Consider the following 449,538-nt stretch of genomic DNA (forward strand, 5'->3'; position numbering starts at 1 on the left):
GGCCTGTCACCCCGGCTGTCAGCGTCGCGATGAGCGTCTATAATGGTGAGCGGTTCCTCGATGCAGCCATCGCCAGCGTGCGCCGGCAGACCTTCGCCGACTTCGAATTCCTGATACTGGATGACGGATCGAATGATCGCAGCGTCGAGATCGCCAGGCACCACGCCGCGCAGGATTCGCGCATCCGGGTGATTGCGAGAGAGAATCGGGGCCTCATTGCCAGCCTGAACGAACTGCTGGCGGCAGCGCGTGCTCCCTTGTTCGCCCGGATGGACGCAGATGACGTCTGCCGGCAGGATCGCTTCGCGCGCCAAGTTGCCTTTCTCGAGGCCAATCCGGATCACGGCGTCATTGGTACGTGGACCGAGGACATTGACGAGTATGACCGACCGTTCGTGACGCATGCGCCCGAGCACCCTGTCACCTTCGACGATGTTCTCGCCATCATAGAGCAGCGCAGCCCGCTGAGCCATCCCACCATCATGGCGCGACGAGACATCGTTCGCGCCGTTGGGGGCTATCACGTCGCCTATCGGCATTGCGAAGATTACGATCTCTGGCTGCGACTGGCATCGGTCACGAAACTGGCGAACATTCCCGAACGCCTGCTCAGCTATCGGCATTATGCTGGGCAGATTTCGAACCGCCATGCGTTCGCGCAGCAATACGGGGCCGCCGTTGCCCAACTCGCCTACCGCGAGCGTCAGCTCGGCCGACCGGATCCCACAGAGCATATGCAGCAGCTTCCCGCCGTCGAGGCGCTGGACCGGGTGTTCGACACTCCGGGCCTGTCTCGCCAGATCCGGGACAAGGTTGCGCGGGGCGCCATTTATTCGCGCGATGCCATGCGCGGCGCAGGTTTCCCCCTCCTGATCGGCCATGTTCGCGACGGGGGCAACGGACCAGAGCTTTGGCGCACGGTAATGCGTCTTGTCCTGTTCGGCGTGCCATTACGCGCCATGCGACTGGCAATAGCCCTGCTCCTGCGTATTTGACGATGGCCGCTCCGCAATCACCCGCCGACCAGACAACCGACCGGACTGGCGCACCGATGATGTCTGTCCGCGCGGCAGCCGTCTGGGCGCTGATCTCGCAATATGCCTCCTTTGCGCTGCAGTTCGTGGCCAGCATCGTGCTCGCGCGCTGGTACATCACGCCCGATCAGCTGGGCCGGTTCTCGATCGCCTTTGCCGCGGTCACGCTGGTCGCATTCCTGCAGGATTTCGGCGTCACGCGTTATATCAACGGAGAGCGCGATCTCACGGCAGAGAAACTGCGGTCCGCTTTCACGATTTCGGTGGTCTTCGCCTGGGGGATAGCGCTTCTCGCTCTCGCCAGTGCCTGGCCGATCGCTGTCTTCTATGGCGATCCGCAATTGCTGCCGATCACTCTGGTCATCGCGGCATCCTACCTGCTCGTGCCGCTGGCGATCGTCCCCCAGGCGACCTGCCAGCGCCGCATGGACTATCGTTCGAACACGATGATCGAGGTCGGAGCGGCGGTGGCCAACGCCTTGACCGCATTGATCCTGGCGATCCTTGGTCATGGCGCGCTTGCCCTCGCCTGGGGGGCCTTCGCACAACAGGCGGCGCGGTTGCTCATCAGTCAGTGGCGTTCGGGCGGCATGCTGCCGTGGCCGCCAAAGATAGCGCGCGCGGCAGACGTCATGGCACTGGGCGGCACCAACACCGTACAAGTGGTCTGCAGTTCACTCTCTGCCCGCGCGCCGGAGCTGGTCATCGGGCGCATGATCGACAGCGCCGCTGTCGGCCTCTTTGCGCGCGCATCGGGATTGGCCCTGCAGTTGCGCCTGCTGATCGCGGGTGCGGTTACCGGCGTCTTCTATCCCGCGTTTCGCCGGATCCGCGATAGCGGTGAACCCTTGGGGCCACCCTATCTGCGCGTGCTGGCGGCCTATACCGGGGTAACCTGGCCGGCCATGGCGGGCATCGCGGTGCTCGGCGAGCCCCTGATCAGGTTGCTTTACGGCGAGCGCTGGATGGCAGCGGCGCCCCTGCTCACCTGGGTTGCGCTCTCGCAGATCGGCTACGTCGCGCTGCCGCTCTATGCAGACCTGCCGGTGCTTATGGGACGGCTGAAGCCGCTCATGCGCTGCATGGTCATCGAGACGGTGCTGTCCGTGGTGCTGATCGCACTTACTGCGCCGCTGGGGCTGGAATGGGTGGCCGCCTCGCGCGTGATACATGCCGGGCTATGGGTCGTGATCTACCTGCCCTTGCTGGCTTCGACACTCGAGCTGCGTTACCGCGACATCCTGCTGGGCTGGTTGCGTAGTGCCGCCGTCTCGCTGGCCGCAGTCCTGCCGTTATTGCTGGGGTTCTTCATCGGGCAAGGTCCCGCCGAACTCGGGCTGGTGCAGGCCGCATCGACTGTTGCGCTCGGGATCGTGCTGTGGCTCGCCTCCTTGCGAGTGCTCGGCCATCCGCTTTACGCCGAGATCCACGAGATCGCTCGCGGACTGCTGGCGCTCATTCGTCGCTCGTCCCCCGCCACGCGCTAAGGACTCGCCAAGGCGCCCATGCAGGCGTAAATCAGGCATGGGAGAAGTCGCCATGCCACAGGGCCACCCTTTGCCGGTGTTTTCGCGAAGGCTTTTCATGCTTGCGCTGGCCAGCATCGTGCCGCCGGCGTTCGCCAGCGAACCGGCGACCCAGCCCTTCCCATCACCTGCTGACGAGCTTGTGCAGCTCCAACGGGACAGACATGATCGCATGACTGTCCCGGTCCTGATCGGGAAAAGCGGCCCCTACGATTTCCTGATCGACACCGGCTCCGAGCGCACGGTCCTTTCACGGCAGGTGGCGCAAGGGTTGGGCCTGCCTGTGACCGGCAATGGCGTGGTCGTCGGCGTGGCAGGCTCGCACCAAGTGGAACTGGTCGATGTCGAGGAGATAAGCCTCGGCAAGCGGACATATTATACCCTGACCGCGCCGCTGCTGGAAGCCGAGCATATCGGCGCGCAAGGCATCGTCGGGCTCGACAGCCTGCAGGACCAGCGCGTGCTGATAGACTTCGGCGCCAATCGCATCGCCATTGGCGATGCCGCATCGCTGGGCGGCACGAAAGGCTTCGAGATCGTGGTCAAGGCCAAGCGGCGTTCGGGCCAGCTGATCATGACCAACGCGATCATCGATGGCGTCCACACCGACGTCGTGCTCGATACCGGGTCTGACAGCTCGATCGGCAACCTTGCGCTGCGCAAGGCCATGGCCCGCCGCAACCGCACCGAGCAGACGACACTGTTCTCGGTGACGGGCCAGGCGCTCAATGCGGATATTGTCATGGCCTCGACGATCGAGATCGAAGGGTTGCAGATCCACAATACTCCCCTCGCCTTTGCCGACTCCCCGGCGTTCCACCGGCTCGATCTGGTCAAGCGCCCGGCAATCCTGCTGGGTATGGCGCAGATGCGCATGTTCAGGCGGGTGGCGATCGACTTCGCGACAAGGCGCGTGCTGTTCGACCTGCCGCCCGGGACCGCAATGCCGGACTCGCACAGGAGCATCCGGTTCTGATTGCCAGTCTGCCTGCAAGGCCGCCTTTGCCGCTGTAAACTTTCAAAGCTCTGGCATAGCCGTCCACGTTCCCTATGTGGGAACCCATGCCACCTGATACACCGACGAGTCCCAAAGACGCCCGCCACGATGGCTGGGCCACGCTCAAGCGCTTCCTCCCGTACCTCTGGCCTGCCGACAATGCGGTCCTGCGCCGCCGGGTCATGGGCGCGGTGGTCATGGTACTGCTCGGCAAGGCGACGACACTTGCGCTGCCATTCGCATACAAGAAAGCCGTCGACGCAATGACGCTTCCGGCAGGCGCTCAGCCTGCCCTGACTGTCGCACTGGCGTTCGTCCTGGCCTATGCCCTCGGTCGCTTTGCCGGGGTGTTGTTCGACAACCTGCGCAACATCGTGTTCGAGCGCGTTGGCCAGGACGCCACGCGGCATCTGGCGGAAAACGTCTTCGCCCGCCTCCACAAGCTGTCGCTGCGCTTCCACCTCGCCCGCCGCACCGGCGAGGTAACCAAGGTGATCGAGCGCGGAACCAAGAGCATCGACACGATGCTCTATTTCCTGCTGTTCAACATTGCCCCGACGGTGATCGAGCTGACGGCGGTCATCGTGATCTTCTGGCTGAACTTCGGGCTGGGACTGGTCACGGCGACGATCCTTGCCGTGATCGCCTATGTCTACGCCACGCGCACCATCACCGAATGGCGTACGGCGCTGCGCGAGAAGATGAACCGGCTCGATGGCCAGGCGCTGGCCCGCGCGGTCGATTCGCTGCTGAACTACGAGACGGTGAAATACTTCGGCGCCGAATCGCGCGAGGAAGCGCGATACGCCTCCGCCGCGCGCGCCTACGCCGATGCCGCGGTGAAGAGCGAAAACAGCCTTGGCCTGCTCAACATCGCGCAGGCCCTGATCGTCAACCTGCTGATGGCGGGGGCAATGGCGTGGACGGTCTATGGTTGGTCGCAAGGGCGGCTGACGGTCGGCGACCTTGTCTTCGTCAACACGTACCTCACCCAGCTCTTCCGCCCGCTCGACATGCTCGGCATGGTCTATCGCACCATCCGGCAGGGCCTCATCGACATGGCCGAAATGTTCCGCCTGATCGACACGCATATCGAAGTGGCAGACGCCCCCGATGCGCCTGCGCTGGTGGTGAACCGGCCCTCGGTGACGTTCGACAATGTCGTGTTCGGTTATGACCGCGATCGCGAGATCCTGCACGGTCTGTCGTTCGAAGTGCCTGCGGGCAGCCGCGTGGCCATCGTCGGCCCATCAGGCGCGGGCAAGTCGACCATCGCGCGCCTGCTGTTCCGCTTCTATGACCCGTGGTCCGGGCGTATCCTGATCGACGGGCAGGACATTGCAGGCGTGACGCAGGCTTCCTTGCGCGCCGCACTGGGCATCGTTCCGCAGGACTCGGTGCTGTTCAACGACACTATAGGCTATAACATCGCCTATGGTCGTGACGGTGCAGGAATGGCCGAGGTCGAGGCCGCCGCCAAGGGCGCGGCGATCGCAGACTTCATCGCGCGATTGCCGCAAGGCTATGACACCGAAGTCGGCGAACGCGGCCTGAAGCTGTCGGGCGGCGAAAAGCAGCGCGTCGCCATCGCGCGCACCCTTGTGAAGAACCCGCCAATCCTGCTGTTCGATGAGGCGACCAGTGCGCTCGATACCCGCACGGAGCAGGACATCCTCTCCACCATGCGCGCCGTCGCCAGCCACCGCACCACGATCTCGATCGCGCACCGCTTGTCGACGATTGCCGATTCCGACACGATTCTCGTGCTGGATCAGGGGCGCCTGTCAGAACAAGGCAACCACGCCGACCTGCTGCGCCGCGATGGCCTCTACGCCGAAATGTGGGCGCGTCAGGCGGCGGAAAGCGCGGAAGTGAGCGAAGCGGCCGAGTAGGAGGCCGCTTCGCAGCGCCAGGATCAGCTTTCGGCGGCTTCGCTGTTGAGCTGGATGTAGTTGGCCAGGCCCATGCGCTCGATCATGTCGAACTGCTTCTCGATCACGTCGACATGCTCTTCCTCGCTCTCGAGGATCTTGGCGAAAAGATCGCGGCTGACGAAATCGCGCACGGATTCACAGTGGGCGATGGCGTCCCTGAGCAGCGGCAGGGCATCCATCTCCAAGGCAAGGTCAGCCTTGAGAATCTCCTCCACCGATTCGCCAACGCGCAGGCGGCCGAGCGCCTGGAAGTTGGGCAGGCCATCGAGGAACAGGATGCGGTCCGCCAGCATGTCGGCGTGCTTCATCTCGTCGATCGATTCGTGGCGCTCGTACTCGGCCAGCTTCTTGACGCCCCAGTTGGCGAGCAGGCGGTAGTGCAGCCAGTACTGGTTGATCGCGGTCAGCTCGTTGAGCAGGGCCTTGTTGAGATATTCGATGACCTTGGCATCGCCCTTCATCGCGCTGGCTCCTTTGCAATGGATGGAGCGACGTTACGCTGCAGGATGGACGGCATAAAGCGCGAACGACTCGCACCGGGTGCCTGCAACACTTTGCAACGTGGGACTTATGCCAGCGCGCAGGCGCGCTCGTCGGCGATCACGTCCTCGGCATCATCAAGGCACTGCCGGCACTGCGGCTTGAAGCCCATGCGGCCGTAGATCTCCTCTGCATTGCCGGCGTGGCAGCGGGCAGTGGCGCGGATGTCCTTCTCGCGGATGGCATTGCAGATGCAGATGAACATTGCACTGAAACTCCAGGGCAGCACGCTTCCTGCCAATGACTCGCATTAATAATGAGACTGGATCGCAATAGCAAGTGACATCCTGCACCTTCGCCCCGTTGCAAAGCTTTCAAGGCGGTTCTATCTGTCGTCCTACATCGAGAGTTGGAGTGACGCTCCAACGCCAACCTGCCGATCCGGGCAAGGTGGTACCCGATCTGCCGCAAGCAGAAAGGGGATGCGGCCGATCCGGCAACCAAACGGACACGGACACCGTGAAGAGCGTCTTCTCCCTCAGGTTTGAGGAAGACGTTGCACGTGCCGATCAGGATTGCCGACAATCTCCCTGCCCGCCGCACACTCGAGGCCGAGGGCGTGATCGTGATGAGCGAGACCGAGGCCGCGCGCCAGGACATCCGCCCGATGCGGATCGCCCTGCTCAACCTGATGCCCGACAAGATCACCACCGAGACCCAGATCGCCCGCCTTCTGGGCGCAACTCCGCTGCAGGTCGAGCTTGAGCTGGTGCGCATTTCCGACCACGTCAGCAAGAACACTTCGGCAGGTCACATCTCGGCCTTCTACCGTCCGTGGGAGGACCTGCGTGCCGAGAAGTACGATGGCCTGATCGTCACCGGCGCACCGGTCGAGACGATTCCTTATGAAGAGGTCAGTTACTGGGACGAGCTCGCCCGCATCTTCGACTGGTCGCAGACCAACGTGCACCGCACGCTGTCGGTGTGCTGGGGCGCGATGGCCGCGCTGCATCATTTCCATGGCATCGAGAAGCACCCCTTGCCGACCAAGGCCTCGGGCGTGTTCCGCCACATCAACCACGCGCCCGCCAGTCCCTTCATGCGCGGCCTGCCCGATGTGTTCGACGTGCCTGTGTCGCGCTGGAGCGAAGTGCGCCGCGAGGACCTGCCCGAAGGTCGCGGCCTTTCGGTCCTTGCCGACAGCGCCGAAACCGGCCTGTGCCTGATCGATGACCCGGCCCACAACACGTTGCACATGTTCAACCATCTCGAGTACGATACGCTGACGCTGGCGGGCGAATATGCGCGGGACGCCAACGAGAATGGGGAGGGCAAGTACTTGCCCCGCCACTATTTCCCCGGTGACGATCCCCAGGCCATGCCCGCCAACACCTGGCGCGGCCACGGCCACCTGCTCTACGGCAACTGGGTAAACGAGACGTACCAGACGACGCCATACGATCTGGCGGATATCGGGAAATGAAAAGCGACGCCGGTTCGCGGGGGCGCGGGCCGGTGCCGCCAGCCCTTTGCTGATGCCAGGGCGCACCGTGCCAAGACTCCACAACACTTGCCTTTCCGCGCCGCATCCCCTAACGGCCCCACCTTCAACCGACACGGATTCGATGATCGGCCTGGCCACAAGGGCTGCCAAGGCAGATCGGACGCGTCGAAATCAGGAGACGAAAATGCCCAAGATGAAGACGAAGAGCGGCGTGAAAAAGCGCTTCAAGCTCACCGCCACCGGCAAGGTGAAGCACGGCGTTGCCGGCAAGCGCCACCGCCTGATCAGCCACAACGCCAAGTATATCCGCCAGAACCGCGGCACTGACGTGATCTCCGACGCCGATGCGAAGGTGATCAAGAAGTGGGCGCCCTACGGGCTGAACTGAGGAGCGCTGAACTATGAGCCGTATCAAGCGTGGTGTAACCACCAAAGCCAAGCACAAGCGGATTCTGGATCAGGCGAAGGGCTATCGCGGCCGTCGCAAGAACACCATCCGCGTCGCCCGTCAGGCCGTCGAAAAGGCCGGCCAGTACGCATACCGCGACCGCAAGGTCAAGAAGCGCAGCTTCCGCGCCCTGTGGATCCAGCGCATCAACGCTGCTGTCCGCGCCGAAGGCCTGACCTACTCGCAGTTCATCCATGGCACCAAGCTTGCCGGGATCGAGCTCGACCGCAAGACCATGGCCGACCTGGCGATGAACGAAGGTGCGATCTTCACCGCCGTCATCGCTCAGGCGAAGGCTGCCCTGCCCGCCGCCTGATCGGCGTTGCAAGCAGGCTGAACAAAAGGGCGGTTCCTTCGGGAGCCGCCCTTTTTCGTTGCGATTCGCGCAAGCGCAGTGCAGGGTGCGGATGAACAACACATAACTAAAGTAAACAGGGGCGCGCACAGCTTGACCGGGGACTGCACAGTCCGGGTTCGATTCCATCGGCCGCCAGAGCCGCTGCAGCGCTATTTCACGACATTTTACCTGACCGAGATCGACGTGCCCCAAGGCCGGGTGACCGATCACCTCCACCCTGAATGGGCAAACATCCGCATCTACCAGGGCGACTTTCCGGATTCGCAATTGCCGGATCGGCCTCCATTCGCGGGCGTCCAGGCCAACGCCACCGGGCCGACGAGCACCACTCTGGAATTCACCACCGGCACCACGCGCATCTGGGGCATCGGCCTCTTGCCGCTGGGCTGGGCGCGCTTCGTGCGCCAGCCCGCCAATGCGCACGCCGATCATATCTATGACGTCGCCAGCGAGCCTTTCCTTGCCCCCTTCCGTCCTCTCGCAGCCTCGGTCTTCGGCAAGGAGAAGGACGAGCAGGCTGAACTTTCGCGCATCACCCGCTTCTTCGAACAGAACCTGGCGGCCGACGTCGAAGACGATCCACGCATTGTCGCCTGCCACGCCGCCTTGGTCGATCCGGACATCGCTTCCGTCAGCGAGATGGCCGAGGCGACCCAGTTGCCCACCCACACCGTGGAGCGCCTGTGCCGCAAGCATTTCGGCTTCCCGCCCCGGCTCCTCCTGCGTCGCCAGCGCTTCATGCGCAGCCTCGTGCAATACATGATGGACCCGTCGCTGAAGTGGATCGGCGCGATCGATGGTCACTACCATGATCAGGCCCAGTTCGTTCGGGACTTCCACCGTTTCATGGGCATGAGCCCGAGCGAATATGCCCATTGCCCCAAGCCCGTGCTGCAGGAAGTCATGCGCGCACGGAAGGAGTTCGTCGGCGCGGCGGTTCAAGCCCTGCACACCCCCACTCGATCTTAACTCCAGACTTTGATTCCGGCGCATTTGCGGCTAGCGGCTTGCCGATGGAAAACCTCGATCAACAGCAGGCCGCAACGCTCGCGGCCATTGCGGAAGCAGGCACGCCCGAAGCGGTGGAGGCGATCCGCGTCTCCGCGCTCGGCAAGCAGGGCTGGGTCAGCGCCCTGCTCAAGTCGCTTGGCGGGATGACCCCGGACCAGCGGCAGAGCGAAGGCCCGAAGATTCACGCCGCACGCGAAGCGGTGACCGCCGCCCTCGCAGACCGCAAGAACGCACTGGAAAGCGCCGCGCTCGAAGCGCGCCTCGCGGCCGAAACGGTCGACCTTTCCCTTCCCGCGCCGCAAGCGCCCAGGGGTTCGGTCCACCCGGTTTCGCAGGTCATGGACGAACTGGCCGAGATCTTCGCCGACATGGGCTTCGCCGTCGCGAGCGGTCCCGAGATCGAGGACGACTGGCACAACTTCACCGCGCTCAACATGCCCGAGACGCATCCGGCGCGCGCGATGCACGATACCTTCTATTTCCCTGACAAGGATGCCGAAGGCCGTTCGATGCTGCTGCGCACGCATACCTCGCCGGTGCAGATCCGCTCGATGATTGCGCAAGGCGCGCCGATCCGCATCATCGCCCCGGGCCGCGTCTATCGTTCGGATTCGGACGCCACGCACACGCCGATGTTCCACCAGATCGAAGGCCTCGTCATCGACAAGGGCATCCACCTCGGCCATCTCAAGTGGACGCTGGAAACCTTCCTCAAGGCCTTCTTCGAACGGGACGACATCGTCCTGCGCCTGCGCCCGAGCTACTTCCCCTTCACCGAGCCTTCGGTCGAGGTCGACGTCGGTTACACGCTCATCAACGGCAAGCGCGTCGTTGGCGGCAGCGGCGATGCGGAGAACGGTGGCTGGATGGAAGTGCTGGGCAGCGGCATGGTCAACCGCAAGGTCATCGAATTCGGCGGGCTCGATCCCGATGAATGGCAGGGCTTCGCCTTCGGCACCGGCGTCGATCGCCTCGCCATGCTCAAGTACGGCATGGATGACCTGCGCGCCTTCTTCGATGGCGATGTGCGGTGGCTTGGCCACTACGGCTTCGGCGCGCTCGATGTGCCGACCCTTTCCGGCGGTGTTGGAGTACGTTCGTGAAGTTCTCGCTTTCGTGGTTGAAGTCGGTCCTCGATACCAAGGCCGACTCCCGCACCATCGCCGAAAAGCTGACCTCGCTGGGCCTGGAGATCGAAGGCGTCGAAGATGCCTCGGCGGCGCTCAAGAGCTTCCGCGTCGCCCGCGTGCTGACGGCGGAGAAGCACCCGCAGGCTGACAAGCTGCAGGTGCTCTCCGTCGATCTTGGTGATGGTTCGCCCCTGCAGGTTGTCTGTGGCGCGCCCAATGCGCGTGCAGGCCTTGTCGGCGTGCTCGGCCTGCCCGGCGCAGTGGTCCCGGCCAATGGCATGGAACTTCGTAAGTCCGCCATCCGCGGCGTCGAATCCAACGGCATGATGTGCTCGACGCGCGAGCTTGGCCTTGGCGAAGAGCATGACGGCATCATCGAACTGCCCGAAGACGCGCCGCTCGGCACGACCTTTGCCGATTACCTCGGATCGGACCCGGTGTTCGACGTGGCGATCACGCCCAACCGTCCGGACTGCATGGGCGTTCACGGCATCGCCCGCGATCTCGCTGCGGCGGGCTTGGGCGTGCTCAAGCCGATCGAAGCCAAGCCGGTTGCTGGCAGCTTCCCCTGCCCGGTCGAAGTGCGCACCGACGATCCTGAAGGTTGCCCCGCCTTCTACGGCCGCGTGATTCGTGGCGTAAAGAATGGGCCAAGCCCGAAGTGGCTGCAGGACTACCTGAAGAGCGCGGGCCAGCGTCCGATCTCGGCGCTGGTGGACATCACCAATTACGTCATGCTCGGCTATGGCCGCCCGGCTCACGCCTATGACTTGGCGAAGCTTTCGGGCGCGGTCGTGGCCCGCAAGGCGCGCGAAGGCGAGACCTGCCTCGCGCTCAATGGCAAGGAATATGCGCTGCAGCCGTGGATGACGGTGATTGCCGACGATGCCGGCGTGCATGACATCGCCGGGATCATGGGTGGCGAAGATTCGGGCTGCTCGGACGGGACGACCGACGTCCTGCTCGAAGTCGCGTACTTCGATCCCGCTTCCATCGCCCGCACCGGGCAGGCGCTGGCGCTAGCTTCCGACGCGCGCGGGCGGTTCGAACGTGGCGTCGATCCGGCGTTCCTCGATACCGGGCTCGACCTGCTGACCAGTCTGATCCTCGAGATCTGCGGTGGCGAAGCGAGCGAAGTCGTGCGCGCAGGGCAGCCGCCACTGGCGCGCAAGACCGTGGCCTATGATCCGAAGCTGGCCGGGAGCCTTGGCGGCATCGACGTCGGCAATGGCGAACAGAAGCGCATCCTTGCCGCGCTCGGCTTCGACGTGGCCGAAGACTGGACCGTCACCGTGCCGACCTGGCGCCCGGACGTGGACGGCGCACCCGACATCGTCGAGGAAGTGATCCGCGTCCACGGGCTGGATGCCGTGCCTTCCACGCCGCTGCCGCGCGCAGATGGTGTGGCCAAGCCGACCGCAACTGCGGTGCAGACGCTTGAGCGCCGGGTCCGCAGAGCGGCTGCCTCGCGTGGCCTGCATGAAGCGGTGACGTGGTCGTTCCTGCCCGAGAAGGAAGCCGCGCACTTTGCCGATGGCGAGGAAACTTGGGCGCTGGCCAACCCGATCTCCGAAGACCTCAAGGTCATGCGCCCCTCGCTGCTGCCCGGCCTGCTCTCGGCCGCCCAGCGCAATCTCCACCGTGGCGCCACCTCGGTGCGCCTGTTCGAGATCGGCCGCCGCTACTTGCGCGGCGCCAATGGCGCGAGCGACGAAAAGCTGAGCCTAGCCGTTGTTCTGGCAGGCGAATCCGTCTCGCGCGGCTGGGCGACTGGCAAGGCCAGGCCGTTCGACGCATTCGACGCCAAGGCCGAAGCGCTGGCGCTGCTTGCAGAAGCGGGCGCTCCGGTCGACAACCTGCAGGTCATGGGCGAGGCTGGCGATCAGTTCCACCCCGGCCAGTCGGCCACCCTGCGCCTCGGGCCAAAGCAGGTGCTGGCGCGCTTCGGCATGCTGCATCCGGCAACCGCCAGGGCCTTCGATCTCGATGGTCCCGTGGCGGTGGTCGAGCTGTTCCTCGACCGCATCCCGCCGCGCAAGGGCCCCGGCCAGTTCGCCCGCCCGCACTTTGCGCCACCTGCACTTCAGGCGGTGACGCGCGACTTTGCCTTCCTTGTCGATGCTGCGGTTCCAGCAGGTGATCTGCTCCGTGCTGTCAAGGGTGCGGACAAGCAGGCCATTGTTTCGGCACGGATTTTCGATGACTTCCGCGGGGCTGGCGTGCCAGAGGGCCAGAAGAGCCTTGCCATCGAAGTGACGCTCCAGCCGGTCGAGAAGTCGTTCGATGAGGCGACGCTCAAGGCGGTTTCGGACAAGGTGGTGGCTGCTGCTGCCAAGCTCGGCGGTGTCCTGCGCGGATGAGTGACGATCTCGTCACCATCGCCAGCGCGGAGCTGACTGCGCAAATAAATCCTTTGGGCGCAGAGCTTTGGTCGCTGACCGACGCTGCGGGCGCGGAATACATGACCGATGCGGACCCGGCCTTCTGGTCGGGTCACGCGCCCTTCCTGTTTCCGATCGTCGGGGCGCTGTCGGGTGACACGCTGCGCCTTGATGGTCGCGAATTTTCCATGCCGAAACATGGCTTTGCACGACGCAGTGCCTTCGCCCCGGTTCATGCCGAAGGGGCCGAGGCACGCTTCCGCCTGACCGATTCACCAAGCACCCGGGCGGTCTATCCATTCGGCTTCGTGCTCGAAGTGGCCTACCGCATCGAGGGCATGACGCTGCACACCGAGGTCAGCGTGTTCAATCCCAACGCGGAAGCGCTGCCCTTCAGCTTCGGCTTCCATCCGGCCTTCGCATGGCCGCTTCCCGGGGATTTTCCCAAGGAAGATCATAAGCTTGTCTTTGAAAAGGGCGAAAGTCCAACTCTACGGCAACTCACCCCCAACTCTGGCGAACTCTCCCCCAACTCCGTGCCAAGCCCTGCGAACTCTCGCGAGCTGCGGCTGCACGAAGACCTGTTCCGCAACGATGCGCTGATCTGGGACGTGTTCGAGAGCAAGTCGCTCACCTATGGCACCGATGGCGGGACCACTCTCGACCTCCATTTCCCCGACACGACGTCGATGGGCGTCTGGCAGGTTCCGGGCGCGCGCTACATCTGCATCGAGCCGTGGCAGGGTTACGCCGACCCCGCAGGCTTCACCGGCGATTTCCGCGAGAAGCCCGGCGTCGTCCTGCTCGATCCCGGCGCGACGCGCAGCTTCCGCATGGACGTGACCGTAAACCCGCGCTAACCGCGCTCCCCATGTCCAATCGCCGCACCTTCGCCATCATTTCGCACCCTGACGCGGGCAAGACCACGCTGACCGAGAAGCTGCTGCTTCAGGGCGGCGCGATCCACCTTGCCGGCGAGGTCAAGGCACGCGGGGCCGCCCGCCGCGCGCGGTCGGACTGGATGAAGATCGAGCAGCAGCGCGGTATCTCGGTGACGTCGTCGGTGATGACGTTCCAGAAGGACGGCGTTGTCTTCAACCTGCTCGATACGCCGGGCCACGAGGACTTTTCCGAAGACACCTACCGCACGCTGACCGCGGTCGATTCGGCGATCATGGTGATTGACGCGGCCAAGGGTATCGAGCCGCAGACGCGCAAGCTGTTCGAAGTCTGCCGCATGCGCTCGGTGCCGATCATCACCTTCGTCAACAAGGTCGACCGCGAAGGCCGTTCGGTGTTCGAGACGCTGGACGAAGTCGCCGATGCGCTGGCGCTCGACGTCGTGCCGATGTCCTGGCCGATCGGCATGGGCGGGATCTTTCAGGGCGTGATGAACTTCGCCGACGAAACCATCGCCCGTCCCGAAGGTGACAGCCGCGAATTCCTGGGCAAGCGCGAACCCGCGGTCGACATACCCGAGGACATTGCCGAGGAAATCGAACTGGCCCGCGCCGGCTACCCCGAGTTCGATCTCGAAGCCTATCGCCATGGCGACCTGACGCCGGTCTATTTCGGATCGGCGCTGAAGAACTTCGGCGTTGCCGAGCTGATCGATGCGATTGCCCGCTATGCTCCGCCGCCGCGCCCGCAGAAGTCGAGCGAAGGCACGGTGGAACCGGAGCGGCCCGACGTGACCGGGTTCATCTTCAAGGTGCAGGCCAACATGGACCCGCAGCACCGCGACCGTATCGCATTCATGCGCATGGTCTCGGGCACGTTCAGGCGGGGCATGAAGCTGACGCCTTCGGGCCTGGGCAAGCCGATCGCCGTGCATTCGCCGATCCTGTTCTTCGCGCAGGACCGCGAGATTGCCGACACCGCCCAGGCGGGCGACATCATCGGCATCCCGAACCACGGAACCCTGCGCGTGGGCGATACGCTTTCGGAAAGGAACGACCTGCGCTTTACGGGGCTGCCGAACTTCGCGCCGGAAATCCTGCGCCGCGTGGTGCTGAAGGACCCGACCAAGACCAAGCAGCTGCGCAAGGCGCTGGACGACCTTTCCGAAGAAGGCGTGATCCAGGTATTCTATCCGGAGATCGGCAGCCAGTGGATCGTCGGCGTGGTCGGCCAGCTTCAGCTCGACGTGCTGGTTTCGCGCCTCGAGGCGGAATACAAGGTCGAGGCGGTGCTCGAACCTTCGCCGTTCGATACCGCACGCTGGCTCAAGGGCAGCGACGCGGCGCTCAAGTCCTTTGCCGATTTCAATGCATCGAACCTTGCCAAGGATCGCGATGGCGACCCCGTTTTCATGGCGCGATCGTCATGGGATGTGGGCTACCAGCAGGAGCGCAACCCTGAGCTGACCTTCTCGGCAACGAAGGAAAGGTAGCGGGCCCAGCGGCATCCGGGGGTTGAAACCGCGGCCTATCCGGCGCAGTTACTCGGCCCATGCAGTTACTCGGTCCCAGTTCGAACACCTTCATCTCTCAGCGCCTGCGCCTCCATTATGTGGACTGGGGCAACACGGACAAGCCGCCGCTGCTGCTGGTCCATGGCGGGCGCGACCATTGCCGGTCGTGGGACTGGACCGCCGAGGCCCTGCGCGAGGACTGGCACATCATCGCCATGGACCACCGCGGCCACGGTGACAGCCAGTGGACCGAGGACGGCAACTATCGCACGATGGACCTCGTCTATGACGTGGCCCAGCTGATCCACCAGCTCGACCTCGCCCCGGTGACGATTGTCTCGCATTCGTGGGGCGCGAACACCAGCCTGCGCTATGCCGGGCTGTTTCCGGAAAACGTGCGCAAGATCGTGGCCATCGAAGGGCTGTTCCCGACGCCCGAGCGCGAGGCGATGATGAAGAACGTGCCCTTCGCACGGCGCGTCCGGGATTTCATCGGCGAGAAGCGCAAGGCCGCCGGGCGCCTGCCGCGCCGCTATCCGACGCTCGAGGACGCCTATGCGCGCATGAAGGGCGAGAACCCCTACCTGACCGACGAGCAGGCGCGACACCTGACCCGCCACGGCATCAACCGCAACGAAGACGGCACGTTCAGCTGGAAGTTCGATCCGCATCTCAACGTCGATGGCGCGCCCTATGATATCACCATCGAGCAGCGCAACGAGCTGTGGAAGGCCATCACCTGTCCGACCCTGCTGCTGAACGGCGCGGATTCCTGGGCCGGCAATCCGGTCGAGAACGGGATGATCGAGCACTTCCGCAATGCCGAGGTGATCGAGTTCGAGAACGCCGGGCACTGGCTGCACCACGACCAGTTCGACAAGTTCATCGCGACGCTGAAAGACTTCCTCTGATGGCAAAGTTCACCGACTGCATCCTGCCCGAGCACGAGGCGATGATCGGGGAGCAGTCGGTGTTCTTCGTGGCCACGGCCGCAGCGGAAGGGCGGATCAACCTTTCGCCCAAGGGTTATGACTGCTTCCGGGTGCTTGGACCAAATCGCGTGGCCTATCTTGACCTTGCCGGATCGGGCAACGAGACGCACGCGCATCTGATGGCCGATGGCCGCATCACGATCATGATGACCAATTTCCAGCAGCCTGCGCTGATCCTTCGGTTGTATGGGTACGGCAAGCCGGTGCTTCCTGCCGATCCCGCATGGCAGGAACTGGCAGCGCATTTCACGGTTCTGGCAGGCACACGCCAGATCTTCGACATCGCGGTGGACAGCGTGCAGACAAGCTGTGGCTGGGGCGTGCCGCTGATGACACTCGAGCAGGAGCGGCAAACGCTGGTGAAGTACCACGCGCAATCCGATCCTGCGGCCTGGGAAGCAAAGATGGCGGCGCGCACCAGCAGCATCGACGGACTGCCCGTGACGCCGACCGACCGCTATATTTCAGGGGCCTGACGTCGGTTTGAAACTCAAGGTCGCCAGCTACAACATCCACAAGGCCGTCGGGCTTGACCGGCAGCGTGATCCCGACCGGATCATGACGATCCTGCGCGAGATCGATGCCGACGTGATTGCCCTGCAGGAAGCGGACCGCCGCTTCGGCTTGCGCGAGGCGGTGATTCCCCGCGCCACGCTTGACGACCACAGCCCGTGGCGTGCCGTGGAGCCGGGGCATTACGATCGGGCGCGGACCGGAGCGAGCATGGGCTGGCACGGCAATGCGCTGCTGGTGCGGCGCGAGATCGAAGTTGTGGAAGCCTGCGCCGTGCCATTGCCGACAATCGAGCCGCGCGGGGCGGTCTGTGCCACCTTGCGCATGGGCGGCGCGCTGGTGCGCGTGGTGGGCATGCATCTCGATCTTTCCGGCCTGCGCCGCCGCCAGCAGGTGAAGACGGTGTGCGGGCATGTCGCCGGGCACGCCGAACCCGGCCATGTCGTGATGATGGGCGATCTCAACGAATGGTCGCCGTCGGGCGGCGCACTGGGAGCGTTCGCCGCGCCGCTGAAGGTCCTTGCGCCGGGACGGAGCTTTCCATCGCGGCGGCCCGTGGCGCAGCTTGACCGGATCGTGGTGAGTGATGGGCTCCGGGTGGGGGGCCTGGGTGTGCACCACAGTCCGCTTGCCGCGGTGGGATCGGACCACCTGCCGGTCTGGGCCGAACTGGTCCTGCCCTGAATCGGTGCTCCGAATCCGTGCACCGGACCCTGCCTAAAAATTGGGCACGCCGGTTTGGCTGCACAAGAATCGAGCGCGCATAACCACCACGTGGCCATTTTTGTTCCCGTGAAAGGCTGAATCCGTACAAATTCGGATTTGGCACGCCCCTTGCTTAATACTCCTCGCCGGCAGGTCGCCCGGCGTTGAGGGCAACAGAAGGGGGCATGAATGAAATTCATCATCGCCATCATCAAGCCGTTCAAGCTCGACGAAGTGCGTGAAGCACTGTCCGGGCTGGGCGTTGCTGGGATGACGGTGTCGGAGGTGAAGGGCTTTGGTCGGCAGAAGGGCCAGACCGAAATCTACCGTGGCGCCGAATACTCGACCAACATGCTGCCGAAGGTGAAGATCGAGGTTGCTGCGAGCGACGATCTTGCGCCGCAGATCGTGGAAACGATCCAGCAGGCTGCCAGCACCGAAGCAATCGGCGACGGCAAGATCTTCGTCCTCGACCTCGCATCGGCCACGCGCATTCGCACCGGTGAAACCGGGGATACCGCGCTTTGAGCGCGCCTTCCATTTCCGACCTTAGGGGAACCAACATGATCCGCAAGATGATCGGTGGCTTGGCGGGAACGGGCGCTTCGCTCTTCGCTGCCACTGCCGCTTTCGCACAGGAGGCGGCCCCTGCCGCCACCGTCGACAAGGGGGATACCGCTTGGATGATGGTCTCGACCATTCTCGTCCTGATGATGATCCTTCCCGGCCTCGCGCTGTTCTACGGCGGCCTGACCCGCACCAAGAACATGATCGCGACGATGACCCAGATCGGCGCCGTCGCGTGTCTCGCGATGCTGATGTGGGTGATGTTCGGCTACGGCCTCGCTTTCGGCCCCGAAGGCAATGCCTTCATCAGCTGGGGCAAGTTCTTCCTCTCGGGCGTCGACGCCTCGAGCCAGGCTGCGACCTTCACTGCCGGCGTGGAAATTCCGGAATACGTGTTCATCTGCTTCCAGATGACCTTTGCCGCGATCACCGTGGCGCTGGTGCTGGGTTCGGTGGTCGAACGCATGAAGTTCTCGGCGATCATGGTGTTCGCCGCCGTCTGGCTGACGATCTCCTATTTCCCGATTGCGCACATGGTGTGGGCAGCGGGCGGCCTGTTCTTCGACATGGGCGCACTGGACTTCGCCGGTGGTACGGTCGTGCACATCAACGCCGGTGTCTCGGCTCTGGTGGCCTGCCTCATCCTCGGCAAGCGTATCGGTTTCCAGAAGGAAATCATGGCGCCGCACTCGCTGACCATGACCAGCATCGGCACCGGTCTGCTGTGGGTGGGCTGGTTCGGCTTCAACGCCGGTTCGGCTCTCGAAGCCAACGGTTCGGCCGCTCTTGCCATGATCAACACCTTCGTCGCCACCGCTTCTGCCGGTCTGTTCTGGATGCTCGCCGAGCGTGCAGCCGGCCACAAGGGTTCGGCGCTGGGCTTCTGCTCAGGCATCATCGCCGGCCTCGTCGCGGTGACCCCGGCTGCCGGTAACTCGGGCCCGTTCGGCGCGATCGTCCTGGGTGCCATCGCCTCGATCGTCTGCTTCTACATGGTCACCGTGGTCAAGCCGAAGCTCGGCTATGACGACGCCCTGGACGCCTTCGGCATCCACGGCGTGGGCGGGATCGTCGGCGCCATCGGCACCGCGATCGTCTACGCTCCGTCGCTCGGCGGACCTGGCGCGGAAGACTACGACATGGGTGCCAAGCTGGTCGTGCAGATCATGGCAGTCGTCACCACCATCGGCTGGGCTGCAGTTGCCACCGTCATCGCCATGTATGTCTCGAAGGCTGTCACCGGTCTGCGGGTCACCGAAGAAGTCGAACGCGAAGGCCTCGACCTCGGTGAGCACGGCGAGCGCGCTTACAACTACTGATTACCTGAATTCCCGAATTGGCGGGGTTGGAGAGCCAGATCCTCTCCCTCTCATCTCCCTCCCCGCCAAACCTTGTTCCTCCTGCGAACAGACTAAGGCCGGAAGCGCTAGCCCGCTTCCGGCCCTTTTTTTGTTCGCGATCGGCGGTTCGCTTGCCCGGAACCCCGGCAGACCGTAAGGCGCGGGGCGTTATGGCAAACGCAACGACTCCTCCCGCTCCTCGGCCGAAAGACTGGATTCTCGGCATTCACGCCTACGTCCCCGGCAAGTCGACCGGCAAGGACGGGCAGAAGCTGACCAAGCTTTCCGCCAACGAGAATCCGCTGGGCACCAGCGCGGCTGCGCTCGAGGCGCGGGGGATGGCTGCCCATCCGGCGACCTATCCGGATCCGGACAGCACGGAACTGCGCAAGGCCATCGGCGAAGTTCACGGCATCGATCCCGCGCGGATCGTGATGGGCACCGGCTCCGACGAGCTGCTCAACCTTGCCGCGCAGGCCTATGCCGGGCCGGGCGATGAGGTGCTCTACGTGCGCTACGGCTTCTCGGTCTACGACATTGCCGCGCGGCGCTGTGGCGCAGTGCCGGTGGTGGCGCCGGATGCCGATTACGGCACGGACGTCGATGCACTGCTCGCCTGCGTGACGGACAAGACGCGGGTGGTGTTCCTTGCCAACCCCAACAATCCCACCGGCAGCTGGCTGCCGCGCGCCGAAATCGAGCGGCTCCATGCAGGGCTGCGCAGCGATGTGCTCCTGGTGCTGGACGGAGCCTATGCCGAGTATCTTGATCCGGCGGATGACGATGGCGCGCTGGAACTCGCCGCGCGGGCATCGAACGTGCTGGTGACGCACACCTTCTCGAAGATCTATGGCCTTGCCGGAGAGCGCATCGGCTGGGGCACCGGGCATGCCGACATCGTCGACATGCTCAACCGCATTCGCGGACCGTTCAACCTGTCGAACACGGCGCAGGCGGCGGGCCTCGCGGCGGTGCAGGACCAGGCCTTTGTCATCGCCTCGCGCAAGCACAACAACGCCGAACGCGCGCGCTTTGTCGAGAAGCTGGAAGCGCTCGGCAACCATGGCGTGCGACCGCTGCCGAGCAAGGCGAACTTCGTGCTGATCCTGTTCGAGGGCAAGGTCAGCGCCGAGGACGTCTACCTTGGCCTGATGGAGCACGGCTACATAACGCGCTGGCTGCCGGGCCAAGGCCTGCCGCAGGCCTTGCGCATCACCATCGGCACGCGTGTGCAGATGGACGAGATTGCCGATGCCATCCGCGCCATGTGCGAGAGCGCGAAGTGAGCGACACGCCCTTCCGACAGGTCACGATCGTCGGGCTGGGTCTGCTCGGCGGGTCGATCGGCCATGCGGTGCAGGCATTCCTGCCCGGCATGACGGTGATCGGATGGGATGCCGATGCCGGCGTGCGCGCGCAGGCGGCGGAACTTGGGCTGGCACACCACATTGCCGAAAGCGCCGAGACAGCGGCGCAAGGTTCTGATCTGGTGATCTTCTGCGTACCCGTGGGCGCGATGGGCGCCGCCGCGCGGGCGATTGCGCTGGGCTTGGCCAAGGATGCGCTGGTCAGTGATGTGGGCTCGTCAAAGGAGACGGTGGCCGCGGCTCTTGCCGAGGCTCTGCCGGGCCATCACGTGATCCCGGCGCACCCGGTGGCAGGGACCGAGCGCAGCGGGCCGGACGCAGGGTTCGCCACGCTGTTCCGCAACCGCTGGTGCATCGTCACCCCACCTGCGGACGCAGACCCGGCGCTGTCAGCGCGGCTGTTGGCGTTCTGGGAGGCGCTGGGCGCGCGGGTCGAGACGATGGACGCCGCACATCATGACAAGGTGCTGGCCGTGACCAGCCACCTGCCCCACCTGATCGCCTATACCATCGTCGGCACCGCATCTGACCTCGAGCAGGTCACGCAGAGCGAGGTGATCAAGTACTCCGCCGGCGGCTTCCGCGACTTCACCCGCATCGCCGCTTCGGACCCGACGATGTGGCGCGACGTGTTCCTTTCGAACAAGGACGCAGTTCTGGAAATGCTGCAGCGCTTCACCGAGGACCTGACCGAGTTGCAGAAGGCGATCCGCAAGGGCGATGGTGATGTGCTGTTCGACCACTTCACCCGAACCCGCGCGATCCGCCGCGGCATCATCGAGATGGGCCAAGACGACGCGCGGCCCGACTTCGGGCGCAGCGATCATAATGGGCAGAAGGCTTCAGCCGAACAGGAATAGCAGGGCCACGGCCCACATCGCGGCGGTGGAGAGCCAGCCGCCCACGGCAAGACGGCGCGAGATGGCGAGGCGACCCATGATGCGAGGGTTCCGTGCGATCATCATGGTGACGACCATCAGCGGCGGGGCTAGCAGACCGTTGACGACCGCTGCCCAGTAGAGCGCGCGCATCGGGTCCAGGTCGATGAGATTCAGGGCAACGCCGCCCAGCGTTGCGAGCGCGATGGCGGCGTAGAAGGCCTTGGCCTCGCGCGGGCGACGATCAAGCCCTTCGGTCCAGCGGAAGGTTTCGCTCACCGCATAGGCGGCGGATCCGGCCAGGACCGGCACGGCGAGCAGTCCGGTGCCGATGACGCCGAGCGCGAACAGCGCGAAGGCGAAATCACCGGCAATGGGGCGCAGGGCCGTGGCAGCCTGTTGCGCAGACTGGATCTCGGTCAAGCCGCTCGCATGAAGCGTCGCGGCGGTGGCCATGACGATGGACAGCGCAGTCACGTTGGAGAACCCCATGCCGGTCAGCGTATCGTTGCGGATGCGGCGCAGTTCGGGGCCAGCCTCACGCGGGGTGATGCACAGCGGCTTGGCGTGGCGACGGTGGCGTTCCTCCACTTCCTGACCCGCCTGCCAGAAGAACAGGTACGGGCTGATCGTGGTGCCGAAGATGGCAACGAGCGCCATGGTGTGATCGCGATCAAGCGCGAAGCTGGGCACTGTCAGGCCGCGCAGGGCCGCGCTCCAATCGACATCGGCGACCAGCACCACGGCGATGTAGGAGAACAGCGAGAGCGTCGTCCATTTGAGGATGCGGGCGTAGCGTTCATAGGAGACGAAAACTTCAGCCAGCACGCTCGCGACGCCGAACAGCAGCACGAACAGGTGTTCCGGCCCCGGTGTCAGCAGAGCCAGCACCGCACCCATCGCGCCAAGGTCTGCGCCGAGGTTGATGACGTTGGCGACAAGCAGCAGCGCAACCATCGTGCGCAGCAGCGCGGGATGGTAGTGGCGGCGCAGGTTGTGGGCGATGCCGCGCCCCGTCGTCGCGCCGATCCGCGCGCAGATCGCCTGGATCGAGACGAGCAGGGGCAAGGCCAGGATCATCGACCAGGCCAGCGAATAACCGAACTGCGCGCCGACCTGGCTGTAGGTGCCGATACCCGATGGATCGTCGTCAGCGGCGCCGGTGATCAGGCCGGGGCCAAGCACTTCGACAAGCGAGCGCTTCTCCTCCTCGCTCGGTGCAGATTGGCTCATGCGTTGAGCGCGTTGATCGCGGCCTCGACGCGCGCCTCGATTTCCTCGCGCTTGAGACCGGGCGGGATTTCCTCGGCAAAGCGATAGCGGATGATACCCGGCTGCTTCCACGTGCGATGATACAGCGGACCGCTGTCGACCGCGACCGGGATGACCGGCAGGCCAAGCAGCTTGTAGATCCCCGCGAAGCCTGCCTGAAGGGGGCGGCGCTGCCCATGCGGGACACGGGTGCCTTCAGGGAAGATGATCAGAGGGCGGCCCTCGGCGATCAGGCGGCGAGCCTCGGTCAGCATCGTACGCAGGGCGCGCGCGCCTGCCTCGCGCTCGACCGAGATCAGGCCGTAGTTCCGGCCGGCGAGCCCCCAACCGGGTATGCTCATCAGTTCCGCCTTGGCGAAGACCACCGGCAGGCAGAACAGCCACGGCAGGTCGATCGCCTCGAAAAAGGCTTCGTGGCGGATGGCATAGAGCACGCCGGGCTTGAACACCGGGTTTTCCAGTTCGACGCGAATGCCGAGCAGGACGCGCGCGCAGAGCCGGTGCCAGCCGCCCCAGCCGCGCACCACCGCGCGAAAGCCATCACGCCAGAGCGCCATCAGCGCCAGGGAGCCCAGCACGAAGAACACCGAGCCGCCATAGAACGCGGCGTAAAATAGCAGGCTGCGGGGAATGGATAGCAGATTGCGCAAGATCACCAACCGATCGCTTTCGCTCCGAGCCAGACGACGAGGCGCGCAACGTACTTGTTGTATTCGATGAAGAGGATGCGGAAGCTGGGCTTCGACACAACGGCATCTTCGACGATGATGAGATTGGTCGGCGCTTCGGCCGAAAGGTCGAACGCGGCGCGGCGCATGTGCCAGTCCGTCGTGACGAGACGGACGGAGCGCAGCTTGTTCTCCTTGACCCAGCGCGTGACCTCGACCGCGTTTGAACGCGTGTCGACCGCATCGTAGCCCAACACGATGCAGCACAGCATCAGGCGATCGGGCACCTTGTATTCGGCGGCGAACTCGCGCGGGCGCACTTCACGGTCCACGCCCGAGACAAGCAGCTTGCTGGCGCGACCGCGTTCCAGCACCTTGAGCGCATGCGGGATGCGCCCTCCCCCGCCGGTGAGCGCGACAACGCCGTCGGTGCGGACCGGTTCAACCACCGGACGCGGCAGGAAGACCGCAAACCAGATGAAGCCCAACGCCCACGCGATCAGCAGGAGCGCAAACAGACGGCGAAAGATGCCCCGCTTGGTCACAGCATGCGTCTCAAGGCGCTGAGCACGGTCAGCCGCGCGGTGAGGACGGCGAGCAGGACGCCGCCCAGGGGAATGCAGCAGATTGCAACCCAGTCGCTCCAGGCAAGGCCACCGGCGGCCATCATCCCCGAACCAAGCGCGGCAAACTGGCGGCCGAGAAGCCCTGTCACGACCACGCCAAGCAGCAGGCCGCCGATGCCGCCCGCGGCTGCGTCCACTGCCATCGAGCGCTGGAAGATGCGAGCGATCTGGCTGTCGGTGCCGCCGAGCATGTGGACGATCTCGATGGTGCTGCGGTGGTTGCCCAGCGCATTGCGCGAAGCCAGCAGCACCGTGGCGACGGTAGCAAAGGCGAGCAGCGCGATCAGGCCGCCAGCGAGCCATTGCAGCGCATGGACCGCCTCGAACACCGGAGCGAGCCAGCTGGCCTGCGCGTCGATCCGAGCCGCCGGTGCCTTGCGCCGGACGGCCTGCCCCAAGGCCTTGACCCGCGCGGGATCGGCACTTCCAGCGAGGCGGACATCGATCAGTGCGGGCACCGGCAGGGCGTTGACATCGTCGCCCGCGCTGGTGCCGAGCCAAGGCTCCACCAGCGCGTCCAGCTCCTGCTGGGGGACGAGGCGCGCTTCGGCAATGCCCGGCGTCGCCTTCAGGACAGCGAGTGCAGCCCGGGCCTGACGGTCTCGCTCACGCGGGGCGCCGTGGACGATCTGGACGGTGACGCCACCGGCGACATCGGCCCTCGCCGCCCGGGCCGTGTTGCGCAAGGCGAGGCCGCTGGCGGTGGCAACGACAGTCAGGCCGATCATGATCGCGATGACCCAGGGCATCGGGCCGGAGAGCTTGCCCTGAGGCAGCAGTCGGCTTTCCGCGCTGGTGCGTTCGCGCCAGTCGCCACCCAGGGCGCTGGTGATGGCGGGAAGTACGCTCATGCGCCGAGCACGTCCGGGCGCGGCGGAACGGCGGCGCGGCGCGGCGGATAGCGCAGGGCGCCGGTGGGATCGGACAGGCGGCCCTTGTCCAGCCGCATGATCAGCGATTCCGGAACCTTCTGGATAAGGTGCACGTCGTGGGTGGCGACGACCACGGTCGTGCCGAGGCGGTTCAATGCCTCGAACAGGCGCAGCAGCTTGACTGCCATCTCGGGATCGACGTTACCGGTCGGCTCGTCAGCCACAAGCATGTCGGGGCGTCCGATCACCGCGCGGGCAATGGCGACGCGCTGTTGTTCACCACCAGAAAGCGTAGCGGGGCGGGCATTGCTGCGATCGCCGAGGCCTACCCATTCGAGCATGTCGGAAACGGGCTTGACGATGTCCCGCTCGGGCACGCCGGCCACGCGCAGGGGCAGTGCCACGTTGTCGAACGCAGACAGGTGCGGGACGAGGCGGAAGTCCTGGAACACGACGCCGAGGCGGCGACGGAAACCGGGCAGGCGTTCTCGCGGCAGGGTGATGGCATCGGTGCCGAACATGCGGATCAACCCGCGCGAAGGGCGCTGGGCAAGGTAAAGCAGCTTGAGCATGCTCGTCTTGCCCGCGCCCGATGCACCGGTGAGGAAGTAGAAGCGCCCGGAATACAACGTGAAGCTGACGTCGGTCAGCACCTCCTTGCCCGTGCCGTAGCGCAGGCCGACGTTGTCGAAATGGACAATCTCCGCGTCGTCTGGCTGGCTCATGAGGTGGAGACTGTACCCGTTTGTTCTGCGCCGATCGTTACGCCCCAAGGGCTATACGCGGCAATCCATGTGGAAAAAAGGCCGGGGATGCGTTTCTTGGGTGGTGTGGCTATTGTTTCCCACGGCACGGCCATGCTTAACCCGATGAATGATCATTGCGTGCCCAGCCTGCTCGACGCGCTATGTCGTTCCCGACACCGCGATCGGCGTGGACGGCAGGACCGTGCGTTGCGCACGGTGCCGCCATTCGTGGTTCCAGAACGGGCCTGAGCTGCCCCCGCGTGGGGAAGCGTCGCTCGAACCCGCGCCGGTGGAGGCCGCACCTGTTGCAGCCGCCCCTGAGGCGGCCCCCCAAGCAAGCGCACCGCCCACACCCGATGCGCCCCCGGCGAACGCGGCTGCGGCCCAGCCTGAACCCGATTTGCCATTCGCGCGCGCTTCGCAGTCCGGTGCTGCCCCGGACGAGGCCGAGCCGCCGACGCCTCCGCCACTGCCCCACCCGGCGCGGCGCAAGTTCGCCCCGGTGGAGGAAGCGGTCGATCAATCACCCTTCGAGCACCAGCCCCCGTTCCGTCCGCGGCGCAATCCCACCAAGCTGTGGACGATGGCTGCCGTGGCGTTCGCGGTCACGATCGCGGCACTGGGCGGGGCGGCATGGTATTTTGGCGTGCCGCAGTGGATCCCCGGCGTGAACCAGACATTCGGCGCTGGCCCTGCCGATCTCGTGCGCTCTTTCCCGCCGGAAAAGCAGGATCGCCGCCAGCTGCCCAACGGCACCGAATACTTCGGCCTGAGCGGAACTGTCACCAATACCGGCAAGGAAGTGCGCGCCCTGCCGGAAATCCTGATCGTGCTGCGCGATTCGAACGACAAGGTGGTGAAGACCTGGCCGGTGCCGCCGCCGCAGGCCGAACTTGCGCCAGGCGAAAGCGTGACCATCAACGCTGCGGTCACCGACGTGCCGAAGTCGGCAAAGGTCGCGGAAATCGGCTGGAAGCCTGACTGACCCGCAGCTGTTTCGAGGCGCGCGCGAAAAATTGCGCGAAGCTTGTTGCGCAGGCCAAACTCCTTTGCTAGGGGCGCGCTCCTACCCCACCACGGGGCGCCGATCACGGATCGGACACCCCGTATGATTTTGCGGTCGTGGCGGAATTGGTAGACGCGCAACGTTGAGGTCGTTGTGGGCGAAAGCCCGTGGAAGTTCGAGTCTTCTCGACCGCACCATCACTCTCCGAACAGTGTGATCCTTGCCTTCGGGCAACCTATTTTCGCTTCAGGCGGAAACCTCTTCCTGCGAACTGCGTTCGGCAGGCAGGATGAGACGCATGACCCTTGGCGGGGCACAGGCCACAGCGGCCCGTGCCCCGCTTTTCTGTGATCAGGTAAGGTCTGCAAGGCCGATGGCCTGCCCTTCGGCCGCAGCCTTGTTGGCGGCCCGGCGCAGGCGCTCGATATGGAGGCGGCCTTCGGGGACAGGCTCCTTGGGCAGGGCTTCGAGCGAGGTGCGGTAGATCTCCTCGAAGTCCTCGGCGAATTCGCCGTGGGTGAGGATCAGGCCGCGGTTCTCGATCATGCCCTGCAGGGTCTTCTGCCCGACCTCAAGCGGGTCCATGCCGAGTTCGAAGGCAGTGCCGAACTGTTCAAGCTCGGCCGGGTCGGCCGGTGCAAAGCCGGAGTCGGCAAAGCCTTCGGGCCGCTTCAGCGCACTGGTCCAGGCGTTGGTGCGGGTCAGGCCGGGGCACATCAGCGAAACGCCGATGCCATGCGGGGCGAGGTTGTAGCGCAAGGATTCGGTAAGCCCGCGCACCGCAAACTTGCTGGCAGTGTAGATGCCTGCCTGAGGTCCGGAGAGATAGGCCGCCATCGAGGCCACATTGACCACGTGCCCACCCTCGCCATGGGCCTTCATGCCCGGCAGGAAGGACACGAGACCGTTGACCACCCCGCCGAAGTTGACGCCCATGATCCAGTCGTAATCGGCATAGGTCGCCTCGTCGGTCGGGCCGAACACGCTGACGCCCGCATTGTTGACGAGGACGTGGACCTTGCCCACCTCGGCAGCGATCGCGGCAAAACGGTCACGGTCGGTGACGTCGAGCCGGACGTAGCGCGCCGCCGGGAGGTTGTTGTCGGCGAGCCAGCGGGCCGCATCCTCGCGGTCCTGCTCCTTGCGGTAGGTGAGGACGAGGTCCATCCCGGCCATGGCGAAGGCGCGGGCTATGCCGAAGCCGATGCCGTTGACGCCGCCGGTGATGAAGGCGGTCTTTCCCTGAAATTCGCGTGTCGTGCCAGTCATGTGTCGTTCCTCTTCCGTTTGCAAGGCTAACAATCGTGAGGATTGTCGGCAACTGTGCGAAGTGAAACGGCCGCAGTGAACGGGCGGCAGTTCAGGCGGGCTTGCGCAGGCCATGGAGGAAGATGCGGACACAGGTGCTCGCGTGGTCGGCGAGCGATGCGTCATCGAAGCTGGCCTCGACACGGTAGAGCTTGCGGCTGACCATGCCGGCAAGGGTAAGGTCGAAGAAGGCGAGCGCGGCGCGTTCCGGATCGTCACAGGCCAGCAGGCCACGCTCGGTCCAGGCGGCGAGTTGCGCGGCGAGCAGATCGTTGAGCGGCGTGACCGCGTGCTGGCGGTAGGTTGCGCCCACTTCGGGAAACAGATGGCCCTCGGCAATGGCCATGCGACCAACGAAGATGCTTTCGTCGGTGAGAATCCACGTCAGCGCACGCAGGGCGAAGCACTCCAGCCACCCCTGCGGTTCGGCATCACTGACGTCCGCCATGTCCACCACATCGCGCCAGCGTTCGGCAATCCGCGCGACGACCCCTTCGAACAGCGCGCGCTTGGTTTCGAAATGACGGAACATGGTGGGCTTGGAACCGCCGAAGCGCTCGAGGATGCGGTTCGTGCTGGCGCCGGCAAAGCCCTCAGCCATGAACTCGGCCTGCGCGGCATCGAGGATGCGGGCGCGCACCACTTCCGGATTGCGACTGACCGGGCTTCTCATCGCGACTGCCCGTGATATAAAGAAACCAACTGGTGTATTTGATTCGACATCTGGGGAGAATGACCGTGAGCGCCTTCATTCGCAATGGCTGGTATATGGCCTGTTGGTCGCACGAAGTGCCCGAGGGCGGCTTTCTCGCCCGCCGCCTGCTCGACAGGCCATGGGTGATCTGGCGCAAGTCGGATGGCGAGATGGTGATGATGGCGGATCGCTGCCCCCACCGCTTCGTGCCCCTGAGCCGCGGCGGGCGCGATGGCGACATGATGCGCTGCGGCTATCATGGCCTCGCCTTCGACGGTGCAGGCAACTGTGCGCACAACCCGTTCAGCGGCCAACCGCTCGACATTGCCAAGGTCGAGGTGCTGCCGGTGGTGGAGAAATACACCGGGGTGTGGTTCTGGCCGGGCGATGCCGACAAGGCAGACCCCGCGCTGATCCCCGACTACAGCTTCATCGACCACGACAGGCCACTGCATCGCGGCACGATCAAGATGGACGCGAGCTACGAACTGGTCACCGACAACCTGATGGATCTGAGCCACGCCGAATTCATCCACCGCGAAAGCTTCGGCACGAACGGTGCCCTTCTGGCCTGCGGCGAGCACGAGGTGATTCAGGAAGACGATGGGGCCATCTGGAACAACTGGACGATGCCCGACTCCGATCCGCCGGCCTGGGCTGTGCCCATGCTTCCGGAAGGCGCGAAGACCGACCAGTGGCTGCACATGCGCTGGAATGCGCCGTCGAACCTGGCCCTGTACATTGGCCTTGCCCGGGCAGGCACGGACCGCAAGGACATGGTCGTGCCGCTGATGGGCGATCCGCATATCCTGACGCCCGAGACGGCAACGTCGACGCACTATTTCTATACGCACGAGCCGACCCCCGAAGCGCATGCTCTGCTCGAGAAGGCCTTTCTTGAGGAAGACCATCCGACGCTGCACGCGCAGCAGGAAGCGATGGGCGATGCGGACTTCTGGGATCTGCGCCCGGTGATCCTGCCATCGGATGCAGGCGCGATCAGGGTACGACGGCGGATGATGCAACTGCGCCGCGCCGAAGCAGGGGAGCCTGTGGCCGCGCAATAGCCGGCCACGGCCAGCGCGCACTCAGAACATTGCCCTCAGAACATCGGGTGCGCGTTGGCCGACTTTTCCGGGATCGGCTGGATCACGTCCCAGTGCTCGACGATCTTGCCGTCCTTGAGGCGGTAGAAATCCGCCACGGCGGCACCGCGCGCCGCAGGATCGGGCCTTGCGAAGATGTGGATCGCGGCAAGGTCCCCGTCGACGAGGATCTTGCGGACCTCGAAGCTGCGGTTGCGGTCGGAAAACATCGGCTGCAGCAGCGCGATCGCAGCCTCTCGCCCATCCGGCACGCCCGGGTTATGCTGGATGTAGTCGGGCGCGACGTAGGTCTCGAAGGCCTGGCGCACGTCGCGCTCGACGTAGAACAGCCGCGCGAAGTCCTCGATGATGCGGCGGTTGTCAGCCGCTGCCGGGCCATTGCCCAGCAGGGCGACGGTCGCGATGGCCAGGAGGACGCGGCGCATCAGGCCAGCGCCGGTTCGGCCTGGCGCGGGGTAACGATGAACCACGTCACCACCGCAATCACGATGCCAAGGCCACCCGCGATCAGGAACGCGCCCTGCATCGAGCCGCTGGACGTGCGGGCAACGCTGACCAGCAAGGGCGAAATAAACTGGCCGAGGAAGAACGCAGAGGTCCACACACCCATGCCGCGCCCGCGGTGTTCGAAGGGCAGGTAGCCTTGCGCCCAGGCGATCAGCGTCGGCACCGCCATGCCAGCGCCGGTCTGCTGCAGGGCCATGCCGGCAACCATGCCCTTCCAGTCGCTCGCAGAACCGATCACGGCAAGTCCTGAGCCGAGCAGCAGGAGGAAAATGGTCAACTGGGTGCGCGCACCGAGGCGCCCGGTGGTCCAGAAGATCAGCGCGCCGACGATCACGAACATGCTCGGGATCGTGGTCAGGCGGCCGATTTCCTTGGGATCGGATACGCCAAGCTCCTGCCAGACGATGCCGCCATTGATGATGAAGACATAATAGAGTGCGCCGCCGAACAGGGTGACGAGACCGAACAGGAGCACACCCTTCCACGGGAACGGAGTGCTTGCTTCGGCACCGATGCCCAGCATCTTGCGGGCGGTGTCGTCGTTTTCAGGCTCATAAATGAAAGCGAGCATCGCGAAGAAGCAAAGGAAGCCGACTCCATAGATCGCAAAGACCGCGTTCCAGCTCATCGAAGCGAGATAGCCCGACGTGAAGATGACGGCGCTGCCGAAGAACGGGCCGACGATACCCTGCATCGAAAGCCAGCGATAGCGCCCCTTTTCGTCCCAGTAATCTCCGATCAGAGTGTTTACCGTGGTGAGGATCGCCGCTTCTGCGACACCCAGCAGCAAGCGCGATGCGTAGATGTGGTCGAGATTGTCGAGCAGCATCGGTGCCATGCCGACGAAACCATAGAGTCCCGTGGACCACAGCAGCAGGCGGCGGCGACCGAACTTGTCGACGAGCAGGCCCGCGAACAGGGCAAGGATCGCGACGGTCAGACCGGGTGCCGAGACCATGGCCGGCACCTTGGTCGGCGCTGTGGGATCGCTCGCGAAATGCGCGATCATCGCGGGCACCGCCGGGAACATCGACACGATCGCGACGATGGGCAGGAAGCCGGTCAGGACTATGGTGAGGCCTTGCGGAATGCCCGGTTGGCGCCTGGCGGAACTGGTCATCTGATCTCCCTGTGGCCGATTGCCGCCACATTCTAGAACCGTTATTCTCAAACGGTATCCACGCGCCTTTTGCGCAAGTCAAGCTAATGGACTTGATGCCAAACCATCAATTTCAGAGATGCCATGGCATAAAAATTACTTGCTTGGTGTATTGGTCCGCGCATTCTAAATCCTGCGCAATCCCAATCAAGCAGACGAGAGGGGCCGGCATTCCGAACTGACGGATCCGGTCAGAGGCCATGGAAAATCTGGATATTCTAATCATCGGCGCTGGCATCGGCGGACTTTCGGCGGCCATCGCGCTGGCTCGCAAAGGGCACACCGTAACAGCCGTGGAAAAGGACCCGAACTGGTCGGTCTATGGCGTAGGCATCATCCAGCAGTCGAACGTCCTCAGGGCGATGGACCAGCTCGGCGTGCTCGACAGGTTCATGGATGCGGCCTGCGGTTTCGACGCCGTCGAGATCTTCCTGCCCGATGGCACCAAGGTCGCCCGCGTGCCGAGCCCCCGCCTGGTCGAAGGTCGCCCCGCCAACGTCGGCATCGGCCGCCGCGCCTTGCAGAAGGTGCTTGGCGACAGCGCAAAGGAACTGGGCACCGAGATTCGCCTCGGCATCACGGCCGATGAGATTGTCGATGATGGCGAGAAGGTGGCCGTGACCTTCTCGGACGGCTCGTCTGGCATCTACGACGCCGTGATCGGCGCCGATGGTGTCTATTCACAGACACGCGCCGCCATCCTGCCCGAGGCAGAGAAGCCGGTATTCACCGGCCAGGCGGTGTGGCGTTACAACTTCCCGCGCCCCGAGGGACTCGATGCCCTGCAGGTCTACAATGGCCCGACCGGCGTGGGCCTCGTGCCGATGAGCGCGGACGTGATGTACATGTATGTCACCACGCCCGAGCCGGGCAATCCGTGGTATCCGAAGGAAGGCATTGCCGCCGCGATGCGCGCCAAGCTGGCCAATTGCTCGCCTGCAATCCGTGAACTGGGCGAGCAGATCACCGACGATGAGGGCGTGGTCTACCGCCCGCTCGAAGGCATGCTGGTGCGTGGCGACTGGAGCAAGGGCCGCGTCGGCCTGCTGGGGGATGCCGTCCACGCCACCACGCCGCATCTCGGCCAGGGCGCAGGCATGGCCATCGAGGACGCCATCGTCGTCGCCGAGGAACTGGAGCGTCACGACACCGTCGAAGCCGCGCTCAAGGCCTATCGCGACCGCCGCTTCGAGCGCTGCCGCTACATCGTCGAGAGCAGCCTTGCGATCTGCCACGGCCAGCTGGGCGTGGGGCCCGCGGTCGACAACCACAAGGCGACCGCAGAGATGTTCGAAGTCGTCTCGCAGCCGATCTGATTCACCCGCATTTCAAGGAAGATCCCAATGAGCCGCGTTACCGAAATCCGCTATGTCGGGTATGGCGTGAAGGAATTCGACGCCGAGAAGACCTATTACACCGAGGTCTGGGGCCTCGAGCCGGTGGGCGAGGACCCGAACCATGCCTGGTTCAAGGCGCAGGGGCATGACGAGCACCACGTGGTGCAGCTGCGCCGCGCGGACGAGAACCGCGTCGACGTGATTGCCCTTGCGGCTGACAGCCGTGCCGACGTCGACGCGCTGCGCACGAAGGTTGCCGATGCCGGATGCCAGATCGTCAGCGAGCCTGCCGACCTGACCTCGCCCGGCGGCGGCTACGGCTTCCGCTTCTTCTCGCCCGATGGCCTGATGTTCGAAGTATCGAGCGACGTTGCCCGTGGCGCCAAGCGCGAGCTGGCGCGCTGGGAAGGCGTGCCGGTCAAGATCAGCCACATCGTGCTGCATTCGCCGAACCATCAGGAAGCGGTGAAGTTCTTCTGCGACGTGCTCGGCTTCAAGGTCTCGGATTGGCTCGGCGATTTCATGTGCTTCCTGCGCTGCAATTCGGCGCACCACCGCATCGCCATCCTGCCGGGGCCGGCCTGCCTCAACCACGTCGCCTACGACATGCTCTCGGTCGACGATATGATGCGCGGCGCGCATCGCCTGAAGATCAAGGGCATCGACATCAGCTGGGGTCCGGGCCGCCACACTGCCGGCAACAACACCTTCAGCTATTTCGTGACCCCGGGTGGCTTCGTCACGGAGTACACCTCGGATCTTGAAGAGGTGGACTTCGAAGCGCACCAGCACAAGGTCCACGTGCCCGCACCGATGGTCATGGACCAGTGGGGCATCGGCGTCGGCGGTCCGCAGACGATGCCGCATCCGCACGTCAACCCGGGCCTGTTCAAGACCCCCGAACTCGTCGGCGAGGCTTGATCGATGGCACTTTACGAACCCTTCCCGAACTACATCTGGAACCTCTCCGTCTCGATCGCGATGGAGAGCGGCGGCCAGATCGGCGAAATCGTCGACATGTGCCAGCCGATCATCGATGCCGCGGCCAATGGCGGCGATGCCGGCACGCCGCAGTTCATGAAGCAGTGGGCCGCCTATGGCGACAAGCTGATCGAACTTGCTACAGAGGACGAAGCCAAGGGCCGCGCGTTTTCGGCATCCAACAAGCTGGAGCGCGCGTCGCTCTACCTGCTGGTGGCCGAACGCATGCAGGGCCACGGCGCGGCGGGCCGCAAGGAAACTTACGCCAAGGCGCTGGACGCCTTTGCGAAATCGACAGCGCTGGGCAAGATCAATCGCGAGCGCGTCGAAATTCCGCTGGCAAAAGGCACGATGCCCGCACTCTACACCCGCGCCGAAGGGCCGGGGCCGCATCCGGTGGTGGTATATTGCAACGGCCTCGATAGCTGCAAGGAGCTGCTTTACTGGAGCCGCCTCCCCGAAGCCCTGGCCCGCCGGGGCGTCTCCACGCTGTGCGTCGACCAGCCGGGAACGGGCGAGGCACTGCGCCTGCAGGGCCTCCCGGTCGATCCGCATTCGGAGAACTGGGCGAGCAAGGCGGTGGACTGGCTGGAGAGCCAGGCAGACGTCGATCCCAAGCGGATCGGCATGACCGGGATCTCGCTCGGTGGCCACTTTGCGCCGCGCGCGGTTGCCTACGAGCCGCGCTTTGCTTCGGGCGCGGTATGGGGTGCCAACCACAATTGGCGCGAAGTGCAGGACAAGCGCATGAAGCGCGAGGGTGAAAACCCGGTCCCGCACTACTGGGCGCACGTGATGTGGGCGTTCGGCGCAGAGACGATGGAAGAGTTCCTCGAGAAGTCGACCGACATGAACCTGAACGGGCACATGGGATCCATCAAGGTGCCTTTCCTGGTGACCCACGGCGCGCAGGATCGCCAGATCAGCGTGTCGTACGCGGACGACCTTTATGATCAGCTCGTCAATTCGCCCCGCCGCGAGAAGGTGATCTTCACTGCCCGCGAAGGCGGTGTCGAACACGTCGGCGCGGACAACATGTCCTACGGGCGCGACCTGATCGCCGACTGGTTCGCCGAGACGCTGGGTGGTACGACTGCCTGAATGGAGCCTGCCGCCTACATCCGCCGCGAGACTGCGGTCAGCATCGCCGTAAATGTCGCCTTGAGCGCGGCATTCTTCATTGCGGTGTTCGGCACAGGTAGGGACGTACCGGTGTGGAGCGTGGGCGGCTATGTCTTCGACTTTGCCCCTCAGGGGTTCATGATCGGCCTGATGGCCACGCTGGTGCCAGGCTTGCTGGCACGCAAGGCCCGGGCGGCGGGCAAGGTGCGGACTCTGGACAGTGAATCGCGCCTGCCCGCAGCGGTCCTGCCACGCGCAATCCTGTGCGGCTTGGCTGGTGCCGCATCGGGCGTGGCAGGCGCAGCCGCCGTGCTGATCTTGGCGGGGACAACGCAGCTCGGATGGCTGCCTGCCCTGCTTGCAAAACTCGCGTTCGGCGCGGCACTGGCCCTTGTGGTCACCCCTGCGGGCCTCCGGACCGAACTGACAAGGCGCTGAGCAAGCGCAAGGGAGAAATTGCCATGAGCCGCCGTTTCGTCGATCTCTCGATCTATCTCGAGAATGATGTCATCACCGATCCGCCGTTCCTGCGCCCCAAGATCGAGTATCAGAAGCATGGCGAGACGATGCCCGAACTGGGCTTCTTCTTTCCCGGCGTGACGCCGGAGCAGACGCCGGACGGCGCGGGCTTCGCAGCGGTCGAGAACGTGACGCTGACCACGCACAACGGCACGCACCTCGATGCGCCGTGGCACTTCCACCCGACGATGGACGGCAAGGACGGCAACCCCGTGCCCTCGATGACCATCGACGAAGTTCCACTGGAATGGTGCTTCCAGCCGGGTGTGAAGCTCGACTTCCGTCACTTTCCCGATGGCTACGTCGTAACCGCACAGGACGTGGAAGACGAGCTGAAGCGCATCGGGCACGAGCTCAAGCCGCTTGAGATCGTGATGGTCAACACCGCAGCCGGCAAGGCCGTGGGCGATCCGAACTACGTCAGCATCGGCTGCGGCATGGGCTACGAAGCGACGATGTACCTGACCTCGCGCGGCGTGCGCGTGACCGGCACCGACGCCTGGAGCTGGGACGCGCCCTTTGTCCACACGGCAGAGAAGGTCAAGGAAACCGGCGATACCTCGCTGATCTGGGAAGGCCACAAGGCCGGGCGAGACATCGGCTACTGCCACCTCGAGAAGCTGCACAATCTTGAGGTGCTGCCGCCCGACGGCTTCATGGTCAGCTGCTTCCCCCACAAGATCAGAGGCGCTTCGGCAGGCTGGGTCCGGGCCGTGGCGATCTTTGAGGAATAAACTCCACTTATTCAGTTGACATTAATCTCAAGCGCATTAGTAGAGTTCTTGTCGCGCAATTCTGCCGCGATTCGAAAAGGCCCAAGGCGACCTCGCTCGGGTTGGTGTTCCCACGAGCAAGGACTCTACCAATGACGATTCAACTGAGCCCCACCCGTATCCGGCCAACGCGCGGCATCCCGGCCGAAGCCTTCGCGATCGGCGTCCTGGTCCTCACCGCAGCGGCAAACGCGCTGCATCTGGTGATCTAGAGCACTTTCCGACCAATCGGGCTTACCGTGATTGTCGCAGGGCGCTTCTCGGCAAGGAGCCTTGTGCAGGGCGCGCTGATGGCCCGTCCAAACAAAGCGACGCTGTCCGAGGGGCTCCCTGCGGCAACCCCTCCGGGGCGGGCCCCTTTTGGCCGATCGCTGCGTCTCTCGTCGGTCACTATGCGATGGCATGGCTCCCTCCTCGATCCTCGCGCTCGGCCAAAATCGGCTCCGTCACGGTGAGCCAGATTGGTCGGAAAGTGCTCTAGACGAAGTCGCCCACCCGGAAATTTTCGGCGAACGCGGCGGCGAGGCTCTCGCGATCGAGCCTGGCGAGCATCGGCAGGCGGCCAAGGCGCTTCACGTTGCCCATTGCGCAGATCGTCGCCTCGCTGTCCTCGTTACCCTCGCCGACGAACGCAACGCCGTGGATCGGGACACCGCGTGAACGCAGCGCCTCGAAGGTCAGGAGCGAGTGGTTGATTGTGCCCAGCGCCGTCCGCGCCACGACGACGACCGGAAGGTTCCACCAGGCAAAAACATCGGCATAGGTGGTGTTGCGCGTGACAGGCACCAGCGCGCCCCCTGCCCCTTCGACGACCAGCGGCCGCACGCTGGGCAGCGCCAGTTGCGCCAGATCGATGACGACCCCGTCCAGCTCTGCGGCCCGATGGGGTGAACATGGCGTGTTCAAACGGTAGGCTTCCGGGAGAACCTGATCTGCAGGCACGCCCGAAAGACTGGCAACGTGGTCACGGTCCGCGCCGTCATCGAGCCCGGCCTGCACCGGCTTCCAGTAGTGCGCGTGCAACGCTCCGGTAAGCGCTGCGGAGAAGATCGTCTTGCCGATGCCGGTATCGGTGCCGGTCACGACAAAGGCGCTCATCGCAGTGCCTCTGAAAGAGCCATCCCCAGAGCGTCGACATCTTCGGAAGTGGCATTCAGGGTCAGCGAGATGCGCAAGCGGCTGGTGCCTTGCGGAACAGTGGGCGGACGGATGCCGCGCACGTCAAACCCCTTGGCCTGAAGCGAAGCGGCGACCGCCATGGTCCGTGCATCCTCGTGCAGGATCAGCGGCAGGATCTGCGATCCCGAAGGCAGCGCACCGTGCGGAGCAAGCACGCGCTCGGCATGGGCGACAAGGGCGCGCAGGGCTTCGCGGCGTTGCGGTTCGTCCGCCATGATCCGGACCGCCTCGCGCACGGCAGCGCAAACCAGCGGTGAAGGCGCGGTCGAGAAGATGAAGGGACGCCCGCGGTTGACAAGGAAATCACGCACGACCTTGGGGCCCAGCACAAGCGCGCCTTCGCAGCCCATCGCCTTGCCGCAGGTTCGCAGCACCACGGTGTCCGGCCGGCCATCGAGCGTTGCGGCGATGCCGCGCCCATCCAGACCGAACACGCCGGTGGCATGGGCCTCGTCGATCAGCATGATCGCATCGTGCCGTTCTGCCACCTGCGCCATCGCGGCCACGTCGGCCATGTCCCCGTCCATCGAATAGAGCGTCTCGAAGGCGAGCCAGATGCGGCCAGAATTGCCCTTGGCACGCCATTCGCGGGCGGCGTCATCGAAGCTCTGCGGATCGTTGTGTGCAGCACTGACCGCCGTGGCACGGGTCAGGCGCAGACCTTCGTGCATCGAAGCGTGGACCAGTTCGTCATGGACGATCAGGTCTCCGCGCTGTGGGAGGGTGGACAGCAACGCGACATTGGCGGCGTAGCCAGCCGAGAAAAACAACGCGGATTCGCTGCCGAAAAAGCGGGCTGCTTCTTCCTCCAGCAGTTCATGCTCGGGGTCATTACCACGCAACAGACGCGATCCCCCGGAACCCAACGGAACCCCGCGCGCGATGGCTTCCTGCACCGCCGCCGCGAGCCGAGGCGACGAAGACATCGCAAGGTAGTCGTTCGAGGCAAAGTCGATCCCGCGCCGGGGAGCAAGGCTGCGCAGGCGGGCCTTTTCGCCCAGCCCTGCAAGATCGGCGACATGTGCCGACCACAGTGAACCGGTGCGAGTGGTGCTGTCTGCCATCAGGCCGCGCAGCCTCCCGCGCAGCCTCCGACCGCCTTCATCGCCCGCATCGGTTCCTCGCCTTCCATCGGCTTGAGGCCAAGGCGGGCGAACATGGCAGCATCGGCATCATCACCGGCGTTGGCGGCGGTGAGCAGCTTGTCACCGGTGAAGATCGAATTGGCACCGGCCATGAAGCACAGCGCCTGCGTGGCTTCGGACATGGATTCGCGGCCGGCCGACAGGCGCACCATCGACAGCGGCATGGTGATGCGCGCGACGGCAACGGTGCGGACGAACTCGATGTCATCAATCTTGGCGAGCGGCGTATCGGCCAGCATGTCGCCCAGCACGGTGCCCTTGATCGGCACCAGCGCGTTTACCGGCACGCTTTCCGGGTGCTGTTCGAGCGTGGCGAGAGCGTGGACGAAGCCGACGCGGTCGGCCCGCGTCTCACCCATGCCGACGATGCCGCCCGAGCAGACGTTGATCCCGGCATTGCGCACGTTGTCCAGCGTCTGCAGGCGATCGGCGAAAGTGCGGGTGGTGATGACTTCCTCGTAGCGTTCGGGCGAGGTGTCGATGTTGTGGTTGTAGTAGTCGAGACCTGCCTCGGCGAGTTGCGCGGCCTGGCCGGGCGTCAGCATGCCGAGCGTCATGCAGGTTTCCATGCCCATCTCGCGCACGCCCTTGATCATGGCGATGATGGCAGGCATGTCGCGGTCCTTGGGGTTGCGCCATGCCGCACCCATGCAGAAGCGCTTGGAGCCATTGTCCTTGGCCTGCGCGGCGGACTGCAGCACCTTCTGCACTTCCATCAGCTTGGTCGCCTCGACGCCGCTGTCGGCCTTCACCGATTGCGAGCAGTAGCCGCAATCCTCGGGGCAGCCGCCGGTCTTGATCGAGAGCAGCGTGCACAGCTGCACTTCGCCCGCCCGGTGGTGCTGGCGATGAACCTCTGCGGCGCGGAACACCAGCTCGGGGAAAGGTAGATCGAACAGCGCGGCGATCTCCTCGCGCGTCCAGTCGGTGCGAACGGAAGCCACCGAGGCAGTTGTTTCGCGCTGGCGGAGCAGGGTGTCTTGCACGGCGGGAGTCCTTCGCAGTCTTCGATTTCGCAGGCCCATAGCGCAAATCGATGCCGCATGCTCAAGTGAATTAGCGAAGCTGCAAACCGGCAATTTGCATTTCACGGAGCGAAACCGGTTTTGTCGGCTTTCTTCAGGCCACCGCGCGGCTTGCAGCGTCGAAACTGGTGACCTTTTCCCGCATGGTGCGATTGCGGCCGAGCCGCTTCGCTTCGTACAGCAGCTGATCGCAGCGAGCATAGAGCGCGGCGAAGTCTATCTGCAGATTTCCGCCGGTGTCGTGCTCTACCAAGCCCATGCTGGCCGTCACCAGGCAGTCGAGGCCGGGCACCTCGGCGGAAACGCGAACAGCTATGGCGCGGCGACAACGCTCGGCGCGGGCCGCAGCATCCTGACCGCGCAGAAGCAGCAGGAACTCCTCGCCGCCCATCCGGATCGCCTTGGTGTCACGGTCGTCGAGCAAGGCACCGGCTGCCGAACGCAGCACCACGTCGCCCATCGCATGACCGTGCGTATCGTTGACGTTCTTGAAATGATCGAGATCGATGACGGCCATCGTGCGGAACCCCCCGGCAAACAGCTGGGTGAAACGCTCCTCGATCGTGCGGCGATTCCTCAGCCCGGTCAGGGGATCACGGTCGGCAACGCCTTCGAGTTCGAGGGCGCGGGCGGTCGCACGGTCCCGTTCCTGCCGGACCTCGACGAAACGATTTACGATTCCGAGGCCCGTGACCAGCACCTCGAAGGCCAGGGCAAGCTGGTATAGCTCGATGGCCTCGGTGGGATGGAGTCCTGGCAGAAGATAGGCCGAGATGCGCCAGGACCCGATCAGGAGAATGGGCGTCCAGGCAATGATCTGCAGACGGACCGATTGGCTGCCGCGGCGGTGTCCATCCCATAGCATGGCCGCCAGCACGACAATCGCCAAGCCGATCGAAAGGTGCATCGCAGGCGATGAATATGGCCTCATCCAATCGACGGGCATGCAGGCGACGAGACCGACGATGCCGATCGCAGGCGCCAATCGCCGCCCCAGCAACCGCAGGCGCGGCGCGAGCTTGTCGGCTTCGATGAAGCTGGCGGCGAACAGCAGCGCGGCTCCCGCCATGGCAGAAAAGGCGATGTTCGAAACCTGCCATTCCCACAGCGCGCCGACATCAAGGAAGATATGCAGGAAACCCGTGGCGAAGGCGGCCTGCACCAGCATGGCTGCGACCATGACCAGATGCCAGATCACGTAGCGTTCCGGCAGAACGGAATAGAACGCGGTGTTGATCAGCAGGGGCACAAGCAGCATCCCGCAGATCGCCGCCATCACGACGATCCGGGGCAAGGGCCAGCCGGTCCCTTCGGGAAAGGGATCAAGCCGCATTTCGCTCATGATGGTCTTGCCCCAGGGCTTCACGACCCTGACCGCCACGGCTTGCGCATCCGCGGTCACGCCGGTCACGGGAATCACCATGTAAGGCCCCGCAGCGAGGTGATGGACGTCTTCAGGCCAGAACGAGGACCAGCGGATATCTCCGCGCTGCCCGACAACGCCCACATCCACCCGCTCGAAGTTGCCAGTATGCGTGACGAGGCTCTGCGGAAGAACCCGGTTTTCTTCCTTGCCGAGATCGAAGCGGATCAGAACCTCTTCGGCCAGGGACCAGCCACTGTCGTCGCAGCGCCAGCGGGACGGCGCCGATGCGACTGCCTGCCAGGTTTCACCAATGCCGGCATCGGCGTGGCAGACCGAGCGAGGGCGAACGGGATCGGCATGCCCTTCAGCGGACCTCAGACCGACGAAGAGCACCAGCACCAAACACAGCCAGCGTCCGAACCCACCCAACATGAACTCAGTGCTAGCTCGTCAAACTTAGAAGCTCGTTAATCCCCTGAAAGAATTGCCCCGACATCCGTATTAAGTTCCGATGTCGGGATGTTCATGAGTTCGCGCGCAAGTGCGTTCAAAGGACGTTGCCGTCCTTGTCGCGGTAGATCTCGCGCCGACCGACGTGATTGGCAGGCCCAACGAGGCCATCGGCTTCCATACGCTCGATCCACTTCGACGCCGTGTTGTACCCCACGCCCATCTGGCGCTGGATCCAGCTGGCAGAGGCCTTCTGGCTTTCGAACACGAGCTGGCAGACCTGACGGTACTTGCGGTCTTCCGGATTGTCCGAAGCGCTGTCGATATCGTCGAAGCCGAAGCCGCCGTCTTCCGGCTCTTCCGTAACGGAATCAACGTATTCGGGGCTACCCTGTCCACGCCAGTGATCGGCCACCTTCTCGACTTCCTCGTCCGAAACGAACGGGCCGTGGACGCGCTTTATCGGGTCGGTGTTGGGCTTGTAGAGCATGTCGCCCTTGCCCAGCAGCTGCTCGGCGCCCTGCTCTCCAAGGATGGTGCGGCTGTCGATGCGGCTGGTAACGGCAAAGCTGATGCGGGTAGGCAGGTTGGCCTTGATCACGCCGGTGATGACGTCGACCGAGGGGCGCTGCGTGGCCATGATCAGGTGGATACCGGCTGCACGGCTCTTTTGCGAGAGACGCTGGATCAGGACTTCGATTTCCTTGCCGACCGTCACCATGAGGTCGGCGAGTTCGTCGACGATGACCACGATCTGCGGCAGCACCTCGTAATCGAGCTGCTGTTCCTCGAACAGTTCTTCGCCCGTGTCGGGATCGAAGCCGACCTGGATGCGTCGTCCGAGCGGCTTGCCCTTGGCCAGCGAGGCGCGAACCTTGTCATTGAAGCCCGAAATGTTGCGGACGCCGATCGAGGACATCTGGCGGTAGCGCCGCTCCATCTCCTCGACCGCCCACTTGAGCGCGCGGACAGCCTTGGCCGGCTCGGTCACCACCGGCGAGAGCAGGTGCGGAATGTCGTCGTAGGACTTGAGCTCCAGCACCTTGGGATCGACGAGGATCAGGCGGCACTGCGCCGGCGTCAGCCGGTAGAGCAGCGACAGCAGGATGCAGTTGAGACCGACCGACTTGCCCGAACCGGTCGTACCGGCCACGAGCAGGTGGGGCATCGTCGCAAGGTCGGCCACGATCGGCTCGCCGGCAATGTCCTTGCCCAGGATGATCGGCAGCAAGGCCTTGGAACTGGCGAACTTCTCGCAGGCGATCAATTCGCGGAAGGATACCATGTCGCGGATCGCGTTGGGCAGTTCGATGCCCATGACCGTGCGGCCCGGGATGGCCGAAACGCGCGCAGAGATCGCGCTCATGTTGCGGGCAATGTCGTCGGCAAGGCCGATCACGCGGCTGGCCTTGATCCCCGGCGCCGGCTCCAGCTCGTACATCGTCACGACCGGGCCGGTTCGCACCGCGGTGATCTCGCCCTTCACGTTGAAATCGTCGAGCACGTTCTCGAGCAGGCGGGCATTGCGTTCGAGCGCCAGCTTGTCGATCTTCTGGGTCGAACCTGCGGGCGCTTCGACCAGCAGCTCGATCGAGGGCAGCTCGTACTTGTCGAACAGATCCCCTTGCCGTGCCTTGGGCTGCACAGCCGCAGGCGCAGGCGTGCGAGTGGGATCGGTGATCTCGGTCGGCTTGCGCTGCGAGAGCGCCTCCTCGACGTCGATCGCGTCGGCAGCCGCGCGTGCCTCTTTCTCGCGGCGCTCCTTCTTTGGCGGACGGACAGTGGCCTCGTCCTCTTCGTCTCCCAACGCAACTTCGCGCGGCTGGCGGCGCAGGAACGACGGCAAGCTGAGCATTCCGGCCCAGTCGAATGCAAAGATCCGGCTGGCGATGGCAAGGCCTCCTGCAAGCGAGACAAGCCCAAGCGGAACCGTGAACCACAGCGCGGAGACCTGCGGCACCAATCCGGCGAGGCCGCTCACCGCGGCGGCTCCCAGCAGGCCCGAGAGCCCGCCTGGCCCGGCAGGCAGGCGGCTCGACGTGCTCGCCCCCCAGAGCGAGAGCGCAGTGCCGATCAGCGCCATGGCAACAAGCAACAGCAGCGTAGGCCGCCACCAGCTAGGGGGCGGCGCTGCGTCCTCGTCCTCGTCAAGATCGATGAGATCGCTTTCCGAATCCCACAGGCGCCGCGAAAACACCCACAGGAGCGGGAGCAGCAAACCGCCCGGCAACCCGAAGAACAGCAGCACACGCTCCGATGCCCATGCGCCGGCCAGGCCCATCCAGTTCTCGACCGGGCTTCCCGAAGCCGTGCTGCCGGAGGGATCGGTCTGCGTGTAACTCAACAGCGCGAGCGCGAGAAACACCATCGCCGCCGCGAGAATGCCGCCGCCCAGCAGTTCCAGACTGCGGCGCAGCGAGCGGCGCAGAACGGCGCGCCAGTCGGCTCCACGCAAGCCTCCTCGCGCGTTCGATCCGCGTGCCTGCGCGGTGGTTGCTGCCCGGCTTGCCATGAACTTGTGCCTATCCCTGCCCTTGAGCGCGCATCATGCGCCCGAAGGGGACTCACCGTCAAGAATCCCGACAGGAATTGCGACGAGTGAAGGGTTTAGGCGAGCCCGTCGATCGCCGCCCAGCCATGGACCGGCAGGTGCGCGGCACGGGCGCGGGTCATCCCGCCCAGTGCGATCACCGGCAGCGGCGAGAGCCGCGCCAGCATCAGGAAGCGGACCGGGCCGAGCACTTTCCCGCCCGGATGCGATCGCGTCGGGTAGACCGGCGAAAGCAGGATGGCATCGGCCCTGGCGCGTGCTGCTGCGGCTATTTCCTGCAGCGAATGGGCTGTCGCCAGACGCAGGCCGCTACCAGCCATGATCTCTCTCGCCCCGCCGTAGACACCATCGACATGCCACATCCGCGGCACGCGGGCGCCGATGACCATGACGCCACGGCGCCTCGCCAGTCTGGCCAGCGTCACGAAGCGGGCGCGGCGTGGCGCACGGTCGAGGTGGTAGTGGCGGAACACCAGCGCATCTCCGTGCCCGAGCCGCGCAATCGCGCGCTCCAGCCCGGCATCGTTGCGCGCATCGCTGAGCAGCACGCGCCGCGGCACCCTTTTCGCGATGGTCTGGCGCTTTCGCATCGTGGCGCTATAGCACCGCGCCATGGAACAGGCAGTCCCTTCATCGCCGCTCGAACAGGTCCATTCGCGCATCGCCACGGCCGCCCGCATCGCCGGGCGCAAGGCCGATGACGTCACTCTGATCGCGATCTCCAAGACCAAGCCCGCCGAGGCGATCCTCGATCTGATCGCGCAAGGCCAGCGCGTGTTCGGCGAAAACCGGGTGCAGGAATCGCAGGACAAGTGGCCCGCAATCCGTGCGGCCCATCCCGATGTCCAGCTTCACCTTGTCGGCCAGCTGCAGTCCAACAAGGCCGAAGATGCCATCGCCCTGTTCGACTGCATTCACTCGGTCGATCGCCCCAGCCTCGTGACGGCTCTGGCCAAGGCGCAGGACAAGCTTGGCCGCAAGGTGCCGTGCTTCATTCAGGTCAACATCGGCAACGAAGAGCAGAAGGGTGGCTGCGCCGTGGCGGAACTGCCCGCCCTGCTGACGCAAGCCCGCGAAGCCGGTCTGGAAGTTGTCGGCCTGATGTGCGTGCCCCCCGCCGGGATCGAAGCCGCGCCGTTCTTTGCCTTGCTCGACAAGCTGGCCGACGACAACGGCCTCAGCCGCCTGTCGATGGGCATGAGCGACGATTTCGAAACGGCGGTGCAACTGGGCGCGACACATGTTCGCATCGGGTCCGCTTTGTTCGGCAAGCGTTAAAGCGCTGAATGGTGTGGTTAATCCGGCGTTCCGTAAGAGTCTGGTCGTCCTACGCCCGGTGAATTAACCCCATCTTACAACGCCCCGCGGCATACCTTCATGATTGGAGGATCCCTTGGCCGCCGCAGATCGTGAATCGTCAGAGAAACGCCAGCTTCTTGATGACGAGGTAAGCCTTGAGAAAGTGCATATCTCGACTCTAGTCGCGCATGCGCTGGTGCTTTGTGCCGTGATCCTGCCGATGGTCGTGGCCGACAAGTACCACGACTTTCTCGCCATAGTTGCAGCCTGCTGCATGGTGGCTCTATTTGCACTTCAGCTGGTCCTGAAGCGGGCAGCCCAGTCTGTGCGCAACCGCAACATCACGAACTACGTTATCACCCGCGACTCTCGCGAGCAGATCCAGGAACTGTTCGCGATGACCGATATGCTCCAGGCCGCCGAGACCTATGAGGACGCTGGCGCCGTATTGATGGCCACAGCGCGCCGCTTGCTGCCCGGCTACGGCGCGGCACTGTTCGTGTTCAACAACTCGCGCGACCGGCTCGATCTCGCGCGGGCGTGGGACATGCCCGAGGGCTACAGCGTTCCCGAGATGCTCTCGCCCTCGAACTGCTGGGCGCTGAAGCGCGGCAAGCCGCACGTCAATTCGCCGGCAGTCGGTACCCTGTGCTGCGCGCACCATCCCTCGGATATCGCCACCGTCGAAATGCCGATGATGGCCTGCGGACAACTGCACGGCCTGCTGATCATCGCCCATCCTGACTCGGATGGCGCCTACGATCACATCATGGAAATCCGCCGCCTCGGCCGCGCCTTGGCGGACTCCATGTCGCTCGCCCTTTCCAACATTGCCCTGCGCGAGAAGCTGCGCACCCAGTCGCTGCGCGATCCGCTGACCGGGCTGTACAACCGCCGCTACATGGAAGACGCGCTGGAACGATTCGTGTCGCTCGGTTCGCGCACCGGGGCAAGCACTGCCGTGGTCATGCTCGATCTCGACAACTTCAAGAAACTGAACGACGAACATGGCCATGCCAAGGGCGATGCCGTCTTGCGCGATGTCGCGGCACAGATCGTCGGGTGCCTCAGGCCGACCGACGTGGTCTGCCGCTATGGCGGGGAGGAACTGGTCGCCATCCTGCCTGACTGCTCGCTTGAAGACGCGATGGACAAGGCCGAAATCCTGCGCCAGCGCATCGAATCGCTGAGCGCCAGCCACGAGTGCGCAATATCTGCCTCGCTCGGCATCGCGACCGTCCCCGAAACGGCAACATCGGCAACCGACATTGTGCCGATTGCCGACGCTGCGCTCTATGCTGCCAAGAAGGCTGGCAAGAACTGCGTGAGCCCTGCAGAAAAGCGCGCGGCACGCGAAGCGCCAAGGCTGGCAACAATCAAGTCACGCCAGAACTGAGCGCTGCGGAGCGGTACACCCCGCAGCGCCCTCTGCCTCAGAAGTCGGCGTTCAACTCCACGCCCAGCACGCGTCCGCGCACCAGCGGCGAGAACGTGCCGGCCTTGGGATTGTCGGCAAACGGCCGGTCGACGCCGGTCGAAAGCGGGCCACCAAACACCGGGATCTGCGCCGCCGTACCCAGCTGCGTGTCCCCACCATGCTGGACCTGATCGAGCAGGTTGCGGCCATAGACCGTGAAGGTCAGCCCACCGGTCTTATAGCTGATCGAGGCGTCGAGGTTGTCGGACGAGGTGATCCAGCCAAAGTTGTTGTCGGTATAGGCAAACCGGTCGCGGTGCTGGAAGTTGGCGCGGGCGACGATGGCATTGCCTTCGCCCACCGGGAAATCACCCAGCACGCCAAAGCCATAGGTCCACTTCGGAGTGCGTGGCAGGTCGAGCGCCTTGTCCGCGTCGTTGACCACGCCGTCGCTCGAAATGTCGAACAGCACCTTGGTGTACTCGGCATCGATGTAGCCGAAGTTCGCGGTGAGCAGGAAGTTCTTGCCCACGGCAAAACGGCCTTCGCCTTCGATGCCGGTGATGCGGGCGTCGGCAGTGTTGAAGATGGACTGGGCAACACCCGCCGCAGACCCTTCGTTGACCTCACGCTGCATGTTGCCAACCTCTGTGCGGAAAGCCGCCAGGTTTAGCGTCAGCTTGCGATCCGGTGTCTGGAACTTGGTGCCCAGTTCGAAGCTGTCGACCTGCTCCTCGTCGAACGAAAGGCCGCGCGTTGCTGCCACTGCCTCGAAGGCGCGGGCATTGGTGATGCGGAAGTTGTACCCGCCCGAACGGAAGCCGCGCGTCCAGTTGCCGTAGACCTGCGCATCGCCGTTGAAGCGATACTGGAAGCCGAGCTTGGGGCTCCAGTTCTCCCACGTACGCTTGTCCTTGAAGCCGTTGTTCTCGTTCGGGATAAGCGGGTTGACCCCGGATGTCGGGCAAGTGCCGGCCACGACCGAACAATTGGAACGAGGCCGAATGTAGGTGACGGCGACGTCCTTGGTTTCCTTGGACCAGCGGATGCCTGCGGTCAGCGTCAGCTGGTCGGTCACATCGAAGTCGCCCGACGCAAACAGGCCGAGCACGTCGTGATCCTGGCGACCCCCGCCGATCTGGGTCAACGGGCTGATGAACGTGGGGAAGAAGCGCAGCTCGTCGTAGCGCAGGTCCTGCGTGAACCAGAAACCGCCTGCCGTGAAGTCCAGCGCACCGAAGCGGTTGTTGTAGCGGATTTCATCCGAATACTGGCGCTGCTTGAACAAGGAATTAGAGTGGAAGATGAATACCGGCTTGGAATCGATGTCGCCCCCGGTCGAGGCGTCATAATCGCGGAAGCCGAAGATGTTGGTGATCTTGCCATCACCCACGTCGATTTCGGTCTTGTGCGTCGCAAACCAGGTGCGGTTCTTGTAAAAGCCGCCGTTATCGATCGCAAAGTCGAAGGTGTCGCGCTTGTAGAGGCCGTGGTTCTGGCCGGCGGGGCCATCGCCCTCGCTGTTGAAGTATTCGACCTTGGCAACCATGCGGATCGCCTCGGACGGCAGGAATTCCAGCGCACCGCGCAGGATCTGGGTCTGCGCCTTGCCGAAGTCCTTGCCATTGAACAGGTTCTTGAAATAGCCCTCGTCGTTGTTGACGTAACCGCCGACCTTGAAGTTCAGCACGTCCTTGATCAACGGACCGGACACCACGGCCTGCGCCGCGAAGTTACCCGATCCGCGCCCGGAATCGATCGGCCCTTCATAGAACACGCGGAAGTTGGCGCGCAGATCCGGCGTCGGATCGCCGGTGTTGATCAGGACCGCGCCCCCGGTGGTGTTGCGGCCATAGAGGATGCCCTGCGGCCCGCGCGCCACTTCGACCGAGCCCAGGTCGAACACGTCGAACACAAGCCCGTTGTTGACGCCGATGTATACCCCATCCACGAACACGCCGACGGTCGGGTCGATCGAAGGGATCGAGCTGTTCACGCCGAGCCCGCGGATCGAGAAGTTGGCGGTCCCGCGCGAGGTGCCGACCTGATCGAGCGAGACGTTCGGCGCGCTGTAGGTCAGCGTCTGGATATCGCGCACCTGCAGCGCCTGCAGGCTCTGGGCATTGAATGCGGTGATCGCAACCGGCACGTCCTGGACGTTCTCGACGTCCTTCTTCTTCGTGGCGGTGACGATGATGTCGGCGTTAAGCACGTCAATCGCCGACTGCTAGTGATCCTGCGCCGCGTCCTGACCATAGGCCACGCCCGCACCCGTGACGACGAGCGCAAGGGCGCTGAGCCCACGGCAAATTCCTTGCGAAACCCTGCTCTTTGTAACTGGCATTCACAGCTCCCGTTTATCTTGTGGAGCAAGAATGCCCGCTGCGCAGCGGCGTTCAACCTGTTTTCAAGTGCGCAATTAATTCTTACAAAGCGCGTGGCATATTTACATCAATGTCAGCCATGTTGATCCAGTTCGTTGCCGGTAAGCGTGACGACGTGCAGCAGGTTGGTGGCCCCGGGCGTGCCGAAGGGAACGCCGGCCAGCGCGACAAGCCTTGAGCCGGCGGTGCCGAAGCCATGACGCAAGGCCATGCGCTTGCCCTTGGCGATCATCTCCTCGAAGCTGCCGATGTCCTTGGTGCTGACGGCGTGGGCACCCCACAGCAGGCCCACCTTGCGCGCGGTCTTCTGCGATGGCGTCAATACCAGCATCGGCACGCCAGGCCGTTCGCGGGCCACGCGCCGCGCGGTCGACCCCGACCCCGTGAAGACGATCACGCCTGCGATCGGCAGGGTGTTGGCGATGCTCGCCGCAGCCTGTGCCAGCGCGTCGGCCGTGGTCGGATCGGGCAGGGTCTCGATGAAGTGGACGCGCGCGCCATAGCCCGGATCGGCTTCGACCTGCGCAGCGATACGGTGCATGATCGTCACCGCCTCTTCCGGCCAGGCCCCTGCGGCGGTTTCGGCCGAGAGCATGACCGCGTCAGCCCCGTCATAGACCGCGTTGGCGACGTCGGACACTTCGGCGCGGGTCGGCGTCGGCGCTTCGATCATCGATTCGAGCATCTGCGTGGCGACGACCACCGGCTTGCCCTGGCGGCGCGCGCTTTCGACGATGCGCTTCTGCAGCGGCGGCACTTCTTCAGGATTCAACTCCACGCCAAGGTCGCCACGGGCAACCATGATGCCGTCGGAAAGCTCGATGATCTCTTCCAGACGCGAGATCGCGGCAGGCTTCTCGATCTTGGCCATCAGCGAACCGTAGCCGCCCATCAGGCGGCGCGCTTCGGCAACGTCCTCTGGACGCTGCACGAACGACAGGGCGATCCAGTCCGCACCATGCTCGACGGCAAACGAAAGGTCGCGGCGGTCCTTGTCGGTCAACGCCGGGACCGGCACCACGGCATCGGGCACATTGACCCCCTTGCGATCGGAGATGACCCCACCAACCTCGGCGGAACAGAGAATCTCGTTCTGGTCGGCCCGGATCACGCGCAAGCGCAGCTTGCCATCGTCGATCAGCAGGCGCTGGCCCTTCTGCAGGATGCCGAACAGTTCGGGATGCGGCAGTTGGACGCGGGTCTCGTCACCCGGCTCGGGATTGCGATCAAGCGTGAAATGGCCCGAGTGGCGGATCACCGCACGGCCTTCCTTGAACTTGCCCACCCGCAGCTTCGGTCCCTGCAGATCGCACAGGATCGTGATGGGGCGGTTCACCTTCTTCTCGAGCGCCCGGATATTGGCGATCGTTTCGGCATGGGTGGCGTGCTCGCCATGGCTCATGTTGACACGGAAGGCGTCAGCGCCTGCGCGAAAGAGCTTCTCGAGCATTTCCGGCTCGCGGCTGGCGGGTCCTACCGTGGCGAGGATCTTCACTTTACGTCCGCGAGGATCGAGCTTGGCCACAGCTTGGGTACTCCTTATGAATCTGCGGGATGCGCTATGGCCCATGCCATTTCAAAACCCAAGGAAGATTACCGTGGATACGAATGCAATCGATACGCTTCCCGATTCCGTAGCGGCCGCCGCCTTCCGCCGCCTGGTAAAGCACCTCCAGCACCGCCACGATGCCCAGAACATCGACCTGATGGGCCTTTCGGGCTTCTGCCGCAATTGCCTGGCGGACTGGATCATCGAAGGCGGCTTTGCGGGCGATAAGGCCGCCGCACGCGAAGTGATCCACGGACTCCCCGCAGCCGAATGGAAGGCCCGCTACCAGACCGAGGCAACGCCCGAGCAGCTCGCGCGGATGGAAGAAAGCCTCAAGAAGAACGCTGGACATCCTTGATGTGAAGGAAAGGCATCCGGCCTTTCCTTGCGGCACCGGCCCGCTCCCCCGCCCGACCACCCAGAGGGTACCTTTGTCGGGTGGCGGGCGGGGGAGCGGGCCGGTGCCGTCAACAAAAACGCCACTAATCCCCGGACTATCCACAGGCCCGGTTTTGCCCGAATCCTGTGGCGCGTCTATCAGCCGCGCCAATTGATTCACCCGCATACCCGGAGACTTTCCCGATGGTCGAATTCGACGATGCCAAGACAGCAGACGATCGCCTGCGCCTCCTGATCGAGCGCATCGAACGCCTCGAAGAGGAAAAGAAGGGCATCGGCGACGACATCAAGGACGTCTACAACGAAGCCAAGGCCACCGGCTATGACGCCAAGATCATGCGCCAGATCGTCCGCCTGCGGAAGATGAAGCCCGACGACCGCCGTGAGATGGAAGCCGTGCTCGAAACCTATAAGAACGCTCTCGGCATCGACTGATCGCGTTTCCCGGGCAGGAGCGGAACCACCAACCTGCCCGGCCATTGGCATCCTGTAGTTTCAGCAGGATAGCCCCATGACCCAGACCGCCACCGTCCGCCCGCCGATCCACGAAGACGGGCTCCCCGGCAGCGAGGCGAGCCTCGATCCCAAGCCCGAATGGCAGCCGCGCTATCCCGGTTCGGGGCGACTGAAGGGCAAGGTGGCGATCGTGACCGGGGCGGATAGCGGCATCGGCCGCGCCGTCGCCGTCCTCTTCGCACGCGAGAGCGCGAAAGTCGCCATCGCCTATCTCAATGAGAACGAGGACGCCGCCCGCACCCGCGAACTGTGCGAAGCCGAAGGCAGCGAAGCCCTGACCTTCTCAGGCGACCTCGGCGATCCGGAAGTGGCCCATGCCCTCGTCGATCTGGTCATCGGCGACTGGGGCCGCCTCGACGTCCTCGTCAACAACGCAGGCGAACAGCACCCCGACAAGGACATCCGCGACGTCACCGCGGACCAGCTGCAACGCACTTTCCAGACCAACATCTTCTCGATGTTCTACCTCGTCCAGGCCGCGCGCGAGCACCTCAGGCCGGGCGCGGCCATCGTCAACTGCACTTCGATCACCAGCTACAAGGGTGAACCCGAACTGCTCGACTATTCAAGCACCAAGGGCGCCATCACCGCCTTCACCCGCGCCCTGTCGGAACAGCTCGTAAGCGAAGGCATCCGCGTCAATGCGGTCGCCCCCGGCCCGATCTGGACCCCGCTCAACCCTTGCGGCGGCGCGTCGGAGGAGAAGCTCGAACACTTCGGCGAGAACACACCGATGGGCCGCCCGGGCCAGCCCAACGAGGTGGCTCCCAGCTTTTTGTTCCTCGCCTGCGAGGACTCGTCCTACATGTCGGGCCAGGTGCTGCATCCCAATGGCGGCACGGTGGTCAACGGCTAACCCCAGCTCAGCGCCACCGCCAGCACGATGGCGTTCGATGCGATGTGGTTGAGCATCGAGGCCAGCAGGCCAAGCCTCACCCGCATGTGCGCGAACATCAAGCCTGACCAGAACTGCGGCAGCACCATCGGCACGGCAGCGAGCGTGATCGTCGGGTAATTGAAAAGGTGCATTACCGCGAAAAGCGCAGTGGTGCCGTAAAGCAGCAGGGCGAAGTGTCGGGCGAACCACGGTGGAACCCTCGTGTCTCGCCGTTTCCGCCACCAGGTCACCGCCGCAACAAGGACCGTGGCCAGCAATATTCCCCCACCCGCGAGCGGCTTGCCCCGGCCCAGCGCCACGAAAACGATCAGCCCGGCCAGGACCACGCCGATCAGGGCCAGCACGCGCCGCGTCCCGCTCATCCAGCCGCGAAAGAACAGTTCCTCCAGCACCGGCGCCAGAAGCACCGCTCCGCCCCACAGCGCCAGCGGCCCCATTCCTTCGAAGGCATTCGGTGGCGATAGCGCAAAGGCCTTCTGCCACAGCGCGATCAGCGGCATCACCACCAGCCCCAGCACCCCAATCTGGAATGCTGTCAGCACAAACCAGCGGGAAAGCGCTCCATCAGCGTTCAACCCGGAAGCCGCCATCGGCACGGGGCGGCGCAGGAAGGCGATCAGTTCGGCAAGGGTCGTGCGGATCATCGCTGCCTCATGCCTGCAATTGCGCCGATGCGCCACACCGATTGCCGGAACGCGCGGCGTCGGCTAGGGGCGATGCAGATTCCAAAACCTCGCAAGAAGCACGGACCATGGCAGGCCATTCCAAATTCAAGAACATCATGCACCGCAAGGGCGCGCAGGACAAAAAGCGCTCGGCGATGTTTTCCAAGCTCAGCCGCGAAATCACCGTGGCCGCCAAGATGGGCATGCCCGATCCGGACATGAACCCGCGCCTGCGCGCCGCGGTCAACGCGGCCAAGGCCCAGTCCATGCCCAAGGACAACATCGCCCGCGCGATCGACAAGGCGTCGAAGGGCGAAGGTGATAACTACGAGGAAGTGCGCTACGAAGGCTACGGCCCGGGCGGCGTCGCGATCATCGTCGAGGCGCTGACCGACAACCGCAACCGCACCGCCACCAACATCCGCACCGCTTTCTCGAAGAACGGCGGCAACCTTGGCGCATCGGGCGCGGTGAGCCACGGCTTCGAACGCCTCGGCCTGATCGAATACCCCGGCAAGGTCGGTGACGAGGAGAAGGTCCTCGAAGCCGCGATCGAAGCCGGTGCCGAAGACGTCGAATCCGACATGGGCGATGGTGACGAGAACCCCGGCAGCCACCAGATCTGGGTCGCGGTCGAATCGCTGCACGAAGTTGCGCGCGAACTCGAAAAGACCCTGGGCGAGGCCGAAGGCGTCAAGCTGGCATGGAAGCCGAGCATGAAGACCTCGGTCGATGCCGACAACGCCGCCACCCTGCTCAAGCTGATCGACGTCCTTGAGGACGACGACGACGTCCAGACCGTCTGGGGCAACTACGACATCCCCGACGACGTCATGGAAACGCTGGGCTGATGCCACGGGCAACGGCAGCGCTTCCAGTTGCCGTTGCACTCGCGGCGCTGCTCTCCACCGGCGGGTCGGTGGCGAAACCTGCCCGCCTCGGCGCGGCTCGTCCTGCAAGCCTGTGCGCAAACGACGAACGCGTGGTCTACACCTGCCGCTTCGGCGTGAAGCTTGGCAGCGTTTGCCTGGCACGCAACTCGCTGCACTATCGCTTCGGACCACACGGCCGTCCCGAATTGCACATTGCCAGCACGCCGGACTGGAGCAACATCCACACCGGCGGCAATCGCAGCCAGGGCGGCCTCAACCAGGACTACATCCGCTTCACCAACGGGATGACGCATTACGTCGTCCACGTCGATGAAACCGGCAGCCTCAACGAGAACCCCGGCAGGCAGTCCTCGGGAATAGAAGTGCTGCAAGGCTCCTCGGGCGAAAATGCGCTCGCCAGCCTCACCTGCAGGTCGCCAGCCTCGTTCGACGGGAGCGCCTATGACGACCTTGCCAAGGCAGCACCCAAGGACTGGGATGGCGCCGAAACGCCTGGCGGACCATTCGAGGTTATCTACTGAACCATGATGCCGCTCGCCATAAAGGCCGTGCTCTCCGGCCTGCTCATCGCGCTGATCTCGGAGATTGGCCGCAAGCTGCCCACTGTCGGCGCACTGGTCGCTTCCTTGCCGCTCGTCTCGGTGCTCGGCATGGTGTTCCTGTGGAACGCCCGGCCCGATGCGGAGAACATGGCGGTCCATGCGCAAGCAACCTTCTGGTACGTCCTGCCCTCGCTGCCGATGTTCCTCGTGATCCCCGCGCTGCTGCGCCACGGCGTACCGTTCTGGGTTGCTCTGGTCGCGGGCTGCGTGCTGACGGTGCTGCTCTATCTGGCCATGATGCAGATCGGCCCCCGCTTCGGACTCAAGCTGTAAGATGATAATCCTCGGTATCGACCCCGGCCTCACCGTCACCGGCTGGGGCGTCGTCGCTAAGTCGGGCAGCCGCCTCAGCCACGTCGCCAACGGCCAGATCCGCACCGACAACAAGGCCACCATGGCTTCACGTCTGGTCGAACTCGATTCCGCGCTTGCCGCCGTGATCGACATCTACAAGCCTGATAGCGGCGCGGTCGAGGAAGTCTTCGTCAACGTCAACCCGCAGTCCACCCTCAAGCTCGGGCAAGCGCGCGGCGTTGCCATGGTCGCGGTCGCACGGGCGGGAATCCCCGTGGCCGAGTATCCCACCAAGGTCATCAAGAAGGCGCTGGTCGGCACCGGCGGTGCGGAAAAGCAGCAGATCCAGCACATGCTCAAGATCCTGCTCCCCGGCGTCCAGCTTGCGGGCGAGGACGCCTCCGACGCCTTGGCCGTGGCGATAACCCACGCCAACATGCTCGGCAGCCATCGATAGGCCGGAACGACTGCCACGATCCGGCGTATGCACCGGATGGACGCACTGAACGACAGATTGAGCGACGAAGACTGGATGGCGCGCGCGCGCGATCTCGCCATCTCCCGCAAGGGCACCGATCCCGCCAACACCCCCATCGCCGCAATCATCGTGCGCGATGGGCAACTCCTCTCGCACGGCGTCAACCGCACGGCCGAACATTGCGACGCCACCGCCCATGCCGAAGTCATGGCGATCCGCGCTGCAGGCAAGTCCTCCGGCGAAATGCGATTTCCCGGTGCCACGCTCTATTCCACGCTCCAGCCCTGCGGCATGTGCACCATGGCCTCGATCTGGGCGGGGATCTCGCGCATCGTCTATGGCGCGGGGCGTGATGACGTCCACGAGATGTACTTCGAGGACCGCCATCTTTCTACCCTCGATTACGTGGCCGATGCCTGGAAGGACGACCTGACGCTGACCGGCGGCATCCTCGCCCACGACTGCGCCACGCTCTACTACCGCCCATGGGACGACGTGCCAGAGGACCAGCAAGCCAACGACTAGCGCCCCCTTCGCTAGGGGCTTAGGGCACCCCTTTCTTCTCCCCTCCCGCAGGCGGGAGGGGTTGGAGGTGGACATTTAGCGCCAACACCCGCCGCCACTCCACGCATTTGGCGCGGGTATCCTCTGGCCACGGCAAAAAGTTCCTGCCATAGGAACAAACCATGATCGCCAAGCTGACCGGCATTCTTGATGATACCGGGCCCGATTGGGCCGTGATCGACGTGAACGGCGTCGGCTATCTCGTGCAATGCTCGGCCAAGACGCTGACCCATCTCGGCATCCGGGGGGACAAGGTCGTCGTCCACACCGAAATGCAGGTGAGCGAAACCGACCAGCGCCTGATTGGCTTCACCAGCGCCGGCGAACGCGCCTGGTTCCGCCTGCTCACCGCGGTGCAGGGCGTCGGCAGCAAGGTGGCACTGGCCATCCTCTCGGCCCTGTCGATCGAAGAACTCCAGCGTGCCTGTGCCCATGGCGACAGCGCCATGGTCGCCCGCGCCAACGGCGTCGGCCCAAAGCTCGCCAGTCGCATCGTCAACGAGCTGAAGGACAAGGCCGGCGGCCTCGCAGGCTACGCTTCGCCAGTTGGCATGGCCAGCGGCGAGGTCTTCGCCCCACCCCCCGGCAACGCCAGCGCCGACGCCGTCTCCGCCCTGCAGAACCTCGGCTTCAAGCCCGCCGTGGCAAGCAGCGCCGTCGCCGCTGCGGTCAAGGAACTGGGCGAGGACGCGGGGCTGAACGAACTGGTGCGCGTGGCGCTGAAGAGGGCGGCAGGTTGAAGCGCATTCTGATCATCGGCGCAATCGTGAGCGCGTTGGCGCTGGTATGGCACTTTGGCAGTTCCGAGTTCGCCATCGACTCTTGTCTGGATAGCGGCGGAGCCTGGGATTATGCTTCGCAGAACTGCCGGCACTCATGACACGCCTCCTGGCTTTGCCATTAAACCCCCAACCCGGTATGATCCAGCCATGACCGACCTCAGCTTTTCCATCCCCTCGTCTCTCGAAAGCCGCGTCCAGCAGCGGATAGCCGATGGCGGTTATGCCGATGCCGGAGCCTATCTGCGCGATCTGATCCAGCGCGATCTCGATGAGGCGGCGGACACGGCTTGGGTCCGCCGGATGATCGAAGAGGGAGAAGCTTCGGGGTACATCGAGCGTGATGCGCGCGAAGTGCTGCGGGAAATCGCCGAAGAGCGCCGCGCCCGGCGTGCCTAGGATTGTTCTGAGCAGGGCCGCCCGCCGTGACCTGGTCGAAATCTTCGAGTATGGCGAAGCAGAGTTCGGTGCGGCTGCGGCAGATGCTTATAGCGATGCAATCGAGGAACGCTTCGACCGCCTTGTCGATCATCCGCTGATTGGCGAGGCAAAGGACAGCTGGGGCGAAGGCGTTCGCCAATTGCCATGCAACCGGCATCGCATCATCTACCGTGTCCTTGGCGATACCGTGCGGATCATTCGCATCCTGCATCACTCCCGCGATGTTCAGAAGCACCTCCAGGCATGACTGATAACCCCCTCCTTTCCGCCGCCTCGCAGATCGAGGATCAGGACGCCGCGCTGCGGCCCAAGACTCTGGCCGAGTTCGTCGGGCAGGCGGCTGCCAAGGACAACCTGCAGGTCTTCATCGAAAGCGCGAAGATGCGGCGCGAGGCGATGGATCACGTGCTGTTCTTCGGGCCGCCGGGCCTTGGCAAGACGACGCTCGCCCAGATCATCGCGCGCGAACTCGGCGTCAATTTCCGCGCCACCTCCGGCCCGGTCATCGCCAAGGCAGGCGATCTGGCGGCGCTGCTGACCAATCTCGAACATGGCGACGTCCTGTTCATCGACGAGATCCACCGCCTCAATCCCGTGGTCGAGGAAGTGCTCTATCCGGCAATGGAGGACCGCGCGCTTGATCTGATGATCGGCGAAGGCCCTTCGGCCCGCTCGGTGCGGATCGACCTGCCGCCCTTCACCCTGATCGGCGCGACGACGCGGCAGGGCCTGCTGCAGACCCCCTTGCGCGACCGCTTCGGCATCCCGGTGCGCCTGCAGTTCTACTCGGTCGAGGAACTGGAGCGCGTCGTCGCACGCGGGGCCAGCCTCATGGGCATCGGCATCGACAAGGGCGGCGCCACCGAAATCGCCCGCCGCTCGCGAGGCACCCCCCGCGTCGCCGGCCGCCTGCTGCGCCGTGTCCGCGACTTCGCGCAGGTGGCAGGCGCGGACAAGATCACGCAATCCATTGCCGACAACGCGCTGACCCGGCTCGAGGTCGACAAGATCGGCCTCGACCTGCAGGACCGCCGCTACCTGACGATGATCGCCGACATCTACAAGGGCGGGCCGGTCGGCGTCGAGACGCTCGCCGCCGGCCTGTCCGAGCCGCGCGACACGATCGAGGAAGTGATCGAACCCTATCTGATCCAGCTCGGCATGATCGCGCGCACGGCGCGGGGGCGCTGCCTCAACGACCGGGGATGGCAGCACCTTGGCCTCACTCCGCCGACCGGCTCGACACCCTCGCTTTTCGACCAGGCAGACTAGCGCCCGAGTCTGCCCTCCACGCGCGAAAGTTGCAGGAGAGTTAGGGGTGAGTTGTGGGGGAGTTGCCGTAGAGTTGGATTCAAAGCTTCATCCTCGCAGGGCATTCGGTCCCATTCTGGCACAGAGTTAACCGTCCCCCCGCTCCGGTCCCGTTTTCGGGCAGATTCAAGGCTGACAACACGGTTAACGCCATTGCCCCCGCGCGCCCCATCTGCGTTCTTCGATCGGTAAGGAAGGGTCAGCAGAGCATTAACCCGCGTCTGGTAGCCCCTTCCGCAAAGATACGAAACGGAAGCAACGATCATGTCGGTTCGGATGGCATTGGCAAAACTGGCGGCGGCTGCAGCGGGCGGGGCGATGCTCGGCGGCGGCGCCGTGCACGTTTCGGAAGCGCCCTCGAAGGGCGAGATCCACCACGTCAAGCCCGTGAAGGTCAAGACGACCAAGCCCGCCAAGCGGATCGCGAAGCGCCCGGCCAAGCGCGAAATCCACCGCGCCCGCCGGATCGTGACGACGACCACCACCAAGACTTGCGAGCCCGCGCCGCAGATGGCGATGGTGCCGGTTCCCTACATGCCACCGATGCCGCCGCAGCCGACCGGATCGAGCGGCGGCGGGGTGCCCGTGGTGATCGGCGGCGGCGGCATCGGCGGCTTCGGCGGCGGCTTCTTTGGCGGGTTCTTCGGCGGCAGCAGCGGCGGCGGTGGCAGCGTAGTCGTCTCGTCGACCAGCACCGGTTCCACCTCCACCTCGGGCGGCTCCACTTCGTCGTCAACGTCGGGGGGATCGACCTCGACCAGTTCGGGCGGCATCACCAGTTCGACCACCACCGGCGGCGTCTCGACTTCGACCGGCGGCGTTTCCACCTCGACCTCGACGTCGTCCGGCAATGTCAGCACGTCGAGCGGATCGGTCAGCACCAGCTCCGGCAACGTCAGCACCAGCAGCGGCAACGTCTCAACCTCGAGCGGGAACGTCAGCACCTCGTCGGGCAACGTGAGCACCAGTTCGTCAACCTCGACGTCCTCGGGCAACGTCACCTCGAGCTCGTCGACCTCGTCGTCCACGTCCAGTTCGACCTCAAGCTCCACGTCCTCGTCGACGTCTTCCTCGACCTCGTCGTCAACCTCGTCCTCGACGTCTTCGTCCAGTTCGAACGGCGGCACGACGACGACGACCTCGTCGACCAGCAGCGGCACCGAAGTGCCCGAGCCTTCGATGGTGATCCTGTTCGGCGCGGCTGCCGCGGGCCTGGTCGCCCGCCGTCGCTACGGCAAGCCGAAGAAGGCCTGAGGCACACTATTCGGCCCGCGTCAGCGGGTTACGGGAAGGGCGGCGTCCGGGGGAAGCCGCCCTTTTTGCTTGTCCGCTATTCTCTTGCTCTAATCGCAGCCGCCATCACCGCAATCGCCGCTTCCGGCGTCGGTCGCCCACCACATGCCGCCCGAGCTGTCGCCGGATTTCCGGCGCCGTTCCGGCGTATCTGCCTGCGGCTTGAGCGCAATAAGCGCCAGCCCCAGCACGAGCACCACGATTGCGACAAACCCCCAGAACAGTGCCGGCATAGCTCGATCCTCTCTCCCGATCGGAGAGTGCGCGCTTCGACCGGCGCCGTCAAACGGCGATTGCCTCAAACCTGAAGGATGCCGGCAGCATACCAGCCCATCGCGCCGCCGATCGCCATGATCTGCAGGAAGGCAATCGTCTTGAGCCGGCTGACGAAAGGCTGCTTGCGCGTCTTGTGCCGGAACACCCGCCGGGCCAAGAAGGCACCGGGCGTACCTCCGAGGAACGCGCCCATCAGCAGGTTTGCTTCGGACGTACGCCAGAACCCGCGCAGCGCCGCGCGCTTGTCGAACCAGAAGGCTGTGAACGTCTGCAGGTTGACGAGCAGGAGCCAGCCAGCGGCGATCTTGAGCAGCGGCAGATCAGCCAGCGCTTCCAGCATCGATTCCATCGTGAGCCTTGGCCATCATGTCCATGAAGTTGCGCGCCGCATCATGGTCCTCAGCGTGCTTGAACGCCACGTCGAGATCGGGCGCGCTGCCAAGCATGTGCAGCAGCGACCACAGCCCGAAGCGGCGCGCGCGGTCCTTCTCCAGCCCGAAATCGACGAGCATCTTCTCGATACCCGCTTCCATCGCGGCAGGGGTGATGGCGGCAAAGTCATCGCTGCCGAAATAGCGGCGGAGCTGGTCGTCGAGTTCCATGGGGGTGCCGTTAGGGGAGTGGCGTTGGGGGTGCAAGCGTGGTGCTGCGGTCCGGCTGACGCCGGATGCCCACCCCCAGTCCCTCCCGCTTGCGGGAGGGGGGGGAGAAAGTGACCCAAATCCTGCTCCCATCCCGCAACGTGGCACGAGGCCTGCATCCCCCTCCCGCAAGCGGGAGGGGTCAGGGGTGGGCATTCGCCGCCAGGCGAACAAACCCCACCATTCCCGCACCATCTCCAATTGATCCGCCACCCACTCAAGCCACCGTGAACCAATGCGCGAATTCAAACCTCGCAACACAACCCGCGCCCGCGAACTGCGCCGTGAGGCAACACCGATGGAGCGCAAGCTCTGGCGCTATCTGTCGGGCGGAGCGCTGGGCGCCAAGTTCAGCCGCCAAATGCCGGTCGGACCATACTTCGCGGATTTCCTGTGCCGGGAACTGATGATCGTGGTCGAACTGGACGGTCACAGCCACGACCTGCGCCTTGCCCACGACGCGGCGCGGGACCGCTTCATGGCCGAGACCGGCTACAAGGTGCTGCGCTTCACCAATGCCGATGTGCAGAGCAACGTCGAAGGCGTGGCCACTGCGATCCAGCTTGCCATCGAAGCGCGGCGTCAGGACCGGTCCGGCTGACGCCGGATGCCCACCCCCAACCCCTCCCGCCTGCGGGAGGGGGGCGAGAGGTTGCGCGATGGGATGAGGTTGCTGCGGTAACGACGGTCAGCCACCTGACCAAAAGAGCGCCCCGCCACCCACACAAACAAGCCCCTTTCTTCCCCCCTCCCGCAAGCGGGAGGGGCCGGGGGTGGGCATTCAGCGAAAGTTGTTTCTAATTCGAAGTCCATATCATTCCGCGAAACTCAATTATCCATTCATGGAGTTCAACGCCTTGACCCTGAGGACGCTCCGCATAAGCCATACAAGCTTGCTCATGCAAATTGCTCCATACACTGCCGTAAATGTTCCGGCGTAAAGAAACAGCCTATCAATAATTCCCCAGTTCGACTTAAGCGATCCAACCAAGCAATAAGTAGCGGCAACGAACAATGCTGCCAAATTTTGGCCAAGTATCTCCCAAAGCTGATAGGAAGATTTAGATTTTGCCAGAGGCAGAAACTCCGCCTTTTCGATCATATTCGTAAGGAAGCCTGTCGTGGCCACGATCAACCCAATGAGCGTCAAGCAAGCTGCCAGCCAGCGGCTGAGAAGATCGGGCAGCATTTCCAGATCAATATGAAATAGAACAATACCATAAAATTGGGGAAAAATCCAAAAAGCGGCGGCTGTCACCATCGCGGCGAGAAAGTCGGTCAACCGGTGATTGCGCCAATAAAAGGTCATCGCACCAAATCTATAGAGGTAGCAAACTTCAAAGCATCACCCTGCTTGCGATAGGCGGCATCTAAGACGGAGAAGGCGTGAGCCGATTCAATGGCTCTAGATCGATTATCAATTTTGACAAAATGTTCCGTCGAAATAAGGTATTCTTGCAACAAATCCAGAGGTTTGCTTACAAGATTCCTCCTGCCACTGACTCGTAGCCTAGTAAGCTCCTCCCGACTTTGATTGTTTGAAAAAAGATTGTAAGCGATCTTCTTTAGATCTAACTTTGGATTTGCTACCGTCTTTAAAGTAAATTATACAGTCTTAACTTGGTTTATCTTGGCGCATGCTGCAATTGCAGCTCCGATATGCCTATCACCCTTTGCGATAGCTTCAGCTTCAGTAGCTGGCGCTTCAACTTCGAGCTTGGAGATGAACTCAAAATCTTTGAGTTGATCCAAGACTGATCGCTGGAAAAGTGGCAAAAATTTTATGGCAGATTTCACAAATCCTGCCGACTTGAACAGAAGGTATTCCCCCAAGGCAGATATCCTCGGCGCATCTCGATTAAACTCGGCGACCGCATAACCATCTGCGTAGATGATCACGTGTGACCAGTCCATTATTCCTGCACTTCGGGAAATATTTAACGCCGATATACGACCTCCCTCTTCGATCAATGGGAGGTCAGATCTGCGAATTTTTGCAAGCTGAATTCGGATCGGAAATGCAGCAGAATCAACAAATACTGAATGCACCACTTCCCCACTCGTGGTGGGTAGGTATCTTCCCTGATCGTTAAACGGCAGAGAGTCTATGTGACGTACTGCCTGTTCAAGCTGTGACGACACTTCTGCAAAGTGCGCGATGCGAAAGAAATAGACTTTGCGGGAAACTTGAGAGTGATTTTGTGACAAATGCATTTCCCCTATGTTTTCCGCAAAGTCTCCTAACTCCTCACTCCGCCGCAATCCCCGCAGCGCCGAACATGTCGACATCCACCTCGACCGGCGCTTCGACATTCGCCGCCGACTTCGCCGTGCGGCGCTTGTCGAAGCTCGACCATACCGTGTTCCAGTCGCCCTTGGTCGCCGCCTTCGAGTATTCCGTGGCGCGGGTTTCGAAGAAGTTGGCGTGTTCGACGCCGTTGAGGAGCGGGGCGAGCCAGGGGAGCGGGTGGTCTTCGATCATGTAGATCGCCGGCAGGCCGAGCTGCGACAGGCGCCAGTCGGCGATGTAGCGGATGTAGCGCTTGATTTCCTTGGCGCTCATGCCCGGTACCGGGCCCTGTTCGAAGGCGAGGTCGATGAAGGCGTCTTCGAGGCGCACCGTCTTCTGGCAGCAGTCGATGATGTCTTCCTTCACCGCCTTGGTCAGGCAGCCGCGCTCTTTCACGAAGGCGTGGAACAGGCGGGTGATGCCTTCGCAGTGGAGCGATTCATCGCGGACCGACCACGAAACGATCTGGCCCATGCCCTTCATCTTGTTGAAGCGCGGGAAGTTCATCAGCATGGCGAAGCTGGCGAAGAGCTGCAGGCCCTCGGTGAAGCCGCCGAACATGGCCAGCGTGCGGGCGATGTCCTCGTCGTTGTCGACGCCGAAGGTCTGCAGGTAATCGTGCTTGGCCTTCAGCTCCTCGTATTCGAGGAACATGCCGTATTCGCTTTCAGGCATGCCGATGGTGTCGAGCAGGTGCGAATAGGCGGCGATGTGCACCGTCTCCATGTTGGAGAAGGCGGCGAGCATCATCTTGATCTCGGTCGGCTTGAACACGCGGCCGTATTGTTCGTGGTAGCAGTTCTGCACTTCCACGTCGGCCTGGGTGAAGAAGCGGAAGATCTGCGTGAGCAGGTTGCGCTCGTGATCCGAGATCTTCTGCGCCCAGTCGCGGCAATCCTCGCCCAGCGGCACCTCTTCGGGCATCCAGTGGATCTGCTGCTGGCGCTTCCAGAATTCGTAGGCCCAGGGATATTCGAAGGGCTTGTAGGTCGGGCGGGCTTCAAGAAGGGGCATGGCGGTGTCCTGTGCTGATTCTTTGAATGTAAGGTCTGATGCGGTCAGGCAAAAGCGCGGGCGCGGCCTTTGCGGGGGATAGTGGCGGGGTTTTCCACGCGATTGAATCGTGCCCTTTGGGGCAGGAACCCTCGACCCGGCGACAGGGGCCATCGGACTGGCGCTGCGCCCGGTTTCGAAGCGGAACGGCGGACCCGGCGCACGGTTGTGAAGGCAAGGGCGCGCGATCGGCAGCGCCCGTGAAACTTCATAGAATTCGCAGGAGAATTGCCATGGGCGAGTACGAGCCGAACGATTCCCGCAACGTCACCGGCGCCAATGCCGGCGAGCGGCAGCAGCAACAGCAGGGCGGAACCGGCCAGGCCGACCGTCAGGAAGGCATCCGCAGCCCCGGAGGTGCCGACCAGCAGACCGGCGGCGACCGCTGGAGCGGCGACTACACCGGTGGCCAGATGGGCCAGCAGTCCGAACGGCAGAACCAGGGCCCCAACAGCTCGCGTTCCGACAATTCCGGCACCGAGGGCCAACAGGTCCAGTTCGACGCGGGCCAGCGCCAGATGGGCGGGGGGCAGTCGGGCGAACAGATGGGCTACGGCAACAGCACCGAACGCACTTCGGGCATCCGAGAGCATATGGAAGTGATCGGCGCCGATGGCGTGCACATCGGCACGGTCGATGGCGTCGAGGGCGACCGGATCAAGCTGACCAAGAAGGACTCCGGCGCGGGTTTCGAAGGTGGAACCCATTCCGGCCACCATCATTACCTCTCCACCGGGCTCGTCGCCGAAATCGAAGGCGACAAGGTTCGCCTTTCGGCGAACGGCGATGTGGCCTGGGGCATGCTCGAGGAAGAATAAGTCCGGAAAGGCAGCGAGGCCTTCCCGCTGTCCTGTCCCGGCGGCTCGCCGGGTGCCGGATCGCAAGAACGTCCCGCCCCCTTCGGGACCAGGTCGTGCCACGCGACCGGAGAGCGCTCCGCCGAAAGGCGGGGCGTTTTTCTTTATTTGCGGGGTGCGAAAAGCCCATCCGGGCTTTCCTAGCGGCACCGGCCCGCTCCCCCGCCCGGCTACCCACGAGAGTACCCTGAATGGGTGGCCGGGCGGGGGAGCGGGCCGGTGCCGCAAGCCCCTGACGGACGTCAGGGGCGCAACCAGCGAAGACTCGCTTACTTCCAGAACCAGCCGGGCTTGAGGCTGCGGTCCTTGCGGTTCTTCCACATCGAGAAGTACATCCACAGGCCCGAGATGCTGAAGAACAGCAGCGCCACACCGGTCATCAGCGATATCGCCGTGCCCACGGGTCCGAATTCCTCGCCCGAATGCAGGTGGTGGAACCAGCCGACCAGCGACTTCATCCCGCCCGGAGGCGCCTTGGGCCGGCACATCATGGTTTCGGGGCAGACGAAGCCCTGCGGAACCGGCGGAGGCCCGGCCTGCTCGCCCGCTGGCCAGAGCGCGGTCACGTGGCTGGCGACGCCGGTGAACGCCATCCAGATCATGAAGACCCCGAAGAACACCGTGATCCAGCGGTGCCACTTGCGCATGAAACGAACCCCTTTGATAATGCGAATTGATCGCAAGATTAGACAAATCCGCCTTAGCGGGCCTGACCGGGATCGTGCAAGCACAAGTCTTGTCGCGGATTGTCGCATGGAAGCGCCAGCCGCAAAGTGTCGCGGGGTGTAACGGGGATGTGCTGCCCGGCAGTCGGTCAGACGTCTTGTGACGCATAGAGACTGCCGGACGGAGCATGGGTTCGCCTAGGCGAAGGGCATGGCTGGCACCACCATCACTGACAGTATGAGACCACAGTGTGCGTAAACTGTGTGTTGGATACAAGGTTTTGCGCCACAATATCGTACTCCGATCGTCATGTCCCGACGCTTTCGTAAACATCTGCAGCAAAATGACCGGTTTGAGCCCCAAAAAGTTTACGGTAATCTCGAATTCTGATTCTAGGCCCAAAGGATGGCCGGAGACAATCGGTATCTGTCTTTTCATACCCCGAAATTTTGCTCCCGCTCCACAACCTGTGGTGTAGCTCTCCAGATCTCTTACCACATATGGGGCGCGCCACCGGGGCGGGTGTCGAGATCAAACACTGTCTATTATGCGCTCACTCGGCTTTGAAGTTCACTTCAAAGCCGAGTGAGCGCAACCGCCGAAGGCGGAAGAACCCATAAGCTAAGCGCCCAATCACGAACGTCAGCTCTGCTGCTTCTGGACGCGATATCTGATCAGGGGGGCGTTAAGCCCAGCTCTAGCTGGTCTTCAAATTCGTTCTGGCTGTCGGCCGCCATCATGCGCTCCCATGCACTCAGGTCGGCCAAGTTCACGCGCCCGATAGACACCAAGTTGCGCGTGGTCTCAACTTTCTCACGCAATCGCTGCAACACCGCTAGGAAGATGCCCCGCAGCTCGCGGTAGTCATCGACCGTGGCGCCTTCGCGTTCAGCCTGATTGGACAGGTGCTGAGCAAGGGCGATCAGCGCGTCATCTGAGAAAGGCGCGGTCATAGCGCCGCCCAGTCCAGCTCGGCTTCGTCCACAGCATCGAACATTTCTGGGTCCGCACCCGTATCGCCTAGACGCTTTCGCACAGCTTCAGGACCGCCGTTCTTCGGAAAGCCGCGATCGGTCTTCGCGATTCCAGCAAGCTGGCCTAGGAAGCCGCCACGCTCACCTTGTTCAAGTACCCACTGCCCGAACGGTAGAGTGAGGATCAGCGTGCAATAGGCACCCCCTTCGTGGGGTGATCGGCGTGCAAAAAGGACCCCTTCATCCCGGGGATTTAGTCGGCCGACTGGTTTTGATCAGTTGGCGAGAACGGGATGTTGATCGTGGAGACAGTGGTTCGGATTCGGCGTGAGCATGCAGCGGGTAAGGCGATCAAGGCGATCGCTCGTGACCTTCGTTTGTCGCGGAAGGTCGTCCGCAAAGCGATCCGGTCGCCGGAGGCGGCGTTCAACTATCAGCGCAAAGTCCAGCCGCTGCCGCGGATCGGTCCTTATCAGGATCGTCTCGATGCGCTGCTTGAGGAGAACGAAGGTCGCGGCCGCCGCGATCGGCTACGGATGACGCGTATCCATGACCTGCTGGTGCGCGAGGGGTTCGATGGATCCTATGATGCGGTGCGCCGCTATGCGGCGCGCTGGCGTGCTGCGCGGCGGAAGGATGCTGGCGAAGGCGCACCGGCGTTCATCCCGATGACCTTCCAGCCGGGTGAGGCCTACCAGTTCGACTGGAGCCACGAGGATGTGGAGATCGCCGGCAAGCCGATGCGGGTGAAGGTGGCGCATATGCGTCTCTGCGACTCGCGCGCACCCTATGTCCGGGCCTATCCGCGCGAGGGCCAGGAGATGCTGTTCGATGCCCATGCCCGGGCGTTCGCGTTCTTCGGCGGTGTGCCGCGACGCGGTATCTACGATAATCTATGGACGCCTCCCGCCGCAAGGTAGTTCTGATCGTTGCATCCGGCTTGGGTTGCGTGAATCTATCCGGCCTGTGGTCGGAGCGGTCACGCTCCTGGCCTTGATGGGAGTCCGCTACTTCTTGCCTCATAACATGATCGGCCTCGATGGCCTTGTCGTAGATCAGGCTTCGAAGCGGCGGCCCTTGCCGTTGCACCATCAACATCCACCTCGCAATTCTTCGGGGACCTAGCCCCGTTCAGCCAATGCGTTACGCTGGCAGGTAATCTTCCTTCCGGGCCAGCAGCACCCAGGCCAGGCGAGCGGTCTTGTTGGCAAGCGCCACGAGCGCCTTGTTGAAGCCTGCTCGAGCGACAATGCCCTTCAGCCAGACTGATCGCCCATCGTCTTTTGCAGCAAGTCGGCTGATCACCGCCCGGGCCCCATGAATAAGCTGGCGCCGCAGATAATGGTTGGCGCGTCGCCCGATGCCGCCGAGCCTGGGCTTGCCGCCGGTCGTGTACTGTCTTGGCACTAACCCGATCCACGCGGCGAGCTCCCGGCCTGAGCGGAAATGCCGACCGTCATCTACCGCGGCAACAAGTGCGGTCGCAATAACCGGCCCGACGCCCGGCAACGCTGCAAGCCGGCGACAGGCTTGATGCTCGCGGCAGATGCTAACGAGCTTGGCGTCGAGCTTCGCAAGTCGGGCTTCTACGTCGGTGAGCTGATCCATCAGCTCAGTAAACAACTCGCGGGCAAGGTTGGACAAATCAGCCTCGGCCACGGCTGCCGGGACTTGCTGACGAAAGCGCCACGGGCCTTTAGGTAAAACTACGCCGTACTCGGCGAGAAGCCCCCGGGCGTGGTTGATGAGCGAGGTGCGTTGGACGACCAGCCGCTCTCGCACGCGGTGCAGGCTTTGAAGATCCTGCTGCTCGGTCGTCTTCACCGGGACGAAGCGCATCGTCGGCCTCGAGGCCGCATCGAAGATCGCCTCTGCGTCGATGGCATCGTTCTTGGACCCGCGCACGAACGCCTTGACGAACCTTGGGTTGACCAGGCGCACTTGGCGACCGGCCGATGAGAACCGTCGACCCCAGTGGTGGGCGCTCGCACAAGCCTCCATAGCAACAATCGCGGGATCAAGTTCGGTGACTGCGTTCTCGAGCTTGGCACGACTTACCTTGCGCGAGATAACTACCCCATCGGCGTCGATCCCGTGCAGGTGGAACGACTGCTTGCCCAGATCGATCGCGAGCATCTCCATTGTCATTGCCTTCCTCCTTCTTGTTGACCGACATGTTGGTCGGAAGACGGGAGGCGTCCATCCCATAATATGAAGACGGCGGTGACGGCCGTGTTCACCGGCAAGGAGCGTGTGTTCAACCGCCGCTTCCTGATCATGACCGATCATTACATGGTCGAGCCGACCGCCTGCTCGCCGGCGGCGGGATGGGAGAAGGGCCAGGTCGAGCAGCAGGTCCAGACAATCCGAGGCCGCTTCTTCCAGCCGCGGCTCCGGTTCGCCAGCCTGGCCGAGCTCAACGGGTGGCTGGAGGCCGAGTGCCGGCGCTGGGCCGAGCATCATGCCCATCCCGAACGCGGGGATATTACCGTCGCCGAGGCGCTGGATATGGAGCGACCGGCCCTGCAGCCGATCCTGGCACCGTTCGACGGCTTCCATGAGAGCGAGCATGCCGTCACCGGCACCTGCCTCATCAGCTTCGATCGCAACCGCTACTCGGTCATGTCGACGGCCGCACGCCGGACCGTTCAGGTGCGCTCCTATGCCGATCGCATCGTCATACGCTGCGGCGATGCGATCGTCGGGGAGCATGAGCGCCACTTCGGTCGGAACCGCACGATATACGATCCCTGGCATTATCTGCCGGTCCTCGCGCACAAGCCCGGCGCGCTGCGTAACGGCGCACCGTTCCAGGACTGGGATCTGCCGCCCGCCCTGCACCGATTACGGCGAAGGCTCGGCACCGGGGACGAGGCCGATCGCAGGTTCGTGCGGGTCCTCTCGGCGGTGCTCACCGATGGCCTGGAGCCGGTAGAGGCTGCCGTGCGCGAAGCGTTGGCGAACGGAACGGCCAGCGACGAGCTGATCCTCAACATCCTCTCCCGGCGCCGCGAGCCGGCGACACCCCACAGCATCGTCACTTCGGAAGACCGGATGCTGCAGCATCCTCCGCTCGCCGACTGTGCCCGCTATGATCTGCTGCGAGGCTATGATGCAGCGGCATGATATGATCGACACGATGCGCGGCCTCGGACTCAAGGGCATGGCGGCGGCGTTCGACGAGGCGGTCACCACCGGCCTCCAGCGCAAGCGCACCACCATGGAGATACTGACCGACCTGCTCCGTGCTGAGGCGACCCACCGGGATGCAGCCTCCATCCGCTATCGGATGACGGCTGCGAGGCTGCCCGTGGTGAAGGACCTGGAGCGGTTCAGCTTCGAGGGCACACCGATCAATGAGGAGATGATCCGCTCCCTTCACGATGGCTCCTTCCTCCCGCCTCGCCGCAATATCGTGCTGGTCGGCGGCACGGGGACAGGCAAGACCCACCTCGCCATCGCGATCACCGCCAATGTCGTGCGAAGGGGCGCTCGCGCCCGCTACTTCAACACCGTCGATCTGGTGACACGCCTCGAAGAGGAGACCCGGATCGGCAAAGGCGGGACCCTGGCGGCGCAGCTGTCGCGGCTCGACCTGATCGTTCTCGACGAGCTCGGTTATCTGCCGTTCGCCCGCTCGGGAGGGCAGTTGCTGTTCCACCTCATCAGCAAGCTTTATGAGCGGACCAGCGTCATCATCACCACGAACCTCGCCTTCGGCGAATGGCCGACCGTGTTCGGCGATCCCAAGATGACCACGGCGCTGCTCGACCGCGTCACCCACCACTGCGATATCGTCGAGACGGGCAACGACAGCTGGCGCTTCAAAAACCGCAGCTGACAGCCACCTTCGGCGCCTTCAAAAATCTATCTTGCGCTGCGCGCGCCTCCGGTCGGGCTACGCCCGCCCTCCGCCGCACGCAGCGCAAGGCCATCTTCAACAAACCAGCATCATATTATCTGAAAAGGGGGTCCCTCTTCGACGCCGATCGGGGGTCCCTTTTGAACGCCGTTTGACAGTCCCCGCCTCACCGGTCACAAGCAACCGATGTTCGTTCGCCAGCCGGCTGACTGGCCGCTTGATGATCCCGGAGACCTTCTCGATTGCTTCATAGAGGTGTTCGACGAAAAATTGGACACGCCGCACCTCGTCGCGATCACCGCCTTGCTGAGTACGCAAGTCCCAGATCGCTGCCGAACAAACACCTAACGTTTCACTCGCCTCATCGAGAGCCCTTACCCACGGATCAAATGGAACTGGATCGGCTGGGCTGATCGACGCCGTCCGGATCAAACTGCTGATCGCCCGAAATCGAACATCCAGGTCCGCAGCTTGCGTCGCGGCGGGGCCACTTGCCAGAATCCTCGCAACGCTATCGGTCGTGCGATGCCGCGCCTCGTCGAGTTCATCAGCGAGGCGCGTCAAACTCTCAATGAAGGCAGGATCACGAGCGATCGCGAGCAGCCCGCGGCGGATCGGGAGTTCAATGTTGAGTTCGGGTGTGTAGCGCGTACCCAGCGCCTTGCGAGTGATCGCGAAGCGCGTTTGAAACCAGTCGGGCGTGAAATGCAGCAGATCGAACCAATAGTGCCGTCGACCCGCGTACTGCGGCTCATTTCGAGAGAAGCGCTCGATGAGCTGGGTCTCATCCCAAAGCTCAATCGTAACGACACGCGGAAGGATTGCGTCGGCGCGAGCTTGCACCCAGCGGTTCCAGCGATCCCTTTCGGAAATCCGATTGCCCACTCGCCCGTCCGATAGGTTGAAGGGTAAGCCGACAATGAAGCGCCCAAGCTGGGGGTGGCGTGCGATCGCTTGGCTTAGCGATTCGGTGAGCTGCGACGCTTCGCTGCTGCCGAACTCGAAGAAATACTTCGCCTGCCAGCCAGTCTCCGATCCATCTGCCTCGACGCGGTAGCATTCGAGGCCAGCGTCAGCCCCAGCGCCCTTACGGTGGAATGGCGCGTCAGGAGCGGTTTCTAACGCGGCGAGTTGACAAATCGCCTCCTCAAAACCGCTATGCTGGCTTCCGTGATGTGGTCGGATGGTGCGAAAATCGATCGTAGGAGACGGCATGGTCGCTCTGATTTTGGAGGTCGCGCCATGCGCGTGTAGATGCATTTTCCGATAGCTTATGCGCAGAGTCGATCCTACCGCGCACTATGGTGCGCGAGCGCGATGTGAATGGTGATTGCCCGGTGATTACCATGCCCGAAACTGAAGGGAAAAATTCCATATTTTCCTATTATAATTCAAGTCGATATATACCGGTTCTCGCTCTGAGGTCTGGTACTTCCGGTACCGACGGAAAAGCGTCGGGTAAAAGGAAGGAGGGGGCTGCCCTCCCTCATTCCTGATGGCGCCACGTCCGGTCGCAGACAGCGAACGGAAATCCGCCGCTAAACCACGACCGGCGAGGGGGCATGGCCAGCGGATCCGAAGACCCGCAGATAGCGCTCGATCTCGGCGGGATCGCCGGTCGCCTTGGCGGGATTGTCGGACAGCTTCACCGCCGGACGTCCGTTCGCGCTTGTGACCTTGCAGACGAGGGAAATCGGCTCCAGCCCTTCGTCACCGTCGGGATCGCAGCCGCGAAAATCATTGGTGAGGTTGGTGCCCCAGCCGAAGCTTGTCCGCACACGCCCGTTGAAGTGCCTGTATGTCGCCTCGATCGTATCGACATCCATGCCGTCGGAGAAGATCAGCAGCCTGGTGCGCGGATCGACGCCCTGATCCTGCCACCAGCGGATGATCTGCTCGCCGCCTTCGATGGGCGGGGCGCTGTCGGGGCGGAAGCCGGTCCAGTCCGCAAGCCAGCCGGGCGCATCGCGCAGAAAGGCGGTGGTGCCGAAGGCGTCGGGCAGGGCTATAAGCAGATTGCCGTTATAATGCCGTCGCCACGCCTCCAGCACCTGATAGGGCGCGCGGGCGAGCGATGCATCGTCCCCGGCCAGCGCGGCGGCGACCATGGGCAATTCATGCGCGTTGGTGCCGATGGCCTCCAGATCGCTGTCCATGGCAAGGAGGACGTTAGACGTGCCGATGAAGCGGTCGCTCAACCCTTCCTTCAGCGCCTCGACACACCAGCGCTGCCACAGGAAGCCGTGCCGCCGCCGGGTGCCGAAGTCCGAGAGGACGAGATCGGGCAGCAGCTTCAGCCGCTCCACCTTCTCCCACAGCCTGGTCTTGGCGCGCGCATAGAGGATGTCGAGCGCGAACCTGCCCTTGTTGCGCATGGCCGCGCGCGATTTCAGTTCGTTGAGGATGGCGAGCGCGGGAATCTCCCACATGGTCGTGTGCGTCCATGGACCCTCGAAGCAGAGTTCATACTGACCGTCCACCTTGCGCAGCCGATAGTCGGGCAGGCGGAAATCGGCGAGCCAGGCAATGAATTCCGGGCTGAACATCTGCTGCCGCCCATAGAAGCTGTTGCCGGTCAGCCATATCAGCTCCTTTTTGGCGAAGCGGACCTCCCGCGCATGGTCGAGCTGGGCGCGCAGCTCCTCCTCGTCGATGATGTCGGCGAGACGGACCGAGCGGGTGCGGTTGATGACGGAGAATGTCGCCTCCACATCCGGATGAATGTGCCGGATCATCTGGAGCATGAGGAGCTTGTAGAAATCCGTGTCGAGCAGGCTGCGGACGATAGGGTCGAGCCGGAAATTATGGTTGTAGGTGCGTGTCGCGATGTCAGTGACGGTCATGCTGCGATCCTCCGTGCCATGCGGGTTCGGCCACGTCGCGCCGGCGGGCAGCTTCCCTCCGTCATGCAATCCTGTCGAGCAGATCGTCCAGCGAAGGATCAGGCGGGGGCACCGCATAGCCCGCCTCCAGCACCCATCCCGTGACTTGCCGCCTGGTGCTGAGGCTGAGGCTGCTCCGCAGCCGCTCCTGCAGGCCCTGGATGATCGCCATCTTGCGCTCGCGCAGCTTGATGAGTTCACCGGCGGGGAAGCTCATCGCTTCGCGAAGTCCCGTCACTGAGGAGATGTTGCCGAGGTTGCGGCGGGCAGAGTAGACGATGTGGGACACCACCTCCCTGCGGCCGGTGAAGCCGCTTTCCTGAACGAGGCTCAGGCGATGGAGGGCATAGAGGCCAATCACGGCCGATACGAGGAAGAAGAATTCCCAGTGCGTGAACATGACGCCGAGTTCGGCCGCGCCCTCAGGGCTGGTCCATCGCACGGCAAGGGTGAGCTTGCGCGCGGCGAAGAAGTCGCTGGCCCAGCCGCCGATGATGGGCGCCATGCCGGCGGCGATTGCGCCGATAATGGCGTTGGAGGCGAGATAGCCGGTCGCCGCGCCGCCGGGGCTGAGCTTCAGCACGATATTGCCGGAAGCCAGCCCCACGCCCGCCGCCGCCGCGCCCATGATGATGTGCAGCATGACGAGATAGGCGGACCGGGCTGTCATGCCGTCCACATCGCTGGCAAAGGCCATGGCGACGATGGAGAAGATGAACAGTGGCGTGGCCACGCTCAGCACCGACTTGTTGGAGAAATGATCGCTCAGGCGGCCCCATCCCCGGATGACGGCGAGGTTCGCGATCTGGCTGATGAAGCTGAAGATCAGCACGAACCCCATGCCGAAGCCGAGTTCGCGCACGAAATAGACGGTGAAGAACGGCGTTGCGAGGTTCACGGCGAATTGCCAGCTTGCAAGATAGCGCAGCATCTGCCGGAAGTTCCTGTCGCGCAGCGGCCCGGTCAGCAACCGCCGGATCGGCACATCGTCACTGCCGGGGGGCATACGTGGCTCCGGCACGCGGGCGAGCGCGACCGTGCTGACGAGACCGCAAGCGAAGCCGAAAAGGTAGAGGCCGCAGAAGATGCTGTTGCCGAAAGCCCGGTCCGTCCCAGCCTGCTGGAGCGCGTAGGCTCCGACAATAGTAGCGACCGCGCTAACCGCCGTGCCGAACAGGGTCCGCCGGGCAAAGAAACGCCCAAGCTCCTCCTCCGGCACGAGGTCGCGCATCCAGCTGTTCCAGCTACACGCACCCACCGCGTTGAGGCCGTAGTGCAACAGGGCCGCCGCCATCAGGGATGCGGCGGCGACATTACGGTCGGGGATGAACGGCACGACGGCGTAGATGGGCAGGGCGAGCCGCGCGAGAAAAACACTGATGACGGAGATGCGGCGGCGCGTGCGCAACCGCTCCACCAGCGAAACTGCGGGTGCCTGCAAGATCTGGGTGAACAGGGGGATGGCGGCCAATATGCCGATCTGGACCGTACTCACGCCGACATGCAGCGCGAGCGCAAGGAGCACCACGCCGCTGTTAAGGGCGCCTATGGCGGTGGCGAAGGAGGCGTCGACCAGCAAGGCCCTCAGGCCCTGCTGTACCTCCCGTTCGGACACCTCATCCTGCGGTTCCAGCACGCGTGACGTCCATCTGGCTCGTGAAAGGTCCGGCTCACAACGCGCGAGACGGAAAAGGGAGCCGGATCAATATCATGCGTCGGCAACGACGGTCGTTCCGGCGCGCGCGCCGGTGGCTGCGGGCTGGCGGTCGGCATCCCAGCGCTGCTTCAGGCGGCGATAGGTAGCAAGCGCCTGACCGGCCACCTGATCCATGTTATAATAGCGATAGGTCGCCAGCCGGCCGACAAAGCTCACATCGGGCTGGGCGAGCGCCAGCGCTTCGTAGCGCTTGAACAGCGCCTGGTTCTCGGCGCGTGGAATGGGATAGTAGGGATCGCCCTCACCGCTCGGATATTCATAGGTGATGCTGGTGCGCGGCGCGGTCTGGCCGGTCAAATGCTTATATTCGGTAATGCGGGTGTGCGGAACGTCCTCTGACGGATAGTTCACCACGGCCACGGGCTGAAATTGTTCCTGATCCACCGTTTCGTGCCGGAAGTGCAGGGAGCGGTAGGGAAGCTTGCCGTAGCAATAGCCGAAATATTCGTCGATGGGTCCCGTGAAGACGAGGTGCTGATGCGGATAGGCCTGCCGCACTTCGGTAAAATCGACGCCGAGCAGCAGGTCGATGTTCGGATGGTCGAGCATCCGTTCGAACATATGGGTGAAGCCGTCTCTCGGCATGGCCTGGTAGGTGTCGGTGAAATAACGGTCGTCGGTGTTGGTTCGCGTCGGCACGCGTGAGGTCACCGACTTGTCCAGTTCCGACGGGTCCATTCCCCATTGCTTGCGGGTGTAACCCTGGAAGAAAGTCTCGTAGAGTTCGCGTCCCACCGCCGAGATGACGACATCCTCCGACGTGCGGACGATATCCACGGGCTCTGCGCGGGAGGCCAGGAAGGCGGCGGCCTCCTCCTCCGTCCGCAGATCAAGATGGTAGAGGCTGTTCACCGTCGTGCGGTTGATTGGCATCGGTACCAGGCGGTCGCCGACAGCCGCGAGCACGCGGTGCTCATAGCCACGCCATTCGGTGAACTGCGAGAGATACTCGAAGATGTCGGCCGAATTGGTGTGGAAGATATGGGGGCCATATTGGTGGATGAGGATGCCGGCATCGTCCAGTCGGTCATAGGCGTTGCCGGCGACGTGCGGCCGCTTGTCCACGACCAGCACCCGCTTGCCCGCGTCGCGTGCGAGCCGTTCCGCCATGATCGCGCCGGCAAAGCCTGCCCCGACGACCATGACGTCATAGGATTGCGGGCGGTCTCCGTCTGCGCCAATAGGCGACACCACGGGATAGACGTGGCTGCTGCGTTGCACCGCTTCGTCAATGAGGTTGCTCATCGCGCATTGCGTGAGATCCCAGCTCTCCCCTGCGAGCCGCGCGTCGACGGCGGCCAGCCAGCCGTTTGTGCGGGAGAGGGTAAGCGCCGCGTCGCAGGCGGCGACGAAAGCGTCCCGCCCGTCCGCGATGCGCACCGCCTCGACATCGCCATAGCCGCGCACGACGTCACGCACCGGGGTAGAGACGACGGGGCAGCCCGCGGCGAGATATTCGGGTGTCTTCGTGGGACTGATGAAGCGTGTCGCCTCGTTGATGGCGAAGGGCATCAGGGCGACGTCCCAGCCGCGTAGATAGTCGGGCAGTTCGGCATAGCCCTTGCCGCCCAGATAATGGAGGTTGGGGCGGCGGGGCAGGTCGGCGTCGCTGATCTTCACCACTGGCCCCACGATGACGATGGACCATTCGGGCCGCGCGTCCGCCAAACCTTCCAGCAGCGCGAGGTCCATCCGTTCGTCCACGACGCCATAAAAACCGAGGCGCGGGGAGGGGAGCTCCGCCTGATCCTCCGGCTCCGGACCAGCGGCGCGGGCGGTCGAGAAGTGGGTGGCGTCGACGCTGGATGGAAAGGCATGGACCGAAGGATGGCGCGCGGCCTTTGCCTCGTAGAGACTGTGCCCGCCGGTGAAGACGAGGTCGCAGCTGTCGAGCAGCCGCTGCTCAAGCGGGAGAAGCTCTGACGGCGCGCCCTTGAAGTTCGCCAGCTCGTCCATGCAGTCATAGACGATGCAGTCCGCCGCCAGATGGTCGGAGAAGGGCAGCATCATCGGCGTATAGTACCAGCAGATGAGCGGTCGCGCCGGATCGCGGGTGATCGCGCCGTCGAGCAGGGCGCGCAATGTTTCCGTCTCCTCATGCCGGCTGAGGCCGGCGGGGAGGTGCGGGGTGAGGATGGTGACGCCGGAACAGTCGCAGACATGGGTGTCCAACGTCGCACTTGGCGCATCGTGGATCGGCTCTTCCCAAACGATGACCTTCCGGTCCCGGGCGAAGCGGCTCATCAGATGTTGCGGCCGCTGATAGACGAAGTTCCAGCGCAGGTGACTGAAGCAGATGAGCGTGCCGCCGCCCTCCGTCGGGCTGTCGGGGTTGATGGCGTCGACGTCGCTTGGAATGCCGCTCATGTCTGGAACCTTGCTGAATGATGAACATCGGCAACACGCCGTTCATCGCTCCGGTTCCTGTACAAACCGGCCCAAGTTCAAAGAGATAACACAAGATATCAAGTCGAGAGCGGAAACCTGATCCATGTCAGTCGTTCTGGCGAAGGTCTGGGAGATATGTACGATGAAGAGGCATCTGGAATTATGGGGTGGGCCGGAGTGCACCATCAACAGGGTTCGGGATACATATCAGGATCAGTTCGAGCGATGCGGCCACTATGATCGGATCGACGATCTGAATCTATTTGCCGACATCGGCATAACGACGATCCGTTATCCTATATTATGGGAATGCATTGCGCCTGATCGGCCCGGACAGCATCTCTGGCAGGGCGTGGATGCGCGGATCGACCGGCTGCGCGCACATGGCATCGACGTCATTGCCGGGCTTGTCCATCACGGCAGCGGTCCCTCCTACACGCATCTCCTCGACGATGACGGTTTCGCGCGGGGTCTCGCTGATTTCGCGGCCCGCGTTGCGGAGCGCTATTCCTGGATCAACCAGTGGACGCCGGTCAATGAGCCGCTCACCACGGCGCGCTTTTCGGCGCTTTATGGCCATTGGTATCCGCATGTCCGCGACGAGGGCGCGTTCTGGCGCGCGCTCCTCAACCAGATCGACGGAACCCGGCTCGCGATGCAGGCCATTCGCAGGGTCAATCCCGCCGCGCGGCTCGTTCAGACGGAGGATCTCGGCCGCACCTTCGCCACTGCCGAGTTGCGCGAGCAGGCTGCGTTCGAGAATATCCGGCGCTGGGCGACATGGGACCTGCTGTTCGGGCGCGTACGGCGCGGTCATCCGCTGTGGCGGCGCATGGCCGCGCACGGGCTGGAGCACAGGCTGGAGGCCATTGCGGCCGATCCCTGTCCGCCAGACATCATCGGCATCAACCATTATCTGACCAGCGAGCGGTTCCTCGACCATCGCATGCAGCGCTATCCCGCCCATGCGCATGGCGGCAATGACGGGCAGCGCTATGCCGATGTCGAGGCGATCCGGGTGCTGGAGCCGCCCCCGCCCGGTCTGAGGGGCGTGATAGAGGAGGCGTGGGACCGCTATGCGACCCCGATCGCGGTCACCGAAGTCCATAATGGCTGCACGCGCGAGGAGCAGCTGCGCTGGCTGGCGGAGGCGTGGGATTGCGCCGAGGATCTGCGCAATGAGGGCGTGGACGTGCGAGCGATCACGCTCTGGTCGCTGCTCGGCAGTAGCGGATGGAACACGCTGCTGACCGCCCCCGGCATCTATGAGCCGGGCATATTCGACGTCAGTAGCGGAACGCCGCGCGCGACCGCTCTCGCAGCGCTCGGCACGGCTCTGGCCACTGGCGCTGCACGGCATCCGCTTGCAGCGCAGCCGGGCTGGTGGCGTCGGCCGATCCGGCTTGAATATCCCGCCGTCCGCCGTCCTGCCCCGGCCGTGCAGCACCGGGCGGACAGTTGCAGGGAGCGTGCGCCCATGGGTCGGCCCCTCCTGATCATGGGCGCGACAGGAACCCTGGGGCAAGCGTTCGCGCGGGCCTGTACGCTCCGCAACATACCGCATGTGCTGACGGCGCGGCACGCGCTCGACATCACCAGCGAGGCCAGCATCGGGGCTGCGCTGGACCGGCACGATCCCTGGGCAGTGGTGAACGCCGCCGGCTGGGTACGGGTCGACGAGGCGGAAAGCCATGCCGCCCGTTGTTTTGCGGCGAACAGCGACGGCCCGGTCCGCCTTGCGCGGATGGCGGAGGAGCGGGGGCTTGCCACCCTCAATGTCTCAAGCGACCTCGTCTTCGGGGGCAAGGCGGAAGGGGCCTATGTCGAAACCGACGCGCCCGACCCGCGCAACGTCTATGGCGAGAGCAAGGCGCGCATGGAGGAGGGACTTCTCGCCCTGGCGGGGACGCATCTCATCGTTCGCACCGCAGCCTTCTTCTCTCCCCATGACGAGTTCAACTTTGCCGTCGCGGTCGCTCGCGCCCTGACGGCGGGGCAGCCGTTCGAGGCCGCGGCGGACCAGCGGATCACGCCGACCTATGTGCCGCATCTCGTCAGGGTCGCGCTCGACCTCCTGATCGACGGTGAGCAGGGCCTCTGGCACCTCACCAATGAGACGGAGCTATCATGGGCAGAGTTCGCGGAAGCCGTCGCGGACAGCCTGAACCTGCCCCGGCATCTGATCCGCGCCGTGCCGGGCGCCCGCCTGAACCAAATGGCGCCACGCCCCTCCCGCGTACCGCTCGCGACGGGGCGCGGGGCGCACCTGCCGTCTCTTGCGGATGCCCTCGGCGAGTTTGCGCGGCATGAGAAGAGGCAGCAAGCGGTGCGCGAGCTTGCATGACATGCAAACGGCCATGGATCCGAAGACCCATGGCCGCCGAACATTCAGCCGTCTTACATCCAGCCGTCGAGATCGTCGGGGATGTTGCTCAGCGTACCCTTGCCGGTGATGGCGTTCAGATCGAACGGCTGCGCCTCCAGGAAAAATTCCAGCTGGTCACGCGATGTCACAAGCGAATTGATCACGCGGACTTTCAGGCCTTTGAAGTTCGGGCCGTCGATGCGCAGCGCCTTCAGCGTGACTTTCGATCCATGCGGTATCTTCACGAAGCGCGGATAGTTCAGCAGGCGAAAGTCCGGCTGAACGATCTCAAGCTCGACGTCGATCGGGCCAGCATTCGCGATCTCCATCTCGCCTGAGTTTCCGATCAGAAACTCTGACGGCGAATATTTGGTGAACGACATCTTCAGGACCGCGTTCATCACCGTTTGAACATTCTCGCGCGTGCCGAAGAAAGTGTCGCGGAAGAGGCCGACCGTACGACGCTTTTCCAGCGCATCCTTGAAGGCCGCTTCATCCTCTCCCTGCGTCAGGAACAGGGTGGCGACGCGGTGATCCATCCCCGCCGCCTCCTGCTCCAACGCGGTCCCGAGATGAGCGTCCGTAGTCGCCGCGATATAGAGGTTATATTTCAGGGCCACGTCCATCGCGCTGGGGTGGATGAAATCGCTTTGCGCAACCTCAATCCCCGACAGCAGACCCTCTGAAAACATCCGTTCGAGGAACGGCGTCACCACTGCCTCACCAGGGGAGGAGGAGGGGATGGTCGGATGATTCCACTGGCAGATGGCGCCCTGCCGCTTCGCTTCGCGGAACCGTGCTTCCAGATCTTTCTCGTCCGCGCTGGTCCGGTTCCAGTCGACCCGGAGCTGCCCGCCCGTCTGCTTGAAGGTGCTGTAATGGACTTTCCCCGGGTTCAGCGCATTTGCATCCTTGAGGAAGTGACAATTGAAATGCCCGATCGCGCGCGTGATCTCCGACCCGAGCGAGAGTTTCATGCCGCCGAGGCCAAGCATGCCCGAAGAGATGAACGCGCGGCCGATTTCATAGCTGCGGTTCTTGTTGGTGCCGGTGTCGCGGATCTTTGGCGTGATGATGTCATGTTCCGTGAAGGACACGAACTTAAGCCCGTCATGCGCCGCTTCTGCGAGGCGAAGCGTCGGCCAGGCCGAGCCGTCCGAGAATACGGTGTGCAGGTGCAGGTCGCCGGCGAAAATATGATGTCCGTCCTTCGTATCGGGGAAGATCAGACGCGCGGGCGACGGCGGCCGCTGATCGGATTGCGTCACGAACTCGGCGGAAGCTTCTCCGGCGGTGAACAGCCCTGCGAGCATAGCGAGAGCGGAAACCATTGCGCGGAAGTTTCTATGCTTAACCATAAGATCTCCTGATGAAGGTGGTGTTTGATGAATGGGCTTTGATATCGGTCGTGAAATCAGATTCACCGCACCCACATTGCGCTGGGTTCAGAACTTGTATCCAAGCGTGATGCCATAGGTGCGCGGGGCCGCCGGGAGGTCGGTGCTGGTCGTGGCGGAGTTGAATCGGGAGAGCGGATAGTATGTGTCGGTCAGGTTGCGGACCCAGGCCGTGGCGGAGATATTGTTCTGATACCGTAGTTCTACGCGCGCATTGCCTATGAAGCGCGACTTGGTCACGGCGAAGTTGTCGATGTCGAAATAATATTTGGACAGATACTGACCGTCGGACGCGAGGATGACATCCATCGTATCCGAGGCATGGATGGTATATTCGAAAGCACCGTTCAGGCTAACGCCCGGTGTGAACGGAAGCCGCGCATCCGCACGACGCAGGCGTTCGACGGGATTGGTCGAGATGACCTTCTTGATCTCATTGCCGAGATAGGCGCCGGAGATTTCCAGCTTCAGATCGTCGGTCGGCCTGATGGTCGCGGACAGTTCCGCGCCCCAGCTCTGGGCGTCGCCCGCATTGACACGCGTGCCGCCGGACAGGACGCCCGCGGCAGTGGTGATCTGCGTGACCGCCGTCGTCTGAATATCCTTGTAGTCGTTGAAGAAGATCGCACCTTCAAGCTGAAGGAAGGCACGGGGGGGAAGGATCTTGAAGCCCAGCTCATAGGACCAGACCGTCTCGGCACCGAACGGCGCGGATTCGAGGTCGTTGGTGGGCGTGGTGGCATCGAAGCCACCGCCCTTATACCCGCGCCTGATGGACGCATAGATCGACGAGGAAGGGCCGAAATTCTTGCTGCCGTAGATACGGCCGGACACCTGGGACTTTCGGATGTTACGATCGAACTTATAGGGCAAAAGCGGGAAGATGGCCGGGAGAAGCGATACGCCATAGGGATCGAGGCCCTGCGTCAGGCCATTGAAGTCGACCTTGTCATGCGTGTAGCGGAGGCCGCCGCCGATCTTGAATCCGGAGTCGAACGCCCAGGTTCCATCCCCGAAGACGCCGAAGCTTGTCCGCTTTTGCGTGTAATCGCCCTGGATGATGCCGCGCGTCGTGTCGAGCATCGTAAAGGTCTGGTCGATGCGAACGTCGTCGTGAAATGCCGTCGCGCCCACGATCCAGCTGAACCGCGACGTGTCGTTCTTCTGGAACCGAATCTCGGCATATTCCTGATCGTCTTTGTCGCCGTAGAGGATATTGATCAAACGGATAGGCACCCCGTCCCCATTGTAGATCGCGAGGTGCGAGACATGGCTGTATCCGCCTGTCAGGACGAAGGTGTAATCGTCACCGACGCTCTGCTGCAGACTGCCGGTGATACCATAGCCGGAAACGTTCAGCTTTGTCGGCACGTCCGAATCGACTTCATATCGCGCGTTCGGGGCGAAGCCGTTCTGGGTGACGTTGCGGCTGGGCTGCAATGCCCCGCCGGTCTGCTTCGTACCGTTGACCTTCAGGAATATTTCGGTCCGGTCGGACGGGTTGATCTCTATGATGGCGCGGCCGGCGATGCTTTCGGATCGTGCGACGTCACGGTTCATGCCGGTAACGGGCAGCGGCGGGATGCCGGCAGGCGGCCTGAAGGTCGCGACGGCATTGGCATTGCCGATGTCCGTCATGTAGCCGTCCGTCCTGGTGTATAGCGCGGCGATACGGGCGCTGACGATCGGCGAGATCGGGCCGCCGACCGCGCCCTCCATGCGGGCCGTGCCGAAGGTCGCCAGTTCGGTGCTGACATAGCCGTTCAGCTTGTCGCCCGGACGGCGGGACAGGATGTTGATCGCACCTGCGGTCGAATTCTGTCCATAGAGGGTTCCCTGCGGCCCCTTCAGGATCTCCACCCGCTCGATATCGAAAAATTGGCCGGTCGCGAGGATGGCCGACCCCTGGTAGATGCCGTCGATGTTGAGCGAAGTTGCAGGATTGCCGTTGGGGCGCAAATCGTCAAAGCCAACGCCGCGGATGGTGAAGGTCGGCATGTCACCACCCGACACCTGCACCGTGGCGAGGACGCCGGGCGTCTGGCTCGCCAGGTCGACAAGGCGGTCGGCGCCGCGATTGCGGAGCTGCTCGCCGCCGAAGGCCGACAGGGCGACGGGGACGTCGACCAGGCGCTGCTCGCGACGCTCCGCCGTGACGATGATGTCCCGATCGCCTTCCGCCGCTTCGCTCTCGTCAGCGTCGGGGCGGGACGTGCCGGCGCCGCCGGCGCTCTGCAGGGCGATCGGCATCGCGCGCGGCGACGCCGTGGCCTGCTGCAGAACGACCATGTCGCCGACCAGGCTGGCGGTGTAGCCCGACTTGGCGAGGAGGCGGGCGATGGCATCGGACGCCTTGTACTTGCCCGATATGCCGGCGCTCATATGGGAGCCGACGTCCCCGGACGAGGCGACGACCTGAAGCCCGGTCGTTGCGGAAAACGCCGACAGGGCGGCGGACAGATTTCCGGGCGGAATGGCGAACTGGAAGCTTTTGGCAAAGCTCCCCGCTTCCGCATGCGCTGAACAGGGCGCCGCCGTGGCGGCAATGGCGATGGCGACGTGCAATGCACGGTGAGAAATGTGAGACCCCATGTCGTATCCCCTTGCGAGCACCATCATGTGCTCTCCTTCGAAAGACGCGGGGATCGCCAAAGCCGGACACTGTTTTTTCAGCCCATAGTCTGGCAGGCAGAATTTTCTTATAATGCCTTGTGGAAGCGCAAGATTCCCTGATCGGCCCGTACATCGAAGCCGTTCGCCTTGCCGATGACGGAGAGGAGTGCGGCCGGCCGATCCGTTCGAAAGCGCCCCATGATCGGGATCGCCGCCAGCGCCGCTGGCGGAGCACTGATGACGATCCCGCCCTGCCGGTTCAGAATTTCGACCAGCGTGCCGAGCGTCATGCCGTCAGTATCGATCCATCCTTCCCGCCAGTCGGGACGGGAGGCGTCGAACGGCTTGGGGCGGTCGACGGTGGTGTCGTGGACGAGGCTCTGCCAACCGGCACGCACAGTGACCGCCTGGGGCGACCCGACCGGCTTCAACAGAACCGCTCCGCGCGCCACGGCGAGACTGGTGCTGGCGGATGTTACGTTAAGGTCGAACACCGTCCCAGCACCTGCGCCTCGGCTCGGCCGGCATGGGCGATGAAGGGGCGGCTGGCATCGTGCGCGATGTCGAACCGCGCTTCCCCTGCGATCAGACGGGCGTAGCGGCCCCGGCTCGTTATGGTGACAGTCAGATGGCTTGCGCCGCTGAGTTGCACGAACGACCCGTCTTCCAGCCGGACGTCACGCCGCTCTCCGGGCTTCGTGCTGAACTCCGCGGCCGTATTGACCGGCGACCGAAAGATGGTGAGGCCGGTGATGGCCAGAACGACCGCGCCGAGGCCGCCCGCTATGGCTGCCTTCCGGCTGGCGCGCATCTTGCGGATATCATCATTGGACAGGCGCCCGCCGTCATGGACGCGCGTTAGCGCTTCCTTGAGCGCCAATTCATCGATGGGGGCGTCGCTTCGCGATAGGCTGTCGTCACGCATGGCTAGATCCTGCTCCAACCGGTCAGTTTCCGCTTGGCGAGACCCTGTCTTATGTCGCTGTGCGCACGGAAGACATGCTTTTCCACCGCCGATTGCCGCATGTCTAGGTCGGTGGCGATAACCGCGGGTGGATGATCGTCCAGTCGACGGCGGAGGAAGATTTCCCGTCTGAGCGGCGGCATGTTCTTCAGGATGGCGACGATCGCCTCCACCCGCTCGCGATGAAGCAAGGCCTCATCAATGCGCGGCATGGGGCAGATAAAATCTTCCTCTATGGGGCAAGTGGCAGGCATGCGCGAAAGACGGCGGAAATGATCGTTGATCAGGTTCTGCGCGACAGAAAAACAAAAAGCCTTGAGATTGGCGATCGTGCCGGTCTGCCGGTACCGGTAGATGCGCAGATATGTCTCCTGCACGATATCTTCTTCGTCATTGCCATTGCGCAGTCGCCGGGCGACAAAGCGGGTCAACTCATCGCGGATGTCATCTTCCTGGGCCAGCTCATAGCGAGCTCTGACGGTGGTACGCACGATGCACTCCTCAGAATGCGAAATCTGAAGGGAAATGGCGCGCGCATTTACGCTGCACCGCGGTGCGCCGTTAGACCGGGACCATGACGTCTGAGTGACTACGGTCGCAGACCTGCGATGGATGAAGCCTGATGCGTAGACGGCGGTGCCGACTTGCACATCGCGATCTCGCCCTTTGCCAAGCCCCTTTTTATCAGTGTGCGGACTGGCTGATGAACAGCCCCGCTGAACGCACGGTCGGAGGCACCTTCACGCGCGGAAGGCGGTTCTAAGAGTCATATCATCACGGTATCGAAATAAATTGACCATCACCGATCCACGGATCCTGCCTGATGCCTTGGAGATAGAGAAGGCGGACATCGTGCGCTGGACTTCCGGTTGAAAGCCATTTGGAGCGCTAAGCCATGGCGCGCAAGCTGGGTGCATTACCCGCAGCGCGCAGGCCGTATAGCGCCGCTGCCCTTATCGCTGTTCGACATTTTCGTATGAACCGTGGATCCGGGACCATGCGGCTTCCAGCGTTGAGACCGTCCCATGGTCGGCTGACAAGATGCAAGGACCAATGATGACATCCACATCGCATCTCATTGTCAGAGCGGACGGTCAGGACGCATCCACTTGTTCGGCCTCGTTGCGGGTGGGGTTTCTATCGGAGGGAAGCGGAGACTTTGGCTCCACAGCGATGCCGAGAGCGGAAAGGATCATGGCCCGCACAGCAGTACTCTGGATGACTTCCCTCGAAGCGTCGCTCGCCTCTCCCGGCCGGTGCCAAAGGAGGATGCCGCGGGGCTGGTGATATCCCGTGCCGACGTCGCGCTTGAATCGCTTGATCCCGGCCTCCGCAAAGGAAATCCTCTCCTTCACGCCGCCGCCGGAGGGGCGTTCCACATAATTGTCCATGCCTTCCGGCGGCTGCGCCAATCCGAAATTCAGGGTCCTGTTTACAAGGTTGACCTTGTAACAGAGGCGTCTTCCTCCGGCGAATGTCGCAGCTTCCACCAGCGACGCGAAACGCCCCGCATCCTCCGGCGTGTCGAACTCGAAATTGAAATCCGGGTGCATTGCGAGGTTCGAACGATAATCTCCGCTAAACCCGATTGCCCGGACGAAGGCTGGAACGTCGATGATGCGGGCCTGATCGCCGCCGGAGCGGAAAACGGCTTCCTGTCCCATGCTGCTCGCGACGATCAAGGTTCCATCAGTCCGGGTGATATAGTCAAGCAGATAACCTAGGCTCAGGACCCATTAAATTCTTGCATTGGCGGCGATGCCTTGATTCACTCGCGGCACTGAGGAGGTGCTGCGGTTGTCTGAGCTTTGGTTGTTGAGCGAGGCGCAGATGCGCCGGATTGAGCCTTATTTCCCACTGTCGCACGGCATCCCGCGGGTCGATGATCGGCGGATCGTGAGCGGCATCATCTTCGTGATCAGGAACGGGCTGCGCTGGCGTGATGCGCCCGCCGGCTACGGCCCGCACAAAACGATCTACAACCGGTTCATCCGCTGGAGCCGCTTGGGCGTGTTCAACCGCATTTTCGCCGAGCTTGCCGCCAAGGGCGGCAAGCCCGATCAGCTGATGATCGATGCTACCCATCTCAAGGCGCACCGGACGGCGGCGAGCCTGCTAAAAAAGGGGCTCTACCCCGACGTATCGGACGCACCAAAGGCGGCCTGAACTCCAAGCTTCACGCTGTCTGCGATGGCAAGGGCCGCCCGCTGATCATGCTGCTCAGCGAAGGGCAGATGAGCGATTACAAGGGCGCTGCGCTGATGATCGATGCGCTCCCCAAGGCCAAGGCGTTGCTGGCCGACCGGGGCTATGATGCCGACTGGTTCCGCCATGCCTTGGCCGAGCGCGGCATCGCCGCCTGCATCCCATCAAAGACCAACCGAAAGGTGCGCATCCCGCACGACACAGCACTCTACCGCCAGCGTCACAAGGTCGAGAACATGTTCGGCAAGCTCAAGGACTGGCGACGGATCCACACCCGCTATGACCGATGCGCCCACACCTTCATGTCCGCCATCTGCATCGCCGCAACCGTCATCTTCTGGCTGCCGCAATGAGTCCTGAGCCTAGCTGATAATCCGCGACATCCATCGCCCGCTGTATATTCTTCGCCTTCAACCTGTCTTCATCGGAGGTCAAAGTGTATTGGAATTCCTCCGGGAAAGCATGCTTCCAATATCGATGCATCATGCCCGCGACATGATTGGTGAAGAACGTCGTGAACTCCGGTTTGGTCCGATGCAGAAGATGCTTAAAGACATCAAAGGCGATCGGCGCCTGCATGATCGAGCGACGCGACTTGTAAAGTGGATTGATCTTTTCAAGAATGACCTGCCGCGCGAGAGCGAGAACGGTCGACAAAGACAAGCCGATCCGAACCAGGCCGAGCATCAGTGTTGCGAGCTCTCTGCTCGGTTTCACGTCGGAGACGATCCCCCCATCCAGTGCTGTCTGGCGAAGGTTGAGCATCTGGAACGGCCTGCATTCGGGCGGGATCGTGCCCGGCTGCGGCGCGAAAGTGTCGGGGATGTAGAAGGCGTACGCGTCGTCGGGCGGGGGAGGATAGGATTGCAGGCTTGCAAAAACACCGACCCGCTTCCCGGCTTTGGCGGCGGTCTCCCACACAGGCGGGAATTCGCTCGCTCTCGTCAGATCCTGATTAAGGAACTCAATTCCATGGCTGCGATTGTCCACCCCCCGATGCAATGTCGGCCACGTTACCCAGGGATGAAGTTCCCCCACATCTGTCGTAACAGTGGTGTAGGATCTCGACATGCCTAAAATATTCGCGAAGTTCCCATGAGGATTTCTTCCAATGTACCAATCAACAACTTGCCAGGATACCTCATTTAGCTCGTATAGAATGACGGGCGTTCCTGTAACAGGTACATCAAAATTCCCGTCTGTCATGAGACGCGTACCTTCTGCCAAGGTGCATTCATGTTCTTTGTATCAAAAGAAAAACATCTCAGCAATCATTTGTTAAATTTGGTCGCATTTCACTTAATTCCTGCCCTAGCTTGCCGGGAGAGTATGGCTTCGGACGGAAGGAATAACTTTCGATTTCAGGGAGGTTGATGCCAATGCGAACTCCCTCGCCGTTCGGACTGCCGCCTCCCACCCAATCCACAGAACGACGCTTGCCGACATTCCGAATAGCCACATGCCGAACCCACCTTGGGCGGTGACATGCATGATGTCCTCGTAAATCTCGAAGAAGAAGCGGTGCCAGAGAAAGATATGGAGGTTTGCCATGGCGACGATCGTGATGAGCTTGTGCAGGATGGCGGGGACTGCGATGTCCCTTACAAAGAGGAAAATAAGGGTCCCCGCAATGAGGCAGTAGGCAGGTAGTTTGGCGGCCCCGTAAACGAGGAAGCTGCTGGCAATCGCCAGGGCAGCCATCGCGACCCTGTTTCCTTTCGGAGTCCTTGAGGGATCGGCAAAGAAGTAGAAGCACCAGCCGAGGCAAAAATTCCAGAACCGGGAGTAGGGCAGTGTAGGATGGTCCAGACCATCTGAATAGTTGTCCAGATAAAATCGTAGCAACACGGATGCGACAAACAGCAAAACGACGGAATAAGGGAGTAGCTTCCGACCGAAATTCCGGATGAGACCGATGTAGGACAGGATGTAGACGACGATCAGGATCTGCATCATGACCTGCGGATACCAGGTCGGAAACTTGGATATTCGACCGTCCGTGAAGAGGTTTCGGATAAACAATAATTCTAAAACATCGAATTTACGTAAGATGATGAAGAAGAATAAGACCATGAAGAAGCTGGGTAGCAGGATGGATCGCCCGAAGCCGATCAATCGATGCCGCATCTGTGGGAGCGAGGGAGCGTCAAGCACGAACTTCGCAAAAAATGTATGACCCGCCCTGTCCATGCAAGGGTCGATCGGTGGTGACGGTGCCAGTCTGCACAAATGTATCCGGCCTCTCGCGAGTGGACCGCTGTTGCGGCCAGGCCTTGATGAGATCCGCGCGTATCGTTCTCGGATAAATGCTTCGGGCTGGTAGCCCGTTTTTTTGACGGAGCTTACGATACGCAGGTCAACTGTTTCGTCATCACGCTCACGAACCTCGCAGTCTGTAGCGGTCCAGATCAGCCGAAGGCTGGATCCCTCCGCTCGTAACTGGCACCGGGCTTCGTCAGCACGACCCACAAGATGCGGGCGATCTTGGCTGCCAAGGCGACGGTGACCTTGTTCTTATGCATTCGGCGTTCCAGCCCATCAAGCCATGGCCCCAGGCGGTCCCGGCTTCGGTCGAGATGCGTCACGCAGGATCTAGCTCCGTGGATGATCATGCGCCGGAGGTACTTGTTGCCACGTTTGCTGATGCCGAGCAGCCTCGTTTTGCCCCCAGTAGAGTACTCCCGTGGCACGAGCCCAAGCCATGCCGCCAGATCGCGAGCTTTGCGGAACTGACGCCCCGTGCCGGCCGATGCAAGCAAGGCGGTGGCCCCCAGTGGGCCGACACCGGGTACAGTCATTAAGCGACGGGCCGTATCGCTGCGCGCTGCGATAGCTTCGATCTCGCGGTTCATGGCGGCGATGCGCTGTTCGAGATCGCCGAGTTCCCCGAATACCTCAGTCAGCATTCGGCGCATGGCGGGCGTGAGCTCATTGTCCATATCCCCGAGCACCCGTGGCATGTCGGCTTTGAACTTGCCGGCACCTTGGTGGATTGCGATGCCGTATTCCAGGCAAAAGGCGCGCATCTGACTGATCAGTCGCGTGCGATGAGCGATCATCCTGTCCCGGACGCGGTGCAGAGCCTGCAGGTCAATCTGTTCCGGCGACCGGATCTCCACGAAGCGCATCGTCGGCCTGGTTACCGCTTCTGCGATGGCTTCGGCGTCGATGATATCGTTCTTGTTCGACTTCACGAACGGCTTCACGAACTGTGCCGGCACGATCCGCACAATGTGACCCATCGCTTGAAGTTTGCGCGCAAGCCACTGCGAACCGGGACACGCTTCCATCCCCACCAACACCGGCGACGCACGCTCAAAGAACTGCAGCAACGTCTCCCGTCTGAAGGTGGCTTTCTGGATCGGTGCGTGAGAAGCATCGAGGCCGACGACGTGAAAGACCGTCTTGCCGATGTCGATGCCGAACACGGCTGCATCTCTTGGCTTGTTCCGTATGCTCATTGCATCCTCCTTCTTGATCGCTCGACTGTGGATGGAAGGACAGGGCGGGTCATCCCATTAATAGCCGGAGAGCGCCATCAGGACGCTCATGCCACCCGAGAAGTTAAATCCCAAAACCTGGTCGATATCGGGGTTGGCATGGTTCAGCGCCACGAGGGATATCGCCGCCGCACGCAGGACGACTCCTGCCTCCATGCGCCGCGTCTTAAACATGGGCGACATGTTTGAGTTCCTCCAGTTCGGCAAGCGAGAGTTGATCCCAGCGCGGGGGGATGAAGCCGAGATATCCTTCCAGTGCGATGCTGGCATTAACGAACGAGAGCGAGTCCGTTGAGATGTCGATAAACCTTGTCTCTCGCCCGATCCTATCTGGGCTCTCCGTGCCAAACTCCTCGAAGATTTCGAAGATGCTGGTGGCCGCGACGTCGAGAAGGAGAATGTCCGCGCAATGGTGCGCAATCCGTCGCGAGGCGAGGCCCAGGAAGGCGGTTAGCTTACGGAGGCTGAACGGTTCGTTGTTGAACCCTTCGAACATCGCCTCGAATGACGGCGCTTTTTCGCGGGATGGCGCGAGACCGTCCATCGCCTTAAAATCATATTTGCCGTTCGACAGGCGCGGCAGGGCTTGGACCTGAACAACGGTGCATGCATGGGGGGGCAGGTGGATCTCGCCCTGCAGAACCTGATCAATGATGGCGAGTTCATCAGTCCGTGCCGTGGTCAGCGTGGTCTGGTGACACGCCTCGAAGAGGAGACCCGGATCGGCAAAGGCGGGACCCTGGCGGCGCAGCTGTCGCGGCTCGACCTGATCGTTCTCGACGAGCTCGGTTATCTGCCGTTCGCCCGCTCGGGAGGGCAGTTGCTGTTCCACCTCATCAGCAAGCTTTATGAGCGGACCAGCGTCATCATCACCACGAACCTCGCCTTCGGCGAATGGCCGACCGTGTTCGGCGATCCCAAGATGACCACGGCGCTGCTCGACCGCGTCACCCACCACTGCGATATCGTCGAGACGGGCAACGACAGCTGGCGCTTCAAAAACCGCAGCTGACAGCCACCTTCGGCGCCTTCAAAAATCTATCTTGCGCTGCGCGCGCCTCCGGTCGGGCTACGCCCGCCCTCCGCCGCACGCAGCGCAAGGCCATCTTCAACAAACCAGCATCATATTATCTGAAAAGGGGGTCCCTCTTCGACGCCGATCGGGGGTCCCTTTTGAACGCCGTTTGACAACGGTAGAGCGTTGACTGCGGGGTCAGTGCCGACAAAGTCAACAAATGCTCCCATTTTCAGCATATCGGTCATCGAGAATCACTTTCCAGTTGGATTGGGCCCAAACTACGTGTTCTCTTTTTGTTCGGCAAGTCGATACGGCTTCACTAGGGGCAACCGGCTTCTCTCCGCTCGCAAGTCGGTCGTTGGGGTCGCTCCGAGTCGGGCCAATCACACATAGCGCAGTGGAGCGAGGCACCGGACGTGTCCTGAAGACTGAATCCTCTCGTCAATAGAAGCGGCTGCTTGTCGCCCAAAAGACCCGACGATAAATGACCGGGCTCGGTCTGATGATACCACTGGGTGGGTCGCATCCGAAGGCTCCAATCTCACACACGCAAGGCTAATCTTTCAACATTATCGACCAGACCCGATCGTTCACATCTTCACCGGTAAACGTTATATTCGGCCGAAGCTGGTCGACCGCCGTGGACATAGCAGAAGGTCAGCAAAGCGCCTTTTAATCAGTCATTCGCGGTGAATTTCAGAAGTCCCGAAACCGGCCGTTCGATCACCCGGCGCAAATGTGATCATTAACGACCGACTTTGGGACCTTGCTGCCATTCCATTTGGCGTCCGCCAACCTCAGCTTTTTGAAACTGGAAACGCACCTTATACTCGCCGCTGAGAGGTGACCGGGGGAGGCATATGTTTCACGGCAAATTGACCCATGTTGACCTCGCCCCTGGCTTTGACGAGCGAGGGCATGGAGTGTCGGACATGGCGCTATTGAGCTTTATCCGGCGCTGGCATTTTTCGTTCATCTATTTGGGCGCCATGCGTGGAGCGTAGAAGGATAGTCAAATCAACTGTGGATGATCCCTCCCTGAAGGTGCGTTCAGATGTCCGTCGCCGACGGGAGACCGTCAAGCACGAATCCCTGCTCGGCGACGCTGCAGCGGACGCCACCGCCCTCCGGCCAGCAGAACAGGCCGAGACTCCAGAAGAGGCGCTCCACGTGCCTGCTGAGCGTCGTCACGACGTTCAGGTCGAGCGCGCCCTCCTCTGTGTAGCAGGCCGCCAAGTCGCGACCGAACAGCGTGATCCAGCTGCTCAGACCGTAGATAGCGAGCCGCTCAGGCAGATCGTCGCCGTCGAACAGCTGCCCCTCGGCCAAGCCGTCCCGATGGCCGACCCAGTCAGCCGCGTGGCCTAGCACCGCGGCCACCGTCTCGAGCCCCACTAGAAAGGTGTCGTTGACGTCGCTCGGGCGCGCGCTTTCAAATAGCGCTGTAGCGACCGTCCATGGATGCGAGCCCACACCCGCAAGTTCTCAAGGAATCTTCTTACCTACCAATGGTTTCCGTCATGCACCGAAATGGCGTTCTCTGGCCTTGGCGCTCCATTAACCCTTGGTCTATGCTTGGTGATATGAACCCCGTAGAGATCGAAGAAGCCGTATCCGCCCTCGCGCTCGAACCGTTTGACCGGGCGGAGTTTCCCTTTCAGTTCCTGCGCGCCTTCGGGAACAAGGATACCGCGATCCAGCGCCTGCGGGCGGGCAACACAAACCAGTCCGATGTTCCGGGCGCCGTGCTGCAGCGGGGGCACATCCACATTGCCACCTGCGATCAGGGTGCGGTGGACGAGACGCTTGTCGCCCTGCGGCAAAGCCCGAAGACCGTATCGCAAAAGGCCAAGTTCATCCTCGCCACCGATGGGGTGGCCTTCCAGGCTGAGGACATGGCCAGTGGCGAGACGGTTGCCTGCGATTACGCCTCCTTCCCTGACAAGTTCGCCTTCTTCCTGCCACTGGCGGGCATCACCACGGTTCAGCAGATCCGTGAGAGCAGCTTTGACATCAAGGCCACCGGCCGCCTCAACAAGCTCTATGTCGAGCTGCTGAAGGACAACCCTGACTGGGCCAGCAGGCGCGAGGACATGAACCATTTCATGGCTCGCCTGATCTTCTGCTTCTTTGCCGAGGATACCGACATTTTCGTCGGCGAAGGCCTGTTCAGCCGCACGGTCGAGCAAATGAGCGCACGCGATGCGTCTGACACGCACATGGTCATCGCCGAGATCTTCCGCGCGATGGACACCAGGCTGGCCGATCGCGCTGCCGCCGGGATCAAGAGCTGGGCCGATGTCTTTCCCTATGTGAACGGGCAGCTCTTTTCGGGATCGACCGAATGCCCGCGCTTCAGCAAGATCGCACGGTCCTACCTGCTGCACATCGGCAGCCTTGATTGGCAGAAGATCAACCCGGACATCTTCGGCTCGATGATCCAGGCCGTGGCCGACGACGAGGAGCGCGGTGCGCTCGGCATGCATTACACCAGCGTACCGAACATCCTGAAGGTGCTGAACCCGCTGTTTCTGGATGATCTGCGGGCCAAGTTGGAGGAAGCGGGCGACAACAGCCGCAAGCTGCTCAACCTGCGCAACCGCATGGCCAGGATCCGGGTGTTCGATCCGGCCTGCGGATCGGGCAATTTCCTCGTCATCGCCTACAAGCAGATGCGCGAGCTTGAGGCCGAGATTAACCGGCGGCGCGACGAGCCCGACCGCCGCAGCGACATTCCGCTCACCAACTTTCGGGGCATCGAATTGCGCAGCTTTCCGGCCGAAATCGCCCGGTTGGCCCTGATCATCGCCGAGTACCAGTGCGACGTGCTCTATCGCGGGCAGAAGGAGGCGCTGGCGGAGTTTCTGCCGCTGGATAGTCAGAACTGGATTACCTGCGGCAATGCGCTGCGGTTGGATTGGCTGAGCATATGTCCGCAGACAGGGGCGGGTGTGCGGGTTCAAGCGGATGACCTGTTCGGCACGCCTTTGGATCAGGCCGAGATTGATTTCGAGAACGAGGGCGGGGAGACGTACATCTGTGGCAATCCGCCCTACTTAGGGTCAACGTGGCAGGATTCTGAGCAGAAGGCCGATTTGGAGCGTATATTCGGCCATCGCACCAAAAGCTGGAAGTCGCTCGATTACGTTGCGGGTTGGTTCATGAAGGCGGCGGATTATGGCACCCAAGCCAGAGCTGCGGCAGCTTTTGTGTCAACCAACAGCATTTGCCAAGGGCAGCAAGTGCCGATCCTGTGGCCGCTGATCTTTCAGACAGAACATGAGATCGCCTTTGCGCATACGTCCTTCAAGTGGGCGAACCTTGCTAGCCAGAAGGCCGGCGTCACTGTAGTGATTGTTGGCCTCGCGAGACAATCTTGCAGAATGAGGACCATATACTCAAATACTGATGCCGCTGAAACCGTTGCCAAACAAGTAGAAAACATCAACGCCTATCTAGTGGCCGGGCCAAACATCATTGTTGCACCTGTGTCAAAACCTCGCGACGAGCGTGGCCTTATGGAGTGGGGCAATAAGCCGACTGATGGCGGGAATTTTTTCTTCACTCCTGATGAACGCTACAGCCTGCTGAATGCCGCTCCGGAAGCCACTCCTTACCTTAAGCGCTTTTTGGGTGCGCAGGAGTTTATCCGTGGCGAGGGTCGCTATTGCCTTTGGCTGGAGGACGCAGAACGGGAGGAGGCTGAAAGGATCCCCGAGCTTCGAAGACGCATAGAGGGCGTCGCGAAGTCACGTGCAGAGAGTAAGGCGGCGGAGACCCGCCCGGCGGCAGCGTTCCCACACCGGTTTCGTCAAATTCAGTCCGTAGCCAAATCCAGCAGTCTTGTCGTGGCACGGGTAAGTTCAGAAAACCGTGATTATTTGCCAATCGGTCTCGAAGATCATGGTACTATCATTGGCGACCGGAATTTCGCTCTCTACGATGCCCAGCTGTGGAACATGGCGCTGATCGCGTCGCGCCTGCATTGGGTCTGGATCGGAACCGTTTGCGTCCGCATGCGCACCGACTTCTCCTACTCCAACACCCTCGGCTGGAACACATTCCCGGTCCCCACTCTGACCGACCAGCACAAGGCCGACCTCACCCGCTGCGCCGAAGACATCCTCCTCGCCCGCGAAGCGCATTTCCCGGCGACGATTGCGGACCTCTATGATCCCGAGACCATGCCCGAAAATCTGCGTGCCGCGCACGATCGCAACGACGAAGTCCTCGAACGCATCTACATCGGCCGCCGCTTCCGCAACGACACCGAACGTCTGGAAAAGCTCTTCGAACTCTACACCAGGATGACCTCGAAGGGGAAAGCCGCGTGATCATGCCACCTGCGTACTAGGCATTCGAAAGGAGGCTGATTTGGCACGTTGCCGCGATTGCGGAATGCCGGTCGAGTTCGTCACGATCGATGGACGGGCAATACCGTTGCATCCGTTTGGTGGCTGTAGTGGCAGGAATGGTGCAACGGACGGTCGTGTCGTTCGCAGCCCTGACAGCCAGTGCATCAAGACGAATTGTGCGCAGTGCGGCGCTGCCGTGTTCTTCATCCGCCACAACGGTGGAAGCGTGTTCATTGATCCGCCGCTCGGGCCGCCTTGGGATCGCCACCCTTGCATGCCAAGGAAGCAGGCGGGCGCAGTCGCCGCTCAGGCTCAGGACGCGTTATACGTCAGCCCCGAAGCCCGCGAACTGCTGATAAGGGTCCGGGGCCTTATAACCGGCGTGGTCACGCAAGCCGAGGTTCTACCTGGTCAACATGGCGCGATGCTAACCATTGCCGTGGCACAGGCCGACCCCCTTGTCCTGCTCATGCGCAGCCCCTCCACGTACTTTCTCGGCAAGATGGTGATCCTGCGACCGGCGAAGCGATTGCTCTATTCCGCCGAGAACCCGACCGAAGTCTTCGCAGTAGAGCGAGCTCTCCACGTGCCGATGCCGCTGAGGAACCGCGAATTTCCGCTGCTTCTGGAAGGGAGTGAACTGTCTACAGCTGCCGATGATGCCAAGACAGCGGCCCTGCTCGATGGCCAGCCCAAGAATGTCTGCAAGGCATATCGCAAGTACCTTCGACTTGGGCTGGCGGCTGACTGGAAAGCGCACGAGCTGGCTGCAATCGTCCACCTGCTGGAAGGAAGGAAGCAGGAAGAAGTCGTTCATCAGGCGGCGGTCCTAACCCTGGCGAAGTTTGCAGAGCATGGTGATGCGTCGGTCGCCTTGATCTTGGCGAAAGCACTGCAGCCTCAAAAACGTGAACTGCTGGCGCACTGGTATAGGCGATACTCACCCATCATGATTGACCTCAGCCGGAAAGACAGGAAACTCCGCACAATGCGGGGACCTGACGGCACTATGCCAGACATTGACCACGCAGGTGCAAAGGCGAATCCCTTCTTCAAGCGCTTGCCAAACAAGGACCAACAGTGAAGTGGTCAGCCTCAGAGCATTGCGCCGAACAAGAGCTGCAAGTTGCCCCTGTGTCTGAGAGCGAGATAAGATGACCCCCGCCCAACCCATTCCGGCTGTCAGCTTCAAGACCGCCCGTACAGGCGCCTCGGCCAAGGCCAATGCGCTTGGCATGCGCGTGATGCAGGAGCGTGCCTACAACAAGCGGGGCGAGCAGTACCTGCTGATCAAGTCGCCGCCGGCCTCGGGCAAGAGCCGCGCGCTGATGTTTATCGCGCTCGACAAGCTGCACAATCAAGGGCTGAGACAGGCGATCATCGCGGTGCCGGAAAAGTCGATCGGCAGCAGCTTTGCTGATGAGCCGTTGAGCGCCCACGGCTTCTGGGCGGACTGGACGGTCAAGCCGCAATGGAACCTGTGCAACTCCCCCGGCGCTGACGAGGATCGAGTGGATTCCTCCAAGGTCAAGGCGGTCGGCCAGTTCCTTGAAAGCGGCGATCCGGTGCTGGTCTGCACGCACGCCACCTTCCGCTTCGCGGTCGAGGCCTATGGCATCGACGCATTCGACGACCGGCTGATCGCGGTGGACGAGTTTCACCATGTCTCGGCCAGCCCGGACAACCGGCTCGGCAGCCAGCTTGCCGCATTCATCGCGCGCGACAAGGTGCACATCGTCGCCATGACCGGCAGCTATTTCCGGGGCGACGCCGCCCCGGTCCTGACGCCCGAGGACGAGGCGAAGTTCGAGACGGTGAGCTTCACCTACTTCGAACAGCTCAACGGGTACGAGCACCTCAAGGCGCTCGACATAGGGTATTACTTCTACACCGGGCGCTATCTCGAGGCGATCGAGCATTGCCTTGATCCGTCGCGCAAGACGATCGTGCACATTCCCTCGGTCAACGCCCGCGAGAGCACGAAGGACAAGATTGCCGAGGTCAACGAGATCCTGCACTACCTCGGCAAGTGGCAAGGGGCCGATCCCGTAACCGGCTTCGAACTGGTCGCTTTGCCCGATGGCCGGGTGTTGAAGATCGCCGACCTTGTCGATGACAGCGATTCTGCGCGCCGGGCGAAGGTTTTGGCGGCGCTGAAGGACCCTGCGCACAAGAACGATCGCGACCATGTCGACATCATCATCGCGCTGGGCATGGCCAAGGAAGGCTTCGACTGGATCTGGTGCGAACACGCGCTGACCGTCGGCTACCGGTCGAGCCTGACCGAGATCATCCAGATCATTGGTCGCGCCACGCGCGATGCCCCGGGCAAGTCCGTTGCCACCTTTACCAACCTTATCGCTGAACCAGATGCTTCCGAAGCAGCCGTGGCCGATGCGATCAACGATACGCTGAAGGCCATTGCTGCCAGCCTGCTGATGGAACAGGTGCTCGCGCCCCGCTTTACCTTCAGTCCGAAGAACAACGGGCCGCTGCCGAATTTCGACTATGGCGAAGGTGGCTACAAGGAAGGGCAAACCAACGTCGGCTTCAACGAGGAGCGCGGGCAGTATCACTTCGAGATAGCGGGCCTCGTCACGCCCAAGAGCCCTGAGGCGACCCGCATCGTGCAGGAGGACCTCAACGAGGTCATCGCCGCATTTGTGCAGACCAAGACCGTGGCCGAACGCGGCATGTTCGACGAGGAAACCCCGGCGCAGGAACTAACCCAAGTCGCCATGGGCAAGATCGTGCGCGATCGTTACCCCGACCTCTCCGCCGAGGATCAGGAGTCTGTCCGGCAGCACGCTATCGCGGCGCTGAACCTGACCCAGAAGGCGAAGTCGCTTGCCATGGGGGTGACAGACGCTACCGATGGTGAGCAGCGCGCCAATACCGCCTTGTTGGATGGCGTGCGGCAGTTTGCCATGGATGTCCGCGAACTCGACATCGACCTGATCGACAGCATCAACCCCTGGCAGGCAGCCTATGCCGTGCTGGCCAAGTCGATGAGCGAGAGCACGCTCAAGCAGGTTCAGGCAGCGATCACCGCCAAGCGCACCAAGATCAGCCCCGAGGATGCCAGGGATCTCGCTGCCCGCGCAGTCCGCTTCAAGAAGGAACGGGGACGGCTGCCGTCGATCACATCCGCCGATGCCTGGGAACAGCGCCTCGCCGAAGGGGCCGCCGCATTCATGCGCTTCCGCGAGGAGGGCCGCTATGAGTGACTTCAACCTCGACGATCTGGCCGACGAACTTGCGGACTTTGCGCCCGCCAGGAAGAAGCAGGCCACCTATACGGCGCGCGAGGAACGGATCATCGCCGGGTTCGAGGACATCGAGCGCTTCTTCGAAGAACATGGTCGCCTGCCCCAGCACGGCGAGGACCGAGACATCTTCGAACGCCTCTATGCCGTACGGCTGGATCGCCTGCGTGCGCAGGAAGACTCCCGGACTCTACTGGCCGACTTCGACAAGCACGGACTGCTCGACCGCGTAGAAGCTGATCTCGTGGACGCAGACGAGCTTGATCTGGACGATCTGGCCGCTGAGCTAGGCGGGCTTGGCGAGGGTGACGACATCACTCAACTCCGCCACGTTCGTTCAACCGAGGAAAAGCGCGCTGCCGAGGAAATTGCCCGCCGCGAGAAGTGCCCTGACTTCGAGAAATTCGCCCACCTGTTCAAGCAAGTAAAAGATGACCTCTCCAGCGGCACACGCGTAACCCGGCCTTTCGAGCTCAAGGCCGAAATCCGGCCCGGCGCATTCTTCATCGTCGGTGGTCTGATCAGCTATGTGGCAGAGATGGACGAGGTCTTCGTCAACGCGCAGGGCCGCACCGATGCGCGCCTCCGCGTGATCTTCGACAACGGCACGCAAAGCGGGATGCTGATGCGGTCGCTACAGCGCCAGCTCAACGAAGATGATGCAGGGCGGCGCATTACTGACCCGGCACCCGGTCCTCTATTCGCTGACAAGGCTGAAGCTGGCGAAGTCGAAACCGGCACCATCTATGTGCTTAGAAGCAAGTCAAACCATCCATTCGTTGCGGAGCATCGAGAGGTAATCCACAAGATCGGTGTAACCAGTGGCTCGGTCGAAGCACGTATCTCCGCCGCGGAGAAGAGCTCGACTTATTTGCTTGCTGGAGTCGACGTTGTTGCGACGTACAAGGTGTTTGGCGTAAACTGCCAGAAACTGGAGAACCTCATTCACAAGGTCTTCGCGGCTGCCCAACTGGATCTAACAATTCAGGATCGCTTCGGCCACTCGGTTAGGCCTCGTGAGTGGTTCGTGTTGCCAATTTCAGTCGTGGACGAGGCAGTCGAACGCATCAGGGATCGAACCATCACGGAATTCAGTTATGATCCTAAGGCCGGTATGCTATCCCCAATCAATTAGTCACAAAGCGCGCAACAGCTTAATTTTGGGGGCTCTTGTTTTTTGATCTACTGAGCGCGGAAGGATAGGATCTGATCAACGCCGTACCGTAAGACATCGTAAGATTCCAACGACTCTGCGAAGCCACGGCCTTTCTCCATCGCACTCAAACAAAACGAAAGAGCATCTCTATCAGCTATGACTTTATCGTCTGCCAAAAGCACTCGTACCGAGCTTATCGCAAGTGATTGCGGTATTTGATGCTCCCCGCAGACCGATCCAAGGAATCTCAGAATCGTAATATTAGATATGACAAGAAATTCAGAGTCAGTCATAATTCTGGCGGCATCTCGACCAGCATCCTCATCATGTTGAAGGGCGGCGTAGACCAAAGCTTCAGCAGTTACAGCGATTTTTTTCACAGGAAATCTTCGCTGCAATCTCGTTTAGTCATTGCGTCCACTTTTGCATTCCCTAGCATGCCGAAGAAATTTTGTAATGTGGCCGACTTTTTTGCTGGCGGGGGCATGATAAGGGGGCCGCTGAAGACTGGCCTGCTTTTAGTTTCCGGTAACAATCGAGGCGATACAACCTTGAACTTGCGCGTCTTCCTTCCTTGGTTGCGAAGAATTCGAAATGGCGCCCCGCATTCTTGGTCTTCGAAATCGACCAGCGTGCAGTGATCATAAGGCTGAAATTCTAGGCTAACCGATCGTATCTCGTCGATCTGATTCATCTCGAGAGTCTGAATGATCAAATCGATCGCCTCTTCAAAATCCCAAAGATAAAAAGATCCCGACATCTCGATACGCATGGCCACACCTCAGTTCTATAGGAGCGGGCCGGCCGAGCCGGGTGTTCGTAACCAAGACCACTGATCCAGGCGCCGCCGCCTTTAGGCGGTGCCTTGGACATGCGCGACGGCCACCCGGCCACAGAAACTGTGACCAGACAGTGGTTTCAGAGGTTACGACGCCCCACCGCCGGAATTTGCCAACGGTATGACATCCGTCGCAGATCAAAAACTGGATATCAAGAGCCACGCTTCGTTGATTGCGCGAATCCGACTTGCGAGGCGAGATAAGGGCGCCTTGCTGCGAATTGCGCGGAAACCGGTCGATCGCCGAGACGAAAGTAGAAGGTCAGCAAACCGCCCTAGTTCTAGCCGTTCAAGCGTGGTCGGAGCGATCCCGAAAGCGGTCGTAGGGTCATTGACGCTGAAGCGCAGATCGCACTTAACTTTGCCGCCTTTCAGCCGCGTCAGGCGCTGCTTACGGTCGGGGGCTGCGCGTCCCGCCTCAAAATCCGTGCCGCGGCTTGGTTATACTCTGGCGCGTTCCAAACCACGCCCTTATCCGACGGTGCCGTCAACAAGACTGTGGCGCAGGCAAGGCCGGCCGCATCGAATTTGCGAGCGATGAACTCGCTCTCGCCGCGGTCATGGCTCGACATGATCAGCTGATAGCCGTTCAGCTCTACCATATTGCGCATCACATCGACAAAAGCGGCCGTGTGGATGATATCGTTATGCTGCAGCGGGTCATCGAGAAGCAGCGCACGCCAGCGTGACCATTGATAGGCCGTGCTCGCCGCGCACAGGATGCTGAAACCGTTTGCGGCTAGCTGGCCCTCGCTCAGCACGACCTGCGGAGGCAAATCCTTCTTCGTCTCGATAGCATTGTCGACCTTCTCGCGGTAGCGCAGCGCCATCCCGAAGCTGGTCGCATCGACCCTCGTATCGGCCTTGAACTGAATGCTCTCACCCGGCGTGCTCAGCATCGCCTCGTTGAAGTCGTCGATCACCGTATTGAGCGGATCGAGCACTCGCGCCGAGAAATCGTCGGCCTGCTTCTGAAGATCCTCCGAATAGCGCTTCACTGCATTGCGCGCCGCAGTCGTGAGTTTGACCGCCGCCCGCGCTGCCTCGACTTTCGTTTTGAGCGCTGCCAGATACGCCGTCGGATCCTTGACGACATCGTCGCCTCCGGTCGCCCGCATCGACGCGAGGATCTCGTCGATTTCGCCCTGCAGCAGCGCATCCTCATTGTCGCGGGCAAGCACGAGCTGGCGTTCGGCGAGGGACCGTAACCCCGTCAGCACCACGTCGATGCCGGACAGGCCGCGATCATAGGCCGCCTGGCTAGGAATGTCGTTGAGGCCAGCGCGCGTCCAGCGCTGCTGCATCTGCCGCGCCGCCTGTTCAGAGGTCCCGCGCGTCACCTCGGCCGCAGCAAGCTCGCGCTGCGCAAGGTCGAGTGCCGCCTGTTCGCGCTGCACATCTGCGGTGGCGGTGCTCGCCGCCTCAGTCAGTTGTCCCAGACGACCCCGCGCGTCTTCGCCGCGCTCGCGCTCCGCCGTCAATCTGGCCTCGATCTCACCGATCGTGGCGTTCGACAGATTGCGGGCGGCGATGCGATCGGTGCACGCCTTGTCCTCCGCCTGATACTGCGCCAGTCGTATTCCGGACTGGCTGTCGCGCGCGATCAGATCTTCGAGATCGGCTGCAACGCTCGACCGCTGTTCGGTCGCTGCCGCCGCGTTCGCCGACAAGGGTTCAAGCGCAACCTCTGCGGCTGCAAGCGCAGTATCCGCATCGTGCGATCGGGCCGCGGCCAGCGCGGCGAGGTCGCTTTCGGGGGTCGTCGCGAGCGTCTGGGCGATGCTGGCGCGCGCATTCGTCACGGCATCAGCCGCTGCTCTCGCGGTCCGATCGAGTCCGTCGATCGCCGCCACGATCCCGCGAAGGCGACGGATCTCATCGCTGAGCGCGGGGCGGGTGGCGCGCAAGGATTCCAGCGCGTCATCGGCTTGCGCGAGGCGATGGTCGCTCCCCGACGCCGCGGCATCGGCAAGCGCCTTCAGGGCGCCCGGTTCGAACTGCGTGCGGCACACCGGACAGTCCGTGTCGTCCTCATGGATGTGACTGGCAAGCTGTGACAAGGCTGCGCTGATCGCCGACGCGTGACGGTCCGCCTCGGCGCGTTCGCGCTGCGCGTCGGCAATCTTGCCGTCGAGATCGGCCAACTGCGTTTCAAGTGGCGTCAGTTCCACCGAAGCACGAGCGGCGGCCTCGCGTCCCTGCGCCAATGCGGCCTCGGCGGCGCCGGACTGAGCTTCCAGGTGGAGACAATCCGCCATTGCCTCATTGAGCGCTCGGGCCGATGCGGCAAGGCTCCGCAGCCGCACAACACCGGCACTGGCCTCGCCATGCTGACTGATAGCCGCGTCGGCTTCCGCAATCGTCGTGCGATGCGCCGCGATCGCCTTGGCAAGCGCCGTTCGATCCTGCTGCTCGGTCGCCACCAGCGCGGCCAACTGGCCACGGCGGGCGAGATCGATTCGTGCCGCATCGAGCACTGCAATATTCTGGTCGATCGTGGCGATCGCGGCATTCTGCGCGGTCACTGCGTCATTGGCGGAACCCACGAGCGGCGATGCCCGATCGAGCCGCGCCTGCGCATCGCTGACGACGCTGCGCAGCCGGACGAGAGTTGGATGGTCAAGCCGTCCCTCCGCTTGGCTGACCGCGAACTGCGCGGGCATGTCGGAGAGCCCCTCCATAGCCGCCCTGCGCTCACCGGCGGTTCGCAATGCCTCACCGATCCGGTCCCCGAGCGCTGCGAGGCGTGCCGCGACGCCTTCGCCAGTGACGGCAATCGGCTGACCTGCCGCAAGCTGTTGAAGGTCGCGCTCGAGCTGGTCGATCCGCGCAGCGACTTCGTCGGCCGTCAACACGCCCGTGGCGCGCGCGGTCGCGCGGAGCCGCTCGAGCCGTGTCATCCATCCCTGCCAATCGGCGATCTCCCGATCGAGCGTAGCAACGACGGCCTGTTCGGCGTCGAGCCTCCGCGTGAAAGCCGCGATGGTCGGTCGCCCGCGCAACCCTGCGCGGATTCGTTCGAGCCGGTCGATTCCGCTTGGTCCCTTGAGCGCCTGCCATTGGTCCTGCGGGTCGCGACTGGTGAACCGCTGCTGCGCCGCCTGGCCAAGGAAATGTGTAAGGGCGAGATAGGTCCCAAGATCGTTGATCGTGCGGCGATCGGGCCGCGCAAGCTGCGCGACAATGTCCGCCATGGAAGTCCCGCCGGCGGTGCTGCGTTCGATGGCGTCGCCGTCCGAGAAGGTCAAAGCGACGCTATGCGATCCGGGCTCGGCGCCCCGGCGCGTGAGATAGTCCTTCTCGACAAGCTTCTTGCGACCCTTGTTGATATAGGGTTCGAACCGCCGGATCTTGTTAGTCAGTCCCCATTCGATTGCATCGAAGAAACTGCTTTTGCCGAGGCCGTTGGTCCCGGTGAGTAGAACAAGGCCGGGTGCTGCCGGAATGTCGATCGCGAAGTCGCCAAAGGTCCGGAAGTCTCTGATCGCAATGCGGGAGAGGAAAATCTCGCTCATGCCCGTCCCCTCCGCTCCCAGGATTTAACCAACGCCGCCACAATATCATCCGGCGTCTTCTTCTCGTCGAGCGCGATCCGCTCCCATTCGTCCGCCGTCGTCCGCGGCAGCCCCGGCGCGGTCGCACCGGTCCCGCTCAGCGCGTCGAGCGCCACGTCCTCGAACTGACCTTCGGCATGGACCCACGGCCGGGCGAGGAAAGTGCGCTTGAGGAATTCGGCGAAGCTCTCGTCGTCATTCAGCGGATCTTCGGGTCGCAGCCATGCCAGCTTGCGCGCGACCCGGTCGTCGCGCTCGACCATCAACGCCATTGCGCGCCAGGCTTCCTGCCGCTCGCTCGCGCGGGGACCAAGCAGCATCAGCTGAAGATCCAGCGTCTCGTTGGTCCCAAGGAACGAGCGTGCGACGACGCACTGGTTGCGGCAGCGCCGCAGCGTCTCAAGAACCGCTTCCATCGCAGCAACCTCGGGGAGGATGCCCAGCACGATGTTGAAGCGATCGATCCGGATCGCATGGCTCTCTGCCGGCAGATCGGTTGGACTAAGCGTCGTCGACTTGCTCGACCCGCCATTGAACGTCGCGCTCGCAAGCTCGGGGCGATCCTCGACCTTGAGGTCAAGCGCCAGCGCCGCCCTGCGCAGCCGCTCGGCGAAGTCCGCCAGTGCGGGTGATAGCGTCGCACTATCCGTCATGCCGCGCCTTTCATGATCGTCTTCTCAAGCGCTTCGAAATGCCGCGCCTCGACTGCTGCCAGCAAAGTGCGCAGATCGGCCAGGCCCGCCGCCGCCGCTTCGATGAAATCGCGACTGATCGACATGATCACCGGACCAGATCCATCCGTATCGCTGAGCCCAGGCTGGTCGGTGTCGATCTGCGCAAATGGCCGCTCGGCGATCCGGCTGACCTCGATGGCCGTTTTAACGACGAGGATGACAAACTGGGTCTGCCACATGAAGGATGCGGCGCACAGTGACATCTCGTCACCATTGATCATATCGGCCGCGCAGCCATGGCCAGCCCATTCGCTGTCGCCGTCACGCAGGCGCACTAGATTACCCGGCCTCTCGCTTTTCGGCGACGTTTCATCCCAGGCTGCGGCGATGGCGAGCGCGACCGCGGTACCGCGCAGGATCACCGGCCATTTGCTGGGACCGACCAGGATCTGTGCCGCGTCGCGATGGTCATCCTCGTCGACCGCGCAAATCATCAGGCGCAGGAAGTGATTGAGCAGTGCCGGGTCATCGGTGAACGACGCATGCCAGACCGCCCACGTCGCGGCCATTGCGTCGCGAAGATCCTGCGCGATCTTCACGTTGATCGGGCGGCCGGGATCGGCGTTGCTCGCGAAGAACGGTTGGAGGTGCGTGTCCAGGCGCTCCAGCAGCCAGTCATCGAGCGAGCGGTGGATCCGGCGCGCCAGAATGTCGGGCGGCAGCGGGACCGGATCTTGGGCAGCACCGCCGGGATTGCCCGCGACGATCGCCGGCATCGCCATCCCTTCGGCGTGCGGCGATTCCAGGCTGAGCTCGCGGACGAGCTGGCTCCACAGTCCGGGCGCGGCATGGAGCCGGCAATTGCCGCTATGGCAGGCGACCCGCAGCACCGCGCCCGCGACGGCGCCTAGCTGCTCGGGAGCATCGGGTAAGATGATCTCGAAAGGCTGTTGCTCGCTCCACGATCGGATGAGCTGGTCCGCCGAAACCGCGCCGGACCAGCGGATGTTCGCGCCTTCGCGCAGCAGTTGCACCGATATGGGAAGCTGATTGGCTGCCAGCCGTTGCAGCCGCGGCGCGAGGATATCCGCACTGCGAGCCGCATCCCTGAACAAGGACCGTGCTGGTGCCGACAATTTCGGGACGAGCGTCGCCTCACCGTGGCGAGCAAGCCATTCCTTATGGGTCACGTCGAAACTCGCCAGGTGCGCGGCAAAGGGCGCTCGCACCACGTCGCGCTGGGGGCCGCGCCGAACGATCACCGCATCCGCCGCGACCGTCTCCCCGCCGCAATCAAGCCAGAACGGGGCGACGACCGGAGCTGGATCGGGGGGGTCGATCCTCGCAACGACACCGCAATGCAGATGCCGGAACGACCGCTGGGCGTCACCTGCGCACGCCTTGATGGTGAGGTAGGCGGCGAGCCGATTGAGCGTTGCCGTGGAAACGTCGAACAGCTCGGCATGCTGGGTCTGGAACGTCAGCTGCACGCCGGGCCGCAGTTGCTGGGCGACCGCGGCAACGAGGCCGATATCAGTGAGCGGCTGCAGCAGCTCGGCGTCATAGGCCACCATGAAATCGAAGCGGGCGCCATTGGCATCGTCGGCGCGGGCGCGCGCATCGATTGCGGCAAGGGCCGGTTTCAGCGCCGCGATGCCAGGATGTTCAGAGATAAGCCGGATCATCCCGGCATGATCAAAATCGCGCGCTCCCGCGGCCACAAAATCGATCAGGCCGCCATCCCCCGCACCGCTGACGAAGAACCGCGGGCTCGGCCGGCCTGCGAACTCGGCAACCGGAACGCCGGCATCGGTCCAGTAGCTGGCACTCTGAATCGCCGGTAGCGGCTCGCCGGGCTCAAGTCCGAAGCCGACAGCAAGAAACACCATGTGAAATTGTTCGTGCAGCTCCGCGCCTGGCACCGGGGCATTGAGCTCGGTGATATCGAGCTGATAGCCGTCCGCCGTCCGCGTCAGCCCGGTGACCCTATGGCGCAGCCGTCGCTCGAGGCGCGGCGCCAGCCTGACAACAATGTCTTCGAACCCGAGCAGGACATCGTCGCGCACGGCGCGGCACGTCCCGGACTCCCAGTCCAGGATCGGCAAGTCAGCGATGGGGTCGGTGGTGTAGTGCGCTGGCCAATCGTAGATATGCGGATCGAGTCGCCGGCGATCGGTCGTCGACTGCAGGGGCAGCAGTGCATCAGCGGACTCGAAAAGGACGACCTGCGACCCGGTGACGAGCGCGGCGGCAGCTGCAGCGGTGACACCCGCCGCACCGCCGCCAATGACGGCGATCCGCGGATTGGCGTGGAGATAGCCGAGTTCCTTAAGCGCGTGGACCAGCGACAGCGCCCGCACTTGCTGGGAGTAGAAGGTGATACGCCGGTCGAAACTGCCGATCACGAACAGGTTCGGCCGTTCGCGCACTGTCGCGCCGTCTACAATGTCTTGGGCAAGCAGAGCGTCAGCCAACGCAGCGCGCTCCCGCCGACATGCGCGCTTGCCATACCGGCACCAAGACAGTGGCCTGAGTTCCCGCACACATGGTCGACAATCCGCTCCCCCTGCCGGCCGCGTCGCTGCGACAGCCGGCGCACTCGCTTATGGGAAGGAATCCGGGAGGTCGCAAGATCCTGACGAGTCGCGAGATTACTGTAGGCCCGGCGTGGTGCCTGCCGCTCAACTTTACTCGCAATTCCGGCATTTGAAGCCCGACATTCCGCCAACAGCCAAGCAAACCGCAGACTATTTGGCATTGGCCCACAGCACTCCCTGAGCCATCATGCTTTCTACACGAGACGGATGGAGTCAGCATGAGGAACAAGCCAGATGGGGAACTCGCGAAGCGGTTCGAGGTGCTGATCGATGATCCGAACAAGTCCGAAAACGATGTGCAGAAATTTCTAGAGGAACACACCGAGTTCCTCATCCCTTCATGGTTTCAGAACCATCCGATCACGATGAACTCGATCATCTCCAAGTTCCCGATCGGTGGGCGCACCGCCGACTTCGCTTGGTTGATGAGCGATTCAGCCACTTGGTTTTTGGTGCTTGTCGAGATCGAATCCCCGCACAAGAAGCTCTTCAGCAGCAGCAGCAAGCACGTGAAGCCGTCGTCTGTGTTCGAAGATGCGCTGAACCAGACGCACGTTTGGAAGGAATACTTCGATGAGCATCCGGCCGAAGTGCGCGAAAGCATCCGGCCCATGCTCGTTCCGCTGGGCCGGGAACGCAATCCCCTCAAGCTCCGCCGCGTCCTGATCATCGGCAGGTCCGCCGACCATGCAGCCAACGAGGCGCGACGAAAGCGGATGGCGACGATCGAGGAAGATCACAAGATCAAGATCCTGACCTACGACAGCCTGCTGGGCCACTACCGTCGGGGCCAGGGCGAGAAGCGCTGCGTGCTGTCGCCTCGAGGTGCCGGCTTTGCGATCAAGCGGATGGACGCCTACCCAGAAAGGACATTCGCCTATCTCAGACCCGAGCAACTTCATGTCCCGCCACGCTTCATAGCCGAATTGGAGGCGGCGGGCTTCCAAATGCAGGAGTGGCTCAAGAACAAGCCGCTCATATTCGACGATAGGTGGGCGACCAAGCCGGAGGACTGGGACGACGACGGGATGCTTAACAGGGTTTATGGTGCCGCCATGGACGCGGTCGAGAAGGGCCGGTCAAAGCGAGCCGCGAAACGCGAGAAGTCCAGATAACCTCTGTTACGGTCAGCGGACTGAATCGCCTGAATCGCCGGTTGTGAAAGTGTCAGCTTCCGCAAGTTTTTGCGCCAAAAACCGCCAGTCCGCTGTCACCCAATTTGGGACGATTAAGCTTTGCGCGACTAGAGCAACGGCTTTGGAACTGACTTAGTACGACCCATCCCTGATAGTGGCTTCAGCGGGTGATCTCAAAAGCCGCATTTCGGCGCGTTGCTAAGCGATAGGTGCTGGTGAACCACGATCGAAATCCAGTGCTTGTAGCCGCGCGTCGATCCGCGGCTGACGGGCAATCGCAGCCGTGATCTCGCCTGGCTCGCCTACGAGGACAACAAGCCGGCGGGAGCGCGTGACCGCCGTGTAGAGCATTGATCGATCCAGCAGGCGTGATTTTGTCACCGGCACGATCACGGCATCGAACTCAGACCCTTGAGCCTTGTGCACGGTGATGGCCCACCCGCGAGCGATGGTTTCCAGGTCGAGACGGCCGATGTCCGCATCGCTGCCGTCGTCCCAACGGACGAGTGCACGATCATCACCAAACCGAAGGATGCGGCCAAGCGCACCGTTCATGATATCGATGCGGTCGCCTGACCCATCAAAGAGCCTCGGGCGATCATAGGAATTCTGGGTCCAGAGAACCTTCGAACCGATTCGGTACCCCCAGTTATTCACAGGCTGTTGGTCCCGCAGCCAATCCCTTTCAATGAGCTCACTAAGGGATTCGGCGCCCCATGGTCCCTTCTTCGTCATTGTCAGGATCTGGACATCGGCCTTGTTAAACTTGGTCACATCAACGGTTTCGGGCGAACCGACGAGACGCGCGAAGGCGTTGTGGACCATCTGGGGCGTTTCCCCGGTCGCGCATGAGAGCAGGAAAACGCCCGTGCTGGTTGGGGTCAGATCGTCCCCGGCGCCGAATTCCGGCACCACCCCCGCCCGGATCGACGCAGCCGCCGTGCTAACGTCGCTTCCGCCCTGTTGGCGGTGCGGTCGATCGAGGACTGTCCGTCTGATCGATCGGCTTGCCATCAGCGCACGGATAGGATGACCAGCCTGTAATGGTGGGAGCTGACCATCATCGCCGACGAAAAGCAGCCGGGTTTCTTCCGGCAGCGTCGTAGCGAGCAGCCAGAGGTCCGGGGTGCTGACCATCGACACTTCGTCTATGATGAGCAGCTCTGGAAGGGGCGAATGTCGCCCCGCCTCCAGCGTCTTTCGGAATCGGTAGATTGTCCCCGCATCGTGGCCGGTAGTTGCAACCATACGCCGCGCGGCACGGCCGGATAAGGCCATTTGATGGATTGGTCCGCGGCGCAGACGCTTCGATGCTACGATGATGGCGCGCAGGATGGTGCTTTTTCCCGTGCCCGCGCCGCCGGCGATGAACGCCACATTTGACGATACGGCCATATGAACCGCGTCACATTGGCCAGGGTCAAGCCGGAAACCAGACTTGCGCTCGACTTCAGCGATAGCCGCATCGACAATACCGGCTTCAACCTCGGGGGCAGGTCGGTCGTTTCGCGCAGCTATCGCAGCTTCAAGCGCCCGTTCCATGTGCCAAGCGGCTCGGGATTGCAGATGACCGCCGACCTTAATCGCCGCGCCTGAAGCGATCGCGACCTCTACTGCCTCTGATGCCGCTGCTTCGCCCCGCCTTCCCAGCAGGCGCCTCACTGAATTAACCAGAGCAGGCCGAGTAACGGCGGTGTGGCCTCCGAGGTTGTGACCAGTAGTTCTGAATGCCGCAGCCATTGCTGTTTCGACAGCCGCACATAAGCGTCGAGGATCGGTACGGTCTAAACCTGATCGAAGCGCAATAGCGTCGATCTTATCCCATGGTTCGAGGATGGTGAGGTCGTAGGGGTTGTCCTTGAAACGTTGAGCCGCAAACGGTCCGAAGACTTCGACAGCGGCGCGCGCCGTTGCTCCATCGACGCCGATCTGCTCAAGCGCCTTTAGTGCCGCAACCTCATCCGCCAGCTCCTCAAATGCCGTAAGGATGGCGAAGGCTCGCTTCAGACCGACGACTGGCTCCAGCCGCCGGAAGTCGGACTTTTCCAGAGTTTCATACAGCGCTGGGCCGAATGCGTGCCATAGGCGTTCGGCATAGGCCTCTCCGACACCGACAATCCCGGGATGCGTGGCTATCCACCCGACAAGCCCGCGGCCAATGGGCAATTCGGGGGCTATGGCATCCACGATGATGTGCTCTGCCGGCCCGGCACGACCAGTTCGCCGATCGACGACTTGATGTATCTCGACCGGACCGGATACTCTCCAGGTCTCGCCTTGTGCTGGATATCGGCCGAGTGCTGCGTCGGGGACACGAGCACGGATCAAGGTCGTGGCTTCACTGTGAGCATCGTGCCCGAGCAATATGCCGCCGCCGAACGGCCCGGGGTAGAATGACGTTACACGCAAGAGGACCGTTCGGACGGTCACGGCATTCTGCCTTTTTCCGCCATAAGTCGTCGGATCGGTTCGTATCGCGCCAGTTCTGATTTCAACTGCCGCACTTCTGCCCGCAGCGCGAGGATCTCAGAGTCCGAAGCGCCAGAACTGAAGGCCGCAGTTCCGGCCACCGGCGACGGTGCTCGCGACGATCGAGATGCCGACGACTGCGCAGTCCGCTGTTGAAGGCCCACCGAATCGACAGCTTCGTCGAGCAGCGCCTTCAACGCACGGTTGGTGTAGAACACGCCGCGGTCGAAACCGCATGCAGTGGCCATTGCCGATAAGTTCGCGCGACCGTCCCGCATCGGGAGTTTCTGCCCAGCCTTTACCAGCGCATCGAGATAATCGATAAACTTGCGGACGTTTTTCTCGCCGCCCTGCTCGCCCCGCATCAGCGGGGCTTCGGACGGTGACGATCAGGAAGATCGGGATTCTTGTCGGGAGGTGTAGGTAGCGGCCGATCGAGTTCTTCCTCAGTCATGCCCTTTTTGTAGGCGTTGAAGGACCATCGTTGAAACCGTTCAAGAAGAACTTCGTTCTCCCGCTGCAAACGGTCGGCGCGCTCCTTATACTGATTGCGCTGGCCGATGGCTGCTGCCACAGCTGCCGATCCATTGCTCTTTGCACCGACTTCGCGAATCGATTGCTCGATGCGCGTCTTGGCATGTTCCCACGCATCGATGATTCTCGGCTGCTTATGCATCGCTACTTTAGAATACAGGTGCCCAATCTCAGTCGCCAAAACCGCTAGGTAGCGATCCCAAGTGAGCTTATCCGTCCAGCCCTCAAGAAGGCGTACTGCGGTTTCGATGTCGTCTTGTGAAAGACGCGGCGAAGTGGTCATAGTCAGATTCCGTTTTCAAACAGGTCGTCCATCAGCGCGAAAAGATCGCCCTCTTTTTCTTCATCGTCAGGAGCACCTGGTCTCATAGTAGGGAATGCGGTCTTTGCATCATGACCTGCCTCGGCGCGCAGCCCGTGCGCGAGGCCCGCTTTGGTCTGGCTCGACGACGGCGGTGCCAGCGTAATCACAGCACCTCTCGATATCTCGGGATCGGTCAGCACCGTGACAACCTCAGCCCATCGCGCTCGGCGATCAGCGTGCTTCGCCAGCCACTTCTCGGCGCCTGGTTCGCCCAAAGCTACCATCTTGGCCGCCGCTGCCTCTGCCTTCTCGTGAATGGCAAACTGTGCGCGTGCTTCTGCCAGATGGCGTTCATCACCCTTCAGAAAGGTGTTTTCACCACAGCTGATACAGTCCTTGTCTTTGGGGCACGGCGTCAGGGCGTAGTTGTGTCTGCAAAGACCGAACCGCGTCGAGATTGTATGCCCCAGCTCCAGGCGAAGCGCATCCTCGTACGACATTGACTCCAGTCGAGACCGCTCACGCGCCTTGTCTGCTAAGGGACCGACCGTGCTGGGGGCATCACCTTCTCCTGCCTTAACCCACAACTCCAAGAAGAACTCTTGCGGAAGGTGGTTGTAGAAGTCGTTTTGCTTAACCGATTTTCGCCCTGACCAAAATGCGATCAGCTGCTCGGACACAAACTTGGATTGGGCTAGAGTGTTCAGGAGATGACGAGGCTGATGCGTAGTCATTTTCCAGAATTCGCCGGTATCCGGGTCGACTAATCCGTGTCTTTCAAACACTGTCTTGCCCATCGGTTTCGTCCCTAGATCATGCAGGATCTGACTATAAGTAATATAGCTCGGCACGTGGTTAAGGGTGTCGGTGTAACCTCGCATGATATTTAGAGGTAGGCAGAACAGCGAACCGCTTGCTCGCTGCCCGTTTTGAGAGCCAATCTTTGGAAACTCTCTCGGCATCGCCGACAACACCCAGTTTTCGACCGCTTCAAAGCTGTAGAGATTGAGTATCTTCGCGACGTTTCCAGGTTCTCCGCGAGAACGATCCTTTGTTGTGCCGACACTTTCGCCCATAGCCACCCTTAGGGAATGTCCCTGGCTAAGAGGGTTTTTTCGGCCAACGATTACAGCAGCCTCCCAAAATGTCAGAGGCATGCCACGCAAGTGCGCGTAGCCCGGCGGAAGATATAATTGGCCAGGGTTTTCTTCGTACCATCGGGCCACTCTGCGTGTCTCTTTTCCGAGCTCGGTCAACCTGGCGATTGCAGTCCGCGCAACAGCTACCCATTCATCATCTACGGCGAACTTTGTGAGAGGCGGTCCATCCTTCTTTGGCTTCCACGAGAGTCCGAAGACGCCGTCGGCTTCGGTCGTACAATCGACAGGCAACTCCAAGATCTCGGCGACGCGTGAAGGGGAGAACATCGCGAGCGCAAACCAGGCCGTCGTGATTTGGTCAGGTGGATAAGTGCAGTCTTCAAAGACCCCGGCAAGGTCAAGAACGGACTTCATATGCGGGAGCTTGTTGAAGTTTTTCACCACTCCTGAGTCCGGGCTAACAGTTCTGGTCCTTGCCTGGTTGTTAAAGGAGTGAGGATTCTTCCACGAGACCGGATAGGTGGTCAGCCTACCCCCTTCAAGAAATTCTTCTACGAAACGCTCTAGCAAGCGGCCGGCCGTGAACTTGTCGGTGGCATTAGTTGCGATGCGTTCTCCAGCGATGCGCAATGTTTCGTTGTCTATTTCGCAAATGTTCGGCACACGGCATTGCTGCCGCAGCGCATATTCGATCAATCGGAGCGTTGCTGTGAATTTACTTGGAGCCTTGTCGCCTGTAGTGCGGATGTACTCCACGATCAAAGCCATTGCCCCTTCGAAAAAGGGCTGAGCAAATGGTATAGCGTCGGGGCTGCGGTTTCCGCGACGGGTGGTCTCGAGATTTGTGAGATGGACGATCTGGCCCGTACGAGAAGATCTGCCAATCGAACGGTAGTAGTCGGCGAAGTCCAAAGGATCACTACCCCATGACAGGTTGAAATCCTGAAAAACATGCCACTCCTTCGACCGCTCAATCAACGCAGCTAGATTCTCGCGCGCAGTAAGCTCTGGCTTGCCTTGGAAGCGGATGACGATGCCGCTCATCGGGCGCTGACCTGCAACAGACGAGCATCGCGTTCGCGCACGATCTCATTGACTGCGTCAATCATGCCTTCGGTAATAAGGCGTATGCGGGGCTCTTCTTCTGTTGCCAGGTCTTTCTCGAGCGAAATGAGCAGGTCCTCCCAAGGTGCACCGGCAAAAGGTTCGAACTTGTGGCACTGCAAGCACGCTCGCGGCGCATCCTGATGGCAAGCAACGGTGGTTCCGCAGGCACCAACGGGAAGGCCGACTTCCATACGGAATATCTGGGCGAAATCGCGGATGAGGGCTGCACCTTCGCCAGCACGAGTCGCTTGCGAGATGTCGTCGATTAGGCGGCCTCGGAAAGCGCGTGCAAAGGCATACATCTCCTTGCCGATAGCTTCAGCGATGGGACGCTGAAGTTGCGGCATGGCCGCGCGATATGCGCTGACGGTGGTTGTGCTGCGATGGGTCAGCAACCTCGCCACCTCGTCGTCGCTGGCGCCATGAGCAATTGCTCTTGTGCCCATCGTATAACGGAAGCGGTAAGGAAAAAGCTTGATTAAGGCGCCGTAAAGGCGGTCCGATCTCACTCGAACATGACGTGCGGCTGCAAAGAACGCTGACTGCACTGCTGGCGAACTGTCATAAAATAGACAGTCACTTGGTTGGCCACCCGCGCTATCGTACTCCGCGAGATAGACCTGCAAAACTTCAGCTAGGACCGATGGGGCCTTCCGCTTCCATCTTTTACTCTTATCCGCTTCGCGTCCTTTGGCCAGCGGGATAAACAGAATTGCCTCGAGGCCTTCTGGTCCAGGAAGGAAAGTGACATCTCCTCGTTGCATTCGTGCGATTTGGATCGGTCTGACACCGGTTGCGATTACAAACCAGAAGAGAGCCCAAGCCGGCAGGTCTAACGCCCCGGTCTCGTACGCTGCGTTGAGAGCAGCTTGTACACCGGACAGTTCCTGCTCGGTCAAAGCGCCACGTTCAGGGTCATTCGTGACAAGCGCAAGGAAACTGCTGCCGGCCTCCTCCCACTTTGTGGGCTGATCGAGGAACGACCTTACGTCAGGGTTGACCTGCTCAGGGAATGAAGAGGCCCACCGACGCAGCACACTCGAGACAAAGGGCCAGCCGGAAATCGGCAGTTTGCTTGGCCAGGTTTCGATATGCCCGATCGTTATGTCGGTAATGTCAGCGGCGTCTTGAAGCACCACTTCGCTAATGAACCTAGTTGTATAATAATGACACTGATAAGCAAATGATAACGAGTGCGTTTTCAAAAGTCCTATAAGAATTTCGAGCAGACCTATTTGCCATGGCGAGGAGCCAAGCATTGGCCTATAATCAAAATTCCTTACAGCCACGTCGTCATAAATCGTAAATTCGCCATAAATATCTATCGATATTGAGTTATTGGCTCCATAGAGAAGAATCTCGCGAATGTTTTTCTTTTTTTCCAAAACGATATTATTATTCATTTTTTTGCTCTTCATTACTAGAATTAAAATTCGCCGGCTTAGCTTTTTTAGAGAACATCTCTTCTACAATCATATCGGCCTTTTTTCGGGTGTGTCGCTTATTATAGCGGCTTGCCATTTTCGAGTTCTTACCCCACCCCATGGTGCGGCGACGGACTTCACTTTCTTCTGCTGGAGTTATCCGTTTCGCTTCTGGCTGATCGTCAATCATTCGGCTAAGCCGATCGTTCCAGTCCCGCCTCAAGCCGTGGGGCGTGAGAAATTCTGGGGCTCCCGGCACCTTTTGCCGGATCGTTTCGAAAAGGCGGTTAATACCGCGGGTTAACAGCAATTCACCTTTGCGATTTACAAACAGGTAGCCCCTCTGCCGGGCTCGACGTGGGATAACGTCGCTATAAACCGCAATGTAGTCTTGAAAGGCTGAGACGGTCCTGGCGGAGATTTTTACCGTTCTTGATACTGTCTTGGAAATCCAAATGGTGAGCTTGCGACCAGACCAATCAATATCTTCCACCTGAGTTTTGAGAATTTCGCTCCGCCGCGCCCCTGTATCGAGGTATAGACGCCAGATCAGGTAGTTCCGCGCGCGAAGGAAGCGATCATCTAAGAAGGGGTTGAGTGGCGAGTCGGGAAGCACTGCCTCTTCGATGAGCTCGGCAATGCCCTCACCATAGCCTTCAAGCCTCTCATTATCCTCCACCGCGCTGTCTACGGTCGGGGCCAGCTGTATCAGCCTCGCGATTCCCTTTGTAGCGATAGCTACAAAATCGAGCGAGCGCTTTTCACGGTAGGCGATTCCTTCACGCACTTGCAGACGCCAACGTAGATAGCTTGCAACCCAGCGGATGCGGCTCGCTGCTTCCTCTGAGCTAGCGGGCTTACGCTCCGCTTCGCTTGCCGCCGCCGCCTTTCGTTCGGCACGGGTGCGCGCGAAGATGCGCCGCTCCAGTTTCGCTGCCCTGATCGGGACAATCTCTACTGAGAGCGCCGAATCAGATTGGCGCTTCCTCTCGACGGCGGCCAAGAGGCCGCTGAGGCTAAGACCTAGTAGGGGCGCTAGTGATTCGGCATCGGCGTGGGTGAGGATTGGACCAGTGGTCAAATCGGCATCAAGGTTACGGCCCATCGCCTCTGCCGCTAGTCTAGCCATGGCGATGGCTCGCAGGACCTTCTCAATGGTTTCTGGTGACTTGCCAGTCTGCTGGTATTCGATGGTGGAGTAGACGTTCGGCCAAAATTCGGGTCGGTTGGCTTCGTCTAGCAGCATGACTCGGACGCTGCCGTCTGGACCCTGGAATCGCCGAATGCGAAATGGCGTCATGTTTACGAACCTTGGACCGTCTTGATACTACGATCCAAGGCTCTTTAAGCAACTTACGGCCCGCGCAACCTAGCGGTTAAAGTTTTCCCCGTTTTTCCGTATCTTAAGGCCACATAAGTTTACGATTTCGCTTTAGGGCTCGCTACTGGCAGGCCAGGCATTCCTCGTAGTCGGTCTGGCCGGCCGAGAGTTCGATCTTGGGGGCCTGCGCGGTGTTGTCCGCCTCGACGCCGCCGGCGAAGCCTGCGCGCTGGACCGACTTGGAGCGGAGGTAATAGAGGCTCTTGATGCCCTTCTCCCACGCCTGGAAGTGGAGCATCATCAGGTCCCACTTGTCGACATCGGCCGGGATGTAGAGGTTCAGCGACTGGGCCTGGTCGATGTAGGGCGTGCGGTCTGCCGCGAATTCGAGCAGCCAGCGCTGGTCGATCTCGAAGCTGGTCTTGTAGATCGCCTTTTCCTCAGGGCTGAGGAAATCGAGATGCTGGACCGAGCCCCCCTGCTCGAGGATCGAGTTCCACACGTTGGTGGAATCCTTGCTCTTTTCGGCCAGAAGCTTCTGCAGATAGGGGTTCTTGACCACGAACGAGCCCGACAGGGTCTTGTGCGTGTAGATGTTGGCCGGGATCGGCTCGATGCAGGCAGAGGTGCCGCCGCAGATGATCGAGATCGACGCGGTCGGCGCAATCGCCATCTTGCAGGAGAAGCGCTGCATCACGCCCATTTCGGCAGCATCCGGACATGCACCGCGTTCCTGCGCGAGCAGGATCGAAGCCTCGTCCGCCTTGGCGGCGACGTGCTTGAACATCTTGAGGTTCCACGCCTTGGCCATCGCCGATTCAAAGGCGATGCCCTTGAGCTGGAGGAAGGAGTGGAAGCCCATCACGCCCATGCCGACCGAGCGTTCGCGCATGGCCGAGTACTTGGCACGGGCCATCTCGCTGGGCGCGCGGTCGATGTAGTCCTGCAGCACGTTGTCGAGGAAGCGCAGCACGTCCTCGATGAAGCGCTTGTCGCCGTTCCACTCGTCCCAGGTTTCAAGGTTGAGCGAGGACAGGCAGCACACCGCGGTACGATCGTAGCCGAGGTGATCGCGGCCCGTCGGCAGGGTGATTTCCGAGCAGAGGTTCGAGGTCGAGACCTTCAGCCCCAGGTCGCGGTGATGCTTGGGCATCATGCGGTTCACCGTGTCGTTGAACACAATGTAGGGCTCGCCCGTGGCAAGGCGGGTTTCAACGAGCTTCTGGAACAGCGAACGCGCATCGACCGTGCTGCGAATCGAGCCGTCCTTGGGGCTGCGCAGGTGGAATTCCGTGCCATCGCGCACGGCTTCCATGAATTCGTCGGTCAGCAGCACGCCATGATGGAGGTTCAGCGCCTTGCGGTTGAAGTCACCCGAAGGTTTGCGGATCTCGAGGAACTCCTCGATTTCCGGGTGCGAAACGTCGAGATAGCAGGCCGCCGAACCGCGCCGCAGCGAACCCTGGCTGATCGCCAGCGTCAGCGAATCCATCACGCGCACGAAGGGGATGATGCCGCTGGTCTTGCCGTTGAGGCCGACGCTCTCGCCGATGCCGCGGACCTTGCCCCAATAGGTGCCGATGCCGCCGCCGCGCGAGGCGAGCCAGACGTTCTCGTTCCACGTCGCGACAATGCCTTCGAGGCTGTCATCGACCGAGTTGAGGTAGCACGAGATCGGAAGGCCGCGCCCGGTGCCGCCGTTCGACAGAACCGGCGTGGCTGGCATGAACCACAGCTTCGAGATGTAGTCGTAGAGACGCTGGGCGTGCTCCTGATCGTCGGCATAGGCATCGGCCACGCGCGCGAACAGGTCCTGATACTTCTCGCCGGGGAGCAGGTAGCGGTCGTCCAGCGTGTCCTTGCCGAAATCGGTCAGGCGCGCATCGCGGCTGTCATCCGTCACGATGGTAAAGCGGCGCGGATTGACCTTCTTGGAATCGCTGACCGGCGCGGCCGCAACGGCAGCCGCTGCGACGGTGGCGGCCATGCCTGCGACAAGTGCTTCGCTGCCTGCGTCCTTGGCGTCCATATCCATCGCCTTTGCTTCACCGGCCGCAGCCGGAGCGCCTGCAAGCGCCAGTTCGTCCTGCGCAACCACGGAGCCGTCTCCAGTTCTGAAATCCACGTTCAACCCCCGTTCGCACCCCGCAGCCAAGGCCCGGGCGATCAATCGACACTCGAATCGGGCGAGTGGCCCAATCCTACAAGAGACGGAACGAAAGTGGAACATGTTGTTCCGCAGGCGCTCGGCTCCAGAATTCCCGATCACGGCCCCGTGTGCCCTGCGCGCAGGCAATGCGTTGCCATTGCGCGCAAAACACGCCCAAGCGCTCTAAACTAGGTTTAGAGGTCCCCCTGAAGCCCGACCACAACCCATAGTGCCTCAACCGGATTCAGACACAAGAGGGTAAACATCCGCAGGGAGACTCGATTCGTCGCACGTGCGATTCGCTTCGTCGCCAGAAGAGCTATTGTGCAGTGCAGCGACGCGTGGACTTTCCTGCACTTCAAGGGCGAAACGACGCCGGTCGAAATATTTTTCGGGTTGGCCACCAACTTGTGGACAAGAGAGCGTCAACCGGCACCATATGTGGTGTCCACAGGAACGGAGTGCAGGTGTGCTGAATCTGATCTCGATTGTCTTCACCGGTCTGGTGGTCGGCGTGCTGGCGCGGTTCTTCTATCCCGGCGACGTCGACATCGGCATGCTCAAGACCGTGCTGCTGGGGGTAGGCGGCGCGCTTGTCGCAGGCCTGTTCGCCAGTTGGCGCAGCGGCCGGACGTTCGGCGAAGGCGTCAACCGCGCAGGCTGCCTCGCCTCGGTCATCGGAGCGATGCTGCTCATCTTCCTTGGGCGCAATCTTTAAGCCTAAGCCCGAGGCGCAATGCGGCGATAGCTGAGCGCTTCGGCCACATGGATGCGACCCACTGTGTCCGCCCCGGCCAGATCGGCGATAGTCCGCGCCACGCGCAGCATGCGGGTATAGCCGCGCGCGGAGAGGCGCATCGCTTCGGCAGCCTGTGCGAGCAGCTTGCGCCCGGGTTCGTCCGGAGTTGCGTGGATGTCCAGCAGATCGCCGTTAAGCTCGGCGTTGCTGCGGGCGTTGGTGCCCTCGAGCCGGGCAACTTGCAGCGCCCTCGCCCGCGCCACCCGCGCGGCCACCTGGTCGGAACCTTCTGCAGGCGGCGGAAGCGCCAGATCCGCCGCGGAGACCGGATCGACCTCGACATGGAGGTCTATGCGATCAAGCAGCGGGCCTGACACCTTGGACTGATAGTCGCCGGCACAGCGGGGGGCACGGCTGCACCCAAGCGCCGGATCGCCCAGATGGCCGCAGCGGCACGGGTTCATCGCCGCGATCAGTTGCACGCGCGCCGGGAAGGTCACGTGCGCGTTGGCGCGGGCCACGGTCACCTCGCCCGTCTCCAGCGGCTGGCGCAGGGAATCGAGCACGGCGCGCTGAAACTCGGGCAGTTCGTCGAGGAACAGGACGCCGAGGTGCGCAAGGCTCACTTCGCCGGGACGCACTTTCAGCCCGCCCCCGGTCAAGGCGGCCATGGAAGCGGAATGGTGGGGAGCCCGGAACGGCCGGGCGCGGCTGATGCGACCGTCCTCGAGCGTGCCGGCCACCGACGCCACCATTGACACCTCGAGCGCCTCGGACGGGGTCAGCTCCGGCAGGATGCCGGGCAGGCACGAGGCCATCAGCGACTTGCCCGCGCCCGGCGGCCCGATCATCAGCAGGTTATGCCCGCCAGCCGCCGCAATCTCCAGCGCCCGCTTGGCGGTTTCCTGGCCCTTGACCTGCTTGAGATCGGCCAGGCGACGCGGTGGCTCTGCCACGCCCTGAGAAGGCTGCGGGAGGCGGTGCTGCCCCTTCAGGTGATTGAGCAGGCCGATGAGGTCCGGTGCGGCGATCACGTCGATCCCGCTGGCCCAGCGTGCCTCGGGCCCTTGCGCGGCAGGGCAGATCAGGCCCTTCTCCTCACCACTGGCATGAAGCGCGGCGAGCAGCACGCCAGGTGACGGCAATACGCGGCCATCCAATGCCAGCTCTCCCACCGCCACATAGTCAGCGATCTGTTCGAGATCGACCACGCCCATTGCGGCCAGCAAAGCAAGCGCAATCGGAAGATCGTAGTGCGAGCCTTCCTTGGGCAGATCAGCCGGCGACAGGTTCACGGTGATCCGTTTGGGCGGCAGGGCGAGACCGAGTGCGGAAAGCGCCGAGGAAACCCGCTCCCGGCTTTCGCCCACCGCCTTGTCGGGCAGGCCGACGAGCCGGAACGCGGGCAAACCGGGCGCCACCTGGCACTGCACTTCGACGGCGCGCGCCTCGAGCCCGAGATAGGCGACCGTCGACACCAGCGCGACCATCGATACTGCACTCCATCCGCAATGCTACTTAGCCTAGCAGCGGTGCGGCCAGTACGGTGGCGGGATGCGGCCATTTTCGAGGCATTCGTAGCCAGTCGCGGGTCATGGTGAAGCGATCTTAACCGCGTCCCTTGGCAATTCGGCAATCCGCGCGCGCGGAAAAGGCTGACCATGCTCCGCCGCGCGCTTCTTCCCGCGATCTTCGCCATTCTCGCCTGCCAGCCGGTGCTGGCGCGCGAGGTGACGACGCGCGAGGTAACGACACGGACCTGGGTGGAGAACGGCGTCACATGGACCGAGACGACGGTCGTCGAAGTCGAGGAGCCGGGCTCCGAACGCATCGCCGGGCTGCCCCGCGCCGATGTGAAGGGCGTCGCCAGCTTCGGGTCGTTCGAGGTGCTGGACGGCAGCCGGGCCGCACTCGTCGCCGAAACCGACAGCTATTCGCCAGCGGACTTCCAGAAGATGCTGCGCGCCTTCCCCGGCATTCGGATGCTCGAAATGCCGGACTGCCCCGGCACGGTCGACGATCACGCGAATCTGCGCCTCGGCCGCATGATCCGCGCCCGCGGCATTGCCACGCGCGTGCCGGAACACGGCTCGGTCCGCTCGGGCGCGGTCGAGCTGTTCCTTGCCGGAGCTAGCCGCAGCGCTGCGCCCGATGCCGAGTTCGTGGTCCATTCTTGGATCGACGATGAGGGTCTCGAGCCGGACGATTTCAGTGCGTCCGACCCGGTCAACCGCGCGTACCTCGACTACTACCGCGAAATGGGCCTTGGGCCGGACAAGGCCTCGGCGTTCTACGCGCTGACCAACTCGGTGCCGAACGATCAGATCCTGACGCTCGGCACCGCCGATCTGGCGCAATACGCAGCGCTCAACTGACGATCAGTGCGCTGCGCCCCATGACAGGCCGGTTCCGATCTCCACGCCAAGCGGCACACTGAGCTTCACCGCAGGCTCGGCCGCCGTCGCCATGACCCGCTCGATCACCGGCCTGGCTTCCTCCACATCGCCTTCCGGCAGCTCGAAGACGAGTTCGTCGTGGACCTGCAGCAGCATCTTCACGCGGGGCAAGCCTGCTTGGGCAAGGGCCGGCATCATCCGGGCCATGGCGCGCTTGATGATGTCGGCGCTGGTGCCCTGGATCGGAGCGTTGATTGCGGCACGCTCGCTGCCCTGGCGTTCGGCCTGGTTCTTTGAGCCGATGCGCGGGAACCACGTCTTGCGGCCGAACAGCGTCTGCGAATAGCCACACTCGCGCACGCTCTCCAATGTTTCGTGGATGTAGCGCTGGATGCCGGGGAAGCGTTCGAAGTAGCGGTCGATCATGGCCTGCGCCTCGTCCGCGCTAACGCCCAGACGCCCCCCCAGGCCCCAGCGGCTGATGCCGTAGAGGATGGCGAAGTTGATCGTCTTGGCCCTTCCCCGGGTGTCACGATCGACGGTGCCGAACATCTCCATTGCGGTGCGCGCGTGGATGTCCTCTCCGGCAGCGAAGGCTTCCTTCAGCGCCGGCACATCGGCCATGTGCGCGGCAAGGCGCAGTTCGATCTGGCTGTAGTCCGCGGCCAGCAGCACATTGCCGGGCTCGGCAACGAAGGCATCGCGGATCTGGCGGCCGATCTCGGTTCGGATCGGGATGTTCTGCAGGTTGGGTTCGTTCGACGAGAGACGCCCGGTCTGCGCACCGACGAGACTGTAGCTGGTGTGCACGCGCCCGGTCTCGGGATTGATCGCGGCCTGCAGCGCATCGGTATAGGTCGACTTGAGCTTGGACAGTTGGCGCCATTCCAGCACCAGCGTCGCCACTTCCGCCCCTTGCCCGGCCAGACCTTCGAGCACCGACTGGTCGGTGGAGTACTGCCCGGTCTTGCCCTTCTTGCCACCCTTGTAGCCGAGCTTGTCGAACAGGATCTCGCCCAGTTGCTTGGGGCTCCCGATGGTGAAGCTCTGTCCGCATTTCTCGAAGATCACGCTTTCGAGGCGCGCGATCTGGGCGGCAAACTCTGTGGAGAGGCCGGACAACCGCTCGCGGTCCACCTTGATGCCGTTACGTTCCATCATCGCGACGACCGGCACGAGCGGACGATCGACCTTCTGGTAGATTCGCATGCCCGCCTCGTCGACCAGCCGCGGCTGGAACAGGCGATGCAGGCGCCACGTGACGTCGGCGTCCTCTGCGGCATAGCGCGTGGCGTCGGCCAGCGGCACTTCGGCGAACGAGATCGCCTTCTTGCCGGTGCCGCACAGGTCCTTGAACTTCATCGTGGTGTGCAGCAGGTGCCGCTCTGCCAGTTCGTCCATGCCGTGGCCGGCAAGGCCGGTCTCGCTGCGTCCGGCATCAAGGCAGAAGCTCATCACCATGGTATCGTCGATCGGCGCGACATGGACGCCGTGGCGCGCAAGGATGTTGATGTCGTATTTGATGTTCTGGCCGACCTTCAACACCGCGTCACTTTCCAGGAGCGGCTTCAGTGCGGCCAGTGCCTCGGCGCGATCGATCTGCACCGGCCTTTCCGCAAACATGTCCGCGCCGCCATGGCCGAGCGGAATGTAGCAGGCATCGTTCGGCCCAAGCGCAAGGCTCACGCCGACCAGGCTGGCGCGCATTGCGTCAAGCGCGCTCGTTTCCGTATCGATCGCCACCACCCGCGCTTCGAACGCCCGCGCGATCCACTGCTGCAGCTCGCCCATCGACTGGATGCAGGCATAGGCGCCAAGATCGACCGCCGGCCATGACGGCAGCAACTGCCGGTTGCCCGCAGGTGCGGCCGGAGCCGCCATGTTTTCGGGCTTGGCGGGATTGAGCTGGGTCTTTGGCCCCGGGCTGCCCTTGCCGTCGTCAAGACGACGCAGCAGGCTGGTGAAACCGTGCTCCTCCAGAAACGCTGCAAGCGGATCGCGGGGGATCTGGCCGAGGGCAAAGTCCTCGATCGGAATCGGCAGCGGGCAATCTTCCTTGAGCTGCACCAGCACGCGGGAAAGGCGGGCCATCTCGGCCTGCTCGATCAGGCTCTCGCGCAGCTTGCTCGCCTTCATCGCAGGGGCCGCAGCCAGCGCGGATTCGAGATCGCCGTATTCCTGGATCAGCTTGGTGGCGGTCTTCGGGCCGATGCCGCGAATGCCGGGCACGTTGTCGACCGAATCGCCCATCAGCGCCAGGACGTCACCGACCTTTTCCGGCGGCACGCCGAACTTCTCGACTACTTCGGGAATGTCGATGCGCTGGTTCTTCATCGTGTCCAGCATGTCGATGCAGCCACCACCGGTGGCGCACTTGCCGACCAGTTGCATCAGATCCTTGTCGGAGGAAACGATCGTCACGTCCCAACCGCGCAATGTCGCTGCCCGCGCGTAGGAAGCAATCAGGTCATCGGCCTCAAGCGCGTCCTCCTCGATGCAGGCGAGGCTGAACGCACGTGTTGCATCGCGGATCAGCGGGAACTGCGGGACGAGATCTTCGGGCGGGGGCGGGCGGTTGGCCTTGTACTGGTCGTAGAGGTCGTTCCGGAACGACGTGCCGGCCTTGTCGAGAATGACAGCAAGGTGCGTCGGCCCATCCGCCTTGTGCAGGTCCTCGGCCAGTTTCCACAGCATCGTCGTATAGCCGTAGACCGCGCCAACCGGCGTTCCTTGCGGATTCGTCAGCGGCGGGAGGCGATGATAGGCGCGGAAAATATAGGCCGACCCGTCGACCAGATAGAGATGCTGCTTTTCGCTCATCGGGGGGTGTTAGCAGGGCGCGATGCCCGCGTCATCGCCTTGCTGCAGGGTGGTCGGAACTCAACCCGGCGCATGCAAGCCTCGGCTCAACGCACGGAAATCGGGCAAAAAAAAGGCGGTTCGGCCCAAACACGGGCTAAACTGTGACACAATGCATACGTCTTGTGCTTGCAACGCGATGAATTGCCGATTAATTGGGTCGCGAAGTCTACCGCTTGAGTAGGCTTTGCGGCGGGCTGCTTGCCCGGCGCTGGTCACTTCAATCCAGGGATTGTAACGCATGCGCAAGCTCATCCTCGCCGCTGTCGCCGGCACCGCCTTCGCTCTCGCTGGCTGCTCGGAAAAGCCGGCTGCTGAAGCCACCGAAACCGCTGCTGCTTCGGAAGCTGCTTCGGAAGTCGCTGCTGACGCTTCGGCTCCTGCTGCCGACGCTTCGGCTGAAGCGAGCGAAGCTGCTTCGATGTAATCCCCGCCCGCAAGGGCAGGTTACATGAGATAGAAGGGGCGTGGTCTTCGGATCGCGCCCCTTTCTCTTTGCGGTATGCCGGGCTGATGGCGCGCAAAAAACGGGGGCGGCAAGATCGCCTTGCCGCCCCTCGTTTTTGCGTTTGGTAGGTGTTTCAGGCTTAGAGCCTAGCGGCGGCGAACAAGGTCCTGCGTGCTCTTGGCCACCGGTGTGCTGTAGCCATCATATATCGTGCGCATCATGCGGGCGATCAGACCGGCGTGAGCAGTGTGACCTTCGGGCCCGGTCACAAAGAATACCACGGCAAGGTGCCTGCCATCAGGCAAACGCACGATACCAACATCGTCCGTCACTCCGAACAGCGTGCCCGTCTTGTGGGCGACGAGCGTACCCGCAGGCAGTCCGGCACGAATCCGGTTCTTGCCCGTGCTGGTCCGGGTCATGGTATCGAGCAGCACGGCTCGGCTTTCCGGACTCAAGGCATTGCCCCGATCGATGGCGGCCAGCAACGCAAGCATGGCGCGCGGCGTGCTCGAGGTGCGCACATCAATCACCCGCGCGGCGTCGACCTTGCCATCGTCGCGAACCAGCGTTGCCATTGTATGGTCGAGCCGCTGGCCGGTAATGCCCTTGGACGTGAGCCAACGATTGACCTTGTCGTAACCGCCAACCGCCTGGATCAATCCGTCGGTAGCCTCGTTGTGGCTGCGCGTGATGGAAAGCTCCATCAGGCTCTGCGCGGTCATGATCTGGCCTGAGCGAAGCGGCGCTTCGGCACTGCGCGCGCCGGTTTCGCGCACCGGCATCATCATGGGAAATTGCTGGTCGAGCCGCGCATTGCCCTTCTCGACAAGATCGAGGAACGTGGCCGCGACCGCAATCTTGGCCGTGCTGGCCATCGGGAACGGCATGTCGGCATTCACGAAAATCTGACCGCCCCCATCGAGGTCCATGGCGGCCACGCCGATGCGCCCCCGCCCCTCTGCGGCAATCGCGGCCACCTGCTGCTGGATCGCCTGATCGCGCTGATCCTGAAGCGAAACCGTAGCGCGGCTCTGCACTGCGGGGACCGTGGCGACCAGCGCAGGGGCCGCCACCATCAATGCGGCGATGATTCGTGCGGTGCGGAACTTCATGCCTTCTTGTACCCCGACCCCGGTTTATCCGTCTTTAACACAAGTATCGCGTTGTGATTCTAAGGCAAAGTGCCTTTCGGACCATCTCGGCGCATCCATCGCGCGGATGGGCGCAAGCTGCGGGAACCATTCGCGAGTGGCGATTCGCGCTGGACTTTAATCGATCGGTTAAGGATAGTGCCCCCGGATCGGCGGCAAAGCCGGACGTGGAGAGGCAATGGAAACGCTGCTCGAGGCAGTCATGGCAAGGGCGGGGCACGGCGGCAGGATTACCGGCCTGCAGCGGCTATCCGGCGGCGCAAACATGGAATCATGGGCGTTTGCCTGTGGAGATGGGCGGTTCGTGTTGCGCCGGGCGCCCTCGGCTGAATGGATCGCGGCGCGTCCGCTCGGGATGGATGGTGAAGCCGAACTGATCCGGCAGGCACACGCGTCCGGCGTGAAAGCGCCGGAAGTCGTCGCCGAACTTGCGAGCGCGGATGGCCTTGGCATCGGCTTCATCATGCGTTGCCTGCCGGGCACGGCCGATCCGGAAGTTGCACTCTCATCCTCTCCGGAGCTTGCATCCGATCTCGCAGCGGCAATGGCAGGCATTCACGCCCTTTCGCCTGAAGGCCTGCCTTTCCTTCCGATGCTGGACCCTGCGGAAGGCGTGGAGGGGCTCGCCCGCCAGTTCGAGGAAGCCGGTGGCGACCGACCGGTAATTGCGCTGGGCCTCGCCTGGCTTCGCACCAACCTGCCCTCGCCGACATCGCCCGTCGTCGTCCATGGCGATTTCCGCATCGGCAACCTCATGGTTGACGCAGGGCGCCTGTCCGGCGTGCTCGATTGGGAACTGGCCCATCTTGGCGACGGGCATGAGGACCTGGCCTATGGCTGCATGACGGTGTGGCGATTCGGAAGGCTCGACAAGCAAGGGTTCGGCCTGACCGATGTGGCTACCCTGGCCCGGGCCTATGAAGACGCCGGCGGTGAACGGTTTGATGCAGTCCGCTTCCGCTTCTGGCTGGTCTATCGAACGGTATGGTGGGCGCTTGGCTGCCTATCGATGGGCCAATCATGGCGATCCGGCACCGATCGGTCACTTGAGCGAGTCGTCGTCGCCCGCCGCTGCGCGGAACAGGAACTCGACCTGCTGCTGCTGCTCGAAAGCGAAGCACCACAGGCGGAGCGCGAGCGCTTCCTGCCTCCCGCGTCCGAGCCCGCACCCGGAAGTCGGGGCGAGCCAACGGCAACAGAAGTCCTGACCGCTGTCTCGGAATGGCTCGCCGCCACGGTCAAGGGCAAGCTCGACGGCCGTGAGCGCTGGGAGCTAGCCGTCGCCCAGAACGCGCTGGGTATCGTGCGCCGCGAACTGGCCGGGCGTGCAGATCCCGCGGACAAGGTCCTTGCCGAGAACATTCTTGCCGGGCGCCACTCACTTCAGACGGAAGGGCTCCTTGCCACGCTCCGCTCCCGGACGCTGTCCACGCTTTCCGCCGACATGCCCAAGTATCCCGCGCTGGCGTCCGCCCGCATCCTCTGGAGCCAAGCCTGATGGACTTCGACCTTCCCCCAGACCTCGTCGCCTACATCGCCGAACTCGATGCCTTCATCGAGGCAGAGATCAAACCGCTTGAACAGGCGGACGACAATATCCGCTTCTTCGACCACCGCCGCGAATGGGCGCGCACCGATTTCGACAACGGCGGCCTGCCGCGCCATGAATGGGAAGCGCTATTGGTCGAAGCCACCCGCCGTGCCGATGCGGCGGGGCACTGGCGCTTTTCCGCGCCGAAGAAGTACGGCGGCAAGGACGGCAAGAACCTGTGGATGGCAGTGATCCGCGAACACTTCGCGGCGAAGGGCCTGGGGCTCCACAATGACCTGCAGAACGAGCACTCGATCGTCGGCAACTTCCCGTTCGTGAACATGTTCGAGCATTTCGGCACACCGGAACAGCAAGCGGAGTTTATCGAAGGGGGCTTTGCCCGCACGCGCCGCACCGCCTTCGGCCTTACCGAACCCGATCACGGCTCCGACGCCACCCACATGGAAACCCGCGCAGTGCCGGAAACGCGCGACGGGGTATCTGGCTGGCGCATCGATGGCGAGAAGATGTGGACCACCGGCATGCACGTTGCCACCCACTGCGCCACTTTCGCACGGACGAGTGGCGATGCGGGCGATGCGCGCGGCATCACCTGCTTCCTCGTGCCCAACCCGACCGAGGGGCTGGTCATCGAAGAGTACCTGTGGACCTTCAATATGCCGACCGACCACCCGCGCGTTTCGTTCACCAACGTCTGGGTGCCGGACAGCGCGATTCTCGGCCCCGTTGGCGGAGGCCTGGCCATTGCGCAGAGCTTCGTTCACCAGAACCGCATCCGCCAGGCAGCATCATCGCTGGGCGCGGCTACCTTCTGCGTCGAGGAGTCGGTGCGCTATGCGCGGGAACGCAAGCCTTTCGGCGAGGAGCTTGCCCGCAACCAGGCGATCCAGTTCCCGCTCGTGGAGCTTGCCACGCAGTGCGAGATGCTGCGCCTTCTGATCCGCAAGACGGCCTGGGAGATGGACCGTCTCGAGGCCGAAGAGGGTGGCCACAAGCGCATCGAGCGTGAACTTTCGGACAAGGTCTCGATGTGCAATTACTGGGCGAACCGGCTGGTCTGCGAAGCCGCCGACCGTGCCATGCAGGTCCACGGGGGCATCGGCTATTCGCGCCACAAGCCGTTCGAGCACATATTCCGGCATCACCGCCGCTACCGCATCACCGAAGGCGCGGAAGAGATCCAGATGCGGAAGGTCGGCGCCTTCCTGTTCGGCTATCTCGGGCCGAGGAAGGGCCAGTTCTGACAGGCGGGGGAGCCGTCAGCAGCTCCCCCGGCCGACACTTCAGGCAAGCGCCGCCTTGAGATCGTCGACGAGGTCGGTGCGCTCCCAGGGGAAGAAGTCGCCTTCGGCCTTGCGACCGAAATGGCCATAGGCTGCGGTCGGCTGGTAAATCGGCTTGTTGAGCCCCAGGTGCGTGCGGATCGCGCGCGGGGTCAGGCCCCCGAGCTTGGCAATACCCAGGATCGCCTGCTCGATCTTGTCGTCGCCGACGGTGCCCGTCTCGTGCGTGTCGACATAGAGCGACAGCGGCTTCGACACGCCGATGGCATAGGCGATCTGGATGGTGCAGCGCGTGGCAAGGCCGGCGGCAACCACGTTCTTGGCGAGGTAGCGGGTGATGTAAGCAGCCGAACGGTCAACCTTGGTCGGGTCCTTGCCCGAGAATGCGCCGCCGCCGTGGGGAGCCGCACCGCCATAGGTGTCGACGATGATCTTGCGGCCCGTCAGACCAGCATCGCCGTCAGGACCGCCGATCTCGAAGCTGCCGGTCGGGTTGATGAAGTATTCGGTTTCGCGCAGCAGCACCGGCGGGATCACGTCGGCAATCACGCTCTTCACGTAAACTTCGAGTTCGGCCTGCTTGGCCGGGTCGTTCTCGTCGTAGCCTGCCTTGTGTTGCGTCGAGACGACGATGGCGGTGGCCGCAACCGGCAGCGAGCCTTCATAGCGCAGCGTGACCTGGCTCTTGGCGTCGGGTTCGAGGAACGGCGCGGCGCCGGAATGGCGATCGGCGGCCATGCGTTCGAGAATCTTGTGGCTGTAGTAGAGCGTCGCCGGCATCAGGCCCGGCGTTTCATCCGTGGCATAGCCGAACATGATGCCCTGGTCGCCCGCGCCCTCGTCCTTGTTCTCGCCAGCATCGACGCCCTGCGCGATGTGGGCCGACTGGCCATGCAGGCGGTTGATGAACTCGAACTTCTCCCAGTGGAAGCCGTCCTGCGCATAGCCGATGCGCTTGACCGTCTCGCGCACGGTCCGCTCGATCTCTTCCTGCGCGCCCGGAGCCCATTCACCGTTCTCATACACGCCCTTGCAGCGGATTTCGCCGGCAAGAACGACAAGCTGCGTGGTGGTCAGGGTTTCGCAGGCGATGCGCGCTTCGGGATCCTTGGACAGGAACAGGTCGACGATCGCGTCGCTAATCTGGTCGGAAACCTTGTCCGGATGGCCTTCGGATACGGATTCGGAAGTGAACAGGTAATCGGTGCGCATCGAGAGTCCTATGCCAAGAGGGCCTGTGCTTGAGACAAGCGATATAAAGAAAGCTTTATGTCCCTGCCCGCTTAGCGTTTCCGCGTGGCACTTGCAACCAGTGCAACGAAAAGAAGCGCTACTGCCCACAAAAGGGCGAGCATGTTCCCGGTGCGCGCAAACAGTGTCGCCGCATGGGCCGGAGGGATCACGCCGTCCAACCGGCCGGCGCGATGTTGCGGCACGAACTGACGGACGACGCCATCGGCATCCACGACCGCGCTTATGCCGGTCGTGGTTGCCCGCAAGACCGGCAACCCCTCCTCTATTGCGCGCATCCGCGCCTGCGCCAGATGCTGCGGCGGCCCCCAGGCGCCGAACCAGCCATCATTGGACGGATTGAACAGGTAATCCGGCCGATGCGCGCGATCCACCACCTGTCCCGAGAAGATGATCTCGTAGCAGATCTGCACCCCGGCCTTGCCATATCGGCCCAGATCGAGTGTGCGAGGCCCAGGCCCGGCGAAGAAATCAAGGCTGCCCGCAACCAGTCGCGACAGACCCAGCGGTTCGAGGAGTGAGCGCATCGGCAGGTACTCGCCATAAGGAACGAGATGCGCCTTGGCGTACGAACCCTTGATGGCCCCGTCAGAATCAAGCGCCGTCACCACATTCCAGGCGCCCGCCACCTTGCGCCCCTCCATGGCAAGATCGGTCGTTCCGGTCAGCAGCAGGCCACCTTTGCCGGCGACCTTGCCGAGCCGCTCTCGCGCCAGCACCGGGTCGCCGGCATAAGTCGTCTCGTCGTACCAGAACTGGGAATAGCCCTCGCGCAGAAAGTCCGGCACGCCGCTTTCAGGCCAGAGCAAAAGGCGGTTCTCGCCGGGCTTGCGAGTCAGAGAGAGCCTCGCCGTCTTCTGGAACTGATTCTCGAAATTGGCGGGATCGTTGAGCAGGTCCTGGCGCACATCCGGCTGGACCAGCGTAAACGGCAAGGTCCCTTCAAGCCGCTCGCCATGAAGTGGCAGAACCATGAGCACAGCAGGGCCGAGCAAGTAGGCACCCGCAGCCCACCTTTGCCCCTTTCGGAAGGACCGGAGCGCAAAGAGCCACCATCCGGCCAGCAGGACGACAAGCCCGGACAGGGCGTAAGTTCCCAACCATTGTGCAGCGAGGGCGAGCCCGGGGCGCTCGAAACCGCCCAGTGTCACCATCGCCAGCGGGTTCCACGCAAACCCGGTGAAAACCGACGAGCGCAGCCATTCAGACACGATCCACGCCGCGGCAAAGGCCGGCAAGAGCATGGCCCTGCGGGTGTTTGCCAGCCACCAGCCACCCCACGTTGCCAAGGCCGGGAATACCGCGAGGTAGAGCGCGAGCAGGAATACCGCGATCCAGCCAAGCCAGGTTGGCATTTCCGCCTGATAGGTGAAAGCCGTGGCGATCCAGCCATTGCCAACGGTGAAATGCCCGACGCCGAACAGCCATCCGATGAGCAATGCCTGCCGCCAGGTCTTTACCACATGGAGGCGGTGGATCAGGAACGCGAGGGCAGCCAGCGTCAGCGGCCACAGGCCCAACGGCTGAAAACCGCAGGCAGCAAGGCCACCAGCGGCAATTGTCAGCAGGCTGTCACACGATGGAAGGCGAGGCCGAAAGCGGGAGGAAAAGCGGGAAGCTGTCATGCCTTCCTGCTATGGGGTGCGCCGGGAGAGACCGCAAGCGGCCCATCCCGGCGTCACCAATCAACCCTCTGCAGGCTCGGTCGCTTCGGCGACCGGAGTCTTGCGCGGACGGCCGCGCTTCTTGGGTGCAGGAGCAGTGGCCTCTTCGGCAACGGACTCGGGGGCAATGGGTTCTGGGGCCGGTGCTGCTACCGGAGCGGGCTCGGCCTCGGCCTTGGCGCTGATCGACGGCGGCAGGAACGAGGCATCCAGCGTCGCCGGTGCTTCGTCAGCCTCAGCCTTGGCGCCGCGCGGACGCCGCTCGGTGCGCGGGCGAAGCCCACGTGTAGCCCGGGTCACGAACGGATTGTCGTTGGCATCGGCAATCGGCTCACCCTCGATGGCCGGAACACCTTCGCCAGGCAGAGCCTCGGCAGGTACCGCTTCCGCATCGGCATCGCGGCTGCGATTGCGCTCGAACCGGCGGGCGCCCTCACGACGCGTGCCGCGCTCTTCGGAACCGCGATCGTCGCGCTGCCGGTCTTCACGGGGGCGCTCTTCACGCTGGCGATCCTCACGGGGCCGATCGTCACGTTGGCGGTCGTCACGGGGGCGGTCGTCACGGGGGCGGTCCTCGCGATCGCGGCGACCTTCATAGCGGTCACCACGGTCCTGGCGTTCGCCCCGATCCTGACGTTCACCACGATCTTCGCGGTCTTCACGCTCGCGCCGCGTGGAAACCGGACGGTCGAACGCGGGAAAATCACCTTCGACGCTGAATTCGTCCGCGCCTTCCTCGGTGTCCTGATCCTGCCAGCGCTCGCCGCCGTTCTGGCGGGCGCGCTGCTCTTCCTGACGGAGGCGGGTGTCGGCGATCACGCGGAAATAGTGGTCGGCAAATTGCAGATAGTATTCGGCCTGCACGCGGTCGCCATTCAGGTGGGCGTCCTGCGCGAGCTTGCGATACTTCTCCAGCATCTGGGGCGCATTGCCCCGCGCACGGCTGTCGATCCGGTTGAGCTGCTGACCACCGTTCTGGGGGCGATTGTTGTTGCCCCGACCGCGACGGCGGTTGTTACCACGATTGTTATTCAACTCAGGCACTTCCTTAAATGGGGCGGCCTCTCGTAAAGCTTGAGCAACCCGTAATGCCGCGCAACCCTCCGCCACCGGTTCGCGTCATGCGAATCGGGGTTCCCAGCATCTGCGCTCGTCTCGGCCCCTTTGGTCGATATTCCCTGCAAATGGTGGATTTGGCCGGGACGGGAAGCCTTCGTCCGTCCCCTGCCTAGGAACACAATTAGTGATCCGCAGGTCCCTTGCCAAGAGGAATATTGGCAGAAACCGCCATTTCGACCGCCCTTTTTCGCCCTGCCAGATCGCAATGGACCCGCGCAGACATCCCGGCCCCGCGCGCGATGTCTGTAACGGCGTCGGCTTGTGTCCAGCCTATCTCGACCAAGGCAATACCCCGCGCGGTGAGGAGGGCAGGAAGCTGCGGCACCAGAATGCGGTAATCGTCCAGCCCGTCGAGGCCGGAAAACAGCGCGGATGCTGGCTCGTACTGGCGGACCGATGCATCGAGATTCGCGTGTTCCTCGACATAAGGCGGGTTCGAGAGGACCAGGTCAAACCTGCCCAGTCCCTGCGCCCAATCCGTCTGTGTCCAGTCGCCTTCGAGGATTCGCGCAGACGGCGCATGGCGTCTGGCGTTCGCTTTCGCCACCGCCGATGCTTCGGGAGAGCGCTCGATCGCGATGCCTTCGGCGTCCGGCCATAGCGACAGCGCCGCCAGCAGCAGAGCGCCCGAGCCTGTTCCGAGATCGAGAATTCGCTCGGGTGGCGCCTCGCCGGCAAACGCCTCACGTGCCGCCTCGATCAGCGTTTCGGTATCGCCGCGCGGGATCAGGACGGCGGGGCTTACGGCAAGCTCGATGCCATAGAACTCGGCAGTGCCGGTAATATAAGCAACCGGCTCATGGCCCGTCCGCCGCTCGACCAGCGCATCGAAGCCATCGGGCACCGCCGCCGCCATGTGCCGCAGCAGCAGATCGGTCCGCGAACAGCCCAGCGCATGCGCCATCAGCACTTCGGCATCGAGGCGGGCCGTGTCCGATGTAGCGGAAAGCCGGTCGGCGGCGGCGCGCAGGGCCTCGGCAACCTTCACTTGGCGCTGTTACCCATCCATCGCCGCCAGCCGCTTGGCCTGGTCCTCGGCGATCAGCGCATCGATCAGTTCGGCAAGGCCAGGGCCCTCGAGGATTTCGGGCAGGCGGTGCAGCGTCAGGTTGATGCGATGGTCCGTCACGCGACCTTGCGGGAAATTGTAGGTGCGGATGCGCTCGGAGCGGTCCCCCGATCCGACCATCGCCTTGCGCGCCTCGGCCTCTTCGCCCTGGGCAGCATCGCGCTGCGCCTCGAACAGGCGGGCGCGCAGGACCTGCATTGCCTTGTCCTTGTTCTTGTGCTGGCTGCGCCCGTCCTGACAGGTGACGATCGTGCCGGTGGGCACGTGGGTGATGCGCACGGCGGAATCGGTGGTGTTGACGTGCTGGCCGCCTGCGCCGCTCGCCCGGTAGACGTCGATCTTGAGATCCTTGTCCTCGATGCGAATGTCCACTTCGTCCGGTTCGGGCAACACGGCGACCGTCGCGGCAGACGTGTGGATGCGGCCACCACTCTCCGTCACCGGCACGCGTTGCACCCGGTGCACGCCGCTTTCGAACTTGAGCTTGGCGAAGACCCCGCTGCCCGTGACGTTGGCGACCACTTCCTTGTAGCCGCCGAGATCATTGGCGTTGACCGAGACGACCTCGACCCGCCAGCCCTGCTCGGCGGCATATCGTTCGTACATGCGGTAGAGGTCCGCAGCGAAGAGCGCGGCCTCGTCGCCGCCGGTGCCAGCGCGTATTTCCAGCATGGCCGGGCGGCTGTCCGCCGCATCGCGCGGCAGCATGGCGAGGGCGAGGCGGTGTTCGGCCTCAGGCAATTCGGCGTTGATCCGGCGGAGCTCCTCGTCCGCCAGCTCGCGCATGTCGGGATCGTCAAGCGCGGCAAGGCTCAACAGTTCGGCGCGCATGTCCGCGATCTCGCGGGCGACACGGGCAACCGGCTCCAGTTCGGCATAGTCGCGGCTGGCGGCGATGAACTCCGGGCCTTCCAGCGTGCCCGAAGCCAGCCGCGCCTCGAGCTCGGCAAAGCGGTTGGCGATCTGGGCAAGACGGGCTTCGCTTACCGACATCCACTCCCCCCACACTTCGTCATCCCGGCCCTGGCCCGGGATCCCGCTTCTTGGTGAAGCGCCGCAAGAAGAACAGCGGGACCCCGGGTCAGGCCCGGGGCGGCGGAGTAATGCATGGTCACTTGCCGCTGAAGTCGGCGACCAAGGCCGCCAGTCGCTCGTTCAAGGCAGTAAGCGCCTCATTTTCCGCGCGGAACCTCATGCTTGGTGTCCCATCGCGCATCGCGAGCGCGAGTATAGCGTTAGCTCCCATCTTGACCGCCTTGTCGAACCGCTTGCGCGCAGAGCCAGACGCCACGAGTTCTGCGGAGACACCTTCCCGGCGCAATCGCGAAGCCTGCGCAATTCCGCTGGTCAGCAGCGCGTCGTCCTCGACCACGACGATTACGTCGGCCTTGGCCTCGCCCTTCTCGCCCACCAGCATCGCCAGTCGCTCGATCCCCGCAGCCCAGCCGACAGCAGGCGTCGCTGAACCGCCCAGCGCCTCCATCAGGCCATCATAGCGGCCGCCTCCAAGGACGGTGCCCTGCGCGCCCAGGCGGTCGGTCACGAACTCGAACGCGGTGTGGCGGTAGTAGTCAAGGCCGCGCACCAGCGCCGGAGCGCGGGTCCATGCGACGCCCGCGGCATCGAGACCTGAGGTGACCTTCGCGAAGAAGTCCTGCGCCTCGGCACTAAGGAAATCGTCGATCCTCGGCGCGTCGGCGGTGAACGGCTTGTCGCGCGGGTCCTTGCTATCGAGGATGCGCAAGGGGTTGCGTTCGAGGCGGTCCTGCGAGTCCTCGGACAGCTCGCCCTTCACGGCGCGGAAGTAGTCGATCAGCGCCGTGCGCCAAGCCTCGCGGCTGGCGCCATCGCCCAGCGTGTTCAGCTGCAGCGTCACACCGTCCGCAATGCCCAGTTCCTTGAGGAGCTGGTCGGCCATGACGAGAAGTTCGACGTCCGCCTGCGGCTCACCCGCGCCGATCACCTCGGCGTCGATCTGGTGAAACTGGCGGTAGCGGCCCTTCTGAGGGCGTTCATAGCGGAACAGCGGGCCGTGCGTGGCGACCTTGAGCGGCGCGTATTGCTGCCAGCCATCGGTGAGGTAGGCGCGGGCGATGCCGGCGGTGAATTCGGGACGCAGCGTCAGGGATTCCCCACCGCGATCCTCGAACGAATACATTTCTTTCGAGACGACGTCGGTCGTCTCGCCCAGCGAGCGGCTGAAAACGGCCGTCTTTTCAAACACCGGCATTTCCACGCGGCGGAAGCGGTAGAGCTTGCGCACGCGCTCGAACGTCTCGACGACGAAGGCAAAGGCCTCGGCGTCGGGGCCGAAGATGTCCTGGGTGCCACGGATGGCCTGCGGTGTCTGTGTGCTCATGGAGCGCGCGATTAGCCCGAAAGCGCGAAAACGGAAAGCGGTCAGAAAAAGGTGGGCGACAATGGTTGCGAATGTGACGGCTTCGCGCCATTAACCGGTCCATGAAGACGACGCTCGCGGCAGCCCCGCTCCTCCTCGCCCTTTCCGTATCAACTCAGGCTCTTGCGGCAAATTCTGCGCCCATGGCCGTGCCGATCCAGCAGACCGTGCCGGACGCACAGGACGTGGCCTATCCCGGCGTGATGACGCTCGATATCGACGCGAGCGACGTGGCGCGCGGTGCCTACAAGGTCACGCAGACCATCCCCGTTGCCTCGGGCGCGAAGGAAGTGATCCTGCTCTACCCGCAGTGGCTGCCTGGCAACCATGGCCCGCGCGGTCCCTTGGCCGAACTGGTCGGCGTGCAGTTCTTCGTCGATGGCAAGCCGGTAGAATGGAAGCGTGACCGGGTCGAGGTCTATGCCTTCCACGTCATGCTGCCGGCCGGCGCCAAGGAAGTCGTCGCCAAGCTGATCCACACCTCGCCGCTGCAAAGCGCCGAAGGGCGCATCACGATGACGCCCGAAATGCTCAACCTGCAGTGGGAGAAGATGAGCCTTTATCCGGCAGGCCACTACGTGCGCCGCATCCGTGTGAAGCCCACCGTAACCCTGCCGCAAGGCTGGACGCCCGCCACCGCTCTCGACGGAATGAGCATGAGCGGCAACCGCGTGACCTGGGCCGAAACCGACTACGAGACGCTGGTCGATTCGCCGATCTTCGCCGGCAAGTACTTCAAGAAGTGGGACCTCGGGCAGAACGTCACGCTCAACGTCGTGGCCGACAAGCCTGAGCAGCTCGAAGCCAAGCCGGAACACATTGCTGCCCACAGCGCCCTGGTACAGGAAGCGAAGCTGGCATTCGGCGCCAACCACTTTGACCATTACGAGTTCCTCCTCGCCCTGTCCGACAAGATCGGCGGCATCGGCCTCGAGCATCACCGGTCAAGCGAGAACCAGCTGGAGCCGGAAGCCTTTACGGAGTGGGCCAAGCAGGAATGGGACCGCAACCTGCTGCCGCACGAATATGCACACTCGTGGTCAGGCAAATTCCGCCGCCCGGCGCGCCTGTGGACGCCCGATTATCGTCAGCCGATGCAGGGTGACCTGCTGTGGACCTACGAAGGCCAGGACCAGTTCTGGGGGGCAGTTCTTGCCGCGCGTTCGGGCATGCAGGGCAAGGATACGGTGCTCGGCATGCTGGCAGCGTGGGCCGGCGGCTATACTCAGCAGCCGGGTCGTGACTGGCGCTCGGTCGAGGATACAGGCTTCGATCCTGTCTTCGCCTCGCGCAAGCCCAAGCCTTACTCCTCGCTCGCCCGCAATGAAGACTACTACACCGAAGGCGCGCTGGTCTGGCTTGAGATCGACCAGATCCTGCGCGAAGGCACCGGCGGCAAGAAGTCGATCGACGATTTCGCCAAGGCGTTCTTCGGCATGAATCCGGGCGACTATGGCCAGATCCCGTTCGAGGTGGACGAGATCGTGACCAAGCTGAACGCGCTCTACCCCTATGACTGGGCCAAGCTGATCGACACCCGCATCAATCAGCCGGGCCAGCCCGCGCCGCTGAACGGAATCGAGAAGGGGGGCTACAAGCTTGTCTGGAAGGAGGAGCCGAACCCCTACATGAAGGCCGCAATGGACTTCGGGAAGGGCCTGAGCCTTGCCAACTCGGTCGGCATCTCGCTTGACAAGGACGGCAAGGTTACCGGCACCCGCTGGGACAGTCCGGCGTTCAACGCCGGCATCGTGACCGGCACGCAGATCATGGCAATCAATGGCACGGCCTACAGTGCTGATGACATGAAAAAGGCGGTCACTGCGGCAAAGGGCGAAAAGGGTCAGCCCCTCGAACTGCTGGTCAAGCGCGGCAACCGGTTCGAAACGGTGAAGATCGATTACAAGGATGGCCTGCGCTACCCTTGGCTCGAACGTGTTGCACCGGGCAAGGCGCCCACCGGCCTCGACCTGCTGCTGACGCCGAAGCGTCCGGGCGCGGCTGCGGCGAAGAAAAAGTAAGCCTGTGAGCCGTGGCGGCGTCACGCTGGGCAACCGGCTGGCGCCGCCGCGCTTCGTCCTGTTTCTTGTCCTGCTCCTGGCCGCTTTCTGCGGCTACTTGCAGATCCCCGGCGCAAAGCAGATTGCCGACGCGGCAGCATTGAGTTTCGATCTTGCAGCAGGCGTCTTCCTGCTTTCCTTGCTGCCGCTGCTGCGGGACAGCGACGTAACGCAGATGCGCGCCCACGCCACGGCGAACGATGCCAATCGTGTGCTCGTGCTAGCGATCACCACGATCGTGACCATGGTGGTCCTTGCCGCCATTTCCGGCGAGCTGCCACGCGCCTCGGGCGGAGACCGGTTGGCCAGGTCAAGCTCGTCGGCACGCTGCTGCTGACCTGGCTGTTCGCCAACTCGGTCTATGCCCTGCACTATGCGCACCTGTTCTACACCAGCCGCGATGGCAAGGACGCCGGTGGGATCGACTTTCCGGGCACGAAGACGCCCGACTACCTGGACTTTGCCTATTTCAGCTTCACGCTCGGCATGACTTTCCAGACATCGGACACCGAGATCACCAGCAAGACGGTGCGCCGCATTGCCACGCTGCACTCGTTCGCGGCGTCCGTGTTCAACATCGGCGTAATTGCCTTCACCATAAACGCCCTAGGATAGGGGTTTCGCCATAAGTCTTGTTGCGGTGCAAAAGCGGCTTCGCTAGTGGCGGCGCATTCTCTCCACCCAATGAACAGGGCCAAAGATGCGCATCGACATGATTCCCACCGGTGACAATCCGCCGGAAAGCCTCAACGTCATCATCGAGGTTCCCGTCGGCGGCGAGCCGGTCAAGTACGAATTCGACAAGGCATCGGGCGCGTTGTTCGTCGACCGCATCCTGCACACGCCGATGCGCTATCCTGCCAACTACGGCTTCGTGCCGCACACCCTTTCACCCGATGGCGATCCGCTCGACGCACTGGTGATCGCGCGCTCGCCGTTCCTCGCCGGCTCCGTCGTCCGCGCCCGTCCAATCGCCGTACTCAACCTCGAGGACGAACATGGCGGCGACGAAAAGCTGGTTTGCGTTCCGGTCGATTCAACCTTCCCGTATTATTCGGACGTGAAGGAACGCGAAGACCTGCCCGAGATCGTCATGCAGCAGATCGAGCACTTCTTCACCCACTACAAGGACCTGGAAAAGGACAAGTGGGTACGCGTTGGCACCTGGGGTGGTGCCGATGATGCAAGGCGCATCACGATCGAAGCGATCGAACGCGCAAAGTCGGCCAAGGGCTGAGCTTTACAAGCTTGCGCAAGATGGAGGGCGCGGGGTCTGCCGACCTTGCGCCCTCTCTCGTTTCAATCGCCCGCCACGCTCATGCCGTCGACACGCAGGGTTGGCGTATCGATGCCGCGATAAACGTCGAGGTCGTCAGCTGCGGTCAATGCAGCGAACATATCGATGAGATTCCCCGCCACCGTAAATTCTGCAATTGGCCCCGCCAGTTCGCCATTCACGATGTGGAAGCCCGAAGCCCCACGGCTGTAGTCGCCAGTTACGCCGTTGACGCCCTGCCCGATCAGTTCGGTAACATAAACGCCATCGGCAATGTCGGCCATCAGCTGGGCTGGCGTGACGGTGCCGGCTTCTAGCACGACATTGCTGGACGTCACGTGCGGCGCGCCCGAAGACCCGCGCGAGGCATGGCCGGTCGGCATTGCACCCAGCTGGCGTGCTGCGGCCGAATCCATGAGCCAGCCGGTCAGTCGCCCTGCATCGATCAGCTTGCGCGGTGCGGTGGGCAGTCCTTCGCCATCGAACGGGCGCGAGCGCATACCGCGTAGCGCCAGCGGATTGTCCGAGATGGTGATCGCACTGTCGAACAACTTCTGGCCATCGCGATCGAGCAGGAAGCTGGCGCGACGGGCAATCGAGGCTCCGCTCATTGCTCCCAGCAGATGGCCGACCAACGAATTGGCGACGCGCGGGTCGAACACGACCGGCATCGGGCCGGACTTGACCCGTCCTGGATTCAGGCGGCGTACGGCCCTCTCACCCGCTTCGCGACCGATGTCGGCAGGGCCTTTGAGGTCCGCGGCATAGCGGGTGCTGCGCCAGGAGTAGTCGCGCTGCATGTTGCCGCCTTCGCCAGCGACGACACTTGCCGAGATGCTGTGGCTGGAGGCGGCATAGGCACCGGAGAAGCCGTGGCTGGTGGCCAGTGCGAACAGCCCGCGGCCAGCGCTGGCCCCGCCGCCCTCGCTGTTGGTCACCCCGGGGATGGCGCGGGCGGCTTCTTCGGCTTCTTCGGCGAGGCGGCGAAGGTCTGCGGGGCTGGGTTCGGTCCCGTCATCAAGATCTAGGTCGGGGGCGAGACCCTGCAGCAAGAGTTCTTCGGGGGCGAGACCTGCAAACGGGTCTGCCGGAGCGAGCCTTGCCATGGCAACGGCCCGGCTGGCCAGTTCATCGAGCGCAGCGTCGCCTAGATCGGTTGAGCCGATCGAGGCCGATGCTCCGCCGACAAAGACGCGCAGGCCGATGTTTTCGGACTCGGACCGTTCCACATCCTCGAGCGCGCCAAGACGGACCGAGACCGATTCCGAAGAGTTGCCAAGGTAGACGGCATCGCCCGCATCGGCCCCGGCACGGCGCGCACGCGCGATCAGCGCTTCGCAGCGCTCCTGGGCTTCGGCGGGTGACAGCATGAACAGACCTTTTCGCAAGCGGGAAGGCTGCGGGGTCTAGCGCCCTCAACGGGCGGGGGCAATCTATAGGTCAGGAAGCCGACTTCGGTTCAGAAGAATGCGGCAAGCGCCTTGAAGATGCCAGTAATCAGGAATGGCAACAGCGCCGCAAGCGCCCAGACCCTGATCTGGTCTCGCTTGAATGCCGCGGCGAACGCCATGTCATGCGCCTGGTCGTCGCTCAGATGCTCCCAGCGGCGCTCGAAATGGCGGAACAGCGGGATGATGGCCGCAACCAGCACCACCAGCACGAAGACTGGAAGGATCGAGGCGCTCTGGTCCTGCAGCTCGTGCATGGTGACGAAGATCTGCAACGCGGTGTAGACCAGCAGCCCGTAGGCAACGTTGTTGCTCATCTTCTTGCGCCAGTCGATCGCCGCGGACTTTGCCGCCTGCGAATGGAGGGCCTTGTTCATGGCTCCGTTCCTTGTGCTACCCTGCTCCGAAAGCAGTAGATCATGCGGCAGGCGAACCTGCAAGATCAATTCCAATCTGGAGTGTTCCGCCGAGGCACGCCTTGCGCGTTCACGTCTCGACAAGGCAGACCATGCATAAATCCTGCCAAATGCGCGGCGCGGGGTTTGCCGCATCGCGATGAGGCGTTAATGGAAGAGCCAAGCGCCTGAAACTGCAGAGCCGAAGCGATGACCGTGATCGAAAAGACTGCCGCACCCGCGAATGCCGCCCCGCCGATCCCGCAGGGCGGGCTCGAAGTCGTGTCGATCGCCAAATCCTATGACAAGCGCGCGGTTCTCACCGACATCTCCCTTTCCGTTGGCAAGGGCGAAGTGCTGGGCCTGCTGGGCCCCAACGGCGCGGGAAAGACCACCTGCTTCTATTCGATCATGGGTCTCGTGCGCCCTGATTCGGGCCGCATCCTGCTCGATGGTGTCGATATCACCAAGCTGCCGATGTACCGGCGCTCGATCCTCGGCCTCGGGTACCTGCCGCAGGAAACCTCGATTTTCCGCGGCATGACTGTCGAGCAGAACATTTCAACCGTGCTCGAACTGATCGAGCCGGACAAGGCGACCCGCGACTCCGAGCTTGAACGTCTGCTCGACGAATTCGGGCTGACCCGGCTGCGCTCCAGCCCGGCCATGGCGCTTTCAGGCGGGGAGCGCAGGCGCTGCGAGATCGCCCGCGCCTTGGCGGCGCGCCCGTCGATCATCCTGCTGGACGAGCCCTTCGCCGGGATCGACCCGCTTTCGATCAGCGACATCCGCCATCTGGTAAAGGACCTCAAGGGGCGCGGTATCGGCGTCCTGATCACCGACCACAACGTGCGCGAAACACTCGATATCGTGGATCGCGCCTGCATCATCTACGGCGGGCAGGTACTTTTTGCAGGCAGCCCCGAAGCGCTTGTTGCCGACGCCAACGTCCGCAGGCTTTATCTGGGCGAGGGTTTCACCCTGTGAGGCAGAGCGGCAACTGATGCGGGACTCGGGGGGAGTCTGAGAGATGGCGCTCGGGCCTCGGCTGGACATCAGGCAGACCCAGTCGCTGGTGATGACGCCGCAACTCCAGCAGGCGATCAAGCTGCTGGCGTTATCGAACCTCGAGGTGGAAACCTTCATCGGCGAGGCGCTCGAAGCCAATCCGCTGTTGGAGATTGGCGAGCCTTCTCCAACAGAACCGGTGGAGACCCTGCCCGAGGAGCTGCGGCGGACGCATCTGGAATCCTCGCCGGTTGACCAGCTGGTCTTTGAAGGTCGGGTCGAGGAAGATCGACCTCTCGACATCGACGTCTCCGCGCTCGACCGCGACCGCGACACTGGCGATGCTGGCGAATTCGAGCTTTCCTCCTCGCGCGACTTATCGGCAGGCGGCGAAGGCCCGGATATCGACGAGCATGGCCGCTTTGAGCAGACGCTGGCCGAGCATCTGCATGCACAGATTGGCGCGATCACTTCGGACCCGCAAATGCTGTTCGTCGCACGCTGGCTGATCGATCAGCTGGACGAGGCAGGCTACATCGGCATTCCACTTGGCGAAATTGCCGAAGCGCTCGGGCTTTCACTCGTCGTCGTCGAACGCGCATTGACGCTGGTGCAGACGCTCGACCCCACTGGCGTCGGCGCGCGCAACCTTGCCGAGTGCATCGCGCTGCAAGCCAAGGAGGCCGATCGCTACGATCCCTGCATGGCCCGGCTGATAGACAACCTGGACCTCGTCGCGCGCGGCGAGATCGCGCGGCTCAAGCGGTTGTGCCAGGTCGATGACGAAGATTTCGCCGACATGCTGGCCGAGTTGCGCAGCTACGATCCCCGTCCCGGCCTGCGCTTCGGTGGTGGCGCTGCAGAAGCCGTCGTGCCGGACATCCTGGTACGCGCGACAAGGGACGGGTGGAACATCGCGCTCAACCAGGCGACCCTGCCGCGCCTGGTCGTCAACCGCAGCTACTATGTCGAGATGCGAGGGGCCTGCATCAGCAAGGACGCCAAGGCTTGGTTGGGCGACAAGCTGGCGGACGCCAACTGGCTGCTGAAAGCGCTCGACCAGCGCCAGAAGACGATCCTCAAGGTGGCATCGGAACTGGTAAAGCAACAGGACGGCTTCTTCCGGCATGGCGTGGCGCACTTGCGCCCGCTCACGCTCAAGACCGTGGCCGAAGCGATCTCGATGCACGAATCGACTGTCAGCCGCGTCACCTCGAACAAGTACCTGCATTGCGAGCGTGGCACATTCGAGCTGAAGTATTTCTTCACATCCGGCGTAGGCTCTTCGGACGGCGAAGGCGCTTCGGCCGAAGCGGTCAAGGCCGCGATCCGGCAATTGATCGATGCCGAAGATCCCAAGGCGATCCTTTCGGACGATGCCCTTGTCGATCTCTTGAAAGCCAAGGGTTTCGACCTCGCCAGGCGCACCGTGGCGAAGTATCGCGAGGCAATTGGGCTCGGCAGTTCGGTGCAACGGCGGCGCCAGAAAGCGCTGGCGGCGGTCCGCTAGGCGCTCAAGCGCCGGGACGCTCGGCCAGCATGTGCTGGATCATGCCCTGCAGGTTGGCATCATAGCGCGCGAGAACCTGATGGTCCTCTGCCGTGTCCCAGTGCGTCACCAGTTCACGGCCGTTGAACCAGTGCAGCGCATAACCCGGTGGATCGGCAATGATCAGGTTGCGCTCATCCGGGCAATCTGGATCGATCGGGCGCAGGTCCAGCGCGACTTGCGGCGCCGTCGACGGGCATGTGGCGACAATCGTGCCCTCCCACGCCGTGCTGATGGCGCGATGGATATGGCCACAGACGATACCGATGATGTTGCTTCTGCCGCGCAGGCATGCCGCCAGTCGTTCGACCCATGGTTCGGCAGGATCGGTGTTCATCCAGGGAATGCCGACCTCTACCGGGGGGTGGTGCTGGACGATCAGCGTGCGCGCCTCTGGCGCCTCGTCGAGCCGCGCTCTGAGCCAATCGGCCCGAGCCTCGCAGAAGGCTCCACCGTGGCGACCTTCCTCGAGCGTATCGAGCACGATCAGGCGTAGCGGTCCAGCTTCCACGACATATTGGAGAAAGCCACCGTCAAAGGCGATCTCGGGGAAAACCTCGCGGAAAGTGGCACGCTCATCATGGTTGCCAAGCGCATAGTGGACCGGGAATGGCAGGCCCGAGAAGGCTTCGCGCAAGCGTTCGTAACTGGCCTTGTCGCCGCGATCGATCAGGTCACCGGTCGCCAGCAGCAAATCCGGGCGCGGCTGCATCGCGGCCAGCTCACCCAGCACGCGGTCAAGCCGCTGCCGGTTGAATTCACCGGGCGAGTCAGGCTCGAACCCCAGGTGAATATCGGTGACCTGTGCGATCAGCATCTTCCCCCCGTTCCGGCGCGCTAGCGCAGCTTCACCGGGAAACGGGGCCTTTCAGCCACGGCCACGGTTTGCGCCACGTCCTTCTTGCGGTCTTTCTTGGGCGCCCAGGGAGCGCCCGCATCCATGTGATAGGAGTGGCACATGGCGCAGGAGGAATCGACCGGGTCTTTCACGGATACGGATGCAAGCTTCGCTCCCTCGCCGCCGACATGGCAGGAACGGCAGCCGCCCTTCCCGTCAATCCCCGGGACGAGCAGATCGCTCGCCTTTTTCGAAGTGACGGCGTTGACGTGGCAATCGGCGCAATCGCTCTTGTTGTGCGGCTTATGGTCGAACCAGCCCTTGTGGTAATAGCGATCGTTCTGTGCGACCGGCTGGACGGCAAAGCCCCCGCTTGCCGCAGAACCGCCGCGCGTGACGGTATGGCAATCGTAGCACATGCCGCCATTTGAGAAGACTTGCGCCACCGCCTGTTCGGCGCGCGTCGGATAGAACCTCACCGCGCGGGCATAGTCGGCCGCAGTGGAACGCAGCGCAGCGTCGCCCGGCACGCGGCGAGCGAGGCCCGACAGGTTGGCCGGACGCGCCGGAGCGCCGCCACGATAGAATGCGCGCAGATCGGCGACCACCAGTTCAGGCTCGCCATGCCGCAAGGTTCGGAAGGTGCCGCCGACCTGGTCGAAGCTCAACGAATGGCAGGACTGGCAGGAATCTTCCATCACTACCGGCTTGAAGCGGGTGCCGGTGGCATCGGCCTTGTGGCAATCCTTGCACTGCAGCGCATCGCCGGCGGCGAAGCGTCCAGGCATGCGGCGCACCATCTGCGCAATGCCGTTGGTCTTGGACAGATGCTGGCCATGGGTGAACTTCAGGCCGTTGTTCTCGGTCAGCCCCGGCGTCCAGCTGGCACGCTGGAAAAGGGGCTTCCTGCCGTTCATGCCGCTGATGATCATCGGCTTGAACTGGGGATGGGCCGTTCCGAAATCGGCGGCATCGGCGATCTTCGTGTCCGGCAAGCGACCCTTCATTCCGTTGTGGCAGTCCGCGCAGAACTTCTGCTGGGTGGCCGGCATAGCATCCGCCCCCTCATGCTCGGTGTGACAATCCACACACCTGCCAGCCGGGCGATTGAAGGCACTGGCCACCGCACGCTGGATCGCGGCCATGCCGGTTGGTTCGCCGCGCGCCTTCAGCAGCCTCCTCTTGTCCGCGATGTGATCGTGCGCGTCCTTGGTGTGGCAGGTCAGGCATGCGTTGTCAGTCACCGCGACAAAGGCCTGCGTGTGGCAGGCCTGGCAATCTCCACCCAGGTTCTTGTGGGCAAGGCTCAACGGCCCCGAGGACCACGTCTGGTCGGCATGGAAGCCATCGGGCCGGCGCGCCTTCTCCTGCATCGCCAGCGGCTTGTAGGTCATGTAGCTGTAGATCGGGAAGGCGAGGAACGAAACCAGGACCAGTATGGCAAAGGTCCACGCCGACATGCGCTTGCCGGGCAGCAGGCCCTTGAGCGTGTAGACGGTGGCGATGTCCTTGTCCTCGGCCGAGTCCGAAACTGCCTCGACGCGGCGAACGGTGAAGGTTGCCGCCCCCGACTCAGGATCAACTGAAACGGCAATGCGGTGACCACCAAAGGTCAGTTCCGCGCCCGCCAGCGGATCCAGCGGACATTGCGTCGTGCTGCGGCCGTTGACCTCGAACGGCTGCGCTCCGATCGAGGCGATAATCAGGCTGCCGTCCGCGGCGCGCGTGACCTGTGCATGGCGCGGATCGACGGCAAGGTCGGGCAGGTGGATGTCGCATGCGGCATCACGGCCGATGGTGAGAACATCGCCTTCGACCGTGGACGGCCGGACGATCTCCTCGCCACTGGACTTGAGCGCGATCTGACGGACTAGAAAGCTCATCTTGCGCTCACCAGTAGAAGAAGACGCTGACGATATGGGCGGAAAGCGCCGCGATCAGCGCAAATGTCACGGGCACGTGAATGTAGAGCCATGCCTGCAGCCAGGATTTCAGCTTCAGGTGCCGTCGCATTCGACCGAGCATCGCCTCCTTGCGCGTCAGCAGGGCATCGATCTTGTCGAGCGGATCGTTGGCAATGCGCGGGCGATAGGCCCGCAGCCGCCGCAGTTCCGCTGCCGTGCTACGCGTGGCGCATCGGGGGTATTTGCCGGTGATGCGGTTCCAGAAACTGCCAGCGAACGGATCTTCATCAAGGCTCTTGCCGACGAGCGTCGCCGTTTCAGGGTCGAGCGGCTGGGCAGCATCGTGGATCTGGCGATCAAGCGAGCGCAGCGCTTCGATCATCTGCTTTTCGGTGATCGCGCCTTCTTCGTCATAGCGGTTGGCTGACAGCGCCTGCGGCAGCGTGGCATAGACCCAGATCCCGAAGATGCCCGATCCGATCACGATCAGCATCAGCGCCCAGGTCAGAGTATGGACGTTCCAGCCAAGGTGAAAGCCCGAATGGAGCGTACCGATCACTGTCAGGCACAGGCCGAGGTAGACATGGGCTGAAGTCCATCCCTTCAGGCTCCAGCGCCCCGGGGTAATTGCGCGCTTGCGCATGCCGAGCATCGTCAGCCACAAGATCAGCAGCACACCGATCGTGCCGAGCGTATAGCCCAGCCAGCTTGAACCGAAGTGCGTGCCCGGAAGCGGCACGAAGATGTAAAGGGCGATCAGAGCGACCGCCAGCAGGGCCGAAAGCTTGCCCCAGAACAGGTTCCGGTGCGTAAGAAAGCCCTCGTGCGTGGATGTGCGCTGGCGGGTGGCGCCGGTACGCTTGCGTGGTGCAACGGATGCCATCGGCTCAGACCCCCTCGTTCTCGAGCCGCGCGACGGTCAGGAATTCGTCGGGCGATACGCGGATGGCAGCGCCGGTCGGGCAGGCGCGGACGCAGCTCGGGCCGCCTTCGATCCCGGCGCACATGTCGCACTTGATCGCTTTCTTGCGGTCGAGCAGTTCGTCGACTGCGGGATCGCCAGTGTACTTGGTGTTCTTCTTCGACCACTTGTAAGGTGGCTCGCCCGGCCCCGGGCCCGAGCCGAAGAACAGCCATGACAGCAGCGAGGGCTTCTTTGGCGGCACCTTGTCCATGCGGATCACGCCGTAGGGGCAGTTACGCTGGCAATTGCCGCAGCCGATGCAGGTATCGTTGATGAACACCTCGCCATCAGGTCCGCGATGGATCGCGTTGGGCGGGCAATCCGCCATGCAATGCGGATGTTCGCAGTGGCGGCACGATGTCGGCACGTGGAGATGAGCAAAGCTCTTGCCTGCCTCGCGATCGAGGCGCGAGAGCCCGTCATGACTGTCGGCGCAGGCCTTTTCGCAGTTGTCACAGCCGACGCAGAGCCGTTCATCGATCAGCAGGACGTCGGTCGCTTCGCCCAACCCCTGGCTGACGAGGAACTTGGCCTGTTCGGAATAGAGGTCGACCACGCCCGAGAAGCTGTCCTTCTTGGATTCGATGAAGGCATTCGTGGCGCGGCGCACTTCCATGTCCTTGCGCGCGCGTTCGAGCAGGGCGGGCTTGGCGGCAAGGACGCGGCTGAAGGCCTCGCCATCGATTCTGATGACCTCGCTCTTGATTGCAGCGCGCACCGTTGCCGTGCGCCGCCCGCCATCGATCAGCGCCATTTCGCCTACGTAGGAACCGGCCGGCAGGTAGGACAGGAACACCGGCTTGCCGCCAACTTCCTTTTCCACGACCATTGAGCCGACACGGATGACAAAGATGTCCTTGTCTTCCTCGCCTTCCCGGATGATCGCGTCACCGGCGCGCACCTGCAGGATCTTCGAGGTCTCGACCACTTCCGCAATGTCGGCGCTCGTCAGCCCGGAACCGAACATCTGGAGGATCTGACGTTCGGTCGAGATGCGCTCTATCGCGCGCTTGGCTGTCGGCACCTGGCTTTGCAGCTTGAGCGCGGCGTTGCGGCTGATCTCAACGCAGATGGTGTCTTCCGCCGCCACAATCGTGGCGCCACGCTTGCGCCCGGAAATCAGGCCGACTTCGCCGAAGATCGTGCCGGCGGGAATCGGCACGACCTTTGTAGGATCGTTGGGGTCAAGCCGCACGTGAACCGAGCCCGAGGCAATCGCGAAGAGGGAGGACCCGGGATCGTTCTTCTCGAAGATCGTCTCGCCCTTAGCGTAGGCGCGCGCGGCCGAATCGAGCATGAATTCGCGCAGCTGCAACGTGGTCATGCCATCGAGGATCGTGACATTCGTCCGCAGGAACTCGAGCCAGTCATTGACCGAACGGTTACCCGGCAAGCCTGCAAACTTGGCTTCGAGCAGTGGCTCGTCCGCCGGTTTCAGTTCGGTATTGCCGTTGATGAACTCGACGACATCGTAGCCCTGGTTCATGCAGTGCTTGATCAGCGGATAGCCCGCCAGCGCGCCGATCACGAAAATGCCGGGCGCCGTCGATTCGAACTGTGGTGACAGCGTCGGGAAGGCGAGGCGGTCGGCACTGGCGAACTCGATGCCGCAGCCTTCCACGAAAGCGCGCGGTGGCGCCGAACCGATACGCGCGATGATGCGGTCGCAGCGGATGCGCTCCTCGCCGTCGCGGGTCGACAGGGTGATCCAGCCGGGCTCGATCGACTTGGTCTCGGTCTCGTAGCGGATCGTCAGCTTGCCTGCCGCGTCATCCTCGACCAGAGCCTTGGCATTGGGCTCCTTGGCGGTGGCGAAGCTCTCGCGGACGTTGGTCGATTTCGGACTGCGGTTGAGCACCGTGACGACGTTGCCCTGTGCCGGATCCTCGACGAGGCCACGCGCGTTCTCGATCCCGGCGTCACCGGTACCGACCACAACGATATGCTGGTCGAGCACGGCGTAGGGATCGTCCAGCTGGTAGGTCACATGCGGCAGATCGCCGCCGGGGCAGCGCATGAGGTTCGGGTTGCCCTGCGTGCCGATGGCAAGGACCACGGTTTCTGCCATGACCGTCTCGCCGTTGGTCAGCTCGATGGCATAGGGGGGTGCGAAGCGCTGGAGCTCGGTCGTGGTGGTCGACCCGTCGCGCGCTCTCGTGACAATCTTCTGTACCGAGCCGGGAATCGGGGCGCCGGTTCCCTTGATGGATTTCACCTCGGCATTGTACTTCACGTTCACGCCGAGCTCGGCGGTGCGGCGGTTCCACTTGTCGAGGATGTCTTCCTTCTTGCCCGCGTCGAACTCCTGATCCGATCGCAGGATAAGCTGCGATGGCGTGGCCATCACGTGCTTGCCCTTCTGGTACTTGTAGATCGTGTCCGAAAGGTGATCGGTCTTTTCAAGCAGCACGTGGCTCATGCCGAGCTGCGCCGCACGGCCGGCAGCACTCATGCCCGCCGGGCCCGAGCCGATGATCGCAACCTTGAAAACCTCGCCCACCGGTATGCGTCCCCCGCATCGCGAACCGACGGCGCTGTTCCCGCACCTGCCTGTTCAAAAAACCGATTTGCGACCCCTGTGGCATGACATTAGCCGATGCGCCGCGCATTGCCACCCGCAATTTGCGCATCCGGACGTGGGAGGCGGGTTGTGCGCCGGTGACGCTTGCAAGCGACCCTACCGGCACGATATGCGCCACATAACACGGACGCCGAGGATGGTGCCCGACAGGAGTGAGCGATGACCGATCCCCAGCCCGCCAGCGACCCGCGGGAGCCTGCACCGCGTGATCCGGCGCAAGGGACGTCGCGCGTCGGCCGCTATGCCCTGATTGCCGCAGGACTGATCGCGCTGGGCGCTGGCGGTGTTGCCATGCTTCGCGGCCCGGACACGCCCCCTCCTCCGGCCGTGCCACCGCCCGCCGCCCCCAGCCAGCAGCCTTCGGTGGATGACGTGATCGCCAAGCTCGAGGCAAAGCTGGCGGAGAAACCGGACGATGCCGAGGGCTGGCGGATGCTGGGCTGGTCCTATTTCCAGACCGAACGCTACGCCGAAGCTGCCACCGCGCTGAAGAAGGCGACGAAGCTCGACCCAGATCATGCCGAAACATGGTCGTTCCTGGGCGAGGCACTCGTGCTTGCCAGCAAGGAAGAGGGGCGGATGCCCCGTGACGCAAAGGCAGCGTTCGACAAGGCGATCAAGCTTGACCCGAAGGATGCCCGTGCGCGCTATTTCCAGGCGGTGGCAATGGACCTGGCCGGTCGGCATAGGCAGGCCATCAACGCCTGGTTTGCCCTGCTCGAGGATACGCCCGCTGACGCCCCGTACGCCGAAGACATTCGCGAGGTAATTCGCAATGTCGGCGAGAAGTACAAGATCGATGTCGAGAAGCGCCTTGCCGAAGCAAAGTTTGCGCCCCCTGCCAATGGCGTGATTACCGATGGTCCGCACAAGGCTGCGGCAGGAATTCCCGGCCCCACCAGCGAGCAGATGAAAGCTGCCCAGAGGATGCCCAAGGGTCAGCAGGAAGCCATGATTCGCGGCATGGTGGATGGACTGGAGGCGAAACTTCAGGCCAATCCCGGCGATGTCGACCGCTGGATCATGCTGCTGCGCAGCCGCATGCAGCTGGGCGAACCGCGGAAGGCGGCAGAGGCTTTGCAGAGGGGGCTTGCCGCCTTCCGCAACGACAGTGCGAGCTCACGCAAACTGCGTGAAGCTGCTTCGAGCCTTGGTGTAGCCGGGGCCTGATTCGGCCCTGCGAACCCGGCCATTGGGCAAAGGCGCGCGTTCGGCATTAACCTTGCGGCATGCGTTTCGGCCAGGGTGATTCGTTTCGGCACACCCGGAAATCAAGGCTTTTCGTGCCAAATCGAATCAGTGCTGCGCCGAATTGAATCACTTTTCCGAGACTTGGGCGTTAACCCGCGCGAAACCGCTTCGTCGCTTTACAACAAATTAACCTTTCATGTTCATTCCTCCTATGGTTAATGGCGGGCAACCCGAATTGAAGGCGGGTTAATTGCCTCAGGGACATGGCAATAGAGGGGCGGTTCAATGCGCGTACTGCTGATCGAGGACGAACCTACAACGGCCAAGGCGATCGAGCTCATGCTCACGACCGAGGGCTTCAATGTCTACTCTACCGACCTTGGCGAAGAAGGCCTCGATCTCGGCAAGCTGTATGATTACGACATCATCCTGCTCGACCTCAACCTGCCTGACATGCACGGCTACGACGTGCTCAAGAAGCTCCGCGTCGCCAAGGTGCAGACGCCGGTCCTGATCCTTTCGGGCATTTCGGAAATGGACAGCAAGGTCCGCTCGTTCGGCTTCGGCGCCGACGATTACGTGACCAAGCCCTTCCACCGCGAAGAGCTGATCGCCCGCATCCATGCGGTGGTGCGTCGCTCCAAGGGCCATTCGCAGTCGGTCATCCGCACCGGCAAGCTTTCGGTCAACCTCGATGCCAAGACGGTCGAGGTCGATGGTGCCCGCGTGCATCTGACCGGCAAGGAATACGCAATGCTCGAGCTGCTTTCGCTGCGCAAGGGCACCACGCTGACCAAGGAAATGTTCCTCAACCACCTTTATGGCGGCATGGACGAACCGGAACTCAAGATCATCGACGTGTTCATCTGCAAGCTCCGCAAGAAGCTGGCACATGCCTGCGGTGGCGAGAATTACATCGAAACCGTCTGGGGCCGTGGCTACGTGCTGCGCGATCCTGATGACATGAGCGCGATCGAAGCGGCCTGACCGCGTGTTTGCCATAGCCATCCCTGAGACGGCCCGCCGGAAACGGCGGGCCGTTTGGCATTCGGGCCATGCACTTGCGGGCATGGAGGGGAACCGCCGCGCGCCTCGCCCGCTGCCTTATGCGACATGCAACGAGGATGAGCAGGACATGGCCGAGGGATTGAAAGCAGGCGACAAGGTTTCGTGGAAAAGCCATGGCGGCGAAGCCCATGGCAAGGTGGTGCGCAAACTGGAGAAGCCAACCACGATCAAGGGCCACAAGGTCGCCGCGTCAAAGGACAACCCCGAGTTTCTCGTCGAGACCGAAGAGGGCAAGCGCGCGGCGCACAAGCCGGGGGCGCTAAGACGCGACTGACGGCCAAGCGAATGCCGGTCACCCGACCCGGGTGAAGTGCGTCGTTTCCATCTCCGGCATGCTCTTGTCGGCCCAGACAATCGTCTCGGTCATCGACTTGCCGTCCTTGGCAACGGTGTAGACTCGCGTTGCGACCTGCCTGCCCTCCTTGCCGAGTGTCATCACCAGCGTGTTAGGCGCCGGCTGACGCAGCGATGCGGCATCGTAGATCGGAATGTTGCCGGAGATCGGTACGGCCACGCCATCGAGTTTCGCTGTTGAGCCTGCGGTCATCCGGCTGCCGTCGGGCGTGACGATTTCGACCTGCGTCGTCCACTGCCGATCGGGCGAAACCCTGAACGCGATCATGACGCTGCGAGGCCGCTCGTCGGCCGGAAGACGCGCTGTGTCGAGCGACCACTTGCCGATGAGCGGCGAGGCAATTGCACCGGCCGAATGTGCAGCCGGTGCCTGCGCAACCTGTTGCGAGCCGGTGGCAACCAGCATGAGACCGGCAGCGAGGGGTATCAGAGTAATCATGGCGATCTTTCCTTTCGGCCAGAGACGCACCGCGAGTGCGGGCTGTTCATCGGCGTCTTCCCGGAAGCCGGGCGGAGATAGATCAGTTTTTCTGGGACAGTTTTCCTGTCCCGCCACCAGCCGCGCCAGTTCGCGACTGCTGCCGATCCCGGTCTTGCGCCTGGCATCGCGCAAGCGCTCATTGATCGAGGCCTCGCTACGGTCGAGTACGGTGGCGATCGACTTTATCGTGTGCCCAGCGGTGAGCAAGCGAAGGACTTCCAACTCCTTGTCGGTAAGTTCGGCGATCGCGGGGCAGCCATGATCGGTTGCAGACATGGCTCTCTGATCACCACAGCAGGCGCGCACCGTCCATCCAATTTTCTTGTACTCGGACGCGGGGGGCTGATGATATTGACCCCTGCGGGCCGCCCTGCCAAACGCCGCCGCCATGACAGCCTACAAACCCGGCGATCCGACGACGATCAACCGCCTCTATGGCCGTGCCAAGGGCAAGCCCTTGCGGCAGGGCCAGCAGGCGCTGGTCGATGAACTGCTGCCGCAGATCTCGATGCCTGCAGAAGGTCCGATCACTGCCGAGGCGCTGTTTGGCGAGCCTCGCCCACTCCACTTCGAGATCGGCTTCGGTGGGGGCGAACACATGGCGTTCCGCGCCGACATGCTGCCCGATCACGGCTTCATCGGTGCGGAGCCGTTCCTGAATGGCGTAGCCCAGGCGCTTACGCACGTTTCAGGGGACAACGGCGAGCATCCGCCCATCCCCAACGTGCGTATTCATCATGGCGATGCGTTGGAAGTGCTCCGGCGCATTCCGGACGGCTCGCTTTCATTTCTCTATCTTCTGCACCCCGACCCTTGGCCAAAGGCACGCCATGCCAAGCGGCGCATGATGAACGACGGACCCGTCGATATGTTCGCGGCAAAGCTCAAGCCCGGCGGGGAATTCCGATTCGGCACGGACCACGCAATCTATCTGCGCCACGCCTTGATGGTCATGCGCCGCCACAAGCACCAGTTCGAATGGCTGGCGAGCGAGGCGAAGGATTTCCAGATCCGCCCCGGCGGCTGGCCCGAAACGCGTTATGAGCACAAGGCGCGGACGGTATATGGCCACGAGGTGTGGTATTTCCGCTACCGCAGACGCGGTTAACGCTTCGTCGCAAAAAACTCTCCCTTTACGGTAGAGTATAATTTCTTGCGTTTTGGTAGAGATTAATCCGGAGTAGCGGTTCGTCCCGGCCGACAACGGCAGATGGGGGACCGAATCACATGGACTTTATCGCAGGCATCGACTTTGCCGCGTTGCTGCCGTTCATCGCCGTTGGCTTCGCCGCGCAGATGGTCGATGGCGCGCTGGGCATGGCATTCGGTGTGATCTCGAATACCCTGATGGTCGGCGTGCTGGGCATTCCCCCCGCCCTGGCGTCGCAGCGGGTGCACATCGTCGAATGCTTCACCACTGCCACTTCGGGCATAAGCCATCTCCTGCACGGCAATGTCGACAAGAAGCTGTTCTTCCGCCTGCTGCTGCCCGGGATGGCCGGCGGCATACTCGGGGCCTACGTCCTGTCGTCGATCGACGCATCGCTGGTGAAGCCGTGGGTGCTGCTCTATCTTTCTGCGATCGGCATCTACCTGCTGGTGCGGGGGATTCTCTATCCGCCCAAGATCAAGGAGGCCGGGTGGGTCGCGCCGCTCGGGCTCGTCGGTGGCTTCCTTGATGCCGCAGGCGGTGGCGGGTGGGGGCCTGTCGTCACGTCCAACCTGCTGATTCAGGGTGCCGATCCGCGCAAGGTGATCGGCACGGTGAATACCGTCGAGTTCTTCCTGACGCTGACGGTATCTGCGGCGTTCATCTGGCATCTCGGTGTGGCCGATGTTGCCGGTGCAACACTCGGGTTCCTGATCGGGGGGCTTGCAGCGGCGCCGTTCGGCGCTTGGGCGGCCAAGCACATTCCGGCCAAGACGATGCTGATCATGGTCGGCACCGTCCTCACCCTGACCAGCCTCTACGGCGCGTACAAGGCATTTTCCTGAGGCGTTGCGGGCTTGCGCATCTTGATGTGCGGGCCCGCCCTTGCCTGAAGATTACTCCGCATTAACCATGACATGCAATAAGGGGGGGCGGGTCGAGCGCGACTCCGCCACGGCTGGAGGGCAGGTCTTCATGGCGAACTTGGGCGCAAGCGGCATTACCATTGCCGAAATAAGAGAGTTCGCCAGTTTCACTGCTGCCGAGCAGCGCTATATCCGCCGCAGTCTCGACGTCGCCCGCGGCCGTAACGAAACCGTTCGCCGCTGGGGCCGCAGTACTGATGAAACCGCGTCGATCCAGGAACAGGCGGATCTCTATCGCGAATTGCCGCTGCTGCGCCAGTTGCTCCCTCATGTTGACGGGATCGACGCGCTCGAGCCGTTCATGGGCCCGCTGGTACGGTTGACGGCTTTTGACCTGGCGCAGAACAGGATCACCGGCTTCTCAGCCTATCGCTTCCTGTACGAGCGACTGCTTGGCGCCGCGGCCCGCCCCTGGCTTCCCGGGGCCTTCTGCGGAGCGGCAGCCTTGCCGGTCATCCCTCCCGACCGCCGTCGCGCGCTGCTGCAATCGATCAGCGAGGCTGCCGCAACGGCGCACGGCTGGTCGCTGCGCGAACCGGTGTTTTATCCTGAGTTCGTCGAAGCCGAAGCCGCCTAGAGCGGTTTCTAGGGCACCAGCACGGTATCGCGCGCAACGGCGTCTGTCTGGGGATAATCCAGCGTGTAATGCAGGCCCCGGCTTTCGTGCCTCGCCCTAGCCGAGCGGACGATAAGTTCGGCGCTCTGCAACAGGTTGCGCAACTCGATAAGGTCTGTGGTCACGCGGAAGTGCCCGTAATAGTCGTTGACCTCACCGCTGAGCATCTGGATGCGATGGGCCGCGCGTTCAAGCCGCTTGTTGGTGCGCACGATGCCGACATAGTTCCACATGAACCGGCGGATTTCGGTCCAGTTCTGCTTGATCACGACTTCCTCGTCAGAATCGGTCACGCGGCTTTCGTCCCACGCGCGCACTTCGGGAGGTGCGTCGAAGCTGTCGCGCCGACGCAGGATATCGCGCGCGGCGGCATCGCCGAACACGAAGCATTCCAGCAGCGAGTTCGACGCCAGGCGATTGGCCCCATGCAAGCCGCTTTCGGTGCACTCGCCCGCAGCGTAGAGGCCGGGCAGATCCGTCCGCCCGTCAAGATCGATGAGAATGCCGCCGCAGGTGTAATGCTGGGCCGGCACGACCGGAATGGGGCTTGTTGTCATGTCGATGCCCAGCCCCATTAGCTTTTCGTAGATGTTGGGGAAGTGTTCGCGGACGAAATCAGCTGGCATGTGGCTGATATCGAGATGGACGTAATCCAGGCCGAACTTCTTGATCTCGGCGTCGATCGCGCGGGCCACGACATCGCGGGGTGCAAGTTCGAGCCGTTCGGCGTCATAGAACTCCATGAAGCGCTTGCCCGTCCGCGGGTTCACAAGGCGACCACCCTCGCCACGCACCGCTTCGGTGATGAGGAAGTTCTTGACCTCGAGGTTGTAGAGACAGGTGGGATGGAACTGCATCATTTCCATGTTGGAAACACGCGCCCCGGCCCGCCACGCCATGGCGATGCCATCGCCGGTCGCACCGCGTGGGGCTGTGCTGAACTGGTAGACGCGCCCTGCGCCACCGGTTGCCAGGATCGTTGCACTGGCCGTATGCGCCTCGACCTTCCCGCTGGCCTCATCGAGCGCATAGACGCCCCAGACCCTGCCGGAGCCCGAGTAACGGGCCGCTTCGTGCCGCCCGGTTATCAGGTCGATGCAGGTCCGCCCAGGCAGGAGCGTGATATTCGCATGCGCCCGCGCAGCATCGAGCAAGGCCTTCTGCACGGCGGCACCAGTCGCGTCGTCAACATGGACGATACGACGGTGGGAATGGCCGCCCTCGCGCGTCAGGTGCAAGGCGCCTTGTGCCGCGTTGAAGGGCACCCCGAGTTCGACAAGGCGCAGGATCGCGGCCGGTGCATTCTCCACGACGAACTCGACCGTCTCGCGACGATTGAGACCGGCTCCTGCGATCATCGTGTCGCGAATATGGTCCTCGAACGTGTCGCCTTCATCGAGAACCGCTGCGATGCCGCCCTGCGCCCAGTTCGTCGACCCGCCGTCCAGCGATCCCTTCGCCAGCACCAGCACGCGGCAAGTCTCGGCGAGGACCAGGGCGGCCGTCAATCCCGCGGCACCTGAACCGACTACCAGCACGTCGTGAATGGTCTGGTCTGGCACGCCGTCGTCTGCTGCTGCATTGCCGCTCAAGCGGTTAACTCCCAATCTTGCCTCGGCCTTGCCGTAACGGTTCATGTCACGATGCGAAAGTGTGCCTGAGGCTGGTTCCGGACAAGTGTAACCAGCTTTTAATGCCGTTAACTACCTTGGTCACTTGCTTCGCAAGTGCAGCATGATAGGTGTTCCTACGTAAAGCCCTCGCGCAGATTGACCGCTCATGCTTGAAACCAAGCTCCTTTGCATGCTCAATCGCCATCGTCCCAAACGCTCTGCCGTGGAATGGGACGGCCGGACGTTCGTTGGCACTTGCCGGAACTGCAATGCGCCGATCCGCCGGTTGGAGCGCGGAGGCTGGCGCGCCGTGAAGGATGTCGGATCGACCTAGCTGGCCGGACAGCGCGTCAGGCTGTTTCTTTCGGCATGCTGGTCAAGCTGACGAACACGTCCTCCAGATCCGCTTCCCTAGTCGAAACGTCGACGATCGCATAACCCTGCCCCTGCACAAGGGACATGACTTCGCCGGCGGTCGTGCGATCCTTGTCGTAATTGATCTCTAACTGACGCTCGCCACACAGGTGACTCTTGAGAAACGCTGGATGCTGCGGCGCAGCATCAAGATCACGATCCAGTGTGAGCACGACAATCTTTTCCCTCGCCATGTCGACAAGTTCGCGCGTCGGCTTGTTGGCGATCAGCTTGCCATGATTGATGATCGCGATGCGATCGCAAAGCTCTTCGGCCTCCTCGAGATAGTGAGTCGTCAGCACTACGGTCACACCGTCGCGATTGAGTTCGCCGACCAGTTCCCACAGCTGGCGACGCAGTTCGACGTCGACGCCAGCCGTTGGCTCATCGAGCACCAGCACGGGCGGCGCGTGGACCATCGCCTTGGCGATCAGCAGGCGCCGCTTCATACCGCCGGACAGCGATCGCGCATAAGCGTCCGCCTTGTCGGCCAGGTGGACCGCGCGGAGAAGTTCCATGGTGCGCCGCATCGTCTTGGGCACGCCGTAGAGTCCGGCCTGGTTGTCGAGCACTTCGGCCGGCGTGAAGAAGGGATCGAATACGATTTCCTGAGGCACGATCCCGATCGAGGCCTTGGCATTGCGCACATCGTGATCGATGTCATGCCCCCAGATCTCGACGCTGCCCGACGTCTTCATTACCAACCCGGCCAATGTATTGATCAAGGTTGACTTGCCGGCGCCGTTCGGCCCGAGGAGTCCGAAAATCTGGCCTTGCGGCACGTCGAAGCTGACCCCGTCCAGCGCCAGCTTGCCGGGCGCCTTGCCCGTCGGCGCATAGCGTTTCACCAGATCGCGAATGCGGATTGCGGGGGGAGTTTCATTGGTGCTTGCCATGGCCGCTGCCTGCACCAGCGCCAGCGAAAACGCAATTGTCTGAAGCCCGCCGATTTGCTAGCCGCAGCCCATGATTCAGGCACCCGAAACCGTTTACACCGACCATCATCGCGTAAAGTGCGACGGCGCGTCCGACATTCGCGGCGGCGTTGCCCTTGGCCATCCGCGCGTCTGGCTCGAGATCGACGAGAAGGGCTATGTCGAGTGCGGCTATTGCGACAAGCGCTTCGTCCTCAAGGGCGGCCCAGCGGATAACGCCCAAGCCGCTTAAGCAGCTTCGCTCTATGGCCTTTGTGTCTTGAGCGCCTATATCGGTCAGCATGACCGATCTCGACACCCGCTCGCTGCTCTACCGCTCTGGCCTTCTGTCGCCTGAAGAGGCGCAAAACCTCACCGCGAATGCGCTGAAATCCTGCGACGACGGCGAACTCTATCTCCAGTTCATCGCCAGTGAGAGCTTCGGTTTCGATGACGGTCGCCTGAAGACGGCAGACTATTCGCGCGATGCCGGCTTCGGCTTGCGCGGCGTCTCCGGCGAGATGACCGGTTTCGCCCACGCCAACGAAATTTCGGCGGCTGCCATTGCCCGTGCCGGCGAGACGCTGAAGCTGCTCGATCCGGCGAAGGGCCAACCTGCCCCGCCGCCCCGCAAAAACAACCGCCACCTCTACACCGAAGCCTCGCCGCTCGATGCCGTTCCGTTCGAGGCCAAGGTCAAGCTGCTGGAAACCATCGATGCGGCGGCCCGAGCTCGCGATCCTCGCGTGGCGCAGGTTTCGGCGTCGCTTTCGGGTTCGTGGTCGGTGGTGGAGATCGTCCGCGCCGATGGATTCGTCGCCCATGACGTCCGCCCGCTGGTCCGCCTGAACGTCTCGATCGTCGCGGAACAGAACGGCCGCCGTGAAACGGGTTCGTTCGGCATCGGCGGCCGTCGCCTTTACGACGATCTGTTCTCGGCCGAAACGTGGAATCGCGCGATCGACGAAGCGCTGAACCAGGCGCTGGTCAATCTCGAATCGGTGGCCGCGCCGGCGGGTGAAATGACCGTGCTGCTTGGCCCCGGCTGGCCCGGCGTGCTGCTGCACGAAGCGGTCGGCCATGGTCTCGAAGGTGATTTCAACCGCAAGGGCACCAGCGCCTTCTCTGGTCGGATCGGCGAACGCGTCGCTGCGCGAGGCGTTACCGTGATCGACGATGGCACCCTGCTCGGCGTCAATGGCCAGGGCCGTCGCGGCTCACTTTCGATTGACGACGAAGGCACGCCGACTCAGGAGAACATCCTGATCGAGGACGGCATCCTCAAGGGCTACATCCAGGACCGGCTCAACGCCCGCCTGATGGGCGTGGCCCCTACCGGCAACGGTCGCCGCGAAAGCTTCGCCCATGCCCCGATGCCGCGCATGACCAATACCTTCATGCGCGGCGGCAATGATGATCCGGCCGAACTGCTTTCCCGCGTGAAAAATGGCATCTTCGCCAAGTCCTTTGGCGGCGGACAGGTCGACATCACGAGCGGCAAGTTCGTGTTCTCGTGCACCGAGGCCTACCGTATCGAGAACGGCAAGCTCGGCGCACCGATCAAGGGTGCGACGTTGATCGGCGACGGGCCGACCTGCCTCACCAAGGTCATCGGCATCGGCAACGATCTTGCGCTCGATGAAGGTGTCGGCGTTTGCGGCAAGGGCGGACAGAGCGTTCCGGCAGGCGTTGGGCAGCCAACCTTGCTGGTCGAAGGCCTCACCGTCGGCGGCACGGCCTAATCGAAGGATTGCTGGCACTGCGGCGTTATGTGGTCAGCGCGGGTTAAGCCGTTTCGCGCTAACGGTCGGGGACCGAATCGAAAGGGAAGTGCCAGATGATCAATACCGCCAGCAAATTCGCTGCGGCACTGGCCGCCGGATCGCTGCTTCTTGCCGGAGCCGCTGCCGATGCCAAGCCGCGTCTAACCCCGGAACAGGAACTCGCCAAGGCGCTCGAAGGGCGCGTGGCGGGCAAGCCGCAAGACTGCCTGTATCTGCCGCGCGTCGTCAATACGCGGATCTATGACAAGACGGCCATCGTCTACGATACTGGCAGCACCATCTGGGTGAACCGTCCCGATTCTGGCGCAAGCTCGCTGTCCGACAACGACATCATGGTTACGACACCGTTCGGAGCACAGTTGTGCAGTGTCGATATCGTGCGGATGGTCGATCGCAACGTCGGCTTCTGGCGCGGATCGGTCGGTCTCGGCAAGTTCGTGCCCTACACGAAGGTGAAGGCTGAAAAGACCGGCTGACCGGGTTGGAATTGGCAGCGCCATGGCGCTAAAGGCGGAGCATGACGCTCCGCCTTGCCAACACTGCAGATGCGCCCGCCCTTGCCGATCTCGGCCGCCGCGCCTTCATTGCCAAGTTCGGCGACCTTTACAGCCCCGAAAACCTCTCACGCTTCCTTGAGGAATCACATTCGGAAGCGACGGTTTTGTCGCAGCTGGCAGATCTAGAGATGAAGATTGCGGTGATCGAGGAAAAGGGCGTTCTGACCAGCTTCTGCAAGATCGTCCGCAAGAGTTCGCTTCCGCAGAAGACACCAGCAAGCTCACCGATGGAACTCAAGCAGCTCTACACCGACCCTGACCTGATCGGGCGTGGCCACGGTGCGCGGCTGATGGACTGGGCCCTGGCCGAAGCGCGGGCCTGGGGCGCGGACGAGATGCAGCTTTCGGTCTATGCTCACAATCCCGATGCCCAGCGCTTCTACCGGCGCTTTGGCCTCGACAAGGTGGCCGACATCGAATTCTGGGTGGGTGACCACTGCGATCCCGAATTCATGTTTGCCGGGCCGGTTTAGACGCCTTCCGGACCGGCTCCTTAGTCCCTATAGAGGGCCCATGTCCTCGATCCGTCCCTGGCGCGATATCGCGCGTCGCAAGAGCCGCCAGATCATGGTCGGCAGTGTTCCCGTTGGCGGGGACGCTCCGATCACCGTGCAAACAATGACCAACACCCTGACGTCCGATGCCGTGGCCACGATCAACCAGATCCGCCGCTGCGAGGATGCCGGTGCCGACATCATCCGCGTCTCGTGCCCGGACGTCGAAAGCACCACGGCGCTGCGCCAGATCACCAAAGCCGCCCGCGTCCCGATCGTTGCGGATATCCACTTTCACTACAAGCGCGCGCTTGAAGCTGCCGATGCTGGCGCTGCCTGCCTGCGCATCAATCCCGGAAACATCGGCAGCAACGACCGCGTGGCGGAAGTGGTCCGGGCCGCCAAGGCCAATGGCTGCGCGATCCGTATCGGCGTCAACGCCGGCAGCCTCGAGAAGGACCTGCTGGAAAAGTACGGCGAGCCCTGCCCCGAGGCCCTCGTCGAAAGCGCGCTCGATCATATCAAGCTGCTGCAGGACCACGATTTTCACGAATACAAAGTGGCGGTGAAGGCCTCTGACGTATTCCTCGCGGTCGCTGCCTACATGGGACTTGCCGAAGCGGTCGATTGCCCGCTGCACCTTGGCATAACCGAGGCTGGCGGGTTGATCGGCGGCACTGTCAAGTCCTCGATCGGCATCGGCAACTTGCTCTGGGCCGGCATCGGCGATACCTTGCGCGTCTCGCTCTCGGCCGAACCGGAAGAGGAAGTCCGCGTCGGCTTCGAGATCCTCAAGAGCCTCGGCCTGCGCACGCGCGGTGTCCGCGTGGTCTCGTGCCCATCCTGTGCGCGTCAGGGCTTTGACGTGATCCGCACGGTAGAGGCGCTGGAGAGCCGCCTTTCCCACATCAAGACGCCGATCTCGCTGTCAGTGCTCGGCTGCGTCGTGAACGGCCCCGGCGAAGCGCGCGAGACCGATATCGGCCTCACCGGCGGCGGCAACGGCAAGCACATGGTCTACCTCTCGGGCGTGACCGACCACACTATCCAGTCCGAAGAGATGCTGGACCACATTGTATCGCTGGTAGAGAAGAAAGCCGCCGAGATCGAAGCGGCGACGACCGACGCGGGGAACGTCACCGAAGCGGCTGAATGACCCGTCAGTGCCCTGCGGCGGGTTTGTAGATGTCTATGTAGTCGGTGAGTTCATCGCACCATTCGAAGGTGCGCAAGCGCCAATATGGGCGATTCTGCGTCACGGCAAAGCGCCAGTCTTCGCGGGTCGCCTCGCATCTGCGGCCCGCGTCGGGCGTGTCTGTAATGCGGATCGTGCCTGAAAAGACGAAGTAATCTGCGCCGATCTCCGTCACACGGCCATCGAGCCACAGGCGGCCGGGGCCATTCGACGAAGCCTGACTTGCCGTGAGCCTTATCACCCCGGCATCGTCCCGCGCATTGGCAGTGCCGCGCGTATTCCAGTTGATCCATTGCAAGGTCACGCCGGAATTACGCAGCAACTGATCCGCCGCAACCCGATCAAGGATCCGCGTAACGGCTGCCGAAGGCGTCGGAACTGGCGGCGTTGAAGCTTGCGATGCGGGAGCGGGTAGCGAAGCCGTCGGCCTCCCACCGTCGGGCGAACAGCCGGCAAGCGCCAGAAGCACTGGTACCGAGGCAAGCGCGGCGCGGATCATGGTGTTCATGCCTTTCGCAATTCTGCGGGGCTGGCAAGGTTCCTGGCGAATCGCTAGTCGTCGTTCATGACCATCTCCATCCGCGCGGCGACCCATGCCGATACACCCCTGATCGCCGAACTCATCCGCGCTCTCGCCGGGTATGAAAAGCTGGCGGACGAGGTCCGCTTCGACGAGGCGGTGCTGGCAGCCAAGCTCTTCGGCCCGCGCCCTTATGCCGAAGTCGTCATCGGAGAGCTGGATGGCGAGCCGCAAGGGTTTGCCTTGTTCTTCCACAATTTCTCGACGTTCGAAGGCAAGCCGGGGATCTACCTCGAAGACCTGTTCGTGCAACCTGAGGCCCGCGGCTCCGGCCTCGGCAAGGCGCTGCTCTCGCATCTGGCCGCCTTGGCGGTCGAGCGGGACTGCGCGCGTCTGGAATGGTCGGTGCTCGACTGGAACGAGCCGGCGATCGGTTTCTACAAGTCGCTCGGCGCCAGGTTCATGGACGAATGGACGGTCATGCGCGTGGACGGAGAAGCCCTGAGCCAGCTGGGAAGCCAGTTCGCGGCACAGCCTGGCTCAGATGCTGGAAATCCGGTCGCAAATGCATAGAATGCTCGCCGTTCACGCTTGATAAGGCGAAAGCGTGTTACGGGACCGGACATGACAGACAAAGTCGACAGGCGAACGGTACTGGCAGGCGCTGCGGCAAGCGCCGTCGCTGCCGTGTTCCCGCCGCGCGTGGCGGCAGCAACCTACTATCCCAACCAGCAGCACCGCGAAGTCCTGCGCATTGCCGCCGAGCAGGTGGAGAAGCACCGCGCGTCGCTATGGCGGACCGATATCGTCGGCATTGCGGACTTTGCTATGCCCTCGTCCTTGCCCCGCTTCCACTTTGCCAATCTGGAACGCGGCGAAGTCAGGTCTTTCCTCGTCGCGCACGGCCGCGGTTCCGACCCTGAGCACGATGGCTTCCTGAAGACCTTTTCCAACGAAGTCGGCAGCCTTGCCACCTCGCGTGGCGCCTACGTCACCTGGGAGTGGTACAAGGGCAAGTACGGAACCTCGATTCGCCTGGGCGGCCTGGAACCGGACAACTCCAACGTGCTTGACCGCGCAATCGTGCTGCATTCCGCGTGGTACGCCAATCCCGCAATGCTCGAGAAGTGGGGCAAGCTGGGCCGCTCTGACGGCTGCTTCGCCATGAGCGAGGCGGACTTCAACGAAGCCTTGTGGCACCTTTCCGGCGGGCGCCTGCTCTACGCCGACAGGTTGGGCCTGGGCTGAATACCGGATCGGGGACGAGGGACGCGCCGCCCCTTCGTCCTGCTCGTCAAGTGCCAGCCAAAACACCGGTCGCAATGGTAGGGATGCAGGACAAGCTCGCTTGCCTGCGCAGCAACAGCCGCTTCATCCGCGCCACCGAACCGCCGCTTGCGCTGGCAGATGCTGAGCCTTGTCCTCGGCACCGTCGAATTACAGCGGATTGTCGAGCTTGATCACTTCCTCGTTGCTCTTGCGCTGCGTGGTATGCTGCTGGCGCGGCTGGGCAAAACTCGCCAGCACCGGCGCGTCTCGGTTATAGATGTCGGGGAATGACCGCAGCATGCCGTTCACGTCGCGCGCGACGGTGAAATAGGTGAGATAGACCGGGAAGGTCTTGGTCATCGGCACCTTGGTGTAGACCTTCGAAGTATGGGCGGCGACCGCATCGTCCGGCGTCATGCTCGCGCCGAGGATCGCCATCGTCATGGCCAGCTCCGTCGCCCGTTCGACGCGCACGCAGCCGTGGCTCAGCGCGCGCGCTGTCAGATTGAACAGGTTCCGGTTCGGCGTATCATGCAGGAAGATCGCATGCTCGTTGGGCATATCCAGCTTCATGCGGCCCAGCGAATTGTTGTCTCCGGGCTGCTGGACGACATAGATCGTGCCATCAGCCGCCTTGGTCACCTTGTAGCCTTCGCGCTCGGCCTGCCTGGGATTGTTCACCAGACGTGCTCCCAGCCCTTCGCCGACGACGATCGACTGCGGCACGGTCCAAGTCGGGTTGAAGATGACGCCTTCGACCGTCTCGGCAAGCTGGGGCGTCGCAGTCTTGCCGGGCTTGCCGACGATGACCTTATAGGTGCTGATGATCTTGTTCTTGACCGTCAGGCGCAGCATCTGCTCGGGCACATTGGTCAGCAGGTACTGCGAACCGAGATCGCGAGCGAGCCAGCGCCAGCGGTCCATGTTCGCCCGAATCAGCGCCGCCTGCTTCTGGGTCTGCGCCTTGGGCAAAGCCGCCTTCAGCGCAGCGTAATCCGGCACCGTCGGCAGGAGGGCCATCAGCGCGCCCTTGACATCATGTTTGTCAAGCGCTTCGGCGAGGATCAACGAGGTTGGATTGACGTCCTGGTCGGGATCAACCGCGAACCACTGCACGCGCGCCGTCATCGGCGTGCGGCCATCGCGCAGGTCCTCGGCCAGCCATGTGAAGAGCTTCGTCGCCGTTTCATCGAGCTCCGGACCTTCGCCCTTCACGATTGCCGCAGACAACGCTTCCGGCTGGTAGTCTTTGGGGAACAGCCCTTCTGCTCCGATCCCCTTTATTGCTGCCAGTAGGGCCTGAGCATCCGCTTGTGTCCAATGCGGCGCAGCGACGGGCGCCGACGGGGCCGCGGTTACGACCGGAGCTGCGACGGTTGGCGCGACCACTGGCGGCTTGGCTTGCTTGGTCAGGTCGATCGGACCGGATGCTGGCGCCGTCTGGGCAACAAGCGGCTGTGCCGCGAACGTCAGCGCCACAAGGGCCACGCCAAACTTGCCCGAGGTCCCGATACCGAATTTCGCAAGCTTCACGTTCCGCACTTCCCTGTTCAATTGCGCCGTCGCGGGCGACCGCACCACCGCCAATGTCCTGCCCCAAGGCCACTGGACTATCAAGCGGGGGACTATCAAGTATCGCGCCTGTCTGGAGCCTGAATCGCGCCCGGCGGCCAGATGATCGTTTCAAATCGCAACCAGTTTGCCTATGGCCTGAGCGATGAACGCTCATCGCCCGCTACTGCTCCCTGTCCTTGCCACGATGCTCGGGCTTGCGTTGTTCTCGGTGATGGACGGGGTGATGAAGGCCGCTTCACTGGCAATCGGCGCCTATGCTGCGATGTGCTGGCGAGGCCTTGCCGGATCGTTGCTGACGTTTCCGCTGTGGCTCTGGCGCGGGCAGGGCTGGCCTGCCTGGACCGTGCTCAAGGTACACCTCCTGCGCGGGTCGGTTGCCTCTGTCATGGCAACGCTGTTCTTCTATGGAATCGTGCGGCTTCCACTGGCAGAGGGCATTGCGCTGTCCTTCATCGCGCCGCTGATCGCGCTCTATCTCGCTGCAATCATGCTGGGAGAGAAGGTAAGGCCCGCAGCCATAGGCGGCTCGCTTCTGGCGCTTGCAGGGGTGGTCGTCATTGCTGGCGGCAAGTTCGATGGCCCCTCGGACGCCGAAGCCATGAAGGGGCTTGTCGCCACACTGGTGTCCGCGGTGCTCTACGCATGGAATCTGGTCCTGCAGCGTCAACAGGCGCTTCTCGCCAAGCCCGAGGAAGTGGCCTTCTTCCAGGCTCTCGTCCAGTTCGGCTTTCTGGGTATGGGAGCATGGTGGTTCGCGCCATTTCCCACTGGTGAGGTCTGGTGGCTGATCGTCGGGTCGGCGATCCTGTCTGCCGCATCGATCATGCTTTTGAGCTGGGCTTATGGCCGAGCAGAAGCGCAGTTTCTGGTGCCCCTGGAATATACGGCGTTCATCTGGGCTGCGATTGTCGGATGGATCGCGTTCTCGGAACAGGTGACAGTGCCTATGCTCGCCGGGGTCACTCTGATTGTCGCAGGGTGCCTCTATGCCACCAGAAAGCCCCCGGCCGAGGCGATCGCGCACACCTGAAGCGGGCGCAATGCTGGCCGTTCTTGCAATTGCAAATCAATAAGTGTTCCTCCAGGATAAATCGCGCTGCACATGCGAGATTTGCGCCCCTCTCGCCCTTGACGTGCCCGCGCTTTGCGCGCATCGCCCTCTCGCTTTCAGGCCGTAACTCGCCGCGCCGCCACGGGCCTTTGGTCCAAGAGCGATTCCCCGCGTGGCACCGTACAGCAACGGCCGCGACAGGAGGGAAGACGCACAGCCATGACCCAGGTCGGACAGGATACGCTCGGCACCCGCAGCACGATGAACGTGGGCGGCAAGGACTATGCCTATTATTCGCTCAAGAAGGCTTCGGAGAAGTTCGGCGACGTTTCGCGCCTGCCCTTCTCGATGAAGGTCCTTCTCGAAAACCTTCTCCGCTTCGAGGATGGCGGCTTTACCGTCTCCACCGATGACGTGAAGGCAATCGTCGACTGGCAGAAGAGCCCCACCGAATCGAACAGCGAGATCCAGTACCGCCCGGCGCGCGTGCTGCTGCAGGATTTCACCGGCGTGCCCTGCGTGGTCGACCTTGCCGCGATGCGCGATGCCATCGCCACGCTCGGCGGTGACACCAGCAAGATCAACCCGCTGGTGCCGGTCAACCTCGTCATCGACCACTCGGTCATGGTGGACGAATTCGGCCACCCCAAGGCCTTCGAAGAGAACATGGAAATCGAATACCAGCGCAACATGGAGCGCTACGATTTCCTCAAGTGGGGTTCGAAGAGCCTCAACAACTTCTACGCCGTGCCTCCCGGCACCGGGATCTGCCACCAGGTCAACCTCGAGAACATCGCCCAGACCGTGTGGACCTCGACCGACCAGAACGGCGTCACGGTTGCCTACCCTGATACCTGCGTCGGCACCGACAGCCACACCACCATGGTCAACGGCCTCGGCGTGCTCGGCTGGGGCGTGGGCGGTATCGAGGCAGAAGCCGCGATGCTCGGCCAGCCGGTCTCGATGCTCATCCCCGAAGTCGTGGGCTTCAAGTTCACCGGCGAGCTCAAGGAAGGCGTCACCGCGACCGACCTCGTACTGACCTGCACCAACATGCTGCGCAAGCATGGCGTGGTCGGCCGCTTCGTCGAATACTACGGCCCCGGCCTTGCCGCCCTGTCGCTGGCTGATCGCGCGACGCTCGCGAACATGGCTCCGGAATACGGCGCCACCTGCGGCTTCTTCGGCATTGACGACAAGACGCTCGACTACATGCGCCTGACCGGCCGCGAGGAAGCGCAGATCGCGCTCGTCGAAGCCTATGCCAAGGAGCAGGGCTTCTGGATCGATCCTGCCGTCGAGCCAATCTTCTCCTCGACCCTCGAACTCGACCTCGGCACCGTCGTGCCCTCGCTCGCCGGCCCCAAGCGTCCGCAGGACCGCGTGTCGCTTCCCGAAGTCGACGACGTGTTCAATGCCGACATGGCCAACACCTACAAGAAGACCCCGGCCCGCGTCCCCGTCGAAGGCAAGGACTTCGACATCGGCGACGGTGACGTGACCATCGCCGCGATCACTTCGTGCACCAACACCTCGAATCCAGGCGTGCTGGTGGCTGCCGGTCTCGTCGCCAAGAAGGCCAACGAACTCGGCCTCAAGCCCAAGCCCTGGGTCAAGACCTCGCTGGCACCCGGCTCGCAGGTGGTCACTGACTACCTCAACAAGGCTGGCCTGCAGGAACACCTCGACGCGGTTGGCTTCAACCTCGTCGGCTATGGCTGCACCACCTGCATAGGCAACTCGGGCCCGCTCGCCGAGCCGATCAGCAAGGCGATCAACGACAACGGCCTGGTTGCCGCTGCCGTGATCTCTGGCAACCGCAACTTCGAAGGCCGCGTGAGCCCCGACGTGCGCGCCAACTTCCTCGCCTCGCCGCCGCTGGTTGTTGCCTATGCGCTCAAGGGCACCGTGGTCGAAGACTTCACCACCACCCCGATCGGCAAGAGCAAGGACGGCGTTGATGTCTATCTCAAGGACATCTGGCCCTCGAACAGCGAAGTCGCCACCACCATGGCCGGCTGCATGGACCGCGCCATGTTCCAGGCCCGCTATGCCGACGTCTACAAGGGCGATGCGCACTGGCAGGCGATCAACGTCACCGGCTCGGAAACCTACTCGTGGCGCGCCGGGTCGACCTATGTCGCCAATCCGCCGTACTTCGAAGGCATGTCGATGACGCCGGCTCCGGTCAGCGACATCATCGAGGCCAAGCCGCTGCTGATCCTTGGCGATTCGATCACCACCGACCACATCTCGCCGGCCGGTTCGATCAAGGCTGACAGCCCCGCCGGCCAGTGGCTGATGGAGCATCAGGTCTCGAAGGCGGACTTCAACTCCTACGGCGCGCGCCGTGGCCACCACGAAGTCATGATGCGCGGCACTTTCGCCAACATCCGCATCAAGAACGAAATGGTCCCCGGCGTCGAAGGCGGCTTCTCGCGCTATGGCGACGAGGTCGGCTCGGTCTACGACGTGGCCATGAAGCACAAGGCCGCCGGAACGCCTACCGTGGTCATCGCGGGCAAGGAATACGGCACTGGCTCCAGCCGTGACTGGGCGGCCAAGGGCACCAACCTGCTCGGCGTTCGCGCCGTGATCGTCGAAAGCTTCGAGCGCATCCACCGCTCGAACCTCGTCGGCATGGGCGTGCTGCCGCTGCAGTTCAAGGAAGGCCAGAACCGCCACTCGCTGGCGCTCTCGGGCGACGACACCTTCACCATCAAGGGCGTTGCCAACCTGCAGCCGCGCCAGGACGTGGAAGTCGAAGTGACGCGCAAGGACGGCACCAAGCTGACCTTCACGGCGCTGTGCCGCATCGATACCGCCAACGAAGTCGAGTACTTCATGAACGGTGGCATCCTGCACTACGTGCTGCGCAAGCTCGCCTCGTAAGCAGCGGCTTCAGGCCAGACAGAAAGGGCGCGGGGACTTCGGTCCTCGCGCCCTTTTCTTTGCCTTCAGGAGGCGTTCAGGCAGGCACGCCGCAGCCTTTGCACTCGGGGTCCCGCGCAATGCGCATCGTGCGCAGCGAGGGCTTCAGGCCGTCCATGACGTGCAATTGCCCCCACTGGGGATCGCCGAGCGCCGATACGCCCTCGAGCAGCACCCGCATCGCCGCCATCGCGCCAAACGCACCGACCATGCCGACCATCGCGCCCAGCACGCCAAGATCGGCGCAGCTATCGCAATCCTCGGCATCGAAGGCATCGCCAACGAAACAGCGGTAGCAGGCATGGTCCTCTCGATGACCGGCAAAGTTCGCCACCTGCCCCTGGAACCGCCCGAGCGCAGCACTGGTCAGCGGCACACCCGCCTTGACGCAGGCGTCCGAAACGGCAAGCCGCGTGGCGAAGTTGTCGCAGCCGTCGAGCACCACATCCGCCCCGGTGATCAGGCTTTCAGCGTTGTCGCGATTGATGCGCAGGACATGCACCGAAACCTCCAGCGCTGGATCGAAGGCCTTGACCCACGCTGCTGCCGCCTCGGCCTTGGCCTTGCCGATGTCGGCTTCGGTATAGATGGTCTGCCGCTGCAGGTTGCTCGCCTCGACCACGTCGTCATCCACCAGCGTCAAGCGGCCAACTCCTGCTCCCGCGAGGTACTGCAGCGCAGGCGAGCCAATGCCGCCCATGCCGATCAGCACGGCATGGCTCTGCGCCAGTTTCGCCTGCCCCATCGCACCCACTTCGGGCAGGACGATATGGCGGGCGAAGCGGTCTAAGCGGTCTGGCGTCATGCGACGCAATTAGGGAAGAAGAAGGGGAAATGCGAGGGTCATCACCCTCGCATTTCCCTTTCTCTTAGTCCTCCAGCTGCCGCAGCAGCGTGCGCACGTCACCGTCCATGTCGGCGTCGCGGGTGCGCAGTTCCTCGATCAGGCGCACGGCGTGGATCACGGTCGAGTGATCGCGTCCGCCGAACTTGCGGCCGATTTCCGGGTAGGAGCGGGGCGTCAGCACCTTGGCGAGGTACATCGCAACCTGGCGCGGACGCACCACGGCACGGGCACGACGCTTCGAGGCCATTTCCGTGCGGTCGACGCGGTAGAACTGGCAGACCGTGCGCTGGATCTCGTCGATGGTAATGCGACGGCGGTTGGCCGAGAGGATGTCGGTCAGCTGCTCTTCAGCAAGCTGCAGCGAAACCGGCTGCCCGGTCAGCTGGGCATAGGCGATCAGCTTGTTGAGACCGCCGACAAGCTCGCGCACGTTGCGGTTGATGGTGCGAGCGAGGAACTCTATCACGTCCGCCGGCACTTGCGTGTTGCCGAAGCGGCCCAGGCGATGCTCGAGAATCTTGCGGCGCAGTTCGATGTCGGCCGGCTGGATGTCCGCCACCAGACCCATGGACAGGCGCGAGAGCAGGCGCTGCTCGACGCCGTCCAGCGCTTGGGGCGCACGGTCAGCGGCGACGACGAGGCGCTTGCCTGCGCTCATCAGCGCATCGATCGTGTGGAGGAATTCCTCCTGCGTGCTGGCTTTCCCGATGATGAACTGGATGTCGTCCACCAGCAGCATGTCGAAGCCGCGCAGACGGGCCTTGAACTCGATCATCTCGTTCGAGCGCATGGCCTGGACGAATTCGATCATGAACCGCTCTGCCGAGCAGTAGAAGATGCGCGCGCCCGGCTTGTTGGCGGCAAAGGCGTGGCCGATGGCGTGGAGCAGGTGGGTCTTGCCCTGTCCGGTCGAGCCCTTGAGGTAGAGCGGCGAGAACTGCGGGGTCTCGACCGCGGCCATGCGCTGCGCCGCGTTGACCGCCAGCACGTTGGCGGAGCCGGAGACGAACTCGGCGAAAGTCAGCGAAGGGTCGAGACCGGACAGCGCCGAATCGAGCATCGCCGGAGCAGCGTGAACCGGAGCGCGCGGCGCGATCGGCGCTTCGCCACCGACACGCAGCTCCGGCATCGAGCGGCGGCGCGGGTGGACGGTGATGCGCACCTGGCGCACTTCAGAGCGTGCGATCTTCCAGGCAAGGCTGAGGCGATCGGCGAACCGATCGGCCACCCAGTTCGCCGAGAATTCGGTCGGCAGGAACAGGTCGAGCGTCCCGGTTTCCTTGCAGAACGAACCGAGCTGGATCGGCTTGATCCACTGCGCGTGGAGTTGCGGCCCAAGGTCCTTCTTCAGACCCTGGCTGATGTCGGCCCAGTCTGCTGCCAGATCCAGCGCTTCCTGGTCCTCGATCATTGTGCTGTCACGTCCCTTCTTGCCCGTCATGCTACGCTCGCCTTCGCCCTTGGCAGTGGTCGCCATGGCGCTGACCGCGCTTCCCCCTGCGAAATCGTCTACTTTCACGCTTCGCTGCCTCGACTGAATTGGCCCGCGCGCTTCCCCGGCACGCAGACACAAAATGCCCCTGCTCTGCCGCACAAGGCGCAGCAGACCCTGTTCGATGAAATTTCAAGTGACACCAAGTGGCAGTGATTCCCGCCCCCGGTCCGCATTGTCTATTGGGGTTCGCCCCCTTCGCGCAAGCGGGCAGGGAGCAAAAAAACTGAAATAAATGCCCTTGACTCGCCCTAACCCGCCGAGATGCATCAAATAGCTGAAAACTAAGGCTTTTTACTTATGCAGTCATGCACGGTCATGCGAATCGCGTAGATTCCGTGACTTGTTGCGACTGCACAATGTAACAATGCGGAAGACTGCGGATCAGTAGGCACACAAATGAAAATGGCCGGCGAAATCATCGCCGACCATGTTCTTTATTTGTGCCGCTCTGGAAGAATGTCCGCCGCTTCGAGCAGCGAATCATCCTGCCAAAGTCAGAGCGCGGCGACGCGCTTCGACAGGCGCGACATCTTGCGCGCGACGGTGTTCTTGTGGAGCACGCCACGGGCAACGCCACGCGCCAGCTCGGGCTGGGCTTCCTTCAGCGCCGCAGCAGCAGCCGTCTTGTCGCCGCCAGCCAGTGCAGTCTCGACCTTCTTCACGAAGGTGCGGATGCGCGAAAGGCGGTTGCCGTTGATTTCGGCGCGACGTTCATTGCGACGGATACGCTTGCGGGCTTGCGGCGTGTTGGCCATGGTCTTCCTGTTTCTCGTGCCTTGGCGGGCGCCAGGAGCGACCGCGTGAATCTCATCCAGTGGCGGGATGTCCCGCCGGAAAGCGCGCCCCATAACTGTGGACACCCGAATCGTCAACAGATTCGGCGCATCTCCACCCTCAGGCCGTCACGCGGCTTCGGGATCGGCCAGGCCTGCCACAGCGGCTCGGCACCGGCGGCCATCCGCACCTCGAATCGCGTGAGGATGTGATTGGCCAGAAGCTTGACCTGCATATAGGCAAAATGCAGCCCCAGGCACATGTGCGCGCCGCCGCCGAACGGCACCCAGGCATACTTGTGCCGCGCCGCCACCTTGTCCGCGGTAAAGCGCATGGGATCGAAGATCTCGGGCGATTCCCAGTGAGCCGGATCGGCATGAACCGCTGCCGGACTGATCCCGATCGGGGTCCCGGCCGGAATGTCATAGCCGCCGAAGCGGAAGTCCCGCAGCGCCCGGCGCGGCATGTTCGGCACCGGCGGCATGAAGCGCAGCGCTTCCTTGAAGGCCATCTCGGTCAGTTCCATCCGCCCAAGGTCCTCGTAGGCCAAGGGCAGGCCATCCCCTCCCGTCACCGCGCGCGCCTCGGCCCGCAGGCGGTCCTGCCACCCGGGGTTCCTGGCCAGCTGCCAGAACAGCACCGTTGCTGAAGAGGTGATCGTGTCGTGCGCCGCCATCATCAGGAAGATCATGTGATCGACCACCACGTCCTCCGGCAGCAACGAGCCGTCGTCTCGGGTCGCGAGCGCGAACTGGCTGAACATGTCCTGCCCCGGATTGGCCCGACGCTCGCGCACCAGCCGCCCGAAGTAGTCGACCATCAGCCGTCGCCCGGCCACGCCCTTGCCCATCTTGGTGAAGGGCAGCGGCTTGCGCACCACGCCGACCGAGGCCTGCACCATGTCGACGAAGGCCTTGTTCAGCCGGTCTGCCTCAGGCCCCAGCGGCAGGCCGAGGAAGCTCGATGCCGCCGTGTCCAGCGTGAGCGCCTTGATCGCGTCGTAAAAGCGCATCGAGCCATTCCCAGTGCTCTTGGCCCACTGCTCCATCGCCGAGGCAATCCCGGTATTCAGTACCCCGCAATAGGCCCGCATCGGCTCGGGCTTGAACGCGATCGACAAGGCCCGCCGGTCAACCCGGTGTGCCTCGAAATCCATCAGCATCAGCCCGCGCGGGAACAGCAGGTTCAGCACCGGCCCCCAGCCCTGCTCGTTCGAGAACAGCTTGTCGCGATCGAACAGCACCAGTTCGTTGGCATCGGCTCCGATCAGGTTGACCCCGCGCCGACCGAAGCTGCGCGTGCGGAAAACCGGGCCGTAAGCTTCGACCATGCGCTTCTGGAAGCCCAGCGGATCGGCCAGTTGCTTCAGCGTGGTGCCGAGCACGGGCCAGCCGTCGTCGCCAGGAATATGGTCAAGCTTGTGATCGCCGCCCAGCCGTACCCAGTGCGGATTGGCGCGTTCTGTATGCAGGTTAGCAGCAGCCTCGGGTGCGATGCTGGCCATGGTGTCTCCCGGCGTTCTGGTTTAACCGGTCAATTAACACGCCTGTCAGCAGCGGCCAAGAGCCTTATTCGATCCAGCCCGCCAGCTCGCGCCGTGCCATCGTCTCCAGCAGGTCCATGCCGGCCTGCCCGGCGTTGAGGCACTCGAGCGCGGCGAAGTGCGTACCGCCCGCCGCCTCGAAGTCTTCCTTGCCGCGAATCGCCAGCTCTTCCAGCGTCTCCAGACAGTCCGCCGAAAAGCCCGGCGCGGCGATGACCACGCGCTTCGTTCCCTTCTCGGCCTCAACCGCCAGCACGGCATCGGTTGCAGGCTCGAGCCACTTGGCCCGCCCGAAGCGTGATTGGAACGTCGTGACCAGCCGCAAACCAGGATGGCTCTGCGCGAACCGCTCCGACAGCAGGCGCGAAGTCTTCTGGCAGTGGCAGTGGTATGGATCGCCAAGGTAGAGCGTGCGCTCGGGCATGCCGTGATAGCTCAGCAGCAACAGTTCCGGCGCAAAGTCCAGCGCGGCCATCTGCCGCGTCATGTCGGCATGAAGCGCACCGATAAAGGCTGGATCATCGTGATAGGGCGGTAGCGTGCGCAGCGCGGGCAGACGACGACGCAGCTTGATCCAGTCGGCCAGGGCGTCCAGCGCCGATGCGGTCGTCGCGCCCGAATAGTGCGGATAGAGCGGGGCCACCAGAATGCGCTCGCACCCCGCTGCCACCAGCGCGTCGAGCTCCTTGGCCATCGACGGCGACTGATAGCGCATCGCATGGCGCACGATCGCCGCATCGCCCAGACGTTCCTGCAACGCACCGGCCTGCGCCTTGGTGATCGCAGCCAGCGGCGAGCCGTCCTCGCTCCACACCTGCGAATAGGCATGTGCCGACTTCTTCGGCCGCGTGTTGAGGATGATGCCGCGCAGGATCGGCTGCCAGATCAGCCTGGGGATCTCCACCACGCGCGGATCGGACAGGAACTCCTTGAGGTAGCGCTTGACCGAATCGACATCGGGCGCGTCGGGCGTGCCGAGGTTGACGACAAGCACGCCGACCTTGCCGGTAAGCACATTGGGGTGATCGGCAGGACGTTCCATTGCAATCCTTGGGAAGAGGCTCAAAGGCCTTCGGAAATCAGGGGCAGGCGGCGGAAGCGCACGCCCGTGGCGGAGAACAGGGCATTGGCAATGGCAGGAGCCACCGCGACCATGCCCAGCTCGCCGGGGTCGAACGGGTCTTCGTTGCTGTCGGCAAAGGCAATATCAACCTTGGGGCAATCGGCAAGCAGGGGTAGCCCCAATTGCGAGAGTCTGCCCGCCAAGGGCCGCCCCCTGGCATAGCCGCTCGCCCCGCCGACCGCGTGGTCAAGGCCGAACATCAACCCGCCTTCAATCTGTTGCCGGGCAAGGCTCACGTTGACGATGCGCCCGATGTCGACATACGCACTCAAGCGGTCCACCCGCACGACGCCGGCTTCGCTGCGCGCGGTGGCGACGACCGCGATCAGTCCCTTGCGCACGGCCCCACCGCCCGTGGCCAGTTCCATCTGGTGGCAGGCAATCCCCTGCCCCGAGGCCTCGATGCCTCCGCCCCATTGCGCCAGGCGTCCGGCACCTTGCAGGCAGGCCACCAGCCGCGGCTCACCCTCGAGCATGCCGACGCGGAACGACAGCGGTTCCTTGCCCGCCGCATGCGCCAGCTCGTCAACGAAGCTTTCGGTGAAGAACGCGGTATAGCCGTGCGCCTGCCCGCGGAAGCGCGCCGTTGGCTGGCGCAGCGCCAGCGGCACCTGCTCCACCGCCTTTTCCGGAATGCGATAGAGTGGCATCGCGCCTTCGCACGCCATCGGATCAACCCGATCCTGCAGCTCGAGCGCTTGGCTCACCCCCCAGCCATCAAGCAGACGCGCGCCGGATTCAACTGCTGTTGCCGGCACCGCAAGCCGCGCCCGCCAGCCGAGCACCTGCGTCTTGTCCGGACTCAACGCCCCGTCGAGCTGCGCCGAAACCGGCGTGCGCGGGATGCCCGCCAACGATTCCTGCCAGCGCGAGTACGTCAGTTGCACCGGCTTGCCGATGACCGTGCAGATCGCCGCCACTTCTGCGGCAATGCGCACGTCGAGCCGTGCATCGAAACTGCCGCCGGCGTGCATCGGATAGACGATCACGTCCCGGCGCGAGAGACCTGCCGCCCGGGCCGCCGCACGTCTTGCCCGTTCCGGGGCCTGCGTCGCGATCCACAGCTCAAGCAACCCATACCGTATCCGCGCCGTGGCGCTGGCGGTCTCCAGCGGCGCATGGAACGCCGGTTCGACATCATAGCGCGCCGTAAGCGATGGTCTGGCGAGCAGCGCGTCGGGATCGCCCTCGGCCAGAAGCCGCTGCGGCTCCCCCTTGGTCAGCGCCTTGTCGAGCGCAACCAGCACTTTCTCGGCATCGGCAATCGGGCCGTCGGCCTTGAAACGCGGCTCCATCGCCCGCACCGCCTTGTCGGCACTGAACCAGTCGGTTGCGACCGCTGCCAGCCAGCGCTTGGCATGGACCACGCCGACAAGGCCCCGAACCGACGCTGCAGCCTGCTTGTCATAGCTCGACAGCACGCTTGCCCCTTGCGGCCCATGCGCGATCGCCGCGTAGACCATCCCGGGCAGGCGAACGTCCCCGGCGAAGGTGAAGCTGCCATCGACCTTGGCAGGCAGGTCGAGCCGCGGATGGCTGGGCGGCGATCCTTCAGGAAACTGCCCGGGCTTCTCGCGCGGCGGCTCGGCGCGCAGCACGGGCACGTCCGGGGGATCGTAGTCCACTGCTGCATCAAGCAGTTCGGCAAACGACAGGCGCTTGTTCTGATGCGAAACGAAGCTGCCTTTCGTCTCGCACTCCTCCCAGCCGACGCCCCACTTGTCTGCCGCCGCCTGTGCCATCATCGCCCGCAGCGCCGCACCCGCCTCTCGCAAGGGCGTTTCGAAAGCCGCCAGCGCCGTGCCGTCGGCCGTGATCACCAATGGCCCGCGCTCGGCATGGAGCCGCGCCAGCATCCCGTCTGCGTCCTGTCCCAGCGAGGCAAAGGCAGGCATCCACAACGGTGCCCACTTTGCCGAAAGGACCGGATCGGCATAGGCGGGGCCGATCGGCGCGGCTTCCACCGCCACCTTGCGCCAGTCGGCTCCGGCCTCGTCCGCCACGATCTGCGCGACCAGCGTGGTGATGCCTTGCCCCATCTCGCAGAACGGAACGGCGACGGTGAGCACGCAGTCCTTTCCACCCTTGACCCTGCCGACCTTCAGGAAAGCATCGACGACATGCTCGCCCTTGCCCGCCTGCAGCGGCACGGGATGGCGGCGCGGGATCAGCGGGAAGGCGATGAGCAGGGCGCCGCCCACTCCCGCTCCCACCAGCATCCCTCGCCGCGTCAGGCGCATGAAGTTCAGCGCTTCCCGTCGAGCCAGGCGAGGACCGAGCGCGCGATCGACAGGAATGCCTCGGCCTGCGGGCTGTCACCTGCGGCAGGGGGATTGCCTGCATCGCTCTCGCGCCGGATCGCCATATCGAGCGGGACGCGACCGAGAAACGGCAGGCCCATCGTCTTTGCTGCCGCTTCTGCTCCGCCCACGCCGAACGGATCGCTCTCTTCGCCGCAATGGGGGCAAATGTAGCCGGCCATGTTCTCGACCATGCCGATGATCGGCACCTTGCCCTGCTCGAACAGGCCGATCGCGCGGGTCGCATCCATCAGCGCCAGGTCCTGCGGGGTAGAGACGATCACCGCACCGGCCGGCTTATGCTTCGAAAGCATGGTCAGTTGCACGTCACCAGTGCCCGGCGGCAGGTCGACGACGATGATCTCCACCTCGCCCCAGTGCGCGTCGATCAGTTGGCCCAGCGCATTGCCCGCCATCGGCCCACGCCACGCGATTGCTTGCCCCGGCTGCACCAGATGTCCCATCGACAGCATCGGCACGCCATAGGGCGAGGGGATCGGATGGATCTTGTTGTCCTCGGCCTCCGGCTTGCGGCCTTCGGTAAGGAGCAGGCGCGGCTGCGATGGGCCATAGATGTCGGCATCGACCAGACCGACCTTGCGCCCGAGCCGGTGCAAGGCGACCGCCAGATTGGCCGACAGCGTCGACTTGCCGACGCCACCCTTGCCCGATCCCACCGCGATGATCACGCGCGACTTGCGCTCTGCCGTCATGCCAAGGCGCAAATCGCCAACGCCCGCTTTGCGCGCAGCGTCGCGCACCGCCATTTCCAGCTTGTCGCGATCGAGCCGCTCCAGCCCGCCGACTTCAAGCATGACAGTCGCAGTATCGTCCGCCACTTTCACCGTCTGCAGGCGGTCCCCTGCCACTTCCCCGAGCGCATTGCGCAGTGCCTGTTCGTCGATGCTCACGCCATTTCCCGTGTTCCGCTCCATCCCAGAGCTGTTCGTTCGGCCCTAGCAGATGAATTTTCGGGAATGGACACTGTTTTTCACGAGCAGGGTTCCTATAACCTAAGTCATGACAGACTTGGGCGGAATGATCGCGCGCTTTGGCCGGGAGACGGGCCTTTTCATGACAGGCAAGAAAAGCCCCTGGGGTTCGGGCGGCGGCAACGACGCGCCCACATCGAGCGCCGGGTCCTCCGGTGACGCTCCTGACACCACACCACCGCCGGCGGCGCCGGGTGCCGAAGGCCCGCGCAATCCCTGGCTCCCGCCGCAATCCGGCGATGGTCCGAAGGACAGCGGACGGCGTGGCCCGAACATCGAAGACATCTTCCGCAACCGCAAGGGTGGCGGCAACGGTGGCGGCGGCCGTGGCCCCAACATCCCGCGCCTGCCGCAGCGCCCCGATGGCAAGTCGTGGGCTCCGGTCGTGGTCGGCCTCATCGTGCTGGCATTCCTCGGCACCTCGATGGTCCACCTGATCGCCCCGCAGGAAAAGGGCGTGGTCACCACTTTCGGTTCCTATTCGCGCACGCTGGATTCCGGCACTGCGGTCACGCTTCCCTGGCCGATCCAGTCGGTCAAGGTCGAGGACGTGACCTCGATCCGCCGCGAATCGATCCCCGAGGGCGATGGCGAGAAGCTGATGCTCACCGCCGACCAGAACCTGGTTGACCTCACCTATCTCGTCCGCTGGAACATCAAGGACCTGAAGCTCTACATGTTCCAGCTGGCCGACCCTGACCAGACCGTGCGCGAAGTGGCCGAGGCCGCGATGCGCCAGTCCATCGCCGAGGTTAACCTCAACGACGTGATGGGCTCGGGCCGCGCGCAGATCGAACTCAACGTGCGCGAGCGCATGCAGCGCGTGCTCGATGCCTATCGCTCGGGGGTCGTCATCCAGGGCGTTGACATCAAGAAGACCGATCCGCCGGCCAAGGTCGTCGATGCCTTCAAGGAAGTGCTCGCCGCCCAGCAGGACGCGCAGAGCGAGATCAACCGGGCGCAAGCCTGGGCGCAACAGCTCACCGCCCGCGCTGGCGGTGAAGCGACCGCGTTCGACAAGGTCTACGAGCAGTACAAGCTCGCCCCCGAAGTTACCCGTCGCCGCATGTACTACGAAACAATGGAGCGTGTGCTGAGCCAGACCGACAAGGTGATCGTCGAGACGCCCAATACCCAGGCCTACCTGCCTCTGCCCGAAATGAAGCGCAGCCAGAAGCCGCAGGAAGGGGGTCAGTAAGATGAGCGCGATCCAGACCTTTTGGGCCGAACGCAAGGCCGTCGTCATCGCCGCAGGCGTTGCCCTGCTGGCGGCCGCCAGCTGCCTCACCGTGGTCGATGAGAAAACGCAGGCGGTGATCATCCGCCTCGGCCAGCCCAACCGCGTGGTCAACAGGTTCGAACCCAAGACCGATTTCGGCCAGACCGGCGCGGGTATCGTCCTGCGGATTCCGTTCATGGAAAAGGTGGTCAATGTCGACAAGCGGATCCTTGATCTCGACATGGAGCGCCAGCAGGTGCTCTCGGCCGACCAGCGCCGCCTCGAAGTGGACGCGTTTGCCCGCTTCCGCATCATCGATCCGGTGCGCATGGTACAGACCGCCGGGACGACCGAACGCGTCGCCGAACAGCTCCAGCCGATCCTCAACTCCGCCTTGCGTCAGGAACTGGGCAAGCGCACGTTCGGCTCGCTGCTCACTGCCGACCGTGGCCGCGCGATGGAGCAGATCCGCGAGGGGCTCGACCGCGAGGCGCGCGAGTATGGCGCACAGGTGATCGACGTGCGCATCAAGCGGGCCGACCTTCCCGAAGGCACCCCGCTCGAATCCGCGTTCACCCGGATGGCCACCGCGCGCCAGCAGGAAGCCGCCACGATACGCGCGCAAGGCCAGAAGCAGGCGCAGATCATCCGCGCCACGGCCGAAGCGACCGCGGCCAAGACCTATGCCGATGCCTTCAACAAGGACCCGGCGTTCTACGATTTCTACCGCGCGATGCAGAGCTACGACGCAACCTTTGCGCAGAAGGGATCAAGCACCTCGATCGTGCTTTCGCCCGACAACGAGTACCTCAAGCAGTTCAAGGGCAAGTAATCCCCAAGCTGAACGGTACGGAACATCGTCATTCAAAGTCCGTTCATCGCAAGGGGGGTGAATCGACTTTGGCACAAGTCAGCCGCGCCGCCCCCGGCGCATGATAGACAAAGAGGACCAGGCCACGTGCGATACGCTTATGGTGTGACTTCGGCGCTGCTGCTCGCAGGCAGCGCACTGACCCTGGTGACAGGCTTCCCGGCAGGCGCGCAAGTCGCGCAGAACGACCAGTCGGAAATGCGCAGCGTCGTTCCCCGCGCTGGCGCGCCGTCGAGCTTTGCCGACCTCACGCAGCAACTCCAGCCGGCGGTGGTGAACATCTCCACTCGCCAGCGCGTGAAGGTGCAGAACAACAACCCGTTTGCCGGAACGCCCTTTGGCGACCTGTTCGGTGGCGGTCAGGGTGGCCCGCAGACGCGAGAAGCCCAGTCGCTGGGCTCGGGCTTCATCATTTCGGCCGATGGCTACGTGGTGACCAACAACCACGTCATCACCGCAGATGGGCAGGGCGAGGTCGAATCGATCACCGTGACCACTCCCGACGGTACTGAATACCCCGCCAAGCTGATCGGCAAGGATGCCGCATCGGACCTCGCCGTGCTCAAGATCAGCCGACCGACGCCCTTCCCCTTCGTCAAGTTCGGCGATTCGCGAAAGGCGCGCGTGGGTGACTGGGTGATCGCCATCGGCAACCCCTTCGGCCTCGGCGGCACTGTCACGCAGGGCATTATCTCGGCGGTCTATCGCAACACCGGTTCGGGCTCGGCCTATGACCGCTATCTGCAGACCGATGCCTCGATCAACCGGGGCAACTCGGGTGGCCCGATGTTCGACATGGCCGGCAACGTCATCGGCATCAACAACGCCATCTTCTCGCCCACCGGCGGATCGGTCGGCATCGGCTTTGCCATTCCGGCAGAGATCGCCGCGCCCATCGTCGACAAGCTGCGCGCAGGCCAGACAATCGATCGAGGCTATCTCGGCGTGCGTATCCAGCCACTGTCGGAAGACCTTGCCGCCTCGCTCGGTCTGCCGAAGAACCGTGGCGAGTTCATTCAGGCGGTAGAGCCAGGCCAAGCTGCTGCCAAGGCTGGCATGCAGGCCGGTGACGTGGTGGTGAAGGTCGATGGGAAGGACGTTACGCCTGACCAGACCCTGTCGTTCATTGTCGCCAACACCACCCCCGGCAAGCGTATCCCGATCGAACTGCTCCGCAATGGGCAGCGCCTGACCATCCAGACCGTGGTCGGCAAGCGCCCGACCGAGGAAGAACTCGCCCAGCAGAGCTTCGACCCCGACGCGCAGGAAGATGGCGGCTTCGGCGGCAAGCAGCAGCAGCAGAGCGGAAGCGTCCTGCAGTCCTCGCTTGGCGTAGCGGCAATTCCGCTCACGCCGCAGATCGCCCGCCAGTTGGGCGCGGGAGAGGACGCAAAGGGCGTGGTCATCACAGCCGTCGATGCGTCATCCGATGCCGGAGCCAAGGGCCTGCAGCGCGGCGACATCGTGCTTTCGGCAAACTACGTCAACGTCGCCTCGATTGCGGATCTCGAACGTATCGTCCGCCAGGCCAAGACCGAAGGCCGCGAAGCCGTGCTCCTTCGCATCCAGCGCCGTGGCGCGCCAGCGCAATACGTGCCCGTGCGCGTGCGCTGATCGCAGTCAGAAGCAAGAATCGGAAGAGCCGCTCCAGCGATGGGGCGGCTCTTTTGTTAGGCCGGAGTTCAGGCGCTGCCGGTCTGCGCCACGAGGTGCGAAGGATCGATGCCCTCGCGCTTCCACGCCTGCTGCCAGCGCCGCCCGGTCGGCGTCTCGAACAGGATCTCCGGGCGCCCTTGCGCCGCGTACCAGCCATGGCGCCGCATCTCGCCTTCCAGCTGCCCTGCACCCCATCCGGCGTAGCCCAAGGCCACAAGATAGCGGCTCGGCCCGCGCCCTTCGGCAATCGCACGCAGCACATCCATCGAAGCCGAGAGGTCGCACAGCGAATTGACCGTGACGCTGCCCTCGCCGCCCCAGTCGTTCGAATGCAGCACGAAGCCGCGCGCCGTCTCTACCGGGCCGCCGTTGAGAATGGGCACATCGGGCGCGACGCCGGGATCGATGCCAACGTCTTCCAGCAGCCCGTGCAAGGTGATCCCGTCGCGCACATGGCCGATGCCGATCCCCAGCGCCCCGTGCTCGTCATGCACGCACATCGCCACCACGGCATGATCGAATCGCGCATCGCCCATGCCCGGCATGGCCAGCAGCAGACGTCCGGAAAGATATTCGGCTTCACTCATCCCTGATGACATAGGGACGCGGCTTGGCGATTGCGAGTGCGGTCATCGCCTCAGGCAATCACGCCGCCGCCTTGACCTTGCGATCCTCGGCCGCTTCGAGCAGTCGCTTCTCGACGGTCTTCATCCGGCTCTCGCTGTCGATCTTCTCGCCCAGCACGTCGGTAACGTAGAACGTGTCGACCGCGCGTTCGCCATAGGTGGCGATGTGTGCCGAATGGACCACCAGCCGCGCCTCGAAAAGCGCGCGGGCAAGCTGGTTGAGCAGCGCCGGGCGATCCCGCGCGCCCACCTCGATCACGGTGAAGCGGTTCGAGGCCTTGTTATCGAAGATCACGATCGGGCGCACGTCAAACGCATCCGCACGTGGCCGCGCCAGCGGACGTGCGGCCAGTTGTGGCACCAGCTTCACCCGGTTGGCCAGCGCATCGGCAATCGCATTCTTCAGCCGCGCGATCTGGCTGGCTTCGTTGAGCGGGCGGCCCAAGGGGTCCTGCACGAGGAAATTGTCGACCGCAGTGCCGTTCCGGGCGGTGTGGATGCGCGCATCGATGATGTTGCCACCGGCAAGGTGGATGCCCCCGGCGATGCGGTAGAACAGGCCGGGGTGGTCCGCCGCCAGCACCGTGACTAGCGTGGCCCCGCGTGCCGGATACCAGTGCGCCTCCACCGAAAGCGGCTCACCCAGCGCGGTGTCCATCTGCTGGAGGTTGAGCGCGATGATGTCTTCCGGCTCGGCAATCCAGTATGCATCGCCAAGCTGCTTGCCGACCGTCCCGATCAGCGCATCGCGCTCGCGCAGGATCGTGGCGACGGCCTTCTTCTTGGCGGCGATGCGTTCGGCACGGCCATGGGTCTTGTGGCCCAGCCGCAGCATTTCCTCTGCCGAAACGAACAGGTCGCCCAGCAGCTGCCGCTTCCACGAATTCCACACGCCCGGCCCCACCGCACGAATGTCGACCACGGTCAGGATCAGCAGCAGGCGCAGGCGCTCCTGGCTCTGCACCGTGTTCACGAAATCGGCGATGGTCTTGTAATCGGCCAGATCGCGCTTGAACGCCGTTGCGCTCATCAAGAGGTGCCAGCGCACCAGCCAGGCCACCGCTTCGGTCTCGGCAGCCGACAGGCCGAGGCGTGGGCACAGCTTCATCGCCACTTCCGCGCCAAGCACCGAATGGTCACCCTGACGGCCCTTGGCGATGTCGTGCAGCAGCGTTGCGACATAGAGCACGCGGCGCGAGGCGACCTTGCTGACCACTTCGCTGGCCAGCGGGTGATCGTCCTTGACCTCACCCTTCTCGATGCGCGCCAGCAGGCCGATCGCGCGGATGGTATGCTCGTCGACCGTGTAGTGATGATACATGTCGAACTGCATCTGCGCGACGACCCGGCCGAAGTCGGGCACAAAACGGCCGAACACGCCCGCCTCGTTCATCCAGCGCAGCACTGTTTCGGGATCGTTGCGGCTGGTCAGCGTCTCCATGAACAGCGCATTGGCGCGCGGATCCTTGCGCAGCGCGGCGTCGATCAGGCCCGAATCCCGCCGGGCGATGCGCATGGTTTCCGGATGGATCTCGACCTGTTCCGATGCAGCACAGGAAAACAGCTCCAGCAGCCTGACCGGATCTTCCTGGAAGGTCGTGTCGGATGGCGCGGCCAGCTTGCCCGCCTCGATCACGAACGGCCCCACCTTCTTGCGACGGCGGCTGCGCAAGGCGGCGAGGAAGCCGCGCTTTTCCTTGGCGAACTGCCCGTCAAGCTGTGCCAGGAACACCCCGGTCAACGAGCCGACCTGTTTCGCCTGCAGGAAGAAGTACTGCATGAACCGCTCGACCGCGCTCTTGCCGGGGCGATCGGCGAAATTCATGCGGGTGGCGACTTCGCGCTGCAGGTCGAAGGTCAGCCGGTCTTCCGCACGCCTGGTGATGGTGTGCAGATGGCATCGCACCGCCCAGAAGAAGTTCTCGGCACGGCGGAAGGCGCGATATTCCTCTGCCGTGAGCAGGCCGACGTCGACCAGCTCCGAGGCGTCGCGCACCTTGTGGATGTACTTGCCGATCCAGTAGAGCGTGTGCAGGTCGCGCAGACCGCCCTTGCCCTCCTTCACGTTGGGTTCGACGACATAGCGGCTGTCGCCCAGCCGCTTGTGCCGGTCGTTCCGCTCCTGCAGTTTCTCGGCGACGAACTGCTTTTCGGTGCCATTGACGACTTCCGCCCAGAAACGGGCCGACGCGCTGTCGAAAAGGTCACGATCACCCCAGACATAGCGCCCTTCGAGCAGCGCGGTGCGGATGGTCAGGTCACTCTTGGCCATGCGCACGACCTCGTCGAGCGAGCGGCTGGAATGGCCGACCTTGAGGCCTAGGTCCCACAGGAAATAGAGCAGCGCCTCTATCACCTGCTCGCACCACGATGTCGGCTTGATCGGCGTGACGAACGCGATGTCGACGTCCGAATGCGGCGCCATTTCTCCGCGCCCGTAGCCGCCAACCGCGATCACCGCGATACGCTCGCCCATCGAGCGATTGCTCGCGCGATAGATGCGCCCGACGACATGGTCGTAGATGATGCGGACCAGCTGATCGACAAGGAAGGCCTGCGCCTGCGCGCTTTCCGTGCCCGAGGAAGGCTTGGCTTCCAGCCTGCGGGCGATCTCGGCGCGGCCGTCTTCCAGCGCGGTACGCAGCAGCTCCACCACGGCCTGCCGCGATTTCTCGCCCTTCTCGGCGAACGCCGCCGCGATGGCATCGGCAAGCTGCCGACGGTCAATGATGGCGCGCTGGTTGGCAATCCGGGGAAGCATCATAAGCAAAGCTCTATCGCGCAATTCCCCGATGCGTAAGCCGATAAACGGGGCATTCCCGGCTCAAGCTATCAAAGAAGTATGGCCAACTGGCCCAGCCAGCGTGCTGAAGGTCGGGCGTATTGTTCCAAGGCAGGGATTGTCCACTTCGGAAAAAGGTCCACACTCCTGGCCAAGGCAAGAGGGGATTGGAGCAATGGGCGAGACCAAGCGATCACTTCTGGCGAGAAGCGCAACCTTTCTCGCCTTCTTGAGGCAGCAGCGCCGCAATTCCGCCGCCCGCAGATCGACCCTGGGCGGTCCCGACCCTTCGGCCACCATCCTGCTCGATGGCTCTGAACAACGATGGACGCCAAGTGGCTACAGCTTTGTCATGGGCGAACATTTCCAGGTGATCGCCACCGGCCATCAATGGCTCTCCAAGCCGCTGGGGCTTGTGGTCGAACCGCGCTCGACGGTTTACATGCGCATCGGCGACGGCCCCGTGCGCAAGCTGATATCCCACGACGCGGTCTACGCCGCATGGAGCACCGGCGAACTGTCGTTCCTGACAAAGGGACTGTCCGAGTTCGCTGACACGAGTGGCGGGCTTTTGCCCGGGAAGCGGCCGCGCCAGGCCCCCGGCGTCGGACTGCGGGTCATCCCATCGAACGAGAAGGCGACGGCTACGGGCCAGCCCGCAGGGTGGGAGTACCTATGGCGCATCGGCGATGGGCGCATCTACATGGGCGATCCGGATGACATCACGGTCTCGACCGAGGGTGACGTGGGTATTCTTCAGAGAGAAGTCGGCATCGCCCTGACGGGCCAAACGGAACTGAGCTGGGAATGGCTTGTGGAGCAACTTCCTTCGTCCCTGCCGGAAGACCTCGCATTCACCCACGATTACCTGAGCATAGCCGTGGAGTTCGATAATGGGCGGGATCTCACGTATATGTGGAGCGCGGGCCTGCCTGAAGGGCACGTCTTCCGATGCCCGCTCGGCTGGTGGTGTGAACGAGAAACGCACTGGACCTTGCGCAGCGGGTCGCAAGGCTTGGGTCATTGGCATCGGGAACGACGGCGCGTCGCTGAAGACTATGCGGCGGCGTTGGGCGGGGCAATGCCGAAGCGGATCGTGCGTGTCTGGCTGATAGCCAACAGTGTGTTCCAGCGGAGCGCAGGGAGGGCGCGCTTCCGGCAGATAAGGCTCCGCTAGATGCGCCTGCCGATAACTACGACGTCCTGCAGCTCGTAACCCAAGGTGTCATAGAAGCCGCGCGCGGCGCTGTTATCGCCGCGCACCATGAGTTGGATCTTCGGGCTATCAAGCGCCTTTAGCCAGTCCTCTGCGGCGCCTATCAGCGCGCGGCCGATGCCTTGCCCGCGGCGGTCTGGCGCGGTGGCGAGGTAATAGACCCAGCCGCGATGACCGTCGAAGCCGACCATCACGCTGCCGCCTAATTCTGCCCCGGTTTCGGCCAGCAGTATCGTCGATGTCGGCGTCGCCATGGCAAGGTCAAAGTCGGCGCCGGGGTCGTTCCACGGCCGTGTAAGCCCCGCAACCTCCCACAGCGCGACCGTGGCTTCACGGTCCGCCGCAGTGGCTGCGCGGACGCTCACTCCCACTCGATCGTGCCCGGCGGCTTGCTGGTGTAGTCATAGACGACGCGGTTGATGCCCTTGACCTCGTTGACGATGCGGGTCGCCACGCGCGACAGGAAGCCGGCGTCGAACGGGTAAATGTCGGCGGTCATGCCATCGGTGCTGGTCACGGCGCGCAGGGCGCAGACGCTGTCGTAGGTGCGGAAATCGCCCATGACACCCACGGTCTTGACCGGGAGCAGCACGGCGAAGGCCTGCCAGATCGCATCGTAGAGCCCGGCGTTGCGGATTTCCTCGAGATAGATCGCGTCGGCCTTGCGCAGGATGTCGCAGCGTTCGCGCGTGACCTCGCCGGGAATGCGGATGGCGAGGCCCGGACCCGGGAAGGGGTGCCGGCCGACGAAGATCTCGGGCAGGCCCAGTTCGCGTCCCAGCGCGCGCACTTCGTCCTTGAACAGTTCGCGAAGCGGCTCGACCAGCTTCATGTTCATGCGTTCTGGCAGGCCGCCGACATTGTGGTGGCTCTTGATCGTCACCGAAGGGCCGCCGGTGAAAGAGACCGATTCGATCACGTCGGGGTAAAGCGTGCCTTGCGCCAGGAAGTCGGCGCCCCCGACCTGCTTGGCCTCGGCCTCGAACACGTCGATGAAGGTCTTGCCGATGAACTTGCGCTTGGCTTCCGGATCGGTCACGCCGGCAAGGCCGCCAAGGAACAGCGCCGATACGTCCTTGTGGACCAGCGGGATGTTGTAGTGGTTGCGGAAGAGCGACACGACCTGCTCGGCCTCGCCCATGCGCATCAGGCCATGGTCAACAAAGACGCAGGTCAGCTGGTCGCCGATGGCTTCGTGGATCAGGACTGCGGCTACCGCCGAATCGACACCGCCGGAAAGGCCGCAGATCACGCGGCTGCTTCCCACCTGCTCGCGGATTTCGGCGATCTTGGTCTTGCGGAACTCCGCCATGGTCCAATCGCCGGTGCAGCCGCAGACGTGGCGCACGAAGTTGGCGATCAGCTTGCCCCCGTCGGGCGTGTGGACCACTTCGGGGTGGAACTGGGTACCGTAGTACTTCTTCTCGTCGTTGGCGATGACCGCGAAGGGCGCGCCATCGGATACCGCGACGATGCGGAAGCCCGGAGCGAACTGGGTCACCTTGTCGCCGTGGCTCATCCACACCTGGTGACGTTCGCCTTCCTTCCACAGCCCGTCGAACAGGACGCAGGGTTCGGTCACCGTCAGGAACGCACGGCCGAACTCGCCCGAATCGCCCGGCTCGACCTTGCCGCCAAGCTGATGGCTCATCACCTGCTGGCCGTAGCAGATGCCGAGGATCGGCAGGCCGCTGTCGAACAGCACTTGCGGAGCGCGAGGGGATCCATCGGCGGGCACGCTGGCCGGCGATCCCGAGAGGATGATGCCCTTGGGCTTCATCCGGTGGAACGCGGCCTCGGCCTGCGTGAACGGTGCGATTTCGGAATAGACCCCCGCTTCGCGCACGCGGCGGGCGATAAGCTGCGTTACCTGGCTGCCGAAGTCGACGATCAGGATCGATTCTGAAGGCTGGATGCTCATGGCTGGCCGATAGTGGCAGCGGGCTTTTCTGTCCAGATGGCGGGCGAAATGTGGCAGTTGCGTTACATGCAACTGCAAGTGCCCCGTTCGCACTTGCAGCATACGTCATTCGGCGTATTTGGGCCGCAGTTCCGATGCTTCCAGCCCACCCTGCCGGATGAACACGAACTGGGAGGATGTCCTGCAAGGTGATCTCAACAGGAGGAACACCATGCGCGCCATCACGGCTTTTGCATTCCCGATCATCCTCGCTGCTGGCCTCAGCAGCCTGATGTGGACTGCCACGCTCGCCTGAGCAGGCAGGGAAATGCGATAAACGACAAAAGCGGCTGCCCCGGCGGGGCAGCCGTTTTGTTTATCCAGCGCACCTTCTGCCAGCGCCCTTTCTGACAGACTTCCGGCCTCCGTCGCACCGCGCTAGGCTCGCGCCATGACAGTCACCCGCTTTGCCCCCAGTCCCAACGGACCGCTCCATCTCGGGCATGCGTTTTCCGCAATCGTCGCTCATGACCGAGCCATTCGCGATCAAGGCGAGTTCCTTTTGCGCATCGAGGACATCGACGGCGCCCGCTCGCGCCCCGAACTTGCCGCAGAGTTCCGCGAAGACCTCGACTGGTTGCAGCTGAGTTACCGGGAAGTTGCCCCCCAGTCCTCGAGAGTTGGAGATTATCGCACCGCCGCCAACGAGCTGCGCGCGATGGGCATTCTGTACCCGTGCACCTGCACTCGCGCCGAGGTTGCCGCCGCCGCCGTGGCGCATGGGCCTGACGGTCCGCTCTACCCCGGCACCTGCCTGCGCCGCGGGCCTACGCCCGGCCCGCAAGTCGCATGGCGGCTGGACATGGAGCAGGCGACGCTGCTCGCGGGCGAACTCGAGTGGACTGACGAGCGCCACGGCGTTCAGATCGCCACGCCTGAAATCTTCGGCGATGTGATCCTGTGGCGCAAGGATGCGCCGGCCAGCTACCACCTTGCCGCAACGCTTGACGATGCGACCGACGGCGTGACGCACGTGACGCGAGGCATGGACCTTTTCCGTGCGACCCACATCCACCGCCTGCTCCAGCATCTGCTCGGCCTGCCGGTGCCGGTGTGGCATCATCATCCCTTGCTGGTGGAGGCCGATGGGCGCAAGCTGGCGAAGCGCCGCGACGCCCCGGCCCTGGCGGACCGGCGGCGGGCGGGCGAGGACGGGCGCGCGGTCGCAGCCGAGGTCCGCGCTACCCTATTTGACACTGGTATTTCGCTGTCCGACGCCATAGATCAGTGTCCATGAACTACGTCCTGATCCCGCTGATCATCATCTTCGTCGCGCTGACGGTCGTCTCGCTCGTGCGCGGGATCATCGCCTTCCTGAACAGCACCAAGGAAGATCTCAACCGCGATCCCGCCTCGGGCGCGACGGCAAACCAGTTGCTGCAGAACAAGATGATGTTCAATCGCATCAAGTTTCAGGGACTCGCCGTGGTTACGGTCGCCATCCTGCTCGCCTTCTCGCGCTGAGGCGCGCACACCACAGCAATGGTCAAGCTCAACAAGATCTACACGCGCACCGGTGATGACGGCACCACCGGCCTTGTCGACGGTTCCCGCCGCGCCAAGCACGATGTCCGCATGCAGGCCATCGGCGAGGTGGACGAGGCCAACAGCCTGATCGGCCTTGCCGCAGTCGTCGCGTCGGAAACCACGGCGCGGAACCTGCAACGCATCCAGAACGACCTGTTCGATCTGGGCGCGGATCTCGCCACGCCCGGTGATGACTTCACCCCTTCCGAAATGGTCCTGCGCGTGGTCGAGAGCCAGGTCGCGTGGCTGGAGACGGCGATCGATACGCTGAACGAAGGCTTGCCGCCGCTGACCAGCTTCATCCTGCCAGGCGGATCGGAAGCCGCGGCGCGGATTCACGTCGCCCGCGCTACCGTGCGCCGGGCAGAGCGTAGCGCGGTCGCACTGGCCGATGCAGAGCCGGTGAACCCGCAGGCGCTCGCCTATCTCAACCGGCTTTCGGACTATCTGTTCGTGCTGGCCCGGGCGACGAATGCGGGCAGCGACCCGCTGTGGGTTCCTGGCGCCTCGCGCTAGCATCAGGTGGACTAACGTCCCGCCGCTCGCTAACCGCCATTCCCGCATTTCATTCAGAGCGGGACATCCTCATGATCAAGACGGTTGCAGTGATCGGTGCGGGCCAGATGGGTTCGGGCATCGCCCAGGTATCGGCGCAGGCGGGGCTCAAGGTCCTGCTCGGCGACGTGTCGATCGAACTGGCTGACAAGGCCAGGGACAAGATCGCCAAGGGCCTCTCCAAGCTGGTCGAGAAGGGCAAGGTCGATGCCGCCCTCGCTGCAACGACCGTCGCCAACCTGCACACCTTCTCTGATCACGCCGCCCTCGCTGAAGCCGACCTGGTGATCGAAGCGGCGACCGAGCGCGAGGACATCAAGCACAAGATCTTCGAATCCGCCGGAAAGCACCTTGCTGCCCATGCAATCATGGCGTCGAACACCTCGTCGATCCCGATCACGCGCATGGCAGTATCCTCGCCGGATCCGGAGCGCTTCATCGGCATCCACTTCTTCAATCCCGTACCGCTGATGAAGCTGGTGGAGGTCATCCCTGGCCTTGCTACTTCGGTTTCCACAATCGAGGCGGTGCGTGATTACGTGGCGAACATCGGCAAGGAAATCGTGCTCTCGCAGGACGAGCCGGGCTTCATCGTCAACCGCATATTCGTGCCGTTCATCAACGAGGCGGCCTTCGTGCTGGGCAGCGGCACGGGTTCGATCGTCGACATCGACAAGGGCGTCAAGCTTGGCCTCAACCATCCGATGGGCCCGCTGGAGCTGGCGGACTTCATTGGCCTCGACACGCTGCTCGAGATCATGAAAATCTACCTCGCCTCGACCGGCGACCCGAAGTACCGCCCGGCGCCATTGCTGCAGAAGTACGTCGAGGCAGGCTGGCTCGGCCGCAAAAGCGGGCGCGGCTTCTACGACTATTCCGGCGAAGTGCCGGTCCCCACGCGCTAGAGCGTTTTCGAACCAGATGGAATCATCAGGTGACTCGGAAAACGCGGCAAAACAAGAATCCAGAGCGATCCGTACGATGCAATCGGAACGGATCGCTCTGAGGAACAGGCAGGCGATCAGGGCGTAGTCTTCGGCAAAGGAGATACGCCCATGATCGACGACAAGACGCCAGCGCCCGAAGCGGTGAATACCGAGCAGGAAGACGGCGATGCCCAGGCGCAGACCGTTGCCGACGAGGCTCTTTCCCGGGCGACCAGCGTGCTGGGCGAGCAGGATCTGGGCGAGAAGGTAACCGGCCAGGGGCTTGGTGGTGACGACGCCGACGTACCCGACCTCGTTGACCACATGAAGCAGATGGTCAGCTCCGGCCGGATCGACATGAGCGCCTATCGCGGCGAGCGCAACGACGACGATGAGGCAGGGATCTACGGCGAGGGCGTGCCCGAAGACGATGAGACTCCGCGCGGAGCCTGAAGCCGAAATCAGGGCGCGGGTTCACCCCGCCCTGCCGCGACCTCGTCGGCGGGCAAGTCGTGATCTGGATCTCCAGGCTCGACACCGTCAGGAAGCTGGCGAAGTTCGACCATCTTTCCGTCCAGTTCGACCTCGCCGATCAGTCGCCCTTTCCCCTCTGCCATCTCGCCTTCATCAGCCCACTTTTCAAAAGCGGACTGTCTTTGAAGCGCTGCGGCATTCTCGGCAGTGGCGATGTCTGCCTGTGCGGGAGCGCTTGCCTTGCTGCTGAGACCGCTGGCGATCAGCGCACCCACGACCAGCACGCTTCCGCCCAGCAGAAGTACGGCATAGCGATAAGTCGATCTGGCATCGGACATCGGCTACCTCTGGCATGTGGCTACGCATTATTGCGGGCTCAACCGTTAAGATTCGCACAACTTTCGCATTCCCTTCCCATCGGCCCCCTGCCCATCGGAATTTGCCGACCAATGACCACGATCGTCCTGCTTGTCCTGTCCAACCTGTTCATGACGATTGCCTGGTACTGGCACATCCAGGGCGGCCCCGCAGCTGTCGCCCAGCGACCGGTGCTTCTGGTCATCCTGATCAGCTGGGGCATTGCCTTGCTGGAATATTGCCTGGCCGTGCCGGCCAATCGCATCGGCGCATTGAGCGGATGGAGCGCCGGTCAGCTCAAGATCACGCAGGAGGCGATCGCGCTGATCGTGTTCGGGGTGTTCATGGTCGTGTTTCTGAAGGAGCCGCTGCACTGGCGGCACTTCGCCGCGTTCGCCTGCATCATGGCCGCCGTGGCGTTCCTGTTTGGCGGCAAATAGCGGGCGCTATTTCGCGTCCTTCGCCCAGGGATCGACGTGTGCGGGCCTTGCGCTCCCGGAAGAGTCGCGGTCCTCGGCAGCAGGCACCAGCGACCAGGTGAGAAGCAGGATCGAGCCTGCCCACCACAGCGCTTTCCAGCGGCTTGCAAATATCGTGGTGAGCCGTGGTCCGAACATGGAACGACTATGGCACGAGCCGGTTATCCAGTGGTTACCACTGAGAGAAATACCTGAGCTGGAAGCCCTGAGTCCCTCCCCTTAGCCTCATCACTGAGCGAAGGCATACGGAGGCGCGGGACGGAGCCGGACCTTCCAGAACCCGTCCATGCACAAGATCACAGTCCTCCTCGCCACGGCTCTCGGCCTCACGTCGCTTGCCGCACTGTCGCCCGCCGATAACGCCCTTGCCAGCGCGGCCCCGCCGGACACGGCGCAAGCCCGGTTCGAATTGTGCGCCCCGGGCCCGCGCGTGACCTGCGTCGTGGATGGCGACACCTTCTGGCTCAACGGCCTCAAGATCCGCATCGCGGACATCAACACTCCCGAAACTTCCCAGCCTGCATGCGTGGCGGAAGCCAAGCTCGGCATGCGGGCGACACACCGGCTGGTCGAATTACTCAATGCCGGACCGTTCGAACTGGAAGTGCAGGGGCGCGGCACTGACCGCTATGGCCGCGCGCTGCGGGTCGTCACGCGAAACGGGCGCAGCCTCGGCGCAATTCTCGAGGCCGAAGGCCTCGCCGAACTTTGGAAGGGCCGGCGCAGCAGTTGGTGCGAGGCCTGATCCAAGCTACGGCTCCGGCAAACGGCCCGATAATCGGTCACGCCTGGCCCGGAGTTTCAGGCCGCACGCAGGCCTGTGAGCGCCTTTGCACCGCGATCCTGGGCGGAAAGTCCGTCGAACACCGCGTCGACGATGCGCGCCAGCTTGTCCTCATTCAGGCGTTCCATGAACGTGGTCATGGTATTCAGCGCGCAGTAGGGGGCACACATCTGGTTGACGAGGCTGATCGTCTCATCGACTTCGAGCCCGGCAAAATGCCCGTCGCTCATCCCCTCGCCGATGATTTCGCCGAGGTAGTGATCGGCAAGGTCGATGTAGCTGCGGATCTGTTCGAAGTTCTCGTTCCCGACCTCGATGTAGGTCTGGAGCTTGGCCGGGTCGGCTTCCCACTTCTTCTTCATCACCAGAAAGCGCCGGGCGAAGAATTCGTACATCTTGCGGCGCGGCGGCAGGTCGCTCGCCAGAACGTCTTCCATGATGTCGACCATCGGCTTGAACCAGTGATCGGCAATCGCCTCCATCAGCTCTTCACGGCTTTCGAAATAGCGCGAGAGGTTGGCCTGGCTGATCCCGGCGCGTGCGGCAAGTTCCGAGAGGTTGAGCCCGGCCCCGCCACGTTCCTCGACCATGGATTGCGCCAGTTCGACAAGCCGGGCGCGCATGGCGTCTTGCTCTGCTGCGGATGGAGCCATGATTCCCTGTGCGTCCTCAGTCTTGGGCCTCTTGCGCATTGTAGGGAGGCATGGCGCCCGAGACAATGGTTGCGCATACGAAGGCTGATCGGCCTGCCCCGCATAAACGGCCTTCAAAGCGCAACACCAATGGGCTAGGTCGCCCTCAACCGGTTGCACCCGTTACGATAAGGTCGCTTTCCCGATGCATCAGCGCGTTCGTCTTGTCCTGCCCTTTGCCCTGTCCGGACTTCTCGGCGCCTGTGTCGCGCCGATGGCGGGCGGCGGAGCCTCGGGGCCGGTCGAGGTCGGCATCGTCGGGATCAACGACTTTCACGGCAGCCTCGAACCACCGCGCCAGGCGGTGAATGTCGGCGATGGGAAGGGTGGCATCACGCCAGTCCCCGCAGGCGGCGCGGCGTGGCTGGCATCGGCAATCGATTCGATCCGGGCGAAGCATCCGCAGTCAATGACGGTTTCGGCCGGAGACATGATCTCGGCTTCGCAGCTCGCCTCCTCGCTCTATCTGGACGAGCCCACGATCGGCGTGATGAACCGCATCGGCGTGGACTTCAACGCGGTTGGCAATCACGAATTCGACCGCGGCCAGCAGGAACTGCAGCGCATGCAGAATGGAGGTTGCGAGAAGTTCACCGCAAAGGTGCCCTGCGCACTCGAGAAATTCACCGGCGCAACCTTCAAGTACCTCGCCGCCAGCACGAAGCGCGCCGATGGCTCGACGCTGTTTCCGGCAACCGGGCTCAAGACCTTCGGCTCGGGCAACCAGGCGGTGACCGTGGGCGTGATCGGGTTGACGCTGAAGGGCACGCCCAATCTGGTGAACCCGACCGGCATCCAGGGCCTGACCTTCGAGGATGAGGCTGACACGATCAACGCCGCCGTGCCGCAACTGAAGGCGCAAGGGGCGGACGCCATCGTCGTGCTGATCCACGAAGGCGGGCGGACCAAGGGCGATCCGAACCCGCAAGGCTGCAATGATTTCGCCGGAGACATCCGCCCGATCCTCGACCGGCTGGATAGCCGCGTGGACGTGGTCGTCTCGGGCCATACGCACTGGGCCTACGTCTGTGATTACGCGCAGCTCAATCCGGCCAAGCCGTTCCTGCTGACCAGCGCGGGCGTCTATGGCGAACTCGTCACCGACATCACGCTGCAGATCGATCCGGTGGCAGGGCGCGTGGTTTCGAAGCGGGCCGAAAACGTGATCGTGCAGTCGGTGCCCTACACCTCGACGCGCGGGCCGCTCGGCAACACGCCGCTGTTCCCGCAATTCCAGCCGAGGGCCGACATCGCGCAATACGTGGCGAAATACGTCGAGGCATCGAAGGAATACACCCAGCGCCCGATCGGCAGGATTGATCGCGCAGCGCCCAAGAACGAGGGCGCAGAAGGCGGCGCGGGCGGCCCACTGGGCAACCTCATCGCCGACGCGCAACTCGGTGCGACGCGGGACAAGGGCGCTGAGATCGCCTTCATGAACCCCTTCGGCATCCGCGCCCCGCTGGTGCCCGCCGAGGACGGCACGCTGACCTTCGGCGACATCTACCTGTGCCAGCCCTTCGGCAACAACGTGGTGACCGAAAGCATGACCGGCGCGCAGATCAAGGCCGTGCTGGAAGAGGGGCTGGACGATACCGGGCCGAAACAAGCGCTGGCGCCGTCCGTGGGTTTCGAGTTCCGCTATGACCCGGCGCGGCCTTCAGGGAACCGCATCGTGACGATCACGCTCGACGGCAAGCCGCTGGACATGGCGAAGACCTACCGCGTGACGGTGAATGGCTTCCTCGGGCTGGGCGGCGATGGCTTTTCGGGCTTCGTCGGTAAGCCCGATACGGTCACCGGCCCGACCGACATCGATGCGCTGGAAAGCTGGATCAAGGCCGTGCCCGTGCGCACGGTGCCGCAGGAGGTGCGGGCTGGGGTGGTGAGGTAACCGCCGTACCCGCTCCAACCTCCGTCACCCCGGCGCAGGCCGGGGCCCATGACCTGTCAACGTTGCGAAACCTCGCTGTCAGCAAGGCCGGACCTAACCGGAATGGACCCCGGCCTGCGCCGGCGCAACGGTTGGGGAGTGGCGAAAGAGCGAGGCAGTCGAATAGCCTGTTCCTCATTGATGCCCGACGTCTGTCTTCCGTCATCCTGAACTTGTTTCAGGATCCATTTCGCCGATCAAGCCGCCGCTCGTGCTGAAAGATGGACCCTGAAACAAGTTCAGGGTGACGGGAGCGGCCTCTCAATGGTCCAGCCCGATCCTTCCCAGACGGTACCCGGAACGACTTGATAGTACTCTTCAGCCTTAACGAATTCCCCGATCCCGGTGCCCTTTCTCAGGAGACACTCATAGTCCTTTTTCCCGAGGCGGTTTGTTGGAATATGCACGCTGTAGTCATGCGGGCCAGTATCGAGATCAAAACGCCCCAAACACGTTCCAACTGTCTCAATCAGTTCAGTTTTTCAGTTCATCACTCAGGTTTGCTCCTCGTATCACCAACTCTTCCGGTTGGTTGAAATAGAACCTGTCGATCACCTGCGCAGAAAGCATTGTGAGGGCTGAAGCAAACGCGCCGGTCGCCACCCAGAACAGTCTGCGCTCGAAAAGCTTGCTCACCCAGCGTGGTTTGCTCATTTCACCCCCGCTTCGGCCACCAAGGCACAAACCCCGAAGTCCGCTCCACGTACTCCCGATACCCCGGCCGCCGCTCTTCCATGCCCTTTTCCAGCAGCGGCTTGCCCGACCACTTCGTCAGGGTGAACGTCAGAAACACCGGCCCGATCACGCTTGCCAGCGCGACCCACGGGCCGGCATCGGCCGCGGCGAGCCAGATGCCCCACCAGACGCAGGCGTCGCCGAAGTAGTTGGGGTGGCGGGTATAGCGCCACAGGCCGGTCTGGAGCACGCGGCCCTTGTTGGCGGGATCGGCCCGGAAGGCGCGCAGTTGTGCATCGCCCACCGTCTCGAACACGATGCCGACCAGCCACAGTACGGCCCCGGCCAAGGCCAGCGCGCCCAGCGGTGCAGGCCTTGCGCTGGCGAGCACGCCGAGTTGTGCGGGCAGGCAGGTAACGAACAGCAGCAGCGCCTGCGGGGCGAAGACGAACTTCAGCGCAGCCGACGCGAAATTGCCTTGCGCCTTGGCCTTGCCCAGCATCCTGGCATAGCGCGGGTCTTCCCCATGGCCGCGCCAGCGGGTGTAGAGGTGCCACGCCAATCGCGCCGCCCAGATCACCGCCATCGCCGCAATCAGGCTCGCCCGCACGCCGGGGCCACCGCTAACGTGCAGCCACGAGGCCATCGCCAGAACGCCCATGCCCCCGCCCCACACCGCGTCGATAAAGCTGACGTCGCCGATGCGCACCGCCACGCGCCACAGCAAGCCCATGCCGACCACGAGGATCACCACGTTCATCAACAGGGCGTGGAGCAGCGCATCAGGCATCGGTAACCTCCGGCGGTTCGGTCAGCCCACGGCCGGGATGCTTCGGTGTGACCTTGCGGTAGACGTCGAAGATCTTGCGCATGTCGGCCTCGTAATCGCCAGATGGCCAGATGGCCGGGCCAAGTCCGCCGGTCTTGGTGCCATAGTCCATCATGCCCACGACCATCGGCACCTTCGCCTTCAGGGCGATGTGATAGAAGCCACTGCGCCACTGGCCGACTGCGCTGCGCGTGCCTTCGGGCGCGATGGTCAGCATGAAGCGGTCGCGGCGCGCAAACTCGGCGACCATGGCGTCGACGACGTTCTTGCGGGCCGAACGATCAATCGAAACCCCGCCGATGTCGCGCATGAAGCCGCCCAAGGGCCAGCGGAACAGGCTGTCCTTGGCCATGAAATGGGGCTTGAGGCCCAAGTCCTCGGTCAGCCCAATGAAGTAGAGGAAGTCCCAGTTGGAGGTATGCGGTGCGGCAATGATTACGCAGCGCCCATCCTCGGGCGGCGCGCCTACGGCCTTCCACCCCTGGCTACGGTAAAACCACACCAACAGCTTTCGCACCACGCGCGACAGCAGGCTGGGCCTGCGGTCCTCGATTGCCCCGTCCATCGTCTTCTCCCCGCTGGGAGACTAGCGCGGGAGCGGTGCCCTGTCTAACGCTCCCCTGCATCAGGCCAGGCAGCCATCCGGGGCGTCGACCGGCGCAGGAACAGGCTCGGCAGTTTCACCAGCATCAGCGATTTGTGGATCCAGTAGTCGGCCCAGCGCTCCTGCCATTTCGCCTTCTCACGCCCCTGCGAGTCGAGCCATGCCGCATAAGGCATCCAGTGGTCGGGCTCGTCCTTCTCGACGACCTCGAATATGCGCTTCAACGCCTTGTCCGAACGCACATGGCGATTTTCCAGCAGAATTTCGACCTGCCGCATGCCCCGCTGTTCGGTCAGCATGATGACCCGGCACAGCTTCTCGAATGCCTCGGGGCTGGCAATCACGCCCTGCGTGTCGAGCTCGTCGATCGTGCAGCCGAACACTTTCTGAATGAAGCGATCGATGTGCCCGCAAGTGGAATCGACGGCGAGCGGCATCCGCCCCTGCAATTCGAACCAGCGCCTGAACATCACGTAATGCTTGCGCTCGTCGGCGCGGTGTTTCTCGATGGCGGCGATGAAGGCCGGGTTATCCGGACAACGGACCCTTACCGCTTCAAGTACCCGGTCGAGCGAAGTGTAGCCCCGATGCTCGTTGTAGATGTAGATCGACGCGAGGACGTCGAGGAAACGAGCGCGGAAGCGTTGCGCCGGTTTGGGGCGCAAGAAACCGGGAGATTCAATCACGCGAGATTCGATGACCTTGGACATCGCGACATGCTGGCGCTCTGCAAAGTGACTGTAATATGAATGAATTTGATCTTGAATGATATTTCGAACTAGTCAATCACTGTCGCGCTGAACAGGAGTGGCCATATTGCATCGATTTACTGTGTTGTTTGTCGCTATTGTGGCTTTTGCGACGAGCAGTTCCCCTGCGTTGGCGGAGCGACCTGTCGCGGATTTCGCCCATCTGCCAATGATCGAAGCGCCGAGCATCTCGCCAAACGGCAAGCTTGTCGTCGCGATGGCCTCGATCGCCGGCAAGCAGGAGCTGGTTATCATCAAGGCCGATGGCGGCGGGCTGCAGGCGCGACTGCCCGTGAAGGACGTGGATGTGCGCTACGTGCGCTGGGTCAATGACGAATGGCTGATCGCTACGGTCGGGGTGGAGATCCCGGCGACGGGCGGCATGGGCCTCGGCACCCGGCTGATCGCCTTTCGCACTGACGGATCGGACGCGCACTTCCTGATCGACCGCCGCGATGGTGGCGCGGGCTTCAGCATGGCCGACGTGCTCTGGGTTGCGCGCGACGGTTCGCCGCGCATCCTGCTCGCCTCGCAGACCTCGTTCTACCTTTCCGACGAGGGTTTCTGGCCCAACGTATCGATGGTCGACGTCGCCACCAACACGTTCAGCAAGCTGGTCTGGCCGCGCGAGGGCGTGCAGGACTGGTATGCGGACCGTGACGGCAACGTGCGTCTCGGTATCGGGATCGAGAAGGACGGCCTGCGCTATCGCGCGCTCTATCGTGCGAGCAACAAGGATAACTTCGACGAATTCGCCAATGTCCGGCGGACCGAGGAGCTGATCGTCCCTGACGTCATCCTCGCCGACGGTTCCGCGATCGCCTTCAGCACGCGCAGCGGGACCAACGCCGCCTACAAGCTCGATCTCAAGACGATGCAGGTCGGCGAAAAGCTGTTCGATGCCGGTGCCTATGACATGTCGAACCTCTACCTCGACAAGGAGCAGACCCGCGTGCTCGGCTATGGCTTCACCGACACGCGCTATCGGACCGTGTGGATCGACGAGGGACGAAAGAAGATCCAGGCGCAGCTGGAGGCAAACTTCCCCGGCAAGCTGGTGCGGATCGTCAGTCTCAGTCGGGACGAGAAGGTGCTGCTTTTCAAGGTGGAAAGTCCCTCTGCACCGGGCGCCTACTATGTCTTCGAAGCCGGCCAGCCACTCACCCGGCTTGCGCTCGAAAACCCTACGCTCGGGACGCGAGCGCTCGCACCGGTCAAGACGGTGGCTTACAAGGCCCGCGACGGAATGGACCTGACGGCGGTACTAACTCTGCCCGCAGGCGTTGACGCGAAGAACCTGCCGGTCATCGTCATGCCCCACGGTGGTCCCGCTGCGCGCGATGACGAGAGCTGGGATTGGTGGGCGCAGTTCCTCGCCGACCGGGGCTATGCCGTCATCCAGCCCAACTTCCGCGGCTCCTCCGGCTTTGGCACCGCCTTTCAGCAGGCGGGGGCTGGCCAGTGGGGCTACAGGATGCAGGACGATGTCGACGATGCCCTTGCCTATCTCGGCAAGGAAGGGATCGGCGACGTCAAGCGCGCCTGCGTTGTTGGCGGTTCCTACGGCGGCTACGTTGCCATGCGCGCGGCCGAGCGCAATCCGGACCTCTACCGCTGCGCGATCAGCTATGCCGGGGTGGCGGATCTGCCCGAGATGATCAAGTACGACCGCAACTTCGTCGGCGGCCTTGGCACCACCGAATACTGGCGCAGCCGTGCCGAGGACCTGTCCGATGTCTCGCCGATCAACCACGCCTCGCGCACTAGCATTCCCATCCTGGTGATTCACGGCAAGAAGGATCGCCGCGTCCCGTTCGCCCAGTCGAAGACCTACGTGGACCGACTGAAGAAGGCGGGCAAGGCACATGAGTTCTTCATCCAGCCCGAGGGCGACCATTTTTTCAGCCGCGAGGAAGACCGGCTGACCTTCCTGACGCAGATGGAGGCGTTCCTCGACAAGCATAATCCGGCGAACTGATTGTCGGGAAGATCGCAGGCGTTCTTGCTTTGCGGTTGCGTCGGGGGGGCCTAAGGGGGCTGCAACCGCGCAATTGCAGGGCATTCGTTTCATGGCCATCTTCACCAAGAACCCGAAGTTCGACTGGATCCTTCACTGTGGGTGGAAGGGGCTGTGCCCGAAGTGCGGCAAGGGGCCGATGTTCGCAGGCTGGCTGAAGCTGCAGAAGACCTGCCCGGAATGCGGGCTCGATTACCAGTTCGCCAACGCGGACGACGGTCCGGCCTTCTTCGCGCTGTGCATCACCGCTTTCCCGCTCACCTTCTTTGCGGTCTGGCTTGAAGTTGCCCATGCGCCGCCATGGTGGGTGCACGTGCTTACCTCCGTGCCGATCCTGGCAATCGGATGTCTTGCCACGCTCCGCCCGTTCAAGGGCTGGCTGGTGGCCTCGCAGTACGTGAACAAGGCGATCGAGGCAGGCACGGAGAACCTGTGGAACAAGCTCAACGCACGAGAGCGTGAGTCCGAATAGCACGGTACCGTGCCGGGCCGGCCGTGGGCTCTGCAATCTGGCGAGTTTGCCAAGCCTTTGTCACACTCCCGTAGCATTGCACTGCTTGGCATCTGACGGACCAAGTAACCGGAAGCATTTGTGAATCGCAGCCTTGCGGTTATTCCTGCTGCTTCGGAAGGGGAACGCTGGCGTGGGATTCGGGCAAAGGAGGCTGGTGATCGCCGGGTTGCGGCCCGCCTTGCCGTCCCTGCATGACATACTGTGGTGGACCCTTGCCAGCCTCATCGCCGGGCTTGCCGCAGCGCTTTTCTGGGCGATTGTCACGCCCGTCTCGCCACTCGGCGATTGGACCCCGCACAGCGTTCGCATGATGTCGCCCACTGCGCGGGCAGCGCTTTTCGCTTCGGTCGATCCTTTCAACCGCACGCCCGCCGCTGCGGCGCAGGCAGAACAGTCGGGCGCGGTAACCTCGCTCGCGCTGACCCTGTTCGCCACGCGCGCTACGCCCGGTGGCGGCGGCACGGCGATCATTGCCGGGGGCGACGGCCTGCAGCAGGTCTATCGCGTCGGCGCCGAAGTGCAGCCTGGCGTGACGCTGGCGGCGGTCGCTTTCGATCACGTCGAATTGTCGCGAAATGGCGCCAGAGAACTGCTTTATCTCGACCAGTCCGGCCCTGCACCCAGCGCACAGGGCGTGGTCGCGGCGAACCCCGTAGCGGCCCCTCCCCCTGCCGCGCCCGGAGGCGGGGTCAGCGTTGCCGCCTTGCGCAGCGGGGTCAACTTCGGTCCGCGCGCCGAGGGCGGCAAGGTCGTGGGCGTGGAAGTCCTCTCGTCGGGTGACGGAGCGGCCTTCCGTGCCGCGGGCTTCCAGCCCGGCGATGTCATCACGGCGGTCGATGGCAAGCCAATCACCAGCGCGGCGGATGCTGCCGCGCTGTCCGGCGCCATTCGCGCCGGCTCTTCAGTCGCGGTCACCGTGCGTCGCGGCGATCGCCAGCTTCCTCTTGCTATCACATTGGCCCCATGACCTTGCGCAAGCTCCTTAGCCCCAGAATGCTCCTCGGAGCCGCCGCGCTCGCCCTTGCCGTGCCGCAGGCCGCGCTGGCGCAATACACGCTCAACGTGCGCGAAGCCGATATCCGCGCCTTCGTGGCCGATGCCGCCGAAGTGACGGGCCGCACCTTCATCGTCGACAGCCGCGTGCAGGCCAAGATCAGCGTCGTTTCCGACCGGCCTCTCAGCCGCTCGGAATACTTCGAGGTCTTCCTCTCCACCTTGCGCGCCAACGGGCTGGTCGCTGTGCCGACCGGCAACGGCGCGTTCCGCATTCAGCCTGCCGAAGGGGCAGCCGCCAATCCCTCGCGCATCGGCAGCCGGGGGGCCGCGCTCAGCCAGATGGTGACCGAGGTCATCCGGCTGCGCGCCATCGACGCTGCGCAAGCGGTCGAGACCCTGCGCCCGCTGATCAGCAAGGAAGGCGCGATCACCGCGAACAAGGCTGGCAATTCGCTGGTCGTCGTCGATTACGCCGACAACATGCGCCGCATCCGCGCGCTGCTCGCCGATATCGACCGCGACAACGCCGCCACGCAGACCGTGATTCTCGATCATGCCGGCGCTCGTGAGATCGCCACGGCGTTGAGCCAGCTGGTCCCGGCAGGGGGCGAAGGCGCGCGTGCGCTGGCCACGGTCGTCGCGGTGGACAGCTCCAATGCCGTGCTGATGCGCGGTGAACCGGCAACGCTGGCAAAGCTTGCGGCCATGGCCCGCCAGCTCGACGCCAGGGCCGCGACCGGGGGCGAGATCAAGGTCGTCTGGCTCGACTACGCCGATTCCGCCGCGCTCGTGCCGGTTCTCGAACGCCTGCTCGGCGGCCAGGGCGGGGGCGAAGTGGCTTCGGCCAGCGCCGCGCCCGTATCCTTGGGCGGCGTCGGCGGCAGCCAGAACTCGAGCGCGGGCACGCAAGGTTCGACCGGACAGGCCGCTGCAACCGGCGGCAGCCAGACCAGTCCGATCGGCGCAACCTCGGGCGGGCTCGGCAATGGTCCGATCAAGCTTGCCAACGGGCGCGGCACGGCCACGATCACCCGCTATCCCGGTGCCAACGCGATTATCATCGCCGCGCCTGCCGATGATCAGCGCCGCATCGGCGAGGTGATCCGGCAGCTTGACGTGCCGCAGGAGCAGGTGCTGGTCGAAGCGATCATCGTCGAGATTTCGAACAACGTGGCGAAGGAACTCGGCGTCCAGCTGCTGTTCGGCGGCAAGGACAAGCCCTTCGCCGTGACCAATTTCTCCAACTCCTCGCCCAACATCATCGATATCGCGGGCGGGCTTCTGGCCGACAATCTCAACCAGACGACCACGGTGATCAATGGCGACACCGTCACGACGACAACCAACAGCACGGCCGGCGACCTGCTGCGCGAGAACGCAGCTACCAAGGCGCTTTCCGCAAGCGGTGCCTACACCGGCTTCCTTACAGAGCTGTCCAAAGACACCTATCTCGGTGCGCTGATAAACGCTGTGCAGACCGACAAGAACTCGAACATCCTGTCCACCCCGCACATCACCACCAACAACAACGTACCCGCATCGATCCTCTTCGGGCAGGACGTGCCGATCACCACCGGCGAAGCGCTTTCGAACGGCAATTTCAACGATACCTTCCGCACCGTGCAGCGGCAGAACGTCGGCATCGAGCTGGACGTGACCCCGCAGATCAATGCCGGAAACATGGTAAGGCTCGATCTGCGCCAGGAAGTCAGCTCGATCGCAGGCACGGTCTCGAGCAAGTCGGACGAGCTCATCATCAACAAGCGCGAGATCAAGACCACCGTGACCGTGGGCGACCGCGAGATCGTCGCACTGGGCGGTTTGCTTGACGACAACGAGCAGCGCACCTTGCAAAAGGTGCCTCTGCTCGGCGACATTCCAGTGGTGGGCGAACTGTTCAAGTCCCGCGGACGCAGCCGGGTCAAGACCAACCTCATGGTCTTCATTCGCCCGACCATCCTGCGCAATGCGGCCGACCGGGCGGCGCTTGCCGCGCGGCGCTATGGCGTGGTCCGCCAGGCGCAGATCGATTTCAACGCCAAGCAGGAGCCGACAATCGACGAATTGATCGTCGACTACATGGGCGCAACGCTGCCGGCTGCGCCGTCCGCGCAAGTCGCGGCTGTCGCTCCGGGCGACACGCTGATCCGCCCGCGCGCCACGCCGGTTCCGCTTGAACAGACCGAACTTCCGCCGAGCAGCGCGCAGAACTGAACGATGGACAGCGTCAGGCCCATCGACGACACCGAGGAACCGCTGGTCGAGGCGGTGACCGTCGTTGCGCCAGCCGAGGCTTCGCCTCCGACGCTGCCTTATGCCTTTGCCCGCGATCGGGGGGCTCTTGTTGAAGCGGTTGAAGCAGGGCGCGTCATCGTGGCGCTGCGCGAAGGCGGCGATCCGCTCAGCCTGCTGGAAATCCGCAGCACCTTCGGCTTGCCGCTCGAACTGCATCGGGTCTCCCCTGCCGAATTCGAGAAGCTGCTCGCCGATGCCTATGCGATGGATGGCGCCGCCGCCGCCGTGGCCGGTGACATGGGCATTGCGGGTGACGGGCTCGATCCGCTCGCGCTGGGCCTGCCCACCGCCGAGGACCTGCTCGACAGCGCCGACGATGCCCCGGCCATTCGCCTCATCAACGGCCTGATCGCCGAGAGCCTGCGCCAGGGCGTGTCCGACATCCACATCGAGCCTTACGAGACCGCGCTGGTCGTGCGCATGCGCGTCGACGGCGTGTTGACCGAGAAACTGCGCATGCCGCCGCATGTCGCGCCGGTTCTGGTCAGTCGCATCAAGGTCATGGCGCGGCTCGACATTGCCGAGCGCCGCGTGCCGCAGGACGGCCGCATCTCGCTCAGCCTTGGCGGCAAGCTGGTCGACGTGCGCGTCTCCACCCTGCCCAACCGCGCGGGCGAGCGCGTCGTCATGCGCCTGCTCGACAAGGAGAACGCGGGGATCGACCTCGCGGGGCTGGGTCTCGACGCCAAGGCCGGGGACACACTGCGCCGGGCCATTGCCGAACCCAACGGCATCGTCCTTGTCACCGGACCGACCGGCTCGGGCAAGACGACCACGCTCTATGCCGCACTGCGCGGGCTGAACGATGGCCAGCGCAACATCCTGACTGTGGAAGACCCTGTGGAATACGCTGTGGATGGCGTGGGGCAAACGCAGGTCAACGCAAAGGTTGGCCTCACCTTCGCTGCGGGCTTGCGCGCCATTCTGCGTCAGGACCCGGATGTGGTCATGGTCGGCGAAATCCGCGACCGCGAAACCGCCGACATCGCCGTGCAGGCCTCGCTCACCGGCCACCTCGTGCTGTCGACTGTCCACACCAACGATGCCGCAGGCGCGATCACGCGCATGCGAGACATGGGCGTGGAGCCGTTCCTCCTCGCCTCCACCCTGCGCGCAGTCATCGCCCAGCGCCTTGTCCGCCGCCTCTGCCCGCATTGCCGCGAGGAGCGCGTGCTCGATCAGGGCATGGCCGAAGTGCTGGGCATGAAGGCGGGGCGGACGGTGTTCTCCGCCAAGGGGTGCGGCGAATGCAGCCAGACCGGCTATCAGGGCCGCGTCGGCGTGTTCGAAGCGCTGCGGGTGGACGACACCATCCGCCAGATGATCCACGACAATGCGGATGAAGCAGCCATCGCCCGCCATGCCTTCGCGGATTCTCCCACTCTGGCCAAGGCCGTCCGGCGCATGGTCAAGGACGGCACCACCTCGCCCGAAGAGGCAGCCCGCATCATGCGGCGGGACGGCTGATGGCGCGCTTTGCCTATCACGCGATCGACCCCCAGGGGACGGAACGCCGCGGCGCGATCGAAGCGGCCAGCGAAGCGGCAGCGCGTGACAAGCTGGTCGCGCGGGAATGGTTCGTGGTCAGCGTGCAGGCCGATGCCGCCACGTCGGCCCGTCACGCCGCAACCACCACCTCCGGCCTTGCGCTGTTCGCCATCAAGCTTTCAGCCAAGCAGCTTGCCCTGTTCACCCGCCAGCTCTCCTCGCTGATGGTCGTCAGCCCGCTCGAGGAGACGCTGCGGACAATCGCGCGGCAGACCGAAAAGCCCAAGGCACAGGCCATCCTGTCGAACGTTCACGCCGGGATCGTCGAAGGCCTGCCGCTGGCCGAAGCCATGCGCCGCGAGGAGCCGAGCTTCCCGCCGATCTATCGCGCGATGATTGCCGCCGGCGAAAACTCCGGCAGTCTTCCCGCCATCGCCGACCGGCTGGCCGACATGCTGGAACGGCAGGCACAGGTGCGCGGCAAGATCATCGCCGCGCTTGCCTATCCCATCGTGCTTTCGTTCGTCGCCATAGCGGTAGTGACCGGCCTGATGATCTCGGTCGTGCCGCGGGTGGTCGAACAGTTCGACAATGCCAGCCGCCAGCTGCCAGTGCTGACCCGCGTGGTCATCGGCATCTCGCAGTTCCTCAGCACGTGGTGGTGGGCGCTGCTTGCGCTGATCGCGCTGGCGGTGGTCGGCTTCGTCCGCGCCTTGCGCAATCCCGCCTTCAAACTGCGCTTCGATGCCGCGCTCTTGCGCCTGCCCTTCGTCGGCAAGTTGATCCGCGATGTCCACGCCGCCAGCCTCGCGCGCACGCTGGCCACGATGATCGAGGCTCGCCTGCCGCTGGTCGATGGCCTGCGTCTGTCCACCCGCACGGTGTCGAACGCGGTCCAGGCGCAATCGCTCGCCCAGATCAGCGAGAAGGTCCGCGCCGGCGGCTCGCTCTCCACCGCCCTGCGCGAAGCGGGCACCTTTCCGCCGCTGCTTGTCTACCTTGCTGCCAGCGGCGAAGCGGCGGGCCAGCTCGGCACCATGCTCGAACGCGCCGCAGACTATCTCGAACGCGAGTTCGAAGCTTTCACCGCCGCCGCCATGGCCTTGCTCGAACCCGCGATCATCGTGGTGATGGGCACAGCCGTCGCGCTGATCATCCTCGCCATCCTGCTGCCGATCCTGCAGCTCCAGAACCTCACCGGACTGTGATGACCATGACCGAAGCTACGCCTGCCCAGACGCCTGAGACCGAGGAAGAGCGCCGTCGCAACGGCTTCAGCCTTGTCGAACTGATGGTTGTCATCTTCATCATCGGCCTGCTTGCCACCGTGGTGCTGATCAACGTCCTGCCCAGCCAGGACAAGGCGATGGTGGTCAAGGCGCGCAGCGATATCGCCACGCTCGAGCAGGGTATGGAGATGTACCGCCTCGACATGGCCAGCTATCCCGGCCTCGCCGAAGGACTGGGCGCCCTGAAGTCCCCCCCCGCAAATCTGGCCCAGCCGCAGAACTATCGCTCCGGCGGCTACGTGAAGGACATCCCGAACGATCCCTGGGGCCGCCCCTACCAGTACCAGACGCCGGGTCGTGACGGCAGGCCGTTCGAGATCTTCTCCCTGGGCGCCGATGGTCAGCCCGGCGGCAGCGATCTGAACGCCGACATCTACGCCGGGCAGAACTGACGCTCGCCCATGGCCTCCACCGGCTCTCCTCCTGCTGACGGGTTGATCCTGCTCCTGCCGCCCACGCAGGGTGATCCCTGGCGCTGGCGCCGCGTGGACGAGACTGGCGTCGGGCCGGAGGAATATTCGGCCGACCTGCCGATCCACGGTGCCGTCACCGTGCTTGTTCCCAGTTCCCTTGCCCCCGTCGTGGACAAGCCCCTGCCCGCAATGCCGGTGGCGCAGGCGCTTGCGGCTGAACGTCTCGCGCTCGCGCAAGGCGGCCTTGCCACGGAGCGCCACGTCGCAGTCGCCGCAGCGGAAGGCCGCCTGCTCTCCAGCCGCCTTTCCGCTTCCGACATGGATCATTGGCTGGCCACGCTGGCGCAGGCCGGAATCGATCCGCGAACCATCGTCCCCGCAGCCCTCGTTCTTCCCCGGCAGGACGGGGCCCTGGTGCTTGGTGCCTTGGGCGATCAGCTGCTCGCCCGCACCCCGGCAGCCGCCTTTGCCGCAGAAGAGGCACTGGTCGAAGCGCTGGGAGAAGGTCTAGACCAGACCGCGCTCGATGACGACGCGCTGACAGAACGGCTTGCGCAAATTCATGCCGCACCGCCGCTGAACCTGCGGCAAGGCGCCTATGCCCCGCGCCGCGTCTCGGTGTTCCGCACCGCCAATTGGCTTGGCCTAGTCCGCATGGCTGCAGTGGCGGCCTTGCTCGCCCTGTTGCTGATGCTGGTATGGATCGTGAAATGGAACCTCGACAGCAGCGCCGAGGAAGCCCGGGCCCTGAGCCTCGCGCAGAAGCGCTTTCCCGCTGCAACCGATCTCGACACGGCGGAGCGCATGCTCGCCGCAGAACTCGCCAAGCGCGGCGAAGGGGCTGCGAGCTTTGCCGCCCCGGCTGCCGCCGTTCTCGACGCGATGCGTCCGGTGCCCGGCGTGAAGCTGCGCGATCTGGGCTACGCCGCTGACGGAACCTTGCGCTTCACCGCCGCCGCGCCCCGCGCAGAGGACGTCAACGCCGTGCTGATCGCGCTGCAGAACAATGGCTGGAAAGTCACCGTTCCGCCTGCCCTTGCCCCCGATCCCACTGGCGCAACCGTCGCCGCCATCACCGTAAGGGCACCATGATGCAGCGCGTGTCCCTCTGCTACATCGGCCTGACCCAGCGCGAGCGCGTTCTGGTGGGCGTGGCCGGCGCGCTCGCCGCGGTGATCCTGCTGATCTACGGGATCGTGCTTCCTGTCGGCAACGCGCTGGACGAGGCCGCCACCCGCCATCGCGAGGCGACCGAGCGGGCGGGCCGCATCACCGCTGGCATCGAGGCGCTCAAGCGTGCCCCCGCCGCCCGCGCCCCGGTGCTGGCAGGGCCGGTCGAACAGATCGCCGGGGCAAGTGCGCAGGAAGCCGGTTTCGTGGTGCAGTCGAACGAACGGCGCGGGTCCGACATGGCCGTTCTGGTCATCCCGACCGCGCGTCCTTCGGCCGTGCTTGCCTGGCTCGATGCACTGGGTGGTCAGGGGCTGGCGGTGGAACAGGTCACCCTGACGCCCGCCCCCGACGGCACGGTCTCGGTCAACGTCACGGTGCGAAAGGCGGCATCGTGATCGGGCGGTGGATCTTCATCCGCGGCGCTGCGATGGGCCGCCGCGGCTGGCTGGCGCTGGACGCGTTGTTCGTGGCTGCCCTGCTCGTTCTGCTCCCGCTGCGGCTTGTGCTGGGCATGGCGCTGCCTGATTCGATCTCCGCTCGTAGCGTCGAGGGCAGCGTCTGGAGCGGGCGGATTGCCGATCTGAATGCAGGTCCACTGCCCCTCGGCACCGTCGATGCCGGGCTGGAGCCGCTGCCATTGCTGATTGGCCGCGCTCAGTTCGCCCTCTCGAGAGAAGGCTTTTCCGCGCGGATTGCACCGTCGCGCCTTACCGGCGCAAACGGCTCGGTACTCCTGCCCGATGGCCTCGGCGGCCTGCCCGTAACCTCGCTTGGCTTCGGCGATTTCTCGGTCGTCATGGCCAATGGCCAGTGCCGCGAGGCGCAAGGCACCCTCAGCCTGACTCTGGCTTCGCTTGGCCCGCTTCTGCCCGATGCGATGGTTGTCTCGGGCCAGGCACGTTGTGAAAAGGGTGCGCTGGTCGTACCGATGCGCGGTCTGCAGGGCATGGAACGCCTGACGCTCAAGCTCGGCGGCGACGGACGCTGGCAGGCAGACCTTGCGCTGGCAGGTCTGCCCCAGGAAACTGCCGATGCGCTGAAGTCCTCGGGGTTCGACACCCGTCCCGATGGTGTCGGCATCGTGACGGGCGGAACCTTCTGAGGCTCAGGCCGCAAGGCTCTCAGGCAAGCGTCTGCGTCAGGAACCAGGCCCGCTGTTCGGCCTGATCGGTCCAGTCGTCGGCCATGCCCTCGGTGGCATTGTCGCCCGCCTCGCTGGCCGCTTCCTTGACCGCGCGGATCGCCTTGACCAGCGCCACGTTATCGTCGCGCAAGGCCTTGACCATTTCCATCGCGTCAACCTTGCTGCGGTCGTCGTCCTTGATCGAAGCCTTGCCGGCAATGGCACCGATGCCGGTCAGCGTGTCGCCACCGTTCTTGCGCACCCGTTCTGCAATTACGTCAGTCAGGGCGAACAATTCGGCGGCCTGTTCGTCAAACAGCAGGTGCAGTTCGCGGAACTGCGGGCCAGCCACGTGCCAGTGGTAGTTCTTCGTCTTGAGATAGAGCGTGAAGTAATCGGCCAACAGACCGTTCATGCTGTCGATCAGGGCCTTTTTCGCGTTGTCGCCGGGCATGACATTCCCCTTTCGTGTCCGGGTGGATTGAGCCCCTTATACGCCATACCCACTGAAAGGTTTCATGCAATGATACGGCAAGATTGATCGAATTCGTCAATCATGCTTGGCCCTTCACGCTCCCTTTCAGCAGAAACAGTCCGGCCAGCGCGGAGATTATCGATCCGCCCAGAATTCCCAGCTTCGCCTCTTCGACCAGCAGCGGGCTTTGCGGGAAAGCGAGGCTGGCGATGAACAGGCTCATCGTGAAGCCGATCCCGCACAGTAGGGAGAGGCCCCAAAGCTGGCGAATCGTGGCGCCGGCCGGCCGCTTGGCGATACCCAGCTTTTCCGCTGCCACGATGCTGCCAAGGATGCCCACCTGCTTGCCGATCAGCAGGCCCGCGGCAATTGCAATCGGCAGCGCCAGCGGCCCTCCATCGATCGAGCCAAGCGCAACTCCGGCATTGGCCAGGCCGAACAGAGGCACGATCAGGAAGCCGTTGGGCGCAACCAGCGCATGTTCAAGCCGCAGCAGCGGGCTGTCATGCTCCTTGTTGAGCGCCAGTGGCACGGTCAACGCGGCGAGAACGCCGGCAATGGTTGCATGGACGCCCGAATGGAGCACAGCAAACCACAGCGCGACGGCCCCGAGGATATAGGGGATCAGCGAGCTGACCCCGGCGCGGTTCACGACCACCAGCGCCAGGAAGATGGCGGCGGCAATGCCCAGCCACATCAGGTCCAGCCCGGTCGTGTAGAAGAAAGCGATGACCAGAACCGCGCCAAGATCATCGACGATCGCCACGGTCAGCAGGAACAGCCGCAGCGACGATGGCAGTTCTTTTCCAGCCAGTGCCAGTACGCCGATGGCAAAGGCGATGTCGGTGGCGGAAGAAATCGCCCAGCCGCGATGCAGCGCCGGATCGCCACCGGCTATGCCCAGGTAGATCAGCGCCGGCACCACCATCCCGGCGACAGCTGCAATCACCGGCAGACGGCGGCGGCTCGGGCTTGACAGTTCGCCGTCAAGGATCTCGCGCTTGATCTCCAGCCCGACGACAAAGAAGAACACCGCCATCAGCGCATCGTTGATCCACAGGTGCAACGTGTCGAGCTTGGGCACGGGCGTCCATGGCAACGTGTGGTGGAACAGCTCGTGCCAAGGATCAGCCAAGGGCGAATTGGCCAGGACAAGGGCAATCGCAGCACAGGTCATCAGAACTATGCCCGGCGCTGCCTCGCTGTGCGTCAGCTTGTGCAAAGCCCGCTTGCGCCCTGAATTTCCTGCCATTCTCGAATCATCCCGTGTTCACGAAACTCGGGCCTTGGCCCTAGCATTCCCCTTGTGCCGACGGTGGTCTGGCACGTCAAACAGGGGCAAGCTCTTGTCACCATGGCCGACCTATCCCGCGCTGCAATGGCTCGCGGTTGTCGAGCACGAATTGCTGCTGTTTGCCGCAATCTGGTTTGCGCTCTTCGCGATCGACGAACTGGCCGTGGACCTCGCGTGGCTGCGCCTGCGCCTGACCGGCAAGCTGCGCACCCCGCGCCTCTCGCACCCCTGCAATGCCGAACTCAATGGCCTTGCCGTGGTTCTGGTTCCCGCATGGCTGGAATCGCGCGTGATCGGGCCGATGGTGCGCCATACCCTGCAAAGCTGGCCGCAGCGCAACTTTCGCCTCTACGTCGGCTGCTATCGCAATGACCTGGCCACCATTTCCGTGCTTGTCGCGCTGGCGCCCGATCCTCGCCTGCGGGTCATCATCCATGATCGTGATGGCCCGACGACGAAGGCCGACTGCCTCAATCGCATCTATCGTGCGATCTGCGAGGATGAACGGCGCAGCGCCCAGCGCGTGCGCGCGCTGATACTCCACGATGCCGAGGACATGGTCCACCCCGCCGCGCTCACGCTGATGGACCGCGCGCTCGATCAGGCGGATTTCGTGCAACTCCCTGTCCGCCCGGAACCACAACGCGCAAGTCCTTGGATCGCGGGCCACTACTGCGACGAATTTGCCGAGGCTCACGCGCGCGACATGGTGGTCCGACACCACATCGGCGCTGCCCTGCCATCGGCAGGGGTGGGATGCGCCTTTTCGCGCCGCGCGATTGACCGCATCCTCATCGCCCGCTCCAGCACCGAGCCTTTTGCCGCCGAATGCCTGACCGAGGATTACGAATGCGGTCTCCTCGTCCATCAGACCGGCGGGCGGTCTGCATTCCTGCGCGTGCGCGACAGCTCTGGCGCGCTCGTCGCCACGCGGGAGTTCTTCCCGGCAGACCTCGTCGCATCGGTCCGGCAGAAGACGCGCTGGGTCCACGGTATCGCCTTTCAGGGCTGGGACCGACTGGGCTGGAAGTGCGCGCCCGGCGATATCTGGATGCGTCTGCGCGATCGCCGCGGGCCGCTGGTAGCGCTCGTCCTGGCCGCAGCATATCTCCTGATCATGCTGTGGCCAGTGGTCGTGCTCGCAAAAGCTGCGGGCCTGGCTGTCCCGGTCGACGATGGCCCGCTGCTCAGCGGCCTGCTTGCCTTCAACCTCGCCAGCCTGATCTGGCGGCTGATGATGCGCGCGCTCTTCACAGGGCGCGAGTACGGCCCCGCCGAAGCCGTGCGCGCAGTGTTCCGGTTTCCCGTGGGCAACATCATCGCCGTCCTCGCCGCGCGTCGCGCCATAACTGCCTACGTGCGGGTGCTGGCAGGCGGCGTTCTGCGCTGGGAACACACGGTCCATCACGTCCACGTCAGCCAGGCTGCCAAGCTTGACGCGGATCCGCAGCAGCGGCCTTTGCCGGTTGCGGCATGATGGCAGGTCCCGCGGCGACGCGGCGGGGCCAGCCCCTGCTCGCGCTCGCCCTCGTGCTTGTCGGCTGGATCGCCGGTCGCGCCCTGACCTTGCGACATGACGCCCTGACTGAACCGCCCACTATCACCGCCAGCGCACCGCCATTGCCGCGCCAGCCCTTGCATGCCCGTCAGGTGCTCCCCACCCCGCGCGCCCGCCCTCAGCCACCCATGACAAGCATCACCCCGCAGCCAGCTTCCGTCCGGCCGGCTGCTGCGTCGCCACAAGGACCATCGCTCCCGTCCCCCGCGCCTGTCCCGTTGTTCCTGCCTCAACACCCCCTGCTCGTACCATTGCCGCCCCGCACCGCCGTCGTCGCCCCAGCCCGAAGCCAACCCGCCGATCCGCAGGAATTCTACGAGCCTCTCGTGCCCAAGGACGATCCGCGGTGGAGCGGCGAGAACTGGCTGCTGATGCGCGCCGGCAGCGGTTCGGCGGCGCAGGCCCCCGGTGCGGCGTCGTATGGTGCCAGCCAGGCAGGTGCCATCGTCCGCTACCGCTTCGGCAAGGGCGAGCCGCAGGATTCCTATGGCTATCTGCGCACCTCGCTCGCCATCAACGCCCCCGGCAAGGACAAGGAGGTCGCGCTGGGCCTCGGCATCCGCCCGGTCCGCCGCCTGCCTGTCCGCGCCCTCGTCGAAGCGCGCCTTCAGGATACCACCCGCTCGTCGATGCAGGTGCGCCCCGTCGCCACACTGATCACCGAACTGCCCTGGCAGCGCCTGCCGCACGGCTTCCGGCTCGAGGCTTATGGGCAGGCCGGTTACGCCGGTGGCAAGGGCGCCACCGCCTTCTTCGATGCGCAGGCGCTGCTCGATCATCCGGTCCGGCGCGTCGTTTCGCGCAATGGCGATCTGCGCGCCGGGGTCGGCATGTGGTCAGGCGGGCAGGAAGGAGCCGTGCGGCTTGATGTGGGCCCGCGCGTGGCCTTCCGGCTCGAAGGCGGGCAGCTTGTCGGACCGACCCGCGTCGCGCTCGACTGGCGCTTCCGCATCGCCGGAAACGCCCGGCCCGGCAGCGGCCCGACCATGACGGTCACCTCCGCCTTCTGAGCCACAGTTTTTTGGCCGCAAACCGGCTCGGCGGGGTTGCTGGCACGCACCGCCCGGCCTAGCGTTGACACGGCAATGGACGTCTATCTTCCCATCGCGAACCTGTCGGTCAACGGGCTGGTCATCGTCGGCCTCGGCGCGCTGACCGGGCTGCTTTCGGGCATGTTCGGCGTCGGCGGCGGGTTTCTGACCACGCCGTTGCTGATCTTCTATGGCGTGCCCCCCACCGTCGCCGCCGCATCGGCTGCCAGCCAGGTGACCGGCGCCAGCGTTTCCGGCGCGTTCGCCCAGGCCCGGCGGGGCGGGATCGATTATCACATCGGCGCAGTGCTGGTGGCGGGCGGGGTGATCGGCACCGGGCTTGGCTCGCTGCTGTTCCGCCTGCTGCAGTCGCTCGGCCAGATCGATACGGTGATCAACATCCTCTACGTGCTGATGCTTGGCGGCATCGGCGGGTTGATGGCGCACGAAAGCATCACCGCCCTGCGCGCGCAGAAGACTGGCCAGCCGCTGCCTGCCCGCAAGCGCCGCCACCATCCGCTTGTCGCCAGCCTGCCGCTGCGGTGGCGCTTCTACCGCTCGGGCCTTTATATCTCGCCGCTGGCGCCGCTGTTGCTCGGCATTGCCACCGGCATTCTCACCATGCTCATGGGCATTGGCGGCGGCTTCATCCTCGTGCCGGCGATGCTTTACATCCTCGGCATGGGCGTGAACGTGGTGGTCGGCACGTCGCTGTTCCAGATCCTGTTCGTCACCATGGTCACCACGATGATGCATGCGCTCACCACGCGTGCGGTCGACATCGTGCTGGCCGGGCTGCTGCTGGTCGGTTCGGTCACCGGCGCGCAGATCGGCACCCACTTTGCCCAGAAGGTGAAGCCCGAACAGCTCCGCCTGATCCTTGCGGTGATCGTCCTTGCGGTAGCACTGCGCATGGCGCTCGGGCTCGGCTATCGCCCGGACGAGATCTACACGGTGGTTCCGCTGTGAGAGGCCGCGTGCAGATGCGCCGCGCCGCTCTTGCCGCCTGCCTGCTCCTCCTGGGTGCGCGCGATCCGATTCTCGTGCCCGAAATCTCGCAGCACGAAATCCAGGTCCGCCAGGGCTTTACCGGGGCCGACCTGCTCCTGTTCGGCGCGATCCTCAGCCCCGAAGGCAGCCGCGCCGCGCAGGATTACGATATCGTCGTCGTCCTCGAAGGCCCGGTGCAGTCGATCGTCCTGCGCGAAAAGCAGAAGATCGCGGGCATGTGGATCAATGCCGATTCGCTCGAATTCCGCTCGGCGCCCAGCTACTTCGCCATTGCCTCCTCCCGCCCGATCGCGCAGATCGTGGACGACAAGACAGCGGCGATCTACGAACTCGGCCTCAAGTGGCTCCAGCTTTCGCCGATTGGCGTTATCGAACCGCGTGAACAGCAGCGCTTTTCCGAGGGACTGGTCGATCTGATGCGGCGGCAGGGCCTCTACCGCGAGGATCAGGGCAGCGTGAAGATCAGCGGTCAGGTGCTCTATCAGGCCCGGATCAGTCTGCCATCAAGCGTGCAGACCGGAACCTACACCGCCGAAACCTTCGCCATCCGCGGGGGCAAGGTCGTGGCTTCGGCGATCACCCGGATCGAGGTGAAGAAGGAAGGGTTCGAGCGCTTCGTCGCTGTCGCCGCCGATCGCAATGGATGGCTCTACGGCCTGTTTGCGGTCATTGTCTCGGTCGCCATGGGCTGGATCGCAGGCCGGCTCTTTGCCCGAAGTTAGGGTCCTGACCCTAAGGCCGCAACTGCCTTTCGTTGGTTTAGCCGATCTTAACCCGAAACGGATAGTCCCAGACCCACAGCCGACAATGGCCAAAGGGTTTTGCGCAATGTCCGAAATGGGGATGCAGGGATTCATGGCGCCTGCCGCCAACCTGGAAGAGGCCGGATCGGCATCGGCCATTCTGGCGGCACCCCAGAATGCCGTTGGGTCGGAGAACGCGCGCCACCCTATCGGCTTCGTGCGCGATGTTGCCGGCTCAAGCTCGGCCATCGCGCTTGATCTCGCCCGCCTCGAGCAGTGCTCGGCCGACCTCGATCCCTCGGTGTCGATGTCGGGCAAGGTCGGCAGCCAGATCAAGATCCGCGTCGGCAATTCCTGGCTCCTCGCCAGCGTGCGCACGCAGCGGCAGGATACCACCGTCGATGGCGGCGTGGTCGCCCAGATCGATTTCCTTGGCGAGGGCGAGGAAGAGCGCCTGACCGGCAAGATCTATGGCTTCCGCCGCGGTGTTACCCGTTATCCTGTCCCCGGCGCACTGGTCTATCCTGCCACCAGCAACGACCTGCGCCAGATCTATGCCAGCGATGGCCGGACCAACATCTCGATCGGCACCGTCTTCCCCACGCGCGATATCCGCGCCGGGCTCTATGTCGATGCCCTGCTTGGCAAGCACTTCGCGCTGCTCGGTTCGACCGGCACCGGCAAGTCGACCGCTGCCGCGCTGATCCTCCACCGCATCTGCGAGATGGCGCCTTCGGGCCACATCGTGATGATCGATCCGCACGGGGAATATTCCAGCGCATTTCGCGTCACCGGGCAACTGCTCGACGTGTCGAACCTGCAGATGCCCTACTGGCTGATGAACTTCGAGGAACACTGCGAAATCCTCATCACCTCGTCGGGCACGGATCGCCAGATTGACGAGGACATCCTTGCCAAGTGCCTGCTGGCGGCGCGCATGAAGAACCGCCTTGCCGAACAGATCGGCAAGATCACGGTCGATTCGCCGATCCCCTATCTGCTGTCGGACCTGATGATCATCCTGCAGAACGAGATGGGCCGCCTCGACAAGGGCACCAACTCGATTCCCTACATGCGTCTCAAGACCAAGATCGAGGAAATCCGCAGCGACCCGCGCTACCAGTTCATGTTCTCAGGGATGCTGGTGGGCGACACGATGGCCGAGTTCATCTCGAAGATCTTCCGCATGCCGGCCAATGGCAAGCCGATCTCGATCATCGATGTTTCGGGCGTTCCATCGGAAATCACTTCCACCGTCGTCGCCGTGCTCAGCCGCCTCGTGTTCGACTATGCCATCTGGGCACGCGACGAAGAGACGCGGCCCGTTCTGCTGGTCTGCGAAGAAGCCCACCGCTACGTGCCGAGCGAGAAGAACTCGGACGGCTCTTCGGTCGGCCGCATCCTCTCGCGCATTGCCAAGGAAGGCCGCAAGTACGGCGTCTCGCTGGGCCTGATTACCCAGCGTCCGTCAGACCTTGCCGAAGGCGTGCTTTCGCAGTGCGGCACGATCATCGCCATGCGCCTCAACAACGAGCGCGACCAGGCCTTCGTCAAGGCGGCCATGCCCGAAGGCGCGCGCGGCTTCGTCGATACGATTCCTGCGCTGCGCAACCGCGAATGCATCATTTCGGGCGAAGGCGTCTCGATCCCGATGCGTGTCTCGTTCGACGAGCTCGAGGCGATCAAACGCCCCGCCTCGAATGACCCCTCGTTCTACGAGCTGTGGAGCAAGAGCGGCGGCGAAGACCGCGCGGTCGAACGCACGGTCCAGCGCTGGCGCGCCCAGAGCCGCTGACGCGACCCTGGGGTCAGGACCCTAAAGACTCGGCGCCATGCGTCCGGCGGGGTCCGCGTCGGCATGGGTTTCCTCCTCGCACTCCTCGTCCGGCACAGCGCGTGCGCGATCCCGCCATTGTGGCTGGCGATAGGCATGGACCGAGAGCGCCACGGCAACTGCGGAACTGACCGGGAATGCCAGCCACAGGGCATCCGCGCCAAGGCTCGGGTAGAAGGCGTAATAGAAGCCCAGACGTACGGGATACATGGCGATCGACAGGATGATCAGCGGCGTCCAGACCACCCCGCCTGCGCGCATCGTGCCAAACAGCACCATGGTGATTCCGAACAGGACATAGCTCCAGCTGGCCAGGAACTGGATATGACGCGCCTTATCCACCGCAGGGCTTGCCGCGCCCAGGAACAGCTCCAGCGCCGGCCGGTCGAACAGCAGGATCAATGCACATAGTGCTCCGGTCACCGTAAGGTTCAGCATGACCCCCGCACGCGAGATGCGGTGGAGCCGCTCATCCAGGCCCGCGCCGATCGCCTGCGCGGCCATGGCGCTGACCGCAGCGGAAATCGCCATCGCCGGCATCTGAAGATAGGTCCACAACTGCAGCGCCGCGCCATAGGCGGCGCTGACCAGCAGGCCCTCGCGATTGACCAGACCGATCACGATGATGCCCGCCGCCGAGATAACCAGCATCTGCGCGCCCATCGGCAGGCCCTTGGTCAGGATGTAGCCGAGTTCGTCCCGGCGCGGCCACAGCCATTTGAGCTCCGGCCCCCGCAGCCGCAACGGCAGGTCCTTGACGTAGACATAGGCGACGATGCCCGCCATCGACACGAACGAGGCAATCGCCGTCGCCAGAGCCGCTCCGGCGATGCCCATGGCCTGGATCGGCCCGAAACCGCCGATCAGCAAAGGATTGAGCGCGACGTCGAGCACCGAAGACAGGACCATGAACTTCAACGGCGTCGCCGCATCGCCCCCGCCCCGCAGGCCCATGCCCAGCATGACCGTGATCATCGAGGCCGGCATGGCGATGAAGATCACCCGCAGGTAGGTCAGCGCATAGGCATAAGTCTCGCCCGGCGCGGCCATTGCCGTCAGCAGTTCGGGCGCGAAAAGCCAGCCCAGCGTGCCGACAACCAGCGACAGCAGCACGCAAAAGCCCACCGCCGAGCCGAACGTCCGCCGCGCCGCCAGCACGTCGCGCGCGCCGAAGGCCTGCCCGATCTTGACGGTGGCCGCCATGCCGAAGCCGAACGCTGCGGCAAAGACGAGGAACATCACCACGTTGGCATTGGCAGTCGCCGCCAGCGCGCCCTCGCCCAGCATCCGCCCCACCCAGATCGAATTGATCGAACCGTTGAGCGATTGCAGGATGTTGGATGCCAGCGTCGGCGCCGAGAACAGCACCAGCGTCTTGAGGATCGGCCCGCTCGTCAGGTCCCGACCGCGCCCCGGGGGTCCAGCCAAACGCTCAGTCCTTCTTCAGTGCGGCCAGCGCGGCGAAGGGGCCGGTGGCAACGTCGCCGCCGAGATTGTGCTCGGCGCGCGCCTTGTCGGCATCGGGTCCCTCGGCAAAGGGATCGATCGCCAGTGCCAGGCTCTGCGCCACGGCCTCGCCCAGATCGAAGCTGGTGCCTTCGTATTCGATCTCGTCGCAATCGTCGGCGGTAATCTCGATCTCCTCGTCGGGATCATGGGCCGCGCCGGGTGGGACGAAGCGCAGCGAGATGGGTTCGCTGATCGTCACCGGGAAGTCCTCGCCCGAGATCGCGCAGGCCTGCACGATGGAGGCGGCGAGATGGCCTCTTGCCTCCACGGAGTCCCCCTCCTGCCTCAGAGAGATGGTCGCCTGCATGGCTTTCACCTCGGAGAGTTGGAAACGCGCCGCAAGACGCTTGCGCTCTGCCTCGGTCGGCTCCAGCACCACCGGCTCGTCGCCAATCTGACGCAGATCGACGATGCGCGAGAACTCTGAATTCATGGTCATTTTCCAATCTCCGCATCGAGAACGCGGAATGCGGGGACGAGGTCCAGCCCGGCGGCGAAAGCGCGCACGCGCCGCGTCAGCAGCAGCGGATCGGTGCCATCGTGCAAGGTCACGTTGCGGCTGATCGCTTCGGCCATCAGCGCCTCGTCCCGCGCCGCCAGCGCCTCGCGATAGGCACCAAGGCGCCCGCCCAGCACGCTCATCAGCTGGCCTACGCGCTTGCCCACGATCACGTCGCCCACGCCGCTCTCGCGCAGCTGTCCGTCCATGTCCTCGACGAACAGTTCGGTAAGCCGCACCGAAGGCTCGACGAGTTCCGCGTCACGCTCCATGCGGATCAACACGACCGACAGGATCAGCGTGATCATGTCGAATCGCCCGCCCACCGTGTCGGCGACGCCACAATCGCGGTACCATTCCTTCTCGCGCGCGATCTCGACAGTGCGGTGCCACAAGGGCCGCGCGACCGCGCGATCATCCTGCTTGCGTCCGAACAGCTTGGTAAGAAGCGACATCACGGCATTCCTTGGCATTCCGCCCGTTCAGGGGCGATTAAATCTCGGCCGTCCAGCAGGCTGCTTGCGGGCGGCATTGCGGTAATCCAGATTGGACCCTAAGGGTCGCCCAATTGATCTCGGCGATATAGGCTGTGCATTCCCGATGCAAACGGGCATGACGGCGATAAGTGAAGAGCGGAGTTTGCGAATGCGGAACATGCGGCTGATGGTGCAGGGTGCGGCGGTGCTCGCCCTCGGCGTGGCCGCGTCCGGCTGTGCCAGCATCAAGGACCATCGCGGCTACATCATCGACGAGGCACTGGTCGCCTCGGTCCAGCCTGGCGTCGACAACAAGCTCTCGGTCGAACGCACACTGGGCCGCCCGACCTTCACCAGCCAGTTCGGTCGGCAGACGTGGTATTACGTTGCGCAGAACACCAGGCAGCGCCCGTTCACCCGTCCGCAGACGTCGGACCAGAGCGTCATCGTCGTCGATTTCGACGCCCGCGGCAATGTCAGCTCGATGGGCCGGCAGGGGATGGAGAAGGTCGTCCGCCTTTCGCCCGAAAGCGACAAGACGCCGACCCTCGGGCGCGACCGCAGCTTCTTCCAGGATCTGTTCGGCAACATCGGCGCGGTCGGCGCGATTCCGGGCGGCGCCGGTGGTGGCGCACCGACCGGCACCGGTCCCAACGGCAGCTGAGGCTCGGGCGCTTGAATTCGCCGCCGCGCTCCTCATATCGCGGCGATGGACGACAGCAGGGCGAGCCACGGCCTTATCCAGTGGCACGGCACCACCATCATCGGGGTGAAGAAGAACGGCCGCACCGTCATCGCAGGGGACGGCCAGGTTTCCATGGGCAACACGGTGATGAAGCCGAATGCCCGCAAGGTGCGCCGCATCGGAGATGGCAAGGTGGTTGCCGGATTTGCAGGCGCGACGGCCGATGCCTTCACCCTGTTCGAACGGCTGGAGCGCAAGCTCGAACAGCATCGCGGCCAGCTGATGCGCGCCGCGGTCGAACTCGCCAAGGACTGGCGCACCGACAAGTACCTGCGCAATCTCGAAGCACTGATGATCGTGGCCGATGCCGAGACGATGCTGATCCTTACCGGGAATGGCGATGTGCTTGAACCGGAAGGCGGAATTGCCGCAATCGGTTCGGGCGGCAACTATGCGCTCGCCGCTGCCCGCGCCCTGACCGACTACGAAGACGACGCCGAAAAGATCGCGCGCCGCGCCATGCAGGTCGCCGCCGAAGTCTGCGTCTTCACCAACGACCGCGTGACGGTCGAGGAAATCTGATGAACGACTCCCTTACCCCCAAGGCCATTGTCCGCGCGCTGGACGAACACATCGTCGGCCAGACCGATGCCAAGAAGGCCGTTGCAGTCGCGCTGCGCAACCGCTGGCGTCGCCAGCGCCTGTCCGCCGACCTGCGCGACGAGGTCAGCCCGAAGAACATCCTGATGATCGGGCCGACGGGCTGCGGCAAGACCGAGATCAGCCGCCGGCTGGCCAAGCTGGCCGATGCGCCCTTCGTGAAGGTGGAAGCCACCAAGTTCACCGAGGTCGGCTATGTCGGCCGCGACGTGGAACAGATTGCCCGCGATCTCGTGGAAGAGGCGATCCGCCTCGAGAAGGAGCGCCGCCGCGATGCGGTGCGAGACGCTGCCAGCAAGGCCGCGATGGACCGCCTGCTCAAGGCGCTGGTCGGCGATGGTGCCAGCGAAGCAACGCGCGAAAGCTTCAAGGCAAGGCTGGCCGATGGCTCGATGAACGACGTCGAGGTCGAGATCGAGGTCGAGGATACACCGTCCGCTCCCATGGAGATTCCCGGCATGCCCGGCGGCATCGGCATGATCAACCTGTCGGACATGATGGGCAAGGCGTTCGGCAAGCAGGCGCTCAAGCGCCGCAAGATGCGCGTCGCCGACGCCTGGGACAAGCTGGTCGACGAAGAGGCCGAAAAGCGCATGGACCAGGACGACGTGGCGCGCGAGGCGATCCGCAATGCCGAGACCAACGGCATCGTCTTCCTTGACGAAATCGACAAGATTGCCGTGTCCGATGTGCGTGGCGGATCGGTCAGCCGCGAAGGCGTGCAGCGCGATCTGCTGCCGCTGATCGAGGGCACGACGGTTGCCACCAAGTACGGCCCGATGAAGACGGACCACGTCCTGTTCATCGCCTCGGGCGCGTTCCACGTGGCCAAGCCCTCAGACATGTTGCCGGAACTTCAGGGCCGCTTGCCGATCCGCGTCGAACTCAAGGCGCTCAGCGAAGACGACTTCGTGCGCATTCTTTCGGAAACGCGCGCAAACCTCGTCGAACAGTACCGTGCGCTGATCGCAACCGAAAACGTCACGCTCGACTTCACGCCGGAATCCATCCGCGCCATTGCCCGCACGGCGGCACAGGTGAACGAAAGCGTCGAGAACATCGGCGCCCGCCGCCTGCAGACGGTGATGGAAAAGCTGCTCGAGGAAGTGAGCTTCGATGCTGAGGACCGCACCGGCGAGACGGTGACGGTGGACGAGGCCTATGTCGCCGAGAAGCTGGCGAACCTTGCCGGCAATGCAGACCTGTCGAAGTACATTCTGTGACCGTCCGGCTCGTCCCGGCAACGCCGACGCACTTCGCGCGTCTGCTTGAGGGGCAGCCGCCAGAGCAGGCGATAGTCCTGCCGCATACGCCGGTGGCGGAAGCCGAAGTACTGGCAATGCTGGCAGGGTTGGCCGAGGCTGTTGGCGAGATTTTCTCGCCCCCGGCGTGGCTTGTCGTGTCAGATGACGAACTCGTTGGCCTGATGTCGGTCACGTCGGTGCTCGAGGAGCGCCGGCTGCAGATCGGTTATGGCGTGGCACCAGGATCGCAGGGGCGGGGTCACGCATCGGCAGCGCTGAAGGCGCTGGTCGACTGGGCCAGTTCGGACCCGCGCGTTGATGCGCTTTATGCCGAAACGCGCACCGACAATATCGCCTCGCAGCGGGTGCTTGAGCGCAACGGCTTCGTTCAGATGGCCGAACGGCTTGACGCGGAGGACGGCGCGCTGTTCTGCTGGCATATCGACTGCCGAGGAACATGATGTACCAGACCCCCGATGACCGCCCCGTCTACCGCCTGCTGACAGGCAAGGACGACCGCGCCTTCTGCGAGCGGGTATCCGAGGCGCTGGCGCAGGGCTGGCGGCTCTATGGCTCACCCGCGATGACCTATGACGGCGGGATGGATTGCATCAAGGTGGCACAGGCGGTCGTGTGGCACGAGGCAGACGTCGTCAAATAGCCGTCCCCCCATACAGCAACGGCCGGAGTACCCTCCGGCCGTCACCAAAGCGCTTGGGCACGCCGATCAATAGGTTGCCGGCGGATCGCTCGCCGGAAAGCTCTCGTCCGAGGCCTGGTCGACCTTGTCCCAGCGCTTGGGGTCCGATCGCATGCCCTCGGTGCCGGCACTGCGCACCTTGGCAAAGTTGCCGCCCGACTCCTCGCCTTGCGCGAAAGCGGCCGGTGCCTGTTCCTCGCGATTCTTCTGCGCCACGCGCCAGATCGCATATCCCGCCGCTCCTGCGACGGCCCATTGCAGCAGGCTCATTACACGTCTCCTGATTGGCGGAAGGCCCGCAGCCTTCCCTCTCGATCAGGCAAACGCCCGAACCGCAGAAAGGTTCAGGCTCGAGAATTCCTGCTGGGCATGCTCATGGCTGAGGAACAGGGCGCGGAGTATTGGTCGGACGGGGCCTCGCGCCTGCCGCTGCAGGGTCGTTGCCGTCGCGCCGACCAGTGGCGCGGTTGAGGAAATCGTCGTTCGCGGCCTGCGGAACCTCCGGCGGTATGCCCTCGGGTGGTGCATTGGGATCAATTGCACCGTCATCACCACGCCGGCGCGACGGATCGACCAGGTTGCCCTGCTCGTCGACATAGAAGTAGTCGTCAGGGTTGCCCTGCATCGCCTCATCATCGGGTTCGAGCTGCCATTCCGGCAGCTTGAGTTCAGTGTCGAACTGTTCGACCGGGCGCTTGCGCGTGGCGACCTTCATGTAGGCCGCGAAGGCGCGCGCCGGTGCGGCGCCGCCCTGCAGGCCGGGCACGGCCTTGGCATCGTCGCGCCCCATCCACACGCCGGTGGTGATACCGCTCGAAAAGCCCAGGAACCAGCCGTCCTTGTTCGACGATGTCGTGCCGGTCTTGCCGGCAACCGGCCTGCCGATCTGCGCAGCGCGGCCTGTGCCGATATTGACCGCGGTCTGCATCAGGTCGGTCATCGCGGCAGCGACATAGGGCGGGACGAGCTGCTGCGCGGTCTCCGTGCGGTGCGTGTAGAGCACTTCGCCGTCGGTCGTCGTCACCTTGCGGATGCCGTAGGGCGTAATCGACATGCCCTTTGCCTGAACCGAGGCGAAAGCGCGCACCATGTCGATCACGCGCGCTTCGGACGAACCCAGGACCATCGAGGGCAGCGTGTTGATCGGCGTGGTGATGCCAAAGCGGCGCGCCATGTTGGCAACGGTGCCGAAGCCCACTTCATTGCCCAGCTGTGCCGCCACGGTGTTCTTGGAATAGGCAAAGGCCGTGCGCAGGTCGATCTCGCCCGCATAGCGATTGCCGTCGTTGCGCGGGGTCCAGCCATCGATCGTCACCGGCTCGTCGACCACGCGGTCATCCGGCGTGTATCCCGCCTCGAGCGCCGAGAGATAGACAAACAGCTTCCACGCCGAACCGGGCTGGCGGACGGCGTTGACTGCGCGGTTGTAATTCGAGGTTACATAGTCCGTGCCGCCGACCATGGCGAGAACCGCACCGTCGCGATCAAGGGAAACAAGTGCGCCCTGCGCGCCCTTCGGCGCAAATCCGGCCACTGCGCTGGTCGCGGCCTTCTGCGCGATCGGATCGAGCGTGGTCCACACTTCGATCGGCTTGTCGTTCTCCGGCAGGATCAGGTCGAGCTGCGGCAGCGCCCAGTCGGTGAAATAGCGTGCAGAGTTCTGGCCTGCGCTGTCCGAGACCATCTTCACGGCCTTCAGGTCCACGCTCTGCGCTTCCTGCGCGGTCAGCACGCCCGCGCTCTGCATCGTCTGCAGAACCACGCCAGCGCGGCCCACGGCCGCCTCGGCATCGGCCGTTGGCGAATATCGTGACGGCGCCTTGACCAACCCGGCGATGATCGCCGCCTCAGGCAGCGTGATTTCCTCGCCCGAATGGCCGAAGAACTTGCGTGCGGCGCTGTCGATGCCATAGGCACCGCCGCCGAAGTAGACCTTGTTGAGGTACAGCTCGAGGATCTGGTCTTTCGAGAACTTCTGTTCGAGCGCCAGCGCCAGCACCCATTCGCGCGCCTTGCGGCCGAAGGTCTTGGTGTTGTTGAGGAAGATGTTGCGGGCAAGCTGCTGCGTGATCGTCGAGCCGCCCTGCTTCCATGTGCCGCTTTCCACGCGCACCATCAGCGAACGGACGATGCCGATGGGGTCCACGCCCCAGTGGCTACGATAACGCCGGTCCTCGACCGAGATCATCGCATCCTTCATGTCCTGCGGGATGCGCTCGTAAGGGATCCACTTGCCGTAGCTTGGCCCCAGGGTCACGATCTCGGAGCCGTCGGCGGCACGCACCACGATCATCTGGCCGGTCTGGCTCGATTTCAATTCGCCATAGCCGGGCAGCGAGCGCACCGTGACGGCAACGGCCACCACCAGCCCGATCGTGCCCAGCAGCGCAAAGCCGGCACCCCAGGCAAGCAACCGCCGAACCCATCGGCCCAGCATCGATCTGCTCTTGGGTTGCGGCTCCGACCTGCCGCCCTCGGGGCGGCGGGGAATGTCCCGTCTGGCCATCAGTCTTGTACCGCTTCCCTCATTCTCGGCCTCGTTCCGACATCGGCGCAGGCCGTCCACGCAAATCTGCGGCCCTTTGCATAGGGCAGTTGTAACGCAGGGTTAACCGCAAAATCGGCGAACGGCCAATGCTGCCGGTTCAGAGCGCTTTCCGACTCAGTCTTTCGGCGTGAAATCCAGCGAAGCGCTGTTCATGCAATAGCGCAGGCCGGTGGGATTCGGACCATCGGGGAAGACATGGCCAAGGTGCCCGTCGCAGCGCGCGCAGCGCACTTCGGTGCGGACCATCCCGTGCGAGCGATCGACGATTTCCTCGACCGCCTCGGCCTCGACCGGGGCGTAGAAGCTCGGCCAGCCGGAACCGCTGTCGTACTTGGTGTCAGAAGTGAACAGCGGCGCTCCGCAACCGGCGCAGTGGTACTCGCCGGGTGCCTTGTTCTTCTCGTAAGCCCCGGTGAACGCACGCTCGGTGCCCCCCTGACGCAGGATCTGGTACTGCTCGGGCGACAGACGCTCGCGCCACTCGGCGTCGGTCAGGTTCATCTTGTCGGACATTGCGGGGATCTCCTTTGCCGCCAATATGGGAAGCCCGCCCCGCCCGCTCAATAGTGCGATTTTTCCTGCGGTTTGGCGAACTCGTAGCAGCGCGCGATGTCGTACTTGTCGACCCCGCCCTTTCCGTCCGCCGCCTCAGCCGCCATCGCCTCGCGCGCCTGCGCCAGCGTGCGGTCAGCGTCGTCGCCGCTGCCACCGGCAGCGATGATCGCCTCGCGTTCGCGCGATGAAAGCACCGATTCCAGTGTCTTGAGATCCTGCGCCGAAGTGCTCATCCCTTCGCGGGCATGGACCTCGTTGTAGGCAAGCCCGAGGATCGCGGCGCATTGCTTGAGGGTCGGCGCGATCAGCGGCGGGACGGTGGCGTCAAGCCTTGCGAGGCAAGGCCCGGCAAGCGCCGACAGGGCCTTGTCGGGATCGGGCGCGGTCTGGAGCGCCTGAACCTGCTCGGCGATCAGGTCGCGCACCTGCTCGCGGGTCAGCGCACCCTCCTTCATCGCGCGCTCGCCCGAATCGGCAAAGAAGGTCTTGCCGCGCACCGCCAGCGGCGGCCAGCCTTCCAGCGCATCGCCCCCCGATTGTTCAAGCGCGACAATGGCAAAGGCCGCCGAACAGCGCAGATCCTCGCGGCTTTGAGCTGTAAGTTGCGGCGCTGCCTGGGTTTGGGCTTGGGCCTGCACCGACACAAATCCAACTGTCAGGGGCAGAAGGGCAACTCTGGCGAGCAGAGCGCTAACTCTCGAAGGCATTCGCATGGCACGAGCATAGCGAAAAAAGGGGCCGCGAACAGACTTGCTGTTCACGGCCCATGTGACCTTCACGGTCAGGGATTGCGCACTCTGCAGGGTAACGAGAGGGAGTGCGCGCTGGAGACTGGTGCTGGACTTATCCGGCCGCTGCCTCGTTGCAGCGGGCGAGGTCCTCGGCGGCGAGATCGCCCTGCGGGGTGGCGAAGCGCGCGACGGGGCCGACCTTCTGGGCAAGGCGGGCGCAGACGATGACCGGGCGCGATGTATCGCGCGGGGCCGAGCATTCGGCGCCTTCGCACTTCCACAGGACACCCTTCTGAATGACCTTCTGCGCACCGTCCATCGGACGGGTCAGCGTGGCCGAATAGAACGAGCCGCCGGTGTTGGCGCGGGCTGTGTTGGCGGTTACCGCGAAGCTGAGCGTGGTGCCGACCAGCGCGAGGACGGCCGGAAGGAGCTGGCGCAGAGCGCTGCTGGAATTTGCTGAGATCATCGTTCTTCCCCTGAAACAACCTTGTTAGGGCCACGGAAATTGCAGGGTTCTGGAGAGGATGCTATTTCCGTTGCGAATCGCTACCTATCAGGATAGGTTTCAGGTTGCAACTAGAAACTTAAATAGGCGACGATCATGGGCTATGCAGAGGACGACATGGAAAAGCTTCGCGAACCTCTTGGCGAAATCGCCCAATGCGGCCTGCCCCTTGCGCTCGAAGCCATGGGCGAGCGATGGTCCTTCATGATCCTTCGCGCCGCTTTCAACGGCGTGCGCCATTTCGAGGATTTCCTCGAAGCGCTGGGCATCGCCCGCAACATCCTTTCCAACCGGCTGTCAAGATTGGTCGAGGCCGGCATTCTCAAGCGCGAGCACTGCGCCGATGACCGGCGCCGCATCGAATATCGCCTGACGCCGAAGGGTCTCGACCTGCTCCCCGCCATGCTGGCGCTGCGCCAGTGGGGCGAGAAGTGGGAATTGGGCACGCCTGCCAATCCAGTGCTTTGCGATTGCCGCGACGGACGGCCGATCGCTCCGATCGGCATTCTTTCGCACGACGGCCGCGAACTGACGCCGAATGACCTGACCTGGCGTGATCGGGGCGAGATCGAAGCCGAACCAAAGCCTGCCGCGCTTCGCGAAATTGGCTGACTGACCTTTGGGCCGACCGGCCATCAAACTGACGGGCCATCAGGAAAAAGGGACCGCCGGACTAGCGACGGTCCCTTGAGTTTGACCCGGTGGGGGACTGGATCCGCCGGGTTTGCAAGCTGCCGGGATCAGCGGACAGCAAGATCAGTCTTGGATTTCTGAGCAGCGGCCAGCGCGGTCGCCTTCACTTCGGCCTTGGCGCGGCGGGCATCGGCCATCGAGCGGGCAAAACAATCGCGCGCCGATTCCCATTCGCTGGTCGGCAGGTCCGCCTTGTTCAGGCCACAGATGTCCTTGGCGGCCTGGCGAAGGCGGGCGTTGAGCTGGGCCTCGCCCTGCTTGGTGGTGAGATCGAGATCGGAATAGACGACCGAGCGCGTGCCGGCAGAGGCAGGCTGGCTGGCGGCAAGAGCGAGGCCGAGGAGGCCGGCGGAGAACAGGGTCTTGGCAAACATGGCAACTTCCTTCGACACGGGAGCCGGCGGGGGACCGGCCTTGGGGGGCGTTTCAGCGGCTGATCCGGTTGATCGGGTGCACCGCATGCATTCTCGCTACGCCCGGTGGTCGATGAAATCTTGCGCGTCTCGACCAGCTTTCCGTTACGAACGACAAGTGTTTAGCCCATCCGACGAAACGCAATGTCCACTCCACGAACTGCAGGTGTGACAATCCCTGCGCGATTCCCTAAAGGTCGCATCCAGTCCATGGCGATTCTGATCACCTTCCTTCTGGGCATCGGCAACTTCGCGCTGCACCGCGCCGTGATGGACAGCGGGCACCCGCTGCTTGCCCGCCTGCCATGGATGGTCCACGCCTTTGGCGGGCGCTTCACCCTGCTGCTGGAGTTCCTGCTGTTGCTTGGCGCGCTGCTGTTTGCCTCGGAAGGCGTGGTCAGCGGCCCGATCGCCTACGTCATCTATTCGATGCTCAACAGCTTCTCGGCCTGGCTGATCCTGACAGATCGCGTTTAGAGCAGCCGCTGCGGAACCGCCGCGCGTGCTGCCGGTTCTGCCGGTGATGACGCTCTCTCCTCTCTGGCTCGTGACGAACGCCGCAAGCGGCAGCAACAGCGACGCGGCGGTCGATGATCTCGTCGCCTCGCTCTCGGCCGCCGGGTGCGCGCCGGCGCGGGTCATCCGCTTTCCCGATGAGGAGCTGCCCACGCGCGCGCAGCTTGAAGCAGACAGCATCGCGACGCTTGCCGTCTTCACCGGCGACGGCACGATCAATACCGCGGCCTCAGCACTCGAAGGCTGGGGCGGTGCGCTGCTCGTCCTTCCCGGCGGCACGCAGAACCTCCTGTCGAAGTCTCTCCATGGCGACGTTCCGGCAGAGGAAGTGACCGGCAAGCTCGGCTCGGCGCGACGCGTGCGGCGGCAGGCGCTGCGCACCTCCCAAGGCGTCGCCCTCATCGAACTGCTGGCCGGCCCCGGCGCGATGTGGGCCGACGTGCGCGAAAGCGTGCGCGATCTTGATCTGCCCACCATCGCCGAGACTTTCACCACGGCCCTGCGCGAAACCCGCGAAGGGCCGGGCGTCCGCCTATCCGCACCCGTGACAGGAGCGCAGCCCGAAGGATATCGCGCCGTGCGCATGGCACCGCTGGACGGTGACAGCATGGAAGTGGACGGATACGACTTTTCCGACTGGGGCGAGTTTGCCGCGCAAGGCTTTGCCATGCTGGTGAAGCGCGATTTCCGGCAGGGCCCCCACGACGAACTAGGCCAGTGTTCGTCGGCAACACTCGAAAGCGACGGCCCGATCGCCATGATGATCGACGGTGAGCGGCGCGAAGGCGGCATGCGCGAGGAAGTCACCTGCGAGGAATTCGCGCTCGACTTCCTTTGCACTATCGCACCCGGTGCTTGACCGCAGCGGGCCCAGCGACGATCAAGCCTGCCCGATGACCCGCCTCTTCCACATCAGCGATATCCATTTCGGCCTTGAAGACCGGCGCGCCCTCGATTGGGTCGCGCAATGCATCGCGCGCGAAAAGCCCGATGCCGTCGCCATCACCGGCGATCTGACGATGCGCGCACGGCACCGCGAATTCACCGCCGCCTGCCACTGGATCCAGGCGCTGGACGTGCCGGTGACGGTCGAGGTGGGCAACCACGACCTGCCCTATTTCAACCTGATCGAACGCTTTATCGATCCCTACCGCCGATTCCGTTCGATCGAAGGCGTGCTGGAGCGGGAACTGCCGATTCCCGGCGCGAAGATCGTGCCCCTCAAGACAACCGCGCGCGCGCAGTTCCGCCTGAACTGGTCGAAAGGCACTGTGGGCAAGGCGGCGCTGGCGCAGACGTTGGCGGCGATCGACGCGCTCCCGCCCGGCACCCGCGCCATCGTTGCCTGCCATCACCCCCTGGTCGAAGCCGGCACCCGCGGCAAGGCGCTGACTCGCGGCGGCAACCATGCGCTGGCCGAGCTGGCGAGGCGCAATGTCCTCGCCGTGCTGTCAGGCCACGTCCACGATGCGTTCGACCTGATCCACCCCACACCCAACGGGCCGGTGCGCATGATCGGTGCGGGCACGCTCAGCCAGCGCGTCCGCTCCACTCCGCCCAGCTTCAACGAACTGACGCTCGATGGCGACATGATCACCGTCCGCGTCCGCAACCTCGAACACGTGCCGACGCGAGACATGCTGATCGACGACGTGCCGGAGAACGCGCTGCCGCCCCGGACCGAGGGCGAACCGGTGGCGCCGGTGGCGGCCGTGCCCGCGGTCGATCCGCCGGTGCATTGAACGCACTGCGAGAGGACCCTTATCGGCATTGCCCTCAGTAAGCGCTCGTATGCACTTTCGAGCATTGTTTCGCTGTTGGCCGCTAGATGCGGTCACGTCAGGGTTTATCGCGTCAACACTTGCCACGCTGCTGATCCCCGCAGGAGGGAAAGGCGTCGCAATGCTGGACTGGTTTGAACGAAGGCGCCGATCGTCGGCCTGATCGAGGGCATCGCCTTCCAGACCAACCTGCTGGCGCTTAACGCCGGTGTCGAAGCAGCGCGCGCAGGCGATGCCGGCAAGGGCTTTGCCGTCGTCGCCACCGAAGTTCGCGGATTGGCACAGCGGTCAGCCGATGCGGCCCACGACATCCGCACGTTGATCTCGAAATCGGGCGAACAGGTGACGTCGGGCGTCAGCCTCGTCAGCCAGACGGGATCGGTTCTGGTTGCCATCGTCAATCGCGTGAGCGAGATCAGCGACCTTGTCTCGCAGATCGCGGCCACGGCCCGCGAACAGGCGAACAGCCTCGACACGGTGAACCGGACTGTCGCCGACGTTGACCGCGTGACGCAGCAGAATGCGGCGATGGTCGAAGAATCGACGGCAGCGGCACGCTCGCTTTCGCGTGAGGCGAGCGACCTGACAGACGTGGTGCAGCGGTTCGCCGGAGGGCAGAATAAGGTCGCCGCGATCCGCCCTGCGGCGGCGCCCCCCTCGCCCGCCGCCCCCGTTGCCGCATCACCTTACCGAAGCACCGGCAATGCGGCTTTGAAACTGGAGCCGGAGACCGACTGGTCGGAGTTCTGACGACGTTCAGGCAGTTCGGGGGACAGCCCTGATCGTCAGTGAAGTTCCCTTTACGATCACGTCGATCAGGCGGTCGATATTGGGGTGAGCGCCCGGACGCGCCCGTGCATCGGGCGTGTGCTCGGCGAAGATCGCAAGGCCGTGCTCGGCAGCCGCGGCATCGAGCCTGCCGAAGCAGAGCTGAAGATAGTTGTAGACCTTGAGCGAGCCTTGCTTGCCTGCTTCATTCGGGATCGTCGCCACGACCGTGCCCGAAGCGTCGAGCAGATCGATACGCGCAATGCCGTCGATGGAGGGCAGCAGGGCGAGGTTGTCCTTGAACGATGCGGTCGGTGCAACCGGCGTCATTGCGATACTCATTTAGGGCCCACTCCCATGTTGTCGATCAGACGCGCCGCGCCGATGCGGGCGGCGACAAGAAGGCGGGCGCTTTGCCCGGTGAAGGTTTCGATAGCCTCAAGCGTGGCGGCATCGCGCAAGTCGGCATAGTCGACCGAAGCGAATCCGGCGGCGATGATGTCGGCGTTGAGCGAGCCAAGCGCCTGCGGCACCGACGCGCCGCTCTCGATTGCCGAAATCGCGCGGCGCATCGCCGCCGAGAGGCCGGCCGCCTGTTCGCGCTCCCGCTCCGTCAGGTACTGGTTGCGGCTGCTGAGGGCGAGGCCGCTTGCCTCGCGCACGGTCTCGACCCCGATGATGTTCGAAACGTGCGGCTGGGTGAGATCAAGGTCACGCGCCATGCGGCGGATGATCGCCAGTTGCTGCCAGTCCTTCTCCCCGAACAGGGCAAAGTCCGGGCGAACCTGGTTGAACAGCTTGCACACCACTGTGGCGACACCATCGAAATGGCCGGGGCGTGCGGCGCCGCAGGCGACCTCGCTGACGCCCGAGACCGAGATGTTGGTGGCATAGCCATGCGGATACATCTGATCGACCGTGGGCGCCCACAGCACGGCGACGCCTTCGGCTTCGAGCAGCGCGGCATCGGCGGCGAGCCGGCGCGGGTAGGCATCGAGGTCCTCGTTCGGGCCGAACTGGCGCGGATTGACGAATATCGAGGCGACCACGTGGCTGGCCCGTGCGCGCGCTTCGCGCACAAGCGTCAGGTGACCTTCGTGCAGCGCGCCCATGGTGGGGACGAAGGCCACGGTTTTTCCCCCGATTTTGAGCGCGTCGACCGCATTGCGCAGGTCTTCCAGCCGGTTGATCGTTTGCACCTTGGCAGCCACTCCACTAAGTCAGATGCCACGGGCGATACGGGCGGCGGACGCCTCTCGCAAGCCCGTGCAGCGTATCAACCACGTGAGTTACCAGCCTTGTCCAGCGCCTCGTCCCTTGGCCCGCATCGCATCGTCTTCGCCAATGAAAAGGGCGGTACCGGCAAGTCGACGACGGCGGTCCACGTCGCTGTTGCCCTCGCCTACCAGGGCGCTCGCGTGGCGACGATCGACCTCGATGCCCGCCAGCGCACGATGCACCGCTACTTCGAGAACCGCGCCGAGACGATGCGCCGGCGCGAGATCACGCTGCCGACCGCGACGTTCGAGGTCTATGGCGGGGACAGCATCGAGGAGCTCGACGCGCTGACCGAGCGGCTTTCGCAAAACCACGACTTCATCATCTTCGACACGCCCGGACGTGACGACGTGCTGGCCCGCCACGTTGCGACGCGGGCGGATTCGCTGGTCACCCCGCTCAACGACAGCTTCGTCGACTTCGACCTGATCGGCCAGGTCGATGCCGAAACCTTCAAAGTGCGCCGCCTGTCGTTCTATGCCGAGCTGATCTGGGAAGCGCGCAAGAAGCGGGCGATGGCAACGATCAAGGACGCGCGCCGCGAGATGGACTGGGTCGTGGTGCGCAACCGCACCGGCTATACCGAAGCGCGCAACCAGCGCCGTATCGACCAGGCGCTGACCGAACTGTCCAAGCGCGTCGGCTTCCGCGTGGCGAGCGGCCTTTCGGAGCGCGTGATCTATCGCGAACTGTTCCCGAGCGGGCTGACCCTGCTCGACAAGGGGCACCTGGGCGAACTGGGCACGAGCCACCTCGTCGCACGGCAGGAATTGCGCACGCTGGTCTCGGGCCTCAACCTGCCGATGCCGGGCAAGACCGCACCCGAACCGAAGCTGGAAAGCGCCGCCTGATGATCAAGCTGCTCACGTTTGCGATCCTGGCCAGTCTTGCGTGCAAGCTGCTGGCAGGGCGCTGGCCGTGGGAGCTTTTGCAAGGAGACCCACGCGCCGCCAACGAGGCGCGGGCGCGCAACCTCCTCGGCATCGGGCCGCAGGCGGGATATGACGAAGTGATCGAGGCGCATCGCCGCCTGCTCCAGAAGGTCCATCCCGATCGCGGCGGCAGCAACGAAGCCGTGCATGAGGCAAATGCCGCGCGCGACCTGCTGCTGGCGCGGCTGGCCGACCGGCGCGGGGCCTGATCGGGTCGCCGAGGCAGCAACCGGATGACCGCGCACCGCTTCCACCCTTCGATCCTGCGCGAATACGATATTCGCGGCGTCTTCGGCGAAACGCTGAGTGCGGACGATGCCCGCGCGGTGGGGCGCAGTTTTGGCTCGGTGGTACGATCACGTGGCGGCGCCCGCGTAGCGGTCGGCTGCGACGGGCGCATCAGCACGCCGGTGCTGGAACATGCGCTGGTCGAAGGACTGACCGCCAGCGGGGTTGACGTGGTGCGGATCGGGCTGGGACCAAGCCCGATGCTCTACTTTGCGGCAACGCCCGGTTCGGGCGGGTTAGCCCCAGAGGTGCAGGGCGGCATTCAGGTAACCGGCAGCCACAATCCCGCCAATCACAATGGCTTCAAGATGGTACTTGAAGGTGCGGCGTTCTTCGGGAGCGACATAGTCGATCTCGGGCGGATCGCCGAGGAAGGCGCGTGGACTTCCGGCAACGGGCGCGTCGAGCACGCCGACGTTTCCGCCGCCTACGTCGATTGCCTGATCGGCGTGCTGGATGGCATCGGCCTGGATGTGCTGCAAGGACTCGCCATCGGCTGGGACGCGGGCAACGGCGCTGCCGGCCCCCTGATCAAGGCGTTGACCGCCCGGCTGCCCGGTCGGCATGTCCTTCTTCACACGAGCGTGGACGGCCATTTTCCCAACCATCATCCTGATCCGACTGTGGAAGCCAATCTCACCGATCTTCGCCGCGCTGTCGCGGCGGGAAGCCTCGACTTCGGACTGGCATTCGACGGGGATGGAGACAGGATCGGGGCTGTCGATGGCCGGGGTCGCGTGCTCTGGGCCGACCAGCTCCTGGCGATCTATGCCGAGGAAGTCCTGCGCGAGCGCCCGAAATCCACGATTATCGCCGATGTGAAAGCCAGCTCAACGCTGTTTGCACGCATTGCAGAGCTGGGCGGAACGCCCCTGATGTGGAAAACCGGGCATTCGCCGATCAAGTCCAAAATGAAGGAGACACTTGCCCCGCTGGCCGGGGAAATGAGCGGCCACATGTTCTTTGCCGACCGTTATTTCGGATATGACGATGCGCTCTATGCCGCCGTCAGGCTGATCGCGGCAACCGTCAGGCTGGGCAAGTCGGTCACGCAGATGCGCGATGCCATGCCCGAAATGGTCACGACGCCCGAGTTGCGCTTCGCCGTACCCCGCGAACGGAAAGCCACAGCGGTGGCCGAGGTATTGCAGAATCTCCGCACGGATGGCGCCGAGGTGAACGACACCGACGGCGTACGCGTCGACACGGCCGACGGCTGGTGGTTGCTGCGATCATCCAACACCGAGGATGTGCTGGTGGTTCGCGCGGAGTCCGCCGACCAAGGCGGGCTCGACCGGCTCATGGCCGAAGTCGACACCCGCCTTGCTGCCGTGGGGATCAGGCGTCCGGCGTGACCGAACGGTCGCCGTTGCCCCAGCCCAGCGTGCCGCCCTGGCCTTCGAGACCACTGCCGGCCTTCACGCGCAGGTTGTTTTGCACGTGCTTCACCCCGCCGATGTCCTCGACGACGTCTTCCGCGCGGCGCTTTTCGGCGCGGCTGCCAACCGTGCCGGCCAGCGTCACTTCACCTTCGGTGACCATCACCGTGATCTGGCGCGCATCAATGTGATGGTCGTCGGTCAGGCGATCGTTGGCGTCCTCGCGGATGCGTTCGTCCGAGCGCGTGTAGTCGTCCGGGCCCTTTCCGCGATGGCTCTCGCGCTGGCCCCCTCGTCGGCTATTGTCCCGGTCGTCATCAGCGCCGAACCAGCCGCGCACCTCGTCGACAGCACGGTCGAAAAAGCCGCGGGGATCATGGTCGCCGTAACCGCCGCGACCGCTGTAGCCGTAGGATGACGGGTAACCTCCGGCCGAGCCGGTGCCATAGGCCCCGTATCCGGCTGGCCCGCCCCAGGCACGACGGCCTTCGCCATAGTCTTCTGCCGTGAAATAATCGGCGGTGTTTGCGGCGTTGCCGCTGGCCGTATCGCGCCAGCGCGAGCGGCCCTGCGGGGCGCGGGCCTGCCCCGTGTAGTGCCGGTCGCCCACTTCCCAATCGTGGGTACGCCGATCGCCGCGCATGTCCTGGTCCATCCATCCGGTTGGCGGATCGCCCAGCGGCGTTGACGCCCCGGTCGAGCCGGAGCGACCCCACTGGTCACGGTCGCGGTCGCTGCGGTCATTGCGATCCCGGTTGAATTCCGGGGCGAACTCGCCGGAATAATCGCGGCTCTGGCGTCGCTCTTCGTCCTGCCAGCGGTCGCGCGAGTTCCAATCCATGCGTTGGCCCATGGCTTTTTCTCCTTTCAAGGCGTTGTCATGGAAAGAAAACGGACAGGGGCGTGCCCTGCCCCCTCGCCCCGGCGCATCCACGGTCCATCCCGTCGTGCCTGCTGCCCGGCGCGCTTTGCGCTTGCCAACCGCGCGGGCCCTGTCGCATCACGCCGGTTGATATCTGCAGGAAGACGAATGCTCATCGGGATCGATCTGGGGACCACCAACAGTGCGGTGGCCGTGTGGCAGGCAAACGAGAACGGCGGAGAGGCAAAGCTCGTGCCGAATGCCCTCGGGGCGCTGCTCACCCCTTCTGCCGTTTCGGTCCTGCCCGATGGCACGACGCTGGTCGGAGCCGCCGCGCTGGAGCGGATGGGCCTCAAGGATGGGGCCACCGCAACCAGTTTCAAGCGATTCATGGGCACCGACCGCAAGGTGAAGCTGGGCAAGAAGGAGTTCTCTGCCGAGGACCTGTCCGCGCTCATGCTCATGGCCCTGCGCGACGATGTGGCCGCCTGCACCGGCACCCGCCCCACCGAAGCCGTCATCACCGTGCCCGCCTATTTCAACGACCGCCAGCGCAAGGCGACCCGCCGCGCCGGTGAACTGGCGGGCCTAACCGTACGCCGCCTGATCAACGAACCAACCGCCGCCGCGCTCGCCTTCGGCCTGCAGGACAAGGCCGAGCGCGAGCCGTTTCTGGTGTTCGACCTGGGCGGAGGCACTTTCGACGTCTCGATCGTCGAGATGTTCGAGGGCATCGTCGAGGTCCGCGCCTCGGCAGGGGACAACCGGCTGGGCGGTGATGATTTCAATGCCGCTCTGGCGATGGCCGTGCGTGGGCGGCTCGATCCCGACGGCCTGCTCGCCAAGCTGGAAGAACCGCGCGCACAGGCCCTGCTGCTGCAGGCCGCCGAACGTGCCAAGCGCGCGCTGAGCGAGGGGCAGGAAGCCGAATTTGCAGTGACGGTCGAGGACCAGCGGCTTTCCACCACGATCACCACGAGCGAATTCGAGGCCCAGGCCGAAGGGCTGATCCGCCGGTTGCGCGATCCGGTGGTGCGCGCCCTGCGCGACAGCCAGATCGACGCCGCGTCCTTGAGCGAAGTCGTGCTTGTCGGCGGGGCCACGCGCATGCCGGTGGTGCGCAAGGCGATCACGCGCCTGTTCGGACGCTTCCCAAATTCCTCGGTCCATCCCGACCATGCGGTGGCGCTCGGCGCGGCCATCCAGGGCGGGCTGATCGCGCGCGACGGCGGGCTCGAGGAAATCCGCATCACCGACGTCTGCCCGTTTACGCTGGGCATCGAGACAGCTGAGCATTCGGCGCGCGGCACGATCCAGCAGGGCCTGTTCTCGCCGATCATCGAACGCAACACCCCGGTCCCGGTCAGCCGTTCTGGTATCTACAGCACGATGGGCGACAACCAGAAGCAGATCGAGGTGAAGATCTACCAGGGCGAGGCGCGCGAGGTTTCGGGCAACGTCCACCTCGGGCAGATCAAGGTGCCGGTCCCGGCGAAGCCTGCGGGCGAAGTCTCGATCGATGTGCGCTTCTCCTACGACAGTTCGGGCCTGCTCGAGGTGGACGTGGAAGTGCCGCTGACCGGCGCCAGGCACAACCTCCTCATCATCGACGAGGAAGACCGCAAGGCCGCGAAGGATCTCGATGCCCGGCGCCAGGCGCTGGCCGCACTGAAGCACCACCCGCGCGAGGAGGCGGGCAACCAGGCGCTGCTGGCCCGCGCCGAGCGGTGCTACGAGGAATTCCTGGGCGATGTCCGCGCCGTCATCGGTGACCGCACCCGCATGTTCGTGGCAGCGCTCGACAGCCAGGAACCGCGGCGCATTGCCGATGCCTCGGCGATGCTGACAGAGCTTCTCGACATGCTCGAAGCCAACCCGCCGCTGTGACGCCAGAGGGATGACACCCACTCAAGCCTGGAAGGTCCTCGGGATCGCGAAGACGCCGGACGTGGCGGCGATCCGGCGCGCCTATGCCGAGCGCCTGAAAGCCATGGACGTCGACAAGGACGTCGATGGCTATGCCCGGCTGCGCGAGGCGCGTGACAGCGCCCTGCGCTGGGCGAAGATGCAGGCAGCACCGCCTGCCGATGAGGAGTTCGATCCTTTCGCGGGCGTGACGCCGCTCGGGGATGCCGGAGAGGCCGCTCCCGAGGCCGAACAATCAAGCTGGCTCTATGCCGCCCCTGCAGTGAAGGGCGAGGTTGATCCCAGCCTGACGCGCAAGCTCGGCGAGGCGGTTCCGAAGCTTGACGTGACGCCGGGTTTCGTCGCCGCGCAGGCCCCGGCTGAGCAGGCCATCGCGGTCAAGCGCGATCCGTTCGAACGCCCCGTCCTGCTGGGTCTGGAGCCGACCTCGGACGCGGTCATGCCGGCATGGGCGCACGAGCAGGCGCTCTATCGGCTGCTTCTGCCAGACATGGTGGACGACGAGGAGACCCTGCCGCCGCTCGAAGGCTGGGAGGAGGCCATGGCGCTCGGCCACCTCAAGGCCGTGCTGCGCAATGCCGAAACCGTCAGCGTCACCGCCTTTGACGAGATCGACAACTGGCTGGCCGGTATCCTTGCCCGCAGCTGGCCACGCTCGGCCCCGCTGCTGGAGCCTGCCGCCAAGGTCTTCGGCTGGGAAAGCGAGCGCGGGCAAGTTTCGGAAAGGCCGGCCATAGCCTTCCTCAACGCCCGCCTGCGCGGCCTGCGCTTCCGCGAAAAGGTGCAGGACCCGAAGCACCCGCTGCACAAGGCGTGGAACGAACTGACCACGCCCGCGCAACAGGGCAGCCGCAAGGGCTGGTTCGTCAAGCGCGCCGACGTGGAGCAACTGCTCGAAGGCGTGCGCAAGAACTTTCCGGAAGTGGAGCACTACTTCGATCCGTGGCGCGTGGCGCTGTGGGAAAAGAACACCAGCGCAAACGTCGGGCAGGGCTGGTTCAGCAGCGGTCGACTGATCCTGTTGGCGGTCATCTTCGGCGTACAGATCCTGCGGGTCGTGTTCAGCAGCAACGACAGCTCGACCGAACCCCCGCCGGTGCCGGAGATTTCGATCAGCCAGAGTGCGCAAGAGAAGGAAATCGTCGGCCGCGCGGTTACCGCCGTGTTCGGGCCGGAGATCACCTTCGATGGTCTGCAGTCGCTCCAGCCCGATCTCGCCGCACTGTTCAGCGCCAACCGCACCATCGCGCGCGCAGATGGCAGCAGTGATGAGGCCTACACCGCGAAAGTGCAGGATCTGGTGCGCGAACGCATGTATGCGACTGCGCTTGCCGAAAAAGGGGGTCTGCTGGCCGATGTGCAGCGCATTCGTGCCGACCTGCTGCGCGCCGCGCGAAAGACCGGGCCTGATGCCTGCATGGCTTTCCTCCGCACGCGCCGCATGGCATCCGGGGTCAAGGTTCCTCCTGCCGTGCTGGAACGCGAACGCACCCTTGCGGTGAAGATGCTCGACGCCCGCCAGCTCGGCCCGCCGCAGCGGATCAAGCCGGGGACGGCAAGCGTGCCGGGTGAACTGATCGGCAAGGTCATCACCGAAACCGGCATACCCGACAAGCGCGTGCGGCAGGCGATGGGTGGCAAGGGTTCGGACGCCGACCAGTGCGCGGTGACCATCGGCCTGATCGACGCCGCGCTTGGCTGGAAGGTGGCGACAGAACGAGAGGCGATCCTTTCGGTTCTGTAAGGCCGTGCCTATCTTGGGGGCGATGACGCTCGCTCCCTCGATCACTGACTGGTTCGAAAGCCGCAGCTGGCGCGTGCGGCGTCACCAGAGCGAGATGCTGGAAGCAGCCCGTGCGGGCGATCATGCCCTGCTGGTGGCCGATACCGGCGCGGGCAAGACGCTGGCGGGGTTCCTGCCGACGCTGCAGGATTTCGCAGGCGATGATCTGCCGGGCGACGGACTGCACACGCTCTACGTCTCGCCGCTGAAGGCGCTGGCGCATGACGTGCAGCGCAACCTTCTCACGCCCATCGAGGAAATCGGCCTGCCTATCCGGGTGGAGACGCGCAGCGGCGATACGCCTTCGGACCGCAAGGCCCGCCAGCGCGCCAAGCCGCCGCATGTGCTGCTGACGACGCCTGAATCGCTGTCCTTGCTGCTGAGCTATCCGGAAGCGGCAACGATCTTCGCGGGTCTGAAGCGGGTGATAATCGACGAGGTCCACGCCTTTGCCACCGGCAAGCGCGGCGATCTTCTCGCGCTCTCGCTGGCGCGGCTGCAGGCGATTGCCCCCGACATGCGGCGCGCCGCGCTTTCCGCAACCTTGGCCGATCCGCAGGACTTCTGCGCGTGGCTCGCGCCCGATGGCAATGCTGCTTCGGTGCGGCTGGTGGAGGGCGAAGCGGGCGCAAGGCCGGAACTTTCGATCATGAACCCCGAGGACGAGCGGGTGCCCTGGGGCGGGCATGCCGCCGCCTGGGCCGTGCCGCAGCTCTATGACGAGATAAAGCGCAACCAGACCACCCTGATCTTTACCAACACGCGATTCCTCGCCGAATACATCTTCCAGCTGCTGTGGGACATCAACGACGACAAGCTGCCGATCGGCATCCACCACGGCTCCTTGTCGAAGGAAGCGCGGCGCAAGGTCGAAGGGGCGATGGCCCGCGGCGAGTTGCGCGCACTGGTCTGCACCGCCAGCCTCGACCTCGGTGTCGATTGGGGCGATGTCGACCTGGTCGTGCAGATGGGCGCACCCAAGGGCTCGTCGCGCCTGCTGCAGCGCATCGGCCGCGCCAACCACCGCCTCGATTGCCCCAGCCGGGCACTGCTTGCGCCCGGCAACCGCTTCGAATTTCTCGAAGCTTTCGCGGCGCAGGAAGCGGTCCACGAGGGGCGGCGCGATGGCGAGGACTTCCGCCCCGGCGGGCTCGACGTGCTGGCGCAGCACGTCATGGCCTGCGCCTGCGCCGGACCGTTTGACGAGAAGGCGCTCCATGCCGAGGTCCGCTCCGCCCATCCCTACCGCTGGGTCGATGAAGCGCAGTGGCAGCGCGTGCTCGAATTCGTGGCAACCGGCGGCTATGCCCTGCGCGCCTATGATCGCTTCAAGCGCATCGTGCGCGACAAGCATGGTACCTGGCGACTGACCCACCCCGAACATGCGCCGCGCCATCGCCTCAATGCCGGAATCATCGTCGATTCCGAAATGCTCGACGTGCGCTTTCGCAACGGCCGTTCGCTCGGCAAGGTCGAAGAGAGCTTTGGCGCGACGCTTTCCCCCGGCGATACGATCCGCTTTGCCGGGATGGACCTTGAGGTCGAAGGCGTGCGTGATCTTGAACTGATCGTGCGGGCGGCAAAGAAGCCGGGCCAGATCCCCAGCTACATGGGCGCGCGCCTGCCGCTGACCACGCACCTGTCCGATCGCGTGCGGGGGCTGATGGTCGATCGTGCTGGCTGGTTGCGCTTTCCCGATGACGTGCGCGAATGGCTGGAAATGCAGGACTGGCGCAGCCGCTTGCCGGGGCCAGGCATGCTGCTGGCCGAAAGCTTTCCTCACCATAACAAGCACTACACCGTCTACTACACGTTCGAGGGCTGGAACGCGAACCAGTCGCTCGGCATGCTGATCACGCGCCGCATGAACGAACTGGGCCTCGCCCCGCTGGGCTTTGTCGCCAATGACTATTCGCTGGCCGTTTGGGGTGCGAGGCCGGTCCTCGATCCCGCGCCGCTGCTCTCACCCGACATCCTCGCGCATGAGTTCGTCGAATGGGTGCAGGAATCGCACCTGCTGCGCCGCGCCTTCCGCGAGGTGGCGGTGATCTCGGGACTGGTCGAACGGCAGCATCCGGGCAAGCGCAAGTCGGGCAAGCAGGTCACCTTCTCGACCGACCTGATCTACGACGTGCTGCGCAAGTACGAGCCTGACCACCTGCTGATCCAGGCCGCATGGGCCGATGCCCGCGCGCGGATGACCGACGTCGGCCGGCTGGGCGACCTGCTCGATCGCGCGGCTGGCCAGCTGGTCCACGTCGAGCTGGACCGCGTCAGCCCGCTTGCCGTGCCGGTGCTGGTGATGATCGGCCGCGAGACCACGCCAGCGGGCGCTGCGGATGATGAGCTTCTGGTCGAGGCGGAGAGCCTTGCCGCTGCGGCGATGCGGGCTGATTGAGGCGTAAAAAAGCGGGACCCCGGATCAAGTCCGGGGTGGCGGTTGTTTCAGCGCATCATTTCCTTCGTCACCCCGGGCTTGACCCGGGGTCCCGCTTCTTCGTCAATTCGTCTCGCGCGCCAGCCGGTCGGCCAGCTCGGCGATTTCCGAAGGATCGAGCAGCCACGTCCGCGTCGCCCGGCCCTCGCGGTGGATCGGCTTGGTCAGCAGCACGCGGGCATTGTCACGCGCGTGGGGCTTGTAGAGTCCGTAGTGCAGCGCACAGTCACGGATCGTGCCGATGATCGGGGCGCGGCCCTCAAGGTCGATCATCGTGGCGGGCTGGTCCCACGGGATTTCGTCGGTGAAGGCCACGATCAAACGTCCAGGTTCGCCACGTTGAGCGCGTTTTCCTGGATGAAGTCGCGGCGCGGCTCCACCACGTCGCCCATCAGACGGGTGAAGATCTCGTCGGTCACGTCGGCGTCCTCGACCTTGACCTGCAACAGCGAGCGGTTGTCTGGATCGAGCGTGGTTTCCCAGAGCTGCTCGGCGTTCATCTCGCCAAGGCCCTTGTAGCGCTGGATCGACAGACCCTTGCGGCCACCGGCAAAGACTGCATCGAGCAGTTCGGAAGGCCGCGTGATTGCATCCTTGACCTTGGCTGCCGGCGCAGCGGGTGCTTCATCATCCCCTTCGGCCAGGACCGGCGCAGGCTCTGCCTCGGCAGCCGTCGCGCGCACCAGACGGGCCATCCCGGCATAGACCTCGGCGTTCTCGGCGGCGAGCTTGGCCAGCTTGCGCGCCTCGGCGCTGACGAGAAAGCCCGCTTCGATCATGTGATGATCGGTCACCCCGCGCCACAGGCGCTGCACGTGATAACCACCCTCTTCCGATACCACGACGCTCCAGCGCGCTTCGGTATCGCCGCGGTTGAGCCAGTCTGCCGCCTTGGCGAGAGCAGCATCGCGCTGCTCGGCGCCCATCTCCGGCTCGAGCGCGCCCGAAAGCGCCAGCGCCTCGATAATCGAGGGGTTATAGCGGCGCGGCACGAAGCCCATCAGGTTGCGCATGCGCAGGGCATGGTCGACCAGCGCCTCGAGATCGGGGCCGCTGCGCGCACCACCGGCGGTTTCAAGAATACGGCCCGAAAGCCCCGCCTCGACCAGATAGCGGTCCATCGCGGCGTTATCCTTGAGGTAAACCTCGCTGCGGCCCTTGGCGACTTTGTAGAGCGGCGGCTGGGCGATGAAGAGGTGCCCGGCCTTGATGATCTCGGGCATCTGGCGATGGAAGAACGTCAGCAGCAGCGTGCGGATATGCGCGCCGTCGACGTCGGCGTCGGTCATGATCACGATCTTGTGATAGCGCAGCTTGTCGATGTTGAATTCGTCGCGCAGGCCGGTGCCCATCGCCTGGATCAGCGTGCCGACTTCCTTCGAGCCGATGATGCGATCGAAGCGGGCTCGCTCCACGTTGAGGATCTTGCCCTTCAAGGGCAGAATCGCCTGCGTCTTGCGATCGCGCCCCTGCTTGGCCGAACCACCTGCCGAGTCACCCTCGACCAGGAACAGTTCGCACTTGGCCGGATCGCGCTCCTGGCAGTCCGCCAACTTGCCCGGCAGCGAGGCGATGTCCATCGCGCCCTTGCGTCGGGTCAACTCACGGGCGCGCTTGGCCGCTTCGCGTGCGGCGGCGGCGTCGATCACCTTCTGCACGATGGCCTTGGCGTGGCCGGGATTTTCCTCCAGCCATTCGACCATCTTGTCGGCCATCAGGCTTTCGAGCGGCTGACGCACTTCCGACGAAACCAGCTTGTCCTTGGTCTGCGAGGAGAACTTCGGATCGGGCAGCTTGACCGAGACGATGGCGGTGAGGCCTTCGCGCATGTCGTCGCCGGTAAGGCTGACCTTCTCCTTCTTGAGCAGGCCCGACCGCTCGGCATAGCCGTTCAGCGTGCGGGTCAGCGCCGCGCGGAAAGCCGCCAGGTGCGTGCCGCCATCGCGCTGCGGGATGTTGTTGGTAAAGCACAGAACGTTTTCGTAGTAGCTGTCGTTCCATTCGAGCGCGACGTCGATGCCGATGCCATCGCGGTTGGCGGAGATCGCCACAGGCTCGGGCATCAGGGGCTGCTTGTTGCGGTCGAGATACTTCACGAAGGCCGCGATGCCGCCTTCGTAATAGAGATCGTGCTCCTTCACTTCCTCGTGCCGCTTGTCGCGCAGCATGATGCGCACGCCCGAATTGAGGAAGGCGAGCTCACGGTAGCGGTGTTCGAGCTTGTCGAAATCGAACTCAAGCACGTTCTTGAACGTCTCGTGGCTCGCCTGGAAGGTCACGCGCGTGCCCTTCTTGCCTTCCGGCGCCGGCCCGCGCACTTCCAGCGGCGCAACGGCATCGCCGTGCGCGAACTTCATCCAGTGCTCCTTGCCGTCACGCCAGATCGTCAGCTCCAGCCATTCCGACAGCGCATTGACCACCGACACGCCGACGCCATGGAGGCCGCCCGAAACCTTGTAGGCGTTGTCGTCCGAGGTATTCTCGAACTTGCCGCCCGCGTGGAGCTGGGTCATGATGACCTCGGCCGCAGAGACGCCCTCTTCGGCGTGAATGTCGGTCGGGATGCCGCGCCCGTTGTCTTCCACCGAGACCGAGCCATCGGGGTTCAATTCGATCAGCACCAGATCGCAGTGACCGGCCAAAGCCTCGTCGATCGCGTTGTCGGAAACCTCGAAAACCATGTGGTGCAGGCCCGAACCATCGTCGGTATCGCCGATGTACATGCCGGGGCGTTTGCGCACCGCATCGAGGCCTTTCAGGACCTTGATGGAATCGGCGCCATAGGCGTTGGTGTTGGGTGTGTTTTCGTTGGTGCTCGACATAGTCTGCACATAGGCACGAAAGGGCAAAAACCCAAGCGAATCCGGCCTGTTTTACACAAGGGAAAGCCCCGATCGGCGTGCGGCGAAGGCAGGCTGTGGAAATGCACCCATTCAGCCCCTTGACGCCAGACTCGCAGGCGTGTTCCATGAGCGCATGCGTAACACTGCGGTCACCAGGCAAAGCCATGACTGCCCCTGCGGAGGCGCTCCCGCCTCTGTGTGCAGGGAAGAAGTCGGGACGTGCTCCATAAGGCGCTGATCGATCGGGCGGCTTCGGCCAGGCCCAACAGCGGTGACAGCACCGCCTTAAACGATGTTCTGCACAATGACCGGCATCTGGCGAACTGCCCCGCGCTGGTCCTCAATGCCGACTACACGCCGCTCAGCTATTACCCCTTGAGCCTGTGGCCGTGGCAGACCGCGATCAAGGCGGTGTTCCTCGAACGCGTCGACATTATCGAGACCTACGACCGCGAGGTCCACAGCGCCAGCTTCGGCATGAGGCTGCCCTCGGTCATCGCGCTGCGGCAATACGTGCGGCCGAGCGAGTATCCCGCCTTCACCCGCTTCAACCTGTTCCTGCGCGATCGCTTCCAGTGCCAATATTGCGGCAGCCCCGACCTCTTGACCTTCGACCATATCGTGCCGCGTCGCCTCGGCGGGCGCACCTCGTGGGAGAACGTGGCAGCCGCCTGCTCACCCTGCAATCTCAGGAAGGGCGGACGCACCCCAGAACAGGCGCACATGCGGCTGATGAACCGCGCGATCCGCCCGACCACCTGGCAACTGCAGGAGCGCGGCCGCGCCTTCCCGCCCAATTACCTGCACGAAACCTGGCGCGACTGGCTCTACTGGGACGTCGAACTGGAAAGCTGAGGCGGTAGCCGATGCGGGCAGATGCTTCGACAAGCTCAGCATGAGCGGGTTTTATGGAGATCCCAGCTCGTCCTGAGCCTGTCGAAGGACGCTGGAACTAAGCCCGCCGCTCCAGCAGGGCGGCCCCCTTCAGGAACAGCGCCAGCGTGATCAGAGAGATCGCCGCCGCCAGCAGGATCGGCATGCCGGGCAAGTGGTAGATCGCATCGGGACCGCTGAACTTCTCCAACGTCTGCGTGTACATCGGCGGTCCGATGATCGCTGCGATCGATCCGATCGACTGCACCGCCCCCTGCAACTCGCCCTGGCTGCGCGCATCCACCGCGCGGCTGTTGAACGCCGAGATCGGTGACTGCACGAAGCCCTGCAAGGCGCCCACTCCAATCGCCACGTAGACCTGCCAAGGCTCCTGCGCCAAAGTGTAAAGCACCGCCGAAACGCACAGGCCTGCCACACCAAGCACAACCGCGCGTTTCTCACCCAGCACCGGCAGGAACAGGCGCAGGCCCACCCCCTGCACCAGCGCGCTGCTGAACCCCACCAGCGCCAGCGCCACGCCGACCTGGCCGACCGTGAAACCGTAGGCGGCAATCGCGAAGTAGGACCACGCCGCCGGATAGACGATATGCGCCAGTTGCCACGTGCCGAGCGCCGCCACGAACCACAGCACTGTCGGGCTCTGCCCCTTCAGCGCGCGCAGCGAGGCCATGGCGTTTGCCTGCCGCCAGTCGAACGGGCGGCGGTTTTCAGGGGCCAGCGATTCCTTGAGGAAGAAGAACCCGAACACAGCATTGGCCAGCGCCAGCCCGGCGGCGGTGTAGAACGGCAGGCGCGGGTCGATCGACCCGAGCAACCCGCCCATCGCCGGGCCGACGACGAAGCCGATGCCGAACGCAAGCCCCATCAGCCCGAAGTTCGCCGCGCGCTTTTCGGGTGGGGTAACGTCGGCAATATAGGCATAGGCCGGGGAGAAACTGGCGCCCGTGACGCCCGCAATCAGCCGCCCGGCAATCAGCCACCCGAAATTGGGCGCCATCGCCTGCAGCAGGTAATCCAGCCCGAGCATGAGCACCGCCGCGAGCAGGATCGGGCGGCGGCCATAGCGGTCCGAAAGGTTGCCCAGCACCGGCGCGAACACGAACTGCATCGCCGCATAGCCCGCCCCCAGCCAGCCGGCGTAACCTGCCGCCGTGCCGATATCGACATGGGTCAGGTCCATGATCAGGCCCGGCAGCACCGGCGTCACCACGCCGAAGCCGAGCATGTCGATAAGGACAATCGCAAAGACGACGCCGAAAGAGGCGCGATGCCCTGATGCTGCCCCTGCCGCCATGCGATCAGCGCCGCGAGAGCGCTTCCTCGCTTTCGGCCATGAGCTGGGCGATGATCTCGGCCACCGGCTCTTCCTTCGTCACCATGCCGACCGACTGGCCAGCCATGACCGAACCGCGCTCGACGTCGCCGTCGATCACCGCACGGCGCAGCGCGCCTGCCCAGAAGTGCTCGATCTCGAGCTGGGCGGCGGCCATGTCGAGCTTGCCCTCGTCGAGCAGCTTGGCCACTTCCACCTGCTTCGCGGTAAACTCCTCGGTGCCCTTGTTCTTGAGCGCGCGGACCGGAATCACCGGCAGGCGCGGATCGACCTGCACCGAAGCGACCGCATCGCGCGCATTGCCACGGAAGAACGCCGCCTTGAATGCCGGGTGCGCAATCGATTCCGTGGCGCAGGCAAAGCGGGTGCCAAGCTGCACGCCCGAAGCACCCATCTCGAGGTAGCTGGCGATCATCTCGCCCCGCCCGATGCCCCCTGCCACGAACACCACGTGGTCTTCAGCCAATGCGGGCAGGAATTCCTGCGCAAGCACCGAGGTCGAGACCGGCCCGATATGGCCGCCCGCTTCCGAACCTTCGATCACCAGCGCGTCCGCACCGGAACGCAGCAGCTTCTTCGCCAGCGCCAGCGTCGGCGCAAAGACGATGACCTTGGCGCCAAAGGCCTTGATCGCCTCGACGCTGCCCTTGGGCGGAATGCCGCCTGCCAGCACGACATGGCCGACCTTGTGCTTCGCACAGACCGCGATCAGGTCGAACAGCGCCGGGTGCATCGTGATCAGGTTCACGCCAAAGGGCTTGTCCGTCAGCGCCCTGGTTGCGGCAATTTCGGTATCGAGGAGTTCGGGCGTCATCGCCCCGCAGGCAATCACGCCGAAGCCCCCGGCGTTGCTGATTGCCGAAACAAGGTTGCGCTCCGACACCCAGCTCATCGCCCCGCACAGGATGGCGTGCTCCGTGCCGAGGAACTCGGCGCCGCGGCGCATGAGGGCTGATGTCTTGGGTGTTGCAGGCATGCTTCGAGAATCCCGTCCGAAAGTCCGGCGCGCGCTTTAGGGCGGGTTTGGGGCGGCAACAAGGCCGGACTTGGCCGCATCATCGCCAGAAGCGATAACTCTGCGCAAGTTAACCTGTTTTACCGATCATGCCATGTCCGGTAGAAGGCTTGCATCAAGTGGGTTCCCCCTCACCCACCGAGCCCCGAGAGCCGGTCGTCTCAATCTCCTAGACTGGCCCGGGTCGCACCCCGCCCTTTGGCTCCGGATCGGGCCGGAGGGCGGGGTTTCATTTTGCCTGGCCGCAGATTTCGCCTAAGCGCGAGGCATGACGGAAATCCTCTCGGGCCAGACGCTTGTTCGTGCCGACATCGCTGCGCTTGCCGGCAAGGCCCCGCAACACCTCGAATCCTGCGACCTCGACGAGGCGGACCTTTCCAAGCTCGACCTCTCGGGCTGGACGTTCGAACGCTGCTCGATGCGCCACGCCGATCTTTCCGGCGCGAGGCTCGCCCGCACGGTCTGGCGGTCGACCAAGGCACCGTTTGCCAACCTGACCGGCGCGGATCTTGAAGAAGCGCAGATCCGAGGCTGCGATCTCAACAACGCATCGCTGCGCCGCGCCAACATCGGCTCGGCCAAGGTCGTCTCCACGCGCATGACCGGCGCGGACCTGCACATGGCCAAGGGCATGGGCTTCACCTTCGAGGAAGTGCTGCTGGTTGGCGCGCTCCTGCCCGGCCTCTCGTTCCGCAAGGAGAAGCTGGTGCGGCTCGACATGGCGCAGGCGGACCTTGCCAAGTGCGACTTCCGCGGCGCCGTGCTTGAAGGGTGCAGCTTGCGCGAAGCCAATCTCGATGGCGCGCAGTTTGCCGGCGCAGACCTTCGCGGCGCGGACCTCGGCGGGCTGCAACTCGAAGACGCCCGGGTCTTCCGTGGTGCCGTGATTTCGCGCGAGCAGGCCGAACAGCTGCTGTCAGGCTGGGGCCTGCTGATCAGGTAACTGTTGCCTGCCGGGCGCCTGGCTGCCAGTCGAGAGCCAGGCGACAGCGTCTCCGGGCCGAGTGGGGAAACGGGAAATGCGTCAGGCTTTCGGAAGGTTTGCAGCGGGCAGGATCGCTGCCGTCATGGCAGGCGGCCTTGTCCTGTGGGCAATCTGGCGCCTTTTCGCGGGCCTTTCCGTCAGCAGCTTCTGGCAGGACGAGATCTTCTCGATGCGTCTGGCAGAGCAGCCGACGTTTACGGCCATGCTCGCGCGCGCGGTGCAGGACACGCACCCGCCGACCTTCTACTCCCTGCTGTGGGGATGGGTCCGCATGGCGGGCTTTGACGAGCCGTCTGCGCGGCTCCTGTCGGTGGCATTCTCGCTCGGCTTGATCGCCGCCGTGCTGGTCTTGCCCCGGCCCGGCACAAGGCTGCTCCCTCGCCTGTTGGTTGCCGCCCTGGTGGCATCTTCGCCCTTCTGGGGTGAACACGCCGCGGAGGTCCGATCCTATGCGATGGTAAGCTTCGTGCTCGCCGTTGCCGCGCTGGCATCGTCGCGCGTGGCTGCGGCAACTTCGGCTGCAGGTCCGGCAAGTGTCTGGGGTGGCATGTTCGTCGCTGCGGCAACGCTTGCCAGCGCGACCCACCTCTTCGCGCTCTACGCATCGTGCTGGATGTGCGTGGCGCTGGTGCTGGCGCGTCCGGAGGCGTGGCGGCTCGCGCTCGCCGGCCTGGCCGGGACGGCGCTGGCGGGGATGGCCTATGCCGCCCAGATCCTCCTGTTCCACGACTTCGGCGTCTCGGCCAAGATCTTCGCGCCGAGCGTGAGGTTCCTGGCCGCAAGCGTGCAAAACGGCCTGCGCACCGGCGGAACCTCGGCCATGCTTGTTCTGGCCGCGACATGCCTGCTTGGCGGCGCAATTGTCCTGATCGGCAAGCGCAAGACGCCGCGCCAGGAAAAGGCGCCGCTGCTGCACGACCTCGCCCTGCTCTGCGGCCCGATCATCGTTACGCTGGCCGGGCTGATTGTCACTCTCGTGGTGCCCAGCATGAATTATCGCGGTCCTCAGGTGGGACTGGTTCTCGGCTGGTGCGGGCTGATCGGCCTGCTGGACAGCCTTTCGCGCAGATGGCCAACGCTGACAACGATCGCCGGCCTCGCCGCGCTCCTTGTCACCGCGCTCGAGCTGGCAACCTGGCAACGCCCCACACCCTTGCCGTCAAAGCAGGATTTCAGGTCCCTCGCCCGCCATCTCGCCAGCTTCCCTGGCTGCAGGAACGCAGCCATCCCCGTCTTGCGCAATGTCGAGGAAGTCCCGGACTTCTCGCCTGCCAAGGAAATCGGCCTGCGCCAGCATATGCAGGACCGGTTCGGCTACTATGAGCGCGCAACCTGGCACGATTACCGCCCCTTCGTCATCATGCACGGAGCCTACGTGCACGCATGGGCGCCGCGTGATCTGCTCGCTGCCCGGATCGCCGGGACCGATCCTTGCCCCGTCCTTGCCGTGGTCGCCGATATCCGCAGCTATCGGCCCGAGGCCATCGAAAAGACCATGCGCGTGGCAATCAGCGCGAACGGGGGCGACCCCAGCCGCCTGACAGTGCGCTGGTTTCCCCACCATGGCGGAGGAAGACCGGGCCGGATCGTGCGCCAGCTCGCGGTCTTCTCGCTGTCGTCCCCCTAAGGGTCAGAAGGATTATTCGCCGTCCATCTCGTAGGCGGTGTGCAGCACGCGCACGGCGAGTTCGGTCTCGTCCTCGTCGATCAGCACCGAGACCTTGATCTCGCTGGTGGTGATCGCCTGGATGTTGATGCCACGATCGGCCAGCGCGCGGAACATCGTTGCGGCAACGCCTGCGTGGCTGCGCATGCCGACACCGACGACGCTGATCTTGGCGACCTTGCTATTGGCCAGCATGCGGTAATAGCCGATCGTGTCCTTGCGCTCTTCCAGCAGCGCCTGGGCACGGGCGAGGTCAGCCAGCGGGACCGTGAAGGTCACGTCGGTCTCGCCCTTGTCCTTGGCGATGTTCTGGATGATCATGTCGACGTTGATGTTGGCGGCGGCCAGCGGGCCGAAGATCGCGGCAACCGCGCCCGGACGGTCGGAAATGCGCGTCAGGGTGATCTTGGCTTCGTTCTTGTCGGCAGCGATGCCGGTGATCAGCTGGCGTTCCATATCCAATCCTTCAAGCTCTTCGTCAGAGACAATCATCGTTCCCGGAATCGTATCGGCAGCGGGCGCATCGTCATCGATGAACGAGGACAGCACCTGCACGCGCACGCCTTCCTTCATGGCAAGGCTGACCGAACGGGTCTGCAGCACCTTCGAGCCGACCGAGGCCAGTTCGAGCATTTCCTCGTAAGTGACGTTCTTCAGCTTGCGCGCCTTGGCGACGATGCGCGGGTCGGTGGTATAGACCCCGTCGACGTCGGTGTAGATGTCGCAGCGATCGGCCTTGACTGCCGCCGCCACGGCCACCGCAGAAGTATCCGAACCGCCACGGCCCAGCGTGGTCACGCGGCCCTTGTCAGACACGCCCTGGAAGCCGGGGATCACGGCAATCTCGCCCGAGGCCATCGAGGCCAGCACCGCTTCCGAATCGATGCCTTCGATGCGCGCCTTGGAATGGGCATCGTCGGTGTGGATCGGCAACTGCCAGCCGAGCCATGAACGCGCCTTGCAGCCCAGCGCCTGCAGGTGCATCGCCAGAAGACCAGACGTCACCTGCTCGCCGCTGGCAACGACCACGTCGTATTCGGCCGGATCGTAAAGCGGGTTTGCCTCGCGGCAGAAGTTGACGAGGCGGTCGGTTTCTCCCGCCATGGCCGAGACGACCACCGCAACCTCGTGCCCCGCAGCCTGCTGGCGCTGCACGATGCGCGCCACGCGGCGGATGCGCTCGGTTCCGGCCATCGACGTGCCGCCGAATTTCATCACGATGCGGGCCAAGGGCTTGCTCCTGAAGTCTTGCGCGTAAGAATCTTGCCCGCAAGGTCGGTGGACCTTGCAGCGCGGGCGCTTTAGGGACGGCTTATGAGCAATGCAACCTCTGCGAATACCATTCGCCCAGCGACCATCAGAGAATCTGAAGCCGCCCACTTCGGCAAGCTGGCGGCGGACTGGTGGAACCCCAAGGGCTCCTCGGCCATGCTGCACAAGCTCAACCCGGTGCGCCTCTCCTTCATTCGCGACGCCATCGACGCGCATTTCGGCAACGATTCGCGCGCAGCAAGGCCACTGGCGGGCAGAAAGGCGCTCGACGTCGGTTGCGGCGCCGGCCTGCTGTGCGAACCGCTGGCCCGGCTCGGCGCGGAAGTGACCGGGGTGGACGCAGCCGAAGAGAACATCGCCGCTGCCCGGCTCCATGCCGAAGGTTCAGGGCTTGGCATCGACTACCGCTGCGGCGATGTCGGCCAGCTCGGCCTTGCAGGCTACGACCTCGTCACCTCGATGGAAGTGATCGAACACGTGGCCGACAAGGCCGCCTTCATTGCTGCACTGGAGGCTGCGCTCGCCCCCGGCGGGCTGATGATCCTCTCCACCCCCAACCGCACCACGCGCTCGCGCCTGCTGCTGGTCGAAGGCGCAGAGGCCATCGGCATGGTGCCCCGGGGCACGCACCACTGGGACGATTTCATCACGCCGGTCGAACTGCACGACCTGCTCGAGGACGCGGGCCTCAAGATGGGCAATCCCATGGGTATCGCGTGGAGCGTGTCGAAGGGCCTGCACCTGTCCGACGACCTCGCGCTCAACTACATCGCCACCGTGACCCGGAAGGATTGAGGCATGGCCGAACGCTTCGAACGCCACAAGCAGGCCTGGACCGCCGACGAAATCAGCAAGCTGCACACGCTCGCCAAGAAAGGCATTGCCCTCAAGGCCATCGCCAAGGCCCTCACCCGCAGCGAGGAATCGGTCAAGCAGCGCGCCAAGAACGACGGCCTTTCCATCGCCAAGCTGCGCTGAAGCCTCCTTCCCGCACCGCTCATCCTGAGCCTGTCGAAGGATGGTCTGTCGCAAACATGCTTCGACAAGCTCAGCATGAGCGGGGGAGATGACCTTGCAGATGATCCGCTCGTCCTGAGCTTGTCGAAGGACGTTGGCTCAGCACACAGACCTGCAGTGGTCACTCCGCTGCGGTTGGCAGGAACTTTTCCACCAGTTCGCGCGCCAGCCGCGCCGGGCGGAGCGTCTCGGCATCGAGGCAGCACCAGCTGGACTTGACCTCGGCCAGCACTTCCTCGCCGCGCTTGATGATCGTTTCGTAGAACGCGCGCGCACCCTGCACTTTCTCAAGGATCACGTGGGCAATCACGGGGTCATCGAGGAAGGTCGGGCGGCGGTAGGTGATCTCGTGCTTCAGCGCGACCCACAGGTGCGCGGCAACCGCCTCGGCCGGGGCCAGCGCACGCCAGTGGTCGATCACCGCATCCTGCACCCACGTGAGGTATGAGGCGTTGTTGACGTGGCCCATGAAGTCGATGTCATCGGGCTTTACGGCGATTGGGACGAGATGGGGGATCACGTTGCTCACACTGATGTAGGTAACATGATTCGCGGCACTTTGACAGGCGCGAGATCACCCTTTTCGCTGCAGCAACACTTTAACTTGAGAGAAGTTCCTCAACCCATGCCGGGACGATCTCCGTAGCGGCGCCAAGACGGGTTTCGTGGAACCACGCCGACCCCTGACTACGCTCGAGATTGAGCTCCAGCGTCTGCACGCCAAGGTCCCGCGCGGTGCGGACCAGCCCCGCCGCCGGATAGACTGCACCAGAAGTGCCGATCGATACGAACAGATCCGCTTCCGAAACCGCCCGATAGATCTCGTCCATCCGGTAAGGCACTTCCCCGAACCACACCACGTCCGGACGCAGCGCCTGCATGCCGCAAGTCGGGCACTCTGGCCGATGGAGCAGCGGCCCGGTCCAGCGGTGCCGCCGGTCGCAAGAGGTGCACCACGCCTTGAGGTGCTCGCCATGCATGTGCAGCACGTTCAGCGCACCGCCCCGCTCGTGCAGATCGTCGACGTTCTGCGTGACGATCAGCACTTCGCCACCCGCCCGCTTCGCCCATTCCCGGTCGAGCCGGGCCAGCGCGTAATGGGCGGCGTTGGGCTCCTTGGTCTGGATCGCCTCGCGCCGCATGTCATAGAACCGCAGCACCAGGTTCGGGTCACGCGCGAAGGCCTCGGGCGTCGCCACGTCCTCGACCCGGTGCTGCTCCCATAGCCCCCCGCCTCCGCGAAAGGTATCGATACCGGACTCTGCAGAAATTCCGGCTCCGGTAAGAATGACGATATTGCGTGGGGTGCTCATCACGACCATGAAGCACGCGACGTGAAGGATAGGCAATGACCAGAATCGGAATCATCGGCAGCGCTGGACGAATGGGCAATGCGCTGCAGGCAGCAGTTGCAGCAGCCGGGCACGAATTTGCCGGCGGGATAGACAAGGGCGGCGACCCGCTCGCCCTCGCCCAGTCCAGTGACGTGCTGGTCGATTTCTCCGCTCCGGGCGCATTGGAATTCAATCTCGATGCCGCGATCCACACCGGCGTGCCCATCGTCATCGGCACCACCGGGCTCGAGGAGCGCCACCACTGGCTGATCGATTCGGCAGCGGTCAGCATCCCTGTGCTGCAGACCGGGAACACCTCACTGGGCGTGACCCTGCTCAGCCACCTGGTGCGCGAAGCTGCCTCCCGCCTCGGCGAGGACTGGGACATCGAGATCGTCGAGACCCACCACCGCATGAAGGTCGACGCGCCCTCGGGCACCGCGCTGCTGCTCGGCGAAGCGGCAGCCAAGGGGCGCGGCGTGCATCTGGCGGATGAAGCCGTGCGTGGCCGCGATGGCATCACCGGTGCGCGCAAGGCCGGCACCATCGGCTTTGCGGCTTTGCGCGGTGGTTCGGTCGCGGGCGACCATTCGGTCCACTTCCTTGCCGATAACGAACGCCTGACCTTCTCCCACCTCGCCGAAAATCGCGGCATCTTCGCCAAGGGCGCGATCCGCGCGGCGGAGTGGATCATCGGCAGGGCACCGGGCCGCTACACCATGCCGGAAGTGCTCGGGCTCTAAAATGAAGTCGGCGGACATCTTCGAATTCTTCCGCCGCCTCGCCGAGGCCAACCCCTCGCCCGAGACCGAGCTGGAATACGGCAACGTCTACCAGCTTCTGGTGGCCGTCACGCTCTCGGCACAGGCGACCGACGTCGGCGTGAACAAGGCGACGCGCAAGCTGTTCGCCATCGTCAAGACGCCGCAGGACATGCTCGACCTCGGCGAGGAGGGCCTGAAACAGCACATCAAGACCATCGGCCTGTTCAATTCCAAGGCGAAGAACGTCATGGCCATGGCCGAAATCCTCGTGCGCGAACACGGCGGCGAGGTTCCGGCAGACCGCGATCTCCTCACCCAGCTCCCCGGTGTGGGGCGCAAGACCGCAAATGTCGTGATGAACTGCGCGTTCGGCGCGGAAACCTTTGCGGTCGATACGCATATCTTCCGTGTCGGCAATCGCACCGGCCTTGCGAAGGGAAAGACGCCACTCGCCGTTGAGAAAGGGCTGGAGAAGAAGGTTCCCCAGCCGTTTCGCGTCGGCGCGCACCACTGGCTGATCCTGCACGGACGCTATGTGTGCAAGGCGCGGACGCCCGAATGCTGGCACTGCGGGCTGGTTGATCTTTGCAGCTTCAAGGGCAAGGTTCTTGAAAAAGGAGCCAGGCCCCCGGCAGCGAAGAAAGCCAAGGCTCCGCCAAAACGAAAGGAGAGCAAGGCATGAAGCGCGTGACTCCATTTCTGATCGCAGGCCTTACGCTGGCGGTGGCGGGCTGCACCGCTGATGCCAAGCAGGGCAATGACGGCCATCGCGCCGACATTCCCAAGGCAAAGGTCGTCGGCAAGCCGGTCAATTGCCTGCCTCTCCAGACCATCCGCGAAAGCCAGGTCCGCGATGACTGGACCATCGACTTCCGCACCAGCGGCGGCCAGTGGTATCGCAACACCCTGCCCAACCGTTGCTTCAGCCTCGGGTTCGAGCGCGCTTTCTCCTACTCGACCTCGCTCACCCAACTCTGCAATGTCGACATCATCACGGTGCTGGTGAACAACGGCGGCCCCGGCCCGATCAACCGGGGCGCCTGCGGCCTGGGCGAATTCACTCCGGTCGAACTGGAGAAATAGGGCCTACTTCTCGTAGTTGACCGGGTCGAGGTTAAGCCCTGCCCGACCATCGGCTACGGTATGGGCAGGTGCGTGCGGTGGCTCGGCATCGGGGGCCAGCGGGGGCTGCAACATGCCTTCCCACTTGGTGATGACCGAGGTCGCCACTGCATTGCCGACGACGTTGGTGGCGGTGCGCCCCATGTCCAGGAAGGTATCGACGCCGAGCAGCAGGGCGATGCCCTCGAGCGGCAGCCCGAATTGCGTCAGCGTGGCGGCAATCACCACGAGGCTTGCGCGCGGCACCCCGGCAATGCCCTTCGAGGTCACCATCAGCGTCAGCAGCATGGCGATCTGCTGCCCCATGGAAAGCTCGATGCCATAGGCCTGCGCGATGAACATCGTCGCAAAGCTGGTGTACATCATCGAACCGTCGAGGTTGAAGCTGTAGCCCAGCGGCAGCACGAACCCTGAAATGCGGCGCGGCACGCCGAAGCGGTCGAGTTGTTCGAACAGCTTGGGCAGTGCGGATTCGGAACTCGCGGTCGAAAACGCCAGCAGCAGCGGCTCGCGAATGTAACGCGCCAGAAGGAAGATGCGGCCCTTGAGGAAGATCCCGCCCAGCGTCAGCAGGATGATCCACAGCAGCAGCAGCCCGAAGTAGAACTCCGAGACGAACACGCCATAGGTCACGACGATGCCGAGCCCCTTGGTCGCGATCACCGAAGCCAGCGCCCCGAACACGGCAAGCGGCGCCATGCGCATGACATAGTCGGTGATCTGCAGCATGAGATGCGCCAGCGCCTCGCAGCCGCGCACGATCGGCGCCCCGGTCTCGCCGATGGCCGACAGCGCCACGCCCGCGAACAGCGAGAACACGAGGATCTGCAGCACGTTGTTCTTGGCCATCGCGTCGAGGGCACTGGTCGGGAAAATCTCGAGCACGAAGTGGCGCAAGGTGAAGTCCGCCGTCGCCAGATCGCCCACTGGCCCGGCGGCCGTGAATTCCAGCCCCACCCCTGGCTTGAAAAGGTTCACCAGCAAGAGGCCGAGACCGATCGAGATCAGGCTGGCGGTGATGAACCATGCCAGCGCCCGCCCGCCGATCCGGCCCAGCGCCGCGCTGTCCCCCATCCCGGCGATGCCCGTCACCAGCGTCGCCAGAATCAGGGGCGCGATGATCATCTTGATCAGGTGCAGGAAGATGTCAGGCAGCAGCTTCAGTGTATCGGCGATCTGCGCCAGCGTTTCGTCGCCCTTGGGATAGCTGGTGTTGAGCACGTAACCGACGAGGATGCCGAGCACCATGCCGATCACGATGTAGAGGGTAAGGCGCTTGGCCAAGAAACGTGCTCCCGCAATTTTGTTGCAGAGGAGACTAACGACCTTTCACCAGCGGCTCAACCGCCGCCGATCTTTTAACAGCAGCCGCTTTTAGCCGACTTGCCCCCGGTGCAGCAGCTTCTGGTCCGCCAGCACCAGCGCCATCATCGCCTCTACCACCGGAACCCCGCGAATGCCCACGCATGGGTCATGGCGGCCCTTGGTGAACAGCTCGGTCGCCTCACCCTCTTGCGTGATCGTCGGCATCGGCGTGAGGATTGAGGACGTCGGCTTGAACGCCACGCGCACCGTCACCGGCTGCCCGGTCGAAATGCCGCCGGCAATGCCGCCCGCGTGGTTCGCCAGGAATTCAGGCGCCCCGGAACCCGGCCGCATCGGATCGGCGTTGCCTTCGCCGGTATTGCGCGCCGCTTCGAAGCCGTCGCCGATCTCCACGCCCTTGACCGCATTGATGCCCATCATCGCATGGGCGAGTTCGGCATCGAGCTTGGCATAGAGCGGTGCGCCCCAGCCGGCCGGAACCCCCGTCGCCACGCATTCCACCACCGCACCCAGCGACGAGCCCGATTTGCGCGCCTCGTCGACCCGCTTTTCCCAGCGCGCCGCCGCCCACGAATCCGGGCAGAAGAACGGGTTGCGGCCGATCTCGTCGGCATCGAAGTGATCCATGTCGATGCGGTCGCCACCGATTTCGCTGACCCAGGCAAGGATCTGGACTTCGGGGATGACCAGACGCGCCACGGCGCCAGCGGCCACGCGCGAAGCCGTCTCGCGCGCCGACGAGCGCCCGCCGCCGCGATAGTCGCGGAAACCGTACTTGGCATCATAGGCATAGTCGGCGTGACCGGGGCGATAGGCCTTGGCCACGTCGCCATAGTCCTTCGAACGCTGGTCCACGTTCTCGATCATCAGGCTGATCGGCGTTCCCGTCGTGCGTCTGACACCATCTGGGCCCTCGAACACGCCCGAGAGGATGCGGACCTGGTCCGGCTCCTGCCGCTGCGTGGTAAAGCGCGACTGGCCGGGGCGGCGCGCGTCGAGGAACGGCTGGATCTGCGCCTCGCTGATGGCAAGGCCGGGAGGGCAGCCGTCGACCACCGCGCCAATCGCGGGCCCGTGGCTTTCGCCCCAGGTGGTGAAACGGAAGAGGTGACCGAAGCTGTTCAGGCTCATGGGATGGCGCTTTGTCGCAGATGCGCGGAAAAGTCCACCTTTCGGCGCGCGGGCCATCGCGCTATCGCTTGCCCCATGTTCCTCGTCGTCTTCCGCAACCGCAAGCGCGCCGATATCGATGCCGCCGCCTACTCTGCCGATGCCCAGGCGATGGAAGAGCTCGCCGCCCGGCAGCCCGGTTACCTCGCCTTCAAGAGCTATACTGCCGACGACGGCGAGGTCATTGCCCTGTCTGAATGGGAGGATGAGGCATCGGCACTGGCATGGCGCCGCGTTGCCCATCACGCCGAAATGCAGGCAAGGGGCCGCACCGAATACTACGAGAGCTATACCCTTTTCGCGGGCACGCCAACGCGCGTGCACCGCTTCAACAGGCAGGACTCATGAGCATCACCGTCTACGGCATCCCCAACTGCGACACGGTCAAGAAGGCGCGGGTCTGGCTCGACAAGCAGGGCATCGCCTACACCTTCCATGACTACAAGAAGCAGGGTGCCGACCCCGCCCGGATCGCCCGATGGATCGCCGCCGCCGGACTCGACAAGGTGGTGAACAAGGCCGGCACGACATTCCGCAAGCTCGACGACGCCCGGAAAGCCACCCTTGCCGGAGACGACGCGCCCGCCGTGCTCGCCGAAAACACTTCCGTCATCAAGCGCCCTATCGTGGAGCATCCGGGCGGCTTGCTGGTCGGTTTCAAGGAGGCGGAGTGGGCGAACGCCCTGGCCTGATTTCGTGTCCCTGATCGCGCTGCCCCCCCGGAGTTTCCAGTCTCTACCGTCGCCCCGGGCTTGACCCGGGGCCCCGCGTTTTTCCTGCACGGTCTCGCAACAAGGAAGCGGGATCCCAGGTCAAGCCCGGGATGACGATGAAGGGTGGTGCTGGAACAACTTGACAAAAAGAACCATATAGGTTATACACTCCGCCCACAGGTCAGGAGAGGGCACAAGGCCAACCCGCTCCTCTCCTTCGGAAGCCGACGCTGTTGCCGAAGCTTCCGGCGCGATCGGTGCGGCAGGTGCGCAGCGGGTTCAATGCGGGGCGAGCCCCAAGACCCACCGGGCAATCCCTGCCGTTACCCAAGGACAGACAGGACAACCCAGGGCTGATAGCACGGCGCCGAACCCTGAGCGACGCTGCGGATGCGGAACCCGCCATGATTGTGCGAATGTGTCAGCACAAACGACAGGTTCTTTTCACGCAGCCGCTTGCCAGAAGCCAAGGCAGCACGCGAGCCGCTGCCAAGGCTTCGTCCTTTCACATGTGTCCGCCCTCAGGCTGAGCCGACAAGGGGTTCGGAACCGCCCCCCGGCCACTCGCAACCGGTCCCGCGCCCCATCCCTTGCGTGCCAAACGGCACCGCACTGGTCGCGCGATCTGCACCTCCCCCGGCGTCACCGGTCCGCATTCGCCAGCGGATGATCTCTCGCACCCCAACCATGGCGTCCCCGCGAAGGCGGTTGCCCAGAAGCTTTGCCACAACAAAAAAGGGAGCGGTTCGCACCGCTCCCTCTTGTCTTCAGCCCTCGGGCTAAGTCCTTAGTTCGGACCCTTTTCGAAGGTGGCGAAGTTCTCGTTGCCGACGAAGCCGAACTTCGTGACCTTGGCGTCGGTGATGATCTTCATCAGCCGGTTCGCGATCTCGTAGCTGGCGAATTCCTCGGGCTGGAACTGCAGTTCCGGCTCGGGGTTGATCCCCTTCGTCGAGGCGATGATCGAGACCAGCTGGCCTTCGCTTACCGAAGCACCATTCCAGAGGATCTGGTTGGTCGCGGTCAGCACCAGCTTGTTCTTGATCGGATCGATCGTCACGTTGTTGGGGATGTTCGTCGGCTGCGGGAGGTCGATGTTCACCGCGTGGGTGGCCACGGGGATGGTGATGATGAACATGATGAGGAGAACGAGCATGACGTCGATCAACGGCGTCGTGTTCATTTCCATCATCGGCGAGCCATCATCCTTGCCGCCACTCATTGCCATGGTTGGTACTCCTGTTCGCTCTCTGGACCTGTCGAGGGTCCGGGCTTAGCCCGGATCGACCGGCGTCGAGATGAAGCCGACTTTGGGATAGCCAGCGGACTGGACGTTGTAGATGGCCCCTGCGATGCACTTCCACGGCACGTTCACGTCGCCACGGATATGCACTTCGGGGATCTTCTCGGGGTCCATGTTGGCGGCGCCGCCTTCACGCTTCACGATCGCATCGAGGCGATTGAAAGCCTGCTGGTACAGCTCCTGGTTGTCCACCGGGGTGATGTTGTTGAAATAGACGCGGCACTGGCCGGTGCGCGAAGAACCCTCGTAACCGGGTTCCTTCGGGCTACGGCCTGCGGCGTCCGTCGAGACGACCGACAGCATCAGGTTCTCGACCTTGTCCTGCGATTCCTCGCTGACAAGCACGGGGACTTTGAGCTTCTCGATCGACTGGATCGCGACGGGCACCGCGATGAGGAAGATGATCAGCAGCACCAGCATCACGTCCACGAGCGGCGTGGTGTTGATGTCCGACATCGGGCGTTCTTCTCCGCCAGCGCCGCCTACAGACATTGCCATGGGTTACATCCTATCCGTTTTGAGCCGCGAGAGGGGCCGGAGCGATCCGGAGAAAGACTCCGGCCTGGGACCCGCGTTCCGGAAAGGGGCCGGGGACATGCCGCCGGCCCGGTTCTTTGCTTACTTCTTGACCGGAGCGGCCGGGGTGGCCGGAGCAGCCGGAAGAGCAGGCTTCACAGCGCCCTTCGAGTTGATGTTCGCCAGGATGTCGGTCGAGAAGCCCGAGAGCAGCTCTGCGATCTTCTTGTTGCGAGCCTGCAGCCAGTTGTAGGCAAGCACGGCCGGAACGGCGACGAGCAGACCCAGCGCGGTCATGATCAGAGCTTCACCGACCGGACCTGCGACCTTGTCGATCGAGGCCGAACCGGCGAGGCCGATGTTGATCAGCGCGTTGTAGATGCCGACCACGGTACCGAACAGACCGATGAACGGAGCGGTAGCACCGACGGTGGCGAGGAACGGAAGGCCGCCGGCGAGGCGAGCGTTCACGAACGCTTCCGAGCGGGCGAGCGAACCGTGCAGCCAGTCATGGGCTTCCATGGCGTCGGTCATCTTGCCGTGCTGGTCTTCGGCGGCGATGCCGTCGTCGACGATCTGGCGCCATGCCGAGTTCTTTTCGAGCTTCGCAGCGCCTTCACGCAGCGAGGGAGCGCGCCAGAACGTGCCGATGTTCTTGTACTGGCCGATGATCTTGTTCTGCTCCATGAGCTTGGTGAACAGGATGTAGAACGAACCGAACGACATGATCGCGAGGATCACGAGAGTGGCGATGCCGATCCAGTTCGGCTGACCGTTCGGGAACAGGGCTTCCTTGATGCCGAAGGACTTCTGCGGCGCTGCGGCGCCAGCGGCGGCAGCAAGAGCGTAGATGAACATTGCGAGTCTTCCTCTTCAATTCAAATCAAAGTGCGTGAGTGCCGGTCGGACCAGGCTCTCGTGTCAGTTCCGCGGTGCGGATCAATCCTTCGGGATGACCCAGCGGATCGAGTTCGAATACGAGCCCGTGGTCGGCTGGCCTTCACCGTCGGTCGCGGGCGTGAAACGCGCGCGGCGGCGGACGTTGGCGCAGGTCGCCTCGTCAAGATCCGGGCTGCCTGAAGATCTGGTGATCTGGCAGTCCGTCACCTTGCCGTCGGTACCGACCGTGACACGGAAACCCGTGGTGCCTTCACGCTCTTCGCGAAGCGCACGCGAGGGGTAGTCGTTCGACGTCGCCCAGTTGCCGGGATTGCCCTTTGGCGCAGCGCCCTTGGGCTGGAAGCGCGGCGGGGGCGGAGCGGCAGGCGGTGCAGGAAGCGCAACCGGCGCCGGCGGAGCCGGAATCGGAGGAGCTTCATTGACCGTCTGAACCTGCGGCGCCGGCGCGTTGAAGCTGATCGGCGGCGGAGGCGCGACGATCGGCGGCGGCGGCGTGTTCTCCTTCGGAGGCGGCGGCGGCGGCGGCTCCTCCGGCGGCTTCTCTTCCTCGATGTTGACCGCCGAGGTCACCTCTTTGACCTTCTTGAACGCCTCTTGAGCCAGGCCCGTAACGAGCGCGTAGCCAACGGCGACATGAAGAATCGCAACGACGATGAGCGCGGTGATCTTGTTACCGCTCATCTGTTGGTCAGCGTATGCCATTCAGCTCCAATACTCCTGATCGCCCACCCGGGCCCGGAGCACGCGCATGACGGCCCTGACCAAGGTGGTGCCCGCGCGCAGGATCACCGTCCTGCCCGAAGGCCAATCCAGCAAATTTCAATCCACCCTGCCGGCAACCCGGTCCGCCGACATCAAACCAGGGGGTTTGGCGGCGGCAAGCGTCGGGCTGCTTGTTTTGGATTGCCCGAACCGGCGCATCTTTAACGGCGAAGCCAAAGGCGCGCAAATGCTTTATCCGTTAACTCGTGATTCATGGTTGCACTGCCTGAAATCAGCCAGAAACGAAGCGCGGATTCCGCCGGAGACCCTGTTATGCCTAGGTTTGTATCGAATGCTGCGCTCCCTGCCGCTGCCTTCGCAATGCTCTTTTCAGGATTCGCAGCCACCTCGGCCAGCGCTCAGCAATCAGCGATTCGGCGTGATGACGGCGCTGTCACCGCCGGGGCGGCGCCTTCTCTTACCTACGCCGACCTTGCCTCGCTGGCCGACGCTGCCGAGACCGTGCTGCGCGTGCAGGTGCGCAAGGCATCGCGGCTCAAGCCCGAACAGGCTCCCGGCGTAGCACCGGGAATGGCCCGCGTGCTGATCGAAGCCCGCACCCAGACCGTGCTGACCGGCCCCGCCATGGGCGAGACCGTGCGCTATCTGGCCGATGTTCCGCTCGATGCCCGGGGGAAAGTGCCGAAGCTTTCGAAGGCGGTCATGCTGCTGTTTGCACGGACCGTGCCCGGTCGCGCCGGAGAGATCAGCCTTGTCGATGCGGGCGCGCAGTTGCCCTGGTCGGGCGAAACCGAGATGCGGACGCGCGCGATTCTCACCGAAATGCTTTCGCCCGACGCGCCGCCGCGGATCAAGGGCGTGCGCGAGGTCCTCCATGTTCCCGGCAATCTTGTCGGCGAAGGCGAGACGCAGGTGTTCCTGCAAACCCAGAACAATGCGCCGGTGTCACTCTCTGTCGTCCGCCGCCCGGGCATGGAGCGGACCTGGGGCGTCAGCCTGTCCGAGATCGTCGACCAGGCAGCCCGCCCGCCCGCCCGCGCCACGCTTACGTGGTATCGCCTTGCCTGCAGCCTGCCTGCGCAGATGCCGCCGGGCGCGAGTCTCTCCGGCAGCGCTGCGCACGTCCGCGCCGCAGCCGACGATTACGCCTTCGTTATTGCCCAGCTTGGCGAGTGCAGCCGCAACCGGCCCGCAGTGGAGCGCTGATCAAAGCGAGGTTGCCCGCCTCGCTCATGTCTCCTAAGGCCCGCCGCGCAGAATCTGTTATTGGCATAATTTGCTGATGGCATCTGTCAGTTTCAGCGGACGGGAATGACATGAGCGAACCTTTGCGCATCGCGCTGGCCGGGCTGGGCACGGTCGGCGGCGGGGTAATCCGGTTGATCGAGGCCAATGCGGACCTCATCGCAAGGCGTGCGGGTCGTCCGATCGTCATTACCACCGTCAGCGCGCGCAATCGCCAAAAGGACCGGGGCTTCGACGTCTCGCGCTATGCCTGGGAAGACGACATGGTCATCCTGGGCGAGCGGCCCGACGTCGACGTGGTGGTCGAGCTGGTCGGCGGTGCCGATGGTCCGGCGCTCGCGCTGGCTCGCACCACGTTCGAAGCAGGCAAGGCGCTGGTCACCGCCAACAAGGCCATGATCGCGCACCACGGCGTGGAACTGGCGACGAAGGCCGAGGCGGCGAAAGTCGCTCTCAAGTTCGAGGCGGCAGTCGCCGGTGGCATCCCGGTCATCAAGGGCCTGAAGGAAGGCGTTGCCGCCAACGAGATCGCGCGGGTCTACGGCATCCTCAACGGCACCTGCAATTACATCCTCTCGACCATGGAGGACACCGGCCGCGACTTTGCCGACGTCCTCGCCGAGGCGCAGGCCAAGGGCTATGCGGAGGCCGATCCGACCTTCGACATCGACGGCATCGACGCTGCCCACAAGCTCTCGATCCTCTCCTCGATCGCGTTCGGCACCGCGGTAGACTTCGCGCCGGTTGCAGCGACCGGCATTCGCCGCGTGCTGGCGGCCGATATCGCGCAGGCCGATGCGCTCGGCTACTATATCCGCCTGATCGGCATGGCCGAGACGGAGGTCGACGCCGCCGGCAACCGCCGCCTGTTCCAGCGCGTGCACCCGCATCTCGTCCACCGCGACCACCCGCTTGCCCATGTCGATGGTGCCACGAATGCCGTCGTCGCGGAGGGCAACTTCGTCGGCCGCCTGCTGTTTCAGGGCGCGGGCGCCGGTGATGGCCCCACGGCCAGTGCGGTCGTGGCCGACCTTATCGACATTGCCCGCGGCGATATCGGTGCGCCGTTCTCGATTCCCGTGGCCGAACTCGATCATGCGGCTCCCGCAGACGTGGGCCACCGTACCGGCAAGGCCTATATCCGCTTCAACGTCGCGGACCGCCCCGGTGTTCTGGCCGAGATCACTGCGGCGATGCGCGATGCGGGCGTATCCATCGAAAGCCTGATCCAGAAGGGCGGGGCCGACAACGCGCCGGTCATGGTCTCGCTGGTCACGCACGAAGGGCCGGAAAGCGCGATCAGCGAAGCGCTGCGCCTGCTTGATGGCTCACCGGTTCTGGCAGAGCCGCCGCTGGTCATGCATATCCTCGGCGAATAACGACCGCCGGCGTCAGGGCGCGGGGATTTCGCCCTTGGCAATCCGGTCCGCGTCCGAGCCCGGCGGTGGCGGCGGCAGCGCCTTGATGTCGAACATGTAGATCTCGTGGGGCTTGCCGCCGAGGCCGATGCAGCCCCGGCTGCAATCGCGCAGGCCCGAGACGTTCGGCGCGCGGGGCAGGCCGTCGTCGGTCGACTTCGCGCCGTCGGTTTCGTCACGAAGCGGCACGCGCTCGCGGTCGCTCGCGTCCTTGCCGCCGCAGACCACGATGGTTCCGTCAGACCTCTGCATCGGCCTGCACCGCTGGGTCTGGGAAGTGGTCAGCAGGTTTCGCGCAACTTCCGCGTCGCTGGTCGCCGCACCAGGTACGACCGGCCCCTGCTTCGCCGGTGTCGCCGCGGGCGCCTGATCCTGCGCAGACGCGGGCAATGCGCCAAAAAGAAGCGCAAGGCCTGCCAGAACTGCCACTCTCTGTCTCGACAAGACCCTTACCTCACGTCTAGTGCCAGGTCACACCAGCGTCATCTGTGCCACGCATTGCCTTTTGCGAGACATAGTGATGTTTGCGCATACGTTTGCACAGCTTGTGCGCCGCGTCGAGCCGGGTCTGCCGGGGAAATGCTGCACATCGGCTGAACCATGACAATACTCGTGCTAGATTCGTCACCACCCGACCAAGCTGGAGCCATCGTGACCGAAATGACCAAAAATCCCGCCGCTTCGCAGGTTCTTGACCGCGTCCTCGTGCTCGAAATGGTCCGGGTGACCGAGGCCGCGGCGATTGGCGCCTCGCGCCTGATCGGCCGTGGAGACGAGAAGGCCGCCGATGCTGCGGCAGTGGAAGCCATGCGGGCTGCCTTCAACGAACTCTACATGGACGGCACCGTGGTGATCGGCGAAGGCGAGCGCGACGAGGCGCCAATGCTCTATATCGGCGAAAAGGTCGGCGCGGCGCCAGGCAAGGGCCCGAAGATCGACATCGCTCTCGATCCGCTCGAAGGCACGACCATCACCGCCAAGGATGGCCCCAACGCACTTGCCGTGCTGGCCGTGGCTGAAGAAGGCGGCCTGCTCAACGCACCGGACGTCTACATGGACAAGCTGGCCTGTGGCCCCGGCTATCCCGACGGGATCATCGACCTCGACAAGTCGCCCACCGAGAACGTGAAGGCCGTGGCAGCGGCCAAGGGCGTCGCTCCCGGCGACATCAACGTCTGCGTGCTGGATCGTCCGCGCCATTCTGCCCTGATTGCTGAGCTGCGCTCGCTGGGTTGCGGCATCAAGCTGATCCCCGACGGTGACGTGGCGGGCGTGATCGCGGTGACCAACGAGGAAACCGGAGTCGACATGTACATGGGCACTGGCGGCGCTCCGGAAGGCGTGCTTGCCGCAGCGGCGCTGCGCTGCGTCGGTGGGCAGTTCAAGGGCCGCCTGCTGTTCCGCAACGAGGACGAGAAGGCCCGCGCCCGCAAGTGGGGCATCGAGGACCTGAACAAGCAGTATGACCTGATCGAGCTGGCCAAGGGTGACTGCATCTTTGCCGCCACCGGCGTGACCGATGGTTCGCTGCTTGCAGGCGTCAAGGTGCACAAGAGCGGCGTGATGACCACCGAAAGCGTGGTGATGCGCGCCTCATCCGGCACCGTGCGCTGGGTCAAGGGCGAGCACCGCAAGGGCCGCTGACCGCTGGTCACGGGTTGACTGCAAGGCCGGATGCCATGGGCGTCCGGCCTTGCTGCCTTTTCAGGTACCGAAGCGCAGGATCCTGGGTGACGCCACATCCTCTTTAAGTGCTGAAGAGCGCCGCAAGACCTGCGGGTTGGGCACCTCTGTCGGCCGGTTTTCGATATCGCGCGTGCGGAAGGTCGAGACCAGATCGGTCAGCCGCTCCGCCTCGGAGGACAGGCTGCGGGTTGCCGCCGAGGATTCCTCCACCATTGCAGCGTTCGCCTGCGTCATCCGGTCCATGGCGGCCACTTCCACGTTGACCTGCTCAAGACTTTCCGCCTGTCGCGCCGCGGCCTGCGCGATCTGCGTGACCAAAGCATCGACTGCTGCGATCTGATCGACGATGCCGGTCAGGCGGGAGCCGGTTTCGCCAACCAGTCGGACACCCTCCTCCACCTGGCTCGTGCTGTTCTCGATCAGAGTCTTGATGTTCTGCGCGGCTTCGGCAGAGCGCTGGGCCAGGGCACGGACTTCGGTTGCGACAACGGCAAAGCCCTTGCCGGATTCGCCCGCGCGTGCGGCCTCGACACCAGCATTCAGGGCCAGCAGGTTGGTCTGGAACGCGATTCCATCGATGACCGAGATGATATTGCTGATCTCCTGCGCCGATGCTTCGATCGCGGCCATCGCGGCAATGGCCTGCTGCACCACTTCGCCGCCACTGCTGGCCTCGCCATGGGCCGAGCTGATCGCAACATTGACATCCTTTGCCCCCGATGCGGTTTCCCGCACGCTGCCGGTCACGCTTTGCATGGCCGATGCGGTCTGGGCGAGGCTCGATGCCTGCTGCTCGTTGCGCCGCGCCAGATCGTCGCTGGCATCGCGGATCTCGGCGATCGAATTGAGCACACTCGCTGCGCCCACACGTACGGTGCGCATTGCCGATGCAAGGGCATCGACGGCGATGTTGTAGTTCGTCCGCAGCTCCTCGTAGGCTTCGGGGAAGCGCTGGTCGATGCGATGTTCGAGATTCTGGCGCGCCATGCAGTCAAGGCCTGCCGATAGCGCCGCAACGACTGCCTGCTGCTCCTCCTGCGCCTTGGCCCGGGCGATGCCGTTCTCCCGGAAAACACCAATGGCGCGTGCCATCACGCCGATCTCGTCATTCCGCTCCGCCCCCGAAGCTTCGGTGCGATAATCGCCTTCGGCCATGCGCTGCATCGTCCCGGCAGTCTCGACCAACGGCGCAACGACGCGCTGCCGGATCATCCTGGCGGCAAACAGCACGATAGCGAGAACAGCGCAGGCAATCGCCGCGAACGCTGCGATCAGGATGAACACGAGGCGATTGGCATTTTCCATCAGCGCGGCGCGATAGGCGGTGGACCGCTCAACGAGATGCTCGACCGCGTCGTGCTTTTTCAGGTAGGCTGGGGCAAGTTCCTCCTGCTGGACTCGCAGCATCGTCGCGGTATCCCCGGATTCGAGAGCCGGAAGAAATCGCTGGTCGATGGCCTGCCAGAATGCATCGGCAGTGCCGATGGTGGCCTGCACTTCGTTGCGCAGTTCATCAGGCACAGGCGCCGTGGCCCAATAGGCCTTGCGCTGTTCGAACAGCGCGCGCTCTTCGGCGAGTTCCGCCTTTGCGTGAACGGCGTGCGCGGGGTCGGTCAGCGACCATGTGGCGTGAAGATAGGGTTCGACTACGAACGCCGGCGGCGGCAGGATGTCTGCCAGGAGTTCGTCCTGCAACAGGTTCTGCTTGTGGAGCGGTCCGCCGAACCGAATATAGCTGACCGCCACGCCCACGATCAGGATCGCCGCGAGTATCAATGCGACGACCAGTTTGGCGCCACGTGAAGTCTGCTCACTGAGCATGCCGTGTCCCTTGAGATTGGTATACATGGCATGAGGCAACGAAGTTAGATTGGCGTTTCAGGAGCGTAGGAATTTCTACTGCCGTAGAAGCCCGGCGCCCCTGTCAAGCAGACGTAAAAAGGCCCCGCCGGATCGCTCCGGCGAGGCCTTCAAACTGTCCCTGACGGATCGACGAAGCCTTACGCCTCGTCGCCCTCGATCAGGTAATCGCCGGCATCGGCGTCGGTGCCGTGGGTCTCGCCCTCGACCGCCGCCAGCGGATCGTCACCGATTGCGGCTTCCGGCCCCTGCGCCAGCTCGGCTGCATGCTCTTCGGCTGCCGTCGCCGGAGCGATCAGCGATTCCTGGAGCTTGCGGTAGGAGGCACGCAGCGCGGCATCGCGCGAGGAGGCGGCGACGCGCAGGCGATTCATGCCCGCACCGGTACCGGCGGGGATGAGACGACCGACGATCACGTTCTCCTTGAGACCGATCAGCGAGTCCTTCTTGCCTTCCACGGCCGCCTGCGTGAGCACGCGGGTGGTTTCCTGGAACGACGCGGCCGAGATGAACGAGCGCGTCTGCAGCGAGGCCTTGGTGATGCCCAGCAGCACCGGCTTGCCTTCGGCGGGCTGCATGCCCTCTTCCAGCTTGGCGTTGGTTTCGAGCATCTCCTCGAGGTCGACCTGTTCGCCCGGCAGCAGGGTGGTGTCGCCACCGTTGGTGATCTCGACCTTCTGCAGCATCTGGCGAACGATCACCTCGATGTGCTTGTCGTTGATCTTAACGCCCTGCAAGCGGTAGACTTCCTGGATTTCCGCGACGAGGTACTCGGCCAGAGCCTCGACACCCATCACTTCCAGAATGTCGTGCGGATCGGGCGAGCCCGAGATCAGGTTGTCGCCCTTCTTGACGTAGTCGCCTTCCTGCACGTCGATCACGCGGCTCTTCGGCACGAGGTACTCGACCGGTTCACCCTCTTCCGGGATGATCGCGATCTTGCGCTTGGCCTTGTAGTCACGCACGAACTCGATGCGCCCTGCGATCTTGGCAATGATCGAATTGTCCTTCGGCTTGCGGGCCTCGAACAGTTCGGCAACGCGCGGCAGACCGCCGGTGATGTCGCGGGTCTTGGCGGCTTCGCGCGATGCACGGGCGAGGATGTCGCCCGCTTCGACGCGCTGGCCGTCCTCGACCGAGAGCGTGGTGCCCGGAGCCATCAGGTAGCGTGCAGCTTCGCCCGAATCGTCGTCGAGCAGGGTCAGGCGAGGACGCAGGTCCTCCTTCTTGCCCCGGCCGGCGGCACGGTTCTCGGTGACGACGCGGCTCGACATGCCGGTGGCTTCGTCGGTCTGCTCGGTCAGGGTCTTGCCGTCGACAAGGTCCTGATAGCGCACGATACCCGGCTTTTCGGTGATCACCGGCAGGGTGAACGGGTCCCACTCGGCCAGGCGATCGCCCTGCGAGATGATAGCGCCGTTCTCGTGCAGCAGGTGGGTACCGTAAGGCACGCGGTGAATCGCGCGCTCACGGCCCTCGGTGTCCATGACCACGATTTCGCCGTTGCGAGCAAGCGACAGACGACGGCCGCGCTTGTCGGTGATCGTCGGAATGTCGCGGTAGACCACGGTACCATCCGAGATCGCCTCGAGGTGCGACTGCTCGTTGACCTGCGCCGCGCCACCGATGTGGAAGGTACGCATGGTCAGCTGGGTGCCCGGCTCACCGATCGACTGCGCGGCGATGACGCCGACAGCTTCACCGATGTTGACCGGCGTACCGCGCGCAAGGTCACGGCCATAGCACGTGCCGCACACGCCCTGCTGGGCTTCGCAGACCAGCGGCGAGCGGATCTTGGCCGACTGCACGCCGGCAGCTTCGATCTTCGCGATCGCGGCTTCGTCGAGCAGTTCGCCCTTCTGCGCGATGACCTCGCCCGACTTCGCCTCGATCAGGTCTTCGGCGAGGGTACGGCCAAGGATGCGCTCGCCCAGCGAGGCAATCGTCGAGCCGCCCTGGACGATCGCGCGCATTTCCAGCGCACGCTCGGTGCCGCAGTCTTCCTCGATCACGACGCAGTCCTGCGACACGTCGACCAGACGACGGGTCAGGTAACCCGAGTTCGCGGTCTTCAGCGCGGTGTCCGCGAGGCCCTTACGAGCACCGTGGGTCGAGTTGAAGTATTCAAGAACGGTCAGACCTTCCTTGAAGTTCGAGATGATCGGGGTTTCGATGATCTCGCCCGAGGGCTTGGCCATCAGGCCGCGCATGCCCGCAAGCTGCTTCATCTGCGCCGGGGAGCCACGAGCGCCCGAGTGCGACATCATGTAGATCGCGTTGATCGGCTTCTGACGGCCGGTCGCCTCGTCGACAGGCGAGCTCTTGAGCTCTTCCATCATGGCATTCGCAACCTGGTCGCCGCAACGGCTCCAGGCGTCGATCACCTTGTTGTACTTTTCCTGCTGGGTGATCAGGCCGTCCTGGTACTGCTGCTCGTAGTCGGCAACCAGTTCCTTGGTCTCGGCAACCAGCGCATCCTTGCTGTCGGGGATGATCATGTCATCCTTGCCGAACGAGATGCCCGCCTTGAACGCGTTGCGGAAGCCCAGCGCCATGATGGCGTCGGCGAACAGCACCGTGTCCTTCTGGCCGGTGTGGCGATAGACCTGGTCGATCACGTCGCCGATTTCCTTCTTGGTCAGAAGGCGGTTGACGATCTCGAACGGAACCTTGTGGCTCTTGGGCAGGCATTCGCCGATCAGCATGCGGCCCGGCGTCGTTTCGAAACGCTTGAGGTACTGCTTGCCGTTCTCGTCGGTCTGCGGAACGCGGGCGATGATCTTCGAGTGCAGCGTGACGGCCTTGGCCTCCAGCGCCTGGTGCACTTCGGCCATGTCGGCCAGCATCATGCCTTCGCCCGGCTCGCCGGCGCGGTCCATCGACAGATAGTAGATGCCCAGCACCATGTCCTGCGAAGGCACGATGATCGGCTTGCCGTTGGCGGGCGAGAGGATGTTGTTGGTCGACATCATCAGCACGCGCGCTTCGAGCTGGGCTTCCAGCGAAAGCGGTACGTGGACGGCCATCTGGTCACCGTCGAAGTCGGCGTTGAAGGCCGAGCAGACGAGCGGGTGCAGCTGGATCGCCTTGCCTTCGATGAGGACCGGCTCGAACGCCTGGATGCCGAGACGGTGCAGCGTCGGCGCACGGTTCAGCATGACCGGGTGTTCGCGGATCACCTCGTCAAGGATGTCCCAGACTTCCTTGCGCTCCTTCTCGACCCACTTCTTGGCCTGCTTCAGGGTCATCGACAGACCCTTCGCATCAAGACGCGCGTAGATGAACGGCTTGAACAGTTCGAGCGCCATCTTCTTCGGAAGGCCGCACTGGTGCAGCTTGAGTTCCGGGCCGGTCACGATGACCGAACGGCCCGAATAGTCGACGCGCTTGCCGAGCAGGTTCTGGCGGAAGCGGCCCTGCTTGCCCTTGAGCATGTCGGACAGCGACTTCAGCGGACGCTTGTTGGCGCCGGTGATCACGCGGCCACGGCGGCCATTGTCGAACAGCGCGTCAACGGCTTCCTGCAGCATGCGCTTTTCGTTGCGGACGATGATGTCCGGCGCGCGCAGCTCGATCAGGCGCTTGAGGCGGTTGTTGCGATTGATGACGCGGCGATAGAGGTCGTTGAGGTCCGAGGTCGCGAAGCGGCCACCGTCCAATGGCACCAGGGGGCGCAGTTCGGGCGGAATGACCGGCACGACATCGAGGATCATCCATTCGGGGCGATTCCCTGAATCGATGAAGGATTCCACGACCTTCAGGCGCTTGATGATCTTCTTGGGCTTGAGCTCGGACTTGGTCGTCCGCAGCTCTTCCATCAGATCGTCGCGCTCCTGCTCGAGATCGAGGTTCATCAGCATGTGCTTGACGGCCTCGGCACCGATGCCGGCCGAGAAGGCGTCTTCGCCATACTCGTCCTGCGCGTCGAGCAGTTCGTCCTCGGTCAGCAGCTGGTACTTCTCGAGCGGGGTCAGGCCCGGCTCGATGACGACGTAGCTTTCGAAGTAGAGGATGCGCTCAAGCTGCTTGAGCTGCATGTCGAGGAGCAGGCCGATGCGCGAGGGCAGCGACTTGAGGAACCAGATGTGCGCGACGGGCGCGGCCAGTTCGATATGGCCCATGCGCTCGCGGCGCACCTTGGTGACGGTGACTTCGACGCCGCACTTTTCGCAGACGACGCCCTTGTACTTCATGCGCTTGTACTTGCCGCAGAGGCACTCGTAGTCCTTCACGGGGCCGAAGATGCGCGCGCAGAACAGGCCGTCACGCTCGGGCTTGAACGTGCGGTAGTTGATGGTTTCCGGCTTCTTGATCTCGCCGAAGGACCAGCTGCGAATGCGCTCAGGCGACGCCAGACCGATCTGGATCTGGTCGAAGGTCTCGGGCTTGGCGAGCTGGTTGGTGAATTTGGTCAGGTCGTTCATTTGGTGCCGTTCCCTTGCCCTGTGAAAGGGCGTTGGACGTGAATTCTGGTGCGAAGGGGTGGGCGGCGGCAGAACCGCCGCCCGTGTTCCTTACTCCGCCGCCTCGGCGAGGCCGTCGTCATCCGTGTCATCGAGCGACGACAGTTCGACGTTGAGGCCCAGCGAGCGCATTTCCTTGACGAGCACGTTGAAGCTTTCGGGAATGCCGGCCTCGAAGGTGTCGTCGCCCTTGACGATCGCTTCGTAGACCTTGGTGCGGCCGACCACGTCGTCCGACTTCACCGTGAGCATTTCCTGCAGCGTGTAGGCCGCGCCGTAGGCCTGAAGCGCCCAGACCTCCATTTCGCCGAAGCGCTGACCACCGAACTGCGCCTTGCCGCCCAGCGGCTGCTGGGTAACGAGCGAGTACGGCCCGATCGAACGTGCGTGGATCTTGTCGTCGACCAGGTGGTGAAGCTTGAGCACGTACTTCATGCCCACCGTCACCTTGCGGTCGAAGGCATCGCCGGTGCGACCGTCGAACAGCGTGACCTGACCCGATTCATCGAGCCCGGCCAGACGCAGCATGTCGGTCACGTCCTTTTCCACCGCGCCGTCGAACACCGGCGAGCCCATCGGCACGCCGTTGCGGACAGCTTGGGCAAAGTCGATGATCTGCGCGTCGTTGCGGGCGTCGATCTCGTCGGCATAGTTGTCGCCGTAGATCTCCTTGAGCAGCTCGCGCACCGCTTCCGGCGGCTGGCCGGCCTCGGGGTTCGGGTTGGCCTCGCGCCATGCGTCAAGAGCCGCGCCAATGCGCTTGCCAAGGCCGCGGGCGGCCCAGCCAAGGTGCGTTTCGAAGATCTGCCCGACGTTCATGCGCGAAGGCACGCCCAGCGGGTTGAGCACGAAGTCGACAGGCGTACCGTCCTCGAGGAAGGGCATGTCTTCCTGCGGCAGGATGCGGCTGATGATGCCCTTGTTGCCGTGACGGCCGGCCATCTTGTCGCCCGGCTGCAGCTTGCGCTTCACGGCAACGAAGACCTTGACCATCTTGAGCACGCCGGGGGCGAGTTCATCGCCACGCTCGAGCTTTTCCTTGCGGTCCTCGAACTTCTCCTGGATCGCCTTCACCGCAGTGTCGTACTGCGCCTTGACCGCCTCCAGCTGCTGCTGGCGTGCATCGTCGGCAACGGCGAACTTCCACCATTCGTGACGCTCGACATCGGCGAGAACCTGCTCGTCGATGACTTCGCCCTTCTTGATGCCCTTGGGCGCTGCAGCCGAGACCTGGCCGAGCAGCATGTCGCGCAGGCGGTTGAAGGTGGCGCGGTTGAGGATCGCGCGCTCGTCCTCGCGGTCCTTGGCGAGGCGTTCGATTTCCTCGTTCTGGATGGCGCGTGTACGGTCGTCGATCTCGATGCCGTGACGGTTGAAGACGCGAACGTCGACGATCGTTCCGGCAACGCCGGGCGGGAGGCGAAGCGAGGTGTCGCGCACGTCGCTGGCCTTTTCACCGAAGATCGCGCGGAGCAGCTTCTCTTCCGGCGTCATCGGCGATTCACCCTTCGGGGTGATCTTGCCGACGAGGATGTCACCGGGGTGAACTTCCGCACCGATGTAGACGATGCCCGCCTCGTCGAGGTTGCGCAGGGCTTCCTCGCCGACGTTCGGGATGTCGCGGGTGATGTCCTCAGGCCCGAGCTTGGTGTCGCGCGCCATGACTTCGAACTCCTCGATATGGATCGAGGTGAAGACGTCTTCCTTGACGATGCGTTCGCTGATCAGGATCGAGTCTTCGTAGTTGTAGCCGTTCCAGGGCATGAACGCGACGAGCACGTTGCGGCCCAGCGCCAGTTCACCGAACTCGGTCGACGGACCGTCGGCGATGATGTCGCCCTTCTCGATCAGGTCGCCCACCTTCACCAGCGGACGCTGGTTGATGCAGGTCGACTGGTTCGAGCGCTCGAACTTCTGCAGGCGGTAGATGTCGACGCCCGACTGGCCGGGTTCGATATCGCCCGAGGCGCGGATCACGATACGGGTTGCGTCGACCTGGTCGACCACGCCCGAACGCAGGGCCGAGATCGCAGCGCCCGAATCGCGCGCCACGGTCTCTTCCATGCCGGTGCCGACAAACGGCGCATCGGCCTTGATCAGCGGCACGGCCTGGCGCTGCATGTTCGAGCCCATGAGCGCGCGGTTGGCGTCGTCGTTTTCCAGGAACGGAATGAGCGAGGCGGCAACCGAGACGAGCTGCTTGGGGCTGACGTCCATCAGCGTGATCTGGTCACGCGGGCTCATCACGAATTCGCCGTTCTGGCGGGCCGAGACGAGTTCCTCGACGAACGATCCGTCAGCATTCAGCTCGGCCGAGGCCTGCGCCACGGTGTGCTTCTGCTCTTCCATCGCCGAGAGATAGATGACGTCCTTGGTCACCTTGCCGTCGACGACCTTGCGGTACGGAGTTTCGATGAAGCCGTACTTGTTGACGCGCGCGAAGGTCGACAGCGAGTTGATCAGACCGATGTTCGGGCCTTCCGGCGTTTCGATCGGGCAGATGCGGCCATAGTGGGTCGGGTGAACGTCGCGGACTTCGAAGCCGGCGCGCTCGCGGGTCAGACCGCCCGGCCCAAGTGCCGAAACGCGGCGCTTGTGGGTGACTTCCGAAAGCGGGTTGGTCTGGTCCATGAACTGCGAGAGCTGCGAGGAACCGAAGAACTCGCGCACGGCGGCCACGGCGGGCTTTGCGTTGATCAGGTCGTTCGGCATGACGGTCGACACGTCGACCGAGGACATGCGCTCCTTCACGGCGCGCTCCATGCGCAGCAGGCCGACGCGGTACTGGTTTTCCAGCAGCTCGCCCACCGAACGCACGCGACGGTTGCCGAGGTTGTCGATGTCGTCGACTTCGCCCTTGCCGTCCTTGAGGTTCACCAGTTCCTTGACCACGGCGAGGATGTCGTCGGTGCGCAGGGTGGTGACGCTGTCATCGCACTCGAGGCCGAGGCGCATGTTCAGCTTGACGCGACCCACGGCCGAGAGGTCGTAGCGGTCGGCATCGAAGAACAGGCCATCGAACAGCGCTTCGGCGGTTTCGCGCGTCGGCGGCTCGCCCGGGCGCATGACGCGATAGATATCGGCCAGCGCGTGGTCGCGATCCGGAGCCTTGTCGGCCTTGAGGGTATTGCGGATCCAGGGACCGGTCGAGACGTGATCGATGTCGAGCAGTTCGAGCGTGTCGATCCCGGCCTTGTCGAGCAGATCGAGGTTTTCCGGCGAGACTTCGTCACCGGCTTCGATCCAGATGCGGCCCGTGGCTTCGTCGATCAGGTCACGCGCGGCATAGCGGCCGAAGATCTCCTCGGTCGGGATCAGCAGCTCTTCAAGCCCGTCCTTGGCCGCCTTGTTGGCAGCGCGGGGGGAGATCTTCTGGCCCGCCGGGAAGATCACTTCGCCCGACTTGGCATCGACGATGTCGAACATCGGCTTCGATCCGCGCCACTGTTCGAGCACGAAGGGCACCTTCCAGCCGCCCTCGGCACGTGCCCAGTTCACGGTGTCGTAGAAGTGGTGGAGGATCTGCTCGTCGTCCAGGCCCAGCGCATGAAGCAGCGCGGTGACCGGCAGCTTGCGCTTGCGGTCGATACGGACGTTGACGATGTCCTTGGCGTCGAATTCGAAGTCGAGCCACGAACCACGGTAGGGGATCACGCGGGCCGCGAAGAGGTACTTGCCCGAGGAGTGGGTCTTGCCGCGGTCATGGTCGAACAGCACGCCGGGCGAACGGTGCATCTGCGACACGATCACGCGCTCGGTGCCGTTGATGAAGAACGTCCCGTTCTCGGTCATGAGCGGGATGTCGCCCATGTAGACGTCCTGCTCCTTGATATCGATGAGCGACTTGGTCTCGGTCTCGGCATCGACCTCGAAGGTGGCAAGCTTGAGCGTGACCTTCATCGGCGCAGCATAGGTGATGCCGCGCTGGCGGCATTCGTTCACGTCGTACTTCGGCGCTTCGAGGACGTAACCGTCACGCTCCTTGATATCGAGGCTGGCGGTGCCGGCGAAATCCTGGATCGGGAAGACCGAACGCAGCGTCTTCTCGAGGCCCGAGACATAGCCGATCGACGGATCGGAGCGGAGGAACTGCTCGTACGATTCGCGCTGGACCTCGATGAGGTTCGGCATCTGCACGACTTCGTGGATGTCCCCGAAGATCTTGCGGATGCGCTTCTTCACACCGGGACGACTGGCTGTCTTGGAAACCATAAAGGTTGCGAGCCTCTTTCAACAAATGGCCGGAAAACCGGCGGAAATTCTGCCACGCGCGGGCGATGGGCCACCAAACGGCGAAAGGCCGCACAGCGCACGGCACCCCGTTCAACGGAAGCCATGGCCCGCAGCCTCTTGCGTCAGATGGATTGCCCTGCGCCTCCTTCCCGAGCCACCCCCTGCGCATGGGACGGCCTTGCTCGAAGCGCTGGACAGGGGCGGCATATAGGCAATGCCGATCGTTAAGTCAAAGGGCGCAAAGGCATTTCGGGGGCCACGGGAGGCACCGCCAAGTAATTCCGTTAAACGATGAACGTCGGTTCAGAAACCGTGAAACATTGTTGCGGAGAACCAAAGTGGCGACACCTCACGGGCAATAACCGCTCGTTTCGTCGCCAATACGGAACCTATTGCGCGGTTCGTCGCGTTTTCACTTCATGACCAAGATCAACGCCATATCGCCCCGCAACACCATGGCGATTTCAGCCATGCTGCTGCTTACTGCCGGAACTGCCCATGCGCAGGACGTTACTATTCCTGTAACTGATGCACCTGTGGCAGCGGCCCCTGTCGTGACTCCCGCGCCGGCAGCTCCGACCATCGTGATCCCGACTGCAACGCCGGAGCCTGTTCCTGAGCCCGCGACCGCATCGACGCCAGTGGCCGCGCCGATCGCGCAGCCCCGACCGGCCGCGCGTCCCGCGCCGCGTTCAGTGGCGCGTGAGTCGGCGCCTGCACCTGCGCCAGCAGCTGCAACGGAATCGACGCCAACGCCGGTCGCAGCCCCCGTCCCGGCCCCCATCCCCGCTGTTGCATCGTCTTCAGTTTCAGAGCCAACGACAGCAGCCCCCGTTGCGGCAGACGTCGCCACGGACAGTGTAGCACCGGACTGGGCACTGCCGGTCGGCGCTGCAGCAACCCTGCTCGTGCTGGGTGGCGTGGGCCTTGCCGTCAGCCGCCGCCGTCGCGTCTATGCGGAAGACGTGGATTTCGTGCCCCCGGTTGCAACCCGGCCCAGTCTGAGGCCGCAGCCCGAACGCCGCGTCGCGCCGCCAATGCCGCCCGAGCGACCCTCGACCCCGACATACGCCATGTCGGCTGCAAGCACCCGCACCGCGAGCGAGCGCGAAGCCCTGATCGAACGCATCGTTGCGTCTCCGCCAGACGATGCCAACCCGTTCCAGTCGCGCAAGGCGCGCCGCCGCCGCGCACGGATCATGGTGCAATCGATGGCCGCGCGCAGCGAGGTGCCCACCTCAACACGTGCCGAGCAGGTGGTGCCCGAGGTTCGCACGGATTACGCGCAGGCCTGAACCCTTCCAAAACCCTTCAAGGACAAATGAGCCTCGTCCGCTGGACGGGGCTTTTTGCATGGCAAACGCGCGGTAACGTCGCAAAACGATAAGCGATATATCGTTTTTCAATATTATTGATTGACGATAAGGCGAAACGACATTATTGAATATCGATATTGACCTTATCGGAGAACGATCATGTCCCGCCTGCTTCCCCAGACCGCCGCCGCGATCCTCTCGCTGCTGCTGGCTGCCACGCTGTGGCTGCCGACGGTGGATGCCGGCTCTGCCCCGTTCGCGCTCGCCGATGGTCCGGTCATGGCGACCTACCAGCTCCCGCTCGCCGCCTGACCGCCCACTCAACAGGAGGGAATCCAATGTCCACACTCCGCACCGACCCGCTTCTGGGATTGGCCAAGGCTTTGCTCACGTTCATGCTGATCGTAATCGTGATTGGCATGGTGGGTCTCGGTATAGGTTTTGCAGCCACGGTCGGCCTGCACGGGATGGTTGCCGAAAAGCTCGCCAAGGCCGGTGCCGCAGAATCGACTTATTGGCTCATCCTGCTGATGTTCCCGCTGCTCGCCGCAATGCTGGCTTCGATGCATCGGTTCGTCGAAAAGCTCCGTGCCATCGTCACAACGGTCGAGGACGGCGATCCATTCACCCCCGGCAACGCAGAGCGTCTGCGCGCGATGGCGTGGCTGTCGGTCATCATCCAGCTGCTTTCCATACCCGTCGGGATCGTCGGCGTGATGCTTGAGCAGGCCAGCGCGGATGCAGCGTCGGTCAATGTCGATGCCGATTTCTCGATCAACGGCCTGCTGCTCGCGCTTGTCCTGTTCATCCTCGCCCGGGTGTTCCGCACCGGCGCGCAGATGCGCGAAGACCTGGAAGGGACCGTGTGATGCCGATCAATGTCAAACTCGACGACCTGCTCCACGCCCGCCGCATGACGCTGACCGAACTGGCCGAACGCATCGACCTGACGCTCGCCAACGTCTCGATCCTCAAGACCGGCAAGGCCAAGGCCATCCGCTTCTCCACGCTCGAGGCGATCTGCCGCGAACTGGATTGCCAGCCCGGTGACGTGCTGGGATACGAGCCGGAAGGCGCCGAAACCGCCTGAAGCTTGACTCTCACGCCCGAATCCGCCAGAGGCCCGCCCTGACCGGTGGGCCTCTTTGGTTTCATCGTTCATCCGTCCGAGACAGTTGGTGTGCGGGATCTGCCTGCACTTAATCTCCAGCCTAGACGGGGAAAAGAGTTTCAAGGCCCCTCGCTCCTGCAAGGATCGTGGCGCCCCTCGCGCTTTACGGCGCACCTCCTTCCCTTGTCACGGACTCGCCGGTGGTCTTCGGGCCATCGACAAACGTAGCCGACTGTCCGGGTCTCCCGGCTCAGTCACATGTGAAGGAGTATGGCATGGATCGTTCGCAGAAAGCCGATTCGGTCGCCTTCCTTAACGGCGTCTTCAGCGAGGCCGGCGCGGTGGTCATCACCCGCAACCTCGGCATGACGGTGGCCCAGTCCACCGCCCTGCGCACGAAGATCCGCGAAGCGGGCGCGACCTACAAGGTTGCGAAGAACAGTCTTGCCAAGCTTGCCGTCGCAGGCACCGATTACGAAGGTCTGGGTGATTTCTTCACCGGTCCGACCGCAATCGCCGCCTCTGTCGATCCGGTTGCTGCCGCCAAGGCAGTGGTCGAGTTCGCCAAGACCACCGACAAGATCGAAATCGTCGGTGGTGCAATGGGTTCGCAGGTTCTCAACGAAGCCGGGGTCAAGGCGCTCGCCTCCATGCCCAGCCTCGACGAGCTGCGCGGCACGCTTATCGGCCTCATCCAGGCTCCGGCCACGAAGATCGCCCAGCTCACGACTGCTCCGGCAGCCAAGCTGGCCCGCGTCTTCGGCGCCTACGCCAAGGAAGCCGCATAAGACCGTTCGTTCGATTTACGCTCGCCGCGCCACTCGGGCGCGTGGGCACCACAAGATCAGGAGTGAAATACCATGGCCGATATCGCCAAGCTCGTTGAAGAACTTTCGAAGCTGACCGTCCTCGAAGCCGCTGACCTCGCCAAGGCTCTCGAAGAAGCATGGGGCGTTTCCGCCGCTGCTGCTGTTGCCGTTGCTGCTGCTCCGGCTGGCGCTGCTGCTGAAGCCGCTGAAGAGAAGACCGAATTCGACGTCATCCTCACCGGCGACGGTGGCAAGAAGATCCAGGTCATCAAGGAAGTCCGCGCGATCACCAACCTGGGCCTGACCGAAGCCAAGGCGCTGGTCGAAGGCGCTCCGAAGGCGATCAAGGAAGGCGTGTCGAAGGCTGAAGCCGAAGACATCAAGAAGAAGATCGAGGAAGCCGGCGGCACCGTCGAAGTCAAGTAATCTTCTTCCGGTTTTCCGGACAAGTTACAGGGAAAGGCGGGGCATTCAGCTCCGCCTTTTTCGTTTGTGGTCAGTCCGTTGCGACGGGGACCCGCACGCAGACCAACAGCCCACCGCTTTCCGCGCGTGCGAACTTGATAGCGCCACCAAAGCGCTCAAGCAGACGATGTGCAGTGGGAATGCCAAGCCCGAAACCTGCCGTGTCGCGCGCCCGCGCGTCGTCGATGCGGTAGAACGGCGCAAGAATCCGTTCGAACTGGTCTTCGGAAATTCCCGGCCCATCATCGGCGATCAATACATGCCAGCGGCCTTGCGCATCCGGTTCGACGCAGACCTTTGCCTTGCCGCCATAATGCACGGCATTTTCGATCAGCGGGTGCAGGGCCATCAGCAAGGGCTCGCGCCAGGTGCAGATCATGGCCCCTGGCGTAACCTCGACCTCGGCCTTCCCTTCAAAGCTGCCCATGACAAGGTCCGTCACTGCGAGGCCGAGGTCCATCATGACCGCTTCAGGCGCAAGGTGCTGAGCCCTGAGGTAGCGCTGGAGAGACATCAGCATGGCTTCCATTTCGCTCGTGGCATCACGGACAAGGCCTGCAATCTCGGCATCGTCGATCAGGTCGGCGGCTATGGTCACGCGCGAGAGGGGCGTGCGCAGATCATGGCTGATGGCCTCGAACGATCGCGCCTGATCCTCGAGCATCGCCGCGATGCGCTCCTGCATGGCATTCATCGACCGGGCGAGACTGCGCAGGTCGTCGGGGCCGCTTTCGCGCACCGGCACGACCTGCCCCTTGCCGATCGCGTCGGCGGCGTCGGTCAGTTCGCGCAAGGGCCGGGTGATGATGCGCAGCGACCACAGCGACAGGGCAAAGCCGACTACGGCCGTGATCAGCGTCAATACCGTGGCGCGCAGGGCAATCGGCCAGCCCGAGGTCACGTCGCGCGAACGGAAGTTGAGCCAATGCCCGTCTCGAAGCCGCATCGCTCCGACGAGATTGCCGTAGCCCAAGCGCGACGGCTCAAGTCCGAGCATGATCTGCTGCCCGGCCAGGGTGGGCTCCCAGCGCAGAATGTGCCCCCGGATCTCGCTGACAGCTTCGTCCTCGCGACCGACCAGCGCCTGTGGCGAGTTGGACAGCGCGACTTCCAGGTGGCTCGTGCTCATGATCGTGCCGAGTGCGTCCGGATGCAGTTCGTGCACGCGGTTGCTGACCACGAGCAGTTCGGCAACGCGCCGAGCGTGATCCTCGCGCAGCGTCTCCTTGTCGATGACATCGTAGAAGGCGAGGCTCGCCACGGCCTGGACGGCGGCCATGACCAGCAGAAGCGTCGCTGCGCGCACCGCCAGTCGCGACAGATTCGGTCCATGCGGCGGATGCGCATCGACAAGCGCGCGAAGGCGACCGATGCCGCCTTGCGCCCGCGCCGCCGGTTTGCGTGCCATGCGCAGCCGGTCTGCCCATTGGCCGAACCCTTCCATCAGCAGAACGCTGTCACTGACCGGGGAGTGGGTCAACCATTGCCGCCACGCGGACATGATTTGTGACATCAAGCCGCATGAAATCCACATATATCATGGATTTGTGACGGCGCTTGGCTCATGGCGGAGTTTCTGCCCACGGCCCTTGGACCGCGTGGCGCCATGGCCTGCCGCGACTCGGTCACACAGCGCTTTCCTTCCGGGCCCCCCGGCCCTACACCGCGCGTCCCATGTTTGAACGGCCGCCTCACAGATGGATCGACGAACTGCGGGCGATGCTGCGGCTCGCCGCGCCGCTTGTCGGTGCCAACCTCCTGCAGATGGCAGTCTTCGCGGTCGATGTCGTGTTCGTGGCGCGGCTCGGGCCGGAAGCGCTGGCAGCCTCGTCGCTGTCGGTTTCGCTGTTCGGTCTGCTGGTATGGAGCCTGACGGGCCTCGTCGGTGCCGCATCGCCACTGATCGCGGCGGAACTTGGGCGAAGGCGGCACGCAGTTCGCGAAGTGCGCCGCACGGTGCGCATGGCTGCCTGGGCTGGCCTGCTTGCCTCCCTCGTCGCGATCGGTGTGTGCATGCTCGGCGGGCCCCTGATGCGCATCACCGGGCAGGACCCTGGCGTGATCGCGCGCGCCGTTCCCTTCCTGCAGGTGCTGATGTGGGCCGCGATTCCCGCAGTCCTTGCAGCGCTTCTCCGCACCGTCGTGGCAACGCTCGGCAGGCCCGGCATCGGCACCGCGATCACCGGCATGGCGGTGGCGATCAATGCTCTGGGAAACTGGCTCTTCGTCTTCGGCCACATGGGGGCGCCCGAACTGGGCCTGCTTGGTTCCGCGATCTCCAGCGTGTTGACCAGCGTGGCGATGCTGCTGGCGTTCGTCGTCGTGATACGCTTCGATCGAAGGCTCCACCGCTATCGCCTGCTTGGCCGGTGGTGGAAGCCCGAATGGACGCGGTTCGCGGATGTTCTGAAGATCGGCCTGCCGATCTGCGGCACGATCATCGCCGAGGCCGGCATGTTCAACGGCGCGGCCTTCCTGATGGGCAGAATCGGCGAAGTCGAGCTGGCCGCACATACGCTGGCCCTGCAATTCGCGGCAATCGCCTTTCAGGTACCGTTTGGCGTCGGCCAGGCGGCGACGATCCGCGTCGGCCTCGCTTATGGCGCGGGCGACAACCCGGCCATCGCCCTAGCTGGCCGGGTGGCGACTCAACTCGGCATTGGCTTCATGGCCCTGTCGGCCGCCGTCATGCTGCTGTTCCCGCTTCAGCTCCTGCAGCTCTACATTGACCCTGCTGCCCCACAGAACGCGACGGTCGTGGCGCTGGCACGGCAGTACATGATGGTTGCAGCTGCATTCCAGCTGTTCGATGGCGCGCAGGCAGTCGGCGCCAGCCAGCTGCGGGGATTGCAGGACACCCGCGTGCCAATGCTCATCGCAATCTTCGGCTACTGGGTGCCAGGCGTGGGCACGGCGCTGGGCTTGGGTCTGTTTACCGGCTTTGGTGGCTTGGGCGTGTGGTTCGGCCTGCTTGTCGGGCTGATCTTCGTTGCCGGACTGATGCACTGGCGCTGGGCAAACCGCGCGAAGCTGGGGCTCCTGCCGGCCTGAAGGTGCGCTTCGCCGATTTGTTCATCTGCGTGAAAAGAATCTGCGCCACACCCATTGACGCCCCTTCCACCGGCACCCATATGCCGCCCGCTGGCACTCTCGCCTTGAGAGTGCCAAGGCTCATTTTTTAACTTGGAAGAGGGAGCAACCCATGACTTTCCGTCCGCTGCACGATCGCGTGCTCGTACGCCGCGTCGAAGCCGAGGAAAAGACTGCCGGCGGGATCATCATCCCCGACAGCGCCAAGGAAAAGCCCGCTGAGGGCGAGATCGTCGCCACCGGCACCGGCGCTCGCGCCGAAAACGGCACGATCACCCCGCTCGACGTCAAGGTCGGCGACCGCGTCCTGTTCGGCAAGTGGTCCGGCACCGAAGTCAAGGTTTCGGGCGAGGACCTGCTGATCATGAAGGAATCGGACATCCTGGGCGTGATCGGCTGAGCCGAACCCCGGATTTCCTGAATCAACTCAAAGACATTCAAAGGAACGAGAAATGGCTGCCAAGGACGTACGCTTTTCGCGCGACGCTCGTGAACGCATTCTGCGCGGCGTCGACATCCTCGCCGACGCGGTGAAGGTCACGCTGGGCCCCAAGGGCCGCAACGTCGTGATCGACAAGAGCTTCGGCGCGCCCCGCATCACCAAGGACGGTGTTTCGGTGGCCAAGGAAATCGAACTCAAGGACAAGTTCGAGAACATGGGCGCCCAGATGCTGCGCGAAGTGGCCTCGAAGGCCAATGACGCAGCCGGTGACGGCACCACCACCGCGACCGTTCTCGCCCAGGCGATCGTTCGCGAAGGCATGACCGCGGTTGCTGCGGGCATGAACCCGATGGACCTCAAGCGCGGCATCGACATCGCCGTCGGCAAGGTCGTCGAGAACCTCAAGGCGCGTTCGACCCCGGTCGCAGGCTCGGCCGAAATCGCCCAGGTCGGCATCATCTCGGCCAATGGTGACACCGAAGTCGGCCAGAAGATCGCCGAGGCGATGGAAAAGGTCGGCAAGGAAGGCGTGATCACCGTGGAAGAGGCCAAGGGCCTCGAATTCGAACTCGATGTCGTCGAAGGCATGCAGTTCGACCGCGGCTACCTCTCGCCTTACTTCATCACCAACCCGGAAAAGATGACGGTCGAGCTCGAGAACCCGTACATCCTGATCCACGAGAAGAAGCTCTCGTCGCTCCAGGCGATGCTGCCGATCCTCGAAGCGGTTGTGCAGTCGGGCCGCCCGCTGCTGATCATCGCCGAAGACATCGAAGGCGAAGCGCTGGCGACCCTCGTCGTCAACAAGCTGCGCGGTGGCCTCAAGATCGCTGCCGTCAAGGCTCCGGGCTTCGGTGACCGTCGCAAGGCCATGCTGGGCGACATCGCCACGCTGACCGCCGGCGAAATGATCTCCGAAGACCTCGGCATCAAGCTGGAGAGCGTCACGCTCGCCATGCTCGGCCAGGCCAAGAAGGTCACCATCGACAAGGACAACACCACGATCGTCGACGGTGCCGGTTCGGCCGACGAGATCAAGGCCCGCGTCGAGCAGATCCGTGCGCAGATCGAAGTCACCACTTCGGACTACGACCGTGAGAAGCTGCAGGAGCGTCTGGCCAAGCTTGCTGGCGGCGTTGCCGTCATCAAGGTCGGCGGTGCGACCGAAGTCGAAGTGAAGGAGCGCAAGGACCGCGTCGACGACGCTCTCCACGCCACCCGCGCTGCGGTTGAGGAAGGCATCGTTTCGGGCGGCGGTACCGCGCTGCTCTATGCGACCAAGGCTCTCGACGGCCTCAAGGGCGCCAACGACGACCAGACCAAGGGCATCGACATCGTGCGCCGCGCGATCCAGGCCCCGATCCGTCAGATCGCTGCAAACGCGGGTCACGACGGTGCTGTCGTCGCCGGCAACCTGCTGCGCGAGAACGACGAGAACCAGGGCTTCAACGCCGCGACCGACACCTATGAGAACCTCAAGGCTGCCGGCGTGATCGACCCGACCAAGGTCGTCCGCACTGCCCTGCAGGACGCTGCCTCGGTCTCGGGCCTGCTGATCACCACCGAAGCGGCGATCAGCGAGAAGCCGGACGACAAGCCCGCGATGCCGCCGATGGGCGGTGGCATGGGCGGCATGGGCGGCATGGACTTCTAAGTCCACGCCTGTTCAAGCTGACACAAATTGGGCCGGAAGGAGCAATCCTTCCGGCCTTTTTCGTATTCCCACCCCTTTTGGCAGGACGCGGGAACAAGCTGCGATGAACTGCGTTTGGCATGCGATGGACTGCGCCCAATCCTGCTCGCCTGAATCGACCCATCCGTGAAAGACGGCGTCGCCGTAGCGGATCCGTCTTTCCGCGCGCCCGCTGTCGGCCATGAGATCTATCGCATCCTGTTCGAGAACATGGACGATGGCTTTTGCGTCATCAAGTTCCTCGATGGGCCCCACGGCCCCCTCAGTGACTATGTCCACGTCCTAGCCAACCCTGCTTACGAGCGGCACACCGGAATTCCGAACGTGGTCGGACAGCACTTGCGCGACATGGTGCCTGACGAGGCCGATGACTGGATCGCCTTCTACGGCAAGGTGCTGCACACGGGCGAGCCAATCCGGTTCCGCAACGAATTGGTCGCAACCAACCGCCACCTCGAGGTTTCGTCGTTCCGCATCGGCACGTTCGAGGATCGGCTGGTCGCGGTCCTGTTCAAGGACGTGACCGAGAGGGTCCGGGCCGAAGGTGCCTTGCACCAGCTCAATGAAACGCTCGAACAGCGGATTGCCGATGCGCTCGCGCAGCGTGAGCAGGCCGAGAACGCCCTGCGCCAGGCGCAGAAAATGGAAGCGGTGGGCCAGTTGACCGGTGGCCTCGCGCACGATTTCAACAACCTCCTGGCAGGTATAACCGGCGCGTTCGAGCTGGTAGGCCGGCGCGTGAACCAAGGCCGCAGTGACGAGGTGCCACGCTATGTCGAAGCAGGGCTTGGCGCCGCACAACGCGCTGCAGCACTGACCCACAGGTTGCTTGCGTTTTCACGGCGCCAGACCCTCTCGCCGCGGGCAACGCATGCCAATCGCCTCATCGAAGACTTCATCGAACTCGTCCGGCGCACCATGGGGCCGCAGATCGCCGTGCAGACTGATCTCGATCCTGCACTCTGGCTCGCGCTGGTAGACGCCAACCAGCTCGAGAACGCACTGCTCAATCTGTGCATCAATGCCCGCGACGCGATGCCGGACGGCGGCACGCTTGCCATTTCGACGCTCAATCTCACGCTGGACGAGGACGATGCGCGAAGCCGCGGTCTTCCATCCGGTGACTACATGACGATCACCGTGTCCGACTCCGGCGTGGGCATTGCCGACGAAGATCTCGACCGCGTGTTCGAACCCTTCTTCACGACCAAGCCCACGGGCAAGGGAACAGGCCTGGGCCTGTCAATGGTCTACGGCTTTGCACGCCAGAGCAACGGCATTGTCCGGATCCGTTCGACGCAGGGCGTGGGCACGCAAGTGCGGATCTACCTGCCGAGGCACGATGCTGCGCTTGAAGATGTCGTGGAGCACGCAGACATCCGTGGCCTCGATACGCCGCCCGATGCCACCGTGCTGGTCGTGGACGACGAACCTACCGTGCGCATGATGATGCTCGACGCGCTGGCCATGATCGGCATGCGCTGCATCGAAGCTGCCGATGGCGCAGCGGCGCTCGCCGTGCTTGATCGCTACCCCGATATCGATCTGCTTGTCACCGACGTGGGCCTGCCAGGCGGACTCAACGGCCGACAGGTTGCCGACGAGGCGCGCCGCCGCTTGCCGGATCTCGGCGTGCTGTTCGTGACAGGTTACGCCGACAGCGTAGTGCTGCAGAACGATGCCCGTCTGGAGGATCGAACCGCGGTCCTGACCAAGCCCTTCCCGATCGAGGAACTCCAGCGACAGGCCGCGCGCCTGCTCGCCGGCAATCTAGCCGATCCCTCTGCGGTGCCGTTTCCCGCAGTCAGCTCTCTATGACCCGCTCGTAAAGGTCGACAGCCGCTTCGTCCTCGAAGATATGTTCGTCATAACGAACGAAGCCAAGACGCTCGGCCAGTCGCACGGACGAATGGTTCTCAGGCTCGATCATGCAAGCGATGCGGCGCGGCTCGTGAGTGCGGTCGAACCAGTCCAGCGCCGCCTCCATGCCTTCTCGTGCATAGCCACGGCCCCAGAAGGGCCGCGCCACGATCCACCCTGCCTCGACCACGTCATCAAGCCCCTTGCCGAAGCCGCGCAGTGAATGGAACAGGCCCATTTGCCCGACGAAGACATTGCTGCCCTTCTCGTGCACGAGAAACATGCCGTAACCGTACAGTTGCCATGAGCCAGCGCCGCGCAGGGCACGCGAAAACATGTCTGTGGTAGGGTCTTCCGGCCGAGGCCCGAGGAAGCGATGTACTTCGGGATCGGCGACAAGATCGCGCAGGAGAAGATAATCGTCGCGACCCGGCACTCTGAGGATCAGCCGATCCGTCTCCAACTGCGGCAGCTCGTTCACAACATTACGTCCATCGCATGCAACACGAGGCCAACCAGTCCGCCGACCAGGGTGCCGTTTATGCGGATGAACTGCAGGTCCCGGCCGACCGCCCCCTCGATGCGATCAGTCACGGTGCGGGCGTCCCACCGCTTCACGGTTTCGGACACGAGCCGCACGATCTGCGCGCCGTAGCGTGTCGACACGCCGACCAGCGTCCGCCGGGCAAAGCGATTGACCACCTTCTGCAGTCGCACATCGCGCTGCAGCGCATTGCCAAGCTCGGCAAGGCTTGCCCCCAACTGGCCGCCCAGCGCGCCGCGCGGGTTGCGGACGACCTGCAGGAGGCGCATCCTGCCACGTTCCCACAATCCGTCCAGCCACCGGCCGAATGCCGGATTGGCCAGCACCTCGTGCTTCATCCGTTCGACCTTCGCGCGCATATCGGCGTCGTTCACCAGATCGTCGGCAAGCGTTGCCAGACCTTCCTCGATCTTGCGGCGCAACGGGTGGTCGGGGACGACCAGCGTTTCAGCCAGAAGCTTGTAAAGGCCATCGAGGATGGCATTCGCCAGCTTTTCATCAAGGCCTGTCCAGCGCAGGATCGTGTTGGCGCGCTCGTGAATGGTTGACTGGATGAGAGGCTCGTTTGCCTCGATCGTCTCTGCAGCCTTGCGGATCAGGCTTTCGATGACCGGCATGTGCCGCCCATCGGCGATTGCCGCGCCCAGCAGCTGGCCCAGCAATGGCGCCAGTTCCAGCTTCTCCAGCTGCGTCCGCAATGCGCCCTTGGCAAGACCGCCAAGTTCATCGGGATCGAGCGATTCCAGCACATCGGCCAGCAACCCTGCCGCCCCATCGCGCAAGCGGCTTTCCCCCGTCCGCGGATCGGACAGAAACGCACCGGCGGCGGCGGCGGCGTTGACCGCCCCCATGCGGCGCGCGACAACCTGCGGAGTCAGGAAATTGGCCTGCAGGAACGATGCCATCGTATCGGCAATGCGGTCCTTGTTTTCGGGTATGATCGCCGTGTGCGGGATTGGCAGCCCCAGCGGATGCCGAAACAGCGCGGTTACCGCAAACCAGTCCGCCAGGCCACCGACCATCGCCGCCTCGGCAAAAGCCCGGATAAAGCCGATTGCCGGATGCAGTCCCTCATACCGTCGGGTGGCAACATAGATCAGCGCCATCGCCACCAGCAGGCAGGTGGCGACGATACGCATCCGCCGGGCACGATCAACCACCATTGGCATTGCGCGCCCTCTACCGATGCGGACGGGTCCGCTGGGGTTCGAAGGCGCTGCTTCGACGGGCTGTTGCGATCTGGCGGTCACTCCGCCGGAAATGCCTCGTGCTGCGGTTCGTTCCGCGTGGCTGGTACAATCGGCTTGGCAACGGGCCTTGGTGCCGGCTCATGCCCGAGAACCTTGCGGGCGAGCCATGGCCCGACGCGCTTCTCGAGACCGTCGGCAAGGCTGAAGCCCGCCGGCACGATCAGCAGGGTCAAGGCCGTGGACAGCGTGAGCCCGCCGATCACCACGACGCCCATCGGAGCACGCCATCCACCATCGCCGCCGACCGAAACCGCGGTCGGGATCATGCCGGCAACCATGGCCACGGTGGTCATGATGATCGGCTGCGCACGCTTGTGCCCGGCTTCGGTAATGGCCTCGAGCTTGGCCTTCCCGGTGGCCATCTCCTCGATTGCGAAGTCGATCAGCAGGATCGAGTTCTTCGCAACGATGCCGAACAGCATGAGAATGCCGATGAACACGGGCAGAGACAGCGCCTGCCCCATCAGTCCGATCGCCAGCAAGCCGCCCAGCGGGGCGAGGAACAGCGACCCCATGTTCACCAGCGGCGAGATGAAGCGGTGGTAGAGCAGCACCAGTACCGAGAATACCAGCAAGATGCCCGAAGCGACGGCGATGACGAAATTGTACATCAGCTCGGCCTGGAACTTGTCTTCGCCCGCCGCAGTGTTGGAAACGCCCTGCGGCAGATTTCGCATTACGGGCAGCTTCGCGATGGCGTTCATTGCATCGCCCTTGACCACGCCCGGAGGCAAGTCCGCACCGACAAAGACGCGGCGGCTCTGGTTGTAGCGCTGGATCTGCGTCGGCCCCGAACCGAATTCGATCTCGGCCACGCGCGACAGCGGAACCGATCCACCCGAAGCGGTCGGAACCGGCAGGTTCTCCAGCGTCGAAAGGTCCCGGCGCGAGGCTTCCGGCAACTTCACACGAATCGGAACCTGGCGATCGGACAGCGAGAACTTGGCGCTGTTCTGGTCGATTTCGCCCTGAGTCGCGATGCGGATCACCTGGCTCAGCGTCTGCGTTGTCACGCCGAGGCTCGCCGCAAGATCAAGCCTTGGCTTGATGATCACTTCAGGCCGGCGCAAGTCGGCACTGATGCGCGGTGCCACGACGAGCGGCAGCGTGCTCATCTGATCGACCAGCGTCTGTGCGGTCTTCTGCAGCAATTCTGGATCGGACCCGGCCAGCATGATGCTGATCGGTCGGCCCGAACCGCCACCGGGACCGCTCGGCCCCTGGGCCTGGAAGTTCGCCCGGATGTCCGAGATGGACTGCAATTGCGGGGTCAGTTCGCGTTCGAAGACCAGGCTCGTCCGTTCGCGGTCGGGCCGGAGGTTGACATAGATGTTGCCGCGCCCCTCCCGCACCGAGGCCAGCTGCGATTCCACCTCGGGCTGCTTGGCGAGCAGGTCGACGACCTCGCCCACCTTGCGCTCGGTCTGTTGCAAGGTCGTGCCCGGGACCATTTCGATGGTGACCGTGCTCGAATCGCTGTCGGCGTCGGGGAAGAACTGTGCCGGGATCGACATGAACATGACGATGGTCAGCACGAAGGCACCGGCCCCGATGCCCATCATCCACAACCGGTGGTCGCGCAAGCGCGCGCGGAAGCGGCGGCGCGGATGCTCGGCGCGGTAGGCCCTCGCCTTCGAGGTATCGAGCGACCAGCCCAGCACCTTCATGTACTTGTCCATCCACGGCCCGCTGCCATGCTCCGCCTCGCCGTGCGCCTGCAGGAAATAGGCCGCGATCATCGGGGTGATCATGCGCGCGACCAGCAGCGAGAACAGGACCGAGATGACCACGGTCAGGCCGAAGTTCTTGAAGAACTGGCCGGATACGCCGGGCATGAGCGCCACGGGAAAGAACACGGCTACGATGGAGAACGTCGTCGCCACAACCGCGAGACCGATTTCGTCGGCGGCGTCGATCGCCGCCTGATAGGCGGTCTTGCCCATTCGCATGTGTCTGACGATATTCTCGATCTCGACGATCGCGTCATCGACCAGTACGCCCGCGACAAGCCCCAGCGCCAGAAGCGACATCTGGTTGAGCGTGAAGCCCATCAGGTCAAGGACCCAGAACGTGGGGATCGAAGACAGGGGAATGGCCAGCGCCGACACGATCGTCGCGCGCCAGTCCCTCAGGAACAGGAACACCACGACCACCGCCAGGACAGCGCCTTCGACCATCGCGTTCATCGACGAACGGTACTGATCCTTGGTCTGGATGACCGAGGTAAACAGGAGCTCGAAGTGGATCTTGCCGCCCTGCTCCTGCTTGATCTTCTCCATTTCCTTGAGCGCACCGTCATAGACGGACACGTCGGACTCCGCGCGCGCACGCGAAAACGAGAAGGTCACGACAGGCTTGCCGTTGAACTTCGCGATCGAGGTCAGTTCGCTATAGGAATCGCTGACATCGGCAACGTCGGCCAAACGCACCGTGCGATTGCCGCTGAGGCTGATCTCGGTCTGCGACAGTTCGTACGCGGTCTTCGCATTGCCGAGGACGCGAACCGACTGGCGCGAGCCGGCCACTTCGGTCTTGCCGCCTGCCGCGTTGATGTTGACCTGGCGCAGCGCTGCATTGACCTGGCTTGCAGTGACGCCGAGGCTTGTCATCTTCATCGGATCGAGCGTGACGGCAATCTCGCGATTGACCCCGCCCGAACGGCTGACCTCGGCCATGCCGGGCACGGTCAGCAGGCGCTTGGCGATCGTATCGTCAATGAACCACGAGAGCTGCTCGATGGTCATGTCGTCCGCCGCGACCGCGAAGTAGGCAATCGGGTTGGATGAGGTCTCGACCTTGAACACCTGCGGCTCGAGGATGCCCTCGGGCAGGTCGGAACGGATCTGATCGACCTTGTTCTTGACCTCGTTGACCGCGGCGTTGATGTCTTGGCCGATCTTGAACTGGACCTGCGTCTGGCTGCTGCCTTCGGAGGCAGTCGACGTCAGCGTGTCGACACCGGCGATCGATCGCACGGCCGATTCGACACGCTGCGTGATCTGGTTCTCGATCTCCGTCGGAGCAGCGCCGGGCTGGCTGATCTGCACGATGACGACCGGGAATTCGATGTCCGGGTTGTCCTGGACCTTCATCTGCATGAACGAGACGAGGCCAGCGAGCGTGAGCCCGAGGAACAGGACGATGGGTACGACCGGGTTGCGGATGCACCAGGCCGAGATGTTCTGGAAGTTCATCGCCAGCCCTTATTTCTGAACGACCGGCCGGACCTTGTCCCCCGGATTGAGGAAGCCGCCGGCCCGCAGCACCACCCGCTCGCGGCCCGAAAGGCCCTCGACGACGGCGATGCCCTTCGCACTGACCTGACCGGTCTTCACCGGGCGGCGAACCGCCTTGTCATCCTGGTCGATGACGAAGACGTAGGACCCCTTATCGTCGCTGAGGATGGCCGATTCCGGCAGAAGCGGCGCGTTCGTTGTCCCGGAAACCAGCGTTGCGGTGGCAAAGCCGCCGGGGCGCAGGACCTTGTCGTAGGCAAGGGCAATGCGCGCGATCCCTTCGCGACTGGTCTGGTCGATCGTCGGCGAGAGTTGCCAGACCTGACCCGAGAACTTGCGGTCGGTGCCGACAGGCGTGACTTCCGCGCTCGCGCCCACCGCAAGACGCGCAAGGTCGGATTCCGAAAGGCGGGCCTGCATTTCCATCTGCCCGTCACGCGCCATGGAAAACAGAACGCCAGAACCCGGGGTAACGATCTGGCCCGGTTCGGCCGCACGCGTCAGGACAAGACCCGCCGCCGGCGCGACGATATTCAGACGCGCAGCGCGGGCACCGAGTTCGCCAAGGCTGGCCCTTGCCACCCGCACCCGTGCATTGGCGGCATCGCGGGTGGCGGTGAGCCGGTCGATGTCTGCCTTTGAGATAAATCCGCGCTCCACCAGCTTCAGCGCACGATCGAGGTTGGCCTGTGCCAGCCGGGCATCGGCGGCGGCCACTTCGACATTGGCGGCCTGGCTCGCGATCTGCTGGCCCTGGACCGACCGGTCGATCACAGCGAGAACCTGGCCTGCACGGACCCAGTCGCCCGCATCCACCAGCACCTGCACGATCTGCCCGCCTTCCCCGGCAACCCCGACCGGCATCTCGCGCCGCGCGGCAATCGTGCCGCTGGCCGTGATGGTTCCAGCGATGGTGGTGGTACCGGGCACCACGACGGTCACGACCTGCGCCTGCGATTCCTGCGCATCGGCAGCGGCATTGCCATCGCCCCGGTGCATGAGAAACCACGCTGCTGCCAGAACCGCCAGAACCGCTGCACCGATGATCCAGATGCGTCGGGACGACAGCCGACCATCGCCCTCTCCGTCAAAAGCGGGCGAGACGGTATTGTCGGCGTTGATCGTCGTTTCGTAGTTCATGTTCGTCAATGCCTTCGTCCCGCGGCGGGGCGAGGGCAGGCCCCTTGAAATTCGAGTAGGTGTGTTACATTCATAACGCACTTGCCGCAAGCATGCGGCACCGCCGTATGGCAGGTCATTGCATTGCAATAGCTACCCTTCCGACGAGGCGCAATTCCGTCTCGACGAAGGACTTATGCCGAAATGGACACCGTGTCTTTCTTGCACCTGTAACTTTTTGTAACCCGCCGGATACCTTTGCAGTGCAAGCGAACAACGGAACAGATGCCCCAAAGAACAACGGCCGCCTCCCGAAGGAAGCGGCCGCCGCGGATGGAGCTGGTTGTTGCGATCAATACTTGAGCTGTCGCTCGTACAGGTCGCGATAATGCTGGATCCGGGTCACGCGCAGGCCCTGCATGCCCGAGCGGTCGACCGCGCGCTGCCACGATGCGAACTCCTCGAGCGTGAGGTTGTAGCGCTCGCAGACCTCGTCGATGGTCAGGAGCCCGCCGTTCACTGCCGCTACGACTTCCGCCTTGCGCCGGACCACCCAGCGCGTGGTGTTGGCAGGCGGCAGACTGTCGAGCGTCAGGGGTTCGCCGAGCGGGCCGATGACTTGTGCCGGACGGATTTTCTGGTTCTCGATCATGTCAGCCTCGTGCTTCGGCGCGGCCTTGCCGCGTCACGGTCATATCGGCGGCGAATGTGCCCAGTCCTGCTTTGCCATTCGCTGAAGACTTAAGGTTAACGACCCGTTCATGCGGTGGATTGCCCCATACGTTCGACGCAATGAAGGCGGCGGTGAGTCTGTGGAAACTGCCACCTTCCTCGGCGAGCCCATCTTCGCCTTCCGCACACATCGATCGGCGCAGATCCTGCGTTGCGGCGATGCGGGCGCACAGCCCGTGCCACGACAGCGGACGCAACCCGGACCCGGCTGTCGAAACCGTATCGCCGCCGAAAAACGCCGCATGATCGTTCAAACTCATATCCATCGCGGTGCTTCTAGGCGCGAGATGGCTAAGGTCCGGTAAAGGCGCCGTTTAATTGTTGTTTATCTTGTGACGGTCCGAATCCGTGTTCCTGCCGCACGCTTTGCGCTGCGGCGCCAAACCGACTATGGCGCGCCTCATGCTCGACACGGCAACACTTCCAGACCTCTTCGACCTGCCGCAACCGGTCAAGGCGCGGCGCATCGTCGTTGCCATGTCCGGCGGCGTCGACAGTTCGGTCGTGGCGGGAATTGCTGCGGCAAGCGGGGCCGAAGTGATCGGCATTACCCTGCAACTTTACGATTATGGCGCGGCGACCGGGCGCAAGGGCGCATGCTGCGCCGGTGACGACATCCGCGATGCACGTGCCGTGGCCGACCGCCTGGGCATCGCCCACTACGTCTTCGACCACGAATCCAGCTTCCGCGAGGAAGTCGTCGAGCGCTTTGCCGATGATTATCTCAACGGTCGGACTCCGATTCCCTGCGTTCGCTGCAACATGGGACCGAAGTTTACCGATCTTCTGGCGATGGCCCGCGAATTGGGTGCAGATTGCCTGGCGACCGGTCACTACGTGCGCCGCGTGGTCGGTGCCGACGGCCCCGAACTCCACCGTGCGTTCGATCCGGCGCGCGACCAGTCCTACTTTCTCTATGGCACGACCGAGGCCCAGCTCGATTTCCTGCGTTTCCCGCTGGGCGGCCTGCCGAAGACCGAAACGCGCCGCATCGCCGAGGACATGGGCCTCGTCGTCGCCGCCAAGCCCGACAGCCAGGACATCTGCTTCGTGCCGGATGGCGACTATGCGAAGATCGTGCGGTCGGTCCGGCCCGAAGGCGACGCGCCCGGCGAGATCGTCCATGCTGCCAGTGGCGAAGTGCTCGGGCACCATCGCGGCATCATCCACTATACCGTGGGCCAGCGGCGCGGCCTCGAGATCGGCGGACAGCCCGAACCGCTCTACGTGATCGGTCTCGATGCGCCGCAGCGCCGCGTGCTGGTGGGGCCGCGTCCGATGCTGGCAGTCAGCCGCGCGAAGATCACGGAAACCAACCGCATCGGTCCGCTCCCGGCGGGACCGCTGACGGCAAAGGTGCGCTCGCTGGCAAAGCCCGTACCGGTCGAACTGGAAGGTCCGTTCGGTGAAGGCGCCAGCGCAACGATCCGCTTCCTGCAGCCCGAATACGGCGTCGCTCCGGGGCAGGCCGCAGTGCTCTATGCGGGCGAGCGGGTGGTCGGCGGGGGCTGGATCGATTCGACCGAGCGTTGGGACGCCTGAAGCTTCAATTCCTGCGCCCTATTTCTTCCACGGCTCGAGCACGCAGCCCGGTCCCTTGCGATAGGTTGCGGTCTGGCTGAACAGCAGGGCGAAGCGTGCTGTCACGCTCTTGGCCTCGGCATCCTCGCTCAGGGACACCAGTTCCATCCCCGGCTCGAAGTCCTTGCGGCAATCGGAAAGTTCGCGCCCGCCGACGAAGCGGCACGAACATGCCACGCGCGCGCCATAGCTTGCCCCTGTCGTCGCATAGCCATGAATTGCGGACCAGAACGTCGCCAGCACCGCAAGCAGCAGAGCGAGTGCGATCAGCAGCGCGCGCCAGCGCCAGCTGCGTTTGGGTACGATCGTCAATGACGGAGCTGTGGGGGAACTGTGGTTGCCGGTTGCCATGACTGCCGATTCTGGTCGAAAGGACTGGCCCGATGGCCCGCCGCTCGCTCTCCCTTATCCTGACCCTTGCGCTGCTGCCAGCCGTGGCTGGCTGTTCGCGGGGGACGAATGAGGCCGAAGGGCCGCCGCCCGTCTCGGAAGAAGCACTGAAGGCGGTGGTCAAGGACCCCGGCACCGGTCGCGAAAAGCTGGCCCGCGCGATCGACGCCCTGTTCGCGCCCGAGATGGGCGAGACGCGCGCTGTCATCGTGATGAAGAACGGTCGCATCGTCGCCGAGCGTTATGCCGGGGGCTATCACGAGAATACCCGCTTCGTCAGCTGGTCGATGTCCAAGTCGGTCACCGGCGTGATGATCGGGATGCTCGTGTCCGATGGGCGCCTGCGGCTGGACGAGACCGCGCCGGTCCCGGCGTGGCAGCGCCCCGGCGATCCGCGCGGCGAGATCACGCTTCGCCAGTTGCTGCAGATGCGGTCGGGCCTGCGCCATTCCGAAGCGATCGATCCGGTCTACGAATCCGACGAAGTGCGCATGCTGTTCCTCGACGGTCGCGACGACATGGCGCGCTATGCCGAGGACCAGCCGCTCGAAGCGGAGCCGGGCCGCAAGTTCGAATACTCTTCGGCGACCAGCGTGATCCTCGCCGATCTCGCAGCGCGCGTGCTCTCGCCCGCGCCGAACCCGGAGAATCGCCGTCAGGCCGTGGCCGATTACCTGCGCACCCGCCTGTTCGAACCGGCTGGCATGAAATCGATGCTGCCCGAATTCGACGCCGCGGGCACTCTGATCGGCGGTTCGCTGATCCACGGCACCGCGCGCGACTGGGCGAAGTTCGGCGAGTTCCTGCGCAACAAGGGCTCGGTCAAGGGCGCGCAGATCATCCCGCGGCAGTGGATCGAGTTCATGGTCACGCCCTCGCCACGAGAGGCGCAGTACGGCGCGCAGATCTGGCTCAACCGTACTCCGACGAACGGCGAGTCTTCGCTGTTTCCCGATCGCGGCCCGAAGGACCTGTTCGCCTGCATCGGCCATCTCGGCCAGTACGTGATCGTCAGCCCGAGCCGCGGGCTAACTGTGGTGCGCCTCGGCAAGACGCCGGACGAACAGCTGGCCCCGCTGGTGGACGGCCTGGCGGACGTTGTGGCGCTCTACCGCTGAGGCTTCACGGCAGGCGGAACAGCCCCTCGACCACGGTCACGCAATCGCCGCCCAGCAACACGCGGTCACCTTCGAGGCGGCAGACGAAGTCCGCGCCGCGTGCCGAGGCCTGATGCGCCGAGAATGTCGCGCGCCCGAGCTTGCTTGCCCAGTACGGCGTGAGCGCAGCGTGGGCCGATCCGGTGGCGGCATCCTCGTCAATCCCGCCACCCGGCACGAACACGCGGCTGACGATGTCTGCGCCCGAGGCATGTCCGCTGCCCGCGGCGGTGCCGATGAACTGCGTGTCGCCGAACCGTAGCAGGGCCTTGAAATCCGGCGCGAGTGCGAGGACTTCGTCAGCCGTGGCGTAATGAAAGATGTTGTAGCCATCGCCCTGCCAGACGTCGATCGGCTTGGCCGGCCCGAGCAGAGGCACCGCATCGTCGAAAGCACCGGGAGCCGTGGGCACGGCCGGAAGCGAAAGCACGTAGCGATCGCCATCGCGCGCAACCTCGAGCACGCCGGCCTTGCGCGTCGAGAACGTGACACGGCCCCGCTTCGGGTCCTGCGCCAGCACGACGTGCCCGGATGCCAGCGTAGCGTGGCCACACATCGCCACTTCGACAGCAGGGGTGAACCAGCGGAGCTCGAAATCGGCAATGCCGGTTTGATCGGGCACGAGGAAGGCGGTTTCGGCGAACATGTTCTCCGCGCCGATCGCCTGAAGCGTTGCATCGTCAGGCCAGGCATCGAGCATCATCACCGCCGCCTGATTGCCACCCAGGGCGCGGGCGGTGAAAGCATCGACGTGGAAGTAGGGAACTCGGGAATCGGTCACGCGGCTGTCCTCAAGTGTTCGGCGCACCCTGTGCGAGGATGGCCGGGCTGGTGCCATCGGGACCGGGGCTGAGCAGGTTCTCGGCGCCCATCATGTCCTCGTCGACCAGCCCTTCGGGGTCTGGGTGGATGAGGATCTCGACGCCGGGGAACTCCGCCATCAGCTTGTCCTCGATCTCGTCCATAACACGGTGCGCCTCGGTCACGGTCATGCGTCCGTCGACCCAGACGTGGAACTGGACGAAATCGCGGTTGCCGCTGGTGCGGGTGCGCAAGTCGTGCAGGCCCTTGAGCTCAGGGTGCTGGGCGACGACTTCGAGAAAACGCTCGCGCTTCTCGAGCGGCCATTCGTGGTCCATCAGCTGGTCGACGGCTTCCTGCGATGCGCCCCACGCGCCCCACGCCAGCCATAGCGCGATGCCGAATGCGAACACCGCGTCGGCACCCTTGATGCCTACATAAGTGTCGAGCACCAGCGCAGCGATGACCGCGAGGTTGAGGAACAGGTCGGACTTGTAGTGCACATTGTCGGTGCTGATCGCCAGGCTGCCGGTCTGCCGGATGACGTGGCGCTGGTAGGCCAGCAGTGCCAGGGTCGCGCCGAGCGCGATGGTCGAGACAACGACGCCCGACTCCGCCTCGGCCACTTGCGCCTGCCCGAGGAACTGCCCGACCGCACGGAAGGCAAGGCCGATGGCCGAGATCGAGATCAGGACGACCTGGAACATCGCCGCCAGCGCTTCGGCCTTGCCATGCCCGAAGCGGTGGTTGTGGTCGTCAGGCTGCGAGGCGACCCACACGCCGAGCAGGGTGGCAAGGCTCGCCACCAGATCGAGCGCGGTATCGGCAAGGCTGCCGAGCATGGCGGTCGACCCGGTCGAGAGCACTGCCCACGCCTTCATGCCGACGAGAAGCACCGCCACCGAAATGCTGGCAAGCGCAGCCTTGCGGTTGAGGTCGGCGTGAGTGTCGGCGCGGGTCATGTCCATGGCGGGTGCCTTAGGGGTAAAGCAGGGTGCTGGTCCAGCCGCCTGCTCCGTCGGCCACGAAGCGGCGACGTTCGTGCAGGCGGTAATCGCGGTCTTGCCAGAACTCGATTGCGACAGGGGTTACGCGGTAGCCCGACCAGTGCGCCGGGCGCGGCACGTTGCCATCGGGATAGCGCTGCCGCAACGCATCGACCCGGTCGAGGTAGACCTGACGGTCCGGCAGCGGGTGCGACTGGTCCGATGCGGCCGAGCCAAGGCGCGATTCGGGATGGCGGCTGGCGAAATAGGCATCGGCCTCGGCAGCCGTGACTTCGGCAATCGAACCCTCGATGCGGATCTGGCGGCGCAGCGATTTCCAGTGGAACAGCAGCGCGACGTGGGGATTTGCCGCCAGTTCGCCGCCCTTGCGACTGTGGAAGTTGGTGTAGAACACGAAGCCGTCCGGGCCGTGGCCCTTGAGCAGCACCATGCGGACCGAGGGATGGCCGTCGGGCGTAGATGTCGCCAGCGCCATGGCGTTGGGATCATTGGGCTCGCTGGCCTGCGCCTGAGCATACCACGATTCGAAGATCGCGAGCGGATCGGCATGGGGGATCGCGTCGGAAGTCTGTTCAGGTTGCACTGGAATTTCCTGAAAGGGTTTACGGGGTTTACACAGTCCAGAGAAAACTTTCCGGCGGGGTTTTCTGAACGGCCGGGCTCCCTGCCGTCATGGGGTGTCTGGCACTGCGGGAGCGGTTTTCCATGACCGGGATCAATTGCATGGAGACCGGCCTACTCTTCTGCTGCGATGTAGGAAAGGCAACCTTGCGGGCAACGCTTGCAAATCCTAGCTAGAGTGCCATGGCCGATCCGTATTCCACCCTGGGGGTTCCGCGCAACGCAAGCGAGAAGGACATCAAGTCCGCCTATCGCAAGCTGGCCAAGGAACTGCACCCGGACACCAACAAGGACAACCCCAAGGCGGCGGAGCGCTTTTCCGAAGTGACCCGCGCCTATGACCTGCTGTCCGACAAGGACAAGCGGGCCAAGTTCGATCGTGGCGAGATCGACGCAGAAGGCAATCCGACCGGCCCGTTCGGCGGTGGCTTCGGCGGAGGCGGCGGCTTTCGCGGGCACCAGGGCGGTTTCCGCCATGATGGCGGCTTCGAAGGCGGCTTCGGCGGCGCCGAGGGAGTCGATATCGGCGACATCTTCGAAGGACTGTTCGGCGGTCGCGGCGGAATGGGCGGCATGGGTGGAATGGGTGGCGGGGCGCGCCGCGGTCCTCCGCCCAAGGGCGCCAATGTGAACTACCGCCTGCAGGTCTCGTTCGTCGATGCAGCGACGCGCGCCAACCAGCGCATCACCCTGTCGGACGGCAAGACCATCGACCTGAAGCTGCCTGCAGGGCTCGAGAGCGGCCAGCAGATGCGGCTGGGTGGCAAGGGCGAACCCGGCCCCGGCGGCAACGGCGACGCCATCGTCACTATCGAGATCGGCAGCCACCCCTTCTACGAGCGCGACGGCGACAACATCCGGCTCGCCCTGCCGATCAGCCTTGCCGAGGCGCTGAACGGAGCAAAGGTCAAGGTGCCGACAGTCGATGGCGCCGTCATGCTGACCGTGGCTCCGGGCAGTTCGAGCGGCAAGACGCTGCGCCTAAAGGGCAAGGGCTTCACCCGCAAGGATGGCACCCGCGGCGACCAGCTGGTGACGCTGCAGATCGACATTCCTGCCGATGACGGGGACCTGAAAGCACGTCTCGAGGGTTGGGCGGACATGCGCAACCTTCGTGACAAGCTTGGTGTCTGAGTGAACGCTCCCGGCCAGACCCCGCCGGGGCCCCGCCCGCTTGTCGACATGCCGGATCTTTCGCCCGAAGCACGGCGGCGCGAAGCGCTGCGCTGGCGCTCCGGACTTGCCGAGGCCCGCGAAAGGCTAGGCCCAGGGAGCAGGGCCTGGGAAGTGATCAAGCGCGTGTGGACCGGCGTCTTCAATGACGGTTCGATCCATGCCGGCAATCTTGCCTACATGATCGTCATCGCGCTGTTCCCGTTCTTCATTACCGGGGCCGCGCTGTTCTCGTTTATCGGCGAGGCGAGCCAGCGCGCGGCCGCAATCGATACGGTGCTCATCGCCCTGCCTCCGGTCGTTGCGACGACCATCGAACCGGTTGCCCGCAGCGTGATCGAAGCGCGTACCGGCTGGCTCCTGTGGATCGGCGGAATCTTCGGCCTGTGGACAGTGGGCAGTCTGGTCGAGACGATCCGGGACATCCTGCGCCGCGCCTATGGCACGCGCTGGGAACATGCCTTCTGGCGATACCGGCTGGCATCGACCGGAATCACGCTGGCGTCGGTCGTCCTCATTCTCTTCGCCATTTTCGCACAGGTCCTGATCGGTGCTGCGCAGGAAGTGATCGAGGCATGGTTGCCGCAATTCGCGGATATCCTCGGCAGCCTGGCCCTTTCGCGCTTCATTCCCGCCGTGGTTCTTTATGGCGCGCTGTGGCTGCTGTTCATTTCGCTGACCCCCGGCGCCTATCGCGGGCGCGGCTATCCGAAATGGCCGGGGGCGCTGTTCGTGACGATCTGGTGGATTGTAGTGACGACGCTGCTGCCCACCGCCTTGCGGACGTTCTTTTCGTACGATCTCACCTACGGAAGTCTCGCCGGGGTGATGATCGCCCTTTTCTTTTTCTGGCTGGTGGGCTTAGGGATGGTGGTGGGGGCCGAACTCAACGCCGCACTTGCCGAAACACCGGAAGAGCGCGACATGCTGGGCCAGGCTGACAATCGCGCACGCGCATCGCGCACGAGCGCCGGGAACGAGACAAGAAGCGAGAACACTGACGCATGACTGGACTTATGCAAGGCAAGCGCGGCCTGATCATGGGCCTCGCCAATGACAAGTCGCTCGCCTGGGGCATTGCCAAGCAGCTTCACGAACACGGCGCGGAACTGGCCTTTTCCTACCAGGGCGAAGCGCTGGAGAAGCGCGTGCGCCCGCTGGCCGCGAGCCTTGGCAGCGATTTCCTGATCGAATGCGACGTGTCCGACATGGCCGCGCTCGACCAGACGTTCGAAACACTGAAGGCGAAGTGGCCGACGATCGACTTCATCGTCCACGCCATCGGCTATTCCGACAAGAACCAGCTGCGTGGAAAGTTCTACGACACCACGCTCGACAACTTCCTGATGACCATGAACATCTCGGCCTACAGCCTCGTGGCGGTGACCAAGCGGGCCATGGAGATGATGCCGAACGGCGGGTCGATCCTGACGCTGACCTATTACGGCGCGGAAAAGGTCGTGCCGCACTACAACGTGATGGGCGTGGCCAAGGCGGCGCTGGAAACCAGCGTGAAGTACCTCGCCAACGACTGCGGGCCTTCGGGCGTGCGCGTGAATGCGATTTCGGCAGGTCCGATCAAGACGCTGGCGGCCAGCGGCATCGGCGATTTCCGCTACATCCTCAAGTGGAACGAGCTGAACAGCCCGCTGCGCCGGAATGTCACGATCGAGGACGTGGGCGGTGCGGGTCTCTACCTGCTGTCCGACCTGTCATCAGGCGTGACTGGCGAGACGCATCACGTTGATGCCGGCTATCACACTGTCGGCATGAAGCAGGAAGACGCGCCGGATATTGCTTTGGGTTGATTTACCCGCTGTCGCCGGTGCCCACCCCTACCCCCCCCCCCCGCCTGCGGGAGGTGAGAACAACGCAGCACGACAACACGCCCTCCCGCAAGCGGGAGGGCCGCGAGACTTACGTCAGCGCAGCTGGCGTTAGTTGCAGCGGGGTGGGCTGTTACGGCTGCGCGGGTGCGGAAGTGGCCGGAGCCTGCTCGCCGGCTTGCTCCCGTTCGCGCTTCAGCCTTGCTTCGTATTCCTTCTCGATCTGCTCGACCCGCGCCTGTTCGGCGGCGGCATCGGCATCGATGGTCTCGAGCCGCTTGGCACGTTCTTCCTCGATCAGCTTGCCGAACTGGACATCGGAGCTGTTCTTCTTCTCGGCATAGGCGCGGTCGATCAGGCGGGCAAGGCACCCGGTTGCGCCGCCAGCGCCCACGGCCGAGCAGGAGTTGGTGCCGAAGTTGCCGACAGTCTCATAGGCGCGGACCTTCTGGCTCCAGGCCTGGTTGACCGTGGCATTGGGGTTGTCGCGCAGCGCCTTTGGAATGCGGAAGCGTTCTTCCTCTTCCTTGCGCGCGCAGACGGTGATCGTGCTGCCTTCGGACTTGGGGCACGGATCGTCGCCATAGACGATCAGCTGGTTCACCTTCTCGCCCGAGGGATCGACCAGCGGCTGGTCCGCCTGGGCAAGCGCCGGAACGGCAAAGGCGCTGGACAGCAGCAGGGCGGCAGGAATCAGGCGCTTCATCATGGGTCTCCGGTCAGGCTTGCCCCGATATAGGGCGCGCTGCCTGTGAATGGTAGATGAAGGCGCGCAGTTCCCTGCGCTGGATCAAATCCGCTTGGAAAGCGCGATGGCGGCGCGGCAGCCGAGGCGGATGGCGTGGAACAGCACGGGATAGGCAGGCGCCCGTTCTGCGCCAGCCGCCAGCGCTGCATCGCGATGCTCGCGCTCGTCATCACGGAATTCGCGGATCATCGCGGCGAGTTCCGGGTCCTCGTCGCCCAGTTCCTCAAGCTGTTCAGTGTAGTGCCGGTCAATCTCGGTCTCGATCGCGGCGGTGCAGGCCATGGCGGCTTCGGGGCCGATCAGGGCGGTTGCGGCGCCAAGAGCAAAGCCTGCTGCCGACCATACCGGCTGGAGCGCAGTCGGTCGCACGCCGCGCTGGGCGATCAGGGCATCGAACTTCGCGCGGTGCCCGGCTTCCTGCTCGGCCATTGCGGCGATTTCCGCCGAATGCGGGGCGCGGTTGCCCATGACGGCAAGCTGGCCTGCGTAGATCCGCGTTGCGCCGAATTCGCCGGCCTGATCGACGCGCAGCATTTCGGCGAATTTGGTCATCTCACGCTCCCTTGCGGCTTTTGCCGAGCAGCGCGAATACAAGGATCGCGCCTGCGACTGAGATCAGGAAGTTGAACCCGGCGAGGCTGATTCCGAACATGGACCAAGGTGCCACGTCACAGCGCACGACCGGGGCATTCATGATCGCATCCAAAGGATTGCCGCCGCCCGCGACGGTGGAACAGGCGGTGACGCCTTCCCACCAGCCGTATTCGACACCGGCATGGAAGCCGCCGATCAGGCCGGAAATGCCGATGGCCGTGGCGGCGAGCGTCACCGCAAGATCGCCGGAGCCCTTCCCTTTCATCGTCAGCGCCAGGAGCGCCAGCACGATGGCGGCGATGTGCGGGTAGCGCTGCCACCAGCACATCTGGCACGGGTAGAGCCCGAACACGTATTGCGAGATCAGCGCCCCGCCCATCAGCGCGGCGGGCACGATCAGGGCAAGCGCGTAGGCGGCGTTGCGGGACTGCTGCGAGGTCACGGGCGCCGCTCTATTAGCGCTTCATCTTTGCTGCAAGCGCCGCGCTCGGCTGGGTCCGATTGAGGGTCTGCACGGCGTAGTACAGCTGGAAATCCTTGATGTCCTTTGCCTTCAGTTCCTCGGGCGTCATCTTGAAGCGCGGGTCCTCGATCTTGTCCTTCTCGAGGTCCTTGTCCTCAAGCTTGATCTCGTTGATCAGGTGGCCGCGCAGGTCGCTCTCGCGGTAGGAGCGCAGCTGGCGCTTGCGCAGGTCGGGGTCGGAGATCTGCGGCACGGTAATGTCCGGATCGATGCCGCCTTCCTGCACGCTGCGGCCCGAAGGCGTGTAATAGCGCGCAGTGGTGAGCTTGACCGCAGTATCGCGTGTGAGCGGGATCAGCGTCTGCACGCTGCCCTTGCCGAAGCTGCGCTGGCCCATCACCACGGCGCGGTGCTGGTCCTGCAGGGCCCCTGCAACGATTTCCGATGCCGAAGCCGAGCCTTCGTCGATCAGCACGATCATCGGCACGCCCTTGGCGATATCGCCCTTGGTGTCGATCTCCGCCGGATAGACCTCGGTATCGCGGGCGTAGCGGCCACGCTGCGAGACAATCGTGCCCTTGTCGAGGAACAGGTCCGACAGGGCGACGGCCTCATCCAGCAAGCCGCCGGGATTGCCGCGCAAGTCGAGCACCAGGCCGGTGACCTTGCCGCCGGTCTTCACCTTGGCTTCGTTCCAGGCGCGCTGCACCGAGGCGCCGACATCGGCGCTGAAGCTGGACACCGAAATGACGGCGACACTGCCCTTCATCGCGAGTTCGACTGGCTTGAGTTCGATGATCTTGCGCGTGATGGTGACGTCAAATGGTTCGTCGCGACCGGGGCGGAAGACGCTGAGCTTGATCTGCGTGCCCGGCACCCCGCGCATCTGATCGACCGCTTCGTCGAGCGAGCCGCCGTAGATCAGCTTGCCATCGAGATGGGTGATGAAATCGCCCGCCTTGATGCCGGCAAGGTCTGCCGGGCTGCCCTTGGTCGGCGCGATGACCTTGACCGCGCCATCATCCATCGTCACCGACAGGCCGAGCCCACCGTAGGAGCCTTCGGTCTGCGTGCGCAGGTTCTCGAAGTCGCGGGCATCGAGGTAGGCGCTGTGCGGATCGAGCGTGGCAAGCATGCCGTCGATCGCGCCCTTGAGCAGCTTGTCGTCGTCAACCGGCTCGACATAGCTCGACTTGATCCGTTCGTAGACGGCCATCAGCTTGCCGAATTCGGGCCCGGACTTGGCGTCGACAGCGGCGAGGCCGGTGGTCGCCACCGGGATCAGCGCCACGGCGGTTACGAGCGCAGTGGCGCGCAGAAGGGGGGCGAACTTCATGTGCCCAAAGGCCTTTCGCGAAGAGGCAGACATTGTGGAGGTTCTATAACCCCCGCTGAATTAACACCAGATGAGGTTTTGGGACAGGGCGAGCCCGGTTCGTCGACAAACGGCGGATTCAATCCGACCAGCGTCGTCAGCTGCGCAGATCGAGCGGATTGACCGGCGTGCCATCGCGGCGGAGTTCCACCGTTAGGACCGGACGCCCCGGCCCGGCGACGCCCAGAGGCGAGCCCTGCACGACCTTGTCGCCGACCCGCGCGGCCACGCGGCCGAGATTGGTGACGAGCGTGGTCCAGCCGCCGGAATGCTCGACGATGACGATGGTGCCATAGCCGCGGTAGGGCCCGGCAAAGGCAACCCGGCCATCGGCAGGGGAAACGACTTGCGCTCCGCCTGCAGGCGCGAGCGAGACCCCGGTGGTCAGGCCCGTGGGCGATTGCGCGCCAAAGCCCGAGACCAGACGGCCAGAGACCGGCATGATCCAAGCGAGCTTCGGCGTGGAGGTGGCGAGCAGCGGTGGCGGCGCGTCCAGAACCTTGAGCACCTCGCCCGGACGCGCCGGCGGCAGCACCGGACCTGGGAGCGCCGCCAGCTGCTGGCGCAAGGCACCGTCGGCCTCCAGCCTGTCGACGAGGCCTGCCAGATCGCGGGTCTGTTCGGCCAGTGCCAACGCGCGATCGGTCTCGCGACTGGCGATGCCCTGCGCTTCTCGCGAGGCAAGGCGTTGGCGGCTTTCGAGGGCGGCAAGTTCGGTCCGACGGGCGGACAAGCCCTTTTCACCATCGCGCAATTGCTGCGCAGCCAGACGCGCTTCGTCCTGCAGCTTGCGGCCGCGCACAATTTCAGCGCGCAAGGAGGCGGTGCGGCGCTGCACTTCGGGAAGCATCGTCTCCATCACGGCGCGAAGGTGGATGGTGTCGCGCACCGAATCGGCACGGACGAGGCTGAACGCGAGCGGACGGCGGGCCATCATCTGCAGCGCTGCAGTCAGCCGCACGACCGGCTCCTGCCGCTCTGCCATGCGATTGCGCAAGGTTTCGCGCTGGCGCTCGATCAGCACGATCTTCGCCTGCGCCAACTGGATCTCGGCCTCGGACTGCTGGATGCGGGCAGCAACGGCGGCGGCCTCTTGCGCGGTGCGGTCCGCCTCGGCCGTGGCCTTGCGCGCAGCCTGTTCGAGTTGTTCGGCGCGGCTGCGCGATTGGGCCAGCGCCTGCCCGGCGCGACGCAGGACCTCGCCTGCCTCTCCCGCGTCTGCATAAGGGGTCGCCTGCTGAGCCGTTACCTGCCAGCCGAGTGCCCCCATGAGGAGCAAGCAGACAGAAGCAAAGGCAAGGCGTGACGTCATGGCGCCACTAGAGCCAGATGACATCAGATTGCACCGCCGGGATTGCGCCAGGAAGCTTCTCGGCAGGGAGCGTTGTGCAGGCCGGGCTGGTTGCCCGGGCAAGCAATGCGACGCTGTCCGAGGGGCTTCCTGGCGCAACCGCAAGCAGCGGGCCGATTTTGGCCCATCGCAGCGTCAATCGTCGGTCACTATGGACGAGCATGGCTCCCTCCTCTTTCCTTGCGCTGGGCCAAAATCGGCTCCGTCACGGCGGTGCAATCTGATGTCATCTGGCTCTACCCTTCGCGGTGATAGGGATGGCCAGCGAGAATGCTGGTCGCCCGCCACAGCTGTTCGACCAGCATGGCGCGCGCCATCATGTGGGGCCAGGTGGCCTTGCCGAACGCGATCAGCAGGTCGGCGGAATCGCGCAAGGGGTCGTCGTGACCGTCAGCCGCGCCGATCAGGAACCGCGTTTCGCGCACGCCGTCATCACGCCAGCGGCCAAGGATCGCGGCGAACTCGCTCGAGGTCAGCTGCTTGCCCCGTTCATCGAGCGCGACCGTGCGTGATGGCGTCTGCGATGGCGAAGGGACAGTGCCGCCCCGGTCGGGCAGTTCGGTGATCTTCCAGCCCCACGAGATCCGCTTGGCATAACGCTCGACGAGCTCAGCCTCGGGCGAACGACCGATCTTTCCGCGGGCGATGACGTGGAGCAGCATGTGTGCGGTCTAGCCGGGAATGGGCTGCGTGAGAATCCCCAGAACCAAAACAAGAGCGGCACCAGACCGCTTCCCCGGCCCGATCATCTTACCGGGTAGGCTCTGGGTGGTCGGGCCTGGGGAGTGGACTGGTGCCGCAAGCTATCCGCGGATGCGGATAGCTTCGCATCAGATTACGCGGCGCCGGCGTCTCCGAAGGCCCACATGCGTTCGAGGTTGTAGAACGTGCGCACTTCCGGGCGGAAGAGGTGGACGACCACGTCGCCCGCATCGATCAGCACCCAGTCCGCCGCCGGAAGACCCTCGATCCGCACGTGGCCGAAACCTCCGTGCTTGATCCGCTCGGCCAGCTTCTGCGCCATCGCCGCGACCTGACGGGTCGAGCGGCCCGAAGCGATCACCATGTAATCGGCAACGGAGCTCTTGCCCTCGAGCGGGATGGAAACCACCTCCTGCGCCTGATCGTCGTCAAGCGACTGCAGCACGAGATCGTGCAGCGCGGCGGGGGTGTAGGGTGTCTTCGGAGCGGTGCCGGCATTGGCCGACAGCGGTTGTACGCTGGTCATGATGCGCGAAATGGCCTCCGTGGCTCAAGAGTCAAGGGATAACGGTTGGAACGCGCAAGAGTTTCTATGTCCCGCACCATGGCGGAACATGGATCAAGGTGTTGCGCGGTCAGGATTTTCCTCGCTTGATAAGGCCCGGAGAGACCGGGCGATGCGTTACGGCATCGCGCATGGCCGCTGGTGCGTAGCGGCGGGACCAATCCGGATCGTGGGCGCGAATCGCGCTGGCAGACCGATGGTCAGGATCGAAGCGAAGAATGGTCAGCGCCGGAGCGCTCCGCATTGCGCCGGAGACGAACTGTCCGGGCCGCTGGCGCCAGCGGCGCAGCCAGGCCATGGCAGGACTTGCCAAGGCAGCCGAATCATAACCCGGACGCGCAATCACCGCAATCGGCATCTCGCGCGCGATCTGCCGCCAGTGCTTCCACTTATGAAACTGCGCGAGATTGTCCGCTCCCATCAGCCACACGAAACGGCGTCTGGGATAGCGGCGCTTGATGGCACGCAGGGTGTCGACGGTGAAACGGGTGCCGAGTTCCCGCTCGATCGCGGTGGCGCGGATCGGGGCATTCCGGCTCTGCCGGCGGGCCGAGGCCAGCCGCGCTTCGAGCGGAGCCATGCCGTGGGCCGGCTTGAGCACATTGCCGGGAGAGACCAGCCACCACACCTCGTCAAGCCCCAGCGCCTGAACCGCAAAGAGCGTGACGCGGCGGTGGCCGCCGTGGGCGGGGTTGAAGCTGCCGCCGAACAGGCCGGTCAGGGGCGCAGCGGGATTCCTCAGGGTCTCACTTGTCCCGAGCCACGGACCAGCCACTTGTAGGTGGTGAGGCCTTCGAGCGCGACCGGGCCGCGTGCATGGAGGCGGCCGGTGGCGATGCCGATTTCTGCGCCGAGGCCGAATTCGCCACCATCGGCAAACTGGCTGGAGGCATTGTGCATCACGATGGCGCTGTCGACTTCGGTCAGGAAGCGGTCGGCCACGGCCTGATCCTCGGTGACGATGGCATCGGTATGGCCCGAGGCGTGGGCAGCGACATGTGCCAGCGCTTCGTCGAGGCCGTCGACCACGGCCACCGACAGGATCGCATCGAGATATTCGGTATCCCAGTCGTTGGCGGCGACGGGCACGATGCGCGGATCAATGGCGCGGGCGCGGGCATCGCCGCGCAGCTCGCATCCGGCGTCGAGCAGCGGTTCGACAAGGCCGTGCGGATCGGGATAGGTCGCATCGATCAGCAGGGTTTCCATCGCCCCGCAGATGCCGGTGCGGCGCATCTTGGCGTTGAGCACGATAGCCTTGGCCATCGCCGGATCGGCAGCGGCATGAACAAACGTGTGGTTGATGCCATCAAGGTGGGCAAGGACCGGCACGCGGGCATCGGCCTGCACACGGGCAACGAGGCTCTTGCCACCGCGCGGCACGATCATGTCGATCAGGCCAGCGGCGGCAAGCATCGCACCGACGGCGGCACGGTCCTGCGTGGGCATGAGCTGGACAGCATCGGCGGGCACGCCGCCTTCGACCAGCCCGGCGACCAGCGCCTTGTGGATCGCGCGGTTGGAGTGGACCGCTTCCGATCCGCCACGCAGGATCGTGGCGTTGCCGGAGCGGACGCAGAGCGCGGCGGCGTCGGCGGTCACGTTCGGGCGGCTTTCATAGATAATGCCGATCACGCCGACGGGAATGCGCACACGTTGCAGCACCATGCCGTTGGGGCGCGCGGCTTCTGAAATGACTTCGCCGACAGGATCGGCGAGGCTTGCTACCTGTTCCACCGCATCGGCGATGCCAGCAAGACGTTCGGGCGTGAGCTTCAGGCGATCGAGCATCGCGCTGGTGAGGCCATTCGCTGCGCCGTTGGCCATGTCCTGCTCGTTGGCGGCGAGGATTTCAGTCTCGGCGGCGCGCAAGGCAGAGGCGGCAAGCTTGAGCGCACGCTCCTTGGCTGGCGAATCCATGCGTGCCAACAGGCGCTGCGCCGTGCGGGCGGTGCGGGCGAGGCCTTCGACCAGATCGGTCACGGATTCGGGCTGCTGTGCGGGCTGGCTGGACATGGGGCAGCGCACTAGCACCGGGATTGCCGCGTGTCATCCGGATGGAAGCGAGAAGGGCGAGTTGAAGCCTTTCAAGGCGCGAATTGTGCGCCTGCTTACACCACTGCAAACGATTCATCGGGGGACTCACACGACTCGGCGCGTCTGGCCCGATTCGGATTCGCCAGCCGGGAACCCGATGGCTAGTCCGCGCCGCGACGGGATCTGAATTAACCAAACCAAGCAGAAAAACGACGGGGGTCGCCTGCCTGTGCCATCGATAAAGCCTGCCCGCTTTGCGGCTGCGCCAGCTGTGGCCAATGCGGTTGCACGCGTTCGCAGCTGGTTTCCCGAGCGCGAGTTCTTCATGCGCTCGCAGGGTCAGGTCCGCTTCATCCGCATCTCCTCGCGCCTGCAGATGACAATAGCCGGTGGCATCGCTGCGGCCGTATTGCTGTGGCTGGTGGTCATGGCGGTGACGTTGTTCTCGCAGTTCACCGCCGCGCGCGATCATGCCGCGCTGCTGGAACGCGAAGCGGCGGTGGCATCGGCAGAAAGCCGGGTGGCGAAGTATCGCGGCGGGCTGGAAGGTGTGGCGGACGACCTCGATCGCCGTCAGGACTTCATCGAGAAGGCAATCGAAGGCACGATCGGCGAACTGCCCAGGGACCTGCCGCAAGGCACGGTGTCCGACAGCAGCGGCGAAGCGCAGAAGACCGTGCGCAAGATCTCGATGGAATTGCCCGAGGCAAAGCGCCTCGCCGAAATCGAAGCGCGCCAGCTGGCCTTCATCGAGCGACTGACGCGTTATGCCGATGCGCGTTCGGCGCAGGCTGAAACCGCGATCCGCCGTGTCGGGCTGAACCCGGCGATGCTGCGCGCTGCCTCGCGCGAAGGGCAGGGCGGCCCGCTGATCCGTCTTTTCACCGAAAACGACCAGTCGGTCGACCCGCGCTTTGCCCGCCTTGGCGCCAGCCTCGAACGCATGGCCGCACTGGAAAAGGGGCTACGGCGCATCCCCAACACGCTGCCGGCCAGCCTCGAGTTCATCTCGAGCGGGTTCGGCTATCGCTCCGACCCGTTCACCGGCGGCGCGGCGTTTCATGCCGGGCTGGATTTCCGCGGGCCCGTGGGCGCGCCGATCTATGCGGCGGCGGCGGGCACGGTCAGCTTCGTCGGGCAGAAGCAGGGCTATGGCAACGTCGTCGAGGTCAGCCACGGCAACGGGCTGATGACCCGCTACGCCCACATGTCGCGCACGGTCGCGCGCATTGGCCAGAAGGTCGACGCTGGTGCGGAAATCGGCAAGATCGGCAACACCGGGCGCTCGACCGGCCCCCATCTCCACTTCGAAGTGCGGATCAACGACCGTCCGGTCAACCCGCGCCCCTTCCTTGAGGCAAACAGGCATGTTCAGGAAATCCGCGCCGGAAGCGCCGCGCACAACATCGGGGAGTAACACGACCATGGCCGCTACATTCTCCGTGCTTGGTGCCGATCTCGCTGTGAAGGGTGATCTTTCGGCGACTGCTGACCTGCACATCGACGGCAGCGTAGAAGGTGACATCACTTGCGCCGCGCTCGTGCAGGGCGAGAAGAGCACTGTCACCGGCGCGATCAAGGCGCGGTCGGCGCGGCTTTCGGGCACGGTCCATGGCTCGATCGAAGCGGGAGAACTGGTGATCCTCAAGACCGCCCGCATCCACGGCGATGTCAGCTATGATGCGCTGACGATCGAACAGGGCGCGCAGGTCGACGGCAGGTTCGCCCATCGGGTTCACGCTGGGGAGGAGCCGTCTCTGACGCTCGTCAGCTAAGGTTCCCAAACAAAAACTTGCCGATTCGCCATTCCCGGCTTACATCGGCGAGGTTCAAGGCCGCTCCGCGAGGGGCGGCCCTTATTGTATCCGCGTTTTGCGGGACCGCTTTTTTTCGGGAGATTGTCCGTGAGCAACCAGCCCACGTATCCGCTGATGCCGCACGCCACTGCGTCCTGGCTCGTCGACAACACCGCGCTGACCTTCGAGCAGATCGCCGAGTTCTGCGGCCTTCACATCCTTGAAGTGCAGGCCATGGCCGACGACCTGGCCGGGCAGAAGTACACCGGGCGCGATCCGATCCATTCGGGCGAATTGAACCAGGCCGAGATCGACAAGGGCCAGGCCAATCCCGAATACAAGCTGAAGATGCAGCGTGCCCCGCTGGCCGTCAGCCGCACCAAGGGCCCGCGCTATACCCCGGTTTCGAAGCGTCAGGACAAGCCCGATGGCATCGCCTGGATCCTGCGCAACCATCCCGAAGTTTCCGACGCGCAGATCGGCAAGCTGATCGGCACGACGCGCACGACAATCGCCGCGATCCGCGATCGCAGCCACTGGAACATCGGCAACATCAACCCGAAGGACCCGGTCACGCTGGGCCTGTGTTCGCAGCGCGAACTCGATTCGCTGGTCGCCAAGGCCGCGAGGAAGGCTGGCATCGAGGACAACGGCGAAGCCGCGCTGCGCCTTGGCACCGACCGTGAAGCGCTGATCGAGGAACTGCGCGCCGAGCGTCAGGCCTCGGCCAAGGCCGCATCGGAAGCCGCGCAGGAAGCCGAAGCGGCAGCATGGCTTGCCGCGCGCCGCGCCGAGGGCATTTCCGACAGCTGAGGTCCGGCTGGAGCCGACACGAAAAGGGGCCGCCCTTGCGAAGGGGCGGCCTTTTTGTTGGCTGTCGCCAATGCCCACCCCCAGCCCCTCCCGCCGGCGGGAGGGGAGTCAGGGCTGTGCTTTATCCCCCCTCCCGCCGGCGGGAGGGGTTGGGGGTGGGCATCGCACGCAGTGCGATTTCCCGCGCGCTCAGACCGCCAGCACGATCTTGCCGATGTGGCTGCCCTGTTCCATGCGGGCGTGGGCGGCCGAAGCCTCGGCCAGGGGAAAGGTCCGGTCCATGATCGGGCGCAGTTCGCCGGTGGCGACGAGCGGCCAGACCGTCTCGCGGATTTCGGACGCAAGCGCCGCCTTGAAGGCCTTTGAACGCGGGCGCAGCGTCGAGCCCGTAAGCGTGAGCCGGCGGCGCATGACTTCGGCCATGTTGAGTTCCGCCTTCACCCCGCCCTGCACCGCTATTGTCACATGGCGGCCATCATCGGCCAGGCACTTGAGATTGCGCGCCACGTAATCACCCGCAACCATATCGAGCACCATGTCGACCCCGCGGCCTTCCGTGATGCGCTTGACCTCTTCCACGAAGTCGCTGGCCTTGTAGTCGATCGCATGGGCCGCGCCGATCTCGAGCGCCTGGTGGCACTTCTCTGGGCCGCCCGCAGTGACGATTACCGTTACGTCGAACAGCTTGCCGAGCAGGACCGCCATCGAACCGATGCCACTGGTGCCGCCGTGAACGAGGATTGTCTCGCCCGGTGCCGCCATGCCGCGTTCGAACACGTTGTGCCAGACGGTGAACAGGGTTTCCGGGATCGCGGCAGCCTCTGCCATGGAAAGGCCGGTCGGCACCTGGAGGCACTGCGCAGCCTCGGCGATGCAGTACTCTGCGTAGCCGCCGCCTGCCACGAGGGCGCAGACCATCGTGCCGGTGAAAGGCCAGGTCACCCCTTCGCCCATCGCGACGACCTGCCCCGACACTTCGAGGCCCGGCAGGGGCGAGGCGTCGGGGGGCGGGGGATAGAAGCCCTGACGCTGGATGACATCGGGGCGATTCACGCCCGCAAAGGCCACCTTGACCAGCACCTGCCCCGGTCCCGGCACCGGAACCGGGACGCTTTCCGGTCGCAGGACTTCAGGCCCGCCGGGCGCGTCCCAGCCAATTGCCGTCATTGTTGCAGGAATGCCGCTCATCCGCCGCTGTTGCCCCTGTGAATACCAATTTGCCTCTGGCTAGCCATGCAAGGCGTTGACAGCAAGGCATTGCAATGCCCAAACTGCCCGGAATGGACCATGATGAGCGCCCTCGCCCGAAAGGGGACCTGGCCAGCCAGCTGGCAACCGAAGTGCTCGACCCCTATTCGCACGATGAACTGAACGAGCGCATTCGCCTGCTCGAACTCGAGATCATGCGCACCGTCGCCCATCGCGACAAGGCGAGCGCCCATCGCGCTGCGGCAGAAGCGCTGTTTCGAACGCCGCCCGGCTCAGGCGAAGCAGGATGAATTCGCGCGCCCTTCCCTTTGCCGAAGGGCGTTACCATATCTCGCGATATACGGGTGTCTTTCAGACATCTGTTCTCACCCTCACACGTGGTTTAGCCCGGGTTAATAACGCGTGTGCACTCTCCATGTCGGAGAACCCACCGGCGCAAGCCAGAAAGTAGCCGCAACATGCCCAGTTTCGCCCAGAGTCTCGAGAAAACGCTGCACACCGCGCTCGCCAACGCGTCCGAGCGCAGCCACGAGTACGCGACTCTCGAGCATCTCCTGCTGGCCCTGATCGATGATCCGGACGCGGCGCAGGTCATGCAGGCTTGCGGCGTGGACCTTGGGGATCTTGGCGACGTGGTGCGCCAGTACCTCGATCAGGAATACCAGTCGCTCAAGACCCAGGAAAAGGCCGATCCGCAGCCGACCGCCGGGTTCCAGCGGGTGATCCAGCGCGCCATTCTTCACGTGCAGTCCTCGGGCAAGGACACCGTGACGGGCGCCAACGTGCTGGTCGCACTGTTCTCCGAGCGCGATTCCTACGCTGTCTATTTCCTGCAGCAGCAGGACATGAGCCGCCTTGATGCGGTCAGCTTCATCAGCCACGGCATTGGCAAGGGCGGCCGCCAGGTCGAAGGCCGCACGCCCAAGGGCGCCGAGGAGGAGGCTCCGAAGCAGCAGGAAGAGAAGGCCGACACCAAGGGCCAGAAGAAGGAAACCGCGCTCGACCAGTTCTGCGTCAACCTCAACGAGAAGGCGCTGAACGGCAAGGTCGATCCGCTGATCGGGCGCGGCCCGGAAGTGGACCGTACCATCCAGATCCTGTGCCGCCGCTCCAAGAACAACCCGCTTTACGTGGGCGATCCGGGCGTGGGCAAGACGGCGATTGCCGAGGGCCTCGCGCGCAAGATCGTCGAAGGCGAAGTGCCCGAAGTGCTGTCCGAAGCGGTGATCTACTCGCTCGACATGGGCAGCCTGCTCGCGGGCACGCGCTATCGCGGCGACTTCGAGGAACGCCTCAAGCAGGTCGTCTCGGAACTCGAGAAGATGCCTCACGCGGTGCTGTTCATCGACGAGATCCACACCGTGATCGGCGCTGGCGCCACCAGCGGCGGGGCGATGGATGCCTCAAACCTCCTGAAACCTGCGCTTTCGGGCGGGACGATCCGTTGCATCGGCTCGACCACGTACAAGGAGTTCCGCAACCACTTCGAGAAGGACCGTGCCCTGCTGCGCCGGTTCCAGAAGATCGACGTGAACGAGCCGACCGTCGAGGACACCATCAAGATCCTTCGGGGCCTCCGCACCGCGTTCGAGGAGCACCACAAGGTCAAGTACACGCCGGACGCGATCAAGACCGCGGTCGAGCTTTCGGCGCGATACATCAATGACCGCAAGCTGCCCGACAAGGCGATCGACGTGATCGACGAGGTGGGCGCGATGCAGATGCTGGTGCCGCCGAACAAGCGCAAGAAGACGATCACCGCCCGCGAGATCGAGCAGGTCATCGCGACGATGGCGCGCATCCCGCCCAAGTCGGTCAGCAGCGACGACAAGAAGGTGCTCGAACATCTCGAGCGCGATCTCAAGCGTCTGGTCTTCGGGCAGGACAAGGCGATCGAGGTGCTGTCCTCGGCCATGAAGCTGAGCCGCGCCGGCCTGCGCGATGCGGACAAGCCGATCGGCTCGTTCCTGTTCTCGGGTCCCACTGGCGTGGGCAAGACCGAAGTTGCCCGCAGCCTCGCCCAGATCATGGGCATTCCGCTGCAGCGCTTCGACATGTCGGAATACATGGAGCGGCATTCGGTTTCGCGCCTGATCGGCGCGCCTCCGGGCTATGTCGGCTTCGATCAGGGCGGATTGCTCACCGATGCGATCGACCAGCAGCCGCACTGCGTCCTGCTGCTCGACGAAATCGAGAAGGCCCACCCCGACCTGTTCAACATCCTGCTGCAGGTGATGGACAATGGCCGCCTGACCGACCACCACGGCAAGACGGTGGACTTCCGCAATGTGGTCCTGATCATGACCACCAATGCGGGCGCTTCGGACATGGCGCGGCAGGGCATCGGCTTTGGCGACGTGTCGAAGGCCGACGCCGGTGACGAGGCGGTGAAGAAGATGTTCACGCCTGAATTCCGCAACCGTCTCGATGCGATCGTGCCGTTCGGTTACCTGCCGCCCGAAGTCGTCAGCCGCGTGGTCGACAAGTTCGTGCTGCAGCTCGAACTGCAGCTGGCCGAACAGAACGTCCACATCCAGTTCGATGCCGACGCGCGCAGCTGGCTGGCGAAGAAGGGCTACGACAAGCTCTACGGCGCAAGGCCCATGGCCCGCCTGATCCAGGAGAAGGTCAAGAAGCCGCTCGCCGAGGAACTGCTGTTCGGCAAGCTGGCCAATGGCGGCGAAGTCCACGTCAGCCTGAAGGAGGACGCGCTGTCCTTCGAACTGACGCCAGCCGCGCCAAAGCTGGTCAAGAAGAAGGCCAGGAAGGGCAAGGCGGGAAGCGCGGCGACCGAAGAGCCGAGTGCCGACGAAGCCGAATAGGCTCCAGAGCTGTGCACGAGCAGAGGGGCGGCATCGTGAGGTGCCGCCCCTTCTCGATCATCCTTTATGGCGCCCGAGGCGGCGCGGGATGAGGGGCGTCCCATTCGGCGCGGCTCACCATGCCATCGCCATTCCTGTCGATCATCGAAAATCGGGCGTTGTTGAAGGCCATCCATTCGGACAGGGTCAGCTTGCCGTCACCATCGGCATCGGCGACGGCCAGCAGGTCCCGCGGAGTCAGCCCGTCGATCTCGGCCAGCATGGCAGAGCCCGCGCGGAGTTGGTCGACGTCGAGATTGCCGTTCTGTTTCAGGTCCATCATCTCGAACAGGGTCTGCGCCCCTTGTGCATACTCCGCGCTGGATATCGCCCCATCGCGCGCGGCATCGAGCCGGTCGAAGCTGGCGAGCGGATTGGCCGAGGGCGGCACCGCTGTAACCGGCGGCTCGGCCCCGGCAATCGCCGGGATCGACGCTGTCGGCGAGACATCCGGTCCGGTTTCCTTCTCCTTTCCGTCGCACCCTGCCAAGAGCACAGCGGCGCATAGTGGTGCGAGGAGCAATGTGCTTTTGCGGAGCATGGCCAGTCTCCCGGATCGTCTGTTTGAGGGCGGGCGAAAGCTAACCCGGTGACCTGAACCTCGCCTGTCCCGCGCGCGCAATCCTGTGGCGATGGTTCATCTGGAACGAATCCCGTGAGCCCGCCATTGTTCCGGCATGGCAGCGGCATTTTCGTGGATCAGGGCAGAGCCGATGGGCATCCACGTCGCTCCAGCGGATGTGTGGATCGATCCGGCACGGCCAGTCGATACCGCCCTGGTCACGCATGGGCATGCCGATCATGCACGGGGTGGTCACGGGCGGACAGTGGCGACGCCCGAAACGCTGGCGATCATGCAGCTGCGCTATGGTGTCGAAGCGGATAGCGCGGTCCGGGCGGCGCCTGTTGCCTATGGCGAGACGATCAGCCTTCCCGGAGGGGTGCGCGCAACTTTCGTGCCGGCGGGACATGTCCTTGGCTCTGCGCAGATCCTGCTCGAGTACGCAGGCGAGCGGGTGATCGTGACCGGCGACTACAAGCGCCGTGCCGATCCTACCTGTCCGCCCTTCGAAGTGACGCCCTGCGACGTGTTCATCACCGAAGCCACGTTCGGACTGCCGGTGTTCCGCCATCCGCCGATTGCCGAGGAAATGGCCAAGCTGCTGAGTGGCCGCGAGAACGATCAGGGGCGTTGCGTGCTTGTCGGCGCCTATGCCCTGGGCAAGGCGCAGCGGGTGATTGCCGAACTGCGCGCGGCGGGATTTCACGACACGATCTGGCTCCACGGCGCGATGGAACGGATGTGCCGGCTGTATGAGGACCACGGCGTCGATCTTGGCGATCTCAAGGCCGTGGCAGGGGTGCCCAAGGCGGCGCTGGCCAACGGCATCGTGATCTGCCCGCCGTCTGCCTTGAACGACCGCTGGAGCCGCCGCCTGCCTGACCCTGTCACCGCCATGGCTTCGGGCTGGATGCGGGTGCGGCAGCGGGCGCGGCAACGCAATGTAGAGCTGCCGCTGATCATCTCCGACCACGCTGACTGGGACGAACTGACCCAGACCATCGCGCAAGTGAATCCGTCCGAGACCTGGATCACCCACGGACGCGAGGAAGCGCTGCTGCGCTGGTGCGAACTGACGCAGCGCAAGGCGCGGGCCCTCGCGCTGGTCGGCTACGAGGACGAGGACGACTGATGGAGCGCTTTGCCGCCCTGCTCGACGCGCTCGTCCTCACGCCATCGCGCAATGCCAAGCTGGCGCTGCTGGCCGACTACATGCGCGAGACACCCGATCCCGACCGCGGCTGGGCGCTGGCCGCGCTGACCGATGGGCTGGACTTCCCCGCAGTCAAGGCCGGGCTGATCCGCTCGCTGATGGCCGAGCGGGTGGACCCCGTGTTGTGGACGTTGAGCCGCGATTACGTTGGCGACACCGCCGAGACGGCCAGCCTGCTCTGGCCGGAACCATTGGGAGATCGGCTGCCTCCGCCTTCCGTAGCGGAGGTAGTAGAAACCCTGCACGCAACCACACGTACCACCGCGCCGGGCGTACTTACCGATCTGCTCGACCGTCTTGACGTCAACGGTCGCTATGCCCTGCTGAAGCTTGCCACCGGTGCGATGCGCATCGGCATTTCGGCGCGGCTCGCCAAGGTCGCGTTCGCACAGGCGTTCAGCGTGAGCGTCGAGGATGTGGAGGAGTACTGGCACGGACAGGCGCCCCCTTACCTGCCCCTGTTCGATTGGGCCGCCAACGGAACTGCGCCTCCGCGCACCGACCTGCTCCCGTTGTTCCGGCCGTTCATGCTGGCACACCCGCTCGAAGCGGAAAGCCTTGAGCTGTCGGAGTTCGCAGCCGAGTGGAAATGGGACGGCATTCGCGTGCAGATCGTCCACGTCGCCGGCGAGACGCGCGTCTATTCGCGCAGTGGCGACGACATTTCCGGCACATTCCCGGAAGTGACGGCAGCGCTTTCCACGCCCTGCGTGCTCGATGGCGAACTGCTGGTGCGCGGGGTGCATCAGGGTGGCGAGAGTGGTGGCGCGGCGAGCTTCAACGCGCTGCAGCAGCGCTTGGGGCGCAAGACCGTGTCGAAGGCTATGCTCAGCGACTATCCCGCCTTCGTACGTCTTTATGACCTGCTGATCGAGGATGGCGAAGACTTGCGCGAATGGGCTTGGGAGCAGCGCCGCGCTCGTCTGGAAGCCCTGGTGCCGAAGCTCGACCAGGGCCGCTTCGATATCTCGCAGGTGATCGAGGCACGGGACTTCGCCGAGCTTGCCGAAGTGCGCGCCCGCGCCCGGGACGAGGCGATCGAGGGAGTCATGCTCAAGCGGCGCGACAGCCCTTACGTCGCCGGGCGGCGGACCGGGCTGTGGTACAAGTGGAAGCGCGATCCGCTGCTGATCGATTGCGTGCTGATGTATGCGCAGCGCGGGAGCGGCAAGCGATCGTCGTTCTATTCGGACTATACCTTCGGCTGCTGGAACGGCGACCCCGACGAGGGCGCGGAACTTCTACCCGTGGGCAAGGCCTACTTCGGGTTCACCGACGATGAACTGAAATGGCTCGACCGCTACGTGCGGCAGCATACGGTAGCCAAGTTTGGCCCAGTGCGCGAAACCGACAAGTCGCTGGTATTCGAAGTCGCCTTTGACTCGGTCCACGCCAGCAAGCGGCACAAATCGGGCGTCGCCATGCGCTTCCCGCGCATCAGCCGCATCCGCAGCGACAAGCCCGCGCATGAAGCGGACCGGCTCGAGACGCTGAAGGGCCTGATCGCGGATTGAGCTTGCGGAACCTAGTCACTTGCCTGCCGTTTCCAGAAAAACGTCTGGGAGAGAAGACAATGGCAAACATGTTGCTCGCCGCTCCGGCCTATGCGCTGGGACGACTCGCCTGGACGTCGCTGCGCACCGGCGGCGAATGGACCCGCTATCGCCAGTGGGATGCGGTGGCGACCAACTGGGCGATCGGGGCAGTCCTTGGCGGAATGGCGGCAGGACTGGCGGCCAAGGCACTCCCCCATCGCAACTGAAGCGCCAAGTGATTGTCCAAGTGATTGATTGCGGTCAATGTTGTCGGCGCTGGTTGGGGGCACAAGCAAGGTTCCAGATCCCTGTTCCGGAGCATTCCCTTGGCTACCCAGGCCCCCGCGAAAAGTCCTTATGACCGCCTTGGCGGAATCGAAACGCTGCGCCGCATCACCGACCGCTTCTATGACCTGATGGAAACCGATCCTGCGTTTGGAGAACTGCGCGCCATGCATGCGCCGGACCTTGCGCCGATGCGGGAATCGCTGCCCGGCTTTCTGGCGGGCTGGAGCGGCGGTCCGCGCGACTGGTTCGAGGCGCATCCCGGCAAGTGCATGATGTCGATGCACAAGCCCTTCCCGATCACGCGTGAGACGGCAAAGCAATGGGCCGACTGCATGGCGCGGGCGATCGCCGATGTCGCCCCGGAGGACGGCGAAATTGCCGTCGGGCTCAGCGAAGTCCTTGGCCAGATGGCCCGAGGCATGGCGCGCGCCTGATTCCCCGTGTTGATTCCCTTCGGCGCAAAGGCACGCTAGAAGGCGCAGCGTGATCCTCAACGACCGCCAGCGCCGGACATTCGCCATGGCTCTTGCTGCGATGGCCGGGTTCGTGGACTCGGTCGGGTTTCTTTCGGCGCAGGCCTACTTCGTCTCCTTCATGTCGGGCAATACGACGCGGCTTGGCGTTGCGATTGGCACTGCCCCGCATGATGCGATATTTCCGGCCCTGTTGATCGGCGGCTTCATCGCTGGCGTGACGGGTGGCGCGCTCGTTTCCGAGCGTGCGGGGTCGATGCGCAAACCCGCCGTGCTGGCGCTGGTGACCGCGCTACTGGTGATCGGCGCATTGGCCCGCGGTGCCGGGATCGGAACGCTCATGATGGCGGCGCTGGTGCTGGCGATGGGTGCGCTGAACAACACTTTCCAGCGCGATGGCGAAGTAACTGTCGGCCTGACCTACATGACCGGCGCCCTGGTCAAGCTCGGCATTGGCCTGGCACGCCGCATCACGGGTAAAGGCGATGGCCGATGGGCGTCATGGGCGCAGCTCTGGCTTGGCCTGCTGGGCGGTGCCGTGCTCGGCGCTTTCCTGCAGGATCGCCTGCCGATGGGATGCCTGTGGATCGCCAGCGTCTGGAGCGCGGCGATGGTCGTCGTTGCGTTCAGGGTACCTTCTGAAAGTTAGGCTGGCGGAATCCTGAACAACTTCTCCCGAGAAGTTGCGCCGCGCAACATTTCTACCTTGGACGGCGCAACACCCAGCGCCCTTGCCAGAAGTTCGCCGACCGCTGCCGTCGCCTTGCCGTCCTCGGGCTTGGCGCGGACTTTCACGGCAACGCGCCCCTGCTCGATCTCGATGCCCTCGCTGCGCGCGCCCGGCGTCACGCGCACCGCCAGACGCCCCTCGGCATCGACCAGCGCGCGCAAGGCCGCTGGCGGTGGCAGGTCAGCCTTCGGTCGTGCCAAGCACCGCCGCCTTGTGCGCCTGACCGTTGCGGACGTAGTGCTGCACGCCGCGCTGCATATCGGCGATGGCCGCATCGTCGAGGTCGCGCATGTACTTGGCGGGACGGCCGCCCCACAACTGCCGCGACAACACGCGCTTGCCACCTGTCAGCATCGCGCCTGCTGCGAGCATGCCGTCGCTTTCGATATGGGCATCGCTCATCACGATCGCGCCCAGGCCGACGAAGCCGCGATCCTCGATGACGCAGCCGTGGACCATGGCCAGATGACCGACCAATACGTCCTCGCCAATGATCGTCGGAAAGCCATCGGGCTTGGTGGGCGCGGGGCTGTCGACGTGGATGACGCTGCCATCCTGAATGTTGGTCCGCGCGCCGATGCGGATGAAATTGACGTCGCCGCGCAGGACGCAGTTGTACCAGATGGAAACGTCCGGCCCGATCTCGACATCGCCGATGATCCGGCAGCCGGGCGCAATGAAGGCGCTCTCGTGGATGCGCGGGGTCTTGCCGTTGAGCGGGACGATCGAAACGTCGGGATACATCATCTGGTCCTTCAGGCGCCCATAAGCCGGGCAGCGTGGGCCGCATGGTAGGTCAGCACGCCGGAACAGCCCGCGCGCTTGAAGGCCACCAGCGTTTCCAGAACCATGGCATCGCGATCGGCGGCCCCGGCTGCCACGGCTGCCTCGATCATCGCGTATTCGCCGCTCACCTGATAGGCGAACACGGGTACGCCGAAGGTCTGCTTCACGCGGCACGCAATGTCGAGATAGGGCAGGCCCGGCTTGACCATCACGCTGTCAGCACCTTCGGCCAGATCCATCTCGACCTCGCGCAGCGCTTCCTCGGCGTTGGCCGGGTCCATCTGGTAGGTCTTCTTGTTGCCCTTGAGCAGCCCGCGCGAACCCACCGCATCGCGGAACGGACCATAGAAAGCCGAGGCATACTTGGCCGCATAGGACATGATCTGCACGTTGATGTGGCCAGCGCCTTCCAGCGCCTCGCGGATTGCACCGATGCGGCCGTCCATCATGTCGGACGGGGCAATGATATCGGCCCCGGCGGCAGCCTGGTTGAGGCTCTGCCCGACAAGCATTTCCACGGTCTGATCATTGAGGACATAGCCCTCATCATCGATCAGGCCGTCCTGCCCGTGGCTGGTGTAGGGATCGAGCGCGACGTCGGTCAGCACACCGATATCGTCGCCGCAGGCCTGCTTGATCGCCTTGATCGCGCGGCACATCAGGTTGTCCGGGTTGAGCGCTTCCTTGCCATCCTCGCTGCGGCGATCGGGCTGGGTATTCGGAAACAGGGCAAGGCACGGAATGCCCAGCGCCACCGCTTCCCTGGCCCGCGCAACGATGCCGTCAACCGACCAGCGCGATACGCCGGGAAGCGACAGGATCGGATCTTCGACGCCCTCCCCCTCGGTTACGAACAGCGGCCAGATCAGGTCCGCAGGCGTGACCAGCACTTCGCGGTGCATGGCGCGGCTCCATGCAGTGGCACGGGTGCGGCGCAGGCGAGTCATCGGATAAGTCGTCATGGCAGGAAGGCCTAGCCGCTGGCTCGCCCCGCTGCAATCATCGGGAGCGGTTTGCCGGGATCGCCGTGATCTGCGCGAGCTTGCTGCGGAAGGCGGCAAGCTGCGCCGGGTCGACAGCCGCGCGCTGGACGATCGACGTCATCGACATCGGGTTCACCGTCTGCCCTGCGCGATACATCTCGTAATGGAGGTGCGGCCCGGTCGAAAGCCCGGTGGAGCCGACATAGCCGATCACCTGCCCGCGCCGCACGGTCATGCCCGCCGAAACGGCGATGCGGCTCATGTGGCCATAGCCGGTTCCGATGCCGCCGCCGTGATCGAGGCGAACGTAGTTGCCGTGCCCGCCATGCCACCCGGCAATGCTGACGCGGCCATCGGTGGCAGCATAGATGGGAGCCCCCCAGCTGGCGGCGAAATCGATCCCGGCGTGCATGCGCACATAGCCGAGGATCGGATGGCGGCGCGCACCATAGCCCGAAGTGATGCGGCCGTTGACCGGCGCACCGAGGAAACCCGTGGTCGCCTGCGCGCCCTCGGCCATGCCTTGCGGCGAATAGAACGCCCCATCGCTGCCCCAGCGCAGGAGTTGCAGCACCGGCTTTCCGGCGCGGACAACGCCTGCATAGAGCAGATCGCCGGCCTGCTGCTCGCCCGTGCCGGCGCGGCGATTGGCATAGACCAGGTCGAACTCGTCACCCGGCGCGATCTCCTCGAACGCCATGTGCTCGTCGATCGTGCGCAAGTAGTCCTGCACCGCAGACGGAGGTGCGCCTGCCGCGCGGGCGGAGCGATAGAGGCTCGCCCCGACGATTCCGCGAATGCGCTGTGGCGATGTGTCAACGGCAATGGCGTTGCTGGCGAGCGCCAGCGCGCCACCGCTGCGCCGGATATCGAGCGCGAGGTCGAAGCGGGGGCGGAACGACAGCTGCTCGAGCGGGCGCGGCTGCGCCGGGCTGGTGCGCGCGCCCAGGCGAATGGAAAAGCGCGTGCCTTCCGGAATTGCGCCGGGCTTGACCTGCCCACCCACCAGGTCGAGCACGCGCACGATGTCGGTGCTGGCAAGGCCGGCCCGCTGCAGCATGCGCGGGAAGCTGTCGCCGGCGCCAAGCGTTGCCGTCAGGTCGATGCTCGGACGCTCGGGCGCGGCGGCAAGCGGGATGACGGCGGACGTGGCGTTCATCCGTCGGCCGTTGTCCGCACCGAAGGCGAGCGGGCGGATGCCCTGCACACGCAGCTCGTCTTGCGCAGCATCGTCCATCAAGGTCAGCGGCGCGGCTTGCAACGGGGCAAAGCTGGGCCACATCAGCACAGCCGCCGCGCCAAGAGCGAGCATGGTGCCAAAGCCCCTGAACCAGCGGGCGCTGCCAAGATCTTCGGCAAGATCGGGCACAAGGTCGAATCTGGCGAAAGCGCGCTCCACCGGCGCAGTCAGGCGCTGCCAGTGGCGCGACAGGTATTGCTCGGCAGTCTTGTGCAGAAGACCCCAGCGCGTCGGCAGCACGGGCGCGCGCGGCGGCGTGGTGCGCTGGCCGAAGCCGCTTCCCCCGCCCGCTCCACCGAGCGCCATCATCTGATCCCGCGACGTGTACACGCGTGCTGCTTACCCTCTTGGGCTCCGGACTGCACGGACAAGGTTAATGTTCCGTGAAATCAGCCTCCCCCTTGTCGCGCCGTCTCACTTGTCGCGCCGTCTCACTTGTCGCGCCGTCTCACTTGTCGCGCCGTCTCAAGGGTGTGGCGAGAACGTCGCACGCTCGTTATGCTGCAACAAGTTACAGGGGGAACGAGATTTTGAACGGCACCGAGACTCTGGGCGACATGGCGGGCGCGCTGGCAGCGGCACGCACCGTGGAGCCGACGGCGGGCGAGCATCGGGCCGACGGTCACACCCACGAATCGGCCTGCCTCAATTGCGCCACGCCGCTGGTCGGCAGCCACTGCCATGCCTGCGGTCAGGCAGCACACGTTCACAAGACGCTCGGCGCGTTCTTCCACGACCTGCTTCACGGCGTGTTCCACTTCGAAGGCAAGATCTGGCGCACGCTGCCCCTGCTGGTGACCAAGCCCGGCAAGCTTACCCGCGAATACATCGACGGACGGCGGGCGAGCTATGTTTCACCGATCGCGCTGTTCCTGTTCTGCGTGTTCGCGCTGTTCACCACGATCAATTCGCTGGGCGGCGATATTGGTGCCAGCGTGAATACGACGGTAGAGCAGGGCCTCAAACAGGAACGCAACGATCTGGCGGTCCTCGAGGCCGAACGGATCGCGGCACGCGGCGACGCCGCAGAGCTGGCGAAGATCGACGCAGCAATTGCCGAAACGCGCAAGAACATCGCCGGGCTGGAGCAGGTCAAGGCGAGCGGCATCAACGTCGGCAACATCGATACCAGCGGCCTCGAGACTGCCAGCGATATCGGCTGGATCAACGAAGCGGTGAAGAAGGCCAAGGCCAATCCGAGCCTCGCGCTCTATAAGGTGCAGAACTACAGCTACAAGCTGAGTTGGGCATTGATCCCGATCTCGGTGCCGTTCCTGTGGCTGCTGTTCCCGTTCAGCCGCCGCTTCGGGCTTTACGATCACACCGTGTTCGTCACCTATTCGCTGTGCTTCATGACGCTGCTGGGCATCGTGGCGACCGTCGGGGGCAGGCTGGCCCTGCCCGGACTACCCGCGCTCGCTTTCCTGCCGCCCTTGCACATGCTGCTGCAGTTGCGCGGCGCTTACGGCCTGTCCTGGTTCGGCGCATGGTGGCGGACGTGGTTCCTTAGCCTCTTCGCTTTCGTCGCCATGATGCTGTTCGCGGTGGTAATCCTCGTGGAAGCGGGGGGATAAGGCGCCCCACCCCCGCTCGACCTGAGCCTGTCGAAGGACGCCGGTGCTTCGTGTGCATCCTTCGACAGGCTCAGGATGAGCGGTTTTTTCAACGAAAAGGGCGGAGGTTGCCCCCCGCCCTTTCGCTTTAAGATCTGGCCGGGGATCAGGCCGGCTGCGGATTGGTCGAGCCGAACTTCTTGCCCGCGCGCGGAACTGCCGAGCCCTGGGCCGCAACCGGCCGGGCGGTGCCCGTCGGGTTCTGCGGTCGGTCCAGCTTGCCGCTGTCGAGCAGTTCCTTGATCTCGTCGCCGGTCAGCGTCTCGTATTCAAGCAAGGCCTGAGCGAGGAGGTGGAGCTTGTCCTCGTTGGTCTTGAGAATGTCGGTCGCACGGGCGTGTGCGCCGTCAACCAACCCGCGGATCTCGCTGTCGATCAGCTTGTTGGTCTCGTCCGAGACGAACAGGCGCTGCGAACCGCCCATGCCGAGATAGCCTTCCTGCTGGTCTTCATACTGCAGCGGCCCGAGCTTGTCCGACATGCCCCACTTGGTGACCATCGAGCGCGCCAGCGAGGTGGCGTACTGGATGTCCGAAGAGGCACCGGACGACACCTTGTCGTGCCCGAAGATCAGCTCTTCCGCCACGCGTCCACCCATCGCGACCGAGAGGTTCGCGTGCATCTTGTCACGGTGATAGGAATAGCTGTCCCGTTCCGGCAGGCGCATGACCATGCCGAGGGCCCGGCCGCGCGGGATGATCGTTGCCTTGTGGATCGGATCGGATGCCGGTTCCTTGACCGAAACGATGGCATGGCCAGCCTCGTGATAGGCGGTCATCTTCTTTTCGTCGTCGGTCATGACCATCGAGCGGCGCTCGGCCCCCATCATGACCTTGTCCTTGGCGTCCTCGAACTCCTGCATGGCAACGAGACGCTTGTTGCGGCGCGCGGCCAGCAGGGCGGCTTCATTGACGAGGTTGGCAAGGTCGGCGCCCGAAAAGCCGGGCGTGCCGCGCGCGATCGTGCGCGGGTTGACGTCGGGCGCCAGCGGCACCTTCTTCATGTGCACCGACAGGATCTTCTCGCGGCCTTCGATGTCAGGGATCGGCACGACCACCTGGCGGTCGAAACGACCGGGACGCAGCAGAGCGGGATCGAGCACGTCGGGGCGGTTGGTTGCCGCGATGATGATGATACCCTCGTTTGCCTCGAAGCCGTCCATCTCGACCAGCAGCTGGTTCAGCGTCTGCTCGCGCTCGTCGTTCGAATTGCCGAGGCCGTGGCCACGGTGACGACCGACCGCGTCGATTTCATCGATGAAGACGATGCACGGCGCGTTCTTCTTGGCCTGCTCGAACATGTCGCGCACGCGGCTCGCACCGACGCCGACGAACATCTCGACGAAGTCCGAACCCGAGATGGTGAAGAACGGCACGCCCGCTTCGCCCGCAATGGCGCGGGCCAGCAGGGTCTTGCCGGTGCCGGGCGAACCGACCAGCAGCGCACCCTTGGGGATCTGGCCGCCGAGCTTGGAAAAGCGCGAGGGATCGCGCAGGAACTCGACGATTTCCTCCAGTTCCTCGCGGGCTTCGTCGATGCCGGCGACGTCATCGAAGGTCACGCGGCCTGAACGCTCTGTCAGGAGCTTGGCCTTGGACTTGCCAAAGCCCATCGCGCCCGAACCGCCGCCCTTCTGCATCTGGCGCAGCGCGAAGAAGGCAACGCCAAGGATCAGCAGGAACGGCAACGAGTTGAACAGGATGTACATCAGCATGTTCGGCTGTTCGGCCGCCTTGCCGGCATACTGCACGCCGTTGTCCTGCAGCAGCTTGGGCAGATCGGCATCACCGGGGACCGGAACGGTCGCGAACTGGCTGCCGTTCTTGAGCGTGCCGGTGATGCGCTCGGGCGCGATCTCGACCGAACGGACCAAACCATCGCTGACCTGCGAGCGGAAGGCCGAATAGGGGATTGTCGTCGCATTGGTATCGACCCGCGACCCGAACATCGAAACCACCAGCAACAGCGCGAGAAAGATTCCGCCCCAGACAAGGAGGCTCTTGATCCACGGATTTCCCTGGGGCTGGTCGTCGTTCATCGCTGTCTTTCCGCAATCGCCCGGAAAACGCGGGCGGGTATGGAGGCAATGTAGGATTGCCACCCCGATTCTCAATATCGGGTGACTCGCAATATAGCGCGAATGTGGTTTTTCAGCGACCTGTGCCGATAGGGCATGGTGCAAGGGTCAGGATCTGGACACGTGCGGGGGCGCCAAGGTGAACCGCCAGGCGTTTGCCCGTGCATCGCCCTTTACGCCCCCTAGTGTCGCGACTCCGCCCTCGCGCAGCATTCCAAGCCACCGGACCAGCTCCGCGCCCCGTGGCGCACCCGCACCCAGTGCGGCCAGCACGCGCTCGAGCAGGCGCATCGCGAGCACATCGGGCAAGCCCGACGGTGGGTTCCACGTGAAACCCTCGCTCGCAGCCACGACCTCCTCCCAGAGCTGGTCGACCACCCATTCCAGAGCGGCATCGGCGTCGGCAAGGTTCCGGGCACTGCGGGCGAAACCCATGATGGCAAACGCTTCGTTTGACGTCAGGGCGTCACGCATGCGCACCCGCTCATAGCCCGGATCGCGGTTAGACGGATCGTCGGCAGCTGCAAGACCGGCGACGTCTACAACAGCCTGCAACTCCGCCCGCCGCCATGACAGCAAAGGCCGGAGCAACCTGAGCCTGGGGGCGCCCGGCACTTGCGCAACGGGCCGCATCGCTGCCAAGCCTCGCAAGCCGACACCACGATTGAGCCGCATGACCATCGTCTCGGCCTGATCGTCGGCATGGTGGGCGGTCACGATTGCTGCAAGCCGTTCTGCCTGCGCCCATTCGGCGAGCGCTCGATAGCGCGCCGCGCGGGCCCGCTCCTGCACGGCGCTGCCCTTTTCCAGCGAAAGCGTCAGCGTCTGATGCGCGATGCCGCGCCCGGCGCAGATCGCAGCGACCATCGCCGCTTCCCCTGCCGATTCCGCGCGCAAGCCATGATCGACCGTGGCCACCTGAAAGTTGCGCGGCGCAACTTCGTGGAACAGCACCAGCATGGCGAGACTGTCCGGTCCGCCCGACACGGCAAGTCCGACCGGCCCATGCGGAGCGACCGCTGCCCACTGCGCGGCAAAACGCGCAGCAGCAGCGGTCAGGCTATTCCCGAGTCCATTACTTGCACTTCACCGAAGCGCGGGCGCCATCGTACTGGCCCTTGAGACGACCGGCGACTTCATCGGGATAGGCCGAGGCCAGTTCTGCGAACGCACCGCAAGCCTTTTCGGTATCCTTGAGGCGCACCATGGCAATCCCGAGATACAGCAGGCTGTCTGGCGCACGCGCGCCCTTCTTGTCGGCAAGGTAGTTCTGCAGGAAGAACTGCGCCGCGGTGCCCGGCTTGCCATCATCTAGCCAGGCCCGACCCAGCAGGTTCCGACCGAAGCTGATCATGTTGTGCTTGGGATAGCGATCGACATAGATCTGCAACTGCTGCTGCGCTTCGGGATAGAACTTGGCTTCCCACAGGCGGAAGCCGTAGTTGTAGTCGTCAAGCGCGGCATCGCCGGTCGCAGGCTTCTCGATCGCCTGAACTGCGGCCACGCGCGCGGCCGAGGGCGATGCCGGCTTGGCGGCAGGCGTCGCAGGCTTGGTCTCGGTCGGCTTGGTGGCGGCGGGTGTCGTGGGTTTCGGTGCCACGGGCACGGGAGCGGGCGTTGTCGTGACGACAGGCGCAGGCGTCGCCGCGGGCTCTTCAGGCGCCGGTGCGGCAGCGGCCTCCAGCTTGGCCAAGCGTTCCTCGATCTTGGCCGAACGGTTCTGCCCTTCCTCAACCTGCGCCGTCAGTCGTGCCATCTGCGCCTCGACCGCGTCCATCCGTGCCAGAATGTCAGTCACCGCTGACGAAGCCGGCGCGCCAGCCGGTGTCGTGGTTGTCGGCCCTGCAGTGATTTCCGGAACGAAAGTCTTGCCGGCGCCCTCAGGGAAAACCTTGCGCTGCATCGCGCGGATTTCCGCCTCGATCCGGCGCAGACGCATTTCGGGATCGACCGGTGTGGCAGTGGTCTTCTGTGCAGAGGACTGGGCCAGCACCGGCGCGGCGATCGGGGCGGTCAGCCCCAGAAGGATGGCTCCAAGTGGCGCGGCACGCCGGAAAGTCATGGTCATGGTCGTTCCCGTTCAGCGGCGCACGATCCCCCGCGCACCCTCAATCAACGCCTCAAGTTTGCCCGATAGCCCGCACCAAGTCGAGACCGGCCAGCGGTTTATCCGCCTCCGCCCGTCACTTCAGCGCTGGGCGGCAGGTGGCGGTGATGCCTCAGCCTGGGTCGTCGCCGGAGCCGCTGTCGGCTCGCTGGCCGCCACAGGCCGTTGCGCACGGGGGCGCGGCGCAGGCCGTGCGACCGGGGCGGCCGCGGAAGGCGTCGGCACAGGACTTGCCGTGGCGGCAGCAGTGCCGCGCGCGAGCAGGGCCGCTGCGCTGACAGCAACGTCCTTCACAATGCCTTCCTTCTCGGCAATGCGCGGAACCGGTTGCCCGCCCACCGTGATCGCAAGTGCATCGGGACGCCCGGTCCACAGCTTGGGTTCGGGCACGTCGGTCGGCACGGTGAAGCTTTCGCCCTTGGCCAGTTCCTTCTGCAGGATCTGCTTGCCGGTGCCGTCGTAGAACTTCACCCAGATGCGATCTTCGGTGGCCGTGAACACCACCGGTCCGGCTGGTGACGCAACTGGCGCTGGTGCGGCGGCGACCTGGCTCGGGACCGGCCTGGCCTCTTCCGGCCCGACCAGCGGGGGCAGTTCAGCCGACGGGAGATAATAGCTGCGCCAGAACACCAACCCCGCCAGCGCGATTGCGATGACCAGACCGGCAGCGAGCCATGCGGTCAGCCGCGAAGGCGTCTTTTCCGGATCGCCCACCTCGAACTGATTGATGACGCGGGGCGGCGGCGGAGGCGCCTGCTGGTCCAGCTCGGCCCGGACGGCCTCGGCAACGACCTTGTCATCCAGGCCGACAGCCCTGGCGTAGCTCTTGGCAAAGCCGAGCGTGTAGGGCCTTCCGGGAAACGCGGCATAATCGCCCACCTCCAGCGCCTGCAGATGCCGGGTCGTTACCCGCGTGGCCTGCGAGAGCTGCTTGATGTCCAGCCCTGCGGCCTCACGCGCCGCGCGCAGCATTTCACCCACGCTCTGTCGGCCCGGCTGCCCGGCGGGCATGGGCGTGGTGTCGATATTGGTAATGTCCTGCAGACCGCCGGCTTCAGCCAAGGCGTTACTCCCGTCTTCCGCGTATGCTTTGCAACCCGTTAACAGGGTTCGCGTCACCCCTGCGAATGTCAACGGCTTTCGACGAGGAATTGCGGATTTCGACGACGAAACGCCCCTGCGTCACCCTCAGTCGCACTCGATCCCGCGCGAGGAGGCCCATTCCGCGATCGCAGAACGAAGGTCCTGTGGTGGTTCGGACAGCCAGCCAGCCATCGCCGCGCGAATCTCGTTCACATCGACCTTGCGGACGAGTTCCTTGACCGGCCCGACAGCGGCTGGCGTGATCGAAAGCCGCGTGATGCCAAGGCCGAGCAGGGCGAGCGCCTCCAGCCTGCGGCCACCCATCTCGCCGCACACCGTCACGTCGGTTCCGAACGGCGCCACCGTGTTCACCACGCGACGCAGGAAGCGAAGGATGGCCGGGCTGAGCCAATCGTAGCGTTCGGCAAGCTTGGGATTGGCGCGATCGGCCGCGAACAGGAACTGTGTCAGGTCGTTCGTGCCGATCGACAGGAAGGATAGCTTCGGGGCCAGCAGGTCAAGACACTCGGCCAGTGCCGGGACTTCGAGCATCGCCCCGTAGCGGATCGCCTCGGGCAGGATCTTCTTCTGCTTGCGCAGGAACGCCAATTGACCGTCGAATACGGCCTTGGCGGCATCGAACTCCCATGGTTCGGTGACCATGGGGAACATCACGTTGAGCGTGCGCCCACCTGCCGCTTCCAGCAGGGCGCGTGCCTGCACCTTGAGCAAACCATCGCGTTCGAGCGCCACGCGCAGCGCGCGCCAACCCATTGCCGGGTTCTCTTCGGCCTCGCCGTCGTTGTGGCGCAGGTAGGGCAGCACCTTGTCCCCGCCGATATCAACCGTGCGGAACACCACCGGGCGATCGCCGGCCGAGTCCATCACATCGCGATAGAGCCGGGTCTGGCGTTCGCGCGAAGGCAGAGTTGCGGAAACGAGGAACTGGAACTCGGTGCGGAACAGGCCGATGCCATCCGCGCCGGTAAGGTTGAGCATGGGCGTATCGTCACGCAGCCCTGCGTTCATCAGCACGGCGATGCGCGTGCCGTCGCGGGTGAAAGGCTCGACCTCGCGCATCGTGGCGTAATGGGCCTGCCGTTCGCGGTTTCTGGCAAAGCGCGCTTCGAACGCCTCGATCAGCGTGGGTGCGGGACGGACATCGACCACGCCCTGATCGCCATCCAGCAGCAGGTGATCGCCGTCGCGGACCTTGCCACGCAGCGCCCGCATGCGGCCGACCACCGGTATGCCCATGGCCCGCGCCACGATGACGACGTGCGCGGTGAGCGAGCCTTCCTCGAGAATGACCCCCTTGAGGCGCCGCCGGTCGTATTCGAGGAGTTCGGCAGGGCCGAGATTGCGCGCGATCAGGATGGCATCGCCCTTGAGGCCCATGCTGGCTGCCGTGCCGAGCTGGCCCGAGACGATCCGCAGCAGGCGATTCGACAGATCCTCCAGATCGTGCATGCGATCGGCCAGCAACGGGTCGTCGATCTGGCGCATGCGCATGCGGGTACGCTGCTGGACGCGCTCTATCGCCGCTTCTGCCGTAAGACCTGAATCTATTGCCTCGTTGATCCGGCGCGACCAGCCTTCGTCGTAGGCGAACATGCGGTAGGTCTCGAGCACCTCCTCATGCTCTCCCCCGACGCCGAACTCCGCCTGGCTGGCCATGCGGTCGATCTGTTCGCGCATCTTGTCGAACGCGAGGTAGACCCGCTGGCGTTCAGCCTCGGTATCCTCGGCAACGACATGTTCGATGGTGACGCGCGGCTGGTGATAGACGGCAACCCCGCTGGCCAGCCCCTTCACGAGCGTGAGGCCCTTGATGCGGTCCGGACCGGTGAGGTGGGCCGGGACTCCCAGCGTCTCCTCGTCGTCGATCAGCTCCGCATTGGCGATGAGTTCGGAAAGAACCATCGCCACTGTCTGCAACGCCTCGATCTCGACCTCTTCGTAGCGGCGCGGCTCGACGTGCTGGACCGCAACTACGCCCACCGCGCGTTCGCGCCGGACGATCGGAACGCCGGCAAAGGAGTGGAACTTTTCTTCCCCCGTTTCGGGGCGGAAGGCGAAGTCGGGGTGGGCAGCAGCTTCGGCGAGATTGAGCGTCTCGACATTGCCAGCGATGGTGCCGACAAGGCCCTCACCCACGGCCAGCCGGGTGACGTGGACCGCCGCCTGGTTGAGGCCGCGCGTGGCGAAGAGTTCGAGCATCCCCTCGCGCAGGAGGTAGATCGAACACACTTCTGAATCGAGATTTTCGCCGATGACTTCGACGATCTGGTTCAGCTTGGCCTGGGCACCGGCGCGGGAGGCCATGACCTCGTGCAGCGAAGTCAGGATTTGTCGAGCAGAGGTGACGGCACTGAGCATGAACATGGATTAGCCTAGTGCGTGCGGTTTGGGAATGTTGCGCACAATCGGATGCGAAACCGATGTGGAGCGGATAGCTATTCACGCACGCCTTCACGCAAAAGAGCCGCCCCTTGGGGCGGCTCCGTGCGGTGCCTTGGAAGGCGGCGCGCGATCAGTGAAGGCGCGATAGCTCTTCCTTGATCTTCAGCTTCTTTCTCTTGAGCTGAGCCACCAGCGTATCGTCAGGGAGGGGCCGGGACATTTCCATCTGGATCTGCTTTTCAAGTCCGGCGTGCTTTGTCTGGAGTGCGCTGATGTGCGTCGATTCCATGCTTTTTCCTCCTTAAGGGAAAGCCCCCTTCAGAAAACCGCACGAGGCCATCCCCGTGCGGGGCGGCGCAACCTTTCAGCCGGTTCTTCACGACTCGAACAGGCGGCGCGTTGTCATGCTCCCACATTGGCCGTATCTTGCAAGTCAAACCGCGCCGGAGCGTTGCACTTTACGGGTTATGCCGTAAGTCGCAGAAGCCGACCGGTTCACCGGGTCGAAGGAGTTGGGCGGAACGTGACCGAAGAGGAAATGCGCAAGCGGCTTGCGGCGCTGCGTATCGAACACCGTGACCTCGACGCGGCGATCGACGCGCTCTCGCTCAATGGCGCCCGCGACCAGTTGCAGATCGCCCGCCTCAAGAAGCGCAAATTGCTGCTGAAAGACCAGATCGCGATGATCGAGGACTATCTTATTCCCGATATCATCGCCTAGAATCAGGCACTTGATTCACATGAGGGCGAAAAGCGCGGTGTCCCGTTAAGAAACGTTCACGAAACGGGACAAGCATCCGAGCGTTGTCCTGTTGGCGAAAGCCTGACCACAAGACTATGCGCTATCCATGCCTTTGTTGCCGAGCCTCAACCCGCGTATCATAGACGCCCTTCACGCGCAGGCCCTCGACCTTGCCGATAAGGTGCGCACGCGCTTCGACCGGCTACGCAACGAGACCAACCAGATCGTGGCCCACGACGAGGATCTGCAGCGCGTACAGGTAAGCTGCGAAGCGCTCCGCACGACTACGCGGGTGATGCACTGCCTCGCCTGGCTGCTGAATCACCGCGCCCATTTTGCAGGTGAGCTTTCGGAACTGCAACTGCGCCGCCATGGCCGCCTGATCGCGAACTTTCCGGACAGTGACCCCGAAGTCGTCGCGAATCTGCCACAAGACGTCCAGGCGCTGGTTCATGACAGCCAGCGCCTCTACCAGCGCATTCAGCGTCTCGAACAGGCATGGCGTTCCGAGGCCGTTGCCAATGGCAGTGCCGTGCAACGCCTGCGTGACCGTCTCGCCCGCGCTGTCGAGGATCATCCCAGCGCAGCGTGATCTTGACGACGTCGTGACGTCGCCGCTGGCGATTTGACATGACTTGTGCGGTTGCGCGGCGGCACCGCAGTCCCCATACCCCAGCCATGGCCCAGATGCCCCCGATCCCCGACCGCAGCGAATGGCCCGTCGGCCGCGCCGAACAGCTCGAACCGCTGGTGCGCCGCGTGCTTGCGCCCAACCCCTCGCCTTATACCTTCACCGGCACGCAGACCTACCTCGTCGGCGCCGGCAAGGACGTGGCCGTGATCGATCCCGGCCCTTACGGCATGGACGATGTCGTCGGCTCGGAAAGCCAGGGCCATCTCGACGCGATCCTCGCCGCCGTGGGCGGTGCGAAGGTTGTCGCCATCGTTTGCACCCACACCCATCGCGACCACAGCCCGGCGTCGCGTCCGCTCGCCGAAGCCACCGGCGCCCCGATCATCGGCTGCGCACCGCTGACGATGGAAGATGACGGCCCGCGCGCCGATGCCGCGTTCGATGCCGACTACATGCCCGACCGCGTGCTTGCCGATGGGGAGCGCATTTCGGGCGATGGCTGGACGCTGGAAGCAGTGGCCACGCCCGGGCACACCTCCAACCACCTGTGCTACAGCGTGGTGGAAAGCGGCGCATTGTTCACCGGCGATCATGTCATGGGCTGGTCGACCTCGGTCGTCTCGCCGCCCGATGGCGACATGGCCGCGTACATGGCCAGTCTGCAGAAGCTCCATGACCGCTCCGATCGTGTGCTCTATCCAGCGCACGGGCCGCAGATCGACAACCCGCGCCAGCTGGTGCGCGGGATGCTCGGCCATCGCCGCCAGCGCGAGCGTCAGATCCTGCGCCTGCTCGAGGACGGCGGGCCGCACGCCATTCCCGAGTTCGTCAGCGCCATGTACAAGGGCCTCGATCCTCGGCTCCACGGTGCAGCAGGCCGCTCGGTGCTTGCCCACCTGCTCGATCTGGAACGACAGGGGCGAGTCCGGGTTGAGGATGAGACATGGATGATCCAGGCCTGACCACCCACCCTTCCCCGCAGCAATCCGCGCCCTCCCTCGCGCGGATCTCGCTTTTGCCGTGGGGCCTGTTCCTCGTTGCGCTTGCAGCGGCAGCGTTCTTTGCATGGAGATGGCGGCAACCCGACGATCTTGGCGATCCGCTTGCCACCAGCCTTGTTGCGTTCGAAAAGCAGGACAAGCTGACCGTATTCAGCGCGGAACTCGCTCCCGTCGTGTCGAGCAACGACTCCCGCCTGTTCGGCCTCGTCAATTCCAAGCAGGTCGCGGTAATCCCGGCGCGGATCGACTACACCATCAATCTTGCCCAGGTCGGTCGGGACCGGCTGACCTGGAACGCGGACGCACAGACCCTTTCAGTGCGCCTGCCGCCGCTCACTGTCAGCCGTCCCAATCTTGACGAGGCGCGCGCGCAGTACCTGCGTGACGGCATCTGGATCAGCCGCGATGCACAGGACAAGCTGACTCGCGACAATACCCGCCTTGCCGAGGCGCAGGCGGTCCAGCAGGCGGCCAATCCGGTGCTGATGAACCTTGCGCGGCAAGCTGCCAGGGAAGCCATCGCCCAGAACCTGTCGATCCCGCTGCAGGTGGCAGGCTACGGCAAGGCCAAGGTCGAGGTCACGTTCGACAAGTAGCGGGCGACAAGTAACCGCCAATTCCGCAAAATTGGTTGCAAGTGTGACTGACATCACCGCCAGATCGGACCGAATCACCTAGCGGGCGCGTCGGGACTGGTGGAGACACCTTATGGCAACCGCCGCAATCAATACCGTTTATCCGTACTCGCGCGACCAGCGCTTCTTTACCCGCATGGCCATCGGCATGGCGGTGTTCGTCGTCTTTGCGTTCGGCCAATGGGCCCTGCGCGGGATGGCCTCACCGTCCACCGCACCGGTGTGGGTCCATCTCCACGGTGTGGCGATGCTGTCATGGCTCGGCATGTTCGTGCTGCAGAACCAGCTGGCACTCACCGGCAACATCGCGCTGCACCGCAAGCTCGGTTGGGTGTCGCTCGCCCTGGTCCTGTTCATTGCCGGACTTGGCATGTTCACTGGTCGCATGGCGATCGAACTGCACCGCGTGCCGCCCTTCTTCAGCAACGCCTATTTCCTGGCGCTGACGCACATCGGCACCGCGCTGTTCGCCGCGATGGTCATCGCCGCGATCGCCATGCGCCGCGAAACGCAGTGGCACCGGCGCCTGATGATGGGTGCGATGATCCTGATCCTCGAACCGGCCATCGGCCGCCTCGTGCCCGCGCCGATCCTCGGCCCCGTGCTGACGCCGGTCGTCGAAGGTGCGTTCCAGCTCTTCGCTGTCGGCATCATCGCAATGCATGACCTGCGCGAGACCGGCACGGTGCATCCCGCCACCCGCTTCAGCGCCCTTGCGGTGGTGGTGCTGTTCGGCGTCATCATGGGGCTCGCCGTATTCCCGCCGTTCGTTTCGCTTGCTGAAGGTATTGCGGCAGCGGGCTGAGAACCCTAAGTCCCCTCTCGCCCGGCCGCCTTCCGCCGGTCGAGAGGACTTGATGCGATGACTGCCCAGCCCCTGAATCTTTCCGGCCTCGACCTGCGCGCCGAGATCGACCGCCTGCGCAAGGAGCGCAACGCGGTGATCCTCGGGCACTATTACCAGCGCCCGGAAATTCAGGACATTGCCGATTTCGTGGGCGACAGCCTCGAGCTTTCGCGCAAGGCTGCAGAGACCGATGCCGACGTCATCGCGTTCTGCGGCGTAAAGTTCATGGCCGATACCGCCAAGATCCTGTCTCCTGACAAGATCGTGGTCCTGCCCGACATGGACGCCGGCTGCAGCCTTGAGGATTCGTGCCCGCCCGACAAGTTCAAGGCGTTCCGCGAAGCCCACCCCGATCACATCGCGCTGACCTACATCAACTGCTCGACCGAGGTGAAGGCGCTCTCCGACGTCATCGTCACCTCCTCGAGCGCGGAAACGATCCTCGCCCAGATCCCGCCCGAACAGAAGATCATCTTCGGGCCGGACCGCCACCTCGGCGGCTACCTCAACCGCAAGTTCGGGCGCGACATGCTGCTCTGGCCGGGCGTGTGCATCGTGCACGAGGCGTTCTCGGAAACCGAGCTGCTCAAGCTCAAGGCCCAGCATCCGGGCGCTCCGGTAGCCGGACACCCCGAATGCCCGCCGCACATCATCGACCACTGCGACTACGTGGGCTCGACCAGCGGTATCCTGCAGTTTGCCAAGACCATGCCGGGCGACACGCTGATCGTGGCGACCGAGCCGCACATCATCCACCAGATGGAACTGGCCGTCCCCGACAAGACCTTCATCGGTGCGCCGGGCGCTGACGGCAACTGCAACTGCAACATCTGCCCGTACATGGCGCTCAACACGATGGAGAAGCTCTACCTCGCCCTGCGCGACCTGCAGCCGCGCATCGAGATGGACGAGGGCCTCCGCCTCGCCGCCAAGAAGAGCCTCGACCGCATGCTCGACATGGCCAGCGGCACGGTCGGCCTGGGCGATCTGGGGGCGAAGCCGTTCGGTAGCTGAGCTAGGCGCTCTTTCCCTCGCCCAGCCGTGCCAGTACCAGCGCGGTGCCGACCAGCGCCATGCCGATGGCGTCGGGCAGGGCGAGGGCCTCGCTGAACGAGAGCCACCCGACGAGGACCGAGACGGCCGGTTGCGTGAGCAGGACCAGTCCGATCACCAGCGGCGGGAAATGGCCGAGCGAATAGACCAGCAGGCCCTGGCCGACGATCTGGCTTGCCAGCATCAGGCCGATCAGCGGCCACCAGTTGTGTGCCAGTACCGGCTCACCCATCGCCAGCGCCGTGCCGAGCATGACCGGACAACCGGCAAGGCTTGACCAGAACAGCAGGCTCCACGGGCGAAGACGCTCGCGCACGTTCTGCACCAGCAGGATGTAGACGACGTAGAACAGCCCGGCGAGGATGCAGAACAGGTCTCCGGCCAGGGTGCGCGCATCGATCTCCATCGAGCGGCCCAGCAGCAGCCCGGCCCCGCCCAGCGCCATGGCCACTGCGGCAAATTCGCGCAAGTGAGGGCGGCGGTGCATCGTCACCAGGCCCCACACCATCAGGATCACGCTGCCGGAATTGCCGAAGAGCGTAGCGTTGCCGAGCTTGGTCCGCTCGATCCCGACATGCCAGCTCGCCAGATCGAGCGCGAAGACCACGCCGGCACCGACGATGAACCACCAGTCCTTCGGCGGATAGCCGCGCAGAGGCTCCCTGCTGCGCCATGCAAACAATCCGAGCAACGGCAGCGCCAGTGCCAGCCGCCAGAACCCCGCCGAGACCGGCCCGCTATCGGCAATGCGCACGAACCATGGGCCCAGCGCCAACGCAAGGTTTCCTGTCAGCAGGGCAAGGAAATGCTTGGGACTGGGGCGAAATGACAGGACCGCGTCACTTGAATTCGTCATGAGCGCAGCCTAATCCAGTTGCAAAGAGAAACTTAGAGGGAAACCTGGCGTTTCCCGTCATCTTCGGAAAGGTCCTCTAGCATGCACGAACCGCTGTTCCAGCCCCTGCGCCTTGGCGCGATCGAAGCCCCGAACCGCATCATTATGGCGCCGCTCACCCGCGGTCGCGCTACCGGCGAAGGCGTGCCGACGCCAGTCATGGCCGAATACTACCGGCAACGCGCCAGCGCAGGCCTGATCATTTCCGAAGCCACCGGCATCAGCCGCGAAGGGTCGGGCTGGCCGAGCGCACCGGGCATCTGGTCGGCAGAACAGACCGAGGCTTGGAAGCCGGTGACCGAAGCCGTGCACAAGGCTGGCGGCCGCATCGTGATGCAGCTGTGGCACATGGGCCGCATCGTGCACCCGTATTTCCTGGGAGGCGAGCCGCCGGTTTCAGCCTCGGCCACCCGCGCGCCGGGACAGGCGCACACCCCGGAGGGCAAGAAGGACTTCGCCACGGCGCGGCCCCTGCGCCTCGATGAAATGCCGCGTCTTGTCGATGACTACGGCCTTGCTGCGGAAAACGCGAAGAAGGCCGGCTTCGATGGCGTGCAGCTTCATGCGGCCAATGGCTACCTGATCGACCAGTTCCTGCGCGATGGCACCAACCTGCGCGACGACGATTATGGCGGCAGCCCGCAAAACCGTGTGCGCATCCTGCGCGAAGTGGTCGAGCGCCTGATCGAGGTCTGGGGCAAGAACCTTGTCTCGGTGCGCCTCTCACCCAACGGCGATTCGCAAGGCACTGACGACAGCAACCCGGCGGCGACCTTCGGTGAGGCGGCCCGCGTTCTGCAGGACCTCGGCATCGGGTTCCTCGAACTTCGCCAGCCCGGCCCGGATGGTACCTTCGGCCAGACCGACGTGCCGCAGCAGGACGCGCTGATACGCTCGATCTACACCGGCCCGTTGGTGCTCAACAGCGACTACACACCCGAACAGGCGGCTGCCGACGTCGCCTCGGGTCGGGCCGATGCGATCAGCTTCGGCCGTCCGTTCATCTCCAACCCCGATCTGGTCGAGCGCATCCGTGTCGGAGCGCACATCAATCCGAACAAGGGGGTGCCACAGACATGGTATTTCCCGGGAGAGGTCGGCTATACCGACTATCCTACGCTGGCGGAGGAAACCGCCTCGGCCGAGTAACAAAACCCAATGGAGCAATGCCGCATGCCGCCAAGATCATGGCTCTTCGTTCCCGGTGACAGTGACAAGAAGCTGGGCAAGGCCATGACCACCGGCGCGCATGCGGTGATCGTCGATCTGGAGGATGCGGTCGCCCCTGCGGCCAAGCCACAGGCACGCATCCTCGCTCGCGACTGGCTTGCGATCCACCGCCAGCACGTGACCGAGAACCGCCCGCTGGCGCGCTGGGTGCGCATCAACGCGATCGAGACCGGCCTGTGGCGCGAGGACCTCGCCGTGGTCATGGCTGGCGCGCCCGATGGCGTGATGCTGCCCAAGTGCGAAGGCCCCGACCAGTTCCGCATGGTCGCTGCCGAAATCTACGAACTCGAGCAACGCAACCGCCTGCCCAACGGCGCCACGAAAATCCTGCCATTGGTCAGCGAAACCGCGCGCTCGGCTCTTACCATCCCGTTGTACGTCGACGAGCCCATGCCACGCCTTGCCGGCCTCACCTGGGGCGCTGAGGACCTCTCTGCCGTGCTTGGCGCCAGCCGCAAGCGCGATGCCGCGGGCGCGTGGACGGATGCCTTCCGTTTCATCCGCGCGCAGTGCCTGCTGGTGTCCCATGCCAAGGGGGTGTGGGCAATCGACACGCTTTACGACGATTTCCGTGACGAAGAGGGCACGCGCCGCGCCGCCGAAGCGGCCAAGGCCGATGGTTTCACCGGCATGCTGGCGATCCACCCGTCACAGGTACCGATCATCAACGCCGCCTTTGCCCCCACCGAGGAGGAACTGGCCGAGGCCCACGCCATAGTGGCACTCTTTTCTGCCAATCCCCACGCTGGCACGCTGCAATACAACGGCCGCATGGTCGATCAGCCGCACTTGAGGATGGCGCGGCAGCTACTCGGGATCAGCTGAACCTGCTGCCGGTGCCGCAGCGGCGTCATCGCCTGCAACCGGTGTTTGCGCAGCAGCCTCGCTTGCCGAGGGCGCTGCTGCCTTCTTCTTCTCGGTGTGGACTGGTGCCAGTGGCGGAGATGCGGTGGACGTATCGAGGTTGATCATGTCGTCCGAGATCGTTCCTGGCAGCACCTCTGCACCGGCTGCTGTCGCCGCCTTGTCATCGGCCTTCTTGCCGCAACCGCCCAGCGCGAGCCCCAGTGCAATCGGGAGAAGTGCAATCGGGTGACTAATCAGGCGGCTGATGGCGGGCACGGCGTATCCAGACGTTCGAGAAAACGATCGAGGTGCGAGAGCAGCGCCTCGTCCCACGCTTCCGGTGTAACCTCCTTGCCCAGCGCGGCAAGACTGGTCACGCCGAATTCCTCGATCCCGCAGGGCACGATACCGCCAAAGTGCGAGAGATCGGGCGAGAGATTGACTGAAAATCCGTGCATCGTCACCCATCGGCGGATGCGCACGCCGATGGCACCGATCTTGGCCTCGCGCCTGTCGGCACCATGCGTCCAGATGCCGACTCGCCCTTCGGCTCGCCAAGATTCGACACCGAAATCGGCCAGCGTATCGATCACCCAGCCTTCGAGCGCATGAACAAAACCGCGCACGTCCCGCGCCCGCTTGCGCAGGTCGAGCAGGACATAGCCCACGCGCTGCCCCGGCCCGTGATAGGTGTAACGCCCGCCCCGCCCGGCCTCGACCACCTCGAAGCGCGGATCGAGCAGTTCGTCGGGCGCGGCGCTGGTCCCGGCGGTATAGACCGGCGGATGTTCGAGCAGCCAGATCAGTTCCTGTGCGCCGCCCTCGGCAATCGCGGCATTGCGCCGGGCCATTTCGTCCAGCGCAACGCGATAGGGCACTTGCGCGCTTTCGCACCGGATCTCGATAGTCTCATTTCGGGCCATGGCCTGCGAAATGGCCCAGCGCCGGACGGGTGACAAGAGGCTGGGCACGCAAAACTGACGTTCGACGTGATCGTCCGACGCTGCTATTGCGCACGGCATGACGCCTCGCCCTGACAGCAAACTTGACAGCAGCCTTGCCTGGAAGACCGCCACGCGCCTCGTTGCGACGAACCGCGATGTGTTGATGGCCATTGCCGGCGTATTCTTCCTGCTGCCGGGCCTTGCCTTCTCGATCTTCGTGCCCGAACCGCAGATGGCGCCCGGCACGCCGCCGGGCCGGATGATGGAGATCATGGCCGATGCCTGGACTTCGTCACTGCCCCTGCTGATCATCGTCACGCTGCTGCAGATGGCCGGGACGGTCACCGTGCTCATTGTCATGACCGATCCTGACCGGCCGACCGTTGCCCAGGCCATCGCGCGCGGTTTTCGCGCGCTGGGGCCCTATGTGCTGGCACAGATCATCGTCGGTGGTGCGCTTGGCATGGCGTTCCTCGTGCTGGTGAGCGCGGCCGCGCTGACCGGCGTTCAGGCCATTGGTGCGATCGTCATCCTTGCCGCATTCGTGGCGATGGTCTGGTGCAGCCTGCGCATGGCGCTCGTCGCGCCGGTTCTCGCCATCGAGGGCGAGCGCAACCCGATCCGGGCCCTGCGCCGCTCGTGGGCGCTGACCCAGGGCAATTCGGGCCGCCTGCTGGCCTTCCTCGTGCTTCTCGGCCTGCTCTTTGCGGTGGTCTATGGCCTGGCCATGATGCTGGTCGGCGTCGTCCTGGTGCTGACGACCGGCGGCGAATTGCAGCGCGTGCTGACAGCCGCGGTTTCAAGCGCGATCACCTCGGGCGCGCTGATCTATTTCATCGCGGTGCTGGCGGCGGTCTACCGCCAGCTCGGCGGACCGAACACTTTGGAAATCCGCTCGATCTTCGACTGAAGGGTTATTCCTTCCAGCCCCAGCTGATCACGCAGGGCGGAACGTTGAGCGGCTCGAAGCCCTTGTCGATGCGGCGGAAGAACTGGCCCATCAGATCGCGCGCTCGCGCGGTGTACTGATAGACGAGGAACGCGCCGCCCGGGCGCAGCACGCGATGCGTTGCGCCCATGATCGCAGGGCCGACGCCTTCGGGCAGGTTCGAGAACGGCAGGCCGGAAAGCACGTAGTCGGCATGGTCGAAGCCATGCGCCTTGACGATCTCTTCCACATCGGCAGCCGAACCATGCACGGCGATGAAGCGGCTGTCCCCGATCGTCTTCTGCAGGTAGGCGATGAAATCGGGGTTCGTGTCGATCACGATCAGGCGGCCATCGCGGCGCAGCTTTTCCAGCACCGGACGACAGAAGGTGCCGACACCCGGGCCATATTCCACGAAAAGGCGGCATTCTTCCCAATCGACCACCGAGAGCACGCGCTCGATCGTGCGGTTCGAAGACGGCACGATTGCGCCCACCATGGCGGGGTGCTTGAGGAAGCCCTTGAAGAAAATCCCGGCCGGCCCAGCCAAGCGTTCCACCTTGCGTTTTGCCCGCTGAAGAAGAGGCTCACGCGCCACCTGGGTCGAAGTCATTGCAGGAAATGGTCCTCTGCCGGTCAAGCTTGGCTGAAGCGGGTCGCAAATTTGGCCTGCCATTGCAAGCACCGTTCGCCCGGCCTAGTCAGCATTGGATGAACCAGCCGTGGACAATTTCGATCCCCGCCTTGGGCGTGAAGGCATGAGCGAGGGTGCCATCCGCCTGCCGAAAGAGCGCATGGCCCTGCTTTTTGCGGTCATGCTGGTCACGGCGGCGGGCAATACTGCCATGCAATCGGTCATGCCCTCGATCGGCACGCGCCTTGGCATTGCCGACGTCTGGGTAAGCCTCGCTTATTCCTGGTCGGCGCTGCTCTGGGTGATCATGGCCCCCTACTGGGCGCGCCGGTCCGACCGTCGCGGGCGCAAGGCGATGATGGCCTTGGGGGTTATCGGCTTCATTTCCTCATTCGCCCTGTGCGGGGCGATCCTCCACTTCGGCCTCGATGGCTGGTTCGGCGCGAGCCTGACCATGATCCTGTTTGCCATCGCCCGTTCGCTGTACGGCGGCTTCGGATCGGCCGCGCCACCTGCTGTGCAGGCCTATGTCGCCAGCCGCACCGGCCGTGCCGAGCGGACCAAGGCGCTGTCGCTGGTCGCTTCGAGCTTCGGTCTGGGCACGGTCCTGGGCCCCGCGCTTGCTCCGCTGCTGATCCTGCCCGGCCTCGGGCTGGTCGGCCCTTTTGCCATGTTCGCGCTGTTCGGGGTGATCGTGCTGGTCCTGCTGCGCACGCAACTGCCCGATGACGATCCCCGCTTTGCCGCGCGGGGCGAGGTGATGTCGGCGCCGTTCAGCGCCTCGTCCAATCCTCGCATGGTGGAGGATCATCCCGATGGCAGTCCCGACGAACTGCCCGAAGCGGAGCCGCAGCATCAGGTAATCGACCGTCTGCGCTGGACCGACCGCCGGTTGCGGGCATGGCTTGCGGCAGGTCTGGTGGGCGGACACGCGCAGGCCATGCTGCTTGGCGTCATCGGCTTCCTGCTGCTCGACCGGCTCGGCCTGAGGGGTGATCCCGATGCGGGCGCGGGCCCGGTCGGCCTCGTGCTGATGTGCGGCGCGGTGGCGACCTTGCTCGCGCAGTGGGGGCTGATCCCCATGCTTGGCCTCGGACCCAGAACCTCAACGCTGTGGGGAATGAGCCTGGCCGCTGCCGGCATCGTGCCCGTTGCCATGGGCCGTGACCTTCACACCATAGCAGTCGGTTTTGCCATTGCTTCGATGGGCTTCGGCCTGTTCCGCCCCGGTTTCACCTCGGGCGCCAGCCTTGCCGTTTCGCCGGCCGAACAGGGCCAGTCCGCCGGCATCGTCGCTTCGGTGAACGGCGCGGCCTACATCGCGGCACCCGCCATCGGCGTCTGGCTCTACAACCATTCGCAATGGCTTGCCTGGGGCGTGATGGAAGTTCTGGCGCTCGGCGTCGTGCTGCTGTGCCTTGTCGCCATGAAGCGCGACCCGGCCTGACCGCGCTCCACGCACCCCGGCACCCTTGCGCCAGCGCGCATTTGTCGCCAAGCGCGCGGGCGCAATGACGGCAGACCGGGGCTCACAGACAGTAATCGCGCGCGGCGCGGGATCGAACGCCCTGAGCTTCGTCATCCGCTTCGCCGCGCGCGCATCGTTCCTCTATGTCGGCGCACGGCTCTATGGTGCGGCAAACTACGGCGTGTTCACCATGGCCAGCGCAATGGTCGAACTTGCCGTGCCGATCGCCAGCCTGGGCCTCAAGCGCATGATCTTTCCCTGGCTGGAAGAGACGACGCCGGACAATGCCCGGCGCAGCGCCACCCATGTCCTGCTTGATGCGCTACTGCTTGCCGCGCTTGCCGGAATGGCGGTCTCGGTGCTGCTGGTTCTGGGCGCGCAGGCGCTGCCGGATGGCCTCGTGTCCGAAAGCCTGCGCCTTGCCCTCGCCCTGATAGCCCCTGCCGTGCTCGGCCAGATCACTGGCGATATTGCACTCGCTGCCACGCGCTGGACCCACAAGATGCGCTACGAGGTCATCGCACGCGGTCTTGTCGAACCCTATGTGATGACCGCGGTGGCCTTCGGCGCCTGGTATCTGGGCTTCGAACAGACCGGCATGATCATCGGCTACTGGGCCGGATCGATCGCCCTTGCGCTGTTCTCGCTGTGGGGCGCGCGGCACTGCCTCGGTCCGCTTGGCTTGCGACGCTGGCGTCCGCACCCGTCCGAACTGCTCCGCCGCGTCCGCGCACTGATGCCAGCCAGCGGCAGCGACTTCCTGACCACGCTGGCCCAGCGCATCGACCTTTATCTCGTCGGCTTCCTGCTCGGCGATGCAGCGGTCGGTGTCTATGGTGTGCTGCGACAGCTGCGCACGCCGATCCTGCAGGTACGCCAGGCCTTCGACGGCATCCTCACCCCGCTCACGGCCCGCACCATGATGACCGATGGCGATATCGCCACCGGCAAGGCCACGGCGGCGGCAACGCGCGTGATCCTGACCATCCAGCTTGGCGTGGTCCTGCTGATGGCGGCAACCGGCGAGGCCTTGCTCGATCTGTTCGGCGCCCACTATGCAGGCGGCTATGCCGCGCTGCTGGCGATGGTGCTGGCCGAAACCGTCAACGGCGCATTCGGAGTATCAGAGCTTATCCTCTACTACCGCCGCCCGGCGCTTGCCCTGCAGGTCAACCTGATCCTGATCGTGATTGCCGGGCTCGCCATCCCGCTGCTGACCCCGGAGTACGGCATTCTCGGCGCGGCGCTGGCCATGCTGCTGGCAGCGCTGGTCGCGTCCTACATGCGGCGCCACTGGCTTTCGGGCCTCGGTGTGCGACCCCATCCGTTCCACGCCGCGATTCCCGTGCTTGCAGCGGGAGCGGCAGTGCTGCTGGGCATATGGCTTGGCGGCCTTGCCAGGGGCACGGCTCTTGCCGACGCACATCCCGTCGTGACCAACGCCATGGCGCCGATGATCGCGTTGCTGTTCTATGCAGGCTTCGTGATGGTCTGGCGCAAGGCGCAGCCAGGCGTACTTTCGCTCAACCGCTACCGCATCAACTGATCAGATCCTTGATGCCGTGCGCTTGGCGGCGCGGTTGTGAAGCTGCACCGAGATCAGCAGCAGCAGGTTGAGCACCACCACCTGATAGAAGAAGTAATAGACCGGGCTGCCCGCAATCATGCCCAGCCCCAGCACGATCGCGCGCGGATTGGGGCCCAGCAGCTTGAGGAAATCGAGCAGCGGCTTTTGCTCGCGCGCCACTTCCGCACGGATGGCAGCGAGCCTTGGCTTGTCATCCGCTGCCAGCGCCTGTCGCACTGCTTCGTCGATCTGTCGGGCGTGCGGCGTCATCCCGGCGGCGAGGAACAGGTATCCGCGCGCGATCGGCTCGAACAGGCGCGCGAACAGGGTTTTTTCCCCAAACAGGCCGGCGTTGTTGTCCTTGGCATTGTTCAGCCACGGGACCGCATAGGTCCAGTACTGGTAGAACCGGCGCTGCACCTCGACATGATTGGACTGCACGATGTGGCTGGCGCCTGCGGCGAGAGTCCAGGCCCAGGCCTGCCCGGACCCGATCTGCCGGGTCAGCACGAAGGCAAGCAGCACATAGAGCACGATATGGCTGGCATAGTCGCAGATGCCGTCGACCATCTCGCCAATCGGGCTGGTCCTGCCGGTGATCCGCGCCAGATCGCCGTCGGCACCGTCGACCACGTGCCAGCTCATATGCAGGGCCATGCCCAGCATTGCTCCCATCGGCCAGCCGAGCGCCCATGGGCCGCCGGTCGAATCCATGTTGAAATAGACCACGCCTGCCGCCACGACGAGCAGGCCGCCGAAGACCGAGACCATGTTGGGGGTGAGCGGCGTATGCGCAAGAATCCGCGCCAGCCGCCACGCCAGCGGATGGTAGAGATGGTAGTTCAGCCTGTCCTGCAATTCACGCGGACGCTTGGGCCGCTCGATTGCCCCGGTCCTGTTTCCCGCGTTCACCCTTGCGACCCCTTGAATGCCTTGGCCAGCCAGCAAGTATCCCGACGATGCTGGCTTGGCGCATCAGGTAGCCGTGTCTATAGGCCGTGGAAAGGGCCTGATGGCTCTGGATGAGGCACGCACGCTTGAATACCCCGTTTTCCGTCGCGATTCCGGCAAGTCCCTACCTGCGCCGCCGCATCGGTGGCATCAGCGGCGTGGCACGAGCGGTGATTCTTGCCGATCTCACAGGCGCCAGCGCAATCGTGATTCTCGCCGATTCTCCGGTCGCCGATGACTGGCAGCGCAGTTTCACGATGCGCGCGCGCCCCTTGCCGCAGATCACCTACGCCGCACCGTCTGCGCCGCTGCCATCCGGCACCGCGCTGCTGCCAGCCGATGCGCAGCCCACCAAGGCCGCGCTCGAAGCCCTGCGCGAGGATCCGGCGCTGGTTCTGGTCCGCGGCGATCCACGGCTGATTCGCGCCGAGAGCGACCATGCCACCGTCCTGGCGCTGCTGCGCGCGACGCTGAAGCCCACTGAAGGACCGGTAGGTCGCTGGATCAACCGGCCGATTTCGTTCCGCATGTCCGCGCTGGCGATGAAGTTCGGCCTTGGTCCCGACCCCATCACCTGGTTCACCCTGGCGCTGGCCATGGTGATGGCCGTCATTCTGGGACAGGGCGGCGTGGAATGGCTGGCCCTGGGCGGTTTCCTGTTCCAGGCGGTTTCCGTCACCGATTGCGTCGATGGCGACATTGCCCGCGTCTCGTGGGCGATGAGCCGGCGCGGTGCGCTGCTCGATACCGCCTGCGACATGGTGGCCAATCTCGGCTTCGTGATCGGGCTGATGACCGGCGTCATCCGCACCTATGGCTTGGATTATGGCTGGATTGCCCTGGCCTGCGTGGTGTTGCTGGTCTGCGGCATCGTGGCCATGAGCATCCTTGTCCGTATCGGCCCCAAGCGCGGCAGCTTCGATGTTCTGCGCGCGGCGCTTGAGCGCAGGCTGGAAGGTCGTCCGATCCTGCAGAGCGTGACGCTGACGCTGGAGCGCCTGTTCAAGCGCGACGTCTATGTGCTTGTTGCCTGCGTGTTCTGCCTCCTGGGCCTTGCCTGGGTCCTCCCGGGAATGCTGCTCGGCGGCCTGTGCATCTGGCTTGGCGCAGTGGCCTGGTGCGCGCCGCTGATTGCCGCCGACAGCGAAGGCTTGCTGCTTCCGCCGCACATGCGCCAGCTCTGACCCGGCATTTCCAACTCTCCCGAACTTCCGGGCAACTCCCCGGCAACTCTGGCACAACTTGCAGGTAACCTGGTGCGAACTCGGGCACCCTTTGGTGCTGCAACGCGGCACCAATCAGCCCCACCCCTTGCGCGATGCGCCGCCTTCCCCCAAATTAGCCCAAGCAACGACCGCAACAAGGAACCGTGAGAAAACATGAAAGGTGTTATCCTTGCTGCGGGCCGTGGCAGTCGGCTCGGCGACGCGACCGAGTCCCTGCCCAAGCCGCTGATGGCGGTCGCCTCGCGCACCTGTCTCGATTTCGCGATCGAAGCCCTGCTTGCGGTGGCCGACGACGTGATCGTGGTGACCGGCTATCGCGCGCAGCTGATCGAGGATCACATCGCTGCCGAGTGGCCGGGTGCCCCGGTGCGGACCGTGCGCAACACGCAGCTCGAAGCCGGGAACCTGACCTCGCTGGGTGCGGCGCGGGAGCTCATCGGCGACGCGCCCTTCGTGCTGACCAACGCCGACCACCTCTTCCCCGCCGACATGTACACCCGCCATTTCACCACCGAAGCGGCGGGCGCTACTGTGGCGGTCGCCTGCGAGCGGGAACGGCCGGTCCTGCCCGACGAGATGAAGGTCATTGAGAAGGACGGCGCGCTGCAGGCCATTTCCAAGACCCTGCCGAGGTATGACGGCGCCTATATCGGCACGACGTTCGTACGCGAGTCAGCCCGCGACGCATACTGGGCCGCGTTCGAGAGGGTCCGCGAAACCAAGGACCTCGCCACTGCTTCGGTCGAGATGGTGCTGCATGAACTGGCGCAGGACGAGGCGACCGCCCCGCAGGTGCGCTGGCTCTCCGGCCTCAAGTGGTTCGAAGTCGACACGCCCGAGGACCTCGCCGTGGCCCGCGAAAGCCTGACCGCGTGAGCCAGGAGCAGAATGTCCGCGTTCTGGTGTTCGACCTCGACGGTACGCTGGTGCCGACGATGGAGGACTACGCCGACCGTGCGGCGCAATTGATGGAAGAATCATTCGGCACGCCGTTTGCGCTGGCCCGCCGCTCCTACTTCGCAACCTCGGGCCTGCCATTCGAAAAGCAGTTGCGCCAGCTTTACCCCGGGCAGGACACCGATCCGGTTGCGCAGCGCTTCGAGGACTGGAAGGACGGCTACCTTACCGGGATTGCCATTGCCCCCGACACGGCCGCGCTGCTGCAGCGGTGGCGCGATTCCGGCCTTCTCGTGGTCATCTCCTCGAACAACCTCGAGCAATATGTCGAGCGTCTGGCGAGCGATTGGCCGGTCGATTGCGCTTTGGGCTATCGCGCCCCGTCAATGGATGATCCCGGCTTTGCCAAGGGCGAACCGCACTTCGGAGCGATCGAGGAGCGGTTCGGAATCGACCGCTCCGCCTTCCTGTTCACCGGAGATTCACCGAACGACGCCCACATCGCGGCCGCCGCACGGGTGCGTTTTCGTGCTCTTCTGACCGATGCCTTTGGTCCGGAAGATTTCGAACGGGCGGTTCCGGGCACCCGGACCCTGATGAACCTGGCCGATCTCGGTGACCATATTGCAACGGTTGCCGACGCTGTGACCAGCTTGTGAAGGGCTTCTGGCGAAACGGGCTATCGCTGGCAGCTTTTTTCCGTTAAGGGCGCGGTCCCATCGGAAATTGCTGTGGCTTGCGCGCCCACCCTTTGGTGCAGCGCAGGCGGCACGATTGCGAGCAGGGAGTGGGGATTGCAAGGTCTGCCATGACCGGCGGTTCCCCGCTTCGTCTTGACGGACTGAGGATTCGGCTTGCATTCGATGGCATTTCGGTATTTTGAGGCAGTTTGATTACAGCCGCCGCAGGGCGCCTGTCTGAAGGGATCGTTATTCATGAAGCCAATCAAGGTCGCCGTGATCGGCGTGGGCAACTGCGCTAGCTCGCTGGTGCAGGGTGTAGCCTACTATCGCAACAACAATTCGTCGCAGGGCCTCATCCACGACCGCATTGGCGGCTATGGCGCCGGTGACGTCGATTTCGTGCTCGGCGTCGACGTCGATGCGCGCAAGGTTGGCAAGGACATCGCCGAGGCGATCTTCGCCGCGCCGAACAACACCACCGTGTTCCAGCCCAATGTCCCGATGACCGGCGGCAAGGTGATCATGGGCCGCGTGTCGGACGGCGTTGCCGCGCACATGACCTCGGTCGGCGAAAAGGGCTTCATCGTGGCCGACCAGCCCGAAGCCACCCAGGCCGACATCGTCAAGGCTCTCAAGGAATCGGGCGCCGAAGTTCTCCTGAACTTCCTCCCCGTCGGTTCGCAGGAAGCCACCGAATTCTACATGGAATGCGCGCTTGAAGCCGGCGTCGCCGTCGTCAACTGCATGCCTGTGTTCATCGCTTCGACCCCGGAATGGGAAGCGAAGTTCCGCGAGAAGCGCATCCCCATCGTCGGCGACGACATCAAGGCGCAGGTCGGTGCAACGATCGTTCACCGCGTGCTTTCCAGCCTGTTCGCTGCTCGCGGCGTGAACGTCGAGCGCACCTACCAGCTCAACACCGGTGGCAACACCGACTTCATGAACATGCTCGACCGCCAGCGTCTGGGCAGCAAGAAGGAATCGAAGACCGAGGCCGTGCAGGCAATGCTCGCGACGCGTCTCGAGGACGAGAACATCCACGTTGGTCCTTCGGACTATGTTCCTTGGCAGAAGGACAACAAGCTGTGCTTCATCCGCATGGAAGGCCAGCAGTGGGGCAACGTTCCGATGAACCTGGAACTGCGCCTGTCGGTTGAAGACAGCCCGAACTCGGCTGCTTGCGTGATGGACGCGATCCGCTGCTGCAAGGTCGCGCTCGACCGTGGCGAAGGTGGTGCGCTGATCGGCCCGTCGGCCTACTTCTGCAAGCACCCGCCGCAGCAGTTCAACGACGACGTCGCCGCCCAGATGGTCGACGAATACGCTTCGGTCGAGAAGCTCGCCGCTGAATAAGCGACAGCTTCCCTGACGGATTGAAAGGCCGGCCCGACGTTTCGTCTGGTCGGCCTTTTCATTTGGCTCCTAAAGCTTTACCCGAAGCGACCATGGATGCGCTGATCATCGCTGCCGGTTTTGGCAGCCGCCTTGCCGAGCTTTCCCCGTCGAAGCCGATGACCCCGGTTGCGGGCGTGCCGCTGATCGAAATCGGCGTGCGGCAGGCCATGCAGGCCGGCGTTACGCGCGTCGTCGTGGTGACCGGCCATCAGGCCGACCTTCTGGAAGGTTTTCTTGCCGACCTTTCGATGCGCGCCGGCATCGAGATCGTGCCGGTGCGACTGACCAACTGGTCCACGCCCAACGGCCATTCGGTCATGGCCGGGGCCACGCGCTGCGACGGCAACTATCTGCTGATGATGGCCGACCACATGTTCGATGCCGACATTCTGGAGCGGCTGATCCACGAACACCGGCCGGACTGCGCCGTGACGCTGGCGGTTGACCGCCGCATCGACAACCCGCTGGTCGATCCCGAGGACGCGACTTGGGTCAAGATGGATGACGACGGCATGATTACCGCTATCGGCAAGACCATCGCACCCTATGATGCGGTCGATTGCGGGGCATTTCTGGCCACCCCGGACCTGGCCAGGGCGATCCACGAGGCGATTGCCGAAGGCAAGCCCGGCAGCCTTTCGGACGGCATGCAACGGCTCGCCGATGCAGGACGCGCGGGCACCATGGACATCGACGATGCGTGGTGGATGGACGTCGACGATCCGCGCGCCCATGCGCTGGCCGAGGAACTGGCGCCATGGCACCTGGCGCGCACTTTCGCGGATATCGGCGTGCCTGCGGGCGAGTAATACACCAGCTTCCCACCCCCAACCCCTCCCGCCTGCGGGAGGGGAGGAGGCAAGCGTTCACGGATACTTAAGATGAATCCGGGTCGACAGGCCCGACTTCGAGATGTTCAGGCGGACCGAGCGGAACGAGGGAATGCTCGCGATCGTCGGCGGATTGTTGGAAAAGCCGAAGCCTTCCTCGGGCAGGCCGAGAACCCCGCTGCGCTTGATGTTACGGCTCGCATCCTCGTCGTGATAGACGGCGAGCGCATAGACGCCGGGCTTGGGCACATAAAGGCACATGCGCGTTTCGGGCGCCGTGGCATCAACGCGGCCGACGTACATCGAGCCCTTCTTGACGAGGAACTTGCGCGGCTCGTCGGCATAGAGGGTCACCGCCATCAGTCCGTTGCCGTTGCGCACGCCGTCGATCGTGACGTTGATCCAGGTGTCGCTCACCGGCCCTGCACAGTTCGGGCCAGCCGCACTGGCAGCAGTGCTTCCACCCATTGCAGTGGCGGCGAGTGCAGTGGCAGTCAAAGCGGCCGCAGCGCGCAGCCGTCTCGGCTTGGTCATATCAAAAAGCCCCGATTTCGATGTTTCCTGCGGCAACCGCTTGATCCACGCGCTTCCAATGAAAGCTCTCGCAGCGCCTCGTTTCTTCCCCGCCGATTCCAATAACGGCGGTTGGCTGGTTCGTTAAGTAAGATTCGTGCCGTGAATAGTGGCTGAACCCTTGGCTCGCCCGCCGTTCATCCCAGCAACCGCCTCCAAAGCGGGACATTCCGTGTGGATAATGAGGCCGATAATGCTTGTTCCGCCGATTCGCGAAAGGTAAGCGCAAGGGATGGGGTGGCTATGCCTGAGCGCATGAGCGTTTACCAATCTGCCTGCCACCCGACGCAGGAAGATGACCAGATGACCCCGCTGATTTCGCCGTCGATCCTTTCCGCAGATTTCGCCAGGCTGGGCGAGGAAGTGCGCGCAATCGATGCAGCCGGGGCAGACTGGATCCACGTCGACGTGATGGACGGCCACTTCGTGCCCAACATCACGATCGGACCGATGGTGGTAAAGGCGCTGCGCCCGCACACGACCAAGCCGTTTGACGTGCACCTGATGATCTCGCCGGTCGATTCCTACCTTCAGGCATTTGCCGATGCCGGGGCGGACATCATCACGGTTCATCCCGAAGCAGGCCCGCACATTCATCGCACGGTTCAGGCGATCAAGGGCCTTGGCAAGAAGGCGGGCGTTTCGCTCAACCCCGGAACCCCGGCGAAGATGCTCGATTACCTTATCGATGACGTCGATCTGGTCCTGATCATGAGCGTGAACCCCGGGTTTGGCGGGCAGAGCTTCATTTCCAGCCAGCTTCGCAAGATCGAGGCGGTGAGGAAAATGATCGACAAGTCGGGCCGTGACATCCACCTCGAGGTCGACGGCGGGGTCGACACACGCACGATCCGCTCCTGCGTCGAAGCCGGGGCCGACGTGCTGGTCGCCGGGACCGCCACGTTCAAGGGCGGCCCTTCGCAGTATGCGGCCAACATCGCCGCCCTGAAGGCCCTCGGGCAGGGTGAGGCCGCCTGACATGGAGACACGCGGCTTCCCGGATGTTGGAAGTCGCCCGGCAGGTGCTGGCCGCTCTGCTCCCACGCCCGCCATCCCGCTCGATGCGACGAAGGAGGAACCGCTGGCCGATCCGACGCCCGAGGCAAGCAGCCGCTACGTGGCGCTTGACGACGACCGCCCGGACCCGGCGGTGATCGAGCCGGGGCGCGCGCTTGCCCTTGCCGATTTCGCACCTCCCGCCATCGGCACGGGCGACAGGCTGGTGCGGTTCGCCTACAGCCTGGGACTTCCGGCCAGCGCGATCCATCCTTTCCGCAAGCGCGCCCGCACGCGATTGACGGCCACGGTCACGCCGCCGCTGCCGGGCGATGCCGCAGCGGGCAAGGCCTTGCGCGCCGGGCATTTCCTTGTCCACGGCTACAAGTCACCCATCGCCGACACGGCCTTTTCGGGGCCCCGCCTGTCGCCCTCGTTCGAGCGGATGGTCCATGGTTTCCGCTGGCTGCGCGATCTTGAATCGGGCGGCACGCGGGCACAATGCGCACAAGTGGCCGAGCGTATTCTCCAGACCTGGCTGGCCGCCAATCCCAAGCCGGACCCGACGCCGGCGTGGGACGTGGGCAATGTCGGCCACCGCCTGCTGAACTGGATGGTCCACGCGCCGCTGATCCTTTCGGGCCAGGACCGCGCGTTCCGGACGCGGGTGCTGCACACGATCGAGGACACGGCACGCTGGCTCGACCGCCGCGTGACCAAGGCTGACGACCGGCTTTCCGAAGTGGCAGGCTGGTGCGCGCTGGTCGCGGTCGGTCTGCTCATGGCCGATGGCAAGCCGCGCCGCCTTTATGGCGAGGCCGGGCTGGTCAAGGCGCTGGGCGAACTGGTGGGTGACGATGGCGGCGTGCTGTCGCGCAGCCCGCTCTGCCAGATCGAGGCGATCGAGCTGCTGGTGGACCTGCGCGCCTGCTACGAGGCGATCCGGGCCGAACCGCTACCGCAGATCCAGACGATGCTGACGCTGCTGGTGCCGCCCCTGCTGGCGCTGCTTCACGGCGATGGCGGCCTTGGCAACTGGCAGGGCGCGGGCGCTGTCCCGGCCGAGCGGATCGAGGAGCTGGTGCGCGCCAGCGGCGTCCGCACGCGGCCCCTGCGCGATGCGCGGCAGTGGGGCTACCAACGCGCGACGGCAGGCAAGGCGGTGCTGCAGTTCGATGCGGGGCCCCCGCCGGTGGCGCGGCATACGCGCGATGGCTGTGCTTCGACGCTCGCATTCGAGCTGAGCCACGGGGCGGAGCGGCTGATCGTCAACTGCGGCGGCGCGGCCTTTGCCGGCGGCATGATCCCGCTGCGGCTTGAACAGGGCCTGCGCGCGACGGCAGCGCATTCGACGCTGACGATCGACGATTTCAATTCCACCGCAGTGCTGATCAACGGCAAGCTGGGTTCAGGCGTGTCCGAGGTCGAGGTCGATCGGCGCACGCTTTCGGCCGAAGGTGCAGGGCCCGGCGCCACGCGGATCGAGGCGAGCCACAACGGTTACGTCAGCCGCTACGGCCTGACCCACCGCCGCATCCTGATCCTGCGCGATGACGGGACCGAGCTGCGCGGCGAAGACCTGCTGGTGCCGTCGGGGCGCAAGGGCAAGCGCGGGATGATCGGCGTTGCTCTGCGCTTTCATCTCGGGCCCCATATCGAACTGGCCGCCAGCGCGGATGGCAAAGGCGTGACGCTATCGCTGCCAGACGGCAGCCTGTGGCAGTTCCGCTCTGGCCGCGATGCGGTCGGAATAGAGGAATCCCTCTGGGCAGACGGGCTCGGAAGGCCTATCGGCACGCGGCAATTGGTCGTGACGGCCAAGGTTCCCCGCAGCGGCGAGAGCTTCTCCTGGCTGCTGAAGAAGATGCGATAGATAGGAATTCCCACGTGAGCGAGGTTACGATCAAGCGGGCGCTGCTTTCGGTGTCCGACAAGTCCGGTCTTGTGGATCTTGGCAAGGCGCTGGCAGCGCGCGGCGTCGAGCTGCTTTCGACCGGCGGCACAGCCAAGGCACTGCGCGATGCAGGCCTCACCGTGAAGGACGTGTCGGAGCACACCGGCTTTCCGGAAATGATGGATGGCCGCGTCAAGACGCTGCACCCGACGATCCACGGTGGCCTTCTGGCCGTGCGCGACAATCCCGAACATGCCGCCGCCATGGCCGAACACCAGATCGGCGCGATCGATCTGGTCGTGGTCAACCTCTATCCCTTCGAGGCGACCGTGGCCAAGGGTGCCGAGCGCGACGAGGTGATCGAGAACATCGACATCGGCGGACCTTCGATGGTGCGCTCTGCCGCCAAGAACCACGATTACGTGACGATCCTGACCGACGCTGCCGACTATGCCACGTTCCTGGGCGAGCTGGAGCAGACCGGCGGCGCGACGACGCTGGCCTTCCGGCGCAAGATGGCGGCCAAGGCCTATGCGGCGACGGCGGCCTATGACTCGGCGATCTCGCAGTGGTTCGCCACCGTGGACCAGGGCGAGCACTTCCCGCCCGTCCTCGCCACCGCGCACACCCGCGTGACGACGCTGCGCTATGGCGAGAATCCGCACCAGGACGCAGCGCTCTATGTGCCGCGCAATCCTGCCGTCACCGGCCTGCCACAGGCAACCCAGGTGCAGGGCAAGGAGCTGTCCTACAACAACTACAACGATGCCAACGCCGCGCTGGAACTGGTGGCGGAGTTCGCCGGCGCCAAGCCGACCGTGGTCATCGTCAAGCACGCCAATCCCTGCGGCGTCGCCACGGCGGATACGCTGCTCGATGCGTGGAAGGACGCGCTGGAGTGCGATTCGGTTTCGGCATTCGGCGGCATCGTGGCGACCAACGTTCCGCTCGACGGGCCGACCGCGAACGCGATTTGCGAAATCTTCACCGAGGTGGTCGTGGCGCCCGGCGCCGACGATGCGGCCAAGGAAGCCTTTGCGCGCAAGAAGAACCTGCGCCTGCTGCTGATCGACAGCCTGCCCGATGCCAATCGCAAGGGCCTGACGACGGTGCCGATCGCAGGCGGCCTGCTGGTGCAGGATCGCGATGCCGGCAAGATCGAGAAGGCCGACCTCAAGGTCGTGACCAAGCGCGCCCCGACCGAGCAGGAGCTGGAAGACGCCCTGTTCGCGTGGACCGTGGCCAAGCACGTCAAGTCAAACGCGATCGTCTATGCCAAGGACGGCGTCACCGCCGGTATCGGTGCGGGCCAGATGAATCGCCGCGACAGCTCGCGCATTGCGGCAGCCAAGGCCAAGGAAGCGGCTGAAACCCACGGTTTTGCCGAAGTGCGCACGGTAGGCTCTGCCGTTGCTTCGGATGCGTTCTTCCCGTTTGCCGATGGCCTGATGGCGGCGGTGGAAGCAGGCGCGACCTGCGTGATCCAGCCCGGTGGCTCGATCCGCGACGAAGACGTGATCAAGGCCGCCGACGAGGCCGGCCTGGCCATGGTCTTCACGGGCATGCGCCACTTCCGACATTGATTGATTACGTCCCTCGCCACGGCGAGGGAGACGCCAAGAAGAAAGGGCCGGCCCCGCATCGGGGACCGGCCCTTTTCATTGCCGTCCAAGGCAGCTGAAATCAGCGATAGAAGATATGGCTGTCGACGCGCGCGATGCGGGTCTTGCCCCAGCGCGGTGAGACGTGCGCCGCGTGGAAGAACATTGCGCCCTCTACCGGGCTCTTCCACAGGCCTTCATCGGCGATCTTGGCGATGCGCACGGCCGTCTGCCAGGCGCGGCTGTCGCGGTTGATTGCCGGCATGCCGTGGCCGCGAACGAACGAAAACTGCGAGGGCTGGTAGATCACGCCGCAGTACGACGAAGGAAAGCGCCCGGAATTGGCGCGAGCGACGATCACGCGACCGACGGCAAGCTGTCCGGCAAGAGTTTCGCTCTTTGCTTCGAAGTAGACGGCGCCGGCAAGGCACTCGAGCTCGTTCGACAGTGTGGCGGGAATCGGGGTGTCCTCGACCAGCTCGGCAAGCGAATCCGCGTCGGCGGCTTCAGCTTCGATGGCAGCTCCGGGCGTTGCGGTGGCAACGGCTTGAATCGGGGTGGGCTGAACGACGGGCTGGGAGATGAAGGTCGCGGTGATCGCGGCCGGGGTGTTGAGGCTTTGAGCGGCGGCGTGGGATCCGCCAGTGCTGAGAAGCGTTGTGATGAAAGTCGCAGCAATGCTGAAGCTGGCTGCGTATTTGAACTTCGTGCTCATACTTTGTCGTCAATGGGCGGTGAGCTTCCTGCCATGGCGCGACAAAAGGCCGGTGTGCGCGAACGATGCCGCGTGTCGGTCAATCGCCGAAGGGCCATGTCGGTTGCCCCCCGTCTGCGTGCCAGTGCGTCGGGCCTTGCTGCCGTCCGTCACCGCCTGCGCAAAAATCGGTATGGGGCCTTTATTGTGCGCTGCGGAAGAGTCAACCCGCGTTCAGCCAGCGGAAAGGTTGTCCCGGACGAACCGTTCGCGATCCGCGACGGTCAGTTCAACTATCCACACGTCCGGATCCTGCTGCATTCGGCGGCTCAGATAGTCTTCGAATTCCTGCTTATTATCAATTACTTGTGACTTGGAAACCCGCCATTTGCGGCGTCCATCAACGTCGGGCATGCGTTCGTAAAGAATGCCAAGAGACTGATTTTCCAAGATAACAATCAGGACTGTTCCGCCATCGCGTTCGCCCTTGTGCAGCACCATGGCAAAGCCGCCTTCGGCTTGGACCGCACGGATGATTCCCTGGACTTCGAGGTGTGCCGGAAGGCGCGATTCCGTCACTGCGGATCAGGCGAGCGCGGCGCGCAGGCCGGCGTTGTAGCCATCGAGGCTGGACAAGGGGATGCGCGAGCGCTGGAACGTGCCGGTTCCCCGCCCCACTTCCTCGCCTTCCTCATCGATCAGGCGCGCTTCGGCCACGAGCACGCGGCGCCGGCCCGAGACCCAGCGCCCTTCCGCCGTGACGCGCCCGCCCTTGATCGGGCGGCTGAAGAACAGGTTGAACGATGTGGTCAGCAGGAAACGGTCGGTAACCAGCGTGTTCGCAGCGTAGAACGCGGCGTCATCGAGCATCTTGAAGTAGATGGTGCCATGGGCCGCCCCAGCAGCATGAAAACACGAGGGCGAGACATCGAAATGGATGCGGGACAAGCCCTCGCCGACGATTTCCAGGCGGGATTCGAACAGGCTGTTGACCGGCGCCGAAGCGTAGAGACCTTCCAGCGCGCGCCAGTGCAGGCTTGCGCTGTCGGCGCCGTCCTCAGGCGGCATCGCGATCGATGACGTTGACAAGCAGGCCGTAGATCGCATCGGCATCGGTAGCGGAGACCAGACGCTCGTGCATCCGCTCGTCCCGCATCAGGCGCGAGATCGCAGCGAGGGCCTGAAGATGCGTGGCGCCAGCCTGCGAGGGCGAGAGCAGACCGAACACGCAATCGACCGGCATGCCATCGGCGGCGGCAAATTCGACCGGATTCTCGAGCCGGAAGAACACTGCAACCGGACGTTCCAGCCCGTCGATACGCGCGTGGGGAATGGCAACGCCTCGGCCGAAGCCGGTGCTGCCAAGCTTTTCGCGTTCCTCGATCCCATCGATCACCACTTCCTTGTCGAGCGCGTAGACCGACGCGAAGCAGGCAGCGAGATCGGCAAGGATCTGCTGCTTGGAATCGGCGCGGATGACGCGGACAGCTTGTGGATCGAGTTGGAACAGAGCCGACATACGGTAAAACGTATCACATGAGTGCAAAGGCACGGTGAATTGGGGCGCGCCATGCTCCCGAATGCGGGGGAAGGCAAGCGCAAAGCACGTTCCTGGGCCGTACGCAGGCTTGCATTTGCCATCCCCGGCCCGCCGTGGCGAGCCGGGTTGGCCTGGCGGTCCTTACTTGGGCCTTACTTGGGTTCGACCCAGCCGATCGATCCGTCACCACGGCGATAGACCATGTTGTGCACCCCGGTGCCGGCGTTCTTGAACAGCAGGGCATTGGTGTTGCGCAAGTCGAGCATCATCACTGCGTCCGAGACGCTGGCAGTGGGCACGTCGACGCGGGTTTCGGCGATGACCAGCGGTGCGTCGGCGGGTTCTTCCTCACCCGCTTCGTCATGGGCGAAGACGGTGTAGGCGGCTTCCTGCAGTTCGAAGTTGGCCTCGTCTGCCTTGCGGGCGTGATCGGCGCCTTCATGGCGGTCCTTGATGCGGCGGCGATAACGGCGCAGCTGCTTCTCGATCTTCTCGGCCGACTGGTCGAGCGCAACGTGCGCGTCCTGCGCCACGGCGCTGCCCTTGAGGATCAGGCCCTGGGTCACGTGGGTTACGATGTCACATCGAAAGCCCCCGTGCGGGGCCTTGCCCAAGGTCACGTTCGAGGAAAGCGCTCGGGAAAAGTGCTTGTCGACGATGGCGCCGAGGCGCTCCTCGGCATGGGTCTGCAGCGCAGCGCCGGTTTCGACCTGGTGTCCCGAAACGCGAATATCCATAAGTCACTTCTCCTGTCACTCGGGCGAGACGCCCGGTCTGACTGAACCCACGGGCAAGCCGGAAGGTTTCAGCGCGACCAGATCGGCTCGGCAAAGCCCGCCATGAATTCGGCATGACGGGCAAGCTCCTCTGCGCTCGCAGCGTGCGGGCGCGGGGAACGGAAGGTGCGGGTCAGGCTGGAGGTGACGGTGATCGACTCCTCCACCACGACGAGACCGGCTGCCCCTGCGGCAACTGCCGCCAGTTCAAGGCCGATCTGCCGCCCGCCTATCAGCTCGACATAGAGCTGGGCGAGCAGTTCCGCGTCAAGTAGCGCCCCGTGCTTGGTGCGGTGGCTGCGATCTATGCCGTAGCGCGTGCACAAGGCATCGAGGCTGAGCTTGGCACCGGGGTGCTTGCGCCGCGCGATCGCCACCGTATCGACCATGCGATCCCGGCTGACAGGTTGGCGCCCGCACATTTCCAGCTCGTTGTTGATGAAGCCGAAGTCGAATCCGGCGTTGTGCGCGACCATCGGCGAGTCGGCGATGAAGGCGAGAAACTCGTCTGCCAGTTCGGCAAACTTCGGCTTGTCGGAAAGGAATGTGATCGACAGGCCGTGGACAGCTTCAGCCTCGGCCGGCATGTCGCGCTCAGGATTGAAATAACAATGGAAAACCTGGCCCGTAGGCACCCGGTTGACCATTTCGACACAGCCGATCTCGACCAGCCGATCCCCGCTTTTCGGGTCCAGTCCAGTCGTCTCGGTATCGAAAACGATCTCACGCATTGAAGAATATGTGGACCCCTCGCCGCGGACTGGCAAGGGGGTGAGACGGTTACCGACGGGGGTTTTTTTCCCGGATGGCCGCAACTAGCGCGGCAACTTGGGCCTCCGTCTCGGCGAGGGTGACGCCGGTGTTGATCACGTGGGTCGCCCGGGCGCGCTTCTCGGCGTCAGGCACCTGTAGCGAAAGAATGTGGGCGAATTTTTCGGGCGTCATGCCGGGACGGGCGAGCACGCGCTTTCGCTGCACCTCGGCGGGGGCGGAGACGACCATGACCGCGTCGAGATCCGCTCCATGGCCCTTTTCATAAAGCAGCGGAATGTCGAACACCACGAGCGGTTCGCCCATGTGCTCTACCATGAAGGCGTGGCGCATGCGGGCAACGGCAGGATGGACGATGGCTTCAAGACGCTTCAATGCTTCGGGATTGCCGAATACCTTCGCGCCCAATTCCTGCCGTTTGACGCCTTCGGGGCCGGTGGTGCCGGGGAAGGCTTCCTCGATGGCTGGGATCAGTTCGCCGCCCGGGCCTTGCAGGTGGTGCACGGCGGCATCGGCATCGAATACCGGCACGCCCAGTTCGCGCAGCATGAGCGCGACGGCAGACTTGCCCATGCCGATCGAGCCGGTGAGTCCGAGGATGTAGGGCCTGCTCATGCCAGAATTCTCGCACGCAGTTCGTTGTCTGCCTGCCCGCGCGGCGGCACGGCGCCGAAGAAGCGGCGGAAGGCGTGGTCGGCCTGGCCGATCAGCATCGACAGGCCATCGACCGTGCGGAATCCGGCGGCCTTGGCGGCTTTCAGGAATTCGGTTTCGAGCGGGCTGGTGACGATGTCGTAGAATACCGAGCCCGGCGGGGCGTGGGTCATGTCGAAGGCGAGCGGGGGTTGACCGCTCATGCCCAGCGACGAGGCATTGACGACGAGGTCGAAGCAGCCTTCGCGGTCATCGAAAGCGAAATCGGTGGCGTCGGCGAAATGATCGAGCGGGGCGACGTGGTGCTCGCCCTGCGGATCGAGTTCGTCGAGCAAGGCGCGGGCCTTTTCGACATTGCGGCCGGCCAGCACCACGACAATGTGCTCGTCCGCCAGCGCGGCGATGATGGCCCGCGCCGCGCCGCCGGTGCCGAGCACGCGGGCCATGCGGAAGTAGTGCGTTCTGGCGAGGTCTTCGCGCAGCGGTTCGAGGAAGCCGGGCGCATCGGTGTTGTAGCCGACCAGCGCGCCGTCTTCGGGCACCACGGTGTTCACCGCGCCGATGCGCGCGGCCAAGGGGTCCAGCCGGTCGAGCAGTGGAATCACCGCCTGCTTGTGCGGCATGGTCACGTTGCAGCCGCGCCATTCAGGATCGGCGCGACGCGCGGCAAGGTAGTCGGCGAGACCTTCAGGCTTCACATGCGCGCGATCATAGCGCCCTTCGAGGCCGAGCTTTTCCAGCCAGAAGCCGTGGATCACCGGGGATTTCGATTGTGCGATCGGATCGCCGATCACTTCGGCATAAGGCCCGGAAACTTTGTCAGGCTTCAAGACGGCAACTCACCCTGTTCACGCAACGCGCCCAGCAGCGCCAATAGCGGCATTCCGAGAACCGTGAAGTGGCTGCCCTCGATTCTCTCGAACAGTTGCACGCCCAGCGCCTCGATGCGGAACACGCCGACACAGCCCGAAACCTCGGGCCACTCCCTGTCGAGATAGCTCTGGATAAATGCGGGAGAAAGCTCCCGGACCCGCAGGTTTGCGGTCTCGCAGGTTTTCCACACCACCTTGCCTTCGCGCATCAGCACGGCAGCGGAATGGAGGTGCATGTCTTTGCCTGAGAAGAATTCGAGATGCTCGGCAGCGTTCTCGCGGCTCGTCGGCTTGTCGAACTGACGGCCGCAGACTTCGACCATCGAGTCCCCGCCGAGCACCAGCCGTCCGGGCATGGCAAGCGACACGGCCAAAGCCTTGGCTTCGGCAAGAACGCTGGCAATCTGGCAGCCGGTGACGCCGATCAGCTCGCGCTTGATCGCGGCTTCGTCAACATCGGACGTGCGCGTCTCGAAGGGCACACCCGCGGCTTCGAGCATCATCCGGCGCGAGAAGCTCTGGCTGGCCAAAATCAGCTTCTGGGGCACGAATGTCATATCGGTTTTGCTCCGTCCCCGCTGCCGCCAGCAGCGCCACGTTCGTTATAGAGATTGATCACGGCCGCTGCTGTTTCCTCGATTGAACGCCGCGACACGTCGATCACAGGCCAGCCATTGTCGGCGAACATGCGGCGGGCGTACTGCACTTCGCGCGTCACCTGTTCGTTGTCGACATATGCGGTCTCGGGCGCCTGGTTCAAGGACAGGAGGCGGTTGCGACGCACCGCGATCAGGCGCTCCGGACTGGTGGTAAGGCCCACGACCATTGGCCGACGCAGGGAAAACAGCATCGGCGGCGGCGGGCTTTCCACCACGATCGGAATGTTCGCCACCTTGTATCCACGATTGGCGAGGTAGATCGAGGTCGGCGTCTTCGAACTGCGCGAAACGCCGGCGAGCACGATGTCGGCCTCTTCCCAGTTTTCCCAGTTCACGCCGTCATCGTGGGCAATGGTGAACTGGATCGCATCGACGCGGGCGAAATAGGCCTCGTCCATCATGTGCTGGCGGCCGGGGCGACCCTTGGCCTGAACGCCGAGCTGCTGCTGCAGCGCATCCGTCACCGCATCGAGCGCGGGGACCATCGGCAGGCCCAGGGCAATGCAGCGCTGTTCCAGTCGCTCGCGCGTTTCGGCATTGACCAGCGTGAACAGGACAAGTCCCGGATTTGCGGCAATTTCGCCCATGATGCGATCGAGATGCTGCATCGAACGCACCATCGGCCAGAAATGCCGCACGACGTCTGCGCCATCGAACTGCGCGAGCGCCGCCTTGGCGATCATTTCCAGCGTTTCACCGGTGGAATCCGACAGGAGGTGCAGGTGCAGGCGCTGCATTGGCGGGCTTTCCGTGGACATCCGGGCAGGGCCGGGATGACCCTGTGGAAACAGGACCGATAAACCACGGGAGAGAGTCAGGGACAAGTTTGACCCGCAGATTCACCCTCGATCCGAGTCCTGTTCAGGACCATTTGTGGACAAGTGGACAGCGTTTTCCCCAGCCTGTGGAGAGCGGTGAGAACTTCGCGTTGACTCATGTGCTGTCCAGAGTCGCGAACAGCAAAAAGTGTGGAAGCGGACTCACAAATCGGGCAGTGACACGCAATCCCCGGTTTCCACAGGGCCAACAAACACCTTCAACCTGATTCTAAGAATCTATTTTAGTGGATTGGATCGAAATGCCCGGCCCTCTTCTCAGGACTCTTCAGGGTGAGAATCTCTCCCGTCGGCCGATCTGGCTGATGCGCCAGGCGGGGCGCTACCTGCCCGAATACCGCGAGTTGCGCGCGGAAAAGGGCGGTTTCCTGGCGCTGGTCTATGACACTGACGCCGCGGCAGAAGTGACCGTGCAGCCGATCCGCCGCTTCGGTTTCGACGGTGCGATCCTGTTCTCGGACATCCTGATCGTGCCCTATGCGATGGGTCAGGATCTCAAGTTCCTCGTCGGCGAAGGCCCGGACCTGTCTCCTCGCCTGCTCGACGTTGCGCTGGAAAGCCTTGTCGCGGTGCCTGAGCGCCTTTCGCCAATCTACGAGACGGTGGCCAAGGTGAAGGCACAGATCGGCCCTGAGACGACGCTGCTGGGCTTTGCCGGAAGCCCATGGACGGTTGCCACATACATGGTGGCAGGCGAAGGCAGCCGCGATCATCACGATACCCGTGCGCTGGCCTATCGCGATCCCGGCCAGTTCCAGGCGATCATCGATGCCATCACGCAGGTAACCATCGAATACCTTTCGGGACAGGTCGAGGCCGGTGCCGAAGGCCTGCAGCTGTTTGATTCATGGTCGGGCAGCCTTGCTCCTGCCGAATTCGAACGCTGGGTCATCGCCCCCAATGCCAGGATCGCGGCCGAAATGCAGCGCCGTTATCCGCACGTGCCGGTGATCGGTTTCCCCAAGGGCGCAGGTGAGAAGCTGGCCGCCTATGCCCGCGAGACCGGCGTCAATGCCGTGGGCGTGGACGAGACCATCGACCCGCTGTGGGCCGCGCGCGAAATGCCTGCCGGGATGCCGGTGCAGGGCAACCTCGATCCGCTGCTGCTGCTCGCGGGCGGGCCGGAGCTGGAAAGGCAGACCACCCTCGTCCTCGAAGCCTTCGCCGACCGCCCGCACGTGTTCAACTTGGGCCACGGCATCGGCCAGCACACCCCGATCGAAAACGTGGAGGCGCTGCTGAAGATCGTGCGGGGCTGGTCACGGGACTGAGCCGTGGAACTGACGGCGGAACAGTGGCGGACGTTCTTCACGATTGCCTCACGGCACATTCGCGGGACGCTCAAGAGTGAGGTTAATGAACCCACGGCACCTCTAAGAGCGGATTTTATAAAGTCCTACTGTGCTTGGACGTCTCATGATCGGCTTGGATACGACACGCTGTACTGGACTCTGCCACTGGCTGTGGAGAAAGACCTACAGGAGAACGGCCTCCGCGACGGCGGGATGTGGCGAGAGCCGATCCCATACAACGACATAGCGCATGTGATCATTCCGGCAGAGTACACTGAAGACTATCATGTCGATGAAAAGTGGATTTTCTGGTCGCACACACAGGATATCGCCGGGTTGTCAAAGCTGCTCGACGAAGCCAGCATTCCGCACAAGCTCCACGAAACGTTCCTCGAATTGAAGCTCTACTAGCCCTTCACCGGGACCTTTGTCCCCTTGCAAACCCTTCGCCAGACGCCGAAATAGCCCTCAGCAGGGGCGCACTGGCAGGCGGAGCCGCAACAGATGCAGCAGGTATTGGCGATGCTCTATCTCTGGCTCAAGGCGGGCCATGTCATCTTCGTGATCTTCTGGATGGCCGGCCTGTTCATGCTGCCGCGCTTCTTCGTCTATCACCAGGAAGCGCCGGAAGGTTCGCCCGAGAACGCGATCTGGGTGGACCGCGAGCGCAAGCTGATGAAGATCATCATGTGGCCGGCTCTGGTGGTGGTCTGGGTGCTCGGGCTGCTGCTGGCGGTGGACATCGGCGCGTTTGCGCAAGGGTGGTTCCACCTCAAGCTGGCCTTCGTCCTGGTGCTGACGGCCTATCACTTCTGGCTGGCCAGCTACGCGCAGTTGCTCGCCCAAGGGGTGCGGAAGCTTTCAGGCAAGAAGCTGCGCATGCTCAACGAGATCCCGGGCATCGCTGCCGCGGTGATCGTGATCATGGTGATCGTGAAGCCGTTCTGACTCTTCTCCCCTCCCTCAGGCGGGAGGGGTCAGAGCCCAGGTCAGCCGCGCAAGGTCCGCAGGCCATCGCGCATTGCGTTACGCACCAGGTGCATGGGCGAACGCGGCAGATGCTTCCATTGCGAGCCCCAGGCATTGGCCGGAGCATCTTGTGCCTGCGGGCGGGGGAAGGTTTCGCCGCGACGGGGCAATCTGATCATTGTTGTTCCTCTCGAAAGACCGGTTTTCCGGTTTGATGCCGGGAGGATACCACCCCCGTGCCCCTATCCACAATTGACTATCGGCTGGCGCAGGCATATCTGCGGCGAACCGGAATGTAGATGTGCTGCCGATCGATGCAGCCGCCCTCTCGCTTTCTCCAAGCCCTTCAGAGGTTTCCGGCCATCTATCCAACCCTTTGGAAAAACACGAAATGCACCTGAAGGAACTCAAGCAGAAAACCCCCGCCGAGCTGGTCCAGATGGCCGAAGAGCTCGAGGTCGAAGGCGCCAGCACCATGCGCCGCCAGGACCTGATGTTCGCCATCCTCAAGGAAATGGCGGAAGACGGCGAGGAAATCCTCGGCATCGGCACGATCGAAGTCCTGCCCGACGGCTTCGGCTTCCTGCGCAGCCCCGAGGCCAACTACCTTGCCGGCCCTGACGATATCTATGTTTCGCCCAACCAGGTCCGCAAGTGGGGCCTGCGCACCGGCGATACCGTCGAAGGCGAAGTCCGCGCGCCCAAGGATGGTGAGCGCTATTTCGCGATCACCCGCCTGATCAAGGTGAACTTCGACGAGCCGGAGGCCGTGCGCCACCGCGTCAACTTCGACAACCTCACCCCGCTCTACCCGAACGAGCGCCTCAAGCTCGACACGCTCGACCCGACGGTCAAGGACAAGTCGGCCCGCGTGATCGATCTGGTCAGCCCGCAGGGCAAGGGCCAGCGCGCGCTGATCGTCGCCCCGCCGCGCACCGGCAAGACCGTGCTGCTGCAGAACATGGCCAAGGCGATCACCGACAATCATCCGGAAGTCTTCCTGATCGTGCTGCTGGTCGACGAACGCCCGGAAGAAGTCACCGACATGCAGCGCAGCGTGAAGGGCGAGGTCATCTCCTCGACCTTCGACGAGCCCGCCACGCGCCACGTGCAGGTTGCCGAGATGGTCATCGAAAAGGCCAAGCGCCTGGTCGAGCACAAGCGTGACGTCGTCATCCTGCTCGATTCGATCACTCGCCTGGGCCGGGCCTACAACACCGTGGTGCCCTCCTCGGGCAAGGTGCTGACCGGCGGTGTCGACGCCAATGCCCTGCAGCGCCCCAAGCGCTTCTTCGGTGCTGCCCGCAACATCGAGGAAGGCGGCTCGCTGTCGATCATCGCCACCGCGCTGATCGACACCGGCAGCCGCATGGACGAAGTGATCTTCGAAGAATTCAAGGGCACCGGCAACTCGGAAATCGTGCTCGACCGCAAGGTTGCCGACAAGCGCATCTTCCCCGCGCTCGATGTGGGCAAGAGCGGCACCCGCAAGGAAGAGCTGCTTGTGCCGAAGGACCAGCTCTCGAAGATGTGGGTCCTGCGCCGCATCCTCATGCAGATGGGCACTGTCGATGCGATGGAGTTCCTGCTCGACAAGATGAAGGATTCGAAGACCAACGAAGACTTCTTCGCGACGATGAACCAGTAACTCTGGGGGAACCAGTAAGCTCTATGAGCGCACGAGAATCGAGGGCGGGGATAAATTCCCCGCCCTTTCTTGTTTATGGGCATCATGCCCGCCACATTCAGACACATGGCCCCGCGCATTCCTGCCCAGCCTCGGAAGAGCGCCCACACCGGCGCAAATGGTGGAGGCGTGGTCAAGGCGGTGCTTGGGCCGACCAACACCGGCAAGACCCACCTCGCGATCGAACGTCTCTGCGCGCACTCCTCGGGTGCGATCGGCTTTCCGCTGCGGCTGCTGGCGCGTGAGGTCTATGACCGTGTCTGCGCGATCAAGGGCGCGGACAACGTCGCGCTGATCACCGGCGAGGAGAAGATCGAGCCCAAGGGCGCGCGCTGGCATCTCTGCACGGTCGAGGCGATGCCTTCGCGCCCGGACCTTGCCTTCGTCGCGCTGGACGAAGCTCAGCTCTCCGCCGATCCCGAACGCGGCCACGTCTTCACCGATCGCCTGCTGCACACGCGCGGTCGCGAGGAGACGATGCTGCTTGGCTCCTCGACATTGGAGCCGATGATCAAGGCGCTGGTGCCCGAGGCGGAAATCGTCACTCGCCCGCGCTTTTCGACGCTCACGCATGTCGGTGCCAAGAAGCTTTCGCGCATTCCGCCGCGCAGCGCGATTGTCGCCTTCAGTGCCGAGCAGGTCTATGTCATGGCCGAGATGCTGCGGCGCTTCCGCGGCGGCGCGGCGGTGGTCATGGGGGCGCTCAGCCCGCAGACCCGCAATGCCCAGGTGGCGATGTACCAGGCGGGCGAGGTCGACTATCTCGTCGCCACCGATGCCGTGGGCATGGGGCTCAATCTCGATGTCCATCATGTCGCCTTCGCCGGTTTGTCCAAGTTCGACGGCCATCGCCAGCGCCGCCTGACGACAGCGGAAATGGCACAGATCGCCGGCCGCGCCGGGCGGCACCAGCGCGATGGCACTTTCGGCACGTTGGCAGGCGCGGGTGGCACCAATCCTGAATTCACCGACGAGGAAATCTACGCGATCGAGGAACACCGCTTCCCGCCCCTCACCCGCCTGTTCTGGCGCGAGGCGGAGCCGCGCTTCGACAGCCTTGCAACGTTGATCGAGGACCTCGAAAGCCTCCCCCCTCGCCCCGAACTGGCGACGCCTCCGCAGGCTATCGACCTTGCGGTGCTCAAACGCCTGGCCGAAGATGTGGATACGGCGTCGAGCGTGCGCGGCAAGCGTGCGGTCGAACGGTTCTGGGACGTCTGCCGCCTGCCTGATTTCCGCTCGCAGGGGGAGGAAACGCACAGCCGCTTCGTCGCCCGCCTGTGGCAGGATCTGCGCCATGGCTATCTCGGCGCGGACTACGTGGCGCAGGCGATCGCCCAGCTCGACAATCCTTCGGGCGATATCGACACTCTGCAGGCTCGAATTTCCGCAATCCGTTCGTGGGCTTACATCGCGCAGCGGCCTGACTGGGTGCTGGCTAAGGACGAAATGTCCGCCCGCGCCCGCGCCGTAGAGGCGCGCCTTTCCGATGCGCTGCACGCGCGGCTGACCGAACGCTTCGTCAATCGCCGCACTGCCGTGCTGATGCGCAAGGCCGGGGCTGACGCATCGCTGCTGCCGGTGCGTCTGTCGGACGAGGGCGCGGTACTCGTGGATGACGAGCCGATCGGACATCTTGAGGGCTTCCGCTTCGTGGTCGATCCCCTCGCCCGTGCCGAGGATCGCCGACTGCTGCTGGCTGCCGCCGAGCGCCACTTGCCGGGCCTCCTGCACAATCGCGCCAAGGCGCTGGCCAAAGCCACGCGCGAATCCAGGGGCATCGAGTTCGAGGACACCGCGCTGGTCTGGCAGGACACCGTGGTCGCCAAGCTCGAGCGCGGGCGAACCATGCTGGCCCCTCGGCTCAAGCCCGACGTCGCGCTGGACAGGCTTGCTCCCACCGACAAGGCGGAAGTCGTCGCGGCGCTGGACGGCTGGCTGCAGACGCAGCACCAGCGCCATCTCAAACCCCTGCTTGCGCTCGACGAAGCCAGCCGCGATCCCGCTTCCGGGCCTGAACTGCGCGCGCTGCTGCTCCATCTCGTGGAAGCGGGCGGGGTGCTGGTGCGGGAAGGCTCGGGACTGGACCGGCTCGACGCAGCGCAGCGCCAGCGCCTGAAGAAGCTGGGCGTGCGCATTGGTGCGCTCGACCTGTTCCTGCCCAATGCCTTGCGCCCTGGTGCGATGCAGGCGTGGCACCGGCTGGCGCGCATCTGGGGCAGACCTGCGCCCCTGCCGCCCGAGACGATGCAGCCGGTTGTCCACGCGAAGATTGCACCTGCCGGATACCGCAGGCTCGGCAACGAAAGTCTTCGGGTCGATCTTGCCGAGAAGCTGCTCCAGGCGGCGCATGCAACCCGCATGGCCGCGAAGGCAAGGCGCGTCTTCCTGGATCCCGCGATTGCCCGCTCGATGAATCTTTCGACCGCCGCTTATGCCGCCTTGCTGCGTGCCGGAGGCTTTCGCGTGCACATGGGGCGCAGCCTGCCCGAAAAGGCATTCGGCCCCCCGCACCCGCCACTATGGGACTGGCGGCCTTCCCGTCGCGAACCTGCGGCCGAGCCGGAAAGACCGAAGCCGCCACCCACAGGAGCATTTGCCGCGCTCGCCGAACTGGTGGCGCGATAGGAGAGGAGACAGCCTGCTTGCGGATCGACAAGTTCCTCTGGTTCACCCGTTTCGCCGGCAGCCGCGGCCTTGCCCAGGATTGGGTTTCGGCGGGCCACATCCGCCTCAACGGCCGCCGGATCGAGCGATGCAGCGCGGGCGTGAAGATGGGCGACGTGCTCGTCCTGCCGATGCGCAGCCGGGTGACCGTTATCGAGGTTCTGGCGATCCCCGGACGGCGCGGCCCGGCCAGCGAAGCACAATCCTGCTACCGTGTGCTCGAAATTCCTGACCAATCCTCGCCAGACGGGTTGCCGGTTTGATGGCCCCGCTTGACGCCATGGCATAAAGGCCTCTAGCACGGCCTCAAACGAAGACCTGAGGGATCAAATCGCCATGACCTACGTCGTCACCGACGCCTGTATCCGCTGCAAGTTCATGGATTGCGTCGAAGTGTGCCCCGTTGATTGCTTTTACGAGGGCGAGAACATGCTGGTGATCAACCCCAGCGAGTGCATCGACTGCGGCGTGTGCGAACCGGAATGCCCGGCCGAAGCGATTCTGCCCGATACCGAATCCGGGCTCGAGCAGTGGCTTGAACTGAACGCCAAGTATTCGGCAGAGTGGCCGAACATCACCGCCAAGAAGGACGCTCCGGCCGATGCCGACGAGCACAAGGGCGAAGAAGGCAAGTTCGACAAGTACTTCTCCGCCGAGCCCGGCGAAGGCGACTGATTTCAGCACGTTGCAAGGGCCGGTGGCTCCTGCCGCCCTTGCGCTTCCGACCCTCCGCCTGCGCAGCGTAAGGCGTTTGTTGTCTCCGCAACGGAGACAGCAAACGATTTCCGCTGCGCTGCAGTGCGTTCAGGGGTGGTAATTTTGTTGCCGAGATGTTATGTAGGCCGCCAAGCGCCGGTGGGTTCATGCCCGTCCGGCGTCTTTCACCACGAAAAACGGCAGGACAAGAACAGCAACCGGATCGCAAGCCTCGCATGACCGTCGATCCGGCGGGCTCATGTCCATTTCCCCCAAGGCTTCGCTGATCTCCGTTTGCCGGTCCTGCCCGCGTCGAAAGGATTACCAATGGCAGGTAAGGCTCTCGCCTTCGATGTTGGGGACTACGTCGTTTATCCGAAGCATGGTGTCGGCCGGGTGGTCGAACTTCAGGACGAAGAAATTGCCGGCATGAAGCTGCAGCTCTACGTGCTGCGCTTCGAAAAGGAACGCATGACTTTGCGCGTTCCTGTCAACAAGGTCGAAGCGATCGGAATGCGCAAGCTGTCGTCCGACAAGACGCTGCGCGAAGCGCTCGATACTCTCAAGGGCAAGCCCAAGGTCAAGCGCACCATGTGGTCGCGCCGCGCCCAGGAATACGAAGCGAAGATCAACTCCGGTGACCTCGTGTCGATCGCCGAAGTGACGCGCGACCTGTTCCGCGCCGACGATCAGCCGGAGCAGTCCTACTCGGAACGCCAGATCTTCGAAGCGGCTTCCTCGCGCCTCGCTCGCGAACTCGCGGCAATGGAAAAGACCGACGAGCCTGCTGCGCTCAAGAAGATCCTCGCGATCCTCAACGAACACGCGCCGAAGTACTACGAAACGGCCTGATCCGTTTCACGCACTGGCGCATGAAAAGAGGCCTCCGGGAAACCGGGGGCCTTTTTCGTTGCCACTTTTGCGACCAACTTATGGCCCGGCTCCACCAACGACTTGGTCGAGATCGTATCACCGTGTTATATCGGCAATACAGTCAGAAATAGCGTCAGGAGTGACCAAGTCATGTTAAAGAATTTTGCTCGCGCGCTTGCTGGTGTTGCCGTCATGGGTCTGGCCACTGCGCTCGCTGGTTGTGACGGCGGCAATATCTCGTTCAATGGCAAGAAGGGCGTTCCGCTTGCCGATCTCGATCTGAGCGGTGCGGCGCCGACCGGCATTGCCCTGCTCGGTCCCGACAACGTGCGCATCACCCGGGGCGACAAGCTGGCGATCACGGTCGAGGGCGAAGGCGCCGACAAGCTGCGCTTTGCCCTGTCCGAAGGCCAGCTTGGCATCACGCGCGAGGATTGGAAGCTCGGCCAGTCAACCCGCGCGGCTACGGTCAACGTCACGCTTCCAGCGTTGAGCGAGGTCGTGCTGGCCGGATCCGGCAATCTTACCACAGACCAGTTCGGCGGCAGCGATGCCAAGATCACCGTCGCCGGGTCAGGCGTGGTCGAGGCGCGCGCGATCGACGCGCAGAAGCTCGGCATCGACGTGGTCGGTTCGGGCAAGCTGCGCGCGGCGGGCAAGGCCAGGGAATTGAAGATGACTGTCGCCGGCAGCGGCGATGCCGAAATGGACGGGCTGACGGTCGACGATGTCAAGGTCGACGTTGCCGGTTCGGGCAATGCCCGCTTTGCCTCCAACGGACACGTCAAGGCCAACATCATGGGTTCGGGCGAAGTGCGTGTTTTCGGCCGCGCTACCTGCAAGGTCAGCGCCATGGGCTCGGGCAAGCTGGTCTGCGAGAATGGCGTCACGCCGAACAGCGATAAGGATACGGCAGGCGCGGCTGACGCCAGCGAAGATGCCGACGGCCAGTGACCTGCAGTGCAACCTGCACCGGATTGACTCCGCGAGGACCAAACTGGTGCAGGTCCTGCTTGCCAAGTGGCTAGGATAGTGGGATTTTTCCCTTGAGGGAGAAGTTCATGCGCCGTCGCCTGACAGGGCTTTCCATTCTGGCGTTCGCGCTTTCCGGCTGCGTCGCCAAAAGCGCGTTCGACCTGGCGACAGCGCCGGTGCGGGTGGGCGCGAAGGCCGTCAACACGACGGCTGGCGTCTACGATCGCATCACGGTCAGCGATTCCGAGCGGGACCAGAAGCGCGGCCGCGAAATCCGCCGCCGTGAAGAGCGCTATGGCAAGCTTGCGCGGCAATACGAAGAGGCGCGCCGCGATTGCAGCCGTGGTGATGATGAGGCCTGCAGTGACGCCCGCAGCATCTATGCCGAGATGGACGCGATGCGGGCCAGCGTGCCCTATGAGGCACGCGACTAAAGCGCTCTAGGCCGCAGCACGGCGCAGGCGGTCGTTGATCGCCACGCCGATGTCACGGTCGGGGATCGGTGCCACGGAGATAAGCGGTTGCGGCGCCGTCGAGCCTTGATGCAGGCATGCGTAGAGCCGCGCTGCCGCCTCCGCCAGATCGCCCGTCGCCGACAGCGTCACGTCTCCCGCGATATCGCCGAAGCCGATCATGAACTCCCCTGCCCGCGCCTCCACCGCGTTCAGCCGCACGGGCTTGCCCGGGGCGTAGTGGCTCGCCAGCTGCCCCGGAGCCTCGATCTTTGCTGACGTCATGGCGGCGCTCTGTCCGCCCAGAACCCCGGCAATTTCGGCTTCGGTGATCGGGCCCGGACGCAGGACGGTCCATGACCCATCCGCGCGCAGGCCGACGATCGTGGATTCGATTCCCTGCCGCGTCTCGCCGCCATCGAGAATCAGTTCGACGCGGTCACCCAGAGATGCCGCGACATGGGCTGCGCTGGTCGGGCTCACCCCGCCCGAGCGATTCGCCGATGGTGCGGCGAGTGGCAATCCACAGGTTTTCAACAGGGCCTGCATTACCGGATGTGCCGGACAACGCAGGGCCACGGTGGGCAATCCGGCGCTGACGGCGGGCGCCAATCGTGCACCCTCGCGCAAGGGCAGGACAATGGTCAGCGCACCGGGCCAGAAGGCCTTCGCCAGGCTCGTCGCGCGCCTGTCAAACAGAGCAAGAGCTTCGGCGGCCGTAACGTCGGGCACGTGCACGATCAGCGGGTTGAAATCGGGCCGGCCCTTGGCGCGGTAGATCCCGGCCACCGCCGCATCGTCGTCGGCGCGGGCGGCCAAGCCATAGACCGTCTCGGTCGGCACGGCGACCGTCCCGCCGCGCGTGATGACCTGCGCGGCGAGCTCGAGTCCTCGGGCGTCGGACAGATGCACTTTGGAAGGCTTTGTCGGCTCCATCAGGCTCGCTATAGGGAGACCCAGGCTCCGCGCCAAGCGCACATGCCCTGCGCCTGAAATTGCGCGAGACAGGAGAGGACGATGACTTTCACGCCGCCCACCGCCGACCAGCTTCTCGCCATCCGCGTGAGCGCCGGGATCGACGAACTGGCCCAGAGCGAACGCTTTGCCGCTGCCACGCCCGATCTGGTCGAGGCGATCGTCGAAGGCATTGGCGCATTCGCTGCGGGGGAATGGGCGCCGCTGCACCGGGCGGGCGACCAGATCGGCGCGAAGTGGCGCGATGGCGAGGTTACCCTGCCCCCCGGCTACGTTGACGCCTACAAGGCCTTCGTCGAGCAGGGCTGGAACTCGATCGCGGGGTCCACGGAATTTGGCGGTCAGGGACTGCCGTTCACGCTGGCCACTGCCACTCTCGAAACGCTGGGCGCGGCCAACATGGGCTTCACCCTGCTACCGATGCTCACCGTTGGCGCGATCGAGGCGCTGGAGCATCACGGCAGCGACGCGCAAAAGGCCATGTACCTGCCCAAGCTGATCAGCGGCGAGTGGTCGGGCACGATGAACCTGACCGAGCCGCAGGCCGGCTCCGATGTTGGCGCGCTGCGTACCACCGCCACGCCGATCACCGAAGGGCCTCACGCCGGCAAGTGGCGCATCGCCGGGACCAAGATCTACATCACTTTCGGCGAGCATGATGCCGCCGCCAACGTGGTCCACCTCGTTCTCGCTCGCACGCCGGGCGCGCCCGAGGGTTCACGCGGCATTTCGCTGTTCATCGTTCCGAAGTTTCACGTGGAACAGGACGGATCGCTCGGTGCCCGCAACGATGTCCGCTGCGTCTCGATCGAGCACAAGCTCGGCATCCACGCCTCGCCCACTTGCGTCATGAGCTATGGCGACGATGGCGAATGCATCGGCGAGATGGTCGGCCACGAGAACGGCGGCTTGCGGGCCATGTTCACGATGATGAACTCTGCCCGCATCAATGTCGGCAGCCAGGGCGTGCAGATCGCCGAGCGCGCCTTCCAGCAGGCGCGGGCCTATGCGCGTGACCGTGTGCAGTCGGCCCGCGCCGGTTCGGCCGACAAGGCCCCGGTCGCGATCATCGAGCATCCCGACGTCCGCCGCATGCTGATGCGCATGCGGGCGCTGACCGAAGGCAGTCGTGCCCTGCTCTACTACACCGCAGGCCAGGTCGATCGCGGTGCGCTCGGCAACGACGCGGCGCAGAAGCGCGCGGAACTGCTCGTGCCGATGCTCAAGGCGTGGGGCACCGATATCGGCTGCGAAGTCGCCAGCCTCGGCATTCAGGTCCACGGCGGCATGGGCTTCATCGAGGAGACCGGCGCTGCCCAGCACCTGCGCGATTCACGGATTGCTCCGATCTACGAGGGCACCAACGGCATCCAGGCGGCGGACCTCGTCACGCGTAAGCTCGGATACGAAAACGGCGGCGTGCTGCAGGCCCTGATGGCCGAGATCGCGTCGGAAATGGAAGACGTCCCCGAAGTCGCCGCGCTCGCCAGGGACGCGGCGGCCATTGGCCAATGGATGAGCACTACTGCCTCGCTGGACGACAAGCTGGCGGGCTCGGTGCCCTTCACCACGATGTGCGCCGTCGCCGTCGCCGGTTGGCAGCTGGCACGCCAGTCGCGCGCATCGGACCTGCACAGCAAGATCGCGGTGACCAAGTTCTTCAACCGCGTGATCGTGCCGGAGGCGCGCGGGCTGGGCTCGTCGGCCATGGCGGGTGCAGCGCTGCTCTACGATCTCGACAGCGAGGCGCTTGCGGGATAACCGCCGGCCCGATAATCGGCTGGGCATGACCGACGCCCTGCTCACCCGCATAGCCGAGGCGCTGGAGCGCCTTGCCCCGCCGCGCGAGGCCAGCGCCGATTGGCTGGCCTTCCCCGCCTATGTCTGGGACGGCAAGGCGGCGCGAGGGATCGATCCGCTGGAAGCGCCAGCGCTCGACCTGATGCAGGGAATCGACAAGCAGAAGGCGGCAGTGGTCGAAAACGTCGCGCGGCTTTCGCGCGGCGCTGCGGCGCACGACATGCTGTTGTGGGGTGCGCGCGGCATGGGCAAATCGGCCCTGCTGCGGGCGGCAACGCTGGCAGCGCAGACCGCTCTGCCCGGATCCATCGCGCTGGTGCAGGCGAGCCCGGACGCAGGTCTGGCCGATCTTTTCGCGATCCTGCGCAAGGTCGATCGCCGCTTCCTCGTCTTTCTGGACGATCTCGGATTTGACGCCTCCGACAGCGATGGCGCGCGCAAGTTGCGTTCGTGGCTGGAGGGTGGCGTGGAGGCACGCCCGGCCAACGTGCGTCTGGCAGTAACGTCGAACCGCCGCGCGATTGTGGAGCGTCATCTTTCCGAGCAGGACGATCCGATCAACCCGCGCGACGTGGTGGATGACCGTCTGGCTCTTGCCGACCGCTTCGGCCTCAGCCTCGGTTTCCACAACTGCACGCAGGACGATTACCTCGCCATCATCGCCGGCTACGCGGCGCACTTCGGCCTGGCTTACGAGGAAGGCGACGCGCTGGAATGGTCAAAGCGCCGGGGCGGCCGCTCCGGCCGCGTGGCGTGGCAGTACGTCAACGAGCTGGCGGGACGAGCTGGTCGGTCGCTCTGACGAGCCCACCCCGCCGCGACTGACTTCACTGCGTTCAGAAAGTCTCGCGGCCCTTCCGCAGGCAGGAGGGGGCGGGGTGGGCAAAAGCGCTTACTGCTGAGGTTTCATCAGGTCCGAATCAGCGTTGGGTTTCATGATGAACTTGCCGGTGCCCTTGGGCTGCGGCGGTGCCGTACGCGTCGGGAGCGGCGTTATGGCGGCAGCAGGCTTCGCCCCCGGAGCCGAGACTCGCCAGATCACGCCACCGGTATCGTCGCTGACCAGCAGCGCGCCGTCCTTGGCAAAGGTAACCCAGGTCGGACGGCCACGCGCCTTGTCGTCATCGGTCAGGAAGCCGGTCAGCACCGGCACCGGCGGATTGGGCAGGACGTTGCCGCGCGTGTCGAACTTCACGAAGACAACATCGTAGCCCGAAAGCGGACGGCGGTTCCATGACCCGTGGCGCGCAACGAACGCACCCTGCTGGAACTTGTCGCCCATCAGGTTGCCACCCTTCGCAAAGGCAAGGCCCAGCGGGGCGGTGTGTGCGCCAAGGCCGTATTCCGGCTTGCGCACGTAATCGAGCATGTATTCCGGCATCGGCGCGGTCACGCGCTGGTCGATGTTGTTCTTCCAGTAGACCCACGGCCAGCCATAGTTCGCGCCAAACGGTACGTTGGTGAGATAATCGGGCACGAGGTCCGATCCGAGCATGTCGCGTTCGTTGACCACGGTCCACAGCTCTTCACTGTAGGGATTGAAGTCCAGACCATTCGGGTTGCGCAGCCCGCCTGCGTACTCGAACGACTTCTTCTTGGCGAAATCGTACTGGTGGATCGAAGCACGGCGATATTCGGTATCGATGCCCTCTTCGGCAATGTTCGAGGCCGAGCCGACCGTGACGAACAGCTTGGAACCGTCCGGCGCAAGCAGGAGGTTGCGGGCCCAGTGGTTGCCGCCGCCCGGCAGGTCCATCAGCTTCTCGGGGCTGCCCGTCAGCGCGGTCTGCCCCAGCTCATACGGGAACGAGAGCACTGCGTTGTGGTTTGCCACCAGCAGGCGACCTTCGCGGAAGGCCATGCCAAATGGCGAATCCAGCGCCGGGTTCTCCATCACGAAGCGCTGCTCGGCCTTGCCGTCGCCATCGCCATCGCGCAGCAGCACGATCTTGTTGGGCGAAGGGCCGCCAGCGCCAACCTTCTTGAACAGATACCCCATCACGACTCCGGTGATGCCTTCGACCTTGCGCGGCGGCGAATTGGTCTCGGCAACCAGCACGTCCCCGTTGGGCAGGGTCACCACGGTGCGCGGGTGATCGAGCTTGTCGGCAAAGCGGGTGACCTGCAGACCCTGCGCCGCGACCGGAGCCTCGCCATCCTGCCAGCCAATCGGATCGGCCGTCTTGATCGTCGGGATCGTCTGGCCGTCGGGTCGCGCCAGCTTGGGTTTCGGTCCCGAGGTTTCGTTGAGCGTGTACTCGGCCGGGGACCCGTGAATTGACCAGGCAACCCAGGCGGCGATGATGGCGACGATCACGAGCAGCGCGATCAGCAGTTTCTTGAGGAGCTTCATGGCCCGGAATCTAGGCCTGACCGTGTCTCAGAGCAATGGCACACCTGTGCGAAGTTGCGCGGCGCGACTTTTCGGACCGGTTACGCTAGATACCTTGCCATGTTCACATTCGCACCCACCGACGGCCAGAGCCGCGCCGAACTCCACACCGATCTTCTCGAAGCCGCCAAGGCCCTCACTGAAGGCGAGCCCGACGGTATCGCCAACATGGCCAATCTGGCGGCGCTGATCTGGCAATTCCTGCCGGATCTGAACTGGGCAGGCTTCTACCGTATGGTCGGCGGGGAGCTTGTGCTTGGCCCCTTCATCGGCAAGCCCGCCTGCATCCGCATCGCGCTCGGCTCGGGCGTTTGCGGCACGGCGGGAGCGACCGCGACGACCCAGCTCGTGCCGGATGTGCACGCCTTTCCGGGCCACATTGCCTGCGATGCGGCGAGCCGCTCCGAACTGGTCGTGCCGGTGATTCGCGATGGCGCGGTTATTGCGGTGATTGATCTCGACAGCCCCTCGCCCGACCGTTTCGACGAGGACGACGCGCGCGGGATCGAGGCGCTTGCCGCAGCAATCGCGGCTCGTATCTGATCCTGGCGTCTGATTCCTGCCCCGATTCGGGACAGGCGGCACTCTCGCGCGCCGGAAACCTTGGTTTTATGCGGGTCCTGGTGGTAAGTTTGCGGTTAACGAACCTTTTCAGGGGCAAACCGCATGCTTCGTCGTCTCATGATCGCAGCCGTTGCGCTGGGTGCCGTGTCATCTCCGGCACTGGCTGGTGAACACCGTCATCCCGGTCCGGTCAGCGGTGGCTGGCAGGGCGGCTACACCGGCGGCTATTACGGCGGTGCGGCAGGCCCCATCTACTATCCGCCAATGATCGGCGCGCCCTACCCCACGGTGGTGATGAGCCAGCCTGTGGTCGATGCGCCGCCCCCTCCGCCGCCGCCGCAGGGATACTATCCCAACGCCTACCCGCAGCCAGATCCGCGTTGGGCCGAAATGAATGAGCGCTGCGCCAAGGTCTATGGTGACAAGGGTGTCGGCGGCGCCCTGCTAGGCGGCGTGATCGGCGGCGTGGCGGGCAACCGCATCGCCGGAAAGGGCGATCGCGTGCTCGGCACTGTCGCAGGCGCTGCCGTTGGCGCAGTGGCGGGTAACGTGATCGACAAGGCCGAGGACAAGAGCCTGCGCCGCGAATGCGACGACTATTTCGCCTCGCTTCCGCCGCAGCCTTATCCCGGCGGGCCTTATCCCGGAGGCTATCCGGGCTACTATCCCGGTTACGCGCCCTACGGATATGTGATGGTCCCGGTCATGCTTCCGCCGCAGAAGCCCTGCGTCGAGAAAACCGTCGTCACCGAAACCTGGGTCGAGACAAAGCGCGCCCGCGTGGTCCCCCGCCGTCCGGTCGTCCGCGACAAGCGGGTCAAGGAAAAGCGCGTCTACACCGGCTGAACCCCAGCAGTGCTCAAAGCGAAAGGGCCCGCCCTCCGGCTTGGAGAGCGGGCTCTTCCTATTTCCAGGCGGGGGCCAGACCCACAACCGATCAGAGCTTGCGCCCGATCAGCTCCTTCATGATCTCGTTGGTGCCGCCGAAGATGCGCGTAACGCGCGCGCCGCGCCATGCACGGGCAATCGCGTATTCGTTCATGTAGCCGGCGCCGCCATGGAGCTGCAGGCACTTGTCCATCACTTCCCACTGCAGTTCGGTGTGCCACAGCTTGGCGGCAGCACCTTCTTCGGGGGTGAGTTCGCGCTTCAGATGCCGCGCCAGGGCCCAATCGAGGTGTGCCCAGCCCACCTGCAGCTTCGCCTTGATGTCGGCCAGCGTGAAGCGGGTATTCTGGAAGTCGAGGATCGGCTTGCCGAATGCCTTGCGCTCGCGGGTGAACTCCACCGTATCGTCAAAAGCCTTCTGCGCCGACGCCTGCGCACTGACGGCAATCGACAGGCGCTCCTGCGGCAGTTCGCTCATCAGGTAGATGAAGCCCTTGCCCTCCTCACCAAGGCAGTTGGTGATCGGAACGCGCACGTCCTCGAAGAACAGCTCCGAGGTATCGGCTTCGTCCTGGCCGATCTTGTCGAGGTTGCGACCACGCTTGAAGCCCTCACGATCGGCTTCGACCAGCACGATCGAAACGCCCTTCCATGCGGGCTGCACATCGGTGTCGGTCTTGCAGCACACCAGGATCAGGTCGGCGTTCTGGCCATTGGTGATGTAGGTCTTCGACCCGTTGATCACATAATGGTTGCCGTCTTTCTTCGCGGTGGTCTTCATGCCCTGAAGGTCCGAGCCGGTGCCTGGTTCGGTCATGGCGATGGCGGTGATCACCTCGCCCGAAACCATCTTGGGCAGCCACTTCTTCTTCTGCTCTTCCGAGCCGTAGGAGACGATGTAGTTGACCACGATGTCGGACTGCAGCGAGAAGCCGGTGGCCACGCGGCCATAGTAGGCGCTCTCTTCGTCGACGATGGCGTTGTAGCCGAAGTCGAGGCCGAGCCCGCCGTATTCCTCGGGCACCGTCGGGCACAGCAGGCCAAGCTCACCTGCCTTGGGCCAGATGCTCTTGGGCACGATGCCAGCTTCGGCCCATTCGTTCGCGTGCGGGGCGACTTCGTCCTGCAGAAAGCGGCGGACGGTCTGGCGGAAGGCTTCGTGGTCTTCGTTGTAGGCTGTGCGCGGGATCAGGTCGAGCGACATGGCCAATCTCTCCGGTTCTGGTTGTTTGCACGCAGCCTATGCGCACAGCCCCATCCCGGTCAACGAGAATTAATCGACCAATTAATGTCCGATGGTGCAGGCAGTGCTGACGCCGTGACGTCAGAACAGGCCAACAATTTCAGATATTTAGAACTCACCGCCCGTCAGGCGCTGGCAGATCAGGTCCAGCTGGTCGAGGTTCTTGTAGCGAATCGTCACCGCGCCGGTCGTCGGATCGGAGTCCGGCTGGATCGTGACCTTGAGCCCGAGGAAGTCCTCTAGGTGCTGCTGGATCGCTGCCAGATCCGCCGCGCCCACCGGATCCTTGCCTGCGCGAGCCTGGCGACGCTGGCCTTCGGGCCGCGACGCCTTGCGCGCCAGCTTCTCGACATCGCGAACCGAAAGGTCCTTGGCCACCACTTCGCGTGCCAGCCCGATCGGATCGGGTGCGTTGATCAGCGCGCGGGCATGGCCCATCGACAGTTCGCTGCGCACCACCATGTCGAGCACTTCATCGGGCAGCCCGAGCAGGCGCATCATGTTGGCGACGTGGCTGCGTGACTTGTCCACGAACTTGGCGATATCGTTCTGCGTCAGGCCCTCGCTGTCGGCCAGGCGCTGATAGGCCCGAGCTTCTTCGACCGGGTTGAGATCCTCGCGCTGCAGGTTCTCGATCAGCGCCAGCGCGGCAACATCGCGATCATCCAGCTTGCGCACGATCGCTGGAATCTCGTGAACCTGCGCCTTCTGCGCCGCACGCCAGCGCCGCTCACCAGCCACAAGCTGATATCGTCCGCCCGGCAATGGCCGCACGACCACCGGCTGGATCACGCCGCGTGCCGCGATCGACTGCGCCAGCTCTTCAAGCGCGTCTTCATCAAAATGCCGGCGCGGCTGTTCCGGATGCGGCTCGATCGACGCTACTGTCAGCAGCGCCAGCCCGCCGTCCCGGCTCTCGGCGACATCCGCGGGCGAAACCGAGATGCGCGCGATTGGCTCCTCGCGCCGCACTTCACCCATCAGTGCGCCAAGGCCACGGCCAAGCCCGGTCCGGCGTGCCGGTGCTTTCACTGCGTCTTCGCCGCTCATGCCGCTTGTCTCCTCTCGGGCAGGCGACCGATCAGTTCGCGCGCCAGTTTCATGTAGGCCTGCGATCCGGGGCAGGCATGGTCATAGATCAGCGCCGGCAACCCGTGGCTCGGCGCTTCCGACAAGCGCACGTTGCGCGGAATCACGCTCTCGAACACCAGATCGCGCAGGCACGAACGCACGTCATCGGCGACCTGGTCGGTCAGGCGGTTGCGCCGGTCATACATGGTCAGCACGATGCCAAGGATGCCCAGGTCCGGATTGAACCGCTCCAGCACCCGCTCCACCGTCTGCAACAATTGACTCAACCCTTCGAGCGCGAAGAACTCGCATTGCAGCGGCACCAGGATCGTGTCCGCCGCGGTAAGGGCATTGAGCGTCAGCAACCCGAGCGACGGCGGGCAATCGATCAGGCAGATGTCATGCCCAGTATCGCCATTGAGCACCTTGCGCAGGCGATGGGTGCGGTCCTCGACACTGACCAGCTCCACTTCCGCGCCAGACAGATCGACCGTCGCAGGTACGATATCCAGGCCCGGGATGCGTGTCGCCATCAGGCAATCGGCGACCGAAGCCTGATCGATCAGCAAGTCATAGGAAGATCGCTCACGTTCACCCGCCGCGATACCGATGCCCGTCGAGCAGTTGCCCTGCGGATCGAGATCGACCAGCAGCGTCTTCCACCCCGTTGCCGCGAGTGCGGTGGCGATGTTGATCGCCGTAGTGGTCTTGCCCACTCCGCCCTTCTGGTTTGCGACCGCGATCGTGATCATTTGCGTTTGCCCTTGGCGTTCGAGGGGCGCGGTGGACTGCCGCCGAGAAGTCGGCCGCAGATCACACCAGCGTTCGCATCCGTCAGGGATTGTTCCACGTGGAACATGTGATTCCATGATTCGGGGAGCATCTGCAATTCTTGCGCTGCCCCTGCCCCTTTCGGCAACAGCCAGACCGTGTCCGGTGTGGAAAAGCGTGCGGAAAGAGTGACCAGCTTGTCCAGAGGCGCAAATGCCCGAGCAGAAATGACCGCATGCGGACCGGATGGAAGGTCCTCCACCCGCGACAGCACAACGCGGACATTGCCTAGTCCCAGTACATCTGCCGCGCGCTGAAGCCACTCGGTGCGAAGGCGCCGGGAATCTACCAGTGTCACCGGCCGTTGAGGTTGCAGCGCAGCGATGGCGAGGCCCGGAAAGCCCGCACCGGTGCCAAGATCGAGCCACTCCCCCGCTGGAAGTGTTTCACGTGAAACATGCAGCAATTGGGCGGAATCAACGATATGGCGCACCCACACGTGCGGCAACGTTCCTCTCGCCACGAGGTTCTGCCGCTCGTTCTCTTCCAGCAGCAGCGACACCAGATGGGCCAATCGCTCCATGGTGGCAGCGTCTACCTCCAGCCCATCGCGCAACCATGCCTGCGCTTCAGCTTCGGTTGCGATCGTCATGCCAGAATCCTCCGCCGCGCGTGAACCAGCAGACTGGCGAGCGCTGCCGGGGTGATTCCGGCAATGCGACCGGCAGCAGCAAGGGTGTCAGGCTGAGCCTTCTCCAGTCGCTCGACCATCTCGCGCGACAGGCCGGGCACTTCTGCAAAGGGGAAGCCTTCCCCCAAGGGGACATGTTCCGAGGCACGCAGGTCCCGCAGCTCAGCCTCCTGCCGTGCGAGGTAAGGCGCGTAAGCTGCGTCCTCCTCGATCTCCTCGGCAAGGAGCGGATCGAAGGTCTCATCGCCGATCCAGGGCCGCAAGGTCTCGAGCGTCACTTCCGGAAAGCGCAGCCAATCTGTCAGTGAGCGTCGCGCTCCATCCGCGCCAACCGTCATGCCGACGCGGCCGAGCTCGTTAGGCGTTGCTGTCTGCGCCAGCGCCTCTTCCAGCCGTCCCCGCATCGCCTGTCGCGCTTCGAACCACTGGGCTCGCTCATCAGCGATGCACCCGACCGCCAGGCCGATCGGCGTCAGCCGCGAACTCGCATTGTTGGCCCGCAGGCGGAGGCGATACTCGGCCCGTGCCGTCAGCATCCGGTAGGGCTCGCTCACGCCGTGCAGGGTCAGGTCATCGACCATCACTGCCATGTAGCTGTTGGCGCGATCGAGCTCCGGAGCTTCACGTCCCCGCACCGCCGCGGCGGCATGCATTCCGGCGACGAGCCCCTGCGCCGCGGCTTCCTCGTACCCGGTCGTGCCGTTGATCTGGCCGGCGCAGTAGAGGCCTGGAATCGCCTTGACCTCAAGGCTCCGGCGCAGCGCGCGCGGATCGATGTGGTCGTACTCGACAGCGTAGCCGGGCACGGTGATCTCGGCCTGCTCCAGCCCTTCCATCGAACGGATCATCGCCACCTGCACATCCGTCGGCAGCGAGGTGGAGACTCCATTGGGATAGACGGTCGGGTCGTCCAGCCCTTCTGGTTCCAGGAAGACCTGATGCCCGTCACGGTCGCCGAAGCGATGGATCTTGTCCTCGATCGACGGGCAATAGCGCGGACCCTGTGCGCCGATGGCACCGGTGAAGAGCGGAGACCGATCCAGCCCTGCCCGGATGATGTCGTGCGTCCGTTCGTTGGTCCGGGCGATGGCGCAGAACACCTGCGGCAGCGGACGGGCCTTGGTCAGCGGCGACATCGTCCACGGGTCGGCATCGCTCGGCTGCTCAGGCAGGCGTGCCCAATCGATGGTCCGACCGTCGATACGTGGCGGCGTCCCGGTCTTCAGGCGCGCCATCGGCAGGTCGGCTGCCCGCAACTGCTGAGCGAGGCGATGCGCCGAACTTTCCCCGATCCGGCCGCCGTCCATGCGCTCCTCGCCGCGGAACAGGCGCCCGCCCAGGAACGTGCCGGTGCACAGGACGACCGCCCTGCCCTGCAGTCGCGAGCCGTCGGCCAGGTCTACGCCGGCAACTCGCCCGTTTTCGAGATGGAGCGCTGCAGCCTCGCCCCCGACAAGCGTCAGGTTCGGCTGTGCGGCGATCATCATCTGGATTGCCGCTTTGAAGCGCTTGCGGTCCGCCTGAACCCGCGGTCCCTGCACCGCGCTGCCCTTCGACCTGTTCAGCATGCGGTAGTGGATGGCGCCCGCGTCGGCTGCGCGCGCGATCAGGCCGTCAAAGGCATCGACCTCGCGAACCAAGTGGCCCTTGCCTAGGCCGCCAATCGCCGGGTTGCAGCTCATTGCGCCAACCGTTGCAGGATCGAACGAGACCAGAGCGGTGCGTGCACCCATTCGCGCCGCAACGGCGGCCGCCTCGACGCCGGCATGTCCGCCGCCGACCACGATGATGTCGAATTGCTGCATGACTGGCGCGATACGCGACTTGTGGATTCGCGTCAAAGCATCAGGTGCACTGTTTCACGTGAAACACTACTTGCCGATGCAGAACCGCCCGAACAGCGCATCAAGCATGTCCTCGGTGCCGGTCCGGCCAACGAGTGCATCCAGCGCCCGCCGCGCGAGGCGAAGGTTCTCGGCGGCCAGCAGACCATCGCGCTCCACTGCCGCAAATCGAAGCGATGCCGCCACCTCGCTCAACCGGTCATGCTGTCGTTGATTGAGCGCTGCGTCTCCCGGCGCAGGCAGCGCGCCCTGTGCATGAGCGACCAGTGCTGCGCGAAGCGCCATCATTCCCTCACCTGTCCGTGCAGAGACGATCAGCGCGTCCCCTGACTTCCTGGCAGCGGCCGGATCGTCCGCCCGCGCAGAAACTTCCCACAGGGTCCGTCCTTCTGGTCCCTTTCCTTCTGGACCCAGCCACAGGATCAGGTCGGCCTTCTCTGCGGCCGCCCTCGCTCTTGCGATGCCGATCCGTTCGATCTCGCCCGCGCCTTCATCGCGCAGGCCGGCGGTATCGACAAAGGTGAACGGCACGCCATCGAGCGACGCCGCGAACGTCAGCACATCACGGGTGGTGCCGGGCTCGGCCGCCGTGATCGCAGCCTCCTGCTCTACCAGTGCATTGAACAGGGTTGACTTGCCTGCATTGGGAGGTCCGGCAAGTACGACGCGGAAGCCCTCCTTCAGCGGCTCTGCGCGGGGCCGATCGAGCCACGCGGCGATCTTTCCTGCCAGTGCAAGGCAGTCACCGGCAAACCCTGTCGGTAGCGCACACTCCCCTTCCGCGACATCGTCTTCATCCGAAAAGTCCAGCGCCGCTTCCAGCTTTGCCGAAATGCCCAGGAGTTCCGCGCGCCAGTCTTCAACGTCACGCGAAAGCGCGCCTTCGGCCATGGCCAGTGCGACGCGTCGCTGCAGTTCGGTCTCGGCAGAAAGCAGATCGGCAAGGCCCTCTGCCTCCGCCAGATCAATCCGGCCATTGGCAAAGGCACGGCGGGTGAACTCGCCCGCCTGCGCCCTGCGCAAGCCCGGCAGGCGCTCGAGCGCTGCTTCGACGGCAGCCACGACAGCCCGGCCGCCATGGAGATGGAGTTCGGCACTGTCCTCACCGGTGGCCGTTCCGGGGCCGGGCAGCCAGAGCACCATTGTGCGGTCGAGGTGGGTACCGTCTGCGGGATCGACGAGAGTTGCCAAAGCTGCGCGGCGCGGCGCGGGCAGCTTGCCTGTGAGTGCGCTCAGGGCAGGGCCGGCTCGCGGACCACTGATCCGAACGACAGCGATGCCCGCGGGCGGCGGGCCGGAAGAGAGGGCGAAGATGGTGTCGGTCACCGCTCCGCCCTACACTGTTCCACGTGAAACGTCAGTCCTTAGGCTTCTTCGAACTTCCGCTCATGGCGCCAAGTCCGCCCTGCTCCATGAAGTTCTGGAAGAGCTTCAGCCCGATCTCGCCCATCGGCGCGACCTGCTTGGCGAAGCTCTGCAACTGGTCGAGGCTGCCCGCCCCCTGCATCGCCTTGGCGACGCTCTCGACATAGACGTCATTCGCTTTCGAGACATCGGGCAAGCCGAGGAACCGGCGGGCTTCTTCGGGCGTGCAATCGACTTCGACGGTGACTTTCATGTGCGCCCTTTCGGCATCCGCTGTTCGGCAGAGATTGTCATGCACGCTTGGCAAAGTCCACCGCGGGGGCCAACATGATATCCGACCAACTCCTTTGAATCGCAGGATGAACGACAATGGGTGAAAAGATCACGTTTGCAGCGCTCGATGGCGAAGGCGAAATTCCGGGCTATCTGGCAACGCCCGATGGCCCCATCCGCGCCGCCATCATCGTCATCCCCGAGATCTTCGGCGTGAATCCCGGCATCCGCCACAAGTGCGAGGCCTGGGCCGATCTGGGCTACATGGCGCTGGCGCCTGACATCTTCTGGCGCTTTGCACCCGGCGTAGAGCTCGATGCCGACGTGCCCGAGCAGTTCCAGGAAGCCCTCGGCTATTTCGGCCAGTACGATCCGGATGCGGGCGTAAAGGACATCGAAGCGGCGATCCGCTTCCTGCGCGGCTACGAAGGCATCGACAAGGTCGGCCTCGTCGGCTTCTGCCTTGGCGGGCGCATGGCCTACATGGCGGCGGCGCGCACCGATATCGACGCCTCGGTTGGCTACTACGGCGTGATGATCGACCAGATGCTGAACGAAGCACACGCCATTGCCAACCCGCTCATGCTGCACATCCCGACTGCTGACCATTTCGTTGGTCCGGATGCGCAGAAGGCGATCCATGATGCGCTCGATCCGCATCCCCGGGTCACGCTGCACGATTACGAAGGGCTGGACCACGGCTTTGCTGCCGAGATGGGCAGCCGCCGTGACGAAGACGGCGCGGCCCTCGCCGATCGCCGCACCCGCGATTTCTTCGCGCAGCATCTCGGTTGAGGCGCCAGCGTTGCGCCTGATCAATGCCGGCTCAACGCCCCTGCCCTAACCAGAAACAGAACAACGGGAGAAGCACATGAAACTCGGCCTTGCAGCCTGGCACCGATATATGGTCAGCGGCGACATTGCGCTGCTCGACGAACTTGTCGCCGACGATGCCGTGTTCCACTCCCCCGTTGTCCACACGCCGCAGGAGGGCCGCGAAAAGGTGCTGATGTACCTCACCGCTGCCGGCGAGGTCTTCGGCAACGGCACCTTCCGCTACGTGCGCGAGCTCGTAGATGGGGCCGAAGCCTGCCTCGAGTTCGAATGCGAGATGGACGGGATCAAGGTCAATGGCATCGACCTGATCCGCTTCGACCTCGAAGGACGCATCGCCGATTTCAAGGTGATGGTCCGCCCGTTGAAGGCGATCAACAAAGTCTGGCAGCTGATGGCTGAAAGACTGGAAAACACATGAAAAAAGCCCGCAGCGCGAACTGCGGGCTTTTTTAAGTCATTGATCTGAAACTCAAATCAGCCGTCGTAGTCAGCACCTAGCGAGGTGTTGCGCACCGGTGCCGCGGCGGTGATGCGCAGCGCTTCGGCCGACTGCGACAGCGAGCCGATTTCATCGACTTCATCGTCGTCATCGGGCAGCACGCGCTGCAGCGACTGGATCACGTTTTCCTTGAGCACGGCGGGACGCACGGTCTCTTCGGCGATCTCGCGCAGGGCGACGACCGGGTTCTTGTCGCGGTCACGATCGACGGTGAGTTCGGCGCCGCCCGAAATCGCGCGTGCGCGCTCGGCAGCCAGCAGGACGAGATCGAAACGGTTGGGGACCTTGTCGACGCAATCTTCGACGGTAACGCGCGCCATCAGGCACTCCAATCAATCAAAGGATACGGAAAGGACGGCAGCTAGGCCGGAGGTGTGGAAAAGTCAAGGATTCGCATGGACCACTTCCGGCGTCGCGTCGAATCGTCCATCATTGCGCCTCGGCATGGGAGGGATGCAGATGGCGATGCTGGAGGATGTCATGGCGGGAGCCCCGCTCCCGGTGCTGGGCGTTGCCTTCTTCCTGTTGATGGCCCTCCTCTGTCACCTCGGCATGCGGCTCGGGCGTCTGCGGGGCGAGGTCGATCGTGGTGAAAGCGGCGATGGCTACCTGCTTTCGGCGGTGCTCGCCCTGCTTGGCCTGCTCATCGGCTTCACCTTCTCGCTTTCGCTCTCCCGCTACGATTCCCGGCGAGAGATGGTGGTGGCGGAAGGCAATGCCATCGGCACTGCCTGGCTGCGGGCAACGCTCGTTCCGGGGCCCGAGGGCGATGGTCTGCGCACGGCGATGCGCAGTTACGGCGATATCCGGGCGAGCTTGCACGACGCGACTGACCGCAGCGCCGTCGAGGCACGATCCGCCGTCGCACAGGGCACGGTCTGGAAAGCACTTGGCCCTGCCCTTGCCCGGCTCGACCCGCCGATGGCTGCCTCGCTGGTCGGCGCGACCAATGAGATGTTCGATGCCGCGTCCAGCCGCAAGGCGGAGCGAGAGGCGCGCATTCCCGGGCGGGTGCTCGACATGGTCAGCCTTTATGCGCTCATGGCTGCCGGCATGGTGGGCTATGTGCTAGGGCGCTGGCAGGATCGGCGGCATCTCGCTGCCAGTCATGCGCTATTCCTGCTGCTGTCGCTGGCAATGGTGCTGATTCTCGATCTCGATCGGCCATGGTCTGGCGGAATTACCATTTCGCCACAGCCGATCCTTGATGCCCGGGCGCTGATGCATCAGGCGCCGTAACGGGTCTTACTCGTCGTCACTCGCGTAAGCGGCGCGCAGGTCATCCGGCGCAAGGTCGCTGAAGCGGGTGATGCGTGATTCGAAGCGCAGGCGGACCTTGCCGGTGGAGCCGTGGCGCTGCTTGGCCACGATCAGTTCTGCCAGGCCATAGACGCGCTCCATTTCCGCCTGCCAGGCGGCGTGAGCTTCCTGCACCTTGGCGTCATCACTGCCCTGCGGCTGCTTCGGCTCCTTGGCGGCGACGTAATAGTCCTCGCGGAACACGAACCACACCATGTCGGCGTCCTGCTCGATCGAGCCGGATTCGCGCAGGTCCGAAAGCATCGGGCGCTTGTCGTCGCGCTGTTCCACCGCACGGCTGAGCTGCGAAAGCGCGATTACCGGAACCGAGAGTTCCTTGGCCAGCGTTTTCAAACCGCGCGAGATTTCCGAGATTTCGTTCACGCGGTTGTCGCTGCGGCCCGATCCCTGCAGCAGCTGCAGGTAGTCGACGATGATCAGCCCGATATCGTGGCGGCGCTTCAGACGGCGGGCACGCGCGCGAAGCGAGCCGATCGTCAGCGCCGGGGTATCGTCGATATAGAGGGGCAGTTCGGCCAGACGCTGGCTGGCGAACGACAGCTGCTGGAAGTCCTCGCGGCTGATTCGGCCCATGCGCAGCGCTTCGGAACTGATGCCTGACTGTTCGGCCAGGATACGCGTGGCGAGCTGGTCGGCGCTCATTTCGAGGCTGAAGAAGGCGACCCCTGCCCCAACCGAATCCTTGAGCGCAATGCCATCGGCCATGTCGCGGCGCAGCCGGTCGGCCGCGTTGAATGCGATGTTGGTGACGAGCGAGGTCTTGCCCATGCCGGGGCGTCCGGCAAGGATGATGAGGTCGGAATCGTGCAGGCCGCCGATCTTCTCGTTGACCGAGGTCAGGCCCGTGGTCTTGCCCGAGATATGGCCGCCCGAAAGCAGCGCCTTCTCGATCATCTCCAGCGATGCGCGCGTCGCCTGCGCAAAGCTCTGCGCCTCGCTCCCGGTCTGCGCACCTTCTGCCACAGCATAGAGTGCGGCTTCGGCTTTCTCCACCTGCTCCAGCGGGGCGACCGAATCGCTTGTATCGAGCGCGCCTTCGACAAGGTTGCGCCCGACCGAGATCAGCTCCCGCAGCAGGGCGAGATCATAGATCTGCTCGGCCAGTTCGCGCGGATTGAGCAGGCCCTGCCCGTCCGAGGTCAGCCGCGCCAGATAGGCAACGCCGCCGAGTTCCTTCAGCCCCTCGTCGCTCTCGAAATAGGGCTTCAATGTCACTGGGGTGACCACCGCCTTGCGATCGATCAGCGCCTGGATGCGCTCGAACACCCGGCCATGGACGGCGGCAAAGAAATGCTCGGATTTCAGCGGGGTCTGCAGTTCCTCCAGGATGCGATTATCGATCAGCACCGCCCCCAGAAAGGCCGCTTCCGCCTCGACGTTGGAGGGGAGCGCGCGGATTTCCGAAGGTTCGCGGGTGAGGATGGCTTCGCTGGCGGACATTTGCCCATAGTGCCCGAACCGGCCCGATCCGGCAATGGACGGACCCTGTGGATAGCGGGGAGCACCGGGTCAAAACCCTTGCCCGAGCCCAATGCGTCTGCAACACAGGTGACCTCTATGGCCGACCCGCGCATCTCGCATATCGAGCTGGACGAAGCGACGATCATCTGGCGCAACGCCGATATCGAGCAGGAGCGGCGCATCGCGATCTTCGATCTGATCGAGGAAAACACCTTCAAGCCGCTGCGCGCGTTCGAAGCCGGGCACACCGGGCCCTATCGGCTCAAGCTTTCGGTCGATGACGGGCGGCTGGTCCTCGCCATCGCCGACAATGATGGCACCCCGCTCGAGACGATCATCCTCGGCCTCGGCCGTTTCCGCCGCCCGATCCGCGAATATTTCGCGATCTGCGACAGCTACTATCAGGCGATTCGCAAGGCTACGGCGTCAGAGATCGAGACGATCGACATGGCCCGGCGCGGCATTCACAACGATGCTGCCGACACCCTGCTCGAACGGCTCGAAGGCAAGATCGATACGGATTTCCCCACGGCCCGTCGGCTCTTTACCCTGATCTGCGTGCTGCATATCAGGGGCTGATCTGAGACTCGGGGCGCGCGCAACTCTCCATATGCCGAAAAAACGGAATACTCGCCGCCCCGGTGCGGCACGAAGGCGCATTCTTGGCGTCCTGCTGCTGGTGGCCCTGGTCGCCGGCGGCCTTGCGTGGTGGAAGGCCCGCACATGGATGCCGGACAGGCGCGACTATGCGGTGCAAGGCGTCTGGCTGAGCGACGATGACGGTCCGATCGACTGGCGCCTGTTGCGCGCCGCAGGGGCCGATTTCGCCTACCTGACCGCAAGCGAAGGCACTTCGACCCGCGACGCCGCCTTTGCCGATGGCGTGATCGCCGCGCGGCAGCGGGGCATTCAGGTCGGCGCAGTCCACGTCTACGATCTGTGCGCGCCTGCCGATGCCCAGGCGGCGAACTTCGTCACCATCGTCCCGCGCGAGAAGGACCTGCTGCCGCCCGCCATCCGGCTCGACATCGATTCGCGCACCTGCCCGCAGGTCCCCGGCGAAGCGCAGATGCAGAGCGAGCTGACCACCTTCCTCAACCAGGTGGAAAAGCACGCCGAAAAACCGGTGATCCTGATGGTCTCGCGCGGTCTCGAGAAGGAGTACCACCTCGCCGCGCGGATTGACCGTAACATCTGGGTTGCGCAGGATTTTCTCGCGCCGACCTATGCCGGCCGGCCATGGGTGATGTGGACGGCGAGCGACCGCTTGCGTCTGGATGCCAGCACAAGGCCGGTGCATTGGGTGGTGGTGCAACAATGAGGATGCCGGTGTGAGCGACGTTCTGGCCGATTCCCGCGAAGACCTGATCGCCGCCGCCCGGCGCGCGATGGACAGCGCCTATGCTCCGTACTCCGGCTTCCACGTCGGTGCGGCGCTGCTGTTCGATGATGGCGCGATCGTCACCGGTGCGAATTTCGAGAATGCCAGTTATGGCCTCTCGCTCTGCGCCGAGACGGTCGCCGCCTCGATTGCCTCGCACGCCGGACGGCGCGGTGGCCTGCTTGCCGTGGCCGTGCTTGGCGGCATGGGCGGCGCAATCGATGCCGCGATCAGCCCATGTGGCCGCTGCCGCCAGATATTGAACGAATTGGCCGCGCTGGGCGGCACCGATCCGCTGGTGATCTGCGTCGGCGCGCAGGAAACCGTGGAAATGCGCCTGTCGGTGCTCTTGCCCAACGCCTTCGGCCCCGCCAATCTGGCTTAGACATTTCGGGCCATTCCCCCCTCCCGAAAGCGGGAGGGGCCGGGGGTGGGCATTCCCGCACAAGCTTCACATGGGAGAGCCAGTTGGCCATTCTTTCCGACAAGTGGATCCGCGACAAGGCGCTCAACGAAGGCATGATCGAGCCGTTCGTCGAGAACCAGCGCCGTGATGGCTGCATCAGCTACGGCCTCTCGTCCTACGGCTACGATGCCCGCGTCGCGCCCGAGTTCAAGATCTTCACCAATGTCGATTCTGCCGTGGTCGACCCCAAGAACTTCGACGGCGCCAGCCTGGTCGACCGCGAGACCGACGTCTGCGTGATCCCGCCCAATTCCTTCGCGCTGGCCCGCACGGTCGAATACTTCCGCGTGCCGCGCGACGTGCTGGTGATCTGCCTTGGCAAGAGCACTTACGCACGTTGCGGCATCATCGTGAACGTCACCCCGCTTGAACCCGGTTGGGAAGGTCACGTCACGCTGGAGTTCTCGAACACCACCCCCCTGCCCGCCAAGATCTATGCCAACGAAGGTGCATGCCAGTTCCTGTTCCTGCAGGGCAACGAACCGTGCGAAGTCAGCTATGCCGACCGCGCCGGCAAATACATGGGCCAGCGCGGCGTCACCCTGCCCAGGTTGTAAGCACCCCTTAACCCGGCGCTTAAATCCGGTTGCAATCGTCACCGAACTCGCCAAGCTGACCGCCATAAGCACAACAGGCGGAGAGGCTGATGGAGAAGTCGGAGAGGCCCTATGACATCGTCGTCTACGGGGCGACGGGGTTCACCGGGCGGCTGGTAGCAGAATATCTTGCACGCCATTATGGGCAGGAAGGCCCGCGCTGGGCCATGGCTGGACGCTCGGCGGCAAAGCTGGCAGAGGTTCGCGCCCTGATCGAGGCGCCCAAGAACACGCCGCTGATCGTCGCCGACGCTGCCGATCCGGCCAGCCTCAAGGCCATGGCAGCCCAAGCGAAAGTCATCGTCACCACGGTCGGCCCCTATCAGCTTTATGGCGAACCGCTGCTCGCCGCCTGCATCGCGGCCGGCACGGACTACGCCGATTTGTGCGGCGAACCCGTGTGGATGCGCCAGATGATCGACAAGTATGGCGAAGAGGCCACGCGCACCGGGGCGCGCATCTGCTTCTCTAGCGGTTTCGATTCGATCCCGTTCGATCTTGGCGTGCTGATGCTGCAGAAGGAAGCGGTGGCCCGGTTCGGCCGCCCTGCCCCGCGTGTGAAAGGGCGCGTGCGCGGCATGAAGGGCGGCGCTTCGGGAGGGACCGCCGCCAGCCTCAAGGCCACGCTCGCCGCGCTGGCCAAGGACCCCTCGCTGATCCCGCTGATGCAGAGCAGCTTCTGCCTCACCCCCGGATTCGAAGGCCCGGCCCAGCCTGCGGGCGACAAGGTCCAGCACGACGATGCGCTGGATTCATGGGAAACGCCGTTCATCATGGCGGCGATCAACACCAAGAACGTCCACCGCACCAACGCCCTGCTCGGCCACGTCTGGGGCACCGATTTCGTCTATGACGAGATGGTGCTCACCGGCCCCGGCGATCAGGGCAAGGCGATTGCCGAGCACATGGCGAAAACGCCGATGATCGGCCGTCCCGACGATCCCCAGCCGGGTGAAGGCCCCTCGAAGGAAGAGCGCGAGACCGGCTTTTACGACGTGCTGTTCCTTGGCGAGATGCCCGACGGCCAGACCATCCGCTATGGCGTCAAGGGCCGCTACGATCCGGGCTATGGCTCCACCAGCCGCATGATCGCCGAAACTGGCATCGCCCTGCTGTCATCCAAGGCGCCCGGCATGATCGGTACCCCCGGTGCCATCCTCGGGGAAACCCTCGTCGAGCGCCTGCGCACCCACGCCGAAATCAGTTTCGCAGCGGAGTAGCGTACACACAGCAAAGCCCGCCTGCCGCTTCGGAGGGGATCCACGGCAGGCGGGCTCGTTGCAGCAGCAGCCCTCAGTCTGTGGGCTCAGGCCGCCGCGGCGTAGGCCTCTGCCTCGGCAGCGATCAGGATGTCGGCGAGCATCCAGTAGGCCTCACCCCAGGCTGCCAGCACCTCATCGGTGGCAACCTCGGCACCCAGCACGTCGCGAATCGCCGGCAGCAGGGCCTCGGCCACATAAGGGTAATGCTCGGCCTTCACGCCGGTTTCGACGTGGCGCTGCACCATCCGCGTGACCGCGCTCCCGAGGTTCTCCAGCTTGTCGATGTTCTTCGAGTAGGCAAGGATCGCCGCGGCCAGACGGCGCGGCTGCTCGCCGCTTTCCTGCGCGGCCTGATCGAACATGGCCTTCACATCTTCGTTCTGGAACAAGCGCTTGTACATTGCAGTGGTGATATCCACGCCATGCTTCTCGATAACCGGTGCGGTGGCCTTGACGATGGTCTTTGCATGTTCGGAAGCGGTGCGCATCTCGGGATCTCCAATCAGGTATTGAAAATACCGGTATTTTATCTGCTTGATTTAGGCAAGCGGAAAAACGATTCTCACGGAATGCAACTTACCCAGCACACCGACTTCGGCCTGCGCCTGCTGATCGTGCTCGCGCGCAAGGGCACGGCGGTCAGCCTGCCGGCCTTCTCCGCCGAACAGGGCCTCAGCTACCACCATGTCGCCAAGGTCGCGCAAGGACTGGTGCAGGCGGGCCTCGCGCAATCGCAGCGTGGCCGCAGCGGCGGCATCACGCTGGCTCGCCCGGCAGCGGAAATCACGGTCGGCGAAGCGGTCCGCAAACTTGAAAAGGGCATGCGCCTGGCCGATTGCGCCACCTGCGCCTTGCGGACCAACTGCGCGCTCAGCAGCGTTCTTTCCGAGGCGCTGGAAGCCTTCCTCGCCGTGCTCGATCGCTACACTCTGGCCGATGTCTCGCGCGAGGGCGTCGCCGCATTCGCGCCGTGGGCAGCGATCCCGGCTGCACCGTCGTGCGCGGTTACGGCGCCTTCCTGAGCGCGGCCACGCAGGCTGCACGATCCACCTCGCGTCCATCGCCGCGCCGCGCGTCGACATAGGTCGCCGTCGGCTTGCCGCCATTCGCCGGCGGATAGAGATAGACGTCGAGAATGCAGGCCGTACCCGACCACTGCATCTTGCGGGCGTCATCCTCGATCACGTCGAGCCGCGGCGTGCCGAACACGCGGCCAAGCTGCAGCGCGTCCGATCCGATCACACCTTCGAGGCCGGGTATCATCTGCACTTGCGCAATTGGCTTGCCGACCGGAGCCGGCCGAGGAACGGTGGTCCGCACCGTCGGCGAAGATGCTGATCGCACCACCGGCGTCTTGCCGCCAGACGGCGCACCGCTTCCGCCGCAGGATGCGAGCAGCAGGGCCAGAGCGGAGACGGAGAGGAACTTGGGGAACGTCACCGGTGCGGGATGCCGCGCTCCCCGGCCATCGTCAACCGTGGCCTTGGGCGGACTGGCGCGCGGGCCGTCCAGACCGGCGCGTTCGCGCGCTTGCTGCCCCCCGCTATTGCTGCAACGCAGTATACCGTCTAGGCCATCGCCATTCCCGAAATCACGGAGCCTGCCTGAATGTCCGAACCGCTTTACGACGTCATCGCCATCGGCAACGCCATCGTCGATGTCATGGCCCCTTGCGAGGATGCGGACATCGAACGGCTCGGCCTCGCCAAGGGCGGCATGACCCTGGTCGATACCGCCCGTGCCCAAGAGCTTTACGACGCCATGGGCCCGGCGCGCGAAATTTCCGGCGGTTCTGCTGCCAACACGCTGGCCGGCCTTGCCGCACTGGGCGCGAAGTGCGCCTTCATCGGCCAGGTCGCCGATGACCAGCTCGGCGAAGTCTTCGCCCACGATATCCGCGCCGGCGGCATCGATTTCCAGACGCCGACCCGCGCTGACGAGCCGCCGACGGCGCGCTGCCTGATCTTCGTCTCTCCCGATGGCCAGCGTACTATGAACACCTTCCTTGGTGCCTCGCAGTTCCTGCCCGCCGAAGCCTTGGACGATGCCCAGATCGCGTCTGCCAGCGTGCTCTATCTCGAAGGCTACCTGTGGGACCCGGAAGAGCCGCGCAAGGCCATGCGTCGCGCCATTGCCGCCGCGCGCAGCGCCGGCCGCAAGGTCGCCTTCACCCTGTCAGACGCCTTCGTCATCTCGCGCCACGGCGACGATTTCCGCGCCCTGATCGCTGACGGCCAGATCGACATCCTTTTCGCCAACGAACACGAACTTGCCGCCCTCACCGGCGTCGAGGACTTCCACGCGGGGCTGGAACAGCTCGCCGCCAAGGTCCCGACCGTCGTTGTTACCCGCAGCGAGAAAGGCGCCCACGCCATCAGCAACGGCGAACACGCCCACGTTCCCGCCGAACCGATCGCCAAAGTCGTTGACACCACCGGCGCCGGAGACCTCTTCGCCGCCGGCTTCCTCTACGGCTACGTTCGCAATAAACCGCTCGCCGAAAGCCTCACCCTCGGTGCCGTCTGCGCCGCCGAGATCATCTCCCACTACGGCGCACGGCCCGAAGCCAACCTGCAGGACCTGGTGACCAAGCGGTTGGGCTGAAACCCGCCCAACTTACATCACCCGTCGCCCCGGCGCAGGCCGGGGCCTATAACGCCGATGTCCGGCTCGACGGTGAGGTCATGGACCCCGGCCTGCGCCGGGGTAACACGGTTTGCTGGTCAGGCCTGATCCGCTTCACCTGCATTCACAGTAAATGAAGCCTCCGGTGCCGCCACTACCGGCGCGGCCTTCACCAGCCCCTCCAGCGATCCGCCGTCGAGCCCCAGCTCCTTCATCAGGCCATCGATGATCGGCGCCTGCGCGCGATAGCTGAGTGCAGCCGTCAGCGCATCGCTGGCAAGGTTGCCGTTGGCCGAAGGCGCGCTGCCCCCTTCTCCATTGGCGCCTGCCCCACCGGATGAGCGCGTCAGCCCATCGACCTGCACGATCTTGATCGAATCGATCGCTTCCAGCGGCTTGGCTGATTCCCGCACCAGCTCTGGCAGCACTTTCAGCAGCGCCAGCTTGGTCTGCAGCGAGATCTGGTCGGACGAGAGCAGGTTCGCTGCCTCGTTGATCGCACGCTGGCCCGCCGCTTCCACTTCGAAGCGTACCCGGGCAGCGTCGGCGCGGAGCTTCTCGGCCTCGGCCTCGCCCTCGGCTTCAAGCCGGGCGGCTTCGGCGCGATTGGCGGCAGCGGCCTTCTCGGCCTCGGCTTCCACCTTCACGCGGATGGCATCGCGTTCCGCCGCCTTGGCCGCTTCGATCAGCTCGATGCGCTTGCCGCGCTCGGCCACTTCGGTCTCGCGCGAAGTGATGACCTGTTCCTCGGCGGCAACGGCCTTGGCGCGGGCCTCGTCGGCTTCGGCCTTGGCCTGGCTTTCCTGGCGGCTCTTGTTCTGGATCGCGATCTGCTGCTCCTGCCGGGCGATCTCGATGGCCTGCTGCTGCGCGATCCGCGCCTGCTGCACCGCGCGATCGGCTTCGATCTGCTGACTGTCGACCAGCTTCTTCGCCTCGATCCGCGCAGCTTCCGCTTCCTGATTGCGCAAGGACTGCTCGCGCGCCACTTCCGCCGCCTGCTCGGCCCGGCGCATCTCGATCTCGCGCTCCTGCTCCAGTCGGGCGAATTCGTTGTCGCGCTTGATCTTCAGGGACTGCTGCTCGGCTTCGAGATTCTTCATCTCGATCTGCACCCGCGTGTCCTGCTCGATGTCGTTGCGCGCCTTCTTGCGCAGTTCGATCTGCTCGGTCAGCTTGGTCAGGCCCTCGGCGTCGAAAGCATTGTTGGCGTTGAAGTGTTCGATGCTGGTCTGGTCGAGCCCGGTCAGCGAGACCGATTCCAGCTCCAGCCCGTTCATGGCGAGGTCGTTCGAGGAGACCTGCTGCACCTTCTGGACGAAGTCGGCGCGCTGTTCGTGCAACTGGTTCATCGTCATGCCCGCCGCGACCGAGCGCAGCGCGTCGACGAACTTCCCTTCGACCAGATCCTTCAAGGCTTCGGGCTGCATCGTGCGCATGCCCAGCGTCTGCGCGGCCATGGCGATGGCACCGGCATCGGGGCGGACGCGCACGTAGAACTCGGCCTTCACATCGATCCGCAACCGGTCGAGCGTGATCAGCGCATCGGTGTTCTTGCGCTCCACGGCAAGGCGCACGGTGTTCATGTTCACCGGCATCGTTTCGTGCAGCACCGGCAGCACCAGCGCGCCGCCGTTGATCACCACCTTCTCACCGCCGAAGCCGGTGCGCACGAAGCCCACTTCCTTGGTCGCGCGGCGATAGAGCCGGGTCAGCGTGAAAGCGATCACCAGCAGGAGCGCAAGGCCGGTGCCCGCATAGATGCCGATGGGAACAAGCTGGTTCATGTCAGTCTCCGAAGAGGAAGAAATCCTGAAGGAAGGTCAGTCGGCAAGGCGCAGCGGGCCATCGACCGGCACGGCGTAGAACGTCTCGCCCTCGCGGTGGACGAGCAGCACCTCGCAGCCCTCGCCGAGCATCGCGCTGTCCTCGTGCGGTTCGACCATGACGAGGTGGAGCTGTCCGTGCACGTCGCGCACCTGCGCCCGCGCCGCGCTGCCACGGGTGGCGCGGCCGATGTGGATGATGCCCTTGCGCCCGAGCAGCGCATCGACCGGAACGGCAGTTGTCTCGTAATGCGGCCAGACGCGGCCAGCCAGCCGGGTCACCACGGTGTTGACCGGCCAGGCCGCCACAAGACCCATCGCGGTCGCCGCGCCGGGGCCGAAGGGAGCGCCGAAAAACGAGGTCACCAGTTCCTGCAGCGACAGGCCGACGAGCCCGAAGGTCGCGAGGAAGAACGATAGCCAGACGATGAACGGCAGCGCGCCCAAGCCGGTCACGCTGGCCAGCGCCGAACCTGCGTCAAGGTCCGCATCATGCCCATCCGCGTCGCCAAGAAAGTCCGATATACCCGTAACTTGCACGATGACCAGCAGCACCAGCAGGGCCAGCGCCACGGCAAACGGCAGATTCTCGGGGGCCAGCAGCCCACCCATCCCAGGAACTCCCCTATTGACCGCAGATCATGGCAACAGGGGCGGGCGGCGCAAGCGGAATCGGACAATGGGAGTGCCGATTTTTGCGCCGGAACGGTCGGGGCCTACCGCGCCATGAATGCTTCGATCTCGGCCACGGTGCGCGGGATGCCGGTGCTCAGGCGTTCGCAGCCGGTGGGGGTGACGAGGTAGAGGTCCTCGATGCGGATGCCCTGGTTCATCTGCTGGTTGTAGAGCCCCGGTTCGATGGTGATGACCGCGCCCGCCGGGATCGGCTTGGCATAGTCGCCCGCGTCATGGACATCGAGGCCGACGAAGTGGCCAAGGCCATGCGTGAACTCGTCGATCCGCCCGGCCTTGCGGAACACCGCGCTGGCCGCTTCGGTCATGTCCTCGTGGATCACGCCCGGCTTCAGCAGCCTGGCCGCCGCATCCTGCGCCGCCATGACCAGTTCGTAGTCCGCGCGCTGCTGCGCGGTGAACCTGCCCGAGACCGGGAAGGTGCGCGTGATATCGCAGGCGTAACTGCCGACCGAGGCGGCGGCGTCGATCAGCACCAGGTCCTGCGCACCGATCACGGCATTGCCATGGGCATAGTGCAGCGAAGCGGCATTGCGGCCGGCCGCCACGATCGAATCGTAGGAAAGCCCTTCGCCTCCGCCTTGACGGAAGCCGTCTTCCAGCACTGCGGTCAGCTGGCGCTCGGTCATGCCGGGGCGCACCGCCTTCATCGCGGCGAGATGCCCGGCCTGCGTCGCGGCCAATGCCTTGCGCATCAGCTCCAGCTCGCGCGATTCCTTGACGGTGCGCAGGGCAGGAAGCAGCGCACTCTGGTCCTTCATCGTGCAGCCGGGAACGTGGCTCATCACCCGGCCATAGAGTTCCATCGCCGGCGGCACCGGGGCCGAAGCGCTGGTGATCGGCCCCATGAAATGCAGCGTCCGGCTCCGCGCGGCGAGCTGCGTGACGAGGCCGTCCAGCCCCGAAGTGCGCCTTACCCGCTGAATTCCCGTGCGTTGTTCGATCAGCGAGCCCAGCGGCAGGCGCTCGACATCCCAGCGCTCGGTCTCCACGTCGCGCGAGGGCAGCAACAGGAATTCCCTGTAGGTCCGCTCTGCCGGGGCAAGCACCAGCACCGCGCCGGGTTCGTCGACGATGCCGGTCAGCCACGCAAAATCGCCGGACTGATAGAACGGCGGGCTCACCGGCCCGCTGGTCCGTTCGCGCTCTGCACCATGGATCACTGCCACGCCATCCTTGAGCGTTGCCATCAGTTTCGCCCGGCGCTCGCGATAGACTTCCGGTGCGAACGGGAAGGTGCCAGTCGGCGTGGCGAAGCCTGGGGGCGGGAGGACTTGCGCGCGGATCGAGATCGAGAGCGAGGCAGTCGCGGCGGCGGCTCCGGCGAGGAGCGAACGGCGGGTCAGGTGCATGTCGGATTTCCCTATCAATCAGGGAAGCCTAGAGTGTTTCACGTGAAATACGAGATGCCCGTTTGCAGGGCGAAAGTGCCCCGGAGTCAGGGGGGAGTTGGGGGTGAGTTCGGGGGGAGTTGCCGTTCTGCCCCCGTGAGTTGGAAATGCTTCAGGCCTGCTGGATATAGACCCGCATCGCGTCCGCCTCAGCCTCGATCTTGTCGAGCCGGTGCTTAACGAGATCACCGATCGAGACGAAGGCGACCATGCGATTTCCTTCCACGACAGGGAGATGGCGGAAGCGGCGCTGGGTCATCAGGGCCAGCGCCTCCATCACCGACGTCTGCGGTGAAACGGTGACGACGGGCGCCGTCATCATGTCGCGCACCTTCATGTGCAGCGCCGCCTCGCCATGCTTGTGCAGGCAGCGGATCATGTCGCGTTCGGAAAAGATTCCCGCCACGCCGCTCTCGCCATCGCTGACCGGAAGGGCGCCGATGCGGTGGTGGGCGAGCATGTCGATCGCGTCGGAGACCTGCGCGTCGGCCGACACGCTCCAGACTTCCCCTCTTCCCTGAATGACTTGCGCAATCGTCATGGCATCCTCCTGCGTGATGCGGCCGACTTGCGCCTTCGGGCGTCTTTTCGGGCCGCCTGGTCTCCCATAAGGATCATGCCATCTTGGTGGCCATTGTCAAAGCCGTTGCGCGCACCATCTTCGATCGCCAAAGGACTTTGCCATGGCTGGACATTCCCCGCTCGATGATCCTGAAAATGCACGATTTGCCTGGGCCCGTTACCGGCAGATCATGAACTGGATGGCGCTGTTCAGCACGGCCGTCGTCGGGGTGGTGCTCACGGTGCTCTACATCCAGATCGGCTTCGTCTCGATCCACCTCTATATCGCCTCGGCATTGGGAGTCTGGCTGACGATCATGCTGATGGCGGCATTGATGGGGCTGGTGTTCCTGTCCAGCGGGACCGGCCACGATGAATCGATCGAGGACCGGCTCGAGGACGAGCGGAACCGCTAGGGTCCTAACCTTGGGTTTCTGGCGTTGAGGTTTGGGCATTGCGCCCCTATCTTGGCGCCATGAGCGAAACACAGGTCACCCTCGCCCCGAGCGCCGCCGCTCGCGTTGCCACCATTGCGCAAAAGCAGGGCAAGCCCGCGATCCTGCGGCTTTCGGTCGAAGGCGGGGGCTGTTCGGGCTTCCAGTACAAGTTCGGCCTGGCCGAGGCGCCAGAGGATGGCGACCTGATCGCCGAGACCGACGGCGTGCGGCTGGTGGTCGACGAGGTCAGCCTGGGGCTGCTGGAAGGCAGCGTCGTGGAATACGTGGAATCGCTTGGCGGCGCGGCGTTCCGGGTGAGCAATCCTCAAGCAGCTTCGGGATGCGGCTGTGGCGCCAGCTTCGCGATATGATCAAGGTCGCATCGTTCAACATCAACGGGATCAAGGCCCGCCTTCCCCGCCTGCTCGAATGGCTGGAGGAAACGCGGCCCTCGGTTGCCTGCCTTCAGGAAATCAAGACGCAGGACGAGGGCTTTCCGGCCGCCGAGTTCGAGAAGATTGGCTATCACGCGATCTGGCACGGGCAGAAGGGCTTCAACGGCGTGGCGATCCTCGCCGATGGGCAGGCGCCCGTGGAAGTGCAGCGCGGTCTTGCCGGAGAGCCCGAGGACGAGCATTCACGCTATCTTGAGGCCGATGTCTTCGGCATTCGCGTGGTGTGCATCTACCTGCCCAACGGCAATCCGCAGCCAGGCCCGAAGTTCGATTACAAGCTCCGCTGGATGGAGCGCCTGCGCAAACGGATGGCCGAGATTGCAGCTGAGGACGTGCCTGCAGTGGTGATCGGCGATTACAACGTGATCCCCGAGGACAAGGACACCTTCTCGGTCAAGGCGATGGCCAGCGATGCGCTGATGCAGCCCGAATCACGCGATGCCTACCGCCGCCTGCTCAACGACGGCTGGACCGACGCGATCGACACCTTCAATCCGCAGGGCGGGGTGTGGACGTTCTGGGATTACCAGGCCGGTGCCTGGCAGCGCGACCATGGCTTCCGCATCGATCACGCCCTGCTCTCGCCCGAACTGGCCGACCGACTCGTGGCAGCAGGCGTCGACAAGGAATACCGTGGCCGCGAGAAGGCCAGCGACCACGCTCCGGTATGGGTGCAGTTGCGCGACTAACGGTTCGTCGCAGCTGGTGAACGGTTCATAGATTGTCACATCACCTGAACGAAACCCTGTGCAGGGGATCACCAAAGATTCAGGCGACTCGAGGCATCGCGTTCGGGACGCCAAGACGATTTGTGAAAGCCGAATGCCATGGGCCTGTTCAAGCCTGATTTCTTCCGTTCGCTTGCCTTCGGGTTCCTGATGGGTGCCGCTGTCATGGGCATTTCGGCCGGAACCACCGCACTGGCGACGCCGGATCTTGAACACGCCAGCGAACAGGCTTCGCATTAAGATGCGCCGCCCGATCCTCTCCGCAGCACTGGCGGTGGGGATCTTTACCGCATCGTGCCAGCAACCCGCACAGGCCGAAGGCGCGGTGGCGACGCCTGCGGCGACGGTGCAGGCAAACGAGCCGGCGGGCAAGAAGACCGCCGTTTTCGCAGGCGGGTGCTTCTGGGGAATCGAAGCGGTTTTCAGCCATCTCAAGGGCGTCAGCAGCGTGGTCTCGGGCTATCACGGCGGCGCGAAGAACACGGCGATCTACGACGTCGTCGGCTCAGGTCGGACCGGCCACGCGGAGGCGGTGCGCGTGACCTATGACCCCGCGAAGATCCGCTACGACCAGCTCTTGCGGGTATTCTTTGCCGTGGGGGCAGATCCGACGCAGCTCAATTACCAGGGGCCGGACCACGGCTCGCAGTATCGCAATGCGCTGGTGCCGATGGACAAGGAACAGGCGCGCGTTGCTGCGGCCTATCTTGGTCAGTTGAAGAAGTCCGGCCTGTGGAAGCAGCCGATCGTCACCACGATCGAGCCCTACAAGGCGTTCTACCCGGCGGAAGGCTATCATCAGGACTTTGCCGCCAACAATCCCGACCACGGCTATATCAAGCGGTGGGACGCGCCGAAGGTGGCCAACCTCAAGCGACTGTTCCCTGATCTTTACAAGGTCGGCTTCACGCGGAACTGATTTGCGCGAGCGCGCGGTCGTGCCTATCTAGGACCGATGTCCGGGCACCATCATCACGATTTCGCAGGCGACAAGCTGATCGAGGCCGCGCGTGAAGCGCTGACAGCCTCAGGAGAGCAGTGGACCGAAATGCGCGCCGACGTGTTCGAGGCGCTGGCGGCGCACGAAAAGCCGGCTTCGGCCTATGACATCGCCGAGAGCGTCGGCACGCGGCGGGGCAAGCGCGTGGCGGCCAATTCGGTCTATCGCATTCTCGACCTGTTCGTGCGCACCAATCTGGCGCGCAGGGTGGAAAGCGCCAATGCCTATGTTGCCAACACGCATCCGGGCTGCCGGCATGACTGCATCTTCCTGATCTGCGACTTGTGCGGCAAGGCCGTGCACAGCGATGACGATGCGCTCACGGGCGCGCTGCGTCTGGCGGCGCAGGCAGCAGGCTTTGCCGAAGTGCGACCGGTCGTGGAGATTCGCGGCCATTGCGCGGAGTGCGCCAGCGAGGATTGATCGGCGAAAGCTGGTTTGCCTGATTGGGGGAGAGGGCGACATGGACGATCAGGCGAGAGAGCCACGGCACCTGCCGACGCGGAAGCAGTTCGCCGCCGTCATTTCCGGAAATGCGCTGGAATTCTACGATTTCCTGAGCTTCAGCTTCTTCGCGGTGAACGTCTCGCGGGTGATGTTCCCCGCAGGTGCGCCGGGCAGTGCGCTGCTGCTGACGCTGATGACGGCGGGTGCCGGCTTTGGCGCTCGGCCGCTGGGCGCGATCCTGTTCGGACTGCTGGGTGACAAGGTGGGACGCCGACCGACGATGCTGGCGACATTCGCGCTGATGGGCTTCAGCGCAATCGGACTGGCACTGACGCCAAGCTATGCGAGCATCGGCATCTGGGCGCCGATTCTCGTGGTGGCATTCCGGCTGCTGCAGGGGCTTGCGGCAGGCGGCGATGTGGGGCCGACCACGGCGTTCCTCGCCGAAAGCTCCCCGCCCGAGCGCCGCGGGATGCTGGTGGCGCTGCAACTGGTCGCCATGCGCATCGGCGTCCTGGGCAGCGGCCTTGTCGGGTTGGTGCTGGCGAGCAGGCTGACGCCGGCCGAGCTTGATGCCTATGGCTGGCGCATTGCCTTTGCGATCGGTGCAGGGATAGTGCCGCTGGCCTTCATTCTGCGGCGGCGGCTGGACGAGACGCTGCATTTGCCGGAGACCGGGCCGAATGTGGTGACGGAGCTTGATGTTGCGGCCTATGCGGCGGCGCTGCTTGGCGTGTTCGGATTCCTGCTGGCGGGCGCGACTGGGGATTTCCTGTTCGTATATGCAGTGACGTTCCTCAAGATTCCGGTGACGAACGGCTATCTGCTGCAGATGGCGGCGGCGGGCACGCAGATCGTCGGGCTGCTGGCCGGTGGCTGGCTGGGTGACCGGGTCGGGCGGCAGAAGGTGAACTTTGTCACCGCAGTGCTGGCGGCGCTGGTTTCGCTGCCGCTGTTCCGTTGGGGCATTGCGGGCGGGTCGCTTGGACAACTTGCCCTTGCAGCGGCTTTGCTCCTGCTGATGGCGACGGTTTCGGCAGCGGTTGCCTATGCCGCCTTTGTCGAGATCACGCCCAAGCGGCATCGCGCCGGGCTGGTCGGCATCGGCTATGGCCTGGTGGTGGCGGTAACTTTCGGGCTGACTCCCGTGCTGCTCACCCGCTACATCGGGCAAAGTGGGGATCTTGCAGCGCCGGGCTATGCCTTCGTGATTGCGGCGGTGGCGCTGATCGCATCCTCGCTCGTGCTGGGGCGCCGCGCGCCACGGACCTTCGGGAAGGCCGTGGCAACATGATCCCGTTCGACAGCGCCAAAGCATCGGTGTAAGGGCGGAGGGATGAATTCAGAACCGGCAACGCCGCTGCTCGACACGGTCAAGACACCAGACGATCTACGCAAGCTCGCACCTTCGCAGCTTCGCCAGCTTTCGGACGAATTGCGGACCGAGATGATTTCTGCCGTGGGCACCACCGGCGGACACCTCGGATCGGGCCTTGGCGTGGTCGAACTGACCGTGGCGATCCACTATGTGTTCAACACGCCGCAGGACAAGCTGGTGTGGGACGTGGGCCACCAGGCCTATCCGCACAAGATCATCACCGGCCGGCGCGACCGCATCCGCACCTTGCGGCAGGGTGGCGGGCTTTCGGGCTTCACCAAGCGCAGCGAAAGCGAATACGACCCGTTCGGCACTGCACACTCGAGTACCTCGATCTCGGCGGCGCTGGGCTTTGCCATTGCCAACAAGCTGAGCAACCGTCCGGGCAAGGGCATTGCCGTGATCGGCGACGGCGCGATGAGCGCAGGGATGGCCTACGAGGCGATGAACAACGCCGGCGAGGCGGGGAACAGGCTTGTCGTCATCCTCAATGACAACGACATGTCGATCGCGCCGCCGGTTGGCGGGCTTTCGGCCTATCTGGCGCGGTTGGTATCCTCGCGCCAGTTCCTGGGCCTGCGCGAGATCGCGCGCAAGCTTTCGCGCAAGCTGCCGCGCCCGCTGCACACTGCCGCGCGCAAGACCGACGAGTTCGCGCGGGGCATGGCCATGGGCGGGACGCTGTTCGAGGAGCTGGGCTTCTACTATGTCGGCCCGCTGGACGGGCACAACATCGACCAGCTGATCCCGGTGCTGGAGAACGTGCGCGATGCGGCCGAAGGGCCATGCCTCGTCCATGTCGTGACGCAGAAGGGCAAGGGCTATGCCCCGGCCGAACAGGCGGCGGACAAGTACCACGGGGTGCAGAAGTTCGACGTGGTCACCGGTGAGCAGGTCAAGGCCAAGCCCGGTGCTCCGGCCTACCAGAACGTGTTCGGCGAGACGCTGGCGAAGCTTGCGGAAACCGACCCGACGATCTGCGCGATCACGGCGGCCATGCCGAGCGGCACGGGCGTCGACAAGTTTGCCAAGGCGCACCCGACGCGCACCTTCGACGTCGGCATTGCCGAGCAGCACGCCGTGACTTTCGCGGCAGGTCTGGCGGCAGAAGGCATGCGCCCGTTCTGCGCGATCTATTCGACCTTCCTGCAGCGTGCTTTCGACCAGGTCGTGCATGACGTGGCGATCCAGAACCTGCCGGTGCGCTTTGCCATCGACCGCGCCGGGCTGGTGGGTGCCGATGGCGCTACCCATGCCGGATCGTTCGACATCACCTACCTCGCCACCCTGCCGAACATGGTGGTGATGGCGGCGGCGGACGAGGCGGAACTGGTCCACATGACCTATACCGCCGCCCGCCATGACAGCGGCCCGATCGCGTTCCGTTATCCGCGCGGCAACGGCACGGGCGTGGCGCTGCCGGACGAGCCGGAGCTGCTGCAGATCGGCAAGGGGCGCATCGTGCGCTCGGGCTCGAAGGTGGCGCTGCTTTCGCTCGGCACCCGTCTGGCCGAGGCATTGAAGGCGGCGGACCAGCTCGAGGCCAAGGGGCTCTCGACGACGGTTGCAGACTTGCGCTTTGCCAAGCCGCTCGACACCGATCTGATCCGCCAGTTGATGGCCACGCACGAGGTTGTCGTGACGATCGAGGAAGGCGCGGTCGGCGGCCTTGGCGCACACGTGCTGACGATGGCGAGCGACGAAGGGCTGACCGATGGCGGCCTCAAGATCCGCACGATGCGCCTTCCCGACGTATTCCAGGACCACGATGCGCCGGACAAGCAGTACGACACCGCGGGCCTCAATGCGCCGCATATCGTCGATACCGTGCTCAAGGCACTGCGGCACAACTCTGCCGGCGTGAACGAAGCGCGGGCCTGACGCAGGAGTTGCGGCCGGCACGACCACATCGTGCCGGCGGATTATCGCACGTTCAGCCGATCCACATCCACAGCCCGGCAGGAATGCCGAACAGGTGGTAGTGCAGCCACGTGGCGATGAACCAGACGAAGAAGGCAAGGACCCAGGAAAGGCGCAGGCCGCCGAGTTCCTGCAGACGGGGCCAGAAGCTGGTGCGGCGCTGCCATGGCAGGAATTCGCGCTTGTTCTGGGCGACTTTGCGCTTGTCCTGGAAGTGCGAGCCGAGCAGCGCCAGCACGATCAGGCCTGACATGAAGACAAGGACACGAGGCGTCGGCGAAGCGACGATGTGACCGAGCGCCCATAGCGAAATGCCCCACATCATCGGATGCCGGGTGATCCTGAATACGCCGACCGGAATCCACGTGCCGACACCGGCGGCATTCTTGCCGGCCAGCGCAGGATTGCGCACGAACGATGGCAGCAGGAACGCCGTGCCGGTTATCGTGAGCAGGCTGGCAACCGCCCAGGCACCGGCGGCCATGCCATCCCATAGCGGCGTTCCCGCCTTGACGCGGTCAAAGGTGACGATCGCCCAGGCCAGTGCGCAGAGCGAGACCAAGGAATAGAACAACAGGAATCCTTGCGCGCCCATCATCGACTGAAGGCGCGAACGAATTGGCCCTGACATCACGAAATGCGAAAAAACGAAAGCAGTTGTCGCCACAATCAGTTGGATCAACGCATGATCCATGAACTGTCCCCCAATCCGCGGCCCCCGTTGCCGTTTTCGACCAACGCCCGCGTTACCCTGATGATACTCTCAAGTTGGCCAAAGCAAACCCCTGCAGAAACATTCTCACGTTCGAACGGTTCCCGCCATAAGGGAGAATATCAAGCCACCCCGTGCATCAGCTTCCTCAGCGGCACCGCGACGACGAGAAGCACGGCGCCGATGCCGATCGATATCCAGCCGATCGTCGTGAAGACACCCACGTAGGTATCGAGGCTGACCTTGAGATTGGTGACCTGGCCGCCGACGGTTTCGACGCTGGCCACCTGCGCGACCATCCCGGCAACGTACTGCGCCACCGCGATCGACAGGAACCACACCCCCATCATCATGCCGACGATGCGGGCCATGGACAACTTGGTGATCATCGACAGACCCACCGGCGAAATGCACAGCTCGGCCATCGAGTGGACCAGGTACAGGCCAGCAAGCCAGACGAGTCCGACCTTGAACTGCGCATCGGCAAACTGCGCGCCCCACACCAGCAGCAGGAAGCCCGCGCCCACGCCCATTAGCGCCAGGGCGAACTTGACCGGGATCGAAGGTTCGACGCCGCGCCGGGCCATCGCATTCCACATTGCGCCGAACACCGGCGCCAGCGCGACGATGAACAGGGCATTGAAGATCTGCGTCTGGCCCGCGGGCATGACGTAGACCTCATCGGTGGCAAAGCCCCTGGCTCGGGCATAGACCATGCCGATGAAGCCGGCCGTCATCACCAGGGCGAAGCCAGCACCCATCTTGCGCCTGGTTGCTGCCGGTTCACCATTGCCGAAGAACCAGGTGAGCAGCCAGCCCAGTCCGCCCAGCAGGAGAGCGAAGAACAGGTAGTAGGTGAACGGATAGGCGTTGAAGAACGCGAAAAGACCGCGAGTCCAGCCCACTTCGAGCACGGTGTTGCGCTCGGCAAACAGGGTCAGCGAAGAGCCGGCCTGCTCGAACAGGGTCCAGAACACGGTGTTGAAAACGATCAGCACCATGGCCGCGACCATCATCTGGAATTCGACGCGGCTGCCCGATGCCAGCGCCCAGATCAGGATGCCGGGAACGGCGAGAAGAAAGGTGCCGAACATCAGCTTGCCCATGATCGGCAGGCCGAGGAGATACCCGAGCAGTCCCTTGCCCGGCTCTGGCGCGACATAGGCCATCAGGTTGGTGAACAGGAAGAAGAACAGCGGCACGCAGACCAGCGCGGTACCGTAGATGAGCCAGTCCTTGCGCGGATCGGCCCCGGCGGGACGCTCGCCATAGCCATCGAGCCTGCCGCCATCGAACTGGAACAGGACCCACGACAACGTCATGCCGATGGCAGCAAGGCCAAATCCTGCCCACCAGCCCACGGATTCGGCGAGAATCGGGCAGAAGAACTGCGAGATCAGCGAGCCCAGGTTGATGCCCATGTAAAAGATCGTGAATCCGGCATCGCGGCGGCGGTCACCATCGGCATAGAGCGAGCCGACTATTGTGGAAATGTTGGGTTTGAAGAAGCCGTTGCCGACCGTGACCAGCGAGAGGCCGACGAGCAGTATCGCGATGTGCAGCTGCGAGCGTTCGCCGTCCGACTGGAATCCGCCAGGCGCGATGCGCTTTGCCTCGACCCCGTCAGCCGTCTTGAGCGAGACAGACTTGTCGTCGTTTCCGACGATTTCGAGGCGTTGGCCGCTCATTTCGACCGAACGGACTTCGCTGCCGGCGGTCTCGGTGACGGTCACGTCATACCGCTGGCCTTCGATCGTGGCATAGGGCTTGGCCGCCTCGCCCCCGAAGCAGAGCATGAAATAGCCGACCGCCATCAGGATCGCGCCGAATTTCACCGAGCGTTTGGAGCCCAGGTAACGATCAGCAATCAGCCCGCCGATCAGCGGGGTAAGAACCTGATCCGAAAGTTGTTGAGCAATACCAGCATGTTGTGATTCACGCCTCTTTGCGAAGAGATGGAGTGAATGGTGACATGGACTGGTATTGCCCGGCGCGAGCATAGCCGGGAGGGATTGCGATATCCATCGGATATGACGGATGCGGAGTGGGCGCTGGCAGAGCCATTCGTGCCTCCGGCAAGGCGTGGAGGCCGACCTCGAACGGCAGACATGCGCGAAGTCCTCAACGCTTTGCTTTATGTAGCCGCGAGTGGGTGCGCGTGGCGACTCTTGCCCAAATGCTTCCCTCCGGTGTCGACGGTGCGGCGCTACTTTTACGCCTGGCGCAATGCCGGTTTGTTCGAGGCCATCAACACCGTGCTGGTTATGAACCTGCGGGAAATCGAAGGACGCGAAGCCTCGCCCAGTGCTGGAGTGATCGACAGCCAATCGGTGAAGACCACGGAAAGTGGCGGAGTTTCCGGGTTTGACGCAGGCAAGAAGGTCAAAGGCCGCAAACGACACATCCTGACCGACACATGCGGCTTTCTGATCTTCATTCTCGTCCACGCCGCCGACATTCAGGATCGCGATGGTGCTGTCGATGTGCTGGCTGCCGTCCGGACGCGGTTTCCATGGTTACGCCATGTCTTCGCTGACGGCGGCTATGCAGGTGATAAACTGCGATCCGCGCTTGTCGGCATGGGCAAGTGGACTATCGACATCATCAAGCGTTCCGACAAAGCCAAGGGCTTCGAGGTGCTACCGCGCCGATGGGTTGTCGAGCGAACCTTCGCTTGGCTTGGGCGCTGTCGAAGGCTGGCAAAGGATTGGGAAAGGTCCATCGCGTCATCCACCGCATGGGCCCTCATCGCCTCAATCCGCATGCTCACGCGCAGAACCGCAAGATACTGTCAAATTTGATCAACTTCTGAATCGGGCTCTAAGATAGACGAGTGCGGTGAAGCCACCGTAGATGCCGGTGCTGGTGGTATCGTTGAAGAGAAAATGCTTGGCGAGATAGAGCGTGAGAATCGCCCTCATGCCGTAATAGCCGAAGCGTTCCCACATTTCGGTCGTGAACAGGCGCTTCAATTGGGGTGGATGGCCGAACCACTCGCCAGTTGTCGTGGTTCGTGCGAAGTTCGTGTCTTCTTGGGCCATGCCGGCGAGCGATCCCGTCGTTGCTGTGTGAGCTTTTTGCACTGCCGCGCCTGTCCCGCACGGCAAATTTCCGCCTTAGTGCCACGTGTCGCGATGGCAAGAAACTATTTTCAATCGCAACCAATGTCGCAAAGCGGCAGGAGCGTGCCCGGAGAGCTGCCACAACGAGCCGTTGTGTGCTGCGCTGTATTATGGCACTATGGCACCATGGGCATGAACACCAGCCAGGCAAGCCGCCCGGTCTACCTCCGCCTTCGCGACGAAATCTGTGCGGCGATCCTTGACGGTCGCTATGCGGAGGGCGCCATGCTGCCGTCGGTACGGGCCTATGCGGCCGAACAGGGCGCCAATCCCCTGACCGTGGCCAAGGCCTATCAGCAGTTTCAGGATGAAGGCTTGGTGATTGTCCAGCGCGGCGTTGGGATGTTCGTAGCACCCGGTGCCGTTGAAGCCTTGCGCCAGCGGGAGCGCGAATCTTTCCTGCAAGATGAATGGCCCGCAGTCGCGGCGCGGATGCGCCTGCTCGGCCTCAGCCTGGCCGACGTAGCGGAAATCGCCTGAAACGGTCCATTTTTGGCCACTTTGAGTAATATGAAACGATTGTCATGACCGGTTGGGCGTGGCAGGATGTTAGAATGTGCTCATACGGGGGTTTGGGCACAGGGATCGTAGAAAATCGGGGTGTGGCCGCATGGTCGCTCGGCGGAGGGAAAGAATGATAAGATCGGAGCTGCTGCAGGCTCTCGCCAAGGAAAGTCCTGGCATGCGCAGCGAAGAAATCGAACGGGTTGTCGACGTTTTCTTCGATGAGATTGCCAAGCGACTGGCCGATGGTGGGCGTGTCGAACTTCGTGGTTTCGGCGCGTTCTCCACGCGCGAACGCGATGCCCGGAAGGGCCGCAACCCGCGAACCGGCGAGACCGTCGAAGTACCGGGCAAGCGCGTGCCCTATTTCAAGGCAGGCAAGGAAATGCGGCAACGGCTCAACGCCGACTGAGCTTTCGACCGGAAATTCAGCAAGGGCGCGGCAACAGGCGTTGCCGCGCCCTTTGTGCTGTGGCAGGCGCGACTTGCACGAGTTGCAGCATTCAGGGCCTTAACCTGACCTGCCAACAGTTGCGGACGTGGCGGAATGGTAGACGCCGGGGACTTAAAATCCCTTGATCCTTGATCGTGCGGGTTCGAGTCCCGCCGTCCGCACCATGATCCTTTGCTTTGTAATTGTTTGCCCGGACTTGATGACGAGTTTGGCTACACATTTATAGCGTTTGTTTACATGTCTGTAAAAATCCAAGTCATTCCGTAATTTGCTTGGTAACTCCGCGGTAGGAATTACGTGCTAATACTGATTCTTGCCGGGGCATGCGTGCGCTCCGGCGCGGCTTCACGTGCACGGGGGATCGGGCTTGGCCCAGGCAGACGACGATCAAGTGCCTAAGGACGCGGAAGCCGGAGCGGAACAACGCGCCGCGCCGCGTTTCACCCTGCTGATCCGTGCCGCCAAGTTGATTCTGGATGGCGAACGCGAATTCCTCTGTGTCATCCGCGATGCTTCGACGAGCGGCCTCAAGATCCGCTTGTTCAACCCGCTGCCCCCTTGTGGATCGCTGGCCATCGAAATGAGCAACGGCGATCGCTATCCGATCGAGCAGATCTGGAGTGAAGGCGAATACGCGGGCTTCCGTTTCCTGAACGACATCGAGATCGAGCGTCTGCTTGACGAAAGCCACGGAACTTTCCCCAAGCGACAGGTCCGACTGCGCATCCATCTTGATGCAATCCTGCATTCCGGAGGCGATGCAGTACATGTCGCATTCCAGGACATTTCGCAGCAGGGCGCGTGCATCGAGTGCGACAAGTGGCTTCTCATGAACGAGCTCGTCCGGCTGGAAACGGAAGTTCTGCCCCCGATCTACGCGAAAGTGCGCTGGCGCAGCCACCCGCGTTACGGGCTTCTCTTCGAACAGACCTTCAAGATGGACGAACTCGCGCGGATCGCGGCGCCCTTGCAGGGCAGCGATCCTGCGATGCCCAACTCCGACGGACGGCTGCGGAACGTCTGACAGCGGTTGACTGGGAACGGCAAATCTTTGCCGAATGACCGGCCGTCATTAACCATCCCTTATCCATTTTCCTTCACGTCTGACCCACGCGAAAAGCGTTGAAACGGGGGTTTTGATGGTTAACGGGACGATGGCGGCCGATGGCCACGCAAACGGTTCTGGCAGCCGCAAGGTGGATGTCGCGATCATCGGCGCGGGGCCAGCCGGGCTGACGGCGGGCTACCTCCTCACCAAGCGGGGTTTCAGCGTCGCCATCATCGAAAAGGACCAGACCTATGTCGGCGGCATAAGCCGGACGGTCGAGCATGAAGGCTACCGTTTCGACATCGGCGGGCACCGCTTCTTCTCCAAGAGCCAGCAGGTCGTCGATCTGTGGAACGAGATACTGCCCGATGATTTCATCCAGCGCCCGCGGATGAGCCGGATCTATTACGAGGGCAAGTTCTACTCGTACCCGCTGCGCGCGTTCGAGGCGCTGTGGAACCTTGGCCTGGTGCGATCGACGCTGTGCATGGCGAGCTTTGCAAAAGCCAAGGCCTTTCCGAACCGCAATGTAAAGAGCTTCGAGGACTGGACCGTGAATCAGTTCGGGCAGAAGCTCTATTCGATCTTCTTCAAGACCTACACCGAGAAGGTCTGGGGCATGCCCTGCGACGAGATGAGCGCAGACTGGGCTGCCCAGCGGATCAAGGGACTGTCGCTGTGGGGGGCGGTCATCGACGGGCTGAAGCGCAGTCTCGGCCTGAACAGACGCCCTAACGACGGCATGCAAACCAAGACCCTGCTCGAAACCTTCCGCTATCCGCGTCTGGGCCCCGGCATGATGTGGGATGCCGCGCGTGACAGGATCGTGGGCAGTGGCAAGGGTGAAGTGCTGATGGGCCATGCCTTCAAGCAGCTTGCTGCCGATGGCGCGGGCGGATGGCGCCTGTCTGCGACGGGGCCAGATGGCGATGTGGTGATCGAGGCGGCCCACGCCATCAGCTCGGCGCCGATGCGCGAGCTGGCCGCGCGCCTGCATCCGCTGCCCGCCACGACCCTCCAGGCCAGTCGCCTCAAGTATCGCGACTTCCTGACGGTGGCGCTCAAGATCCGTTCCGAGGAGCTGTTCCCCGACAACTGGATCTACATCCACGACAGCAAGGTGAAGGTCGGCCGCATCCAGAACTTCCGTTCGTGGTCGCCGGAAATGGTGCCCGACGAGAGCGTGGCCTGCGTCGGACTGGAATACTTCTGTTTCGAGGGCGACGCGCTGTGGGACTCCTCGGACGAGAAACTCATCGAACTGGCCAAGCAGGAAATGGCGATCCTCGGACTTGTCAGCCCGGAAAAGGTGATCGGCGGCGTGGTCGTGCGTCAGGAGAAGGCCTATCCGGTCTATGACGACGAATATGCCGCCAACGTGGCCGCCATGCGCACCGAACTGGAAGCTGCCCATCCCACACTGCACATGGTGGGCCGCAATGGCATGCACCGCTACAACAACCAGGACCACGCGATGATGACCGCGATGTTGACCGTGGAAAATATTGCGGCGGGCGCGCGGATCTATGATACCTGGTGCGTGAACGAGGATGCCGAGTACCACGAGGCGGGCAACGAGGGATCGCAGGGAACCCTGCCGGCGCGCGTGGCACCCAGCGAAGACCAGGCAGCGGCACTGGCATCGGTTCGCGACGTTCCTGCGCGGATCGTGCCTGAAAAGGCTGCGGCGAAGGCCGCCTGAACCGAACGGTGCCGCCACAGATGACCGGGACGATCCTGCCGATGATCGATCGCCTGCGCCGCGTGGTGCTCCTGCGCTACCTGCTCGCCAGCGTCGGGGCGCTGGCCGTGGACGTCGGCTCGTTCCTTGCCCTGCTGGCGGTGGGGATTGCACCGGTGATCGCTTCGGCGAGCGGCTATTCGCTAGGCATAGTAGCGCACTGGCTGCTTTCGAGTCGCACGGTCTTTACCGATACGGTGGCCGCAGAGCGCGGCGCGCGCACGCGGCAGAAAGCGCTGTTCGTTGGCTCGGCCCTTGTCGGGCTGGCGCTGACGACCCTGATCGTCGGAGCCGGTGCCGCGCTCGGTCTTGATTCGCGCTTGTCGAAGCTTATCGCCGTGGGGGCAAGCTTCATGACGACATGGCTGCTCAGAAAGCGGGTTGTCTTCCAGTGAGCTACCGCAATTCCGGCCAATCGCCGGGAGAGCGCAGCGTTGCGATTCCCTGGCGCGGCGTGTTGCTGGCTTGGGTTGCGATCAGCCTGCTGATGCTGGTTGGTAGCGGTGGCAGGCTGTCGCCGGCGAATTTCGTCGACGGCGATGATGCGCTGCGCCTGCAGCAGGTCCGCGACCTGCTGGGCGGGCAGGCCTGGTTCGACCTTCGCCAATACCGCATTGCGCCGCCCGATGGCGTGGCGATGCACTGGACCCGCGTTGTCGACATCCCGATCGCGGCAATGATCCTGCTGTTGCGTCCGCTGTTGGGGCAGGGGCTGGCAGAGAGCATAGCGATCGTCATTGTGCCGCTGCTGAACCTTCTGGCGGCAATGGCGCTGGCGGCGCGGCTGGCGGCAAGACAGTTTGGCCCGCGCATCGGTATCGTCGCAGCCCTGCTGGTGGCAGCAGCTGTGCCGGCGTCCTTCCGCATGATGCCGTTGCGGATAGATCACCACGCCATGCAGTTCGTGCTTGGGCTGGTTGCATTGAACGGCCTGTTCGCCTCTACGCCCCGGACGGGCGCGGTCGTGGCCGGAGCGGCGCTGGCATTGGCACTGGCGATATCGCTCGAATCGCTGCCTCTGGCCGTGATCGTCGGCGGGCTTTGCACCTTGCGCCTGTGGCGAGGCCAGGGCGAGTGGCTGATTAAGTATCTGCTGAGCCTGTCCGTGGCGAGCCTTGCCCTGTTCCTGGCAACGCGGGGCCTTGCCGATCAGGCGCAGCATTGCGATGCCGTTTCGCCTGTCCATGTCGCGGCGCTACTGTGGATGGGGGGCGGCGTAGCGATCGTCCTGCGGCAGCTACGCGACCGCCCGCCGTTGGTTAGCCTACTTGCCGTGTGCCTGATCGGAGCAGGGGCTATCGGCATTGCTGCGGTCTGGGCTCCCCTTTGCCTTGCTGGAGACGCTTTCGCTTCGGTCGATCCGCTGGTGCGCAAGGTATGGCTCGATTCCGTGCTCGAGGGCCTGCCGGTGTGGCGGCAGGAGCCGGGTTTTGCGGCAACCATCATCCTGCTGCCGCTGTTTGGCCTGATTGCCTGCCTGCGGCTTTTCAGGCGCGCGGCGGACCGCGCGGCGCAGCTGTTCTGGCTCGACTACGCGCTGCTGCTGCTTGGCGCGACGCTGGTCGGCCTGCTGGTGGCGCGCGCATCGGGAGTATCGTGTCTTTTTGCGACCGTGCCTGCGGCTTGGCAGGTTGCAGAGCAGTTCGCCCGCTGGCGGCAGGATTCCCTGCTGATCCGCCGCATGGGCAGGGTGGTGGTAATGGTCACGCTGCTCTTGCCGGGCGTGCTGGTGGATCAGGCGGCGCGGCTGCTTGCCCCGGTAGGACAGGCTTCAGCAGGCCGGGCGCAGGGCGAGGTGGCCCTTGGCTGCGATTTCTCCAAGGCCGTGCCAGCACTGGAAGCAATTCCCCCGCAGACGCTGCTTACGGGGCTCGACATCGGGCCGACCCTGCTGGTCATGACCCGGCACAAGGTCATCGCGACGGCCCACCACCGTGCAGACACCGCCATTCGCGATGTGATCGAGGCTTTTCTGGGACCGGACGAAGCGGCGCGGCTGATCATGGCGCGACGCGGGGCGGCCATGGTGGTGATTTGCCCCGGCGGTAGCGAGGCGCGGTTCTATGCGGAGAAGGCACCTGACGGGTTCATTGCCCACCTCATGTCCGGCAGGACTCCGCCCTGGCTCCAGCCGTTGCCCATGCCGGCCGCTGGCGGGGTCAAGGCGTGGCGGGTGCTGCCGCGGTGATCGCGGAATAACGCTTGATGAACGGCGCCAAGTGAGCGCGGTAAGGATCCGCCGCGCCGATTGCGCCTGTATTGATCGGTTCGCGCACCTGCATAGCGCTGGCCGTTGAAACAACGCGTTTGGTTTCGTGTGGGCGGAACACCTGCGGCTCTGCGGCGAGCCGACAATGCTGCAGGATGCGCGGGATCTCGGTTTTCGGGGAACGGACAAGGGTCTGGTAATCGACGACGAGAATCCTCTCCGGGAACATCTCCGACCAGTGTTGGAACAGCTGGTCTTCCAGCGCGAAGTGGCTGGCGATGTCCTCAAGCTTCCATGACCAGTCAAGGCCGTGGATGAAGTAGGTGCGGAACGCGGACCATGCGCAATCGACGGGATCGCGGCGCAGCCAGATCACTGGCGCTTGCGGCAGGAGTGCCGCGATCAGGCCCATGAAGCGGCTGGTATTGAGCGCCTTGTCGACGAAGCGCCCCTGCTGGCCGAACCGCTCCTGCCCGAGGTGGAGGTAGAGTGCTGCAAGATCATCAGCCTTGCCGCCTCTCGCGAGATAGGCGTTGAGGCCCGCTGCACCGAGTGAACCCAGATCGCGCTGAAGGATCGCCATGCGGCCCAGTTCTTCCCCGCCTGAGACCGCCGAATGGCTAACGAGAATCTGTTCGACCAGCGTCGTGCCCGAGCGCGGCAGGCCGGTGACGAAGATGGGCTGGCTGGTATCGATAGTGATGCCGGCGTTGATGTCGGCGACGAACGCACGGTCGAAACCGTCGCGGCAGGCTTCAGCTTCTCGCGCATCGGCTTTCGCCTCGTAAGGGCGTTCGGTACTTGCGATAGCCGCGCCCTGAGCGAAATGGTCGAAGGCTGCATCTGTTTCGTTCCGGTCGAAATGGACCCGTCCGGCAGCAAAGTGGAAATGTGACCGCTCGATCGCAGGAGCGCTGCGCATGAGAGGGGCGGACTGGAGGATGCGTTCGCCCACCGGGTCGCCCGAGTTGCGTTTGCGCGCAGAGACCAGCGCGAGCATGGCTTGGCCGAGTGCCGGGTTGGCATCGAGCGTTGCCTGAAGGATGCTTTCGGCCAGATCGGTCAGCCCGAGGTTCAGGGCTATGGTGCCCCGTAGGAAGCCGTTCTGCGAAGGATCGGGTACCGAGGGTGGCACGTTGCGGATGACCGACCAGGCCTGTTCGAGCCGGCCGCACTGCGCCAGCATGGCAGCCTGCAGGTAAGCTACCTGCGGGTGCCCGCGATGATGGTCGACGAAGGACTGCATGGCGGCGCTCGCGGCCGAGATTTCGCCATTGGTCTGCATCACCCTTGCAATGAGCTGCCAGCGGTCGCCGAGCGGCGGCCGGGCGGCGATCAGGGCGAACGCCGCGGTGTTGGCAGTGCGGCGATCCCCTGCTTCAAGCGCTGCCACAAAGCGGCGCAGCTGAGCGACGGCTTCAGCTTCGGTCATCGGCTTCATCGACATGTGGAGTAGCTACAGGATTGGCGGAAACAAGCGAAGTCAAACGTGGTGTCGGCACAAAAAAGAGGGGTGGCCGAAGCCACCCCTCCATGTGTTATCGATACTTCAATCCAGATCAGAAGTTCACGCCGAACTGGAAGCGGAAGTAACGCGGCTGCTGGTACGACAGGGGAGTACCGTAGTCGCCACGCGGATTGCCGTTGCTCTGCGTGCCCAATTCGCGGAGGTCGAGAACGCCCTTCTGGTTGAACACGTTGAACACGTCCACACGGAAGCTGGCATCCACCGCGTCGGTCGGCAGCTTGAACACGGCCGACAGGTTGGTGAAGACGTTCCAGTCCGACTGAAGCTGCGAACCACGCGGGGTCAGCTTCAGGGTTGTCGCGCTGGTTGTATTAACCGCAGCCTTGCTCGGATCGGTGATCACGTTGCCACTGTCGTCGGTGTTGCAGTAGAAGCCTGCTGCACCATAGGCACCGGCAAACGGATCACGAACGCGTGGCACGCGGCCGATACAGCCAAACTTGCGCGGCGAGATCGCCTGGAACTGCGCACCCAGCGTCAGCCAGTCACCGATCTGGTACGAACCAAATACCTTGAACTTGTGGGCATTGTGGCTTGGCAGGAAGCCGAAAGTACCGTCGGTAAGGCCCGGCTGGTCGAACGCGGTGGTCAGGCCCGAGTCAGTCTGCCCGTTGTCCGAACGGATGCCGCCTTCGATATTCCCCTTCGATTCGGACCAGGTATACGAAGCCGAGAGGCTCCATACGCCGTCGAAATCGCGGTCGAAGGTGGCCGTGATCGCCTTGTAGGTGCGCTTGGCCTTCGGATAGCCGAGCTGGGCAGCCGTGAAGTTCACTGTGCGCAGCGTCGATTCACCGTTGACCGGATCGGACAGGGTGATCGTGGCGTCGCGGCCCGGGTTTGCCAGCACGTACTGGTGGAAGCCAGTCCAGGTGCTGCCACAGCCGGTCAGCTTGTTGTCGGCGCAGTACTTGAGAACGGCGGCGTCGATCGCGATGTCTTCAAGCGAGTCGTTGAGCTTGCGATACTGACCGAACAGGCCGACGCGGACGCCGCTGCCGAGCTGTTGTTCGATACCGAGAACGAACTCGTCAACCGACTGCGGCTTAAGGCTCTTCGAAACGGTGGCCTCCGTCGGGGTCGCCTCGCCATCGGAGATGATGTCGCAGTTCTTGATCCCGGTATCCGGGCAAGCAACCGCATCTTCGAAGCCAAGAACCGGCGCGCCGACGATCGGCGTGCCATCCGCGTTCAACCCGTTGAGCAGGTTGTAGCGGGTGTAGTCGAGTTCTGCACCGGCAAGGCGGATGTTGGTGTTGGCGACGATCGGCAGGAAGTACCGGCCATACGAACCGTAAACCTTGGTGCGCTTGTCACCGAACGGGTCGGCAGTGAACGCAAGGCGCGGTGCCCACTGGTTGCCCGACTTGTAGTAGGTTGCACCCACCACGTTCTTGTTCTCGAAGCGATCGTTGCGGATGCCGAGGTTGAGCTGCAGGCGGTTGTCGAGCAGCGACCAGCTGTCCTGCAGGTAGAACGCTTCGTTGCGCGACTTGAACACGCCGCCGTTCACGAATGTACGCGCAGTGACATAGAGCGTGTTCGGGGTAGGAACGTAAATGTCACCCGAGTCTGCGGGCGTGCGGACGTAGGTATAGAAAACGTTGCCGGTGTAGCTGGTTGTCGCGTCCGTCGTCAGGTTTTCGCGGTCGTAGCCAGCCTTGAAGTGGTGTTCGCCGAGCAGGTTCACGAAGACTTCCGCGTCGGCACGGTAGAACTCTCGGGTATCGTAGTTCTCGTCGAGCGCGTTGACCGCATTGCCCACTGCGCCAAGACCGGCGGTGTCGGCGATGCCCGGAGCGTCCGGCGTGGTCGAACCGACGACGTCACGACGCTTGTTCTTGCCGTAGGCACCCGAAATAGTGAGGAAGTCGGTCAGCTGGCCGGTGTAACGACCGATGTAGTTTTCACCACCGCCCTGAAGAAGTGCGCGGCTCTGGAACGCGCCACGCTGCGGCACGCCATCAGTGCGGCTGTCATAGGTGCCACCGTTTGCGTCGACGATGCTGTAGCTGTCGAGCGTGCGGTCAAAACTCGAGTTGAAGTAGGTGAACTCGAGGCGATGGCCTTCGAACGGCAGGAAGTCGATCTTGCCGCCGTAGAAGGGCGAACGCATGCTGCGCTGCTCGCGACGCAGACCCGTGCTGTACGGCGCGATTGCGCGACGTGCATTGGGGTTGTTGGGATCGGGCTCGGTCTGGTTCGGGTTGACCGTCAGCAGAGTGTCGCCCGACTTAATGTAGTTGTGCTGGTAGAAGCCGTAGAAGAACAACTTGTCCTTGATGATCGGACCCGACAGGTTGAAGATCGTCTGGATCGTCTCGCGGGTGTCTTGATCGTTACGGTCGATCAGGGTGTTCTTGCGGTCTTCGAACAGCCCATCGGGTTCCCAGTTGACGAGCAAGCCGCCGTGGAACTGGTTCGAACCCGACTTAGTGATCGCGTTGACGAAGCCGCCGGTAAAGCGACCGAACTCTGCGGGGACACCGCCGTTCTTGACTTCGACCGTCTGGTAGAACTCAAACGGCACTTCGACCGAGCCGAGTCCCTCGCGGAAGTCCGTGACGTTGAGGCCGTTGATGAAGAAGGTGTTTTCCGAAACCGAACCGCCCGAGATGCTCGGCAGGTTGCCGAACGCGCTGTCACCTTGGCTGGTGCCGGGAGCAAGCAGGATGATCGAGGTCAGATCACGAGCGACGGGGACGCGCGCCGCGACGTCTGCGACCGAGATGACCTGGCCGGTGGTGGTGCGGTCAAAGTCCGAAACGCGGATGCGCTGGCCGGTGACGACGATCGATCCGTCGGCAGAAGCCGTGGCGGCACCGACGCGGACCAAGCGGAAGGAGTTGCCGCCTTCCGACTGAGTGATGCGGACGGCGGGATCGGTGAAGGTCTGGTACCCGTCAGCGGTGATCGTGAACGTGTAGGTGCCTTGCGGCAGGGTCGGGATGCGATAGCCACCGGCGGAGTCGGTGGTCACCGAACGGGTAAAGCCCTGATCGTTCGACTTGATTTCTACCGTTGCACCGGCGAGCGGGGCATCGTCTTCACCGACGATCTGGCCGCTGGCGGTAGCGTACGTAAAGTCCTGCGCCATGGCAGGCGCGACGAAGGCGGCCGAGCCGGCGAAACCGGCGACGACCAGCGCCAAGGGCGCGGCGCTCGCACGGAGCGCAGAGAAGGTTTTGATGTTCACGTGTCCAGTCCCTTTTGTCCTGAATCCTGCACAGCCAGCAAGAGCTGTGCAGGCCCTTTCCCGTATCGCCAAAACCCTAACAACGCGCTTTGGAGCGAAGCTTGGGCCCCCTTGGCAAACGGGCAAGATGCATCTGTTTGGCTGAAATGATCGGGACCATCAAAACACGATTGTAAGTTACGAAATGAATCCGAAACATGTGTAGCGAAACTGCCACACCGCCTTTGGGTCAGGTAAGGTAAGGCCGGATTTCCGTAACTTACGGGTGATGCACAGAAATTACACTCCCACCCCATTCACTTGCCATTAATTTCAAAGGTGACGGTTTCGGGTGAAACAACGCTGCGAACATAGGGATAAAGGCGTTGCAGCTGATACCAGAATCCCGATGGCGGTTTCGTTCCATCGGCAACCGGGCATAAAAGGAAAACGAACCGCCGGTGATGGGGGCTACCTGCGCAAAGGGCCGTGAATGCGGCCTACGTCTGGTCAGGAAGAAAAAGCAGCGGGTCGATCCGACTGGCCTGCCATTTCATCGACCAATGCAGGTGCGGGCCGGTCGCACGACCGGTGGCACCGATTCGGCCCAGCGGCGTGCCCTGGGCAACCTTGTCCCCTTCGCGCACCAGAAGTTCGGAGGCATGGAGAAAGGCACTGTTGAGGCCCATGCCATGGTCGAGCATCAGCAGTCGGCCTTCGAGGCTGAACGGGCTCTGCGCGGCAAGCGTCACGATACCCTCGGCCGGTGCGACATACGTCGTGCCTGCGCCACCGGCGATGTCGAGCCCGGAGTGATAGGCAGCCGGTTCGCCCTTGTAGATGCGCTGGGAGCCGAAACGCCCGGAGAAGCGGCCCGGCGCGGGGCGGATGAAGCTCTGCCGCCAGCCCTGTGCGCCGGTATCGACCGCACGGGCGGCGGCGATGCGGGCGAGTTCGGCACGGCGCAGGCGGAGGTATTCCTCGCTGGTCACGCCACCTGGCTTGCGGGCGACGTTGATGTGCTCGATCTGCCAGGCGCGCGGGGCAATGGCAAACTCGTGGACAAAAGGCCGACCGCCTGGCAGCGTCACCTCGATCCGCGCCAATGGGGTTGCATCGCGATCAAAGGCTATCAGGAAAGCCCAGTCATCCGCCAAAGCAACCGGCTTGCCATCAAGTTTGAGCGCCGTTGATCCGGGCTGCACGCGCCCTCTCAACCATCCGCCCTGCATGGCGCGGCTGTCGGGTGAGATCACCAATGTGCTGATGGGCGTATTGCCCAGCGCGAAACTTGCCACCGAAGCGGCCGTTCCGGCTAGGAAGGCGCGCCTCCGCAGGATCATTGCCAGCTCCTCAGCCTTCGAGATGGCGTCGCGTCGAGATTTCGGCGGTGGCGTAGGCCTCCTGCCGCTGCGCGCACCAGTAGCGCAGCGCATCGAGCGGGATCTTCTCGCCCGAGACGGCGCAGACGACATGATCGCCGCCCGAGAGCTGGCGGAACGAGCCGGGAAGGTAGTGGAGGCGCGCGAGGCGACCGGATTGGGACATCAACATTGGGGCAATGTAATCCCTTAAGCCCCTCAGAACAATTCCTGCTGTCCCTCGGGCCGCGCGGCCGGGCGTGGTTTGGAGGCGGGGCGGGTTTGGGGCACAGTGGTGCCGGTGCTAACGTCCAGCGTGCCGTCGGCGAATTCGAGCCGCAACGCCGGACGCGCCTGTGCATCCTCGCGCGTCCGCACGACATGGCCGTCTGGCGCAGTAACCAGCACGTAGCCGCGCTGGAGAGGAGCTTTGGGGTCAAGCGAGCGGCGCAGGCGATCAAGCGCCTCCACCTTGCCGCGCGCGTGCTCGATGCGCTGCAGCAGCATTTCGGGGCGCAGCCGCCGGGCGGCAAGGCGCTCCGCTTCGCGTTCGACCCGCGCCATCAACAAGGCAGGGCGCAAGGCTCCTGCATGGCGGGCGAGGACCGATCCGGCGATCTCGGTGCGGTGGACGAGGGCGCGGCGCAAGCGCTCCCCAAGATCATCGACACGCTGGGCCTGGCCCTGAAGGAGCGCCTGCGGTTGGGGCAGGCGCTGGCTGCGGGCTTCGAGGCGTTCCTTGGCCTGGGCGAGCTGGCGGGCGAGGGCGCGTCGCTGGCGGGCGTTGAGATCGGCTACAAAGGCGGCAAGTTCCGCCTGCACGGGCACCGCAAGTTCAGCGGCGGCAGTGGGCGTCGGAGCGCGCAGGTCGGCGGCGAAGTCACACAGGGTGGTGTCGGTCTCGTGACCAACTGCGCTGATGATCGGGATGGTGCAATCCGCCACGGCGCGGACGACCTCTTCCTCGTTGAACGACCACAGGTCTTCGATCGATCCGCCACCGCGCGCCACGATGACGAGGTCCGGGCGCGGGATCGGTCCGTCGGGCATCATATCGCTGAACCCGCGCACGGCGTTGGCGACCTGCGTTGCCGCACCCTGACCCTGGACCAGCACCGGCCACACGATGACGCGGCTGGGAAAGCGATCTGACAGGCGGTGGAGGATGTCGCGGATCACGGCGCCAGTGGGCGAGGTGACGACGCCAATGGTGCGCGGCAGGAACGGCAAGGGCTTCTTGCGGGCGGGATCGAACAATCCTTCGCCTTCCAGCCGGGCTTTCAGCTTGGCGAGGAGCGCGAGCAGCGCGCCTTCGCCGGCGATCTCCATCCGCTCGATCACGATCTGGTAGTTCGAGCGGCCCGGGTAAGTCGTCAGCTTGCCGGTGGCGATGACCTCTACGCCGTCCTCGGGCCGGAAGTTCAGGCGCTGCACGCCGCCGCGCCACATCACGCCATCCAGCCGCGCGTTCTCGTCCTTGAGGCAGAGGTAGAGGTGGCCCGAGGCCGCGCGCTTCACGCCTGAAAGCTCGCCACGCACCCGGACGAAGCCGAAGCGATCCTCGACGGTGCGCTTGAGCAGGGCGGAAATCTCGGAGATCGAGAGGGCCGGGGCGTTGTCGCCTGCCGATTCCCTCGCTAGGAGCCCGCCCGAGCCGTTGTTATCGTCGTCATAAGGCGCGGAAGGGAAAGCCATGAATATCCTGCTGCTGGGATCGGGTGGGCGCGAACATGCCCTCAGCTGGAAACTGGCCCAATCGCCGCTTCTGGACAAGCTCTATGCGGCACCCGGGAATCCGGGCATTGCGAAAAACGCCGAGCTGGTTGCGCTGGATCTGACCGATCACGCCAGTGTGGTGACCTTCTGCGAAACAAACCGCATCGGCCTCATCGTGGTGGGGCCGGAAGCGCCGCTGGTCGACGGCCTGACGGATTCACTGCGTGCAGCAGGCTTTTCCGTGTTCGGGCCGAGCCGTGCGGCAGCGCAGCTCGAAGGGTCGAAAGGTTTTACCAAGGATCTGTGCGCACGGGCCAACATCCCGACCGCCGGCTATGTTCGCGCCAAGTCGCTAGAGGAGGCCCGCACCGCGCTCAAGGACTTCGGTGCGCCGGTGGTGATCAAGGCCGATGGCCTTGCTGCGGGCAAGGGCGTCGTCGTGGCGATGACGATGGCAGAGGCCGAGGCCGCGGTTGACGACATGTTTGACGGCGCCTTCGGCTCTGCCGGTGCGGAGGTGGTCGTCGAGGAGTTCCTCACCGGAGAAGAGGCGAGCTTTTTCGCCCTGACCGATGGCGCAACTATCGTGCCGTTCGGATCGGCACAGGACCACAAGCGCGTCGGCGATGGCGATACCGGCCCCAATACGGGCGGCATGGGCGCCTACAGCCCGGCGCGCGTGCTGACGCCCGAACTCGAGGCGCAGGCGCTCTCGCAGATCATCGCGCCGACGGTGAAGGCCATGGCCGATGAGGGCATGCCCTATTCCGGCGTTCTTTATGCGGGGCTGATGCTGACCGAGCAGGGGCCGAAGCTGATCGAATACAATGCTCGCTTCGGCGATCCCGAATGCCAGGTGCTGATGCTGCGGCTGGAAAGCGACCTGGTAGAGCTGCTGCTGGCCTGTGCCGACAACAAGTTGTCGAGCATCCAGCCGCCGCGCTTTTCCAGCGACGTGGCAATGACCGTGGTCATGGCGGCCGAGGGCTATCCGGGTACGCCGAAGAAGGGGGGGCGCATTGACCATATCCCCGCCGCCGAGGCAGGTGGGGCAAAGGTATTCCACGCGGGCACTGCCCTTTCGGCAGACGGCGTGCTTTCGGCAAATGGCGGGCGCGTGCTCAACGTGACTGCCAGGGGGGGCAGCGTGAAGGCTGCGCGGGATGCGGCCTATGCTGCAGTGGACGCGATCGTCTTTCCGGAAGGGTTCTGCCGTCGCGATATCGGCTGGCGCGAGATCGAGCGGGAAGAAGCGGACGCCTGACGGCACCGCTTTTCGCCCGACAGGTCTTGACCGCATCGGCAAAGCGGGCACAAAGTCATGTGACAGCGCAGGACAAGACGCGCTGAACCGGGAGCCGATGCATGAATCGCCGCACTTTCATCACCACCGCCGGAACCGCAACGATGGCGGGGCTGGCTCTGGCCAATGCTCCCTTGCGGGCGCTCGACAGCAAGCGCCGGTTCGGCATCCAGTTGTGGTCCGTCGCCAGAATGCTGAGCGAGGACTTCTCCGGAACCATCGCCATGCTGGCAAAGCTGGGTTACCGCGAGATTGAGACCTACGGGCCTTATACCTTCAGCGACCAGCGCCAGATCGATGGCTGGAAGAACACGGCCAAGATGCTGGGCTTCTCAGGCAGCGGCTTCTTTGGGCTGAGCGCCGCGCAGATCAAGGCCGTGTTCGATTCGCATGGAATGACAGTGCCCTCGATGCACACCGACCTGTTCACACTGCAGACCCGGATGGGCGAACTGGCCGAGGCCGCGCGCGCCTTGGGGGCGACCTATGTCACCTTGCCTGCGATTCCGGCCGAGGAGCGCAAGACGCTCGACGACTACAAGCGCATGGCCGACGTCTTCAACGCTATCGGGCAGAGCGCCACGCGACATGGGGTTCGCTTTGCCTATCACAACCATGGCTACGGCTTCGCACCGATGGACGGCAAGGTGCCGATCGACACGCTGCTGGACGCGACCGATCCTGCGCACGTGTTCCTCGAGATGGACACCTACTGGACTACGGCGGGCGGCGCCGATCCGAAGGAGTATCTGGCGCGGTACAAGGGCCGCTACCGGATGATGCACCTCAAGGACATGAAGGGCCAGCAGCGTTTCGCCGGAGACGGTGGCGCTCCGGCTGACTGGATCGCGCTGTTCCCTTACCTGACCTGGCTTGGTGACGGCTCGCTCGACATGGCCGGCATCATCGAGGCGGCCAAGGCTTCGGGGGTAGAGCATTTCTTCGTGGAGCAGGACAGGGCTGACGACCTCAAGGTCGCCATTGCCGGCAGCGCCGCCTACATGAAGAAGATCGGCTTCGAGTAAGCCGCCAAGGCAGGGCGTCAGATGACGCCCTGCTCTGCCATCTGCGCCAGTTCGGCTTCGCCAAGCCCAAGCAGTTCGCCGTAGACTTCGGCATTGTGCTGCCCGACCTTTGACGGTGCCGGGCGGCGCACCGATCCGGGTGTGGCGGACAGCTTGGGGAAGCTGGACTGCATCTTGAGCGGACCGAAGCGCTCGGTCTCGACTTCGATGATGGCTTCGCGTGCCTGGAAATGCGGATCGGCAAGCATGTCGGGGGCTCGGTAGACGCGGCCTGCGGGGATCGAATGCTCGATCATCAGCGCGTCGACCTCGTCCACGGTCAGCGTGCGGGTCCACTGGTTGATCAAGTCGTCGAGCTCGTCCTGGTTCTCGCCGCGGGCAAGATGCGTGGCATAGCGCGGATCGTCGCCCAGTTCTGGCCTGCCCATCGCTGTCGCGAGACGCTTCCACAGCGAATCCTTGTTCGCGCCAATCATGAACTCGCCGTCCTTGCACTTGTAGACGTTGGACGGTGCGATGCCCTTGAGGACCGAGCCCGAGCGTTCGCGGATGTAGCCGGTGCGGTCGTACTCCGGGACGAGGCCTTCCATGACCTGCAGGACGGATTCGTAGAGCGCCGCATCGATCACCTGGCCGCGCCCGGTGCGCTCGCGCTCGTGCAGAGCCGCCAGAACGCCCATGCAGCCGTAAGTGGCCGTCAGGGTGTCGCCGATGGAAATGCCCATGCGGCTGGGTGCACGGTCGGGCTCGCCGACGATGTAGCGCCAGCCACCCATTGCCTCGCCGATGCCGCCAAAGCCTGCGCGGTCGGAATAGGGTCCGGTCTGGCCGTATCCCGACATGCGGGCGATGATCAGGCTGGGCTTTTCGGCAAGGAGCACGTCAGGGCCAAGGCCCCACTTCTCCATCGTGCCCGGCTTGAAGTTCTCGATCACCACGTCGGCATGGGCGATCAGTTTCTTCACCAACGCCTGCCCTTCCGGCACGCGCAAGTTGGCGCTGACCGAACGCTTGTTGCGCGCGATCACTTCCCATTGGACCTTCTCCGAACCCTGGCCCCAGTCACGCATCGGATCACCGGTAACGGGTGGTTCGACCTTGATAACGTCGGCGCCCATGTCGCCCAGCAGCTGGCCGCAGAACGGGCCTGCAAGCAGCTGGCCGAGTTCCAGCACGCGAATGTCTCTGAGAGGTCCGGGATTGGTGGTTGTCATGGTCATTCTGCCGCCTCCAGTAGCGGCCATTCGGGTTGGATCGGCGCAGGCAGTCCGGTTTCCGCTTCGCAGTTTGCGCGCAGTACTTCGATGCCCGGACCGTAATTGAACAACGGCAGTTCGCCCCGCTCCTCGCGCAGGCGCGCGCGCAGGGCTTCGGTCTCGGCGAAATTGACCGCACCACGATCATCGGCGACCACGCCATAAGCCCGTGCGCCTTCTACTGTGACCAGCCCCTGCACGATTTCCTTGCCGACAAGGGCGGGATCGCGGGCCAGCGGATCACCCCAGCCGCCGCCGCCCCAAGTGATGAAGTGGAGCATGTCGCCCGCTTCGACTTCGAGATCCTCGACCTTGTTGCCGACGATGGTCTGCGTGCCATCGGGCTTTTCGAGGATCTTGCGCGCCCGCGCGCCCGGTTCGCCGCCGTTCACGCCCCAGGGCGGCACAAACCAGCGGTCGTCGTGGATCGCAATTGTGCCCTTGGAAAGAAAGCGATAGGTCATGCGGATGCCGTTGCCGCCGCGATGGAGGCCTGCGCCGCCCGAATCCGGCTCGCACTCATAGCGCTCGATCACCATCGGGAAATAGCGTTCGAGGAATTCGTTGGGCACGTTGGTGAAGCCGGGCCAGAGCGAGTGACCGTCGGGTCCATCACCCATCGGGCGGCCGGGGATGCCGCCGAAGCCGATCTGGAAGAGCTGGAACCAGTCGCCGTTCTTGCCGGGGCGCTCATCGTTGCCGGCGTAGAACAAGTGTGGTGACGAGGAGAAGCCGGCGGCGTTGAGGAATTCCGGCGTCTTCTGGCCAAGAAGGCCGCCAAGGATATCGAAGATGCGGCCCAGCGCATGGGTGCGGCCCGAGAGCGCGGCCGGGAACTTCGGCTTGAGCAGCGAGCCTTCGGGAATGCGCACGTCGATCAGATCGTAGAACCCGTCGTTGAACAGGATCTGCGGGTCGAAGACCATGATCATGTAGATGCCGAAGAACATCTTGAACATGTTCTCGTTGAGGAAGAAGTTGATCGAAGCGACCGACTGCGGATCGGTGCCTGCGAAATCGAGGATCACCTTCTCACCTTCGCGCCACATCGTGCATTTGATCTTGTAGGGGCCGAAGCCCATGCCATCGTCGCAGATGTAGTCCTCGAAGCTCACCGGCTCCTCGGCAATCGCCATGCCGACAAGCGCCTTCATGGCACGGTGGTTGCGGGCAAGCAGTTCCTGCGTCGCCGAAACGTAGACGTCGTCGCCGAAGCGCTCTGCCATCTCGATCACGCGGCGCGCGGCGACGCGACAGGCAGCGATGAGCGCATTGAGGTCTGCCGCGCACCAGTCAGGCTTGCGGGTCTGGTGCATGACAAGCCGGATCAGATCGGCGTTGTATTCGCCGCGTTTCCAGATCTTCACCGGCGGGATGCGCACGCCTTCCTCGAAGATCGAGCGCGCATTGATCGGCATCGAGCCGACGACCTTGCCACCGATGTCGGACTGGTGACCGAACATTGATGTGTAGGCGATCAGGCGGCCGTCCTTGAACACTGGCAGCAGCACCAGCCAGTCGTTCGAGTGGCTTATCGCCCCGCCTACAGAGTAGGGATCGGACAGGAAGATCATGTCTCCGTCTTCGAGCGTGCCCTCGTAATTTTCGAGGAAGCCGCCAATGAAGGAGCCGAACTGGCCGACGATCATCTTGCCGGTGTGGTCGGCAATCAGCGGGAAGGCATCACCCTGTTCGCGGATGCCCGGAGACATCGCGGTGCGCACGAGCGTTGCGTCCATCTCGATGCGCGCATTGCGCAGGGCGTTCTCGATGATGTCGAGAGTTACCGGGTCGATGGCGACACGTTCGAACGGCTTGTCGTTGGTCTGGACGATGGTTGCAGGCATGGTTCGCGCCTCCTCAGGCCAGATTGATCAGGATATTGCCGACGTGGTCGACGGTGCCGATGCAGCCGCTTTCGATCAGGGTCGTGGAATCCATTTCGCAGACGATGGCCGGGCCGGGGATCACGTCTCCGGCGCGCAACTTGGCGCGATCATAGATCACGGCGGCCTGCTCTCGCCCGTCCATCCACAAGGTGTGGTCACGCATTCTGGCGGCGATGGGGTTGCCGTCACCCTTCTCGAGTTCGGCGGCTGGCAGGTCGAGAGCGCGACCCATGGCCACGGCGCGCAGGTTCACGATCTCGTGCGGGGTGTCCATGTTGAAGGTGAACAGGCGCTTGTGCTCGGCATCGAAGCGGGCGAGGATTCCGGCGATGCCATCGGTGGTCAGCACATCGGGAGTAATCGTCAGCGGCACTTCGAAGGCTTGCCCGGCATAGCGCACGTCCACTTCGAAAGCCGTGCTGATCTCGTCTTCGGGCACGCCATCGGCAAGCAGTTCGGCGCGGGTCTGGGCGGCCATTTCTTCAAGGATGGCAATGAGGTCTGCCGCTTCGGTCTGGCTGGCGAGACGGCTGAACGAGCGCGCGGTTTCGGTGCGCATCCGCGTCGTCGCATCGCCAAGGGCGCAGAGCACGCCGGGGCTGACCGGCGAGATCGCGGGCCAGCTGCCCATCAGGCGGGCCACGGCATTGACGTGGAGCGGGCCTGCGCCGCCGAAGCCCATCAGCGCAAAGTCGCGCGGGTCATACCCCTGCTGCACCGAGATCATGCGCAGCGCGCCGAACATGTTCTCGTTGACGATGTCGATGATCCCTCGCGCAGCCGCCATCAGGTCGATGCCGAGGGCGTCGGCAATGGTCTGCACCGCCTTCTTCGCGCCTTCGCGGTCAAGATTGAACGTGCCGCCGAGGAGGTTCTCGGGAAGGTAGCCGAGCACGACGTTTGCATCGGTCACCGTGGGCAGGGTGCCGCCTTTTCCATAGGCGACCGGCCCCGGCACGGCTCCTGCGCTCTGCGGCCCGACCCGAAGGGCTCTTGTCAGCTCAGGAACATAGGCAATCGAACCGCCGCCTGCGCCCACGGTCTTCACGTCCAGCGCCGAGGCGCGGACCGAGAGATGGCCGACTTCGGTGGTGCGCTGGCGGCGGGCTTCGAGATTTTCTATAAGGGCAACGTCGGTGCTGGTGCCGCCGACGTCGAGGGTCAGGATATTCCTGATCCCGGCATTGCGGCCGACCCAGATCGCGCCCGTCACGCCACCGGCAGGGCCGGACATCAGGATGTTGACCGGATGCTCTTCGGCCTTCTGTGCGCTCATCAGACCGCCGTCCGAGCGCAGCAGCGAGAGCTTGCCGTTCATCCCCGCCTCGGCAAGGCGCGAGCGCAGGTTGGAGACATACTTGCCGACGACCGGGCGCACCGCCGCGTTGGCCACTGTCGTCAGGGTGCGCTCGTACTCCTGCATTTCGGGCAGGACTTCGTGGCTCAGCGAGACCGGCACGCCCGGGATGATCTCTGCCGCCAGTTCACCCACGCGCTTCTCGTGCGCGCCATTGGTGTAGGCGTTGATCAGGCTCACGGTGATCGCTTCGACGCCATTGTCCCTGAGCACGCCCAGTTGCGCGCGGATGTCGGCATCGTCGATCGGGCGGATTTCCGAGCCTTCGGCGCTCATGCGGCCCTTGATCGTGACGGTATCCTCGAGCGCTGCCAGCGGCTGGGGCTTGGGCCAGACGATCCAGCCAGCCAGCCCGCCCGGCACGAAGCTGCGCGCGATCTGCATGATGTGGCGATAGCCCTCCGTCGTGACCAGGCCGACGCGCGAACCCTTGCCTTCGAGCACGGCATTGGTCGCGACCGTGGTGCCATGGAGGAAGAATTCGACGTCTCCAGGCGTTATGCCGGCCTTGTTGCAGATTGCGGTGACGCCATTGAGGATGCCCTCCGAGCTGTCGTGCGGGGTCGATGGCGTCTTGTGGCGCCAGAACGCGCTCGACGAGGTGTCAAACAGCAGGAGGTCGGTGAAAGTGCCGCCGACGTCCACGCCAAGGCGATAGCCCATTGCTCGATTACTCCTGAACGATCTTGGGGAAACGCGGGGCCTTGGCCACCATTGAAGGAAGTTCGCGGGCCATTACGCCGGAGAGCCAGCGATTGGCTTCGATCAACTGAGACAGGTCCATGCCGGTCTCCACGCCCGCGCGGTGGAGCATGTAGACGACATCTTCGCTCGACACGTTGCCTGCGGCTCCGGGCGCGAAGGGACAGCCGCCGAGGCCACCCAGCGCCGCGTCGACCACTGTCGCCCCAGCCTCGACCGCAGCCCAGACATTGGCGATGCCGGTGCCTCTGGTGTTGTGGAAATGTACTCGGACCGGCAACGGCGACACTGCTGCGACCACACGGCGGACAAGGCGCGAGACGTGGGCAGGGTCGGCAACGCCGATGGTGTCGGCAAGCGCGACCTCGACAGGTTCTGCCTCGGCCAGCTCCGCCGCCATGGCGACGACGCGATCCTCTGACACCTCGCCCTCGAACGGGCAGCCGAATGATGCGCCGATGGTCGCCTGGCCCTTCAGGCCTGCGCCCTTCGCCATGGCAACGATGGCCTTTGCAGCGGCAACTGACTCGTCGCTGGTCTGGCCCTGGTTGGCGATGGCAAAGCCGTCGGTAGCAACGCAAACCGCACCAAGTTCATGCAGGCGCCCGGTGGCAATGGCGCGCTCGGCACCCCTGGCGTTGAGGACGAGGCCGATGAAGCTGACGTCGCCCGTTAGCGGGAGGCCAGCGCAGACCTCTTCCGCGTCGGCCATCTGAGGCACGCGCTTGGGATTGACGAAGCTCGTCACCTCGATGCGGCGCGCGCCCGCGGCAATGCTGCGCCGGATCAGTTCGAGCTTGTGCGCCGTGGACACGATCGCCTTCTCGTTCTGCAGCCCGTCGCGCGGGCCGACTTCGACGAACGAAATCGCGCGCGCGGTCATGCGGCTTCTCCGCAAGTGGGGTTGGGCATGCAGAAGGTCATCAATCTAGGTCTCTCTTCGTATGCAATATCACTGTGCGGTCATTGCAGGAGGTGCCGAAACCTGCCCGTAGGTGCAGGTTCGCTAGCACCTTGACCGATCAAGTTTGTATACAATAAGCTGCCTTCCCGGAAAGCGAGCGTCAAGAGGGGGGCGAAAGCCCGTGCGCTCGCAGCATCGATAGCGTCGCGACCGAACCAACAGGGAGGTTTGAGAATGCGTGCCACCCGTCTCCTATTGAACACCGCAGTGCTTGGCCTGATCGCCAGCGCAGCCCCGTCCTTCGCCCAGGAAGCGCCACAGGATGCCGCGCAAGCGGCTGACGACGGTGAGAGCATCATTGTCACGGCCCGCCGCCAGAACGAGCGCCTGCAGGACGTACCGGCGTCGGTATCGGTCCTGACGGCCACTGCGCTGCAGAACACCGGGGCGGTCAAGGCAGAGGACTTCACCCAGCTTACGCCCGGCGTGACGATCGTGACAGGCACGGCTGAGGCCGGCGACACGCAGATCAACATTCGCGGGATCAACGGTGCGCGCGATGCTGAAAGTTCGGTCGCGCTGGTGGTCGACGGCATCCTCAAGACCAACACCGCGCAGCTCAACCAGCCGCAGGGCACATTGTCGCAGGTCGAAGTGCTGAAGGGACCGCAGGGCGCGCTTTACGGCCGCAACGCCGCGGCAGGTGCGATCGTGCTGCAGACCCTCAAGCCCACCGACACCCTGACGGGCGGCCTGCGCGCCTCCTATGCGAACGAAGCGACTTACGAAGCCACTGCACACATTGCCGGGCCGCTGGGCGAAAACGTCGGCTTTGTAGCCTCGGGCTATTACTTCACCACCGACGGATGGTGGCGCAACAAGTTCCTGAGCAACTCCAAGACCGTTGACGACAAGGAAAACTGGGCGCTCGACGGCCGGGTGATGATCGGCAAGGGCACCGCGACCCAACTTGACGTCAAGGCGCGCTATGCCGAGTTCCACGGCGCATCGCTGCCGTTCAACGCTTCGTTCCACCTGCCCCAATTCGGTGCGGTGAACCGTGCGTTCTACGAGGACGTGAACAAGCACCAGTTCAACTTCTACAACAACATCCGCGCCACCAACGACCAGAAGAGCTTCGATGCTTCGATCAAGCTCGACCAGGACTTCGGCAACGGCATGAAGCTGGTGGCCTGGGCGCTCTACTCCGACGTCAAGCAGGACCTTGTCGCCGATGGCACTTCGGCCGATTTCGCGCGCTACATCACCAACACCGACCCTCGCGTAGCCAGCACTGTCGCCAAGTGCTTCTCAAGCACGGCGGCGCTCACCGGTTACCCGGTCAACCAGCCTGGCGGGATCGGCGCTATCCCCGTGCCGTTCCTGTTTGCCCCGGCCAACGGTTCGACCTTTGGCCCCTACAGCCCGACGACCTGCGACGGCATCCAGTACCAGCTGCGCAACCAGAAGGATTTCAGCACTGAGATCCGGCTGCTGTCGAACACCGATGGCGCGCTGACCTGGCAACTCGGGGCCTACTACCTGCACATCGATCGCAAGACCGGCGTCAGTCTTGGTGGCGATACCGGGCAGGGCGTGATCAAGCAGCTCTACAACGCGCCGGACACCACGAACCCGACCTCGCTGCTCTTGGCCGACAAGTTCCGCACCAACGTCTACGCGGCGTTCGGTTCAGCCGAGTGGAAGCCTTCGGAGGTGTTCACCGGTGGCATCGCGCTGCGCTATGACATCGAGGATCGCGCCGCCAATTCGCTCGTCCCGAATGTGACGGATCCGTTCACCGGTGGCCCCATCAATCCGGGCCTCGCCTTCGGTGCCTTCACGCCGCAAAACGCCACGTTCAAGCAGCTTCAGCCCAAGGTGACGTTGAGCTTCCACCCCAGCAACCAGCTGAATCTCTATGCCAACTGGGGCATCGGCTTCAAATCGGGGGGCTTCAACAACCAGGGCTCTTCGGCCGTGGTCAACACCCGCTTCAACAACGGCGTCACGCCGGGCACGATCAACGCGGGCGTCACCATCAATGACCAGTACCGCAAGGAACGCTCCAGCGCGTTCGAGGCGGGCGTGAAGGGCGAGCTGTTCGACGGCCGCATCACCTACGATCTTGCCGGCTACTACACCCGCGTTACCGATATGCAGTTCTTCGAATTCTTCGTCGGCGACTTCGGCCTGCTCCGCGTTGTCTCGAACATCGATCGCGTCGACATCAAGGGTGCCGAGATCAACCTGACCGGCAAGGTGGTCGATGGCTGGAAGGTGTTCGGCTCGTTCAACGTCACCGATAGCGAGATCAAGAAGAACCGCTCGCGCCCCTACACCGTCGGCAACAAGTCGCCCTATACAGCCGACTGGACGCTCAACCTCGGTTCCGAAATCACCGCGCCGTTGACCGACAACGCCAAGCTGCTGTTCCGTGCCGACTATCGCGTGACCGGCCCGACGTGGTTCCATTCGGTGCAGGATCAGGAGCGCCCGACCATCTTCTCAGGGCTGCTGCCGATCTCGCAGCTGAACTTCCTGCCCCCTTCGTTCGGCAACGCACGCTACGACGTTGCCAAGCGCGATGCTTTCGGCGTGCTCAACCTGCGCGCGGGGATCACCACGCCGAACTACCGGATCGCGGTGTTCGCGGACAATCTGCTCGACCGCAAGTACATCGCCGAGGCGATCCCGGCGATCGAGTTCGGGGGTTCCTTCATCTCGCCGGGCGCGCGCCGCCTGATAGGGGTTGAAGTGGGCGCATCGTTCTGATGAGGGCTTCAGGATAAATCCGGCGGGGAGCGGGTTCTGCCTGCTCCCCCTGAAGATACAGGCCCGGCGATACAGGCCCGGGAATACAGGAGCGTACGTGTCCAAAGCCTCGCAGGAAGCCTATCGCAAGATCCGCGCAGGGATCCTGTCAGGGCACTTCCCTGCCGGACAGTTCGTGCCCGAGGACGAATTCGCGCAGTACTGCGGATTGTCCCGCACCCCGGTGCGCGAGGCTATCGCGGAACTGGTGGCCGAGATGCTGTTGCAGCGCTCGGGCACCAATCGCGTGTTCGTGCCGGTCTGGTCGGACGAGGACGAGGAAGAGCTCTTCACCTTGCGCGCAATGCTCGAAAGTCATTGCGCCACCCGCGCCGCGCGGCTCATTACCGACGAACAGATCGCCGAGCTCAAGGTCCATTGTGATTTCATCGACGACGCGATCTCGGCCCCCGACGGTCCGGACGTCTCCGGATTTGTCGAGGGCAACCGCCATTTCCACGCCGTCATCCTCGCGGCTGCGCAATCGGACCGGCTGGCCCAGCTGATGAAGTTCGTCGTCAGCCAGATCGTCGTGCACCGCACGGCGGAACAGTACAGCCGGGCGGACATGGAGCAGAGCCAGCGCGACCATCGTGACCTCGTCAGCGCATTCGAGATGCGTGACGAGGACTGGGCGGGCGCAGTGGCAAACACGCATATCCGGCGCGCGGCCAACGCCTACCGCACGATGCGGCAGGGCAGCGAGGCAGCTCAGGCCGAGGCTTGAAGCACCCGCAATTCGGCCTCGGGCAGGACTTCGGTCTTTGCCTGGGCCATCAGTTCCTGCTTGCGCGCCAGCATCGCATCTCGCAGCGCGACCATGTCGAGGCCGGCTTCGCGTGCCTGCGAGAACATGCCTTCCGAGCGTGCTTCTTCCTCGTGGACATGGTGCTTGATCTCTTCGCTGAGCACCTTGACCTTGGCCTCGAAGAACTCGTCCTCCGGCGAAGTCACCATGATATCGTTGATCAGCAGCTTTGCAGCATCATGCTCGACATACGCCTCGGTATAGGTCTCTTCCTCGATCTTGCCCTTGAGGGCGGGGTAGAAGATCTCTTCCTCGATGATCGTGTGGATCTTCAGCTCGTTGCAGATCTGCAGAGCCAGCGCCTGCTTGCGGTCCGAGCGGGCGCTTTCGAACTTCTCGAACAGCGCCTCGACATTGCGGTGGTCGGCCTTGAGCAGGGCAATGGCATCGGTGAACTTCGCTTGAGCCATGGGTCTAAGTCCTTGAAAATGAGTCGGTTGATCGCTCAATCCCTCAAGGGCGGCGAATGTTCCGGAACCAACCTGTGCGCCTCGCGCTTGGCTTTTCATGACTGGACTTCGCACGCTGCCGCAACCGCACGAACGCTGGCCCGAGGTGCTGTGGCTGATCCGTCACGGCCAGAGCGCAGGCAACGTCGCGCGCGATGCCGCGGACGCTGCGGGCGACCTGCGCATTGCGCTCGACCATCGCGATGTCGATGTGCCGCTTTCCGCGCTCGGCTGCGAACAAGCCCGCGCCCTCGGGCACTGGTTCGCCAGTGGGGAAGAAGGTGCGCGGCCGGAGGTCATCCTGGCCAGCCCCTATGTCCGCGCCGTGCAAACGGCGGAGGTCTTTCGCGAGGCAGGGGGCTGTGATCCAGACTTGCGCATCTGCATCGACGAACGCCTGCGGGAAAAGGAGTTCGGCATCCTCGACGGGCTGACGACGCTTGGCATCCACCATTACCAGCCAGATCAGGCCGAGTTCCGCCGCGTGCTGGGCAAGTTCTACCACCGCCCTCCCGGGGGCGAGAGCTGGGTCGACGTGATCTTCCGCCTGCGCGCGCTGCTCGACACGGTCTCGCTGCACTACGCCGGCAAGCGCGTGATGATCGTCGCGCATCAGGTTGTCGTGCTGTGCATGCGCTACATCGTCGAGCATCTCTCCGAAGCGGAGATCCTTGCCATCGACAAGGCCGGCGACATCGCCAACTGCGCGATCACGCAATACCGGCTTGACCGTTCCGGCAAGGGCGACGGCGAACTCGTGCTCGAGCATTACAATATGGTCGCGCCGATGGTCCGCGAAGGTACTGAACCGACCCGCGAGCCCGACCGCATGGTGGCGGCCCGTGGCTGAAGCGCGAACTCTCGACGGCGCGTGGTTGCGCCAGCATCCGTTGCCGCAGCCGCACGAGGAAAGCGACAAGAACGCGCGCGGTCGCGTGCTCGTTGTCGGCGGTTGCACCATGGTTCCGGGCGGGGTGCGCCTCACCGCCGAGGCCGCCCTGCGCGCTGGTGCGGGCAAGGTGCGCATCGCGACAGTCGAATCGACCGCGATAATGATCGGCATAGTGATGCCGGAAGTGGCCGTCCTGCCGCTGGCACCCGATCCCAAGGGCGAGATCGACGCCACCCGCACGAGTTTGGAACGAGAAGTGGACAAGAGCGATTGCCTGGTTCTAGGCCCCGCGATGAGCTGTGCGGAACAGGCCTCGGCGTTGGTCGGCAAGCTGATGCAGGCCGTGGATGAAACGCCACTGGTGCTCGACGCCGCAGCGCTCATGGCGATCTGCGATCATGCAGGGCGCTTGCGCGAGCGACGCTTACCGGCTGTCCTGACCCCCCACATCGGCGAGATTGCCGCGCTGCTCGGCGATGATGCCGACGCGATCGAGCAGGACCGCGCCGCCGCCGTGCGCCGTTGTGCCGAACGCTTCGGGTCCGTCGTCGTCCTGAAAGGTGCAGTCAGTCTGGTTGCGGCTCCTACAGGCGAGCTGTTCAGCTATAGCGGCGGCAACGTCGGATTGGCCACTGGCGGATCGGGCGACGTCATGGCGGGAATTGCCGCAGCCCTGCTGGCACGCGGAGCAGCGCCGCTTCAGGCAGCCTTGTGGTCCGTCTGGCTGCATGGCGAGGCCGGGCGCCGTTGTGCCGAAGCGATCGGCCCGCTGGGCTATCTTGCCAGTGAGCTTCTCGGTTTCATTCCGCGGGTGATGGAACGGGCTGCCTGAGCCGGTAGTCCTCGACCGGAACGCCGCCGATCACATGCTCCTGGATGATCCGCTCCAGCACGGGCGGTGTGCAGGAATGGTACCAGACATTGTCGGGATAGACGACTGCGACCGGCCCGACCATGCACACCCGCAGACAACCGACCTTGTTGCGCAGCACCCCTTGCGCCCCGCCGAGCTTCAGCTCGCCAAGGCGCTTCTTGAGGTAATTCCACGCCTCGTCTCCTACGTCGCGCGGGGCGCACTTGTCCTTTTCCGGCCCGGCGCAGAGCAGGATGTGGCGCTGCGGATTGAACCCGCCGAGCTTTTCCAGGGCTATTTCAGCCAGAGCAATTTCAGCGGAATCGGGCGTCATTCGGCCTTGCCGTCCTTTTTCAACCAGCGGTTGAGCCAGTTGAACGAGGTCTGGTGCCACTGCAACGAGTTCTTGGGCTTGAGCACCCAGTGGTTCTCGTCCGGGAAGACCAGCAGTTCGGAAGGGACGCCGCGACGCTGCAGCGCCGTAAATGCGGCCAGGCCTTGCGTATAGGGAATGCGGAAGTCCTTCTCGCCCGTGATCACCAGCATCGGCGTCTTCCACTTGGCGACGTGGTTGACCGGGTTCCACTTCTCGAACTCTTGCGGAGCCTCGTAATAGGGGTGCCCGCCGTGCTCCCACTCGTCGAACCACAGCTCTTCGGTCTCGTAGGCCATGGCGCGGGCATCGAACACACCGTCATGCTGCACGAGGCACTTGAAGCGGTCCGGCCATACGCCGGCGATCCAGTTCATCATATAGCCGCCATAGGAAGCACCTGCCGCGCACGCATTGTTGCCGTCGATCTGCCCATCGAGCGCGATAGCAGCGGCAAAGCCCTTCTGCAGGTCTTCCAGTGGCTTGCCGCCCCACTGGCGGTTGATGGCGTCGGTAAAGGCCTGGCCATATCCGGTGGAACCGTGGAAATCGACCGAGACGATGGCGTAACCCTGGCTCGCCCAGACGCGCGGATTCCAGCGGTTGGACCAGCTATCGTTGTACGACCCCTGCGGCCCGCCGTGGACGAACAGGACCGACGGCATCCTGCCCTTGATCCAGCTCGGCTTGGTGATCTGGCCCCAGACCGTATCGCCATCCGCGCCCTTGAAGCTGAACCGCTGCGTGACGACCGGCGCGTGCTGGGCCAGCGCCGAAGTGGCAACGTCGGTCAGCCGCATTCCGGCCTTGCCCGGCTTGCCGATAAACAGTTCGGCCGGAGCATCGATCGAATCGCGGGTATAGACCAGGCGGCCGTCCTTGAGGGGCACGACATTGCCGATGTGCCCTTCGCGGCCAGGGTTGAGGACGAGGCGGGTGACCTTGCCGTTTAGCGGATCGATGCGGAACGCGGGCGTATCAAGGACATCCTCTGCCGTCGCGATGAGGGCCTTGCTGTCCGGCGTCCACGTCAGCGAGGCGACCGAGCGATCCCAGCCGCCGGTCAGTTCGCGTTTCTCGCCGGTCTGCAGGTTGATGAGGTGGACGACCAGACGGTCCGCCTCGTAACCGGGGCGCGCCATTGCGGCATAGGCCAGCCACTTGCCATCGGGCGAGGGGGCGGGGGTGTTGTCGGTGGCCTTGTTGGCTTCCGTGAGGTTCTTGGGGGCCGTGCCGTCCAGGCTGGATTGCCAGATGTCGAGATTGGTCGAAGTCGGCTCGTTGCGGTCTGCCTGCCGCGCGACGAAGAACAGCGATTGCGAATCCGCGGCCCAGGCGACGTCTTCGCCGCCGCCGAAGGGCTTGCCCGGGCTGTCGCCGGTGAGCGTCCCGACGGGGCCATCGGCAGCCTTGCCATCGCCGACGACCTTGCCATCGGCGCCGAGATCGAAGGCAAAGACCCGGCTGTAGTTGCCGGGCGTTTCCCACGCGTCCCAGTGGCGCACGAAGCCCGCACCGTCCTTGTAATGACGGCCTGTGCCAGGTCCTGGGAGGGCGGTGTTGCCGTCGCTGTCGCAGCCGAAGGTCGGGCAATCGCGTGCGATATCGCCCCACACGGCGATGCGTTTGCCATCGGGAGACAATTCGAACCCGGATACCTCTGCCTTGAAGGCAGTGACCTGGGTCGTCACGCCCGAGGCGACGTCCACTTTCCAGACCTGCGTCGTCTCGGCTTCACCGACCTTGCGGTCTGAAAGGTAGTAGAGGGCGCCGT

The 449,538-nt window shown here is 64.0% G+C and carries 431 protein-coding genes, 2 tRNA genes, 4 pseudogenes and 1 riboswitch (2 of these 438 only partly in view); of the genes and pseudogenes, 230 read left to right on the plus strand and 207 right to left on the minus strand.

What is annotated here, in order from left to right; genetic code table 11:
• The 4 genes from AC3WLM_RS06740 to atm1 all read left to right on the plus strand — a co-directional run.
• Window positions 1–995, plus strand: the 3' portion of a protein-coding gene (locus AC3WLM_RS06740; protein ID WP_492476954.1) for a glycosyltransferase. Its footprint begins 61 nt before the window's first position; only the last 995 of its 1,056 coding nucleotides appear in the window; the start codon falls outside the window, past its left edge; it ends in the stop codon at window positions 993–995.
• A gap of 2 nt (window positions 996–997) precedes the next feature.
• Window positions 998–2,521, plus strand: coding sequence for an oligosaccharide flippase family protein (locus AC3WLM_RS06745; protein ID WP_492476955.1), 1,524 nt, complete (start codon window positions 998–1,000; stop codon window positions 2,519–2,521).
• A 97-nt stretch (window positions 2,522–2,618) separates the two neighbouring features.
• Window positions 2,619–3,536 (plus strand): aspartyl protease family protein, encoded by a 918-nt coding sequence (locus tag AC3WLM_RS06750; protein ID WP_039333773.1) that lies wholly within the window; start codon window positions 2,619–2,621, stop codon window positions 3,534–3,536.
• Window positions 3,537–3,622: 86 nt separating this feature from the next.
• On the plus strand, window positions 3,623–5,449 hold the full coding sequence (gene atm1, locus AC3WLM_RS06755; protein WP_492476956.1) for a heavy metal ABC transporter ATP-binding protein/permease Atm1: 1,827 nt from the start codon (window positions 3,623–3,625) through the stop codon (window positions 5,447–5,449).
• Window positions 5,450–5,472: 23 nt separating this feature from the next.
• Here the strand turns inward: atm1 and bfr are convergent, their stop codons facing one another.
• Together bfr and AC3WLM_RS06765 are read right to left on the minus strand one after the other, a co-directional pair.
• Complete coding sequence (bfr, locus tag AC3WLM_RS06760; RefSeq protein WP_118073027.1) at window positions 5,473–5,952, minus strand: bacterioferritin; 480 nt, start codon at window positions 5,950–5,952, stop codon at window positions 5,473–5,475.
• A 107-nt stretch (window positions 5,953–6,059) separates the two neighbouring features.
• Window positions 6,060–6,236 carry a (2Fe-2S)-binding protein gene (locus tag AC3WLM_RS06765; protein ID WP_039333680.1) on the minus strand — a complete coding sequence of 59 codons (177 nt, stop codon included), beginning with the start codon at window positions 6,234–6,236 and terminating at the stop codon, window positions 6,060–6,062.
• Window positions 6,237–6,365: 129 nt separating this feature from the next.
• Window positions 6,366–6,485, plus strand: a riboswitch (SAM-I-IV-variant riboswitch).
• Between the two features lie 48 nt (window positions 6,486–6,533).
• Between AC3WLM_RS06765 and AC3WLM_RS06770 the strand changes: the two genes are divergently transcribed.
• The 15 genes from AC3WLM_RS06770 (at window position 6,534) to AC3WLM_RS06840 (ending at window position 21,560) form a co-directional block, all read left to right on the plus strand.
• Window positions 6,534–7,454: a homoserine O-succinyltransferase gene (locus AC3WLM_RS06770; protein ID WP_492476957.1), complete on the plus strand. Its 921-nt coding sequence runs from the start codon at window positions 6,534–6,536 to the stop codon at window positions 7,452–7,454.
• A 205-nt stretch (window positions 7,455–7,659) separates the two neighbouring features.
• Window positions 7,660–7,863, plus strand: a complete 204-nt coding sequence (gene rpmI / locus AC3WLM_RS06775; RefSeq protein ID WP_039333769.1) for a 50S ribosomal protein L35 — start codon at window positions 7,660–7,662, stop codon at window positions 7,861–7,863.
• 13 nt (window positions 7,864–7,876) lie between these two features.
• Complete coding sequence (gene rplT / locus AC3WLM_RS06780) at window positions 7,877–8,239, plus strand: 50S ribosomal protein L20 (RefSeq protein WP_039333676.1); 363 nt, start codon at window positions 7,877–7,879, stop codon at window positions 8,237–8,239.
• A 132-nt stretch (window positions 8,240–8,371) separates the two neighbouring features.
• Window positions 8,372–9,250 (plus strand): helix-turn-helix domain-containing protein, encoded by an 879-nt coding sequence (locus AC3WLM_RS06785; RefSeq protein ID WP_492476958.1) that lies wholly within the window; start codon window positions 8,372–8,374, stop codon window positions 9,248–9,250.
• Between the two features lie 44 nt (window positions 9,251–9,294).
• Window positions 9,295–10,395, plus strand: a complete 1,101-nt coding sequence (gene pheS, locus AC3WLM_RS06790) for a phenylalanine--tRNA ligase subunit alpha (protein WP_427466401.1) — start codon at window positions 9,295–9,297, stop codon at window positions 10,393–10,395.
• Window positions 10,392–12,782 carry a phenylalanine--tRNA ligase subunit beta gene (gene pheT / locus AC3WLM_RS06795; protein WP_492476959.1) on the plus strand — a complete coding sequence of 797 codons (2,391 nt, stop codon included), beginning with the start codon at window positions 10,392–10,394 and terminating at the stop codon, window positions 12,780–12,782. Before pheS ends, pheT begins: the two co-directional genes overlap by 4 nt.
• Window positions 12,779–13,663, plus strand: coding sequence for an aldose 1-epimerase family protein (locus AC3WLM_RS06800; protein WP_492476960.1), 885 nt, complete (start codon window positions 12,779–12,781; stop codon window positions 13,661–13,663). The genes pheT and AC3WLM_RS06800 overlap by 4 nt, the downstream gene beginning before the upstream one ends.
• A gap of 11 nt (window positions 13,664–13,674) precedes the next feature.
• Window positions 13,675–15,195: a peptide chain release factor 3 gene (locus AC3WLM_RS06805; protein ID WP_492476961.1), complete on the plus strand. Its 1,521-nt coding sequence runs from the start codon at window positions 13,675–13,677 to the stop codon at window positions 15,193–15,195.
• A gap of 59 nt (window positions 15,196–15,254) precedes the next feature.
• Window positions 15,255–16,127: an alpha/beta fold hydrolase gene (locus AC3WLM_RS06810; protein ID WP_039333667.1), complete on the plus strand. Its 873-nt coding sequence runs from the start codon at window positions 15,255–15,257 to the stop codon at window positions 16,125–16,127.
• Window positions 16,127–16,684 (plus strand): pyridoxamine 5'-phosphate oxidase family protein, encoded by a 558-nt coding sequence (locus AC3WLM_RS06815; protein ID WP_492476962.1) that lies wholly within the window; start codon window positions 16,127–16,129, stop codon window positions 16,682–16,684. The genes AC3WLM_RS06810 and AC3WLM_RS06815 overlap by 1 nt, the downstream gene beginning before the upstream one ends.
• A gap of 7 nt (window positions 16,685–16,691) precedes the next feature.
• Window positions 16,692–17,405: an endonuclease/exonuclease/phosphatase family protein gene (locus tag AC3WLM_RS06820; RefSeq protein ID WP_492476963.1), complete on the plus strand. Its 714-nt coding sequence runs from the start codon at window positions 16,692–16,694 to the stop codon at window positions 17,403–17,405.
• A gap of 210 nt (window positions 17,406–17,615) precedes the next feature.
• Entirely contained in the window at window positions 17,616–17,954 is a 339-nt protein-coding gene (locus tag AC3WLM_RS06825) for a P-II family nitrogen regulator (protein ID WP_039333663.1), read from the plus strand.
• A 35-nt stretch (window positions 17,955–17,989) separates the two neighbouring features.
• On the plus strand, window positions 17,990–19,312 hold the full coding sequence (locus AC3WLM_RS06830) for an ammonium transporter (RefSeq protein WP_039333662.1): 1,323 nt from the start codon (window positions 17,990–17,992) through the stop codon (window positions 19,310–19,312).
• Window positions 19,313–19,503: 191 nt separating this feature from the next.
• Window positions 19,504–20,619, plus strand: coding sequence for a histidinol-phosphate transaminase (gene hisC, locus AC3WLM_RS06835; RefSeq protein ID WP_492476964.1), 1,116 nt, complete (start codon window positions 19,504–19,506; stop codon window positions 20,617–20,619).
• Window positions 20,616–21,560, plus strand: a complete 945-nt coding sequence (locus AC3WLM_RS06840) for a prephenate/arogenate dehydrogenase family protein (RefSeq protein ID WP_492476965.1) — start codon at window positions 20,616–20,618, stop codon at window positions 21,558–21,560. Before hisC ends, AC3WLM_RS06840 begins: the two co-directional genes overlap by 4 nt.
• On the opposite strand, the gene AC3WLM_RS06845 is transcribed toward AC3WLM_RS06840, so the two are convergent.
• The 5 genes from AC3WLM_RS06845 to ftsE are packed head-to-tail and all read right to left on the minus strand — an operon-like array spanning window position 21,543 to window position 25,741.
• Entirely contained in the window at window positions 21,543–22,811 is a 1,269-nt protein-coding gene (locus AC3WLM_RS06845) for an NRAMP family divalent metal transporter (protein WP_492476966.1), read from the minus strand. The two genes, AC3WLM_RS06840 and AC3WLM_RS06845, sit on opposite strands and share 18 nt — an antisense overlap.
• Window positions 22,808–23,506, minus strand: coding sequence for a lysophospholipid acyltransferase family protein (locus AC3WLM_RS06850; RefSeq protein ID WP_492476967.1), 699 nt, complete (start codon window positions 23,504–23,506; stop codon window positions 22,808–22,810). Before AC3WLM_RS06850 ends, AC3WLM_RS06845 begins: the two co-directional genes overlap by 4 nt.
• Window positions 23,503–24,063: a YdcF family protein gene (locus AC3WLM_RS06855; RefSeq protein ID WP_492476968.1), complete on the minus strand. Its 561-nt coding sequence runs from the start codon at window positions 24,061–24,063 to the stop codon at window positions 23,503–23,505. Before AC3WLM_RS06855 ends, AC3WLM_RS06850 begins: the two co-directional genes overlap by 4 nt.
• The gene (locus AC3WLM_RS06860; protein ID WP_492476969.1) at window positions 24,060–24,995 is read right to left on the minus strand and encodes a cell division protein FtsX; all 936 of its coding nucleotides are present in this window, start codon (window positions 24,993–24,995) and stop codon (window positions 24,060–24,062) included. Before AC3WLM_RS06860 ends, AC3WLM_RS06855 begins: the two co-directional genes overlap by 4 nt.
• Window positions 24,992–25,741: a cell division ATP-binding protein FtsE gene (gene ftsE, locus AC3WLM_RS06865; protein ID WP_039333651.1), complete on the minus strand. Its 750-nt coding sequence runs from the start codon at window positions 25,739–25,741 to the stop codon at window positions 24,992–24,994. Before ftsE ends, AC3WLM_RS06860 begins: the two co-directional genes overlap by 4 nt.
• 148 nt (window positions 25,742–25,889) lie before the next feature.
• On the opposite strand from ftsE, the gene AC3WLM_RS06870 reads away from it, so the two are divergent.
• Window positions 25,890–26,747, plus strand: a complete 858-nt coding sequence (locus AC3WLM_RS06870; protein WP_492476970.1) for an MJ0042-type zinc finger domain-containing protein — start codon at window positions 25,890–25,892, stop codon at window positions 26,745–26,747.
• A 131-nt stretch (window positions 26,748–26,878) separates the two neighbouring features.
• Window positions 26,879–26,965: transfer RNA gene (locus AC3WLM_RS06875), tRNA-Leu, on the plus strand.
• A 154-nt stretch (window positions 26,966–27,119) separates the two neighbouring features.
• Here AC3WLM_RS06875 and AC3WLM_RS06880 read toward each other — a convergent pair.
• Window positions 27,120–28,037 (minus strand): SDR family oxidoreductase, encoded by a 918-nt coding sequence (locus AC3WLM_RS06880; protein ID WP_062345952.1) that lies wholly within the window; start codon window positions 28,035–28,037, stop codon window positions 27,120–27,122.
• 91 nt (window positions 28,038–28,128) lie between these two features.
• A complete protein-coding gene (locus AC3WLM_RS06885; RefSeq protein WP_039333645.1) occupies window positions 28,129–28,749 on the minus strand; it encodes a TetR/AcrR family transcriptional regulator in 621 nt (206 codons plus the stop codon).
• Window positions 28,750–28,814: 65 nt separating this feature from the next.
• On the opposite strand from AC3WLM_RS06885, the gene AC3WLM_RS06890 reads away from it, so the two are divergent.
• Window positions 28,815–29,837, plus strand: a complete 1,023-nt coding sequence (locus AC3WLM_RS06890) for a Rieske 2Fe-2S domain-containing protein (RefSeq protein WP_062345993.1) — start codon at window positions 28,815–28,817, stop codon at window positions 29,835–29,837.
• Window positions 29,838–29,872: 35 nt separating this feature from the next.
• On the opposite strand, the gene AC3WLM_RS06895 is transcribed toward AC3WLM_RS06890, so the two are convergent.
• Together AC3WLM_RS06895 and AC3WLM_RS06900 are read right to left on the minus strand one after the other, a co-directional pair.
• Complete coding sequence (locus AC3WLM_RS06895) at window positions 29,873–30,301, minus strand: nuclear transport factor 2 family protein (RefSeq protein ID WP_492476971.1); 429 nt, start codon at window positions 30,299–30,301, stop codon at window positions 29,873–29,875.
• Window positions 30,301–31,503 (minus strand): MFS transporter, encoded by a 1,203-nt coding sequence (locus tag AC3WLM_RS06900; protein WP_039333639.1) that lies wholly within the window; start codon window positions 31,501–31,503, stop codon window positions 30,301–30,303. Before AC3WLM_RS06900 ends, AC3WLM_RS06895 begins: the two co-directional genes overlap by 1 nt.
• Before the next feature lie 239 nt (window positions 31,504–31,742).
• On the opposite strand from AC3WLM_RS06900, the gene AC3WLM_RS06905 reads away from it, so the two are divergent.
• From AC3WLM_RS06905 to AC3WLM_RS06925, 5 genes are read left to right on the plus strand one after another with little or no spacing between them, the layout of a single operon-like run.
• Complete coding sequence (locus AC3WLM_RS06905) at window positions 31,743–32,858, plus strand: FAD-dependent oxidoreductase (protein WP_039333637.1); 1,116 nt, start codon at window positions 31,743–31,745, stop codon at window positions 32,856–32,858.
• 27 nt (window positions 32,859–32,885) lie between these two features.
• Window positions 32,886–33,800: a VOC family protein gene (locus AC3WLM_RS06910; protein ID WP_039333635.1), complete on the plus strand. Its 915-nt coding sequence runs from the start codon at window positions 32,886–32,888 to the stop codon at window positions 33,798–33,800.
• A gap of 3 nt (window positions 33,801–33,803) precedes the next feature.
• Window positions 33,804–34,961, plus strand: coding sequence for an alpha/beta hydrolase family protein (locus tag AC3WLM_RS06915; RefSeq protein WP_492476972.1), 1,158 nt, complete (start codon window positions 33,804–33,806; stop codon window positions 34,959–34,961).
• Complete coding sequence (locus tag AC3WLM_RS06920; RefSeq protein WP_039333631.1) at window positions 34,962–35,420, plus strand: hypothetical protein; 459 nt, start codon at window positions 34,962–34,964, stop codon at window positions 35,418–35,420. It begins immediately after the preceding gene.
• A gap of 23 nt (window positions 35,421–35,443) precedes the next feature.
• Window positions 35,444–36,235, plus strand: a complete 792-nt coding sequence (locus tag AC3WLM_RS06925; protein ID WP_039333629.1) for a cyclase family protein — start codon at window positions 35,444–35,446, stop codon at window positions 36,233–36,235.
• Between the two features lie 516 nt (window positions 36,236–36,751).
• Here AC3WLM_RS06925 and bioD read toward each other — a convergent pair.
• The 6 genes from bioD to AC3WLM_RS06955 form a co-directional block, all read right to left on the minus strand.
• Window positions 36,752–37,372, minus strand: a complete 621-nt coding sequence (gene bioD / locus AC3WLM_RS06930; protein ID WP_492476973.1) for a dethiobiotin synthase — start codon at window positions 37,370–37,372, stop codon at window positions 36,752–36,754.
• Window positions 37,369–38,517: an 8-amino-7-oxononanoate synthase gene (locus AC3WLM_RS06935; protein WP_492476974.1), complete on the minus strand. Its 1,149-nt coding sequence runs from the start codon at window positions 38,515–38,517 to the stop codon at window positions 37,369–37,371. Before AC3WLM_RS06935 ends, bioD begins: the two co-directional genes overlap by 4 nt.
• Window positions 38,517–39,584, minus strand: a complete 1,068-nt coding sequence (gene bioB, locus AC3WLM_RS06940; protein ID WP_492476975.1) for a biotin synthase BioB — start codon at window positions 39,582–39,584, stop codon at window positions 38,517–38,519. Before bioB ends, AC3WLM_RS06935 begins: the two co-directional genes overlap by 1 nt.
• A 133-nt stretch (window positions 39,585–39,717) precedes the next feature.
• Window positions 39,718–41,421: a GGDEF domain-containing protein gene (locus AC3WLM_RS06945; protein ID WP_039333623.1), complete on the minus strand. Its 1,704-nt coding sequence runs from the start codon at window positions 41,419–41,421 to the stop codon at window positions 39,718–39,720.
• A 115-nt stretch (window positions 41,422–41,536) separates the two neighbouring features.
• Entirely contained in the window at window positions 41,537–43,951 is a 2,415-nt protein-coding gene (locus AC3WLM_RS06950; RefSeq protein ID WP_039333621.1) for an FtsK/SpoIIIE family DNA translocase, read from the minus strand.
• Window positions 43,952–44,046: 95 nt separating this feature from the next.
• Window positions 44,047–44,580 carry a thiamine phosphate synthase gene (locus AC3WLM_RS06955; protein ID WP_062345989.1) on the minus strand — a complete coding sequence of 178 codons (534 nt, stop codon included), beginning with the start codon at window positions 44,578–44,580 and terminating at the stop codon, window positions 44,047–44,049.
• A gap of 22 nt (window positions 44,581–44,602) precedes the next feature.
• On the opposite strand from AC3WLM_RS06955, the gene AC3WLM_RS06960 reads away from it, so the two are divergent.
• Window positions 44,603–45,268 (plus strand): YggS family pyridoxal phosphate-dependent enzyme, encoded by a 666-nt coding sequence (locus AC3WLM_RS06960; protein WP_492476976.1) that lies wholly within the window; start codon window positions 44,603–44,605, stop codon window positions 45,266–45,268.
• Window positions 45,269–45,383: 115 nt separating this feature from the next.
• Window positions 45,384–46,685 (plus strand): sensor domain-containing diguanylate cyclase, encoded by a 1,302-nt coding sequence (locus AC3WLM_RS06965; protein WP_492476977.1) that lies wholly within the window; start codon window positions 45,384–45,386, stop codon window positions 46,683–46,685.
• A 37-nt stretch (window positions 46,686–46,722) separates the two neighbouring features.
• On the opposite strand, the gene AC3WLM_RS06970 is transcribed toward AC3WLM_RS06965, so the two are convergent.
• Complete coding sequence (locus AC3WLM_RS06970; RefSeq protein ID WP_492476978.1) at window positions 46,723–48,918, minus strand: TonB-dependent receptor; 2,196 nt, start codon at window positions 48,916–48,918, stop codon at window positions 46,723–46,725.
• A gap of 245 nt (window positions 48,919–49,163) precedes the next feature.
• The gene (gene pyk, locus AC3WLM_RS06975) at window positions 49,164–50,660 is read right to left on the minus strand and encodes a pyruvate kinase (RefSeq protein ID WP_052242250.1); all 1,497 of its coding nucleotides are present in this window, start codon (window positions 50,658–50,660) and stop codon (window positions 49,164–49,166) included.
• A 28-nt stretch (window positions 50,661–50,688) separates the two neighbouring features.
• Here pyk and AC3WLM_RS06980 point away from each other — a divergent pair, with 28 nt between their 5' ends.
• The 3 genes from AC3WLM_RS06980 to AC3WLM_RS06990 all read left to right on the plus strand — a co-directional run bounded on the left by AC3WLM_RS06980 (window position 50,689) and on the right by AC3WLM_RS06990 (window position 52,410).
• On the plus strand, window positions 50,689–50,997 hold the full coding sequence (locus AC3WLM_RS06980; protein WP_370584326.1) for a DUF1244 domain-containing protein: 309 nt from the start codon (window positions 50,689–50,691) through the stop codon (window positions 50,995–50,997).
• 224 nt (window positions 50,998–51,221) lie between these two features.
• Window positions 51,222–51,473, plus strand: a complete 252-nt coding sequence (locus AC3WLM_RS06985; RefSeq protein ID WP_039333612.1) for a DUF2312 domain-containing protein — start codon at window positions 51,222–51,224, stop codon at window positions 51,471–51,473.
• Between the two features lie 76 nt (window positions 51,474–51,549).
• Window positions 51,550–52,410 carry an SDR family oxidoreductase gene (locus AC3WLM_RS06990; protein ID WP_492476979.1) on the plus strand — a complete coding sequence of 287 codons (861 nt, stop codon included), beginning with the start codon at window positions 51,550–51,552 and terminating at the stop codon, window positions 52,408–52,410.
• On the opposite strand, the gene AC3WLM_RS06995 is transcribed toward AC3WLM_RS06990, so the two are convergent.
• On the minus strand, window positions 52,407–53,096 hold the full coding sequence (locus AC3WLM_RS06995) for a CPBP family glutamic-type intramembrane protease (RefSeq protein WP_492476980.1): 690 nt from the start codon (window positions 53,094–53,096) through the stop codon (window positions 52,407–52,409). The two genes, AC3WLM_RS06990 and AC3WLM_RS06995, sit on opposite strands and share 4 nt — an antisense overlap.
• A gap of 107 nt (window positions 53,097–53,203) precedes the next feature.
• Between AC3WLM_RS06995 and AC3WLM_RS07000 the strand changes: the two genes are divergently transcribed.
• From AC3WLM_RS07000 to ruvB, 9 genes are all read left to right on the plus strand, one after another.
• Window positions 53,204–53,968: a YebC/PmpR family DNA-binding transcriptional regulator gene (locus tag AC3WLM_RS07000; protein WP_039333607.1), complete on the plus strand. Its 765-nt coding sequence runs from the start codon at window positions 53,204–53,206 to the stop codon at window positions 53,966–53,968.
• Window positions 53,968–54,531, plus strand: coding sequence for a hypothetical protein (locus tag AC3WLM_RS07005; protein WP_039333604.1), 564 nt, complete (start codon window positions 53,968–53,970; stop codon window positions 54,529–54,531). Before AC3WLM_RS07000 ends, AC3WLM_RS07005 begins: the two co-directional genes overlap by 1 nt.
• 3 nt (window positions 54,532–54,534) lie before the next feature.
• Window positions 54,535–54,885, plus strand: a complete 351-nt coding sequence (locus tag AC3WLM_RS07010; RefSeq protein WP_492476981.1) for a DUF3147 family protein — start codon at window positions 54,535–54,537, stop codon at window positions 54,883–54,885.
• Window position 54,886: 1 nt separating this feature from the next.
• Window positions 54,887–55,363, plus strand: a complete 477-nt coding sequence (ruvC, locus tag AC3WLM_RS07015) for a crossover junction endodeoxyribonuclease RuvC (protein WP_039333600.1) — start codon at window positions 54,887–54,889, stop codon at window positions 55,361–55,363.
• Window positions 55,364–55,399: 36 nt separating this feature from the next.
• On the plus strand, window positions 55,400–55,909 hold the full coding sequence (locus tag AC3WLM_RS07020) for a nucleoside deaminase (RefSeq protein WP_492476982.1): 510 nt from the start codon (window positions 55,400–55,402) through the stop codon (window positions 55,907–55,909).
• A 161-nt stretch (window positions 55,910–56,070) separates the two neighbouring features.
• Entirely contained in the window at window positions 56,071–56,688 is a 618-nt protein-coding gene (gene ruvA, locus AC3WLM_RS07025) for a Holliday junction branch migration protein RuvA (protein WP_492476983.1), read from the plus strand.
• Window positions 56,689–56,877: 189 nt separating this feature from the next.
• Window positions 56,878–57,126: a ribbon-helix-helix domain-containing protein gene (locus tag AC3WLM_RS07030; RefSeq protein ID WP_039333596.1), complete on the plus strand. Its 249-nt coding sequence runs from the start codon at window positions 56,878–56,880 to the stop codon at window positions 57,124–57,126.
• Complete coding sequence (locus tag AC3WLM_RS07035; protein ID WP_492476984.1) at window positions 57,119–57,415, plus strand: type II toxin-antitoxin system RelE/ParE family toxin; 297 nt, start codon at window positions 57,119–57,121, stop codon at window positions 57,413–57,415. Before AC3WLM_RS07030 ends, AC3WLM_RS07035 begins: the two co-directional genes overlap by 8 nt.
• Entirely contained in the window at window positions 57,412–58,440 is a 1,029-nt protein-coding gene (gene ruvB, locus AC3WLM_RS07040; protein ID WP_039333591.1) for a Holliday junction branch migration DNA helicase RuvB, read from the plus strand. Before AC3WLM_RS07035 ends, ruvB begins: the two co-directional genes overlap by 4 nt.
• Before the next feature lie 569 nt (window positions 58,441–59,009).
• Here ruvB and AC3WLM_RS07045 read toward each other — a convergent pair.
• A complete protein-coding gene (locus AC3WLM_RS07045; protein ID WP_236727103.1) occupies window positions 59,010–59,639 on the minus strand; it encodes a hypothetical protein in 630 nt (209 codons plus the stop codon).
• Window positions 59,640–59,643: 4 nt separating this feature from the next.
• On the opposite strand from AC3WLM_RS07045, the gene AC3WLM_RS07050 reads away from it, so the two are divergent.
• A complete protein-coding gene (locus AC3WLM_RS07050; protein ID WP_230487715.1) occupies window positions 59,644–59,733 on the plus strand; it encodes a PEP-CTERM sorting domain-containing protein in 90 nt (29 codons plus the stop codon).
• Between the two features lie 89 nt (window positions 59,734–59,822).
• On the opposite strand, the gene AC3WLM_RS07055 is transcribed toward AC3WLM_RS07050, so the two are convergent.
• The 3 genes from AC3WLM_RS07055 to AC3WLM_RS07065 form a co-directional block, all read right to left on the minus strand.
• On the minus strand, window positions 59,823–60,005 hold the full coding sequence (locus AC3WLM_RS07055; RefSeq protein WP_039333589.1) for a hypothetical protein: 183 nt from the start codon (window positions 60,003–60,005) through the stop codon (window positions 59,823–59,825).
• A gap of 65 nt (window positions 60,006–60,070) precedes the next feature.
• Window positions 60,071–60,397 carry a DUF1294 domain-containing protein gene (locus AC3WLM_RS07060; protein ID WP_236727102.1) on the minus strand — a complete coding sequence of 109 codons (327 nt, stop codon included), beginning with the start codon at window positions 60,395–60,397 and terminating at the stop codon, window positions 60,071–60,073.
• A complete protein-coding gene (locus AC3WLM_RS07065) occupies window positions 60,369–60,650 on the minus strand; it encodes a hypothetical protein (RefSeq protein WP_039333587.1) in 282 nt (93 codons plus the stop codon). Before AC3WLM_RS07065 ends, AC3WLM_RS07060 begins: the two co-directional genes overlap by 29 nt.
• Before the next feature lie 274 nt (window positions 60,651–60,924).
• Here AC3WLM_RS07065 and AC3WLM_RS07070 point away from each other — a divergent pair, with 274 nt between their 5' ends.
• Window positions 60,925–61,290, plus strand: a complete 366-nt coding sequence (locus AC3WLM_RS07070; protein ID WP_062345910.1) for an endonuclease domain-containing protein — start codon at window positions 60,925–60,927, stop codon at window positions 61,288–61,290.
• A gap of 231 nt (window positions 61,291–61,521) precedes the next feature.
• Here AC3WLM_RS07070 and AC3WLM_RS07075 read toward each other — a convergent pair whose 3' ends face one another.
• The 3 genes from AC3WLM_RS07075 to AC3WLM_RS07085 form a co-directional block, all read right to left on the minus strand.
• Window positions 61,522–61,998, minus strand: coding sequence for a hypothetical protein (locus AC3WLM_RS07075; RefSeq protein WP_492476985.1), 477 nt, complete (start codon window positions 61,996–61,998; stop codon window positions 61,522–61,524).
• A 296-nt stretch (window positions 61,999–62,294) separates the two neighbouring features.
• A complete protein-coding gene (locus AC3WLM_RS07080; protein WP_492476986.1) occupies window positions 62,295–62,903 on the minus strand; it encodes a hypothetical protein in 609 nt (202 codons plus the stop codon).
• A 34-nt stretch (window positions 62,904–62,937) separates the two neighbouring features.
• The gene (locus AC3WLM_RS07085) at window positions 62,938–63,993 is read right to left on the minus strand and encodes a ribonucleotide-diphosphate reductase subunit beta (RefSeq protein ID WP_039333582.1); all 1,056 of its coding nucleotides are present in this window, start codon (window positions 63,991–63,993) and stop codon (window positions 62,938–62,940) included.
• Between the two features lie 584 nt (window positions 63,994–64,577).
• Between AC3WLM_RS07085 and AC3WLM_RS07090 the strand changes: the two genes are divergently transcribed.
• The gene (locus tag AC3WLM_RS07090; protein ID WP_492478099.1) at window positions 64,578–64,850 is read left to right on the plus strand and encodes a DUF2171 domain-containing protein; all 273 of its coding nucleotides are present in this window, start codon (window positions 64,578–64,580) and stop codon (window positions 64,848–64,850) included.
• A gap of 308 nt (window positions 64,851–65,158) precedes the next feature.
• On the opposite strand, the gene AC3WLM_RS07095 is transcribed toward AC3WLM_RS07090, so the two are convergent.
• Window positions 65,159–65,644: a PepSY domain-containing protein gene (locus AC3WLM_RS07095; protein ID WP_492476987.1), complete on the minus strand. Its 486-nt coding sequence runs from the start codon at window positions 65,642–65,644 to the stop codon at window positions 65,159–65,161.
• Between the two features lie 585 nt (window positions 65,645–66,229).
• Entirely contained in the window at window positions 66,230–66,508 is a 279-nt protein-coding gene (locus tag AC3WLM_RS07100; RefSeq protein WP_492476988.1) for a hypothetical protein, read from the minus strand.
• Window positions 66,509–66,822: 314 nt separating this feature from the next.
• On the opposite strand from AC3WLM_RS07100, the pseudogene istA reads away from it, so the two are divergent.
• Window positions 66,823–67,431, plus strand: a pseudogene (istA, locus tag AC3WLM_RS07105) (IS21 family transposase); the annotation flags it as partial.
• A gap of 241 nt (window positions 67,432–67,672) precedes the next feature.
• Here the strand turns inward: istA and AC3WLM_RS07110 are convergent.
• On the minus strand, window positions 67,673–68,671 hold the full coding sequence (locus tag AC3WLM_RS07110) for an IS110 family RNA-guided transposase (RefSeq protein ID WP_492478100.1): 999 nt from the start codon (window positions 68,669–68,671) through the stop codon (window positions 67,673–67,675).
• 66 nt (window positions 68,672–68,737) lie between these two features.
• Here AC3WLM_RS07110 and AC3WLM_RS07115 point away from each other — a divergent pair.
• Both AC3WLM_RS07115 and istB read left to right on the plus strand, forming a co-directional pair.
• Window positions 68,738–69,655: pseudogene (locus tag AC3WLM_RS07115) on the plus strand (Mu transposase domain-containing protein); the annotation flags it as partial.
• Entirely contained in the window at window positions 69,642–70,370 is a 729-nt protein-coding gene (gene istB / locus AC3WLM_RS07120; RefSeq protein WP_031304487.1) for an IS21-like element helper ATPase IstB, read from the plus strand. The pseudogene AC3WLM_RS07115 and the gene istB, both read left to right, overlap by 14 nt.
• 96 nt (window positions 70,371–70,466) lie before the next feature.
• Here istB and AC3WLM_RS07125 read toward each other — a convergent pair whose 3' ends face one another.
• From AC3WLM_RS07125 to glf, 4 genes are all read right to left on the minus strand, one after another.
• Window positions 70,467–71,606, minus strand: coding sequence for a hypothetical protein (locus AC3WLM_RS07125; protein ID WP_066863021.1), 1,140 nt, complete (start codon window positions 71,604–71,606; stop codon window positions 70,467–70,469).
• 323 nt (window positions 71,607–71,929) lie between these two features.
• Complete coding sequence (gene pncB, locus AC3WLM_RS07130; RefSeq protein WP_036527766.1) at window positions 71,930–73,234, minus strand: nicotinate phosphoribosyltransferase; 1,305 nt, start codon at window positions 73,232–73,234, stop codon at window positions 71,930–71,932.
• Window positions 73,235–73,295: 61 nt separating this feature from the next.
• The gene (locus AC3WLM_RS07135) at window positions 73,296–74,909 is read right to left on the minus strand and encodes an MFS transporter (protein ID WP_051586982.1); all 1,614 of its coding nucleotides are present in this window, start codon (window positions 74,907–74,909) and stop codon (window positions 73,296–73,298) included.
• Between the two features lie 72 nt (window positions 74,910–74,981).
• Complete coding sequence (gene glf / locus AC3WLM_RS07140; RefSeq protein ID WP_228168186.1) at window positions 74,982–77,357, minus strand: UDP-galactopyranose mutase; 2,376 nt, start codon at window positions 77,355–77,357, stop codon at window positions 74,982–74,984.
• Between the two features lie 163 nt (window positions 77,358–77,520).
• On the opposite strand from glf, the gene AC3WLM_RS07145 reads away from it, so the two are divergent.
• Entirely contained in the window at window positions 77,521–79,722 is a 2,202-nt protein-coding gene (locus AC3WLM_RS07145) for a family 1 glycosylhydrolase (RefSeq protein ID WP_036527622.1), read from the plus strand.
• A gap of 53 nt (window positions 79,723–79,775) precedes the next feature.
• Here the strand turns inward: AC3WLM_RS07145 and AC3WLM_RS07150 are convergent, their stop codons facing one another.
• The 6 genes from AC3WLM_RS07150 to AC3WLM_RS07175 form a co-directional block, all read right to left on the minus strand.
• A complete protein-coding gene (locus AC3WLM_RS07150; RefSeq protein WP_162177404.1) occupies window positions 79,776–81,074 on the minus strand; it encodes a hypothetical protein in 1,299 nt (432 codons plus the stop codon).
• 114 nt (window positions 81,075–81,188) lie between these two features.
• Window positions 81,189–83,759 carry a TonB-dependent receptor gene (locus AC3WLM_RS07155; RefSeq protein WP_492476989.1) on the minus strand — a complete coding sequence of 857 codons (2,571 nt, stop codon included), beginning with the start codon at window positions 83,757–83,759 and terminating at the stop codon, window positions 81,189–81,191.
• Between the two features lie 80 nt (window positions 83,760–83,839).
• On the minus strand, window positions 83,840–84,247 hold the full coding sequence (locus AC3WLM_RS07160) for a FecR family protein (protein WP_155986352.1): 408 nt from the start codon (window positions 84,245–84,247) through the stop codon (window positions 83,840–83,842).
• A complete protein-coding gene (locus tag AC3WLM_RS07165; RefSeq protein ID WP_036527613.1) occupies window positions 84,229–84,678 on the minus strand; it encodes a FecR domain-containing protein in 450 nt (149 codons plus the stop codon). The genes AC3WLM_RS07160 and AC3WLM_RS07165 overlap by 19 nt, the downstream gene beginning before the upstream one ends.
• 2 nt (window positions 84,679–84,680) lie before the next feature.
• Window positions 84,681–85,208, minus strand: coding sequence for an RNA polymerase sigma factor (locus tag AC3WLM_RS07170; RefSeq protein ID WP_051586981.1), 528 nt, complete (start codon window positions 85,206–85,208; stop codon window positions 84,681–84,683).
• A gap of 603 nt (window positions 85,209–85,811) precedes the next feature.
• Window positions 85,812–86,399 carry a hypothetical protein gene (locus AC3WLM_RS07175; protein ID WP_492476990.1) on the minus strand — a complete coding sequence of 196 codons (588 nt, stop codon included), beginning with the start codon at window positions 86,397–86,399 and terminating at the stop codon, window positions 85,812–85,814.
• A gap of 115 nt (window positions 86,400–86,514) precedes the next feature.
• On the opposite strand from AC3WLM_RS07175, the gene AC3WLM_RS07180 reads away from it, so the two are divergent.
• Window positions 86,515–87,275, plus strand: a protein-coding gene (locus AC3WLM_RS07180) for an IS5 family transposase (RefSeq protein ID WP_492476991.1) whose coding sequence is annotated in 2 segments (ribosomal slippage) — window positions 86,515–86,848 and window positions 86,848–87,275 — 762 coding nt in all. Because the reading frame shifts where the segments join, the coding sequence is not laid out codon by codon here.
• Here the strand turns inward: AC3WLM_RS07180 and AC3WLM_RS07185 are convergent.
• The 5 genes from AC3WLM_RS07185 to AC3WLM_RS07205 form a co-directional block, all read right to left on the minus strand.
• Window positions 87,253–88,128, minus strand: coding sequence for a hypothetical protein (locus tag AC3WLM_RS07185; RefSeq protein ID WP_492476992.1), 876 nt, complete (start codon window positions 88,126–88,128; stop codon window positions 87,253–87,255). The genes AC3WLM_RS07180 and AC3WLM_RS07185 overlap by 23 nt on opposite strands.
• A gap of 105 nt (window positions 88,129–88,233) precedes the next feature.
• Complete coding sequence (locus AC3WLM_RS07190) at window positions 88,234–89,037, minus strand: hypothetical protein (RefSeq protein ID WP_492476993.1); 804 nt, start codon at window positions 89,035–89,037, stop codon at window positions 88,234–88,236.
• 293 nt (window positions 89,038–89,330) lie between these two features.
• Complete coding sequence (locus AC3WLM_RS07195) at window positions 89,331–90,383, minus strand: IS110 family RNA-guided transposase (protein WP_039338337.1); 1,053 nt, start codon at window positions 90,381–90,383, stop codon at window positions 89,331–89,333.
• A gap of 57 nt (window positions 90,384–90,440) precedes the next feature.
• Window positions 90,441–90,605: a hypothetical protein gene (locus AC3WLM_RS07200; RefSeq protein ID WP_492476994.1), complete on the minus strand. Its 165-nt coding sequence runs from the start codon at window positions 90,603–90,605 to the stop codon at window positions 90,441–90,443.
• A complete protein-coding gene (locus AC3WLM_RS07205) occupies window positions 90,589–90,966 on the minus strand; it encodes a hypothetical protein (RefSeq protein ID WP_036527606.1) in 378 nt (125 codons plus the stop codon). Before AC3WLM_RS07205 ends, AC3WLM_RS07200 begins: the two co-directional genes overlap by 17 nt.
• A 147-nt stretch (window positions 90,967–91,113) precedes the next feature.
• On the opposite strand from AC3WLM_RS07205, the pseudogene AC3WLM_RS07210 reads away from it, so the two are divergent.
• Window positions 91,114–91,434: pseudogene (locus AC3WLM_RS07210) on the plus strand (ATP-binding protein); the annotation flags it as partial.
• A gap of 1,056 nt (window positions 91,435–92,490) precedes the next feature.
• Here AC3WLM_RS07210 and AC3WLM_RS07215 read toward each other — a convergent pair.
• Window positions 92,491–92,820 (minus strand): hypothetical protein, encoded by a 330-nt coding sequence (locus AC3WLM_RS07215; RefSeq protein WP_492476995.1) that lies wholly within the window; start codon window positions 92,818–92,820, stop codon window positions 92,491–92,493.
• A 203-nt stretch (window positions 92,821–93,023) separates the two neighbouring features.
• Here AC3WLM_RS07215 and AC3WLM_RS07220 point away from each other — a divergent pair, with 203 nt between their 5' ends.
• The 4 genes from AC3WLM_RS07220 (at window position 93,024) to AC3WLM_RS07235 (ending at window position 100,196) form a co-directional block, all read left to right on the plus strand.
• A complete protein-coding gene (locus AC3WLM_RS07220; RefSeq protein ID WP_492478101.1) occupies window positions 93,024–95,774 on the plus strand; it encodes a class I SAM-dependent DNA methyltransferase in 2,751 nt (916 codons plus the stop codon).
• Window positions 95,775–95,838: 64 nt separating this feature from the next.
• A complete protein-coding gene (locus AC3WLM_RS07225) occupies window positions 95,839–96,879 on the plus strand; it encodes a hypothetical protein (protein ID WP_492476996.1) in 1,041 nt (346 codons plus the stop codon).
• Between the two features lie 70 nt (window positions 96,880–96,949).
• Window positions 96,950–99,022 carry a pseudomurein-binding repeat-containing protein gene (locus tag AC3WLM_RS07230; protein WP_492476997.1) on the plus strand — a complete coding sequence of 691 codons (2,073 nt, stop codon included), beginning with the start codon at window positions 96,950–96,952 and terminating at the stop codon, window positions 99,020–99,022.
• Window positions 99,015–100,196: a GIY-YIG nuclease family protein gene (locus AC3WLM_RS07235; RefSeq protein ID WP_492476998.1), complete on the plus strand. Its 1,182-nt coding sequence runs from the start codon at window positions 99,015–99,017 to the stop codon at window positions 100,194–100,196. Before AC3WLM_RS07230 ends, AC3WLM_RS07235 begins: the two co-directional genes overlap by 8 nt.
• Before the next feature lie 397 nt (window positions 100,197–100,593).
• On the opposite strand, the gene AC3WLM_RS07240 is transcribed toward AC3WLM_RS07235, so the two are convergent.
• From AC3WLM_RS07240 to AC3WLM_RS07255, 4 genes are all read right to left on the minus strand, one after another.
• On the minus strand, window positions 100,594–100,989 hold the full coding sequence (locus AC3WLM_RS07240) for a hypothetical protein (protein WP_492476999.1): 396 nt from the start codon (window positions 100,987–100,989) through the stop codon (window positions 100,594–100,596).
• A 446-nt stretch (window positions 100,990–101,435) separates the two neighbouring features.
• The gene (locus AC3WLM_RS07245; protein WP_492477000.1) at window positions 101,436–104,570 is read right to left on the minus strand and encodes an AAA family ATPase; all 3,135 of its coding nucleotides are present in this window, start codon (window positions 104,568–104,570) and stop codon (window positions 101,436–101,438) included.
• On the minus strand, window positions 104,567–105,262 hold the full coding sequence (locus tag AC3WLM_RS07250) for an ABC-three component system middle component 1 (protein WP_492477001.1): 696 nt from the start codon (window positions 105,260–105,262) through the stop codon (window positions 104,567–104,569). The genes AC3WLM_RS07245 and AC3WLM_RS07250 overlap by 4 nt, the downstream gene beginning before the upstream one ends.
• On the minus strand, window positions 105,259–107,757 hold the full coding sequence (locus AC3WLM_RS07255) for an ABC-three component system protein (protein WP_492477002.1): 2,499 nt from the start codon (window positions 107,755–107,757) through the stop codon (window positions 105,259–105,261). The genes AC3WLM_RS07250 and AC3WLM_RS07255 overlap by 4 nt, the downstream gene beginning before the upstream one ends.
• Window positions 107,758–108,140: 383 nt before the next feature.
• On the opposite strand from AC3WLM_RS07255, the gene AC3WLM_RS07260 reads away from it, so the two are divergent.
• Entirely contained in the window at window positions 108,141–108,995 is an 855-nt protein-coding gene (locus tag AC3WLM_RS07260) for a Shedu immune nuclease family protein (RefSeq protein ID WP_492477003.1), read from the plus strand.
• A gap of 219 nt (window positions 108,996–109,214) precedes the next feature.
• Here the strand turns inward: AC3WLM_RS07260 and AC3WLM_RS07265 are convergent, their stop codons facing one another.
• From AC3WLM_RS07265 to AC3WLM_RS07295, 7 genes are all read right to left on the minus strand, one after another.
• Window positions 109,215–111,446 carry an AAA family ATPase gene (locus AC3WLM_RS07265; protein ID WP_492477004.1) on the minus strand — a complete coding sequence of 744 codons (2,232 nt, stop codon included), beginning with the start codon at window positions 111,444–111,446 and terminating at the stop codon, window positions 109,215–109,217.
• Window positions 111,443–111,850, minus strand: a complete 408-nt coding sequence (locus AC3WLM_RS07270) for a hypothetical protein (protein ID WP_492477005.1) — start codon at window positions 111,848–111,850, stop codon at window positions 111,443–111,445. Before AC3WLM_RS07270 ends, AC3WLM_RS07265 begins: the two co-directional genes overlap by 4 nt.
• Entirely contained in the window at window positions 111,850–112,302 is a 453-nt protein-coding gene (locus AC3WLM_RS07275; protein WP_492477006.1) for a hypothetical protein, read from the minus strand. The genes AC3WLM_RS07270 and AC3WLM_RS07275 overlap by 1 nt, the downstream gene beginning before the upstream one ends.
• A 2-nt stretch (window positions 112,303–112,304) precedes the next feature.
• Entirely contained in the window at window positions 112,305–114,467 is a 2,163-nt protein-coding gene (locus AC3WLM_RS07280) for a hypothetical protein (protein WP_492477007.1), read from the minus strand.
• Entirely contained in the window at window positions 114,464–115,948 is a 1,485-nt protein-coding gene (locus AC3WLM_RS07285; protein ID WP_492477008.1) for a tyrosine-type recombinase/integrase, read from the minus strand. The genes AC3WLM_RS07280 and AC3WLM_RS07285 overlap by 4 nt, the downstream gene beginning before the upstream one ends.
• On the minus strand, window positions 115,926–117,200 hold the full coding sequence (locus AC3WLM_RS07290; protein WP_492477009.1) for a tyrosine-type recombinase/integrase: 1,275 nt from the start codon (window positions 117,198–117,200) through the stop codon (window positions 115,926–115,928). Before AC3WLM_RS07290 ends, AC3WLM_RS07285 begins: the two co-directional genes overlap by 23 nt.
• 196 nt (window positions 117,201–117,396) lie before the next feature.
• On the minus strand, window positions 117,397–119,400 hold the full coding sequence (locus AC3WLM_RS07295; RefSeq protein WP_492477010.1) for a ribonucleoside-diphosphate reductase subunit alpha: 2,004 nt from the start codon (window positions 119,398–119,400) through the stop codon (window positions 117,397–117,399).
• 493 nt (window positions 119,401–119,893) lie between these two features.
• On the opposite strand from AC3WLM_RS07295, the gene AC3WLM_RS07300 reads away from it, so the two are divergent.
• A complete protein-coding gene (locus tag AC3WLM_RS07300) occupies window positions 119,894–120,142 on the plus strand; it encodes a GlsB/YeaQ/YmgE family stress response membrane protein (protein WP_039333578.1) in 249 nt (82 codons plus the stop codon).
• A 2-nt stretch (window positions 120,143–120,144) separates the two neighbouring features.
• Here the strand turns inward: AC3WLM_RS07300 and AC3WLM_RS07305 are convergent, their stop codons facing one another.
• On the minus strand, window positions 120,145–121,653 hold the full coding sequence (locus tag AC3WLM_RS07305) for a YifB family Mg chelatase-like AAA ATPase (RefSeq protein ID WP_492477011.1): 1,509 nt from the start codon (window positions 121,651–121,653) through the stop codon (window positions 120,145–120,147).
• Window positions 121,654–121,824: 171 nt separating this feature from the next.
• Between AC3WLM_RS07305 and AC3WLM_RS07310 the strand changes: the two genes are divergently transcribed.
• Window positions 121,825–122,538, plus strand: coding sequence for a hypothetical protein (locus AC3WLM_RS07310; RefSeq protein WP_492477012.1), 714 nt, complete (start codon window positions 121,825–121,827; stop codon window positions 122,536–122,538).
• Window positions 122,539–122,541: 3 nt separating this feature from the next.
• On the opposite strand, the gene polA is transcribed toward AC3WLM_RS07310, so the two are convergent.
• Entirely contained in the window at window positions 122,542–125,379 is a 2,838-nt protein-coding gene (gene polA, locus AC3WLM_RS07315; protein ID WP_492477013.1) for a DNA polymerase I, read from the minus strand.
• A gap of 280 nt (window positions 125,380–125,659) precedes the next feature.
• Between polA and AC3WLM_RS07320 the strand changes: the two genes are divergently transcribed.
• The gene (locus AC3WLM_RS07320) at window positions 125,660–125,845 is read left to right on the plus strand and encodes a hypothetical protein (RefSeq protein WP_039333570.1); all 186 of its coding nucleotides are present in this window, start codon (window positions 125,660–125,662) and stop codon (window positions 125,843–125,845) included.
• A 167-nt stretch (window positions 125,846–126,012) separates the two neighbouring features.
• On the opposite strand, the gene AC3WLM_RS07325 is transcribed toward AC3WLM_RS07320, so the two are convergent.
• Entirely contained in the window at window positions 126,013–126,981 is a 969-nt protein-coding gene (locus tag AC3WLM_RS07325; protein ID WP_039333568.1) for a class A beta-lactamase, read from the minus strand.
• Between the two features lie 217 nt (window positions 126,982–127,198).
• Here AC3WLM_RS07325 and AC3WLM_RS07330 point away from each other — a divergent pair, with 217 nt between their 5' ends.
• Both AC3WLM_RS07330 and AC3WLM_RS07335 read left to right on the plus strand, forming a co-directional pair.
• Entirely contained in the window at window positions 127,199–128,518 is a 1,320-nt protein-coding gene (locus tag AC3WLM_RS07330; protein WP_492477014.1) for a phosphotransferase, read from the plus strand.
• Window positions 128,518–129,816 (plus strand): acyl-CoA dehydrogenase family protein, encoded by a 1,299-nt coding sequence (locus AC3WLM_RS07335; RefSeq protein WP_492477015.1) that lies wholly within the window; start codon window positions 128,518–128,520, stop codon window positions 129,814–129,816. Before AC3WLM_RS07330 ends, AC3WLM_RS07335 begins: the two co-directional genes overlap by 1 nt.
• A gap of 39 nt (window positions 129,817–129,855) precedes the next feature.
• On the opposite strand, the gene metK is transcribed toward AC3WLM_RS07335, so the two are convergent.
• The 6 genes from metK to hisS all read right to left on the minus strand — a co-directional run bounded on the left by metK (window position 129,856) and on the right by hisS (window position 137,317).
• The gene (gene metK / locus AC3WLM_RS07340; protein WP_492477016.1) at window positions 129,856–131,067 is read right to left on the minus strand and encodes a methionine adenosyltransferase; all 1,212 of its coding nucleotides are present in this window, start codon (window positions 131,065–131,067) and stop codon (window positions 129,856–129,858) included.
• A gap of 71 nt (window positions 131,068–131,138) precedes the next feature.
• Entirely contained in the window at window positions 131,139–132,731 is a 1,593-nt protein-coding gene (gene lnt, locus AC3WLM_RS07345) for an apolipoprotein N-acyltransferase (protein ID WP_492477017.1), read from the minus strand.
• A 60-nt stretch (window positions 132,732–132,791) separates the two neighbouring features.
• On the minus strand, window positions 132,792–133,805 hold the full coding sequence (locus tag AC3WLM_RS07350) for a DUF4167 domain-containing protein (RefSeq protein WP_492477018.1): 1,014 nt from the start codon (window positions 133,803–133,805) through the stop codon (window positions 132,792–132,794).
• Between the two features lie 205 nt (window positions 133,806–134,010).
• Window positions 134,011–134,877, minus strand: a complete 867-nt coding sequence (gene prmC, locus AC3WLM_RS07355; protein WP_492477019.1) for a peptide chain release factor N(5)-glutamine methyltransferase — start codon at window positions 134,875–134,877, stop codon at window positions 134,011–134,013.
• 9 nt (window positions 134,878–134,886) lie between these two features.
• Complete coding sequence (gene prfA / locus AC3WLM_RS07360; protein ID WP_492477020.1) at window positions 134,887–135,951, minus strand: peptide chain release factor 1; 1,065 nt, start codon at window positions 135,949–135,951, stop codon at window positions 134,887–134,889.
• 118 nt (window positions 135,952–136,069) lie between these two features.
• Window positions 136,070–137,317 carry a histidine--tRNA ligase gene (hisS, locus tag AC3WLM_RS07365; protein ID WP_492477021.1) on the minus strand — a complete coding sequence of 416 codons (1,248 nt, stop codon included), beginning with the start codon at window positions 137,315–137,317 and terminating at the stop codon, window positions 136,070–136,072.
• Between the two features lie 101 nt (window positions 137,318–137,418).
• On the opposite strand from hisS, the gene AC3WLM_RS07370 reads away from it, so the two are divergent.
• The 4 genes from AC3WLM_RS07370 (at window position 137,419) to ppa (ending at window position 140,653) form a co-directional block, all read left to right on the plus strand.
• Window positions 137,419–139,377, plus strand: coding sequence for a M61 family metallopeptidase (locus AC3WLM_RS07370; RefSeq protein WP_492477022.1), 1,959 nt, complete (start codon window positions 137,419–137,421; stop codon window positions 139,375–139,377).
• 4 nt (window positions 139,378–139,381) lie between these two features.
• Window positions 139,382–139,753: a DUF1345 domain-containing protein gene (locus tag AC3WLM_RS07375; RefSeq protein ID WP_492477023.1), complete on the plus strand. Its 372-nt coding sequence runs from the start codon at window positions 139,382–139,384 to the stop codon at window positions 139,751–139,753.
• Between the two features lie 29 nt (window positions 139,754–139,782).
• Window positions 139,783–140,031, plus strand: coding sequence for a DUF1345 domain-containing protein (locus AC3WLM_RS07380; RefSeq protein ID WP_492478102.1), 249 nt, complete (start codon window positions 139,783–139,785; stop codon window positions 140,029–140,031).
• 85 nt (window positions 140,032–140,116) lie between these two features.
• Complete coding sequence (gene ppa / locus AC3WLM_RS07385; RefSeq protein ID WP_039333549.1) at window positions 140,117–140,653, plus strand: inorganic diphosphatase; 537 nt, start codon at window positions 140,117–140,119, stop codon at window positions 140,651–140,653.
• 62 nt (window positions 140,654–140,715) lie between these two features.
• On the opposite strand, the gene AC3WLM_RS07390 is transcribed toward ppa, so the two are convergent.
• Window positions 140,716–142,062, minus strand: coding sequence for a TldD/PmbA family protein (locus AC3WLM_RS07390; RefSeq protein WP_492477024.1), 1,347 nt, complete (start codon window positions 142,060–142,062; stop codon window positions 140,716–140,718).
• A gap of 89 nt (window positions 142,063–142,151) precedes the next feature.
• Window positions 142,152–142,517: a hypothetical protein gene (locus AC3WLM_RS07395; protein ID WP_492477025.1), complete on the minus strand. Its 366-nt coding sequence runs from the start codon at window positions 142,515–142,517 to the stop codon at window positions 142,152–142,154.
• A 228-nt stretch (window positions 142,518–142,745) separates the two neighbouring features.
• Here AC3WLM_RS07395 and lptB point away from each other — a divergent pair, with 228 nt between their 5' ends.
• Window positions 142,746–143,522 carry an LPS export ABC transporter ATP-binding protein gene (gene lptB / locus AC3WLM_RS07400; protein WP_039333545.1) on the plus strand — a complete coding sequence of 259 codons (777 nt, stop codon included), beginning with the start codon at window positions 142,746–142,748 and terminating at the stop codon, window positions 143,520–143,522.
• 43 nt (window positions 143,523–143,565) lie between these two features.
• A complete protein-coding gene (rpoN, locus tag AC3WLM_RS07405; protein ID WP_492477026.1) occupies window positions 143,566–145,053 on the plus strand; it encodes an RNA polymerase factor sigma-54 in 1,488 nt (495 codons plus the stop codon).
• A 4-nt stretch (window positions 145,054–145,057) separates the two neighbouring features.
• Here rpoN and AC3WLM_RS07410 read toward each other — a convergent pair whose 3' ends face one another.
• The 4 genes from AC3WLM_RS07410 to AC3WLM_RS07425 are packed head-to-tail and all read right to left on the minus strand — an operon-like array spanning window position 145,058 to window position 151,298.
• Window positions 145,058–145,909: a phosphodiesterase gene (locus AC3WLM_RS07410; RefSeq protein ID WP_427463470.1), complete on the minus strand. Its 852-nt coding sequence runs from the start codon at window positions 145,907–145,909 to the stop codon at window positions 145,058–145,060.
• A 20-nt stretch (window positions 145,910–145,929) separates the two neighbouring features.
• Complete coding sequence (locus AC3WLM_RS07415; protein WP_492477027.1) at window positions 145,930–147,813, minus strand: cytochrome c3 family protein; 1,884 nt, start codon at window positions 147,811–147,813, stop codon at window positions 145,930–145,932.
• A 7-nt stretch (window positions 147,814–147,820) separates the two neighbouring features.
• Window positions 147,821–148,717, minus strand: coding sequence for a hypothetical protein (locus AC3WLM_RS07420; protein ID WP_492477028.1), 897 nt, complete (start codon window positions 148,715–148,717; stop codon window positions 147,821–147,823).
• A gap of 4 nt (window positions 148,718–148,721) precedes the next feature.
• On the minus strand, window positions 148,722–151,298 hold the full coding sequence (locus AC3WLM_RS07425; RefSeq protein WP_492477029.1) for a cyclic nucleotide-binding domain-containing protein: 2,577 nt from the start codon (window positions 151,296–151,298) through the stop codon (window positions 148,722–148,724).
• A gap of 240 nt (window positions 151,299–151,538) precedes the next feature.
• Here AC3WLM_RS07425 and AC3WLM_RS07430 point away from each other — a divergent pair, with 240 nt between their 5' ends.
• The 3 genes from AC3WLM_RS07430 (at window position 151,539) to AC3WLM_RS07440 (ending at window position 153,912) form a co-directional block, all read left to right on the plus strand.
• On the plus strand, window positions 151,539–152,549 hold the full coding sequence (locus tag AC3WLM_RS07430) for a tetratricopeptide repeat protein (protein WP_492477030.1): 1,011 nt from the start codon (window positions 151,539–151,541) through the stop codon (window positions 152,547–152,549).
• A gap of 306 nt (window positions 152,550–152,855) precedes the next feature.
• The gene (gene ctrA, locus AC3WLM_RS07435) at window positions 152,856–153,557 is read left to right on the plus strand and encodes a response regulator transcription factor CtrA (protein WP_011443965.1); all 702 of its coding nucleotides are present in this window, start codon (window positions 152,856–152,858) and stop codon (window positions 153,555–153,557) included.
• A gap of 82 nt (window positions 153,558–153,639) precedes the next feature.
• Window positions 153,640–153,912: a hypervirulence associated TUDOR domain-containing protein gene (locus AC3WLM_RS07440; protein WP_492477031.1), complete on the plus strand. Its 273-nt coding sequence runs from the start codon at window positions 153,640–153,642 to the stop codon at window positions 153,910–153,912.
• A gap of 18 nt (window positions 153,913–153,930) precedes the next feature.
• On the opposite strand, the gene AC3WLM_RS07445 is transcribed toward AC3WLM_RS07440, so the two are convergent.
• Complete coding sequence (locus AC3WLM_RS07445) at window positions 153,931–154,749, minus strand: helix-turn-helix domain-containing protein (protein WP_492477032.1); 819 nt, start codon at window positions 154,747–154,749, stop codon at window positions 153,931–153,933.
• 112 nt (window positions 154,750–154,861) lie between these two features.
• Here AC3WLM_RS07445 and trmB point away from each other — a divergent pair, with 112 nt between their 5' ends.
• From trmB to AC3WLM_RS07460, 3 genes are all read left to right on the plus strand, one after another.
• Window positions 154,862–155,581 (plus strand): tRNA (guanine(46)-N(7))-methyltransferase TrmB, encoded by a 720-nt coding sequence (gene trmB / locus AC3WLM_RS07450; protein WP_492477033.1) that lies wholly within the window; start codon window positions 154,862–154,864, stop codon window positions 155,579–155,581.
• Window positions 155,582–155,700: 119 nt separating this feature from the next.
• Window positions 155,701–156,468 carry a sulfite exporter TauE/SafE family protein gene (locus AC3WLM_RS07455; protein WP_039333531.1) on the plus strand — a complete coding sequence of 256 codons (768 nt, stop codon included), beginning with the start codon at window positions 155,701–155,703 and terminating at the stop codon, window positions 156,466–156,468.
• Between the two features lie 130 nt (window positions 156,469–156,598).
• Complete coding sequence (locus AC3WLM_RS07460; protein WP_492478103.1) at window positions 156,599–157,126, plus strand: hypothetical protein; 528 nt, start codon at window positions 156,599–156,601, stop codon at window positions 157,124–157,126.
• 8 nt (window positions 157,127–157,134) lie between these two features.
• Here AC3WLM_RS07460 and nadB read toward each other — a convergent pair whose 3' ends face one another.
• The gene (nadB, locus tag AC3WLM_RS07465) at window positions 157,135–158,802 is read right to left on the minus strand and encodes an L-aspartate oxidase (RefSeq protein ID WP_492477034.1); all 1,668 of its coding nucleotides are present in this window, start codon (window positions 158,800–158,802) and stop codon (window positions 157,135–157,137) included.
• Between the two features lie 166 nt (window positions 158,803–158,968).
• On the opposite strand from nadB, the gene AC3WLM_RS07470 reads away from it, so the two are divergent.
• Window positions 158,969–159,112 carry a hypothetical protein gene (locus tag AC3WLM_RS07470; RefSeq protein ID WP_492477035.1) on the plus strand — a complete coding sequence of 48 codons (144 nt, stop codon included), beginning with the start codon at window positions 158,969–158,971 and terminating at the stop codon, window positions 159,110–159,112.
• 16 nt (window positions 159,113–159,128) lie between these two features.
• On the opposite strand, the gene AC3WLM_RS07475 is transcribed toward AC3WLM_RS07470, so the two are convergent.
• Window positions 159,129–160,088 (minus strand): ABC transporter ATP-binding protein, encoded by a 960-nt coding sequence (locus tag AC3WLM_RS07475; protein ID WP_193828462.1) that lies wholly within the window; start codon window positions 160,086–160,088, stop codon window positions 159,129–159,131.
• Window positions 160,089–160,158: 70 nt separating this feature from the next.
• Here AC3WLM_RS07475 and AC3WLM_RS07480 point away from each other — a divergent pair, with 70 nt between their 5' ends.
• The 5 genes from AC3WLM_RS07480 to ispG all read left to right on the plus strand — a co-directional run bounded on the left by AC3WLM_RS07480 (window position 160,159) and on the right by ispG (window position 164,097).
• Entirely contained in the window at window positions 160,159–160,359 is a 201-nt protein-coding gene (locus AC3WLM_RS07480; protein WP_039333527.1) for a zinc-finger domain-containing protein, read from the plus strand.
• A gap of 49 nt (window positions 160,360–160,408) precedes the next feature.
• A complete protein-coding gene (tldD, locus tag AC3WLM_RS07485; protein ID WP_039333526.1) occupies window positions 160,409–161,848 on the plus strand; it encodes a metalloprotease TldD in 1,440 nt (479 codons plus the stop codon).
• A 95-nt stretch (window positions 161,849–161,943) separates the two neighbouring features.
• Window positions 161,944–162,366 (plus strand): hypothetical protein, encoded by a 423-nt coding sequence (locus tag AC3WLM_RS07490; protein ID WP_039333524.1) that lies wholly within the window; start codon window positions 161,944–161,946, stop codon window positions 162,364–162,366.
• A 41-nt stretch (window positions 162,367–162,407) separates the two neighbouring features.
• On the plus strand, window positions 162,408–162,920 hold the full coding sequence (locus tag AC3WLM_RS07495) for a GNAT family N-acetyltransferase (protein ID WP_492477036.1): 513 nt from the start codon (window positions 162,408–162,410) through the stop codon (window positions 162,918–162,920).
• 40 nt (window positions 162,921–162,960) lie between these two features.
• Window positions 162,961–164,097 (plus strand): flavodoxin-dependent (E)-4-hydroxy-3-methylbut-2-enyl-diphosphate synthase, encoded by a 1,137-nt coding sequence (ispG, locus tag AC3WLM_RS07500; protein ID WP_039333520.1) that lies wholly within the window; start codon window positions 162,961–162,963, stop codon window positions 164,095–164,097.
• Between the two features lie 4 nt (window positions 164,098–164,101).
• On the opposite strand, the gene AC3WLM_RS07505 is transcribed toward ispG, so the two are convergent.
• Window positions 164,102–164,644: a hypothetical protein gene (locus AC3WLM_RS07505; protein ID WP_193827290.1), complete on the minus strand. Its 543-nt coding sequence runs from the start codon at window positions 164,642–164,644 to the stop codon at window positions 164,102–164,104.
• 57 nt (window positions 164,645–164,701) lie between these two features.
• On the opposite strand from AC3WLM_RS07505, the gene AC3WLM_RS07510 reads away from it, so the two are divergent.
• Both AC3WLM_RS07510 and AC3WLM_RS07515 read left to right on the plus strand, forming a co-directional pair.
• Window positions 164,702–165,229, plus strand: a complete 528-nt coding sequence (locus tag AC3WLM_RS07510) for a GNAT family N-acetyltransferase (protein ID WP_492477037.1) — start codon at window positions 164,702–164,704, stop codon at window positions 165,227–165,229.
• Between the two features lie 51 nt (window positions 165,230–165,280).
• Window positions 165,281–165,904, plus strand: a complete 624-nt coding sequence (locus AC3WLM_RS07515) for a murein L,D-transpeptidase catalytic domain-containing protein (protein WP_039333517.1) — start codon at window positions 165,281–165,283, stop codon at window positions 165,902–165,904.
• Window positions 165,905–166,093: 189 nt separating this feature from the next.
• Here the strand turns inward: AC3WLM_RS07515 and AC3WLM_RS07520 are convergent, their stop codons facing one another.
• Window positions 166,094–167,404, minus strand: coding sequence for a L,D-transpeptidase family protein (locus AC3WLM_RS07520; protein ID WP_492478104.1), 1,311 nt, complete (start codon window positions 167,402–167,404; stop codon window positions 166,094–166,096).
• 238 nt (window positions 167,405–167,642) lie between these two features.
• On the opposite strand from AC3WLM_RS07520, the gene AC3WLM_RS07525 reads away from it, so the two are divergent.
• The gene (locus AC3WLM_RS07525; protein ID WP_039333514.1) at window positions 167,643–168,530 is read left to right on the plus strand and encodes a DMT family transporter; all 888 of its coding nucleotides are present in this window, start codon (window positions 167,643–167,645) and stop codon (window positions 168,528–168,530) included.
• Between the two features lie 240 nt (window positions 168,531–168,770).
• Window positions 168,771–171,443 (plus strand): aconitate hydratase AcnA, encoded by a 2,673-nt coding sequence (acnA, locus tag AC3WLM_RS07530; protein WP_039333512.1) that lies wholly within the window; start codon window positions 168,771–168,773, stop codon window positions 171,441–171,443.
• 76 nt (window positions 171,444–171,519) lie between these two features.
• On the opposite strand, the gene AC3WLM_RS07535 is transcribed toward acnA, so the two are convergent.
• From AC3WLM_RS07535 to AC3WLM_RS07565, 7 genes are all read right to left on the minus strand, one after another.
• Complete coding sequence (locus AC3WLM_RS07535) at window positions 171,520–172,287, minus strand: HesA/MoeB/ThiF family protein (protein ID WP_039333510.1); 768 nt, start codon at window positions 172,285–172,287, stop codon at window positions 171,520–171,522.
• 64 nt (window positions 172,288–172,351) lie between these two features.
• Entirely contained in the window at window positions 172,352–173,770 is a 1,419-nt protein-coding gene (gene dnaA / locus AC3WLM_RS07540) for a chromosomal replication initiator protein DnaA (protein ID WP_369821032.1), read from the minus strand.
• 548 nt (window positions 173,771–174,318) lie between these two features.
• A complete protein-coding gene (gene rpsT / locus AC3WLM_RS07545) occupies window positions 174,319–174,579 on the minus strand; it encodes a 30S ribosomal protein S20 (protein WP_039333732.1) in 261 nt (86 codons plus the stop codon).
• 113 nt (window positions 174,580–174,692) lie between these two features.
• Window positions 174,693–176,102: a cytochrome P450 gene (locus AC3WLM_RS07550; protein ID WP_039333507.1), complete on the minus strand. Its 1,410-nt coding sequence runs from the start codon at window positions 176,100–176,102 to the stop codon at window positions 174,693–174,695.
• A gap of 64 nt (window positions 176,103–176,166) precedes the next feature.
• The gene (gene hemH / locus AC3WLM_RS07555; protein WP_492477038.1) at window positions 176,167–177,183 is read right to left on the minus strand and encodes a ferrochelatase; all 1,017 of its coding nucleotides are present in this window, start codon (window positions 177,181–177,183) and stop codon (window positions 176,167–176,169) included.
• A gap of 20 nt (window positions 177,184–177,203) precedes the next feature.
• Window positions 177,204–179,504: a xanthine dehydrogenase family protein molybdopterin-binding subunit gene (locus AC3WLM_RS07560; RefSeq protein WP_492477039.1), complete on the minus strand. Its 2,301-nt coding sequence runs from the start codon at window positions 179,502–179,504 to the stop codon at window positions 177,204–177,206.
• 5 nt (window positions 179,505–179,509) lie between these two features.
• The gene (locus AC3WLM_RS07565; protein ID WP_236727106.1) at window positions 179,510–180,277 is read right to left on the minus strand and encodes an Mrp/NBP35 family ATP-binding protein; all 768 of its coding nucleotides are present in this window, start codon (window positions 180,275–180,277) and stop codon (window positions 179,510–179,512) included.
• Between the two features lie 361 nt (window positions 180,278–180,638).
• Here AC3WLM_RS07565 and hflK point away from each other — a divergent pair, with 361 nt between their 5' ends.
• From hflK to AC3WLM_RS07580, 3 genes are all read left to right on the plus strand, one after another.
• Complete coding sequence (gene hflK, locus AC3WLM_RS07570; protein ID WP_039333728.1) at window positions 180,639–181,754, plus strand: protease modulator HflK; 1,116 nt, start codon at window positions 180,639–180,641, stop codon at window positions 181,752–181,754.
• A 1-nt stretch (window position 181,755) separates the two neighbouring features.
• Entirely contained in the window at window positions 181,756–182,607 is an 852-nt protein-coding gene (gene hflC, locus AC3WLM_RS07575) for a protease modulator HflC (RefSeq protein WP_039333500.1), read from the plus strand.
• A gap of 126 nt (window positions 182,608–182,733) precedes the next feature.
• Window positions 182,734–184,260: a Do family serine endopeptidase gene (locus AC3WLM_RS07580; protein WP_492477040.1), complete on the plus strand. Its 1,527-nt coding sequence runs from the start codon at window positions 182,734–182,736 to the stop codon at window positions 184,258–184,260.
• Between the two features lie 68 nt (window positions 184,261–184,328).
• Here the strand turns inward: AC3WLM_RS07580 and AC3WLM_RS07585 are convergent, their stop codons facing one another.
• Window positions 184,329–184,889, minus strand: coding sequence for a YqgE/AlgH family protein (locus AC3WLM_RS07585; RefSeq protein ID WP_039333498.1), 561 nt, complete (start codon window positions 184,887–184,889; stop codon window positions 184,329–184,331).
• Between the two features lie 58 nt (window positions 184,890–184,947).
• Window positions 184,948–187,692, minus strand: a complete 2,745-nt coding sequence (locus tag AC3WLM_RS07590) for a [protein-PII] uridylyltransferase (protein WP_039333496.1) — start codon at window positions 187,690–187,692, stop codon at window positions 184,948–184,950.
• 193 nt (window positions 187,693–187,885) lie between these two features.
• On the opposite strand from AC3WLM_RS07590, the gene AC3WLM_RS07595 reads away from it, so the two are divergent.
• Complete coding sequence (locus AC3WLM_RS07595) at window positions 187,886–188,887, plus strand: DUF3047 domain-containing protein (protein ID WP_052242233.1); 1,002 nt, start codon at window positions 187,886–187,888, stop codon at window positions 188,885–188,887.
• Here the strand turns inward: AC3WLM_RS07595 and AC3WLM_RS07600 are convergent.
• Both AC3WLM_RS07600 and guaA read right to left on the minus strand, forming a co-directional pair.
• On the minus strand, window positions 188,884–189,291 hold the full coding sequence (locus tag AC3WLM_RS07600; protein WP_407668275.1) for a GNAT family acetyltransferase: 408 nt from the start codon (window positions 189,289–189,291) through the stop codon (window positions 188,884–188,886). The two genes, AC3WLM_RS07595 and AC3WLM_RS07600, sit on opposite strands and share 4 nt — an antisense overlap.
• Entirely contained in the window at window positions 189,288–190,847 is a 1,560-nt protein-coding gene (guaA, locus tag AC3WLM_RS07605) for a glutamine-hydrolyzing GMP synthase (RefSeq protein WP_039333492.1), read from the minus strand. The genes AC3WLM_RS07600 and guaA overlap by 4 nt, the downstream gene beginning before the upstream one ends.
• A gap of 157 nt (window positions 190,848–191,004) precedes the next feature.
• Here guaA and AC3WLM_RS07610 point away from each other — a divergent pair, with 157 nt between their 5' ends.
• From AC3WLM_RS07610 to AC3WLM_RS07635, 6 genes are all read left to right on the plus strand, one after another.
• Complete coding sequence (locus AC3WLM_RS07610; RefSeq protein WP_156135743.1) at window positions 191,005–191,142, plus strand: hypothetical protein; 138 nt, start codon at window positions 191,005–191,007, stop codon at window positions 191,140–191,142.
• Window positions 191,143–191,277: 135 nt separating this feature from the next.
• A complete protein-coding gene (gene gluQRS / locus AC3WLM_RS07615; RefSeq protein WP_492477041.1) occupies window positions 191,278–192,123 on the plus strand; it encodes a tRNA glutamyl-Q(34) synthetase GluQRS in 846 nt (281 codons plus the stop codon).
• Entirely contained in the window at window positions 192,120–192,350 is a 231-nt protein-coding gene (locus tag AC3WLM_RS07620; protein ID WP_039333487.1) for an HIG1 domain-containing protein, read from the plus strand. Before gluQRS ends, AC3WLM_RS07620 begins: the two co-directional genes overlap by 4 nt.
• 18 nt (window positions 192,351–192,368) lie before the next feature.
• Window positions 192,369–192,929, plus strand: coding sequence for a cob(I)yrinic acid a,c-diamide adenosyltransferase (locus AC3WLM_RS07625; protein ID WP_492477042.1), 561 nt, complete (start codon window positions 192,369–192,371; stop codon window positions 192,927–192,929).
• A 71-nt stretch (window positions 192,930–193,000) separates the two neighbouring features.
• On the plus strand, window positions 193,001–193,873 hold the full coding sequence (locus tag AC3WLM_RS07630) for a 3-hydroxyacyl-CoA dehydrogenase NAD-binding domain-containing protein (protein WP_193827300.1): 873 nt from the start codon (window positions 193,001–193,003) through the stop codon (window positions 193,871–193,873).
• Window positions 193,874–194,023: 150 nt separating this feature from the next.
• Window positions 194,024–194,347 (plus strand): hypothetical protein, encoded by a 324-nt coding sequence (locus AC3WLM_RS07635; RefSeq protein WP_062345379.1) that lies wholly within the window; start codon window positions 194,024–194,026, stop codon window positions 194,345–194,347.
• A gap of 8 nt (window positions 194,348–194,355) precedes the next feature.
• Here the strand turns inward: AC3WLM_RS07635 and AC3WLM_RS07640 are convergent, their stop codons facing one another.
• Window positions 194,356–194,706 carry a hypothetical protein gene (locus AC3WLM_RS07640; RefSeq protein ID WP_492477043.1) on the minus strand — a complete coding sequence of 117 codons (351 nt, stop codon included), beginning with the start codon at window positions 194,704–194,706 and terminating at the stop codon, window positions 194,356–194,358.
• 111 nt (window positions 194,707–194,817) lie between these two features.
• On the opposite strand from AC3WLM_RS07640, the gene AC3WLM_RS07645 reads away from it, so the two are divergent.
• Window positions 194,818–195,165 (plus strand): DMT family protein, encoded by a 348-nt coding sequence (locus tag AC3WLM_RS07645; RefSeq protein WP_039333480.1) that lies wholly within the window; start codon window positions 194,818–194,820, stop codon window positions 195,163–195,165.
• A 6-nt stretch (window positions 195,166–195,171) separates the two neighbouring features.
• Here the strand turns inward: AC3WLM_RS07645 and AC3WLM_RS07650 are convergent, their stop codons facing one another.
• Window positions 195,172–195,342 carry a hypothetical protein gene (locus AC3WLM_RS07650; RefSeq protein WP_156135742.1) on the minus strand — a complete coding sequence of 57 codons (171 nt, stop codon included), beginning with the start codon at window positions 195,340–195,342 and terminating at the stop codon, window positions 195,172–195,174.
• A 148-nt stretch (window positions 195,343–195,490) separates the two neighbouring features.
• On the opposite strand from AC3WLM_RS07650, the gene AC3WLM_RS07655 reads away from it, so the two are divergent.
• A complete protein-coding gene (locus tag AC3WLM_RS07655) occupies window positions 195,491–195,949 on the plus strand; it encodes a thermonuclease family protein (protein ID WP_492477044.1) in 459 nt (152 codons plus the stop codon).
• A 56-nt stretch (window positions 195,950–196,005) separates the two neighbouring features.
• Here the strand turns inward: AC3WLM_RS07655 and AC3WLM_RS07660 are convergent, their stop codons facing one another.
• Window positions 196,006–196,641, minus strand: coding sequence for a TetR/AcrR family transcriptional regulator (locus tag AC3WLM_RS07660; RefSeq protein WP_062345449.1), 636 nt, complete (start codon window positions 196,639–196,641; stop codon window positions 196,006–196,008).
• A 184-nt stretch (window positions 196,642–196,825) separates the two neighbouring features.
• Between AC3WLM_RS07660 and AC3WLM_RS07665 the strand changes: the two genes are divergently transcribed.
• On the plus strand, window positions 196,826–198,574 hold the full coding sequence (locus AC3WLM_RS07665; RefSeq protein WP_492477045.1) for a bifunctional metallophosphatase/5'-nucleotidase: 1,749 nt from the start codon (window positions 196,826–196,828) through the stop codon (window positions 198,572–198,574).
• A gap of 513 nt (window positions 198,575–199,087) precedes the next feature.
• Here AC3WLM_RS07665 and AC3WLM_RS07670 read toward each other — a convergent pair.
• The 4 genes from AC3WLM_RS07670 to AC3WLM_RS07685 are packed head-to-tail and all read right to left on the minus strand — an operon-like array spanning window position 199,088 to window position 201,431.
• A complete protein-coding gene (locus tag AC3WLM_RS07670) occupies window positions 199,088–199,249 on the minus strand; it encodes a hypothetical protein (protein ID WP_492477046.1) in 162 nt (53 codons plus the stop codon).
• Between the two features lie 19 nt (window positions 199,250–199,268).
• Complete coding sequence (locus AC3WLM_RS07675; protein WP_492477047.1) at window positions 199,269–200,078, minus strand: DUF1295 domain-containing protein; 810 nt, start codon at window positions 200,076–200,078, stop codon at window positions 199,269–199,271.
• The gene (locus AC3WLM_RS07680; RefSeq protein ID WP_492477048.1) at window positions 200,071–200,682 is read right to left on the minus strand and encodes a lysophospholipid acyltransferase family protein; all 612 of its coding nucleotides are present in this window, start codon (window positions 200,680–200,682) and stop codon (window positions 200,071–200,073) included. Before AC3WLM_RS07680 ends, AC3WLM_RS07675 begins: the two co-directional genes overlap by 8 nt.
• Before the next feature lie 44 nt (window positions 200,683–200,726).
• Window positions 200,727–201,431, minus strand: coding sequence for a ferritin-like domain-containing protein (locus AC3WLM_RS07685; protein ID WP_492477049.1), 705 nt, complete (start codon window positions 201,429–201,431; stop codon window positions 200,727–200,729).
• A 208-nt stretch (window positions 201,432–201,639) separates the two neighbouring features.
• Here AC3WLM_RS07685 and AC3WLM_RS07690 point away from each other — a divergent pair, with 208 nt between their 5' ends.
• The 10 genes from AC3WLM_RS07690 (at window position 201,640) to gspN (ending at window position 212,757) form a co-directional block, all read left to right on the plus strand.
• Window positions 201,640–203,448, plus strand: a complete 1,809-nt coding sequence (locus AC3WLM_RS07690) for an alpha/beta hydrolase family protein (protein WP_052242229.1) — start codon at window positions 201,640–201,642, stop codon at window positions 203,446–203,448.
• Between the two features lie 91 nt (window positions 203,449–203,539).
• Window positions 203,540–203,959 (plus strand): DUF983 domain-containing protein, encoded by a 420-nt coding sequence (locus AC3WLM_RS07695; protein WP_039333473.1) that lies wholly within the window; start codon window positions 203,540–203,542, stop codon window positions 203,957–203,959.
• A gap of 172 nt (window positions 203,960–204,131) precedes the next feature.
• Complete coding sequence (locus AC3WLM_RS07700) at window positions 204,132–204,968, plus strand: type II secretion system protein N (RefSeq protein WP_082013325.1); 837 nt, start codon at window positions 204,132–204,134, stop codon at window positions 204,966–204,968.
• Between the two features lie 26 nt (window positions 204,969–204,994).
• The gene (gspD, locus tag AC3WLM_RS07705) at window positions 204,995–207,211 is read left to right on the plus strand and encodes a type II secretion system secretin GspD (protein WP_492477050.1); all 2,217 of its coding nucleotides are present in this window, start codon (window positions 204,995–204,997) and stop codon (window positions 207,209–207,211) included.
• A 3-nt stretch (window positions 207,212–207,214) separates the two neighbouring features.
• Complete coding sequence (gspE, locus tag AC3WLM_RS07710) at window positions 207,215–208,759, plus strand: type II secretion system ATPase GspE (RefSeq protein ID WP_492477051.1); 1,545 nt, start codon at window positions 207,215–207,217, stop codon at window positions 208,757–208,759.
• Window positions 208,759–209,988, plus strand: a complete 1,230-nt coding sequence (gene gspF / locus AC3WLM_RS07715; RefSeq protein ID WP_492477052.1) for a type II secretion system inner membrane protein GspF — start codon at window positions 208,759–208,761, stop codon at window positions 209,986–209,988. The genes gspE and gspF overlap by 1 nt, the downstream gene beginning before the upstream one ends.
• 5 nt (window positions 209,989–209,993) lie before the next feature.
• Window positions 209,994–210,461: a type II secretion system major pseudopilin GspG gene (gene gspG / locus AC3WLM_RS07720; protein WP_062343378.1), complete on the plus strand. Its 468-nt coding sequence runs from the start codon at window positions 209,994–209,996 to the stop codon at window positions 210,459–210,461.
• Window positions 210,462–210,470: 9 nt separating this feature from the next.
• Window positions 210,471–211,574 carry a type II secretion system protein GspL gene (gene gspL, locus AC3WLM_RS07725; RefSeq protein WP_492477053.1) on the plus strand — a complete coding sequence of 368 codons (1,104 nt, stop codon included), beginning with the start codon at window positions 210,471–210,473 and terminating at the stop codon, window positions 211,572–211,574.
• Entirely contained in the window at window positions 211,574–212,050 is a 477-nt protein-coding gene (gene gspM, locus AC3WLM_RS07730; RefSeq protein WP_492477054.1) for a type II secretion system protein GspM, read from the plus strand. Before gspL ends, gspM begins: the two co-directional genes overlap by 1 nt.
• Window positions 212,047–212,757 carry a type II secretion system protein N gene (gene gspN / locus AC3WLM_RS07735; RefSeq protein WP_492477055.1) on the plus strand — a complete coding sequence of 237 codons (711 nt, stop codon included), beginning with the start codon at window positions 212,047–212,049 and terminating at the stop codon, window positions 212,755–212,757. The genes gspM and gspN overlap by 4 nt, the downstream gene beginning before the upstream one ends.
• 19 nt (window positions 212,758–212,776) lie before the next feature.
• Here gspN and AC3WLM_RS07740 read toward each other — a convergent pair whose 3' ends face one another.
• Together AC3WLM_RS07740 and nhaA are read right to left on the minus strand one after the other, a co-directional pair.
• Window positions 212,777–213,232 carry a Dps family protein gene (locus tag AC3WLM_RS07740; protein ID WP_062343374.1) on the minus strand — a complete coding sequence of 152 codons (456 nt, stop codon included), beginning with the start codon at window positions 213,230–213,232 and terminating at the stop codon, window positions 212,777–212,779.
• A gap of 100 nt (window positions 213,233–213,332) precedes the next feature.
• Window positions 213,333–214,505, minus strand: a complete 1,173-nt coding sequence (gene nhaA / locus AC3WLM_RS07745; RefSeq protein ID WP_492477056.1) for a Na+/H+ antiporter NhaA — start codon at window positions 214,503–214,505, stop codon at window positions 213,333–213,335.
• A 94-nt stretch (window positions 214,506–214,599) separates the two neighbouring features.
• Here nhaA and AC3WLM_RS07750 point away from each other — a divergent pair, with 94 nt between their 5' ends.
• The 5 genes from AC3WLM_RS07750 (at window position 214,600) to AC3WLM_RS07770 (ending at window position 220,685) form a co-directional block, all read left to right on the plus strand.
• Entirely contained in the window at window positions 214,600–216,024 is a 1,425-nt protein-coding gene (locus AC3WLM_RS07750; RefSeq protein WP_492477057.1) for a glycosyl transferase family protein, read from the plus strand.
• Window positions 216,024–217,115: a hypothetical protein gene (locus AC3WLM_RS07755; RefSeq protein WP_156135741.1), complete on the plus strand. Its 1,092-nt coding sequence runs from the start codon at window positions 216,024–216,026 to the stop codon at window positions 217,113–217,115. Before AC3WLM_RS07750 ends, AC3WLM_RS07755 begins: the two co-directional genes overlap by 1 nt.
• A 75-nt stretch (window positions 217,116–217,190) precedes the next feature.
• Window positions 217,191–218,105, plus strand: coding sequence for a sulfite exporter TauE/SafE family protein (locus AC3WLM_RS07760; RefSeq protein WP_039333460.1), 915 nt, complete (start codon window positions 217,191–217,193; stop codon window positions 218,103–218,105).
• A 14-nt stretch (window positions 218,106–218,119) separates the two neighbouring features.
• Window positions 218,120–218,869: a TIGR02186 family protein gene (locus AC3WLM_RS07765; protein WP_062347041.1), complete on the plus strand. Its 750-nt coding sequence runs from the start codon at window positions 218,120–218,122 to the stop codon at window positions 218,867–218,869.
• A gap of 106 nt (window positions 218,870–218,975) precedes the next feature.
• Window positions 218,976–220,685, plus strand: a complete 1,710-nt coding sequence (locus tag AC3WLM_RS07770; protein WP_492477058.1) for an ATP-binding protein — start codon at window positions 218,976–218,978, stop codon at window positions 220,683–220,685.
• Window positions 220,686–220,706: 21 nt separating this feature from the next.
• Here AC3WLM_RS07770 and AC3WLM_RS07775 read toward each other — a convergent pair whose 3' ends face one another.
• From AC3WLM_RS07775 to AC3WLM_RS07785, 3 genes are read right to left on the minus strand one after another with little or no spacing between them, the layout of a single operon-like run.
• Complete coding sequence (locus AC3WLM_RS07775; RefSeq protein WP_492477059.1) at window positions 220,707–222,152, minus strand: MATE family efflux transporter; 1,446 nt, start codon at window positions 222,150–222,152, stop codon at window positions 220,707–220,709.
• 4 nt (window positions 222,153–222,156) lie between these two features.
• The gene (locus tag AC3WLM_RS07780; protein ID WP_369821046.1) at window positions 222,157–222,672 is read right to left on the minus strand and encodes a YceD family protein; all 516 of its coding nucleotides are present in this window, start codon (window positions 222,670–222,672) and stop codon (window positions 222,157–222,159) included.
• Window positions 222,669–223,187, minus strand: coding sequence for a ubiquinol-cytochrome C chaperone family protein (locus AC3WLM_RS07785; RefSeq protein WP_039333455.1), 519 nt, complete (start codon window positions 223,185–223,187; stop codon window positions 222,669–222,671). The genes AC3WLM_RS07780 and AC3WLM_RS07785 overlap by 4 nt, the downstream gene beginning before the upstream one ends.
• 190 nt (window positions 223,188–223,377) lie before the next feature.
• Here AC3WLM_RS07785 and AC3WLM_RS07790 point away from each other — a divergent pair, with 190 nt between their 5' ends.
• The 5 genes from AC3WLM_RS07790 to AC3WLM_RS07810 are packed head-to-tail and all read left to right on the plus strand — an operon-like array spanning window position 223,378 to window position 226,458.
• Window positions 223,378–223,872: an outer membrane protein assembly factor BamE gene (locus AC3WLM_RS07790; RefSeq protein ID WP_193827316.1), complete on the plus strand. Its 495-nt coding sequence runs from the start codon at window positions 223,378–223,380 to the stop codon at window positions 223,870–223,872.
• A 45-nt stretch (window positions 223,873–223,917) separates the two neighbouring features.
• The gene (hslV, locus tag AC3WLM_RS07795; protein ID WP_492477060.1) at window positions 223,918–224,475 is read left to right on the plus strand and encodes an ATP-dependent protease subunit HslV; all 558 of its coding nucleotides are present in this window, start codon (window positions 223,918–223,920) and stop codon (window positions 224,473–224,475) included.
• Window positions 224,475–225,776 (plus strand): ATP-dependent protease ATPase subunit HslU, encoded by a 1,302-nt coding sequence (gene hslU, locus AC3WLM_RS07800; RefSeq protein ID WP_039333451.1) that lies wholly within the window; start codon window positions 224,475–224,477, stop codon window positions 225,774–225,776. The genes hslV and hslU overlap by 1 nt, the downstream gene beginning before the upstream one ends.
• On the plus strand, window positions 225,773–226,258 hold the full coding sequence (locus AC3WLM_RS07805; protein WP_492477061.1) for a GNAT family N-acetyltransferase: 486 nt from the start codon (window positions 225,773–225,775) through the stop codon (window positions 226,256–226,258). Before hslU ends, AC3WLM_RS07805 begins: the two co-directional genes overlap by 4 nt.
• Window positions 226,258–226,458, plus strand: a complete 201-nt coding sequence (locus tag AC3WLM_RS07810) for a DUF1737 domain-containing protein (RefSeq protein ID WP_039333448.1) — start codon at window positions 226,258–226,260, stop codon at window positions 226,456–226,458. Before AC3WLM_RS07805 ends, AC3WLM_RS07810 begins: the two co-directional genes overlap by 1 nt.
• Before the next feature lie 66 nt (window positions 226,459–226,524).
• On the opposite strand, the gene AC3WLM_RS07815 is transcribed toward AC3WLM_RS07810, so the two are convergent.
• The 5 genes from AC3WLM_RS07815 to AC3WLM_RS07835 all read right to left on the minus strand — a co-directional run bounded on the left by AC3WLM_RS07815 (window position 226,525) and on the right by AC3WLM_RS07835 (window position 230,800).
• Window positions 226,525–226,767: a hypothetical protein gene (locus tag AC3WLM_RS07815; RefSeq protein ID WP_039333446.1), complete on the minus strand. Its 243-nt coding sequence runs from the start codon at window positions 226,765–226,767 to the stop codon at window positions 226,525–226,527.
• Window positions 226,768–226,870: 103 nt separating this feature from the next.
• Window positions 226,871–229,003: a transglycosylase domain-containing protein gene (locus AC3WLM_RS07820; protein WP_193827318.1), complete on the minus strand. Its 2,133-nt coding sequence runs from the start codon at window positions 229,001–229,003 to the stop codon at window positions 226,871–226,873.
• Between the two features lie 156 nt (window positions 229,004–229,159).
• Window positions 229,160–229,558 (minus strand): peptide-methionine (R)-S-oxide reductase MsrB, encoded by a 399-nt coding sequence (msrB, locus tag AC3WLM_RS07825; RefSeq protein ID WP_039333442.1) that lies wholly within the window; start codon window positions 229,556–229,558, stop codon window positions 229,160–229,162.
• A gap of 47 nt (window positions 229,559–229,605) precedes the next feature.
• Window positions 229,606–230,238, minus strand: coding sequence for a hypothetical protein (locus tag AC3WLM_RS07830; RefSeq protein ID WP_492477062.1), 633 nt, complete (start codon window positions 230,236–230,238; stop codon window positions 229,606–229,608).
• Window positions 230,239–230,443: 205 nt separating this feature from the next.
• On the minus strand, window positions 230,444–230,800 hold the full coding sequence (locus AC3WLM_RS07835) for a CC_3452 family protein (protein ID WP_052242217.1): 357 nt from the start codon (window positions 230,798–230,800) through the stop codon (window positions 230,444–230,446).
• A 156-nt stretch (window positions 230,801–230,956) separates the two neighbouring features.
• Here AC3WLM_RS07835 and AC3WLM_RS07840 point away from each other — a divergent pair, with 156 nt between their 5' ends.
• A complete protein-coding gene (locus tag AC3WLM_RS07840) occupies window positions 230,957–231,451 on the plus strand; it encodes a winged helix-turn-helix transcriptional regulator (RefSeq protein WP_197423797.1) in 495 nt (164 codons plus the stop codon).
• Window positions 231,452–231,579: 128 nt separating this feature from the next.
• Here the strand turns inward: AC3WLM_RS07840 and AC3WLM_RS07845 are convergent, their stop codons facing one another.
• Window positions 231,580–231,906, minus strand: coding sequence for a UrcA family protein (locus AC3WLM_RS07845; RefSeq protein ID WP_052242216.1), 327 nt, complete (start codon window positions 231,904–231,906; stop codon window positions 231,580–231,582).
• A 249-nt stretch (window positions 231,907–232,155) separates the two neighbouring features.
• On the opposite strand from AC3WLM_RS07845, the gene AC3WLM_RS07850 reads away from it, so the two are divergent.
• The 4 genes from AC3WLM_RS07850 to AC3WLM_RS07865 all read left to right on the plus strand — a co-directional run bounded on the left by AC3WLM_RS07850 (window position 232,156) and on the right by AC3WLM_RS07865 (window position 234,992).
• Entirely contained in the window at window positions 232,156–232,422 is a 267-nt protein-coding gene (locus AC3WLM_RS07850; protein ID WP_039333440.1) for a hypothetical protein, read from the plus strand.
• 25 nt (window positions 232,423–232,447) lie between these two features.
• Entirely contained in the window at window positions 232,448–233,320 is an 873-nt protein-coding gene (locus tag AC3WLM_RS07855) for a diacylglycerol kinase family protein (protein WP_062347023.1), read from the plus strand.
• A 34-nt stretch (window positions 233,321–233,354) separates the two neighbouring features.
• Window positions 233,355–234,203: a metallophosphoesterase family protein gene (locus AC3WLM_RS07860; RefSeq protein ID WP_492477063.1), complete on the plus strand. Its 849-nt coding sequence runs from the start codon at window positions 233,355–233,357 to the stop codon at window positions 234,201–234,203.
• A gap of 201 nt (window positions 234,204–234,404) precedes the next feature.
• Window positions 234,405–234,992: a methyl-accepting chemotaxis protein gene (locus tag AC3WLM_RS07865; RefSeq protein ID WP_492478105.1), complete on the plus strand. Its 588-nt coding sequence runs from the start codon at window positions 234,405–234,407 to the stop codon at window positions 234,990–234,992.
• A gap of 6 nt (window positions 234,993–234,998) precedes the next feature.
• Here the strand turns inward: AC3WLM_RS07865 and AC3WLM_RS07870 are convergent, their stop codons facing one another.
• Window positions 234,999–235,352: a DUF2322 family protein gene (locus tag AC3WLM_RS07870; RefSeq protein WP_492477064.1), complete on the minus strand. Its 354-nt coding sequence runs from the start codon at window positions 235,350–235,352 to the stop codon at window positions 234,999–235,001.
• Window positions 235,349–236,209, minus strand: a complete 861-nt coding sequence (gene panC, locus AC3WLM_RS07875; RefSeq protein ID WP_427463532.1) for a pantoate--beta-alanine ligase — start codon at window positions 236,207–236,209, stop codon at window positions 235,349–235,351. Before panC ends, AC3WLM_RS07870 begins: the two co-directional genes overlap by 4 nt.
• Before the next feature lie 99 nt (window positions 236,210–236,308).
• Between panC and AC3WLM_RS07880 the strand changes: the two genes are divergently transcribed.
• Genes AC3WLM_RS07880 through pgmG form a run of 3 tightly spaced genes read left to right on the plus strand, consistent with a single transcriptional unit; the run spans window position 236,309 to window position 238,863 of the window.
• Window positions 236,309–237,139: a division plane positioning ATPase MipZ gene (locus tag AC3WLM_RS07880; RefSeq protein WP_039333436.1), complete on the plus strand. Its 831-nt coding sequence runs from the start codon at window positions 236,309–236,311 to the stop codon at window positions 237,137–237,139.
• The gene (locus AC3WLM_RS07885; protein ID WP_492477065.1) at window positions 237,139–237,429 is read left to right on the plus strand and encodes a J domain-containing protein; all 291 of its coding nucleotides are present in this window, start codon (window positions 237,139–237,141) and stop codon (window positions 237,427–237,429) included. Before AC3WLM_RS07880 ends, AC3WLM_RS07885 begins: the two co-directional genes overlap by 1 nt.
• Before the next feature lie 24 nt (window positions 237,430–237,453).
• Complete coding sequence (gene pgmG, locus AC3WLM_RS07890) at window positions 237,454–238,863, plus strand: phosphoglucomutase/phosphomannomutase PgmG (protein ID WP_492477066.1); 1,410 nt, start codon at window positions 237,454–237,456, stop codon at window positions 238,861–238,863.
• On the opposite strand, the gene AC3WLM_RS07895 is transcribed toward pgmG, so the two are convergent.
• The gene (locus tag AC3WLM_RS07895; protein ID WP_492477067.1) at window positions 238,847–239,740 is read right to left on the minus strand and encodes a BON domain-containing protein; all 894 of its coding nucleotides are present in this window, start codon (window positions 239,738–239,740) and stop codon (window positions 238,847–238,849) included. The genes pgmG and AC3WLM_RS07895 overlap by 17 nt on opposite strands.
• 177 nt (window positions 239,741–239,917) lie before the next feature.
• On the opposite strand from AC3WLM_RS07895, the gene AC3WLM_RS07900 reads away from it, so the two are divergent.
• From AC3WLM_RS07900 to AC3WLM_RS07910, 3 genes are read left to right on the plus strand one after another with little or no spacing between them, the layout of a single operon-like run.
• Window positions 239,918–241,636 (plus strand): Hsp70 family protein, encoded by a 1,719-nt coding sequence (locus tag AC3WLM_RS07900; protein WP_492477068.1) that lies wholly within the window; start codon window positions 239,918–239,920, stop codon window positions 241,634–241,636.
• 10 nt (window positions 241,637–241,646) lie between these two features.
• Complete coding sequence (locus AC3WLM_RS07905) at window positions 241,647–243,419, plus strand: hypothetical protein (RefSeq protein WP_492477069.1); 1,773 nt, start codon at window positions 241,647–241,649, stop codon at window positions 243,417–243,419.
• Between the two features lie 22 nt (window positions 243,420–243,441).
• Entirely contained in the window at window positions 243,442–245,856 is a 2,415-nt protein-coding gene (locus tag AC3WLM_RS07910) for a ligase-associated DNA damage response DEXH box helicase (RefSeq protein ID WP_492477070.1), read from the plus strand.
• Between the two features lie 102 nt (window positions 245,857–245,958).
• On the opposite strand, the gene AC3WLM_RS07915 is transcribed toward AC3WLM_RS07910, so the two are convergent.
• Together AC3WLM_RS07915 and gyrB are read right to left on the minus strand one after the other, a co-directional pair.
• Window positions 245,959–246,168, minus strand: coding sequence for a hypothetical protein (locus AC3WLM_RS07915; protein WP_052242259.1), 210 nt, complete (start codon window positions 246,166–246,168; stop codon window positions 245,959–245,961).
• Window positions 246,169–246,212: 44 nt separating this feature from the next.
• Window positions 246,213–248,717, minus strand: a complete 2,505-nt coding sequence (gene gyrB, locus AC3WLM_RS07920) for a DNA topoisomerase (ATP-hydrolyzing) subunit B (protein ID WP_039333424.1) — start codon at window positions 248,715–248,717, stop codon at window positions 246,213–246,215.
• Window positions 248,718–248,957: 240 nt separating this feature from the next.
• Between gyrB and AC3WLM_RS07925 the strand changes: the two genes are divergently transcribed.
• The gene (locus AC3WLM_RS07925) at window positions 248,958–249,593 is read left to right on the plus strand and encodes an HNH endonuclease (protein ID WP_492477071.1); all 636 of its coding nucleotides are present in this window, start codon (window positions 248,958–248,960) and stop codon (window positions 249,591–249,593) included.
• Between the two features lie 97 nt (window positions 249,594–249,690).
• Here the strand turns inward: AC3WLM_RS07925 and AC3WLM_RS07930 are convergent, their stop codons facing one another.
• On the minus strand, window positions 249,691–250,926 hold the full coding sequence (locus AC3WLM_RS07930; RefSeq protein ID WP_492477072.1) for an MFS transporter: 1,236 nt from the start codon (window positions 250,924–250,926) through the stop codon (window positions 249,691–249,693).
• A 4-nt stretch (window positions 250,927–250,930) separates the two neighbouring features.
• Entirely contained in the window at window positions 250,931–251,941 is a 1,011-nt protein-coding gene (locus tag AC3WLM_RS07935; protein ID WP_039333419.1) for an NAD(P)H-dependent flavin oxidoreductase, read from the minus strand.
• A 307-nt stretch (window positions 251,942–252,248) separates the two neighbouring features.
• On the opposite strand from AC3WLM_RS07935, the gene AC3WLM_RS07940 reads away from it, so the two are divergent.
• Together AC3WLM_RS07940 and AC3WLM_RS07945 are read left to right on the plus strand one after the other, a co-directional pair.
• On the plus strand, window positions 252,249–252,923 hold the full coding sequence (locus tag AC3WLM_RS07940) for a pentapeptide repeat-containing protein (protein ID WP_492477073.1): 675 nt from the start codon (window positions 252,249–252,251) through the stop codon (window positions 252,921–252,923).
• Window positions 252,924–252,999: 76 nt separating this feature from the next.
• Window positions 253,000–254,592 carry a hypothetical protein gene (locus AC3WLM_RS07945; RefSeq protein WP_492477074.1) on the plus strand — a complete coding sequence of 531 codons (1,593 nt, stop codon included), beginning with the start codon at window positions 253,000–253,002 and terminating at the stop codon, window positions 254,590–254,592.
• A gap of 12 nt (window positions 254,593–254,604) precedes the next feature.
• On the opposite strand, the gene AC3WLM_RS07950 is transcribed toward AC3WLM_RS07945, so the two are convergent.
• Window positions 254,605–255,861 (minus strand): aspartate kinase, encoded by a 1,257-nt coding sequence (locus tag AC3WLM_RS07950; RefSeq protein WP_039333413.1) that lies wholly within the window; start codon window positions 255,859–255,861, stop codon window positions 254,605–254,607.
• Window positions 255,862–255,945: 84 nt separating this feature from the next.
• Between AC3WLM_RS07950 and ubiG the strand changes: the two genes are divergently transcribed.
• Together ubiG and AC3WLM_RS07960 are read left to right on the plus strand one after the other, a co-directional pair.
• A complete protein-coding gene (gene ubiG / locus AC3WLM_RS07955) occupies window positions 255,946–256,698 on the plus strand; it encodes a bifunctional 2-polyprenyl-6-hydroxyphenol methylase/3-demethylubiquinol 3-O-methyltransferase UbiG (protein ID WP_492477075.1) in 753 nt (250 codons plus the stop codon).
• A 3-nt stretch (window positions 256,699–256,701) separates the two neighbouring features.
• Window positions 256,702–256,881 (plus strand): hypothetical protein, encoded by a 180-nt coding sequence (locus AC3WLM_RS07960; RefSeq protein WP_492477076.1) that lies wholly within the window; start codon window positions 256,702–256,704, stop codon window positions 256,879–256,881.
• A 160-nt stretch (window positions 256,882–257,041) separates the two neighbouring features.
• Here the strand turns inward: AC3WLM_RS07960 and AC3WLM_RS07965 are convergent, their stop codons facing one another.
• Window positions 257,042–257,449, minus strand: a complete 408-nt coding sequence (locus tag AC3WLM_RS07965) for an acyl-CoA thioesterase (protein WP_492477077.1) — start codon at window positions 257,447–257,449, stop codon at window positions 257,042–257,044.
• 70 nt (window positions 257,450–257,519) lie between these two features.
• A complete protein-coding gene (locus AC3WLM_RS07970; protein WP_039333689.1) occupies window positions 257,520–258,233 on the minus strand; it encodes an NAD-dependent deacylase in 714 nt (237 codons plus the stop codon).
• Between the two features lie 35 nt (window positions 258,234–258,268).
• Here AC3WLM_RS07970 and dapB point away from each other — a divergent pair, with 35 nt between their 5' ends.
• Genes dapB through AC3WLM_RS07985 form a run of 3 tightly spaced genes read left to right on the plus strand, consistent with a single transcriptional unit; the run spans window position 258,269 to window position 260,101 of the window.
• Window positions 258,269–258,997, plus strand: a complete 729-nt coding sequence (dapB, locus tag AC3WLM_RS07975; RefSeq protein ID WP_492477078.1) for a 4-hydroxy-tetrahydrodipicolinate reductase — start codon at window positions 258,269–258,271, stop codon at window positions 258,995–258,997.
• Between the two features lies 1 nt (window position 258,998).
• A complete protein-coding gene (nth, locus tag AC3WLM_RS07980; protein WP_039333404.1) occupies window positions 258,999–259,700 on the plus strand; it encodes an endonuclease III in 702 nt (233 codons plus the stop codon).
• Window positions 259,697–260,101, plus strand: coding sequence for a hypothetical protein (locus AC3WLM_RS07985; RefSeq protein ID WP_039333402.1), 405 nt, complete (start codon window positions 259,697–259,699; stop codon window positions 260,099–260,101). The genes nth and AC3WLM_RS07985 overlap by 4 nt, the downstream gene beginning before the upstream one ends.
• A 3-nt stretch (window positions 260,102–260,104) precedes the next feature.
• Here AC3WLM_RS07985 and AC3WLM_RS07990 read toward each other — a convergent pair whose 3' ends face one another.
• Together AC3WLM_RS07990 and aroC are read right to left on the minus strand one after the other, a co-directional pair.
• Window positions 260,105–261,424, minus strand: coding sequence for a dicarboxylate/amino acid:cation symporter (locus AC3WLM_RS07990; protein ID WP_492477079.1), 1,320 nt, complete (start codon window positions 261,422–261,424; stop codon window positions 260,105–260,107).
• 90 nt (window positions 261,425–261,514) lie between these two features.
• Window positions 261,515–262,597, minus strand: coding sequence for a chorismate synthase (aroC, locus tag AC3WLM_RS07995; protein WP_193827333.1), 1,083 nt, complete (start codon window positions 262,595–262,597; stop codon window positions 261,515–261,517).
• A gap of 75 nt (window positions 262,598–262,672) precedes the next feature.
• On the opposite strand from aroC, the gene AC3WLM_RS08000 reads away from it, so the two are divergent.
• Together AC3WLM_RS08000 and AC3WLM_RS08005 are read left to right on the plus strand one after the other, a co-directional pair.
• Complete coding sequence (locus AC3WLM_RS08000) at window positions 262,673–262,984, plus strand: antibiotic biosynthesis monooxygenase family protein (protein WP_062346706.1); 312 nt, start codon at window positions 262,673–262,675, stop codon at window positions 262,982–262,984.
• A complete protein-coding gene (locus AC3WLM_RS08005) occupies window positions 262,981–263,328 on the plus strand; it encodes an arsenate reductase (protein WP_492477080.1) in 348 nt (115 codons plus the stop codon). The genes AC3WLM_RS08000 and AC3WLM_RS08005 overlap by 4 nt, the downstream gene beginning before the upstream one ends.
• Before the next feature lie 808 nt (window positions 263,329–264,136).
• Here the strand turns inward: AC3WLM_RS08005 and AC3WLM_RS08010 are convergent.
• The 4 genes from AC3WLM_RS08010 to AC3WLM_RS08025 all read right to left on the minus strand — a co-directional run bounded on the left by AC3WLM_RS08010 (window position 264,137) and on the right by AC3WLM_RS08025 (window position 266,770).
• The gene (locus AC3WLM_RS08010; RefSeq protein ID WP_039333396.1) at window positions 264,137–264,577 is read right to left on the minus strand and encodes an ExbD/TolR family protein; all 441 of its coding nucleotides are present in this window, start codon (window positions 264,575–264,577) and stop codon (window positions 264,137–264,139) included.
• A gap of 45 nt (window positions 264,578–264,622) precedes the next feature.
• Window positions 264,623–265,150, minus strand: a complete 528-nt coding sequence (locus AC3WLM_RS08015; protein WP_082013322.1) for an ExbD/TolR family protein — start codon at window positions 265,148–265,150, stop codon at window positions 264,623–264,625.
• Window positions 265,151–265,270: 120 nt separating this feature from the next.
• A complete protein-coding gene (locus AC3WLM_RS08020; RefSeq protein ID WP_039333391.1) occupies window positions 265,271–266,026 on the minus strand; it encodes a MotA/TolQ/ExbB proton channel family protein in 756 nt (251 codons plus the stop codon).
• An 81-nt stretch (window positions 266,027–266,107) separates the two neighbouring features.
• Window positions 266,108–266,770 carry an energy transducer TonB gene (locus AC3WLM_RS08025; protein ID WP_039333390.1) on the minus strand — a complete coding sequence of 221 codons (663 nt, stop codon included), beginning with the start codon at window positions 266,768–266,770 and terminating at the stop codon, window positions 266,108–266,110.
• A 333-nt stretch (window positions 266,771–267,103) separates the two neighbouring features.
• Between AC3WLM_RS08025 and AC3WLM_RS08030 the strand changes: the two genes are divergently transcribed.
• Together AC3WLM_RS08030 and AC3WLM_RS08035 are read left to right on the plus strand one after the other, a co-directional pair.
• A complete protein-coding gene (locus AC3WLM_RS08030; protein WP_492477081.1) occupies window positions 267,104–267,997 on the plus strand; it encodes a hypothetical protein in 894 nt (297 codons plus the stop codon).
• A 110-nt stretch (window positions 267,998–268,107) separates the two neighbouring features.
• The gene (locus tag AC3WLM_RS08035) at window positions 268,108–269,415 is read left to right on the plus strand and encodes a homoserine dehydrogenase (protein ID WP_193827336.1); all 1,308 of its coding nucleotides are present in this window, start codon (window positions 268,108–268,110) and stop codon (window positions 269,413–269,415) included.
• 12 nt (window positions 269,416–269,427) lie between these two features.
• Here AC3WLM_RS08035 and AC3WLM_RS08040 read toward each other — a convergent pair whose 3' ends face one another.
• Window positions 269,428–269,706: a hypothetical protein gene (locus tag AC3WLM_RS08040; protein WP_193827337.1), complete on the minus strand. Its 279-nt coding sequence runs from the start codon at window positions 269,704–269,706 to the stop codon at window positions 269,428–269,430.
• Window positions 269,707–270,114: 408 nt separating this feature from the next.
• Here AC3WLM_RS08040 and glpX point away from each other — a divergent pair, with 408 nt between their 5' ends.
• Window positions 270,115–271,098 carry a class II fructose-bisphosphatase gene (gene glpX / locus AC3WLM_RS08045; protein ID WP_156135909.1) on the plus strand — a complete coding sequence of 328 codons (984 nt, stop codon included), beginning with the start codon at window positions 270,115–270,117 and terminating at the stop codon, window positions 271,096–271,098.
• A 60-nt stretch (window positions 271,099–271,158) separates the two neighbouring features.
• Here the strand turns inward: glpX and AC3WLM_RS08050 are convergent, their stop codons facing one another.
• The 3 genes from AC3WLM_RS08050 to rpoB form a co-directional block, all read right to left on the minus strand.
• Complete coding sequence (locus AC3WLM_RS08050; RefSeq protein WP_492477082.1) at window positions 271,159–272,961, minus strand: methyl-accepting chemotaxis protein; 1,803 nt, start codon at window positions 272,959–272,961, stop codon at window positions 271,159–271,161.
• 179 nt (window positions 272,962–273,140) lie between these two features.
• Window positions 273,141–277,424 (minus strand): DNA-directed RNA polymerase subunit beta', encoded by a 4,284-nt coding sequence (rpoC, locus tag AC3WLM_RS08055; protein WP_039337853.1) that lies wholly within the window; start codon window positions 277,422–277,424, stop codon window positions 273,141–273,143.
• A 90-nt stretch (window positions 277,425–277,514) separates the two neighbouring features.
• The gene (rpoB, locus tag AC3WLM_RS08060; protein WP_492477083.1) at window positions 277,515–281,675 is read right to left on the minus strand and encodes a DNA-directed RNA polymerase subunit beta; all 4,161 of its coding nucleotides are present in this window, start codon (window positions 281,673–281,675) and stop codon (window positions 277,515–277,517) included.
• A gap of 440 nt (window positions 281,676–282,115) precedes the next feature.
• On the opposite strand from rpoB, the gene AC3WLM_RS08065 reads away from it, so the two are divergent.
• From AC3WLM_RS08065 to rplL, 6 genes are all read left to right on the plus strand, one after another.
• Entirely contained in the window at window positions 282,116–282,991 is an 876-nt protein-coding gene (locus AC3WLM_RS08065; protein WP_492477084.1) for a hypothetical protein, read from the plus strand.
• Between the two features lie 180 nt (window positions 282,992–283,171).
• On the plus strand, window positions 283,172–283,324 hold the full coding sequence (locus tag AC3WLM_RS08070; protein WP_156451958.1) for a hypothetical protein: 153 nt from the start codon (window positions 283,172–283,174) through the stop codon (window positions 283,322–283,324).
• Between the two features lie 26 nt (window positions 283,325–283,350).
• Complete coding sequence (locus AC3WLM_RS08075) at window positions 283,351–283,881, plus strand: DUF2975 domain-containing protein (RefSeq protein ID WP_039337849.1); 531 nt, start codon at window positions 283,351–283,353, stop codon at window positions 283,879–283,881.
• Window positions 283,881–284,102, plus strand: a complete 222-nt coding sequence (locus tag AC3WLM_RS08080) for a helix-turn-helix domain-containing protein (protein ID WP_492477085.1) — start codon at window positions 283,881–283,883, stop codon at window positions 284,100–284,102. Before AC3WLM_RS08075 ends, AC3WLM_RS08080 begins: the two co-directional genes overlap by 1 nt.
• Window positions 284,103–284,398: 296 nt before the next feature.
• Window positions 284,399–284,911 (plus strand): 50S ribosomal protein L10, encoded by a 513-nt coding sequence (gene rplJ / locus AC3WLM_RS08085; protein WP_039337847.1) that lies wholly within the window; start codon window positions 284,399–284,401, stop codon window positions 284,909–284,911.
• A gap of 72 nt (window positions 284,912–284,983) precedes the next feature.
• The gene (gene rplL, locus AC3WLM_RS08090) at window positions 284,984–285,358 is read left to right on the plus strand and encodes a 50S ribosomal protein L7/L12 (RefSeq protein ID WP_039337844.1); all 375 of its coding nucleotides are present in this window, start codon (window positions 284,984–284,986) and stop codon (window positions 285,356–285,358) included.
• Between the two features lie 70 nt (window positions 285,359–285,428).
• On the opposite strand, the gene AC3WLM_RS08095 is transcribed toward rplL, so the two are convergent.
• Window positions 285,429–286,877 (minus strand): ATP-binding protein, encoded by a 1,449-nt coding sequence (locus AC3WLM_RS08095; protein WP_492477086.1) that lies wholly within the window; start codon window positions 286,875–286,877, stop codon window positions 285,429–285,431.
• A gap of 194 nt (window positions 286,878–287,071) precedes the next feature.
• Between AC3WLM_RS08095 and AC3WLM_RS08100 the strand changes: the two genes are divergently transcribed.
• From AC3WLM_RS08100 to AC3WLM_RS08115, 4 genes are all read left to right on the plus strand, one after another.
• The gene (locus AC3WLM_RS08100; RefSeq protein WP_492477087.1) at window positions 287,072–288,448 is read left to right on the plus strand and encodes an MATE family efflux transporter; all 1,377 of its coding nucleotides are present in this window, start codon (window positions 287,072–287,074) and stop codon (window positions 288,446–288,448) included.
• 151 nt (window positions 288,449–288,599) lie between these two features.
• Window positions 288,600–288,887: a co-chaperone GroES gene (groES, locus tag AC3WLM_RS08105; RefSeq protein WP_039337841.1), complete on the plus strand. Its 288-nt coding sequence runs from the start codon at window positions 288,600–288,602 to the stop codon at window positions 288,885–288,887.
• 52 nt (window positions 288,888–288,939) lie between these two features.
• Entirely contained in the window at window positions 288,940–290,583 is a 1,644-nt protein-coding gene (gene groL, locus AC3WLM_RS08110) for a chaperonin GroEL (protein ID WP_492477088.1), read from the plus strand.
• Between the two features lie 165 nt (window positions 290,584–290,748).
• Window positions 290,749–292,440 (plus strand): ATP-binding protein, encoded by a 1,692-nt coding sequence (locus AC3WLM_RS08115; protein ID WP_492477089.1) that lies wholly within the window; start codon window positions 290,749–290,751, stop codon window positions 292,438–292,440.
• Here the strand turns inward: AC3WLM_RS08115 and AC3WLM_RS08120 are convergent.
• The 6 genes from AC3WLM_RS08120 to AC3WLM_RS08145 form a co-directional block, all read right to left on the minus strand.
• Complete coding sequence (locus AC3WLM_RS08120; RefSeq protein ID WP_492477090.1) at window positions 292,427–292,963, minus strand: GNAT family N-acetyltransferase; 537 nt, start codon at window positions 292,961–292,963, stop codon at window positions 292,427–292,429. The two genes, AC3WLM_RS08115 and AC3WLM_RS08120, sit on opposite strands and share 14 nt — an antisense overlap.
• Window positions 292,960–294,165, minus strand: coding sequence for a DUF445 domain-containing protein (locus AC3WLM_RS08125; RefSeq protein WP_062343481.1), 1,206 nt, complete (start codon window positions 294,163–294,165; stop codon window positions 292,960–292,962). The genes AC3WLM_RS08120 and AC3WLM_RS08125 overlap by 4 nt, the downstream gene beginning before the upstream one ends.
• 107 nt (window positions 294,166–294,272) lie before the next feature.
• Window positions 294,273–297,470, minus strand: a complete 3,198-nt coding sequence (locus tag AC3WLM_RS08130; protein WP_039337838.1) for an efflux RND transporter permease subunit — start codon at window positions 297,468–297,470, stop codon at window positions 294,273–294,275.
• A 9-nt stretch (window positions 297,471–297,479) separates the two neighbouring features.
• Window positions 297,480–298,652 (minus strand): efflux RND transporter periplasmic adaptor subunit, encoded by a 1,173-nt coding sequence (locus AC3WLM_RS08135; RefSeq protein ID WP_039337837.1) that lies wholly within the window; start codon window positions 298,650–298,652, stop codon window positions 297,480–297,482.
• Window positions 298,653–298,983: 331 nt separating this feature from the next.
• On the minus strand, window positions 298,984–299,283 hold the full coding sequence (gene sciP / locus AC3WLM_RS08140; RefSeq protein WP_039337836.1) for a CtrA inhibitor SciP: 300 nt from the start codon (window positions 299,281–299,283) through the stop codon (window positions 298,984–298,986).
• A 1-nt stretch (window position 299,284) separates the two neighbouring features.
• The gene (locus tag AC3WLM_RS08145) at window positions 299,285–299,617 is read right to left on the minus strand and encodes a hypothetical protein (protein WP_492477091.1); all 333 of its coding nucleotides are present in this window, start codon (window positions 299,615–299,617) and stop codon (window positions 299,285–299,287) included.
• Between the two features lie 136 nt (window positions 299,618–299,753).
• Here AC3WLM_RS08145 and mnmA point away from each other — a divergent pair, with 136 nt between their 5' ends.
• A complete protein-coding gene (gene mnmA, locus AC3WLM_RS08150; protein ID WP_492477092.1) occupies window positions 299,754–300,905 on the plus strand; it encodes a tRNA 2-thiouridine(34) synthase MnmA in 1,152 nt (383 codons plus the stop codon).
• A gap of 18 nt (window positions 300,906–300,923) precedes the next feature.
• Here the strand turns inward: mnmA and AC3WLM_RS08155 are convergent, their stop codons facing one another.
• A complete protein-coding gene (locus AC3WLM_RS08155; protein WP_492477093.1) occupies window positions 300,924–301,256 on the minus strand; it encodes a hypothetical protein in 333 nt (110 codons plus the stop codon).
• Window positions 301,257–301,327: 71 nt separating this feature from the next.
• Here AC3WLM_RS08155 and AC3WLM_RS08160 point away from each other — a divergent pair, with 71 nt between their 5' ends.
• Window positions 301,328–302,452 (plus strand): serine hydrolase domain-containing protein, encoded by a 1,125-nt coding sequence (locus AC3WLM_RS08160; protein WP_492477094.1) that lies wholly within the window; start codon window positions 301,328–301,330, stop codon window positions 302,450–302,452.
• Window positions 302,453–302,456: 4 nt separating this feature from the next.
• Here the strand turns inward: AC3WLM_RS08160 and AC3WLM_RS08165 are convergent, their stop codons facing one another.
• The 3 genes from AC3WLM_RS08165 to pdxH are packed head-to-tail and all read right to left on the minus strand — an operon-like array spanning window position 302,457 to window position 304,882.
• Window positions 302,457–303,272: a PhzF family phenazine biosynthesis protein gene (locus AC3WLM_RS08165; RefSeq protein WP_492477095.1), complete on the minus strand. Its 816-nt coding sequence runs from the start codon at window positions 303,270–303,272 to the stop codon at window positions 302,457–302,459.
• A 10-nt stretch (window positions 303,273–303,282) separates the two neighbouring features.
• On the minus strand, window positions 303,283–304,260 hold the full coding sequence (locus tag AC3WLM_RS08170; RefSeq protein ID WP_039337833.1) for a cation diffusion facilitator family transporter: 978 nt from the start codon (window positions 304,258–304,260) through the stop codon (window positions 303,283–303,285).
• A 10-nt stretch (window positions 304,261–304,270) separates the two neighbouring features.
• Complete coding sequence (gene pdxH / locus AC3WLM_RS08175) at window positions 304,271–304,882, minus strand: pyridoxamine 5'-phosphate oxidase (RefSeq protein WP_492477096.1); 612 nt, start codon at window positions 304,880–304,882, stop codon at window positions 304,271–304,273.
• A 221-nt stretch (window positions 304,883–305,103) separates the two neighbouring features.
• Between pdxH and AC3WLM_RS08180 the strand changes: the two genes are divergently transcribed.
• The 3 genes from AC3WLM_RS08180 to fabI are packed head-to-tail and all read left to right on the plus strand — an operon-like array spanning window position 305,104 to window position 307,901.
• Window positions 305,104–306,054 (plus strand): DnaJ C-terminal domain-containing protein, encoded by a 951-nt coding sequence (locus AC3WLM_RS08180; RefSeq protein WP_062343476.1) that lies wholly within the window; start codon window positions 305,104–305,106, stop codon window positions 306,052–306,054.
• Between the two features lie 48 nt (window positions 306,055–306,102).
• The gene (locus tag AC3WLM_RS08185; protein ID WP_492478106.1) at window positions 306,103–307,101 is read left to right on the plus strand and encodes a YihY/virulence factor BrkB family protein; all 999 of its coding nucleotides are present in this window, start codon (window positions 306,103–306,105) and stop codon (window positions 307,099–307,101) included.
• A complete protein-coding gene (fabI, locus tag AC3WLM_RS08190; RefSeq protein ID WP_039337829.1) occupies window positions 307,098–307,901 on the plus strand; it encodes an enoyl-ACP reductase FabI in 804 nt (267 codons plus the stop codon). Before AC3WLM_RS08185 ends, fabI begins: the two co-directional genes overlap by 4 nt.
• Before the next feature lie 151 nt (window positions 307,902–308,052).
• Here the strand turns inward: fabI and AC3WLM_RS08195 are convergent, their stop codons facing one another.
• The 9 genes from AC3WLM_RS08195 to AC3WLM_RS08235 form a co-directional block, all read right to left on the minus strand.
• The gene (locus AC3WLM_RS08195; RefSeq protein WP_492477097.1) at window positions 308,053–308,625 is read right to left on the minus strand and encodes a hypothetical protein; all 573 of its coding nucleotides are present in this window, start codon (window positions 308,623–308,625) and stop codon (window positions 308,053–308,055) included.
• A gap of 84 nt (window positions 308,626–308,709) precedes the next feature.
• On the minus strand, window positions 308,710–309,219 hold the full coding sequence (locus tag AC3WLM_RS08200) for a demethoxyubiquinone hydroxylase family protein (RefSeq protein WP_492477098.1): 510 nt from the start codon (window positions 309,217–309,219) through the stop codon (window positions 308,710–308,712).
• A gap of 1 nt (window position 309,220) precedes the next feature.
• Window positions 309,221–309,703: a disulfide bond formation protein B gene (locus tag AC3WLM_RS08205; RefSeq protein WP_193827351.1), complete on the minus strand. Its 483-nt coding sequence runs from the start codon at window positions 309,701–309,703 to the stop codon at window positions 309,221–309,223.
• A gap of 13 nt (window positions 309,704–309,716) precedes the next feature.
• Window positions 309,717–311,060 carry a S41 family peptidase gene (locus tag AC3WLM_RS08210; RefSeq protein WP_427463572.1) on the minus strand — a complete coding sequence of 448 codons (1,344 nt, stop codon included), beginning with the start codon at window positions 311,058–311,060 and terminating at the stop codon, window positions 309,717–309,719.
• A gap of 136 nt (window positions 311,061–311,196) precedes the next feature.
• Window positions 311,197–312,369 carry a murein hydrolase activator EnvC family protein gene (locus AC3WLM_RS08215; RefSeq protein ID WP_492477099.1) on the minus strand — a complete coding sequence of 391 codons (1,173 nt, stop codon included), beginning with the start codon at window positions 312,367–312,369 and terminating at the stop codon, window positions 311,197–311,199.
• A 317-nt stretch (window positions 312,370–312,686) separates the two neighbouring features.
• The gene (locus tag AC3WLM_RS08220; protein WP_492477100.1) at window positions 312,687–313,112 is read right to left on the minus strand and encodes a 23S rRNA (pseudouridine(1915)-N(3))-methyltransferase RlmH; all 426 of its coding nucleotides are present in this window, start codon (window positions 313,110–313,112) and stop codon (window positions 312,687–312,689) included.
• Window positions 313,113–313,285: 173 nt separating this feature from the next.
• Window positions 313,286–313,678, minus strand: a complete 393-nt coding sequence (gene rsfS / locus AC3WLM_RS08225) for a ribosome silencing factor (protein WP_039337819.1) — start codon at window positions 313,676–313,678, stop codon at window positions 313,286–313,288.
• Window positions 313,679–313,787: 109 nt separating this feature from the next.
• Window positions 313,788–314,492, minus strand: a complete 705-nt coding sequence (locus tag AC3WLM_RS08230) for a nicotinate-nucleotide adenylyltransferase (RefSeq protein WP_082013508.1) — start codon at window positions 314,490–314,492, stop codon at window positions 313,788–313,790.
• A complete protein-coding gene (locus AC3WLM_RS08235) occupies window positions 314,456–315,733 on the minus strand; it encodes a glutamate-5-semialdehyde dehydrogenase (protein WP_492477101.1) in 1,278 nt (425 codons plus the stop codon). Before AC3WLM_RS08235 ends, AC3WLM_RS08230 begins: the two co-directional genes overlap by 37 nt.
• Before the next feature lie 292 nt (window positions 315,734–316,025).
• On the opposite strand from AC3WLM_RS08235, the gene AC3WLM_RS08240 reads away from it, so the two are divergent.
• The 3 genes from AC3WLM_RS08240 (at window position 316,026) to AC3WLM_RS08250 (ending at window position 318,363) form a co-directional block, all read left to right on the plus strand.
• A complete protein-coding gene (locus AC3WLM_RS08240; protein WP_492477102.1) occupies window positions 316,026–317,171 on the plus strand; it encodes a M23 family metallopeptidase in 1,146 nt (381 codons plus the stop codon).
• A 7-nt stretch (window positions 317,172–317,178) separates the two neighbouring features.
• Window positions 317,179–317,529: a bactofilin family protein gene (locus AC3WLM_RS08245; RefSeq protein ID WP_193827356.1), complete on the plus strand. Its 351-nt coding sequence runs from the start codon at window positions 317,179–317,181 to the stop codon at window positions 317,527–317,529.
• Between the two features lie 129 nt (window positions 317,530–317,658).
• Complete coding sequence (locus AC3WLM_RS08250; protein ID WP_492477103.1) at window positions 317,659–318,363, plus strand: DUF1013 domain-containing protein; 705 nt, start codon at window positions 317,659–317,661, stop codon at window positions 318,361–318,363.
• Window positions 318,364–318,552: 189 nt separating this feature from the next.
• Here AC3WLM_RS08250 and AC3WLM_RS08255 read toward each other — a convergent pair whose 3' ends face one another.
• Window positions 318,553–319,551 (minus strand): NAD(P)H-quinone oxidoreductase, encoded by a 999-nt coding sequence (locus AC3WLM_RS08255; RefSeq protein ID WP_492477104.1) that lies wholly within the window; start codon window positions 319,549–319,551, stop codon window positions 318,553–318,555.
• A 92-nt stretch (window positions 319,552–319,643) separates the two neighbouring features.
• On the opposite strand from AC3WLM_RS08255, the gene AC3WLM_RS08260 reads away from it, so the two are divergent.
• Complete coding sequence (locus AC3WLM_RS08260; RefSeq protein ID WP_039333298.1) at window positions 319,644–319,862, plus strand: DUF1192 family protein; 219 nt, start codon at window positions 319,644–319,646, stop codon at window positions 319,860–319,862.
• Window positions 319,863–320,030: 168 nt separating this feature from the next.
• Complete coding sequence (clpA, locus tag AC3WLM_RS08265; RefSeq protein ID WP_039333296.1) at window positions 320,031–322,394, plus strand: ATP-dependent Clp protease ATP-binding subunit ClpA; 2,364 nt, start codon at window positions 320,031–320,033, stop codon at window positions 322,392–322,394.
• 64 nt (window positions 322,395–322,458) lie between these two features.
• On the opposite strand, the gene AC3WLM_RS08270 is transcribed toward clpA, so the two are convergent.
• On the minus strand, window positions 322,459–322,974 hold the full coding sequence (locus AC3WLM_RS08270) for an EF-hand domain-containing protein (RefSeq protein WP_082013320.1): 516 nt from the start codon (window positions 322,972–322,974) through the stop codon (window positions 322,459–322,461).
• 136 nt (window positions 322,975–323,110) lie between these two features.
• Here AC3WLM_RS08270 and AC3WLM_RS08275 point away from each other — a divergent pair, with 136 nt between their 5' ends.
• From AC3WLM_RS08275 to AC3WLM_RS08295, 5 genes are all read left to right on the plus strand, one after another.
• Entirely contained in the window at window positions 323,111–324,127 is a 1,017-nt protein-coding gene (locus tag AC3WLM_RS08275; protein ID WP_492477105.1) for a ligase-associated DNA damage response exonuclease, read from the plus strand.
• Window positions 324,127–325,722, plus strand: coding sequence for a cisplatin damage response ATP-dependent DNA ligase (locus tag AC3WLM_RS08280; RefSeq protein ID WP_193827360.1), 1,596 nt, complete (start codon window positions 324,127–324,129; stop codon window positions 325,720–325,722). Before AC3WLM_RS08275 ends, AC3WLM_RS08280 begins: the two co-directional genes overlap by 1 nt.
• 59 nt (window positions 325,723–325,781) lie before the next feature.
• Window positions 325,782–325,970 (plus strand): hypothetical protein, encoded by a 189-nt coding sequence (locus tag AC3WLM_RS08285; RefSeq protein WP_039333288.1) that lies wholly within the window; start codon window positions 325,782–325,784, stop codon window positions 325,968–325,970.
• A gap of 99 nt (window positions 325,971–326,069) precedes the next feature.
• A complete protein-coding gene (locus AC3WLM_RS08290) occupies window positions 326,070–326,465 on the plus strand; it encodes a group II truncated hemoglobin (protein WP_492477106.1) in 396 nt (131 codons plus the stop codon).
• Between the two features lie 49 nt (window positions 326,466–326,514).
• Window positions 326,515–327,153, plus strand: a complete 639-nt coding sequence (locus tag AC3WLM_RS08295; protein ID WP_492477107.1) for a YoaK family protein — start codon at window positions 326,515–326,517, stop codon at window positions 327,151–327,153.
• Here the strand turns inward: AC3WLM_RS08295 and AC3WLM_RS08300 are convergent.
• The 4 genes from AC3WLM_RS08300 to AC3WLM_RS08315 are packed head-to-tail and all read right to left on the minus strand — an operon-like array spanning window position 327,150 to window position 330,549.
• Window positions 327,150–327,434, minus strand: a complete 285-nt coding sequence (locus AC3WLM_RS08300; protein ID WP_492477108.1) for a DUF167 domain-containing protein — start codon at window positions 327,432–327,434, stop codon at window positions 327,150–327,152. The two genes, AC3WLM_RS08295 and AC3WLM_RS08300, sit on opposite strands and share 4 nt — an antisense overlap.
• A complete protein-coding gene (locus AC3WLM_RS08305) occupies window positions 327,415–327,978 on the minus strand; it encodes a gamma carbonic anhydrase family protein (RefSeq protein ID WP_039333376.1) in 564 nt (187 codons plus the stop codon). The genes AC3WLM_RS08300 and AC3WLM_RS08305 overlap by 20 nt, the downstream gene beginning before the upstream one ends.
• Before the next feature lie 11 nt (window positions 327,979–327,989).
• On the minus strand, window positions 327,990–328,982 hold the full coding sequence (gene hemB, locus AC3WLM_RS08310; RefSeq protein WP_427463587.1) for a porphobilinogen synthase: 993 nt from the start codon (window positions 328,980–328,982) through the stop codon (window positions 327,990–327,992).
• A 37-nt stretch (window positions 328,983–329,019) separates the two neighbouring features.
• A complete protein-coding gene (locus AC3WLM_RS08315; RefSeq protein ID WP_492477109.1) occupies window positions 329,020–330,549 on the minus strand; it encodes a peptidoglycan DD-metalloendopeptidase family protein in 1,530 nt (509 codons plus the stop codon).
• A 224-nt stretch (window positions 330,550–330,773) separates the two neighbouring features.
• Here AC3WLM_RS08315 and AC3WLM_RS08320 point away from each other — a divergent pair, with 224 nt between their 5' ends.
• On the plus strand, window positions 330,774–331,817 hold the full coding sequence (locus AC3WLM_RS08320) for a DUF3667 domain-containing protein (protein ID WP_052242200.1): 1,044 nt from the start codon (window positions 330,774–330,776) through the stop codon (window positions 331,815–331,817).
• A 145-nt stretch (window positions 331,818–331,962) separates the two neighbouring features.
• On the opposite strand, the gene ftsH is transcribed toward AC3WLM_RS08320, so the two are convergent.
• The 6 genes from ftsH to AC3WLM_RS08350 form a co-directional block, all read right to left on the minus strand.
• A complete protein-coding gene (gene ftsH, locus AC3WLM_RS08325) occupies window positions 331,963–333,894 on the minus strand; it encodes an ATP-dependent zinc metalloprotease FtsH (protein ID WP_039333275.1) in 1,932 nt (643 codons plus the stop codon).
• A gap of 147 nt (window positions 333,895–334,041) precedes the next feature.
• The gene (gene tilS / locus AC3WLM_RS08330; RefSeq protein ID WP_193828482.1) at window positions 334,042–334,992 is read right to left on the minus strand and encodes a tRNA lysidine(34) synthetase TilS; all 951 of its coding nucleotides are present in this window, start codon (window positions 334,990–334,992) and stop codon (window positions 334,042–334,044) included.
• A 16-nt stretch (window positions 334,993–335,008) separates the two neighbouring features.
• Window positions 335,009–336,001 (minus strand): tetratricopeptide repeat protein, encoded by a 993-nt coding sequence (locus tag AC3WLM_RS08335; RefSeq protein ID WP_193827365.1) that lies wholly within the window; start codon window positions 335,999–336,001, stop codon window positions 335,009–335,011.
• A 120-nt stretch (window positions 336,002–336,121) separates the two neighbouring features.
• Window positions 336,122–337,102 carry a helix-turn-helix domain-containing protein gene (locus AC3WLM_RS08340; protein ID WP_492477110.1) on the minus strand — a complete coding sequence of 327 codons (981 nt, stop codon included), beginning with the start codon at window positions 337,100–337,102 and terminating at the stop codon, window positions 336,122–336,124.
• Between the two features lie 126 nt (window positions 337,103–337,228).
• Window positions 337,229–339,508 carry a phosphoenolpyruvate--protein phosphotransferase gene (gene ptsP, locus AC3WLM_RS08345; RefSeq protein WP_193827367.1) on the minus strand — a complete coding sequence of 760 codons (2,280 nt, stop codon included), beginning with the start codon at window positions 339,506–339,508 and terminating at the stop codon, window positions 337,229–337,231.
• 148 nt (window positions 339,509–339,656) lie between these two features.
• The gene (locus AC3WLM_RS08350) at window positions 339,657–339,815 is read right to left on the minus strand and encodes a YdcH family protein (protein ID WP_082013319.1); all 159 of its coding nucleotides are present in this window, start codon (window positions 339,813–339,815) and stop codon (window positions 339,657–339,659) included.
• 234 nt (window positions 339,816–340,049) lie between these two features.
• Here AC3WLM_RS08350 and AC3WLM_RS08355 point away from each other — a divergent pair, with 234 nt between their 5' ends.
• The 6 genes from AC3WLM_RS08355 (at window position 340,050) to nadA (ending at window position 344,399) form a co-directional block, all read left to right on the plus strand.
• A complete protein-coding gene (locus AC3WLM_RS08355) occupies window positions 340,050–340,247 on the plus strand; it encodes a YdcH family protein (protein ID WP_039333267.1) in 198 nt (65 codons plus the stop codon).
• A gap of 127 nt (window positions 340,248–340,374) precedes the next feature.
• Entirely contained in the window at window positions 340,375–340,860 is a 486-nt protein-coding gene (locus tag AC3WLM_RS08360; RefSeq protein WP_492477111.1) for a DUF1465 family protein, read from the plus strand.
• Between the two features lie 86 nt (window positions 340,861–340,946).
• Window positions 340,947–341,864 (plus strand): MBL fold metallo-hydrolase, encoded by a 918-nt coding sequence (locus AC3WLM_RS08365; RefSeq protein WP_407668269.1) that lies wholly within the window; start codon window positions 340,947–340,949, stop codon window positions 341,862–341,864.
• Window positions 341,846–342,499 carry a DUF4230 domain-containing protein gene (locus AC3WLM_RS08370; protein WP_492477112.1) on the plus strand — a complete coding sequence of 218 codons (654 nt, stop codon included), beginning with the start codon at window positions 341,846–341,848 and terminating at the stop codon, window positions 342,497–342,499. The genes AC3WLM_RS08365 and AC3WLM_RS08370 overlap by 19 nt, the downstream gene beginning before the upstream one ends.
• 112 nt (window positions 342,500–342,611) lie before the next feature.
• A complete protein-coding gene (locus tag AC3WLM_RS08375) occupies window positions 342,612–343,343 on the plus strand; it encodes a hypothetical protein (protein ID WP_039333263.1) in 732 nt (243 codons plus the stop codon).
• A gap of 57 nt (window positions 343,344–343,400) precedes the next feature.
• A complete protein-coding gene (gene nadA / locus AC3WLM_RS08380; protein ID WP_039333262.1) occupies window positions 343,401–344,399 on the plus strand; it encodes a quinolinate synthase NadA in 999 nt (332 codons plus the stop codon).
• A gap of 1 nt (window position 344,400) precedes the next feature.
• On the opposite strand, the gene AC3WLM_RS08385 is transcribed toward nadA, so the two are convergent.
• Window positions 344,401–345,294, minus strand: a complete 894-nt coding sequence (locus tag AC3WLM_RS08385) for a DMT family transporter (protein ID WP_492477113.1) — start codon at window positions 345,292–345,294, stop codon at window positions 344,401–344,403.
• An 81-nt stretch (window positions 345,295–345,375) separates the two neighbouring features.
• Here AC3WLM_RS08385 and AC3WLM_RS08390 point away from each other — a divergent pair, with 81 nt between their 5' ends.
• On the plus strand, window positions 345,376–346,482 hold the full coding sequence (locus AC3WLM_RS08390) for an alkene reductase (RefSeq protein ID WP_492477114.1): 1,107 nt from the start codon (window positions 345,376–345,378) through the stop codon (window positions 346,480–346,482).
• 24 nt (window positions 346,483–346,506) lie between these two features.
• Window positions 346,507–347,388 (plus strand): HpcH/HpaI aldolase/citrate lyase family protein, encoded by an 882-nt coding sequence (locus AC3WLM_RS08395; RefSeq protein ID WP_052242195.1) that lies wholly within the window; start codon window positions 346,507–346,509, stop codon window positions 347,386–347,388.
• Here the strand turns inward: AC3WLM_RS08395 and AC3WLM_RS08400 are convergent.
• Together AC3WLM_RS08400 and lipB are read right to left on the minus strand one after the other, a co-directional pair.
• Window positions 347,371–347,685 (minus strand): hypothetical protein, encoded by a 315-nt coding sequence (locus tag AC3WLM_RS08400; protein ID WP_039333255.1) that lies wholly within the window; start codon window positions 347,683–347,685, stop codon window positions 347,371–347,373. The two genes, AC3WLM_RS08395 and AC3WLM_RS08400, sit on opposite strands and share 18 nt — an antisense overlap.
• Entirely contained in the window at window positions 347,664–348,332 is a 669-nt protein-coding gene (gene lipB / locus AC3WLM_RS08405) for a lipoyl(octanoyl) transferase LipB (protein WP_039333252.1), read from the minus strand. The genes AC3WLM_RS08400 and lipB overlap by 22 nt, the downstream gene beginning before the upstream one ends.
• 97 nt (window positions 348,333–348,429) lie before the next feature.
• Between lipB and AC3WLM_RS08410 the strand changes: the two genes are divergently transcribed.
• Window positions 348,430–349,263: a glycerophosphoryl diester phosphodiesterase membrane domain-containing protein gene (locus tag AC3WLM_RS08410; protein WP_039333250.1), complete on the plus strand. Its 834-nt coding sequence runs from the start codon at window positions 348,430–348,432 to the stop codon at window positions 349,261–349,263.
• Between the two features lie 4 nt (window positions 349,264–349,267).
• Here AC3WLM_RS08410 and AC3WLM_RS08415 read toward each other — a convergent pair whose 3' ends face one another.
• Window positions 349,268–349,894: a class I SAM-dependent methyltransferase gene (locus AC3WLM_RS08415; protein ID WP_039333248.1), complete on the minus strand. Its 627-nt coding sequence runs from the start codon at window positions 349,892–349,894 to the stop codon at window positions 349,268–349,270.
• A 145-nt stretch (window positions 349,895–350,039) separates the two neighbouring features.
• Between AC3WLM_RS08415 and AC3WLM_RS08420 the strand changes: the two genes are divergently transcribed.
• On the plus strand, window positions 350,040–351,362 hold the full coding sequence (locus tag AC3WLM_RS08420) for an MFS transporter (RefSeq protein ID WP_492478107.1): 1,323 nt from the start codon (window positions 350,040–350,042) through the stop codon (window positions 351,360–351,362).
• Window positions 351,363–351,426: 64 nt separating this feature from the next.
• Window positions 351,427–352,929 carry a lipopolysaccharide biosynthesis protein gene (locus AC3WLM_RS08425; RefSeq protein WP_492477115.1) on the plus strand — a complete coding sequence of 501 codons (1,503 nt, stop codon included), beginning with the start codon at window positions 351,427–351,429 and terminating at the stop codon, window positions 352,927–352,929.
• Here AC3WLM_RS08425 and AC3WLM_RS08430 read toward each other — a convergent pair whose 3' ends face one another.
• On the minus strand, window positions 352,930–353,862 hold the full coding sequence (locus AC3WLM_RS08430; protein ID WP_039333244.1) for a CDP-alcohol phosphatidyltransferase family protein: 933 nt from the start codon (window positions 353,860–353,862) through the stop codon (window positions 352,930–352,932). It abuts the gene before it with no gap.
• Window positions 353,863–353,987: 125 nt separating this feature from the next.
• On the opposite strand from AC3WLM_RS08430, the gene AC3WLM_RS08435 reads away from it, so the two are divergent.
• The 5 genes from AC3WLM_RS08435 (at window position 353,988) to AC3WLM_RS08455 (ending at window position 358,911) form a co-directional block, all read left to right on the plus strand.
• On the plus strand, window positions 353,988–355,085 hold the full coding sequence (locus AC3WLM_RS08435) for a CDP-alcohol phosphatidyltransferase family protein (protein WP_062780414.1): 1,098 nt from the start codon (window positions 353,988–353,990) through the stop codon (window positions 355,083–355,085).
• A 195-nt stretch (window positions 355,086–355,280) separates the two neighbouring features.
• On the plus strand, window positions 355,281–356,003 hold the full coding sequence (locus AC3WLM_RS08440) for a phosphocholine cytidylyltransferase family protein (RefSeq protein ID WP_039333241.1): 723 nt from the start codon (window positions 355,281–355,283) through the stop codon (window positions 356,001–356,003).
• On the plus strand, window positions 356,000–356,683 hold the full coding sequence (locus AC3WLM_RS08445) for an HAD family hydrolase (RefSeq protein ID WP_039333239.1): 684 nt from the start codon (window positions 356,000–356,002) through the stop codon (window positions 356,681–356,683). Before AC3WLM_RS08440 ends, AC3WLM_RS08445 begins: the two co-directional genes overlap by 4 nt.
• 276 nt (window positions 356,684–356,959) lie before the next feature.
• Window positions 356,960–358,060: an inositol-3-phosphate synthase gene (locus AC3WLM_RS08450; protein WP_039333237.1), complete on the plus strand. Its 1,101-nt coding sequence runs from the start codon at window positions 356,960–356,962 to the stop codon at window positions 358,058–358,060.
• A gap of 92 nt (window positions 358,061–358,152) precedes the next feature.
• On the plus strand, window positions 358,153–358,911 hold the full coding sequence (locus tag AC3WLM_RS08455; RefSeq protein WP_039333235.1) for a phosphocholine cytidylyltransferase family protein: 759 nt from the start codon (window positions 358,153–358,155) through the stop codon (window positions 358,909–358,911).
• 57 nt (window positions 358,912–358,968) lie between these two features.
• On the opposite strand, the gene AC3WLM_RS08460 is transcribed toward AC3WLM_RS08455, so the two are convergent.
• Window positions 358,969–359,466, minus strand: a complete 498-nt coding sequence (locus AC3WLM_RS08460; protein ID WP_039333233.1) for a DUF2141 domain-containing protein — start codon at window positions 359,464–359,466, stop codon at window positions 358,969–358,971.
• A 342-nt stretch (window positions 359,467–359,808) separates the two neighbouring features.
• On the opposite strand from AC3WLM_RS08460, the gene rpe reads away from it, so the two are divergent.
• The 3 genes from rpe to purH are packed head-to-tail and all read left to right on the plus strand — an operon-like array spanning window position 359,809 to window position 363,978.
• Window positions 359,809–360,483, plus strand: coding sequence for a ribulose-phosphate 3-epimerase (gene rpe, locus AC3WLM_RS08465; protein WP_193828484.1), 675 nt, complete (start codon window positions 359,809–359,811; stop codon window positions 360,481–360,483).
• 1 nt (window position 360,484) lies between these two features.
• The gene (locus AC3WLM_RS08470; RefSeq protein ID WP_193827376.1) at window positions 360,485–362,374 is read left to right on the plus strand and encodes a heparinase II/III family protein; all 1,890 of its coding nucleotides are present in this window, start codon (window positions 360,485–360,487) and stop codon (window positions 362,372–362,374) included.
• Between the two features lie 14 nt (window positions 362,375–362,388).
• Window positions 362,389–363,978 (plus strand): bifunctional phosphoribosylaminoimidazolecarboxamide formyltransferase/IMP cyclohydrolase, encoded by a 1,590-nt coding sequence (gene purH / locus AC3WLM_RS08475; RefSeq protein WP_427463610.1) that lies wholly within the window; start codon window positions 362,389–362,391, stop codon window positions 363,976–363,978.
• 100 nt (window positions 363,979–364,078) lie between these two features.
• Here purH and AC3WLM_RS08480 read toward each other — a convergent pair whose 3' ends face one another.
• The 10 genes from AC3WLM_RS08480 to AC3WLM_RS08525 all read right to left on the minus strand — a co-directional run bounded on the left by AC3WLM_RS08480 (window position 364,079) and on the right by AC3WLM_RS08525 (window position 370,699).
• Complete coding sequence (locus AC3WLM_RS08480; protein ID WP_492477116.1) at window positions 364,079–364,711, minus strand: cell wall hydrolase; 633 nt, start codon at window positions 364,709–364,711, stop codon at window positions 364,079–364,081.
• A gap of 213 nt (window positions 364,712–364,924) precedes the next feature.
• The gene (locus AC3WLM_RS08485; protein WP_039333226.1) at window positions 364,925–365,269 is read right to left on the minus strand and encodes a DUF1491 family protein; all 345 of its coding nucleotides are present in this window, start codon (window positions 365,267–365,269) and stop codon (window positions 364,925–364,927) included.
• Window positions 365,270–365,275: 6 nt separating this feature from the next.
• Entirely contained in the window at window positions 365,276–365,758 is a 483-nt protein-coding gene (locus tag AC3WLM_RS08490; protein WP_039333224.1) for a PaaI family thioesterase, read from the minus strand.
• Complete coding sequence (locus tag AC3WLM_RS08495; protein ID WP_039333222.1) at window positions 365,748–366,209, minus strand: PTS sugar transporter subunit IIA; 462 nt, start codon at window positions 366,207–366,209, stop codon at window positions 365,748–365,750. The genes AC3WLM_RS08490 and AC3WLM_RS08495 overlap by 11 nt, the downstream gene beginning before the upstream one ends.
• A 173-nt stretch (window positions 366,210–366,382) precedes the next feature.
• Entirely contained in the window at window positions 366,383–366,967 is a 585-nt protein-coding gene (gene hpf / locus AC3WLM_RS08500; protein WP_062343044.1) for a ribosome hibernation-promoting factor, HPF/YfiA family, read from the minus strand.
• A gap of 68 nt (window positions 366,968–367,035) precedes the next feature.
• On the minus strand, window positions 367,036–367,737 hold the full coding sequence (gene dnaQ / locus AC3WLM_RS08505; RefSeq protein ID WP_492477117.1) for a DNA polymerase III subunit epsilon: 702 nt from the start codon (window positions 367,735–367,737) through the stop codon (window positions 367,036–367,038).
• 49 nt (window positions 367,738–367,786) lie between these two features.
• The gene (gene coaE, locus AC3WLM_RS08510) at window positions 367,787–368,392 is read right to left on the minus strand and encodes a dephospho-CoA kinase (protein WP_492477118.1); all 606 of its coding nucleotides are present in this window, start codon (window positions 368,390–368,392) and stop codon (window positions 367,787–367,789) included.
• The gene (aroE, locus tag AC3WLM_RS08515; protein WP_492477119.1) at window positions 368,389–369,261 is read right to left on the minus strand and encodes a shikimate dehydrogenase; all 873 of its coding nucleotides are present in this window, start codon (window positions 369,259–369,261) and stop codon (window positions 368,389–368,391) included. The genes coaE and aroE overlap by 4 nt, the downstream gene beginning before the upstream one ends.
• Complete coding sequence (locus AC3WLM_RS08520; protein WP_492477120.1) at window positions 369,258–369,860, minus strand: Maf family protein; 603 nt, start codon at window positions 369,858–369,860, stop codon at window positions 369,258–369,260. Before AC3WLM_RS08520 ends, aroE begins: the two co-directional genes overlap by 4 nt.
• On the minus strand, window positions 369,857–370,699 hold the full coding sequence (locus tag AC3WLM_RS08525) for a pyruvate, water dikinase regulatory protein (RefSeq protein WP_039333360.1): 843 nt from the start codon (window positions 370,697–370,699) through the stop codon (window positions 369,857–369,859). The genes AC3WLM_RS08520 and AC3WLM_RS08525 overlap by 4 nt, the downstream gene beginning before the upstream one ends.
• 341 nt (window positions 370,700–371,040) lie before the next feature.
• Here AC3WLM_RS08525 and hemE point away from each other — a divergent pair, with 341 nt between their 5' ends.
• The 3 genes from hemE to AC3WLM_RS08540 all read left to right on the plus strand — a co-directional run bounded on the left by hemE (window position 371,041) and on the right by AC3WLM_RS08540 (window position 373,038).
• Window positions 371,041–372,069, plus strand: a complete 1,029-nt coding sequence (hemE, locus tag AC3WLM_RS08530) for a uroporphyrinogen decarboxylase (RefSeq protein WP_492477121.1) — start codon at window positions 371,041–371,043, stop codon at window positions 372,067–372,069.
• Window positions 372,070–372,072: 3 nt separating this feature from the next.
• Entirely contained in the window at window positions 372,073–372,501 is a 429-nt protein-coding gene (locus tag AC3WLM_RS08535) for a hypothetical protein (protein ID WP_492477122.1), read from the plus strand.
• Between the two features lie 93 nt (window positions 372,502–372,594).
• Window positions 372,595–373,038: a CopD family protein gene (locus tag AC3WLM_RS08540; RefSeq protein ID WP_427463617.1), complete on the plus strand. Its 444-nt coding sequence runs from the start codon at window positions 372,595–372,597 to the stop codon at window positions 373,036–373,038.
• Window positions 373,039–373,079: 41 nt separating this feature from the next.
• Here AC3WLM_RS08540 and AC3WLM_RS08545 read toward each other — a convergent pair whose 3' ends face one another.
• Window positions 373,080–373,238 (minus strand): hypothetical protein, encoded by a 159-nt coding sequence (locus AC3WLM_RS08545; protein WP_156135736.1) that lies wholly within the window; start codon window positions 373,236–373,238, stop codon window positions 373,080–373,082.
• Window positions 373,239–373,450: 212 nt separating this feature from the next.
• Between AC3WLM_RS08545 and rho the strand changes: the two genes are divergently transcribed.
• The 7 genes from rho (at window position 373,451) to AC3WLM_RS08580 (ending at window position 380,391) form a co-directional block, all read left to right on the plus strand.
• A complete protein-coding gene (rho, locus tag AC3WLM_RS08550; RefSeq protein WP_039333211.1) occupies window positions 373,451–374,707 on the plus strand; it encodes a transcription termination factor Rho in 1,257 nt (418 codons plus the stop codon).
• A gap of 105 nt (window positions 374,708–374,812) precedes the next feature.
• The gene (locus tag AC3WLM_RS08555) at window positions 374,813–377,374 is read left to right on the plus strand and encodes a helicase-related protein (protein ID WP_492477123.1); all 2,562 of its coding nucleotides are present in this window, start codon (window positions 374,813–374,815) and stop codon (window positions 377,372–377,374) included.
• 17 nt (window positions 377,375–377,391) lie between these two features.
• The gene (locus tag AC3WLM_RS08560) at window positions 377,392–377,676 is read left to right on the plus strand and encodes an RNA-binding S4 domain-containing protein (RefSeq protein ID WP_230487733.1); all 285 of its coding nucleotides are present in this window, start codon (window positions 377,392–377,394) and stop codon (window positions 377,674–377,676) included.
• A 73-nt stretch (window positions 377,677–377,749) separates the two neighbouring features.
• Window positions 377,750–378,088 (plus strand): ferredoxin FdxA, encoded by a 339-nt coding sequence (fdxA, locus tag AC3WLM_RS08565; RefSeq protein ID WP_011443786.1) that lies wholly within the window; start codon window positions 377,750–377,752, stop codon window positions 378,086–378,088.
• Window positions 378,089–378,436: 348 nt separating this feature from the next.
• Window positions 378,437–378,961 carry a CarD family transcriptional regulator gene (locus AC3WLM_RS08570; protein ID WP_011443787.1) on the plus strand — a complete coding sequence of 175 codons (525 nt, stop codon included), beginning with the start codon at window positions 378,437–378,439 and terminating at the stop codon, window positions 378,959–378,961.
• Window positions 378,962–379,132: 171 nt separating this feature from the next.
• Window positions 379,133–379,936, plus strand: coding sequence for a head GIN domain-containing protein (locus AC3WLM_RS08575; RefSeq protein WP_492477124.1), 804 nt, complete (start codon window positions 379,133–379,135; stop codon window positions 379,934–379,936).
• 107 nt (window positions 379,937–380,043) lie between these two features.
• Entirely contained in the window at window positions 380,044–380,391 is a 348-nt protein-coding gene (locus AC3WLM_RS08580; RefSeq protein WP_039333198.1) for a hypothetical protein, read from the plus strand.
• A gap of 6 nt (window positions 380,392–380,397) precedes the next feature.
• On the opposite strand, the gene AC3WLM_RS08585 is transcribed toward AC3WLM_RS08580, so the two are convergent.
• Window positions 380,398–381,345, minus strand: a complete 948-nt coding sequence (locus tag AC3WLM_RS08585) for an L-threonylcarbamoyladenylate synthase (RefSeq protein ID WP_492477125.1) — start codon at window positions 381,343–381,345, stop codon at window positions 380,398–380,400.
• 81 nt (window positions 381,346–381,426) lie between these two features.
• On the opposite strand from AC3WLM_RS08585, the gene AC3WLM_RS08590 reads away from it, so the two are divergent.
• Together AC3WLM_RS08590 and AC3WLM_RS08595 are read left to right on the plus strand one after the other, a co-directional pair.
• Window positions 381,427–383,145, plus strand: a complete 1,719-nt coding sequence (locus AC3WLM_RS08590) for an acyl-CoA dehydrogenase family protein (protein WP_492477126.1) — start codon at window positions 381,427–381,429, stop codon at window positions 383,143–383,145.
• Between the two features lie 25 nt (window positions 383,146–383,170).
• Window positions 383,171–383,986, plus strand: a complete 816-nt coding sequence (locus tag AC3WLM_RS08595) for a DUF815 domain-containing protein (protein ID WP_492477127.1) — start codon at window positions 383,171–383,173, stop codon at window positions 383,984–383,986.
• Window positions 383,987–384,076: 90 nt separating this feature from the next.
• Here the strand turns inward: AC3WLM_RS08595 and AC3WLM_RS08600 are convergent, their stop codons facing one another.
• Window positions 384,077–385,537, minus strand: coding sequence for a PQQ-dependent sugar dehydrogenase (locus AC3WLM_RS08600; protein ID WP_492477128.1), 1,461 nt, complete (start codon window positions 385,535–385,537; stop codon window positions 384,077–384,079).
• 99 nt (window positions 385,538–385,636) lie between these two features.
• Here AC3WLM_RS08600 and AC3WLM_RS08605 point away from each other — a divergent pair, with 99 nt between their 5' ends.
• Window positions 385,637–386,119 (plus strand): GAF domain-containing protein, encoded by a 483-nt coding sequence (locus tag AC3WLM_RS08605; RefSeq protein WP_492477129.1) that lies wholly within the window; start codon window positions 385,637–385,639, stop codon window positions 386,117–386,119.
• A gap of 123 nt (window positions 386,120–386,242) precedes the next feature.
• A complete protein-coding gene (locus AC3WLM_RS08610) occupies window positions 386,243–386,986 on the plus strand; it encodes a glycine zipper 2TM domain-containing protein (RefSeq protein WP_492477130.1) in 744 nt (247 codons plus the stop codon).
• A 91-nt stretch (window positions 386,987–387,077) separates the two neighbouring features.
• Here the strand turns inward: AC3WLM_RS08610 and AC3WLM_RS08615 are convergent, their stop codons facing one another.
• From AC3WLM_RS08615 to AC3WLM_RS08645, 7 genes are all read right to left on the minus strand, one after another.
• A complete protein-coding gene (locus AC3WLM_RS08615; RefSeq protein ID WP_039333185.1) occupies window positions 387,078–388,232 on the minus strand; it encodes an acyl-CoA dehydrogenase family protein in 1,155 nt (384 codons plus the stop codon).
• 147 nt (window positions 388,233–388,379) lie between these two features.
• Entirely contained in the window at window positions 388,380–389,321 is a 942-nt protein-coding gene (locus AC3WLM_RS08620; RefSeq protein WP_039333183.1) for a ParB/RepB/Spo0J family partition protein, read from the minus strand.
• Complete coding sequence (locus AC3WLM_RS08625) at window positions 389,318–390,094, minus strand: ParA family protein (protein ID WP_492477131.1); 777 nt, start codon at window positions 390,092–390,094, stop codon at window positions 389,318–389,320. Before AC3WLM_RS08625 ends, AC3WLM_RS08620 begins: the two co-directional genes overlap by 4 nt.
• Window positions 390,091–390,765, minus strand: coding sequence for a 16S rRNA (guanine(527)-N(7))-methyltransferase RsmG (gene rsmG / locus AC3WLM_RS08630; RefSeq protein WP_039333179.1), 675 nt, complete (start codon window positions 390,763–390,765; stop codon window positions 390,091–390,093). Before rsmG ends, AC3WLM_RS08625 begins: the two co-directional genes overlap by 4 nt.
• A complete protein-coding gene (gene mnmG, locus AC3WLM_RS08635) occupies window positions 390,762–392,609 on the minus strand; it encodes a tRNA uridine-5-carboxymethylaminomethyl(34) synthesis enzyme MnmG (protein WP_492477132.1) in 1,848 nt (615 codons plus the stop codon). The genes rsmG and mnmG overlap by 4 nt, the downstream gene beginning before the upstream one ends.
• A 66-nt stretch (window positions 392,610–392,675) precedes the next feature.
• Entirely contained in the window at window positions 392,676–393,974 is a 1,299-nt protein-coding gene (mnmE, locus tag AC3WLM_RS08640; protein WP_492477133.1) for a tRNA uridine-5-carboxymethylaminomethyl(34) synthesis GTPase MnmE, read from the minus strand.
• A gap of 31 nt (window positions 393,975–394,005) precedes the next feature.
• Entirely contained in the window at window positions 394,006–394,266 is a 261-nt protein-coding gene (locus tag AC3WLM_RS08645) for a DUF6489 family protein (protein ID WP_039333172.1), read from the minus strand.
• Window positions 394,267–394,382: 116 nt separating this feature from the next.
• On the opposite strand from AC3WLM_RS08645, the gene AC3WLM_RS08650 reads away from it, so the two are divergent.
• Complete coding sequence (locus AC3WLM_RS08650) at window positions 394,383–395,081, plus strand: dienelactone hydrolase family protein (RefSeq protein ID WP_062343014.1); 699 nt, start codon at window positions 394,383–394,385, stop codon at window positions 395,079–395,081.
• A gap of 76 nt (window positions 395,082–395,157) precedes the next feature.
• The gene (locus AC3WLM_RS08655) at window positions 395,158–395,541 is read left to right on the plus strand and encodes a nuclear transport factor 2 family protein (RefSeq protein ID WP_039333167.1); all 384 of its coding nucleotides are present in this window, start codon (window positions 395,158–395,160) and stop codon (window positions 395,539–395,541) included.
• 56 nt (window positions 395,542–395,597) lie between these two features.
• On the opposite strand, the gene rpoZ is transcribed toward AC3WLM_RS08655, so the two are convergent.
• Entirely contained in the window at window positions 395,598–395,942 is a 345-nt protein-coding gene (gene rpoZ, locus AC3WLM_RS08660) for a DNA-directed RNA polymerase subunit omega (protein ID WP_039333165.1), read from the minus strand.
• A 139-nt stretch (window positions 395,943–396,081) separates the two neighbouring features.
• Here rpoZ and AC3WLM_RS08665 point away from each other — a divergent pair, with 139 nt between their 5' ends.
• Window positions 396,082–396,861, plus strand: a complete 780-nt coding sequence (locus AC3WLM_RS08665; RefSeq protein WP_193827393.1) for a bestrophin-like domain — start codon at window positions 396,082–396,084, stop codon at window positions 396,859–396,861.
• A gap of 6 nt (window positions 396,862–396,867) precedes the next feature.
• Here AC3WLM_RS08665 and AC3WLM_RS08670 read toward each other — a convergent pair whose 3' ends face one another.
• Window positions 396,868–398,382: a replicative DNA helicase gene (locus AC3WLM_RS08670; protein WP_492477134.1), complete on the minus strand. Its 1,515-nt coding sequence runs from the start codon at window positions 398,380–398,382 to the stop codon at window positions 396,868–396,870.
• 117 nt (window positions 398,383–398,499) lie between these two features.
• Here AC3WLM_RS08670 and AC3WLM_RS08675 point away from each other — a divergent pair, with 117 nt between their 5' ends.
• The 5 genes from AC3WLM_RS08675 to AC3WLM_RS08695 all read left to right on the plus strand — a co-directional run bounded on the left by AC3WLM_RS08675 (window position 398,500) and on the right by AC3WLM_RS08695 (window position 402,066).
• Complete coding sequence (locus AC3WLM_RS08675) at window positions 398,500–398,982, plus strand: UPF0262 family protein (protein WP_039333161.1); 483 nt, start codon at window positions 398,500–398,502, stop codon at window positions 398,980–398,982.
• A 31-nt stretch (window positions 398,983–399,013) separates the two neighbouring features.
• Entirely contained in the window at window positions 399,014–399,724 is a 711-nt protein-coding gene (locus AC3WLM_RS08680; protein ID WP_193827395.1) for a glycoside hydrolase family 25 protein, read from the plus strand.
• Between the two features lie 10 nt (window positions 399,725–399,734).
• Entirely contained in the window at window positions 399,735–400,169 is a 435-nt protein-coding gene (locus AC3WLM_RS08685; RefSeq protein ID WP_039333157.1) for a cytidine deaminase, read from the plus strand.
• Window positions 400,170–400,252: 83 nt separating this feature from the next.
• Window positions 400,253–400,807 (plus strand): dCTP deaminase, encoded by a 555-nt coding sequence (gene dcd, locus AC3WLM_RS08690; RefSeq protein ID WP_039333155.1) that lies wholly within the window; start codon window positions 400,253–400,255, stop codon window positions 400,805–400,807.
• An 89-nt stretch (window positions 400,808–400,896) separates the two neighbouring features.
• Complete coding sequence (locus tag AC3WLM_RS08695) at window positions 400,897–402,066, plus strand: saccharopine dehydrogenase family protein (protein ID WP_492477135.1); 1,170 nt, start codon at window positions 400,897–400,899, stop codon at window positions 402,064–402,066.
• An 86-nt stretch (window positions 402,067–402,152) separates the two neighbouring features.
• Here AC3WLM_RS08695 and AC3WLM_RS08700 read toward each other — a convergent pair whose 3' ends face one another.
• A complete protein-coding gene (locus AC3WLM_RS08700) occupies window positions 402,153–402,596 on the minus strand; it encodes a globin domain-containing protein (RefSeq protein ID WP_039333152.1) in 444 nt (147 codons plus the stop codon).
• A gap of 81 nt (window positions 402,597–402,677) precedes the next feature.
• Between AC3WLM_RS08700 and AC3WLM_RS08705 the strand changes: the two genes are divergently transcribed.
• The gene (locus tag AC3WLM_RS08705) at window positions 402,678–403,130 is read left to right on the plus strand and encodes an RrF2 family transcriptional regulator (protein ID WP_492477136.1); all 453 of its coding nucleotides are present in this window, start codon (window positions 402,678–402,680) and stop codon (window positions 403,128–403,130) included.
• Here AC3WLM_RS08705 and AC3WLM_RS08710 read toward each other — a convergent pair.
• Window positions 403,114–403,548, minus strand: a complete 435-nt coding sequence (locus AC3WLM_RS08710; RefSeq protein WP_492477137.1) for a hypothetical protein — start codon at window positions 403,546–403,548, stop codon at window positions 403,114–403,116. The genes AC3WLM_RS08705 and AC3WLM_RS08710 overlap by 17 nt on opposite strands.
• A gap of 168 nt (window positions 403,549–403,716) precedes the next feature.
• On the opposite strand from AC3WLM_RS08710, the gene AC3WLM_RS08715 reads away from it, so the two are divergent.
• Window positions 403,717–404,712 carry an adenosine kinase gene (locus AC3WLM_RS08715; RefSeq protein ID WP_492477138.1) on the plus strand — a complete coding sequence of 332 codons (996 nt, stop codon included), beginning with the start codon at window positions 403,717–403,719 and terminating at the stop codon, window positions 404,710–404,712.
• 119 nt (window positions 404,713–404,831) lie between these two features.
• Here the strand turns inward: AC3WLM_RS08715 and AC3WLM_RS08720 are convergent, their stop codons facing one another.
• The 4 genes from AC3WLM_RS08720 to AC3WLM_RS08735 form a co-directional block, all read right to left on the minus strand.
• Entirely contained in the window at window positions 404,832–406,520 is a 1,689-nt protein-coding gene (locus AC3WLM_RS08720) for a flotillin family protein (protein ID WP_492477139.1), read from the minus strand.
• A gap of 36 nt (window positions 406,521–406,556) precedes the next feature.
• On the minus strand, window positions 406,557–407,171 hold the full coding sequence (locus AC3WLM_RS08725; RefSeq protein ID WP_492477140.1) for an OB-fold-containig protein: 615 nt from the start codon (window positions 407,169–407,171) through the stop codon (window positions 406,557–406,559).
• A gap of 104 nt (window positions 407,172–407,275) precedes the next feature.
• Window positions 407,276–408,604 (minus strand): aminopeptidase P family protein, encoded by a 1,329-nt coding sequence (locus AC3WLM_RS08730; protein WP_492477141.1) that lies wholly within the window; start codon window positions 408,602–408,604, stop codon window positions 407,276–407,278.
• A gap of 151 nt (window positions 408,605–408,755) precedes the next feature.
• Entirely contained in the window at window positions 408,756–409,184 is a 429-nt protein-coding gene (locus tag AC3WLM_RS08735; RefSeq protein ID WP_039333141.1) for a CBS domain-containing protein, read from the minus strand.
• Between the two features lie 142 nt (window positions 409,185–409,326).
• Here AC3WLM_RS08735 and AC3WLM_RS08740 point away from each other — a divergent pair, with 142 nt between their 5' ends.
• From AC3WLM_RS08740 to dxs, 8 genes are all read left to right on the plus strand, one after another.
• Window positions 409,327–409,620 (plus strand): hypothetical protein, encoded by a 294-nt coding sequence (locus AC3WLM_RS08740; protein WP_039333139.1) that lies wholly within the window; start codon window positions 409,327–409,329, stop codon window positions 409,618–409,620.
• A 59-nt stretch (window positions 409,621–409,679) separates the two neighbouring features.
• A complete protein-coding gene (locus AC3WLM_RS08745) occupies window positions 409,680–410,012 on the plus strand; it encodes a HesB/IscA family protein (RefSeq protein WP_039333137.1) in 333 nt (110 codons plus the stop codon).
• A complete protein-coding gene (gene xth / locus AC3WLM_RS08750) occupies window positions 410,009–410,785 on the plus strand; it encodes an exodeoxyribonuclease III (protein WP_492477142.1) in 777 nt (258 codons plus the stop codon). Before AC3WLM_RS08745 ends, xth begins: the two co-directional genes overlap by 4 nt.
• A 138-nt stretch (window positions 410,786–410,923) precedes the next feature.
• On the plus strand, window positions 410,924–411,064 hold the full coding sequence (locus AC3WLM_RS08755) for a hypothetical protein (RefSeq protein WP_156135735.1): 141 nt from the start codon (window positions 410,924–410,926) through the stop codon (window positions 411,062–411,064).
• A 1-nt stretch (window position 411,065) separates the two neighbouring features.
• Window positions 411,066–411,743: a peptide-methionine (S)-S-oxide reductase MsrA gene (msrA, locus tag AC3WLM_RS08760; RefSeq protein ID WP_492477143.1), complete on the plus strand. Its 678-nt coding sequence runs from the start codon at window positions 411,066–411,068 to the stop codon at window positions 411,741–411,743.
• 36 nt (window positions 411,744–411,779) lie between these two features.
• Entirely contained in the window at window positions 411,780–412,247 is a 468-nt protein-coding gene (locus AC3WLM_RS08765) for a Fur family transcriptional regulator (protein WP_039333131.1), read from the plus strand.
• A gap of 40 nt (window positions 412,248–412,287) precedes the next feature.
• Complete coding sequence (locus tag AC3WLM_RS08770; protein WP_492477144.1) at window positions 412,288–413,565, plus strand: MFS transporter; 1,278 nt, start codon at window positions 412,288–412,290, stop codon at window positions 413,563–413,565.
• A 42-nt stretch (window positions 413,566–413,607) separates the two neighbouring features.
• Window positions 413,608–415,530 carry a 1-deoxy-D-xylulose-5-phosphate synthase gene (gene dxs, locus AC3WLM_RS08775; protein ID WP_492477145.1) on the plus strand — a complete coding sequence of 641 codons (1,923 nt, stop codon included), beginning with the start codon at window positions 413,608–413,610 and terminating at the stop codon, window positions 415,528–415,530.
• Between the two features lie 52 nt (window positions 415,531–415,582).
• Here dxs and AC3WLM_RS08780 read toward each other — a convergent pair whose 3' ends face one another.
• Entirely contained in the window at window positions 415,583–416,263 is a 681-nt protein-coding gene (locus AC3WLM_RS08780; protein ID WP_492477146.1) for an NnrU family protein, read from the minus strand.
• A 140-nt stretch (window positions 416,264–416,403) separates the two neighbouring features.
• Complete coding sequence (locus AC3WLM_RS08785; protein WP_492477147.1) at window positions 416,404–418,116, minus strand: peptide MFS transporter; 1,713 nt, start codon at window positions 418,114–418,116, stop codon at window positions 416,404–416,406.
• A gap of 129 nt (window positions 418,117–418,245) precedes the next feature.
• Here AC3WLM_RS08785 and AC3WLM_RS08790 point away from each other — a divergent pair, with 129 nt between their 5' ends.
• Window positions 418,246–419,082 (plus strand): IS5 family transposase, encoded by an 837-nt coding sequence (locus AC3WLM_RS08790; RefSeq protein ID WP_226019834.1) that lies wholly within the window; start codon window positions 418,246–418,248, stop codon window positions 419,080–419,082.
• Between the two features lie 21 nt (window positions 419,083–419,103).
• On the opposite strand, the pseudogene AC3WLM_RS08795 reads toward AC3WLM_RS08790, so the two are convergent.
• Window positions 419,104–419,322, minus strand: a pseudogene (locus tag AC3WLM_RS08795) (peptide MFS transporter); the annotation flags it as partial.
• Between the two features lie 213 nt (window positions 419,323–419,535).
• On the opposite strand from AC3WLM_RS08795, the gene AC3WLM_RS08800 reads away from it, so the two are divergent.
• The 7 genes from AC3WLM_RS08800 to AC3WLM_RS08830 all read left to right on the plus strand — a co-directional run bounded on the left by AC3WLM_RS08800 (window position 419,536) and on the right by AC3WLM_RS08830 (window position 425,338).
• Window positions 419,536–419,883, plus strand: coding sequence for a GntR family transcriptional regulator (locus tag AC3WLM_RS08800; RefSeq protein ID WP_039333345.1), 348 nt, complete (start codon window positions 419,536–419,538; stop codon window positions 419,881–419,883).
• A 154-nt stretch (window positions 419,884–420,037) separates the two neighbouring features.
• Window positions 420,038–420,319 carry an integration host factor subunit beta gene (locus tag AC3WLM_RS08805; protein WP_039333122.1) on the plus strand — a complete coding sequence of 94 codons (282 nt, stop codon included), beginning with the start codon at window positions 420,038–420,040 and terminating at the stop codon, window positions 420,317–420,319.
• A 121-nt stretch (window positions 420,320–420,440) separates the two neighbouring features.
• Window positions 420,441–420,525, plus strand: a tRNA-Leu gene (locus tag AC3WLM_RS08810).
• A gap of 203 nt (window positions 420,526–420,728) precedes the next feature.
• Entirely contained in the window at window positions 420,729–421,385 is a 657-nt protein-coding gene (locus AC3WLM_RS08815; RefSeq protein ID WP_052242186.1) for a PilZ domain-containing protein, read from the plus strand.
• 115 nt (window positions 421,386–421,500) lie between these two features.
• Window positions 421,501–423,111 (plus strand): NAD(P)/FAD-dependent oxidoreductase, encoded by a 1,611-nt coding sequence (locus AC3WLM_RS08820; protein ID WP_492477148.1) that lies wholly within the window; start codon window positions 421,501–421,503, stop codon window positions 423,109–423,111.
• A 20-nt stretch (window positions 423,112–423,131) separates the two neighbouring features.
• Entirely contained in the window at window positions 423,132–423,545 is a 414-nt protein-coding gene (locus AC3WLM_RS08825; protein ID WP_492477149.1) for a GtrA family protein, read from the plus strand.
• A complete protein-coding gene (locus tag AC3WLM_RS08830; RefSeq protein WP_492477150.1) occupies window positions 423,542–425,338 on the plus strand; it encodes a hypothetical protein in 1,797 nt (598 codons plus the stop codon). The genes AC3WLM_RS08825 and AC3WLM_RS08830 overlap by 4 nt, the downstream gene beginning before the upstream one ends.
• Here AC3WLM_RS08830 and AC3WLM_RS08835 read toward each other — a convergent pair.
• The 5 genes from AC3WLM_RS08835 to xseA all read right to left on the minus strand — a co-directional run bounded on the left by AC3WLM_RS08835 (window position 425,310) and on the right by xseA (window position 433,118).
• On the minus strand, window positions 425,310–426,806 hold the full coding sequence (locus AC3WLM_RS08835; RefSeq protein ID WP_492477151.1) for a tetratricopeptide repeat-containing sulfotransferase family protein: 1,497 nt from the start codon (window positions 426,804–426,806) through the stop codon (window positions 425,310–425,312). The two genes, AC3WLM_RS08830 and AC3WLM_RS08835, sit on opposite strands and share 29 nt — an antisense overlap.
• A gap of 112 nt (window positions 426,807–426,918) precedes the next feature.
• The gene (locus AC3WLM_RS08840) at window positions 426,919–430,083 is read right to left on the minus strand and encodes a TonB-dependent receptor (RefSeq protein WP_492477152.1); all 3,165 of its coding nucleotides are present in this window, start codon (window positions 430,081–430,083) and stop codon (window positions 426,919–426,921) included.
• Window positions 430,084–430,562: 479 nt separating this feature from the next.
• Window positions 430,563–431,405 (minus strand): M23 family metallopeptidase, encoded by an 843-nt coding sequence (locus tag AC3WLM_RS08845; protein WP_492477153.1) that lies wholly within the window; start codon window positions 431,403–431,405, stop codon window positions 430,563–430,565.
• A 10-nt stretch (window positions 431,406–431,415) separates the two neighbouring features.
• Window positions 431,416–431,616, minus strand: a complete 201-nt coding sequence (locus AC3WLM_RS08850; RefSeq protein ID WP_039333112.1) for a DUF2093 domain-containing protein — start codon at window positions 431,614–431,616, stop codon at window positions 431,416–431,418.
• 26 nt (window positions 431,617–431,642) lie between these two features.
• Window positions 431,643–433,118, minus strand: coding sequence for an exodeoxyribonuclease VII large subunit (gene xseA, locus AC3WLM_RS08855; protein ID WP_492477154.1), 1,476 nt, complete (start codon window positions 433,116–433,118; stop codon window positions 431,643–431,645).
• Between xseA and purD the strand changes: the two genes are divergently transcribed.
• Together purD and AC3WLM_RS08865 are read left to right on the plus strand one after the other, a co-directional pair.
• On the plus strand, window positions 433,117–434,403 hold the full coding sequence (gene purD, locus AC3WLM_RS08860; protein WP_492477155.1) for a phosphoribosylamine--glycine ligase: 1,287 nt from the start codon (window positions 433,117–433,119) through the stop codon (window positions 434,401–434,403). The two genes, xseA and purD, sit on opposite strands and share 2 nt — an antisense overlap.
• A 101-nt stretch (window positions 434,404–434,504) precedes the next feature.
• Window positions 434,505–435,467 (plus strand): sugar phosphate isomerase/epimerase family protein, encoded by a 963-nt coding sequence (locus AC3WLM_RS08865; RefSeq protein WP_039333106.1) that lies wholly within the window; start codon window positions 434,505–434,507, stop codon window positions 435,465–435,467.
• Window positions 435,468–435,484: 17 nt separating this feature from the next.
• On the opposite strand, the gene AC3WLM_RS08870 is transcribed toward AC3WLM_RS08865, so the two are convergent.
• From AC3WLM_RS08870 to AC3WLM_RS08885, 4 genes are read right to left on the minus strand one after another with little or no spacing between them, the layout of a single operon-like run.
• Window positions 435,485–436,681 (minus strand): CaiB/BaiF CoA transferase family protein, encoded by a 1,197-nt coding sequence (locus AC3WLM_RS08870; protein ID WP_427463734.1) that lies wholly within the window; start codon window positions 436,679–436,681, stop codon window positions 435,485–435,487.
• Between the two features lie 2 nt (window positions 436,682–436,683).
• The gene (locus AC3WLM_RS08875) at window positions 436,684–438,570 is read right to left on the minus strand and encodes a hydantoinase B/oxoprolinase family protein (RefSeq protein WP_193827415.1); all 1,887 of its coding nucleotides are present in this window, start codon (window positions 438,568–438,570) and stop codon (window positions 436,684–436,686) included.
• A 13-nt stretch (window positions 438,571–438,583) separates the two neighbouring features.
• Window positions 438,584–440,632 carry a hydantoinase/oxoprolinase family protein gene (locus AC3WLM_RS08880; RefSeq protein ID WP_492477156.1) on the minus strand — a complete coding sequence of 683 codons (2,049 nt, stop codon included), beginning with the start codon at window positions 440,630–440,632 and terminating at the stop codon, window positions 438,584–438,586.
• 7 nt (window positions 440,633–440,639) lie between these two features.
• Window positions 440,640–441,554: a hydroxymethylglutaryl-CoA lyase gene (locus tag AC3WLM_RS08885; protein WP_492477157.1), complete on the minus strand. Its 915-nt coding sequence runs from the start codon at window positions 441,552–441,554 to the stop codon at window positions 440,640–440,642.
• A gap of 255 nt (window positions 441,555–441,809) precedes the next feature.
• On the opposite strand from AC3WLM_RS08885, the gene AC3WLM_RS08890 reads away from it, so the two are divergent.
• Both AC3WLM_RS08890 and AC3WLM_RS08895 read left to right on the plus strand, forming a co-directional pair.
• The gene (locus AC3WLM_RS08890; protein ID WP_492477158.1) at window positions 441,810–444,350 is read left to right on the plus strand and encodes a TonB-dependent receptor; all 2,541 of its coding nucleotides are present in this window, start codon (window positions 441,810–441,812) and stop codon (window positions 444,348–444,350) included.
• 97 nt (window positions 444,351–444,447) lie between these two features.
• Window positions 444,448–445,116 (plus strand): GntR family transcriptional regulator, encoded by a 669-nt coding sequence (locus AC3WLM_RS08895; RefSeq protein ID WP_039333097.1) that lies wholly within the window; start codon window positions 444,448–444,450, stop codon window positions 445,114–445,116.
• On the opposite strand, the gene AC3WLM_RS08900 is transcribed toward AC3WLM_RS08895, so the two are convergent.
• On the minus strand, window positions 445,101–445,607 hold the full coding sequence (locus AC3WLM_RS08900) for a hemerythrin domain-containing protein (RefSeq protein WP_039333096.1): 507 nt from the start codon (window positions 445,605–445,607) through the stop codon (window positions 445,101–445,103). The genes AC3WLM_RS08895 and AC3WLM_RS08900 overlap by 16 nt on opposite strands.
• Before the next feature lie 97 nt (window positions 445,608–445,704).
• Here AC3WLM_RS08900 and AC3WLM_RS08905 point away from each other — a divergent pair, with 97 nt between their 5' ends.
• Together AC3WLM_RS08905 and AC3WLM_RS08910 are read left to right on the plus strand one after the other, a co-directional pair.
• Window positions 445,705–446,496, plus strand: coding sequence for a histidine phosphatase family protein (locus AC3WLM_RS08905; RefSeq protein WP_193827419.1), 792 nt, complete (start codon window positions 445,705–445,707; stop codon window positions 446,494–446,496).
• Window positions 446,489–447,370 carry an NAD(P)H-hydrate dehydratase gene (locus tag AC3WLM_RS08910; RefSeq protein WP_492477159.1) on the plus strand — a complete coding sequence of 294 codons (882 nt, stop codon included), beginning with the start codon at window positions 446,489–446,491 and terminating at the stop codon, window positions 447,368–447,370. The genes AC3WLM_RS08905 and AC3WLM_RS08910 overlap by 8 nt, the downstream gene beginning before the upstream one ends.
• Here the strand turns inward: AC3WLM_RS08910 and AC3WLM_RS08915 are convergent.
• Window positions 447,339–447,725, minus strand: coding sequence for a (2Fe-2S) ferredoxin domain-containing protein (locus AC3WLM_RS08915; protein ID WP_039333092.1), 387 nt, complete (start codon window positions 447,723–447,725; stop codon window positions 447,339–447,341). The two genes, AC3WLM_RS08910 and AC3WLM_RS08915, sit on opposite strands and share 32 nt — an antisense overlap.
• Window positions 447,722–449,538: the 3' portion of a S9 family peptidase gene (locus AC3WLM_RS08920; protein ID WP_492477160.1), read on the minus strand. The gene runs 292 nt beyond the window's last position; the window shows 1,817 of its 2,109 coding nt (coding positions 293–2,109); its start codon lies off the right edge, out of view; its stop codon occupies window positions 447,722–447,724. Before AC3WLM_RS08920 ends, AC3WLM_RS08915 begins: the two co-directional genes overlap by 4 nt.

It is taken from the genome of Novosphingobium sp. FW305-C-30-35 (assembly GCF_058783135.1).

What these genes read in the sequence shown, in the direction of transcription:
- AC3WLM_RS06745 (WP_492476955.1), top strand. Translation starts at nt 998, where the DNA reads ATGGCCGCTCCGCAATCACCCGCCGACCAGACAACCGACCGGACTGGC.
- AC3WLM_RS06750 (WP_039333773.1), top strand. Translation starts at nt 2,619, where the DNA reads ATGCTTGCGCTGGCCAGCATCGTGCCGCCGGCGTTCGCCAGCGAACCG.
- atm1 (WP_492476956.1), top strand. Translation starts at nt 3,623, where the DNA reads ATGCCACCTGATACACCGACGAGTCCCAAAGACGCCCGCCACGATGGC.
- bfr (WP_118073027.1), bottom strand. Translation starts at nt 5,952, where the DNA reads ATGAAGGGCGATGCCAAGGTCATCGAATATCTCAACAAGGCCCTGCTC.
- AC3WLM_RS06765 (WP_039333680.1), bottom strand. Translation starts at nt 6,236, where the DNA reads ATGTTCATCTGCATCTGCAATGCCATCCGCGAGAAGGACATCCGCGCC.
- rpmI (WP_039333769.1), top strand. Translation starts at nt 7,660, where the DNA reads ATGCCCAAGATGAAGACGAAGAGCGGCGTGAAAAAGCGCTTCAAGCTC.
- rplT (WP_039333676.1), top strand. Translation starts at nt 7,877, where the DNA reads ATGAGCCGTATCAAGCGTGGTGTAACCACCAAAGCCAAGCACAAGCGG.
- pheS (WP_427466401.1), top strand. Translation starts at nt 9,295, where the DNA reads ATGGAAAACCTCGATCAACAGCAGGCCGCAACGCTCGCGGCCATTGCG.
- AC3WLM_RS06800 (WP_492476960.1), top strand. Translation starts at nt 12,779, where the DNA reads ATGAGTGACGATCTCGTCACCATCGCCAGCGCGGAGCTGACTGCGCAA.
- AC3WLM_RS06805 (WP_492476961.1), top strand. Translation starts at nt 13,675, where the DNA reads ATGTCCAATCGCCGCACCTTCGCCATCATTTCGCACCCTGACGCGGGC.
- AC3WLM_RS06810 (WP_039333667.1), top strand. Translation starts at nt 15,255, where the DNA reads ATGCAGTTACTCGGTCCCAGTTCGAACACCTTCATCTCTCAGCGCCTG.
- AC3WLM_RS06815 (WP_492476962.1), top strand. Translation starts at nt 16,127, where the DNA reads ATGGCAAAGTTCACCGACTGCATCCTGCCCGAGCACGAGGCGATGATC.
- AC3WLM_RS06825 (WP_039333663.1), top strand. Translation starts at nt 17,616, where the DNA reads ATGAAATTCATCATCGCCATCATCAAGCCGTTCAAGCTCGACGAAGTG.
- AC3WLM_RS06830 (WP_039333662.1), top strand. Translation starts at nt 17,990, where the DNA reads ATGATCCGCAAGATGATCGGTGGCTTGGCGGGAACGGGCGCTTCGCTC.
- hisC (WP_492476964.1), top strand. Translation starts at nt 19,504, where the DNA reads ATGGCAAACGCAACGACTCCTCCCGCTCCTCGGCCGAAAGACTGGATT.
- AC3WLM_RS06845 (WP_492476966.1), bottom strand. Translation starts at nt 22,811, where the DNA reads ATGAGCCAATCTGCACCGAGCGAGGAGGAGAAGCGCTCGCTTGTCGAA.
- AC3WLM_RS06860 (WP_492476969.1), bottom strand. Translation starts at nt 24,995, where the DNA reads ATGAGCGTACTTCCCGCCATCACCAGCGCCCTGGGTGGCGACTGGCGC.
- ftsE (WP_039333651.1), bottom strand. Translation starts at nt 25,741, where the DNA reads ATGAGCCAGCCAGACGACGCGGAGATTGTCCATTTCGACAACGTCGGC.
- AC3WLM_RS06870 (WP_492476970.1), top strand. Translation starts at nt 25,890, where the DNA reads ATGATCATTGCGTGCCCAGCCTGCTCGACGCGCTATGTCGTTCCCGAC.
- AC3WLM_RS06880 (WP_062345952.1), bottom strand. Translation starts at nt 28,037, where the DNA reads ATGACTGGCACGACACGCGAATTTCAGGGAAAGACCGCCTTCATCACC.
- AC3WLM_RS06885 (WP_039333645.1), bottom strand. Translation starts at nt 28,749, where the DNA reads ATGAGAAGCCCGGTCAGTCGCAATCCGGAAGTGGTGCGCGCCCGCATC.
- AC3WLM_RS06895 (WP_492476971.1), bottom strand. Translation starts at nt 30,301, where the DNA reads ATGCGCCGCGTCCTCCTGGCCATCGCGACCGTCGCCCTGCTGGGCAAT.
- AC3WLM_RS06900 (WP_039333639.1), bottom strand. Translation starts at nt 31,503, where the DNA reads ATGACCAGTTCCGCCAGGCGCCAACCGGGCATTCCGCAAGGCCTCACC.
- AC3WLM_RS06905 (WP_039333637.1), top strand. Translation starts at nt 31,743, where the DNA reads ATGGAAAATCTGGATATTCTAATCATCGGCGCTGGCATCGGCGGACTT.
- AC3WLM_RS06910 (WP_039333635.1), top strand. Translation starts at nt 32,886, where the DNA reads ATGAGCCGCGTTACCGAAATCCGCTATGTCGGGTATGGCGTGAAGGAA.
- AC3WLM_RS06915 (WP_492476972.1), top strand. Translation starts at nt 33,804, where the DNA reads ATGGCACTTTACGAACCCTTCCCGAACTACATCTGGAACCTCTCCGTC.
- AC3WLM_RS06920 (WP_039333631.1), top strand. Translation starts at nt 34,962, where the DNA reads ATGGAGCCTGCCGCCTACATCCGCCGCGAGACTGCGGTCAGCATCGCC.
- AC3WLM_RS06925 (WP_039333629.1), top strand. Translation starts at nt 35,444, where the DNA reads ATGAGCCGCCGTTTCGTCGATCTCTCGATCTATCTCGAGAATGATGTC.
- bioD (WP_492476973.1), bottom strand. Translation starts at nt 37,372, where the DNA reads ATGAGCGCCTTTGTCGTGACCGGCACCGATACCGGCATCGGCAAGACG.
- AC3WLM_RS06935 (WP_492476974.1), bottom strand. Translation starts at nt 38,517, where the DNA reads ATGGCAGACAGCACCACTCGCACCGGTTCACTGTGGTCGGCACATGTC.
- AC3WLM_RS06945 (WP_039333623.1), bottom strand. Translation starts at nt 41,421, where the DNA reads ATGTTGGGTGGGTTCGGACGCTGGCTGTGTTTGGTGCTGGTGCTCTTC.
- AC3WLM_RS06950 (WP_039333621.1), bottom strand. Translation starts at nt 43,951, where the DNA reads ATGGCAAGCCGGGCAGCAACCACCGCGCAGGCACGCGGATCGAACGCG.
- AC3WLM_RS06955 (WP_062345989.1), bottom strand. Translation starts at nt 44,580, where the DNA reads ATGCGAAAGCGCCAGACCATCGCGAAAAGGGTGCCGCGGCGCGTGCTG.
- AC3WLM_RS06960 (WP_492476976.1), top strand. Translation starts at nt 44,603, where the DNA reads ATGGAACAGGCAGTCCCTTCATCGCCGCTCGAACAGGTCCATTCGCGC.
- pyk (WP_052242250.1), bottom strand. Translation starts at nt 50,660, where the DNA reads ATGGGCCATAGCGCATCCCGCAGATTCATAAGGAGTACCCAAGCTGTG.
- AC3WLM_RS06985 (WP_039333612.1), top strand. Translation starts at nt 51,222, where the DNA reads ATGGTCGAATTCGACGATGCCAAGACAGCAGACGATCGCCTGCGCCTC.
- AC3WLM_RS06990 (WP_492476979.1), top strand. Translation starts at nt 51,550, where the DNA reads ATGACCCAGACCGCCACCGTCCGCCCGCCGATCCACGAAGACGGGCTC.
- AC3WLM_RS06995 (WP_492476980.1), bottom strand. Translation starts at nt 53,096, where the DNA reads ATGATCCGCACGACCCTTGCCGAACTGATCGCCTTCCTGCGCCGCCCC.
- AC3WLM_RS07000 (WP_039333607.1), top strand. Translation starts at nt 53,204, where the DNA reads ATGGCAGGCCATTCCAAATTCAAGAACATCATGCACCGCAAGGGCGCG.
- AC3WLM_RS07005 (WP_039333604.1), top strand. Translation starts at nt 53,968, where the DNA reads ATGCCACGGGCAACGGCAGCGCTTCCAGTTGCCGTTGCACTCGCGGCG.
- AC3WLM_RS07010 (WP_492476981.1), top strand. Translation starts at nt 54,535, where the DNA reads ATGATGCCGCTCGCCATAAAGGCCGTGCTCTCCGGCCTGCTCATCGCG.
- ruvC (WP_039333600.1), top strand. Translation starts at nt 54,887, where the DNA reads ATGATAATCCTCGGTATCGACCCCGGCCTCACCGTCACCGGCTGGGGC.
- AC3WLM_RS07020 (WP_492476982.1), top strand. Translation starts at nt 55,400, where the DNA reads ATGGACGCACTGAACGACAGATTGAGCGACGAAGACTGGATGGCGCGC.
- ruvA (WP_492476983.1), top strand. Translation starts at nt 56,071, where the DNA reads ATGATCGCCAAGCTGACCGGCATTCTTGATGATACCGGGCCCGATTGG.
- AC3WLM_RS07030 (WP_039333596.1), top strand. Translation starts at nt 56,878, where the DNA reads ATGACCGACCTCAGCTTTTCCATCCCCTCGTCTCTCGAAAGCCGCGTC.
- ruvB (WP_039333591.1), top strand. Translation starts at nt 57,412, where the DNA reads ATGACTGATAACCCCCTCCTTTCCGCCGCCTCGCAGATCGAGGATCAG.
- AC3WLM_RS07055 (WP_039333589.1), bottom strand. Translation starts at nt 60,005, where the DNA reads ATGCCGGCACTGTTCTGGGGGTTTGTCGCAATCGTGGTGCTCGTGCTG.
- AC3WLM_RS07060 (WP_236727102.1), bottom strand. Translation starts at nt 60,397, where the DNA reads ATGGAATCGATGCTGGAAGCGCTGGCTGATCTGCCGCTGCTCAAGATC.
- AC3WLM_RS07065 (WP_039333587.1), bottom strand. Translation starts at nt 60,650, where the DNA reads ATGGAACTCGACGACCAGCTCCGCCGCTATTTCGGCAGCGATGACTTT.
- AC3WLM_RS07070 (WP_062345910.1), top strand. Translation starts at nt 60,925, where the DNA reads ATGCGCGAATTCAAACCTCGCAACACAACCCGCGCCCGCGAACTGCGC.
- AC3WLM_RS07075 (WP_492476985.1), bottom strand. Translation starts at nt 61,998, where the DNA reads ATGACCTTTTATTGGCGCAATCACCGGTTGACCGACTTTCTCGCCGCG.
- AC3WLM_RS07080 (WP_492476986.1), bottom strand. Translation starts at nt 62,903, where the DNA reads ATGCATTTGTCACAAAATCACTCTCAAGTTTCCCGCAAAGTCTATTTC.
- AC3WLM_RS07085 (WP_039333582.1), bottom strand. Translation starts at nt 63,993, where the DNA reads ATGCCCCTTCTTGAAGCCCGCCCGACCTACAAGCCCTTCGAATATCCC.
- AC3WLM_RS07090 (WP_492478099.1), top strand. Translation starts at nt 64,578, where the DNA reads ATGGGCTACGGCAACAGCACCGAACGCACTTCGGGCATCCGAGAGCAT.
- AC3WLM_RS07095 (WP_492476987.1), bottom strand. Translation starts at nt 65,644, where the DNA reads ATGCGACAATCCGCGACAAGACTTGTGCTTGCACGATCCCGGTCAGGC.
- AC3WLM_RS07100 (WP_492476988.1), bottom strand. Translation starts at nt 66,508, where the DNA reads ATGACCGCGCCTTTCTCAGATGACGCGCTGATCGCCCTTGCTCAGCAC.
- AC3WLM_RS07110 (WP_492478100.1), bottom strand. Translation starts at nt 68,671, where the DNA reads ATGGAGATGCTCGCGATCGATCTGGGCAAGCAGTCGTTCCACCTGCAC.
- istB (WP_031304487.1), top strand. Translation starts at nt 69,642, where the DNA reads ATGCAGCGGCATGATATGATCGACACGATGCGCGGCCTCGGACTCAAG.
- AC3WLM_RS07125 (WP_066863021.1), bottom strand. Translation starts at nt 71,606, where the DNA reads ATGCCGTCTCCTACGATCGATTTTCGCACCATCCGACCACATCACGGA.
- pncB (WP_036527766.1), bottom strand. Translation starts at nt 73,234, where the DNA reads ATGACCGTCACTGACATCGCGACACGCACCTACAACCATAATTTCCGG.
- glf (WP_228168186.1), bottom strand. Translation starts at nt 77,357, where the DNA reads ATGAGCGGCATTCCAAGCGACGTCGACGCCATCAACCCCGACAGCCCG.
- AC3WLM_RS07145 (WP_036527622.1), top strand. Translation starts at nt 77,521, where the DNA reads ATGAAGAGGCATCTGGAATTATGGGGTGGGCCGGAGTGCACCATCAAC.
- AC3WLM_RS07150 (WP_162177404.1), bottom strand. Translation starts at nt 81,074, where the DNA reads ATGGTTTCCGCTCTCGCTATGCTCGCAGGGCTGTTCACCGCCGGAGAA.
- AC3WLM_RS07155 (WP_492476989.1), bottom strand. Translation starts at nt 83,759, where the DNA reads ATGATGGTGCTCGCAAGGGGATACGACATGGGGTCTCACATTTCTCAC.
- AC3WLM_RS07165 (WP_036527613.1), bottom strand. Translation starts at nt 84,678, where the DNA reads ATGCGTGACGACAGCCTATCGCGAAGCGACGCCCCCATCGATGAATTG.
- AC3WLM_RS07185 (WP_492476992.1), bottom strand. Translation starts at nt 88,128, where the DNA reads ATGACAGACGGGAATTTTGATGTACCTGTTACAGGAACGCCCGTCATT.
- AC3WLM_RS07195 (WP_039338337.1), bottom strand. Translation starts at nt 90,383, where the DNA reads ATGAGCATACGGAACAAGCCAAGAGATGCAGCCGTGTTCGGCATCGAC.
- AC3WLM_RS07200 (WP_492476994.1), bottom strand. Translation starts at nt 90,605, where the DNA reads ATGTCGCCCATGTTTAAGACGCGGCGCATGGAGGCAGGAGTCGTCCTG.
- AC3WLM_RS07205 (WP_036527606.1), bottom strand. Translation starts at nt 90,966, where the DNA reads ATGGACGGTCTCGCGCCATCCCGCGAAAAAGCGCCGTCATTCGAGGCG.
- AC3WLM_RS07220 (WP_492478101.1), top strand. Translation starts at nt 93,024, where the DNA reads ATGAACCCCGTAGAGATCGAAGAAGCCGTATCCGCCCTCGCGCTCGAA.
- AC3WLM_RS07225 (WP_492476996.1), top strand. Translation starts at nt 95,839, where the DNA reads ATGCCGGTCGAGTTCGTCACGATCGATGGACGGGCAATACCGTTGCAT.
- AC3WLM_RS07230 (WP_492476997.1), top strand. Translation starts at nt 96,950, where the DNA reads ATGACCCCCGCCCAACCCATTCCGGCTGTCAGCTTCAAGACCGCCCGT.
- AC3WLM_RS07235 (WP_492476998.1), top strand. Translation starts at nt 99,015, where the DNA reads ATGAGTGACTTCAACCTCGACGATCTGGCCGACGAACTTGCGGACTTT.
- AC3WLM_RS07240 (WP_492476999.1), bottom strand. Translation starts at nt 100,989, where the DNA reads ATGCGTATCGAGATGTCGGGATCTTTTTATCTTTGGGATTTTGAAGAG.
- AC3WLM_RS07245 (WP_492477000.1), bottom strand. Translation starts at nt 104,570, where the DNA reads ATGAGCGAGATTTTCCTCTCCCGCATTGCGATCAGAGACTTCCGGACC.
- AC3WLM_RS07250 (WP_492477001.1), bottom strand. Translation starts at nt 105,262, where the DNA reads ATGACGGATAGTGCGACGCTATCACCCGCACTGGCGGACTTCGCCGAG.
- AC3WLM_RS07270 (WP_492477005.1), bottom strand. Translation starts at nt 111,850, where the DNA reads ATGCGGGGCGAGCAGGGCGGCGAGAAAAACGTCCGCAAGTTTATCGAT.
- AC3WLM_RS07275 (WP_492477006.1), bottom strand. Translation starts at nt 112,302, where the DNA reads ATGACCACTTCGCCGCGTCTTTCACAAGACGACATCGAAACCGCAGTA.
- AC3WLM_RS07280 (WP_492477007.1), bottom strand. Translation starts at nt 114,467, where the DNA reads ATGAGCGGCATCGTCATCCGCTTCCAAGGCAAGCCAGAGCTTACTGCG.
- AC3WLM_RS07285 (WP_492477008.1), bottom strand. Translation starts at nt 115,948, where the DNA reads ATGAAGAGCAAAAAAATGAATAATAATATCGTTTTGGAAAAAAAGAAA.
- AC3WLM_RS07290 (WP_492477009.1), bottom strand. Translation starts at nt 117,200, where the DNA reads ATGCTGCTAGACGAAGCCAACCGACCCGAATTTTGGCCGAACGTCTAC.
- AC3WLM_RS07305 (WP_492477011.1), bottom strand. Translation starts at nt 121,653, where the DNA reads ATGGTCGCGCTGGTGTCGACGGTCGCCTATCTCGGGCTCGAGGCGCGC.
- AC3WLM_RS07310 (WP_492477012.1), top strand. Translation starts at nt 121,825, where the DNA reads ATGCTCCGCCGCGCGCTTCTTCCCGCGATCTTCGCCATTCTCGCCTGC.
- polA (WP_492477013.1), bottom strand. Translation starts at nt 125,379, where the DNA reads ATGAGCGAAAAGCAGCATCTCTATCTGGTCGACGGGTCGGCCTATATT.
- AC3WLM_RS07320 (WP_039333570.1), top strand. Translation starts at nt 125,660, where the DNA reads ATGCGCAAGCTCATCCTCGCCGCTGTCGCCGGCACCGCCTTCGCTCTC.
- AC3WLM_RS07325 (WP_039333568.1), bottom strand. Translation starts at nt 126,981, where the DNA reads ATGAAGTTCCGCACCGCACGAATCATCGCCGCATTGATGGTGGCGGCC.
- AC3WLM_RS07330 (WP_492477014.1), top strand. Translation starts at nt 127,199, where the DNA reads ATGGAAACGCTGCTCGAGGCAGTCATGGCAAGGGCGGGGCACGGCGGC.
- AC3WLM_RS07335 (WP_492477015.1), top strand. Translation starts at nt 128,518, where the DNA reads ATGGACTTCGACCTTCCCCCAGACCTCGTCGCCTACATCGCCGAACTC.
- metK (WP_492477016.1), bottom strand. Translation starts at nt 131,067, where the DNA reads ATGCGCACCGATTACCTGTTCACTTCCGAATCCGTATCCGAAGGCCAT.
- lnt (WP_492477017.1), bottom strand. Translation starts at nt 132,731, where the DNA reads ATGACAGCTTCCCGCTTTTCCTCCCGCTTTCGGCCTCGCCTTCCATCG.
- prfA (WP_492477020.1), bottom strand. Translation starts at nt 135,951, where the DNA reads ATGTCGGTAAGCGAAGCCCGTCTTGCCCAGATCGCCAACCGCTTTGCC.
- hisS (WP_492477021.1), bottom strand. Translation starts at nt 137,317, where the DNA reads ATGAGCACACAGACACCGCAGGCCATCCGTGGCACCCAGGACATCTTC.
- AC3WLM_RS07370 (WP_492477022.1), top strand. Translation starts at nt 137,419, where the DNA reads ATGAAGACGACGCTCGCGGCAGCCCCGCTCCTCCTCGCCCTTTCCGTA.
- ppa (WP_039333549.1), top strand. Translation starts at nt 140,117, where the DNA reads ATGCGCATCGACATGATTCCCACCGGTGACAATCCGCCGGAAAGCCTC.
- AC3WLM_RS07390 (WP_492477024.1), bottom strand. Translation starts at nt 142,062, where the DNA reads ATGCTGTCACCCGCCGAAGCCCAGGAGCGCTGCGAAGCGCTGATCGCG.
- AC3WLM_RS07395 (WP_492477025.1), bottom strand. Translation starts at nt 142,517, where the DNA reads ATGAACAAGGCCCTCCATTCGCAGGCGGCAAAGTCCGCGGCGATCGAC.
- lptB (WP_039333545.1), top strand. Translation starts at nt 142,746, where the DNA reads ATGACCGTGATCGAAAAGACTGCCGCACCCGCGAATGCCGCCCCGCCG.
- rpoN (WP_492477026.1), top strand. Translation starts at nt 143,566, where the DNA reads ATGGCGCTCGGGCCTCGGCTGGACATCAGGCAGACCCAGTCGCTGGTG.
- AC3WLM_RS07410 (WP_427463470.1), bottom strand. Translation starts at nt 145,909, where the DNA reads ATGCTGATCGCACAGGTCACCGATATTCACCTGGGGTTCGAGCCTGAC.
- AC3WLM_RS07415 (WP_492477027.1), bottom strand. Translation starts at nt 147,813, where the DNA reads ATGAGCTTTCTAGTCCGTCAGATCGCGCTCAAGTCCAGTGGCGAGGAG.
- AC3WLM_RS07420 (WP_492477028.1), bottom strand. Translation starts at nt 148,717, where the DNA reads ATGGCATCCGTTGCACCACGCAAGCGTACCGGCGCCACCCGCCAGCGC.
- AC3WLM_RS07430 (WP_492477030.1), top strand. Translation starts at nt 151,539, where the DNA reads ATGACCGATCCCCAGCCCGCCAGCGACCCGCGGGAGCCTGCACCGCGT.
- ctrA (WP_011443965.1), top strand. Translation starts at nt 152,856, where the DNA reads ATGCGCGTACTGCTGATCGAGGACGAACCTACAACGGCCAAGGCGATC.
- AC3WLM_RS07440 (WP_492477031.1), top strand. Translation starts at nt 153,640, where the DNA reads ATGGAGGGGAACCGCCGCGCGCCTCGCCCGCTGCCTTATGCGACATGC.
- AC3WLM_RS07445 (WP_492477032.1), bottom strand. Translation starts at nt 154,749, where the DNA reads ATGTCTGCAACCGATCATGGCTGCCCCGCGATCGCCGAACTTACCGAC.
- trmB (WP_492477033.1), top strand. Translation starts at nt 154,862, where the DNA reads ATGACAGCCTACAAACCCGGCGATCCGACGACGATCAACCGCCTCTAT.
- AC3WLM_RS07455 (WP_039333531.1), top strand. Translation starts at nt 155,701, where the DNA reads ATGGACTTTATCGCAGGCATCGACTTTGCCGCGTTGCTGCCGTTCATC.
- AC3WLM_RS07460 (WP_492478103.1), top strand. Translation starts at nt 156,599, where the DNA reads ATGGCGAACTTGGGCGCAAGCGGCATTACCATTGCCGAAATAAGAGAG.
- nadB (WP_492477034.1), bottom strand. Translation starts at nt 158,802, where the DNA reads ATGAACCGTTACGGCAAGGCCGAGGCAAGATTGGGAGTTAACCGCTTG.
- AC3WLM_RS07470 (WP_492477035.1), top strand. Translation starts at nt 158,969, where the DNA reads ATGCTCAATCGCCATCGTCCCAAACGCTCTGCCGTGGAATGGGACGGC.
- AC3WLM_RS07475 (WP_193828462.1), bottom strand. Translation starts at nt 160,088, where the DNA reads ATGGCAAGCACCAATGAAACTCCCCCCGCAATCCGCATTCGCGATCTG.
- AC3WLM_RS07480 (WP_039333527.1), top strand. Translation starts at nt 160,159, where the DNA reads ATGATTCAGGCACCCGAAACCGTTTACACCGACCATCATCGCGTAAAG.
- tldD (WP_039333526.1), top strand. Translation starts at nt 160,409, where the DNA reads ATGACCGATCTCGACACCCGCTCGCTGCTCTACCGCTCTGGCCTTCTG.
- AC3WLM_RS07490 (WP_039333524.1), top strand. Translation starts at nt 161,944, where the DNA reads ATGATCAATACCGCCAGCAAATTCGCTGCGGCACTGGCCGCCGGATCG.
- AC3WLM_RS07495 (WP_492477036.1), top strand. Translation starts at nt 162,408, where the DNA reads ATGACGCTCCGCCTTGCCAACACTGCAGATGCGCCCGCCCTTGCCGAT.
- ispG (WP_039333520.1), top strand. Translation starts at nt 162,961, where the DNA reads ATGTCCTCGATCCGTCCCTGGCGCGATATCGCGCGTCGCAAGAGCCGC.
- AC3WLM_RS07505 (WP_193827290.1), bottom strand. Translation starts at nt 164,644, where the DNA reads ATGAACACCATGATCCGCGCCGCGCTTGCCTCGGTACCAGTGCTTCTG.
- AC3WLM_RS07510 (WP_492477037.1), top strand. Translation starts at nt 164,702, where the DNA reads ATGACCATCTCCATCCGCGCGGCGACCCATGCCGATACACCCCTGATC.
- AC3WLM_RS07515 (WP_039333517.1), top strand. Translation starts at nt 165,281, where the DNA reads ATGACAGACAAAGTCGACAGGCGAACGGTACTGGCAGGCGCTGCGGCA.
- AC3WLM_RS07525 (WP_039333514.1), top strand. Translation starts at nt 167,643, where the DNA reads ATGAACGCTCATCGCCCGCTACTGCTCCCTGTCCTTGCCACGATGCTC.
- acnA (WP_039333512.1), top strand. Translation starts at nt 168,771, where the DNA reads ATGACCCAGGTCGGACAGGATACGCTCGGCACCCGCAGCACGATGAAC.
- AC3WLM_RS07535 (WP_039333510.1), bottom strand. Translation starts at nt 172,287, where the DNA reads ATGACGCCAGACCGCTTAGACCGCTTCGCCCGCCATATCGTCCTGCCC.
- dnaA (WP_369821032.1), bottom strand. Translation starts at nt 173,770, where the DNA reads ATGACGGGCAAGAAGGGACGTGACAGCACAATGATCGAGGACCAGGAA.
- rpsT (WP_039333732.1), bottom strand. Translation starts at nt 174,579, where the DNA reads ATGGCCAACACGCCGCAAGCCCGCAAGCGTATCCGTCGCAATGAACGT.
- AC3WLM_RS07550 (WP_039333507.1), bottom strand. Translation starts at nt 176,102, where the DNA reads ATGGCCAGCATCGCACCCGAGGCTGCTGCTAACCTGCATACAGAACGC.
- hemH (WP_492477038.1), bottom strand. Translation starts at nt 177,183, where the DNA reads ATGGAACGTCCTGCCGATCACCCCAATGTGCTTACCGGCAAGGTCGGC.
- AC3WLM_RS07560 (WP_492477039.1), bottom strand. Translation starts at nt 179,504, where the DNA reads ATGCGCCTGACGCGGCGAGGGATGCTGGTGGGAGCGGGAGTGGGCGGC.
- AC3WLM_RS07565 (WP_236727106.1), bottom strand. Translation starts at nt 180,277, where the DNA reads ATGACGGCAGAGCGCAAGTCGCGCGTGATCATCGCGGTGGGATCGGGC.
- hflK (WP_039333728.1), top strand. Translation starts at nt 180,639, where the DNA reads ATGACAGGCAAGAAAAGCCCCTGGGGTTCGGGCGGCGGCAACGACGCG.
- hflC (WP_039333500.1), top strand. Translation starts at nt 181,756, where the DNA reads ATGAGCGCGATCCAGACCTTTTGGGCCGAACGCAAGGCCGTCGTCATC.
- AC3WLM_RS07585 (WP_039333498.1), bottom strand. Translation starts at nt 184,889, where the DNA reads ATGAGTGAAGCCGAATATCTTTCCGGACGTCTGCTGCTGGCCATGCCG.
- AC3WLM_RS07590 (WP_039333496.1), bottom strand. Translation starts at nt 187,692, where the DNA reads ATGATGCTTCCCCGGATTGCCAACCAGCGCGCCATCATTGACCGTCGG.
- AC3WLM_RS07595 (WP_052242233.1), top strand. Translation starts at nt 187,886, where the DNA reads ATGGGCGAGACCAAGCGATCACTTCTGGCGAGAAGCGCAACCTTTCTC.
- guaA (WP_039333492.1), bottom strand. Translation starts at nt 190,847, where the DNA reads ATGAGCATCCAGCCTTCAGAATCGATCCTGATCGTCGACTTCGGCAGC.
- AC3WLM_RS07610 (WP_156135743.1), top strand. Translation starts at nt 191,005, where the DNA reads ATGAACACGAACTGGGAGGATGTCCTGCAAGGTGATCTCAACAGGAGG.
- gluQRS (WP_492477041.1), top strand. Translation starts at nt 191,278, where the DNA reads ATGACAGTCACCCGCTTTGCCCCCAGTCCCAACGGACCGCTCCATCTC.
- AC3WLM_RS07620 (WP_039333487.1), top strand. Translation starts at nt 192,120, where the DNA reads ATGAACTACGTCCTGATCCCGCTGATCATCATCTTCGTCGCGCTGACG.
- AC3WLM_RS07625 (WP_492477042.1), top strand. Translation starts at nt 192,369, where the DNA reads ATGGTCAAGCTCAACAAGATCTACACGCGCACCGGTGATGACGGCACC.
- AC3WLM_RS07630 (WP_193827300.1), top strand. Translation starts at nt 193,001, where the DNA reads ATGATCAAGACGGTTGCAGTGATCGGTGCGGGCCAGATGGGTTCGGGC.
- AC3WLM_RS07635 (WP_062345379.1), top strand. Translation starts at nt 194,024, where the DNA reads ATGATCGACGACAAGACGCCAGCGCCCGAAGCGGTGAATACCGAGCAG.
- AC3WLM_RS07640 (WP_492477043.1), bottom strand. Translation starts at nt 194,706, where the DNA reads ATGTCCGATGCCAGATCGACTTATCGCTATGCCGTACTTCTGCTGGGC.
- AC3WLM_RS07645 (WP_039333480.1), top strand. Translation starts at nt 194,818, where the DNA reads ATGACCACGATCGTCCTGCTTGTCCTGTCCAACCTGTTCATGACGATT.
- AC3WLM_RS07650 (WP_156135742.1), bottom strand. Translation starts at nt 195,342, where the DNA reads ATGTTCGGACCACGGCTCACCACGATATTTGCAAGCCGCTGGAAAGCG.
- AC3WLM_RS07655 (WP_492477044.1), top strand. Translation starts at nt 195,491, where the DNA reads ATGCACAAGATCACAGTCCTCCTCGCCACGGCTCTCGGCCTCACGTCG.
- AC3WLM_RS07660 (WP_062345449.1), bottom strand. Translation starts at nt 196,641, where the DNA reads ATGGCTCCATCCGCAGCAGAGCAAGACGCCATGCGCGCCCGGCTTGTC.
- AC3WLM_RS07665 (WP_492477045.1), top strand. Translation starts at nt 196,826, where the DNA reads ATGCATCAGCGCGTTCGTCTTGTCCTGCCCTTTGCCCTGTCCGGACTT.
- AC3WLM_RS07675 (WP_492477047.1), bottom strand. Translation starts at nt 200,078, where the DNA reads ATGCCTGATGCGCTGCTCCACGCCCTGTTGATGAACGTGGTGATCCTC.
- AC3WLM_RS07680 (WP_492477048.1), bottom strand. Translation starts at nt 200,682, where the DNA reads ATGGACGGGGCAATCGAGGACCGCAGGCCCAGCCTGCTGTCGCGCGTG.
- AC3WLM_RS07685 (WP_492477049.1), bottom strand. Translation starts at nt 201,431, where the DNA reads ATGTCCAAGGTCATCGAATCTCGCGTGATTGAATCTCCCGGTTTCTTG.
- AC3WLM_RS07690 (WP_052242229.1), top strand. Translation starts at nt 201,640, where the DNA reads ATGATCGAAGCGCCGAGCATCTCGCCAAACGGCAAGCTTGTCGTCGCG.
- AC3WLM_RS07695 (WP_039333473.1), top strand. Translation starts at nt 203,540, where the DNA reads ATGGCCATCTTCACCAAGAACCCGAAGTTCGACTGGATCCTTCACTGT.
- gspD (WP_492477050.1), top strand. Translation starts at nt 204,995, where the DNA reads ATGCTCCTCGGAGCCGCCGCGCTCGCCCTTGCCGTGCCGCAGGCCGCG.
- gspE (WP_492477051.1), top strand. Translation starts at nt 207,215, where the DNA reads ATGGACAGCGTCAGGCCCATCGACGACACCGAGGAACCGCTGGTCGAG.
- gspF (WP_492477052.1), top strand. Translation starts at nt 208,759, where the DNA reads ATGGCGCGCTTTGCCTATCACGCGATCGACCCCCAGGGGACGGAACGC.
- gspG (WP_062343378.1), top strand. Translation starts at nt 209,994, where the DNA reads ATGACCGAAGCTACGCCTGCCCAGACGCCTGAGACCGAGGAAGAGCGC.
- gspL (WP_492477053.1), top strand. Translation starts at nt 210,471, where the DNA reads ATGGCCTCCACCGGCTCTCCTCCTGCTGACGGGTTGATCCTGCTCCTG.
- gspM (WP_492477054.1), top strand. Translation starts at nt 211,574, where the DNA reads ATGCAGCGCGTGTCCCTCTGCTACATCGGCCTGACCCAGCGCGAGCGC.
- AC3WLM_RS07740 (WP_062343374.1), bottom strand. Translation starts at nt 213,232, where the DNA reads ATGCCCGGCGACAACGCGAAAAAGGCCCTGATCGACAGCATGAACGGT.
- nhaA (WP_492477056.1), bottom strand. Translation starts at nt 214,505, where the DNA reads ATGGCAGGAAATTCAGGGCGCAAGCGGGCTTTGCACAAGCTGACGCAC.
- AC3WLM_RS07755 (WP_156135741.1), top strand. Translation starts at nt 216,024, where the DNA reads ATGGCAGGTCCCGCGGCGACGCGGCGGGGCCAGCCCCTGCTCGCGCTC.
- AC3WLM_RS07760 (WP_039333460.1), top strand. Translation starts at nt 217,191, where the DNA reads ATGGACGTCTATCTTCCCATCGCGAACCTGTCGGTCAACGGGCTGGTC.
- AC3WLM_RS07765 (WP_062347041.1), top strand. Translation starts at nt 218,120, where the DNA reads ATGCGCCGCGCCGCTCTTGCCGCCTGCCTGCTCCTCCTGGGTGCGCGC.
- AC3WLM_RS07770 (WP_492477058.1), top strand. Translation starts at nt 218,976, where the DNA reads ATGTCCGAAATGGGGATGCAGGGATTCATGGCGCCTGCCGCCAACCTG.
- AC3WLM_RS07780 (WP_369821046.1), bottom strand. Translation starts at nt 222,672, where the DNA reads ATGACCATGAATTCAGAGTTCTCGCGCATCGTCGATCTGCGTCAGATT.
- AC3WLM_RS07785 (WP_039333455.1), bottom strand. Translation starts at nt 223,187, where the DNA reads ATGTCGCTTCTTACCAAGCTGTTCGGACGCAAGCAGGATGATCGCGCG.
- AC3WLM_RS07790 (WP_193827316.1), top strand. Translation starts at nt 223,378, where the DNA reads ATGCGGAACATGCGGCTGATGGTGCAGGGTGCGGCGGTGCTCGCCCTC.
- hslV (WP_492477060.1), top strand. Translation starts at nt 223,918, where the DNA reads ATGGACGACAGCAGGGCGAGCCACGGCCTTATCCAGTGGCACGGCACC.
- hslU (WP_039333451.1), top strand. Translation starts at nt 224,475, where the DNA reads ATGAACGACTCCCTTACCCCCAAGGCCATTGTCCGCGCGCTGGACGAA.
- AC3WLM_RS07810 (WP_039333448.1), top strand. Translation starts at nt 226,258, where the DNA reads ATGTACCAGACCCCCGATGACCGCCCCGTCTACCGCCTGCTGACAGGC.
- AC3WLM_RS07815 (WP_039333446.1), bottom strand. Translation starts at nt 226,767, where the DNA reads ATGAGCCTGCTGCAATGGGCCGTCGCAGGAGCGGCGGGATATGCGATC.
- AC3WLM_RS07820 (WP_193827318.1), bottom strand. Translation starts at nt 229,003, where the DNA reads ATGGCCAGACGGGACATTCCCCGCCGCCCCGAGGGCGGCAGGTCGGAG.
- msrB (WP_039333442.1), bottom strand. Translation starts at nt 229,558, where the DNA reads ATGTCCGACAAGATGAACCTGACCGACGCCGAGTGGCGCGAGCGTCTG.
- AC3WLM_RS07835 (WP_052242217.1), bottom strand. Translation starts at nt 230,800, where the DNA reads ATGATCTCAGCAAATTCCAGCAGCGCTCTGCGCCAGCTCCTTCCGGCC.
- AC3WLM_RS07840 (WP_197423797.1), top strand. Translation starts at nt 230,957, where the DNA reads ATGGAAAAGCTTCGCGAACCTCTTGGCGAAATCGCCCAATGCGGCCTG.
- AC3WLM_RS07845 (WP_052242216.1), bottom strand. Translation starts at nt 231,906, where the DNA reads ATGTTTGCCAAGACCCTGTTCTCCGCCGGCCTCCTCGGCCTCGCTCTT.
- AC3WLM_RS07850 (WP_039333440.1), top strand. Translation starts at nt 232,156, where the DNA reads ATGGCGATTCTGATCACCTTCCTTCTGGGCATCGGCAACTTCGCGCTG.
- AC3WLM_RS07860 (WP_492477063.1), top strand. Translation starts at nt 233,355, where the DNA reads ATGACCCGCCTCTTCCACATCAGCGATATCCATTTCGGCCTTGAAGAC.
- AC3WLM_RS07870 (WP_492477064.1), bottom strand. Translation starts at nt 235,352, where the DNA reads ATGAGTATCGCAATGACGCCGGTTGCACCGACCGCATCGTTCAAGGAC.
- AC3WLM_RS07885 (WP_492477065.1), top strand. Translation starts at nt 237,139, where the DNA reads ATGATCAAGCTGCTCACGTTTGCGATCCTGGCCAGTCTTGCGTGCAAG.
- pgmG (WP_492477066.1), top strand. Translation starts at nt 237,454, where the DNA reads ATGACCGCGCACCGCTTCCACCCTTCGATCCTGCGCGAATACGATATT.
- AC3WLM_RS07895 (WP_492477067.1), bottom strand. Translation starts at nt 239,740, where the DNA reads ATGGGCCAACGCATGGATTGGAACTCGCGCGACCGCTGGCAGGACGAA.
- AC3WLM_RS07900 (WP_492477068.1), top strand. Translation starts at nt 239,918, where the DNA reads ATGCTCATCGGGATCGATCTGGGGACCACCAACAGTGCGGTGGCCGTG.
- AC3WLM_RS07905 (WP_492477069.1), top strand. Translation starts at nt 241,647, where the DNA reads ATGACACCCACTCAAGCCTGGAAGGTCCTCGGGATCGCGAAGACGCCG.
- AC3WLM_RS07910 (WP_492477070.1), top strand. Translation starts at nt 243,442, where the DNA reads ATGACGCTCGCTCCCTCGATCACTGACTGGTTCGAAAGCCGCAGCTGG.
- AC3WLM_RS07915 (WP_052242259.1), bottom strand. Translation starts at nt 246,168, where the DNA reads ATGATCGACCTTGAGGGCCGCGCCCCGATCATCGGCACGATCCGTGAC.
- gyrB (WP_039333424.1), bottom strand. Translation starts at nt 248,717, where the DNA reads ATGTCGAGCACCAACGAAAACACACCCAACACCAACGCCTATGGCGCC.
- AC3WLM_RS07930 (WP_492477072.1), bottom strand. Translation starts at nt 250,926, where the DNA reads ATGGCGGCAGGGGCAGCATCAGGGCATCGCGCCTCTTTCGGCGTCGTC.
- AC3WLM_RS07935 (WP_039333419.1), bottom strand. Translation starts at nt 251,941, where the DNA reads ATGCCTGCAACACCCAAGACATCAGCCCTCATGCGCCGCGGCGCCGAG.
- AC3WLM_RS07940 (WP_492477073.1), top strand. Translation starts at nt 252,249, where the DNA reads ATGACGGAAATCCTCTCGGGCCAGACGCTTGTTCGTGCCGACATCGCT.
- AC3WLM_RS07945 (WP_492477074.1), top strand. Translation starts at nt 253,000, where the DNA reads ATGCGTCAGGCTTTCGGAAGGTTTGCAGCGGGCAGGATCGCTGCCGTC.
- ubiG (WP_492477075.1), top strand. Translation starts at nt 255,946, where the DNA reads ATGAGCAATGCAACCTCTGCGAATACCATTCGCCCAGCGACCATCAGA.
- AC3WLM_RS07960 (WP_492477076.1), top strand. Translation starts at nt 256,702, where the DNA reads ATGGCCGAACGCTTCGAACGCCACAAGCAGGCCTGGACCGCCGACGAA.
- AC3WLM_RS07970 (WP_039333689.1), bottom strand. Translation starts at nt 258,233, where the DNA reads ATGAGCACCCCACGCAATATCGTCATTCTTACCGGAGCCGGAATTTCT.
- dapB (WP_492477078.1), top strand. Translation starts at nt 258,269, where the DNA reads ATGACCAGAATCGGAATCATCGGCAGCGCTGGACGAATGGGCAATGCG.
- nth (WP_039333404.1), top strand. Translation starts at nt 258,999, where the DNA reads ATGAAGTCGGCGGACATCTTCGAATTCTTCCGCCGCCTCGCCGAGGCC.
- AC3WLM_RS07985 (WP_039333402.1), top strand. Translation starts at nt 259,697, where the DNA reads ATGAAGCGCGTGACTCCATTTCTGATCGCAGGCCTTACGCTGGCGGTG.
- aroC (WP_193827333.1), bottom strand. Translation starts at nt 262,597, where the DNA reads ATGAGCCTGAACAGCTTCGGTCACCTCTTCCGTTTCACCACCTGGGGC.
- AC3WLM_RS08000 (WP_062346706.1), top strand. Translation starts at nt 262,673, where the DNA reads ATGTTCCTCGTCGTCTTCCGCAACCGCAAGCGCGCCGATATCGATGCC.
- AC3WLM_RS08005 (WP_492477080.1), top strand. Translation starts at nt 262,981, where the DNA reads ATGAGCATCACCGTCTACGGCATCCCCAACTGCGACACGGTCAAGAAG.
- AC3WLM_RS08010 (WP_039333396.1), bottom strand. Translation starts at nt 264,577, where the DNA reads ATGGCAATGAGTGGCGGCAAGGATGATGGCTCGCCGATGATGGAAATG.
- AC3WLM_RS08015 (WP_082013322.1), bottom strand. Translation starts at nt 265,150, where the DNA reads ATGGCAATGTCTGTAGGCGGCGCTGGCGGAGAAGAACGCCCGATGTCG.
- AC3WLM_RS08020 (WP_039333391.1), bottom strand. Translation starts at nt 266,026, where the DNA reads ATGTTCATCTACGCTCTTGCTGCCGCCGCTGGCGCCGCAGCGCCGCAG.
- AC3WLM_RS08025 (WP_039333390.1), bottom strand. Translation starts at nt 266,770, where the DNA reads ATGGCATACGCTGACCAACAGATGAGCGGTAACAAGATCACCGCGCTC.
- AC3WLM_RS08030 (WP_492477081.1), top strand. Translation starts at nt 267,104, where the DNA reads ATGCCTAGGTTTGTATCGAATGCTGCGCTCCCTGCCGCTGCCTTCGCA.
- AC3WLM_RS08035 (WP_193827336.1), top strand. Translation starts at nt 268,108, where the DNA reads ATGAGCGAACCTTTGCGCATCGCGCTGGCCGGGCTGGGCACGGTCGGC.
- AC3WLM_RS08040 (WP_193827337.1), bottom strand. Translation starts at nt 269,706, where the DNA reads ATGCAGAGGTCTGACGGAACCATCGTGGTCTGCGGCGGCAAGGACGCG.
- glpX (WP_156135909.1), top strand. Translation starts at nt 270,115, where the DNA reads ATGACCAAAAATCCCGCCGCTTCGCAGGTTCTTGACCGCGTCCTCGTG.
- AC3WLM_RS08050 (WP_492477082.1), bottom strand. Translation starts at nt 272,961, where the DNA reads ATGCTCAGTGAGCAGACTTCACGTGGCGCCAAACTGGTCGTCGCATTG.
- rpoC (WP_039337853.1), bottom strand. Translation starts at nt 277,424, where the DNA reads ATGAACGACCTGACCAAATTCACCAACCAGCTCGCCAAGCCCGAGACC.
- rpoB (WP_492477083.1), bottom strand. Translation starts at nt 281,675, where the DNA reads ATGGTTTCCAAGACAGCCAGTCGTCCCGGTGTGAAGAAGCGCATCCGC.
- AC3WLM_RS08065 (WP_492477084.1), top strand. Translation starts at nt 282,116, where the DNA reads ATGACCAAGATCAACGCCATATCGCCCCGCAACACCATGGCGATTTCA.
- AC3WLM_RS08070 (WP_156451958.1), top strand. Translation starts at nt 283,172, where the DNA reads ATGTCCCGCCTGCTTCCCCAGACCGCCGCCGCGATCCTCTCGCTGCTG.
- AC3WLM_RS08075 (WP_039337849.1), top strand. Translation starts at nt 283,351, where the DNA reads ATGTCCACACTCCGCACCGACCCGCTTCTGGGATTGGCCAAGGCTTTG.
- AC3WLM_RS08080 (WP_492477085.1), top strand. Translation starts at nt 283,881, where the DNA reads ATGCCGATCAATGTCAAACTCGACGACCTGCTCCACGCCCGCCGCATG.
- rplJ (WP_039337847.1), top strand. Translation starts at nt 284,399, where the DNA reads ATGGATCGTTCGCAGAAAGCCGATTCGGTCGCCTTCCTTAACGGCGTC.
- rplL (WP_039337844.1), top strand. Translation starts at nt 284,984, where the DNA reads ATGGCCGATATCGCCAAGCTCGTTGAAGAACTTTCGAAGCTGACCGTC.
- AC3WLM_RS08100 (WP_492477087.1), top strand. Translation starts at nt 287,072, where the DNA reads ATGTTTGAACGGCCGCCTCACAGATGGATCGACGAACTGCGGGCGATG.
- groES (WP_039337841.1), top strand. Translation starts at nt 288,600, where the DNA reads ATGACTTTCCGTCCGCTGCACGATCGCGTGCTCGTACGCCGCGTCGAA.
- groL (WP_492477088.1), top strand. Translation starts at nt 288,940, where the DNA reads ATGGCTGCCAAGGACGTACGCTTTTCGCGCGACGCTCGTGAACGCATT.
- AC3WLM_RS08125 (WP_062343481.1), bottom strand. Translation starts at nt 294,165, where the DNA reads ATGCGTATCGTCGCCACCTGCCTGCTGGTGGCGATGGCGCTGATCTAT.
- AC3WLM_RS08130 (WP_039337838.1), bottom strand. Translation starts at nt 297,470, where the DNA reads ATGAACTTCCAGAACATCTCGGCCTGGTGCATCCGCAACCCGGTCGTA.
- AC3WLM_RS08135 (WP_039337837.1), bottom strand. Translation starts at nt 298,652, where the DNA reads ATGAACTACGAAACGACGATCAACGCCGACAATACCGTCTCGCCCGCT.
- sciP (WP_039337836.1), bottom strand. Translation starts at nt 299,283, where the DNA reads ATGATCGAGAACCAGAAAATCCGTCCGGCACAAGTCATCGGCCCGCTC.
- mnmA (WP_492477092.1), top strand. Translation starts at nt 299,754, where the DNA reads ATGGCGCGCCTCATGCTCGACACGGCAACACTTCCAGACCTCTTCGAC.
- AC3WLM_RS08160 (WP_492477094.1), top strand. Translation starts at nt 301,328, where the DNA reads ATGGCCCGCCGCTCGCTCTCCCTTATCCTGACCCTTGCGCTGCTGCCA.
- AC3WLM_RS08170 (WP_039337833.1), bottom strand. Translation starts at nt 304,260, where the DNA reads ATGGACATGACCCGCGCCGACACTCACGCCGACCTCAACCGCAAGGCT.
- AC3WLM_RS08180 (WP_062343476.1), top strand. Translation starts at nt 305,104, where the DNA reads ATGGCCGATCCGTATTCCACCCTGGGGGTTCCGCGCAACGCAAGCGAG.
- AC3WLM_RS08185 (WP_492478106.1), top strand. Translation starts at nt 306,103, where the DNA reads ATGCCGGATCTTTCGCCCGAAGCACGGCGGCGCGAAGCGCTGCGCTGG.
- fabI (WP_039337829.1), top strand. Translation starts at nt 307,098, where the DNA reads ATGACTGGACTTATGCAAGGCAAGCGCGGCCTGATCATGGGCCTCGCC.
- AC3WLM_RS08195 (WP_492477097.1), bottom strand. Translation starts at nt 308,625, where the DNA reads ATGAAGCGCCTGATTCCTGCCGCCCTGCTGCTGTCCAGCGCCTTTGCC.
- AC3WLM_RS08200 (WP_492477098.1), bottom strand. Translation starts at nt 309,219, where the DNA reads ATGACCAAATTCGCCGAAATGCTGCGCGTCGATCAGGCCGGCGAATTC.
- AC3WLM_RS08210 (WP_427463572.1), bottom strand. Translation starts at nt 311,060, where the DNA reads ATGAAGTTCGCCCCCCTTCTGCGCGCCACTGCGCTCGTAACCGCCGTG.
- AC3WLM_RS08215 (WP_492477099.1), bottom strand. Translation starts at nt 312,369, where the DNA reads ATGGGGGCACTCGGCTGGCAGGTAACGGCTCAGCAGGCGACCCCTTAT.
- AC3WLM_RS08220 (WP_492477100.1), bottom strand. Translation starts at nt 313,112, where the DNA reads ATGCTGCTCCACGTCATCGCCCGCGGAAAGATCGGTCGTTCGCCCGAG.
- rsfS (WP_039337819.1), bottom strand. Translation starts at nt 313,678, where the DNA reads ATGACCAGCGTACAACCGCTGTCGGCCAATGCCGGCACCGCTCCGAAG.
- AC3WLM_RS08235 (WP_492477101.1), bottom strand. Translation starts at nt 315,733, where the DNA reads ATGTCCAGCCAGCCCGCACAGCAGCCCGAATCCGTGACCGATCTGGTC.
- AC3WLM_RS08245 (WP_193827356.1), top strand. Translation starts at nt 317,179, where the DNA reads ATGGCCGCTACATTCTCCGTGCTTGGTGCCGATCTCGCTGTGAAGGGT.
- AC3WLM_RS08255 (WP_492477104.1), bottom strand. Translation starts at nt 319,551, where the DNA reads ATGAGCGGCATTCCTGCAACAATGACGGCAATTGGCTGGGACGCGCCC.
- AC3WLM_RS08260 (WP_039333298.1), top strand. Translation starts at nt 319,644, where the DNA reads ATGGACCATGATGAGCGCCCTCGCCCGAAAGGGGACCTGGCCAGCCAG.
- clpA (WP_039333296.1), top strand. Translation starts at nt 320,031, where the DNA reads ATGCCCAGTTTCGCCCAGAGTCTCGAGAAAACGCTGCACACCGCGCTC.
- AC3WLM_RS08270 (WP_082013320.1), bottom strand. Translation starts at nt 322,974, where the DNA reads ATGCTCCGCAAAAGCACATTGCTCCTCGCACCACTATGCGCCGCTGTG.
- AC3WLM_RS08275 (WP_492477105.1), top strand. Translation starts at nt 323,111, where the DNA reads ATGGCAGCGGCATTTTCGTGGATCAGGGCAGAGCCGATGGGCATCCAC.
- AC3WLM_RS08280 (WP_193827360.1), top strand. Translation starts at nt 324,127, where the DNA reads ATGGAGCGCTTTGCCGCCCTGCTCGACGCGCTCGTCCTCACGCCATCG.
- AC3WLM_RS08285 (WP_039333288.1), top strand. Translation starts at nt 325,782, where the DNA reads ATGGCAAACATGTTGCTCGCCGCTCCGGCCTATGCGCTGGGACGACTC.
- AC3WLM_RS08305 (WP_039333376.1), bottom strand. Translation starts at nt 327,978, where the DNA reads ATGTATCCCGACGTTTCGATCGTCCCGCTCAACGGCAAGACCCCGCGC.
- hemB (WP_427463587.1), bottom strand. Translation starts at nt 328,982, where the DNA reads ATGACGACTTATCCGATGACTCGCCTGCGCCGCACCCGTGCCACTGCA.
- AC3WLM_RS08315 (WP_492477109.1), bottom strand. Translation starts at nt 330,549, where the DNA reads ATGGCGCTCGGTGGAGCGGGCGGGGGAAGCGGCTTCGGCCAGCGCACC.
- ftsH (WP_039333275.1), bottom strand. Translation starts at nt 333,894, where the DNA reads ATGAACGACGACCAGCCCCAGGGAAATCCGTGGATCAAGAGCCTCCTT.
- AC3WLM_RS08335 (WP_193827365.1), bottom strand. Translation starts at nt 336,001, where the DNA reads ATGACCATGACTTTCCGGCGTGCCGCGCCACTTGGAGCCATCCTTCTG.
- ptsP (WP_193827367.1), bottom strand. Translation starts at nt 339,508, where the DNA reads ATGTTCATGCTCAGTGCCGTCACCTCTGCTCGACAAATCCTGACTTCG.
- AC3WLM_RS08350 (WP_082013319.1), bottom strand. Translation starts at nt 339,815, where the DNA reads ATGGAATCGACGCACATCAGCGCACTCCAGACAAAGCACGCCGGACTT.
- AC3WLM_RS08360 (WP_492477111.1), top strand. Translation starts at nt 340,375, where the DNA reads ATGCCTTTGTTGCCGAGCCTCAACCCGCGTATCATAGACGCCCTTCAC.
- AC3WLM_RS08365 (WP_407668269.1), top strand. Translation starts at nt 340,947, where the DNA reads ATGGCCCAGATGCCCCCGATCCCCGACCGCAGCGAATGGCCCGTCGGC.
- AC3WLM_RS08370 (WP_492477112.1), top strand. Translation starts at nt 341,846, where the DNA reads ATGGATGATCCAGGCCTGACCACCCACCCTTCCCCGCAGCAATCCGCG.
- AC3WLM_RS08375 (WP_039333263.1), top strand. Translation starts at nt 342,612, where the DNA reads ATGGCAACCGCCGCAATCAATACCGTTTATCCGTACTCGCGCGACCAG.
- nadA (WP_039333262.1), top strand. Translation starts at nt 343,401, where the DNA reads ATGACTGCCCAGCCCCTGAATCTTTCCGGCCTCGACCTGCGCGCCGAG.
- AC3WLM_RS08385 (WP_492477113.1), bottom strand. Translation starts at nt 345,294, where the DNA reads ATGACGAATTCAAGTGACGCGGTCCTGTCATTTCGCCCCAGTCCCAAG.
- AC3WLM_RS08390 (WP_492477114.1), top strand. Translation starts at nt 345,376, where the DNA reads ATGCACGAACCGCTGTTCCAGCCCCTGCGCCTTGGCGCGATCGAAGCC.
- AC3WLM_RS08395 (WP_052242195.1), top strand. Translation starts at nt 346,507, where the DNA reads ATGCCGCCAAGATCATGGCTCTTCGTTCCCGGTGACAGTGACAAGAAG.
- lipB (WP_039333252.1), bottom strand. Translation starts at nt 348,332, where the DNA reads ATGGCCCGAAATGAGACTATCGAGATCCGGTGCGAAAGCGCGCAAGTG.
- AC3WLM_RS08410 (WP_039333250.1), top strand. Translation starts at nt 348,430, where the DNA reads ATGACGCCTCGCCCTGACAGCAAACTTGACAGCAGCCTTGCCTGGAAG.
- AC3WLM_RS08415 (WP_039333248.1), bottom strand. Translation starts at nt 349,894, where the DNA reads ATGACTTCGACCCAGGTGGCGCGTGAGCCTCTTCTTCAGCGGGCAAAA.
- AC3WLM_RS08420 (WP_492478107.1), top strand. Translation starts at nt 350,040, where the DNA reads ATGAGCGAGGGTGCCATCCGCCTGCCGAAAGAGCGCATGGCCCTGCTT.
- AC3WLM_RS08425 (WP_492477115.1), top strand. Translation starts at nt 351,427, where the DNA reads ATGACGGCAGACCGGGGCTCACAGACAGTAATCGCGCGCGGCGCGGGA.
- AC3WLM_RS08440 (WP_039333241.1), top strand. Translation starts at nt 355,281, where the DNA reads ATGAAAGGTGTTATCCTTGCTGCGGGCCGTGGCAGTCGGCTCGGCGAC.
- AC3WLM_RS08450 (WP_039333237.1), top strand. Translation starts at nt 356,960, where the DNA reads ATGAAGCCAATCAAGGTCGCCGTGATCGGCGTGGGCAACTGCGCTAGC.
- AC3WLM_RS08455 (WP_039333235.1), top strand. Translation starts at nt 358,153, where the DNA reads ATGGATGCGCTGATCATCGCTGCCGGTTTTGGCAGCCGCCTTGCCGAG.
- AC3WLM_RS08460 (WP_039333233.1), bottom strand. Translation starts at nt 359,466, where the DNA reads ATGACCAAGCCGAGACGGCTGCGCGCTGCGGCCGCTTTGACTGCCACT.
- rpe (WP_193828484.1), top strand. Translation starts at nt 359,809, where the DNA reads ATGACCCCGCTGATTTCGCCGTCGATCCTTTCCGCAGATTTCGCCAGG.
- AC3WLM_RS08470 (WP_193827376.1), top strand. Translation starts at nt 360,485, where the DNA reads ATGGAGACACGCGGCTTCCCGGATGTTGGAAGTCGCCCGGCAGGTGCT.
- AC3WLM_RS08480 (WP_492477116.1), bottom strand. Translation starts at nt 364,711, where the DNA reads ATGAGCACGAAGTTCAAATACGCAGCCAGCTTCAGCATTGCTGCGACT.
- AC3WLM_RS08490 (WP_039333224.1), bottom strand. Translation starts at nt 365,758, where the DNA reads ATGCCGCCTGAGGACGGCGCCGACAGCGCAAGCCTGCACTGGCGCGCG.
- AC3WLM_RS08495 (WP_039333222.1), bottom strand. Translation starts at nt 366,209, where the DNA reads ATGTCGGCTCTGTTCCAACTCGATCCACAAGCTGTCCGCGTCATCCGC.
- hpf (WP_062343044.1), bottom strand. Translation starts at nt 366,967, where the DNA reads ATGGATATTCGCGTTTCGGGACACCAGGTCGAAACCGGCGCTGCGCTG.
- dnaQ (WP_492477117.1), bottom strand. Translation starts at nt 367,737, where the DNA reads ATGCGTGAGATCGTTTTCGATACCGAGACGACTGGACTGGACCCGAAA.
- coaE (WP_492477118.1), bottom strand. Translation starts at nt 368,392, where the DNA reads ATGAGCAGGCCCTACATCCTCGGACTCACCGGCTCGATCGGCATGGGC.
- AC3WLM_RS08520 (WP_492477120.1), bottom strand. Translation starts at nt 369,860, where the DNA reads ATGACATTCGTGCCCCAGAAGCTGATTTTGGCCAGCCAGAGCTTCTCG.
- AC3WLM_RS08525 (WP_039333360.1), bottom strand. Translation starts at nt 370,699, where the DNA reads ATGCAGCGCCTGCACCTGCACCTCCTGTCGGATTCCACCGGTGAAACG.
- hemE (WP_492477121.1), top strand. Translation starts at nt 371,041, where the DNA reads ATGCCCGGCCCTCTTCTCAGGACTCTTCAGGGTGAGAATCTCTCCCGT.
- AC3WLM_RS08540 (WP_427463617.1), top strand. Translation starts at nt 372,595, where the DNA reads ATGCAGCAGGTATTGGCGATGCTCTATCTCTGGCTCAAGGCGGGCCAT.
- AC3WLM_RS08545 (WP_156135736.1), bottom strand. Translation starts at nt 373,238, where the DNA reads ATGATCAGATTGCCCCGTCGCGGCGAAACCTTCCCCCGCCCGCAGGCA.
- rho (WP_039333211.1), top strand. Translation starts at nt 373,451, where the DNA reads ATGCACCTGAAGGAACTCAAGCAGAAAACCCCCGCCGAGCTGGTCCAG.
- AC3WLM_RS08555 (WP_492477123.1), top strand. Translation starts at nt 374,813, where the DNA reads ATGGCCCCGCGCATTCCTGCCCAGCCTCGGAAGAGCGCCCACACCGGC.
- fdxA (WP_011443786.1), top strand. Translation starts at nt 377,750, where the DNA reads ATGACCTACGTCGTCACCGACGCCTGTATCCGCTGCAAGTTCATGGAT.
- AC3WLM_RS08570 (WP_011443787.1), top strand. Translation starts at nt 378,437, where the DNA reads ATGGCAGGTAAGGCTCTCGCCTTCGATGTTGGGGACTACGTCGTTTAT.
- AC3WLM_RS08575 (WP_492477124.1), top strand. Translation starts at nt 379,133, where the DNA reads ATGTTAAAGAATTTTGCTCGCGCGCTTGCTGGTGTTGCCGTCATGGGT.
- AC3WLM_RS08580 (WP_039333198.1), top strand. Translation starts at nt 380,044, where the DNA reads ATGCGCCGTCGCCTGACAGGGCTTTCCATTCTGGCGTTCGCGCTTTCC.
- AC3WLM_RS08585 (WP_492477125.1), bottom strand. Translation starts at nt 381,345, where the DNA reads ATGGAGCCGACAAAGCCTTCCAAAGTGCATCTGTCCGACGCCCGAGGA.
- AC3WLM_RS08590 (WP_492477126.1), top strand. Translation starts at nt 381,427, where the DNA reads ATGACTTTCACGCCGCCCACCGCCGACCAGCTTCTCGCCATCCGCGTG.
- AC3WLM_RS08595 (WP_492477127.1), top strand. Translation starts at nt 383,171, where the DNA reads ATGACCGACGCCCTGCTCACCCGCATAGCCGAGGCGCTGGAGCGCCTT.
- AC3WLM_RS08600 (WP_492477128.1), bottom strand. Translation starts at nt 385,537, where the DNA reads ATGAAGCTCCTCAAGAAACTGCTGATCGCGCTGCTCGTGATCGTCGCC.
- AC3WLM_RS08605 (WP_492477129.1), top strand. Translation starts at nt 385,637, where the DNA reads ATGTTCACATTCGCACCCACCGACGGCCAGAGCCGCGCCGAACTCCAC.
- AC3WLM_RS08610 (WP_492477130.1), top strand. Translation starts at nt 386,243, where the DNA reads ATGCTTCGTCGTCTCATGATCGCAGCCGTTGCGCTGGGTGCCGTGTCA.
- AC3WLM_RS08615 (WP_039333185.1), bottom strand. Translation starts at nt 388,232, where the DNA reads ATGTCGCTCGACCTGATCCCGCGCACAGCCTACAACGAAGACCACGAA.
- AC3WLM_RS08620 (WP_039333183.1), bottom strand. Translation starts at nt 389,321, where the DNA reads ATGAGCGGCGAAGACGCAGTGAAAGCACCGGCACGCCGGACCGGGCTT.
- AC3WLM_RS08625 (WP_492477131.1), bottom strand. Translation starts at nt 390,094, where the DNA reads ATGATCACGATCGCGGTCGCAAACCAGAAGGGCGGAGTGGGCAAGACC.
- rsmG (WP_039333179.1), bottom strand. Translation starts at nt 390,765, where the DNA reads ATGACGATCGCAACCGAAGCTGAAGCGCAGGCATGGTTGCGCGATGGG.
- mnmG (WP_492477132.1), bottom strand. Translation starts at nt 392,609, where the DNA reads ATGCAGCAATTCGACATCATCGTGGTCGGCGGCGGACATGCCGGCGTC.
- AC3WLM_RS08645 (WP_039333172.1), bottom strand. Translation starts at nt 394,266, where the DNA reads ATGAAAGTCACCGTCGAAGTCGATTGCACGCCCGAAGAAGCCCGCCGG.
- AC3WLM_RS08650 (WP_062343014.1), top strand. Translation starts at nt 394,383, where the DNA reads ATGGGTGAAAAGATCACGTTTGCAGCGCTCGATGGCGAAGGCGAAATT.
- AC3WLM_RS08655 (WP_039333167.1), top strand. Translation starts at nt 395,158, where the DNA reads ATGAAACTCGGCCTTGCAGCCTGGCACCGATATATGGTCAGCGGCGAC.
- rpoZ (WP_039333165.1), bottom strand. Translation starts at nt 395,942, where the DNA reads ATGGCGCGCGTTACCGTCGAAGATTGCGTCGACAAGGTCCCCAACCGT.
- AC3WLM_RS08665 (WP_193827393.1), top strand. Translation starts at nt 396,082, where the DNA reads ATGGCGATGCTGGAGGATGTCATGGCGGGAGCCCCGCTCCCGGTGCTG.
- AC3WLM_RS08670 (WP_492477134.1), bottom strand. Translation starts at nt 398,382, where the DNA reads ATGTCCGCCAGCGAAGCCATCCTCACCCGCGAACCTTCGGAAATCCGC.
- AC3WLM_RS08675 (WP_039333161.1), top strand. Translation starts at nt 398,500, where the DNA reads ATGGCCGACCCGCGCATCTCGCATATCGAGCTGGACGAAGCGACGATC.
- AC3WLM_RS08680 (WP_193827395.1), top strand. Translation starts at nt 399,014, where the DNA reads ATGCCGAAAAAACGGAATACTCGCCGCCCCGGTGCGGCACGAAGGCGC.
- AC3WLM_RS08695 (WP_492477135.1), top strand. Translation starts at nt 400,897, where the DNA reads ATGGAGAAGTCGGAGAGGCCCTATGACATCGTCGTCTACGGGGCGACG.
- AC3WLM_RS08700 (WP_039333152.1), bottom strand. Translation starts at nt 402,596, where the DNA reads ATGCGCACCGCTTCCGAACATGCAAAGACCATCGTCAAGGCCACCGCA.
- AC3WLM_RS08705 (WP_492477136.1), top strand. Translation starts at nt 402,678, where the DNA reads ATGCAACTTACCCAGCACACCGACTTCGGCCTGCGCCTGCTGATCGTG.
- AC3WLM_RS08715 (WP_492477138.1), top strand. Translation starts at nt 403,717, where the DNA reads ATGTCCGAACCGCTTTACGACGTCATCGCCATCGGCAACGCCATCGTC.
- AC3WLM_RS08720 (WP_492477139.1), bottom strand. Translation starts at nt 406,520, where the DNA reads ATGAACCAGCTTGTTCCCATCGGCATCTATGCGGGCACCGGCCTTGCG.
- AC3WLM_RS08725 (WP_492477140.1), bottom strand. Translation starts at nt 407,171, where the DNA reads ATGGGTGGGCTGCTGGCCCCCGAGAATCTGCCGTTTGCCGTGGCGCTG.
- AC3WLM_RS08730 (WP_492477141.1), bottom strand. Translation starts at nt 408,604, where the DNA reads ATGCACCTGACCCGCCGTTCGCTCCTCGCCGGAGCCGCCGCCGCGACT.
- AC3WLM_RS08735 (WP_039333141.1), bottom strand. Translation starts at nt 409,184, where the DNA reads ATGACGATTGCGCAAGTCATTCAGGGAAGAGGGGAAGTCTGGAGCGTG.
- AC3WLM_RS08740 (WP_039333139.1), top strand. Translation starts at nt 409,327, where the DNA reads ATGGCTGGACATTCCCCGCTCGATGATCCTGAAAATGCACGATTTGCC.
- AC3WLM_RS08745 (WP_039333137.1), top strand. Translation starts at nt 409,680, where the DNA reads ATGAGCGAAACACAGGTCACCCTCGCCCCGAGCGCCGCCGCTCGCGTT.
- xth (WP_492477142.1), top strand. Translation starts at nt 410,009, where the DNA reads ATGATCAAGGTCGCATCGTTCAACATCAACGGGATCAAGGCCCGCCTT.
- AC3WLM_RS08755 (WP_156135735.1), top strand. Translation starts at nt 410,924, where the DNA reads ATGGGCCTGTTCAAGCCTGATTTCTTCCGTTCGCTTGCCTTCGGGTTC.
- msrA (WP_492477143.1), top strand. Translation starts at nt 411,066, where the DNA reads ATGCGCCGCCCGATCCTCTCCGCAGCACTGGCGGTGGGGATCTTTACC.
- AC3WLM_RS08765 (WP_039333131.1), top strand. Translation starts at nt 411,780, where the DNA reads ATGTCCGGGCACCATCATCACGATTTCGCAGGCGACAAGCTGATCGAG.
- AC3WLM_RS08770 (WP_492477144.1), top strand. Translation starts at nt 412,288, where the DNA reads ATGGACGATCAGGCGAGAGAGCCACGGCACCTGCCGACGCGGAAGCAG.
- dxs (WP_492477145.1), top strand. Translation starts at nt 413,608, where the DNA reads ATGAATTCAGAACCGGCAACGCCGCTGCTCGACACGGTCAAGACACCA.
- AC3WLM_RS08780 (WP_492477146.1), bottom strand. Translation starts at nt 416,263, where the DNA reads ATGGATCATGCGTTGATCCAACTGATTGTGGCGACAACTGCTTTCGTT.
- AC3WLM_RS08790 (WP_226019834.1), top strand. Translation starts at nt 418,246, where the DNA reads ATGGTGACATGGACTGGTATTGCCCGGCGCGAGCATAGCCGGGAGGGA.
- AC3WLM_RS08800 (WP_039333345.1), top strand. Translation starts at nt 419,536, where the DNA reads ATGAACACCAGCCAGGCAAGCCGCCCGGTCTACCTCCGCCTTCGCGAC.
- AC3WLM_RS08805 (WP_039333122.1), top strand. Translation starts at nt 420,038, where the DNA reads ATGATAAGATCGGAGCTGCTGCAGGCTCTCGCCAAGGAAAGTCCTGGC.
- AC3WLM_RS08820 (WP_492477148.1), top strand. Translation starts at nt 421,501, where the DNA reads ATGGTTAACGGGACGATGGCGGCCGATGGCCACGCAAACGGTTCTGGC.
- AC3WLM_RS08825 (WP_492477149.1), top strand. Translation starts at nt 423,132, where the DNA reads ATGACCGGGACGATCCTGCCGATGATCGATCGCCTGCGCCGCGTGGTG.
- AC3WLM_RS08835 (WP_492477151.1), bottom strand. Translation starts at nt 426,806, where the DNA reads ATGTCGATGAAGCCGATGACCGAAGCTGAAGCCGTCGCTCAGCTGCGC.
- AC3WLM_RS08845 (WP_492477153.1), bottom strand. Translation starts at nt 431,405, where the DNA reads ATGATCCTGCGGAGGCGCGCCTTCCTAGCCGGAACGGCCGCTTCGGTG.
- AC3WLM_RS08850 (WP_039333112.1), bottom strand. Translation starts at nt 431,616, where the DNA reads ATGTTGATGTCCCAATCCGGTCGCCTCGCGCGCCTCCACTACCTTCCC.
- purD (WP_492477155.1), top strand. Translation starts at nt 433,117, where the DNA reads ATGAATATCCTGCTGCTGGGATCGGGTGGGCGCGAACATGCCCTCAGC.
- xseA (WP_492477154.1), bottom strand. Translation starts at nt 433,118, where the DNA reads ATGGCTTTCCCTTCCGCGCCTTATGACGACGATAACAACGGCTCGGGC.
- AC3WLM_RS08865 (WP_039333106.1), top strand. Translation starts at nt 434,505, where the DNA reads ATGAATCGCCGCACTTTCATCACCACCGCCGGAACCGCAACGATGGCG.
- AC3WLM_RS08870 (WP_427463734.1), bottom strand. Translation starts at nt 436,681, where the DNA reads ATGACAACCACCAATCCCGGACCTCTCAGAGACATTCGCGTGCTGGAA.
- AC3WLM_RS08875 (WP_193827415.1), bottom strand. Translation starts at nt 438,570, where the DNA reads ATGCCTGCAACCATCGTCCAGACCAACGACAAGCCGTTCGAACGTGTC.
- AC3WLM_RS08880 (WP_492477156.1), bottom strand. Translation starts at nt 440,632, where the DNA reads ATGGGCTATCGCCTTGGCGTGGACGTCGGCGGCACTTTCACCGACCTC.
- AC3WLM_RS08885 (WP_492477157.1), bottom strand. Translation starts at nt 441,554, where the DNA reads ATGACCGCGCGCGCGATTTCGTTCGTCGAAGTCGGCCCGCGCGACGGG.
- AC3WLM_RS08890 (WP_492477158.1), top strand. Translation starts at nt 441,810, where the DNA reads ATGCGTGCCACCCGTCTCCTATTGAACACCGCAGTGCTTGGCCTGATC.
- AC3WLM_RS08900 (WP_039333096.1), bottom strand. Translation starts at nt 445,607, where the DNA reads ATGGCTCAAGCGAAGTTCACCGATGCCATTGCCCTGCTCAAGGCCGAC.
- AC3WLM_RS08905 (WP_193827419.1), top strand. Translation starts at nt 445,705, where the DNA reads ATGACTGGACTTCGCACGCTGCCGCAACCGCACGAACGCTGGCCCGAG.
- AC3WLM_RS08915 (WP_039333092.1), bottom strand. Translation starts at nt 447,725, where the DNA reads ATGACGCCCGATTCCGCTGAAATTGCTCTGGCTGAAATAGCCCTGGAA.